The 449,093-nt window shown below is 67.6% G+C and carries 446 protein-coding genes, 2 tRNA genes and 4 pseudogenes (2 of these 452 running past the window's edge); 247 read left to right on the top strand and 205 right to left on the bottom strand.

Features of this window, described 5'->3' with window-relative positions; translation table 11 throughout:
- Positions 1-120 carry the 5' end (the start) of an MFS transporter gene (locus OG817_RS27045; protein WP_406047421.1) on the bottom strand. Its footprint begins 1,068 nt before the window's first position, so only the first 120 of its 1,188 coding nucleotides appear in the window; it begins with the start codon at positions 118-120; its stop codon lies off the left edge, out of view.
- A 67-nt stretch (positions 121-187) separates the two neighbouring features.
- Between OG817_RS27045 and OG817_RS27040 the strand changes: the two genes are divergently transcribed.
- The gene (locus OG817_RS27040) at positions 188-859 is read left to right on the top strand and encodes a FadR/GntR family transcriptional regulator (RefSeq protein WP_406047419.1); all 672 of its coding nucleotides are present in this window, start codon (positions 188-190) and stop codon (positions 857-859) included.
- On the opposite strand, the gene OG817_RS27035 is transcribed toward OG817_RS27040, so the two are convergent.
- From OG817_RS27035 to OG817_RS27020, 4 genes are read right to left on the bottom strand one after another with little or no spacing between them, the layout of a single operon-like run.
- Positions 840-1,745, bottom strand: coding sequence for a pyridoxamine 5'-phosphate oxidase family protein (locus tag OG817_RS27035; protein WP_406047418.1), 906 nt, complete (start codon positions 1,743-1,745; stop codon positions 840-842). The two genes, OG817_RS27040 and OG817_RS27035, sit on opposite strands and share 20 nt — an antisense overlap.
- The gene (locus OG817_RS27030) at positions 1,742-2,344 is read right to left on the bottom strand and encodes a CGNR zinc finger domain-containing protein (RefSeq protein WP_406047417.1); all 603 of its coding nucleotides are present in this window, start codon (positions 2,342-2,344) and stop codon (positions 1,742-1,744) included. The genes OG817_RS27035 and OG817_RS27030 overlap by 4 nt, the downstream gene beginning before the upstream one ends.
- 44 nt (positions 2,345-2,388) lie before the next feature.
- Positions 2,389-2,901 carry an RDD family protein gene (locus OG817_RS27025; protein ID WP_406047416.1) on the bottom strand — a complete coding sequence of 171 codons (513 nt, stop codon included), beginning with the start codon at positions 2,899-2,901 and terminating at the stop codon, positions 2,389-2,391.
- Positions 2,902-2,935: 34 nt separating this feature from the next.
- On the bottom strand, positions 2,936-3,340 hold the full coding sequence (locus tag OG817_RS27020; protein ID WP_406047415.1) for a hypothetical protein: 405 nt from the start codon (positions 3,338-3,340) through the stop codon (positions 2,936-2,938).
- Between the two features lie 183 nt (positions 3,341-3,523).
- Between OG817_RS27020 and OG817_RS27015 the strand changes: the two genes are divergently transcribed.
- The 3 genes from OG817_RS27015 (at position 3,524) to OG817_RS27005 (ending at position 5,523) form a co-directional block, all read left to right on the top strand.
- Complete coding sequence (locus OG817_RS27015; RefSeq protein WP_406047414.1) at positions 3,524-3,775, top strand: TfoX/Sxy family DNA transformation protein; 252 nt, start codon at positions 3,524-3,526, stop codon at positions 3,773-3,775.
- Positions 3,776-3,826: 51 nt separating this feature from the next.
- The gene (locus tag OG817_RS27010) at positions 3,827-4,834 is read left to right on the top strand and encodes a proline racemase family protein (RefSeq protein WP_406047413.1); all 1,008 of its coding nucleotides are present in this window, start codon (positions 3,827-3,829) and stop codon (positions 4,832-4,834) included.
- A gap of 107 nt (positions 4,835-4,941) precedes the next feature.
- A complete protein-coding gene (locus OG817_RS27005) occupies positions 4,942-5,523 on the top strand; it encodes an NAD-dependent epimerase/dehydratase family protein (RefSeq protein ID WP_406047412.1) in 582 nt (193 codons plus the stop codon).
- Between the two features lie 3 nt (positions 5,524-5,526).
- Here OG817_RS27005 and OG817_RS27000 read toward each other — a convergent pair whose 3' ends face one another.
- Positions 5,527-6,024 (bottom strand): winged helix-turn-helix transcriptional regulator, encoded by a 498-nt coding sequence (locus tag OG817_RS27000; protein WP_406047411.1) that lies wholly within the window; start codon positions 6,022-6,024, stop codon positions 5,527-5,529.
- A gap of 26 nt (positions 6,025-6,050) precedes the next feature.
- Between OG817_RS27000 and OG817_RS26995 the strand changes: the two genes are divergently transcribed.
- From OG817_RS26995 to dhaK, 5 genes are all read left to right on the top strand, one after another.
- Entirely contained in the window at positions 6,051-7,283 is a 1,233-nt protein-coding gene (locus tag OG817_RS26995) for an MFS transporter (protein WP_406047410.1), read from the top strand.
- A 75-nt stretch (positions 7,284-7,358) separates the two neighbouring features.
- Positions 7,359-8,216 (top strand): ketose-bisphosphate aldolase, encoded by an 858-nt coding sequence (locus tag OG817_RS26990; RefSeq protein WP_406047409.1) that lies wholly within the window; start codon positions 7,359-7,361, stop codon positions 8,214-8,216.
- A complete protein-coding gene (locus OG817_RS26985; protein WP_406047408.1) occupies positions 8,213-9,019 on the top strand; it encodes an HAD-IA family hydrolase in 807 nt (268 codons plus the stop codon). The genes OG817_RS26990 and OG817_RS26985 overlap by 4 nt, the downstream gene beginning before the upstream one ends.
- A complete protein-coding gene (dhaL, locus tag OG817_RS26980; RefSeq protein ID WP_396395150.1) occupies positions 9,016-9,660 on the top strand; it encodes a dihydroxyacetone kinase subunit DhaL in 645 nt (214 codons plus the stop codon). Before OG817_RS26985 ends, dhaL begins: the two co-directional genes overlap by 4 nt.
- A complete protein-coding gene (gene dhaK / locus OG817_RS26975) occupies positions 9,657-10,652 on the top strand; it encodes a dihydroxyacetone kinase subunit DhaK (protein WP_406047407.1) in 996 nt (331 codons plus the stop codon). Before dhaL ends, dhaK begins: the two co-directional genes overlap by 4 nt.
- A 23-nt stretch (positions 10,653-10,675) precedes the next feature.
- Here the strand turns inward: dhaK and OG817_RS26970 are convergent, their stop codons facing one another.
- Entirely contained in the window at positions 10,676-11,923 is a 1,248-nt protein-coding gene (locus tag OG817_RS26970) for a GAF domain-containing protein (RefSeq protein WP_406047406.1), read from the bottom strand.
- A gap of 44 nt (positions 11,924-11,967) precedes the next feature.
- The gene (locus OG817_RS26965; RefSeq protein ID WP_406047405.1) at positions 11,968-12,558 is read right to left on the bottom strand and encodes a hypothetical protein; all 591 of its coding nucleotides are present in this window, start codon (positions 12,556-12,558) and stop codon (positions 11,968-11,970) included.
- A gap of 239 nt (positions 12,559-12,797) precedes the next feature.
- Here OG817_RS26965 and OG817_RS26960 point away from each other — a divergent pair, with 239 nt between their 5' ends.
- Together OG817_RS26960 and OG817_RS26955 are read left to right on the top strand one after the other, a co-directional pair.
- Positions 12,798-13,391, top strand: a complete 594-nt coding sequence (locus OG817_RS26960; protein WP_396395154.1) for an RNA polymerase sigma factor — start codon at positions 12,798-12,800, stop codon at positions 13,389-13,391.
- The gene (locus OG817_RS26955; RefSeq protein WP_406047404.1) at positions 13,381-13,860 is read left to right on the top strand and encodes a hypothetical protein; all 480 of its coding nucleotides are present in this window, start codon (positions 13,381-13,383) and stop codon (positions 13,858-13,860) included. Before OG817_RS26960 ends, OG817_RS26955 begins: the two co-directional genes overlap by 11 nt.
- A gap of 5 nt (positions 13,861-13,865) precedes the next feature.
- Here OG817_RS26955 and OG817_RS26950 read toward each other — a convergent pair whose 3' ends face one another.
- Positions 13,866-16,493 carry a CHAT domain-containing protein gene (locus OG817_RS26950; RefSeq protein WP_406047403.1) on the bottom strand — a complete coding sequence of 876 codons (2,628 nt, stop codon included), beginning with the start codon at positions 16,491-16,493 and terminating at the stop codon, positions 13,866-13,868.
- A 95-nt stretch (positions 16,494-16,588) separates the two neighbouring features.
- On the opposite strand from OG817_RS26950, the gene OG817_RS26945 reads away from it, so the two are divergent.
- A complete protein-coding gene (locus tag OG817_RS26945) occupies positions 16,589-18,046 on the top strand; it encodes a S8/S53 family peptidase (protein WP_406047402.1) in 1,458 nt (485 codons plus the stop codon).
- A gap of 33 nt (positions 18,047-18,079) precedes the next feature.
- On the opposite strand, the gene OG817_RS26940 is transcribed toward OG817_RS26945, so the two are convergent.
- On the bottom strand, positions 18,080-18,637 hold the full coding sequence (locus tag OG817_RS26940) for a hypothetical protein (RefSeq protein ID WP_396395159.1): 558 nt from the start codon (positions 18,635-18,637) through the stop codon (positions 18,080-18,082).
- Positions 18,638-18,864: 227 nt separating this feature from the next.
- Here OG817_RS26940 and OG817_RS26935 point away from each other — a divergent pair, with 227 nt between their 5' ends.
- On the top strand, positions 18,865-19,653 hold the full coding sequence (locus OG817_RS26935) for a hypothetical protein (protein ID WP_406047401.1): 789 nt from the start codon (positions 18,865-18,867) through the stop codon (positions 19,651-19,653).
- A gap of 5 nt (positions 19,654-19,658) precedes the next feature.
- Here OG817_RS26935 and OG817_RS26930 read toward each other — a convergent pair whose 3' ends face one another.
- Positions 19,659-20,675 carry an SDR family oxidoreductase gene (locus OG817_RS26930; protein WP_406047400.1) on the bottom strand — a complete coding sequence of 339 codons (1,017 nt, stop codon included), beginning with the start codon at positions 20,673-20,675 and terminating at the stop codon, positions 19,659-19,661.
- A 94-nt stretch (positions 20,676-20,769) separates the two neighbouring features.
- On the opposite strand from OG817_RS26930, the gene OG817_RS26925 reads away from it, so the two are divergent.
- From OG817_RS26925 to OG817_RS26905, 5 genes are all read left to right on the top strand, one after another.
- Positions 20,770-22,443, top strand: a complete 1,674-nt coding sequence (locus OG817_RS26925) for an alpha-amylase family protein (RefSeq protein WP_406047399.1) — start codon at positions 20,770-20,772, stop codon at positions 22,441-22,443.
- Between the two features lie 82 nt (positions 22,444-22,525).
- The gene (locus tag OG817_RS26920) at positions 22,526-22,699 is read left to right on the top strand and encodes a CsbD family protein (protein WP_360452272.1); all 174 of its coding nucleotides are present in this window, start codon (positions 22,526-22,528) and stop codon (positions 22,697-22,699) included.
- A gap of 76 nt (positions 22,700-22,775) precedes the next feature.
- A complete protein-coding gene (locus tag OG817_RS26915; RefSeq protein ID WP_406047398.1) occupies positions 22,776-23,528 on the top strand; it encodes a GAF and ANTAR domain-containing protein in 753 nt (250 codons plus the stop codon).
- A gap of 148 nt (positions 23,529-23,676) precedes the next feature.
- Entirely contained in the window at positions 23,677-23,874 is a 198-nt protein-coding gene (locus OG817_RS26910; RefSeq protein ID WP_406047397.1) for a hypothetical protein, read from the top strand.
- Positions 23,875-23,922: 48 nt separating this feature from the next.
- Complete coding sequence (locus OG817_RS26905; RefSeq protein ID WP_406047396.1) at positions 23,923-24,411, top strand: DUF3291 domain-containing protein; 489 nt, start codon at positions 23,923-23,925, stop codon at positions 24,409-24,411.
- Here the strand turns inward: OG817_RS26905 and OG817_RS26900 are convergent.
- The 5 genes from OG817_RS26900 to OG817_RS26880 form a co-directional block, all read right to left on the bottom strand.
- Positions 24,365-25,171: a DinB family protein gene (locus OG817_RS26900; protein WP_406047395.1), complete on the bottom strand. Its 807-nt coding sequence runs from the start codon at positions 25,169-25,171 to the stop codon at positions 24,365-24,367. The genes OG817_RS26905 and OG817_RS26900 overlap by 47 nt on opposite strands.
- Before the next feature lie 25 nt (positions 25,172-25,196).
- Entirely contained in the window at positions 25,197-25,544 is a 348-nt protein-coding gene (locus OG817_RS26895; protein WP_406047394.1) for a hypothetical protein, read from the bottom strand.
- Positions 25,545-25,642: 98 nt separating this feature from the next.
- Entirely contained in the window at positions 25,643-25,846 is a 204-nt protein-coding gene (locus tag OG817_RS26890) for a three-helix bundle dimerization domain-containing protein (RefSeq protein WP_396395169.1), read from the bottom strand.
- An 88-nt stretch (positions 25,847-25,934) separates the two neighbouring features.
- Complete coding sequence (locus tag OG817_RS26885; RefSeq protein WP_406047393.1) at positions 25,935-26,384, bottom strand: DinB family protein; 450 nt, start codon at positions 26,382-26,384, stop codon at positions 25,935-25,937.
- Positions 26,385-26,485: 101 nt separating this feature from the next.
- The gene (locus tag OG817_RS26880) at positions 26,486-27,166 is read right to left on the bottom strand and encodes a VOC family protein (protein WP_406047392.1); all 681 of its coding nucleotides are present in this window, start codon (positions 27,164-27,166) and stop codon (positions 26,486-26,488) included.
- A gap of 147 nt (positions 27,167-27,313) precedes the next feature.
- Here OG817_RS26880 and OG817_RS26875 point away from each other — a divergent pair, with 147 nt between their 5' ends.
- Positions 27,314-28,801, top strand: coding sequence for a DHA2 family efflux MFS transporter permease subunit (locus OG817_RS26875; RefSeq protein ID WP_406047391.1), 1,488 nt, complete (start codon positions 27,314-27,316; stop codon positions 28,799-28,801).
- Positions 28,802-28,820: 19 nt separating this feature from the next.
- Here the strand turns inward: OG817_RS26875 and OG817_RS26870 are convergent, their stop codons facing one another.
- Entirely contained in the window at positions 28,821-30,140 is a 1,320-nt protein-coding gene (locus tag OG817_RS26870; protein WP_406047390.1) for a dihydrolipoyl dehydrogenase family protein, read from the bottom strand.
- A gap of 148 nt (positions 30,141-30,288) precedes the next feature.
- Here OG817_RS26870 and ftsH point away from each other — a divergent pair, with 148 nt between their 5' ends.
- Positions 30,289-32,253: an ATP-dependent zinc metalloprotease FtsH gene (gene ftsH, locus OG817_RS26865; protein ID WP_406047389.1), complete on the top strand. Its 1,965-nt coding sequence runs from the start codon at positions 30,289-30,291 to the stop codon at positions 32,251-32,253.
- Positions 32,254-32,262: 9 nt separating this feature from the next.
- Here the strand turns inward: ftsH and OG817_RS26860 are convergent, their stop codons facing one another.
- The 3 genes from OG817_RS26860 to OG817_RS26850 all read right to left on the bottom strand — a co-directional run bounded on the left by OG817_RS26860 (position 32,263) and on the right by OG817_RS26850 (position 34,075).
- A complete protein-coding gene (locus tag OG817_RS26860) occupies positions 32,263-32,577 on the bottom strand; it encodes a VOC family protein (RefSeq protein WP_406047388.1) in 315 nt (104 codons plus the stop codon).
- 49 nt (positions 32,578-32,626) lie between these two features.
- Positions 32,627-33,499, bottom strand: a complete 873-nt coding sequence (locus tag OG817_RS26855; protein WP_406047387.1) for a universal stress protein — start codon at positions 33,497-33,499, stop codon at positions 32,627-32,629.
- A 105-nt stretch (positions 33,500-33,604) separates the two neighbouring features.
- Positions 33,605-34,075 (bottom strand): MarR family winged helix-turn-helix transcriptional regulator, encoded by a 471-nt coding sequence (locus OG817_RS26850; protein WP_406047386.1) that lies wholly within the window; start codon positions 34,073-34,075, stop codon positions 33,605-33,607.
- A gap of 213 nt (positions 34,076-34,288) precedes the next feature.
- Here OG817_RS26850 and OG817_RS26845 point away from each other — a divergent pair, with 213 nt between their 5' ends.
- On the top strand, positions 34,289-35,356 hold the full coding sequence (locus OG817_RS26845; protein WP_406047385.1) for an alkene reductase: 1,068 nt from the start codon (positions 34,289-34,291) through the stop codon (positions 35,354-35,356).
- Between the two features lie 77 nt (positions 35,357-35,433).
- Positions 35,434-36,813, top strand: coding sequence for an MFS transporter (locus tag OG817_RS26840; RefSeq protein ID WP_406047384.1), 1,380 nt, complete (start codon positions 35,434-35,436; stop codon positions 36,811-36,813).
- Here the strand turns inward: OG817_RS26840 and OG817_RS26835 are convergent.
- The 4 genes from OG817_RS26835 to OG817_RS26820 form a co-directional block, all read right to left on the bottom strand.
- The gene (locus tag OG817_RS26835; protein ID WP_406047383.1) at positions 36,737-37,225 is read right to left on the bottom strand and encodes a GNAT family N-acetyltransferase; all 489 of its coding nucleotides are present in this window, start codon (positions 37,223-37,225) and stop codon (positions 36,737-36,739) included. The two genes, OG817_RS26840 and OG817_RS26835, sit on opposite strands and share 77 nt — an antisense overlap.
- A 49-nt stretch (positions 37,226-37,274) precedes the next feature.
- Positions 37,275-39,041 carry a DUF222 domain-containing protein gene (locus tag OG817_RS26830; protein ID WP_406047382.1) on the bottom strand — a complete coding sequence of 589 codons (1,767 nt, stop codon included), beginning with the start codon at positions 39,039-39,041 and terminating at the stop codon, positions 37,275-37,277.
- A gap of 231 nt (positions 39,042-39,272) precedes the next feature.
- Entirely contained in the window at positions 39,273-39,710 is a 438-nt protein-coding gene (locus tag OG817_RS26825) for a universal stress protein (protein WP_406047381.1), read from the bottom strand.
- Between the two features lie 50 nt (positions 39,711-39,760).
- Positions 39,761-39,955, bottom strand: coding sequence for a hypothetical protein (locus OG817_RS26820; RefSeq protein ID WP_406047380.1), 195 nt, complete (start codon positions 39,953-39,955; stop codon positions 39,761-39,763).
- On the opposite strand from OG817_RS26820, the gene OG817_RS26815 reads away from it, so the two are divergent.
- The 4 genes from OG817_RS26815 (at position 39,954) to OG817_RS26800 (ending at position 43,393) form a co-directional block, all read left to right on the top strand.
- On the top strand, positions 39,954-40,097 hold the full coding sequence (locus OG817_RS26815) for a hypothetical protein (RefSeq protein WP_406047379.1): 144 nt from the start codon (positions 39,954-39,956) through the stop codon (positions 40,095-40,097). The genes OG817_RS26820 and OG817_RS26815 overlap by 2 nt on opposite strands.
- 166 nt (positions 40,098-40,263) lie before the next feature.
- The gene (locus OG817_RS26810) at positions 40,264-41,334 is read left to right on the top strand and encodes a sugar ABC transporter substrate-binding protein (protein WP_406047378.1); all 1,071 of its coding nucleotides are present in this window, start codon (positions 40,264-40,266) and stop codon (positions 41,332-41,334) included.
- A complete protein-coding gene (locus OG817_RS26805; protein WP_406047377.1) occupies positions 41,334-42,119 on the top strand; it encodes an ATP-binding cassette domain-containing protein in 786 nt (261 codons plus the stop codon). Before OG817_RS26810 ends, OG817_RS26805 begins: the two co-directional genes overlap by 1 nt.
- On the top strand, positions 42,116-43,393 hold the full coding sequence (locus OG817_RS26800; protein ID WP_406047376.1) for a sugar ABC transporter permease: 1,278 nt from the start codon (positions 42,116-42,118) through the stop codon (positions 43,391-43,393). Before OG817_RS26805 ends, OG817_RS26800 begins: the two co-directional genes overlap by 4 nt.
- Before the next feature lie 12 nt (positions 43,394-43,405).
- Here the strand turns inward: OG817_RS26800 and OG817_RS26795 are convergent, their stop codons facing one another.
- The 5 genes from OG817_RS26795 to OG817_RS26775 form a co-directional block, all read right to left on the bottom strand.
- Positions 43,406-44,902: a CHASE3 domain-containing protein gene (locus OG817_RS26795; protein WP_406047375.1), complete on the bottom strand. Its 1,497-nt coding sequence runs from the start codon at positions 44,900-44,902 to the stop codon at positions 43,406-43,408.
- Positions 44,899-45,279 (bottom strand): response regulator transcription factor, encoded by a 381-nt coding sequence (locus tag OG817_RS26790; RefSeq protein WP_396395187.1) that lies wholly within the window; start codon positions 45,277-45,279, stop codon positions 44,899-44,901. The genes OG817_RS26795 and OG817_RS26790 overlap by 4 nt, the downstream gene beginning before the upstream one ends.
- A gap of 12 nt (positions 45,280-45,291) precedes the next feature.
- Positions 45,292-45,903, bottom strand: coding sequence for a signal peptidase II (locus OG817_RS26785; protein ID WP_406047374.1), 612 nt, complete (start codon positions 45,901-45,903; stop codon positions 45,292-45,294).
- Positions 45,904-46,053: 150 nt separating this feature from the next.
- Positions 46,054-46,707, bottom strand: a complete 654-nt coding sequence (locus OG817_RS26780; protein WP_406047373.1) for a response regulator — start codon at positions 46,705-46,707, stop codon at positions 46,054-46,056.
- Positions 46,708-46,731: 24 nt separating this feature from the next.
- A complete protein-coding gene (locus tag OG817_RS26775; RefSeq protein WP_396395189.1) occupies positions 46,732-47,595 on the bottom strand; it encodes a serine/threonine-protein kinase in 864 nt (287 codons plus the stop codon).
- A gap of 214 nt (positions 47,596-47,809) precedes the next feature.
- Here OG817_RS26775 and OG817_RS26770 point away from each other — a divergent pair, with 214 nt between their 5' ends.
- The 4 genes from OG817_RS26770 (at position 47,810) to OG817_RS26755 (ending at position 53,181) form a co-directional block, all read left to right on the top strand.
- Positions 47,810-48,337 carry a hypothetical protein gene (locus OG817_RS26770; RefSeq protein WP_406047372.1) on the top strand — a complete coding sequence of 176 codons (528 nt, stop codon included), beginning with the start codon at positions 47,810-47,812 and terminating at the stop codon, positions 48,335-48,337.
- 24 nt (positions 48,338-48,361) lie between these two features.
- Positions 48,362-49,462, top strand: a complete 1,101-nt coding sequence (locus tag OG817_RS26765) for a winged helix DNA-binding domain-containing protein (RefSeq protein ID WP_406047371.1) — start codon at positions 48,362-48,364, stop codon at positions 49,460-49,462.
- A gap of 106 nt (positions 49,463-49,568) precedes the next feature.
- Positions 49,569-50,594 carry an NADPH:quinone reductase gene (locus tag OG817_RS26760; RefSeq protein WP_406047370.1) on the top strand — a complete coding sequence of 342 codons (1,026 nt, stop codon included), beginning with the start codon at positions 49,569-49,571 and terminating at the stop codon, positions 50,592-50,594.
- Between the two features lie 118 nt (positions 50,595-50,712).
- Positions 50,713-53,181 carry a X2-like carbohydrate binding domain-containing protein gene (locus OG817_RS26755; RefSeq protein ID WP_406047369.1) on the top strand — a complete coding sequence of 823 codons (2,469 nt, stop codon included), beginning with the start codon at positions 50,713-50,715 and terminating at the stop codon, positions 53,179-53,181.
- 57 nt (positions 53,182-53,238) lie between these two features.
- Here the strand turns inward: OG817_RS26755 and OG817_RS26750 are convergent, their stop codons facing one another.
- Complete coding sequence (locus tag OG817_RS26750) at positions 53,239-54,156, bottom strand: LysR family transcriptional regulator (RefSeq protein ID WP_406047368.1); 918 nt, start codon at positions 54,154-54,156, stop codon at positions 53,239-53,241.
- Between the two features lie 95 nt (positions 54,157-54,251).
- Between OG817_RS26750 and OG817_RS26745 the strand changes: the two genes are divergently transcribed.
- Positions 54,252-55,010, top strand: a complete 759-nt coding sequence (locus OG817_RS26745) for a class I SAM-dependent methyltransferase (protein WP_406047367.1) — start codon at positions 54,252-54,254, stop codon at positions 55,008-55,010.
- Positions 55,011-55,049: 39 nt separating this feature from the next.
- Here the strand turns inward: OG817_RS26745 and OG817_RS26740 are convergent, their stop codons facing one another.
- The 4 genes from OG817_RS26740 to OG817_RS26725 all read right to left on the bottom strand — a co-directional run bounded on the left by OG817_RS26740 (position 55,050) and on the right by OG817_RS26725 (position 57,027).
- Complete coding sequence (locus tag OG817_RS26740) at positions 55,050-55,487, bottom strand: SRPBCC family protein (protein ID WP_406047366.1); 438 nt, start codon at positions 55,485-55,487, stop codon at positions 55,050-55,052.
- 134 nt (positions 55,488-55,621) lie between these two features.
- Positions 55,622-56,092 (bottom strand): nuclear transport factor 2 family protein, encoded by a 471-nt coding sequence (locus OG817_RS26735; RefSeq protein ID WP_360440919.1) that lies wholly within the window; start codon positions 56,090-56,092, stop codon positions 55,622-55,624.
- Between the two features lie 218 nt (positions 56,093-56,310).
- Positions 56,311-56,547: a hypothetical protein gene (locus OG817_RS26730; protein ID WP_406047365.1), complete on the bottom strand. Its 237-nt coding sequence runs from the start codon at positions 56,545-56,547 to the stop codon at positions 56,311-56,313.
- Positions 56,548-56,652: 105 nt separating this feature from the next.
- Entirely contained in the window at positions 56,653-57,027 is a 375-nt protein-coding gene (locus tag OG817_RS26725) for a nuclear transport factor 2 family protein (protein WP_360440922.1), read from the bottom strand.
- Between the two features lie 90 nt (positions 57,028-57,117).
- On the opposite strand from OG817_RS26725, the gene OG817_RS26720 reads away from it, so the two are divergent.
- Positions 57,118-57,675 (top strand): TetR/AcrR family transcriptional regulator, encoded by a 558-nt coding sequence (locus OG817_RS26720; RefSeq protein WP_406047364.1) that lies wholly within the window; start codon positions 57,118-57,120, stop codon positions 57,673-57,675.
- Between the two features lie 285 nt (positions 57,676-57,960).
- Here OG817_RS26720 and OG817_RS26715 read toward each other — a convergent pair whose 3' ends face one another.
- From OG817_RS26715 to OG817_RS26690, 6 genes are read right to left on the bottom strand one after another with little or no spacing between them, the layout of a single operon-like run.
- A complete protein-coding gene (locus OG817_RS26715) occupies positions 57,961-58,932 on the bottom strand; it encodes an N-acetylglucosamine kinase (RefSeq protein ID WP_406047363.1) in 972 nt (323 codons plus the stop codon).
- Positions 58,929-60,062 carry an SIS domain-containing protein gene (locus tag OG817_RS26710; RefSeq protein ID WP_406047362.1) on the bottom strand — a complete coding sequence of 378 codons (1,134 nt, stop codon included), beginning with the start codon at positions 60,060-60,062 and terminating at the stop codon, positions 58,929-58,931. Before OG817_RS26710 ends, OG817_RS26715 begins: the two co-directional genes overlap by 4 nt.
- The gene (locus tag OG817_RS26705) at positions 60,059-61,423 is read right to left on the bottom strand and encodes a hypothetical protein (protein WP_406047361.1); all 1,365 of its coding nucleotides are present in this window, start codon (positions 61,421-61,423) and stop codon (positions 60,059-60,061) included. The genes OG817_RS26710 and OG817_RS26705 overlap by 4 nt, the downstream gene beginning before the upstream one ends.
- Before the next feature lie 40 nt (positions 61,424-61,463).
- Positions 61,464-62,297: a carbohydrate ABC transporter permease gene (locus tag OG817_RS26700; RefSeq protein ID WP_406047360.1), complete on the bottom strand. Its 834-nt coding sequence runs from the start codon at positions 62,295-62,297 to the stop codon at positions 61,464-61,466.
- Positions 62,294-63,250, bottom strand: a complete 957-nt coding sequence (locus tag OG817_RS26695; protein ID WP_406047359.1) for a carbohydrate ABC transporter permease — start codon at positions 63,248-63,250, stop codon at positions 62,294-62,296. Before OG817_RS26695 ends, OG817_RS26700 begins: the two co-directional genes overlap by 4 nt.
- Positions 63,251-63,252: 2 nt before the next feature.
- A complete protein-coding gene (locus OG817_RS26690) occupies positions 63,253-64,587 on the bottom strand; it encodes an ABC transporter substrate-binding protein (RefSeq protein WP_406047358.1) in 1,335 nt (444 codons plus the stop codon).
- Positions 64,588-64,800: 213 nt separating this feature from the next.
- On the opposite strand from OG817_RS26690, the gene OG817_RS26685 reads away from it, so the two are divergent.
- The gene (locus OG817_RS26685) at positions 64,801-65,556 is read left to right on the top strand and encodes a DeoR/GlpR family DNA-binding transcription regulator (protein ID WP_360440946.1); all 756 of its coding nucleotides are present in this window, start codon (positions 64,801-64,803) and stop codon (positions 65,554-65,556) included.
- Positions 65,557-65,562: 6 nt separating this feature from the next.
- On the opposite strand, the gene OG817_RS26680 is transcribed toward OG817_RS26685, so the two are convergent.
- Complete coding sequence (locus OG817_RS26680; protein ID WP_406047356.1) at positions 65,563-67,632, bottom strand: glycoside hydrolase family 36 protein; 2,070 nt, start codon at positions 67,630-67,632, stop codon at positions 65,563-65,565.
- A 316-nt stretch (positions 67,633-67,948) separates the two neighbouring features.
- On the opposite strand from OG817_RS26680, the gene OG817_RS26675 reads away from it, so the two are divergent.
- Positions 67,949-68,563, top strand: coding sequence for a DUF4386 domain-containing protein (locus tag OG817_RS26675; protein WP_406047355.1), 615 nt, complete (start codon positions 67,949-67,951; stop codon positions 68,561-68,563).
- A 74-nt stretch (positions 68,564-68,637) separates the two neighbouring features.
- Complete coding sequence (locus tag OG817_RS26670; RefSeq protein WP_406047354.1) at positions 68,638-69,801, top strand: lipid II:glycine glycyltransferase FemX; 1,164 nt, start codon at positions 68,638-68,640, stop codon at positions 69,799-69,801.
- Here OG817_RS26670 and OG817_RS26665 read toward each other — a convergent pair.
- Genes OG817_RS26665 through OG817_RS26655 form a run of 3 tightly spaced genes read right to left on the bottom strand, consistent with a single transcriptional unit; the run spans position 69,798 to position 72,961 of the window.
- Positions 69,798-70,613: an ABC transporter permease gene (locus tag OG817_RS26665; protein ID WP_406047353.1), complete on the bottom strand. Its 816-nt coding sequence runs from the start codon at positions 70,611-70,613 to the stop codon at positions 69,798-69,800. The genes OG817_RS26670 and OG817_RS26665 overlap by 4 nt on opposite strands.
- Positions 70,613-72,025: a hypothetical protein gene (locus tag OG817_RS26660; RefSeq protein ID WP_406047352.1), complete on the bottom strand. Its 1,413-nt coding sequence runs from the start codon at positions 72,023-72,025 to the stop codon at positions 70,613-70,615. Before OG817_RS26660 ends, OG817_RS26665 begins: the two co-directional genes overlap by 1 nt.
- A 3-nt stretch (positions 72,026-72,028) precedes the next feature.
- Positions 72,029-72,961, bottom strand: coding sequence for an ABC transporter ATP-binding protein (locus OG817_RS26655; protein WP_406047351.1), 933 nt, complete (start codon positions 72,959-72,961; stop codon positions 72,029-72,031).
- Positions 72,962-73,071: 110 nt separating this feature from the next.
- Here OG817_RS26655 and OG817_RS26650 point away from each other — a divergent pair, with 110 nt between their 5' ends.
- Both OG817_RS26650 and OG817_RS26645 read left to right on the top strand, forming a co-directional pair.
- Positions 73,072-74,241, top strand: coding sequence for a sensor histidine kinase (locus OG817_RS26650; protein WP_406047350.1), 1,170 nt, complete (start codon positions 73,072-73,074; stop codon positions 74,239-74,241).
- Positions 74,238-74,921 carry a response regulator gene (locus OG817_RS26645; protein ID WP_406047349.1) on the top strand — a complete coding sequence of 228 codons (684 nt, stop codon included), beginning with the start codon at positions 74,238-74,240 and terminating at the stop codon, positions 74,919-74,921. The genes OG817_RS26650 and OG817_RS26645 overlap by 4 nt, the downstream gene beginning before the upstream one ends.
- Positions 74,922-74,927: 6 nt before the next feature.
- Here the strand turns inward: OG817_RS26645 and OG817_RS26640 are convergent, their stop codons facing one another.
- Together OG817_RS26640 and OG817_RS26635 are read right to left on the bottom strand one after the other, a co-directional pair.
- Positions 74,928-76,193 (bottom strand): sensor histidine kinase, encoded by a 1,266-nt coding sequence (locus OG817_RS26640; RefSeq protein ID WP_406047348.1) that lies wholly within the window; start codon positions 76,191-76,193, stop codon positions 74,928-74,930.
- Positions 76,194-76,211: 18 nt separating this feature from the next.
- Positions 76,212-76,868, bottom strand: a complete 657-nt coding sequence (locus OG817_RS26635; RefSeq protein WP_406047347.1) for a response regulator transcription factor — start codon at positions 76,866-76,868, stop codon at positions 76,212-76,214.
- Between the two features lie 95 nt (positions 76,869-76,963).
- Between OG817_RS26635 and OG817_RS26630 the strand changes: the two genes are divergently transcribed.
- From OG817_RS26630 to OG817_RS26580, 11 genes are all read left to right on the top strand, one after another.
- The gene (locus tag OG817_RS26630) at positions 76,964-77,692 is read left to right on the top strand and encodes an ABC transporter ATP-binding protein (RefSeq protein ID WP_396395215.1); all 729 of its coding nucleotides are present in this window, start codon (positions 76,964-76,966) and stop codon (positions 77,690-77,692) included.
- Positions 77,685-78,452 (top strand): ABC transporter permease, encoded by a 768-nt coding sequence (locus OG817_RS26625; RefSeq protein WP_406047346.1) that lies wholly within the window; start codon positions 77,685-77,687, stop codon positions 78,450-78,452. The genes OG817_RS26630 and OG817_RS26625 overlap by 8 nt, the downstream gene beginning before the upstream one ends.
- Positions 78,449-78,904 (top strand): hypothetical protein, encoded by a 456-nt coding sequence (locus tag OG817_RS26620; protein ID WP_406047345.1) that lies wholly within the window; start codon positions 78,449-78,451, stop codon positions 78,902-78,904. The genes OG817_RS26625 and OG817_RS26620 overlap by 4 nt, the downstream gene beginning before the upstream one ends.
- A 130-nt stretch (positions 78,905-79,034) precedes the next feature.
- Positions 79,035-79,433: a PPOX class F420-dependent oxidoreductase gene (locus OG817_RS26615; RefSeq protein ID WP_360440988.1), complete on the top strand. Its 399-nt coding sequence runs from the start codon at positions 79,035-79,037 to the stop codon at positions 79,431-79,433.
- A gap of 92 nt (positions 79,434-79,525) precedes the next feature.
- The gene (locus OG817_RS26610) at positions 79,526-81,463 is read left to right on the top strand and encodes a glycoside hydrolase family 43 protein (protein WP_406047344.1); all 1,938 of its coding nucleotides are present in this window, start codon (positions 79,526-79,528) and stop codon (positions 81,461-81,463) included.
- A gap of 114 nt (positions 81,464-81,577) precedes the next feature.
- On the top strand, positions 81,578-81,895 hold the full coding sequence (locus OG817_RS26605; RefSeq protein WP_202873292.1) for a PadR family transcriptional regulator: 318 nt from the start codon (positions 81,578-81,580) through the stop codon (positions 81,893-81,895).
- A 3-nt stretch (positions 81,896-81,898) separates the two neighbouring features.
- Positions 81,899-82,267, top strand: a complete 369-nt coding sequence (locus OG817_RS26600; RefSeq protein WP_406047343.1) for a DUF1048 domain-containing protein — start codon at positions 81,899-81,901, stop codon at positions 82,265-82,267.
- Entirely contained in the window at positions 82,267-83,025 is a 759-nt protein-coding gene (locus OG817_RS26595; protein ID WP_406047342.1) for an ABC transporter ATP-binding protein, read from the top strand. Before OG817_RS26600 ends, OG817_RS26595 begins: the two co-directional genes overlap by 1 nt.
- 8 nt (positions 83,026-83,033) lie before the next feature.
- Positions 83,034-83,795 carry an ABC transporter permease gene (locus tag OG817_RS26590; protein WP_406047341.1) on the top strand — a complete coding sequence of 254 codons (762 nt, stop codon included), beginning with the start codon at positions 83,034-83,036 and terminating at the stop codon, positions 83,793-83,795.
- 117 nt (positions 83,796-83,912) lie between these two features.
- Positions 83,913-86,048 carry an MMPL family transporter gene (locus OG817_RS26585; protein ID WP_406047340.1) on the top strand — a complete coding sequence of 712 codons (2,136 nt, stop codon included), beginning with the start codon at positions 83,913-83,915 and terminating at the stop codon, positions 86,046-86,048.
- 68 nt (positions 86,049-86,116) lie between these two features.
- Positions 86,117-86,251: a hypothetical protein gene (locus tag OG817_RS26580; RefSeq protein ID WP_406047339.1), complete on the top strand. Its 135-nt coding sequence runs from the start codon at positions 86,117-86,119 to the stop codon at positions 86,249-86,251.
- Positions 86,252-86,260: 9 nt separating this feature from the next.
- Here the strand turns inward: OG817_RS26580 and sigJ are convergent, their stop codons facing one another.
- Positions 86,261-87,157, bottom strand: coding sequence for an RNA polymerase sigma factor SigJ (gene sigJ, locus OG817_RS26575; RefSeq protein WP_406047338.1), 897 nt, complete (start codon positions 87,155-87,157; stop codon positions 86,261-86,263).
- Between the two features lie 144 nt (positions 87,158-87,301).
- On the opposite strand from sigJ, the gene OG817_RS26570 reads away from it, so the two are divergent.
- Positions 87,302-87,820 (top strand): carboxymuconolactone decarboxylase family protein, encoded by a 519-nt coding sequence (locus tag OG817_RS26570; RefSeq protein WP_406047337.1) that lies wholly within the window; start codon positions 87,302-87,304, stop codon positions 87,818-87,820.
- Between the two features lie 11 nt (positions 87,821-87,831).
- On the opposite strand, the gene OG817_RS26565 is transcribed toward OG817_RS26570, so the two are convergent.
- Positions 87,832-88,887: a LacI family DNA-binding transcriptional regulator gene (locus OG817_RS26565; protein WP_396395228.1), complete on the bottom strand. Its 1,056-nt coding sequence runs from the start codon at positions 88,885-88,887 to the stop codon at positions 87,832-87,834.
- A 132-nt stretch (positions 88,888-89,019) separates the two neighbouring features.
- On the opposite strand from OG817_RS26565, the gene OG817_RS26560 reads away from it, so the two are divergent.
- From OG817_RS26560 to OG817_RS26495, 14 genes are all read left to right on the top strand, one after another.
- On the top strand, positions 89,020-90,324 hold the full coding sequence (locus OG817_RS26560; RefSeq protein WP_406047336.1) for an ABC transporter substrate-binding protein: 1,305 nt from the start codon (positions 89,020-89,022) through the stop codon (positions 90,322-90,324).
- 1 nt (position 90,325) lies between these two features.
- Positions 90,326-91,243, top strand: a complete 918-nt coding sequence (locus tag OG817_RS26555) for a carbohydrate ABC transporter permease (RefSeq protein WP_406047335.1) — start codon at positions 90,326-90,328, stop codon at positions 91,241-91,243.
- Entirely contained in the window at positions 91,243-92,139 is an 897-nt protein-coding gene (locus tag OG817_RS26550) for a carbohydrate ABC transporter permease (protein ID WP_406047334.1), read from the top strand. The genes OG817_RS26555 and OG817_RS26550 overlap by 1 nt, the downstream gene beginning before the upstream one ends.
- A gap of 32 nt (positions 92,140-92,171) precedes the next feature.
- The gene (locus OG817_RS26545; RefSeq protein ID WP_406047333.1) at positions 92,172-93,224 is read left to right on the top strand and encodes a zinc-binding dehydrogenase; all 1,053 of its coding nucleotides are present in this window, start codon (positions 92,172-92,174) and stop codon (positions 93,222-93,224) included.
- Positions 93,221-94,015, top strand: coding sequence for a sugar phosphate isomerase/epimerase family protein (locus OG817_RS26540; RefSeq protein WP_406047332.1), 795 nt, complete (start codon positions 93,221-93,223; stop codon positions 94,013-94,015). The genes OG817_RS26545 and OG817_RS26540 overlap by 4 nt, the downstream gene beginning before the upstream one ends.
- A gap of 168 nt (positions 94,016-94,183) precedes the next feature.
- Positions 94,184-95,677: a sulfatase-like hydrolase/transferase gene (locus OG817_RS26535; protein WP_406047331.1), complete on the top strand. Its 1,494-nt coding sequence runs from the start codon at positions 94,184-94,186 to the stop codon at positions 95,675-95,677.
- Positions 95,674-96,987, top strand: coding sequence for an ABC transporter substrate-binding protein (locus OG817_RS26530; protein WP_406047330.1), 1,314 nt, complete (start codon positions 95,674-95,676; stop codon positions 96,985-96,987). Before OG817_RS26535 ends, OG817_RS26530 begins: the two co-directional genes overlap by 4 nt.
- Positions 96,988-96,994: 7 nt before the next feature.
- Positions 96,995-98,224 (top strand): ROK family protein, encoded by a 1,230-nt coding sequence (locus OG817_RS26525; RefSeq protein WP_406047329.1) that lies wholly within the window; start codon positions 96,995-96,997, stop codon positions 98,222-98,224.
- Complete coding sequence (locus OG817_RS26520; RefSeq protein ID WP_406047328.1) at positions 98,217-99,296, top strand: enolase C-terminal domain-like protein; 1,080 nt, start codon at positions 98,217-98,219, stop codon at positions 99,294-99,296. The genes OG817_RS26525 and OG817_RS26520 overlap by 8 nt, the downstream gene beginning before the upstream one ends.
- A 3-nt stretch (positions 99,297-99,299) precedes the next feature.
- Positions 99,300-100,220, top strand: a complete 921-nt coding sequence (locus OG817_RS26515) for a sugar ABC transporter permease (RefSeq protein WP_360441076.1) — start codon at positions 99,300-99,302, stop codon at positions 100,218-100,220.
- Positions 100,210-101,103 carry a carbohydrate ABC transporter permease gene (locus tag OG817_RS26510; RefSeq protein ID WP_360441079.1) on the top strand — a complete coding sequence of 298 codons (894 nt, stop codon included), beginning with the start codon at positions 100,210-100,212 and terminating at the stop codon, positions 101,101-101,103. The genes OG817_RS26515 and OG817_RS26510 overlap by 11 nt, the downstream gene beginning before the upstream one ends.
- A complete protein-coding gene (locus OG817_RS26505; protein ID WP_406047327.1) occupies positions 101,100-101,828 on the top strand; it encodes an SDR family NAD(P)-dependent oxidoreductase in 729 nt (242 codons plus the stop codon). The genes OG817_RS26510 and OG817_RS26505 overlap by 4 nt, the downstream gene beginning before the upstream one ends.
- A 31-nt stretch (positions 101,829-101,859) precedes the next feature.
- A complete protein-coding gene (locus OG817_RS26500; RefSeq protein ID WP_406047326.1) occupies positions 101,860-103,449 on the top strand; it encodes an arylsulfatase in 1,590 nt (529 codons plus the stop codon).
- Between the two features lie 13 nt (positions 103,450-103,462).
- Complete coding sequence (locus OG817_RS26495) at positions 103,463-105,445, top strand: hypothetical protein (RefSeq protein WP_406047325.1); 1,983 nt, start codon at positions 103,463-103,465, stop codon at positions 105,443-105,445.
- Position 105,446: 1 nt separating this feature from the next.
- Here the strand turns inward: OG817_RS26495 and OG817_RS26490 are convergent, their stop codons facing one another.
- The gene (locus tag OG817_RS26490) at positions 105,447-106,664 is read right to left on the bottom strand and encodes an ROK family protein (protein WP_406047324.1); all 1,218 of its coding nucleotides are present in this window, start codon (positions 106,662-106,664) and stop codon (positions 105,447-105,449) included.
- Positions 106,665-106,772: 108 nt separating this feature from the next.
- On the opposite strand from OG817_RS26490, the gene OG817_RS26485 reads away from it, so the two are divergent.
- The gene (locus tag OG817_RS26485; protein ID WP_406047323.1) at positions 106,773-108,278 is read left to right on the top strand and encodes an alpha-L-arabinofuranosidase C-terminal domain-containing protein; all 1,506 of its coding nucleotides are present in this window, start codon (positions 106,773-106,775) and stop codon (positions 108,276-108,278) included.
- Between the two features lie 153 nt (positions 108,279-108,431).
- On the top strand, positions 108,432-108,923 hold the full coding sequence (locus OG817_RS26480; RefSeq protein ID WP_406047322.1) for a hypothetical protein: 492 nt from the start codon (positions 108,432-108,434) through the stop codon (positions 108,921-108,923).
- Here the strand turns inward: OG817_RS26480 and OG817_RS26475 are convergent.
- Both OG817_RS26475 and OG817_RS26470 read right to left on the bottom strand, forming a co-directional pair.
- Positions 108,903-110,336, bottom strand: a complete 1,434-nt coding sequence (locus OG817_RS26475; protein WP_406047321.1) for a sulfatase — start codon at positions 110,334-110,336, stop codon at positions 108,903-108,905. The genes OG817_RS26480 and OG817_RS26475 overlap by 21 nt on opposite strands.
- On the bottom strand, positions 110,333-111,334 hold the full coding sequence (locus tag OG817_RS26470) for a LacI family DNA-binding transcriptional regulator (protein WP_360441103.1): 1,002 nt from the start codon (positions 111,332-111,334) through the stop codon (positions 110,333-110,335). Before OG817_RS26470 ends, OG817_RS26475 begins: the two co-directional genes overlap by 4 nt.
- Before the next feature lie 153 nt (positions 111,335-111,487).
- Between OG817_RS26470 and OG817_RS26465 the strand changes: the two genes are divergently transcribed.
- From OG817_RS26465 to OG817_RS26445, 5 genes are all read left to right on the top strand, one after another.
- The gene (locus tag OG817_RS26465; RefSeq protein WP_406047320.1) at positions 111,488-112,936 is read left to right on the top strand and encodes an ABC transporter substrate-binding protein; all 1,449 of its coding nucleotides are present in this window, start codon (positions 111,488-111,490) and stop codon (positions 112,934-112,936) included.
- A 15-nt stretch (positions 112,937-112,951) separates the two neighbouring features.
- Entirely contained in the window at positions 112,952-113,932 is a 981-nt protein-coding gene (locus tag OG817_RS26460) for a carbohydrate ABC transporter permease (RefSeq protein ID WP_396395247.1), read from the top strand.
- Entirely contained in the window at positions 113,929-114,810 is an 882-nt protein-coding gene (locus OG817_RS26455) for a carbohydrate ABC transporter permease (protein WP_360441112.1), read from the top strand. The genes OG817_RS26460 and OG817_RS26455 overlap by 4 nt, the downstream gene beginning before the upstream one ends.
- Entirely contained in the window at positions 114,807-116,264 is a 1,458-nt protein-coding gene (locus tag OG817_RS26450) for a sulfatase-like hydrolase/transferase (RefSeq protein ID WP_406047319.1), read from the top strand. The genes OG817_RS26455 and OG817_RS26450 overlap by 4 nt, the downstream gene beginning before the upstream one ends.
- 90 nt (positions 116,265-116,354) lie before the next feature.
- The gene (locus OG817_RS26445) at positions 116,355-117,155 is read left to right on the top strand and encodes an IclR family transcriptional regulator (RefSeq protein ID WP_360441118.1); all 801 of its coding nucleotides are present in this window, start codon (positions 116,355-116,357) and stop codon (positions 117,153-117,155) included.
- Here OG817_RS26445 and OG817_RS26440 read toward each other — a convergent pair.
- Genes OG817_RS26440 through OG817_RS26425 form a run of 4 tightly spaced genes read right to left on the bottom strand, consistent with a single transcriptional unit; the run spans position 117,091 to position 120,528 of the window.
- Positions 117,091-117,735 carry a DUF624 domain-containing protein gene (locus tag OG817_RS26440; RefSeq protein WP_406047318.1) on the bottom strand — a complete coding sequence of 215 codons (645 nt, stop codon included), beginning with the start codon at positions 117,733-117,735 and terminating at the stop codon, positions 117,091-117,093. The genes OG817_RS26445 and OG817_RS26440 overlap by 65 nt on opposite strands.
- Before the next feature lie 5 nt (positions 117,736-117,740).
- On the bottom strand, positions 117,741-118,484 hold the full coding sequence (locus OG817_RS26435; RefSeq protein WP_406047316.1) for an SDR family NAD(P)-dependent oxidoreductase: 744 nt from the start codon (positions 118,482-118,484) through the stop codon (positions 117,741-117,743).
- Positions 118,481-119,611 carry a mandelate racemase/muconate lactonizing enzyme family protein gene (locus OG817_RS26430; protein ID WP_406047315.1) on the bottom strand — a complete coding sequence of 377 codons (1,131 nt, stop codon included), beginning with the start codon at positions 119,609-119,611 and terminating at the stop codon, positions 118,481-118,483. The genes OG817_RS26435 and OG817_RS26430 overlap by 4 nt, the downstream gene beginning before the upstream one ends.
- Positions 119,611-120,528, bottom strand: coding sequence for a dihydrodipicolinate synthase family protein (locus tag OG817_RS26425; protein WP_406047314.1), 918 nt, complete (start codon positions 120,526-120,528; stop codon positions 119,611-119,613). Before OG817_RS26425 ends, OG817_RS26430 begins: the two co-directional genes overlap by 1 nt.
- Positions 120,529-120,658: 130 nt before the next feature.
- Here OG817_RS26425 and OG817_RS26420 point away from each other — a divergent pair, with 130 nt between their 5' ends.
- The 8 genes from OG817_RS26420 to OG817_RS26385 all read left to right on the top strand — a co-directional run bounded on the left by OG817_RS26420 (position 120,659) and on the right by OG817_RS26385 (position 127,834).
- Positions 120,659-121,474, top strand: coding sequence for an IclR family transcriptional regulator (locus OG817_RS26420; RefSeq protein WP_406047313.1), 816 nt, complete (start codon positions 120,659-120,661; stop codon positions 121,472-121,474).
- Complete coding sequence (locus OG817_RS26415; RefSeq protein ID WP_406047312.1) at positions 121,471-122,919, top strand: ABC transporter substrate-binding protein; 1,449 nt, start codon at positions 121,471-121,473, stop codon at positions 122,917-122,919. Before OG817_RS26420 ends, OG817_RS26415 begins: the two co-directional genes overlap by 4 nt.
- A gap of 4 nt (positions 122,920-122,923) precedes the next feature.
- Positions 122,924-123,907 (top strand): carbohydrate ABC transporter permease, encoded by a 984-nt coding sequence (locus OG817_RS26410; protein ID WP_406047311.1) that lies wholly within the window; start codon positions 122,924-122,926, stop codon positions 123,905-123,907.
- On the top strand, positions 123,904-124,743 hold the full coding sequence (locus tag OG817_RS26405; protein WP_406047310.1) for a carbohydrate ABC transporter permease: 840 nt from the start codon (positions 123,904-123,906) through the stop codon (positions 124,741-124,743). Before OG817_RS26410 ends, OG817_RS26405 begins: the two co-directional genes overlap by 4 nt.
- Entirely contained in the window at positions 124,727-125,590 is an 864-nt protein-coding gene (locus OG817_RS26400) for an SMP-30/gluconolactonase/LRE family protein (protein WP_406047309.1), read from the top strand. Before OG817_RS26405 ends, OG817_RS26400 begins: the two co-directional genes overlap by 17 nt.
- 4 nt (positions 125,591-125,594) lie before the next feature.
- Positions 125,595-126,722, top strand: a complete 1,128-nt coding sequence (locus OG817_RS26395; RefSeq protein WP_396395261.1) for a mandelate racemase/muconate lactonizing enzyme family protein — start codon at positions 125,595-125,597, stop codon at positions 126,720-126,722.
- Entirely contained in the window at positions 126,719-127,453 is a 735-nt protein-coding gene (locus OG817_RS26390; protein ID WP_406047308.1) for an NAD-dependent epimerase/dehydratase family protein, read from the top strand. Before OG817_RS26395 ends, OG817_RS26390 begins: the two co-directional genes overlap by 4 nt.
- A 111-nt stretch (positions 127,454-127,564) precedes the next feature.
- Positions 127,565-127,834, top strand: coding sequence for a hypothetical protein (locus OG817_RS26385; protein ID WP_406047307.1), 270 nt, complete (start codon positions 127,565-127,567; stop codon positions 127,832-127,834).
- Between the two features lie 3 nt (positions 127,835-127,837).
- Here OG817_RS26385 and OG817_RS26380 read toward each other — a convergent pair whose 3' ends face one another.
- The 3 genes from OG817_RS26380 to OG817_RS26370 form a co-directional block, all read right to left on the bottom strand.
- The gene (locus tag OG817_RS26380; RefSeq protein WP_406047306.1) at positions 127,838-128,824 is read right to left on the bottom strand and encodes an NAD-dependent epimerase/dehydratase family protein; all 987 of its coding nucleotides are present in this window, start codon (positions 128,822-128,824) and stop codon (positions 127,838-127,840) included.
- Between the two features lie 12 nt (positions 128,825-128,836).
- Positions 128,837-130,948, bottom strand: a complete 2,112-nt coding sequence (locus OG817_RS26375) for a hypothetical protein (protein WP_406047305.1) — start codon at positions 130,946-130,948, stop codon at positions 128,837-128,839.
- A 67-nt stretch (positions 130,949-131,015) separates the two neighbouring features.
- Positions 131,016-132,722: a histidine kinase gene (locus tag OG817_RS26370; RefSeq protein ID WP_406047304.1), complete on the bottom strand. Its 1,707-nt coding sequence runs from the start codon at positions 132,720-132,722 to the stop codon at positions 131,016-131,018.
- A gap of 160 nt (positions 132,723-132,882) precedes the next feature.
- Here OG817_RS26370 and OG817_RS26365 point away from each other — a divergent pair, with 160 nt between their 5' ends.
- Genes OG817_RS26365 through OG817_RS26350 form a run of 4 tightly spaced genes read left to right on the top strand, consistent with a single transcriptional unit; the run spans position 132,883 to position 136,892 of the window.
- Positions 132,883-134,340 carry a TRAP transporter substrate-binding protein gene (locus tag OG817_RS26365; RefSeq protein ID WP_406047303.1) on the top strand — a complete coding sequence of 486 codons (1,458 nt, stop codon included), beginning with the start codon at positions 132,883-132,885 and terminating at the stop codon, positions 134,338-134,340.
- Between the two features lie 25 nt (positions 134,341-134,365).
- Positions 134,366-134,722, top strand: a complete 357-nt coding sequence (locus tag OG817_RS26360; protein WP_406047302.1) for a response regulator — start codon at positions 134,366-134,368, stop codon at positions 134,720-134,722.
- Positions 134,719-136,245: a sensor histidine kinase gene (locus OG817_RS26355; RefSeq protein WP_406047301.1), complete on the top strand. Its 1,527-nt coding sequence runs from the start codon at positions 134,719-134,721 to the stop codon at positions 136,243-136,245. Before OG817_RS26360 ends, OG817_RS26355 begins: the two co-directional genes overlap by 4 nt.
- On the top strand, positions 136,242-136,892 hold the full coding sequence (locus OG817_RS26350; RefSeq protein ID WP_396395270.1) for a response regulator: 651 nt from the start codon (positions 136,242-136,244) through the stop codon (positions 136,890-136,892). The genes OG817_RS26355 and OG817_RS26350 overlap by 4 nt, the downstream gene beginning before the upstream one ends.
- Here OG817_RS26350 and OG817_RS26345 read toward each other — a convergent pair.
- From OG817_RS26345 to OG817_RS26335, 3 genes are all read right to left on the bottom strand, one after another.
- Complete coding sequence (locus OG817_RS26345) at positions 136,889-138,715, bottom strand: hypothetical protein (protein WP_406047300.1); 1,827 nt, start codon at positions 138,713-138,715, stop codon at positions 136,889-136,891. The genes OG817_RS26350 and OG817_RS26345 overlap by 4 nt on opposite strands.
- A 139-nt stretch (positions 138,716-138,854) precedes the next feature.
- Positions 138,855-139,856: a Gfo/Idh/MocA family protein gene (locus tag OG817_RS26340; RefSeq protein ID WP_406047299.1), complete on the bottom strand. Its 1,002-nt coding sequence runs from the start codon at positions 139,854-139,856 to the stop codon at positions 138,855-138,857.
- Between the two features lie 26 nt (positions 139,857-139,882).
- Positions 139,883-140,650, bottom strand: a complete 768-nt coding sequence (locus OG817_RS26335) for an SDR family NAD(P)-dependent oxidoreductase (RefSeq protein WP_396395273.1) — start codon at positions 140,648-140,650, stop codon at positions 139,883-139,885.
- A 185-nt stretch (positions 140,651-140,835) separates the two neighbouring features.
- Between OG817_RS26335 and OG817_RS26330 the strand changes: the two genes are divergently transcribed.
- Positions 140,836-141,693, top strand: coding sequence for a hypothetical protein (locus OG817_RS26330; protein ID WP_406047298.1), 858 nt, complete (start codon positions 140,836-140,838; stop codon positions 141,691-141,693).
- Positions 141,694-141,786: 93 nt separating this feature from the next.
- The gene (locus OG817_RS26325) at positions 141,787-143,331 is read left to right on the top strand and encodes an FAD-dependent monooxygenase (protein WP_406047297.1); all 1,545 of its coding nucleotides are present in this window, start codon (positions 141,787-141,789) and stop codon (positions 143,329-143,331) included.
- Between the two features lie 5 nt (positions 143,332-143,336).
- On the opposite strand, the gene OG817_RS26320 is transcribed toward OG817_RS26325, so the two are convergent.
- Together OG817_RS26320 and OG817_RS26315 are read right to left on the bottom strand one after the other, a co-directional pair.
- Positions 143,337-144,296 carry an ArsR/SmtB family transcription factor gene (locus OG817_RS26320; protein WP_406047296.1) on the bottom strand — a complete coding sequence of 320 codons (960 nt, stop codon included), beginning with the start codon at positions 144,294-144,296 and terminating at the stop codon, positions 143,337-143,339.
- Between the two features lie 89 nt (positions 144,297-144,385).
- Complete coding sequence (locus tag OG817_RS26315; protein ID WP_406047295.1) at positions 144,386-144,556, bottom strand: hypothetical protein; 171 nt, start codon at positions 144,554-144,556, stop codon at positions 144,386-144,388.
- Here OG817_RS26315 and OG817_RS26310 point away from each other — a divergent pair.
- Together OG817_RS26310 and OG817_RS26305 are read left to right on the top strand one after the other, a co-directional pair.
- Positions 144,486-144,677: a class I SAM-dependent methyltransferase gene (locus OG817_RS26310; protein ID WP_406057523.1), complete on the top strand. Its 192-nt coding sequence runs from the start codon at positions 144,486-144,488 to the stop codon at positions 144,675-144,677. The genes OG817_RS26315 and OG817_RS26310 overlap by 71 nt on opposite strands.
- Positions 144,678-144,730: 53 nt before the next feature.
- Complete coding sequence (locus OG817_RS26305) at positions 144,731-145,054, top strand: YciI family protein (protein ID WP_406047294.1); 324 nt, start codon at positions 144,731-144,733, stop codon at positions 145,052-145,054.
- A 70-nt stretch (positions 145,055-145,124) separates the two neighbouring features.
- Here OG817_RS26305 and OG817_RS26300 read toward each other — a convergent pair whose 3' ends face one another.
- Together OG817_RS26300 and OG817_RS26295 are read right to left on the bottom strand one after the other, a co-directional pair.
- Positions 145,125-146,609, bottom strand: coding sequence for an alkaline phosphatase family protein (locus OG817_RS26300; RefSeq protein ID WP_396395277.1), 1,485 nt, complete (start codon positions 146,607-146,609; stop codon positions 145,125-145,127).
- 185 nt (positions 146,610-146,794) lie between these two features.
- Positions 146,795-147,538: a response regulator transcription factor gene (locus OG817_RS26295; RefSeq protein WP_406047292.1), complete on the bottom strand. Its 744-nt coding sequence runs from the start codon at positions 147,536-147,538 to the stop codon at positions 146,795-146,797.
- Between the two features lie 142 nt (positions 147,539-147,680).
- Between OG817_RS26295 and OG817_RS26290 the strand changes: the two genes are divergently transcribed.
- Positions 147,681-147,944, top strand: a complete 264-nt coding sequence (locus tag OG817_RS26290) for a hypothetical protein (protein WP_406047291.1) — start codon at positions 147,681-147,683, stop codon at positions 147,942-147,944.
- 80 nt (positions 147,945-148,024) lie between these two features.
- Here the strand turns inward: OG817_RS26290 and OG817_RS26285 are convergent, their stop codons facing one another.
- From OG817_RS26285 to OG817_RS26270, 4 genes are read right to left on the bottom strand one after another with little or no spacing between them, the layout of a single operon-like run.
- On the bottom strand, positions 148,025-149,275 hold the full coding sequence (locus OG817_RS26285; protein ID WP_406047290.1) for an MGH1-like glycoside hydrolase domain-containing protein: 1,251 nt from the start codon (positions 149,273-149,275) through the stop codon (positions 148,025-148,027).
- A 10-nt stretch (positions 149,276-149,285) separates the two neighbouring features.
- Complete coding sequence (locus tag OG817_RS26280; RefSeq protein WP_406047289.1) at positions 149,286-149,594, bottom strand: amidohydrolase family protein; 309 nt, start codon at positions 149,592-149,594, stop codon at positions 149,286-149,288.
- 53 nt (positions 149,595-149,647) lie between these two features.
- Entirely contained in the window at positions 149,648-150,475 is an 828-nt protein-coding gene (locus tag OG817_RS26275; protein WP_406047288.1) for an MBL fold metallo-hydrolase, read from the bottom strand.
- Complete coding sequence (locus OG817_RS26270) at positions 150,469-151,065, bottom strand: dihydrofolate reductase family protein (RefSeq protein ID WP_406047287.1); 597 nt, start codon at positions 151,063-151,065, stop codon at positions 150,469-150,471. Before OG817_RS26270 ends, OG817_RS26275 begins: the two co-directional genes overlap by 7 nt.
- A gap of 74 nt (positions 151,066-151,139) precedes the next feature.
- On the opposite strand from OG817_RS26270, the gene OG817_RS26265 reads away from it, so the two are divergent.
- On the top strand, positions 151,140-151,637 hold the full coding sequence (locus OG817_RS26265; protein ID WP_406047286.1) for a winged helix-turn-helix transcriptional regulator: 498 nt from the start codon (positions 151,140-151,142) through the stop codon (positions 151,635-151,637).
- 28 nt (positions 151,638-151,665) lie between these two features.
- Here the strand turns inward: OG817_RS26265 and OG817_RS26260 are convergent, their stop codons facing one another.
- Positions 151,666-152,550, bottom strand: a complete 885-nt coding sequence (locus OG817_RS26260; protein WP_406047285.1) for a LysR family transcriptional regulator — start codon at positions 152,548-152,550, stop codon at positions 151,666-151,668.
- A gap of 119 nt (positions 152,551-152,669) precedes the next feature.
- Here OG817_RS26260 and OG817_RS26255 point away from each other — a divergent pair, with 119 nt between their 5' ends.
- From OG817_RS26255 to OG817_RS26240, 4 genes are all read left to right on the top strand, one after another.
- Positions 152,670-153,761: a methyltransferase gene (locus OG817_RS26255; RefSeq protein WP_406047284.1), complete on the top strand. Its 1,092-nt coding sequence runs from the start codon at positions 152,670-152,672 to the stop codon at positions 153,759-153,761.
- 137 nt (positions 153,762-153,898) lie between these two features.
- The gene (locus OG817_RS26250) at positions 153,899-154,414 is read left to right on the top strand and encodes a CBS domain-containing protein (protein ID WP_360441309.1); all 516 of its coding nucleotides are present in this window, start codon (positions 153,899-153,901) and stop codon (positions 154,412-154,414) included.
- A gap of 3 nt (positions 154,415-154,417) precedes the next feature.
- Positions 154,418-155,146, top strand: a complete 729-nt coding sequence (locus OG817_RS26245) for a sodium:proton antiporter (protein ID WP_406047283.1) — start codon at positions 154,418-154,420, stop codon at positions 155,144-155,146.
- Positions 155,101-155,535, top strand: a complete 435-nt coding sequence (locus OG817_RS26240) for an SLC13 family permease (RefSeq protein ID WP_406047282.1) — start codon at positions 155,101-155,103, stop codon at positions 155,533-155,535. The genes OG817_RS26245 and OG817_RS26240 overlap by 46 nt, the downstream gene beginning before the upstream one ends.
- Here the strand turns inward: OG817_RS26240 and OG817_RS26235 are convergent.
- Positions 155,523-156,086 (bottom strand): hypothetical protein, encoded by a 564-nt coding sequence (locus OG817_RS26235; protein WP_406047281.1) that lies wholly within the window; start codon positions 156,084-156,086, stop codon positions 155,523-155,525. The two genes, OG817_RS26240 and OG817_RS26235, sit on opposite strands and share 13 nt — an antisense overlap.
- A 177-nt stretch (positions 156,087-156,263) precedes the next feature.
- Here OG817_RS26235 and OG817_RS26230 point away from each other — a divergent pair, with 177 nt between their 5' ends.
- From OG817_RS26230 to OG817_RS26215, 4 genes are all read left to right on the top strand, one after another.
- Complete coding sequence (locus tag OG817_RS26230; RefSeq protein WP_406047280.1) at positions 156,264-157,091, top strand: histidine kinase; 828 nt, start codon at positions 156,264-156,266, stop codon at positions 157,089-157,091.
- Complete coding sequence (locus OG817_RS26225) at positions 157,088-157,423, top strand: response regulator transcription factor (RefSeq protein WP_406047279.1); 336 nt, start codon at positions 157,088-157,090, stop codon at positions 157,421-157,423. Before OG817_RS26230 ends, OG817_RS26225 begins: the two co-directional genes overlap by 4 nt.
- Positions 157,417-157,758, top strand: a complete 342-nt coding sequence (locus OG817_RS26220) for a response regulator transcription factor (RefSeq protein ID WP_406047278.1) — start codon at positions 157,417-157,419, stop codon at positions 157,756-157,758. The genes OG817_RS26225 and OG817_RS26220 overlap by 7 nt, the downstream gene beginning before the upstream one ends.
- An 80-nt stretch (positions 157,759-157,838) precedes the next feature.
- Positions 157,839-158,135 carry a putative quinol monooxygenase gene (locus OG817_RS26215; protein WP_406047277.1) on the top strand — a complete coding sequence of 99 codons (297 nt, stop codon included), beginning with the start codon at positions 157,839-157,841 and terminating at the stop codon, positions 158,133-158,135.
- A 22-nt stretch (positions 158,136-158,157) separates the two neighbouring features.
- On the opposite strand, the gene OG817_RS26210 is transcribed toward OG817_RS26215, so the two are convergent.
- Both OG817_RS26210 and OG817_RS26205 read right to left on the bottom strand, forming a co-directional pair.
- The gene (locus OG817_RS26210; protein ID WP_406047276.1) at positions 158,158-158,997 is read right to left on the bottom strand and encodes an alpha/beta fold hydrolase; all 840 of its coding nucleotides are present in this window, start codon (positions 158,995-158,997) and stop codon (positions 158,158-158,160) included.
- A gap of 34 nt (positions 158,998-159,031) precedes the next feature.
- On the bottom strand, positions 159,032-160,453 hold the full coding sequence (locus tag OG817_RS26205; protein WP_406047275.1) for an NAD(P)/FAD-dependent oxidoreductase: 1,422 nt from the start codon (positions 160,451-160,453) through the stop codon (positions 159,032-159,034).
- A gap of 194 nt (positions 160,454-160,647) precedes the next feature.
- On the opposite strand from OG817_RS26205, the gene OG817_RS26200 reads away from it, so the two are divergent.
- The 18 genes from OG817_RS26200 (at position 160,648) to OG817_RS26115 (ending at position 187,733) form a co-directional block, all read left to right on the top strand.
- Positions 160,648-162,783, top strand: coding sequence for an AAA family ATPase (locus OG817_RS26200; protein WP_406047274.1), 2,136 nt, complete (start codon positions 160,648-160,650; stop codon positions 162,781-162,783).
- A gap of 1,207 nt (positions 162,784-163,990) precedes the next feature.
- Positions 163,991-164,314 carry a hypothetical protein gene (locus tag OG817_RS26195; RefSeq protein ID WP_406047273.1) on the top strand — a complete coding sequence of 108 codons (324 nt, stop codon included), beginning with the start codon at positions 163,991-163,993 and terminating at the stop codon, positions 164,312-164,314.
- Between the two features lie 717 nt (positions 164,315-165,031).
- Entirely contained in the window at positions 165,032-165,808 is a 777-nt protein-coding gene (locus OG817_RS26190) for a phytanoyl-CoA dioxygenase family protein (protein WP_406047272.1), read from the top strand.
- 262 nt (positions 165,809-166,070) lie between these two features.
- Positions 166,071-166,787: a hypothetical protein gene (locus OG817_RS26185; protein WP_406047271.1), complete on the top strand. Its 717-nt coding sequence runs from the start codon at positions 166,071-166,073 to the stop codon at positions 166,785-166,787.
- A gap of 15 nt (positions 166,788-166,802) precedes the next feature.
- Positions 166,803-167,240, top strand: a complete 438-nt coding sequence (locus tag OG817_RS26180) for a hypothetical protein (protein WP_406047270.1) — start codon at positions 166,803-166,805, stop codon at positions 167,238-167,240.
- Between the two features lie 621 nt (positions 167,241-167,861).
- Positions 167,862-170,057 carry a DPP IV N-terminal domain-containing protein gene (locus OG817_RS26175; RefSeq protein WP_406047269.1) on the top strand — a complete coding sequence of 732 codons (2,196 nt, stop codon included), beginning with the start codon at positions 167,862-167,864 and terminating at the stop codon, positions 170,055-170,057.
- A 123-nt stretch (positions 170,058-170,180) separates the two neighbouring features.
- Positions 170,181-171,161, top strand: a complete 981-nt coding sequence (locus OG817_RS26170) for an ABC transporter permease (protein WP_406047268.1) — start codon at positions 170,181-170,183, stop codon at positions 171,159-171,161.
- A 1-nt stretch (position 171,162) separates the two neighbouring features.
- The gene (locus OG817_RS26165; protein ID WP_406047267.1) at positions 171,163-172,107 is read left to right on the top strand and encodes an ABC transporter permease; all 945 of its coding nucleotides are present in this window, start codon (positions 171,163-171,165) and stop codon (positions 172,105-172,107) included.
- Positions 172,104-174,230, top strand: coding sequence for a dipeptide ABC transporter ATP-binding protein (locus tag OG817_RS26160; protein WP_406047266.1), 2,127 nt, complete (start codon positions 172,104-172,106; stop codon positions 174,228-174,230). Before OG817_RS26165 ends, OG817_RS26160 begins: the two co-directional genes overlap by 4 nt.
- On the top strand, positions 174,211-176,058 hold the full coding sequence (locus OG817_RS26155; protein ID WP_406047265.1) for an ABC transporter family substrate-binding protein: 1,848 nt from the start codon (positions 174,211-174,213) through the stop codon (positions 176,056-176,058). Before OG817_RS26160 ends, OG817_RS26155 begins: the two co-directional genes overlap by 20 nt.
- 53 nt (positions 176,059-176,111) lie before the next feature.
- On the top strand, positions 176,112-177,884 hold the full coding sequence (locus tag OG817_RS26150; RefSeq protein WP_406047264.1) for a gamma-glutamyltransferase family protein: 1,773 nt from the start codon (positions 176,112-176,114) through the stop codon (positions 177,882-177,884).
- 66 nt (positions 177,885-177,950) lie between these two features.
- On the top strand, positions 177,951-179,852 hold the full coding sequence (locus OG817_RS26145; protein ID WP_406047263.1) for a glycoside hydrolase family 127 protein: 1,902 nt from the start codon (positions 177,951-177,953) through the stop codon (positions 179,850-179,852).
- A gap of 22 nt (positions 179,853-179,874) precedes the next feature.
- Positions 179,875-181,170: an alpha/beta fold hydrolase gene (locus tag OG817_RS26140; protein ID WP_406047262.1), complete on the top strand. Its 1,296-nt coding sequence runs from the start codon at positions 179,875-179,877 to the stop codon at positions 181,168-181,170.
- Positions 181,167-182,612, top strand: a complete 1,446-nt coding sequence (locus OG817_RS26135; protein WP_406047261.1) for an aminopeptidase P family protein — start codon at positions 181,167-181,169, stop codon at positions 182,610-182,612. The genes OG817_RS26140 and OG817_RS26135 overlap by 4 nt, the downstream gene beginning before the upstream one ends.
- 11 nt (positions 182,613-182,623) lie before the next feature.
- Entirely contained in the window at positions 182,624-183,328 is a 705-nt protein-coding gene (locus tag OG817_RS26130; RefSeq protein WP_396395345.1) for a GntR family transcriptional regulator, read from the top strand.
- Between the two features lie 37 nt (positions 183,329-183,365).
- Positions 183,366-184,841, top strand: coding sequence for a S10 family peptidase (locus OG817_RS26125; RefSeq protein WP_406047260.1), 1,476 nt, complete (start codon positions 183,366-183,368; stop codon positions 184,839-184,841).
- The gene (locus tag OG817_RS26120; RefSeq protein WP_406047259.1) at positions 184,834-186,510 is read left to right on the top strand and encodes a DUF885 domain-containing protein; all 1,677 of its coding nucleotides are present in this window, start codon (positions 184,834-184,836) and stop codon (positions 186,508-186,510) included. Before OG817_RS26125 ends, OG817_RS26120 begins: the two co-directional genes overlap by 8 nt.
- Positions 186,507-187,733 carry an amidohydrolase family protein gene (locus OG817_RS26115; protein ID WP_406047258.1) on the top strand — a complete coding sequence of 409 codons (1,227 nt, stop codon included), beginning with the start codon at positions 186,507-186,509 and terminating at the stop codon, positions 187,731-187,733. Before OG817_RS26120 ends, OG817_RS26115 begins: the two co-directional genes overlap by 4 nt.
- Positions 187,734-187,855: 122 nt before the next feature.
- Here the strand turns inward: OG817_RS26115 and OG817_RS26110 are convergent, their stop codons facing one another.
- The 7 genes from OG817_RS26110 to OG817_RS26080 all read right to left on the bottom strand — a co-directional run bounded on the left by OG817_RS26110 (position 187,856) and on the right by OG817_RS26080 (position 194,835).
- Positions 187,856-189,256 carry an ABC transporter substrate-binding protein gene (locus tag OG817_RS26110; protein WP_406047257.1) on the bottom strand — a complete coding sequence of 467 codons (1,401 nt, stop codon included), beginning with the start codon at positions 189,254-189,256 and terminating at the stop codon, positions 187,856-187,858.
- Positions 189,257-189,302: 46 nt separating this feature from the next.
- Positions 189,303-190,073 (bottom strand): sugar phosphate isomerase/epimerase family protein, encoded by a 771-nt coding sequence (locus tag OG817_RS26105; RefSeq protein ID WP_406057521.1) that lies wholly within the window; start codon positions 190,071-190,073, stop codon positions 189,303-189,305.
- Between the two features lie 2 nt (positions 190,074-190,075).
- Entirely contained in the window at positions 190,076-191,068 is a 993-nt protein-coding gene (locus tag OG817_RS26100; protein WP_406047256.1) for a Gfo/Idh/MocA family protein, read from the bottom strand.
- A 33-nt stretch (positions 191,069-191,101) separates the two neighbouring features.
- A complete protein-coding gene (locus tag OG817_RS26095; protein WP_406047255.1) occupies positions 191,102-192,019 on the bottom strand; it encodes a carbohydrate ABC transporter permease in 918 nt (305 codons plus the stop codon).
- Complete coding sequence (locus OG817_RS26090; protein WP_406047254.1) at positions 192,016-192,975, bottom strand: carbohydrate ABC transporter permease; 960 nt, start codon at positions 192,973-192,975, stop codon at positions 192,016-192,018. The genes OG817_RS26095 and OG817_RS26090 overlap by 4 nt, the downstream gene beginning before the upstream one ends.
- 2 nt (positions 192,976-192,977) lie before the next feature.
- On the bottom strand, positions 192,978-193,337 hold the full coding sequence (locus tag OG817_RS26085) for a cupin domain-containing protein (protein WP_406047253.1): 360 nt from the start codon (positions 193,335-193,337) through the stop codon (positions 192,978-192,980).
- A gap of 109 nt (positions 193,338-193,446) precedes the next feature.
- Entirely contained in the window at positions 193,447-194,835 is a 1,389-nt protein-coding gene (locus OG817_RS26080) for a PLP-dependent aminotransferase family protein (RefSeq protein WP_396395354.1), read from the bottom strand.
- A gap of 97 nt (positions 194,836-194,932) precedes the next feature.
- On the opposite strand from OG817_RS26080, the gene OG817_RS26075 reads away from it, so the two are divergent.
- Both OG817_RS26075 and OG817_RS26070 read left to right on the top strand, forming a co-directional pair.
- Complete coding sequence (locus OG817_RS26075) at positions 194,933-196,189, top strand: Tm-1-like ATP-binding domain-containing protein (RefSeq protein ID WP_406047252.1); 1,257 nt, start codon at positions 194,933-194,935, stop codon at positions 196,187-196,189.
- A gap of 2 nt (positions 196,190-196,191) precedes the next feature.
- Positions 196,192-197,022 (top strand): phosphoenolpyruvate hydrolase family protein, encoded by an 831-nt coding sequence (locus OG817_RS26070; protein ID WP_406047251.1) that lies wholly within the window; start codon positions 196,192-196,194, stop codon positions 197,020-197,022.
- A gap of 119 nt (positions 197,023-197,141) precedes the next feature.
- On the opposite strand, the gene infA is transcribed toward OG817_RS26070, so the two are convergent.
- The 7 genes from infA to OG817_RS26035 form a co-directional block, all read right to left on the bottom strand.
- Positions 197,142-197,366, bottom strand: coding sequence for a translation initiation factor IF-1 (gene infA / locus OG817_RS26065; protein ID WP_328519767.1), 225 nt, complete (start codon positions 197,364-197,366; stop codon positions 197,142-197,144).
- 2 nt (positions 197,367-197,368) lie between these two features.
- Positions 197,369-198,163, bottom strand: a complete 795-nt coding sequence (locus OG817_RS26060) for a GNAT family N-acetyltransferase (RefSeq protein ID WP_406047250.1) — start codon at positions 198,161-198,163, stop codon at positions 197,369-197,371.
- A 282-nt stretch (positions 198,164-198,445) separates the two neighbouring features.
- A complete protein-coding gene (locus OG817_RS26055) occupies positions 198,446-201,283 on the bottom strand; it encodes a tyrosinase family protein (protein WP_406047249.1) in 2,838 nt (945 codons plus the stop codon).
- Positions 201,284-201,400: 117 nt separating this feature from the next.
- Positions 201,401-202,111: a phosphatase PAP2 family protein gene (locus OG817_RS26050; protein ID WP_406047248.1), complete on the bottom strand. Its 711-nt coding sequence runs from the start codon at positions 202,109-202,111 to the stop codon at positions 201,401-201,403.
- A gap of 178 nt (positions 202,112-202,289) precedes the next feature.
- Complete coding sequence (locus tag OG817_RS26045; RefSeq protein ID WP_406047247.1) at positions 202,290-202,967, bottom strand: response regulator transcription factor; 678 nt, start codon at positions 202,965-202,967, stop codon at positions 202,290-202,292.
- A gap of 55 nt (positions 202,968-203,022) precedes the next feature.
- On the bottom strand, positions 203,023-204,417 hold the full coding sequence (locus tag OG817_RS26040) for an ATP-binding protein (RefSeq protein ID WP_406047246.1): 1,395 nt from the start codon (positions 204,415-204,417) through the stop codon (positions 203,023-203,025).
- Between the two features lie 145 nt (positions 204,418-204,562).
- The gene (locus OG817_RS26035; protein WP_406047245.1) at positions 204,563-205,384 is read right to left on the bottom strand and encodes a PIG-L deacetylase family protein; all 822 of its coding nucleotides are present in this window, start codon (positions 205,382-205,384) and stop codon (positions 204,563-204,565) included.
- Positions 205,385-205,525: 141 nt separating this feature from the next.
- Between OG817_RS26035 and OG817_RS26030 the strand changes: the two genes are divergently transcribed.
- The 3 genes and pseudogenes from OG817_RS26030 to OG817_RS26020 all read left to right on the top strand — a co-directional run.
- Positions 205,526-206,518, top strand: coding sequence for a lysylphosphatidylglycerol synthase domain-containing protein (locus OG817_RS26030; RefSeq protein WP_406047244.1), 993 nt, complete (start codon positions 205,526-205,528; stop codon positions 206,516-206,518).
- Positions 206,515-207,594 (top strand): glycosyltransferase family 4 protein, encoded by a 1,080-nt coding sequence (locus OG817_RS26025; RefSeq protein WP_406047243.1) that lies wholly within the window; start codon positions 206,515-206,517, stop codon positions 207,592-207,594. The genes OG817_RS26030 and OG817_RS26025 overlap by 4 nt, the downstream gene beginning before the upstream one ends.
- Positions 207,591-207,860 (top strand): annotated as a pseudogene (locus tag OG817_RS26020) (FAD-binding protein); the annotation flags it as partial. The gene OG817_RS26025 and the pseudogene OG817_RS26020, both read left to right, overlap by 4 nt.
- Here the strand turns inward: OG817_RS26020 and OG817_RS26015 are convergent.
- Positions 207,853-210,030 (bottom strand): MMPL family transporter, encoded by a 2,178-nt coding sequence (locus OG817_RS26015; protein WP_406057519.1) that lies wholly within the window; start codon positions 210,028-210,030, stop codon positions 207,853-207,855. The pseudogene OG817_RS26020 and the gene OG817_RS26015 sit on opposite strands and share 8 nt — an antisense overlap.
- A 100-nt stretch (positions 210,031-210,130) precedes the next feature.
- Here OG817_RS26015 and OG817_RS26010 point away from each other — a divergent pair, with 100 nt between their 5' ends.
- Together OG817_RS26010 and OG817_RS26005 are read left to right on the top strand one after the other, a co-directional pair.
- Entirely contained in the window at positions 210,131-211,525 is a 1,395-nt protein-coding gene (locus tag OG817_RS26010; protein WP_406047242.1) for a sensor histidine kinase, read from the top strand.
- On the top strand, positions 211,516-212,208 hold the full coding sequence (locus OG817_RS26005) for a response regulator (protein WP_396395367.1): 693 nt from the start codon (positions 211,516-211,518) through the stop codon (positions 212,206-212,208). Before OG817_RS26010 ends, OG817_RS26005 begins: the two co-directional genes overlap by 10 nt.
- A gap of 30 nt (positions 212,209-212,238) precedes the next feature.
- Here the strand turns inward: OG817_RS26005 and OG817_RS26000 are convergent, their stop codons facing one another.
- Both OG817_RS26000 and OG817_RS25995 read right to left on the bottom strand, forming a co-directional pair.
- The gene (locus tag OG817_RS26000; protein ID WP_406047241.1) at positions 212,239-213,117 is read right to left on the bottom strand and encodes an RNA polymerase sigma-70 factor; all 879 of its coding nucleotides are present in this window, start codon (positions 213,115-213,117) and stop codon (positions 212,239-212,241) included.
- A complete protein-coding gene (locus OG817_RS25995) occupies positions 213,114-213,716 on the bottom strand; it encodes a carboxymuconolactone decarboxylase family protein (protein ID WP_406047240.1) in 603 nt (200 codons plus the stop codon). The genes OG817_RS26000 and OG817_RS25995 overlap by 4 nt, the downstream gene beginning before the upstream one ends.
- A 114-nt stretch (positions 213,717-213,830) precedes the next feature.
- Here OG817_RS25995 and OG817_RS25990 point away from each other — a divergent pair, with 114 nt between their 5' ends.
- Together OG817_RS25990 and OG817_RS25985 are read left to right on the top strand one after the other, a co-directional pair.
- A complete protein-coding gene (locus OG817_RS25990; protein WP_406047238.1) occupies positions 213,831-213,977 on the top strand; it encodes a hypothetical protein in 147 nt (48 codons plus the stop codon).
- A gap of 182 nt (positions 213,978-214,159) precedes the next feature.
- Positions 214,160-215,353 (top strand): lanthionine synthetase LanC family protein, encoded by a 1,194-nt coding sequence (locus OG817_RS25985; RefSeq protein ID WP_406047237.1) that lies wholly within the window; start codon positions 214,160-214,162, stop codon positions 215,351-215,353.
- A gap of 49 nt (positions 215,354-215,402) precedes the next feature.
- Here OG817_RS25985 and OG817_RS25980 read toward each other — a convergent pair whose 3' ends face one another.
- From OG817_RS25980 to OG817_RS25955, 6 genes are all read right to left on the bottom strand, one after another.
- Positions 215,403-216,218: an ABC transporter ATP-binding protein gene (locus OG817_RS25980; protein ID WP_406047236.1), complete on the bottom strand. Its 816-nt coding sequence runs from the start codon at positions 216,216-216,218 to the stop codon at positions 215,403-215,405.
- An 8-nt stretch (positions 216,219-216,226) separates the two neighbouring features.
- Positions 216,227-217,255, bottom strand: a complete 1,029-nt coding sequence (locus tag OG817_RS25975) for a FecCD family ABC transporter permease (protein ID WP_406047235.1) — start codon at positions 217,253-217,255, stop codon at positions 216,227-216,229.
- A gap of 76 nt (positions 217,256-217,331) precedes the next feature.
- Positions 217,332-218,393, bottom strand: coding sequence for a FecCD family ABC transporter permease (locus OG817_RS25970; RefSeq protein WP_406047234.1), 1,062 nt, complete (start codon positions 218,391-218,393; stop codon positions 217,332-217,334).
- A gap of 1 nt (position 218,394) precedes the next feature.
- Complete coding sequence (locus OG817_RS25965; protein WP_396397746.1) at positions 218,395-219,417, bottom strand: Fe(3+) dicitrate ABC transporter substrate-binding protein; 1,023 nt, start codon at positions 219,415-219,417, stop codon at positions 218,395-218,397.
- Between the two features lie 5 nt (positions 219,418-219,422).
- A complete protein-coding gene (locus OG817_RS25960; protein ID WP_406047233.1) occupies positions 219,423-220,295 on the bottom strand; it encodes an alpha/beta hydrolase in 873 nt (290 codons plus the stop codon).
- The gene (locus OG817_RS25955) at positions 220,292-221,422 is read right to left on the bottom strand and encodes a C45 family autoproteolytic acyltransferase/hydolase (RefSeq protein ID WP_406047232.1); all 1,131 of its coding nucleotides are present in this window, start codon (positions 221,420-221,422) and stop codon (positions 220,292-220,294) included. The genes OG817_RS25960 and OG817_RS25955 overlap by 4 nt, the downstream gene beginning before the upstream one ends.
- 126 nt (positions 221,423-221,548) lie before the next feature.
- Between OG817_RS25955 and OG817_RS25950 the strand changes: the two genes are divergently transcribed.
- Positions 221,549-223,291, top strand: coding sequence for an amidohydrolase (locus OG817_RS25950; protein ID WP_406047231.1), 1,743 nt, complete (start codon positions 221,549-221,551; stop codon positions 223,289-223,291).
- Here OG817_RS25950 and OG817_RS25945 read toward each other — a convergent pair.
- On the bottom strand, positions 223,272-223,973 hold the full coding sequence (locus tag OG817_RS25945; RefSeq protein ID WP_406047230.1) for a GntR family transcriptional regulator: 702 nt from the start codon (positions 223,971-223,973) through the stop codon (positions 223,272-223,274). The genes OG817_RS25950 and OG817_RS25945 overlap by 20 nt on opposite strands.
- A gap of 99 nt (positions 223,974-224,072) precedes the next feature.
- Between OG817_RS25945 and OG817_RS25940 the strand changes: the two genes are divergently transcribed.
- Positions 224,073-226,958 (top strand): aminotransferase class III-fold pyridoxal phosphate-dependent enzyme, encoded by a 2,886-nt coding sequence (locus OG817_RS25940; RefSeq protein WP_406047229.1) that lies wholly within the window; start codon positions 224,073-224,075, stop codon positions 226,956-226,958.
- 27 nt (positions 226,959-226,985) lie between these two features.
- Here OG817_RS25940 and OG817_RS25935 read toward each other — a convergent pair whose 3' ends face one another.
- The 6 genes from OG817_RS25935 to OG817_RS25910 all read right to left on the bottom strand — a co-directional run bounded on the left by OG817_RS25935 (position 226,986) and on the right by OG817_RS25910 (position 235,897).
- Positions 226,986-229,904: an aminotransferase gene (locus OG817_RS25935; protein ID WP_406047228.1), complete on the bottom strand. Its 2,919-nt coding sequence runs from the start codon at positions 229,902-229,904 to the stop codon at positions 226,986-226,988.
- Positions 229,901-230,671 carry an SDR family NAD(P)-dependent oxidoreductase gene (locus OG817_RS25930; protein WP_406047227.1) on the bottom strand — a complete coding sequence of 257 codons (771 nt, stop codon included), beginning with the start codon at positions 230,669-230,671 and terminating at the stop codon, positions 229,901-229,903. Before OG817_RS25930 ends, OG817_RS25935 begins: the two co-directional genes overlap by 4 nt.
- Positions 230,672-230,755: 84 nt before the next feature.
- Positions 230,756-231,664, bottom strand: coding sequence for a MurR/RpiR family transcriptional regulator (locus OG817_RS25925; RefSeq protein ID WP_406047226.1), 909 nt, complete (start codon positions 231,662-231,664; stop codon positions 230,756-230,758).
- 120 nt (positions 231,665-231,784) lie between these two features.
- On the bottom strand, positions 231,785-233,821 hold the full coding sequence (locus OG817_RS25920; RefSeq protein WP_406047225.1) for a glycoside hydrolase family 36 protein: 2,037 nt from the start codon (positions 233,819-233,821) through the stop codon (positions 231,785-231,787).
- Positions 233,793-234,581 carry a FadR/GntR family transcriptional regulator gene (locus OG817_RS25915; protein ID WP_406047224.1) on the bottom strand — a complete coding sequence of 263 codons (789 nt, stop codon included), beginning with the start codon at positions 234,579-234,581 and terminating at the stop codon, positions 233,793-233,795. The genes OG817_RS25920 and OG817_RS25915 overlap by 29 nt, the downstream gene beginning before the upstream one ends.
- On the bottom strand, positions 234,578-235,897 hold the full coding sequence (locus tag OG817_RS25910; protein ID WP_406047223.1) for an L-fuconate dehydratase: 1,320 nt from the start codon (positions 235,895-235,897) through the stop codon (positions 234,578-234,580). Before OG817_RS25910 ends, OG817_RS25915 begins: the two co-directional genes overlap by 4 nt.
- Positions 235,898-236,039: 142 nt before the next feature.
- On the opposite strand from OG817_RS25910, the gene OG817_RS25905 reads away from it, so the two are divergent.
- The 6 genes from OG817_RS25905 (at position 236,040) to OG817_RS25880 (ending at position 244,362) form a co-directional block, all read left to right on the top strand.
- A complete protein-coding gene (locus OG817_RS25905; RefSeq protein ID WP_406047222.1) occupies positions 236,040-238,415 on the top strand; it encodes a glycosyl hydrolase family 95 catalytic domain-containing protein in 2,376 nt (791 codons plus the stop codon).
- A gap of 25 nt (positions 238,416-238,440) precedes the next feature.
- Positions 238,441-239,430, top strand: a complete 990-nt coding sequence (locus tag OG817_RS25900) for an ABC transporter permease (RefSeq protein ID WP_406047221.1) — start codon at positions 238,441-238,443, stop codon at positions 239,428-239,430.
- Positions 239,427-240,377: a carbohydrate ABC transporter permease gene (locus OG817_RS25895; RefSeq protein ID WP_406047220.1), complete on the top strand. Its 951-nt coding sequence runs from the start codon at positions 239,427-239,429 to the stop codon at positions 240,375-240,377. The genes OG817_RS25900 and OG817_RS25895 overlap by 4 nt, the downstream gene beginning before the upstream one ends.
- Positions 240,378-240,409: 32 nt before the next feature.
- Positions 240,410-242,095 (top strand): ABC transporter substrate-binding protein, encoded by a 1,686-nt coding sequence (locus OG817_RS25890; RefSeq protein ID WP_406047219.1) that lies wholly within the window; start codon positions 240,410-240,412, stop codon positions 242,093-242,095.
- A 66-nt stretch (positions 242,096-242,161) separates the two neighbouring features.
- Positions 242,162-243,595 (top strand): alpha-L-fucosidase, encoded by a 1,434-nt coding sequence (locus tag OG817_RS25885; RefSeq protein ID WP_406047218.1) that lies wholly within the window; start codon positions 242,162-242,164, stop codon positions 243,593-243,595.
- Between the two features lie 5 nt (positions 243,596-243,600).
- Positions 243,601-244,362, top strand: a complete 762-nt coding sequence (locus OG817_RS25880) for a glycoside hydrolase family 43 protein (RefSeq protein WP_406047217.1) — start codon at positions 243,601-243,603, stop codon at positions 244,360-244,362.
- Between the two features lie 92 nt (positions 244,363-244,454).
- Here OG817_RS25880 and OG817_RS25875 read toward each other — a convergent pair whose 3' ends face one another.
- From OG817_RS25875 to OG817_RS25840, 8 genes and pseudogenes are all read right to left on the bottom strand, one after another.
- The gene (locus OG817_RS25875; protein WP_406047216.1) at positions 244,455-245,408 is read right to left on the bottom strand and encodes an aldo/keto reductase; all 954 of its coding nucleotides are present in this window, start codon (positions 245,406-245,408) and stop codon (positions 244,455-244,457) included.
- Between the two features lie 219 nt (positions 245,409-245,627).
- Positions 245,628-245,813 (bottom strand): annotated as a pseudogene (locus tag OG817_RS25870) (IS256 family transposase); the annotation flags it as partial.
- A gap of 228 nt (positions 245,814-246,041) precedes the next feature.
- The gene (locus OG817_RS25865) at positions 246,042-246,590 is read right to left on the bottom strand and encodes a flavodoxin domain-containing protein (protein ID WP_406047215.1); all 549 of its coding nucleotides are present in this window, start codon (positions 246,588-246,590) and stop codon (positions 246,042-246,044) included.
- 87 nt (positions 246,591-246,677) lie between these two features.
- Positions 246,678-247,208: a DinB family protein gene (locus OG817_RS25860; protein WP_406047214.1), complete on the bottom strand. Its 531-nt coding sequence runs from the start codon at positions 247,206-247,208 to the stop codon at positions 246,678-246,680.
- A gap of 41 nt (positions 247,209-247,249) precedes the next feature.
- Positions 247,250-248,341: a YbhN family protein gene (locus OG817_RS25855; RefSeq protein ID WP_406047213.1), complete on the bottom strand. Its 1,092-nt coding sequence runs from the start codon at positions 248,339-248,341 to the stop codon at positions 247,250-247,252.
- A complete protein-coding gene (locus tag OG817_RS25850) occupies positions 248,313-248,855 on the bottom strand; it encodes a flavodoxin domain-containing protein (RefSeq protein WP_406047212.1) in 543 nt (180 codons plus the stop codon). Before OG817_RS25850 ends, OG817_RS25855 begins: the two co-directional genes overlap by 29 nt.
- A 16-nt stretch (positions 248,856-248,871) precedes the next feature.
- Positions 248,872-249,012, bottom strand: coding sequence for a hypothetical protein (locus OG817_RS25845; RefSeq protein WP_406047211.1), 141 nt, complete (start codon positions 249,010-249,012; stop codon positions 248,872-248,874).
- 84 nt (positions 249,013-249,096) lie between these two features.
- Positions 249,097-250,209, bottom strand: coding sequence for an alpha/beta hydrolase (locus OG817_RS25840; RefSeq protein WP_406047210.1), 1,113 nt, complete (start codon positions 250,207-250,209; stop codon positions 249,097-249,099).
- Positions 250,210-250,577: 368 nt separating this feature from the next.
- Here OG817_RS25840 and OG817_RS25835 point away from each other — a divergent pair, with 368 nt between their 5' ends.
- The gene (locus OG817_RS25835; protein ID WP_406047209.1) at positions 250,578-251,108 is read left to right on the top strand and encodes a pyridoxamine 5'-phosphate oxidase family protein; all 531 of its coding nucleotides are present in this window, start codon (positions 250,578-250,580) and stop codon (positions 251,106-251,108) included.
- A 145-nt stretch (positions 251,109-251,253) separates the two neighbouring features.
- Here the strand turns inward: OG817_RS25835 and OG817_RS25830 are convergent, their stop codons facing one another.
- Complete coding sequence (locus tag OG817_RS25830) at positions 251,254-251,427, bottom strand: hypothetical protein (protein WP_406047208.1); 174 nt, start codon at positions 251,425-251,427, stop codon at positions 251,254-251,256.
- On the opposite strand from OG817_RS25830, the gene OG817_RS25825 reads away from it, so the two are divergent.
- From OG817_RS25825 to OG817_RS25735, 19 genes are all read left to right on the top strand, one after another.
- Complete coding sequence (locus OG817_RS25825; RefSeq protein WP_406047207.1) at positions 251,417-251,731, top strand: dsRBD fold-containing protein; 315 nt, start codon at positions 251,417-251,419, stop codon at positions 251,729-251,731. The genes OG817_RS25830 and OG817_RS25825 overlap by 11 nt on opposite strands.
- 62 nt (positions 251,732-251,793) lie before the next feature.
- Positions 251,794-252,603 (top strand): phosphatase PAP2 family protein, encoded by an 810-nt coding sequence (locus tag OG817_RS25820; protein WP_406047206.1) that lies wholly within the window; start codon positions 251,794-251,796, stop codon positions 252,601-252,603.
- A gap of 25 nt (positions 252,604-252,628) precedes the next feature.
- Positions 252,629-253,051, top strand: coding sequence for an Hsp20/alpha crystallin family protein (locus OG817_RS25815; RefSeq protein WP_406047205.1), 423 nt, complete (start codon positions 252,629-252,631; stop codon positions 253,049-253,051).
- 136 nt (positions 253,052-253,187) lie between these two features.
- Positions 253,188-254,201 carry a zinc-dependent alcohol dehydrogenase gene (locus OG817_RS25810; protein WP_406047204.1) on the top strand — a complete coding sequence of 338 codons (1,014 nt, stop codon included), beginning with the start codon at positions 253,188-253,190 and terminating at the stop codon, positions 254,199-254,201.
- Positions 254,202-254,216: 15 nt separating this feature from the next.
- Positions 254,217-255,359: an NAD(P) transhydrogenase subunit alpha gene (locus OG817_RS25805; protein WP_406047203.1), complete on the top strand. Its 1,143-nt coding sequence runs from the start codon at positions 254,217-254,219 to the stop codon at positions 255,357-255,359.
- A complete protein-coding gene (locus tag OG817_RS25800; RefSeq protein ID WP_406047202.1) occupies positions 255,356-255,658 on the top strand; it encodes an NAD(P) transhydrogenase subunit alpha in 303 nt (100 codons plus the stop codon). The genes OG817_RS25805 and OG817_RS25800 overlap by 4 nt, the downstream gene beginning before the upstream one ends.
- A complete protein-coding gene (locus OG817_RS25795; protein WP_406047201.1) occupies positions 255,655-257,061 on the top strand; it encodes an NAD(P)(+) transhydrogenase (Re/Si-specific) subunit beta in 1,407 nt (468 codons plus the stop codon). Before OG817_RS25800 ends, OG817_RS25795 begins: the two co-directional genes overlap by 4 nt.
- A gap of 291 nt (positions 257,062-257,352) precedes the next feature.
- Positions 257,353-258,255, top strand: a complete 903-nt coding sequence (locus tag OG817_RS25790) for a class I fructose-bisphosphate aldolase (protein ID WP_406047200.1) — start codon at positions 257,353-257,355, stop codon at positions 258,253-258,255.
- 14 nt (positions 258,256-258,269) lie between these two features.
- On the top strand, positions 258,270-259,118 hold the full coding sequence (locus tag OG817_RS25785) for a universal stress protein (protein WP_406047199.1): 849 nt from the start codon (positions 258,270-258,272) through the stop codon (positions 259,116-259,118).
- On the top strand, positions 259,118-259,783 hold the full coding sequence (locus OG817_RS25780) for a CBS domain-containing protein (protein WP_406047198.1): 666 nt from the start codon (positions 259,118-259,120) through the stop codon (positions 259,781-259,783). Before OG817_RS25785 ends, OG817_RS25780 begins: the two co-directional genes overlap by 1 nt.
- Positions 259,784-259,810: 27 nt before the next feature.
- The gene (locus OG817_RS25775; protein WP_406047197.1) at positions 259,811-262,414 is read left to right on the top strand and encodes a cation-translocating P-type ATPase; all 2,604 of its coding nucleotides are present in this window, start codon (positions 259,811-259,813) and stop codon (positions 262,412-262,414) included.
- Positions 262,415-262,460: 46 nt separating this feature from the next.
- Positions 262,461-263,231: an FAD:protein FMN transferase gene (locus tag OG817_RS25770; protein ID WP_406047196.1), complete on the top strand. Its 771-nt coding sequence runs from the start codon at positions 262,461-262,463 to the stop codon at positions 263,229-263,231.
- Between the two features lie 5 nt (positions 263,232-263,236).
- Entirely contained in the window at positions 263,237-263,893 is a 657-nt protein-coding gene (locus OG817_RS25765) for a response regulator transcription factor (RefSeq protein WP_406047195.1), read from the top strand.
- On the top strand, positions 263,890-265,122 hold the full coding sequence (locus OG817_RS25760; protein WP_406047194.1) for a sensor histidine kinase: 1,233 nt from the start codon (positions 263,890-263,892) through the stop codon (positions 265,120-265,122). Before OG817_RS25765 ends, OG817_RS25760 begins: the two co-directional genes overlap by 4 nt.
- A 23-nt stretch (positions 265,123-265,145) precedes the next feature.
- Complete coding sequence (locus tag OG817_RS25755) at positions 265,146-266,567, top strand: ferric reductase-like transmembrane domain-containing protein (protein ID WP_406047193.1); 1,422 nt, start codon at positions 265,146-265,148, stop codon at positions 266,565-266,567.
- Between the two features lie 13 nt (positions 266,568-266,580).
- Positions 266,581-267,117, top strand: coding sequence for an FMN-binding protein (locus OG817_RS25750; RefSeq protein WP_406047192.1), 537 nt, complete (start codon positions 266,581-266,583; stop codon positions 267,115-267,117).
- Positions 267,114-267,560, top strand: coding sequence for an FMN-binding protein (locus OG817_RS25745; protein ID WP_406047191.1), 447 nt, complete (start codon positions 267,114-267,116; stop codon positions 267,558-267,560). The genes OG817_RS25750 and OG817_RS25745 overlap by 4 nt, the downstream gene beginning before the upstream one ends.
- Before the next feature lie 73 nt (positions 267,561-267,633).
- Positions 267,634-268,125 carry a DUF2231 domain-containing protein gene (locus tag OG817_RS25740; protein ID WP_406047190.1) on the top strand — a complete coding sequence of 164 codons (492 nt, stop codon included), beginning with the start codon at positions 267,634-267,636 and terminating at the stop codon, positions 268,123-268,125.
- Positions 268,126-268,387: 262 nt separating this feature from the next.
- Positions 268,388-269,440: a zinc-dependent alcohol dehydrogenase family protein gene (locus tag OG817_RS25735; protein WP_406047189.1), complete on the top strand. Its 1,053-nt coding sequence runs from the start codon at positions 268,388-268,390 to the stop codon at positions 269,438-269,440.
- A 175-nt stretch (positions 269,441-269,615) separates the two neighbouring features.
- On the opposite strand, the gene OG817_RS25730 is transcribed toward OG817_RS25735, so the two are convergent.
- Both OG817_RS25730 and OG817_RS25725 read right to left on the bottom strand, forming a co-directional pair.
- On the bottom strand, positions 269,616-270,515 hold the full coding sequence (locus tag OG817_RS25730; protein ID WP_406047188.1) for a universal stress protein: 900 nt from the start codon (positions 270,513-270,515) through the stop codon (positions 269,616-269,618).
- 524 nt (positions 270,516-271,039) lie between these two features.
- Positions 271,040-272,329 carry an IS110 family transposase gene (locus tag OG817_RS25725; protein WP_406047187.1) on the bottom strand — a complete coding sequence of 430 codons (1,290 nt, stop codon included), beginning with the start codon at positions 272,327-272,329 and terminating at the stop codon, positions 271,040-271,042.
- A gap of 296 nt (positions 272,330-272,625) precedes the next feature.
- Here OG817_RS25725 and OG817_RS25720 point away from each other — a divergent pair, with 296 nt between their 5' ends.
- The 10 genes from OG817_RS25720 to OG817_RS25675 are packed head-to-tail and all read left to right on the top strand — an operon-like array spanning position 272,626 to position 280,556.
- Positions 272,626-273,066, top strand: coding sequence for a hypothetical protein (locus OG817_RS25720; protein ID WP_406047186.1), 441 nt, complete (start codon positions 272,626-272,628; stop codon positions 273,064-273,066).
- Positions 273,066-273,992 (top strand): hypothetical protein, encoded by a 927-nt coding sequence (locus OG817_RS25715; protein WP_406047185.1) that lies wholly within the window; start codon positions 273,066-273,068, stop codon positions 273,990-273,992. The genes OG817_RS25720 and OG817_RS25715 overlap by 1 nt, the downstream gene beginning before the upstream one ends.
- Positions 273,979-275,298 (top strand): V-type ATPase 116kDa subunit family protein, encoded by a 1,320-nt coding sequence (locus OG817_RS25710; RefSeq protein WP_406047184.1) that lies wholly within the window; start codon positions 273,979-273,981, stop codon positions 275,296-275,298. The genes OG817_RS25715 and OG817_RS25710 overlap by 14 nt, the downstream gene beginning before the upstream one ends.
- Positions 275,295-275,681 (top strand): ATP synthase subunit C, encoded by a 387-nt coding sequence (locus OG817_RS25705; RefSeq protein WP_406047183.1) that lies wholly within the window; start codon positions 275,295-275,297, stop codon positions 275,679-275,681. Before OG817_RS25710 ends, OG817_RS25705 begins: the two co-directional genes overlap by 4 nt.
- Positions 275,678-275,899, top strand: a complete 222-nt coding sequence (locus OG817_RS25700; RefSeq protein ID WP_406047181.1) for a V-type ATP synthase subunit F — start codon at positions 275,678-275,680, stop codon at positions 275,897-275,899. The genes OG817_RS25705 and OG817_RS25700 overlap by 4 nt, the downstream gene beginning before the upstream one ends.
- Positions 275,896-276,423 (top strand): hypothetical protein, encoded by a 528-nt coding sequence (locus tag OG817_RS25695; RefSeq protein WP_406047180.1) that lies wholly within the window; start codon positions 275,896-275,898, stop codon positions 276,421-276,423. Before OG817_RS25700 ends, OG817_RS25695 begins: the two co-directional genes overlap by 4 nt.
- A complete protein-coding gene (locus OG817_RS25690; protein WP_406047179.1) occupies positions 276,411-278,138 on the top strand; it encodes a V-type ATP synthase subunit A in 1,728 nt (575 codons plus the stop codon). Before OG817_RS25695 ends, OG817_RS25690 begins: the two co-directional genes overlap by 13 nt.
- Positions 278,135-279,511, top strand: a complete 1,377-nt coding sequence (locus tag OG817_RS25685) for a V-type ATP synthase subunit B (RefSeq protein ID WP_406047178.1) — start codon at positions 278,135-278,137, stop codon at positions 279,509-279,511. The genes OG817_RS25690 and OG817_RS25685 overlap by 4 nt, the downstream gene beginning before the upstream one ends.
- Positions 279,508-280,119 carry a V-type ATP synthase subunit D gene (locus tag OG817_RS25680; protein WP_406047177.1) on the top strand — a complete coding sequence of 204 codons (612 nt, stop codon included), beginning with the start codon at positions 279,508-279,510 and terminating at the stop codon, positions 280,117-280,119. Before OG817_RS25685 ends, OG817_RS25680 begins: the two co-directional genes overlap by 4 nt.
- Positions 280,116-280,556, top strand: coding sequence for a universal stress protein (locus OG817_RS25675; RefSeq protein WP_406047176.1), 441 nt, complete (start codon positions 280,116-280,118; stop codon positions 280,554-280,556). The genes OG817_RS25680 and OG817_RS25675 overlap by 4 nt, the downstream gene beginning before the upstream one ends.
- 207 nt (positions 280,557-280,763) lie before the next feature.
- On the opposite strand, the gene OG817_RS25670 is transcribed toward OG817_RS25675, so the two are convergent.
- Complete coding sequence (locus OG817_RS25670) at positions 280,764-281,354, bottom strand: CBS domain-containing protein (RefSeq protein WP_406047175.1); 591 nt, start codon at positions 281,352-281,354, stop codon at positions 280,764-280,766.
- A gap of 330 nt (positions 281,355-281,684) precedes the next feature.
- Here OG817_RS25670 and OG817_RS25665 point away from each other — a divergent pair, with 330 nt between their 5' ends.
- The gene (locus tag OG817_RS25665) at positions 281,685-281,837 is read left to right on the top strand and encodes a hypothetical protein (RefSeq protein ID WP_406047174.1); all 153 of its coding nucleotides are present in this window, start codon (positions 281,685-281,687) and stop codon (positions 281,835-281,837) included.
- Between the two features lie 148 nt (positions 281,838-281,985).
- On the top strand, positions 281,986-282,897 hold the full coding sequence (locus OG817_RS25660; protein ID WP_406047173.1) for a universal stress protein: 912 nt from the start codon (positions 281,986-281,988) through the stop codon (positions 282,895-282,897).
- A gap of 9 nt (positions 282,898-282,906) precedes the next feature.
- Here OG817_RS25660 and OG817_RS25655 read toward each other — a convergent pair whose 3' ends face one another.
- On the bottom strand, positions 282,907-285,303 hold the full coding sequence (locus OG817_RS25655) for a glycoside hydrolase family 65 protein (RefSeq protein WP_406047172.1): 2,397 nt from the start codon (positions 285,301-285,303) through the stop codon (positions 282,907-282,909).
- Positions 285,304-285,513: 210 nt separating this feature from the next.
- Between OG817_RS25655 and OG817_RS25650 the strand changes: the two genes are divergently transcribed.
- Genes OG817_RS25650 through OG817_RS25630 form a run of 5 tightly spaced genes read left to right on the top strand, consistent with a single transcriptional unit; the run spans position 285,514 to position 290,506 of the window.
- Positions 285,514-286,104, top strand: coding sequence for a 2-oxoacid:acceptor oxidoreductase family protein (locus tag OG817_RS25650; protein WP_406047171.1), 591 nt, complete (start codon positions 285,514-285,516; stop codon positions 286,102-286,104).
- On the top strand, positions 286,088-287,335 hold the full coding sequence (locus OG817_RS25645; RefSeq protein ID WP_406047170.1) for a transketolase C-terminal domain-containing protein: 1,248 nt from the start codon (positions 286,088-286,090) through the stop codon (positions 287,333-287,335). Before OG817_RS25650 ends, OG817_RS25645 begins: the two co-directional genes overlap by 17 nt.
- A 13-nt stretch (positions 287,336-287,348) precedes the next feature.
- Positions 287,349-288,368: a thiamine pyrophosphate-dependent enzyme gene (locus OG817_RS25640; protein WP_406047169.1), complete on the top strand. Its 1,020-nt coding sequence runs from the start codon at positions 287,349-287,351 to the stop codon at positions 288,366-288,368.
- Positions 288,369-290,006 carry an NAD(P)-binding protein gene (locus OG817_RS25635; protein ID WP_406047168.1) on the top strand — a complete coding sequence of 546 codons (1,638 nt, stop codon included), beginning with the start codon at positions 288,369-288,371 and terminating at the stop codon, positions 290,004-290,006.
- Between the two features lie 11 nt (positions 290,007-290,017).
- Positions 290,018-290,506, top strand: a complete 489-nt coding sequence (locus OG817_RS25630) for a hypothetical protein (protein WP_406047167.1) — start codon at positions 290,018-290,020, stop codon at positions 290,504-290,506.
- A 33-nt stretch (positions 290,507-290,539) separates the two neighbouring features.
- On the opposite strand, the gene OG817_RS25625 is transcribed toward OG817_RS25630, so the two are convergent.
- The 4 genes from OG817_RS25625 to OG817_RS25610 form a co-directional block, all read right to left on the bottom strand.
- The gene (locus OG817_RS25625; protein ID WP_406047166.1) at positions 290,540-291,514 is read right to left on the bottom strand and encodes an Acg family FMN-binding oxidoreductase; all 975 of its coding nucleotides are present in this window, start codon (positions 291,512-291,514) and stop codon (positions 290,540-290,542) included.
- On the bottom strand, positions 291,511-291,765 hold the full coding sequence (locus tag OG817_RS25620; RefSeq protein ID WP_406047165.1) for a hypothetical protein: 255 nt from the start codon (positions 291,763-291,765) through the stop codon (positions 291,511-291,513). Before OG817_RS25620 ends, OG817_RS25625 begins: the two co-directional genes overlap by 4 nt.
- Positions 291,765-292,145 (bottom strand): hypothetical protein, encoded by a 381-nt coding sequence (locus OG817_RS25615; RefSeq protein WP_406047164.1) that lies wholly within the window; start codon positions 292,143-292,145, stop codon positions 291,765-291,767. The genes OG817_RS25620 and OG817_RS25615 overlap by 1 nt, the downstream gene beginning before the upstream one ends.
- Before the next feature lie 290 nt (positions 292,146-292,435).
- Entirely contained in the window at positions 292,436-294,154 is a 1,719-nt protein-coding gene (locus OG817_RS25610; protein WP_406047163.1) for a GAF domain-containing protein, read from the bottom strand.
- 194 nt (positions 294,155-294,348) lie between these two features.
- Here OG817_RS25610 and ppdK point away from each other — a divergent pair, with 194 nt between their 5' ends.
- From ppdK to OG817_RS25585, 5 genes are all read left to right on the top strand, one after another.
- On the top strand, positions 294,349-297,063 hold the full coding sequence (gene ppdK, locus OG817_RS25605) for a pyruvate, phosphate dikinase (RefSeq protein ID WP_406047162.1): 2,715 nt from the start codon (positions 294,349-294,351) through the stop codon (positions 297,061-297,063).
- A gap of 66 nt (positions 297,064-297,129) precedes the next feature.
- On the top strand, positions 297,130-297,396 hold the full coding sequence (locus OG817_RS25600; protein ID WP_406047161.1) for a hypothetical protein: 267 nt from the start codon (positions 297,130-297,132) through the stop codon (positions 297,394-297,396).
- Between the two features lies 1 nt (position 297,397).
- Positions 297,398-297,682, top strand: coding sequence for an ATP-binding cassette domain-containing protein (locus OG817_RS25595; protein WP_406057517.1), 285 nt, complete (start codon positions 297,398-297,400; stop codon positions 297,680-297,682).
- A 376-nt stretch (positions 297,683-298,058) separates the two neighbouring features.
- Entirely contained in the window at positions 298,059-298,229 is a 171-nt protein-coding gene (locus tag OG817_RS25590; protein ID WP_406047160.1) for a dsRBD fold-containing protein, read from the top strand.
- Between the two features lie 107 nt (positions 298,230-298,336).
- On the top strand, positions 298,337-299,230 hold the full coding sequence (locus tag OG817_RS25585; protein ID WP_406047159.1) for a universal stress protein: 894 nt from the start codon (positions 298,337-298,339) through the stop codon (positions 299,228-299,230).
- A gap of 570 nt (positions 299,231-299,800) precedes the next feature.
- Here the strand turns inward: OG817_RS25585 and OG817_RS25580 are convergent.
- A complete protein-coding gene (locus tag OG817_RS25580) occupies positions 299,801-300,706 on the bottom strand; it encodes a hypothetical protein (RefSeq protein WP_406047158.1) in 906 nt (301 codons plus the stop codon).
- A 101-nt stretch (positions 300,707-300,807) separates the two neighbouring features.
- Between OG817_RS25580 and OG817_RS25575 the strand changes: the two genes are divergently transcribed.
- Entirely contained in the window at positions 300,808-301,008 is a 201-nt protein-coding gene (locus OG817_RS25575; RefSeq protein ID WP_406047157.1) for a phosphatase PAP2 family protein, read from the top strand.
- A gap of 90 nt (positions 301,009-301,098) precedes the next feature.
- Positions 301,099-301,332 (top strand): DsrE/DsrF/DrsH-like family protein, encoded by a 234-nt coding sequence (locus OG817_RS25570; protein WP_406047156.1) that lies wholly within the window; start codon positions 301,099-301,101, stop codon positions 301,330-301,332.
- A gap of 154 nt (positions 301,333-301,486) precedes the next feature.
- On the opposite strand, the gene OG817_RS25565 is transcribed toward OG817_RS25570, so the two are convergent.
- The gene (locus OG817_RS25565; protein ID WP_406047155.1) at positions 301,487-301,915 is read right to left on the bottom strand and encodes a hypothetical protein; all 429 of its coding nucleotides are present in this window, start codon (positions 301,913-301,915) and stop codon (positions 301,487-301,489) included.
- A gap of 187 nt (positions 301,916-302,102) precedes the next feature.
- Here OG817_RS25565 and OG817_RS25560 point away from each other — a divergent pair, with 187 nt between their 5' ends.
- A complete protein-coding gene (locus OG817_RS25560; RefSeq protein WP_406057514.1) occupies positions 302,103-303,062 on the top strand; it encodes an Acg family FMN-binding oxidoreductase in 960 nt (319 codons plus the stop codon).
- Positions 303,063-303,314: 252 nt separating this feature from the next.
- Here the strand turns inward: OG817_RS25560 and OG817_RS25555 are convergent, their stop codons facing one another.
- Both OG817_RS25555 and OG817_RS25550 read right to left on the bottom strand, forming a co-directional pair.
- Positions 303,315-303,425, bottom strand: a complete 111-nt coding sequence (locus tag OG817_RS25555; RefSeq protein ID WP_406047154.1) for a hypothetical protein — start codon at positions 303,423-303,425, stop codon at positions 303,315-303,317.
- Complete coding sequence (locus tag OG817_RS25550; protein WP_406047153.1) at positions 303,401-303,616, bottom strand: hypothetical protein; 216 nt, start codon at positions 303,614-303,616, stop codon at positions 303,401-303,403. The genes OG817_RS25555 and OG817_RS25550 overlap by 25 nt, the downstream gene beginning before the upstream one ends.
- 170 nt (positions 303,617-303,786) lie before the next feature.
- Between OG817_RS25550 and OG817_RS25545 the strand changes: the two genes are divergently transcribed.
- From OG817_RS25545 to OG817_RS25535, 3 genes are read left to right on the top strand one after another with little or no spacing between them, the layout of a single operon-like run.
- Entirely contained in the window at positions 303,787-305,235 is a 1,449-nt protein-coding gene (locus tag OG817_RS25545; protein ID WP_406047152.1) for a DUF4389 domain-containing protein, read from the top strand.
- Between the two features lie 36 nt (positions 305,236-305,271).
- Positions 305,272-306,279: a type I glyceraldehyde-3-phosphate dehydrogenase gene (gene gap / locus OG817_RS25540; RefSeq protein WP_406047151.1), complete on the top strand. Its 1,008-nt coding sequence runs from the start codon at positions 305,272-305,274 to the stop codon at positions 306,277-306,279.
- Between the two features lie 16 nt (positions 306,280-306,295).
- Positions 306,296-307,261 carry a PEP/pyruvate-binding domain-containing protein gene (locus OG817_RS25535; RefSeq protein WP_406047150.1) on the top strand — a complete coding sequence of 322 codons (966 nt, stop codon included), beginning with the start codon at positions 306,296-306,298 and terminating at the stop codon, positions 307,259-307,261.
- Positions 307,262-307,314: 53 nt separating this feature from the next.
- Here the strand turns inward: OG817_RS25535 and OG817_RS25530 are convergent, their stop codons facing one another.
- The 8 genes and pseudogenes from OG817_RS25530 to OG817_RS25495 all read right to left on the bottom strand — a co-directional run bounded on the left by OG817_RS25530 (position 307,315) and on the right by OG817_RS25495 (position 311,343).
- On the bottom strand, positions 307,315-308,103 hold the full coding sequence (locus OG817_RS25530; protein ID WP_406047149.1) for a sigma 54 modulation/S30EA ribosomal C-terminal domain-containing protein: 789 nt from the start codon (positions 308,101-308,103) through the stop codon (positions 307,315-307,317).
- A 22-nt stretch (positions 308,104-308,125) separates the two neighbouring features.
- Entirely contained in the window at positions 308,126-308,338 is a 213-nt protein-coding gene (locus OG817_RS25525; RefSeq protein ID WP_406047148.1) for a DUF1918 domain-containing protein, read from the bottom strand.
- 192 nt (positions 308,339-308,530) lie between these two features.
- Positions 308,531-309,052, bottom strand: a complete 522-nt coding sequence (locus tag OG817_RS25520) for a DUF1579 family protein (RefSeq protein WP_406047147.1) — start codon at positions 309,050-309,052, stop codon at positions 308,531-308,533.
- On the bottom strand, positions 309,003-309,278 hold the full coding sequence (locus tag OG817_RS25515; RefSeq protein WP_406057512.1) for an ABC transporter permease subunit: 276 nt from the start codon (positions 309,276-309,278) through the stop codon (positions 309,003-309,005). The genes OG817_RS25520 and OG817_RS25515 overlap by 50 nt, the downstream gene beginning before the upstream one ends.
- A gap of 79 nt (positions 309,279-309,357) precedes the next feature.
- Positions 309,358-309,630, bottom strand: a pseudogene (locus OG817_RS25510) (ATP-binding cassette domain-containing protein); the annotation flags it as partial.
- Positions 309,631-309,693: 63 nt separating this feature from the next.
- Entirely contained in the window at positions 309,694-310,020 is a 327-nt protein-coding gene (locus OG817_RS25505; RefSeq protein WP_406047146.1) for a universal stress protein, read from the bottom strand.
- Positions 309,987-310,346, bottom strand: a complete 360-nt coding sequence (locus OG817_RS25500) for a universal stress protein (protein WP_406047145.1) — start codon at positions 310,344-310,346, stop codon at positions 309,987-309,989. The genes OG817_RS25505 and OG817_RS25500 overlap by 34 nt, the downstream gene beginning before the upstream one ends.
- Positions 310,347-310,368: 22 nt before the next feature.
- Complete coding sequence (locus OG817_RS25495; protein ID WP_406047144.1) at positions 310,369-311,343, bottom strand: Acg family FMN-binding oxidoreductase; 975 nt, start codon at positions 311,341-311,343, stop codon at positions 310,369-310,371.
- 203 nt (positions 311,344-311,546) lie between these two features.
- Here OG817_RS25495 and OG817_RS25490 point away from each other — a divergent pair, with 203 nt between their 5' ends.
- The 6 genes from OG817_RS25490 to OG817_RS25465 are packed head-to-tail and all read left to right on the top strand — an operon-like array spanning position 311,547 to position 314,437.
- A complete protein-coding gene (locus OG817_RS25490; RefSeq protein WP_406047143.1) occupies positions 311,547-312,107 on the top strand; it encodes a hypothetical protein in 561 nt (186 codons plus the stop codon).
- A 5-nt stretch (positions 312,108-312,112) separates the two neighbouring features.
- A complete protein-coding gene (locus OG817_RS25485; RefSeq protein ID WP_406047142.1) occupies positions 312,113-312,391 on the top strand; it encodes a universal stress protein in 279 nt (92 codons plus the stop codon).
- Positions 312,364-312,648, top strand: a complete 285-nt coding sequence (locus tag OG817_RS25480; RefSeq protein ID WP_406047141.1) for a universal stress protein — start codon at positions 312,364-312,366, stop codon at positions 312,646-312,648. Before OG817_RS25485 ends, OG817_RS25480 begins: the two co-directional genes overlap by 28 nt.
- A gap of 15 nt (positions 312,649-312,663) precedes the next feature.
- Positions 312,664-313,596 (top strand): universal stress protein, encoded by a 933-nt coding sequence (locus OG817_RS25475; protein WP_406047140.1) that lies wholly within the window; start codon positions 312,664-312,666, stop codon positions 313,594-313,596.
- A 20-nt stretch (positions 313,597-313,616) separates the two neighbouring features.
- Complete coding sequence (locus OG817_RS25470; RefSeq protein WP_406047139.1) at positions 313,617-314,198, top strand: flavodoxin family protein; 582 nt, start codon at positions 313,617-313,619, stop codon at positions 314,196-314,198.
- A complete protein-coding gene (locus tag OG817_RS25465) occupies positions 314,195-314,437 on the top strand; it encodes an SHOCT domain-containing protein (protein WP_406047138.1) in 243 nt (80 codons plus the stop codon). The genes OG817_RS25470 and OG817_RS25465 overlap by 4 nt, the downstream gene beginning before the upstream one ends.
- 57 nt (positions 314,438-314,494) lie before the next feature.
- Here the strand turns inward: OG817_RS25465 and OG817_RS25460 are convergent, their stop codons facing one another.
- Positions 314,495-315,148, bottom strand: a complete 654-nt coding sequence (locus tag OG817_RS25460) for a helix-turn-helix domain-containing protein (protein WP_406047137.1) — start codon at positions 315,146-315,148, stop codon at positions 314,495-314,497.
- 217 nt (positions 315,149-315,365) lie between these two features.
- Here OG817_RS25460 and OG817_RS25455 point away from each other — a divergent pair, with 217 nt between their 5' ends.
- Positions 315,366-316,049 (top strand): response regulator, encoded by a 684-nt coding sequence (locus OG817_RS25455; RefSeq protein WP_406047136.1) that lies wholly within the window; start codon positions 315,366-315,368, stop codon positions 316,047-316,049.
- 376 nt (positions 316,050-316,425) lie between these two features.
- Here OG817_RS25455 and OG817_RS25450 read toward each other — a convergent pair whose 3' ends face one another.
- Positions 316,426-316,593: a hypothetical protein gene (locus OG817_RS25450; protein ID WP_406047135.1), complete on the bottom strand. Its 168-nt coding sequence runs from the start codon at positions 316,591-316,593 to the stop codon at positions 316,426-316,428.
- 1,133 nt (positions 316,594-317,726) lie between these two features.
- A complete protein-coding gene (locus OG817_RS25445; protein ID WP_406047134.1) occupies positions 317,727-318,041 on the bottom strand; it encodes a TraR/DksA family transcriptional regulator in 315 nt (104 codons plus the stop codon).
- A 292-nt stretch (positions 318,042-318,333) separates the two neighbouring features.
- Between OG817_RS25445 and OG817_RS25440 the strand changes: the two genes are divergently transcribed.
- The 4 genes from OG817_RS25440 to ctaD all read left to right on the top strand — a co-directional run bounded on the left by OG817_RS25440 (position 318,334) and on the right by ctaD (position 322,482).
- Positions 318,334-319,299, top strand: coding sequence for a HAMP domain-containing sensor histidine kinase (locus tag OG817_RS25440; protein ID WP_406047133.1), 966 nt, complete (start codon positions 318,334-318,336; stop codon positions 319,297-319,299).
- 2 nt (positions 319,300-319,301) lie between these two features.
- Positions 319,302-319,961, top strand: a complete 660-nt coding sequence (locus tag OG817_RS25435; RefSeq protein WP_406047132.1) for a response regulator — start codon at positions 319,302-319,304, stop codon at positions 319,959-319,961.
- A gap of 188 nt (positions 319,962-320,149) precedes the next feature.
- A complete protein-coding gene (locus OG817_RS25430; RefSeq protein WP_406047131.1) occupies positions 320,150-320,632 on the top strand; it encodes a TraR/DksA family transcriptional regulator in 483 nt (160 codons plus the stop codon).
- A gap of 200 nt (positions 320,633-320,832) precedes the next feature.
- Positions 320,833-322,482, top strand: coding sequence for a cytochrome c oxidase subunit I (gene ctaD, locus OG817_RS25425; RefSeq protein WP_406057510.1), 1,650 nt, complete (start codon positions 320,833-320,835; stop codon positions 322,480-322,482).
- Positions 322,483-322,552: 70 nt separating this feature from the next.
- On the opposite strand, the gene OG817_RS25420 is transcribed toward ctaD, so the two are convergent.
- From OG817_RS25420 to fdxA, 4 genes are all read right to left on the bottom strand, one after another.
- Positions 322,553-322,984 (bottom strand): hypothetical protein, encoded by a 432-nt coding sequence (locus OG817_RS25420; RefSeq protein ID WP_406047130.1) that lies wholly within the window; start codon positions 322,982-322,984, stop codon positions 322,553-322,555.
- Positions 322,985-323,067: 83 nt separating this feature from the next.
- Positions 323,068-323,436, bottom strand: coding sequence for a cupin domain-containing protein (locus tag OG817_RS25415; protein WP_406047129.1), 369 nt, complete (start codon positions 323,434-323,436; stop codon positions 323,068-323,070).
- Complete coding sequence (locus tag OG817_RS25410; RefSeq protein WP_406047128.1) at positions 323,436-324,137, bottom strand: helix-turn-helix transcriptional regulator; 702 nt, start codon at positions 324,135-324,137, stop codon at positions 323,436-323,438. The genes OG817_RS25415 and OG817_RS25410 overlap by 1 nt, the downstream gene beginning before the upstream one ends.
- A 5-nt stretch (positions 324,138-324,142) precedes the next feature.
- Positions 324,143-324,469, bottom strand: a complete 327-nt coding sequence (gene fdxA / locus OG817_RS25405; protein WP_406057507.1) for a ferredoxin — start codon at positions 324,467-324,469, stop codon at positions 324,143-324,145.
- Positions 324,470-324,556: 87 nt separating this feature from the next.
- Here fdxA and OG817_RS25400 point away from each other — a divergent pair, with 87 nt between their 5' ends.
- The gene (locus OG817_RS25400; protein ID WP_406047127.1) at positions 324,557-325,282 is read left to right on the top strand and encodes a DUF2249 domain-containing protein; all 726 of its coding nucleotides are present in this window, start codon (positions 324,557-324,559) and stop codon (positions 325,280-325,282) included.
- Entirely contained in the window at positions 325,275-325,682 is a 408-nt protein-coding gene (locus tag OG817_RS25395) for a hypothetical protein (RefSeq protein ID WP_406047126.1), read from the top strand. The genes OG817_RS25400 and OG817_RS25395 overlap by 8 nt, the downstream gene beginning before the upstream one ends.
- Positions 325,683-325,730: 48 nt before the next feature.
- On the opposite strand, the gene OG817_RS25390 is transcribed toward OG817_RS25395, so the two are convergent.
- The 6 genes from OG817_RS25390 to OG817_RS25365 form a co-directional block, all read right to left on the bottom strand.
- Positions 325,731-326,096: a DUF488 domain-containing protein gene (locus tag OG817_RS25390; RefSeq protein ID WP_406047125.1), complete on the bottom strand. Its 366-nt coding sequence runs from the start codon at positions 326,094-326,096 to the stop codon at positions 325,731-325,733.
- Positions 326,093-326,443 carry a MarR family winged helix-turn-helix transcriptional regulator gene (locus tag OG817_RS25385; protein WP_406057505.1) on the bottom strand — a complete coding sequence of 117 codons (351 nt, stop codon included), beginning with the start codon at positions 326,441-326,443 and terminating at the stop codon, positions 326,093-326,095. The genes OG817_RS25390 and OG817_RS25385 overlap by 4 nt, the downstream gene beginning before the upstream one ends.
- 46 nt (positions 326,444-326,489) lie before the next feature.
- Positions 326,490-326,921, bottom strand: coding sequence for a hypothetical protein (locus OG817_RS25380; RefSeq protein ID WP_406047124.1), 432 nt, complete (start codon positions 326,919-326,921; stop codon positions 326,490-326,492).
- A 163-nt stretch (positions 326,922-327,084) separates the two neighbouring features.
- Positions 327,085-327,465, bottom strand: coding sequence for an NAD-dependent epimerase/dehydratase family protein (locus OG817_RS25375; protein WP_406047123.1), 381 nt, complete (start codon positions 327,463-327,465; stop codon positions 327,085-327,087).
- A gap of 179 nt (positions 327,466-327,644) precedes the next feature.
- Complete coding sequence (aceE, locus tag OG817_RS25370; protein ID WP_406047122.1) at positions 327,645-330,389, bottom strand: pyruvate dehydrogenase (acetyl-transferring), homodimeric type; 2,745 nt, start codon at positions 330,387-330,389, stop codon at positions 327,645-327,647.
- Positions 330,386-330,841, bottom strand: coding sequence for a universal stress protein (locus tag OG817_RS25365; protein ID WP_406047121.1), 456 nt, complete (start codon positions 330,839-330,841; stop codon positions 330,386-330,388). The genes aceE and OG817_RS25365 overlap by 4 nt, the downstream gene beginning before the upstream one ends.
- A 180-nt stretch (positions 330,842-331,021) precedes the next feature.
- On the opposite strand from OG817_RS25365, the gene OG817_RS25360 reads away from it, so the two are divergent.
- The 3 genes from OG817_RS25360 to tal all read left to right on the top strand — a co-directional run bounded on the left by OG817_RS25360 (position 331,022) and on the right by tal (position 334,543).
- Positions 331,022-332,263 (top strand): PucR family transcriptional regulator, encoded by a 1,242-nt coding sequence (locus OG817_RS25360; protein ID WP_406047120.1) that lies wholly within the window; start codon positions 331,022-331,024, stop codon positions 332,261-332,263.
- An 857-nt stretch (positions 332,264-333,120) separates the two neighbouring features.
- The gene (locus tag OG817_RS25355; protein ID WP_406047119.1) at positions 333,121-333,318 is read left to right on the top strand and encodes a hypothetical protein; all 198 of its coding nucleotides are present in this window, start codon (positions 333,121-333,123) and stop codon (positions 333,316-333,318) included.
- Between the two features lie 55 nt (positions 333,319-333,373).
- Complete coding sequence (gene tal / locus OG817_RS25350) at positions 333,374-334,543, top strand: transaldolase (RefSeq protein WP_406047118.1); 1,170 nt, start codon at positions 333,374-333,376, stop codon at positions 334,541-334,543.
- Between the two features lie 151 nt (positions 334,544-334,694).
- On the opposite strand, the gene OG817_RS25345 is transcribed toward tal, so the two are convergent.
- From OG817_RS25345 to OG817_RS25325, 5 genes are all read right to left on the bottom strand, one after another.
- Entirely contained in the window at positions 334,695-335,534 is an 840-nt protein-coding gene (locus tag OG817_RS25345; RefSeq protein WP_406047116.1) for a rod shape-determining protein, read from the bottom strand.
- The gene (locus tag OG817_RS25340; protein ID WP_406047115.1) at positions 335,531-335,896 is read right to left on the bottom strand and encodes a TraR/DksA family transcriptional regulator; all 366 of its coding nucleotides are present in this window, start codon (positions 335,894-335,896) and stop codon (positions 335,531-335,533) included. The genes OG817_RS25345 and OG817_RS25340 overlap by 4 nt, the downstream gene beginning before the upstream one ends.
- 364 nt (positions 335,897-336,260) lie before the next feature.
- A complete protein-coding gene (locus OG817_RS25335) occupies positions 336,261-336,851 on the bottom strand; it encodes an ArsR/SmtB family transcription factor (protein ID WP_406047114.1) in 591 nt (196 codons plus the stop codon).
- Between the two features lie 20 nt (positions 336,852-336,871).
- On the bottom strand, positions 336,872-337,357 hold the full coding sequence (locus OG817_RS25330; RefSeq protein ID WP_406047112.1) for a hypothetical protein: 486 nt from the start codon (positions 337,355-337,357) through the stop codon (positions 336,872-336,874).
- 61 nt (positions 337,358-337,418) lie between these two features.
- Complete coding sequence (locus OG817_RS25325) at positions 337,419-337,550, bottom strand: hypothetical protein (RefSeq protein ID WP_406047111.1); 132 nt, start codon at positions 337,548-337,550, stop codon at positions 337,419-337,421.
- 188 nt (positions 337,551-337,738) lie between these two features.
- Here OG817_RS25325 and OG817_RS25320 point away from each other — a divergent pair, with 188 nt between their 5' ends.
- A complete protein-coding gene (locus OG817_RS25320) occupies positions 337,739-338,236 on the top strand; it encodes a DUF2505 domain-containing protein (protein WP_406047110.1) in 498 nt (165 codons plus the stop codon).
- On the opposite strand, the gene OG817_RS25315 is transcribed toward OG817_RS25320, so the two are convergent.
- Together OG817_RS25315 and OG817_RS25310 are read right to left on the bottom strand one after the other, a co-directional pair.
- Positions 338,231-338,449: a hypothetical protein gene (locus OG817_RS25315; RefSeq protein WP_406047109.1), complete on the bottom strand. Its 219-nt coding sequence runs from the start codon at positions 338,447-338,449 to the stop codon at positions 338,231-338,233. The two genes, OG817_RS25320 and OG817_RS25315, sit on opposite strands and share 6 nt — an antisense overlap.
- A complete protein-coding gene (locus tag OG817_RS25310; protein ID WP_406047108.1) occupies positions 338,436-338,621 on the bottom strand; it encodes a hypothetical protein in 186 nt (61 codons plus the stop codon). Before OG817_RS25310 ends, OG817_RS25315 begins: the two co-directional genes overlap by 14 nt.
- Before the next feature lie 114 nt (positions 338,622-338,735).
- On the opposite strand from OG817_RS25310, the gene OG817_RS25305 reads away from it, so the two are divergent.
- From OG817_RS25305 to OG817_RS25275, 7 genes are read left to right on the top strand one after another with little or no spacing between them, the layout of a single operon-like run.
- Positions 338,736-339,104: an ArsR/SmtB family transcription factor gene (locus OG817_RS25305; RefSeq protein WP_406047107.1), complete on the top strand. Its 369-nt coding sequence runs from the start codon at positions 338,736-338,738 to the stop codon at positions 339,102-339,104.
- Positions 339,101-339,574 (top strand): NADH-quinone oxidoreductase subunit B family protein, encoded by a 474-nt coding sequence (locus OG817_RS25300; protein WP_406047106.1) that lies wholly within the window; start codon positions 339,101-339,103, stop codon positions 339,572-339,574. The genes OG817_RS25305 and OG817_RS25300 overlap by 4 nt, the downstream gene beginning before the upstream one ends.
- Complete coding sequence (locus OG817_RS25295; RefSeq protein WP_406047105.1) at positions 339,571-341,586, top strand: proton-conducting transporter membrane subunit; 2,016 nt, start codon at positions 339,571-339,573, stop codon at positions 341,584-341,586. The genes OG817_RS25300 and OG817_RS25295 overlap by 4 nt, the downstream gene beginning before the upstream one ends.
- The gene (locus OG817_RS25290) at positions 341,583-342,521 is read left to right on the top strand and encodes a respiratory chain complex I subunit 1 family protein (protein WP_406047104.1); all 939 of its coding nucleotides are present in this window, start codon (positions 341,583-341,585) and stop codon (positions 342,519-342,521) included. Before OG817_RS25295 ends, OG817_RS25290 begins: the two co-directional genes overlap by 4 nt.
- 5 nt (positions 342,522-342,526) lie before the next feature.
- A complete protein-coding gene (locus tag OG817_RS25285) occupies positions 342,527-343,171 on the top strand; it encodes a hypothetical protein (RefSeq protein ID WP_406047103.1) in 645 nt (214 codons plus the stop codon).
- 31 nt (positions 343,172-343,202) lie between these two features.
- Positions 343,203-344,696 carry a proton-conducting transporter membrane subunit gene (locus OG817_RS25280; protein WP_406047102.1) on the top strand — a complete coding sequence of 498 codons (1,494 nt, stop codon included), beginning with the start codon at positions 343,203-343,205 and terminating at the stop codon, positions 344,694-344,696.
- A complete protein-coding gene (locus tag OG817_RS25275) occupies positions 344,693-346,201 on the top strand; it encodes an NADH-quinone oxidoreductase subunit C (protein WP_406047101.1) in 1,509 nt (502 codons plus the stop codon). The genes OG817_RS25280 and OG817_RS25275 overlap by 4 nt, the downstream gene beginning before the upstream one ends.
- 272 nt (positions 346,202-346,473) lie before the next feature.
- On the opposite strand, the gene OG817_RS25270 is transcribed toward OG817_RS25275, so the two are convergent.
- Complete coding sequence (locus tag OG817_RS25270) at positions 346,474-346,836, bottom strand: ArsR/SmtB family transcription factor (RefSeq protein ID WP_406047100.1); 363 nt, start codon at positions 346,834-346,836, stop codon at positions 346,474-346,476.
- 76 nt (positions 346,837-346,912) lie between these two features.
- Between OG817_RS25270 and OG817_RS25265 the strand changes: the two genes are divergently transcribed.
- The 3 genes from OG817_RS25265 (at position 346,913) to OG817_RS25255 (ending at position 352,460) form a co-directional block, all read left to right on the top strand.
- On the top strand, positions 346,913-347,587 hold the full coding sequence (locus OG817_RS25265) for a CBS domain-containing protein (protein ID WP_406047099.1): 675 nt from the start codon (positions 346,913-346,915) through the stop codon (positions 347,585-347,587).
- A gap of 32 nt (positions 347,588-347,619) precedes the next feature.
- On the top strand, positions 347,620-348,351 hold the full coding sequence (locus OG817_RS25260; RefSeq protein ID WP_406057503.1) for a GAF and ANTAR domain-containing protein: 732 nt from the start codon (positions 347,620-347,622) through the stop codon (positions 348,349-348,351).
- 734 nt (positions 348,352-349,085) lie between these two features.
- Positions 349,086-352,460, top strand: coding sequence for a S8 family serine peptidase (locus OG817_RS25255; RefSeq protein WP_406057501.1), 3,375 nt, complete (start codon positions 349,086-349,088; stop codon positions 352,458-352,460).
- Between the two features lie 489 nt (positions 352,461-352,949).
- Here the strand turns inward: OG817_RS25255 and OG817_RS25250 are convergent, their stop codons facing one another.
- Positions 352,950-353,756 carry an ABC transporter permease gene (locus OG817_RS25250; RefSeq protein ID WP_406047098.1) on the bottom strand — a complete coding sequence of 269 codons (807 nt, stop codon included), beginning with the start codon at positions 353,754-353,756 and terminating at the stop codon, positions 352,950-352,952.
- Positions 353,753-354,652, bottom strand: a complete 900-nt coding sequence (locus tag OG817_RS25245; RefSeq protein WP_406047097.1) for an ABC transporter ATP-binding protein — start codon at positions 354,650-354,652, stop codon at positions 353,753-353,755. Before OG817_RS25245 ends, OG817_RS25250 begins: the two co-directional genes overlap by 4 nt.
- 151 nt (positions 354,653-354,803) lie before the next feature.
- On the opposite strand from OG817_RS25245, the gene OG817_RS25240 reads away from it, so the two are divergent.
- The 4 genes from OG817_RS25240 (at position 354,804) to OG817_RS25225 (ending at position 360,970) form a co-directional block, all read left to right on the top strand.
- The gene (locus OG817_RS25240) at positions 354,804-355,967 is read left to right on the top strand and encodes a sensor histidine kinase (RefSeq protein ID WP_406047096.1); all 1,164 of its coding nucleotides are present in this window, start codon (positions 354,804-354,806) and stop codon (positions 355,965-355,967) included.
- A complete protein-coding gene (locus tag OG817_RS25235) occupies positions 355,964-356,638 on the top strand; it encodes a response regulator (protein WP_406047095.1) in 675 nt (224 codons plus the stop codon). Before OG817_RS25240 ends, OG817_RS25235 begins: the two co-directional genes overlap by 4 nt.
- Positions 356,639-357,074: 436 nt before the next feature.
- On the top strand, positions 357,075-359,642 hold the full coding sequence (locus OG817_RS25230; RefSeq protein ID WP_406047094.1) for a hypothetical protein: 2,568 nt from the start codon (positions 357,075-357,077) through the stop codon (positions 359,640-359,642).
- Complete coding sequence (locus OG817_RS25225) at positions 359,639-360,970, top strand: SWIM zinc finger family protein (RefSeq protein WP_406047093.1); 1,332 nt, start codon at positions 359,639-359,641, stop codon at positions 360,968-360,970. The genes OG817_RS25230 and OG817_RS25225 overlap by 4 nt, the downstream gene beginning before the upstream one ends.
- A gap of 150 nt (positions 360,971-361,120) precedes the next feature.
- Here OG817_RS25225 and OG817_RS25220 read toward each other — a convergent pair whose 3' ends face one another.
- A complete protein-coding gene (locus OG817_RS25220; protein ID WP_406047092.1) occupies positions 361,121-361,555 on the bottom strand; it encodes a hypothetical protein in 435 nt (144 codons plus the stop codon).
- Entirely contained in the window at positions 361,485-363,044 is a 1,560-nt protein-coding gene (locus OG817_RS25215; protein ID WP_406047091.1) for an MDR family MFS transporter, read from the bottom strand. The genes OG817_RS25220 and OG817_RS25215 overlap by 71 nt, the downstream gene beginning before the upstream one ends.
- Positions 363,045-363,274: 230 nt before the next feature.
- Between OG817_RS25215 and OG817_RS25210 the strand changes: the two genes are divergently transcribed.
- Positions 363,275-363,649, top strand: a complete 375-nt coding sequence (locus tag OG817_RS25210) for an alpha-isopropylmalate synthase regulatory domain-containing protein (protein WP_396397673.1) — start codon at positions 363,275-363,277, stop codon at positions 363,647-363,649.
- A 189-nt stretch (positions 363,650-363,838) separates the two neighbouring features.
- Here the strand turns inward: OG817_RS25210 and OG817_RS25205 are convergent, their stop codons facing one another.
- From OG817_RS25205 to OG817_RS25185, 5 genes are all read right to left on the bottom strand, one after another.
- The gene (locus tag OG817_RS25205; RefSeq protein WP_406057499.1) at positions 363,839-364,144 is read right to left on the bottom strand and encodes a hypothetical protein; all 306 of its coding nucleotides are present in this window, start codon (positions 364,142-364,144) and stop codon (positions 363,839-363,841) included.
- On the bottom strand, positions 364,072-364,281 hold the full coding sequence (locus OG817_RS25200) for a hypothetical protein (RefSeq protein WP_406057662.1): 210 nt from the start codon (positions 364,279-364,281) through the stop codon (positions 364,072-364,074). The genes OG817_RS25205 and OG817_RS25200 overlap by 73 nt, the downstream gene beginning before the upstream one ends.
- 51 nt (positions 364,282-364,332) lie before the next feature.
- The gene (locus tag OG817_RS25195) at positions 364,333-364,965 is read right to left on the bottom strand and encodes a winged helix-turn-helix transcriptional regulator (protein ID WP_406047090.1); all 633 of its coding nucleotides are present in this window, start codon (positions 364,963-364,965) and stop codon (positions 364,333-364,335) included.
- Positions 364,966-365,188: 223 nt separating this feature from the next.
- Complete coding sequence (locus tag OG817_RS25190; protein ID WP_406047089.1) at positions 365,189-365,926, bottom strand: haloacid dehalogenase type II; 738 nt, start codon at positions 365,924-365,926, stop codon at positions 365,189-365,191.
- On the bottom strand, positions 365,923-366,852 hold the full coding sequence (locus tag OG817_RS25185; protein WP_406047087.1) for a PLP-dependent cysteine synthase family protein: 930 nt from the start codon (positions 366,850-366,852) through the stop codon (positions 365,923-365,925). The genes OG817_RS25190 and OG817_RS25185 overlap by 4 nt, the downstream gene beginning before the upstream one ends.
- Before the next feature lie 278 nt (positions 366,853-367,130).
- Here OG817_RS25185 and OG817_RS25180 point away from each other — a divergent pair, with 278 nt between their 5' ends.
- On the top strand, positions 367,131-367,787 hold the full coding sequence (locus OG817_RS25180; RefSeq protein ID WP_406047086.1) for an aspartate/glutamate racemase family protein: 657 nt from the start codon (positions 367,131-367,133) through the stop codon (positions 367,785-367,787).
- A gap of 155 nt (positions 367,788-367,942) precedes the next feature.
- Complete coding sequence (locus tag OG817_RS25175) at positions 367,943-368,695, top strand: biotin/lipoate A/B protein ligase family protein (RefSeq protein ID WP_406047085.1); 753 nt, start codon at positions 367,943-367,945, stop codon at positions 368,693-368,695.
- 67 nt (positions 368,696-368,762) lie between these two features.
- Here OG817_RS25175 and OG817_RS25170 read toward each other — a convergent pair whose 3' ends face one another.
- The 6 genes from OG817_RS25170 to OG817_RS25145 all read right to left on the bottom strand — a co-directional run bounded on the left by OG817_RS25170 (position 368,763) and on the right by OG817_RS25145 (position 376,011).
- Positions 368,763-369,209, bottom strand: coding sequence for a helix-turn-helix domain-containing protein (locus OG817_RS25170; RefSeq protein ID WP_406057497.1), 447 nt, complete (start codon positions 369,207-369,209; stop codon positions 368,763-368,765).
- Between the two features lie 9 nt (positions 369,210-369,218).
- Complete coding sequence (locus OG817_RS25165) at positions 369,219-369,758, bottom strand: phage integrase central domain-containing protein (RefSeq protein ID WP_406057495.1); 540 nt, start codon at positions 369,756-369,758, stop codon at positions 369,219-369,221.
- A 15-nt stretch (positions 369,759-369,773) separates the two neighbouring features.
- On the bottom strand, positions 369,774-370,322 hold the full coding sequence (locus OG817_RS25160) for a hypothetical protein (protein WP_406047084.1): 549 nt from the start codon (positions 370,320-370,322) through the stop codon (positions 369,774-369,776).
- Positions 370,323-370,700: 378 nt separating this feature from the next.
- On the bottom strand, positions 370,701-371,171 hold the full coding sequence (locus OG817_RS25155) for a hypothetical protein (RefSeq protein WP_406047083.1): 471 nt from the start codon (positions 371,169-371,171) through the stop codon (positions 370,701-370,703).
- A 1,074-nt stretch (positions 371,172-372,245) separates the two neighbouring features.
- On the bottom strand, positions 372,246-374,864 hold the full coding sequence (locus OG817_RS25150) for a hypothetical protein (RefSeq protein ID WP_406047082.1): 2,619 nt from the start codon (positions 374,862-374,864) through the stop codon (positions 372,246-372,248).
- A 127-nt stretch (positions 374,865-374,991) separates the two neighbouring features.
- Entirely contained in the window at positions 374,992-376,011 is a 1,020-nt protein-coding gene (locus tag OG817_RS25145; RefSeq protein WP_406047081.1) for an aldo/keto reductase, read from the bottom strand.
- 118 nt (positions 376,012-376,129) lie between these two features.
- Here OG817_RS25145 and OG817_RS25140 point away from each other — a divergent pair, with 118 nt between their 5' ends.
- The 8 genes from OG817_RS25140 to OG817_RS25105 all read left to right on the top strand — a co-directional run bounded on the left by OG817_RS25140 (position 376,130) and on the right by OG817_RS25105 (position 383,623).
- The gene (locus OG817_RS25140) at positions 376,130-377,149 is read left to right on the top strand and encodes a zinc-binding dehydrogenase (RefSeq protein ID WP_406047080.1); all 1,020 of its coding nucleotides are present in this window, start codon (positions 376,130-376,132) and stop codon (positions 377,147-377,149) included.
- Positions 377,146-377,907 carry an SDR family oxidoreductase gene (locus OG817_RS25135; RefSeq protein WP_406047079.1) on the top strand — a complete coding sequence of 254 codons (762 nt, stop codon included), beginning with the start codon at positions 377,146-377,148 and terminating at the stop codon, positions 377,905-377,907. Before OG817_RS25140 ends, OG817_RS25135 begins: the two co-directional genes overlap by 4 nt.
- A 116-nt stretch (positions 377,908-378,023) precedes the next feature.
- The gene (locus tag OG817_RS25130; protein ID WP_406047078.1) at positions 378,024-379,397 is read left to right on the top strand and encodes an ABC transporter substrate-binding protein; all 1,374 of its coding nucleotides are present in this window, start codon (positions 378,024-378,026) and stop codon (positions 379,395-379,397) included.
- Between the two features lies 1 nt (position 379,398).
- Complete coding sequence (locus OG817_RS25125; RefSeq protein WP_406047077.1) at positions 379,399-380,340, top strand: carbohydrate ABC transporter permease; 942 nt, start codon at positions 379,399-379,401, stop codon at positions 380,338-380,340.
- A 2-nt stretch (positions 380,341-380,342) separates the two neighbouring features.
- Positions 380,343-381,245, top strand: coding sequence for a carbohydrate ABC transporter permease (locus tag OG817_RS25120; protein WP_406047076.1), 903 nt, complete (start codon positions 380,343-380,345; stop codon positions 381,243-381,245).
- 28 nt (positions 381,246-381,273) lie between these two features.
- The gene (locus OG817_RS25115) at positions 381,274-382,455 is read left to right on the top strand and encodes a mandelate racemase/muconate lactonizing enzyme family protein (RefSeq protein ID WP_406047075.1); all 1,182 of its coding nucleotides are present in this window, start codon (positions 381,274-381,276) and stop codon (positions 382,453-382,455) included.
- Positions 382,452-382,790, top strand: coding sequence for an L-rhamnose mutarotase (locus tag OG817_RS25110; protein WP_406047074.1), 339 nt, complete (start codon positions 382,452-382,454; stop codon positions 382,788-382,790). The genes OG817_RS25115 and OG817_RS25110 overlap by 4 nt, the downstream gene beginning before the upstream one ends.
- Entirely contained in the window at positions 382,787-383,623 is an 837-nt protein-coding gene (locus OG817_RS25105) for an amidohydrolase family protein (protein WP_406047073.1), read from the top strand. Before OG817_RS25110 ends, OG817_RS25105 begins: the two co-directional genes overlap by 4 nt.
- On the opposite strand, the gene OG817_RS25100 is transcribed toward OG817_RS25105, so the two are convergent.
- From OG817_RS25100 to OG817_RS25075, 6 genes are all read right to left on the bottom strand, one after another.
- The gene (locus tag OG817_RS25100; protein WP_396397692.1) at positions 383,608-384,390 is read right to left on the bottom strand and encodes a FadR/GntR family transcriptional regulator; all 783 of its coding nucleotides are present in this window, start codon (positions 384,388-384,390) and stop codon (positions 383,608-383,610) included. The two genes, OG817_RS25105 and OG817_RS25100, sit on opposite strands and share 16 nt — an antisense overlap.
- An 85-nt stretch (positions 384,391-384,475) precedes the next feature.
- Positions 384,476-386,581: a hypothetical protein gene (locus tag OG817_RS25095; RefSeq protein ID WP_406047072.1), complete on the bottom strand. Its 2,106-nt coding sequence runs from the start codon at positions 386,579-386,581 to the stop codon at positions 384,476-384,478.
- A gap of 69 nt (positions 386,582-386,650) precedes the next feature.
- On the bottom strand, positions 386,651-388,036 hold the full coding sequence (locus tag OG817_RS25090) for a glycoside hydrolase family 5 protein (protein WP_406047071.1): 1,386 nt from the start codon (positions 388,034-388,036) through the stop codon (positions 386,651-386,653).
- On the bottom strand, positions 388,033-388,923 hold the full coding sequence (locus tag OG817_RS25085) for a carbohydrate ABC transporter permease (protein ID WP_406047070.1): 891 nt from the start codon (positions 388,921-388,923) through the stop codon (positions 388,033-388,035). The genes OG817_RS25090 and OG817_RS25085 overlap by 4 nt, the downstream gene beginning before the upstream one ends.
- Positions 388,923-389,837: a carbohydrate ABC transporter permease gene (locus OG817_RS25080; RefSeq protein ID WP_406047069.1), complete on the bottom strand. Its 915-nt coding sequence runs from the start codon at positions 389,835-389,837 to the stop codon at positions 388,923-388,925. The genes OG817_RS25085 and OG817_RS25080 overlap by 1 nt, the downstream gene beginning before the upstream one ends.
- 7 nt (positions 389,838-389,844) lie before the next feature.
- Entirely contained in the window at positions 389,845-391,152 is a 1,308-nt protein-coding gene (locus OG817_RS25075) for an extracellular solute-binding protein (protein ID WP_406047068.1), read from the bottom strand.
- Positions 391,153-391,294: 142 nt separating this feature from the next.
- On the opposite strand from OG817_RS25075, the gene OG817_RS25070 reads away from it, so the two are divergent.
- From OG817_RS25070 to OG817_RS25055, 4 genes and pseudogenes are all read left to right on the top strand, one after another.
- Positions 391,295-392,467 carry a LacI family DNA-binding transcriptional regulator gene (locus tag OG817_RS25070; RefSeq protein ID WP_406047067.1) on the top strand — a complete coding sequence of 391 codons (1,173 nt, stop codon included), beginning with the start codon at positions 391,295-391,297 and terminating at the stop codon, positions 392,465-392,467.
- A gap of 499 nt (positions 392,468-392,966) precedes the next feature.
- Positions 392,967-393,341: pseudogene (locus OG817_RS25065) on the top strand (DUF3631 domain-containing protein); the annotation flags it as partial.
- Positions 393,342-393,359: 18 nt separating this feature from the next.
- Positions 393,360-393,581: a helix-turn-helix domain-containing protein gene (locus OG817_RS25060; protein ID WP_406047066.1), complete on the top strand. Its 222-nt coding sequence runs from the start codon at positions 393,360-393,362 to the stop codon at positions 393,579-393,581.
- Between the two features lie 12 nt (positions 393,582-393,593).
- Positions 393,594-393,965, top strand: a complete 372-nt coding sequence (locus OG817_RS25055; protein ID WP_406047065.1) for a hypothetical protein — start codon at positions 393,594-393,596, stop codon at positions 393,963-393,965.
- A gap of 103 nt (positions 393,966-394,068) precedes the next feature.
- Here OG817_RS25055 and OG817_RS25050 read toward each other — a convergent pair whose 3' ends face one another.
- The 6 genes from OG817_RS25050 to OG817_RS25025 form a co-directional block, all read right to left on the bottom strand.
- Positions 394,069-394,350, bottom strand: coding sequence for a hypothetical protein (locus tag OG817_RS25050; RefSeq protein ID WP_406047064.1), 282 nt, complete (start codon positions 394,348-394,350; stop codon positions 394,069-394,071).
- 666 nt (positions 394,351-395,016) lie between these two features.
- Positions 395,017-395,994: a nucleotidyl transferase AbiEii/AbiGii toxin family protein gene (locus OG817_RS25045; protein ID WP_406047063.1), complete on the bottom strand. Its 978-nt coding sequence runs from the start codon at positions 395,992-395,994 to the stop codon at positions 395,017-395,019.
- A gap of 4 nt (positions 395,995-395,998) precedes the next feature.
- Positions 395,999-396,643, bottom strand: a complete 645-nt coding sequence (locus OG817_RS25040) for a type IV toxin-antitoxin system AbiEi family antitoxin domain-containing protein (RefSeq protein WP_406047062.1) — start codon at positions 396,641-396,643, stop codon at positions 395,999-396,001.
- Between the two features lie 216 nt (positions 396,644-396,859).
- Positions 396,860-398,026, bottom strand: a complete 1,167-nt coding sequence (locus OG817_RS25035) for a hypothetical protein (protein ID WP_406047061.1) — start codon at positions 398,024-398,026, stop codon at positions 396,860-396,862.
- Positions 398,023-398,373, bottom strand: a complete 351-nt coding sequence (locus OG817_RS25030; RefSeq protein ID WP_406047060.1) for a hypothetical protein — start codon at positions 398,371-398,373, stop codon at positions 398,023-398,025. The genes OG817_RS25035 and OG817_RS25030 overlap by 4 nt, the downstream gene beginning before the upstream one ends.
- Before the next feature lie 81 nt (positions 398,374-398,454).
- The gene (locus OG817_RS25025; protein WP_406047059.1) at positions 398,455-399,192 is read right to left on the bottom strand and encodes a hypothetical protein; all 738 of its coding nucleotides are present in this window, start codon (positions 399,190-399,192) and stop codon (positions 398,455-398,457) included.
- 709 nt (positions 399,193-399,901) lie between these two features.
- On the opposite strand from OG817_RS25025, the gene OG817_RS25020 reads away from it, so the two are divergent.
- Positions 399,902-402,304, top strand: a complete 2,403-nt coding sequence (locus tag OG817_RS25020; RefSeq protein ID WP_406047058.1) for a TOTE conflict system archaeo-eukaryotic primase domain-containing protein — start codon at positions 399,902-399,904, stop codon at positions 402,302-402,304.
- A gap of 46 nt (positions 402,305-402,350) precedes the next feature.
- On the opposite strand, the gene OG817_RS25015 is transcribed toward OG817_RS25020, so the two are convergent.
- The 4 genes from OG817_RS25015 to tenA form a co-directional block, all read right to left on the bottom strand.
- On the bottom strand, positions 402,351-403,499 hold the full coding sequence (locus OG817_RS25015; protein ID WP_406047057.1) for a tyrosine-type recombinase/integrase: 1,149 nt from the start codon (positions 403,497-403,499) through the stop codon (positions 402,351-402,353).
- Positions 403,500-403,777: 278 nt separating this feature from the next.
- Positions 403,778-403,850, bottom strand: a tRNA-Lys gene (locus tag OG817_RS25010).
- 59 nt (positions 403,851-403,909) lie between these two features.
- Complete coding sequence (locus tag OG817_RS25005) at positions 403,910-405,457, bottom strand: phytoene desaturase family protein (RefSeq protein WP_406047056.1); 1,548 nt, start codon at positions 405,455-405,457, stop codon at positions 403,910-403,912.
- Positions 405,454-406,116: a thiaminase II gene (gene tenA, locus OG817_RS25000; RefSeq protein ID WP_406047055.1), complete on the bottom strand. Its 663-nt coding sequence runs from the start codon at positions 406,114-406,116 to the stop codon at positions 405,454-405,456. Before tenA ends, OG817_RS25005 begins: the two co-directional genes overlap by 4 nt.
- Before the next feature lie 93 nt (positions 406,117-406,209).
- Between tenA and OG817_RS24995 the strand changes: the two genes are divergently transcribed.
- Positions 406,210-407,928: an aminotransferase class V-fold PLP-dependent enzyme gene (locus tag OG817_RS24995; protein ID WP_406047054.1), complete on the top strand. Its 1,719-nt coding sequence runs from the start codon at positions 406,210-406,212 to the stop codon at positions 407,926-407,928.
- Positions 407,929-407,971: 43 nt separating this feature from the next.
- Here the strand turns inward: OG817_RS24995 and OG817_RS24990 are convergent, their stop codons facing one another.
- Genes OG817_RS24990 through OG817_RS24980 form a run of 3 tightly spaced genes read right to left on the bottom strand, consistent with a single transcriptional unit; the run spans position 407,972 to position 409,946 of the window.
- Positions 407,972-409,219 (bottom strand): ankyrin repeat domain-containing protein, encoded by a 1,248-nt coding sequence (locus tag OG817_RS24990; protein WP_406047053.1) that lies wholly within the window; start codon positions 409,217-409,219, stop codon positions 407,972-407,974.
- Positions 409,216-409,716: a hypothetical protein gene (locus tag OG817_RS24985; RefSeq protein WP_406047052.1), complete on the bottom strand. Its 501-nt coding sequence runs from the start codon at positions 409,714-409,716 to the stop codon at positions 409,216-409,218. Before OG817_RS24985 ends, OG817_RS24990 begins: the two co-directional genes overlap by 4 nt.
- Before the next feature lie 35 nt (positions 409,717-409,751).
- Positions 409,752-409,946: a hypothetical protein gene (locus tag OG817_RS24980; protein ID WP_406047051.1), complete on the bottom strand. Its 195-nt coding sequence runs from the start codon at positions 409,944-409,946 to the stop codon at positions 409,752-409,754.
- Positions 409,947-410,087: 141 nt separating this feature from the next.
- On the opposite strand from OG817_RS24980, the gene OG817_RS24975 reads away from it, so the two are divergent.
- From OG817_RS24975 to OG817_RS24965, 3 genes are read left to right on the top strand one after another with little or no spacing between them, the layout of a single operon-like run.
- A complete protein-coding gene (locus OG817_RS24975; protein ID WP_406047050.1) occupies positions 410,088-411,287 on the top strand; it encodes a sensor histidine kinase in 1,200 nt (399 codons plus the stop codon).
- A complete protein-coding gene (locus OG817_RS24970; RefSeq protein WP_360451807.1) occupies positions 411,284-411,904 on the top strand; it encodes a response regulator transcription factor in 621 nt (206 codons plus the stop codon). Before OG817_RS24975 ends, OG817_RS24970 begins: the two co-directional genes overlap by 4 nt.
- A gap of 9 nt (positions 411,905-411,913) precedes the next feature.
- Positions 411,914-412,396, top strand: coding sequence for a RidA family protein (locus OG817_RS24965; protein WP_406047049.1), 483 nt, complete (start codon positions 411,914-411,916; stop codon positions 412,394-412,396).
- A 33-nt stretch (positions 412,397-412,429) separates the two neighbouring features.
- Here the strand turns inward: OG817_RS24965 and OG817_RS24960 are convergent, their stop codons facing one another.
- The 5 genes from OG817_RS24960 to OG817_RS24940 form a co-directional block, all read right to left on the bottom strand.
- Positions 412,430-413,230 carry a hypothetical protein gene (locus OG817_RS24960; RefSeq protein WP_406047048.1) on the bottom strand — a complete coding sequence of 267 codons (801 nt, stop codon included), beginning with the start codon at positions 413,228-413,230 and terminating at the stop codon, positions 412,430-412,432.
- Positions 413,231-413,244: 14 nt separating this feature from the next.
- On the bottom strand, positions 413,245-413,733 hold the full coding sequence (locus OG817_RS24955; RefSeq protein WP_406047047.1) for a SigE family RNA polymerase sigma factor: 489 nt from the start codon (positions 413,731-413,733) through the stop codon (positions 413,245-413,247).
- Positions 413,734-414,226: 493 nt separating this feature from the next.
- Positions 414,227-414,299 (bottom strand) — tRNA-His (locus OG817_RS24950).
- A gap of 79 nt (positions 414,300-414,378) precedes the next feature.
- On the bottom strand, positions 414,379-414,999 hold the full coding sequence (orn, locus tag OG817_RS24945) for an oligoribonuclease (RefSeq protein WP_131364129.1): 621 nt from the start codon (positions 414,997-414,999) through the stop codon (positions 414,379-414,381).
- 82 nt (positions 415,000-415,081) lie between these two features.
- Complete coding sequence (locus OG817_RS24940; protein WP_406047046.1) at positions 415,082-415,990, bottom strand: class I SAM-dependent methyltransferase; 909 nt, start codon at positions 415,988-415,990, stop codon at positions 415,082-415,084.
- A 215-nt stretch (positions 415,991-416,205) separates the two neighbouring features.
- Here OG817_RS24940 and OG817_RS24935 point away from each other — a divergent pair, with 215 nt between their 5' ends.
- The 3 genes from OG817_RS24935 to OG817_RS24925 are packed head-to-tail and all read left to right on the top strand — an operon-like array spanning position 416,206 to position 420,267.
- On the top strand, positions 416,206-419,403 hold the full coding sequence (locus OG817_RS24935) for a tetratricopeptide repeat protein (RefSeq protein WP_406047045.1): 3,198 nt from the start codon (positions 416,206-416,208) through the stop codon (positions 419,401-419,403).
- 33 nt (positions 419,404-419,436) lie between these two features.
- Positions 419,437-419,787 (top strand): peptidoglycan DD-metalloendopeptidase family protein, encoded by a 351-nt coding sequence (locus OG817_RS24930; protein WP_406047044.1) that lies wholly within the window; start codon positions 419,437-419,439, stop codon positions 419,785-419,787.
- Between the two features lie 3 nt (positions 419,788-419,790).
- Entirely contained in the window at positions 419,791-420,267 is a 477-nt protein-coding gene (locus tag OG817_RS24925) for a GNAT family N-acetyltransferase (protein ID WP_406047043.1), read from the top strand.
- A gap of 45 nt (positions 420,268-420,312) precedes the next feature.
- Here the strand turns inward: OG817_RS24925 and OG817_RS24920 are convergent, their stop codons facing one another.
- Together OG817_RS24920 and OG817_RS24915 are read right to left on the bottom strand one after the other, a co-directional pair.
- A complete protein-coding gene (locus tag OG817_RS24920; protein ID WP_131364121.1) occupies positions 420,313-420,516 on the bottom strand; it encodes a cold-shock protein in 204 nt (67 codons plus the stop codon).
- A 189-nt stretch (positions 420,517-420,705) separates the two neighbouring features.
- The gene (locus OG817_RS24915; RefSeq protein ID WP_406047042.1) at positions 420,706-422,109 is read right to left on the bottom strand and encodes an MFS transporter; all 1,404 of its coding nucleotides are present in this window, start codon (positions 422,107-422,109) and stop codon (positions 420,706-420,708) included.
- A gap of 46 nt (positions 422,110-422,155) precedes the next feature.
- Here OG817_RS24915 and OG817_RS24910 point away from each other — a divergent pair, with 46 nt between their 5' ends.
- Positions 422,156-422,593 carry a MarR family winged helix-turn-helix transcriptional regulator gene (locus OG817_RS24910; RefSeq protein ID WP_131364116.1) on the top strand — a complete coding sequence of 146 codons (438 nt, stop codon included), beginning with the start codon at positions 422,156-422,158 and terminating at the stop codon, positions 422,591-422,593.
- Here the strand turns inward: OG817_RS24910 and OG817_RS24905 are convergent.
- Positions 422,590-423,372, bottom strand: coding sequence for a hypothetical protein (locus OG817_RS24905; protein ID WP_406047041.1), 783 nt, complete (start codon positions 423,370-423,372; stop codon positions 422,590-422,592). The two genes, OG817_RS24910 and OG817_RS24905, sit on opposite strands and share 4 nt — an antisense overlap.
- A 28-nt stretch (positions 423,373-423,400) precedes the next feature.
- On the opposite strand from OG817_RS24905, the gene OG817_RS24900 reads away from it, so the two are divergent.
- Entirely contained in the window at positions 423,401-424,339 is a 939-nt protein-coding gene (locus OG817_RS24900; protein ID WP_406047040.1) for a sigma-70 family RNA polymerase sigma factor, read from the top strand.
- Here the strand turns inward: OG817_RS24900 and OG817_RS24895 are convergent.
- Complete coding sequence (locus OG817_RS24895) at positions 424,322-424,888, bottom strand: dihydrofolate reductase family protein (protein ID WP_406047039.1); 567 nt, start codon at positions 424,886-424,888, stop codon at positions 424,322-424,324. The genes OG817_RS24900 and OG817_RS24895 overlap by 18 nt on opposite strands.
- Before the next feature lie 346 nt (positions 424,889-425,234).
- On the opposite strand from OG817_RS24895, the gene OG817_RS24890 reads away from it, so the two are divergent.
- Positions 425,235-426,290: a 2-dehydropantoate 2-reductase gene (locus OG817_RS24890; protein ID WP_406047038.1), complete on the top strand. Its 1,056-nt coding sequence runs from the start codon at positions 425,235-425,237 to the stop codon at positions 426,288-426,290.
- A gap of 45 nt (positions 426,291-426,335) precedes the next feature.
- Here the strand turns inward: OG817_RS24890 and OG817_RS24885 are convergent, their stop codons facing one another.
- From OG817_RS24885 to OG817_RS24870, 4 genes are read right to left on the bottom strand one after another with little or no spacing between them, the layout of a single operon-like run.
- Positions 426,336-428,075 (bottom strand): glycoside hydrolase family 35 protein, encoded by a 1,740-nt coding sequence (locus tag OG817_RS24885; RefSeq protein WP_406047037.1) that lies wholly within the window; start codon positions 428,073-428,075, stop codon positions 426,336-426,338.
- A 3-nt stretch (positions 428,076-428,078) separates the two neighbouring features.
- Positions 428,079-429,437 carry an ABC transporter substrate-binding protein gene (locus OG817_RS24880; protein ID WP_406047036.1) on the bottom strand — a complete coding sequence of 453 codons (1,359 nt, stop codon included), beginning with the start codon at positions 429,435-429,437 and terminating at the stop codon, positions 428,079-428,081.
- A gap of 26 nt (positions 429,438-429,463) precedes the next feature.
- Complete coding sequence (locus tag OG817_RS24875) at positions 429,464-430,318, bottom strand: carbohydrate ABC transporter permease (protein ID WP_406057492.1); 855 nt, start codon at positions 430,316-430,318, stop codon at positions 429,464-429,466.
- Positions 430,319-430,323: 5 nt separating this feature from the next.
- Positions 430,324-431,256: a carbohydrate ABC transporter permease gene (locus OG817_RS24870; protein ID WP_406047035.1), complete on the bottom strand. Its 933-nt coding sequence runs from the start codon at positions 431,254-431,256 to the stop codon at positions 430,324-430,326.
- Between the two features lie 128 nt (positions 431,257-431,384).
- Between OG817_RS24870 and OG817_RS24865 the strand changes: the two genes are divergently transcribed.
- Positions 431,385-432,416, top strand: a complete 1,032-nt coding sequence (locus tag OG817_RS24865; RefSeq protein ID WP_406047034.1) for a LacI family DNA-binding transcriptional regulator — start codon at positions 431,385-431,387, stop codon at positions 432,414-432,416.
- Between the two features lie 12 nt (positions 432,417-432,428).
- Here the strand turns inward: OG817_RS24865 and sucD are convergent, their stop codons facing one another.
- Together sucD and sucC are read right to left on the bottom strand one after the other, a co-directional pair.
- The gene (sucD, locus tag OG817_RS24860; protein WP_406047033.1) at positions 432,429-433,322 is read right to left on the bottom strand and encodes a succinate--CoA ligase subunit alpha; all 894 of its coding nucleotides are present in this window, start codon (positions 433,320-433,322) and stop codon (positions 432,429-432,431) included.
- Between the two features lie 14 nt (positions 433,323-433,336).
- Complete coding sequence (gene sucC / locus OG817_RS24855; RefSeq protein ID WP_406047032.1) at positions 433,337-434,500, bottom strand: ADP-forming succinate--CoA ligase subunit beta; 1,164 nt, start codon at positions 434,498-434,500, stop codon at positions 433,337-433,339.
- A 143-nt stretch (positions 434,501-434,643) separates the two neighbouring features.
- Between sucC and OG817_RS24850 the strand changes: the two genes are divergently transcribed.
- From OG817_RS24850 to OG817_RS24805, 10 genes are all read left to right on the top strand, one after another.
- The gene (locus OG817_RS24850; protein WP_406047031.1) at positions 434,644-436,029 is read left to right on the top strand and encodes an MFS transporter; all 1,386 of its coding nucleotides are present in this window, start codon (positions 434,644-434,646) and stop codon (positions 436,027-436,029) included.
- Positions 436,026-436,601, top strand: coding sequence for a hypothetical protein (locus tag OG817_RS24845; RefSeq protein WP_406047030.1), 576 nt, complete (start codon positions 436,026-436,028; stop codon positions 436,599-436,601). Before OG817_RS24850 ends, OG817_RS24845 begins: the two co-directional genes overlap by 4 nt.
- Positions 436,602-436,640: 39 nt before the next feature.
- A complete protein-coding gene (locus tag OG817_RS24840) occupies positions 436,641-437,651 on the top strand; it encodes a Gfo/Idh/MocA family protein (RefSeq protein WP_406047029.1) in 1,011 nt (336 codons plus the stop codon).
- Positions 437,648-438,685, top strand: coding sequence for a Gfo/Idh/MocA family protein (locus OG817_RS24835; RefSeq protein ID WP_406047028.1), 1,038 nt, complete (start codon positions 437,648-437,650; stop codon positions 438,683-438,685). Before OG817_RS24840 ends, OG817_RS24835 begins: the two co-directional genes overlap by 4 nt.
- Before the next feature lies 1 nt (position 438,686).
- Entirely contained in the window at positions 438,687-439,532 is an 846-nt protein-coding gene (locus OG817_RS24830; RefSeq protein ID WP_406047027.1) for a Gfo/Idh/MocA family protein, read from the top strand.
- A 336-nt stretch (positions 439,533-439,868) separates the two neighbouring features.
- Positions 439,869-441,584 (top strand): thiamine pyrophosphate-binding protein, encoded by a 1,716-nt coding sequence (locus tag OG817_RS24825; RefSeq protein ID WP_406047026.1) that lies wholly within the window; start codon positions 439,869-439,871, stop codon positions 441,582-441,584.
- Between the two features lie 12 nt (positions 441,585-441,596).
- Positions 441,597-442,823, top strand: coding sequence for a formyl-CoA transferase (gene frc, locus OG817_RS24820; RefSeq protein ID WP_406047025.1), 1,227 nt, complete (start codon positions 441,597-441,599; stop codon positions 442,821-442,823).
- Between the two features lie 38 nt (positions 442,824-442,861).
- Positions 442,862-445,006 (top strand): acetate--CoA ligase family protein, encoded by a 2,145-nt coding sequence (locus OG817_RS24815; protein WP_406047024.1) that lies wholly within the window; start codon positions 442,862-442,864, stop codon positions 445,004-445,006.
- Positions 445,007-445,107: 101 nt separating this feature from the next.
- On the top strand, positions 445,108-446,610 hold the full coding sequence (locus OG817_RS24810) for an Nramp family divalent metal transporter (protein ID WP_406047023.1): 1,503 nt from the start codon (positions 445,108-445,110) through the stop codon (positions 446,608-446,610).
- Positions 446,611-446,612: 2 nt separating this feature from the next.
- A complete protein-coding gene (locus OG817_RS24805; protein ID WP_406047022.1) occupies positions 446,613-447,155 on the top strand; it encodes a hypothetical protein in 543 nt (180 codons plus the stop codon).
- A 75-nt stretch (positions 447,156-447,230) separates the two neighbouring features.
- Here the strand turns inward: OG817_RS24805 and OG817_RS24800 are convergent, their stop codons facing one another.
- The 3 genes from OG817_RS24800 to OG817_RS24790 form a co-directional block, all read right to left on the bottom strand.
- Positions 447,231-447,998 (bottom strand): GntR family transcriptional regulator, encoded by a 768-nt coding sequence (locus tag OG817_RS24800; RefSeq protein WP_360456705.1) that lies wholly within the window; start codon positions 447,996-447,998, stop codon positions 447,231-447,233.
- A 130-nt stretch (positions 447,999-448,128) separates the two neighbouring features.
- Complete coding sequence (locus tag OG817_RS24795) at positions 448,129-448,308, bottom strand: hypothetical protein (RefSeq protein ID WP_406047021.1); 180 nt, start codon at positions 448,306-448,308, stop codon at positions 448,129-448,131.
- A gap of 106 nt (positions 448,309-448,414) precedes the next feature.
- Positions 448,415-449,093, bottom strand: the 3' portion of a protein-coding gene (locus OG817_RS24790) for an NAD-dependent formate dehydrogenase (protein ID WP_406047020.1). 482 nt of this gene lie beyond the right edge of the window; only the last 679 of its 1,161 coding nucleotides appear in the window; its start codon lies off the right edge, out of view — the gene reads right to left on this strand; the stop codon is at positions 448,415-448,417.

Raw genomic sequence — 449,093 nt, 5'->3', positions numbered from 1 at the left:
CGGCAGCACCGGGCCGACCGCGGTGAGCGCCGGACGCAGGCACAGGGCCACCAGGAAGACGGTCGCGGTCAGCAGGGCGGCCCGTCGTCCGATCGGCGGCTCGGCCGGCGGTTTCAGCACATCCTCACTCCTGACTAGATGTCCTACATTTACACTGTAGCCTGGGCGGAGAACGGAGGTTGTCGAGGTGTCACTGAGTGGACCGGTGCGTCAGGTGCCGCTGGTGCTGCAGGTCTCCGAGCAGTTCCGGGGGCTGATCGAGTCCGGCACGTGGCCGGTGGGCGGCAGGATTCCCGGCGAGAACCAGCTCGCCGTCGAGCTGGGGGTCAGCCGGGGAACCGTGCGCGAGGCGTTGCGGTCGCTGAGCCTGACCGGTCTGTTGGAGCCGCGGGTCGGCGACGGCACGTACGTGCGCGCGACCAATGAGATCAGCGGTGTTCTCGTCCGCGACGAGCTGTCGGCGTCGCTGACGCATGTCCTCGATGCGCGGGCCGGCATCGAGGCCGCGGCCGCGCGGCTGGCCGCCCAGCTGCCCGATGGAGTCGCCGGGCTTGACGCGGCACTCGAGGCACGCAGCGCAGCGCATGAAGCCGGCGATCTGGCCGGTTACGTCGCCGCCGACGCGGGCTTTCATCGAGGTGTGGTGGAAGCCAGCGGCAACCCGCTGTTGCTCCGTCTGTACGACGCTCTTGCGGAAGTGCTGACCGACTCGATCCACCAGACCGCCACGATCCCCGAGGACACCAAGGTCCGCGATGCCCACTTCACGTTGCTGGCGGCGATCCGCGACGGCGATCCGGAGGCCGCGGCCAAGACGTCGTACGCGCTGATCGAATCGGTCAAGCAATCTGCTGGGTGATGGCGGACGGCCACAGCACACCGGCGGCTGCGTGGAAACGGACCGAGCGACCAGTGGCGAAGTCGTTGCCCGTAGCATCGTTAGAGTCCCACTCTAGAGTTGCTCTTCCGGTGAGCTGGAGTACGTCGCCGCTCTCGAAGTCGATGAACAGCAGCGCAGCCGTGGGATCGACGGCGAGGTTCCCCATGCTGTTGAACATGTTGTTGCCCGCGTAGTCGGGCCAGATCACGTCGGCGCCGTCGACCTGCACGAATCCGGGGGAGCCGCCCTTGTGCGAGGCGTCCGCTCCGCGGGTGGGGTGTTCCGTCCCCAGGAAGAACGTGTCCGCAGTCGTAATGATCCGGTGCGCTTCGTCCGTCAATTGGCCGCGCGCAGTCAACGCTGAATGCGCCGGGCTGACCGGCCGCGACGGGCCCTGCGTGATCTGTCGCGGCTGGATGTACGACGGGCAGTTGCCGAACGCCTCGTGGACATCGAGGGTGAGACCGTTCTCGGCCACGTCCGTGATCCAGCCGTTGACTCTGACTCGCCGGCGACGCTCGAGGTCGATCGCCAGTACTCCGCCTGACTGGTCCGGCGCGAGATTGTGCAATGCGTCCGCCGGTGCGGGCTTGGTCTTCACCAGCAACAGTTGGCCCTGACCCGCGAGAAACCCTGGCTGGGCGACCAACGGGGAAGCCCACAGCCGGTGCTGCTCGTCGCGCGCGACGAGAACCGCGAAGGACTGCAACGCCAGGATCGCGGCCCGGCCGCCTGTCAGCGACACCGGTCCGAGCATGCCTTCCAGGCGCGATGCTGCGTCCCGCAGTCCGGCTCGCGCCTGCACAGCCAGCTCGCCCTCGTGGAATCCAGTAGTCGGCGTCGGTGTGTTCGGTGCGGCGGTCATCGTGCGTCTCCGGATCCCCGGTGGGTCTTGTGGTAGTGCCGTGCAGCGCGGGCGCGGTTCCCGCAGCCGGCGCTCGAGCACCAGATCCGGCGCTTGTTCTCCGCCAGGAACAGCATCGAGCACGACGACGACGCGCATCGCCGCAGCGTTGCCAGCCGATCGGCGTCCGACAGCAGATCGATCGCCTCGCGGGCGAGCGCAGCAAGTATCGCGTTCCCGCCGAGCTCGGTGTGCCACCGCGTCTCCGCCACCGATCCGTCAGGCCCCAGCTTGAGTTGTCGGCTCGTCGGGACCGCGGCGGCGTACGCGTTGACGTCGGCTACTGAGGTCGCCTGCGGCGCGCGGCCTTCGAGGTGTGCGTCGAAGAGGTCGCGGATCGCGGACCGAAGGCGCAGTACCGCAGCCTCGGGTGGCCGGGGTCCGCTCGGGAGCCGGTCCGACTGCAGCTCCCACCAGGCGTCGGGCCGCTCCGACAGCAGGTCGCGTGGCGGGTCGACGACCAGGATCGCCGTATCCACGAGGTCGAGCGCCGCGAGCGGCTCCCCACCCATCGGAAACCCGGCATCCTGCATCGCATCGATCGTTGGCATAACGGACATGCTGGCAGTCTAAGCATTAGGTCAGCGAATCACAAGCGATAAATCTAACTACTAGATGGATTGATAGGCGTTAGGATCACGCGAGTGCCGGCCATCGCGTCGTACGGCGATACGCGGGCGAACAGCCCTGCGATCCAGACCAGGACAACGGCGTACAGCACGATGCTCACGACGATCAGCCAACCGCCGGGCTCGGCCTCGGTGGCGAACCCATAGGCGACCGTGTGGCCGAGCTCCCACGGCACGGTCACCTTCAGAACGTTCCGCGCCAGCGCCCGCCCGAACGACACTCGCCGGCCAGTCCGAGCCGACACCACCATCAGCCCGCGCAGCCGCTTGCCGGGCGTAGCCCCACGCGCCGACTCCCGCCAGGCCAGCCACAGTGTGGCGGGCAGAACCAGCAGCAGAAACGAGCCGAGGTTGAGCGCCCAGACCGGCAGCTCGAGCCCGCGCACCGCCAACCCGATCGGAACCAGGGCCAACGCCAGTACCAGAATGCACAGCCAATCGACCAGCCACGCCGTGAGCCGCAGCCAGGCCAGCCGTGGCCTCGTCACCATGGCGCACTAGCCGCTGTCGGCCGCCGCGGCGTCACTCGTCGACTGGTTTGCGGCGGGAGCGCAGGACCTGCGCGAAGGTGAGGAGGCCGGTCGCGAAGGTGACCAGGATGAGGAGGGCGACGCGGTCGGTGCGGGCCTGCTGACAGTCGGCGAGGATGGTCTGCCGCGCATCGACCTCCCGCTTCTGCCGATATTCCGGGGGCTCGTCGGACGCGCGAACCTTGTCCACGTACGCCGAGAACGCGTCGGACTCGTCCTCAGTGAGCGGCTCGTCCAGGTCCTGCGTCTCGGAGCTGAGCCGGCCCAGCGCAGGGCACTTGACGCCCACAGGGTCGCCGTCGAACCCGGAGTACTTCACATCGGCGGAGTTGAAGAACAAGAACAACATCCACGCAGCACCAAGCAAGGCCAGCAGCCCAGCCCACTTGCCCTTCATCCCACGCATCCCTTCCGTCGCGAACCCACCACATCCTGCCCGCCGAAGGGTCGACCACCCGACCTGTCGCCGTAGGTGATGCATCCGGCGACGCTGGGGCAGGCACGCTGACCCGGATCGCCTTGCCCGGTTGGCGGATGCGTTCGACGATGCCATCGAGTTGTTCGGATTGGAGAAATGGGCATGAGCGACCTGACCTCGGCGCCGAACATCGGCCCCGTCCTGGCCGGAGAACTGCAAGCACTCGGACTCGAGACCGTCGATCAACTGAGCGAACTCGGCTCGCTCGAGGTCGGCCGTCGGCTGGAGGCCCGCGGCTTCCACGACTGCGCCCACGCGGTCCTTGCCGTCGAGGGCGCAATCCGCGGAGTCCGCTGGACCACCATCCCCGCCGACGAACGTCACGCGCTCGCCGACAACTGGAAGTCCCGCTGATCTCGATCAGTAAAATCTGTGGCACATGCCACCGGGTGGTTGGGAGCTGGGATGCGAGTCAGCGTGACCGATTACCACACGGCCGGCGAGCCGTTCCGGATCGTGACCGGCGGCCTTCCCGACCTGCCGGGACAGACGATTCTGGAACGGCGCGCGTACGCGCAGGCGTCGCCTGAGGTCGACGCGGTGCGGCAACTTCTGGTCAACGAGCCGCGGGGACATGCCGATATGTACGGCGGATTCCTGGTGCCGCCCGATGACGACGGTGCCGACCTCGGCGTCGTGTTCTGGCACAAGGACGGCTACTCGACGGCGTGCGGTCACGGCACCATCGCGCTCGGCGCGTGGGCTGTCCGGACCGGGCAGATCCCTGCCGCGCCGGACGGCGACACCGAGGTGGTGATCGACGTACCCTCGGGCCGCGTCCTGGCCCGCGTCAGTTGTGTGGGCGGTGAAGTCGAGCAGGTCTCGTTCCGCAACGTCCCGGCGTACGTCGTTGCCCGGGGCATCGAAGTCGCGATCGGCCGCGGCAAGGTCCGGGCGGACATCAGCTATGGCGGCGCCCTCTACGCATCCGTCGACGCATCCTCGGTCGGCCTCGAGGTGAGGCCGAAGAACAGCACCGACCTGATCTCTGTCGGGCGCGAGATCAAGTGGGCGCTGAACGACACGCAGTGGGCGCGGCACCCGACCGACAGTCGCCTGGACGGCATCTACGGCACGATCCTGTACGACGACCTCGGCGGGACCGAGAGCGGTCCGCACCAGCGCAACGTCACGATCTTCGCGGACGGTGAACTGGATCGCTCGCCGTGTGGTTCCGGCACTTCCGCACGCATCGCGCTCCTGGCCGAGGACGGCCGGCTGCCGATCGGCCACACCCTCAAGCACGACTCGATCGTGGGTACGACGTTCCTCGGCCGGGTTGTGGAGCACGTCGAGGCCGACGGTCATCAGGCCGTCGTCACCGAAGTGACCGGCGCCGCCTACGAGACCGGCCAGGCCACGTTCACACTGGATCCGCGCGATCCGCTCGGCACCGGGTTCGTGCTGCGTTAGCCCTGTCACACATCACCTGGCTTGACGATTCGATAGTCAGCTTCTAAAGTCAGAAACGGATTCTGGATATAGAACATCCAGAACAATAATCGATGGGAGCTGGAGCGATGAGGATCTTTCTTGCCGGGGCGTCGGGTGTGATCGGGCGGGCGCTGATTCCGCGGCTGGTGGCCGACGGACATGTGGTCGGGGGAATGACACGATCGGTCGCGAAGACCGAACTGGTGAAGGGACTCGGGGCCGAGCCGATCCTGTGCGACGTGTTCGATCGCGACGCGCTGATCCAGGCGTTGGGTGACTTCAAGCCGGACGTGATCCTGAACGAGCTGACCGACCTGCCGGACGATGCGACGCGGATCGGCGCGCATGCGGAGCTGAACGCCAGGATCCGGACCGAGGGCAACCAGAACCTGATCGAGGCCGCGCGGCGGGCCGGGTCGCCGAAGATCCTGGCCCAGACCGTTGCCTGGCAGCTGCCTGACGGACCCGATGCCCTGGCGGTCGCGGAGCTGGAGCGATCGGTTCTCGCCGAGGGTGGCGTCGTCCTGAGCTATGGACAGTTCTACGGGCCGGGCACGTACAACGAGAAGCAGGTGCCCGCGGAGCCGCGGATCCACATCGACCGGGCCGCGGAGCGCACGGTGCAGGCACTGCGCGAGCCGAGCGGCGTGGTCGTCATCACCGACTGATCGTCAGCCGTCCCGTGGGCCGGCCCAGTCGCCGTTCGCGACGATTGCGAGATCCTCGAGCTCGAGGTTCTTGCCGGACGCGGTCCGCGGGCCGATGATCACCGGCTCGCCGGTGCCTCGCTCGACCAGGCTCAGCGGCCCGCCTTCCTCGTCCTGCACGTACTTGTTGCCCCACTGCATGAGCGCGAAGACCGCAGGCAACAGGTCCCGGCCTTTGTTCGTCAGCAGGTACTCGGAGCGGGTCCGCTGGCCCGGCTCGCGATACGGCCGCCGGCTGAACAGGCCGATCTCGGTCAGGTCCTTGAGCCTGGCCGCCACGATCGCGTCGGTCAGCCGCGTACGCCGGGTGAAGTCGTCGAACCTCGTGGTGCCGTAGAAGGCCTCGCGCAGGATCACCATCGACGACCGGGTGCCGATCAGATCCATCGTCATCGCGATCGAGCAGTTCTCGAGTGTCCAGGTGCTCCGATCGGCCAGCACCCCTTCGAACGTGATCGCCATACCTCGTCCTTTACAAGGAGTTTCCGATGTCATCCTCTCACGTGGTGGCCGAGCGGCCTGTTGTCCGCCGGCGGCCGACCATCCCTGCCGGCCTCGCCATGGCAGGCGCGGCGATCACCTTCACCGCGCTGTATCTCGCGGCCGGGGCGCTGACCCCGTTGCTGGTGTTCTACAAGGAGCGGTGGGATTTCGCGCCGTCCCTGCTGGCGTTGGCGTTCGCGGTCTATGCGGTCGGCTTCCTCGCTGCCGTACTCACCGTTGGTTCGCTCTCCGATCACATCGGCCGGCGTCCGGTGCTGATCGGTGCCCTGGTCATCCAGATCGCCTCGAATCTCACCTTTCTCGCCGCTTCGAGCGTGGGCTGGGTGATCGCCGGCCGGATCATCCAAGGCGTCGCCAGTGGTGTGGCGACGGCCGCCTTCACCGCAGCGCTGGTGGAACTCGCGGCGCCGAACCGGAAACGGCTGGGCACGATCCTGGGCAGTGTCGGACTGACCGGAGGTCTTGGTTTCGGCTCCTTGCTGGCCGGTCTCGCGATCCAGCTCACGCCGGCGGCGAACTCGATCATCTTCGTCGTACTGACCATCGTGACGATCCTCGGAACGATCGTGGTGGTCCTGTCGCCGGAGACCGTCACCCGGGTCCCCGGGGCGTTGCATTCGCTGGTCCCACGCATCGCCTTTCCGTCGGCGACCCGCCGGGAGTTCGCCGCGGCCGCGCCCGTGGTCGCCGCGGTCTGGATGCTCGCGGGTCTGTCGGGCGGGCTCGCACCGAGCATGGTGCGCAGCGTCTTCCACCTGAACAGTGGGCTTCTCAACGGCTTCGCGGGGTTCGTCGCGCCGGCCGCGTCCGCTGTGGTCGGGCTGGCATTCGCCCGCGTCGACTCGCGGCGGGCGATGACGTGGGGGATCTACGCATCGATCGTCGGGGCCATCGGCATCATCACCGGTGTCCTGGCCGGAAGCCTGGCCGTCATGATCATCGGGCAAGCCATCGCCGGTGTCGGCTTCGGTGCGGCGTTCACGGCCGCCCTCCAGCTGATCTTCCCGCTCGCGCCCCCGCACCAACGCGCCGGCGTCGTCGCCGGGATCTACCTGGTGTCCTACCTCGCGCTCGGCATTCCCGTGGTCGTCGCCGGCCAGCTGGCAGGCCCCATCGGTGAGGTTCCCGCGGTCACGTCGTACACGGCCCTGACTGTTGTCCTCGCTCTCGCCAGCCTGATCGCCCAGCTCCGCCTCAAGCGCAGTACCTACGCCTAGGCGTGCAGCACTTCTGCAGCGTTCGGCGAGGCAGGCTGGCAGGGAGCGGTGGCGTTGCCGCGGAGAGGAGGGATCATGCCTGTCGCGCCCCTGAAGGAACTCGTCGACGAGGCTCTGGCCAAGGGGTACGCCGTTCCCGCGATCAACGTGGTGGACGAGCTGAGCCTGCGTGCCGTCGTCGACGCCGCCGTGGAGCTGCGCTCGCCGCTCATCGTCCAGACGTCGGTGAAGACCGTGAAATCAGTCGGCCGCGACGTCGTCAAGGCGATGTTCGACGCGACTGTCGCCCCGGTGCCCGTGCCGGTGTCGCTGCATCTCGACCACTGCCCGGACCGCGCGGTGATCAGCTCGTGCCTCGCGGCCGGCTGGAACTCCGTGCTGTTCGACGCGTCGGCACTCCCGGTCGAGGAGAACCAGCGCCAGACCGTCGAGGTCGTTGCCGAGGCCAGGACGTACGGCGCTCATGTCGAGGGCGAGATCGAGGGGATCACCGGTGTCGAGGACGGGGTGGGATCGGACACCGAGTCGGCGCGTCAGTCCCTCGAGATCGCCACGCGGTTCGTGGAGACCACCGGGGTCGACGTCTTCGCCCCGGCGATCGGCAACGCCCACGGCATCTACCACTCTCTGCCGAACCTGGACTACCAGCGGATCACCGACCTCGTGGCGGCGACCGGGATCCCGATGGCGCTGCACGGTGGCTCGGGGCTGAGCCGTGAGCAGTTCCAGGACCTGATCGGCCGGGGCTGCTCGAAGGTGAACATCTCGACGGCTCTCAAGGTCGCCTACATGACGTCGTCGCTGGAGCACCTCGAGCAGGCGCGGGCCACGAACAAATGGGACCCGCCGTCGTTGTTCACCCACATCCACGCGGCTGTGAAGTCCATGGCCGCCGAGCACATCGAGATCTTCGGCAGCGGCGGCCGGGCATGACCGCGATCATCTTCGACTGCGACGGCGTACTGGGTGATACCGAACGCGACGGGCACTTGCCGGCGTTCAACGCGACGTTCGAACAGTTCGGGCTGCCGGTGCGATGGTCGGTCGAGCAGTACGGCCGGCTGCTGCGGATCGGCGGCGGCAAGGAGCGTCTGGCCACCGTGCTGGACGACCCCGAGGTGTGGCGCGCGGCCGGGTCGCCTGCGACGCCCGAGGAGCGCGCCGAGGTTGTGGCGACATGGCACCGGGCCAAGACGAAGGCGTTCACCGACTTGGTCGCCGCTGGGATCATCCCACCGCGTCCCGGCGTACGACGGATCATCATGGACGCACTGGCGGCCGGGTGGACAGTTGCGGTGGCGTCGACGTCGGCTGAGCCGTCAGTTCGCGCCGTTCTCGCCGGAGCTGTTGGTGCCGAGGTGGCGGCCACCATCCCGGTGTTCGCGGGCGACGTCGTACCGCGGAAGAAGCCCGATCCGGCCGTCTACGAGCTGACCGTCAAGGAGCTCGGGCTGGATCCGGCCGAAACCCTGGTCGTCGAGGACTCGCGCAACGGACTGCTCGCCGCCGGCGGCGCCGGGCTGGCCACCGTCGTGACCGTCAGCGGCTACACCCGCGACGAGGACTTCACCGGGGCGGCGCTCGTTGTCACCAGTCTGGGCGACCCGGGCGGTGAGCGGCTCGAGGTTCTCGCGGATCCCTGGGACATCGAACCGGTCGATGCGCTCAGCCTCACCGAGCTCTCCCGCCTGGCCGGCCGGCCACCCCACGAAGAAACCCAAGGAGGGCAGACATGACGGACAGCTGGAACGAGGTCGACGTCGTCATGACGACGATCATCGACACCTGCCTCGCCAACGAGAAGTACTTCGGCGACCTGGACTCGGTGGTCGGCGACGGGGACTTCGGGTACTCGCTGGCCCGCGGCTTCGAGAAGCTGCAGGCGCAGTACGCCGAAATGGACCGGACCGACATCGGCACCTTCCTGAAGAAGGTCGGGATGCTGGTGACGTCGCGGATCGGCGGGACGTCCGGCCCGATCTGGGGGACCGGGTTCCTGCGCGCGGGGATGACCGCCGGTACGGCGACCTCCCTGGACGGCGCGACCGTCGTGGCGATGTTGCGGTCCGCGGTCGCGGGCATCATGGCGCGCGGCGGGGCCGAGTTGGGGGAGAAGACGCTGCTCGACGCGCTGGTCCCGATGACCGACGCCATCGAGGAGGCGCTCGCCGCGGGGGCGAGCAGTGACGAGATCGTCGACCGGGCCGCGGTGGCCGCCCGGTCAGCCGCCGACGCCACGGTGGACATGGTCGCGAAGCGCGGCCGCGCCGCCTATACCGGCGAGCGCAGCCGTGGATCGGTCGACGCCGGGGCCACCGCCGTCGCCGTGCTCATGGAGCAGATCGCGAAGAACTGGAAGGGGAGGGAGTCCCGATGAAGAAGTTCGTCAACGATCCGAAGAACTACGTGCCGGAGATGCTGCAGGGGATCGCGCTGGCCAACCCGGAGACCCTGAAGTACGTCCCGGAGTACAACCTGATCATGCGGACCGACGCGCCGCGCGACGACAAGGTGTCGATCGTCCAGGGATCGGGGTCCGGGCACGAGCCGGCCCACGTGATGACGGTCGGCAAGGGCATGCTCGACGCCGCCTGTCCGGGTGACGTGTTCGCGGCGCCGCCGATGGAGTACGTGTACGAGACCACCAAGCTGCTCGCGTCGCAGAAGGGCGTGCTGCTACTGGTGAACAACTACACCGGTGACCGGATGGCGTTCGACATGTCGCAGGAGATGAGTGCGGCCGATGGTCTGAATGTCCGCACGCTGATCATCGACGACGACGTCTCGGTCAAGGACTCGACGTACACGGTCGGCCGGCGCGGGGTGGCCGGCAACTTCTTCGTGATGAAGGCGGTCGGCGCGGCGTCCGAACAAGGCGCGGACCTGGACGAGCTGGTCCGGATCGGCGAGAAGGTCAACTCGGTCACCCGGACGATGGGGATGGCGCTCACGGCCTGTACGCCGCCGGCCAAGGGCTCCCCGCTCTTCGACCTCGGCGCCGACGAGATGGAGATGGGCGTCGGTATTCACGGCGAGCCGGGGCGTAGTCGCGAGAAGCTCGCGTCGGCCAACGAGATCATCGATCAAATGCTCGAGGCGGTCCGGTCCGACCTGCCGTACGAGTCCGGCGACAACGTCGCGCTGATGATCAACGGCCTCGGTGGAACGCCGATCAGCGAGCTGTACCTGCTCTACGGCCGCGCCCACCAGGTGCTCACCGACCGGGGCATCAACGTACGGCGCAACTACGTCGGGGAGTACTGCACGTCACTCGACATGGCCGGTGCCTCGGTCACCCTGGTCAAGCTGGACGACGAGATCGACGGTCTGCTGTCCGCACCGGCCGAGATCGCGATCCGCGTCTTCTGACGTTCGCCGGGGATCGGGGGTGGTCAGCCCTCGGTCCCCGCCGCGTTCAGGCCGTAGTCGGTACGGAGGCGCCGTACCTCGGACTGGGCCGCCGGCCACAGCGGAGAGGTCGGCGACAGCAAGGTCAGTTGGCGTTCCCACGCGGCCAGGTCGTTGACCCCGGCGTACGAACGGGTCCATGCCACGACCAGGTCGACGTCCTGGGTCTGCAGTACGGCGGCCCGGATCCGGTTCTCGAGACGGTTGCGGGAGGCAACGACACCGGGGGCGTCGGACTGCGGCAGCAACGGGCCGACGTACCGCCGCAGCGCTGACGACAGCAGGTGGGAATCGAGGTCGTTGGCGGTCTCGAGCCAGTCGGCGGCGATGTCCCGGCGCAGCCGGTAGGGACGGGACTCGACGATGTCGGCGCCGAGGAGGGCCCGGAGCCGGGTGACCTCGCCTCGCAGCGAGGACCGGTGATCCGCCGCGCCGTAGAGCGCGTCCGACAACTCCTCCGCGCTGAGGCCCTCAGGGTGCTCGGCCAGCAGAACGAGGATGTCGCTGTGCCGCCGGCTGAGCCGGAGGTCGCGGTCATCCACGCGTACCTCGGCGTCCGGTCGGCCCAGGGCGGAGATGTGCACTCGATGGCCCGAGTCACCGGTGATTCTGCGAAGGATCGTCAGCCGGCCGAGCTCGGCCTCGGCCATGCGGGCGGCGGCGCGTACCAGGGCCAGCGACTGGGGTGAGCTGGCATCGGCGCCGCCCGTGACGTCCACGACGCCGAGCACTCGATGCGTCTCCGGGTCGTAGATGGGCGCGGCGGCGCACGACCACGGTTGGACCAGGAGCGTGAAGTGTTCCGCCGACCGGATCTGGACCGGCCCGGCGACCTCCAGCGACGTACCGAGGGCGTTTGTGCCGACCTGTCGTTCGGCCCACCACGCGCCTTCGCTGAAGTGGATGCCGTCCGCGGCGCGCAGTACATCGGGACGCCCGCACACCCACAACAGCCGTCCGTCACTGTCACCGATCGCCATCACGCTGTCACTGTCCTCAGCGGCCCGGCCCAGTACGTCGTACAGCATCGGGAAGACCGCGGCGAGTGGATGCTCGGCCCGGTACGCCGCCAACTCGTCGGCCCGGAACGCGAACGGCGCCGCCGTCCCGGAATCCAGCCCTGCCGCGATGGACCGCCCCCAGGAGGCCGCGACAAGCCCCCGCACGTGCTGCTCCCCACCCTCGAGGAACTCCTCGTGCCGCCGATGCAACCCCCGATCGACCCGATCCACCCTCCAAGGGAACTGCGCCCACCCCGGAAAGTCCAGCATGCCCGTCAGGGGGCGGCTGACTGCAGGGAGAGGCTGAGGCCGTTGGTTTCCTGGTGGACGTAGACGTCGAGGCGGGTTCCTTCGTCGATCATCACGCTGCCGCGGCCGGTGGCCTCGATGACCTGTACGTCGCCGATCTCGTCGTACACCGTCATGGCGGCGTCGACCACGTAGCTGTAGTTTCCCGGCTTCGTTGCGGTGACCCGCCGGCTCACCACGGGCTGTGCACTGGTGGCGTGCAGCGTGGCGACCCGCGTTCCTTCGAGGCTGATGACGATGACCTCTTCCAGCGCGCCTTCGGTGAGTTGGTCGGAGACGGTGAGATTGATCGGATCGGGCTGTTCGGGCGGTGTCGTCGTCCGGGTCGGCGGTGTGTTCGGCGACGTGGGCGGTGACGTGGGCGGCGGTACGTACGGCGCGGTCGTCACGATCGCGTCGGCCTTGGTGACGTCACCGTCCTGACCGGGAAGCCCGGTCTTCGCGAGGATCGGGATCAGGGCGGCGAGCAGCCCGATCAGGGCCGTCAGAGTCTGGCCCAAGGTGCCGAGGCGGGTCCACCAGCTCTCGCGGCCGGGATTCCCGTTCGGTGTAGTCATTTCTCCTCCCTACGCAGTGCGTTCTGAGGTCAGAGAATCGGCCGGCTCGGTAAATACCTTTCGGTATCAGAATCCGGGTCCCGGGCTCTTGTCGGCATCACGTCGATCGGAAGGAGGCGGAGATGGCGACAGGTACTTTCACCACCCATTTACTCCCGGCGCGCGGCAGGAACCGCGAAAGGCGTGCGGGCTGTGGACTGCGTCGCCCACCTCGGCGAGAATGCCGTGGGGGGCGGGCGATGGACCAGCAACGGCATGCCGACAATCAGGCGCTCGTCGCTTTGGTGCGTTCCGCCGACCCGGTCGCCTGGCGGACACTGACGGATCGCTACACCAATCTTCTGTGGCATATCGCCCGCGGAATGCGGCTGAGCCAGGACGATGCGGCGGACGCCATCCAGACCACCTGGCTCCGGCTGGTGGAGCGTGTCGACACCGTTCGGCAGCCCGAGAGCATCGGAAGCTGGCTGGCCACCACGATGCGGCACGAATGCCTGGCGGCGTTGCGGCGCCGGTCCAAGGTGGTGGTGCTGGAGATCTTCGACGATCTGCCGGACCACGCCGATCCGTTCGACGACGCGCTGCTGCGAAGAGAGCAGGATGCCGCGTTGTGGCGGGCGTTCCGCTCGATGAAGCCACGGTGCCAGACCTTGCTGCGGGTGTTGATGACCGATCCGCCGCCCAGCTACACCGAGGTGGCGTCGGCGCTGGACATGCCCGTGGGGAGCATCGGCCCGACCCGTAAGCGTTGTCTCGCGGCGCTGCGCGAGATCATGGCGGCCGACCCGTATCCGTTCGAGTCCACGGCCGCGGAGCCTGGCGGTGATCAGTGAGATGAACGCCGACCATGATGACGACGCACTGCTGGCGTGGTTGAAGCGAGTCGCAGCAGAGGCCGACCCGATGCCCGGCGACATCACCGCCGCCGCGCACGAAGCGATCGGCCTGCACGACCTCGACGGGCAGTTGGCCGAGCTGATCGCAGACTCCGCCGGGTCGACCCCGGAGTACGACGCGGTACGGCGTACAGAGGCCTCGGACCGCCTGCTGTCGTTCGAAGGCGGAGGTGTCCGGGTCGAGCTGGAGATCGTGCCGGAAGACGGTGAGCTGACTGTCATCGGGCAAGTCATCGGTGCATCGCCGGAGGGCTGCGAGCTCGAGTACGGCGATGGCCGCCGCGAGACCTTGCCGCTGGATGACCTCGGACGTTTCCTGGTCGACCAGAGGCGGAGCGGACCGGTGCGGATCCGGTGCCGGTCGGCCGACGGCAGCCCGGTGATCACCTCGTGGATCAACCTGTGACCGCGTCAGCGGCCGAGAGCCACGAACGACAGGGCAGTCGCGACCGCGACCGGGTCGTCGCCGACGCCGGCCCGGGCCTTCTGGAGGGCGACGCCGAAGGAGGCCCCGGCGCGCAAGTGCTGGTGGAAATCGACCATCAACCCAGCGGTGGCGGTGTCGTTGACCGGTACGACGCTGGCCAGCAGGCTCGCCGTACCGAGCGGGACGAGCGCGGACACAGCGCCGAGGAGCTCGTCCGCACCGATCGGAGCCGCAACGCCGGACTCGCAGCTGGACAGGACCAGTCGCAGCGGCGCGCGGCGGAGTCTGCCGAGGTCGTAGAGAGTCAGTGGCCCGTCGTCGAGAGCGAACGCGGAGAACAGCGGGTTGTCGCGGCGCAAGCGTCCGTGGGCCGCGATGTGTGCGGTCCAGGCGCCGTCCAACGCGGCCAAGGTCTTGTCGGCAGTGGCCTCCCCGTTGGCGAGGACGTCCGCAGTCGGATAGTTGCCTCTGATCTGCCGCAGTTCGTCGTCACCGCTGCGGAGACCAGGTCCTGCGACGAGAGTGACGCGGCGTTCTCGCGGCGGGTGCAGGCGCCCGGCCCGCAACCACATCGACGCCGACGGCGCGACGACGACCGGGGCCGGTCTCAACGTCGGCAACATCGCCCAGGGCACCGCATGCAGAGCCGCCGGCGGCACGATCAGGACGGGTCCGTCGCCGAGATCCGCGGCAGCCGGTCCCAGCAGGACCTGTTGCAGCCGGAGACCGACCGCGTCTATTCGTTCGACAGCTCCGGAGTGCGCGCGACCGTGCGCGAGCCGGCGCAGCATGAACAGTGCGAGATCGAGCTCCCGGACGGCGACCTCGACCGGGCCGATCGGATACATGCGTACTCGTCGGCCGGCGACCGTGATCGCATGGAGTACGCCGTCGAGCGCAGTGATCTCGACGAGGCAATGTTCTCCCAGACCGTCGATCAGCGTGCCGAGGTCAGCCGCATCATCACGGCGACGCGGATCGGTCGAGGTGCCGGAACTGTTGCCGAGCCGCCTGGTTCGGGCCCGGATGGAGGACTCGAGGCGGCTCCTTTCGAGCTGGAGTCGATCGGTGTCCTCGTCCGCTCGCTGAGCGGCCTCGACGCGTCGAGCCGCGTTGCGCAGCGCGGTGAGCTCAGCCGCCAGTTCGGGATCGTCGGGAGGGCGGACCGGCGGCAACGCGAGCGCACCGGCGCGCCATTGCTCGCTCCAGCGCAACAGCATGCGCGCGTCGTTCCGTCGTACGGCGTGACGCTGCGCCAGGGCAGCGAGCTCGACGCCGTACGTCGCAGCGTGGGCACGCAACTCTGGTGCGGCCAAGGAGCGTTGGTGATCGGCCGCGGCATCGAGACCGTGCCGGCAGGCGATCAGGGTCGCAGCAGTGTCGCCACGTCCCTCGGCCCGCAGCGCGTGGGCCAGCCAACCGGCCGCATGCCCGAACGTCGGACCGCGGTGACGGAAGCGCGCTGCGAGGGCGAGATGCCGTTCGGCGTCGGCCCCGCGTCCCTGGTCTGCAGCGAGGCGGCCGGCCAGAAGGTGCGCCGAGAGTGCGTCCGGGGAGCTGAACTCATCGAGCTGATCGGCCAGCCGCTGGGCCTCGGCGCAGAGCCGATCACCACGCTGACCGGCGTCGTACTGTGCCTGGAGCGTGAGGTACGTCGTCCGCGCAAGCCAGCCCTTCCGGCTCTGCTGGCGGAACAGCCGACCGGCTTGTACAGCGCGTTCCTCGGCGAGAGCTGGTCGTCCGGCGGCCTGTGCGGCTTGTGCCACGGCGAACAGCAGTTCGGCGGTGCCGGTCCCGCCCGGATCGCGACGCAGATGGTCGCGCAGGACCTGTTCGGTCGTGGCGACAGCTTCGGTTGCGAGGCCGGCGGCGAGCAGTACGGCGCAGCGGTCGATCGCCAGACTCGGCCACTCCGTCTGCAATGCCGTGTAACGCGCCGCGGCCTCGTCGAGGAAGCCCAGCGCCGCGGGCAGGTCGCCTGCCTGGAACGCCACGTCGGCGCGATTGTGCACGAGCATGGCCGATTCGAGTTCCTGACCGTTGGCAGCCGACAGTTGCTCCGCCACCACCAGGTCCCGGTCGGCATGGGCAGCCTGTCCCAGGGCGGCGTACACCAGGAATCGGTGGGTGCGTGCGCGAGCCTCCCAGACCTGGTCGCCACCGCGATGCAGGAGCATGACGGCTTGGCGGAGGTCGGAGAGCGCTTCGTCGTACCGTCCGAGGACTCGGAGCAGGTATCCACGTCGGGTCAAGGCCCTTCCCGCGGCAGCGCCCTTGGTGTTCGCGATCGCCTGTTCCAGCAGGGTGAGCGCTTCGACGTGCTTGCCTCCGAGGCCGAGCGTGAGGCCGAGGGTCGCTTGGACGTCCGCGATGCGTTCGGGCTCGGCGGAGCTCTTGGCCAGGCGCAACGCGCGGCGGAGTTCGGTGACCGCTTCGGTCTGGTGGCCGGAGTCGCGCAGGACGATCGCCCGCGCCTGACGAGCGATCGATGCGGTCCGCGGGTCGGGAGTTTCCGCCAGCACCATGGCGGCTGCCGCCAGGGCCTCGGATGGGCGCGACACCGCCAGCGGCAGGAGTTGGTCGGGATCGTCGTGACGGTCACCGGCTGACATTCAAGGAGTCTAAGAAACTCACTGCGTAATCGGGAGGGGTCATGTCACAAGACGACGCAACGAGTCCGGAAGGTCGCACTGAGGAAGCACCGCCAGTGCGAGCCGAGGACGTTCCTGAATCACCACAGCACGCCCAGCGCGCTCTGGTTCTCAGCCGGTATCGCGGGGAACTGCGGCAGGGGAAGGGTGCGGGCACGAAATCCGGTGTCGACTTCTTCTTCGAGGCCGGCACGATTCTGGTGCGGGAGGAGCATTTCCAGCATGTTCGCCGCATTCTCAAGAAGCTGTACCTGCTGCCCGACGAGGAACGCGAACCCGAAACGGAACCAGTGATCGCAGGTCTCCGCCTGGTCCGCCTGAGCCGTGAGCTCAATCCGGAGCTGGACACGCTCGCCGTCCTGAAGCTCATCCACACCGGTGGCGAGGTGGCGATCAATCGTCCGGCGGACGACGCCGACGATTCGGGGGATGTGGAAAGGCCGGCGGACGCCGACGATTCGGGGGACGTGGAAAGGCCGGCGGAAGGCGCTGAACCAGAACACAGCGACCGGCCTGCGGAAGGCTACAGGCCACCGGGGACTGTCAGGCGCATCGTCTTCGTCACCGGACTCGGGCCAGGTGCGGCAGCACCGAATCATCTCGTCTCCATCTCCCCCAACCGGGGCAACGGTGCCGGCTGCCCGGCCGTCGAACCTGAGCCGGTGCCGGGCGGCAGCGCACCCTATCCCGGGTACACGGCGGATCGCTGCGCCGGCGAAGGGGTGAAGGTGGTCGTCGTCGACACGGGCTTCGACCGGAAGGCGAGGAAGCGCAGCGACTGGCTGAAGGGGGTCAAGGGAGATCGTGACAAGGGCATCCAGGGCTCGCAGCTGAACGACTACGCCGGGCACGGAACGTTCATCGCGGGAGTCATCAGGTCGGTCGCCCCGCGCGCGGAGGTCCTGGTCCGGAGGGGCTTCGGTCCCGGCGGGGTGGTGCTGGAGTCCAAGCTGGTCAAGACACTGGACGAGATCATCGAGAAGGACGACCCCGACATCATCAGCATGTCGGCAGGAACCTACACGTACGACGCGGGCGGCCTGCACACCTTCGCGGTCTTCGCGGAGCGTCTCCGCCATCACAAGGGTGTCGTCATGGTAGTTGCTGCGGGCAACGACGACGACCGGAAGGCGTTCTGGCCGGCCGCGGCGCCGTACACGGTGTCGGTCGGGGCGCTGGGCACACACTGGCGAGGACGGGCCGGCTTCAGCAACTTCGGCGGCTGGGTGGATGTCTACGCGCCCGGTCAGGATTTGATCAACGCGTTTCCGGTCGGTACGTACACGTATCGCGAGCCGCCGCACGTGGTTGCAGGGAAACCGTTGCGGACCGAGGTCTTCCACGGCATGGCGAGGTGGAGTGGTACGTCGTTCAGTACGCCGCTCGTTGCCGGGCTGATCGCGGCGCGGATGTCGCGAACCGGCGAGAACGGGCGGGACGCGGCGGCCGCACTCATCGCCGAGGCCCGGCAGGCAGCACAACCCGGTGTCGGAGCCGTGCTGCTGCCGGAGTAGTCGGTTGCCTCGGGGTCGTTGGTTGCCTGGTGGTCAGCGCTGGTCGTCGTTCGGGGTCGTCTCTTCGTCCGGGACCTGGGAGTCCTCGGGCGGAGTGACGCCCAGCAGCGGACGCAGCCGCACCATCGCCTGATCGGTGAACAGACCGGCCAGGCAGCCCGTCATCATGAGCACTGTCACGCCGGCCGATGAGGTCGTGTCGTCGCCGATGCTGATCAGGCCGGTGTTGACGGCGACGACGACCACCGAGCCCAGCAGAGCCGACCAGACCGGACGCAGCAGGTACCACCAGACGAACCCTCGCTCCAGCGTCTCCAGACCGGCACGCTGTGCGAAGACCATGCTCTGATGGATGACGCTGCCGACGGCGCCCGCCGCCGCGCCGACGATCAGCAGCGACATGTTCAACGTGGTCGTGAAGTCCGGGCCCCACCAGTGCACGGTCCGGGTCGCGATGCCGGACGGCCCGGTGATCTCCTGGTCGGCCACGAGCCGCTCGGCGATGCCGTACGCCGCGATCAGACCGATCAGCGTGATGATCGCCTCGGCGAAGTTGATCGCGCCGATCATCCGCCGGGTCATCGGCTTCATCGCGGCCTTGTTCCGCGGCCGCGCAATGCCAGGACGTGCAGTGCCAGGACGTGCAGTGGCAGGACGTGCTGTGGTGGTCACTGGATCCCTCCGGTTCGTTCTCTTCCCCTCCCGAACCAGAGTCGCGAGTTCGCGCCCGGATACATGCGGATTCCTGTCCGCGCGGTGGTATCAGATCCGGCGGTTCTGCCTCCGGTTGGCATGGCCACTTCCGGGGGGAGACGGACATGGGAACGCAGCAGAACCATCGCATCAGACGGCAGCTCAGAGAGACGAACGCGTTCAGCGGTACGTCGCTCTTCTTCGGCGTCCTGTCGTCCGTCGTGTGCGCGGCGATCATTCCGGCGCTGGGCGCGGGGCGGATCGCGACCGTCATCGGCGCCGCGCTGAGCCCGTTGCTGGTGGCGATGTTCACCACGCGGGGACCAGGCTTGATCCGTACTGTCGGCATCGCGTCAGTGACCGCGATCGCTTTCGTGATCAGCCTCGGTGGGTTCACCCTGCCCGAGGCGATCGCGGGCGACGGATCACTGACCTCGGACCGCGCCGGCACCTTCGTGTCCACCAAACGGGGCCCGGCGCCGACGCCTCCGCAAGCCGGCCAGGCGACGAGACCCACGCCAGTACCTGAACCGTCGGAACCGCCTTCCTCGCCTGAGCCGCCGGAGCCTTCGCAGGCCGGCGCCGGGATCGAGATGCCGGACCGGCGGGAGTGCCCGGAGATCCCCGTGGGCGAGGTGAAGGTCTGCAAGCAGATCGGCGTCGCGAACGCCGGGACCAAGACGGTCGAGATTGCCACCGGGGAGATGAGCGGAGCTCACGCCGACGACTTCGTGATCACCAAGCGGTGCGACGGGAGGTTGAAGCCGGGGACCGGGTGCTCGGTGCGGGTGGAGTTCCGGCCGTCCGCCGGTGGCCTTCGCGAAGCCAGTCTGACTCTGTACGTGCAGCCGGGCAACATCACGCGTGAGATCACGGTGGCCGGCAACGCGATCGACCTCGACGGTACCGAGTGAGCTCGTCAGCGGTTTCGGGAGTGGCGAGCGGTGAGGACGGCGGTCGCGGCTGCTGTGCAGGTGGCGAGCGCGGTGGTGACCAGACCGCGGTGCTGGGACGCCCAGAGTTGGTAGCTGCGTGAGGTCGAGCGGTCGTCGAAGACGCCGTGCGTGCCGTAGTCGTGGCCGTCCTTCTGGTCGGCCGGGTGCCAGAGGTTCGCGGATTGATCAGGGTCGGAGACCGAGTCGGTCTGCTGGGACTTGTAGCCGGTGCGGGCCAGGTAACGGTCCAGCAGGCCGGCGGCGAACTTGTTCGCGATCAGCGTTGCGACGGTCGGCGTACCGACCCAGTACTCGCGGCGCTGCGGGTGGTCCGCGGCGAACACCACCGCGTCGGCGGCGACCTCGGGCTGGAAGATCGGCGGCACCGGCTGCGGATGTTTGGGCAGCTTCGACAGGACCCAGGAGAACTGCGGGGTGTTCACCGCGGGCATCTGCACCATCGTGACGTGCACGTTGGACTTGTCGTGCAGCAGTTCGCACCGCAACGAGTCGTGGAATCCCTGGATCGCGTGCTTCGCACCGCAGTACGCCGATTGCAGCGGGATACCGCGGTACGCCAAGGCGGACCCGACCTGCACGATCGCCCCACGGTCACGCGGCTTCATCCGGTCCAGCGCGGCGCGGGTGCCGTAGACATAGCCGAGGTACGTCACCTCGGTCGCCCGCTTGAACTCCTTCGGTTCGATCTGCGTGAACGGCGCGAACACCGAGGTGAACGCGACGTTGGCCCAGACATCGATCGGCCCGAGTTCGTCCTCGACGCGCTGGGCGGCCGCCTCGACCTGCTCGTACTCCGCGACGTCGACCGGGATCGGGAGTGCTGTCCCGCCGGCCGCCTCCACGTCGCGAGCCGCGCCGTCGAGACCTTCCTCGCCCCGTGCCAGCAACGCGACCTTGGCGCCCCGCCGGGCGAACGCGATCGCACTCGCGCGACCGATTCCACCACTCGCGCCCGTCACCACCACGACCTGCTCCGTCACGCCTTCGCCTCCTCGACTCGATCCGGACTCGGCCCGACCGGTACCCCGATCGCCGGACCGGATGCACGGGGTTTGGGCCGGGGCACGGGAAGGCATGCGGCTGACGGAGACTGCTGACGTCTGGTGGAAGAACGCGGTGGTGTACTGCCTCGATGTCGAGACGTTCTTCGACACCGACGGCGACGGGCGCGGTGATCTGCAGGGCGTGAGTCAGCGGATCGATCATCTGGCCGAGCTCGGTGTCACCTGCCTGTGGCTGATGCCGTTCTATCCGACGCCGGACCGCGACGACGGGTACGACATCACCGACTTCTACGGGGTCGATCCCCGGCTGGGGTCGCACGGCGATCTGGTCGAGCTGATCACGCTCGCGCAGGACCGCGGGATCCGGGTGATCGCCGATCTGGTCGTCAACCACACCTCCGACCAGCATCCGTGGTTCCAGAGCGCGCGAGCCTCGCGGCAATCGCCGTACCGGGGCTGGTACGTCTGGCGGGACGAACCGCCGCCGGATGCGGACCAGGGCATCGTCTTCCCGGACCAGGAGGACAGTCTCTGGCAGTACGACGAACAGGCCGGTCAGTACTACCTGCACAGGTTCTACAAGCACCAGCCGGACCTCGACATCGCCAACGCGGAGGTGCGTGAGGAGATCGAGCGAGTGATCGGGTTCTGGTCGCAGCTGGGGATGTCCGGGTTCCGGGTCGACGCCGTACCGTTCCTGCTCGACACCGCGGGCGCGCTCGATGCGTCCGGTCTGCCGGATCCGCATGACTATCTGCGAGATCTGCGGGCGTTCCTGGACCGGCGGCGCGGTCAGTCGATGCTGCTCGGCGAGGTCAACCTGCCCTATGACGACGTACGGCGCTTCTTCGGCGACGAGGACGGCGACGAGCTGACGATGTGTTTCGACTTCATCGGGATGCAGCGGCTCTACCTGTCCCTGGCGCGCAACGATCCGGCCGAGCTGGTGCAGGCGTTGCGATCGCGACCGGATCCGCCGGAGGAGGCGCAGTGGGGCACGTTCGTCCGCAATCACGACGAACTCACGCTGGACAAGCTGTCCGACGGCGAACGCCAGGAGGTCTTCGACGCCTTCGGCCCGGCCGAGGACATGCAGCTGTACGGCCGCGGTCTGCGCCGGCGACTGCCGCCGATGCTGGGCAACGACCTTGCTCGGCTGAAGATGGTGTACAGCCTGCTGTTCTCCTTGCCTGGTACGCCGGTGTTGTTCTACGGCGAGGAGATCGGTATGGGGGAGAACCTCGCTGCGGAAGGGCGGAACGCCGTACGCACACCGATGCAGTGGACGGCCGGCGTGAACGGCGGCTTCTCGACCGCGGACCCTTCTGCCCTGGCCGCTCCGGTGACCGAGGGGGAGTTTGGTCCTGAGCACGTCAACGTGGCGGCGCAGCGGCGTGATCCGGACTCGTTGCTGAATTGGCTGCGGCTGCTGATCCGGCGGTATCGGGAGTGTCCTGAGCTGTCCTGGGGGCAATGCACCGTCCTCGAGCATCAGTCGCCGTCGGTCTTCGCGCATCGATCCGACCATGAGGGCGGGACGATCGTTGCCCTCCACAACTTTGGGGTGGAACCGGCTCGGGTGACCTTGGCGGTGGCCGGCGCGGGGGTCGGCGTACGAGCGGTCGACCTCCTGCGCGACGGCACCACGGACGTCGAGGAAGACGGTGTCGTCTGCCTCGACGTGGATCCGCACGGCTCCCGATGGCTGCGCATCATCCGGCCGGGTGACCGCTACATCCTGTGATCGCCGGCCGGATGCGCATGGATCGCCGGATCCGGGGCACCCGGAGCGCGACAAAGACCAGATCCTGGAGGAGGAGAGTTCGATGGGTGTTGGAGACAAGATGAAGAACGCGGCCGAGGCGGCCAAGGGCAAGGTCAAGGAGAAGACCGGGGACGCGACCGACAACCGCGATCTGCAGGCGGAGGGGCAGGCGGAGAAGACGAAGGCCGACCTGAAGCAGGCCGGCGAGAAGGCGAAGGACGCGTTCAAAGACTGACAGCGCGTGATCGAACGTCGAACGGTGTTGTTGTGGTCGTGGCCTGAGGGTGGGACCTCGGGGCAAAATAAGGGCCATGGAACGCGGTGAGGTGGAAGACGCGGCGGAAGCCGGCGTCCTCGACCGGGGACCTGCCCGATCGGGGATCGCCCCGGACACGGACGCGGTGGCTGATGTGTTCGCCCGCCTGGCGCTGGAACTGCATGACTCGGCGGGGGTCGAGGAGACGGTGCAGGCGGTCGTGGAGTTTGCGCTGCAGGCGCTGGGCTGTTCGCACGCCGGCGTTGCGCTGGCCGCCCGCGGTCAGCCTGAGGTTCCGGCGGTGACGGACCCGGTGGTCGGGGAGATCTACCAGTGGCAGATGGCGAGTCGCGAAGGTCCGCTGGTGGTGTCGATGCGTGAGCACAGCACTCTGCTGGTGCGAGACACCGCGACGGACGGGCGATGGCCGGCCTGGGCGGCGAAGGTGCTGTCGCTGGGTGTCCGGAGCGTTCTGGACGTTCCCCTGACCACAGCGGCCGGCACAGTCGGCGTACTGGGGTTGTACAGCACGACCCCGGATGCGTTCGACGCTGACGACGAGGCGGTCGCGCACATCCTGGCCAGGCACGCGTCGGTAGCGGTGGCGACCGCGCGCAAGGAGGCGAGCCTGGCTCAGGCGGTCGACGCGCGCAAGCTGGTCGGGCAGGCGATGGGCATCCTGATGGAGCGGTACGGCGTGGACGGTGATCGCGCGTTCGCGATCCTCAAGCGCTACTCCCAGGACACCAACACCAAGCTCCGCGACGTGGCCCAGCGCCTGGTCGACACCCGCAAGTTGCCGAAGTAAGACTCCGACGACCGAGCGGAGTCCGTAATCCGGTTGGGTGCCACAGGGGACTAGTGCGGTATGCCGGAGTGGTGGCAAGCTTGCCGCCGGGTGGGCCTGTTGAGCAGTCAGCAGCCGAAGTGGGATTCGGGTTGTTGCTGGAGGAATGATGACTGTCGGTGGTGTCGACACGTACTACGACTACGACGAGAAGCAGTGGAAGAGCCGCAGACTCGGCGGGGGACCGATTCGTCGTGGACCGGTGTGCCCGGCCCCGAAGTCTCCGGAACACCACGAGCCGACCGGCGCCCAGAAGCCGCCCGAACCCCGCAACCGACCGCACAAGTCAACGGTCCTCGGTGGTTGATCATCTTCCCGTCTGACCACCGAGCGGTGATCTGCGACTTCCGCTGGCATGATCGGTGAACCGGTCGGCGGAAGGGATCTGGTGGAGTTCGACCTTGCTCAGGTGAATGTCGCGAGGATGCGTGCGGAGGCCGGCTCGCCTCTCGTCGGTGAATTCGTCGCGGCGCTGGATCCGGTCAACCGGTTGGCGGACCAGAGCCCGGGCTTCGTCTGGCGACTCCCGGCGGCCGAGGGGCATGTGCTGACCCACGGCCCCGGTGGCGCGCGGGATGTGGTGAACCTGTCGGTGTGGTCGTCGTACGAGGACCTGCATGCGTTCGTCTATCGCAGCGCGCACGGCCGCTTCGTGCTGAAGCGGAGCCGCTGGTTCGAGAAGGTCCAGCAGCCGTCGACGGCACTCTGGTGGCTGCCGGCCGGCGAGCACCCGACCGTCGAGGACGCCCTGGCCCGCCTCGACTACCTGCGCCGCTGGGGCCCATCCCGCAAAGCTTTCACCGTCCGCCGCCGCTACGACCCGACCGGGCTTCGAGTGTCGTGAGGTCGCGGGTTGCGAAGCGGTGGTGTTCGCAGGCTTCTTCCATCAGTACGGCGAGGCATTCGGCGACCGCGAAGGGTTCGTCGGGGTAGCCGGGAGCCGGGTTGCGGTTGCTGGTCCGGCCGAGGTCGGCGTTGGTGAGGGCGTCGACGGTACGGCGTACCAGGGCCATCCGGTCGGCGAGGATCCGGAGGACCTCGTCGTACGCCGGAGCCGCCCCGAGATCGATGCCTAGGGCAGCCGCATCCTGATCGGCGTACCACGACTGGACGACGCCAAGCGGATGGTACGGGCGTTCCTGGTCGAGGACCGGGCGACTGAGCCAGGCGTCGACGATGAAGATGAGGTGGCGCAGGGTCTCGGCGAAGGACCACTCGCCGTCGACGCGTTCGATCCGGGCGGCTTCGGGCAGGCGCCCGGCGCGCGCGATGGCGTCGGACCAGAGCTTCTCGATCGTGTCCCACATCGCCCGGAAGCCGTCGGCGTCCTGGATCTCGCGGAGCTGGGCGCGCTCGGGATGCCGGCGGTCGAGTTCGGCCTCGACGTACCCGGTCACGTCGACTCCGTTGACGAGCAGCCGCTCCACGTATCCGGAGATGTCGACGTCGACCAGGCAGCCGTCGACGATCTTCACCCCGGACAGATCGCAGTCGGTGAAGCGGGCCTCGCGAAGATCCGCGACCCGGAACGTCGCACCGCGGAAGGCATCCGTCTCCTCGCCACCACCCGAGAACCGATGCGGGCCGTACTGAGCGTCATCCATCGCCACAGTTAACCATCGACCGACCTCAGCGGAGGCCGGCGATTTTCTGGCGGGCCGTGGTCAGGGCAGTGGCGGCGCGGTTCAGGTCGTCCTGCGCTGCCTGGAGCTGCGAGTCGGCCTCGAGCAGAACCATGCCGGGCTTCAGGTCGTCGTCCGTCGAACTCACGTGGCCGATCAGGTCGGTCAGGTCGACGGTGCGGATCATCAGCGCCGCACTGGCGAGAAGCGTCCGGAGTTCGTGGAGTTCGTCGTTCCACACCTGTGGTGCTCGCCGGTCGGCGCCTCGGGTGTGTCCCGCGTCCACGGCGTGACGCAAGGCCGTGTTCGCCTGGTCCAGGGCCACGATCACTCCGTCTGGCCTGTCGTCACTCACCGCTGCCTCCTCATCGGCGGGGTGGTCGAGTGATCAGGGCACCAGAGGTGGACCGGCCGTGCAAGCGGTCGGTCCGAATGGTGATGGAGTGGGCGGCGTCAGCTGGGCACCCGGCCCCGGAGTCTGTCCTTCGCGCCACGCTCCACGAAGAGCGGCACGAAATCCCGGATCGGGTTGGGTTCGAACTCGGGCCGGACGGCCTCGACCGCGGCCGCGACATCGTCCGCCGGGACGTCAGGGAACTGCTTGCGCAGGCGCGCGACCGCCTCGGCGATCGCGCGATCCTCTTCGGACCTGTCCATCGTTCAACTGTGTGGTCGCCGGCCACGGAAAGCAACGGCGCCCCGATTACCGAACGCCGGACCTCGGATTCAGACCATGGACCGGGAATCAGCGGCCGGTGGTGCCGTCGATCTGTTCGCGGATGATGTCGGCGTGGCCGGCGTGCCGGGAGGTCTCGCCGATGACGGCCAGGATCGCCCAGCGCAAGTCGTGGGTCTTGCCGTTGCGGGTCACCGGTGCGTCCGCGTCGCCGATCGCGGCGATGATCTCGTTGCTGGTCTCGCAGGCAGCGCGATAGCCGGCGCGAAGGTCCTTCAGCGAGACCGTGGGGTCGACCTGCATCGACCGCTTCCCGCGGGTCGGCCTACGCCCGGCCACGACCTCCTCGAACCACAGCGATTCGACGAAGGTCAGGTGCTGGATCAGGCCCGCGATGTTGGTGCCGGAATCGACCGTACTGCGCCGCGCGTCCGCCTCACTGAGCCCGGCCAGCTTCTTCAGTACGCCGGCCCGCAACCCGTCGAGCACCGCGCACAACTGCTGGACCTCGCCAGTCATGCCGGGAGCATAACCGCGGGGCGAACACACAGGAGACGACCTGGTGTCCTGAGTCGAACCTCCGACTCAGGACACCAGCGTGCTCTGTCGTCTCCGGTGCTTCATTCCGGGAGCTCGGCGCCGGACTGTTCGGCGACCATGTACTCGGCGTACCAGGCCGGCCAGTTCACGTCGAACTCGCCGCCGTTGCGCTTCTCGTGCTCGCCGTGGGCCGTCGCAGCCCGGACCAGCGCGTCGCGCAGGTCGTCGACGGATGCGAACGAGGTCTCGTCGGACTCGATCCGGCCGGGGAGCCGGCTGGTGATCTCCTGCAGCAGCCAGCCGTTGCCGTCCGGGTCGCTGAACGTCGCGAACGAGCTGTAGCTGGCGCCCTCCTCCGCCCGCCCGCCGACGCGATCGGTGCCGTCGGTGTGGAACTGGGCGCCCGGCGCGCCGGGGTGGAACACCTCGCTGACCTCGACACCGTGGCCGGCGAGCTCGTCACGCGCCGCCTGGATGTCGGACACGATCAGGTACAGACCCTGGGCCGAGCCCGGCGTGGCCGAGGTGATGCCGGCGCCGAACTGGACCGAGGCCGGCGACCCCGGCGGGGTGAACTGGACGACCCGGAAGCCGTTGTCGAACGCGAAGTCCGCGTCTTCGCGCCAGCCGAGGTTCGCATAGAACGCCTTCGCGGTGTCGACGTCGGTCACCGGGATAACGGTGGCCTCGAACTTGAAAGGAACCTTCCCGGGGCGCCCGTCGGCGCTCGCAACTCCGGTCGAGTCCTGGGTGGTGCTCATCTGTGCCTCCTGGATGTGTGTCTGCGTGTACAGACGATCCTCGCGCCGCGACGATCCCGTCGCACCAGGGTGACTCACTGGTGCGACCTACGTGCGACGTGGAGGAAGGTCGGACGTGAACACCGCCGCCACCCCCGGGAGCCGTCCATGCCTACATCCGATCTCCTCGTCCCACTGCGCAGCCGGGCCGGGGTCGCGATTGTCGCGGCGACCGTGCTCGCGTCCGGGATCGCGTGGTACGACGCGTATGTCGTGAACGTCGCAGTGCCGGCGATCGGCAAGCACTTCAGCGCCGGTGTCGCGTCGGTGCAGTGGACACTGACGGCCTATCTCCTGGCTGTCGCGTCGCTGCTGCTCCTCGCCGGTGCATTGGCCGATCGGTTCGGCCGGCGGCGCGTGCTCGTGGTCGGCCTGCTGGTCATGCTCGGGGCGTCGTTCCTCTGCGCCGCTGCTCAATCGATCGGGTGGCTGATCGGTGCCCGGGCTGTCCAGGGCATCGGCGCCGCTCTCGTCGTACCGATCAGCCTGGCCTTGCTGAACGGCACGCTGCGCGTCGCGGATCGTGCGAAGGGCATCGGGATCTGGGCGGGCCTGTCCACAGCCCTGAGCACCATCGGTCCGTACGGCGGCGGTTGGCTGATCGACAACGCCTCATGGCGCTGGGTGTTCCTGCTCCCACTGCCGTTGTTCGTGGCCGTGTTCGTCGTACTGCGGCATGTGCCCGAGACGACCCGTGAGCGGCCGGCGCTGTCGGTCGACGTGATCGGTGCGGTGCTCGGAGTCGTCGGGCTGGGCGGCCTGATCTACGCGTTGACGGAGGGGCCCAGTGCAGGTTGGTCGAGCGCGCGCGTGCTGGTCCCGGGTGTGATCGGCGCCCTGGCGCTGATCGCGTTGCTGCCGGTCGAGAACCGCCGGCGCGCGCCACTGCTGCGGCTCTCGCTGTTCGAGTCGCGTCAGTTCGACGCGATCAACGTCGTCACCGTCCTCGTGTACGGCGCTCTGGCCGCGGGCGGCTACCTGTTCGTGGTGAACTGCCAACTCAGCCTCGGCTACACGGCCGCGCAGGCGGGGGCGGCGCTGATCCCGGCGTCGATCGTGTTCCTGCTCCTGTCGCCGTTCAGCGGTGCGCTCGTGTCTCGTCTCGGGCCGCGGTGGCTGATGTTCGCGGGGATCCTCATCATTGCGGGCGCGAACGTCTTGCTGGCCCAAGCGGCTCCCGGTTCCAGCTACGTCGGCACGATCCTCCCTGCCGCGCTGGTGCTGGGCGTCGGCCAGGGCGTGATGGTCGCGCCTCTGACGGCGGCGGTTCTCGCGGCCGTCAGCGATGCCGATCTCGGCGAAGCCTCCGCGATCAACGACGCGGCCGCCCGGGTCGGCGCACTGGCCATGATCGCCCTCGTGCCACTCCTGATCGGTGCGACGGCGGGCAGCAGCCTCGCCGACTCGCTCACCGATGGCTACCGCCCGGCGATGCTCGTCCTTGCCGGTGTCTGCGCGTTCGCCGCCGTACTGGTCGCTGTCTTCGTGTCGAACGACCGGGCCGCGGCTCCCCGCCTCGCTCCGCCGGCCCCGCACCACGGCTGCGCCCTCGCCGTCACCACCGAGGCGACAGTAGGCGCAGCCAACGAAGGGTGAGTTAGTGTCCCGTAGGCCACTAGACGCGCAAGGCCTTGAGGGCTTCGACGTAGATCTCGGAGAAGGTCGGGAAGGGCTGGATCACGTCGCGCAGTACGTCGAGAGGTACGGCGGCCCGGATCGCGAGAGCAGCTTGTTGCAGCCATTCGCCGGCCTCGGGCCCGAGGGCGTACGCGCCGGTCAGCTTCTCCCCATCGCTGAGCAAGGTGAGGAAGCCGTTCGAGTCGGCGTACGCGTGGGTGTAGGTGGCTGTCTTGGCGACGCCGGAGAGCGCGGCCGTCGCGCTGTACGGCGCCTCGATCACTCCGACCGATGCGGCCTGTGGGTCGGTGTAGACGACCCGGGGGACCGCGTCGTAGTTCGCCTCGCGTGGCTCGCCGAGGATGTTGGCGGCAACGACCTCGCCCTGGTACTTGCCGACGTGGGTCAGCGGCCACAGGCCGGTGATGTCGCCGACAGCCCACAGCCGCTCACCGGCGCGAAGCCGGGAGTCGACCGGAACACCGCGACGGTCGGGTGTGATGCCGAAGGTCTCCAGTCCGATCCCTTCCACGCGCGGGCGACGGCCTGTGGCCACAAGGAGCTTGTCGCCGCGCAACTCCCGGCCGTCACTGAGACTCAGCACGTAGTCGTCGCCGTCCCGCCGGGCACCGGTGATCTCGACCCCGAGGGCGAGGTCGATCCCCTCGCGGCGGAGTGACTCGCCGAGCGCTTCGCCCAGCGCCGCGGACTCCCGGTACAGCAGGTGCCGGCTCTGGTCGAGCAGCGTCACCCCACCGCCGAGGCGTCGTACGACCTGACCCATCTCAGTGCCGACCGGGCCGCCACCGATGATGAGCAGGTGGCGGGGGACCGCCTTCATGCTGGTTGCCTCGCGGCTCGTCCAGACACCGTCGAGTTCACGAAGTCCTGGGATCGGTGGGATCACCGCATCCGCGCCGTTGGCGAGGACGACGTTGCCGGCCGTGTGGCGTACGCCGTCAACCTCGACGACACCCGGTCCCGCAAGGCGGCCGGAGCCGCGGAGCAGGTCGATACCGTTCTTGGCCAGCCACTGCTCCTGACCGGCGTCGGAATAGTCCGACACCATGAAGTCGCGCCAGGCGAACACCGCCTCGACATCCACCTCCGCGGTGGCGCCGGCGTCCCGCGCGCCCTGCACGGCCTCGCCGGGACGGAGCAGCGACTTGGACGGGATGCAGGCGTAGTAGGAGCACTCACCGCCGACCAGCTCACGTTCGACGACGGCGACCCGCAGGCCGCCGTCGGCCAGGGCACCGGCGGTGTGTTCGCCGGGTGATCCGCCGCCCACGACGATCACGTCGTACTCGGTTGTCATAGTTCGGTCCCTCCCTCGACAGGTGCTGTCCTCCACGCTCGCTCGCCGGACGACCGGGTCGCACCAGGGAGAGTCCCTGGACCTGCACTAGCGCGATGGGGGTTGCCCGGCCCGATGATGGAGGCAAGCCGAGACAACGGAGCCGACCATGAGCGACCAGGACAAGCGACCGCGTGAGCAGCCCCCGTCGGATCAGGACGAGCGATCCAACGGTTCGCAGCGGCCCGCGGACCAGCCCTGGCGCACCGAGGGGCTCCCGCCGGGCAAGCGGGCGGACAAGCCGCGGCGGCCGCGCTGGCTGCGCTGGGTGGCCTGGATCGTCGGCGGCTACCTGGTGCTGTTCCTGCTGACCACGATGCAGGACCAGATGTCGGGCAGCGCGGAGACGGTTTCCTACACGGAGTTCTCGGCGCAGGTGCAGAAGGGCAACGTCTCCGAGATCTTCGCCCGGGGTGACACCATCCAAGGCCAACTCAAGAACGAGGCCCCGGTGCCGGGCAAGAGCGACTCGAAGTACACGAAGTTCACCACCGAGCGGCCGACGTTCGCCAACGACGATCTGTACGGTGCCCTGCAGAAGGCCGGCACCACGGTGAAGGCCACCCCGGTGGTCCAGCAGCGCGGGGCGCTGTGGAACCTCCTGATCTCGTTCGCTCCGATCCTGCTGCTGGTCGGGTTCTACATCTGGCTGTTCCGGCGTCAGCAACGCGCGGCCGGCGGAGGGTTGAGCGGTCTGCTCGGTGGTGGGCAGAAGAAGCCGGTCGACCCGCAGACCGTGCGGACCACCTTCGCCGACGTCGCCGGGATCGACGAGGTCGAGGACGAGATCTCCGAGATCGTCGACTACCTGAAGGACCCGGACAAGTACCGCCGGCTCGGTGCCCGGGCGCCCAAGGGCGTGCTGCTCTCGGGCGCACCGGGGACGGGGAAGACACTGCTCGCTCGGGCCACCGCGGGCGAGGCCGGGGTGCCGTTCTTCTCGGCCGCCGCCTCGGAGTTCATCGAGGCGATCGTCGGGGTCGGGGCGAGCCGGGTCCGCCAGTTGTTCAGCGAGGCCCGGAAGGTCGCGCCGGCAATCATCTTCATCGACGAGATCGACACGATCGGCCGGGCCCGGGGCGGCGCGCGCTCGTTCGGTGGTCACGACGAGGGCGAGCAGACGCTGAACCAGATCCTCACCGAGATGGACGGCTTCTCCGGGACCGAGGGTGTGGTCGTGCTGGCGGCCACGAACCGGGCCGACGTACTGGATGCGGCGCTGCTGCGAGCGGGGCGGTTCGACCGGACGATCACCGTCCATGCCCCGGATCGGAGGGGCCGCGAGGCGATTCTGCGGGTGCACGCACGGGGCAAGCCGTTCGCCGCGGACGTCGACTTCACGGCGGTGTCCAAGTCGACGCCGGGAATGACCGGGGCCGACCTGGCCAACCTGTTGAACGAGGCCGCCCTGGCTACTGCCCGCGATGGCCGGTCGGAGATCAGCCGCCGCGACCTGACCGACGCGCTGGAGAAGATCCAGCTGGGTACCGCTCGCAACGTCGTGATGCCGGAGGAGGAGCGACGCCGTACGGCGTACCACGAGGGCGGGCACGCGCTGCTCGGCATGATCCAGGTGGGCGCGGACCCGGTCCGCAAGGTGTCGATCATTCCCCGCGGCCGCGCACTCGGGGTGACGCTGTCGACCCCGGACATGGATCGGTACGGCTACGACGCGGAGTACCTGCGCGGTCGCATCATCGGAGCCCTCGGCGGGATGGCGGCCGAGCAGGAGATCCTCGGCGTTGTCACGACTGGTGCCGAGAGCGATCTCGAGAGCGCCACCCAGATCGCCCGTTCGATGGTCGGCCGGTGGGGTATGTCGGCGGCCGTCGGACCGGTGTCGGTGCTCCCGGTCGATGGCGACCCGCGGGCCGTCGCGTCCGAGTCGCTGCTGAACACCGTCGACGAAGAGGTACGACGCCTGATCGACGAGTGCTACCAGGAGGCCAGGCGGCTGCTGCGCGACAACCGTGATCGGCTCGAGGGCATCGCCGAGCAACTGCTCCGGCACGAGACCCTCGACGAGGCCGACGCGTACGCCGCGGCAGGCATCCCGCACGACGCCCGGGCATGAAGCCTGGGCTCAGGACGGCTGCGAGACGAACAGCTCGATGGCGATCTTGTCGGGATCCTCGAGGTTCAGATGCAGGCCGAACCGACTGGCCTCGATGGTCGAGCAGGTCACACCCTGGGCCTCGAGGCTGCGGTGCCGGGACTCCAGCTCCGCCTGCGACGGAACCTGGAACGCGAGGTGATCCAGCCCGACGTGGACCGGGTCGAAGCTCTCACCCGCGCCTTCGGGGTGGTCCCGCAGCGCGATCATCACGCCGGGGCGGGCGACGATGACGAGCCGGCCGGTGTCGGCGCCGGCCGAGAACACGGTCTCGGTGCCGAGCACGCGAGAGGTCAGGCTCGCACCCGGGACCGATCCGTCGCAACGGTGGCGCTCAGACGGTTCCGACCATCACGACCGGACCGCGGGCAAGCCGCAGGACGTTGTACGACGCGGAGCCGCGCACCAACCGGCGGAGCCAACCGTGACGGTCCGCACCGAGCACCGTCAGCGCGGCCGCCGGCGACTCGGCCAGGACGGCACTGTCGATCGGTCCACGGGTGAAGTCCCACTGGACGTCGACCTCCGGATAGGCCATTCGCCAGATCTGCACCGCGTCTTCGACTGCCCTGCGCCGGCTCGATGCGGCGGCGTGTACGACCGTCAGGCCGGTGCCCCGGCGCCGCGCGGCGCGGAACGCGAACCCGAGTGCGGCCGGTGGACCACCGTTGTCGTCGACACCGACGACCACCCGGCCCGCGGACGGCCCGACCGCGCCGTGCTTCGAGAGTCCGATCACCGCGAGGGAGGCCGTCGTACCGCGGGTCAACCGGCGCGTCAGCGTCCTTTCGAGCCTGGACCGGCGACCATGCCCGAGAACAACGAGTGCTCTGTCGCCCTCGCGTGCCTCGGTGACCAGGGCGGTGACTTGCCTGCCCGGGAAGACGTGGGTCCTGATGCGCAGGTCCGGTGCGATCCGGCGGGCGCGGCGGACGGCCATTGTGACGACGTCCTCGGCCGATTCACGAGCCTGCAGGTCCACGGTCGGATTGCCGACCGGGTCGTGCAGACGGGGAAAGTGGAACGCGTACACGATCCGCAACTCTGACCCCCGTGCCGCCGCCTCGGCCGCGGCCCATTCCAGCGCCTCCACGTCGGTGGTGTGCTCGTCGACCAGTACGACGACCGGGCCGTTGTCCGGTCCGGCCGGCGCAGAGACGCGGTCAGCCGCCGCCTCGGCTCCTTGCCATCCGCGGAAGAGCTTCATGAGGTTGCCTCCTAGACCGAGCCTCTGTACTCCTCCAAGGTCGCGCCGCCGCCGTCCGGTCACACCAGTGGAAGACACGGGCCGAGTCCCTGGTCTGGCGGGGCACTAGGCGGGTGGGGCGGCGGCGCGGGTGAGGCTGTCTTCGATGCGTTGGAGGATTGCCAGCGCATCGGCTTGCTCGGCGGAGGTGAGGTCGCCGGTGGCGCTCTCTTCCAGGTAGGCCCAGATGCGCTCGACCTCGCGCCGTACGGACTGGCTGGCGGGGGTGGCCTCGACGATCGTGGCGCGTTTGTCGGTGGTGCTGGGCCGGATACGCACGAAGCCGGCGTTCTCCAGCCGCCGCACCGTGCGGGTCATGGTCGCGGAGTCGGAGCCGAGGACGCGGACCAGTTCCGTCTGGCTCTGCGGGCCGCGCTCCCACAGTTGCATCATGACCAGTTCCTGACCGAGGCGCAGGCCGAGCGGGCGCAGCAGGTGCCCGGCGATCATCCGATGCAACCGTGCCACTCGGACGATCGCGTTGGTCAGCGGCTGGGCCGGCATCGACGGCAGCGGTGTCTGCTCTGAAGGATTCATCGGCCTCTCACCGGGGTCATTTAGCTGTTCAATCAGTTGTCACTCTACCGGACGTCGTTCGAGCGACCGTCGGGGTGGCCTGGCCTGCGAAGTCAGGCGATCAGGTGATGCAGGTCACATGGTTGACGGAAATGCCCTGAGAGTATTACCTGTTCGAACAGGTATTGGTTGCCGCGGAGGGCGGCGACCTGCCTCGAGAACGGGAGTCCGACCATGTCGATGGCCTTCGACCCGTACGACCTGGGTGGCAAGCGCCTGGCCAACCGCATCGTGATGTCCCCGATGACCCGCAGTCGCGCGTACGGACCCGGAGCGAGTCCAACAGCGCTGACCGCGGAGTACTACGCGCAACGCGCGGGAGCGGGCCTGATCGTCACCGAGGGCACCCAGCCTTCGCCGGTCGGCCAGGGGTACCCGAATACGCCGGGACTGCACAGCGCTGAGCAGGTCGCAGCGTGGCGAACGGTGACAGACGCCGTGCACCGCGCGGGCGGCGTGATCTACGTGCAACTCCTGCACACCGGCCGCATCGGCCACCCCAGTCTGCTTCCGGACGGCCTGCGCCCGGTCGCCCCGTCCGCAACGGCCCCGCGCGGACAGGTCTTCACCCACGAAGGGCCCCAGGACTTCGTCACGCCGAAGGAGCTCACCGAGACCGACATCTCCCGGACCATCGGCGATTTCGCCGCGGCGGCCCGCAATGCGATGGCCGCCGGGTTCGACGGTGTGGAACTGCACGGCGGCAACGGATACCTGATCCACCAGTTCCTCGCGCCCAACGCGAACCGCCGTACCGATGGCTGGGGTGGCGTGGCCGAGCGACGGATCCGCTTCCCTGTGGAACTGGCATCCGCAGTGGCGGACGCGGTCGGCGCCGAGAACGTCGGGCTTCGCATCTCACCTGGCGTGCCGAACAACGACATCGTCGAGGTCGATCCCTACGAGACGTACGGCGCTCTGCTCGGACGGCTGGACCCGCTCGGGCTGAGCTACCTGCATCTGATGGAAGGCCCGGACCGCGACCTGACCTACCGGCTGCGCAAGGAGTGGGCCGGCGCGTTCATCCTCAACCCGCAGACCTTTCCCGAGCCCACCGGTCCGGATGCCCTTGACCTGATCGAGGACGGCACCGCCGACCTGATCGCCTTCGGGGCGCTGTTCCTGGCCAACCCCGATCTGCCCGACCGCCTCGCGGCCGGCGGCCCCTACAACACGCCGGACCACACCACGTTCTACGGCGGCGACCACCGCGGCTACACCGACTACCCAACGCTCGCCTGACTGATACCAACACCCGGGAAGGTCTCGATATGCAACCCGCAGTAGAAATGCAGCCCGCAGTCAGGAGATCCGCATGGATGATCCTGGCGCTGGCGTGTGCCAGCCAGTTCATGGTGATCCTCGACGCGTCCATCGTGAACGTCGCCCTGCCCTCGATCCAGCGAGACCTCGGCTTCAGCTCCACCGGCCTGGCCTGGGTCGTGAACGGCTACCTGCTGACGTTCGCCGGCTTCATGCTGCTCGGCGGCCGCGCCGCCGACCTGTTCGGCCACCGGCGGATGCTGGCAGCCGGGTTGTTGCTGTTCTCCGCAGCAAGCCTGGTCGGTGGTCTGGCCGCAGACCCCGCGGTCCTCGTCGCGGCCCGCATTGTGCAGGGCATGGGAGCCGCCATGCTCGCACCGGCGACGCTGGCCGTGATCAACACTCACTTCACCGAGGAACACGCACGTGCGCGAGCGTTCGGCGCATGGTCCGCGTCTGGTGGTGTGGGTGGGATGGCGGGGGCGGTCGCGGGCGGCGCGCTGACGACCGGCCTGTCGTGGCGATGGGTCTTCCTGATCAACGTGCCGATCGGTGCGGTGCTGATCGTCGTGGCGATGACATCGCTCGCCGGCGTACGCACCGGCCGACGGGAATCGCTCGACCTCACCGGCGCCGTCACTGGCACGGCGGGGCTGGCCGCTCTCATCTACGGCGTCATGCAGAGCGCCGATCATGGCTGGACGTCGGTGCCGGTCGTCGTACCGATCGTGGCAGGTCTGTTGCTGCTCGCTGTCTTCACGCTGGTGGAGGCACGCGTCGCCACCCGGCCGATGATGCCGCTCCGGTTGTTCCGTCTCCGGAAGGTTGCTGTCGGCAACGGCATGCTGTTGCTGTTCGGTGGGATCGCGATCGCGATGTGGTACTTCACATCGCTGTTCCTGCAGAACGTCCTCGGCTACAGCGCACTGCGGTCCGGGCTCGGCCAAACGCCGGCGGCCGTCACGTTCGTCGTGGTCGCGCGACTGGCTTCGGCGCTGTTGCCGCGGACCGGCGTACGCCGCTTGATCCTGGCCGGCAGCGCGTTCTTCCTGGCCGGGTTCGGGTGGCTTGCGCAGGCGGGTGCCGGCACCGGCTATCTCACAGGCATCCTCTGGCCGACGCTGCTCGTCGCGGCCGGCATCGGGTTGACCTTCCCGACGCTGATGGCCGCGGTGACCGCTGACGTGCCTGAGAGCGACGCCGGGATCGTCGGCGGCCTTGCCAACACCGCCAGTCAGGTGGGTGGATCGATTGGTCTTGCGGCGCTCACGACGGCCGCCGGCCGGCCGGCGTCCCTCGCTGACGGTTATGACCTGGTCTTCCTCGTCGCCGCCGCGCTCGGCGCGGCCATCGCGGTGGTCAGCGCCCTGCTGCCGCGTCACCAGCGTCTGACAACTCCAGTCGCATCCGGACCTTCGGATCCTCATCCGCGATGACGACGAATCCAAGCCGCTCGTAGAGAGCTCTGGCCCGATTCGCCTTCAGAACATGGAGTTCTGCCGCGGCGGCTCCGCGCCCCCGAGCCGCCGCGAGCAGATCCCGCAGAATCCGCGACCCGAGCCCGGCCCCCTGGAACCGCGGCAGAATCTCGATCCGCCCGATGTAGAAGACCGCCGCCTCCTCGAGGTGAGCATCAACAACCCCGGCCTCCACCTCGCCGACCATCACGACCCGCAGGCGCTCCGGCGAGAACGACCGCCGATGGAACCCCCGCTGCACCGACTCATCCCAAGGCCCCCACGTCGCCTCGACAACCTCACCCATCGCAGCCTGGTGCAACGCATAAACAAAGGCATCATCCGCGACAGTCGCCGCCCGAAACCGATACCCATCAGCCTCATCCGCCATGCTTCACCCTACTGACCGACTCCGAGGCGGTGCGGCGTCAAACGGCACGTCAGGCGCGGTGGGTACCGGTGGCGTCGACCTGGAAGGTGAAGCCGTGGGGTGTGGTCCATTGCAGGGTTTTCTGATCGATGCGCTGGACGGCCCATCCGCGGGCGTGGGTCTTCACCCGGTGGGTAAAGCGTCCCAGCGGCGCGAGGTTGTCGGTCGTGGTCTGGCCTGGTGGGCCGAGCGGGTCGTAGGGCTGGATGTGGTCCAGGTCCATCGCCGGCCGGGTTTCGCGAGTGCCGTAGGGAAACACCTCGACCGGGTGGGTGAGTCTGACACGTTCGCGGATCCGGTCGGGGATTTCGTAGGCATCGGCGCTGACGGCGCCGTTGAGGTCGATGACCGGCTTGACGGTATAGGGGCCGTGGCCGATCAGTTCGGCGAGTTGGTCGGCCAGCAGCGGCCCGACGTTTTCGACGCGCAGGACCCCGGTGCCGGTGGCCAGGGTGTGGTCGGTGAGGTGGACATAGATCTCAGTGCGGCCAGGCCGCAGCCGTCCTCGCGCAGGGCCGTTGCCTGTGCCGCCGCCGCGAGTTGTGGGCACGCTGTGGGCGTCGTGTTTGATCTGGGCGAGGCGGGCGTGCAAGGCATACAGGCCGGCGGCACCGAGCGGCTGGTCGTCGCCGGTATCGACGCGCAGGGTGGGGTCGAACGATTCGACTCGGTCTGTCGAGGGGATGTCGAGTGGGTCGGGCAGATCGCTGTTGCTCGGGTGGGGTGCATCCCGGTCGGCCTCGTCATCCGGGCCGTGCTCACCCCAGCCACTCGCCCGGGCCGCCGCTAGGCCTCCACAGCTCGTCCGGTCCGGCTCGAGGTTGTCTGATCCAGCCCCCTTGGTCGAAACGGCACCTTGACCCGGGGCCGACGTCGTGAGCGGCGCTGCGCCCCGGCTGGCGCAGGTCGGCTCGGCAAGCGCGGGTGCAGGTGCCGACATATCAGGGGTGGGGTCGATCGGAGTGGTGGTCTCGGAGGCGGGTGTGGTGGTGTGGCTGTGGTACTGGCGAGCCTGGGTGAGGAGTTCTTCGGTGTAGCGGGCGTCGGCGATGATTCCGACCGCGTCCGCACGGCGGTGTTGCAGGCACCTGGTGTCGCCGAATGTCTTCAACGCCTCGGCGATGTCGGCGATGGTCGCGTCGTGCCGGATCGCGTTCCCTGATGCGGTCCGGATGTAGATCGTCTTCGTGCCCTGCGCGTCCGAGCGGCCCATGAACACGCCCCGCTCACGCGCCGTCTCGGCGGCCTCGGCCCGAGCCAGGCCGGGATCGGCGTGCATCTTCGCGGCCCGTACGATCTTGTCCAACCGGTACGGTGTGATCGCGTCGACCAGCGCTGCGACCCGCCGATCGACGTACCCGGCCGCCTGCTCGGACAGCTTCGAACACTCCGCGACGATCCGGCACGCCTTCCACGGCGTCGCCTCACCGGCCCGGACACGAGCCCACGTGAACGGGAACCGCTGCCGCAACGCCAACGCCTGAGCGAGGTAGCCCGCGGCGACGCCCGGCGAGATCCCCAGCAGTACGCCGAATTCGGCGACCGCGAACTCCGCGATCTCCGGACACCCCTCCCCGCCCAGCACGACCCCGCGTTCCCGGCCGTCACTGGTACGCCGACCTGGCCGGACCCCGCACGCCGAGGGATGGAACCGGTCGGCGTACAGCTGGGCATGCTCGAGGAGACGAGCCTCTGCGCGGTTGGCCTCGGCGCGGTGCTGCGCGGCCGACTCCAGCAGGTCGGCTGTCGACAAGGTTGCCAGATCTCCTTCGAACATGTGTTTGATTCTACGCAACTCCTGCATGTCGATGCAACCCTCGCCAGTGCCCGTGATCCCTTATCCACAAGGGCAAACATCACACCCGAAAGCACTGCGAATGTTGCTAGGGCAGGGCCGCCGGCTCAGAAAGATGCCGCGAGCCACCTCCTGGGGCGGGTGCACGGGTCGAGGGCGTGCGGGACGATCGTTCACGGGCCCACGGCACTCGCATCGCCTGGAATCGCTCACCTAGGGGACGACGGTGACTGGCCAGCGGGCGTCTCGGACGAGACGAGTGGCCAGGGAGCCGATGAGGCGGTGGCCGGCTTGCATGGAGGCGCCTACGACTACCGCGTCGACGCGGAGTTCGTCGGCGAGGCGGACGAGTTCGAGGTAGGGGTTGCCGTGGCGTTCGTGGAAGGTGACGTGCAGGCCGAGGGCTGCCGCGTTGCGGTGCGCCTCTTTCCGCAGTTCGTCGACGACGCTGACCTGGGATTGGCAATGCAGATCCATCAGCTGCGGGTTCAGCAGGCCGCCTCCGGCCGGGACGTGGACGAACAAGACGATCACCTGCGCGCCTTGGCGCCTGGCCAGCCCGGCGGCGTACGACCCGGCCCGCAGAGACGTCTCCGTCCCGTCGACTCCGACCAGGATCGACCGAGGACCATCGGTGCCGAGCTCGAACATCCCCATACCGTACCGACTCTGACAGTTGCTGCCGGCGAGGGCGGCCGGGGTCAGGCGGCGAGCAGGGACCAGCGGGGGTCTTGGTCGGGCCAGTGGTTGATGAGGGCGTCGACGGCGAGGTCGTGAACGGCTGGCTCGAGGATGCCGAGGTCGGTGGCGCTGTCGAGGACCTGGAGGTACGTCGCGACGGAAGCGATCGGGAGAGTCAGCGCGGTCGCTGTCACGGAGTCGGCGACGTCGCGCATGTCGACCAGGGTGAAGGCGCCCGACGACGACGTCCACGTTCAGCTGGTGGGCGTAGGTCGCACCGGGTACGGCGAGATCGCGCAGCAACCGCGGGTCGCCGTACGCGTTCTCGATGGACAGCCCTGTGGTAGTCCCTGGTGACCACCCGGGGACTGGTCTTGTTGCAGTTAGCGGGAGCGCGGGGAGTGCGGCTAGCTGGAAGGTAGGTAGGGCGCTTGCCGGGATGATGTGTCGGGCGCCCGGGCGGAGTGTTGCCAGTATGAAGGCTCCCTGGGACATGCGTAGAACACTCCGCACCGTCGTAGCCGTGACCGGAGTCGCAACCGCGATGACGGCCGGGCTGGTCGCCTGTGGAAACAACAAGACCTCCTCGACCGGCGGTGCCCCGCCCGCGAACACGAAGGTCGGCATCCTGCTGCCCGACACGGCGTCATCGCCGCGCTGGGTCTCGGCGGACCCGAACGAGCTGAAGGCGCAGTGTGCGGCCAACAAGCTCACCTGTTTCATCGACAACGCCAACGGCAGCGCGACCACGCAGCAGTCGCAGGCGCAGGCTCTGATCAACGCCGGCGTCGGCGTGCTCCTGGTCGTGAACCTGGACTCGGGCTCCGGCAAGGCGATCGAGGCCCTGGCCCAGCAGCACAACGTCGTCACGATCGACTACGACCGGCTCACCGCCGGTGGCACAGCGTCGTACTACGTTTCCTACGACAACGTGAAGGTCGGCGAGGACCAGGGCACGGCGCTGACCCAGGCCCCGCAGGTCAAGGACAAGAGCGCAGTCAACTACGTCGAGATCGACGGTGCGCCGACCGACAACAACGCCACGCAGTTCGCGCAGGGCTACAACTCGGTCCTGTCGAAGCAGCCGGGCTGGAAGAAGCTCGCCGACCAGACTGGTAACTGGGATGCCGCCACTGCGCAGACCGTGTTCACCACGATGCTCGGCCAGCACCCCGACATCAACGCGGTCATGGTTGCCAACGACACCATGGCGCAGTCGGTCATCAACGTGCTGAAGTCCCAAGGTCTCGCCGGCAAGGTCGCGGTGTCCGGGCAGGACTCCACCGCCGGCGGTCTCGACAACGTGATGGCGGGAACGCAGGCCTTCACCATCTACAAGCCCGTCGCCGGTGAGGCGGACGTGGCGATCAAGCTGGCGGGTCAGATCCTGGCCGGCCAGAAGCCGACCGCGCCGACCACGGTCAAGGACCCGACGAGCGGTCGCGCCGTCCCGGCGTACCTGGCCGACCCGACCGTCATCACCAAGGCGAACGTGGCCAAGCCGGTGACCGACGGCTACGTGACGGCCGCGGCCGTCTGCCCCACTCCCGCGCTGGTCCAGCTGTGCGCGGCCAACGGCATCAAGACCCCGTAATGGCCGGCGTACCCACCTTGGAACTGCGTGGCGTCGACAAGTCCTTCGGACCGGTCCACGTGTTGTCATCGGTCAACCTCACCGCGCTCAGCGGTGAGGTGACCGCCCTTGTCGGCGACAACGGCGCGGGCAAGTCGACCCTGATCAAGTGCATCGGTGGCATCCATCGCATCGACGCGGGAGAACTGGTCTTCGACGGTACGCCGCAGGTCGTCACCGGCCCGCGGGACGCTGCGCAGTTCGGCGTCGAGATCGTGTACCAGGACCTGGCGCTGGCCGACAACCTCGACATCGTCCAGAACATGTTCCTCGGCCGCGAGAAGATCACCGGCCTGCACACGCTCGACGAGAACTCGATGGAGAAGCTGGCGCGACAGGCGTTGAACTCGTTGTCGGTACGGACCGTCCGGTCGGTACGGCAGCGGGTGGCGAGCCTGTCCGGCGGCCAACGGCAGACGGTGGCGATCGCCAAGTCGGTGCTCTGGCAGTCGAAGATCGTCATCCTGGACGAGCCGACGGCGGCGCTCGGCGTCGCGCAGACCGAGCAGGTGCTCGGCCTGGTCCGCCGGCTCGCCGAGCAGGGCGTGGCAGTGATTCTGGTGTCGCACAACATGAACGACGTGATGGAGGTCGCCGACTCGATCGGCGTCCTCTTCCTGGGCCGGATGGCGGCGCAGGTCAGGCGCGAGGACGTGACCCAGACGCAGGTGGTCGAGCTGATCACCGCCGGCCGTTCGGGCGACCTGGGACTGTCCCGCGAAGAGTCGACCGGAGCGGCGATATGAGCGCCCAGACAGATCACCTCGTCAAGCCGGACAGGGCGGAGCCGGTCGAGGGATTCGGCGCATTGAGTGCGTACATCCGCGACTATCTCGCCCGCGTCCGCGGCGGCGAGCTGGGCTCCATCCCCGCGATGGTCGGCCTGATCGTGATCACCGTGGTGTTCGCCGTGGTGCACCAGGGCTTCCTGAGTGCCTACAACATCGAAGCACTCGTGATCCAGGCGGCGCCGATCATCGTGATGGCGATGGGCCTGGTCTTCGTCCTGTTGCTCGGCGAGATCGACCTGTCCGCCGGCACGACCGGCGGTCTGTGTTCGGCGATCATGGCCGTGCTGATGATCCGGCACGGTGCGCCCTGGTGGCTGGGACTCCTGATCGGCCTGGGCGTGGGCGTCCTCATCGGTCTCGGGATCGGCTGGCTGCGCGCCCGGGTCGGCGTACCGTCGTTCGTCATCACGCTGGCGACGTTCCTCGCGTTCCAGGGCGTCACGCTGATTCTGATCGGCGGCCAGGGGGCGGTGACGCTGCCCGCCGACTCGCCGATCATCAAGCTGGAGAACAGCTTCGTGCCGTTGTGGCTGGGCTGGGTGTTGTGGGCGTTGTTCGTGATCGGGTACGCCGCTGTCAAGGTCAACGACGCACTCGGACGCCAGCGCTCGGGGCTGTCCCGGCCGCCGTTCACCGTGATCGCGGCGAAGGTGGTCGTCCTGGCGGCGCTCGGTGCGGCGTTCACGTACGAGATGGGGATCAACCGCAACCTGTCCGCCAACGCGTTCTTCAGCAACAAGGCGCAGGGCATGCCGTGGGTCGTCGTACTGCTGGTGATCCTGTTCGCCGGCTGGCACTTCATCCTCAGTCGTACGCCGTATGGCAGGCATGTGTACGCCGTCGGCGGCAATGAGGAGGCGTCGCGGCGCGCTGGCATCGTGGTGTCCCGGATCCGGATCTCGGTGTTCGCCATCTGTTCCGGCATGGCGGCCGTCTCCGGGGTCGTCGCGGCCTCGCTGCTGCAGTCGGTCCAGTCGAACGCCGGAGCCGGCAACACCCTGTTGCTGGCCGTCGGTGCCGCGGTCATCGGCGGTACGTCGCTGTTCGGTGGGCACGGCCGGGTCATCGACGCGGTCCTCGGCGGCCTGGTCGTCGCGGTCATCATCAACGGGATGAGCGACCTGATCCAGGGCGCGAACTCCGCGGGCTACGAGTGGATCGTCACGGGCGCCGTACTGCTGCTGGCCGCCGGATTCGACGCGGTCGTACGCCGGACGCGGGCTAGCTGAGCAGGGACGGAATCATGGACGGATCCGGTTGTCGGGACGCGACCAGCTCGGCTGAGTCTCGGTGCCGGATTCGAGCGGAAGGTCCACCAGCAGCGTGGTACCCACACCGGCCGGGCTGTCCACCGAGATCGTGCCACCTAGCGCCTCGACCCGGTCGGCCAGCCCGATCAGCCCCGTTCCCTGATCAGGCATCGCACCACCGGTGCCGTCGTCGCGGACCGACAGGTGCAGGCGACCCTCGCTGACCCGGGCGTCGATCCACAGCGCCGATGCGTCGGCGTGCTTGACCGTGTTGGCGAGCGCTTCCGACGCCACGTAGTACGCGCAGACCTCCACCGCCTCGGGGAGCCTGGCCGGGATGTCCACTGTGAGCTCGGACGGCACGGGGCTGCGGCGAGCGAGCGCCTTGAGAGCAGGACCGAGGCCGCCCTCGGTCAGGATCGCCGGGTGGATTCCCCGGGACAGCTCCCGTAGTTCGTCAGTCGCGTTGGTGAGCTCGCGTGCGGCGTTGGCGAGCTGGGCGCGGACTTCCGGGTGGTCGGGCGGCACCGCCGCCTCGCCCGCCCGGAGCTGGAGCGCCAGCGCCACCAGGCGCTGCTGCGTGCCGTCGTGCAGGTCGCGTTCGATCCGCTGACGGGCGCGATCGGCAGCCGCGACGATGCGTGCGCGCGAACCGGCCAGATCCCGCTGTGCCTGCTCCACGGCCGCGGCCATGGCGTTGAAGGTCCGCTGCAGCACGCCCATCTCGCCGACACCGTGGTCGGACACTCTGGCTCCGAGATCGCCGGCCGCGAGTCGCTCGGCCATGGCGGCGGTACGGCGTACCGGGTGAAGGATGCTCCGGTTCAGATACCAGGTGAACAGCGCCACCAGCAGGACCGATCCGGTCAGGCCCGCGGCTGCGGCGAACATCGCGCGGCCGGCCGCGTCGCGCGCACTGTCCTGGCGCGTCATCGCCAGTTGCTTCTCGGCGTCCAGCAGTTGATCGAACTGCGCCCGCATCGCGTCGACCCGTTGCCTGCCCTCTGTGGTCGCCGGCAGGACGTCGATCGACGCCCGATCCCGCCTGGCGGCGGCGACGAGCGGTACGGAGTAGTCGTTCAGGTACGACGTCCCGGCCCGGGTGAGGGCCTCGGCCCGCTCGTGCTGTTCGGCGTTGTCGGCGACGAGGTTCTCCAGGTCGGCGGCCTGCTGCGCGAACTGCGCGCGGCCTTCCACCCACGGCTGCAGGAACTGCTCGGATCCGGTCAGCAGGAACCCGCGCTGGCCGTCCTCCATCTCGACGATGAGCCGCTCCAGCCGGTTCGCGGCGACCAGCACGTCCTCGGACTGTTGCGCCCGTCGCTCCAGGCTGCGCAGTTCGGTGACCGAGGAGAGCAGTACGGCGAAGGCTGCGGCGATGATCACGGCGAGCAGAACGCTGGCGGTGATGATCCGGACGCTCAGGCCGAGACCCGTCATCAGTCCCTCCGGCTGGTCGCCGTGCTCCCGGGGCCTCGCGGTGCTCACCGTGTCGAGGGCCCTCCGGCATCGCCGAGCGTCGCGCGGACGGCGGCACCGGACAATGCGGTCTTCGACAGGAACCCGATCGCCGGGCTCGCCGCGATCAGGTCAGCGTAGTCCTCCTCGGAATGCGCGGAGATCATGATCAACGGTCCCGGCGACCCGTTGGCCTGCTCCGCCAACCGGGCGGCAAGTCGCAGTCCGCTCTCGGCACCGAGGTCGATGTCGACCAGCGTCACGTCGGGCCGCAGCCGCGCCACCAGCTCGAGTGCGTCCGCGCTGGTCGAGGCGGTCCCCACCACCTGGATGCCGTCGTACTCCAGCACCGCCCGCGCGGCCTCGAGGAAGCGCGCGCTGTCGTCGACGATGATGCAGCGAACCATGGTTCCACCATTTCAGCGAAGGAGACCGGTGGCATTCCGGCTAGCTGCACCTCTGGACATCGATCCGGTCACGGTCCGTGGCTGGACCGACGTCTTGCGGCGCCTCCGGAGGCGACGGTAGATCGCGGTACCGGATCGGTAGCTTAGCGAGGCTCCCAGGACGAGTGTCGCGGCGGTGATGAGGACATCCGCGAGGTTGATGCGGTAGTGGCTGAGAGCAATGAAGTCGACCGCGCCGCGGACGCTGCCCGGAGCGGTCCAGGAATGCAGGCCGACCCGGTCGAGCTGGTTGCTGCCCCATCCGCCGATCGCCAGGGCCGCGGAGACGAGGATGATCGTCGGGCGCCGGCGCCGTACCAGTACGACGTACGCCGTGATCAGCAAGCCGAGACCGGCGAGGTCCAGGAGCGCGCCCGTGGACGGGTCGGCGTACCAGTGGCCGATCCGCGGGCCGGCGAGCATGTCGCTGCCCCGATTGATGATCGAGCCGTCGACGTGCTGCCAGGCCCAGCGCTTGGTCGTCTGGTCGAGTAGGACGACCAGGGCCAGCAGGGCGAGCACGCGGAACCGCTGTCCGGCCTCGGCGGCCGCGGTCGTCGTAGTGGCCAGGCGGACGTTCGACATGACGCTCCTCGAGGGTGAACGGCGTCCACGCTGGTCACGCGCGTTCTGGCCGTGCTTCAACCCTTCCGGGCGAGCGAGGATCGGACCTCAGCGCCAGCGGCCGACCCACCTACCGGCTGCCTGCAATCTTGCGCCGGGCGCTGTCAGGGGTCAGCGGCCCTCGAGGTACGTGAGCACCGCCAGGACACGGCGGTGGTCGTCATCGGCCTCGGGCAGCTGGAGCTTGGTGAGGATGCTGCGGACGTGCTTCTCCACGGTGCCTTCAGTGACCCACAGCTGCCGGGCGACACCGGCGTTCGACCGGCCCTCGGCCACCAGCGCCAGTACTTCGCGTTCGCGCTCGGTGAGCACCGCGAGCGGGTCCTGCCGGCGGCGAGAGTCGACGAGCTCCTTCACCAGCGCCGGGTCCACCACGGAGCCACCCCGGGCGACCCTTTCCAGGGTCTCGACGAACTCGTCCACGTCCGTGACGCGGCTCTTGAGGAGGTAGCCGACTCCTTGTCCACTGCCGAGAATCTGCATCGCGTGCTCGACCTCGACGTGGGCCGAGAGCAGCAGGATGGCGGTCTGAGGGCGCTCCTGCCGGATGGCCTGCGCCACCTCCAGACCCTCGGTCGAGTGGCCAGGTGGCATCCGGATGTCGATGATGACCAGCTCCGGGAGGTGTTGCCGGACGAGCGCCAGCAGTCCCGGGCCGTTGCCGGCCTGGCCGACGACCTCGAATCCCGAGCGCTCCAGCAGGCTCGCGAGCCCTTCCCGGAGCAGGACGTCGTCATCCGCGATCGCCACTCGGGTCCGGCTCATCTCCACTCCCTACGCCGCCTGGACTCAGATTAGCGCGAGGTCGAGGAGGGCAGCCCGGGCAGCGCCGGTAGTGAGACGTTCGGCCGGGTCCTTGGCCAGCATGCCGGCGATGACGGGGTGCAGCCGGCCGGCCCGCAGCCAGGGGCCGGGCGGATTCTCCGCGACCGCGGTCAGCGTCGCCAACAGGCCGCCCTGGTCGAACGGCGTTCTGCCCTCGACGGCGGCGTACAGCGTCGCGCCGAGTGAGAACAGGTCGGACGGGGGTGCGGGCTCGTCGCCTCGGAGCTGCTCCGGGGACATGAACGCCGGGCTGCCGGCGACCAAACCCTGCGGGCAGTCGAAGTCCTCGTCGCGCATGCAGGCGACGCCGAAGTCGGTCAGCACCACCCGGCCGTCGGCACACAGCTGCACGTTGCCCGGTTTGACGTCGCGGTGAACGATGCCGGCCGCATGGACACTCCGCAGTACGTCGAGCAGGCGCAGGGCGAGGCGGATCACCCGGTCGATCGGCAGGGGTCCTTCGGTCGCGATCACCTGGGCCAGAGTCTGCCCGGACAGCGGCTCCATCACGATCCAGGGGAGGCTGCCTTCGCGGACGAGATCGAGGATCCTGACCACCCCGTCATGACTGACCCGGGCCGCGGTCCGCGCCTCGTTGAGCGACCTGGCCCGCGCTGCCCTGGCCGCTTCCACCGAACCGGTGTCGTTCGCCAGGTGCTGCTTGAGTGCGACCGGCCGGCACAACAGCTCGTCCTCGGCCAGCCAGACCCGTCCCATGGCCCCGCGTCCCAGCAGCGACCGAAGCCGGTACCGCCCTGCGACGAGCCGTCCCGACGGTGCGGTCACGGACTCCGTGACGACTTCGGCGAGGTCCGCGACGGCGTTCATGGGCTGACCCTTCGGATCTGGCGGTCTTCCGACCGTTCCAGCCTGCTGGGAAACCGGCGTCCGAGTCGTCAGGGCCTGCGGGCATCCCATCTACCGGCTAGCAGGAAGGCGTGCTGGGTGCCAGCCGCAGACCTGCTCCGCGCTCTGAACCCGTCCGTTCGATCCGACCGTGTGAGGAGTGTCGAATGATCAACAGCGCAAGGAGAAACCTGAAATGAAGCGCATTGCCCTCTTCGCCGGTACGGCGGTGCTCGGGCTGTCCACCCTGACAGCCTGCAGCAATGGCTCGAGTGCCGGCTCGCCCGCGCCGCAGAGCACGCCCGCCGCGTCGGCGCCGGCCTCCAACGCTCCGGCCAAGGTGTCCACGGCCACCGCCGGGAACTTCGGGAAGATCGTTGTCGACGGCACCGGCCGCACGCTGTACGTGTACGACCTGGACACCGCCAAGCCGTCCAAGTCCAACTGCTACACCGGCTGCGCCGCGCTGTGGCCGCCGTTCCTCGCAGGCACCGGTGAGCCGCAGGTCAGCGGGGTCGACCCCTCGCTGGTGGGCACGGTGGCCCGTACCGACGGCACCAAGCAGGTGACGCTGGCCGGATGGCCGCTCTACCACTTCGCCAACGACTCCAAGGCCGGCGATGTGAACGGCCAGGGCGTGGACGGCACCTGGTGGGTGGACGCCACGAACGGCCAGAAGATCACCACCCAGGCGTCCTCGTCGGGCGGCAACGCCGGCTACTGAGTCGTTCTTCCGTACGCTGGGGCGATGAGTGCAACAGTGCCGCGTTCGGTGCTCAGCCGTCGTGCCCTGAATCGGGCGTTGCTCCAGCGTCAGCAGTTGCTGGACCGGGGGAGCGGGCCGGCGACCGAGCTGATCGAGCGGTTGGTGGGCCTCCAGGCCCAGGCGCCGTTGGCGCCGTACGTCGCGCTGTGGTCGAGGCTCGAGAGCTTCGACCCGGAGGAGCTGTCCGCGCTGCTGAGGTCGCGCCGGCTCGTGCGTTCCTCGTTGATGCGAGCAACGATTCATCTCGTCACCGCCGAGGATTGCCTGTCGCTGTGGCGGCTCGTGCATCCGGTCGCGGATCGAGGGCTGCGGGGTGCCTTCGGCAAACAACTGGCCGGGGCCGATGTCGACGCGGTTGTTGCCTACGGCACTGAGCTGCTGAGCCAGGAGCCGTACACCCGCAGCCGGCTGCGCGACGTGCTCGGTGAGCACTGGCCGGACTGGGACGCCACGGCGATGGCGTACGCCGTCAGCTACCTGACCGGCACGGTCCACGTCACTCCCCGCGGGATCTGGGGCGAGAGCGGCCCTGCTGCCCTGCAGACGATCGAGAGCTGGCTCGGCCGGTCGCCGGTGACCGGTGGTCCGATCGACTCGCTCGTACTGCGGTATCTGGCGGCGTTCGGTCCCGCGAGTGTGGCCGACGTACAGACCTGGTCCGGGCTGACCAAGCTGCGGGAGGTCGTGGATCGGCTCGAGCTGCGTGTGTACGCCGACGACGACGGGCGGGAGCTGTACGACGTACCGGACGGGACGCTGCCTGATCCGGAAACGCCGGCGCCGGTGCGGTTCCTGGCGGAGTACGACAATCTGCTGCTCTCGCACGCGGATCGCCGGCGGGTCAATCCGTCCGGACGGTCGATCCCACTGCCGCCGGGCAACGGCGCTGCGATGGGCACGCTCCTCATCGACGGCGACTACCAGGCCGACTGGCGTCACCACCGTGGCAAGGAACCGAGCGTGCGGATCACGCCGCACCGCCCGTTGACCACTGATGAGCAGGAGGCGATCGAGCTCGAAGGCGCTCGGCTCCTCACGCTGATCGGCACTGAAGACACACCGATCACCTTCTCGACGGACTAGGGTCCTCCAGCCGAGCTCGGCCGAAGACGAGCAGGGACCGGCCATCACCTCATGGTTCTGGGCGGGCGGTTCGCTGCTGCCGTCGTACGGGAGGAGGATGCAAGGCATGAGAGCTATCACGTACGCGCGTTCCGGAGATCCGTCGGTTCTCGAGCTCGGGGAGAGGCCGGTCGCCGAGCCGGGTGACGGTGAGGTGCGGATCCGGGTGGTGGTGTCGGGCGTGAACCCGACGGACTGGAAGTCGCGGAGCGGCTCGTACGGCGGTGGACCGGACGAGGCCACGGTGCCCAACCACGACGGCGCGGGCGTGATCGACGCGGTGGGCGGTGGTGTGGACGGTCTCAGCGTGGGCGACCGTGTCTGGGTCACTCTGGCCGGCGACGGCCGTCCAGGCAGCGGCACGGCCCAGGAGTTCACTGTCGTGCCCGCCGGCCGCGTCTTCCCTCTGCCGGCGAACGCGGACTTCGAGCTCGGCGCGAGTACCGGCATCCCGGCCATCACCGCACACCGCGCGTTGACGGTCGGCGATGGCGGCGCGGGCCGGCTCCGGCCAGGCGCGCTGTCCGGCCGGACCATCCTGGTCGCCGGGGGAGCCGGTGCGGTGGGCAACGCCGCGATCCAGCTCGCCCGCTGGGCCGGCGCGACCGTGATCTCGACAGTCAGCCGGGAGTCGAAGGCCACGCTCGCGACGGCCGCCGGGGCACACCACGTCGTCGACTACACGAAGGCGGACGCGGCCGAGGTGGTCAGGCGGATCGCTCCCGACGGTGTCGACCTCGTCGTCGAGGTCGCGGCGGGCGCCAACGCCGAGCTCGACCTCGCAGTACTGCGTCCGCGCGGGACGATCTCGATCTACGCCAACGACGGCGGTACGCCGTTCGAGCTCGACGTACGGCGGAACATGGGCCTCAACGCCCGCTACCAGTTCGTCCTGCTCTACACGCTCGGCTGGGACCGGATCACGGCCGCCGCGGAAGACATCAACCACGCCATCGAGGACGGGGCCTACCGCGTCGGAGAGCAGGCCGGCCTCCCGCTGCACCGCTACCGCCTCGAAGACACCGCCGCCGCCCACGCAGCCGTCGAGAGTGGAGCAGTCGGCAAGGTCCTGATCACCGTCGCAGCGACCTGACCGACGGCGGGAGCATTTCCCCGCGCTCACATACTTGACAAGAGTAAGTAAAAGGCATCAGGGTTCAGATATCCTATCCGATCGCTTCTTCGGGGACCCGCAGAGAGGTCAGCCGCTCATGACCAGATTCCTTCGAAACAAGGCGATCCGAGGACCACTCGTGGCGCTCGCCGTCTCCGCTCTCCTCCCGGTCGGCCTGACCGCGGCGTCTTCCGCCGGTGCGGCTCCGCTGCAGACGGTCACCGCGGCCAGTACGACGTACCCGCCGGCGGGTGAGCAGGCGCGGAAGCCCTACATGGGCTGGAGCAGTTACAGCATGCAGGTGTACTCGCCGAACGGCGGCAGCTGGATCACCGCCGACCAGATCGAGGCGCAGTCGGACGCGATGCACCAGAAGCTGCAGCCGTACGGGTACGAGTACATCAACATCGACGCGGGCTGGAACGGCGGCATCGACGACTACGGCCGGCCGGTGCCGAGCAAGACGCTGTACCCCGACGGCCTGCAGGCAGTGATCGACCACGTCCACGCGAACGGCCAGAAGATCGGGCTCTACGGCATCCCCGGCATCTCGAAGGCGATGCTGGACGCCAACCTTCCGGTGTACGGCGCCCCCGGATGTACGACGGGAGACCTGGCGGTCCAACCGCTGCAGAAGGGCGACTACTGGGGCTTCGGCTACCGGATCGACGTCGCGAAGCCGTGCGCGCAGGCCTACATCAACTCCATCGCCGATCTCTACGCCAGTTGGGGCGTCAACTTCCTGAAGTTCGACAGCGTGACGCCGGGCTCAGGGGTCAGCGACCTGTCCATGGACGCACGCGACGAGGTCAAGGCCTGGTCGCAGGCCCTCGCCCGCCACGGCATCTGGCTCGAGCTGTCCTGGGCTCTCGACATCAACTACGCGGACTACTGGAAGCAGTACGCGAACGGATGGCGGATCGACTGGGACGTCGAGTGCTACTGCCCTGGTGAGGCACTCACGACGTGGCAGAACATCGCGCGACTGTTCCCCAAGCTCGCCGACTGGTGGCGCCATGGCGGACCGGGTGGGTGGAACGACCTTGACTCCCTGGACGTCGGCAACGGCACGATGGACGGGCTGACGAAAGACGAGCGGCGTACGGCGGCGACGCTGTGGGCAGTGTCCGCGGCCCCGTTCTACATCGGCAACGACATGACCAAGCTCGATTCGTACGGCCTCGAACTGCTGACCAACCGCGAGGTGATCGCGGTCAACCAGGCCGGGCGGCCGGCCCAACCGGTGTCCACCAAGACGAACCGGCAGACGTGGTACTCGCTCAACGCTGACGGCTCGTACACCGTTGCCCTGTTCAACCTTGGCACCACCGAGGCCAACATGACGGTGAACTGGGCGGACCTCGGACTGGACGGGTCCGCGCAGGTGCGTGACCTGTGGGCGAAGAAGAACCTGGGCCAGTTCGCGTCCGGCTACACCGCTGCGACCGTGCCGCCGCACGGGACCCGGTTGTTCACCGTCACGCCGCAGAAGAACTCGAAGGTCAGCGTCAACGACGACGATCTGCGGGTGTCGTACGACGGAACCTGGCAGCGCAACGGCAACTTCGAGGTACCGGCGGTCTCCGAACCGCTCACGGTCGCGGTCACCGACTCGTCGGCGGCGAAGGCCGGCGCGGCCGCGACGTCGACCGATGCCGGCGTGCGGACGATCTCGGTGAACAACGACAACCCGGAGATCGTCTACACGGGTTCGTGGAGCCGGAGCACGGGTCGCGGGCTCGGTGACTATCAGGACGACGTGCAGTACACCGAGGCCAACGGCGACGCGTTCACGTACAGCTTCGTCGGCACCGGGGTGGACTACGTGACGGAGACGCACGAGTCGCAGGGAGATGTCGAGATCTACATCGACGGTGCGCTCAAGGCGACGGTCGACACCCATCGCGATCCGGCCGACGGGCGCGGTGCGCAGCAGGTCGTGTACAGCATCTCGGACCTGCCGAACGGAACGCACACGATCCGTGGTGTGAAGAAGTCCGGACAGTTCATGCTGCTCGACAAGCTGAACGTGCGGCAGGAGAGCCTGCTGAACCCGGACACGGCGGCGTTCGACAAGAACCCGTCCGCGCAGGCCGATGTCAGTGTCCAGATCGGGCGCGACTCCGCCGAACTGGACGGGATCGCGAAGGGCGGCAAGGACCTCGTCAAGGGGACCGATTACACCGCCGACGGAACGGCCGTGACGATCAGCAAGCAGTACCTCGCGGCCCAGCCCGTCGGCAGTACGGTGCTCGACTTCCGGTTCCGCGGCGACCACCACGACGACGTGCACTACGCCACCGCGAACGGCGCGGCGATCGACTTCGCGTTCCGCGGCACCGGCGTCGAATGGCTCACCGCACTCGGCCCGGACCAGGGCGATGCCGACGTCTACCTCGACGGCAAGCTCGTACGCCGAGTGAACCTCGCCAACGATGCACGCGTCACCGCCCGCCCGGCCTTCACCCAAACCGGCCTGAAGAACGGTGACCACACCCTGCGCATCGTCAAGGTCTCAGGCGACGTACTGCGCAACGACGTCATCCGCTACACCACCGGAAAGTAGCCTAGGCAACGGCGGCGCCGCGATCCCGGCGCCGCCACTCTGGTCGCAGCCTTCCAGCTACCGACCGGCGGTGGCTGATCCGCGGTCGTGGGCTTTCCATTGGGTTGCGACTTCGACTGTGATGTCGATGGCTCGTTCGGTGAGGGGGGATTGGGTGCGGCCGGTTTGCCAGAGGAGGTAGATCTCGCGGGGTGAGGGCGCGGGGTGCAGGTCGTGGATGGAGAGTTCCGGATCGGCGACTTCGGCGCCGGTCAGGACCAGCCAGGGGAGTACGGCGGAGCCCAGTCCGGACCGGACCATCGCCAGTACGGCTTCGTTGCCGACGGCACGGAACACGATCTGCGGCCGGACGTCGTTGCGGGCGAACATCGCCTCGACCTCGCGCTGGTCGCAGGTGGGTGGCCACGCCACCATTGGTGCACGGTCCAGACTGGTGACTCGGACCGGTCCGTCGGGGAACGCGCCGCGTGGGGCCACCAGGACATAGGGATCGTCGAGCAGTTTGAGATGTTCGATCTCGCCGGGGACTCGGCGGTCGTGGAACATCAGGTCCACCGTGCCGACGGGTGGTGGATCCGACTCGTCCTCGATCAGCCGGATGTCGCAGCGGGGGAGCTCCTCGCGCAACCGGCGGATGACGTGCGGCAGGAGCACGTTCGAGACGCTCTGGAAGGTGCCGATGTCGATGCGGCCTTCGCCGGCCTTGAACCGGTCGACCGCGGCGGCCAGGTCGTCGGTCCGCTCCAACAGGTCCCGACCGTGGGACAACACGACTGTGCCGAGCGGCGTGATCCGCACCGGCTTCGGCCCGCCGGGCCGGTCGAACACCGAACCGCCGACGGCCTTCTCCAGCGTCGCGATGTGCTGGCTCACCGTCGATTGCGTGTACCCGAGTCGCACCGCCGCACGCCCGAACGATCCCTCATCCGCGACGGCGGCCATGGTGGCCAGATGCCGCAACTCAACCTCGGCCATGACCTGAAGATACCCGCGTGGATCGGGCTTCGCGATGAAATCGATCGAGAACTATCGCTTTTCACCATGCAGGTAGGCGGCTTAGCGTCGTACGCATGGATCAACCGTTCGACTACGACGCAGAGCTCCGTCGCTATCACGAGCGATTGCAGGCGGCCGCGAAGGTCGGCCCCGACGATCACGTGCTCGACATCGGCTGCGGTACTGGGCTGACGACCCGGGACGCCGCCAGGCGGGCGGCCTCCGCGGTCGGCGTGGACATCTCCGCCCAGATGGTGGCGACCGCTCGCGGGCTGGCCGAACAGGAAGGCCTTCGCAACGTCGCCTTCGAGCAGGCCGATGTCCAGGACCACGCCTTTCCATCGGATCGTTTCTCGTTAGGGATCAGCCGGTTCGGCACGATGTTCTTCACCGACCCCGAGGTCGCGTTCACCAACATCGCCCGCGCACTGCGTCCGGGCTCGCGGCTCGTGCAGCTGGTCTGGCAGGACAGCAAACACCAGGAGTGGTACGCCGTGTTCCGCGGCGCGCAACGCACCGAGCCCGTCACCGGTGGCGCGTTCTCCCTCGCCGACCCGGCGACCGCGCAACGCATCCTGACCGCCGCGGGATTCACCGGCATTCAAGTCACCGACGTACGCGAACCTGTGTACTACGGCAGAGACGCCGAGACCGCCTGCGAAGCCGCGAGCAGTCTCCGGATGACCCAGGACCTCGTTGCGGGCCTGGACCCAACCCAGGCCGAACACGCCCGCCAACGCCTCCTCGCCGACCTCGCCGCCCACCAGACCCCAGACGGCGTCTGGTTCGACTCCCGCGCCTGGATCATCACCGCCCATCGCCGCCGCGATTGAGGCGACAATCTGGTCGCCCTCGCACCGCACCTGTGACGATCACACCTCGAGGAGCTGTTTGAGGCGCCTGAGGTCTTTCTGGTTGGCGCGTCGCATGGCCGCGGACATGAGCGGAGCCGCGACACCCGCGAACCCGGAAGGTTCGCCGCGGTTGCGCAGGCTCATCCGGGTCGCAGCCTCGCCAGCCGCCGTCCACTGGTAGCTGGTCTCCATCGGGAACGGTCCCTGCGCGGTGCGCATCACCAGGCGCTCGTGCGGCACCAGTTCCACCACCTCGTAGGTGTAGGCGAGGCGCCGACCAAGGAAGTGCGCCACAAAGTCCATCCGGGACCCGACCGCCACCGGCGGTGTGGTCCGCCACTCGACGGACTCGATGCTCGTGTACCACTCCGGTGCGTTCGTCGGATCACCGACGTACGCCGCGACCTGCTCGATCGGGCGGTTGATCAGGATCTCCGTGAGTACGTCGACAGCCATGTCGGAATTGTCTCGCGGCGGCTGCGGCGTAATGGGTTGTGATTGCGGTCCAGGCGGCCGGCCACCAGATCGCACACCTGCGGGTCCACACGTCGAACGCGTGATGCGAGCTCTGTAGGTCGCGACGATCGGCGCTAGAGTCCCAGCTCGGTCAGGCCGGGGTGGTCGTCGGGACGAGGTCCGGGAGCGTCCCAGTGGAAGAGCCGGTCGGACTCGTTGATGGACTGGTCGTTGATGCTGGCCCGGCGTACTCGCATCAGCCCGAACTCGTCGAACTCCCAGTTCTCGTTGCCGTGGCTGCGGAACCACTGCCCGTCGGCGTTGTGGCACTCGTACACGAAGCGAACCGCGATCCGGTTGCCGGTATACGCCCAGAGTTCCTTGATCAGGCGGTAGTCGAGCTCGCGCTCCCACTTCTGCGTCAGGAACCCGACCACCTCGTCACGTCCGTTGACGAAGACGTCCCGGTTTCGCCACCTCGTATCGGTCGTGTAGGCGAGCGACACGGCCTCGGGATTGCGCAGATTCCAGGCGTTCTCCGCGGCCCGGACCTTCTGGATCGCGGTCTCCTCGGTGAACGGCGGCAGTGGTGGTCGGGTGTTCATCTGCTCTCCTCGGTCGGGGCCCGTCGAGGACAGTATCCAAGGCCCACCGACGGCACCGTCCCTTGACGGGCGCGGCTGAGGGTGAAATGGGCCTGCGGGATCGGTCATCGCGGCCGCACACGACGCCTCGGCGTACCAGTCCCGAGGTCGAGGGGCGGGTGGTGGAGTTGCGTCGTACGGCGCGGCGTGGCCACGGCTGGTCGCGGATCGCCAGGACATCACAATGGCTCGGCCCAGGACATCTGGCGACTGAAGCGACGTCGTTGCCGCTCATTGTGATGGCCCGCAGATCTCGGCAGCCCGCCTGCGCCGACCGCTACCAACCCGACCATCGCGATCTTCGGAAACAAAAGTCCACCCAGCGACGAACAGTTTCCGATGATCGGCGCGCTGTGCGATGTCGGCCCGGCGGGCGACGCCTCGCCTTTCGACCTTGAGCCTTCGACCTTGAGCACCGAGCAACCATCACAGTGGCGGTTCGATGGTTGATGGGGGCACGAAGTGGGGTGAGCCCGCCGAGTCGAGCTGCGTGGACTCGGCAGGCTGTCGAGGTCGAGGGGTCAGTCCGGAAGTGGGAGCCCACCGGGCGTCTTGGTGTACCCGAGTTGCTCGATGACACGGCCGTCGCTCACCCGCGTCACGTTCACGCCGAGAACGGATTCCGTGTCGGTGGGCCCGAAGCGGTAGCGCCACCGCACTGCCGCCCAGTCTCCGGCCGAGAACACGTGCTGGACTTCGAAAGTGGTCGACTCGTCGTCCATCAGCTCGGCCCAGAACGCCACGCACGCGTCCTTCCCGACAAACGCGGCGCCGTCGGGAGCGGGCTGGGCCGCGACCATCACGCAGTCGTCATGGACGAGGGTGGCGAGTGCGTCCTTGTCGCGCTGCCGAAACGCGGCGTTGAAGCGGTCAACGGTCTCAGCGGTGTCGGTCATCTCGTCCTCCTGGAAAGTAGAACAGTTGGTCTACTTCTGACCGTAGTAGACTGAATGGTCTATCGTCAAGGAGAGGGTCAGGATCGGCAGATGACGCCCAGGACCTCGCCGGGACCCCGGGAACGACTTCTCGCGGCAGGGCAGCAACTCTTCTACTCACAAGGCGCCTCGGTCGGAGTGGATGCGCTGCTCAAGGAGGCGAACGTCGCCCGCAGGTCGCTCTACGAACACTTCGGCGACAAGGACGGCTTGATCGCGGCGGTTCTCCGTCGCGCCGCCGAGGAGGACCTTGCCTGGTACGAGGACGCGTTGGCCGGCGCCACCGAACCGCGAGCCCGGCTGCTCGGGCTCTTCGATCGGCTCGACGAACTCGTCGCGACCCCGGATTTCCGAGGCTGTCGGTACTTCGCGACCGACCTTTCCTTCGCGGACCCCGGTCATCCGGCCCATGCGGAGACCGACGCCTTTCGGCGGAGCCTTCGCGCACTCCTCGTGCGGGAACTCGAGGCCCTGGGTCATGCCCGCCCAGAACGCGCTGCAGAGCAACTACATCTGCTGATCGAGGGGACCCTGGTGGTGGGGGCCACCGAGGACGGTCACCATCCGGGCCGCGCCGCGCGCGACCTCGCCGCCGTCGTTCTCGGCTGACGAGAGATTCACGAGACGGCCGGCCCCGGGAAAACGGGAGCTGTGTGGGGGGCTCAACCGTGCAAACGAGGTCGACCGTCCCTTAGCTCCGATTGTGGACTACATCGTATCGAAAACATACATATTCGAACGTTTGAAGGCTGTTCGCGGCGTGAATTGGAACGGTCCGGGCCCGCTGCGTGGCTGAACGGTCCCAGACCTCGAAGCAACCAGACCCCCGAGAAGCCCGGGCACCTCTGGCCTCCTGGTACCCGATCCGCCCGGGAGGATTCGTCGTACCGGCAGTCAACTGAGCAGGTTCAGCGCGTGCTCGTTCAACGACTCTCCGGCTTGGGCTGCCGCGTAGAGTGCCGCGCCGACCACGGGGGAGCACAGCGGCGTACGCAGGTCGTAGGTCTCGCTCCGCGCGGCCAGTGCGGTCGTGAACGGCTGCAGCACCTCAGGCGCCGTGAGTACGCCGCCTGAATAGGAGACCGGGACCGTCTCCGCCGGGGCGAAGCCCAGGCGCGAGCGCGTGGTGTCCACCAGCCGCACGAGTTCGGCCGCTGCGTCACCAACGATTCGTCCGGCCGCCGCATCACCCAGCTGGGCAGCCTGGACGATCGGTCGGGACAGTGCCGCCACGGCCCGCCGGCTTCCGCGCCAGCGATTGAGCACGATGTCGAGCAGATCGAGATCGGACGTCAGCTCGAGCTCCTCCCGCAGTACGCCGAGCAGTGGTCCGGGCGGCAGCCTGCCGTCACTCATCCGCGAGAACGCGCGTAGACCTTGGACACCGATCCAGTAGCCCGAGCCCTCGTCGCCGAACAGTTCGCCCCAACCACCGACCCGGACCCCGCTGTCGCCGTACCGGCCGTAGGTCATCGACCCGGTCCCACTGATCACGTTGATGCCGTCGGCAAGCCCGAGCGAACCGGCCCAGGCGCAGACCATGTCGTTGCCACAGCTGTAGCGATCGTGTCCGAGAGCGGTCCGCGGGGCTGCGTCGAGCAGCGGTACGTCGCCGCTCACCTCGCCGTACGCCGGCAGTCCGAAGAACGCCGACGTGATTGCGGCCGGCTGGATCCCGGCACTCGCACAGATTCCGGCAACCGCCTCGGTCAGTACGCGCTCCACCAGCGCGACGCCTTCGCCTTCGGCCGAGTCGAGGTAGTAGCAACTCGGCGCGTCGGCGGTGGCCAGGACTTCGCCATCACCGGTCACCAGGCACAGCGCCGTACCCGAACCACCGCCGTCGACGCCCAGGAAGATCGTCACGGCTGCAGTGGGTGGATGGTCACGCCCTGAACGACGCGATTGACCTCGCCGTCGGGGAACGGATTGTCCGGCGTTCGACCGAGCGCCACGGAGAATCGCAACGCGAGCAATTGAGCGATGACCACGAACGGCAGCGCCAGTACCGCGTCGTCCACGTCGGCCACCCCGTCGATCTGCCAACACTCTTCATCATCGGCCTGCGCGCTGACGGCCAGCACGTTCTCGGCTCCGATGGCCGCACGGAGTTCCTCGACGATGTCGTGGTCGTACCGGCGGGTGTAGGCATCGTTGGACAGGTAGACGACAGCAAGGGTCCCGTCCTTGAGGACTGCCTTCGGCCCGTGCCGGAACCCGAGTGGTGTGTCGTAGTAGCTGATCACCTTGCCCGCGGTGAGTTCGAGCAGCTTCAACGCCGATTCCCTGGCCAATCCGCCCAGCGAACCGCTGCCGAGGTAGACGACCCGGTCGTAGGGGCGACCGGTCAACCGAGCCAGCTCGTCCGGGCGGCCGAGAACCTGCTCGGCCGCTGCGGCCAGCCGCTCGGCGAGCCGCGGATCCTGGTCCGGCGCCAACGCGAGCCAGGCGGTCAACAGCATCGAAGTGAAACTCGACGTCATCGCGAAGCCGCGATCGTTGGTAGCCGATGGCATCAACAGGACCAGCGAGGATTTGGAGCCGCTGTGCTCGCGGGCCAGCTGGCCCTGAGGGTTGCAGGTGATGACCAGCTGATGCACAGATGTCAGGCACGTCGTGGCCAACTGGGTGGCCGCGACACTCTCCGGGCTGTCGCCGGAGCGAGCGAACGAGACCAGGAGCGTGGGCACGTCCTCGGCGAACATCTCCCGCGGATTCGAGACGATATCGGTCGTCGCCACCGCATCGACCCGGCGTCGAAGGGTTCGCGCCAGCGCGGGGGCCAGCACCTCCCCGGCGAACGCCGACGTCCCAGCGCCAGTCAGCACGATGCGCAGGTCGGGCAGCGCAAACAGTGGCTCGAGAAACGCGGCGACCTCGTCCGACCTGGCGGCCAGAGTCTCGGCGGCCTCGCGCCAAACCGCCGGCTGCTGAACGACTTCGCGGTAGGTGGTCAGGGAGGCCAGCCCGTCCGCGGTGATCGGTGCCCCGGTCATCTGGCCGGCTCCGTCTCCGCGAATCGATCCAGCAGCGGCCCATGTGCCTTGATCGCGTCGTCCAGGATTCCGGTCGCGACGTCGAGCCGGCCGACGAGCGGATCGAGTGCCAGCGCCTGCAGCGCGAGCGCTCGGTCGCCGGTCAGGGCGGCACGAACGGTGATCTCCTGCTGCTGAGCCCGTGCGGTCAGTACGGCGGCGATCCCGTCCGGCAACGCGCCCACACCAAGCCCGGTGATCCCCGCGGCACCGACCACGGCCGGCACCTCGACGACGGCGGTCGGCGGCAGGTTGGGGATCTTGCCCTCGTTCGGAAGATTCACCGCCAGCTCGACGTGCTCGTTGCCGCTGACAATGGCTTCGGCGATCGCCACCAGCCGCTCGGCCTCCTGGTTGTCGGTCCGCCGCAAGGGCGCCTTCCCGTCGGCTTGGGCATGCAAGAGCTCCCAGAGGTCGTCCTTCTCGCCGATGTACTCCATCGTCGCGTCCCGGCCACCCTGCAATCCCCAAGGCAGCCGAGCCTCGTCGGCCGGGCGACCGTCCTCGGCCCGCAGGTACCAACCGAAGAACTCGGAGACGTGCCGATCACCTGGTGCCGGATAGAGCCCGAACGTCCGCAGCAGATCCGCCGAGACCGGCAGATGGACACCTTCCTCCCGAGTGGAGGGCGCGTCCACGCCGCCGGCGCGCTCCGCCACGCGCCGGCGCAGCAGCGGATACAGATCCTCGGTGCCCCTGCGTACGTCGAGCAGCCAGCACAGATGGTTGAGCCCCGCGAAGACGGCGTTCACCTCGTCACGCGGGATGTCGAGATCGGCGGCCAGCTTGGACAGCGTGTGCATGGTCCCGTGGCACAGGCCGACGGCCTTGACGCCGGTCTGGAGGGTGACTGCCCGGACGTTGGCGGTCAGCGGATTCGAGTAGTTGATCAGCTGGGCCTCGGGCGCCAGGTCTGCAACGTCGGTTGCTATGGCCACCAATTCGGGCACGTGCCGGAGCGCCCGCAGTACGCCGCCCGGCCCGACGCTGTCACCCACGGTCTGAGCGATGCCGTAGCGGGCCGGCACCTCGATGTCGGCGCGCCAGCCGGCGGCGGCTCCGACCGCGATCGTCGTGGTGACGAATCGCGCGCCCGGCAAGGCTTCCCGGCGATCGACGTGTGGGACGAACTCGAGCTCGGCGCCCCGTTCGGCGGCGATCCGGCGACCCACTCTGGCCATGGTCTCGGCGGCTTCGCCGTTCAGGTCGACCAGGTGGACCGTCCAGCCGTCGAACGTCCGGGACGAGGCGAGATCGGTCATCAGGCCAGGGGTGAACACGGTGCTGCCCGCGCCGATCAGGACGAAGGACTTCTCGGTCAAGGACTTCTCCTTCAGAAACGTGGATCGATCACGCCGGATGTCACTTGGTGCTCCCGGCCAGCAGGCCGTTGACGATGTAGCGGTTGAAGGCCAGCGCCAGTAGTGCGGGGACGATGATCGCCAGTACGCCGGCCGCGTTCAGCAGCGTCGACGGCACCACGTGCCGGCCCTGGAGAGAAGCGATGACGACGGTGAGCGGCTGTGTGGACAGATCACTCGACAGCACCAGTGGGAAGAGGAACTGCCCCCAGGCGAACAGGAAGGTGATCAGAGCGGTGGAGATGATGCCCGGTCGCGCCAGCGGCAGCAACAGGTGCCACAGCACTTGGAGCCGACGGGCACCGTCGACCAGCCCGGCCTCCTCGATCCCGACCGGCAGACTGGCGAAGTAGTTGTGCAGGATCCAGGTCGCCAGCGGCAGGAAGCCGGAGACGTAGACCAGCACGATGCCGGTGTAGGTGTTCACGAGCCCGAACGTGCTCATGATCCGGTACAGCGGGATCAACGTCGTGTACGCCGGGAACGCCATCGTCGCCAGAACCGCGTAGAACAAGACGTTCCGGCCGCGGAACCGCATCCGCGCGAACGCGTACCCGGCGAGCGTCGCGAGCAGCACGGTCACGATGGTTGCCGCACCGCACTCGACGACGATGTTCACCGCGGACCGCCGGATCTGCGCCGGGACGTCGCTGTCACCGGTCAGCAGCGTCGCATAGTTGTCCAGAGTGGCGGTCGTCGGCAGGTAGTGCGCGGGCTTGGCCCGTGCGTCTGCCTCGGTCTGCAGGCTGGTCTTGATCGCCCAGTAGATCGGCACCAGGGACCAGATCAGAATCGCCGCGACCCCGAGACCGCGGGCGCCGGTCCGTCGTTTCACAGCTCGACCCTCCGGTAGACAAGGCGGACCACGACCAGCGAGATCAGCAGCGTGACGATGGTGATGAGCAGGGACAACGCGTACCCCTGACCGAAGTCGAGATCCTGGAAGCTGATGAAGTACGTCTGCATGGTGACCGAGGCCCCGGTGTTCGCCGCACCGTTCAGGACGTACGGCTGATCGAAGACGTTGAGCGTGGCAATCACCGCCTGCACCATGGTGACCGCGATGCCCGGCCGGGCCAGTGGCAGCGTGATCCGCCGGAACGCCGACCACGACGTACAGCCGTCGATCTGGGCCGCCTCGTACAGCTCGCCCGGGATGAGTTGCAGGACGGCCAGGATCAGCAGGACCGAGAGTGGCGCGATCTGCCAGACCTGGACCAGCTCGATCAGGGCGATCGTGAGCAACCGGTTCTGACCGAGCAGTACGGCGTTGCCGTCGCTGAGATGCAGTGACGACAGCACGCTGTTGATCAAACCCGCGTTGGGATCGAAGATCCCGGTCCACAGGATGCCCTCGACCACGCCGGGCATGGCCCACGGCAGGATCAGGATGGCGATCACCAGACTGCGGCCACGGAATGGCTTCTGCAGGACGACAGCGGCGCCGATGCCGATCAGGGTGGACAGGGTCACCCCGATCACGACGTACAGCGCGGTGTTGCCGATGCTGCCGATGACGGCAGGGGCGTGCCAGAGCCGGGTGAAGTTGCCGAATCCGTCGAACCGCGTGGGTGGATCGAGTGCGTCGACCTTGAAGAACGACTGCACCACAGTGAACACGGCCGGCACGAGGGCCAGGCAGGCGATGAAGATCATCACCGGCGCGACCAGCAGGTACGGCAGCAGGTCGATCCGGGAACGGCGTACCGGTGCGACGCTGGTCGGGCCGGCCGGGGGACGCGGTGCTGTCCCCTCGGCCGCCAGCGGTTCGGTGGTCGAAGAGCTCACCGTCACGACCCGGATGCCAACTGGTTCGCCGTGTCACCGATCGTCTTCATCGCCTGCTCGACCGACATCGAGCCGGTCGCGGCGGCGTGCAGGTTGGTGTAGACCGCGTTCGAGAACTTCGGGTACCACGAGGGTGCGCCACCCTCGAAGACCGGCTTGGAGCCCTTCAGCATCGGCTCGAGATCCTTACCGCCGACCAGATTGCCCTTGGCAACCATCTGCTGGACCGCGGACAGGTGCGACGGGATCGGGTACGTCGCGAAGGTCTTCTCCGGACCGTTCACCCCGGCGAAGTCGGCCTGCTGCTCGGTGGCCGTGAACCACTCGATGAACTTGGCCGCGGCGTTCGGGTACTTGGCCTCCTTGGGGATGCCGACACCGTCCGGGTTGCTGAGGTTCGCCGCGGGACCCGAGGCGCCCGGGGTCGGCAGGTACTTCACCTTGCCGACGACCGACGAGGACGCCTTGATGTTGTACAGCGTGCCGACGTTGCCGGAGTAGTCGGAGAAGGTGCTGGCCACCTGCCCCTTGGCCATCAGGTTCTGCTGTCCCTGCGAGTCGGTGACGTTGATGTTGCCGGGCGGGACGAGACCGGTCTTCAGCGCGTCCACCATCCACTGGGCCGCCTTGTAGCCGGGCGAGTCGGGGCTGGTCAACTGCGGCTTGCCGTCCTTGTCGAGCACCGTCCCACCGAAGGCACCGGTGGTCTCGTACCAGTACGTCGACAACCCCTCGGCGGCCGCGAACGGGATGTTCAGCGGATGCTCGGCGACACCCTTGGCCTTGATCGTCTTGAGCGCGTCGGTGTACTCGTCCATCGTCTTCGGTGCAGGATTCGCGCCGGCTTTCTGGAACAGCTCCGTGTTCACCGTCGTCACCATGAACGAGGCGTCGTACGGGACGCCGACCACGTGACCGTCGACGGTGAACGACGCGAGCTGCGGTACGTCGGCCTCCATCGCCTTGGTGTCGACGTAGGTGTCCATCGGGTAGAACCACTTCAGCTTGCCGAGCTGACCGACCCGGGACCAGTCCACATTGGTGGCGTCGGCGAAGTAGGTCTTCGCGGTGGCGGCGGCGGAGATCTTGCTCTGCAGGCTGTCCCAGTCGATGTTCACCCAGTTGACCGTGATGCCGGTGTCCTTGGTGAACGCGGCCAGCGCGGCCTTCGGTGGTGGGTCCGAGGCGAGCGCGACGGTGATCGTCACTCCGGTGGTCTGGGTCGAACCGCCGCTGCTCTGCTTGTCCCCTGACCCCGATCCGCCGCAGCCCGCAAGCACGAGGGCGAGGCTCGTGATGCCTGCCGTCAGTGCTGCGTTCCACCGCGCTGTACCCATCCGACGTCTGGTCCTCAGCATGCTTTCTCCGTTGTTCTCGGCCTGGCCGAAGCGGCCGGCGTACGAGTGAGAGACGCTGCGCAATCGCGCATTCGGTCGCGCGAATTTGATGCGAACGTAGCTGAATAGAAAACAACCGGTCAAGGCATTCGATTACATGCGCAGAATAATGCGCAAATGCTCAAAAGATGTGCATCTTGTACAGTGCCCGTTGTGCGGAAGTCAGAGCGGTTGAGTGCGATCCTCGATCAGGTCGGCGAGCACGGCAGCGTCGACGTCGCCGCGCTGGCCAGGGCGCTCGGCGTCTCGGGCGCGACCATCCGCCGGGACCTGCAGACGCTGAGCCGCGACCAGTTGCTGGTGCGGACGCACGGCGGGGCGATGTCCAACGAGTCCGGCGACGAAGTACCGACCCGGGTCAAGGCGGCGCTGCGGCAGGCGGAGAAGCGAGCCATCGGCAGAGCCGCTGCCTCATTCGTGGAGGAGGGTGCTGTTGTCGGCATGACCGGCGGCACCACCGCCCTCGAGCTGTCCCGCGCCCTGGCGCAACGGCGCGGAATCACCGTGGTGACGAACGCGATCAACATCGCCTCCGAGCTCGTCGGTCACGCGGGCGTCCGGCTCGTGCTGATCGGTGGGATCGCGCGCTCGTCCTACGAGCTGGTCGGCCCGGCCGCCGAGGCGATGCTCGCGAACTACCACCTCGACATCGCGTTCATCGGCGTGGACGGCCTCACGCCGGAGGAGGGCTGTACGACGTACGACGAGATGGAAGCGCAGACCGACCTCGCGTTCCTGCGGCGGGCCTACCGCAGTGTTGTGATCGCGGACAGCTCCAAGCTCGGTCGCGTCACCTTCGCCCGGATCAGCATGCTGTCCGGCGTCAACGATGTCGTCACCGATCGCGGCGCTCAGCCCGGCCAGCTCGAAGCTCTGCAACGAGCCGGCGTACAGGTGACCGCGGTCTGACCTGGATCAGTGGCGCTCGGCAACGACGAGCTGGAACTTCTCGAACGTCAGCCTGACGGTGTTGTGCCGTGAGTCGACGGTGCCCAGAGACGTTCCGTTGAAGGGATCGGTCACTGTGTACTCGCCCTTGCCCAGCCCTCGCAGCTCCACGTCTCCATCCCATTGGTCGGCGTAGAAGGCGTAGTGCAGCGTGGAGTTCTTGGCGATGACGTGCGTCTCCGGCAGGTCGAACCCGACGTCGTACAGCTCACCACGGTACTCGCCGGTGGGCAGCATGTTCTTCTCGTACAGGTCGACCCACTTGCGCCAGAGCGCCTCCTTCTCCGGGGTCAGCACCTTCTCCCGCCCAGGCTTCGTCCCCGGCGGGTCGCTCGGGTACGTGAACTTCGTCGACAGGACTGCGCCGACGCCGTAGCTGGAGGCGAAGTCGTTGCCTCCGTCACTGAGTTCGACGTGGTCACCGGCGTAGCTGCTGCCCTGCCCCATCAGCGCCTTCATCGACTTGCCCTTGGTCCGGACCTGGTACGACGACGTCGGGTCCGAGCCCGGGTACTGGTCGACGTACGGCAGGTTGTGGAAGGCGAACGCCGTACCGCACGGGCAGAGTTCGACGACCGCGTTGCGATTCTCGGCGTGGGCGGCGTCGTGGATCGCCTTCCAGAACTCCGCCAGTCCCTCGGTCGACTCCTCCGGCCGGGCGTGGCCGTGAGCGGGGTTGTAGCAGGGCGTGACGCCGTTCAGATGCTGCCCGTCGATCTTGAGTCCTTCGTAACCCCAGTCACCAATGAACTTCCGCGCCTGCCCGGCGAAGTAGTCGACCACCGGCTGGTACGCCGGACACAGGGTCCAGGCGTCCCACCAGGTCACCTGTTGTTTGTTGCCGTCGCGGTCGAGCAGCAGCATCTCGGGGTGTTCCTTGAACAGGTTGCTCTCGGGATCCGCAGCCAGCGGCGCCCACCACAGCCGGGGCAGCAGGCCGGCGTCACGGATGTCCCGGGTGAACGCCCGCATGTCCGCGTCGCCGCCGGGGAACTTCGCCAGGTTGATATCCCAGTCGCCCTCGTTGGTCTGCCAACCGTCGTCCAGCCCGGCCCATTTGAACCCGACGTCGCGGACCTTCGGCAACGTCCCGAGCACCTGCTCGACCGTGAAGTTGCGCTCATATCCCCAGGCACACCAGACCGGAGCGTACGCCGACTTTGCGACCTTCGGCGCCCGCAGACCGAGGTCGCCCATGTAGTCGCGGTACCGCTGCAGCGGAACGAAGTGATCGCTGGGATGGACCGTCACGAAGGTGGTGTCGGTGGTCAGCCGTTGTCCGGGCTTCAGGGTGCGCGGGGTGTCGCCCTCGATGGCGACGCTCGCTCCGTGCTCGGACTTGCGGACGGGCATCCGCAGAATCCGGGCCTCCGGCTCGACGTGCCCTACCGAGAGGCCGCCGGTGCGACGCCAGATTGTCGCCATCGGGGTTCCGCCGCCGTAGTCGGAGGCATCCATGCCAAGGGAGTTCTGCTGGGAGAAGTCGTCGGTCACCGGTTGCACCCAGTCGCGCCGGTCCTCGTGAGTCGAGCCGGAGAAGGTGTAGAAGCCGCCTGGCGATTGCAGAAGTTCGTGGGCTCCGTTCCGCCAGCCGGTGATGTCGAACGACGTGCCGGACAGGTTCGTGTAGGTCACCTGCATCACGGCCATACCGCTCAATCGCTGATAGCAGGTCAGCTCGACGGTCTTCCGTACGCCTTCCTTGGAGTCACCCTCGATGGTCACCTGCACACCTGCGCCATGGCGGGAATGCCACGTCTTTCGCGTCCGGTGTTCGCGGTAGGCGAAGGTGTCGATGGCTGTTTCGCCGAGGAGCAACGCCTCGCCGGCGTCGAACTGCGTCAGCTGCGAGCCGTTCAGTGCGACTCTGCTGTGCAACTGGTCATCGAACTCAACAGTGATAGAAGTGTCGCCGACGCCCACGATCCTGGGGTCGCGCTTCGCCTCTGCCGCAGCAGCAGTCGCCGCCGGGAGCGCGGCCAGACCTGCGCCTCCCAATGCGATTTTCAGCACGGTTCGCCGCTTCATATCGGTCATGCCAAAACCCCTCAGGAGTGAAAGCCGACGCAGCGCAAATATGCGCGATGAGGTCTGAAACGTAATCTGGCGAACACATTCCGTCAAGGCAACAATCTATTTGCGCACAATAATGATCAAAACGCGCAAATCGGCGTCGCATGATTGGTCAGCCGTGGATCCGGTAGTCGAGGTGGACAACCGATCTGTGGAGGCGCACTGTGAGAGGCGACGTCTGCCCGGGGGAGGGTCTGGGGAGCGGACGTCATATCCGGGGGAGACCCGTAATCGGGGGCGATATCGCATCTCCTTGCTCATGCTCGATCGAGGGAGAGTCATGTCAAGAAGGGGAATCGCGGTCGCCGTCGGCATTTTGTTCCTGGTCCAGATGGTCACCGCCATGGTCGGTACGTCGTTGATCGACGCGTTCGAGAACGGCGACACCGACCGCGCGCCACTGACGGTCGGCGTCGTACTGATGATGTGTTCCGGGATCGCCGTCGTGGGGATCGGCCTGCTGATGTACCAGGTTCTGAAGGACGTCAATCAGAGGCTTGCGATCTGGTACCCGGTGATGAGAGTCATCGAGTTCACCGTCTCTGCTGTGTGCGGGATCTATCTGTTGACACAGCTGGAGGTTGTTCCCAATCACCTGCTCTGGGTGTACATCCCAACGGGTATCGGCGGTCTGATCCTTACCTACCTGCTGTTCGTCTCCAGGATCGTCCCTCGGGCGATCGCGGTGCTCGGGATCGTCGGCTACTCCTGTCTCCTGCTCGGAGTACCCCTCGACCTTCTCGGTGTTCTCGACATGAACGACGGAGCAGGGCTTGTGCTCCTGATTCCGGGCGGGTTGTTCGAGTTCGTGGCCATGCCGATCTGGCTGATCGCCAAGGGATTCAGGTCACCGACGCCTGCAGGTGAGGTCGGGTCACCGGCGTTGGCGGTGTGACCTTTCGCGGCTGTCGAGGCGTCTTACAGGGTGACGCGACGACATGACAGCCGATTGCGGGCGGGGTGAGACGTGTGCGCACCGATGTTGCGATTCGTCAGGACCAACTGACGGTCGGTGAGATCGAGCCGCTGCACTATCAAGCGGTGGCCGGTCTCCACGACGACAGAAGCTTTCTGCAGATCCCGTCCTGGGCTCAGGTGAAGACCGGTTGGGCATCCGAGCTACTGGCTTGGCGGGACGGCGACGGACGGGTCGTCGGTACGACGCTGGTGCTGTTTCGCCAGGTGCCGGGCCTGTCCCGCTGGTATGCGTACCTGCCTGAGGGCCCGGATATCGATTGGGCGGATCCCTGGCTGGAACGGTGGCTCGATCCCCTGCTCGACTATCTCGAGCGACGGGAGGCTTTCGCGGTCAGGTTGGGGCCGCCGAAGGCCTTGCGGCGTTGGCAGGCGGCCACCTTGAGGTCGGCGGTCGCACCTGGCCGCCGGGTCGACCATGTCCTGCCTGATGTGGTGGAGCCGGTCGGGTCGGCGATCGCCGATCGCCTGAGAACCCTGGGATGGCGCCGATGCGGCGAGCAGGAGTCGGCCGGCGATGCACAGCCCCGGTATCTGTTCCAGGTCCCGATCGCGGATCGCGATCTCGTGGCCGGCTTCAGCAAGGAGTGGCAGCGCAACATCCGCAAGGCGATGAGGTCGGGCGTCGACGTACGACTCGGGGCCGAGCGCGACCTGCCCACGTTCTATGAGCTCTTGAGCACCACGGAACGACGCAACGGGTTCCGTTCGGGCCGGTCGTTGGCGTACTACCAACGCCAGTACCGGGTGATGAACGGCGAGGTGCCAGGTCAGATGCGGTTGTATCTGTCGACCTGGCGGGACGAAGTACTTGCCGCCCACACCATGAACGTCGTCGGCAGGCGCGTCTGGTACCAGGCCGGCGGATCGGCCGATCACCGCCGCGACGTCAGGCCGAGCCACATCCTGCAGTGGAAAATGATGACCGACGCCCAGAAGCTCGGCGCCGAGCGGTACGACATGCGCGGTGTGTCGGCTTCACTGGATCCGGATGACGCCGCGTACGGGCTGCTGCGGTGGAAGTTGGGCACCGGCGGAGAGGTGGTCGAGACAGTTGGCGAATGGGAGCGGCCGCTTCCTGGACCGATCAACCGCACACTGCACCGGGCGATGATCCACTTCCGTCATCGCCGCCGCTCGGGGATGGTCCGGGGCTAGGCGTCGCGGAGGCGGAAGAGCACCAGGGCGGTGGCGAGCGCGCCGACGGCGTACAACGCGAGGACACCGAGACCTGCCCAGGGAGCGATCGATTGGGCGTCCAGCCGCAGCGTGGCCTGGATCGACAGGCCCGCGGTCATCGGTGACGCCTTCTCGATCCATTCCTTCCAGCGGGGGTCGGTGACGGCGATCGACATGATCGGCGCGACGTAGAGCAGGACGAAGAGGATCGACACCGTGCCGCCGGTATGGCGGACGACGAAGGCGACGCCGAGGCTGAGCAGCGCGACAAGGCCGAGATACAGCACGGTTCCGCCGTACGCGCGCAGGGTCGGCCCATCTCCGAGCGAGAGGGGCCGGTAGCCCGCGGTCGTGGTGAACCCGTTGCCGGCCAGGAATTCGCGGCCGGCCAGCAGCGATATCAGCACACTGATCGTGGCGGCCCCGACGACCGCGGAGGTGACGACCACCGCCTTCGCGGCGAGGACGACGAACCGGCGCGGGCAGGACGCAAGCGTGGTCCGGATCATCGCAGTCTCGTACTCGGTGGTGACCGCGAGCGCTGCCATCGCGATCACGGCCGCCTGTCCGAGGTAGACCCCGGACAGGCTCAGCTTGGTGAGATCGAAGTCGCAACCGGGGTCGGAGCGCGCGCAGTCCGGCGGTGTGAGGTCCCAGGTCACCAAGGCCCCGATGGCTGCCGTCGACAACACCATCGCGGCAAGCGTCCAGCCGGTGGCCGGCATCGTGCGCAGCTTCGTCCACTCTGCCCGCAGCGCCCGTCCGGCAAGCAACCCCCGTCCGGCGGCCATCAGGCGTCCCGGCGGCCGAGTTGCCAGCGGGCCAGGCCGAGTGCAATGACGGCGTACCCGCAGAGCACGCCCAGCCCCGCCCATGGACCGATCACCTGGCCCGAGTCGAGCGTCTGCTGCACGGCCAGCCCGGCGATCGGGGTCAGCCGGGTGGCCCAGATGTCGGCATCGGGAGAGATCACCGGTACGACGAGTTGCGGCACCACCACGAGTGCGACGACGAACACGATCGCGCCCACAGTACGTCGCCGGAGTACGGCGATGCCGAGGCTGAAGAGCGCGATCAGGGCGAGGAAGACGGCGGTTCCGACGACCGCACGCAGACTCTCGCCGTCCAGCAGCGACACATGCGGGTACGCCGGTGGGTTGTAGCCACCCGAGTGCAGCCCAGGTTGCGCGATCAGGAACGACGCGACACTGGCGATCAGCCCGGCCACGAACACCGTGCCGCCGAGCACGACGGCCTTCGCAGCGAGAACCTGGCCGCGCCGGGGTCCGGCGATGAACGTGGTGCGGATCAGCCCGGTCCGGTACTCCGCTGTCATGAACAGCACGCCGAGGGCGATCACCGCTATCACTCCGACGCGTACGCCGAAGAGGCTGAGCAGCACCACATCGTCGTCGCCCGGCGAATGCCAGCTCGCGATGCCGTACCCGGAGATGTCGCCGGACCCGGTGACGTTGAACGTGTCGCCGGACCGGCTCAGGTCACCGATCGGAACTCCACCGGTCTCCTTCGACGGCAACGTCGAGATGTTCTGACCGATCCAGTCCCGGCCCCCTGCCAGTGCACCTGTCACCCTGACATCGTCGAAGATCGCCGCGCCCACGGTGTTCCTGATCCCGATCGACATTCCGCCGCCCGTTCGGGTGGACACGTACAACGGCGGTGACGCGACGAACAGGCCGATCTCGACGTCGCGCGGCAGCGCCACGGTCAGCGTCCCGACCTCCTGCCAGTCTTGGCCGTTGGCAGATGCGTACCCGGTGATCGAACTGCCGACCCGGGTCAGCTTGAGCCACTGCGGCGCCTGGTCGGGCGGTCCGGCCAGATCTGTGTCGAACATCGCCTGCATCCGCACGCCGTGGTCAGGTGTGACAAGCACAGCGGCGTACGGCGATCCCGGTGTGATCCCAGCCTTCACCAGGAGGCCGGCCTTGGCCCATTCGTGGCTGCTCTGCTGGCTGACGACCCTGGCGACCACCGATCCGTCGCCGGCCAAGGGCTTGTGCACGAAGTAGGCCTGGTCGGAGTACCGCGGCTGCTCGTTGGCGTCGGTCGAGCCGGCCGACGTGCCCAGGAGTTCCAGCAGCACGGTGACTGCGACCGCCGCGAGCAGGCACAGCGCGGTGCTGCGCACAGAGCGGAACTTCGTCCACTCTCCGCGCAGCACGCGCAGGAAGCTTGTCATCGTTCACGCCTCCTGTGGCCGGCCGTGCGCGGCGAACTCGACCACGTCGCGGGTCAGGTCCATGTAGGCCTCTTCCAGCGACGCCCGATGTGCGGCGACCTCGGTGAACGTCAGCCCGTGCTGGTTCAGTAGCTTGATGACGTGCTCTGACGTCAGCCCGGTCACGGTCACTCGATCGTGGTCGGTCGCGGCGACCGTGGCGCCGGCCGTCGCCAGCACCGTCATCGCCTGGGTCCGGTGCGAAGTGCGGAGTACGACTCTGTCCGCCGATGCGGCGGAGACCAGCTCCGCCACGGTGGTATCTGCGATCAGTCGGCCGCGGCCGATCACGATCAGATGGTCCGCGCTGTCTTCGAGCTCACCCATCAGGTGGCTGGACACCAGCACCGCCCGGCCCTCGGCCGCCAGCGACCGCAGCAGACCGCGGATCCAGACGATGCCCTCGGGGTCCAGCCCGTTCACGGGCTCGTCGAACAACAGCACCGGCGGATCCCCGAGCAGTGCCCCGCCGATCCCGAGCCGCTGCCGCATGCCCAGCGAGAACCCGCCGGCTCGGCGCCGTGCCGCTTGCGTGAGGCCCACCTGCTCGAGGACCTCGTCGACGCGCCGCGCCGGCAGGCCGTTGTACTGCGCCATCCAGAGCAGGTGATCGCGTGCCCTCCGGCCCGGATGGATCGCAGCCGCGTCGAGCAGCGCGCCGACCTCGCGCAGCGGCGATGCGAGATCCCGGTAGCGGCGACCGCCGACCAGTGCGTCGCCGTCGTCCGGCGCGTCGAGCCCGAGAATCACCCGCATCGTGGTCGACTTTCCGGCTCCGTTCGGTCCGACGAACCCGGTCACCTGCCCGGGCCGGACAGTGAGCGACAGACCGTCCACGGCGACGGTGGCGCCGTACGTCTTGGACAGCTCGCGAACCTCGATCGTGGTGGACTCCATGCCTGCGACGCTACGGCTCGGCCCGGCAGATTTCGTCACGCTCCTGAGCGCTCTGGTCGTCCCTCGCGTGGGGGACGACCGGGGTGACGGACCGGGCGGACAATGAGTCTGTGAGCCAGGTCCGTGAGCTGGGCGACCGGGCGTTCGTTGCCGTCCGCAGGATCGCCGACACCCGCGATGCGTACGTCGTCGTGGCGGTCCTGCTCGCACTGCTCGCGGTCATGGAGTCTGCGGGCCGCGGCGACCGGAGCGGCATGGACCAAGGGACGGCACTGCTCCTCGGGCTGTGTGCGACGGTGCCGCTCGCATTCCTGCCGGCCCATCCGATTCCCGCAGCGCTGGCAGTCACGCTGGCGAACAGCGTGTTGCTCGCCAGCCCCGAGACGCCGTACGTCGCGGCGGTGCTGGCCGGGATGATCGCTGCGTACCGGTTGGCGCGGAGCAGATCGCGTCTGGTGGCGTTCCCGATGCTGCTGCCGTTCGTGGTGCTCGCGCTCGGTGAGCCGCGGGTGGATTCGACTGTGGTGCTGGTCCTGATGACGGCCGCAGTCCTGCTCGGCACCGCCGTACGGGAACGCGGTACGGCGGTGGCTGCAGCGGCAGCCGAGCGCGAGACCGCGGAGACCCTGCATGATTACGCCGCAAGGGGTGAGCGAGCCCGGATCGCCCGCGAACTGCACGACGTCGTCGCGCACCACATCTCGATCATCGCCGTCCAGGCCGAGACCGCCCGGCTGTCCACACCAGGCTTGCCGCCGGAGGGTGCGCAACGGCTGATCGCGATCGGCGACACCGCGCGGTCCGCTCTCACCGAGATGCGCCGGCTGCTCGGCGTACTGCGCGAAGATGCTGACACCGGCACTCGGGCCGTGCGGGCACCGCAGCCCGGTCTGGAAGAGCTGAACGCACTCGTCGACGAAGCGCGCGCGTCGTCCGGCGCAAGCACGCGCTTGATCGTGCGCGGCGGTGTCGTCCCGCTCGATCCGGGGGTCCAGCTGACGGCGTTCCGCATCGTGCAGGAGGCGCTGACCAACGCACGCCGGCACGCACCGGGCGCGGCCGCTGACGTGGAGTTGGACTACACCGACGAGACACTGCGGGTGCGGATCCGCGACAGCGGTCCGGGCCCGGCCCTCGACCCCGACGGCACCGGTGGGCACGGGCTGGTGGGCATGCGCGAGCGCGCCGCGATGATGGGCGGTTCCCTGACCTTCGGCCGATCCGTGGGCGGCGGTTTCGTGGTCGAGGCTGTCCTTCCGATCCCGCTGGACGCGCCATGACGACACCGACACGGATCGCCGTCGTCGACGATCAGGAGGTCATCCGCGCCGGATTCGGCACGCTCCTCGGTACCCAGCCGGACTTCGTCGTCGCGGGCACCGCTGCCGACGGCTCCGAGGCGGTCCGGTTGTGTCGCGACCAGGCGTTGGACGTCGTCCTGATGGATGTCCGGATGCCGGTCCTGGACGGTATCGAGGCGACCCGTCGCATCGTGACCGACTCCGGTCCCACGGCAGGTCCGCGGATCCTGATGCTGACCACGTTCGACCTGGACGAGCACGTGTACGACGCTCTGGCCGCCGGAGCCAGCGGCTTCCTGCTCAAGGACGTGACCGCGGAACGCCTCTTCGACGCGGTCCGGGTGATCGCGTCCGGCGGTGGTCTGCTCGCGCCCACCGTGACACGCCGGTTGATCGCGGAGTTCGCCCGGCGTCGTCCGGCCGGCGACCCGGCGGTGTCTCTCGGCCACCTCACACCGCGCGAGATCGAGGTGCTCCGACTGATCGCCGGGGGTCTGTCCAAACCTGAGATCGCGACCCGGCTGGTGGTCAGCGACGAGACCGTCAAGACCCACGTCAGCCGGTTGCTCGGCAAGCTCGGCGCACGCGATCGCACCCAGGCCGTGATCGCCGCCTACGAGTCAGGCCTCGTCGTCCCCGGTGCCTCCCACGACCGCTGAGCGGCCTCAGGTGTGGTCGGCCTGTGGAAGCTTGGCTTCGAGGGTGGCGCCTCCGGTGTCGGCGGTGCGGATCGTGATCGTGCCGTGGTGGCGTTCGATGATGGTGGCAACGATCGCCAGGCCGAGGCCGGTGCCGCCGGCGTCGCGGGAGCGGGCTGGGTTCAGCCGGACGAACCGGTCGAAGACGCGGGTTCGGTCGGCTGTGGGGACGCCGGGACCGTCGTCGCTGATGGCGAGGACGACGGTGGTGGCGGACTCCGTGAGGGTGAACGCGATCCTGCTCCGGGCGTGCCGCGCGGCGTTGTCGGCGAGGTTGTGGATCATCCGGGCCAGCGCCACCTCGTCGCCGCGGACCTGACCGCCGGACACGCCGGCTGTGTCGATCGCCAGGCTTGTTGCCGATCGCAACCGTTGCGCCTCGGCGAGGACGAGGTCGTCGAGATCGACCGGGGTGTTCGGAGGTTCCGTGTGGTCCTCGTCGGAGCGGGCCAGCAACAGCAGATCGTCGACCAGGCCTTGCATCCGCACATCTTCCTCGAGGACTGTCGTCGCCAGCTCGGGGACGGTCGTGCGCCCGGGATGGGCCCGCGCGACCTCGGCGTGCTGGCGGATCGCCGCGATCGGGGACCGCAACTCGTGCGAGGCATCGGAGACGAACCGCAGCCGGCTCTCCTGCGACCGCTGCAGGCGATCGAGCATCCGGTTCATCGTCCTGGCCAGTCGGCCGATCTCGTCGGTGCGTGCGGCGGGGACCCGGCGGTGGAGCTCGGTCGCGGTGATCTCGTCGACCTCACGCCGGATCGCCGTGACCGGCGCCAGGACCCGCCCTGTCACCACCCAGGTCACACCGCCGACGATCAGCATCATCAACGGCACCCCGACCAGGAGGACGCGACGTACGAACCGGGTCGAGTCCAGCACATCCACCAAGGGCTTACCCACGATCACGTCACCACCGGTGGCGACCGGTGCCGCGGCGAAGACGAAGTCCTCGGGATAACCGGGAGGTTCGACCGAGACGCAGCCGTTGGCAGGCGGAGAAGCGATCGTCTCGCCACCGCCCTGTACTGCGGTCCACTGGATCAGTTCGCTGTTCGTCGACTGCGGCCGGTCTGCGCCGGTCGCCGAGCTCAGTTGCGCAACTCGGTCCCGCGCGTCCTGGCATACCTGGTCGGTGAGCACCGAGCCGAGCAAGGCGACGAGCACCAGGGCGCCTGCGACGAGCGCGAGGCCGAGCACCAACACCGCTGTGATTGTCACCCGCAGCCGCATGGCGTGACCTCCCCATCGTCAATCGGCAAGTCGGTAGCCGGCTCCGCGCAGGGTCGTGATGGAGTCCTGCCCGAGCTTGGTGCGGAGCCGCCGGATGTAGACCTCGATGATGTTCGGGTCGCCGTCGAAGTCGTAGTCCCAGACGTGGTCGAGGATCGTTCGTTTCGACACCACCTGACCATGCCGCCGAACAAGGAACTCCAGCAACGACAGCTCCCGCGCGGTCAGCACCAGCTCGACCTCACCGGCCCAGGCTCTCCGGGCCGCGGGATCCAGCCGCAGGTGACCGGCTTCCAGCACGCACGGTCGTTCCGCCGCACCCCGCCGTACCAGGGCACGGAGCCTGGCGATCAGGACGGCGTACGAGAAGGGCTTGGTGAGATAGTCGTCCGCGCCGGTGTCCAGGGCACGGATCTGGTCGGTGTCCGCATCCCGTGCCGTCAGCATCAGGATCGGCGTCCACACCTGCTCGGCCCGCAGCGTCGCACAGATCTCGAACCCGTCGAGCTCCGGCAGCATCAGATCCAGCAGGACGACGTCGTACCCGTACTCGCGGGCGAGCCACAGTCCGTCGGTCCCGGTCAGCGCGACGTCGACGGCGTACCCCTCTGCCTCCAGGCCGGCCCGCAGACCCTTGGCCAGCCGGAGTTCGTCCTCCACCACCAGCGCGCGCATCACCCACCTCCAGGCGATCCTCCTCCATTCTGGCTGAATCCCGGCTGAATGCACCGTTCAGCGGGGATTCAGCCGTGCGGACCTACCGTCGGCCCATGGCGACCATCGAGGCGATCGGCCTCAGCAAGCGGTACGGCGCGCGCAACGCCCTCGACGGACTCACCTTCGCCGCGGACGCGGGCGAGGTGATCGGACTGCTCGGCCCCAACGGCGCCGGGAAGACGACCACGATCCGCCTGCTCACAACGATCCTCGAGCCGACCGGCGGGACCTTCAGCGTCGCCGGCGTACCCAGCGATCAGCCGCACCGGATCAGGCAGCGCATCGGCGTTCTGCCGGAGAGCGCCGGCTATCCGGCGCGGCAGACCGGCGCGGAGTACCTCCGCTACGCAGCGCGGCTGTTCGGATCGAGTCGCCACGATGCACGCGAGGTGGCCGGCCGATTGCTGACCGACGTCGGTCTCGGCGATCGAGCGGGTGCACCGATCTCGACGTACAGCCGGGGTATGAAGCAACGGCTCGGGATCGCCCGTGCGTTGGTCAACGACCCTGCGGTCGTGTTCCTGGACGAGCCGACGCTCGGGCTGGACCCGGCCGGTCAGCGCGAGATTCTGAGCACCATCGCGGACATCGCCGATCGACGCGGTGTGACGGTGGTGCTGTCGACACACACGCTCACCGAGGTCGAGCAGGTCTGCGGCAGCGTGCTCATTCTCGACCACGGCAGGCTTCGGGCGGCCGGACCGATCGCCGGAATCGTCGCAGGAGCGGGCAGCCTGAGTGCCGCGTTCCTCGACCTGACCGGGGAGAGCGGTCATGACTAAGTGGACAGTGGTTGCCGAGCAGGAGAGCCGAGACCTCTGGATCGGCGGCCGCGGACCGGTGCTGGTGTTCGGGTTCAGCATCCTGCTCAGCGCGATGACCTACCTGGCCGCGACCAATCGGGCCATGAACTTCCTCGAGCAACGCGAGGCGGTCAACCTCACGGTCCAGGTCGGGCTGGCGGTCGGGGTCCTGCTCACGGTCGTGGTCAGTGCGGATGCGATCAGCGGCGAGCGCGAACGCGGCACGTTCGAGGCACTCCTGCTCACGCCCGTGTCCCGGCACGCGATCGTCGTCGGCAAGCTCGCGGCCGCCTCGACGATGTGGCTGGCCTGCCTGGCCGTCACGCTCCCTTATCTGTGGGTGCTCGGCCGCGGGGTGGCAGGCGCGGGCCAGGCGGCGCTCCTCGCCCTCGTCGTCGGGACGCTGGTCGCCATCGGGCTCGGCGGCATCGGAATGCTCTTCAGCGGCTTGACGAACTCCAACAAGACGAGCCTGGCGTGCGGCCTGCTCCTGTTGCTCGTGCTGTTCGCGCCGACCCAACTGCCTGCGCTGCCGAGGACCGGATTCGGCGAGGTGCTGACCCGGATCAACCCGATCGGGTCCGCCCTGCACTACATCTCCCAGATCCTTGTCGGCCGCCGTGGCTGGACCAACGACCTCAGCTACCTGGTTGCGCCGGTCGTGGGCGCACTGGTCGTTGTCGCGGTCCTGATCGCGGCCGGCCCTCGACTCGTCCGGCTGACTGCGGGGCTGCGATGAACCTGCTCAGCCTGATCGCCACCGTGGTGATGGCCAACCCGACGATCACGATGAATCAGGACCAACTGACCACGCAGATCGGCCAGACCCTCACCGTGGAGTCGGTCGTCAGCGAGTCCGGTCCGGCCATCGCGCATCTCAACGTGGTCAGCCTCGACGGCGTGTACGTCGATCTGGAGGACTGGACGCAGGACGTCACCCAGCCGGTCCCGGCCGGCCGGGAAACCCAGCTGGACTGGGAGTTCCAGGCCGTCAATCCCGGTCACTTCGCGGTGTACGTCGTACTGATCCCGCAAAGCGGAGCTCTCGTCGCCGGACCACCGGTCCACGTCACCGTCTCACCACGCCAGACCCTCGACACCGGTGGTGTTGTGCCGGTGGCGATCGCCGTACCGGCATTGCTCGGCGCCGCCGCTTTGATCGGGCGCCTCAGGCGTGCAGCAAGGGCTTGAGGTCGTTGCCGAGGAAGTGCACGAAGGTGTCATGCGACCATGCTCGTCCAGACCACGGACAGGCTCGACGCACGCGACAACGCGATGCCAGTCTTGTCGGACCACGACCGACGTACATCAGGAGGCGAGAGTGGAGATTCCGGCCGAGTTCGAGGAACTGTTGTCATCGGCAACAGTCGCGTTCGTTGGGACGATCGGTAAGCGAGGTGAGCCGCAGGTGACTCCGCTGTGGTTCCTCTGGGACGGCGAGCGCGTGCGGATCAGCCTGGTGGAGGGCCGCCAGAAGTTGCGCAACCTGCAACGTGACCCGCGGATCTCGGTCGTGATCGTGGACCCGGCCCGGCCGACGTACTACCTGGAACTGCGGGGGCGGGTCGAGGAGTTGATCGCCGACCCGGATCTCGCGCTGGAGCAGGCGATCGCCCGGAAGTACACCGGCGACTGGGCAGACGTCGAACCGCCGGGTACGACGCGGTACGCGGCAGCGATCATCGTGGAACGCACCACAAGCCAGCTAGGCAGCCCTTGACGGCACCCTCCTGGCGGGGCTGTAATCGATGTCGCCAGCCGTGTTGACGTAAACATCCTTACTGCCCGTCCGCCCCGACGTAAGGACCCCGGATGAGACTGATCAGACTCGCCGTCCTGAGCGCAACGCTCACCCTGCTGGCCCCGGCCGCGATCGCCGCCCCGGCCCCACCCGCACCCACGACCTACAACTCGTTCCGCCCCGGCGCCGAATGGCTCGACACCACGGGCCAGGTGATCCAGGCACATGGCGGCCAGGTGGTGCCGTCGACCGACGACCAGGGCCGGCGGATCTGGTACTGGTACGGCGAGGATCGCAGCAACGGGTACTTCGACTCACCCGGAGTCCACGTCTACGCGTCGTACGACTTGTACAACTGGAGGGACGAGGGCCTCGCTCTGCGGGCGATGAGTTCACCGGACCAGTTCACGGACGACAAGTACTTCGCGAAGCTGTACAAGCACTACACCGCCGCGCAGAAGGAGATCGTCTGGCGCGACCTGTCCACCAACAGTGTCCGCACCGACGGGTGGGCCAGACCGTCGATCCTCGAGCGGCCGAAGGTGATCCACAACAAGGCGACCGGCCAGTGGATCATGTGGGTGCACTCCGACGGACCGTCGTCCCCGGCCGGTACGTCGACCTACGCGCGGGCCGAGGCCGGGGTCGCGATCGCGGATTCGCCGACCGGGCCGTTCCGGTGGACCGACTCGTACCGGCTGAACCGCGTGCCGAGCGACTCGGTGCCGTGGTGTGGGACCGGGTCCGCGTTCGACCCGGCCGGCGGCATGGCCCGGGACATGAACCTGTTCGTCGACGACGACGGGACGGCGTACATCGTCTACTCCTCCGAGGAGAACCGGACGATGTACATCTCGAAGCTGAACAAGTCGTACACGTACCTGTCCGCGCCACCCGAGAAGGCCGTGCAGGGGAAGGACTTCGTGCGGACGCTCGCGTGCAACCAGCGGGAGGCGCCGGCGCTGTTCAAGTCCGAGGGCACCTATTACCTGATCACCTCAGGTGCCACGGGATGGGATCCGAACCCGGCGCGCTACGCCACTGCGACGAGCGTTCTCGGCCAGTGGACCGACAAGGGCAGCCCGATCAGTGGGGCAGGCGCGGCGGACACCTATCGGTCGCAGAGTACGTCGGTGATCCCGGTCGATCCGGCGCGGAACAAGTACGCGTTCATGGGGGACCGGTGGACTCCGGATGACCTGGCCAACGCGCCGTACATCTGGATGCCGATGAGCTTCGGCGAGGGCGGCAGCCTGTCGATCGGCCCCGACCAGGAGTGGACACTGCGCGACCTGGCGCCGTACCAGCGCTGGACTGTCGAGACGGCGCTGCCGGATCACGTCTGGCTGAACGACGCCAGCACGTTGCCGGCCGCAGTCAGTGTGAAGACGGCGGCGGGCTCACAGCAGGTCGCGGTCACGTGGGATGCGTCGACCATCGCGCAGCCGGGGCCGGCGAGCCTCCGCGGCACTCTGTCGGACGGCCGTACGTTCACGCGGGCCGTCATGGTCGTCCCGCACAACGTTCGGTACGCCGTCAACGCGGGCGGTGCCGCGACGCCGGACTGGCAGACGCTGATGCAGACCGCCGCCAGTGAAGGGGCCCTGCTGAATTCGGGCCCCGAGCAACCATTGGGAGTCGATCCCGTCACCGGGACGACCTGGGGTTACACCGGGTCGAGCGCACCCGCGGGGAGTGGGGACCTGTACAGCACGTTGCGCTACGCCAAGGATCACGAGGCGCTCGTCTACACCTTCGCTGGCCTGGAGCCGGGGACGTACACGGTCCACGCCGGGTACTTCGATCCGTGGCCGTGGGCGAACCGCGCCGCCGAGGTCACGGTCAACGGTTCGATCGTCGACCAGCAGCGTCTGTTCACGGGCACCGGTACGGCGGCGTCGTACGGCGGGATCGCGGTCGGTGCCGACGGCAACATCACCGTCTCCATCGCGCCGACTCGCGCCCCAGACATCCAAGTCAGCTGGCTGATGGTCTCCCGCGACAGCTGACTCGTGCCCCCGGTGACCGCCGGGGGCACAGTTGTGTCCGCGCTATTCAGTGCTACTATCTACTGGTAGTCAGCAGCACTGAGTAGTACGAGGAGGTGAGCCGTGGTCAAACAGATGACGGAGATGCTGAAGGGCACGTTGGAGGGGATCGTGCTCGCGATGCTGCTCGGGCGGCCCGCGTACGGCTACGAGATCACCGCGTGGTTGCGGGAGCAGGGCTTCACCGACATCGCCGAGGGCACCATCTACGCCCTGCTGGTCAGGTTCGAGCGACGGGGTCTCGTCGACGTGGAGAAGGTCCCGTCGGAAAAGGGCCCGCCGCGCAAGGTGTATTCCCTCAACGCTCAGGGTCAGGAATATCTCGACGAGTTCTGGAGGACATGGAGCTTCCTCTCCGAACGGCTCGAACAGCTCCGCGAAGGAGGTCGGTAGGAAATGGCTGCACGATGGATCGAGAAGGTCACCGGACCTCTCGACGAGAAGAAGCGATGGCGGCAGTACAAGGCGCGCACGCGCGAGCTCCCGCCGAACTATCGCACGGCGGTCGAGGCCATCGAGCGGTACTTGATGTACTTCGGGCGCGGCGAGGCCGGTCTGACCACGATGTACGAGGACCTCATCGACCTGTTCGAGCAGAGCGCGGCGGCCGGGACACCGATCCGCGACATTGTCGGGGAGGACCCGGTGGAGTTCGTCGAGACCTTCGTCCAGAACTACCCGGACGGGCAGTGGCGAATTCGCGAGCAGAACCGGCTGAACAAAGCCATCGCAGACGCTGCCGGAGAAGACGAGAGGCCCGTTTGATGACGACCCGGTCCGTCATCCAGGTGCAGGGCCTGGAGAAGTCGTACAAGGAACTGAAGGTACTGCGCGGCGTGGACTTCGACGTGCAGCGGGGCAGCATCTTCGCCCTGCTCGGCTCGAACGGGGCGGGCAAGACGACGGTCGTGCGGATCCTGTCCACGCTGCTCAAGGCCGACGCGGGGACGGCCACGGTGAACGGCTTCGACGTCGCGACCCAACCGGACAAGGTGCGGGAGTCGTTCAGCCTGACGGGTCAGTTCGCCGCCGTCGACGAGATCCTCAGCGGGCGGGAGAATCTCGTGCTGATCGCCAAGTTGCGGCACCTCGACGACCCGGGCGCGATCGCGGACGATCTGCTCGCCCGGTTCTCGCTGACCGAGGCGGGCGGGCGGCGGGTTGCGACGTACTCGGGCGGCATGCGTCGCCGCCTCGACATCGCGATGAGCCTGATCGGGAATCCGCCGGTCATCTTCCTCGACGAGCCGACCACCGGGCTCGACCCGCAGGCGCGGATCGAGGTGTGGAACAGCGTCAAGGAACTCGCCGAGCACGGCACGACAGTGCTGCTCACCACCCAGTACCTGGACGAGGCCGAGAAACTCGCCGACCGGATCGCGATCCTCCATCAGGGCCACATCATCGTCAACGGCACCCTCGCCGAACTGAGGCAACTCCTCCCGCCGGCCAAGGTCGAGTACGTCGAGAAGCAGCCGACCCTCGAGGACGTCTTCCTCACCCTGGTCGGCACGGACAAGTAAGGACAACCATGGCCACGCATCTCCTCGGCGACACCGCCGTACTCACCGGGCGATCCCTGCGTCACATCACCCGCAGCCCGGACACCATCATCACCACCGCACTCATGCCGATCGCGATGATGCTGCTGTTCGTCTACGTGTTCGGCGGCGCGATCGACACCGGGTCGATGTCGTACGTGAACTACCTCCTGCCCGGCATCCTGCTCATCACGATCGCGTCCGGCGTTGCCTACACCGCATTCCGGCTCTTCACGGATCTGCAGGGCGGGATCTTCGAGCGTTTCCAGTCCCTGCCGATCGCGCGGTCGGGCGTGTTGTGGGGCCATGTGCTGACCTCGGTGGTCGCCAACCTGATCTCACTCGTGATCGTTGTGGGCGTCGCCCTCATCATGGGCTTCCGCACCGGAGCGGGAGTCGCGGCCTGGCTTGCGGTGGCCGGGATCCTGATCCTCTTCACCCTCGCGGTGACCTGGCTGGCCGTGGTCGCGGGCCTGTCCGCCAAGTCGGTGGACGGCGCGAGCGCGTTCTCGTACCCGCTCATCTTCCTGCCGTTCCTCAGTTCGGCGTTCGTGCCCACCGAGACCATGCCCGGCCCGGTGCGCGCCTTCGCCGAGAACCAGCCGGTGACGTCCATCGTCAACACGATCCGCGCGCTGTTCGCCGAGCAACCGGTCGGCTCCGACATCTGGATCGCCCTTGCTTGGTGCGTCGGCCTCCTGGTCGCCGCCTACGCCTTCGCGGTCGCGCTGTACCGGCGCAAGATCAGCTGACTCGCACCGCCCCGGACGGTGTCTGCGGCGTGTCAGCCGCGTGTCAGGACGGTCGGCGATCGTCGTGGCAACAAACCATGCGCCCTTGCACGCAACAAATTCCTGAAAGGATCTGTCATGTTCGCACGACTGGGCTCGCTGGTCGTTCGCCATCCCTGGCGAACGATCGGCGCCTGGGTGGTGATCATCATCGGGGTCGTCGCGACGGCCCCGGCACTGAACTCGACCACGGACCAATCCGCCTTCCTGCCGTCGCACTACGAGTCGATCCAGGCAGCCAAGCTGCAGGAGAAGGCCTTCCCCAACGCCGCCGCCCCCGCCGCGATCGTGGTGTTCGAACGATCCGACGGCGCACCGCTCACCGCGGCCGACACGGCGACGGTCGAATCCGTCACCGGGCAGCTGAACCAGGCAGAGCTGAAGGACGTCACCGGGATCCAATCGGTCCCACCGCCGGACAACCGACTCATCCAGATCGCCGCGGTGCAGATGACGAAGGTCACGAACCCCAGCGACACCAGGCAGAGCGACGCGGTCAAGGCGCTGCGTACGGCGTTGCAGGACAAGGTCGACGGCACCGACCTGAAGGCCGGCGTCACCGGTTCGGCCGCGCAGGCCCTCGACGCGCAGGAGTCCTCGACCAAGGGCCTGGCCATCGTCGGGATCGCCACCGTGGCGCTGATTCTGTTGCTGCTGCTGGTGATCTTCCGCAGTCCGGTGATCGCGCTGCTGCCGGTCGTGGTCATCGGGGCGATCTCCTCGGTCGTCAACGGCCTGATCGCCATGGTGAGCACGGCGTTCGATCTGAAGATCGACCCCTCGGTCAGTCCGATCCTGCTGGTGGTGCTGTTCGGGGTTGGTACCGACTACATCCTGTTCCTGATGTTCCGCTACCGCGAACGGCTGCGGGCCGGGGAGGATCCGAAGACCGCGATGGTCAGCGCCGTCACCCGGGTCGGTGAGGCGATCACCTCCGCCGCCGGCGCGGTGATCATCGCCTTCATGGCACTCACGCTGTCGACCCTCGGCCTGTTTCGCTCGCTCGGACCGGCGCTGGCGATCGCGGTGGCGGTGGCACTGCTGGCCGGGCTCACCTTGGTGCCGGCGATCGTCTCGCTGCTGGGCACGAAGGTGTTCTGGCCGTCGAAGGCCTGGCGCGTCGAGCCGAAGGGAGCCTCGTTCGCCAGGCTCGGTCGCGGGCTCGGTCGTCGTCCGGCGGTGTTCGCCGCGGCCTCCGGTGGTCTCTTGATCGTGCTGGGTGTCTTCGCCATCGGTTTCAACCCGACGTTCGATCTCACCTCGGGCTCGACCTCCGACACCTCCGAGTCCACGACGTACAGCAAGGAACTGCTCAAGGGTCTGCCCGCCGGCGTCACCCAGCCGTCGGACGTGCTGCTGCAGTCACCGAACCCGCTCAGCAAGACCCAGCTCGACACCTATCGCAGCGAGCTGACCCGAGTCGACGGAGTCGGCGAGGTCTCGGAACCCACGCTGTCGCGGGACAAATCGGTCGCCCACTTCCAGGTCACGCTGAAGACCGCGCCCGAATCGGACCAGGCGATCGAGACTGTCCGGGGACCGCTCCGTACGGCGGTCCACGAGGCCGCACCACCCGGGACCACCGCGGTGGTCGGCGGTCTGACCTCGGTGTTCGTCGACTTCCAGGATGCGATGAATCACGACTACAAGGTCGTGTTCCCGTTGGCGGCAGTCCTGATCATGATCGTGCTGGCGCTCCTGCTGCGCAGTCTGGTGGCGCCGTGGTACCTGATGGCGTCGGTGTTCCTGGGCTTCGGGGCCACGTTGGGTGCGACCGTCATGGTGTTCCAGCATCTGCGGGGCGAGAGCGGGCTCATTTTCACCCTGCCGGTGATCATGTACCTCTTCGTGGTTGCCCTAGGCACCGACTACAACATCCTGATGGTGGCCCGATTGCGGGAAGAGGCGCGTGAGGGCCGCAATCCGAGGGAAGCCGCCGCCCTGGCCCTGCACCACACCGGGCCGACCATCGCCGCGGCGGGCGTCATCCTGGCGGGCACCTTCGCCTCGATGATGCTGGCAGGCAACTCGACGCTGGCGCAGATGGGCTTCGCCATCTCGGTCGGCATCGCGATCGCGGCGTTCGTCATGGCGATGTTCTTCACCCCGGCGCTGACCGCCCTGATCGGCCACCGCGCCTGGTGGCCGGGTCACGGCGACACCCAGCAGAAGCCACAGCAAACCGAGGACCGAGAGCCGGTCCGGATCGGCTGATCCCAACCACCGGAGCCGGGCTGCCCGCGAGGGCAGCCCGGCTCCGGCATGTCTGGGTCAAAGCGGCAGTGGACCAGCACCGAGCCAAGCAGGCCGCCGAGTCACTGCTACGGATGGCGCACGCGCTGACCGCCCGCCTCGGCGGCCCGGTGCATGCCCCGGTCACTGTCGACTCAGTCCCACTGAAGAACCGCCGCTCCTGACCGACTCCGCTACCGCAGCGTCCACGGCCGGAGCTTCTCGGGGTTGCGCACGGCCCAGATGTGCGTGATCCGGCCGGCTGCGATGTCGAACGCGTACACGGTCACGATCACGCCGTCCTGCTCGGCGACCAGGCCGGGCTGGCCGTTGACCGTACGCTCCAGGATCGTGAGGCCGCCGTGCCTGTCGGCGAGCTCGACAAGGCCGCGCGCGAGCTGCCCGGCGCCTTCGAACGGGCGGCGCACGGTGGTGGCGAGTCCGCCGCCGTCGCCGGTTGCGGTGACATCGGGGTCGAGGAGGCCGACGAGGGCGTTGATGTCCTTGGCTTCCCAGGCCTGCTTGAAGTTCCCGACGATCGCGGCCTGCTGGGCGGTCGGGGGCGGCGGTGCCTGCGAGGTCCGGATGCGCCGGCGGGCCGACGAGGCCAGTTGCCGGCAGGCCACCGGCGTACGGCCGACGATGTCGGCGACTTCGGCGAACGGGTAGCGGAAGACGTCGTGCAGGATGAAGGCGACGCGCTCGGCCGGCGTCATCGCTTCGAGTACGACGAGGAAGGCCATGCCGATCGACTCGTCGAGGGTGATGCGGTCGGCCGGGTCGGTGGTGGTGCCTTCCGCAGGTGCGGGCAGGGGCTCGGGGATCCACTCGCCGACGTAGTTCTCCCGACGGGCTCGTGCCGAGTTGAGCACGTTGAGGCAGATGCGGCTCGCGACCTTGGTCAGCCAGGCGCCGGGCGAGTCGATGGCCTGTTGCTGCTGGGGGGACAAGGCGTACCAGCGGGCGTAGGTCTCCTGCACGGCGTCCTCGGCTTCGGCGAGCGAGCCGAGGAGCCTGTACGCGACGTTGATCAGCTGACGCCGTTCGCTCATGATCGCGCTCAGACTCTGATCGGGTCGATCGATGGTCATGGTGTCGCCGGCTCCTTCGGTTGCGTCTGTCCTCACCACTCCGACAAATCAGCGCCCCCGAATGTGACGTCGCCTCACATTCCCGGCGCGTGCCTTGTCGGACCGGGTGAGACACCATCCCGAACACCGGAAGGAAGACCTCACATGTCCACGCCGATCACCACCGCCGTCACGACGGAGCAGGACAGCATCCAGTCGCGCCTGCCCGACCTCACCAAGCTGTTCCCCGAGCTGGCGAAACTCTCCGGAGCCGCGCGCAGCGCCGTACGGAACGGGCCGGTTCCACAGGCCACCATCAACCTGATGCTGCTCCGCGGCGCGCAGATCGTTGGCAGCACCTACCACTCCGTCGCGATGACCGACAACCTGCGCAAGGCCGGGGAAACCGCCCAGCGCATCACCGCCGTCGCGACCTGGCAGGACGCGCCCTTCTTCACCGACGCCGAACGTGTCGCACTGGAGCTCATCGAGGCCGTTCTCACCCCGAACCCGTTCGGCGAACGCGTCCCCGACGAACTGTTCGCCAAAGCATCCGCCCTGTACGACGACGAGGAGCTCTGGATCCTCACCATGGCCATCGGCCACTTCGGCATGTTCGTCCCGGTCGCCCTCATCGCCAAGCCCATCCCCGGCAGACCCATCGGCAAGAACTACAGCAGATGACACCAACATCCTCAGGCCGGTTCGGTTGTTGCACTCGTTGGCCGGCTCGACTCGCGGACGATGATGTCGTGCGGGACGGTGTAGACGCGGGCCGGGTCCCGGTTGCCCTCGATCCTGCTGATCAAGGCCTCGAATGTCTTGTCCGCAAGGAGATCCAGGTCGGTGGCAACACTGCTCAGACTGGGGGACAGGTAGCGTCCGTCGATGATGTTGTCCCAGCCGATCACGGCCACGTCCTCGGGCACCCGGACCTGGTGCTCGATGAAGGTCCGGATGGCGCCGATCGCCAGCAGGTCGCTGGCGCAGACCAACGCGTCGATCTCGCCGATCCGGGGCAGTAGCTGCTCGGCCACCGCCGAACCCGACTCCCGGCTGTAGCGGTCGCAGCGGAGCAACCAGTCGTCGCGGCTCTCCAGGTCCAACTCCCGCACCGCGGCGCGGTAGCCCTCGAGTCGTAACTGGCCGACGCTCGACGGCCGGGACGGATTGCCACCGACGTAGGCGATCCGCCGCCGGCCGCCGTCGGCCAGATGCCGGACGACATCCCGGGCGGACTGCTCGTTGTCGATCGCGACGTAGTCCGCGGTGCCCTCACTCAAGTGCTCACCGAGCAGCACCATCGGGGTGAACCGGCTCATGTCCGCCATCCGCCGCGGATCCACCGCCAGCGGGCTGTAGATCACCCCGTCGATGCTGTGGCCGGGATATCCGCCGGCGGCGCGCAGTTCGTGCTCGTCGCTGCGCCCGGTCTCGTCGGTGAAGACGGCGTACCCGTGCCGTTCCCCAGCCATGATCAAGGCGTGCGCCAACGCGCCCAGGTACGGCTCGTCGATCCGCGGAACGGCGAGCGCGACGATGTTGCTGCGGCCGCTCTGCAGTTGCCGGCCGACCAGTGACGGGGTGTAGCCCAGTTCGGCGATGGCGGCCTTGACCCGGGCCCGGGTCTCGGCCTTCACGTGCCGCCGCTCGTGGACCACGTTGGTCACGGTCTTCAACGACACCCCGGCCAGCTCCGCGACGTCCTTCAGCCGGGCCGGACGACCCGGTAGGCCGTTCTCAGGCGTCATCGTTGTCCCTTCGACTACCTCAGCCACATCTTGACAGAGCCCACGAGCCCGGTCAGCATACTTCTAACGTTAGAACTTCTAACGTTAGAAACGCTTCCGATGCAGTGCAACCGCCGACAGGGAAGTGGGCTCGTGAAGAAGATCGCGTACGTCGCCTCGATCATGCTGACCACCGGAGCACTCTTCGCCAGCGCGGCCTGCACCGGCGGCGCTGGGGGCGCCGGGTCCGGAACCGTCGAGCAGGACACCGGCAGCCAGCAGGAGATCCGGTACATGATCGGGCAGCCGGAGGATCCGGCGGATCTGGAGTTGATCAAGTCCGACCTGAAGACGTTCGAGTCGAAGAACCAGGGCATCACGGTGAAGCTCGACGTCATTCCGAGCGAGAACGTCCGGACCGTCCTGCAGACCCAGCTGCGCTCCGGCGAGGGTCCCGACGTCTTCGGATACGACACCGGACCGGGCTTCGCCGGCGCACTGGCCAAGGCAGGACTGGTGTACGACCTGACCAGTGCCTACGCCGAGCACAAGTGGCCGATCTACGACTTCGCCAAGAAGCGCGTCACCTTCGACGGCAAGATCGTCGGGGTGCCGAGCCAGATCGAGGAAGTCGGCATCTTCTACAACAAGACGCTGTTCGCGAAGCACGGGATCGCCCAACCGCAGAACCTCGCCGACCTGACCGCCGCGGCCGAGAAGCTCAAGCAGAACAACGTCGTCCCGTTCGCCGTCAGCGACAAGGAAGGCTGGCAGGGCGGCCATCTGCTCAGCATGTCGCTGTCCAGCGCGGTTGGATCGAAGGGCATGGACGACCTGCTCAACGGCCGCACGTCGTGGAACACCCAGCCGGTGGTGGATTCGCTGGCGGTCTGGAAGCAGTGGAACGACAAGGGTCTGCTGACTCCGTCACCGGCAGCGGTCAGCTACGACAACGCGAACGCGCTGTTCTACTCCGGCAAGGCTGCCATGGACCCGACCGGCAGCTGGCTGGCCCTGGACATCGAGCGGAACGCCAAGTTCGACGTCGGCTTCATTCCGTTCCCGGCCCAGGACGGACCGGGCATCTTCAGCGGCGGTCTCGGGGCGGGCACGTTCGTCTCCGCGTCGACCAAGAAGGCGGACGCGTCGATCAAGTTCCTGGACTATCTTCTCACCGCCGAACACGGCCGCTGGGCCGCCGAGAAGCTGCAGGACATCCCTGCCTATCCCATCGACACCGCCGGCATGAAGGCGTCGCCGTTGTTCAAGCAGGTCCTGGACGACTCGGCCAAGATCGCCGACGGCACCGGTGACTTCGGGTACAACATCGACGTTCTGACCACTGACGTCTTCAACAACGCCATGTGGAAAGGCATCCAGGGCATCCTCGGCGACCAGTCCGATCCGGCGAAGGTCGCCGCCCAGCTGCAGACGGCGTACGAGAAGTCGGCGAAATAGGATGGGTGCCGTCAGCAACGTTCCTGCGGTCACCCGCAGGGCCCAGGCGCGACTCGGCATCCTGCTCGCGCTGCCGGTGGCGGTGATCACGGCGGTGTTCTTCGTGTTCCCGATGGTCAACGCGCTCTACTACTCGGTGGTCGACTTCGACGGCCTCGATCCGACACCGCCGTTCGTCGGGCTGAGCAACTTCACCGAGATGTTCACCGACTCCGCGACCTGGCACGCGCTGGGGAACAACGCGATCTGGATCGGGATCGGCACCGCTGCGCCGATGATCATCGGGCTGCTGGTGGCCGTCCTGATCTGGTCCAGTCGCGGCGGTGGAGCGGCGTACCGGCTGCTGTTCTTCCTGCCGTTCATGCTGCCCGGGGTGGCGATCGGTATCGTTTGGGGCTGGATTTACGACCCGGTCAACGGCTGGATCAACCGGGTGCTCGGGGCCGTCGGTCTCGGAGGCTGGAGCCGCGGCTGGCTCGGGGATCCGGACACCGCGATCTTCGCCGTGCTCGCCACCGCGATCTGGGCGACCTGCGGCTTCGTCATCATGATCATCCTGTCCGCGCTGCGCAACGTCGACGTGGAACTCGTCGACGCCGCCCGGATCGACGGCGCGAACGCCGGCCAGCGGCTGTGGCACATCCTGTTGCCGCAGATCATGCCGGTCTTCCTGATGGTTCTGACCTTGACGCTGGTCGGTGGGTTCAGCGTGTTCGACATCATCTTCATCATGACCGGCGGTGGACCGGCCGATGCCACCGAGGTGCTCGGGACGTACGCGTACTCGAGCGCGTTCCAGCTCAACCGGATCAGCTACGGCACTGTGCTGGCGCTGCTGATCACGGTCCTGGCGGTGCCGTTCACCATCATGCTGAACCGTCTTCAGCGACGGCTCTCGCTGCAAGGGCTGGGGGCCTGATGGCCGATCTGCCTGTCGCCGTCTCCCGCCGCACTCGATCCAGCGAGCAGTTGGAGTTCCGCCGGCATGCGGTCCGCCGGTCCACGGATCTCGCGGTCCGCCACCTGGCCCTGATCGCGATGGCGGCGCTGACCCTGTTCCCGGTGCTGTTGATCGTCTCCACGGCACTCAAGACACCGCAGGACGTGCGTAGCGATCCGTTCGGATTGTTCTCCACGTTCTCGCTGGAGAATCTGCGCTCGGCCTGGACCGTCGGGCGGTTCAGCAGCTATCTGCTGGACAGCGTGCTGCTGACTGTGCCCAGTACGGCGGTGGTGATCGTGATCTCGACGATGGCCGGCTACGCCTTCGCCCGATTGCCTTTCCCGGGACGGACGGTCGTCTTCTATCTCGTCGTACTCGGGCTGCTGGTGCCCTTCTTCACCTACATGATCCCGCTGTACTTCCAGCTCCGGTCGATGGGCCTGCTGGACAGCCTGGTCGGCGCCAACCTCGTGCTGATCTCGACCAACCTGTCGTTCGGGACGTTCTTCATGCGGGCCTTCTTCTCCGATCTGCCCGAAGAACTGGAGCAGGCGGCGCGCATCGACGGCGCCTCCGAGAGCCGCATCTTCGCGCAGGTGATGGTGCCGATGGTGAGCTCGGGTGCCGCCGCGCTGGCGGTCTTCACGTTCCTGAGCAACTGGAACAACTTCCTGGTGCCGTTGCTCTACCTGCCCAGCGGGAAGTATCGGCCCCTCACGGCCGGTCTGTACAACTTCACCGGCGGCCGCTCGATGGACATCGGGCCACTGGCGGCCGGCACCTTGATCACCATCGTCCCGGTGATCGTGATCTTCGTCGTCCTCCAACGCCAAGTCACGCAGGGATTCATGTCCGGCGCCGTCAAGGGCTGACTCACCGCACAACGCAGTTCCGAAGGAGACCTATGCCATCCCTGGTCAGATTCAGCTCACCTCGCGTCGCGGAGGTCGTGCCCGACATCGAGCGCACCCCGCAACCGGACGAGGTCCTGATTCGAACGTTGTATTCCGGCATCTCCGCGGGCACTGAACTGACGGCGTACCGCGGCAGCAACCCGTATCTGAACAAGCGGTGGAACGACGACTCCCGACTCTTCGTCGAGGGCGACACATCGATCAGCTACCCCGTCGACGGTTGGGGGTACGAGGAGGTCGGCGAGGTCGTCTCGCTCGGCGCCGCGGCTGACGGCGTCAACGTCGGAGACGTGGTCTGGGGGACCTGGGGACATCGCAGTCAGACGGTCAAGAAGGCGGACTGGGCAGCGCAGCGGATCCTGGCCGCCGGCGTTGATCCGCGGGTCGGAATCTTCAGCCAGATCGGTGGGATCGCGCTGAACCTGGTGCTGGACGCCGACGTCCACATCGGCGAGACGGTCGCGGTCTTCGGCCTCGGCGTACCCGGGCAACTGGCCGCTCAGCTGGCCCGGCTGAACGGCGGCCGGGTGATCGCGGTCGACGGGCTCCCTGCCCGCCGTCAACTGGCGCTGGACCTCGGCGCCGATGGTGTGCTCGATCCCGCTGACGGTGGGATCGCCGAACGGATCCGTGACCTGACCGAAGGCCGTGGCGCCGATGTGTGCCTGGAGGTGTCGGGCAGCTACCACGCCCTGCACGAGGCGGTTCGGTCGGTCGCGTACAGCTCCCGGGTCTGCGTTGCCGGCTTCATGCAAGGCGAGGGTGCGGGCTTGCGGCTGGGGGAGGAGTTCCATCACAACCGAGTGTCGCTGATCGGCTCGCAGATCTCGGGTGTCGCGCCGGCCTTGCAGCATCGCTGGAACTACGACCGACTGGCGAGGACCGCGATCCAGCTCGCCTCGGACAAGCGGCTGAACGTGACCGACCTGATCACCCACACCGTGCCGATTGCTCAAGCCGCGGAGGCCTTCCAGATGCTCGATGAACGTCCGCAGGATGCGCTGCAGGTCGTGCTCAGCTTCGACCAGGAGGTGACCGCATGAGCTTCCGGCTTGCGGCCGCGGAGCTGACGCTGCCCGGCGAAACGTTGGAGGAGAAGTTCGCCTTCGTGCGGACGGTCGGCTTCGACGGGATCGAACTGTCCGCCCGTGGCGACGGGATCTTCGGAGCGCGGATCGACGAACTGCGACAGGCCCGCGACGCCGGCGTGCTGATGCCGACCGCGGTCGTCCACATGGACCACTTCATCGGAGACTTCGATGCCGACCGTCGCCGCGATGCGATCGAGCAGCTCAAGATCCAGTTGAGCACGATCGTGGCGGCGGGCGGCACCGGCATCGTCTCGCCGCACGCCTTCGGTCTGTTCTCCCGACGGTTGCCGCCGTTCGTCCCGCCGCGCTCGGTGGAGGACTCCCGGGCGGCGCTGGTCGAGGCTTTGCGTGAAGTGGGCGAGCATGCCGAGTCCGTCGGTGCGAAGGTCTACCTGGAACCGTTGAACCGGTTCGAGGACTTCGTGATCAACCAGCTGGCCGATGCGGTCTCGGTGGTAGAGGAGGTCGGATCGCCCGGTGTCATGATCACCGCGGACACCTTCCACATGTCCATCGAGGAAGCCCGCGTCGGCGAGTCGATCAGGCAGGCCGGTTCGCTGATCGGCCACGTCCAGCTCGGCGACACCAACCGCCTGGAGCCCGGTGCCGGCCACTACGACTGGCCAGAAACTCTGCAAGCCCTGGAAGCCGTCGGCTACACCGGCTGGCTGGCCATGGAATGCGGCCTCAGCCGCCCAGTAGACCAGGTCTTGCCAAGGGTCGCCAAGCTGCTCTCACGCTGACCATCTTGTTGTTCTGGGCAACGAAAAGGAGGTGGCGGCGCTTTCCTTCCGGTTGAAGTTAATAGGCTCTCGCGGTGCTGTCAACCCCTCGGCCGAGTGGTTGACAGGGGCGGTGCGGCGAATTAACTTCAGCTGGAAGTAAAGCCACCCCCTGACAAGGTGAGACGAGTGACCGACCGTCTGAATGTGCTGGTCGTCATGGCTGACGAGCAGAGCTGGAACACGATGGGCTGGACCGGCAACCCCGCGGCGCGGACGCCGTACCTGGACGAGCTGGGGGGCGAGTCGACCGTCTTCGACGCGTGCTACACGCCGTTCCCGTTGTGCTGCCCGGCGCGGACGAGTCTGTGGACCGGCCTGATGCCGCGGCACCACGGCGTACTGGGGAACTGGAGGCCGATCGAACCGCAGTTGCGTACGGCAGGGGTCGCGCAGGCGTTCGCCACCGCGGGCTATCACACGCACTACAACGGCAAGTGGCACGTTCCCGGTACGACGCCGGACCGGATGGGGTGGGCGGACAGCAGTGCGATTCCCGCCGTACTGCGTGGTCAGGATCGTGGCCGGTACATCGAGGAGTACCGCTCCTGGGCGGGCGAACGAGGCTACGCGTTCGACCCGGACCACATCGAGAACCTCACCGCACCCGACCTCGAAGCGCTGGCCGAGCGGCCGTACGCGACATCGAGCGTCCCACTGGAGTCGTTCCTCGAGAACTGGCAGTGCGACAGGTTCCTGGCCGGCCTCGATCAGCGTCCCGCGGACAAGCCGTGGCTGGCTGTGTGCTCGTTCAACGCACCGCACTTCCCGATGCTCGTCCCGAGCCCGTACGACAAACTCATCGATCGCAACCAAGTCCGGCTCCCTGAGAGCTGGTCGACGGGTACGGCGACCAAGCCGCGCGAGGTGCGGGAGTCGCACTTCGCCCGCGACTTCGAGGGCCTCACGGAGCAGGACTGGATCGAGGTCACCAGCCACTACCTCGGGCTGTGCGCACTCGTCGACAGCCAGTTCGGCCGGATCCGCCAGTACCTGGAGGACGCAGGCGAATGGGACCGGACGGTCGTCGTCTTCACGTCCGACCACGGCGACCTCATGGGCGCCCACCGGCTGATGGAGAAGGGCCACTGGCTGCACTACGAGGAAGACCTCCGGGTGCCGTTGATCGTCCGTCACCCGGACGGCCGGCAGAGCCGCAACGCCAACTTCGTGTCGCTGTGCGACATCGGACCGACCTTGACCGAGGTCGCCGGGGTGCCCTGGCACGAATCACATGACGGGCGTTCGTTCGCGGCGATGCTCGGCACCGACTCCGCCGCGCCGACGCGCGATTACGTCACCGCCGAGACGATGCTGCACGACGGTCGTCCCGGTGGGAACGGTGATCCGTTCCATGCAAGAGATTGGCAGTACCCGAGAGACAGTCTGAACCTGTCCGTCCGCACCGCGGATCATCGCTACATCTTCCGGTCTCACGACGAGGCCGAGCTGTACGACCTGGCTGCCGACCCCTGGGAGCAGCACAACATCGCGGCCACGGCCGAGGGAGCACCGACGGCGGCGTCGCTGGCCAAGCTCCTCGCGGACGAGGTGGCCGACGTACTTCCCGACGCCGCGGCCCTGGTCCGCGCCGGCTCATCGAAAGCGAAGGCCACATCATGACCCGCACACACTTGTCCCGGCGCACGTTCCTGCAGCTGGGTGCCGCGGCGGCCGGAGTCGCCGCCGTCTCCTCCTGCTCCCGCGGCCTCGGTGGCTCCTCGTCGAGCGGCGGCGGTTCCAGCGCGGCGCTGGAGGTGATGTTCTGGGGCGAGGGCGACCAGAACAAGAAGCTCATCGGGGCCCTCGACGTCTACCAGAAGAGCGAGGGTGCGGCGAAGGTCAACCCGCAGTACTCCGGGTTCTCGGGGTACTACGACAAGCTCGCCACCCGAGTTGCCGGCGGCAACCCACCGGACGTGTTCCAGATCCACCTGCCGTACCTGATGGAGTACGTCAAGCGCGGTGCGGTGCAGCCGTTGGACCAGTACAAGGACGATCTCGGCCTGGACTCGATGCCGGACTACGTGTCGACAACGATCAAGGCGGACGGCAAGTACTACTTCGCCCTGCTCGGCGCCGCGACCCAGCCGGCCATCATCGTCAACACGACGAAGCTCAAGGACCTCGGTCTGGCAGCGCCCAGCCCCGACTGGACGCTCGACGAATACAAGGCCACGATGGCGGAGGTCTGGGCCAAGAGCGGTCACAAGCTGGCCGGTACGGCGGATCAGGGCGGCAGCCCGATCGCCCTCGAATCCTTCCTGCGCGGTCGCGGCAAGACGCTGTTCGGTGACGCCGGCGCGCTCGGGTTCAGTCAGGACGACATGGCGGCCTGGCTGCAGCTCTGGCAGGACCTCCGGGGCAACGGCGCCGCCGTACCGATGGCCTTGACAGCTGCTGCGACCGGGTTCCAGAACGACCCGGTGACAGTCGGCAAGGCGGCGTACACAGGTACGGCGACGTCGCGGGGCCTGCCGTCGATGCAGAGTCTGACGAAGGACACGTTGAGTCTCGGCACGTTCCCGTCCGGTCGTGCGGGTTCTCAGCCCGGCACGAACATCATTCCGGCCGGCTGGTTCGCGATCTCGCCCAAGTCGAAGAACATCGAGGGCGCCGTGTCGATGCTCAAGTTCCTCACCAGCAAGCCGGAGGCGGCCACCGCGATGGGACTGGCTCGTGGCGTCCCGATCCCCGAGGACATTCGCGCCACGATCGCGAAGTCCGCGACGGGCCTGAACAAGCTGGTGCTCGAGAACTATGCGCTGGTCGCGTCGAAGGGCCCGGCTGCCCTGCAGATGTACCCGCCTGGTGCGAGCAAGCTCCTGCAAACCTCGCTGCCGAACGCGAACCAGGTCGTCGGCTTCGGCAAGAGCACGGTGGCTCAGGCGGTGACCAAGTTCTTCGCGGACGCTCAGGCCGCGCTCAAGTGAGCCTCAAGTGAGCACTGCCTGCCAGGGCCGGCGGCTGCGGTCGGCGCAGCCGTTCGACGTCCGGCAGCAGAACTACTCGGCGATCCTGCGTGCGGTGATGCAGCACGGTCCGATCGCGCGGTCGGAGCTGTCCGGGCTCACCGGAATGGCGACGGGCACGATGACGAAGCTCACCGGGCTCCTGTCCGAGGCAGGTCTGCTACGTGAGTTGCCGGCCGAATCCGGTCAGGGCGCGCTCGGCCGGCCGCGAACCCCGATGGTCGTCGACGACCGGGCCCATCGCGTGGTCGGCGTACATTTCGGACTGCGCCGCACCACCGTGTGCCTGCTGGATCTGCGCGGTGCATTGCTGGCCGAGGTGCGTCTCCCGCATCGCCGGCGCGGCTTCGAACCGCTTGTCGCCCAGGCGGTCGAAGGGATCCAGGAGCTGACGTCGCGGACCCCGGGCAGGATTCTGGGTGTCGGGGCGAGCACCGGCGGCTGGGTCGATCGCGAAGCCGGTGTGGTGCGTGACCATCGAGTACTGCGGTGGCGGGACGCCCCGCTGCGGGATGCGCTGGCGGGCGGTCTGGGGATGCCTACGGAGGTCGACTCCAGCTTCCGGGCGTTGGCCATGGCCGAGCGCTGGTTCGGTGGCGCGCAGGATGTGGACGATCTGATCGGTTTGTTCGTGGGGAACGTCGTCGGTGCCGGTTTCATGCTCGGGGGCCGGGTGTTCCCGGGCTACTGCGCAGCCGCGGGAACCGTCGATCACCTCTCGGTGGGCGTGACGGCCGACGAGGTCTGTTCCTGCGGACGGCGAGACTGTCTGCACGTGGCGGCCAGCGATCTCGCCGTACTCGCACGTGCCCGCAAGGAAGGTCTGATCGGGACGCGAGGGACGTTGGAGCGTCTCGTCCAGGCCGCCAGGGACGGCGATGCCCGTGCGGACGGTCTGTTGGTCGCGAGGGCGGAGCTGGTGGGTGTCGCGGCCGGCACGTTGATCGACATGCTCGACCCCGAGGTGGTCGTCGTCAGCGGCGGTGTGGTTGATGCGCCGGAGTACCTTCGGTCCGTCCAGCGGGGAGCCCGCGCGTACCTGCGAGACAAGCGGCCGGTCGATGTCGATTCGGTGGTGCGACTGAGCGCGTTCGGCACAGATGGCGTCGCGGTCTCCGCGGCCAGCGTGATCCTCGATCGGATCTACGCGGCACCGGCGGAGTTCGTCCCCGGACTGCTCGAGCTGCGCTATGGGTGACGTCGACTCGGCGGAAGTCTGGTCGTACCGGGCTTCGCGGCGCAGTACCTGGGTGATGGTCGAAGTGGTTGCCGATGGCACCCGAGGTGTCGGCGAGCTCTCCGACGGAGCGCCGCTGGACGCCTTGGTGAACGCCGCGCGCTCGGTCAGCTCGGTGGTGATCGGCCTTCCGTTGGACGTGGCCAGGACGACGCTGCGTCGGCAGCTGGAGAAGCTGAGGACCGCGGGTGAGGACGCGTTCCTGTGGTCCACCGTCCTCGGTGGGTACGAGGCTGCCTTCGCGGATCTGCAGGCACGCCTCGAGGGCAGGCCGCTCTCGACGTCCCTCGGCCTCGGCGAACCGCAGCCCGTGCGCTTGTACGCAAACCTCAACCGCCGGTACGGCGGTGACGGTCCGGAGGCGATCCTCGCGGCGGCAGTAGATGCCGTACGCAACGGATTCCCCGCACTGAAAGTGGCGCCGTTCCTGGACAACCACGCCCGCGGAATGTGCGGCGCCCAGTTGATCGACGCAGGTATCGAAGTCGTCGCACTCGTCCGGGATGCGCTTCCGAGCGACGTACAGCTCATGGTCGACTGTCACCATCTCGTCCCCGCCGAACTGCTGGATGTCGTCGTCCGGGAGCTCGCGCCGATGGGGCTGCACTGGGTCGAGGACCTCGTGCCCATCGGTGACCGTTCCGGGATGGAAAGGGCTGCGGCCGGCGGGCTCGCGCTGGCAGCGGGGGAGCACATCTGGAATCCGGAGGTCGCTGCGGCCGCGTGTGCCACTGGCGCACTCCGGTACTGGTTGGCCGATCCCAAGCACGCCGGCGGACCGGTCGGCGTCGCACGTATCGCTGAGGCAGTCGAAGGTACGCAACTGACATTCCACAATCCGAGCGGTCCGATCGGCACCGCCCACGCGGCTCATCTCGCCGGACTGGCCGGTGCGGCGACCTGGCTCGAGTTCGCGTGGGGCGAGGCAGATCGCACCGCATTCCTCGAGCCTGCCGAGCCCGTGACCGATGGGATCATCCGGCCGACCGGTCCCGGCATCGGCTGCCGGCCTCGTTCCCGCCGAAAGGAGTGATCCATGGCAATCACCTATCCGACGATCCGTGGCGAGCGGAAGCGTCGTACCCGCTACCAGAACGGCTGGGCGCTGGCCTTCCTGGCACCGTGGCTGGTGGGCTTCCTGGCGTTCACCGCAGGTCCGATGCTGATGTCGCTGTATCTCGCCTTCACCGACTACGACTTGCTGTCGGCACCGAAGTGGATCGGCGCAGGCAACTTCAGCCGGATGTTCGGTGCCGATCCGCTGTTCCTGCAGTCCCTGAAGGTGACCGCGATCTATGTCTTCGTCGGTACGCCGCTCAGTCTGGCCTTCGCCCTCGCGGTCGCGGTGGTCCTGAACCGGGGACTGCGCGGCCTCGACTTCTATCGCTCGGCCATCTACCTCCCGTCGCTGTTCGGTGGCAGCGTGGCGATCGCGGTGCTGTGGCGGAAGGTCTTCAACGGCGACGGCCTGGTCAACCAGGTGCTGGCCCTCGTCGGCATCCACGGTCCGTCCTGGATCTCCGAACCGCACACCGCGCTGGGCACGTTGATCGCCCTCGAGGTGTGGCAGTTCGGCGCCCCGATGGTGATCTTCCTGGCCGGGCTCCGGCAGATACCGCGGGAGTTCTACGAAGCCGCCCAGGTCGACGGCGCGAGCCGGTGGCGCCAGTTCTGGAGCATCACGATGCCGTTGCTGAGCCCGATCCTGTTCTTCAATCTCACCCTGCAACTGATCCGGTCGTTCCAGGCGTTCGCGCCGGCGTTCATCATCAGCGACGGTTCGGGCGGGCCGGCCGACTCCACGCTCTTCTACTCCCTTTACCTCTATCAGGAGGGGTTCGTGAACTTCGACATGGGCTACGCCGCGGCGATGGCCTGGATGCTGGTGCTGCTGGCCGGCGCGGTCGTCGCGGTCAACTTCATCTTCAGCCGGTACTGGGTGCACTATGGCGACTGAACGACTCGCCGCGATCCGGGACGACGCCGACAGCCGTGTGGCCGTCCGCCGCTGGGCGCCGGGACGGCGCCTGCTCGCCCACTTCGCGCTCATCGTGGTCACGCTCGTCATGCTCTATCCGCTGGTGTGGATGGTGGCGAGCTCCTTCAAACCGACCGACGAGATCTTCTCCCAGCCCGGGCTGATTCCGCGGCACCTGCAGCCGTCGAACTACGCCGAGGGCTGGCGGGGAGTGTCCACGGCGTTCAGCATCTTCCTCGAGAACTCACTGCTGATCTCGCTGTTCGCCATCGTCGGGAACGTGATCTCGTGCAGCCTCGCCGCGTTCGCGTTCGCGCGCCTCAACTTCATCGGGCGGCGGATCGCCTACGCGACGATGCTGGTGACGCTGATGCTGCCGACCCACGTCACGCTGGTGCCGCAGTACATCTTGTTCAACAAGCTGGGCTGGGTGAACACGTTCTACCCCCTGTTCGTGCCGCACTTCTTCGCCGTCGACGCGTTCTTCGTGCTGTTGATGGTGCAGTTCATCCGGTCGCTGCCACGGGAGCTGGACGAGGCCGCCCGGCTGGACGGCTGCAATCCGTGGAAGACGTACCGCTACATCGTGTTCCCGTTGCTGCGGCCGGCGTTGGTCACCACGATCATCTTCACGTTCATCTGGACCTACAACGACTTCTTCAAGCAGCTCATCTACCTCAACGACGTCGAGCTGTTCACCGTACCGCTCGGGCTACGCCAGTTCCTCGACTCGACCGGCGACTCGTCCTGGGGACCGATGCTTGCCATGAGCACCGTTGCACTCCTCCCGCCGCTCGTCCTGTTCATCACGTTCCAGCGGCGGATCGTCGACGGAGTCGCCACCTCGGGCCTGAAGGGATGAGATCCGTTGCACTGGTGACCGGCGCGGGTGGCGGCATCGGCTCCGCGGTCGCCTCGACTCTCGCGGCGAGCGGCTGGGCGGTGGTGGGCGTCGACCTGGTGGAGCGGCCCGCCAGCCTAACGGCTGCGGGAGCGGTGGAGTGGGTCTTGGGCGATGTCCGCGACGAGACGAGTATCGGCCGCGCGGTCGAGTCGGCGGCTGGCCTGGGCCGGTTGAGTGGTTTGGTGACAGCGACCCTGACCGAGCATCGTGGAGCGCTGGCGAGTCTCGACCGGCGTGCCCTCGCGGAGGTGTACGACGTGCAGGTCGCCGCGGCATGGGCTTGGAGTACGGCGGTCGCCGATGCGGCGTCGGGCGACGGATCGATCGTCCACATCTCCAGCGTGCATGCGCAACGGGCCGCGCCCGGCATGGCGGCGTACGCGCTGGGCAAGGCCGCTCTGGACGCCCTGGTCCGGGCCGGCGCGGTGGAGTGGGGCCGGCAGGGTGTGCGCTGCAACGCCGTTCTTCCGGGATTCGTTCCGGTGCAGCGGAACAAGGAGCGCTGGTCCGATCCGAGTGCTGCCGAAAGCCTGCTGGCCGAGCACCCACTCGGCCGTTTCGTCACCGCCGAGGATGTGGCGCAGGTCGTCGCCTTCCTCCTCGGACCGTACGCCCGAGGTGTGACAGGAGTGTCGCTCCCGGTCGACGGAGGAATGCTCGCCACGTTGCCACGGTGGGCCTGATGCGAACACGTGAAGCTCTTGGAGGCCTTGCATGGAAACGAATGTCCTCATCATCCTCGTCGATGACATGGGGTACTCCGACATCGGCTGCTACGGCGGCGAGATCGGTACGCCGAACATCGACCGGCTCGCCGAGAACGGCGCCCGTCTGACGAACTTCTACAACACCGCCCGCTGCAGCCCTTCGCGCGCGTCGCTGCTGACCGGTCTGCACCCACACCAGACCGGCGTCGCCGAGCTGGTGAACAACGACGGTCCTGGTGGCTATCCAGGCAGCCTCGGCGATCGGTGCGCCACGCTGGCCGAGACCTTCCGGGCCGCCGGGTACCACACGCACATGACCGGCAAGTGGCACCTGTCGAACGAACGCGAGCAGCCGGATCAGAGCTGGCCGACGCGTCGTGGGTTCGAGCGCTTCTGGGGAACGATCAGCGGCGCCGGCAGCTACTTCCAGACCACCACGTTGCACGACGGCGAGACGCCCGTACCGCTGTCCGAGCTCGGGTCGGACTTCTACTACACCGACGAGATCGGTTCGCATGCGGCGGCGGCGATCCGCGACGCGGCCAAGGGTGAGCGCCCGTTCTTCGGGTACGTCGCCTTCACCGCGCCGCACTGGCCGCTGCACGCGAAGGAGTCCGATCTGGCCGAGACCCGCGGCCTCTTCGACGAGGGCTGGGACGTCCTGCGGACCCGCCGTCGTCAGCGCCAGCTCGATGCCGGGATCTGCGCGGACGACGCGACGCTCGACCGCCGCGATCCGGCCGTTCCGGCGTGGACGGACGAACCGGAACAGAAGTGGCAGCTCGAACGGATGGAGGCGTACGCCGCGCAGGTGCGCGCCATGGACCGGGCCGTTGGCACGATTCTCACCGCGCTGGAACGGACCGGACAGGCCGGCAACTCGATCGTGCTCTTCCTGTCCGACAACGGTGGCTGCGCCGAGGAGCTCCGCAGCGATCCCGAGGGCGCGGCCCGGTTCCGGCAGCACCATCTGATCATCCCGCCCAGCGCACCTGACGGTACGCCGATGCGCGTGGGCAACTCGCCCGACATCCGCCCGGGAACCGCGGACACCTACACCAGCTACGGTCAGGCTTGGGCGAATCTCTCGAACACGCCGTTCCGTCTGTACAAGCGGTGGGTGCACGAAGGCGGTATCGCGACCCCGCTGATCGTGTCGTGGCCGGACGGTGGCCTGTCCGACGGCGTGATCGACGCGCCGCACCAGCTGACCGACATCGCGCCGACGTTGCTGGAGGCAACCGGTGTGCCGCCGCTCGCCGAGCGCGACGGGCACCCGATGCCCGCGTTGCCGGGTGTCAGCATGCTCGAGCTGCTCCGCGGTGGCGAGGCCGAACACCACGATCTCTGCTGGGAACACATCGGCAACGCGGCGATCCGCTCCGACCGCTGGAAGCTCGTCCGCGAGTACGAAGGACCGTGGGAGCTGTACGACCTGCTGGCCGACCGGAGCGAGAGCAACAACCTCGCCGGCGCGCAGCCGGAACGCGTCAAGGAGCTGGCGAGCCGCTGGCAGACCTGGGCGAACACGGTCGGGGTCATTCCGTACACCGACGTGCTCGCCGCCCGCGCCGCGATGCCGACCCAGCCCGCCTGACGGAGGTGCAGACATGAGGAGAACGACAGGGGCGATCGCCGTCGTACTGGTCGCCGCCGGACTCACCCAGGCCGCCGCCCGACCGCCGAGCCGGGTGGAGATCCGGGTCGATCGGGCGCCCTTGGTGATGGCGGACGGAGCGCCCGCGCCGACGATCGAGCCGGCAATCTTCGGTGCGAATGCTCGGTGGATCGACGACGAGCTCGGTGCCTGGGATCCGGTGACGCACGGTCCGGCGGCCGGGTTCGCCGCCGCGGCCGCGGCGGCGCAGCTCGACCTGATCCGCTACCCGGGTGGAACGGTCGCGAACTTCTTCGACTTCAAGTCGGCGATCGGCCCGGTGGGGCAGCGCGGGTGCCAGACGTCCGGCGGCTTCGCGGCGGTTCGCTTCGGCGCGATTTCCGGTGCGCGGAACGGGTTCGGGCCGGACGAGGAGGAGGCCCTGGTCTCGGCGATCGGCGCGAAGACCATGGTCATGGTGCCGTCGATCAACCAGACGTCGGCGGATGCGGCCGACTATGTCGAGTACATGAACTCGCCCAGCGACGGTACGGCGACCAACCCCGACGGCGGCACTGACTGGGCGGAAGTACGTGCCGCCAACGGCCATCCGGCGCCGTACGGGATCACGATCTGGGAGTACGGCAACGAGCCGTTTCTCGACGGTCAGCGCTACTGGCGCGACGAGGATCAGCAGGTCAGGGTGAAGCAGTTCATCGAGGGCGGGTGGAGTCGGCAGACGGCCGCATCGGTGACCTACCAGAACGACGACGGGCTGTTCACAGGCTGCGATCTGGTCAACCGGCGGACCGCTACGGGCGCGGCCGATCAGACCTACCGAACGCGGTACCGGCCGATCGCCTTGCCCACGGACGCGACGGCCGAGTCCGGCCCGATCGCGGAACCGGTGCTGACCGTGGACGGAGCGCGATGGACGCGGGTGGATTCACTGGCGACCGCCGGACCGAGCGATCAGGTGTACCGCATCGGAACGGCTGACGGCACGGTCACCTTCGGCGACGGGGTCCACGGTGCCATGCCGCCGAAGGACGCCGGGCTGAGCATCGAGTACACCACCGGCCGTCAGGACGGCTTCCTCGACTTCGTCCGCGCGATGAAGGCGGTCGATCCGAAGATCACGGTCTGCTCTGGCTGGGGCAAGGCGGAGTTCGTCGATGCCATGGGCAACCGCCCGTACGACTGCCTGGGCATCCACTCCTACACCGATCAGCAGGGCGGTGACGCCGACGGCGCGTACACGCCGACCGAGCTCTATCAGCGCTTGATGAGCGTGAGCGACGCTCCGACCCAGGAGCTGACCGATCTGCGCCGGCAACTCGGCCAGTACTTCCCGGACCCGCGCCAGCGGCCCGCGCTCGCTGTCACGGAGTACGGCACCATCAGCCAGAACGGTCCGACCGGAGTCAGTACGCCGGGCAACTTCACGGCGATGCAGATGCACAACGTGTACGAGACCGCATTGCTGATCGGTCAGATCACCAACGGCGTACGACTGTCGATCAACTCGAACCTCAACGGCGGACCGAACGCCGATCCGGCGAAGCGGGACTGGGGCAACATCCTCGGGTCTCCGCCAGGCTTCGGCGTCACCGGACGCGCGCTGTCCCTCACGCTCGCCGCGCCGATGATCGGCGCCGCGCCGCGGAAGGTGACGATGACGGGCAACCCGGTGCCGGCCGGCCAGGACTACTCTGCCCTGGCGGTCGCCGCGACCCGGACGAACGACGGCGTTCAGTTGCTGGTCGTCAACCGGAGCCTCGACCAGGCGATCCCGATCACGGTCGATCCGGGCGGCGGTCCGGCGGTGGTGTCGGCACGTCGTACCACCGTGACCGACGACGACATCACGGCGTACAACAACGACGTGATGCAGCCGGTGCAGCGGACGACGACACCTCTGCGGGCGAAGGGGCAGAAGGTCGATGCCGAGCTGCCGCCGCACTCGGCGAACCTGATCGAGCTGAGGTATCGCTGAGTCAGCTTGCGGTGGCGGTCAGCGCCGGGACGAAGGCCTCGGGGGAGCGGTAGACGGCGTCCAGCATGATCGCGCCGGCGGCGATGCCCAGGGCGTGTGGTCCGAACGCGCTCGCCAGGATCCGCGCCGTGGCCGTGGTAGCGCCTCCGCCCCGACTGGCTGCGAGCCTGTCCTGCGCGGCGTCGCGGACGACCGCGACGTGGTCGACCGGGGCGCTGACTCCGCCGCCGATGACGACGAGCTCGGGATCGAGGAGCTCGATCAGGGTGGCGGTCGCCGTCCCGACCACGCCGGCGCGATCTTGGAGCAGCCGTCGAGCCTGCGGATTGCCGGAGACCGCCAGGGCGAAGACGTCGTAGACCTCCTGATCGTCCGTGATCAGGCCGGCGGCGCGGGCCCGGCGGGCGGTTTCGAGGTCTCCGGCGACCATCGCGAAGCAGCGCCGGCTGCCACAGGCACAGGTCTGGCCGGATCGGCCGGCGACCGGCAGGTGATCCAGCCCGCCCGCGGCCGAGTGCGCTCCCCGGTACGGCGACCCGTTGAACACGAAGCCGGCACCGACGACGTTGCCGACGAACAGGTGGATGAAGTTGTCCACGCCGGCCGCCGCCCCGAACCAGTGCTCAGCGAGCGCCAGTGCACGCACCTGCGAATCGACCAGCACCGGCAGGTCTACCAGGTCATGGAGCGCCTCCGCCAGCGGGGCCTCCTGCCACCCCAGCACCGGCTGGCTGTGCACCTGTCCGCTCGAGCTGTCGACCCAGCCACCAGTGCTCGCGCCGACGCCGAGAACAGTCAGACCGTGACTGTCGATCATCTTCCGCACCGATCGGGCCGCGCCCCGGAGCAAGGGTCTGAGGTTCGTCGTGCGCTCGGTCGCCGGGAGCTCGGCGACGAGTTGTCCACGCAGATCGATCAGGCAGGTGTTGATCCGGTGCAGGCCGAAGTGCACGCCGATGACGCCGTACGTCGACTCGTCGATGGCGACCGGGACCTTCGGACGGCCCATCCCACGCGTCGTCGGCTCCGCGGCTTCCTTGACCAGCCCCGCTCGCGCGAGCGCACCGGTGAGCCTGGTCACCGACCCGGTGGACATCCCGATGGCGGACGCGAGATCCGTGCGGGCTGTCGGTCCGGACCGCATGAGCTCACGCATGATCGTCGAGTAGTTCTGCTGCCGGACATCACTGAGCTGGGCAGAACGCATGAGCTCTTTCATGCCGTCGGTTCTAGCACTGCCTGACGGCCTGGGCCAACTGTTGACACGCTGGCGTGGGATATTTATCTTCAAGACAGAGATAAGTCGACGAAAGGACTGCCGCCGGTGATGCCAGCGACGTTCAAGCTGCGGGGAACTGTCAACGGGACGATCCGGCCGGAGATCTACGGGCAGTTCCTGTCCCGCCGTCGCTGGGTGGCCGACGAGGCCCTGCACAATCCCGGTCATCCTGACGCGGACGAGTCGGGTTTGCGACGGTCCGTCGTCGACGCGATCAGCGAGCTCGGGGCGCCTGTCGTCCGCTGGCCGGGTGGGTGCACCGGGACGTCGTACGAGTGGGAGCGCGGGGTCGGTCCGAGCGAGCAGCGCGCGCGGACGGTCGACTGGCACTTCGGGTACGACGTCGGCAACGGCTTCGGTACGGCGGAGTTCGTCGCGTACTGCCGCCGGATCGGTGCCGAGCCGCAGATCAACCTGACGACCGGGACCGGGTCTCTGCGCGAGGCGCTCGCCTGGGTCGAGTACTGCAACGGCACCGGCGACTCGGTGTGGGCCAACCTGCGACGCTCGCATGGGTACGACGAGCCTTTCGGTGTGCGCTACTGGCAGATCGGCAATGAGGAGTGGGGGGCGTGGGAGCTCGGACAGGTGGGTCCGCAGGAGAACGCCGTACGCTGCCGCGAATGGGCCAAGGCGATCAAGCGTCTGGACCCGGAGCTGAAGGTGCTCGCGATCGGCTGCTTCGAGCCCTCGCAGGCACTCGACTGGAACCTCGCTCTGCTGCGTGAGGCGTGGGATCACATCGACTACCTGACGCTGCACACGTACTGGCCGTTCGATCCGGACGCTGACGGCGGGGACTACGAGCGTGTCCTCAGCGGTCCGTACCGCACGGAGAGCGCGATCGTCGCGATCCAGGGACTCGTGGACCTGGTGTCGCGGGAGAAGCCCGGTACGCCGAAGCCGGAGTTGGCCTTCACCGAGTGGAACTGCGCGGACGCGACCCGGTTCGAGATGAGTCCGAAATGGCGCCCGACCGACACGCGCTACCGAACGGTCGACGCGCTGGCGGTCGGATCGTTCCTCAACGTCATGCAGCGGCAGGCCGGCAGCGTCACGTTGGCGAACTTCGCCCAGACCATCAACGTCGTGGGAGCTCTGGTTGTCACCGACGACCAGTTGGTTCGCGAGACCGTCTACTGGCCCCTGTGGATGCAGCGCCGGTACAGCGGTGGGATCTCGCTTGCCGGCGACACCAGCTGTTCGAACGTCGCCGGTGAATCGCTCGAACGTACGGCGATCGAACTGCCGGCCGTCGACGTGAGCGCCTCGACGGATCGAGGCGAAACGACTGTGTGGTTGTCAGTGGTCAACCGGGATCGCCACCAGTCCGTGCGCCTGTCCGTCGAGCTAGGACAGCCGCTCGCGACCACCGTGGTGCGAGTCCGTCAACTGCACACGGAGGATCCGCTGGACCGCAACAGCCTGGCCGAGCCGGACCGCGTCGCTCCGCGGTCGGACGAGGTCAAGCTGGACGACGACCTTGCCCTGGTCCTGCCACCAAGCTCCTACTCGATCATCGAGCTGACCACGACCGCGCCTGTCGTGGCGTGAAGTAGCCCTCCCGGAGGGGCAGTTGCCTTCGGTGTACGTCCTCGGGCGTACATCGGGTGCCGCCGCCGAGCCGATGCGGGAGCACGGTGGTTCAACCGACTCTTGGATGGATGCGACGCGGTCCCGCGTCGCCCACCGGAAAGGAGGAGGATCATGAATCAGCATCACGTCAGCCGGCGCTTCCCGGCCACGGATCTGCCGACGTGGCTGATGCTTCTGCTGGTCGCGCTCGCGGTGCCGCGGACGGTCCTGGAGGACCTGGGCATCGTCGAACCGGAAGGCTCGTTGTTCTACTACTTCCTCGCCTTGGTGCCGTTCGCGGTCTGGCTGGTCGTGGCGGTCGTACGCAGGAGTCGTCGCCCGTTCCTGGACTTCCTGATGGTCGGCGTCCTCTACGCGCTGTCGCTGGTGCTTGTCCACCAAGTGCTGTGGAACGTCGGGCCCTCGCTCGGCCACAACCCGCCCGCCGGCGCGGTCGCTTTCGCCGGCCACTTCAGCGCAGGCTGGCAGGACCTCGCATTGCGTGGGTACACCACCGGCATCGCCTTGATGATCGGCATCGGCTCGGGGCTGGTCGTCGGCATCGTTGCTCTGGGCGCGAACGCCTGGAAGTCGAAGCGTCGGTCACGCGCGAACGTCGCGTGATGCGAGCCAAGACTCCAGTTCGCTGTGAAGCTTCTGGCAGGTCGCTGCGTGCTCCGGGCGACCTGCCAGATCGTTGAGTTCGAACGGATCGGTCGACAGGTCGAAGAGCTGGATCGTGCCATCCGCCAGGGACAGCAGCTTCCACCGGTCGGACCGGATCATCCGGCGTACGCCGGCTTGGGTCACCTCGTTGACGGTGTCGATCGCCACCCGCCCGTCTGGTCCCCGTCGTACTCCAGGGGTCCGATCGCCGAGGTCTTCCTCGCGGTACGGCGGTCCGTACCCCTGCTCGACGTACACGCTCGAGAAGTCGCTCGTCTGATCCGGATCGCGCAGGAGCGGAACGAGGCTGCGTCCTTGGACGCCGGAGGGGACGGGCGTGCCGATGAGCTCGCAGATCGTCGGCAAGACGTCGGAGATCGACACGTGAGCGGAGCTGGGACGCGGATCCGGGTGGACACCCGGACCGTGGAACACCATCGGGATCCGGGCGAGTACTTCGGGAAGTCCGGGGCCCTTGCGCATCAGGCCGTACTCGCCGGCGAAGTCGCCGTGATCGGCCAGGTGCACGAACAGCGTGGTCGCGAGCCGGCCGGTCCGCTCGAGGTGGGCCACGAGCCTCGCCAGTTGGTCGTCGACGAGCCGGAGCATGCCGACGTAGTTCGCGCGGGCCCGGGCCAGGACGTCCGGCTCGGCCTCACCGCTCTGCTCGGCGAGCTGGCCCGCGTAGCGCCAACTGAAGTCGCGTTCTGCCAGGACGTCGGAGGTCGTCGCCGCGGGCGGCACTGTGTCGGGTCCGTACGTGGAGAAGTACGGCTCGGGCACCTGATAGGGAACGTGCGGTTCGGGAATCGACAACCAGAGGAACGAACGGTCGTCCGGACCGGCGGTGTCCAGCCAGCTGATCGCCTCGTCGACGATACGAGCCGGCAGCTGGTGCTCGAGCGGGAACGGGCTGGGGGTTGTCGTCGTACCAGGATGAGCGCGCAACCAGTCGTCGAACTCGCGGTCGCTGCCCGTCGCGGCGGTCGGTGGCACGCGACCGAAATGGCTGAACTCGATCCAGTGATCGAGCCGCTCGGGCGTCAAGTGAGAGTGGTTCTTGCCTACGAGCGCAGTCCGGAATCCGGCGGCGCTCAGTACGTCGATGAGGTCGTCGCCGCGGGCCGGATCGTCGTACCCGGTGTTGCCGAGAACTCCGTGTGCACTGGGAAACCGGCCGGTGAGGAGACTGATGCGGGCGGGGACGCAGAGCGGTGTCGTGGTGTAGGCGCGGTCGAACCAGCGGCCACTGGTGGCCAGGCTGTCGAGGGTGGGAGTGCAGTCGCTGGGGAATCCTTCCCGCGCCGTGAGGTCCGCTCGCTGCTGGTCTGTCATCACCAGGACGATGTCTCTGGGCGTCGGGGCAGTCATCCTTCGGTGCTCTCCCGGACCTCGAGGTGGAACCCGGCGATGAACTCACGGGGTGCGGACGAGAAGCTCCCCTTCAGGCGGTCGGCGAGCAGGCCGACCGCGGTTTCGGCGATGTGCCGCTTGTCGGGCGCGACGGAGGTGAGGCTGGGCCGGCTGAACCGGCTCTCGGCGATGTCGTCGATGCCGACCACCGCGATGTCGTCCGGCACCCGCACGCCGTGGTCGTGCAGCGCTCGGAGCGCACCGTGGGCCAGCAGGTCGTTCGAGCAGAACAGCGCGTCGGGTGGCCGGCTCAGGGCGAGCAGGCGACCGACTGCCTCCACGCCGCTCTCATGGCGCCAGCGTCGCTGCGGCACCACGAGCCTCGCCGACGGCCGGTGACCGGCGGCGACGAGGGCGTCGTGGTACCCCTCGTACCGGCCGCGGGAGACGGCATCACCGCTGGCGGTGGCGCCGATGGCGGCGATCCGGGTCCGGCCGAGGTCGATCAGGTGTTCGGTGGCGGCGCGGGCCGCCGCGTAGCTGTCGATGGCCACCCGGTCCGCGACTCTCGTCAGCCGCTCACCGAGCAGGACCATCGGCGTGGTGTCCGTCCGGGCGGCGAAGTCGTCAGCGCTCAGCCGGCCAGGCACGAACAGCAGTCCGTCGATCAGATGCGACCGGATCCCTTGCAGGACAAGGCGTTCGCGATCCGGGTCGGCATCGGTCTGATCGATCAGCACGGTCCAGCCGTAGCCCTCGGCGGCCTTCACGACCAGCTCGGCCAGCTCCGCGAAGTACGGGTTCCCGATCTCCGGTACGGCGAGCGCGATCACGCCTGACCTGCCGTGGCGCAGATTCCGGGCCGAGACGTTGGGACGGTAGCCGAGCTCCTCGATGACCCGCTCGACCCGGTCCCTGGTCTCGGCTCCCACCCGGCCGGTGCCGTTGACGACGTTCGACACCGTCTTGATCGAGACGCCGGCGCGCGCCGCGACATCGCTCAGTGTCGCTGCCATCGGCACCTCCATCACGCTGGATCGTCGCACCGAACGATACAACGTTAGATCGCCCCGACCCGCATACGGCAGCGGATTCCCCACCAAACTCTGTACATCTGGCGCAGTTTCTTGGTACAACGTTGTACCGCGACCGCTCCTCGAGGAGGACTCATGATCAGCAGACGAAGGTTCCTCGGCGCATCCGCCGGCGGCGTGCTCGGCGCGCTCGCCGCGAGTGCCTGCAGCACCGCCCCGAGCGGTGGTCAGGCCGCCGGCGCGAAGTCGCTGCGCGTGTGGGACCACTTCCAGCCCCGGGAGGACCTGCACAAGAAGCTGTTCGCGGATTTCCAGAAATCGTCCGGGACCGCGGTGGAATACACCGTCTACAACCCCAACCAGCAGGGCCAGGCGCTGCAGTTGGCGTTCGGGAGCAAGCAACTTCCGGACATCTTCACCACGGCCGGTGTGAAGTTGCCGCAGGCCCGGTTACGCAAGGACGGCTGGATCGCTCCCATCCAGCTCACCAAGGAAGACCTCGCCGCGATGCCGCAGGACGCGTTCCTGAACGGCTTCACGCACTTCGACGACAAGCTCTACTCGCTGCCGATGGTGAGTTTCCGGCAGTACGGAACGCTGACCTGGTACAACGTGGAACTCGCCGAGAAGGCCGGGCTGGACCCGGACCGCGACCTGGCCACCTGGGACGAGTTCCGGGCGGCGGCCGCCAAGATGGAGTCGGCCGGCGGCGACGGCGTCTCCGGCTGGATCGCGCCGTTGCAGTTCGCGGAGCGGATGGGGGAGCACGTCTCCGATCTGGCCATGGCGGCCGGTGGCTCCGGCGCCACCGACCCCCGCACCGGCGAATACTCCTACGCCACGGACCCGTATGTGCATGCCATCGAGTTCCTCGTCTCGCTGAAGAAGGACGGCCTGCTCTTCCCGGCGTCGTCGTCGCTGGACGCCCGGACGGCGCGGGCCCGCTGGTCGACCGGAGTGGCCGGCCTGTTCTTTGACGGCCCGTGGAACATCGGAGTGGTCAAGGATCAGTTCAAACCGTTCGTGGACAAGGTCGGCGTCACCTCGATGCCGTCGGCCGAAGCCGGCCGGCCGATCTTCGTCTACAACCCGCCGAAGGCCGGCGACTACTGCTTCGCGGCCACGTCCAAGCAGCCCGAGGTGGCCGCGGAGTTGCTGAAGTTGTTCACCACCAAGGAGGTCATGCTCGCCGAGACCGAGCAGATGGACGGGATGCCGGTCGATCTGTCCCTGGTGGACAAGGCGAACGTCCACCCGACGTACAAGACGGCGGCAGCGATCTTCGCCCGTCAGATCAAGTTGCGGCCCGCACCCGAGGTCCGCAATCCGGGGATCAGCGAGGTGGTCGCGGAGATGAAGCAGGTCCAGCCGGACCTGGGTTCGATCGTCCAGGGCGTGCTGAGCGGTCAGTTGCCGGATGCCCGCAAGGCGCTCACGGACCTCGACCGCAAGCTGACCGCGGAGCGCGAGCGAGCCGTGAAGGCGGTCGCGGCCAAGGGAGTCAAGGTCGCGGCCGGCGACTGGGCGTTCGACAACTGGACCCCTGGTCAGGACTACGGCCGGGACAAGTACAAGACGTCGTGAGGATGGGAAGAACCTGTGGCTGTCACCGTTGTCCCCGACGCGCCGCCGGAACGCCGCAGCGGCTCGGCGCGCCGCACCTCGATGAACGGCAGAGGTCCGCGACTGGGCCGTAACCGGCTCTGGGTGTGGCTGTTCCTCACCCCGACCATCGTCCTGTACGGCGTCTACACCGTCTATCCGGTCGTCGCGAGCTACTGGTACTCGTTCGTCGAGTGGAACGGCTTCGACGCCGCGAAGACCTGGGTGGGACTGGCGAATTACCGCGCGGTGGTCGCCGACCCACTGTTCTGGAACTCGTTCAAGATCACCGTGCTGTTCATGGTGGCGGTGGTGCCGGTGAAGGTCCTGCTGACGTTGTTGCTGGCGCTGGTGCTCAACTCGCCGAAGCTGCCGCTGCGGACGTTGTTCCGGACGGCGTTCTTCCTGCCGGTGGTGACCACGACCGCGATCGTCGGCGTGGTGATGCAGTTCGTCTTCGACCCCGCCTCCGGTCCGGTGAACGTCGTACTGCGCAAGCTCGGTGTCGTTGCTGACGGCATCAACTTCCTGGGCGACCCGAAGGCGGCGTTGTGGACGGTGGTCGGGGTCTACATCTGGAAGTGGTTCGGCGTCACGCTGATCTACTGGCTCGCGGCGCTGCAGACGGTGCCCGACGAGGTCTATGAGGCCGCCGCCATCGACGGCGCCGGACCGTGGGGGCTGCTCCGGCACGTAACGCTGCCCCTGCTGAAGCCGTTCGCGGTGATCATCACGTTGCTGACACTGGAGAGCACCCTGAAGATCTTCGACCTGATGCTCACGATGACCAACGGCGGCCCGTTCTACGCCACCGAGGTGGTGGAGATCTACATCTACCGCTGGGCGTTCGCGGCCACCGTTCCCCAGTTGGGCTTCGCCTCGGCCGCTGCCGTGGTGTTCGGGTTGTTCGTCGGGCTGATCGGCGTACTGCAACTGGTCGGGATCCGGGCTGCCAGGAAAGCGAGGAGTGAGCGATGACGGACGTCCTTGCCGGCCGCGGGCGCGGCAACCGGTGGAGTTCCGGCCGGATCCTGCGCAGGCTGCCCTGGTGGGGAGCGGCCGTCGTGATCGGAATCGGCGGGCTGCTCTGGATCTACCCGTTCCTGTGGATGCTCGGTGCGTCGCTGAAGGACCCGCTCGAGGTGTTCACCTCCGGCCTGTCACTGCTGCCGAAGCACGCCGAATGGGGCAACTACGGCCGGGCCTGGGGTGACGCCGGGTTCGGCAGGTACCTGGTCAACACCGTCGTGGTCACGGTGACGACCGTGGTGCTGGTCGTCCTGCGGTGTGCGATGGCGGGCTACGTCCTGGCCAGGCACCAGTTCTTCGGCCGGAAGATCGTGATGGGCATCCTGATCGCCACGCTGTTCGTGCCGACCGGATACACGATCATCCCGGTGGTCGAGGTCTCCCAGCGACTCGGGCTGCTCAACTCCCTGACCGGGATGGTACTGGCACTGTCCGGCGGCGCCCACGTGGCGTCGGTGCTGCTGTACCTCGGCTACTTCCGGCAGCTGCCCCGCGAGCTCGAGGAGTCCGCCGTCATCGATGGCGCCGGGTTCCTCAGCATCTTCGGGCGGATCATGCTACCGCTGGCCAATCCGGTCACCGCCACCGTCACGCTGCTCACGTTCCTGGGCACCTGGAACGCGTTCTTCCTGCCGCTGGTGTTCACGTTCTCGCGGCCGGACCTGCGGACGTTGAGTGTCGGCATGCTCGCGTTCGTCGGCGAGAATTCGACCGACTGGTCCGGCATGGCCGCGGCCGCATCCATCTCGCTGCTGCCGGTGGTCGTGCTGTTCGTCGTACTCCAACGCTACTTCGTCGAGGGAATCGCAGGAGCCATCAAGTCATGACCCTTCCCAGCACCCGAACCGACCTGCCGAACATCCTGCTGATCTGCACGGACCAGCAGCGCTACGACACGATCGGGGCCTACGGCAACGAGCATGTGCGGACCCCGAACCTGGACCGGCTGGCCGGCGACGGCGTCCTGTTCGAGAACTGCTACGTCCAGAACCCGGTCTGCTCGCCGTCGCGCGCATCGCTGATGACCTCGAGATATCCGCACGCCCACGGTCTGTGGGCCAACGGCGTCCAGCTGCCCGACCACGAGCAGTTCTTCACCAAGGCGCTCGCGGACGACGGCTATGACTGCGGACTCGTCGGCAAGCTGCACCTGTCGGCCTGCAAGGGCGGCCGGCTGGAGCCGCGGCACGACGACGGGTTCCGCGTCTTCCGATGGGCGCACGATCCGTACCCGGGCTCGTCGGAGAACCAATACCACCGCTGGCTGAAAACAGCCTTCCCGGACCTGTACGCCGAAGCGCAGACACCCGGCAGATCCGGGTTCGACAACCTGCCGACCGAGGCGCACTACAGCCGGTGGATCGGCAACGAGACGATCGACTTCCTTCAGTCGTCGCGGGACCGGTCGAAGCCGTTCTGCTTCGTCGCCAACTTCTTCGACCCACACCACGGTTTCGGTGCGCCGAAGGAGTACCTCGAGCGCTACCAGCCGGACGAGCTGCCGCGACCGGTGACGCGAGACGATGAGCTGGACGGGAAGCCGCCGATCCTGACCGAGGCGTCGAAGGAGTCGTACGGCGGTCACGCGCGCGGCTACCTCTCGTACAGCGCGGACGAGCTGCAGCAGGTCAAGGCGGCGTACTGGGCGATGGTCAGCCTGGTGGACGACGAGGTCGGCCGGATCCTGGCGGCGCTCGAGGCGGAAGGCCTGGCGGACGACACCATCGTGGTGTTCACCAGTGACCACGGCGAGATGCTCGGCGATCACCAGCTGATGCTCAAGGGCCCGATGATGTACGACTGCGCCGTACGCGTCCCCCTGATCGTGCGGTGGCCGGGGGTACTGCCGGCGGGAGAGCGGCGATCCGAGCTGGTGCAGTGGATCGACCTGGCGCCGACGTTCCTGGAAGCAGCCGGTGCTTCGCCGCTACCCCGCGGTCAAGGCACGAGCCTGCTGCCGCTGGCTCGTGGCGAGCAGGACGCGCTCTCTCGTGGCTGGGCACTCTGCGAGTACCGCAACAGCGGCCACCCGTACGACCCCGCCGTACACACGACCATGCTGCGCACCGGCCGATGGAAGCTCGTCGTTTACCACGGCCTGCCCGCCACGGACCGCGACCGAACCGGCGAGCTCTACGACCTGGCGGCCGACCCCCAAGAACTGAACAACCTCTGGGACAACCCTGACCACGCATCCGAGCGCCTGCGACTACAGGAAATGCTCATCGACGTACTGGTAGCCACCGAAGACCGCAGCCAGCCCCGCTTGGACCACTTCTGACCTGGATTGGCCGCGGGTTGACTGGAGCGGGAGACTGGGGGCATCTACGATGCGGATGAGGCAACCACATTTTAGGGAGAGGGTGAACTCGTGGCACGAGCGATCGGCCGGGAAGCCGGACCAGGGACGCAGAGTGTCGAGCGCGCGCTCTCACTGCTGTCGGAGTTCACCGAGGCGCACCCGCAACGGCGCGTCTCCGAGCTGGTCGAAGCGACCGGGCTGGGGCAGTCCACGGTCTCCCGGTTGGTCGGAGCGCTGGTGGCGCTGGGCTTCCTGGCCTACGACCAGCGCAGCGGGCTGTACGGCATCGGGCCGCGGGTGATCACGCTCGCAGGCATCGGGCTGAACGAGATGCCGGTGCACCAGCAGTCCCGCCAGGTCGCGCAGAACCTGGCGGCCGATCTCGGCCTGGGTGCGAATGTGGCCGAGCGTCGTGGTTCCGAGCTCTTCTACCTCTGCCACTTCGAAGGCCGTGCGGCCGGACGTTCGTCGACCCTGGTCGGCCGAGGCGGTCCGCTCCACTCGACCGCGATGGGCAAGGCGCTGATCAGTGAGATGCCGCGGCCGGAGTGGGAGGAGCTCGTCGGCGAGAATCTGGCCCGCTACACCCCGCACACGGTGACCGACCACGACGAGCTGGAGCGGATCCTCCGCGAGGTTCGGGAGCGCGGCTACGCGACCGAGCTGGAGGAGCTCGCTTTCGGTCGGGCCTGCCTGGCCGCGCCGATCCGGGACCGGACCGGTGCGATCGTCGCGGCCCTGTCGGTCTCCGGCCCGCTGTCGGCGATGGACCTGCCGGCGCGCGAGGAGTCACTGGCCACGCAGGTCATCGAGCAGGCGGACCAGATCTCGTCGGGGCTTGGCTATCACGCGTCGGCCGCGGTGAGCTGACCCGGCGGACGACCCAGACGGCAACAGCCGCAGCCGTTGCCGGTGCGAGCACCAGTGCGCCAGGTACGACGTACCAGGCACAAGCAATCAGTACGACGAGTGTGGCGCCTACCGCCAGCGGTAGGCCGGGCCTACGCCAGGTGAGGTGCATCGTGAGTAGCCACACCTCCTTCACCGGGCGCTGACCGGCCGAGGCCGCAACGGCCGGCAGCAGCCAGACCGTCACCAGGTAGCCGAGTACGACGACTGAAACCGGGACAGCCCAGACTGTCTGCCGGGCCGCCACCAGATAGAACGCCAGGACAAAGACAGTGGCCAAGGGCAACCCGAGCATCAGTTGACCGCGGCCCAGCCACTGTCGCCAAGCCGACCAGAAGCGCGACCAGGGGTGTACCTCGGTGTCGTCCAGATAGGCCACCGCAACCTGATGGGCCGCGAGCGTGGCCGGAGCCACTCCGGCGATCACCAACCCGGCGGCAACCCCCAGCAGCCACAGCAGGGTCAGCAACGCCAACCGCAGCGGCCAATCGAGCAGGCGGTACAGCGGCCCGGCACGGCCAGTCAGCTCCACCTCGGGCATGTCGGCTACTCCTCCGAGGCCAAGCGGGCGCGTAGATCGGCGCGCCCGACTGCGGCGGGCGAGACGACTGACAGACCACCATCGACCGGCAGCACCACACCAGTGATGGCACTGGCCCGCGGACCGGCCAGAAACACGACCGCGTCCGCAACCTCTGACGGGAGGATCGTGCGACCGATCAGGTAGCCGGCCGCAGCATCGGGAAGATTGGCTCCACCAACCATTCCAGGCGCGACGGCATTGACTCGGACACCCCGGATGCCGTAGTCGACGGCCAGTTGCCGGACCAGGGCGTCCACTCCGCCCTTGGCCGCTGTGTACGCCGCTGCCCACGGAGCCGCGACCAGGGTGTTGACCGAGGAGACCGCCACGATGCCGGCCGAGTCGCTCTCGAACAGGTATGGCAGGGCCGCTCGCACCGGGAAGAAGAACGTGTCCAGCGTGTTCGACAGTGCGTCGACCCATTGCGCGTCCGAGGTCCGGTGCGCAGGCTGGAGTGGCATCCGCCCCGCGGCAGCCACCAGTACGTCGAGGCCGCCGAACTCCGCCGCGACCTGGTCGACCACCCCGGCCGCGGTGTCCGGATCCGAGCAGTCCGCGGCCAGGTGAAGCTCCAGACCCTCGACCTTCTCGTCCTCCAGGGAGGCCCCCGCGACCCGGTAGCCGTCCGCGACCAGCGCGGCGACGATCGCCGTACCGATCGGGGTGGTGGCCCCGATGACCAGGGCACGCCGGGTCGCGGGGCTCATGCGATACACGCCGCGCGGACGGCGTCCTCGTCGACCTCGATCCCGAGGCCCGGCCCAGTCGGTACGGCGAACCCGAGCGGGCCGGGCTCGATCGGGGTGACCAGGACCCGGTTCACCGGGCCGAACAGGGTGGGGTGGAACTCGTAGGCCAGCAGGTTCCCGACCGCGGCAGCCGCGTGGATGCTCGCGGTCAGGATGACGCCGAGTCCGGAGGAATGATGCGGCGCCAACGGCGTGAACCAGGTGTCCGCGACCGCCGCGAGGTCCACCAGCTCGGTGATGCCGGTGCGTCCCGCGTCGGGCTGCAGGATCGAGGCAGCACCGGCCTGCAACCAAGGGCGGAACTCCTGCCGGTGTCGCAGGCTCTCGCCGATCGCCACCGGCGTATCGATGCGTCGGGCAACTTCTGCGTGCCCCGCGATGTCTTCGAAGCCGACCGGCGCCTCCAGGAACCAGCCACCCAGCTGATCCAGGCCACGCCCCAACCGGATCGCGTCCGCCACGCTGTAGACACCGTGGATGTCGACAGCGACCAAGAGGTCGTCGTGCACCGACCGCAGTGCTTCCACCGTCGCGAGGTCGTTGCGTACGCCGTACCCGAGCCCGACCTTCACCTGGCGGACGCCCTCGGCCACCCAGTCCCGTGCCTGAGCGACCCGCTCGCTGTCCTTCTTGCCCGGGAGCCCGGACACGTACGTCGGTACGACGTCGCGCTGGGCGCCACCGAGCAGTTGGTGCACGGGAAGCCCGCCGATCCTGCCGGCCAGGTCCCACAGGGCGACGTCGATTGCGGCGACCGCGTCTCCTTGGTGACCGCCGAGGTGGCCGCGCTCCCTCATCAGGGACCGCAGCGAGTTGACCAGTGGGCGGACTCGGGTCGGGTCGGCACCGAGAAGAGCCGGCTTGAGTAGCAGCTCGATGAGCTTGGCCGGCACCTCCGGGGAGACCGGCGCCAGCGCTTCGCCCCAGCCGACCGAGCCGTCGTCGGCGGTCAGCTTGACCAGCAGTGCCTCCCGCGAGGAGGCGTAGATGCTCGGCCAAGGTGGCTTGGTGGAGTAGCCGCGCGGCGGCGAGTCCGGCTCGGAGAGGACGAGCGGGAAGACCTCGACCTCGGTGATCGTCGGCATCAGGGGATCCTCGTCAGCGCGGGGGTGGCCGGAAGGCCCAGCCGGTCGAGTATCGCAGTCAGACCGGCCCGGGTGCGGCTGTCCAGGTCGCGCGCCGGAGTACGGACGAACGCGCTCTCGATCAGGCCACGCCGTACCAGCACCTCCTTGTGCACGGCCCAGGCGATCCCCGGCTGCAATCCGAACACGAGCAGCGGAAGCAGCTGCTCGAACCTGGCTCGGGCGTCGTCGTGGCGGCCGGCGTACCAGTCGGTGAAGATCGGCGCGAGCAGATCCGGCACCTCACACGCGGGCATCGTGCCGACAGCGCCGGCGGCCAGTTCGTCGAGCAGGAACTGCGCGTTCTGGCCGCCCATCACGACGAAGCCGGGCTCGTCGATCCGGTCCACCACCGCGGCCACCTTCGGCGCGGTCGGCGGAGCCTCCACCTTCACCGAGGTCACTCCGGGGAGCCTGCTCAGCTCCGCGATCTGCTGCGGCGACATCGCGACGCCGGTGGCTCCCGGCGCGTCCTGCACCATCACTTCCGGGCCGACCGCACCGACCGCGGCGTAGAACTCGGGCAGCTGGGCCGGACTCGGCGCCACCATGTACGGCGGAAGCACCATCACCACGTCGGCTCCGGCCGCCGCTGCCTCTGTCGCCTGCTCGACCGCCGTGACCGTCGAGGTCGCTGCTACTCCCGCGACCAGTGGCACCACACCGTGGACGATCTTCGCCACCGTCGTCGTCACGATCCGGCGCTCGGCCGTGGTGAGGGCGAAGGCCTCACTCGCCATGCCCAGTACGGCGACCGCCCGCACGCCGCCGGCCAGTTGGAACTCCGTCAGCCGGCGCAGCCCCGGCAGATCGAGGCTGCCGTCGGGCTGGAACGGCGTCGCCAGGATCGGCACCAGTCCTTCAACGGTGGGCCGCATAGGCGGCATGGTCTTCTCCTCGACGTTCAGCATTCGACATCCGATCCATGCTTGACGAGATCCATCATGTGCGTAAGGCTGCCACATAGTGGATGAGGTCGTCCATCTTTCCCAGGTCAGGAGTCGCAGGGTGGGTCACGAGGCAGGGACGAACCAGAGCGTCGAGCGCGCCGTGGCCGTCCTTCGGGCGTTCGCGCGAACCAGCGCGCTGCGCGTCACCGAGGTCGCCAAGCTGGCCGGCCTGCGTCAGTCGACCGCGTCCCGGCTGCTCAGCACCCTCGAGCAGGCGGACTTCGTCGAGCGCGACACCGACGGCCTCTACCGCCTGGGTGCCGACCTGATCACCCTGGCCGGCGTCGCGGTGAACGGTCACCCCGTCCACCACGCCGCCCGGCAACCGGCCCAGTCCCTCGCGGCGAGCACCGGGCTCGGCGCCAACGTCGCGGTCCGCCGTGGCGACGAGGCGTTCTACCTGTGCAACTTCGAGGGCCGGCTCGCACCGCGTTCGTTCGCCCTGACCGGGCGGCGCAACCCGTTGCACGCCACGGCGCTCGGCAAGTGCCTGTTGATCAGCCTGCCACCCGCCGTACGACGTGAGCTGCTCGGCGAGCTCGAGCGCTACACGCCCCGCACCATCACCGAGCACGACGTACTGGACGCCGCGATCGACGAGGCCGTCTGGCAGGGGTACGCCACCGAGACCGAGGAACTGTCGCTCAGCAGGGCGTGCCTGGCGGCGCCGCTGCGCGACCGCACCGGTCAGGTGGTCGCCGCCCTGTCGTTGTCCGGTCCGTCGAGCGTGGTCGACCTGCCCACTCGCGAGCAGGAGCTGTCCCGCCTGCTGGTGGAGGCAGCCGATGCCATCAACTCCCAGCTGGGTCATCACGGACCCACCGATCACCAGATTCCGGCGCCTGTGCGCCACGACCAACGGAGCCGATCATGAAGATCCGCCCTGCCCTCACCGTGCTCGTCGGCGCGGTGGCGCTCGCCTTGTCGGGGTGCAACCTCGTCGGCGGCAGCCCGGACGCCGGCAACGCCACCGGCAAGGTCACCGTGACCGTTGCCCTGGTCCCCGATCCACCGGGAGCCAGTGAGTTCTACCGCCAGCAGTTCGACGAGTTCGAGAAGGCCAATCCCGGGATCGCGGTGAAGGTGCTGGAGAACCCGTCCGACCAGCAGCTGAACGCGGTCGAGCTGATGTTCCAGCAGGGCAACGCGCCCGACGTCTTCCGGGCCCAGGACGACGGCATGGACCGGATGGCAGCCCGGGGCTGGGTCGCCCCGCTGGACGAGTTCGTCACCCCGGACTTCCTCAAGCGCTTCCCGGCCGGAAGCATGGACCCGGCCACCTCGGGCCTGCACCGCGACGGCAAGCTGATGAGCCTGCCGCTGGTCTGGGGGCAGTGGTCGACCCTGCGGGTCTTCATCTACAACGAGGACCTGCTGAAGAAGTCCGGTTTCGACGGACCGCCGAAGACCTGGTCCGACTTGGAGAAGATGGCCACCAAGGTCACCACCGACGGCAAGGGCAAGTACTTCGGTTATGCCCCCACCGCCGCGAAGGCGGTCGGCGTCGAGATGCTGGCCGGCACCGCGGTGCCGTACTCGGTGCCCGCGACCGGGATCGACTTCCGCACCGGCAAGCCCGCCACCTCCAGCCCCGGTCTGGTCGAAGCGGTCGAGCTGAATCGCCGGATGCAGGCGAACAAGGTGATGATGCCCGGCTGGGAGAGCTGGGACGGCAGCCGCGCGTTCAAGGAGTTCGCGGCCGGCCGACTCGCGATGTACCCGTCGGCCCCGTGGCACGTGGCCGAGATCCGCAAGCTGTCGCCGGAGATCAAGATGGGCGTCACCGGGATCCCGGTGCCGGACGCCGGACGGGGCGCCTACCAGCCGATCTCGCAGTCCTTCAGCCCGCTGTGGTCGATGTCGTCGAAGTCCGAGCACAAGGACGAGGCCTGGAAGGTGATGGACTTCCTCTCGTCGGAGTCCTTCCACAAGGCGTACTACGAGAAGTTCGGCACACTGACCGCGCTGGAGAGTGCGTGGAAGGCCGAGGCGGAGAAGAACCCCGACCAGGCCGCGATCCTGAAGGTCGCCGCCGACGGGATGCGCCGGGTGCCGAGCCCGAAGCTGGCCACCCCGGGCGGCACCGCGGTGCTCGCCGCGCTGGCGGCCAAGCCGGACCTGAAGCACACTGACGCGGCGTTCAGCTCGATCATCAAGAACCAGCCGTTCGCGCCGGCCGCCGCGAAGCTGGACCAGAACCTGCAGGCCTTCCTGGACCAGACGACCGCGAGCCTGAAGGCCAAGGGCCAGCAGGGATCGGCCAAGGATCTGACCTTCGCGACCTGGGATCCCTTGAAGGACTACACGCCGGGAGGCTGACGCGATGACGACGACCGAGACCGTCGAGCGAAAGCTCGACCAGGCCCCGGTCCGGCGCGGGCGCACCGGGCGCCCGCGCCGCGGGCCGGGCCGGTTCCGCAAGCACCTGTGGAGCTACCTGTTCCTGGTGCCGACGGTGCTGCTGTTCGGCGGCTTCACGATCTGGCCGCTGATCGCCAGTTGGGTGTACGCGTTCTTCGACTGGGACGGTGTCGGTACGCCGACCGCGTGGGTCGGGCTCTCGAACTTCTCCGAGGTGCTGGGCTCGGCCGCGTTCTGGCGGGCGTTCTGGCACTCGCTGCTGTTCTCGATGGCCGCGATCTTCGTCGAGATGCCGCTGGCGCTGGTGATGGCGATCCTGCTGAACAACACCTGGCTGCGGTTCCGCAACCTCTACCGGTTGGTGCTGTTCCTCCCCGTGGTCGCGACCACCGCGGTGATCGGGATCGTGATCGCGATCCTGCTCGACCCGGCCGGCGGCCTGGTGAACCAGGTGCTGCTGGACACCGGCCTGATCGATCAGCCGGTGAACTTCCTCGGATCCACGTCGACCGCGCTGCCGACGCTGATGTCGATCGACGTGTGGAAAGGCTTCGGCATCACCTTGATCTATTGGCTCGCGGCGCTGCAGACGGTGCCGAAAGACCTGCAGGAGGCGGCGGCGATCGACGGCGCCGGCTTCTGGCGGTCGCTGCGGTTCGTCACCCTGCCGGTGGTGACGCCGATCGCGATCGTGATCCTGTTGCTGGTGTTCCAGCGCAGCCTGAGCACGTTCGACCTGGTCCGGGCGGTGACCGAGGGCGGGCCGGACTACGCCACTGACGTCGTACCGACCTATATCTACCGGTATGCGTTCGATCCACAGTTGCAAGCACCCCGGTACGGGTTCGCGTCGGCGGCGGGAGTGACCTTCGGCGTGCTCACCCTGGTCGTGACGTTGCTGCAGACACCTTTCCTGAAGCGCCGGATGAGTGGGAGTGCGACATGACCGGCCGCTGGCGGCTGATTGCCCGGCGCAACATCTGGCACGTGGTGCTGGTGCCGCTGTGCCTGGTCTGGATCTATCCGTTCGTGTGGATGGTCTCGGCCGCGTTCAAGACGCCCCGCGAGATGCTCCTCGGCGGGCTGTCGCTGCTGCCCGACGAGGCCACGCTGGACAACTTCAAGCGGGCCTGGACGACCGCGAAGTTCGGTACCTACACCGCGAACACGATCACGTACTCGATCGCCGTGGTGATCCTGGTGCTGCTGGTCGCGTCCACCGCGGGCTACGCGTTGGCCAGGCCCGGCCTGCCCGGCAAGAAGGTGATGGTCGGCGTACTGATCGCGACCATGTTCATCCCGCACGGCTACACGATCATCCCGACGTTCCTGCTGGTGAACGGGATCGGACTGGGCAACGGCCTGCTCGGGGCGGCGCTGGCGCAGGCCGGGCCTGCCCTCGTCGTACCCGTGCTGCTGTTCATGGGCTTCTTCAGTGGCATCCCCAAGGAGCTGGAGGAGGCGGCGCGGATGGATGGCGCGGGTTACCTGCGCACGTACTGGAAGGTGATGCTGCCGCTGGCGAAGCCGGTGGTCGGGACGGTCGCGCTGATGAACTTCATCGGTGCCTGGAACGCCTTCTTCATCCCGCTCGTCTTCACCCTCGGCAACCCGGAACTGCGCACGCTCGGCGTCGGCATGTACGGCTTCTACGGACAGGACACGACCGACTGGACCGGTCTGGCCGCGGCCGCTTGTATCGGTGTACTGCCGATCGTGGTGGTGTTCCTGTTCCTGCAGCGCACCTTCGTGGAAGGCATCGCCGGTGCGGTCAAGAGCTGACCGGATCTCGTCGGCGGCGTACGTGCAAGGCGAGTCGCCTCGGCTGGATCCGCGCACGGGCGAACTGATCTGGGTGGACATCCTGGCCGGCCGGGTTCATCGGGGACGCCTGGAGGGCGGTTCGCTCACGGTGGTGCGGGAGTACGACATCGGCTCGCGCGTCGGCGTCGCCGTACCGGTGGACGAGGATGGTGGCGGGTGGGCGCTCGCGGTGCAGGACGGGTTCGCGCATCTCGGTGAGGATGGCACTGTCACGCCGCTGGTCAGCGGGCTGACGTCCGGCCAGGATCAGATGAATGACGGGTGCTGCCACCCGGACGGCAGCTTCTGGGCCGGCTCGCAGGCGATTCCCCGCGATCCGCATGCCGCCCTCTTCCGCCTCGACCCCGACGGCTCGGTCAGTACGGCGCTGTCCGGACTGACGGTTGCCAACGGCATCGACTTCACCCCGGACGGCGAGACCGTGTACTTCGTGGACACGCTGCCGCATCGGCGGTTGGAGGCGATCGCCGTCCACGGTGCCGGGCTCGGCGAACGGCGTACGGTCGTCGAGGTCACCGGCGGCAACCCGGACGGGCTGGCGCTGGATGACAACGGATGCGTCTGGGTGGCGGTGTGGGACGCGAGCGAGGTACGTCGATACGCCCCGACCGGTGAGCTCCTGGCGACGATCGAGTTGCCGGTGCCGAGACCGACCGCAGTCTGCTTCCAGGGCAGCACTCTGGTGATCACCACCGCCTCGCTGGGCCTGGACGATCCGGCGCCTGGCAGCGGGTGCCTGTTCGCGGTCGATGCCGGTGTCAAGGGACCGCCGTCGCGTCCCTGGAGAGGTGCTGTGATGGGGTGAGGGTATGAAGATCGAGGAGATCGACCTGGTGGCGTTGCCGGCCGCCGACGACTGGCCGGCATTGGTGGCAGTGGTCAGGACCGACAACGGTCTGACCGGCCTCGGTGAGGTGGGTATGCGCGGCCGCGAGCGGGCCGCGGCAGGCTTGGTGGAGGACCTGCGCCCGCTGCTCGTCGGGGTCGACGCGACCAGGATCGAGCACATCTGGCAGCTGGGGTTCCGGTCGGTGTTCTTCCCCTCCGACCGCCACCACGCATCGGTGCTGGCCGGGATCGACATCGCGCTGTGGGACATCCGTGGGCAGTCGCTCGGCGTACCGGTGCACGAGCTGCTCGGCGGGCGGTCGCGGGACTACGTTCCGGCGTACGCACACGTGCGTGGTGGGTCGATGGACGACGTACTCAACCATGCCTCCGACCTGGCGGGTCAAGGGTGGAAGCATCTGCGGCTGACGGCGTGGGACCCGCAGGAGCCGGAGTACGACGCGCGTCGCGCGGTGCGCTGGTCGGTCGAGCTGATGCGGGAGTTGCGGGCCGGACTCGGGGAGGACGTCGAGCTGCTGATCGACGTACACACCCGGCTCGACCTGGCCGAGGCGGTGCAGCTGTGCCGCGAGCTCGAACCGTTGCGGCCGTTCTTCGTCGAGGACCCGCTGCGCAGTGAGCACCTGTCGGCGTACAAGTCGCTCCGGAGCCGGGTCGGCGTACCGATCGCGGCGGGGGAGCAGCTCTGCACGAAGTGGGAGTTCCGGCAGCTGGTCGAGGACGAGCTGATCGACCACGCCCGGATCGACCTCGGCCACACCGGGCTCACCGAGGGGCGCAAGATCGCGGCGCTGTGCGAGACGCACCACGTGCAGTTGGCGCTGCACAACTCGATCGGCGCGCTCTGTACGGCGGCGTCGACGCAGTTCAACACCGCGCTGCCGAACGTGAGCGTGCAGGAGCAGGCCCACCGCGCCACCGCGCCGCTGGGTGCCTTCACCTCCACGATCGTGGCCGAGCCAGGCCGCTTGACCGCGTCCGACGCACCGGGCCTCGGCATCACCGCGGACCTGTCCCAGGCAAAGCCGCCCGAGACAGCCACCATCCCCCGCCTCCACCGCCCAGACGGCTCCGTTACAAACTGGTGAAACTCGTCGTCACCGGCGCTTCTGGCGGCGTCGGAACTCTGTTGCGCCCCGCCCTGGTCGAGCATGCCATCCGGGTGGTCGACCGGCGTCCAGCTGCCGGCTGGGGCGAGACCCTCCTTGCCGATCTCGGCGACCCGGACGTTGCCGCCGCAGCAGTGGCAGGTGCTGATGCCGTCCTTCATCTGGCCGGCAATCCGCGGCCCGACGCGGCCTGGGATCAGTTGCTGCCGGCAAACATCGCGACGACTGCCGCGGTGCTGGATGCCGCCGCGGCGGCCCACGTGTCGCGGGTCGTCGTGGCCAGCTCGGTGCACGCGCTCGGCGGCTACCTCCAGCGGGCGGTCCGAGAACCGATCGATCCGCAGAGTGCTCCACTGCCGTGCTGCCGGTACGGCGCGAGCAAGGCCTTCGCCGAGGCGGCCGCGGCGGCGACCGCATACGGAAGTTCGACGTCGGTGGTGTGCCTGAGGCTCGGTGGTTGCCGGCCCGTGCCGCCGAACGCCGGCTATGCCCGGACCTGGATCGGCACAGACGACTTGCGCTCGCTGGTGCTGGCAGCGCTGACGGCCGATCTGCGGTACGGCGTCTTCGCCGGCATCTCGGCCAACGCGACCAGCCCGTTCGGTCCTGGTACGGTGGCGCGGGACCTCGGCTGGGTCCCGCGCCAGAACTCTGCGACGTACGGCGAGCTGCCGGAGGGCACGTCGGGCGTGCTCTGTCCGCCCGGTTGACCTACACCTGGCGGAACAGGGCGGACCCGCCTCGATCCGATCCCCGGCGGATGCGACGACAGCACCGACCCCGACGATCACGGCAACGCGTGCTGGTACTCGGCCGTCGCGGTGTGGAAGGCGCAGGTCAGCGGCTCATACCTGACCTTCGCCAAGGACGGTACGCCGCCGAACCACATCGCGATCTATCCGCGCATCCAGTACCGCGGCTGGAAAGGCGACACGGCGAACCCGCAGTTCAGTCAGGTGATGGGTAATCCGTACGAGGTCGGCAAGTCGTACCTGTTCCTCCGGCATCAGCTGTCCGGCGGCCACTCCAGCCTGGTCCGCCAGAAGCTCTCCGTGGACAACTACCCGGCCGACACCCCGAGCGTCGGCTGACTCCTAGGGCGTGTAGCGGGCGATGAGGGTGTCCATTGCTTCGTCGATGGCGTGGTCGATGCGGTGCCGGGTCGGGTCCTCGTCATGCCAGGCGACGATCTCGCGGGCTCCTGCTTCGAACGGGATGGTGGCGACGAAGTCCGGGACCACGCGGCGGAGTTTGGTCATGTCGAAGACCGCCGCGTGGGCCTTGTCGCCGAGGAGACCGTCGCCCCACCCGGGGTGTACGGCGGCGATGGCGTCCGAAGGGACGTGGAGGATCTGCGCTGTCGTCCCTGCTGCGGCGGCGAGTGCGTGCGCGATCTGGTCCCAGGTCAGGACGTCGTCGGAGGTGATCTGGAAAGCCTCGCCGAGGGTGCGCGGGTGGCCGAGCAGCGGGACGAATCCGCGGGCGAAGTCGCTGTGGTGCGTCAGCGTCCACAGCGAGGTGCCGTCACCGTGGACCACGACGGGTTGGCCGCGGCGCATGCGCTCGACGATCGTCCAGCCGCCGTCGAACGGGACCAGGGTGCGGTCGTACGTGTGTGAAGGCCGCACGATCGTGACCGGGAAGCCCTCGTCGCGGTACAGCGCGGTCAGGAGGTCCTCGCAGGCGATCTTGTTGCGCGAGTACTGCCAGAACGGGTTCCGCAACGGCGTCGACTCGGTGATCGGCAGCCGGGCCGGAGGCGTCTGGTACGCCGAGGCGGAGCTGATGAACACGTACTGGCCAACATGTCCGCGCAGCGCATCAGTGCGAGCCTTCACCTGATCCGGCGTGAACGCGACCCAGTCCACCACCACATCGAAGTCCTGACCGGCAATCTCCGCGAACGCCGCTGGATCACTCACATCAGCCGTGAGCTGCCGCACCTCCGGCGGCAGTGGCCGGACCGAGGTCTTCCCACGATTGACAACCGAGAGCTCAAGCCCCGCCCCAACCGCCCGCCACGAACACGCTGAGCTGATAATCCCAGTCCCACCGATAAACAAGACACGCAACGCAGTCATACGAACAACTCCTCAGAACGTGATTTCGATGTGGGTGCCGGTGGGGATGCCGGGATGGCGGAGCCACAGCACGCCATCCTCGGCGTCGTACGGCAGGTCGGTGCCGTCGGCTTGGACGGTGGTGGGCTCGGCGGGGACGCGTAGGGCGGTGGTTACCTGGACGCCGCTCGGGGCCTCGCAGGTGAAGTGGATGGTGGTTTTGTCTTGTTGCCAGTTGATGACGCGGCCGGCGGCTGCGAGGAGGGGTTCATCGTCGTAGGTGAGGTCCCGGAGCCAGGTGAGCTGGCCAGGGCCGAGCTCTCGCTGGCGGACGATGCCTAGTTGTGGGTCGAGCAGATCGAGGTACTTGCCCTCGACAACGTGCGAGCCGCCGGCCTCCTCGAGTACGGCGCCGACGAGGTACGGACCGCGCTGCACGGACAGCCAGTTGGTGGACTTCCAGGGGTGGCCGCCGCCTTCGGCCAGCTCTCGGATCGCCGCGACCAGCTCGGCGGCGCGTTCCGGTGATTCGGTGAAGTCGGCCGGCCGGGTCGGAAGGAACCGGACCCGGCCCTGACCGATCGGCTGCACGCCGTCGCCCTTGCGGTCCGCGCCGAGCGCCTCGGCCAGGTGGTCGGCGCAGGTGTCGTAGCGGCCGGTCCACCACGAGCGGATCTCGTGGTACGGGTCGGCACCGTCGCCGACGTACAGCAGGCTGCCGCCGCGGCTGACCCATCCGGCCAGCGCGTAATGGATGCTGGGGGCAAGCGGCTTCTGGAATTCGTAGCTGAGGACGAGTACGTCGACGTCGTCCAGTGCATCAGGAGTGTCGATCACGTTCTCCAGCTGGACCGGGCTGACCCGCTGGCCGTCGTACAGCGGTGGCAACGCCAGGCCGTAGAAGTCGGAGAAGTGCAGCTGCTCGCGGCCTTCGAGTGCCAGGGCGTCCTGCAGGCCGTCATAGTGTCCGCTCTCACCGCCGGGCGCCCAGCGCTGGAACATGGCGGTGTCCGAGAGCGCGATCCCGATCCGCGGTCCTTCGCCGGCCCAGCGCACCTCAGGCTGTTCCAGGTCGCGCAGGCTGTTCATGGCGATCAGATAGCTGGTGGCAGTGTCCGGCGGAATCGGCTGCCGCTCGCTGGATCCCTCGCGCAGGTACGGGCGGTTGAAGATCCGGTTGGGCCACGGCGCCACCTCGTACCGCGAGACGCCCGGGTGCAGCAGCGACGCGACGAGGGTGCGCTGGTAGTTGGCCAGATAGTCCTCCCAGGTGCGGTCCGGGTGGTCCTCGATCGGGTCGTGCAGGAACCACATCCGCCGGTCGGTGCCGCGGGTGAGGTCCTGCGCGATGCCGTACTCCAGGTACGCCGTCTCGAAGGTGCGCTCGGCGACCTTCCCGGCGTACACGTTGGGGGTGCGGGAGGTCCCGGTCCACACCTGGGCGATGGCGCCGTCGATCGAGGGCAGCGTCCGCAGCCGTGATTCGGGGCTGATGATCTGCCACTGGGTGTAGTTCAGGAGGCTGTGCGTCGGGACGTAGAAGCGCACCTCGCGACCCTGCTGGAGGGCTTCGTCGCGCAGCACAGAGGTGACCCGGTCGAGGCTGCGGGACAGCAGGTGCTGCTTGAGCTGCCCGGCGCGGAAGTGCGCTTCGGCGGTGCTGTGCGGAGCCTGCCACGGCTCACCGAAGTACGCCTGCCACTCCCGCTTGAAGGATTCCGAATAGCCGGCGCGGGCCCAGAACTCCGGCTCTTCGAGATGGATGCCTTCGACACCGAGCTCGATGATCGGGCGGAGCTTCTGCACCAGGTACTCGGTGAAGCCGAACGTCGGGACCATGTACGGGATGTCGGTGCTGTGACCGTGCAGGATCGGCGACCCGTCGCCCGCGGCCTGCGCGTCGGCCCAGTGGTCGGAGCCGTCCCACCGCCCATCCAGGTAGTCCTGATAGTTGCCCCAGGAGATACCGGTCATCAGATGCACGCGATACCCGGCCTCGCGCCACCGCGCAATGCGCTCCGGCGTGCTGTCGTTGAGCCCGTAGACCATGATGAAATCGGTCCGCAGGTCAATCGATTCGTCGTACGCCGCCTGCTCCTGAAACCCGGTCGTTTCGCGGTCCTTGCCGGCGTTGCTGTTCGTCATACGCCCTTCCCGTTTCCTCGACTACCTTCAACCCTGGCCGGTCAGGCACGCAGGCGCCACTGTGCTGTCAGGAACTGGACACCGGAAGGCGCAGGACGACGCGGGTCGTGCCGTCGGGACCTGGGGAAAGCTCCAGGCCGCCGTCGAGGGTGTTGATTCGGTCCGGGACTTCGCCCAGGTCCAAGTGGTCGGCCTGGACCTGGAGGTCGAAGGTGAACCAGCCGTTGGTGACCGTGCCTGTTACCGACGTGGTGGCCTGCCCGGCGAGTTGGGCGGCGAGCAGGTAGGCGGTTGTCTCGAGTACGTCGGGCAGTCGCTGCGCCGGAAGCTCATCGACGCGGAGGTCGAGGGTCTCGCTCAGCGCGCGAAGGGCGGCGGGCAGGCCGTCATCCTTGAGCATGACTGGAGACAGACCGTGCGCGAGAGTCCGGAGGTCCGCGATCGTCTCCCGGAGCTCGGTGTCCGCCGCATCGAGTTCGGTAGCGCCGGGCGGGAGACGGGTCCGGGCGAGCCGCAGCGCCAGCGACAGTCCGATCAGACGTTGCTGGGCGCCGTCGTGAAGGTCTCGCTCGAGGCGCCGGCGTTCTTCGTCGCCTGCGGCAACGACCCGTGCGCCGGACGAGCGCACCTCGGCCAGCTGTGCGAGGGCCTCGGCGTGCAGCCGCTCGTTCTCAAGTCCCAGATGGACGGCGGACGCCAGATCGCTGACCGCACCGGGATGATCGAAGAGGCCAGGCTGGTGCACGAGCACGGCGAGATCCGCTCCGGCGTACCTCAGTGTCGTTGATCGTCGACCGCCCGCCGGCGGCAGTTCGACCTCGCGTGCCATCGCGTCGACATGGCGCCTGCCGTCGTCGATCGGGTAGGCGATGAGGAGGCCCGGGTCGCCGAGGCGCTCGGCCAGAGCATCCCGCAATCGACCGGCCGGCGCTGCGTGCCCCAGGTCGACCACCAGTCGAGTCAACGCGCGTTGGATCAGCCGTGCCCTGGCCAGGTCGACCAGGACCGCGACGGCCAGCAGGAAGAGCGCCACCCCCTGCGCGAGCCAGAGATCGTGTTCGGTGTCACTCGCTCCTACGAAGCCGCGCCCGAGGCTGGTGGCGTACATGCCGGCGACCAGGGCGAGGTAGCCGAGCGCGCATGTTGACACCAGCACGATGGCTCGTCGCCCGGCCGTACTGGCTTTGACCACGTGCCACATGATCGTCAGGAAGGCGATGACGGCCCATGCAGTTCCTGCTCGTACGCCGAGCAGGTCGACCGCTGTCTGAGTATCCGGCCGATCGGCGACGACCCAGAGGTTCGAAGCACAGTCCGAGCACCCCTGCGATCCGGGATCGAAGACCATCGCGCTCGCCAGTCCCTGGATGCCGATCGTGACTACGTAGCCCAGTGCGACGACGGTCCGGTTCGTCCAGGTACGGAGGTGACCGTACGGGTACGCCAGGGCGACATGAGTCACCACGGCGGGCAATGCGGCGTACAGGGCGAGGCCGGTCGAGAAGACCCAACTTGAGGAGCCTCCCGGGTTGTCCCACTCGGACAGGAACCACGCACACCCGGCGAGGTAGAGGCCGAGGGCTGCCCGGTTCCGCGGCCGCTTGAGCGACAGGGCGAGTCCGGCAACCATCAGGCTCCAGCCGGTGACGAGCAGGGTTGTCGTACCAAGGGTGGAGGTCAGCGCGAAGGACAAGCCGGGATCGTCGTGCGCGATCGACACGGTGAACAGACCGATCGTCACTCCCAAACCGACCAGCACAAGCCGAACGGGCATACGCTGAGTGTTCCAACACATCGAGTAATTGTCTGCCGTTGAATGCGGCAACGGGACAGGGCTTCCCCTCGTACTGGCGGCGCGGGACTCAGGGCCAGCCCTGATGTGGGGGGCATACGCGGTGCCTAGCGTGAGCGGCATCGATCGGGGGAGGTGCTCGATGCACACGACGAAGCTTCGGGGATGGGCGACGGTCGCCGTCGTGGCAGGACTGATCCTGGCCGGAACCGCATGCGAGTCGCCGGCTCGGGATCGCGCCGGCGGCAACGCGGACGGCAAGACTCGCGTACTCACCTTCGCGCAGCCCAACGACGAGGCTCCGGTTCAGCTGAAGGCATGGGCCGGGAATGTGGATCGGCGGTCGGGCGGATCACTGCGGATCGAGTTCAAGAACTCCTGGCGCGACAGCGAGGCGGATTACGAGTCCGGCACCGTGCGGGACGTTCAGGAGCGCAAGGTCGACATGGCATGGGTCGGCGCCCGGGTGCTGGACAAGGCCGGTGTCACGAGCTTCCAGGCCCTGCTGGCACCGATGCTGGTGGACAGCTACGACCTCGAGGAGAAGGTGTTCGAGGCCGGCATTCCGGCGCAGATGCTGCAAGGTCTCGATGCGATCGATGTCGTCGGTATCGGCGTGCTCCCAGGGCCGCTTCGTCGAGTGCTCGGCGTACGCAAGCCGCTGGTGACTCCCGAGGCGTTCGCCGGAACCACCGTTGCCATCCAGGACTCCGCCCTTGCTGCGGCCACTCTCCATGCCTGGGGAGCAGAGTCGAGGGCGGTTCCGAGCGGAGCCGAGCTCGACGGAGTCGACGGCTACGAACAGCAGTTGGACTCGATCCTGGGCAACCATTACGCCGCGACGGCTCGCTACGTGACGGCCAACGTGAATCTGTGGCCGAGACCCCTGGTGCTGTTGATGGGCGAGGATGCCGACAAGGCGCTCGACGACAGTCAGCGCAAGACGCTGCGTGATGCGGTGGACGATGTGCTGGCGCCGACGTTCGGCGCGTTGCGGGCCGAGGACGGGACGGCCACTTCCGGCCTGTGTCAGGCCGGAATGACCTTCACGGTTGCTTCGGCCGAGAATCTCAGGGATCTCCGCAAGACGTTGCAGCCGGTCTACGACCAGCTCGGCAGGAACGACAAGACCAGCGCCTGGCTTGCCGCGATCGAGGAGCTGAAGGCGGCGGTTGCCGCCGGCCCGGACCTGGCGACGTGTTCTGGGACCGGCAGTGCGACGGGACCTCAGACCGTCCTGGACGGTACCTACCAGCAGAAGCTGGTGGACGGTGTGGTGGTGGCGGCGTGTACCGGCACGGCACCGCCCAGATCGCCGAATGACGAAGCCACTCTCGAGTTGGTGCTGAAGAACGGAGTCGTGACTCAATCCGAGCGTCGCGGTGGTCCAGGCGCTCCCTGGGAGATCGGGTGGGCGGGCACGTTCCGCCTCTTCCGCGACCAGATCCAACTGATCCAGGAGTCGACGAACGGCGACCGTCTGACGGCGACCTGGTCCTTCAACGGCACACGCCTGACGCTGACCCACCTGACCGGCGGCCGGTGTGGTGACAACGCCGTCTGGACAACTCATGCCTGGGTCCGTGTCACCGACAGGTAGCGGCTCCGCCCAGGAGCATGACCCCATGAGCCGCACGTTGCTGATCGTGGATGATCACGCCGGCTTCCGTTCATTCGCCAGGGCTCTGCTGGAGGCGGAGGGATACCACGTGATCGGCGAGGCCGAGGACGGCACATCCGCGGTCGCGGCTGCCCGTGCCCTCGCCCCGGATCTGGTCCTGCTCGATGTGGCGCTCCCGGACATCGACGGATTCCTGGTGTGCGAGCAGATCATGCAGGACGGGCAGCCACCGCCGGCTGTCGTTCTGACCTCGAGCCGCGACATCTCGTCGTACCGGGAGCGGCTCGGCAAGAGCAAGGCCCGCGGGTTCATCGCCAAGAACGACCTCTCGGGCACAGCCCTCGATGCGCTGGCGGGATGAGCAGAGTGGGAGGCAGTACGGTCACGGTTCTCGCCGACTCAACCGTCGGGCTGATTCTTCTGGGCTGCGGACTGTTCGCGCGCAGATCGAGGACCGGCCGGCGGGTCGGCCTGATCATGATCGCGGCCGCCGGATGCTGGTTCCTCGGGACGTTCGTCGCCCCGTTCCTCTTCCTGCATCGCGGGCCGCTGGTCCACCTGCACATCTCCTATCCGACCGGCCGTCTTCGCCGCCCGATCGCCACGATCACCGTCATGATCGCGTACGCCGTGTCTCTGCTCGAGGCGGTCGTCCGTACCCCCTGGCTGACGCTCGGTCTGGCCGTTCTCGTCGCCGCCGCGGCCGTGGACGTGTTCGCGCGAACCTCTGGTCGCGCACGCAAAGCAGGCTGGCCGGCGTTGATCGCAGCGCTGACCTTCGCCGCCGTCCTGGCTTTCAGCTGTGCCAACCTGCTGCTCGGCTGGGAGGCCGACCGGTTGGTCCTGTTCGTCTACGACACCACGATCGCCGCACTGGCGCTCATCCTCACGGCCGACCTGCGATCGGGCCGGTGGACCGATGCGACCCTGTCGGATCTGGTGACCCAACTCGGCGGAGGCACCGGCACCGGCGGCTTGCGGGGGGAGTTGCAGCAAGCGCTGGGCGATCCGACCCTTGTGGTCGGCTACTGGGTGCCGGACCAGGCGCAGTACGTCGACGAACGCGGCGTACCCCTGGCCTTGCCCGATGCCGAGGACGGTCGGTCGACGACGACGGTCACCGACGGCGGCGAGCCGGTTGCCGTACTTGTCCACGACAACGCGGTTCTGGACGACCACAAGCTCGTGGATGGGGTCAGTGCAGCTCTCAACCTCGCCGTCGCGAATGCGAGGATGCGTGCCGAGGTGCAAGCCCGAGTGAGTGCACTCGCCGCGTCCCGTCGGCGGATCGTGGAGGCTGCCGATGCCCAACGGCGTGCCCTCGAGGCAGAGTTGGCATTGGGTGCCGAACGCCGCCTGGGGCAGGTGGCGCGGCTGGTCGCCGACGTCCAGCGTGGGTCTTCCGCAGATGGTCTGGCGGATGTGGTGGCCGAGGTGCGTGGCGCACAGACGGAGCTCCGCGAGTTCGCGCAGGGAGTGCGGCCGTCGCCCCTCGGATCCGGCGGCCTCGCGGCAGCACTACCTGTGTTGGCTGCTCGAGCCCCGCTGCAGGTCGAGCTGGACGTTTCGGTCGGTCGCCTTCCGCCGGCCGTCGAGGCGGCCCTGTTCTTCGTGTGTTCGGAAGCCCTGACCAATATCGCCAAGCACGCGAACGCCACTCGCGTCCAGGTGAGCGTCGAGCCCGATCCGGTCGGCGTCGTCACCACCGTGGTCGACGACGGGGTGGGCGGTGCCGACCCGCGTGGTTCAGGCCTGCGCGGACTGGCGGACCGTGTCGAGGCTCTCAACGGACACTTCTCGGTAGGCGACGGTCCCGGCGGAGGCACGCTGGTGGTGGCGCGGATTCCGGTCGAAGATGATCTGGACGGGAGGAGGATCGCGTGAAGGTCGTTGTCGCTGACGACTCGATGCTCATGCGGGAAGGACTGGCCCGCCTGCTGTCCGATGCCGGGTGTGACGTCGTCGGGACGGCCGAGAACGCCGACGTGTTGATGCGAGAGGTCCAGTTGACCGCTCCGGATGTGGTGATCGTCGACATCAAGATGCCGCCGACCCACACCGACGAGGGCATCGCCGCCGCACGCCGGCTCAGAGAACAGCATCCTGGCCTCGGCGTCCTCGTGCTCTCCCATTACCTCGAGTCGGAGTACGCCATGCGGTTGCTCACCGACGCTCCGGATCACGTCGGCTACCTCCTCAAGGAACGCGTGTCCGACGTCGCGGTCCTCGTGGACGCGCTGAACCGTCTGATCGAGGGCGAGTGCGTGATCGACCCGACCATCGTCACCCGGTTGATGCGCCGGCCGCAGCGCCGACAGCCGCTGGATGCGTTGACCGCTCGCGAACGAGAGGTGCTCGGCCTGATGGCCGAGGGTCGTTCGAACGACGCCGTCGCATCGCAGCTGGCCATCGGCCCCAAGACGGTCGAAGCACACATCCGGCAGATCATGCAGAAGCTCGAGCTGCCCGAGTCACATGACGACAACCGGCGCGTACTAGCGGTCCTGTCCTATCTGCGATCCGCGCCCTAAGTGAGTCGGCGGGCGTGGGGTATGGCGACCTTGTCGTGGGGGGAGAGGAGCCACAGGGGGTTGCTGAAGCCGATGAGAGTGTTGTCGGTGTCGTACACCTCCAAGCGCAGGTAGCTGCCGATGCCGCGTTCGAGGGTGAACGTGGTGGAGTCGTGGGTGAAGGCGTCGGCGGGTACGGCGTACTTCTCGATGGACGGCGTACTTGCGCCGGAACGGTCGCAGAGGCCGACGACGACCTGCACTGTCGAGCCTGCGGGCAGATTCTGCGCGATGACTTCGACGGGGATCGCGGCCGCCGTGGTCTGGACGACCCGGCCCATCGCACGGCGGCCGCGGATGGCGAGGTCGAGCCGCCCTGTCGGCCAGAGGCTCTGATGGAACCACCAGGCCTGCCCGGACCGGAGTGCCGCGATGAGGTCCCTCGCCTCCTTCGACGGTGACCAGACCGAGGTGGTGTACAGGTGGGACTTGCCGCCCCAGTTCCGTCCGGCGTGGTCGTCGACCTGACTGGTCGCGGTCAGGAAGATCGCGTTGCGCGCGGCCGCGTCGTACTGGTTGATCCGGTCGTGGATCACGTCGAAGTTGCCGTCGGCGTTGGCCACCTCGGTCAGATCGGTTCCGAGCGCCCGGGTCTGCACGAACTCGGCCGGCTTGATGTCCGGGTGGTTGTACTGCACGATCGCGCCGCGCTCCTGGTACCAGCGAACGACCTTCTCGGTACCTTCCACGGAGCCGTCGAGCTTGGGTGCCTTGCCCTGGTCCGGGTACGGGTACAGCTCGAAGTTCTCCATGAAGACGTTCAGATGCCGGACCATCGACACCTCGGCCGCCAGCAACTGCTTCACGTTCGGGTACTGCTTGGCGTAGGCCTTCATCAGCTTCTGCTGGGTCTTGACCGGCCACCGCAACGGGTCACGGGTGCGGATGATCCGGAGGTGGTCGAAGACGGCCTGCGCGGTCGCGTTGTTGCGCGCGCGAACGCCGTACCGCAGCCGGGCCAGTCCGGAGTCCTCTGCGATGAGGTCCGGCCAGAACGCCTTGATGTCGTCGAGCAGACGCATCGTGAGGGTCTGCCAGCCGTCCTGCACCGGCACCGACACCACTCCGGTCAGCGGCTTCTCGAGCACCCGGGCGCTCGTCGTACCGACGCGGTACTCCAGGACGTACACACCCGCCGGCCGGCCGTGGATCTCTGGCCGATACGACGTCTCCACCTGTACGACGAGCTCGGCGTCAGGCCCGATCTGCTCACCGAGTACGTCGATGGTGAGCGTCGTGTCGGAGATGTTCGTCGAGAAGAAGCTGTTGCCGGGGTCGCCCCACAGGTACGACACGCCCCAGTCCGCTGACGTCCCGGTCGCGGTGACGCGCAGCGCCTTGCCGTCCTCGTCCGGGCTGTGCGGCTCGTCGACGAACGCATGCGCCGTACCGCCGACCGTGCCCTCGTTCTGGACCGACCACGCCAGATCGCCGTCCTCGTCCGTACCGTCGAAGGCAATGCCGTCGTAGTAGCCGTACGCCTCCATCCGCCAGTCGTGGTCGGTCCACCAGACCACGTCGATGTTGTTCTTCGTCGCCTGCTCCAACTGCGAGAGCATGCTGGCGCCGCCGCCACCTGCGGCGTAACTGCCGCCCTCGCTGAAGCACGAGTGCGTGTGCAGCACCATGCTCACCGGCTTGAACCTCGGCGCCGGTGGTCGCGTGGTCTCGGCCGCCACGGCGGGTAGCTCCACACCACCGACAGCTGCGGCGATGCCGGCACCCAGGCCAGTTGCCAAGCCGGTTGCCAGCACGCGTCGGCGCGATAGGTCTCCTGCAGACATGCAGATTCCTTCCTCATCAGGCGATTGCCGTTCGAGGCTATGGACCTGCTGCCGAGCACGGGAACACTCAGGCAATCGAATTCCCCGAGGCGCGGGACAACGTTCACCAACGCCACGGACACCCTTCACGTTTGAAAGGTCAGTGGCCGAGATTCACGCTCTGTCCGGTGGTGATCGACTGCTCGATCGCGCAGATGATCTCCGTGACCAGTACGCCGTGGTCGATGCCCGGCCCGAGGTCGCCGCCGTCGACGAGTCCCGCCGCGAAGTCCTGAACCATCCACACGGCGGGGCCGACCTGTGATCGGCCGATCCGGCCGGAGACCGGCCACGCCGACCGGTACTTGTCACTCACCACGGTGAGACCCTGATGCGACAGGTCCGCGGTCACCGACCCCTCGGTGCCGATCACCTGGAACCGGAAGTCGACGATGCCGTCACCGGCATCCGGGAGCGTCCACGCCGACGAGAGCGTCGCGGTCGATCCGTCGTCGAAGGTGAGCAGCGCATGGACGACGTCCCAGGTGTCGATGCCGCGCTTGGCGAGGACACCACGCGATCCCACCGCGCTCACCGACACGGGCTTGCGGCCGGTGAGCCACAGGACCAGGTCGACGGTGTGCGGCATGAGAAACCAGGCCGGCGAGGACTGAGCCGCCCACGACAGCATGGTGGTCGGAACGAAGAAGGAGTTGCTCAGGGTGGCTGATGCCGTGATCGGTTCGCCCACGGACGCCATCGCTGCTTTGGCCTGCACAACGTGCGGGTTCCAGCGGTTCTCGAAGCCGACGAGGCATCGAACGCCCGCGCGGTGAACCGCCGCGGCAATGGCATGGGCATCGTCCGAGGTGGTGGCGACCGGCTTCTCGATCAGCAGGTGCTTACCGGCGTCAGCCACGTCAACGGCGATCTGGCGGTGGGCGAAGTCAGGGGTCGCCACGATCACGGCGTCCGGATCGAACTTCTCGAGCAACTCGGAATGCGACGCGGTGACGGGCAGGCCGGTGGTGTCCCGCGCGTCCTCGGCCACCTTGGCCGAGGGTTCCGCGAGGCCGACGACGGTGACGTCCGGCTGAGCCTGCAGAGCCTCTGCGAACAGCCTCCCGCGCAGCCCGGCGCCGATGATGCCAATGGTTACCATGAGCGACCCTTCAGGGAACGAGTGGATCAGAACAGGGTGAAGCCGCCGTCGACCTTCACGATCGAGCCGGTCATGAAGCTGGACGCGTCGCTGGCCAGGAAGATTGCCACCGGCCCCAACTCCGGCGGCAGCCCGTAGCGCTTCATGGCAGCGGGATCCACGCACCACTGTTTGAACTCCGGCTGGTCGACGGGCGACATCTCGGTGAGGAAGTACCCCGGCGCCATCGCGTTCACGCGGATCCCGTGCGGCGCCCACTCGGCCGCCAACGCCTTGGTCAACTGATGGACGGCGGCCTTGGACGACAGGTACGACGCCTGCCAGCGGGGCTGGTTGACGATCTCGGCCGACATGGAACCGACGTTGACGATCGTGCCTCCGCCTCGCTCCGCCATCCGGCGCCCGACCGCACGACTGCAGTACCAGATCCCGTCGACGTTGACGGAGAACACCTCATGCCAGGCGGAATCGGGCGTCTCGAAGGCCCGCCCGGCGACGCCGATGCCGGCGTTGTTGAGCAGTACGTCGATCTCGCCGAACTCGGTGCTCACCTGCTCGACCGCGCGTTCGACGTCGTCGACATCGGACACCTCGAGCTGTACGCCGTACGCGCGAATGTCGAGCTCGCTCAACTCGTCGGCGGCGGCTTGGGCCGAGGCGAGAGTTCGTGCTGTCACCGCTACCGAGGCACCGGCATCGCCGAGTGCTTCGGCCATCGCGCGTCCAAGGCCCCGGCTGCCGCCGGTGACGAGAGCGACCTTGCCCTCGAGTGAGAACTTCTGCAGGGCGTTCATGGTGTCCCTTCGGTGGCATGCGGGTGATCCGGCGGCTGCTGGCCTACATCTTCCACCGAAACACGCCTGGGCTTCTCGAGAAGGGCCAGGTCTCGCCCCTGGGGGGTGATGCCGCGGACGCCGTACGACGCGACGATGGTGACCCTGCGAGACAGAGGGGGAGCACGATGTCGTCGGTGCGCGTGATGCGACTGGTCGTTCTGGCCATGGCGGCCCTCGTTCTCGGCTCGTGCGGCGGCGGCGACTCCGTCGGCACCCCGACTGTCGCGCCTTCGCGCTCAGCAGGCGAGCAGCCGGAAGGGACGGCGTCGGTTCCCAGCCCGACGCGGTCAGCAGGCCGTGCGGAAACCACCGCTCCAAGTCCCGAGGACACCGAGACAACCCGGACGCCGGTACGCCCCGAAACCACGGCCCCCAGTTCCGAGGACACCCAGCCGAACCCCACCCGGACGGTGACACGCACCGAAACCACCGCGCCGCCCCCAGCGCCGACCCAGACAGAGACACGCACCGAAACCCTCGCGCCGACCCAGTCTCAGCCCGCCTCTCCGACCTCGCCGCCGACCTCGCCGGCCATAGCACCCACGTCGTCCGAGACATCCGGTACGCAGTCCTGGCTGTGGTGGGTCCTGATCGCGTTCCTGGTTGCGCTCGCCGTGGCGATACCACTCCTGGTGCGAAGCCGGCATCACGCAGCCTGGCGGGACGACCTTGCCTCCGCTGAGGAGGAGGTGGCGTGGTTCGCCCGGTCGCTGATCCCCGAGCTCCGCCGGACGGGGTCGGTCGAAGCAGCCGCCGGCGGCTGGGCCATCGCCGCGAGCCGCGTGACTGCGGTCGAGGACCGCCTGACCGTACTGGAGGCGTCCGCACCCGACGAGTCCGCCCAAGCCCGAGCAGCCGCCCTTCGAGACGCCGTACGCTCCGGGCGGGTTCGCATGGAAGCCCTCCGCGAATCCAGTAGCACAGAAACGATGTCCCAGGACCTGGACACCGTCGCCGCCGACCTGGAGGCAGCCCTGACACCACCAGTTCCGGTGGACTGACCGCATCCTCCGTTCGGGCTCGGCCGAAATGTTTTGCGGGTGTCCCGCGGCGCAGCAGGATCGGGACCGATTTCGCCGTTCGAGGAGACGTGCATGGTTGCCGATGTCGTGATCGCGGGCGCGGGTCCGAACGGGTTGATGCTTGCCTGCGAGCTGAGGCTGGCCGGGGTGCGTCCCGTTGTGCTGGAGCGTCTGCCCGAGCCGCGTCGGGAGAACCGGGCCAACGGGCTGGTCGGCCAGGTGGTGCGGATGCTGGATCGCCGCGGTCTGTACCAACCACTGGCCGGAAAGTCCGAGCCTCCGGAACCGCTGCCGGCGTTCTTCTTCGGCGCCATGCCATTGGACCTGCAGGTGCTCGACGACAACCCGTTCTATCTGCTGCCCGTACCGCAGACCCGGATCGAGCAGGTGCTGGCCGAACGCGCCGCCGAACTGGGCGTCGAGGTCCGCAGGGGCCACGAACTGACCGGCCTGGCCCAGCACGCCGACACCGTCACCGTCGAAGTCACCGGCGCGGACGGGAGCTATGAGATCAGCAGCCGGTACGTGGTCGGCGCGGACGGTGCACACAGCGCGACCCGCAAACTCGCCGGCATCGGATTCCCCGGCGCGGCAAGCGATCACATCGTCACCCGCATCGCAGAGGTCGCCGTACCCGATGAGTACATCGACCCGGCCACTGGTGGGCTGACCGTGCCTGGCTATGGCTACATCTCACCGATGTATCACCGCACCGAACGGGGAGTCTTCGCCTACGCGCGGCTCGCGTCCGGACCGGATCTGGTGTTCACCGTCGAGTGGGCGGCAGGCGGGATCGATCCCGACACGTCGCTGACGCTCGACGAGGTTCACGACAGCATCTACCGCGTCATGGGCGCTGACCTACCGCTGCGTTCACCGAACGGCGGGGGACCGCATCGGCTGGATCGGTCGATCGGCGTCAATACCCGCCTGGCCGACCGGTATCGCGAGGGCCGGGTCCTGCTGGTCGGAGACGCCGCCCACGTGCACTTCGTGATCGGTGGACCGGGACTCAACCTCGGCTTGCAGGACGCGGTCAATCTCGGCTGGAAGGTCGCGGCCGTGATCCATGGCTGGGCACCACCCGGCCTGCTGGACACGTACGACGCCGAGCGACGGCCGGTCGGTGAGCGAGTGTCCATGCTCAGCCAGGCCCAGCTGGCGCTGCTGGCCCCGGGCAGCGAGGTCACGGCGCTGCGTGAACTGTTCACCGAGTTGCTGCGCGACCGGCGGAACATCGCCCAGATCGCGAGCATGATGGCGGGTGCGGACATCCGCTACGAGATGGGCGTCCGCGATCCCCACCACCTGGTCGGCCGGTGGGCTCCCGACCTGGTGCTCGACGCAGGCAGCGAACCTTTCCGGCTTGCGGAGCTGACCAAGACCGCCCGGCCCCTGCTGCTCGACCTCACCGAAGACGCGTCGCTCTCGACAGCGGCGGACGGGTGGCGCGACCGCATCGACATCGTCACCACCCACACCATGGACGCCTCGACCACCGGCTTACTCCTGCGTCCGGACTGCTACGTCGCCTGGGCTACCGACAAACCTCGCCCTGATCACCGCGACCGGGAAGCTCTGCGTACGGCCCTCATTGCCTGGTTCGGCCGATCCTGAATCGACTACGGGCTGTTGAGTCTGATCAGGTCCAGGCCCAGGACGGTCGCGCGGTGGATCACCGCCTTGCCCTCGCGGCGGCTGGAGATCAGGCGGGCCGCTCGCAGCGACGTACTGTGCTCGGACGCCGACGGCGCGCTGATGCCAAGCTCCCGCGCGATGTCGCCGGTCGTGTGCTCGGTGGACAGCAGGCGCAGTACCGCCGCCCGGGTCGCCCCGAGGATCGCCGCGAGGGAGTCGGACTCGGCACCGACCCGGATGCTCAGCTCGGCCGGGGCGGGGTAGGCCAGCAGGACCGGTTGATCAGGCAGCTCGCCCACCAGCGGCGGTCCCGTCCAGAACGCGGTCGGCGTGATCACCAGTCCGCGCCCGCCCAACCGGACCGTGCTGTCCTGCGGGCTGTCGATCCGCAGGCAGTCCCCGCACCAGCTCGCCCCTGGTATGACCGTGGTCAGAGCGTCCCTGACCCCACGGCATGCCAGCAGCCGCCCATGCTGCGCCAGCTCGCTGTGGTGGTTGGCCCGGACGTCGGCCCAGTACGGTTGCACCGCCGCCGTGAACGCGGTTCTCGTCACGTGCGCCAGCACCCGTCCGGCGTCGCGGTTCCCCTCGAATTCGGACCACAACGGAACACCCGAGTTGGGGGCGCTGAAATACAGCGCCATCTCCTCGCGCAATCGCTCGGTCCCGAAACCGAGAAAGGTTTCCATCGCTTCGTCGAGGTTCTTGCTGACGGCGAATGTGGGTGACAACGCCCAGGAGAAGTGTCCGGTGAGTTGACGCACCACCGGACGGGCCGACCGCGGAACCGCCGCGAGCGCACTGTGGCGCCACCGCTCGCCCCACGGCGCACGGATTCCCCGGCGCAGTCCATGCGCCGCGAACTTCAGCTCCAGTACCGGAGCGGGCTCGGGCAGGAACCGCGACGACGCGAGATCGTCCGACGTGAACAGGATTCGCAGCATGCCGTCCTCCAGACAGTCACACCAACGCCGTACCCATGAACCCTTTTCGTATGAGCTGCGAGGTTTCAAACGATTGTCGGAGGTGGCTTCTAGGGTGCGCGCATAACTTCGACGAGGTACGACGGAGACACCTGGGATCTGGCATCCAGCGTCGGCACGACCGCCACCGCGGCCGCGGCAGCCCGGGCGATCGCGACCCGAACGGATCGACGGCTGATCGACGACCCGTTCGCCGAACCGCTCGTCCGGGCTGTCGGCATCGATCTCCTCACCCGGCTGGCGACCGGCGAAACGCCTCCGACGTCCTCTACATCATCGGCACCCTCGACGAGTAGCAACTCCCCGGAGCTGTCGGATCTGCGCCATCGTGCTCGTAGTTAGGGTGAGCGGCTGTCCAGGAGGGGCGCCGTCCGAGCAACAGGAGATGATCCGAGATGCGGTACCTAGTTTCCGCGATCGACGACGAGACCAGTTCCGCCGGCCCGGGCGATCCGGACGCCCCGGGCGCGTACAACAGCCGGCTCGAGGCCGAGGGGCACCTGGTCTTCGTCGGCGGCCTCGCGGCGCCCGGCACAGCCACGGTCATTGACAACCGGAACGGGAAACCGCTGTTCACCGACGGACCGTACCTGGAGTCGAAGGAGTACCTCGGCGGCTTCTGGGTCATCGAGGTACCCGACGTCGACACAGCGCACAGGCTGGCCGCCGAGGCCTCCAAAGCCTGCAACCGCAAGGTCGAGGTACGTCCGTTCCAATGACCCGCAACAGTACGAACGGCCACGCGACGCGGCGGCCGCTCCCGGCGTGCGGGAGCGGCCGTTTGCGTCGTCAGCTGACGTGCGGGCGGTGGCCCGGCTCCTGGCGGGGGACGGACTGCTGGCTGCCGGGGATGGTCGGCAGCGGCAGCTGGGAGGCCTGGTACTGGGCGAGGTTGTACTGACCGGTGGTGTCCGGCAGGGTCGGCGCGTGTTTCGAGTCGCCGAACCGGAACGCGCCGGTCAGGTCGCCGACGGTCTCCCGTCGCCAGTCGCTGATGTTGGTCTCCTTCACGCCGGTGATGCGTTCCAGGAAGCGCAACTGCGAGGTGTGGTCGGAGGTCTCGGAGAAGACGTAGCCGCCGGTCGTCCACGGCGAGACGATGATGCACGGGACCCGGAAGCCCAGTCCGACCGGCAGGCCGGCGCCGTCCACCCCGGTGTTGGAGGTCTTGAACACGAACTCGTCGGGCGTGCCGGGCTTGGGGGTCGGCGGTACGACGTGGTCGAACATGCCGTCGTTCTCGTCGTACGACAGGATGAACACCGTCTTGGCCCACACCTCGGGGTTGGCGGCGATGGCGTCGATCTTGCCGGCCACGAAGGTCGCCCCGGCGGCAGGCAGCGCGGCCGGATGCTCGTCGAAGCCCGACGGCGGGAGGATCCAGCTCACCGTGGGCAGTTGGTCGTTCATCGCGTCGTACTCGAACTGGCCCATCGGCTGGGTGACCATGCCGTTGTCGTACAGCGGGTCGCCGGGCTGCGCGCTGCCGAACTGCTTCCACTTGCTGATCGACGCCGCTCCGGTCTGGCCGCCGGGCTGGCGATAGACCTTCCAACTGACGCCCGCCTTCTGCAGCCGCTCGGGGTATGTCGTCCAGCTGAACTGGTTCGCCGGGCCGCCGGTGGTCAGCGACGGTCCGCCGGCCAGGCCGTTGGGGTCGAGCGTGCCCGACATCCACATGTGCCGGTTCGGGGCCGTCGGGCCGAGGACCGAGCAGTGGTAGCCGTCGAGGATGGTGAAGGCCTCGGCGAGGGCGAACTGGAACGGGATGTCCTCGCGGGTGAAGTACCCCATCGTGTACTGGCCGTCGGTGGCGCCGTCGGAGGCCATGTGGGCGGGCACCCAGTTGTCGTTCTTCCCGCCGTTCAGCGCCTCGTGCTGCACGGTCCATTCGTGGCTCATCGACGGGATCGCCTGGGCGGCGGTGATCTTGGTGTTCAGCCGGTAGGGCAGCAGGTAGCCGTCCGGGTTCGACGGGTCCGGCTGGTAGAACACGTTCCGGCCGTTGGGTAGTCGCGCCGCGCGGGGGTCGCTGAAGCCCCGTACGCCGGACAGCGTGCCGTAGTAGTGGTCGAAACTGCGGTTCTCCTGCATGAGCATGACGACGTGCTTGATGTCCTTCAGCCCACCGTGCTTCGGGGGCGGTGACGCGAGCGCCGTACGGACGTTCGGCGGCAGCGCGAGCGAGGCCGCGGCCAGGCTGGCCGCCGCGGCGCCAGTGCCGAGCAGCCGGCGCCGGCTCATGCCCGCGGGTGCGTCAGGGGAGTCGTTCATGGTTACCTCACATCGACAGTCGAGTACGCCGCAACCGGCGCCCTGCGATCGTCGACCTCCGACCTGACCCACCGCTGATACCTTGATGGCGCGTTACCAAACGAACGGCAACCAACACCACCCACCACGAAGATGCCCCAGGCAACCAAATGCGCCGTACCCGCCGACGGCGGCGTACCGAGCGGCTACTCCAGCCCGGCGGTGCTCATGGTTGTCACGGCTGCGGTCCGGCTGGTAACGCCGAGTCGCTCGTAGATGTGGTTCAGATGCGTGCGTACGGTTCCCTCTGACAGCTGCATCCGCCGGGCGATCTGCGTGTTCGTGTAGCCCTCGGCAACGTATTGGAGGAGCTCGAGCTGGCGCGGGGTCAGTGCCGCGGGTGCTCGGCGGCGGCGCTCAGCGCTTCGGTACGCCGCGATCAGGTGCGGCCGCAGCAGCGTGAGCACCAGCCGGTCCCGCTCGTCGTAGTCGCGGCCCGGGCCGCGCCACAGATACAGCCGGGTGGAGTGTCCGGGTACGTCGGGTAGGTAGACCATCAGCGCCCGCATGCGCCCGAAGCCGTAGTCGATGCCCATCGGGCTCGCCCGCCACTGGCGGTCGGAGACGAAGTCGCTCAACTTGGTCACGTTGATGATGTCGCCAGTGCGCTGCGCGTAGTTGCAAGCGTCCGACGTCTTGTCGAGCTCCCAGTAGTGCGGGTCCGGAGGGTCGTTGCCGATCTCTACGAACCGGGACTCGCCGAGGACCTGCTCGAGTACGAACTCTTCCTGAGCGGGCCGGTCACGGCACAGCTTCATGGAGTCGCTGTGGAACAGGTCGCGCATGCACTCCATCAACTCCCACGGCAACCCGGGGCCGGGATCGTCCACCTTCAAGGCGAGCAGGTCGCGCATCGCATCCAGGTCCCGCCCGCTGATGCCGTCCGCCATGACGCCCTCCCACCTGCGACGCTACGCCGCCGCCGTGCTGCGTGCCATACGCGACAGCGCGTATTCCAGGCCGACGGCCGCCATACCTAGCGTCGAAACGAGTCCGGGATCCGAACCGGGCACCTTCATCAGGAGGATGGTCATGAACTACGCACGCACAGCAATCTCAGTCGCAGCGCTCGCTGTGAGCGCCATCGCACTCGGTGCGTCCACGGCGGCCGCAAATCACCCCGCCGAAAATGGCACGGTCACTTTCCACGACCCTCCGCCACCGAAGACCGTCGAGGTTTCGGTCGACGACACCACCTCCGAAGCTGTCCAGGTCGGTGCCTCCGCCCTCGGCGGTGCCGGCATCGCGCTCGGTGCAGTCCTGATCTACCGACGCCGTCAGGTCCTGAACCACTAGACACAGTGTCAGTGGTGCTTCTCGGCGAGAAGTGCGAGGCGGCGCAGGGTTTCATGGTTGCGGAGGCGCGCCCTAGGCGGTCAGGTGAGTGGGTCCGTGGCGAGGTCGAGGGCCAGGGCGGCGGTCCAGCTGAAGGAGCGGGCGCCGTGCGGTTCACCTGTGAAGGGGTCGACGTACTCGGCGAAGGTCGTCGCGTCGGCGAGGGCAACCAGGTCGGTTCGGAGCGCCTCGGCGGACTCGGTCTGTCCCAGTTGGACCAGACCGCGGTGGATCAGCCAGGCCGTGTTGAACCAGCTGGGTCCTCGCCAGTAGCGGCCGGCGTCGAAGTCGTCGGCGGTCAGGTCGTAGCTTGGTACGAGCCGCACCTCGCCGAGCCGGAAGCGGGGGCCGCGCGCGGTCGCGAGGAGGATGTCGGCGACCGGCAGTCCGGGGACCATGAGTGGGATCAGGCCGGCCACAGTGTCAGACGCGACGAGATCGCCCGAGACCAGGTCGTGGGGCCGGAACATTCCCGCCGTGAACAGCCGCTCGACCAGAGCGTCGGTGAGCTCGGCGGCGTACTGGCGATGGGGTGCCGGGTCGTGGCCGAGCGTCGCGGCGATGTCGGCCAATGCATGTTCGGAGCAGATCAGCAGCGCGTTGAAGCAGGGGTCTTCGACAGCGAAGGCGTGGGGTGTCTCCCGGTCGTCGTACCCGTGGTCGCGGTACGTCGCGGCGAGCTGGACGTAGCGCCCGTAGTCCAGGTCGGTGGGGCGGTCGGCATCGGCGGCGTGGTCGGTGTCGCGCCGGGTGAACGACCCCGCGGGCGCGGGCGTGACCCGCGCGAGCGGCGAGTCCCAGGCAGGGCTGTTGTCCATCCCGGACTCCCACGGGTGGACGATCGCGACGAGTCCGCCGGGGCCGAGGGTACGGCGGTCGCGCAGGTAGTCGTGCCACGCCACCAGACCCGGGTAGACCCGCTGCAGAAATCCCGAATCCGCAGGGTCGGACTGGTGCGTGAGCCAGGCGGCCAGGGCGTGGATCGGCGGCTGGACGATGCCCGAGGTCTCGGTGCCGTTGGCCAGTCGCGCCTGCCAGAAATCCGGGCCCGGGAAGTAGGCGTCGCGGGGGACACTCGGCGCGAACGCGATGTGCGGGATCCGGCCGTCGGGCCATTGGGCCCGCAGCAGCGACTCCAGCTCGGTCCGGGCGCGGCCGACGGACACGTGCCGCAGCCCAATCGCGATGAACGCCGAATCCCAGCTCCACTGGTGCGGATAGAGCGAGCGCGACGGAACCGTCGACTGCCCGGTCCAGTTCTGCTCCAGGACATGCACCGCGTCCTCTCTCATCGGACTCCCATCAGTACTGGCCGTGCGCGACACCCTTGCAGGCAATCAGCTTGCCGTTGACGACGATCGCGGCGAGGTCGCCGATGCCGCCGGTGGGGGTGCGGGTCAATTGGAGGAGGTCGGCGCCGCTGCCGACCTCCAGGCGGCCACGGTCGCGCAGACCGAGGAGGTCGGCGTGGGTGGTGGTGGCCATGGTGACGGCGGTTTCGAGCGAGAGGCCGCCGGGGCCGGTGGACCAGCGGAGACAGTCGAGGAGAGAGGCGCAGCCGCCGCCCACGACCGCCACCGTCAACGGGCATTGGTCGCGCTGCTGGCTCAACGATTGATCCGCTCCGCGATCCAGCCGATTCACCTCCCGTGAGCTGACCGGCGCTAGCCGTCGCGCCCGCTTCTTTCGGCGAGTTGTTGGAGCTGCCCTGCGTGTACGTCGCCCACCCATTCCCAGCCCGGCTTGGCCGATGAGCCGACTCGCGGGTCGCTGGGGTCCTGGCCGTCACGCAAGGCCTGCACGTAGGCCTGATCCTGGTCGATCCGTGCGCGCAGCTCATCCGCTCCGCCGACGGCCCCATGGCCCGGGACGACGACAGTGACGTCGTCGGCGACGCCCGCGAACAGCCGCAGCCCGGCGAGGTAGTCCTCGACCGGGTCGGCGGCGGCGCCGTACAGGTCGAGCATCGGAACCAGGACATCGGAAAGCATGTCGCCGGCGACGAGCACTCCGCGTTCCTCGATCAGCAGTGCCGCATGGCCCGGGGCATGTCCCTGATGCTCGATCACCGTGACCTTCGGGCCATCCCAAGGAAGGTGGGTCGTTCCGGTGGGCAGACCGGTGATGAGGCCGAACAGGTCCAGCGGTATGTCGTCGGCGATTTCCGGCGGCAGCCCCTCGGCGACGCGGGCCTTCCAATCCGCGTTCGACAGCAGATCTTGCAGAGCCGCCGCGCAGCGGGCCGTACCGTACCTGGGCGCGTCGCCGAACTCGGCGTACCAGAGCACGTGATCCCAATCAGGATGCGTCGCGAAGCCTGCCACAACGGGCCGGCCGTCTGCGCGGAGGTCGTCCGCGAGACAGGCCATTTCGTCGCCTGTTATTCCGGGGTCGATGAGCAGCACACCGGCCGTGCCGTGCACGACGACGGCGTTGTTCTGGATCAACTCGCTCTGGTGGACCTGCACACCGTCCGCAACCTGCGTCAGCATGGGCCGGCCTCCTTCACGTCGCGGATCGCGTAGCGGTGCATCGTGACGCCCTGCTTGAACGATCGCTGCTCGAGCAGCTCGAGGTCGATCGGCAGGTCGTAGTCGTCGAACAGCGGCCGGCCGAAGCCGAGGATCGTGGGATGGGTGGCGAGCAGCAGCTCATCAAGCAGCCCTGCCCGGAGCAGCTGCGTCGCGAGCGCCGCGCCGCCGACCCCGATGATGCCGTCGGTCTCGGCCCGGAGCACGGCAAGCTGCTCGATCGCGTCGTCTCCGCCGATGATCCGGGTGTTGTGATCGGCGCTGTCGCGGGTGCGGGAGACGAGCACCTTGGGCTTGGCGGTCCAGATCTCGGCGAACTCACGCATGAAGTCCGGCAGCGACGCGTCCTCGCGTCCCCGTGGCCAGTACTCCTCCATCGTCTCGTAGATGACCCGGCCGTGGACCATCAGCGCGAGGGCCTGAGCGTGCGCGTTGAACGCGCGGTGCAGTTCCTCGTCGATGCGCAGCCAGTCGCCCGCGCCGTCGTCCCCAGGGACTTGCTCGATCCGCAGGTCGAGGGACACGTTCATCGAATACACGAAGCGGCCCATGATCCCCCCTTCCGAATAGTGCTTGCGTTCTGCAATCACTATATTGGGATGCAAACAGCTGTCAAGGAGGAGTCGTGGAACCACGGTCCGGGTGTCCGATCAACGCCGCCGTCGAGGTGCTCGGAGATCGCTGGTCGTTGCTCGTACTGCGCGACGTCATCTTCGGCGACCGCCGCTACTTCCGGGCGCTGCTCACCGGATCGATCGAGGGCATCGCCTCGAACATCCTCGCCGACCGCCTCGTGCGCCTCGTCGAAGCAGGGGTCCTCAGGCGCGGCACGGCCGCGCGGGGACAGCGAGCCCAGTACAGCCTCACGGAAGCCGGCATCCAGACGCTCCCGATCATCTACGCCCTCGGCAACTGGGGCCTCGACTGGCGCCCCGGCACCGCCGAGCTCCGCAGCCGGCAGCAACTCATGCGCGACGAGGGTCCGGCGTTCATCGAGGAGCTCATGGACGAACTCCGCACCCGCCACCTCGGCGCCCCGCCGAAACCGCACGACGGTCCAGGCCCCCTCGAGCGCCTCGACGCCGCCTACGCCGCAGCCGCCGACCAACAACACGCCGACTGACGACCCCGAACAAACTCATCGACCGTGCTCATGCAGCGGGGCTCACCAGGTCGTGTGCGGCCGCGGCGAAGGCGTGGACTCGGGCGGTGGCACCGTCCGTACGCCACATCAGGCGCCAGTGCACCGGCGGTGCGTCTGGGAAGGGGACGTAGGCGACATCGGGGCGCATGTAGTAGCGCCTGGCGTGGGCGCCGATCGGGAAGACTCCCCGGCCGGCGCCAACGAGGGTCAGGATCTCCTGGAACGACCCGGCCGCCGGACCGGTCTCCATCGGCGGTTCGGCCGGGGTCCGGCCCGGCGGATGGGAGCTGGGCAGATCATCGGGCGTCCGCAGTACGGTGACTCCGGCGAGGTCCTCGACCGAGACGGACCGCCGATCGGCAAAGGGGTGTCCGGACGGCACTGCGAGCATCCGTGCCTCGGTCACGAGCGCGGGTCCCGTGACGAGATCGTCCCGCTCGCTGAGGAAGCAGGTCAGCAGCACCTCCACCTCGCCGTCAAGCAGCCTCGGTACGGCGTCGTCGAGCTGCACCTCGCGAACCAGGACCTCGCAGCCGGGCTCGAGAGCATGCAGCAGCTCGGCGGCCTCAAGGAGCAGTTGACCTCCGGCCGCACCGACGAAGCCGACGCGCAGGGTGCCTGTGATGCCGCGGGCCGACTGAACTGCCCGTTCGAACCCGGCCACGATCATCTCCCGCGCGGGCCGCAGGTCCTCGGACAGCCTCTGCCCGATGGGGGTCAGCTCCACGCGGCGACTGGTGCGGTTGAACAGCGGCGCGCCGACGCGCCGTTCCAGTCCCTTGATCGTCTGGCTGACCCGGGCTGTGGAAACGTGCATCCGCTCGGCAGTTCGACCGAAATGAAGTTCCTCGGCGAGCGTCAGGAATGTCTCCAGCTCGTAGCGCTCCAGCATTCCCGGTCTCCTTCGTTAAGGCACACTTCACGAGCGTTGCACAGGTTCGCGTTGATCGACAGAGCGGCTCCGACGAGGGTGAAGGGGTCCGAGCTTCGTACGACGTGGCAGGAGAATCCATGCGCAACACCCGTGATCAGGCTCCGACCGGGACGAACGCAGCCGTCGGGCCGCGCGTTGCCGACCACGACCTCCCCACGGTCTCGCCTCTGCCGCTGATGCAGCTCTCCATCGGCTTCTGGTCTTTCAAGGCGCTGGCGACCGCACACGAGTTGGACCTCTTCGCCCGTTTGTCCGACACCGACGGTCACACCGTCGACGAACTTGCCGAGCTGCTGGGCGTCGCCCAACGGCCGGTTGAGTTGCTGGTAACCGCGTGCGCATCCATCGGGTTGCTCGAGCGCCGGGACGGGCGCTACGTCAACAGCGCGCTGGCTGACGAGTTCCTCGTTCCCGGCAAGGCTTTCGACTTCGGCGGCTGGGTGGAGATGCTCGACCGCAGGCTCTACCCGGCGTGGGGCAGACTGACCGAGGCGGTGCGAACCAATCGGCCGACGAGCTGGAACCCCGACGAGCAGGAGCACTTGTTCGTCGGTGAGGACCCCCAGTTGCTGGCCGTGTTCTGGGAGGCGATGCACTCGCTGTCGACGTTCACCGCGCGCGAACTCGGCGCACACGTCGACCTGTCTGCCTCCACCGCTCTGCTCGACATCGGCGGCGGCTCCGGGGCCTACGACATCGAGCTGTGCCGGCGCTTCCCCAACCTGCGGGCAACGGTGTTCGATCTGCCGCCGGTCTGCGAGATCGCCTCGACGAAGCTCGTGGCAGCAGGCTACGAGGACCGCATCGCGGTCACCCCGGGCGACTTCCTCGACGATCCCGAACTCCCCGCAGGCCATGACATCGTACTGCTGTCCATGATCATGCACGACTGGACGCCGGAGCAGGACCTGGCGATCTTGCGCAAGTGCTTTGCGGCCTTGCCTTCCGGCGGTCGGATCGTGATCAGCGAGTTGCTGGTCAACGACGAGAAGACCGGGCCACCGGCCGCCGCCTTGATGAGCCTGAACATGTTGGTGGAAACGGTTGGTCGCAACTACACCGCGGCGGAGTACGAGCAATGGCTGCACGCCACCGGGTTCGTGGACGTCCACACGGTGTCCTTCGACGCCCCCGGCGCCAACGGCGCAGTCCTCGCCCACAAACCGTAACCGCATCGGCCGAACACCCCCGAGCCCGCGCGCAACAACCAAGGTTGGGGTCGGGACCGCATGGTTGGGGGGTCCTGTCGCGACAAGACTGACTTGCCAGAGCGGTCGCCGAGAAAGAGGCGGCCAGGGAGGTCAGGGTGAACAGTGTCGAGGCGTTCGGCCAGATCGGGCGAGGCGCAGCGATGCGCGCCGCGGACATAGCCGTTGGTCTGCCCACTGTCACGGTGTTCGATCCTGTGGTGAAGGCCGTGCGGTTGATGGCGGTCGGGCGGATGCCGGGCCTGGTCGTCGTGGACGTCGGTGGGCGGCCGCTGGCGGTTCTGCCTGGATCCCAGGTGCTGAGGTTGAGCATTCCCGCGGCGTTTCAGGACGATCCGATGCTGGTGCGGACTGTCGACGAGTCGTCGGCAGATGCGTTCTGGCGTGAGCTGGGTGGTCTGACGGTTGGTGACTGCTTGCCGGGAACGCCGGCCAGGCCGGCCATGGTGACCGCGGAGGCGACGCTGCTGGAGATTGCGGCGTTGATGGCGCGTGCCCGCAGCCCGCTGGTCGCAGTGGTCGGCAGCGACGGAGTCCTGACCGGTGTGATCACGTTGGAACGGTTGCTGACGAGTCTGGCGGTGACCGGGCTCGGTGACCAGTCGTCGGGATGAGTTGTGAGGCCTCTCGTCGCGCTCGGGATCTTCGGCTTGGCGTTCTTCTACATCGCGACGGAGAAGGCGAACAAAGTACGGGTCGTCCTGATCGGTGCCGCCGGCATGCTGTTGCTCGGGCTGGCGCCGGGTACGGAGGTGTTCTTCTCCGAGCATGAGGGGATCGACTGGAACGTCATCTTCCTGCTGCTCGGAACGATGATCGTGATCGGCATCATCAAGCAGACCGGCGTCTTCGACTATCTGGGGATCTGGGCGGCGAAGCGATCGCGGGGTGAGCCGTACCGGCTGATGGTGCTGTTGATGATCATCACCGCGGTCGCGTCGCCGTTCCTGGACAACGCGACCACGATCATGTTGGTTGCGCCGGTCACCATTGTGGTGTGCGAACGCCTGCGGATCCCGCCGCAGCCCTACCTGATCGCCGAGGTCCTTGCCTCGAACATCGGCGGCGCGGCGACGCTGATCGGTGATCCGCCGAACATCATCATCGGAAGCCGGGCGGGGTTGTCGTTCAACGACTTCGTGGTGCACATGACGCCGATCGTGGTGATCGTGTTCGCATTGTTCGTCGTACTGACGAGATTCCTGTTCCGCAAGAGCTTCCGGTACAACCCGGAGCAGGTCGCCGCGGTGATGGCGCTGCAGGAGCGGCGTGCGATCCGCGACGCGGGGTTGTCTTCTTCATGGGCTTGTTCATCATGGTTTCGGGCCTGGTCAACACCGGCGTGATCGGAGCGATCGGTGACTGGGCGGTGGCGGCAATCGGCGACAACTACTTGGTGGCCGCGACAGCCTTGCTGTTCGGTTCCGGCGTACTCGGGGCGTTCTTCGACAACATTCCGTACGTCGCCACGATGACGCCTGTGGTCGAAGGCGTGGTGGAGCAGGCGCCGGATCACCGCACCGGACAGTCGCTGTGGTGGGCGTTCGCTCTGGGTGCGGACTTCGGCGGCAACGGTACGGCGGTCGCCGCGAGCGCGAATGTGGTTGCCCTCGGCATCGCATCGCGCAGGGGCCACCACATCACGTTCTGGCAGTTCACCCGCTACGGCATCGTGGTGACGGCGCTGAGTGTCGGGTTGGCCTGGGTGTACGTATGGCTGCGCTACTTCACCTGATGTCCGGCGGCGCGCAGTACACAGGCCGTCAGTTCGAAATCGATGCGGTCGATCCGCAGGGCGGTCAGCCGTACGCCGCGACCTGTGATCAGGGTCTGCTCCAGGTCGTGATCGTACGTCGGCAGGACCGCCAGCGACGCCAGGCCGGACCGACGGATCAGCCCACCGAGCGTGCGCTCCGCCTCGTCCGCCGCGAGTTGCAGAGGCTCCAGCGAGCTTCGCGCGGCGAGCGCTGGATCGACGATGCGGAAGGTGGCCTCGGCGAGGAGCCGGACCTCCGCGCCCTCTGTGGAGCGCCCGCACACCACCAGGGGCATCCGGATGGGACCGCGCGCGAGGAGGACCTGGCGCTCCAGTCCAACGATGTGGAAGGTCAGGCCGGACGCGGCAACCCGGACGACGCGTCCGGAACGGACGACGACCAGCCAGTGTCCGGTCGGTACAAGTCGTGCCGAGCCCGCGATGACCGCCGCGCTCAGGAGGATCGCGAACACGACCCAAGGCGCGGCCCCGGTCGGCGCCGGAGTCCACAGTGCGAGTGCTGCCGGCATGTCAACTCCCGAAGTACTGGTGCGGCAGGACGCCTGCCGACGACCCCCTCGGCTCACCGGGCGCGTCCCGCCGCATCTCCAGTCTCCGAGGTGACAGGCCGCCGCGGAATGAGTGCTACCACCCACTTCTGCCCCGGTTCATGGACAGTGTTCGAGGCGGTGGGGGACGCTGGCGTGGTGAGATCGGGAGCGGGATTGCCGTTGTACTGGCGGGTTTGCCTGATCAACGGGCTGGTGTTCGTTGTCGGCACGTTGGCCTTGGCCCTGGCGCCGATCACTGTGTCCGCGACGGTTCTGGTCTCGGAGGCGGTGGTGCTTCTGCTTGGCTTGGTCGGCATCGTCGTGCTGAACGCGGCGCTGCTGCGGACGAGTCTTGCGCCGCTGGACCGCTTGAGCCGGCTGATGGAGACCGTGGACCTGCAGCGGCCGGGCCGTCGGCTACCGGAGTCGGGCAGTGGCGCGGTCGGTCAGCTGGTACGAGGGTTCAATGCCATGATCGAGCGCCTCGAGACCGAGCGCGGGACAAGCAACGCGAAGGCTCTGGCCGCGCAGGAGGCGGAGCGGCATCGCATCGCCCGGGAGTTGCACGACGAGATCGGCCAGGGGCTCACAGCCGTGCTTCTGGGCCTGAGGCAACTGTCGACGAGAGTGCCGGCCCAGGTTCGGCATGACCTGCTGGAGGTCGAGCGCACATCCACACCCGGCCTGCCTGATCTCGGCACGGAACGCGAACTGGTCGTCTACCGGGTAGCACAGGAGGCGCTGACGAACGTTGCCCGCCATGCCCAGGTCCGGACCGTGCGGCTCGCTCTGCAGCGCCAGGGATCTGCGGTGGTCTTCGCGGTGGACGACGACGGACCGGGCCTGCGAGGAGCTGCCGAAGGCACCGGGATCAACGGAATGCGGGAGCGTGCGTTGCTGATCGGCGCGCAACTGGTCGTGGGGGTGGGAGAGCTCGGTGGTACGTCGGTCCGCCTCACCGTCCCGTTGGAGCCGGTGCGATGATCCAGATCCTGCTGGCTGACGACCACACCCTGGTACGTCGCGGCGTACGACTGATCCTCGACAGCGAACCGGACCTGCAAGTGGTGGCCGAGGCAAGCGACGGTGCCGAGGCCGTGGAGGCGTTCCGCCGGACTCCCATCCATCTCGCGGTACTCGATGTGGCGATGCCGCGGATGACGGGACTGCAGGCGGCGCGCGAGCTGTCACGCCGGCGGGAGCCGCCGCGGATGCTGATGTTGTCGATGTACGACAACGAGCAGTACTTCTTCGCGGCGCTCAAGGCCGGCGCCAGCGGCCAGGGGAGGGCGTTGCGGTCGACGGCTACGTGCTGAAGTCGGTCGCCGACCGTGACCTCGTCGACGCCTGCCGCGCGGCCGCTCGCGGTGAGTCCTTTCTGTATCCCGGCGTGGTGAGCACGTTGGTCCGCGACTACCTCGAGCGAGTTCGCCGCGGCGAACGAGTGCCGGGGCAGGTGCTGACCGAGCGCGAGGACGAGGTGGTCAAGCTGATCGCCGAAGGCCACTCCTCCAAGGAGATCGCCGCCGTCTTGACGATCAGCCCCAAGACCGTCGAACGCCATCGCGCCAACATCCTCCAGAAACTGGGCATGCGCGACCGCACCGAACTCACCCGCTACGCCATCCGCGCCGGCCTGATCGAGCCATGACCTCCTGGCGCTGTGCTGTGCGTGCCACTGGCGACGCGCAGTACGGTCGAAGGAGGGCAACTCACGAGAGGACCACGGACATGAGCATCGACCGGGGACTGCTGGCGACGTTGGAGGCCAAGCCGGGCAAGGAGGAGGAACTGCGCGCGTTCCTCGAGAAGGGGCGGGAGCTCGCGGCCGCCGAAGAGGGGACCGTCACCTGGTACGCGTTCCGGCTCGGGCCGACGACGTTCGGGATCTTCGACACGTTCACCGACGAGGACGGCCGGCAGGCCCACCTCAACGGCGAGATCCCGGCCGCCCTCGGTCAGTTCGGTCCCGATCTGCTGGCCGCCGACCCGGACATCCGCACGATCGACGTCATCGCGGTCAAGTAGCGCAACGGCCGGGTGGCGTAGATCAGGAGTACGCCGAGGTGGCAGTGGGGAGCCTGGTCAGGAAGTCGAGCAGCAACGAGTTCACGTGGTTGGGTGCGTCGAGTTGTGGCCAGTGGCCGATGCCGTTGATCCGCTCGTACCGCCACGGGGCGTCGACGAAAGCTGCGGTGCCGGTCAGTGCCTGTTCGGTGACAGCGAGATCTTCGGTGCTCCAGATTCCCATGGTCGGTGCCTGAATGGGCGGGAGCTCCGTCGGCGGCCGGATCAGCGATTCCGGCGGCAGGATCGCCCGGTACACAGCGAGACTCGCGGTGAGAGCCGCGGGGTCGCGGAGGTGTGTGATCACGGAGTCGATGTCTGGGTGCAGGCTCCAGTTGCGCAGATTGGCGAAGTCGTCGGCAGCGAGCCAGCGTTCGGCGATGCCGGGGAACTGGAACAGCAGCATGTACCACGATTTCTCGCGTTGTTCCCAGCCTGCGGCGGCGAACGCCGCCGGGTGGCCGACCGACACGCAGGTCAGGCTGGCGACCCGTTCGGGGGCCAGGGCCGCGAGCACTGCGCCAATCGCACCGCCCCAGTCGTGTCCCACGACATTCGCCTGCGGCACCCCGAGCAGGTCGAGGAGTCCGATGAGGTCGCTGACCTGCTGGATGATTCCGTAGCTGGCGACGCTGTCGGGTTTGTCGGAGTGACCGAATCCGCGGAGGTCGGGTGCGATGGTTCGGTAGCCGGCCTCGCCGAGCGCGGTGATCTGGTGGCGCCAGACCTGATGGCTGTCGGGCCAGCCGTGGAGCAGGAGGACGGGTTGACCGTTGCCGTTGTCCTCTACCTCGAGGACTGTTCCGTTGACGTCCAGGCGCATGGCGAGCTCCTTGCTCGTGGGGTGGTCGTCGGCGTCAGCCCGCAGCGACGATCGCGGACAGGAGTTCCGCGCGGTTGGGGCCAGGTAGCGGGTACTGGGGCGCGTTGGCGCCGAGTGTCAGGACCTTGCCGACCAGGCCGGGCGCTGCCAGCGCCTCCTGCGGAGTACTGAGCATCGACACGACGGACACGTAGGCACGCAGTACGTCGGGATCGTGTTGTGCGGCTGCGTACAGCGCTTTGGTCATCGCCCAGCCGGCGTCTGATGTGCGGTAGGTCTGGCCGGTGACATCGGCAGCGATCTCGTTCAGCCGGTGCCGGTCGAAGGCCAGCGTCATCCTGTACAGCGGGGTGACCGTGCTCTCGGTGATCTCGTCGAAGCGCCGTACCAGTTTCTCCGGCTGGTCCGGGCTGACGTCGCGGAGCAGGTCGCGGAGTGCGCAGGCGTGCAGCATCCCGATCGACGCGCCGCGTCCGAGCGAGGGATTGGTGCACGCCCACGCGTCGCCGACCGCGACGAGCCCGGTCACGACCGGTTCGCCGTCGACGACGAACCGGCGGTACCGGTCTTCGATGCCGGCGATCACCTGTACGTCGGTGATCGGTTCGCCCTCGCCCCAGTGGGCGGCGGTCGAGTAGAGCTTCAGCGCTGCCTGCCAGGCGGAGGTGTCGCGCAGTCCGCGCAGCTGCTTGTCTCGCGCGGAGGTGATGAACCCGACGCCCCAGGTGTCGTTGTCGCAGGGAAGGGTCAGGATCGACAGGCTGTCGAAGTGCTGGAGCAGTGTGCCCAGGGCCGCGGGGCGGGATCCGTCTGGCGAACGGAAGTGGCGGGCGTAGTACACGAATCCTGAGTCCTCGCGCTCCTCGTGCGGGCGGCGGCCTCCGGCGGACTCGACCATCGCGGCGATCGGTGAGCGTCGCCCGGTCGCGTCGACGACGAGATCGGCACGCAGTACGGCGCCGCCGTCGATCACCACACCGGTCACGTGTGGTGCTGCCCCGACCAAAGAGCGTCCGGTGAGCAATCCGGTGACCGTGACGCCGCGGCGGATCGAGACACCGTGGGTCCTTTGCGCGACAGCAGCGGCTGCGGCCTCGAGGATCGGACGCCGGGCCGTCACTGTGTCGAATCTGTCGTCGCCGTCGCGCCGGCCGCCGGTCAGGTCGCGTGGCAGTTCGTCGAACACGTTCACGCGGGCGCCGCCGAGGGCGATCACCTGGTCGAGTACGGCCCGAAGTTCGTGCTGCATCAGCGCCCGCCAGCGGGGGAGCATGAAGTGCAACTGACGGAACTGGTTGACTCCCGGCCGTTGCCACCTCTGCCAAACGTTCTCGGCATCGTTGCCGGGGGCAGCCTGGTCGCGTTCCAGGATCGTCACGCTGTGGCCGTCGTGGGCCAGGAGCATCGCGGTGACCAGGCCGTTCAGGCCGGCGCCCAGCACGAGGAATTCCGCCATCTCACACCTCCGGAGCTGTATCAGTGCCGGAAGCGTGCGGCCGCCCGCTGCTCATTTGCCAGACCATTCGCTGTCCAATCACTGTCCGGACGCCGTACGAGCTGTCCATCCGTCTTGACCGCTGACCGGGCGGGAGGCAGGTTGGACTGAGGCGCGGCGCGCGAGGATGCTCGGAGTGCCGAAGGGGGTGGCGCATGACGAGCCGTGGCAAAGCGACGCAGACGGCACAGCTCGGTGCGTTCACTGTTGCGGATCGGCTTCGGCAGGCGCGGCGCCGGCGGTTCGTCGGGCGGACCGGTGAGCTCGAGTTGTTCCGGACTGCGTTGACGTCGGGCGGGTCCGGCTTCACCGTGCTGTTCGTTCACGGGCCGGGAGGGATCGGGAAGACCGCTTTGCTCGGCGCTCTCGCCGAGGCCGCCGAGGAGGCGGGTGCTACGGCGGTGCGGCTGGACGCCCGGACGGTCGAGCCGTCGCCGCCCGCGTTCTACGCTGCACTCGGCGCGGCTCTCGGCCTGCCAGAACGAGCAGCACCGCTGGAGAGCCTCGCTGCGCACAGTCGCCCGATTCTCTTCATCGACACCTACGAGCAGTTGGTGCCGCTGGACAACTGGCTGCGTGAGGAGTTCCTGCCGGAGCTTCCCGCGGCCGCGCTGGTCGTGGTGGCCGGGCGTACGCCGCCTTCGCCGCACTGGGCGAGCGATCCTGGCTGGGGCGAGCTGCTGCAAGTAGTTGCCCTGCGCAACCTGCAACCCGACGACGCACGCGCCTACCTGCACGCCGCGGATGTGCCCGAGGACCTGCATGGACGAGTGCTGGAGATGACGCACGGGCATCCGCTCGCTCTGTCCCTGCTGGCCGATGTCGTCGAGCAGCACCGAGGTGCCCTCGCGCCGGGCCTGTCTCTGCACGAGACGCCGGACGTGGTGCGGGTACTGCTCGAACACTTCGTCGAGTGGGTCCCCAGCCCACGGCACCGCGAAGCGTTGGAGGCCTGCGCGCACGCCCGGTTCACCACGGAGGACCTGCTGCGTACGGTGCTCGGCGGCGACGACACGCATGAGCTGTTCGGCTGGCTGCGCGGGCTGTCGTTCGTCGAGGAGGACCCGTACGGGGTCTTCCCGCACGACGTGGCGCGGGATGTCCTCGACGCGGATCTGCGCTGGCGGGACCGCGCGTCGTACGCCGACCTGCACCGGCGGGTACGTCGGCACCTCGTGGAGCAGGCACGCCGTACCAGGGGACTGGAACAGCACCGGTGGGCTGCCGACATCATCTTCCTGCACCGCAACAACCCGGTGATGCGGAGCTTCTGGGACTGGGAGACCTTTGGTCACGCGTTCCCCGACGAGCTCCGCGACGAGGACCGCGCTCCCATCCTCGCGATGACCGAGCGGTACCAGACGGCCGAGCAGGCCGAGCTGGTGAGGCACTGGATGGAGCATCCTGCGGCGAGGTTCATTCCCATCCGGGCCGGAACCGGCGAGCCGATCGGCTACGGCGGGGCGATCACCCTCGATCAAGCCGGCGAGTCCGATCTCGCCGCCGACCCGGGCGCCGCGGCGATCTGGCAGTACGCGCAGAGACACGGCCCGCCGCGACCAGGCGAGAGCGTTCATGCGGCCAGGTTCCTGATCGACCGCGATGGCTACCAGAGGCCGTCTGCGTCGAACAACGTGATCACCGCGTGGCACATCCAGCACATCCTCACTACGCCGCGCCTGTCGTGGGACTTCATCGCGTGTTACGAGGACGGAGCCTTCTGGGAGCCCTTCTTCGCCTACATCGACTACCACCGAGCCCACGAGGCGGAGTACGACATCGGCACCCATCACTACGCCGTGTTCGCGCACGACTTCCGGCGGCTGGACCCCGCGGCCTGGCTGGAGCTGATGTCCGACCGGGAGATCGGCGCCCCCGCCGGACCGCCAACCGGCGCCGACCCGGAACTGCTGCTCTCCCAGCCCGACTTCGCCCACTCGGTTCGCGCCGCCCTGCGCTGTCTGCACCGGCCGGACCGGCTCGCCGGCAATCCGCTCCTGCGCTCCAGGCTGATCCGCGACCGCGGTGACTCCTCCGCCGACACGCTGCGTGCCCTCGTCCTGGAGGCCGCTGAGTCACTCCGGGTCGACCCCCGTGACGACAGATCCTTCCGGGCGATAGACCGTACTTTCCTACGGCCCGCCGGCACTCAGGAACGGGCCGCGGAGGTGCTCGGCCTGCCTTTCACCACCTACCGCCGCCACCTCGCCCGAGGCGTCGACCGCATCATCGACTGGCTATGGACCCAAGAAGTACACGGCCCCCAGGGCCCACCGCCCCCACCTCGCTGAGAGCCGAGGAGTGGGTCGGCATACACAGAGATTGGCCTCGTTTCAACTGGGACAAAAGGAGAGGTGGCACGTGAAGCCTGCTACCTACAGTCGCGCGCCGCTCGTTCGCGACTCCTGCTCGCCCTGGGCCCTTAATCTGCTGCATCTGGATTGGCAAACGGAGCTGCCGGGTATTTATCGATGACACAGGCGATGAATCGGCAGAAACCCCAAGGTGGTCTACGCGGCCAGTCCGGAGGCGGCCGGCCGGCGTCGAGTTCCAACGCGATGAGACCCATAACGTCAGCCTGTAAGTGCCTCCTAGAAGTGCTTGTACTCGACTGGCTCGTCGCCCTCGACAGCGGTGTGTGTGGATGGGGAGCACAGATATCACCCCGAGCGCTTTGAGCATGAAGCGGAAGAACCGATCGGCGTCTGCATCGGAAACACCAAGCATGTTCGTGGGGCCGATCAGCCGGTCGTGGAGAAGAGTGGTGTGTGGACGTCGTAAGAACTGACGAACCACCGCAATGCCGTAGGCACCGAGGCGAGGTCCGTGAGTGCCGGTCGCCTAAATCAGCGGGTCGCAGCACGCAGGCGGCGTCGGGGAGGTACGCCACTCCGCGAGCGCCGGTGTACCTCAGCGACGACCCGAGGATGAATGACTTTCGAGTCACCTGCTCCAGTTGGATGCTGGCTGGCTGACCCGGTTGATCAGGGTCTTCGAAGCAGTTCGCCCAGGGCGGAGGAGGAAGTGGTGGCATGTAGTCAGAGTCATCTGTCGGCGCCTGGCAGGCAAGGGGTGCCGAGGCGATTCGCATCCGGTCGAATCCGATGACCCCGTACATATGCGGGGTGGCTCAGGATTCCGGCAATCGAGACCATCCAATCGATGCCTGATCGCCGGCAGTTAACGGTCTTCGGGTCTCGATGGCATGTGGCCCCCGGACCCGATCGCGGGAAGGTGAACCCAGGAGTGCGCCATTTTGCGTTCGTTAGCGCGCGAGGGCGCAGCGTTGACCTTGCAACAGCACGGTGACGCGTTGGGCAGAGCCGCGCATGGAGTTCCACGTCCGCGCCGCCAGAGCGCGAATAGCACACGCTCGCCGAGCGTGATATCTACGAGGGTCTCGGACGCGCGTCATTGACACCCCGCCCGGCGCGGGCCACTGTGAAACCAGTGAATCCGCCGCCGACGCGTTCGGCCAGATTTCAAGGGGGAAATTCGATGGAGTCGAAGACTGGACCGATCTTGATTGGCCTGGCCTACTTGGGGCTGGTTGTTTTCATCATGCTGTTTTGCGCTGACCAGACCAGCTCCTTTGATGACTATTCCAAATATTGGGGCCTGTTCGGGACACTAATCGGTGTGACCACAGGCGCCATTCCCACCTTCTTCTTCAAAGCCCAGGCCGATCAAGCGGGCAAGAAGGCAGACGAGGCGACGGAGCGGGCCAATAAGGAATCCTCGAAGGCTCAACTATTCGCCGGGGCAGTTGAACCTCATGTCACCGCGCAAATCAAGGCTGACAATCCTACCCTGTTCATGTAGTCGGCCGGTCTGCCTGCGGTGCGGGCTGAGCCGAGTTGTGAGTGATCGACGGAGTCACGGTGGAGGTCGCATGGTGGTCGCGCGTTCAACGGAACTGTTCGTTGAGCACGATGTCGGGTTGCAACGTCCTACATAGGCACGCTGGCCGGACGACGTACGACCTTGCCGACGGGGAAGGGAAGTCCGCTGCGGTTGCCGGTCGCCCGCAGGCGCGCTGATCCGCGACGTTGGGGCGGGCGCGAGTAGACCGGTGGTGGAAAGCCCGTTGGACGTGGCTGCGCCGAGAGGTCGGTGGCGGCATAGCTGGAGCGGCCTCGTCTTCGGTTCTTGCGCCGTGGCTGCGTCCGGGATGAGGTGCCTGAGTTCCCGCTCGTGCCGGTCAGCAGCAACATCGAGGCCGCCACGGTCGTGGACTTGTGGCTGGGCGCCGTTCGGAGAGCCGCCGACGAGTTCTGGGTGAGGTGGATGTTTATCGGTATACGACTGGCGTCAGAATTGGATGGTGACCGCAATCATCCATCTCGTGCGCGGCCCGGCGAGCCGCATGCCGGCGGACTGAGCACCTCAGCGAACACTGACAGCCACCATCCGTGGGTTGCCTGGAGATGGTGGCTGTTGCGCTGACCACCAGCCGATCTGGTGATCCGTCCGACTCCCTGGTCGCTGTGATGCCAGATCCAGGAAGCCGTCTCAACACCATGAAGAAAGGACAGACTGATGCTCGATCCCGTCGTCGGCAAAGGTCAGCTGACCGAGACTGACCGCTTCATCTTCGAGTCATGGGGTTACTTCATGATTCCCAACGTCTTGTCACAGGACGAGGCCGCCGAGGCCTACGATGTTTCGCGGCGTCTGCACCAGAACCGCGACCGCGCGTTCGGGCAGATCGGCCGGAGCTACGAGAGCGAGCCGGTTCTCGAGCGGCTGATCGATCATCCTGACGTCCTTCCGAAAGTGCAGGGTCTGCTCGGCGACCGATTCGTGCTGCAAGCAGGCTGGAACACCATGCAGCCGGCGCACGCGGGGAACGGCCGTTGGCACCAGGACGGATCGGCCGCCTTCGACTTCAAGGACCTGGGATACCCGGTTCCGTTGCTTCAGCTCCGCGTTTCGTATCTGCTCACCGATCAGACTGTGCCCGGCATGGGCAACATGGAATTGATTCCCGGCAGCCACCGCTCGCGGGTCGGTCTACCCGATGCAGTCCGTGAGCCCAACGACGACATCGCGATCGGGCATGTGGTGTGCGCCGAGGCCGGGGCGGCTCTGGTGTTCCACAACGGCGTCTGGCATCGAACCTTCCGCCACGATGGCGATTACGACCGTTTCACAACGCATTACGTCTACAGCCCACCGTGGGTCCGCATGGCCGACCGTTTCAGCAACGACCCGGAGTTCCTTGAGCGCACCACGCCGCTGAGGCGCGCGTTGCTGGGGGAGTTCGCAAGGCCGGACGCCCCGTTCGGCGCCAACTACGATCCGCTGCCGATCTGACGTACGGACCCGCTTCCCCGCGACACCGGCCTTTGCGTTGAGTTGGAGGCCGGTGACTCGTAGGTGGTGGTGAGAACTTTGTTCGCCCTTGGCGCGTCAAATAAGTGTCCAAGGGGGGCATCGTGAAATCTCTTCACACCATTCGTTCTGTCAACGTCCGTCTACCTATCCATGCCAGGCGCTCGAACTCGCCGCCGACTCTGCGCCGGCCGGTTTCTTCAGGTCGCGTCCGGCATCTCTGCACGCGGCCTGCGGTCGCGCGATGAAACGTCATTCGTTCGTCCGCGGTCTGTTGACCGCAACAACCCTGGTGACAGGCCTGCTCCTCTTGGGGAGTACGTCGGCGTCAGCGACGAACACCGAGCACGCCACGGCTACCGGAAGCACAGCACTCGAGAGCCAGACCACCACGGCTCTGCCGCCGGTGTTCGGCAAGGCGCGGTTGACGTGCCACGACGAAGGCGCCGTCGTCGCCGCCAAGCTGTACAACCCGAATGCGACGCTCCAGCACTACATGGTCGGGATCACGGCGGGCGATGTGCAGGACACCTACGTCGTCTCGCCGGCCGCGCGTGGGACTGAGCTCGTCGAGTTCGGTGGTCTGCCCAACGGTACTTACTTGCTCCAGGCTCAGAACGCCGACGGGGACTTCGTCGCCGAAATCCGGGGACGTGTGCAGTGCGACGTCACGCCGCCCACTGGAACGCCAACCGGCACGCCCACGGGTACGCCGACCGACACGCCCACGGGTACGCCGACCGCACCACCGTCGCAGACGCCGACGACCGGTACGTCGTCCCCGACGACGCCGGTGGCCGTGCCAACCGCGGTGGAGGCTGGTCTTGCTGGACCGGTCGCGCAGGATGACTCCGACCAAACCTGGACGATCGTCGGCGCCGGCCTGTTGGTTGCCGTCGGCATCATGATCGGCCTGGCCGTGCTCCTGGTACGGCGTCGCCGCGGACTGCACCAGCTCTGACCGGGAACGTCCCGCATGGGTAGAAACCGACGTACCCGCCGCGACCGGCTGGCCTCATCGCTTCGAGGTCAGGTGGTCGTGGTGGTCGGCGTTCTGCTAGCGTTGCTGGCCGGATCGGTGGTGTTCGACCGGTCGGCCCGCGACGAGGCGTCGCCGACGTCCACGCTGGCCAAACCGGCCACGAGCTCTGCAGTTGCCCGGTCCGACGATGCAGTCCAGAGCGATCCGATCCGAATCCAACTTCGGCTGCGCGCGATCGCGACCGTCATCACCGGCACTGGCCGGATCAGCTACGTCGTGACATCAGTGACGAGCTACCCCAAACGATCGCTCGCGAAGCACGCCGCGGAGCTCTTCGAGCACAACACCCAGGGCCGGCTCGTACTCGTCACCTGCGATAACCGGGTACATGTCAGCTCCGTAGAACGTTTGGCAAGCGCTCGTCAGTACTGACGACCCGAGGAGCTGCCGCGAGCGCGGTGGAGATCTACTCCACCTTCGAAGGCACCTCCGAAGTCCAGCGCCTCGTCATAGCCAGGGCCATCTCCGGCATGCGCATCCGCTGACGTTCCCGCAGGTCAGAGACTGATCCCAGGGTCATCGGGCGCAGTCCGACTCCCAAGAGGTAGTGGGGGAGCGTACGGCCACCTGCTCCGTCACTGCTCCGTGAGGCTTCAGAGAGAAAGGCCGGGCCAATCTGGAGTCCATAGCCTTCCTCGCCCACTCATGCGACGACGGCAGCATGACCTGGCTCCCGCGGGAGCTCCGACCTACTGGCATGTCGCACACCAGCTGGGAGTCGTCCTCGAAGGCGGCCTCCACCAGCCGAGCGGCTAGGTCTGTGGTCGCGGCGGTGGGCCGATGCCAGAATCCGTTGTCACCGGTGACATATCACATTACACTTCACCGGTAGTTCCAAGCCGTGCGGTGCCGGAATGGCGATCGACAGGTCGACTTCACGCCGCACCACAGGTCCAACGGAAGCCATGGCCAAGACCGCCTGAGTTGCACCAGGAGGAAGTCATCTACAGCGTTGAGGACTACGCCCGGGCGGAATCGTTCCTTCCCTGGCAGATGGAGACTCGGGTACCCGGAGAGGTCACCGAGATCGCATGGCTGCCGGGCTCACCCCGGTATCGGTTCAAGCTGAGTACGCAGGAGGGCTGGCGTTACCGCATCGCCGATGCGTCGGCCCGCACCGAACACCAGGATGCGTTCGACCATGAAGGCCTGGCTGCTGCACTGGTCGAAGCAACCGACGAGAAGGTTGACCCCAGTCGCCTCAAGCCGACGCGGATCGACTACCGGGGCGCCGATGATCTCGAGTTCGATTTCAACGATGCCCGGTGGCGCTGGGACGGCAGCGAGCTACGGCAGTTCAGTGAGGAAGATCAATTCGGGGTACGTTCCCCGGACGGCACCAAGATCGCTTTCAATCGTGATCACGACTTGTGGGTCCGCGAGGTGGCGACAGGCATCGAGCGCCGTCTGACCTGCGGGGGCAAGGAAGGGTCGTTCTACGGCGCAGTTCTGCCGTCCCCGCTGCGCGCCGCCGGACTGCCCGGGGCCGGACAGCCGTGGAAGGACACCAAAGTCCTTTGGTCGCCCGACAGCAGCCGGCTACTGACCCATCGGGTCGACACCGCGGGTGCCGGGACCATCACCATGAGCCTGTCGACGCCGCGGTCTGGCAGCATTCGACCGGAGGCGGTGGAGTACTTCTATCCCTTGCCGGGCGATGATCCGCTGCCGACGGCGACTTTGGTCATCATCGACCTCGCATCCGACGACAGTACGCCGGTTGATATAGCACCGCTGGAGCTCTACTACTACGGCAGCCCGATCCCCGGTCCCGACAGCAGTTCGCGCACTATGTGGTGGCGACAGGACGGGTCGTCGCTTTACCTGTTGCGGCTGTTCCGCGGCGATCGGCATGCGACCCTGTATGAGATCGGTGCCGACGGTTCAAGTCGTGTCATCGTGGACGAGGAGGCGGAGACGCCGGTCGACTCCAACCTGTCGACGTCGGGTCCGGTGAATCACCGGACCATTGAAGATCAGGATCTGACGCTCTGGTATTCGCAGCGTGACGGCTGGGGCCATCTGTACACGTACCGCACCTCAACCGGGACACTGCTCAATCAACTGACCTCGGGCGAGTGGGCGGTCGCGGATGTACTGCACGTCGGCGACGGGTACGTCTACTTCACTGCAGTGGGCAAAGACGTGAGTGAGGATCCGTACCTCCGTCGGCTGTATCGGGTGCGGCTGGACGGTTCGTCGTCTGAACCGGAGTTGCTGACCCCGCAGGACGGCAGCCACGAGGTCAGCTTCGCGCCGGACGGCGGCTATTTCATCAGCACGTGGTCGAAGGTCGACAGGGCCCCGGTGGCGGAGCTGGTCCGTTCCTCGGGGGAGAGCGTCGGCGTCATCGCTGAAGTGGACCTTTCTGCGCTGACCGAGTCCGGTTGGCAGTTCCCGGAACGCTTCTCGGCTCCCTCCCGGGACGGCAGGACCCGGGTGTACGGCGTGATCGTCCGACCGACCAACTTCGACCCAGACAAGAGTTATCCGGTGATCGATTCGATCTACGGCGGGCCGCAGATGAACCAGGCTCCGGTTGGTCTGACCGAAGCGGCGCGGATCTGGGCGGCACAGGCGATCGCTGAACTCGGTTTCGTCGTCGTGCTGATCGACGGGTTGGGCATGCCGTACCGGTCGAAGGAATTCCGTGACGTCTCCTATCGCAATCTCGGCGATGCCGGCCTGCCGGATCACATCAGCGCGATGCGGGACCTGAAGGTCCGGTACCCGAATCTTGATCTCGATCGGGTCGGCATCTTCGGGCACTCGGCTGGTGGATACGCATCGACGCGCGCGATCCTGGCACATCCGGAGTTCTACAAGGTCTGTGTGTCGGGTGCCGGCAACCATGATCATCGGACCGACAAGGCGTGGTGGATCGAGCGCTACCAGGGTTGGCCCGTCGGTGATCATTACATCGAGCAGGCCAATCGGACGCTCGCCGGCAGGTTGCAGGGCAAGTTGCTGCTGATTCACGGTGAGGCCGATGAGAACGTGCCGGTCGCCTCGACGCTGTCGCTGGCCGACGCGTTGATCGCCGCGGACAAGGACTTCGACCTGCTGATCCTGCCGAACCGGTCGCACGCCTGTGGTTCAGAGCCGTACGTGATCAGGCGACGGTGGGACTACTTCGTCCGGCACCTGGCCGGGCAGGAGCCACCGAACTACAGCATCCGTAAGTCCTGAGAGCGGAGCCGGCGGCGCTGGGTCACTGGTCCAGTTCGCAAGCCGAATAATTCAGCTGCCGCTGGCGATCGATCGGTGTTCGGAAGTGAAGGCAGACAGCGATGCCCCATGGGAGTTGCCTAAGTGGTTAAATACTTGGCTCGCCGCATCGGCGGTTGGTTACTGATGGTTATCGTGGCAACCAACATCACATACTTCTTGGCCAATGCGTTTCTTGATCCGCGCACACTGTTCGTCGGTCGGCGGCCACCGCTGACGGAGAAGCAAGTCGACACTTTGCTGCAGGCGAACAACCTAAATAGTCACGAGAGCATCTTCCTGCGGTGGTGGACGTGGGCGAAGGACATCGTTCTGCACTGGGACTGGGGAAACAGCCCTACTGGCGATCCGGTGAACGGCGAAATCGCCTTCCGCATCGGGGTGAGCGCCGAGTTGCTGCTGGGTGCCTTCGTGCTGTACACGATCATCGGCATCAGCCTGGGCATCTACAGCGCATCCCGGCAGTACAAGGTGCCGGACCGCATCGTCCAGGCGACCTCGATCATCACCTTGAACATACCCGTCGTGGTGATGTCGCTGGCGATCGTGCTGGCCGCAATCTGGGTCAACCAGAAGGTCGGCATCCGAATGTTCTACGTGACTGGGTCGTCGTCGGCTGATGCCCACGGGTTCGGCAAGATCATCGACCTGCTACAACATCTGACGCTGCCGACGATCTCACTGGTGATCATCAGTTACGCAGGTACTCAGATGCTGCAACGATCGTTGCTGTTGGACACCATATCCGCCGACTATGTGCGAATGGCGCGCGCCAAGGGATTGACCAAGGCGCAAGCGATCCGCAAGCACGCGTTACGGACATCGTTGATTCCGGTCGCCACCCAGGTGGCCTTCTCGATTCCTGGACTGTTCACCGGTGCGGTGCTGACCGAGACGATCTTCAACTGGCAGGGCATGGGCCAGTACTTCATCGACACGCTGAACAAGATGAACATCAACGGAGTGGTCGCGGTCGCAGCCTTCGGCGCCATGATGACGGCGATCGGAGCAGTCCTCGCCGATATCGCCGTTGTCGTCCTGGATCCGAGAGTGCGGGTGCATTGAGATGAGCGTCAATGACGTCCAAGACCAGCTGACGGCGGGCACGCTGGAGCGAGAGGACTCGACCGGCGCGGCGGCGACGAGTCAACGGAAGCGGTTGTCGCGGAGGGAGCTCTATACCCGCCGGTTTCTGCGGAACCGTCCGGCGGTGGCGGGCCTGATCATCTTCGCCGTGATCGTCCTGTTCTCGATCTTTGGAGGATTGGCTGCCAAGCACAGCTATTTGGAGACCGACTTCCTGAATCTCTCTGCGCCGCCATCCGCCGATCATTGGTTCGGCACGAATGATGCTGGAAACGACCTGTATGCAGAAACGGTTCACGGTCTGCAGCGCTCGTTGATCATCGCGCTGATTGTCTCGACCGGTACGACTGTGATTTCTGCGGTCGTCGGGGCCGCAGCAGCGTACTTCGGGGGCTCTTTTGAGCGTGTGGTGCTGGGCGTCATCCACTTCCTCATGGTTGTTCCGACCTTCTTGATCCTGGCTCTCTTCTCGAACCGTTCCGGTGGCAGCTGGATCGTGATCGCCGTCATCATGTTATTGGTCAACTGGTTCTGGCCCGCCCGCGTCGTCTGGACATTGTCATTGTCTGTTCGCGAACGCGATTATGTCAGCGCGTCGCGCTATATGGGGGTATCTGGATTGCGCATCGTCGTTCGGCACATCATCCCAAATATCGGCTCGCTGCTCATTATTCAATTCACTCTGGGAGTTGTTGGCGCGGTGCTGTCGGAGACCGGACTGTCGTTCATCGGATTCGGTGTCAAGCCGCCCGATGTCTCGCTGGGGGCCCTGATCGGAGGCGGCGCGGACACGGTGTCGAGTGCGCCCTGGCTGTTCTACTTCCCAGCAGCCGCTCTGACCTTGTTGACGGTGTCGATGGCATTGGTCTCTGACGGCCTGCGGGATGCCTTCGATCCCACCTCCGCGGCGGGGGGCCGCGCATGACCGTGACGAAGATTGTCGACCTGCCGCAGACCAGTCAGTCCGATGCGCTGCTCGCAGTTCGCGACCTGCGGGTGAGTTTCCCGTCCGAAGCCGGCCGGGTGGACGCCGTTGCCGGAGTCTCGTTCGACCTGCAACCCGGTCGTACGCTGGGCATCGTCGGCGAGTCCGGTTCGGGTAAGTCGGTGACCTCGCTGGCGATCATGGGGCTGCTGGACGATGCCGCTTCGGTGCAGGGATCGATCAAGCTCGGCGGCCGGGAGCTGCTCGGGCTGGACGACCGCGCCATGTCGAGGATCCGTGGCAAGGACATCTCGATGGTCTTCCAGGATCCGCTGTCCACATTGACCCCCGTCTTCACGATTGGGGACCAGCTGGTCGAGGCACTGACGACCCACGGCACCATGGGGAGACGTCAGGCAGCCGAACGGGCCGTCGAGCTGCTTCGGCTGGTCGGGATCCCGCAACCGGAGAGCCGGTTGAAGTCCTTCCCCCACGAGTTCTCCGGCGGCATGCGGCAGCGGGTCGTGATCGCGATCGCGATCGCGAACAACCCGCAGGTGATCATCGCCGACGAGCCGACGACGGCTCTTGACGTAACCATTCAGGCCCAGATCCTGCAGGTGCTGAAGCGCGCCCAGGAGGAGACGGGTGCTGCAGTCATCATGATCACGCACGACATGGGCGTGGTGGCCAGCGTCGCGGATGACGTCGTCGTGATGTACGCCGGCCGACCGGTCGAGCATGCCTCGGTCTATGAGGTCTTCGCCAAGCCGAGGATGCCCTACACGATCGGGCTGCTGGCCGCGATTCCGCGAGCCGATCGTCGTGACGCGCAGTCTCTCGTGCCGATCCAAGGTAACCCTCCGATCCTGATCAACCTGCCCGACCAGTGCCAGTTCGCAGACCGCTGCCCGATCGCGATTGATGCTTGCCGAGACGAGGTTCCCCAACTCGAGGTGGTCCTGAACGGCTCGAACGATGCCAACGGCGTCGGGCGTGATCGAGACTCCAAGCACCAGGTCGCATGTATCCGTGCCGCTGAGATCGGCGACGGCGGCACGATCAAGGGTCGACCGATCTTCCCGGTCCCTGAGATCGCCGCAAGTGATCTCGCACAGGTTCCCCGCGGTGAGCGGAAGCCGGTGCTGGCCGTTGACAACCTGGTGAAAGAGTTCCCGCTGTTGAAGGGCGCAGTTCTCAAGCGACGCATCGGGACGGTCTATGCGGTCAACGGCATCTCCTTCGACATTCGCGAAGGGGAGACGATGGCGATCGTCGGGGAGTCTGGCTGTGGCAAGACGACCACCCTGTTGGAGATCATGGAGTTGGCACCCCAGCACGGGAGCGACATCCAGATCGACGGTCGCAGCGTCACGGGCCTGAACAAGCGTGAGATCAGGACTGTCCGCCGCGACCTGCAGATCGTCTTCCAGGATCCCATGGGTTCACTCAATCCGCGATCGACCGTATTCGACCTGATCGCGGAGCCGATGCGGGCATTCCGCTACTCCTCCGGCGAGGTCGAGAAGCGTGTCGAGGAACTGATGGATCTGGTCGGCCTCAATCCGGAGCACAGCGACCGGTTTCCGGCTGCGTTCTCCGGCGGGCAGCGGCAGCGGATCGGCATCGCGCGAGCTCTGGCGACCAATCCGAAGCTGATCGTGCTGGACGAACCGGTATCGGCCCTGGACGTCTCCATTCAAGCCGGTGTCATCAACCTTCTGGAAGAGCTGAAGGCAAAGCTCGGCATCTCGTTCCTGTTCGTGGCGCACGACCTGTCGGTGGTGCGGCACATCGCCGACCGGATCGGTGTGATGTATCTGGGCAAGTTCGTCGAGTACGGCGAGGTTGACGCAGTCTTTGAGGATCCACAGCACCCGTACACGGCGGCCCTGCTGTCGGCGATCCCGCTGCCCGACCCGGTGAAGGAACGCACCCGGGAACGAATCCTGCTGACCGGTGACCTGCCGAGCCCGATCGACAATTCCCCGGGGTGCCGGTTCGTCAGCCGCTGCCAGCTCCACCAAAGTCTCGAACCGGATCGCCAGGCGCGCTGTCGGGACGAGACGCCTGCACTCACTGGTGTTGACGGCGTGCATGTCAATGCGTGCCACTGGCGGTGACGAGTGTCTTTGCGCTGTCACGCCGATGCTGGGATCAATGACCGAATTAGGAGCCGGGTGGTCACCCGTAGACCCCGGCTCGCCGGAAAGAAGGAGACAAGAGATGGGACTTCGTAATGGGGTCTTCGGTGCGGCGGCCGGTGCGCTGGCTGTTGTGCTGACGATGTCGGCGTGCGCGGCCAGCAAAGGCAACGGCGCCGGCAATGGCGATGAGGAGACGAAGAAGCTTGCCAACACGTTCAGCGTGGACTGGAATCCGAAGCCGCGGGACAAGATCAAAGATGGTGGCGCCGTGACGATCCCAGTCACGGAGATTCCCTCCCAGGAGAACACGATGGCTGTCGGTACGACGACAGCGAGCGCGGCGATCTGGAACTGGTACAACCCGCAATTGACGTTCTTGACGCCGGAGGGCAAGTGGTCGTACAACAAGGACTATCTGTCCGACGTCAGCCGCTCGGAAAAGGGCGGCAGCACGGTCGTCACGTACACCCTCAATCCCAAGGCCGTCTGGAATGACGGCACCCCGATGACGTGGAAGAGTTTCGAGCTGACCTGGAAGTCCTGCAACGGGTCGGATTCGAAATACCAGACGACCAGCGACTGCTCGAACGTCACATCGGTGAAGCAGGGCATGAATGACCGGCAGGCGGTGGTCACCTATGACGGCCCGTACGCCTGGTGGCAGAGCGGGTTCGGGGCGATTCTGAATCCGCACGTCACCAACTCTGACATCTTCAACAATGCCTACCAGAACAAGTTGCAGGAGAACTGGGGTGCCGGGCCGTACACGGTGGCCAGTGCGAACTTCAAGGCCGGCCGGATCGTGTTCAAGCGCAATCCGAGGTGGTGGGGCAACAAGGGCAAGCTGGATCAGGTCGTCTATCAGCAGATGGAGGAGACCGCCGAGATCAACGCGTTCAAGAACGGCGAGGTTGATCTGGCGACGACGGCTACCAAGGACCGGCTGACCCAGGTCCAGGGCATGTCGGATGTCACCGTCCACCGGTCGACGTCGAACGGCATCAGCCTGCTGATTCTCAACGCTTCTCGTCCGCAGTTGAAGGATGTCAATGTGCGGAAGGCGATCTTGGAAGGGATTGACCGCACGACCTTGGCCAAGATCCAGTACAACGGCCTCGGGTACACCGGCGCGGTCGGCGGATCGTTGATCTTGCTGCCCTTCCAGAACGGCTATTCCGATTCGGCCGGCAACGCCGGCTACAAGTACAGCACCGATGAGGCGAACAAACTGCTCGACGCGGCCGGCTGGAAGATGGGCGCCGACGGCGTCCGCGAGAAAGGCGGACAGAAGCTCACGATCCAGTTCCCGTTGTCCGGAGACGATCCGAGCACCGTCGCCCAGGGCAAGGCGATCATCTCCATGGAGAAGAAGATCGGCGTCCAGGTCAACATCAAGCAGATTGCCAGCGCGGACTTCATCAAGACGCTCACCGGCCACGACTGGGACGCATTCATGTCCGGCTTCTCCATGAGTGACCCGTACGGAGCAAACTACATCTGCTACTTCTACTGCTCCCCGGCCGCCGGCCAGGCAGCGGCCGGCAACAACAGTGCCGCCGGTACCAAGGCACTGGACACGCAGATGCGGGCACTGGCCAAGATCCCGGACCCGGACAAGCAGACCCAGGCGGCGATGAAACTCGAGTCCGATTGGTACCAGCAGACCTGGGGTGAGCTCCCGACCGTCAACGGCCCCGCGGTGGTCACGACCAAGAAGGGGTTGGCCAACCTCGCACCGGTTCCGTTCTTCGGGCTGGCCGCCTACGGCTCGGTTCCGGTGGAGGACTTCGGCTGGGAGAAGTGATCCTGTTCAGGTGTCCATGTGCATCACGTGCAAGATCAATCGAAGGAATCCCCTTGTTCACAACGCGTCCTGAGCTGGTCGGCGATGTTGGGATGGTGGCCAGTACGCACTGGCTGGCCTCTCAGACCGGGATGTCCGTGCTGGAGCGCGGTGGCAATGCCGCCGATGCGGCAGTGGCTGCCGGGTTCGTGTTGCAGGTGGTCGAGCCGCACCTGAACGGGCCGGGTGGCGACGTGCCGATCCTGTTGTGGTCCGAAGTCGATCAGAAGGTGTCTGTCGTCTGCGGACAGGGCGTCGCTCCCGGGGCCGCTACGGGCGAACGGCTACGCGATCTCGGGCTGGACATCATGCCCGGGACCGGTCATCTGCCCACTGTCGTACCGGGCGCGTTCGGTGCCTGGATGACGTTGTTGCAGCAGTGGGGCACCTGGTCGGTACGCGATGTGCTGGAACCAGCCATCCACTACGCGCGCGACGGCCACCCGCTGCTGCGACGGGTGAGCGACGCGATCGGCACCGTCCAGCAGCTGTTCACCGAGCACTGGCCGACGTCGGCGGAGACCTGGTTGCCCGGAGGCTCGGTCCCGATGGCCAATTCACGCTTCAAGCGGCCGGCGCTCGCGGCCACGTACGAACGGATCATCGCCGAATCGGCTGCCGCGGGCGGCACCCGGAACCAGCAGATCGATGCCGCGAAGAACGCCTGGTACAGAGGTTTCGTTGCCGAGGCGATCGAACGCTACTGCACCAGGACGCCGGTGATGGATACCACCGGCGAGGCACATGTCGGTCTGATGACCGCAGATGATCTTGCCCGGTGGGATGCGGCGGTCGAGGAACCGGTGACGTTCGACTACCACAACTACACGGTGTGCAAGACCGGGCCGTGGGGTCAGGGCCCGGTGTTCCTTCAGCAGTTGGCGCTGTTGCAGGGATTTGATCTCGAGTCGATGAAGCCGGGCAGTGCGGACTGGGTGCACACCATCATCGAGGCGGGAAAGCTTGCGTACGCCGACCGCGAGGCCTGGTACGGAGACCCTGCCTTCGTCGACGTACCACTGGCCGACCTGCTGAGCCCCGGTTACAACGACGACCGCCGGACGTTGATCAGCGACGAGGCGTCTTTCAGCCTTCGTCCGGGCGAGCCTGGCGGGCGTAGGCCGATGATGCCTGCCTACCCGGACTCGCCGCAGATCGACGCCGCGGGTGCCGGTGAGCCGACGATCAGCGCTGCCGGAGAGGTACGTGGTGACACCTGCCATCTGGACGTCGTAGACAGCTCCGGGATGATGATCGCCGCGACCCCGAGTGGTGGCTGGTTCCAGGCGTCGCCGACGGTCCCGGACCTGGGTTTCTGCTTGAGCACCCGCGGCCAGATGTTCTGGGTCGAGCAGGGCCTGCCGAATTCGATCGCACCGGGGAAGCGTCCGCGGACGACCTTGACGCCGTCGCTCGCCCTTCGGGATGGCAAGCCCTGGCTCGCCTTCGGTACGCCCGGTGGTGATTTCCAGGATCAGTGGACGCTGCACTTCTTCCTCAACGTCGTGCACGGAGGACTGAATCTGCAGGAGGCGATCGATCAGCCGGAGTTCCACTCGATCCATATGCCGAATTCGTTCTATCCCCGGGACACGCACCTCGGTCAGTTGCTGATCGAAGGCAGGTTCGATCCGGCCGTGATCAAGGAGCTGGAGCGTCGTGGGCACGGCGTGACGGTCCGCGGCGACTGGGCCATGGGGTATGTCAGCGCGGTGGCGCGGGAGGGTGACTGGCTCAAGGCCGCCGCGAACCCGCGCGGCATGCAGGGATACGCGGTCGGACGCTAGCGATCAAGGAGCAGATCAGTGACGATCACGTCAACAAATGATGCCGGGACACGGCGAGGGCCGGCGGTGGCCGCAACGGGCCGATACGGCCGTGGACTCGGTCGGCAGCACGTCACGCTCGGGGACGGACTGCTCAGTGACTGGCAGCTGCGCAATGCCGAGGTAACAGTCCCGCACACGCTGGAGCAACTCAGTAGGGCGGGAAACCTGCACAACTTCCGGCGGTTGATCGGCGAGGCCGATGGGCCGTACCGCGGTCGCTATGCGTTCCTGGATACCGATATCTACAAGACACTGGAAGGGCTGGCCTACCTGGCCGATGACCAGCGACAGCCGGGTGTCCAGGAGTTCATCACTGAATCCATCCGGCTGATCGGCGCAGTGCAGGCGCAGGACGGATACATCGGAACCTTCTACCAGGCGACCGACCGGACCAAGGAGCCCTGGTCCGACCTGACCTGGGGACACGAGTTGTACAACCTCGGTCATCTCATCCAGGCTGCCGTCGCTCTGCGGCGCCAGTCCGGGGATGACACGCTGCTGGAGGTCGCAGTACGGTTCGCCGACCTGGTCTGGCAGCGCTATGGCGAGGACGGGGAGCCCAGGTACTGCGGGCATCCCGAGATCGAGATGGCGCTTGTCGAGCTCTTCCGCGAGACCGGCGACGAACGCTGGCTGTGTCAGGCGGAGCTCTTCGTCGAGCGTCGTGGCAGCGGCGGGCTGGTGCATTCGATCTTTCCCGCGGAGTACTTCGCTGACCACGTATCGCTGCGCGAGATGGAGTCGGTGACCGGTCACGCGGTTCGGATGATGTATCTGGCGGCGGGCGCGACCGATGTCGCCCTCGAGCGGGGCGACGCCGGCATTCTGGCCGAACTCGAACGGCTCTTCGACGACATGGTTGCCGGCAAGCTCTATCTCACCGGTGGGCTGGGGTCCCGGCACACCGACGAGGCGATCGGTGATCGTTTCGAGCTGCCCAGCGATCGGGCGTACGCCGAGACCTGCGCGGCGATCGGTGCCATGCAGTGGGCCTGGCGGCTGTTCCTGGCCACCGGGCGGTCGGACGTTCTGGACGTCTTCGAACGTGTGCTCTACAACGCTTACGCAGTTGGGATCTCCGCGGACGGTGCCGCCTTCTTCTACGACAATCCACTGCAACGACGCCCTGATCACTCCCAGCGCAGTGGCGCCGAGTCCGGCGCCGAAGTACTCCGGCGCAGTTGGTTCGGCTGCCCCTGCTGCCCGCCCAACGTGATCCGCTGGATGGCCGAACTCCAAGATCATCTCGCCCTGGCCGATGATCATTCGCTGACCCTGGCGGTGCTGGCTTCGGCGACCATATCTTCGCCCGCACTGGATGTCACGGTGCAGACGGCCTATCCCTGGGACGGAACCGTGACGGTCACCGTCGATCGTGCCGGCGACGGCCCTGCACTGGTCAGGGTCCGGGTTCCGGCCTGGAGCGGCGCCGTCAAGATCACGCTGAATGGTGTCGAGCAGTCCACCCCCATCGTCGACGGCTGGCTTGTCGTGAACCGCACTTGGCTGGCCGGCGACGTGCTGCAACTGACCATGCAGCTGCCGGTCCGGATCATGGAACCGCATCCGCACCTGGACGCGGTCCGGGGCACGGTCGCCGTGACCTGCGGACCGCTGGTCTACTGCCTCGAGCAGTGCGACGTCGGGTTCGGAGTCGATGACGTCGTCCTCGACCCGGCCGCAGTCCCCAGTGATCATCATCCTCAGGTCAATGGGCAGCCGGAGGACCCGGTCAATGCCGGGATCGCCGTTCCGGTGACTTCCGCGCCGACGGCCGGACGGGAGCTGTACACCGAGTTCCGGATAGCTGTCGAGAGCCCCGCCACCGATCCGCCGACGGCCCGGACTCGGGCGATCTTCACGCCCTACTTCCTGTGGGGCAACCGGGGCGCACACCCGATGAGGGTCTGGCTCCGCCTCTCCTGACCTGCCAACCCGGAAGGATCACATGCCTGACGTCATCGCTGAGTACACGCACCCGGGTGTCCACGTCACCGAGCGCACGATCAGCGTCCCGCTGGACTGGGACCAACCGGACGGCGAACAGATCACCGTTTTCGTCCGAGAGTTGGTCGATCCGCCTCGCCGCCGGGATGATCTCCCGCTGCTGGTGTATCTGCAGGGCGGACCGGGCGGAAAGTCACCCCGGCCGGTCGGAAAGTCCGGCTGGCTCGGCGTGGCGCTGGAGCGGTACCGGGTCGTACTGCTCGACCAGCGAGGCACTGGGCGTAGTACACCGATCGATGCCGTGTCGATCCAGGGGCGAGGAACCCCGGCCGAGCAGGCGGAGTTCCTGACCCGGTTCCGGGCTGATTCGATCGTCCGGGACGCCGAGGCCGTACGCACCAAGATCTACGGCGGGCGGCGGTGGGCGACGCTTGGGCAGAGTTTCGGCGGCTTCATCACGTTGACCTATCTGTCCTTCGCCCCTGACGGCTTGGCCGCCTGCTATGTGACTGGTGGCATCCCGGGAGTGCCGCCGGTCGCAGCCGAGGTATACCGGCGCACTTTCCCGAGGGTGATCGCCAAGACCAGTGCCTACTACAAGCGTTACCCCCACGATGTCGCCACCGTCTCGGCCATCGCTGATCGCCTCGCCGCCGGTGACGTCGTGCTGCCGGACGGCGATCGGCTCAGCGTGCAACGATTCCAGTCGATCGGCGGTGATCTTGGGTTCGGTCCCGGAGCAGAGCGCCTGCACTGGCTGATCACCGAGGCGTTCGCCGAGCCGGATCGGCTGTCTGATGACTTCCTGCAACAGGTCCAGGTGCGGACCGCGCAACGTGGCGGGCCACTGTTCTGGACGCTGCAGGAGTCGATCTACGGCGAAGGCGACAACGGTCCGATCGGCTGGGCCGCGGAGACCGAGGCCGCCAATCATCCGGAGTGCTCCCCAGATGCCAGGCCGCTGCACTTCACCGGGGAGATGACCTATCGGTGGATGTTCGACGAGATTGCGGCTCTTCGTCCCTTTGCTGCCGCAGTCGATCAACTGGCCCGGCGTACCAGCTGGTCGCGGCTCTACGACACCGATCGGCTGGCCGCCAACGAGGTACCGGTGGCGTGCGCGGTCTACCACGACGACATGTTCGTCGACTCCGGACTGCAGCTCCAGACCCTGACCGGAGTCGGTAACAGCCGGGCCTGGGTCAGCAACGAATGGGAACACGACGGGGTCGGCGACGTACGCGTCCTGCGTGGCCTGCTCGAGCGGATCGACGATGACGGAGGCGAGCGACGATGAGTACACCCACAACCAATGATCACAAGATTCCGTATCTGGGAACCCGGCCGCCGCGGCTGACCACGGTGCCGGCGTTCGTCGACAGCATTGGCCGCGGCTGGGAGGGCCGGACGATCCCGGCACCGGCCATCGACGGTGCTGCCGCGTCGGCGGCCGCACATCGCGACCGTCTGCGCGCAGCCCTGCCGGGCAAGCTGGTGCTGGTGGCAGCGGGCCGCGCGCCGGTCCGCGTCAATGACACTTCCTACGACTTCCGGGCCGACAGCGATTTCCTCTGGCTGACCGGCGTCGGCATCGAGAACGCGTACCTGCTCGTCGGCTCGGATGCGTCAGCGGACACGCTGTTCATGCCACCGCCGTTCCGGCCTGGCGAGACCGGCTTCTTCTCCGATGCCTCGCACGGGGAACTCTGGGTCGGGCCGTCAGCCGGAATCACCGAGTGGTCCCAGGCACTGGGCATCACCGTCCGTCCGGGCACGGAGCTGGAATCGGCAATCTCCGGAGCCGGCACGGTTCTGGCCGGCCGCCGGGTGCCGGCCACGGAGTTGGCGGTGGAGCGCTCCGAAGACCTGGATCGAGTCTGTTCCGATCTTCGCCGGATCAAGGACGACTGGGAGATCGGCCAACTCCGGTACGCCATCGATCAGACCGTTGAAGGCTTCGCTGCGGTGGCCCGGGAGATCCCGGCGGCGATCGGAGCACGTGGGCCGGTGCGTGGCGAGCGCTGGCTGCAGGGCACCTTCGATCGGTACGCTCGGGCGGTCGGCAGGGGGCCGGGTTACTCGACCATCGTCGGCTCCGGTTCGCACGCCCCGATCCTGCACTGGGTGCGGTGCGACGGCCCGATCCACGAAGACCAGGCGTTGTTGCTGGACATGGGCGTGGAGGCGGACAGTGGCTACACCGCTGATGTCACCCGGACGTTGCCGGCCTCGGGAACCTTCAGCGCCGACCAACGGAGAGTTCACGATCTGGTCGAGCAGGCGCATCGCGCGGGATTGGCCCAGGTCCGTCCTGGCAACACCTACAGCGACTTCCACTTCGCGGCCATGGAAACGATTGCTCGTGGCCTGGAGGACTGGGGACTGCTGCCGGTCTCGGTCGACGAGGCCCTGTCGCCCGCAGGGCAACAGCATCGCCGTTGGTTGGTCTGCGGCATTGGTCACCATCTGGGGCTGGACGTCCACGATTGCTCGCAGTCGAGCTGGGAGACCTATCAGGGCGCTCCGCTCGAGCCGGATATGGTGCTGACCGTTGAGCCCGGCCTGTACTTCCATGCTCACGATCTGACGGTGCCGCCGGAGCTTCGGGGGATCGGTGTCCGGCTGGAGGATGATGTCCTCGTGACTTCCGAGGGGTCGGAAGTCCTGAGCGACGCGCTCCCGATCGACGCCGATGGGCTGGAGGTGTGGACGCGCGAGAGGCTCGACACAGAATGGTAAGGAGTGGATGAATGGCTGCCCAGACGATTACCGGTTTCGCGCGGCTTCAGAAGCGGGAGTCGCTTCGCGATTCGGTGGGCAATGCCGTCCGAGCCGCGATTGTCTCCGGCGCGATGCGGCCGGGGGAGGTGCATTCAGCGCCGGCGATCGGCAACATGCTCGGCGTGTCGCCGACACCGGTGCGAGAGGCCATGCTGGACCTTGTACGCGAGGGCATGGTCGAGGCACTGCCCAACAAGGGCTATCGGGTAACGGAGATCAGCGACGCCGATCTCGACGCGATCGCGGCGGTGCGGCAACTGCTCGAACCGCCGGTCGTGGGTGAGCTCGCGACCACGATTCCGGTCGAAGAGCTACCACCGCTGCGGGACCTGGCTGAGGCGATCGTGGAGGCGGTCGACCGGGAGGATCTGGTCGGCTACATCGAGGCCGATCGGGTGTTCCATCTGTCGTTGCTCGGGCACGCGCAGAATCCGGTCCTGAGCAGCATCGTCTCCGAGCTTCGGACCCGGACCCGGCTTCTCGGCCTGAGGCCACTCCTGGAGTCCGGGCGGTTGCGAGCCTCGGCTGCCGAGCACCACGACCTCCTGGATCTGATCGAGGCGCGCGATGGTGCCGCCGCCGAGGCCCTGATGCACCGCCACATCGCCCACGTCCGCTCCGATTGGGCGGGTCCACGTGCCCGCGATGCCAACGACAAGATGTCAGGTTCCTGACTACAAGAACGACCTACAGCTGGGAGGACCGAACCAGGTGACGACCGAGAAGGTCAACGACGACAAGACCGAGGACGTCGGTGAGACCGAGGAACCGACCGACAACCTGGTCACCACGACGCACACCATCAGCGGTCCCGGCTGGGAGCTCGAGTACGAGACGATCACCGGCACGATGGTGATCAACGAGGAACTTGTCGAGGACGAGAAGTTCGCCGGTCACAAGCCGAAGGCCGAGGTCTTCGTCACGTCCTATGTCGCCAAGGGCGGTGACGGCGAACGGCCGGTGGTGTTCGCGTTCAACGGCGGGCCGGGCTCCAGCTCGGTCTGGCTGCACCTCGGGCTCTTCGGGCCGCGCCGGGTGCTGGCGGGCGATGTCGACGATCCACGGACCGCGCCGTACGGGCTCGCCGACAACGCCGAAACGCTGCTCCGGTACGCGGATCTGGTGTTCATCGATCCGATGACGACCGGCTACACGCGCGCGGTGGTGGGCGGCAAGCCGGCCGAATACCACGGCTATACCCGGGATCGTGATCTTGTCGGCGAGGTGATCAGGATCTGGCTCGGCCGGCACCAGCGCTGGCTGTCCCCGAAGTTCCTGGCCGGCGAGTCGTACGGCACCACCCGGGCCGCCTCGCTGGCCGGCCACCTGGTCACCCGGCACGGCATCGCCCTGAACGGGATCATCCTGATCAGTGCGGTGCTGGACTTCGGCACCATCCGCTTCACCCACGGAAATGATCTTCCGTACGTGCACTTCCTGCCGACCTACGCGGCGACCGCCGCCTACCACCGGGGCCTCAGCACGGGTGAGGTGGAGGAGCGGATCGAACGGGCGCGGACGTTTGCCACCGAGGTCTTCGCCCCAGCGCTGGCAAGGGGATCGCGGCTGTCGGCCGACGAGCGGGCCGCGCTGGCGAATGGCCTGTCGGACTTGATCGGCTTGGATCCCGGCTACATCGAACGGGCCCGGTTCCGGATCGAGCACATGCACTTCTTCGCCGAACTGTTGCGTGACCGTGGTCTGGACACCGGCCGGCTGGACACCAGGTTCACTTCTGTGCCGGCCAACCTCAACAACGAGGTGCAGGAGACCGACCCGTCGCACATGTTCATCTTCTTCCCGTACACCGCGGCGTTCAATCAGTACGTCCGCGCCGAGCTGGGGTTCCACAGTGATCTCGAGTACGAGATCCTGACCGGACGCGTACAGCCCTGGTCCTACAAGGAATTCGAGGGGCGAGCGGTGACGACCACGGACGAGTTGTCCGCCGCCCTGCGGGCTCAGCCCGACCTGCGGGTGTACGTCGGATTCGGTTACTACGACGGCGCAACGCCGTTCTCGGCCAGCGAGTACGTCCTTGATCATCTCGACGTGCCGTCCGAGATCACCGACAAGATCGTCCGGAAGTACTATCCGGCCGGCCATATGACCTACGTACACGAGGAAGTCCGGGTCGCGCAGTCCGCCGACATCGCTGCCTTCGTGCTCGGGGAGAGCAATGAGTGATCAGTACGACAGCTTCAGCAAGATCGCCGAGGACGAATGGGCCTGGCGCCGGCAGGAGATCCCGGACCGGTCGCTCGACGAGCCGCTCGAGCCACGGCTGCCCGACGTCGGACCGGAGCGGCAGGAGTACCGGGCCGTCCGCTGGCGGGAGGTCGATGATCAACTCGAGAAGATCGACCGATCCCGGCTGACGCCCGAGCAGGCCGAGGATTTCGACGTCTACCGCTTCCAGATCAAGACCCTGATCGGCCGGCAGGCGTACCGGATGTTCGAACGGCCGGCCAATGCGGACTCCGCCTTCTGGATGGACCTGACCAGCCAATCCCGTCGCAGGCTCGGCTCGGCCGACGACGCCGGCACGTACGTCGAGTGGCTGCGGCAGGTCCCTGGTTACATCGATCAGAACATCGAGAACATGCGCGCGGGCGTCAAGCGTGGCTTCGCTCCGGCCCAGGTTTCCATGATCGGGAGGGAGGCGACGATCCGGTCGGTGGCGGAATCCCGGCCCGAGGACGTGAGCTTCGTCCAGCCGTTCGGGACGCTGCCCGAGACACTCGCCGGTCGCGAGCAGTTGATCACCGCCGGTCACGAAGTCATCGCCAGCGAGGTCCTGCCGGCGTTCCGCAGGCTCCTGGATTTTTTCACAAGTGAGTACTTTCCGGGACTACCGGTCGACATCGCGGCGGTCGATGGACCGGGTGGCGAGGAGTTCTACGCCTATCAGCTGCACGAGTACGCGACGACCGAGCTGACCGCCCGGCAGATCCACGAGATCGGCCTGGAACAGGTGGCCTCCCTCCGCGCCGAGATGGCCGAGGTCGCCGCCACGGTGGGGTTCGCCGATGCCGACGCGATGCTGGCGTTCATGCGTACCGACCCGAAGTTCTACGCGACCACGACGACGGAATTGCTGCGGTTCGCGGCCTGGCAGGCCAAGAAGTTCGACGCCGTGGCGCACCACTACTTCGGCCGGCTGCCGCGCATGCGATTCGGCATCGAGGAGCCGCCGCCAGACCTGGCGCCGTTCTACACCTTCGGCCGCGGCGGACCGCACCGCTACATCCTCAACACCTACAACCTGGCCGCCCGGCCGCTCTATTCGATCCCGGCACTCACCCTGCACGAGGCTGCCCCCGGGCACGCGTTCCAGATCCCGTTCGCCCTCGAACAGACCCAGCACCCGGAGTTCCGGCAGAAGGTCTACATCTCGGCGTACGGCGAGGGCTGGGGACTGTACAGCGAACGGCTCGGCGTCGAGATGGGCATGTACGAGACGCCGTTCGAGCTGATGGGCATGCTCAGCTACCAGATGTGGCGCGCTGTCCGGCTGGTGATCGATCCCGGGATGCATGCGCTCGGCTGGAGCCGTGAGCGGGCGCAGGACTATCTCCGAGACAACACCGCGATCAGTGATCATGAAATCGTCACAGAGGTCGACCGCTACATCGCCTGGCCAGGGCAGGCGACGGCGTACTACCTCGGAATGCTCAAGATCACCGAGGCCCGTCGCCGGGCCGAACAGTCACTCGGCGCCGACTTCGACGTCCGGAACTTCCACGATCAGATCCTGTCGCTGGGCAGCGTGCCGCTGCCGGTGATCGACCACGCGATCGACAGCTTCATCGCCCGGGGCGGATCGTCGCCGTTCACCGACCCGGAGACGCGATGATCACCAGCATCAACAACGCCACGGTCCTCGACCTCACCGGAACCGAGGCGACCTTGGTCCCCGACCAGCAGCTTGTCATCGAGGATGATCGAATCCGGTCGGTCGGTGGCGCGCAGCAGCTGCATGATCGTGAGCTGATCACCATCGATGCGGGCGGCCGGGTGGTGCTGCCCGGGCTGATCGACGGTCATGTGCACGTCACCGCATACCAGGTGGACCTGGGCGCGCTGGAGGACGTTCCGGCGAGCTACCGGGCCTTCCGGGCAGCGGAGCTGATGCGCGGGATGCTGGATCGCGGGTTCACCACGGTCCGCGATGTCGGCGGCGCGGACTTCGGGCTGGCGCGGGCAGTCGGCGAGGGCCGGATCCCCGGTCCACGGCTGATCTTCGGTGGTCGCGCGCTCTCCCAGTCCGGCGGTCACGGCGACGGCCGACTGCCGGGCCGTGATCACCATGAGGATTGTTGTGAGTCCTTGAGCACCATCGCCGACGGCGTGGACGAGGTGCTCCGTGCCGCCCGGAACGAGCTCCGTCGCGGAGCCCAGCACATCAAGATCATGTTGGGTGGCGGCGTCGCGTCACCGACCGACAAGATCTCCGACGTGCAGTACTCGCCAGAGGAGATCCGGGCAGCCGTTCTGGCCGCGACCAACGCCGGCATGTACGTCGCCGGTCACGCCTATACGAACGCTGCCGTCCGCCAGGGTCTCGAGAACGGGGTCCGCTCGATCGAGCACGGTAACCTGATGGACGAATCTGTCTTCGGGCTCTTCGCCGAACGCGATGCCTTCTATGTCCCGACGCTGGTCGCCTACGACGCCATGGGCCGGGCGGGAACGTCGATCGGGCTGACGCGGGACAACGTACGGAAGAACGCCCAGGTCGTCGAGCGTGGTGTGGCCACGCTGGAGGCCGCCGACCGCGCCGGGCTCAAGATCGTCTTCGGTACCGACCTGCTGGGCGAACTGCAGTGTCAACAGAATCGCGAATTCGAGATCCGCAAGGACGTCCAGAGCGCCGAGTCGATCATCCGGTCCGCGACGACGGTCGCGGCGGAGTTGATCGGCATGGCCGGCGAGATCGGTGTGCTGGTACCCGGCGCCGTCGCCGACCTGTTGATCATCGACGGCAACCCACTCGATGACGTCGGCGTGCTCGCCGATCCGGCCAGGAACCTCCGGGCGGTGATCGCCAACGGAACGATCCACCGATGCGACCTGTGATGATCAGTGGCCGGGGCGCCGGGACCGCGACAGGCCAAAGCCGGCGAACTGTTCCCGGACTCGCGCTACCACCCGTTCTTTGGCGAGGGCTCGGCGCGCTGGGGACGCCGAGCCGCCCGGAATCAGATCGAGGTTGGGATCGGGTACCTCCCCTGCAGGAGCGGCTGGATCTTCGCTTCCAGGCCGTCGAGCACTGCTTTGGCTGATGCCTTGCCGGTGGCGATCTGCTCGATCGCAGGCGTCAGTACTTCCTGGATGGCGGGAACGTTCTTGAGTACCTGGGTGAAGTCGCGGACCGAGTGGTTGAGCCGGTAGTCGACGGCCGCGGTGCGGTACTCGGGCGGGTGTACATCGTTATTGGTCCAGGATTCGATCGAGGCGTCGTCGGAGTAGTACTTGGTCTCGACCGGCATCCAGAGCCCCTTCTTGAAGAGGTCGCTGTTGCTGCCGTCCACGCTGTAGGCGTAGAGCTCCATCGCTTGCTCCGGGTGCTTGGTGGTGGCCGACATGACCCGGCAGCTCCCGGCCTCCTGGGTGATCGGTTCCTGGTACGACGGCAGTACGCCGATGCCGTACTTGAGATTGCTCTCTCCCATGTCGAGCAGAGTCCACTGACCGTCGATCGCCATCGCAACCCGCTTGGTCTGCAACTGCACAGTGGTGGTCGGAGCGTTCCCGCCGTCGCCGCCACCGAGCTGCGCCGGGCTGGGGGCGACCCGGTGCTTGTAGACCAGGTCCTGCAGGTCCTGGAACACTTTGACGCACTCGGGACTGTTGAGCATGTACTTGGTGCCGGTCTCGTCGGCGACATCACCGCCGTTGCTGCGGATCAGCGGATACCACGTCCACTGGGTCGTCAACGGAGCCGAGATGCCGAACTGGCGGATGCTGTCGGGCTTGAAACCGGAGTCGCTCGGCTTCTTGCCGTTCTGGTCGAGGGTCAGGGCGGTCGCCGCCTCGAGCAGCTTGTCCCAGGACCACGCTTGGTCGGCCGTCGCCGGCGGGGTCATCGACGCGTCGGGTATCAGGTCCTTGTTGTACCAGAGCAGGCTGATCTCGCTGGCCGCCGGAGTCCCGGCGACCTTCTTGTCCCCGTACCAGAAGAAGTTCTGGGCCTTGCGGCCGGACAGCTGCGCGTACTTCTCGATGTAGGGGTAGATGTTGGCGATCTTGCCCTGCTCGGCCAGCCGGTACGCCGTCGGCGCCGCCATGTACGCCACGTCGGGAAGATTGCCGCTGGCAACGAGAGTGTTGACCTTCGTCTCGTAGTCGCCGGGCACGTGCACCGGCTGCACCTTGACGCCAGAGTGCGACTTCTGGAAGGCCTGCATCATCTGCTCGATCGCAGCCTTCTCGTTGGCGGAACCCCAGTACATGAACTGCAGGTTCGCCGTCCCGCCGCTGCTGCTCTTGGTAGTTGATTGCCCGCCGCAACCATAGAGGCCGAGCCCGGCGGCGCCGAGGGCGCCGAGGAAGGCTCGCCGGGACAGGCCGGACGGGATGGAACGTGGATCGGGTGGCATCGCTGTCTCCTTCGAACGCGATGGAAAGCTGATGGGAGGCGACGTGTCAGGCTCGAGAGACAGTCGTCGGCAGGTGCTGGGTCAGATAGTCCTGTGACACTTGCAGGCCCTCGACGATCTCGGCGCGGCTCTCCTCGTCGACGCACAAGGTGACCCCGGCGTCGAGGCCGGCAATGGTGTCCAGGACACTCTGCAGATCCACGGATCCCTGCCCCAGCAGGCGGAACTCGTCGTCCTTGTAGTCTTTCAGGTGGATGTTGTCGAGCACGGACGCGAAATCGGTCAGTATGGCGGGGATGTCGGTGACCCCGGACCTCAACAGGTGCCCCGTGTCAACCGTGAGCCGCAGTGTGTTCTCGCGCACCGCGCCGAAGAACACCTCGAAATCGCGACGATGCATCACGGGCTCGCCGGTGTGGTGGTGCAGTGAGAGTGCCACGCCATGTACGGCGGCTTCCTCGGCGTGATCGGAGAGCTCACTCGCGAAGCGGATCAGGTCAGCGTCCTCCAACCCGTCCCGGGGAACGTCGTGGCACAATACGACTCGCGGCGAACCGACCGCGCCGGCGAACTGGATCATTCTGCGGAGCCGTTCTGTTCCCGCTTCGTCGAGCGGGTTCATGGTGATCAGGGACGAGACATGTCCGGGCTCGGTGCCCCAGTCCTCGCGGAAGCGCTCGGCGCCGACGACTGGGTCGTCGAGGTAGTCGCCGTACTGGTTGCCCTTCAGTTGAAGGCCGGCGAACCCGAAGGCGGGGTAGCGGTCGAACAGCAGCCGCTGCTGCTCGGCTCCGCGGGTGGGCTTGGAGAACGCCATCGTCACCACGGCAGACCATCCTTCAACTCGATCGGGGCGCCGGTGTCGGCGGAGCGGTACGCCGCATCCAGCAGGGCTACTGTTCGCAGGTTGTCGCGGCCGCTGTTGGCGGGCTCGACTCCGGTCTCCACGGCGGTCAGGAGGCGATCGAGTCCGAGGAACATTGCCTCCGACCGTTCGGGACCGACGAGCGGGTTGGGAAGCGTCTTGGTCTCGCCATCGCGGTGCAGGTGGGCTTCGGCGTACCCGAGTTGGAGCGTGCCCGTCGTACCGAAGACCAGTGTTTCGGTGCGTTCGACGCGGCTCGAGAAGCTCTGCAGGTAGGTGACGGGGGTGTCGCCGAAGAAGATCTGGACGCTGGCGTCGGTTTCACCGGCGCTGTCGACGGCAGGGGAGGAGAAGGTGCGCGCCGACAACCAGGTCGCTTCGCGTCCGAGCAGCACGCGGAAGCCGTCGAACCAGTGGATGCCCATGACCGACAGCGCGTGGTGTTCCTGGGACAGGCGCCAGCCTTTGTCCTGCCTGAATGTCAACTCCTGCTGGGAGATGGCGAGGACATCGCCGATCTCGCCCTGGTCGATCAGTTCACGACCGAGGCCGATGGCGTAGCTGTCGCGGAAGTTCTGGTTGACGGCGAGCTGGACGCCGGCGGCGGCGCAGGCGTCGACGATGGCGCGGGCATCGGCCAGGTCGAACGACAGCGGCTTCTCGACGAAGATGTGCTTTCCGGCGGCCGCGAGTTCCAGTACGGCGGACGTCCGGACGTGGCTCGGCGTACAGACGACTGCGACGTCCCAGCCGCCGGCTTCGATCATTTGGCCGACAGACTCGTAGGTGCGAGTGACGCCGAAGGTGTCGCGTACCCAGTCGCGTCGTTCGGGGAGCGGGTCGCAGGCGGTGACGACTTCGACCCTGTCGGGATGCTTGGCGTAGCTGGTGAGGTGGGTGCGGGAGATGTTTCCCGCACCGACGAGAGCGATCTTGTGTACGGTCATGTGCCTTCCCGTGCAGTCGGCGGAAGAGTGTGGTCAGCCTTTGACCCCGGTCAGCGTGACGCCCTCGATGAGGTAACGCTGGGCGAAGAAGAACAGGATGATGATCGGCAGGATGGTCGTGGTTGCGGCCGCCATGAGGTAGCCCCACTGGGCGTTGTAGACGCCCTGGAAGGAGGCGAGGCCGAGGGCGAGGGTGAACTTGCTGCTGTCGTTGAGGTAGATCAGCGGATCGAGGAACTCGTTCCAGGTCCGGATGAAGGTGAAGATCCCGACGACCATCAATGCCGGCTTCGACAGCGGGACGATCACCTGCCAGAAGACCCGCCAGGGAGAGGCGCCGTCGATGTACGCCGCTTCGTCGAGTTCGTACGGAATGGTCAGGAAGAACTGCCTGAGCAGGAAGACGTTGAAGATCCCGCCGCCGGCGCCCCCGAGCCAGGCCGGCACGATCAACGGGTAGTACGTGTTGATCGCCTGGACCGTGTCCCACATCAGGAAGGTCGGCACCAGCAGGACCGCCTGGGGCAGCATCAGCCCGCTGAGCAGAATGCCGAACACGAGGTTGCGCCCGCGCCACCGCAGCCGGGAGAAGGAGAAGGCGGCGATCGAACAGGTGAGCAGGGTCCCGACCACGGTGAAGATCTCGATGATCATCGTGTTCACGAAGTACCGGGCGAACGGCTGTGCGGTCAGCGCTCCGCTGAAGTTGGACCACTCGAAGGGCTTCGGAATCCACTCGGGCGGAGCGATGAACATCTGGTTGTTGTCCATCAGCGCGCTGCGGACGAGCCAGACGAAGGGCAGGACGGTCGGGATCACGCCGGCGATGAGCACGATGTAGAGGACGACCCTGCGCATTCGGCGGCGACGCTGATAGTCCGGCGCAGTGGTATTTCCAGGCGCAGAGGGCTTCTCTCCGGTCTTCGCGGAGACTGCTGTCAGGACGGTCATCGCGCAGCTCCCATCTCGTAATAGACCCAGCGGCTGGAGGAGCGGAACAGCGCGACGGTGATCACCATGACGATCACGAACAGAGCCCACGCCAGCGCGCTGGCGTAGCCCATCTCGCTCTTCGTGAACGCCGTCGTGTAGAGGTAGTACACGTAGAAGGTCGAGGCGTTGTTCGGACCGCCCTGGGTCATGATGTACGCCTGGTTGAAGACCTGGAACGTCCCGATGATGCTGGTGACGAGGTTGTAGAACAGCACCGGCGTCATCATCGGCAGCGTCACGTGCCGGAACTGCCGCCACGATCCGCCACCGTCGATCGCGACGGCCTCGTAGAGATGCCGGGGCACCCCCTGCAACCCGGCCAGGAAGATCACCATGATGTTCCCGAAGCCCCACGTGCTCATCAGGATCAGCGACGGTACGACGGCCTCCTCGCTGAAGACCCAGTTGGACGTGGGCAACCCCAGCTGGCGCAGCGTGGAGTTGAGCAGGCCGAAATCGGGATTGAAGATCCACAGCCACAACACGGCGTTCGCAACGCTCGGCACCAAGGTCGGCAGGTAGTAGACGGTTCGATAGACCCCGAGCCCGCGGACCTTCGCGTTGAGCAACATCGCGATCGCGAAGGCGACGATCAGCGTGAGCGGCACCGCTCCCAGCGTGTAGTACGTCGTGACGCCGAGCGACTTGAGAAAGAGCGGATCGTTCGTGAACATCTTGGTGTAGTTCTCGATGCCGACGAAGGAGGGCGCTGAGCCGATCGTCCAGTCGGTGAGGCTCAGGATTGCCGAGGCCGCCATCGGCACCAGGGTGAAGACGACGAAGCCGATGATCGCCGGCGCCGCGAGCAACAGACCCCACCGGCGCTCCAGCCTGGCCTGTCCGCTGACTCCGAACCGGCGTCTCTGTGTCGTCGGTGGCTCGGCAGAGCGACGTACCAAAGTGTCTTGGGTCATGGCTACTCGCCGATGACTTCTCGGTCAGGCGTGGAGAACGCGATCATCAGGACCGCGGGTTCGGAGCCGACGTTGCGCGCGTTGTGAACCGTCCCCGCCGGGATAGAGATGGTGTCGCCCGCAGACATCGGCAGCTGGTCGTCGCCGAGCCGGTGGTCGATCGTTCCACTGATGACGTGCAGCACCTCGTCGCAGTTCGGGTGATAGTGCGGGGGATTCTGCTGTCCGGGCTCGATCGTGCAGCGACCGACGGTCATCGTGTCGGAGTTTCCGACGGCCCCGGACACCATCCATTCGAGCCGGCCCCAGTCCTGTGGCTCGACGACGACCTTGCCGGCGGGGGTCAGTCCACCACGGCCCACGATGTTCTCCTGTCGTTGACTGTCCGTTTCGGTCTGGTGCCATCCTGGATACAGGAGACCAAAGGGGACAGTGCCAATTCGGCACTCGTGGGTGGGCCACCCGAGCTGGTCAGGTACGGTCGCCGACGATCCGCCAGGCCTCGGCCAGGGCGTGCACACCGGCCAGCAGTTGATCGTGATCGGCCGCGAAGCCGATGCGCAGATAGTCGTCGTACGCGTCGATGCAGCTGAAGGTCGGGCCGGGCAGCAGTTGGACGCCGAGGCGCTCGGCGCGTTGCACCAGGCTGGTCGCGCATGGTGCCGGGAGCCGGACCCACAGGGAAGCCCCACCGGCTGGAACGACCGGTTCGCAGTCCGGTAGAAGCTCTTGGAGGACGGTGAGAACGAGGTCACGAGCCGCACCGAGGACTCTGCGGCGCTCGGCCCTTGCCTCACCGATGCGGGGGAGAAGCCGAGCTGTGGTCACTTGCGCGAGCAACGAGGTGCCGAGATCTTCGCCTGCCTTGATCGGCGCGAGTGACGCGACAGTGGCCGGATCGGCCCGGAGCCATCCGACGCGCAGGCCGCCCCAGAAGGACTTGCTGACCGAACCGACGGTGATGACGGTCGAGCCCCACGCGGCCATCGGTGTGGCCGGCGGTCCGTCGATCATGGCGTCGGCCAAGGTCGTGTCGTCGAGGACAATCAGTCCGAGTGATGCCGCGGTGATGGCGAGTTGGCGGCGCCGGCCGGGGTTCATCACCGACCCGGTCGGGTTGTGGACAGTGGACTGCATCACGAGGAGTCTCGGCTTGGTACGTCGTACCGCTGCCACCAACTCGGCTGTCTCGATGCCGTGCGGACCTCGCCGGATCGGCTCGAGTCGCGCGCCGGCTGCGCGCAGTACCTCGATCGCGCCGCGGAAGGACGGCTCCTCCACCAGTGCGACCGAGCCCGGCTCGAGCATCGAGACCGCGGCCATCCGCATGGCCTGCTGGGCGCCTGAGGTGATGAGGATCTGATCCGGTGTGGTCGGCAGGCCGACCGCGGTGTAGTAGCGGGCGACCTCGTCACGGAGTGCGGGCAGGCCCTCGGGCAGGTAGCCGTGTGAGTCGACGAGTGGCGCGAGCTCGGGTCCGACGACCGACGCCGCGTCCACCACCAGGCGAAGCCCGGGCAGCGCGGCGCTGCGGAGATCGATGCGCGACGCGATGCCCGCCGTCGTTGCCAGGAAGGACTCGAACCGGTCGTCGCCACGGACACCGAGGAACTGGCGGGCCGAGCTGACGTACGTGCCGTCCCCGCGCCGGCTGGTCAGGATGCCGTCACCGCGCAACTCGTCGAACGCCGCGCCGACGGTGTTGCGGCTGACGTCGAGTGCTTCGGCGAGGGAGCGTTCGGACGGCAGCCGGACCCCGGCGGCGAGCTTGCCGGAAACCACGAGCATCCGGAGATGACTGGCGAGCTGCGTGTGGAGCGCTCCCTCGCCTAGTCCCCAGTCGCCCATCAGGCGGACCATCTGGTGAACGTTCAGCGGAGTAACCATTCGCGAGGAATTGGCTCTCGTTGGCTTCATTCCGGTCCTCCATCATGGGACAGAACTTCGGGAGGAGACCATGGCCACCGTCGCACTCGTCGGCACGCTCGACACCAAGAGCTCCGAATATCTCTTCGTCGCCGAACGACTCCGGGATCTCGGAGTCGAGGTGATCATGATCGACTGCGGAGTGCTGGGGGAGCCTGGCTTTGTCCCGCAGATCGATCGTTACCACGTCGCCAGGGTTGCCGGCGAGGATCTCGATCGACTGGCCTCCGCGGGGGATCGCGGAGCCGCCGTGCAGGCGATGTCGCGCGGCGCGGCCAGGGTTGTCGAGCAGCTGTACGGTGAGGGCAGGCTACAGGGGGCGCTCGCGCTGGGCGGGACCGGTGGAACGTCGCTGGCCGCCGCGGCCTTCCGGCCACTGCCGCTCGGGGTGCCGAAGTTGATCGTTTCGACGGCGGCTGCCGGCGACAACGCGCCCTACGTCGGCGAGACGGATCTGATCCTGGCACCGAGCGTGGTCGACGTCGCCGGGCTGAACCGTATCTCGACCCGCGTCCTCGGTAACGCGGCCGCGGCGATGGCCGGCATGGTTACCGCGCCGCCAGTCAGGCCTTCGAGTGACGAGAAGCCGTTGGTTGCGGCGAGCATGTTCGGTGTCACGACCCCGTGCGTCACCCGGGCCCGGGAGCAGCTGGAAGCGCTGGGGTACGAGGTGCTCGTGTTCCACATGACTGGAGCGGGCGGGCGGACACTGGAGTCGCTGGTGTCGAACGGCGTACTCGCCGGAGTCCTCGATGTCACGACGACCGAGCTCGCCGATCACCTCGTCGGCGGGATCTTCGACGCCGGCCCGGACCGGCTCTGCGCCGCGGCCCGCACCGGGACTCCCGCGGTGATCTCCCTCGGCGCATTGGACATGGTCAACTTCGGGCCGCAGGAGAGTGTGCCCGAACGCTTCGCCGGACGCGTGACCTATCACCACAACGCCACGACGACCCTGATGCGTACGACGCCCGAGGAGTGCCGGGAACTCGGGACCCAACTGGCCGCGAAGGTTGGGCAGTCGGTCGGACCGGCCACGGTCTTCATTCCGTTGAACGGCATCTCGGCGATCGCCGTGAAGGACGGCGCGTTCGACGACCCGGAGGCCGATCAGGAGTTGTTCGAGAGCGTCCGGTCGGGGTTGCGCGACAGCCAGGTCGAGCTGATCGAGCTGAGCTGCGACATCAACGCCGTGGAGTTCGCCGACGCGATGGTGCAGCGACTGCACTCAGCCATATCCGCCGCCGCCACTAGCGGGCCGCGACCACGAGTTCACGAGGGAGATTGAGCATGGGTCGAATCGAGCGCCACGACATCCTGCAGCGGCTGCGCAGCAAGGTGGAGCGGCACGAGCCGATCGTCGGCGGCGGAGCAGGCACCGGCCTGTCCGCCAAGTGCGAAGAGGCCGGGGGCATCGACCTGATCATCGTCTACAACTCCGGACGGTTCCGGATGGCCGGCCGCGGATCGCTGGCCGGCCTCCTGGCCTATGGCAACGCGAACGACATCGTGCTCGAGATGGCGGCCGAGATCGTCACGGTCGTCGACCGCACGCCGGTGCTGGCCGGCGTCAACGCCACCGATCCGTTCCTCCAGCCGGCGGCGTTCCTGGCGGAACTCGTGACCGCCGGATACTCCGGGGTACAGAACTTCCCGACCGTTGGACTGATCGACGGCAGCTTCCGGGCCAACCTCGAGGAGACCGGAATGGGCTACCGCCATGAGGTCGAGCTGATCAGGCTCGCGGCCGAACGAGACCTGCTGACGACGCCGTACGTCTTCTCCGCCGAGGACGCGATCGCGATGACCGCGGCCGGCGCCGATGTCATCGTGTGCCACATGGGCCTGACGACCGGCGGGCAGATCGGAGCCGAGACCGCCCGCAGCCTCGACGACTGTGTGCAACTGAGCAACGAGTGGTCCGAGGCTGCTCGCGGAGTCCGGGACGACGTCATCGTGCTCGTACATGGCGGCCCGGTCGCCGAGCCTGGTGACGCAGAATACCTACTGCGCAAGTCCACCGGCGTCCACGGCTTCTATGGCGCGTCCTCAATGGAGCGGCTCCCGGTCGAACGAGCCTTGACCGAGCAGGTACGGGCGTTCACGGAGATCACGTTCTAGGCAGACATCGACTCGCCACAAACGTTGTCATCGCCTTGGTAGAGCCCACGGGGCCACCGGCGTCAGGTCCCGGGAGGTTCGCAGAACCTCGACCAGATCCTGGGCCGGTGGCGGTGAGGTCAGGTTCGGTAGCGGAAGATGATTCGGCCTCGGGTCAGGTCGTACGGGCTGAGCTCCACCAGGACGCGGTCTTCGGGGAGGATCTTGATGTAGTTCTTCCGGATCTTTCCGCTGATGTGGGCGAGGACCTGGTGGCCGTTGGTGAGTTCGACCCGGAAGTTGGCGTTGCGCAGGCACTCGACGACGGTGCCCTCGACTTCGATGCCGCCTGCTGTTCTGGGCATCGTCAGGCCTTTCCCGGCCGGTGGATCAGTTCCAGACTGCCGCCCGTACGGCGCGCGCCGAGCCCCTCGAACAGTGCCAGCGCGGCTGTGTTGGTCTCGTCGACCTCGGCCGTGGCTGCTTCGAAACCGGAGCGGTGCAGCCCACCCAGCACTTGACTCAGCAACGCCCGGGCGATGCCGTGCCGTTGCTCGGTCGCCAGCACCGCGACCAGTCCGATGCGCGGGCGCCGGGTCATCGTCGCTACCCGGACCAGCCCGACGTACCGATCGTCGCGCACCGCGACTGTGTACTTCGATGGGTCGATCGGTCTCGTCCCGCCTTGCCAGGGCAGCACCTCCGCGGGCATTGTCTGCCAGCCGACGGCGGACTCGACCTCGGTGCGAATCGCCCGGTCCAACTCGCGCAACGGAGCCTCCGCCACTGCATCGGCGGTCGCGATCACTACCCCAGCAGGCGCAGCCGCAGTGGGAAGACTCGCGGGTACGACGAACTCCGACTCGCGGCGCCACTGCGTGAATCCGGCGCGTTCCCAGCTGGCTCTGAGGTCGCGGTCGGTCTCGTCGACCACCGTGTATTGCGGTGTCGACTGGCCGGCCAGCATCGCGGCGGCGAGCCGGTCGAAGATGGCGCCGCGCCAGGTGTCGATGCTGAGGAAGGTCCGGCCGTCGAGCCGCCGCGAAGCGTGACCACGGCCGACCACCAGGTCGTTCTCGATCGCGTGCCACTGATTCTCCGCGACACGCGAGATCGTCACCGCGTGGGCACCGATACCCGCACTGTTAGGCAAAGAGTTCATAGGTGTTTCCTTTCGGGAGTGCCGAAGTTCTCGAGGCGCTCCCGGCGACACCTATGTCAGCCGTCCGCCCGTGACCACGAGACGGGGAGCACCCACTGCGTTACAGCCTTCATGGGTCTCACCTCCAGGCGTGATGTCACGGACCACGGCACGGTACCAACCGGTCCACCGCACCAGCCAACCATTTACTGGGCAGACCAGGAGGGGTGCCGGTCGCTCACCCTTCATCTCGTCCCACGGTAGCGGTCGGTAACCATGGGCCGGATTCCTGTAGTGGCATTGCTACTTCGGTGGATCGACTGTCGCGATCGACGTGTTCAGGAACCGAGTGAACGTCTCCAGCATGCAGTCGGCATGCGGGTCGGCGTCGTCGCCCGGATCAGCATGGTCGTGATCGTGGCCGGCCTCTCTGTGCTCATGCCGGCCGCTGATCGCGTCGTGCTCCGGGCAGTACGAACCCTCGAGGTAGACGCCGAGGTGCCAGCTGCCGGGGGTAGGTCTCTCGTCGACATGGAAGTGTGCCGGACCGTCGCCATGTTCGGAGACGGCGACCTCCTCGTCGATCACCGCTGCCAGCTCTGGCCGCTCTCGCTCGAGAAGCCCCAGCAGGATTGCGGTGTCGATTCGACGGCGAGACCGTTTGTCGCCCGGAACGCGGTACGTCGCACGGCGCGGAATCTCCGTCGGCTCGATCCGTCGGACGGTGTCGGCGATGTCGATCGCCGGACCGACGAGCCGTCCGAAGACCGAGGTGTCGACGATGCCGCCCGCGAGCGCATTCGCGGCTACCGAGACCTTGAACCCGTCCGTGCGCTCGACGAGCTCGCGCTCGGGTGCCAGTTCCACCTGCAGCCGGGTCCGGGCGTAGATGTTGACGACGATCGCGCAGGCATCGGCGCTGTCGTTGTTCGTGCCGGTCGCGCCGACGTCGAGGCGATGCCGTGCCGGCGAGGGATCTCCTCGTACTGCGCTCATTCGGAGTTTCTGGTCGAGGAGCCGGGCATGACGCGGTCCGCGGACTGGTCCTGCGCTGACGGGGATCATGAGGTCGCCCGGCAGGAACATCGTCATTGCGGTGTCGTCGCGAGCGCGATATGACACCATCAGCCGCCATTGCCCGACCCAGCAGGAAGCGTCCGCGCTGTCGCGTTGGAGGACGAGAGTCAGGCGGCCGTTCGATCGGTTGACCGTCACGTCGGGTGTTCGGCCGCAGCCGCAACTGCCGCCGCCATGGCCCGCGTGGCCGCTGTGTTGGCCGGCCGTCCCGTCCGGTCGCTGCGCCCCCCCACTGTGGCCGGATCCATCGGCGTAGACGGTGGTGCCGTCCGGTGCCTGGAGATGGAACGACCAGTTCGGGTCGCTGAAGTCCATGCCCTGGGTGGTGATCAGGAACGCGTCTTCGCCGCTCGTCGCCCAGAATTCCAGGTGGGTGTGCTCGCCTGCGTAGAGCTCGATGACCGGGTCGAAGACGGTGCTGAAGCCGATTGCGCGGGCGAGAGCGTTCGAGTAGAACTTGTCGATCGTGCCCGCGTTCTCGCCGTGGAAGACCTGGCTGAAGCCCAGCGTCCGGCCTTTCGCCACCATGGCGGCCAGCGTCGGGTAGTCGACGTCCGCCGCAGTCCCGAAACCCATCGCGAAGATTGCCGTATTGGCGAACGAGCCGTCGGGGATGGACGTCATCGGCGATCCGGAGGTCAGCATCCCGTCGGTCAGCATGGCCAGGTAGCGAGGCTCGTCCGCCGGGATCCAGCTGTCCGGCGGCTCGACGAGCGTGTCCTCCACGTCCTGAAGCGCGTCGGCCAGCGGCGTCCCTCCGCTCGGCGTCATGCCGGCGACCACGCCGTCGAACGTCGCCTTGCTGTAGGACGTGCCCGGCTTGATCAGGCCGTACGGCGTGCCGGGAAAGACCGAGCTGAAGTCGTTCGAGACCAGCGAGCGGAACGTCTTGATCCCCGCGGTGACGTAGATCGCGCCACTTTGCTGGACCGTCTCGGCGTCCTGCAGGAAGGCCGATACGCCGCGTTTCGCCGCTTCCCACTTGGTGACCGTGCCGCTGCCCGTCATCGGGTCCGGAGTCAGCGCGGTCATGCTGCCGGTGCGGTCGAGGCCGATGCCGATCACTGCCAGCGAGTCATAGGTATAGCCGTACGCGGTGCGATAATTCAGCGTGTCCTGATTCCGGACTGTGCCGATCGCGGAGGTGTCCGGCATGACGATCGTCGGAAACGACACGGTCGAGGAGTAACCGGCGATGGTGCCGACCCATGGGTACATCGGGTCGGCCGGGCCGTGTTCGGGCTTGGCGCCGACCAACGGATAGTCGATCGCATGGCCGTCGGACTGCCACATCGCCCACAGCCGGTCGATGTTGCAGTGGTGGAGGTAGAACATCGGATCGAACGGCGAGATCGCCGGTTTGCCCATGTGGCCGCCGATGTAGCCGTGCATGCCGTTGTGGAGTTGGCTACCGGAGGGAACCGAGGTCCCGAACTCGTTGCGGCCGGTTTCAAGGATGACCTGGAAGTTGCGGTAGTCGGTCTGGCCGAGCACAGTCCGAAGGTCTGCGGCCGACGGCAGGCCGCCGAAACCGCCCACGGTGCGCTTGAGTCCACCGGCCGAGGTCCCGAAATCGGGATGCAGGTTCCAGCCGTTGAGCCCGGCCGGGTACCAGGGCGGCAGGGGCGTCGGATTGCCTGCGGTTCCCGGCCTGTCCGGGGCGAAATAGCCACTGCTGACGATCTGGGACCCGGCCGAGCCGTTCGGCCCGAGGAACGTATCGACGAGTAACGGCGCGGGGTCTGTCCAGTCCCAGTACGGCAACATCACTCCGGCCACATAGCTTTGAAGCTGGAGTTCGAACCGGTGCAGGAAGTAGCGATGCCAGCTGAGGAAGCTGTAGGAGCCGGTGCCACCGTGCCCAAAGTTGACCGTCAGCGCCGAACCTGGCGCCCGGCCCCGTTGGATCATCTGATGCATGGCGACGTACTCGTCCCACCGGCTGTACTGGGCGGCCGGAACTGCGGCCGGATTGACGATGTCGGCCTTCATCAGGACGCACGCCTTGACGAAGTTCTCTCGCTCGGTCGCGGTGAGGAACTTGGCGTTCTTGCGGATACCCATGACCTGGCTCCCCGGCTGGATCGGCACGTGTCGCAAGCGCCCGAGCGACATCGCGAACATCCCCTATCTACGGAGTACTCGCATCCGCCGCCTGATACACGATCCTTCAGCATGGTCCTACTGGCCATTGCCTGCAGCAACGTCATGGGAGCGGGTACGGCGGTCCCGGACGAAGCGGGCGACGTTCAAGACGATCACCAGCCACACGATCGCGACCGTCCAGCCGGCGAGTACGTCGGTAGCCCAGTGGTAGCCGAGGTAGACGCGGCTCAGCCCGATGCCGATGCTCATCACGACCGCGACCGCGAGAATCGCGGTCCGGTTCCGGGGTGATCTGATTCTGGCCATCACCAAGGCGGCCACCGTGAGGAAGAAGACTGTCGAGTTCAGTGCGTGACCGGACGGGAACGCGAACGTGTTCGAGACGGGACCCAGGACGAGAGTGACATCCGGACGTGCGCGTCCGATGAGGAGTTTCAGGCCACTCGACAAGGCTGACGAACCAATCATTGCCAGCAGCAGCACCACAGGAGTGCGCCATGTCCGGGTCCAGCGCCACAAGATCACCGCGGCGACGAGCGTCAGAGTCACGAGCACCGGTGCGTTGCCGACGAAGGTCAGCCCGCGTGCCACCGCGGTGAGGACCGGAGTCCGATGCGACACCGCTTCTGCCGTCAGCTCGGGATCGAAGGCCGCCAACCCGTCTGCCTCGGTCGCCGCGTCGGCCAAGCCGATCAGTCCGAGCGTCCCGGCCACGACCACGGCCGCGCTCGCGACGGGCACGCCGTACCGGCGCCGGGCCCCGGTGGTCCCGTCCGTTGACGTCATTCAACCGCCTTGCGCGTCGATAGCAGGTCTTCAGTGTGACCAAGGTTCGCTGAGAATCCGCTGAGCACGCCAGCGAGGTCAGGCGTCGCGCTCGTGCACTCGCCACGAACCCGGTGTACCTCCTGTGCGACGAACCGACGTCGGCCCTTGTGCTCGATCACTATCTTCTGCCGATGTCTCAACCGCCCTCGGGGTCGAGTCGGTAGCCCATCCCGCGGACGGTTTCGATCGCGTGCCGGCTGAAGGGCGTGTCGAGCTTGAGGCGCAGGTACCGGATGTAGACCTCGACGACGTTCGGATCGCCTTCGAACGCGGGATCCCAGACGTTCTCGAGGATCTCGGTCTTGCTGACCGTGTCTCCGCGGTGCCGCATCAGGAACTCCAGCAGGCCGTACTCCCGTGGCGTCATGTTGATCTCACGACCGCCGCGCTCGACCCTCCGCCTGGCTGGGTCGAGGATCAGATCGCCTGCCGTCAGGACGACCGGACGTTCCGGCCCACCGCGGCGGATCAGCGCACGGAGCCGGGCCACCAGGATCAGGAAGCTGAAGGGTTTGGTCAGGTAGTCGTCCGCGCCCAGGTCGAACGCGTCGGTCTGGTCGTACTCGCCGTCCTTGGCGGTCAGCATCAGCACTGGGGTCCAGACGCTGCGCGAGCGGAGCTCTTCGAGCACTTTGTACCCGCTGAGCTTGGGCAGCATGATGTCGAGCACGATGACGTCGTAGCTCTGCTCGGTCGCGGCCCACACCGCGTCCTCGCCGTTGTGGACGACTTCGACCACGAACCCGGCATCGCTCAGACCGCGGCGAACCGTCTCGGCCAGCCGGACCTCGTCCTCGACAATCAGCACCCGCATGGTCCCAGTGTCATCCGCCGCCGCTGAGAATCCGCTGAGCGGTTCATTGGGCGGCTCACCGCGTCGGGAGCGTGACAGTGGCGGTGGTGCCGCCGGTGGTGGCGGAGGTGAGGGTGATGGCGCCTTGATGCGCCTTGGTGATCTCCTGGACGATCGAGAGGCCGAGGCCGGAGCCGCCGCTGGCGCGCGCACGGCTGGTGTCGAGGCGGACGAAGCGCTCGAAGACCCGGAGGCGTTCGTTCTCGGGGATGCCGTCGCCGTCGTCCTCGATGGTGATGATCGCGTGGCCGTTCGCCTCGGCTGTGGCGAGGCGCACTGTGCTGTGGGCCGCCCTGGCCGCGTTGTCGACCAGGTTGCGGATGAGCTGGCTGAGACGCAGCGGATCGCCGAGGATTCGGACCGGATGAATGTCGCTGGTCACCGTGAGGTCGACGGTGGCCTTGCGCAGCCGCTGGACTTCGACCTGGACCAGGTCGTCGAGATCCACGTCGGTCCGCTGCATCCGCAGGCCCGCGTCGTCCGCCTTGGCGAGCAGGAGGAGATCCTCGACCAGTCGCCGCATCCGTTCCGTCTCGGCTTCCATCACCTGGTGCAGCTCCTGCCACGCCTTTCCGGTCGTGTCCGCCTCGACGACTTCCAGGGCCGCGGTCAAGGTGGCCAGTGGTGACCTGAGCTCGTGACTGGCATCGGACACGAAGCGTCGCTGCGTCGCCTGCCCGGTCTGCAAGCGGTCGAGCATCTCGTTCATGGTCACTGCGAGTCTGGCGATCTCGTCCTGCGTCTCAGGCACCGGAACTCGCTCCGTCAGGTCGTTCGACTCGATGCCCTGCACCCGTACCCGGATCCGCTCGACCGGTCCGAGTGCCTGACCGACCAGGAGCCATCCGGCGACGCCGACCACGACCAGCAGCACCGGGAATCCCACCAGGAGGTACTTGGTCACCGTGGTCACTGTCTCCCGCTGAGTCTCCACCGACGACGCGACGACCACGGTGTATGTCTGTCCGCCGTACTCAGCGCCCCGGGCCACGATCAGATAGTCGTGGTCGTCGTCGATCAGCGGCATCTCGCCGACCTCGGCCCGCTCGATCACACCTGGTCCAGGGCGTAGACCAGTCAACGCGGTGTTGTCCGCCCGGGCCGATGACGCAGCGACAACCTGGCCGGAGGCATCCAGCACCTGGATCAACTGGCTGGCTCGGGTCGACTCCGCGAGGTCAGCGCTCAGCGTGGAAACACCTTCTTCGCCGACTTGCGAGGCCACCTCCGCGACGCGCCCGTCCGCCGCGTCGGACACGCTCGTGATCAGCGCGCGCTGGAGAAGCAGGAGGAGTACGGCGGCACCCAGAGCCATCGCGACGGCGACGACGATGACAGCTGCCGCGGTGGACCTGCTGCGGACACTGGCACGGCTGAGTCGCAGGCTCGCCTTGCGCAGTGCGGATAGCACGCGGGCTCCTTCCCTCCGGATGGCGCCCACTCGCGATGGGGTCTCCACACTGCCCATCGTCCCAGGTCACGGACTGGATCGGTGGCAGCCGGTCAGCGGGATCCCAGTGTGGGCACAGCGCCGCTGAGAGCCGCCTGAGAGGTGGTCACCGGAGCGTCGCGAACAGGTCGTCCAGCGGAGCGCCTGGCGTCCGGCCGTGTTCGACGTACCACTCCCGCCCGAGCATGCGCCGGAACAGCCACCGCGGCAGCTTGAGCAGCAGGCCGAGCGTCCGGGCTCCGCCGTCCGAGCTCGCCTGGCTGGCGTGCGCCTGGAACGACCGACGTTTCTGCACCGCATACGCGCGCACGTCGACGCAGTGCGTGATCGCCGACGTTGGCGAGTACGCGTGGTCGTAGTCGGCAGCGCGGACTGCGGGCAGTACGCCGGGAATCGCCTCGACCAGTCGTACGAGTCGGCGGATCAGCCGGCGATCGATCGTTGCCTCCAGCACGAGCGGCGTACCGGCCTGTCTGGCTGCGTACACGCCGACGGCATGCACCTGCTGGTGATCGGGATGCCCATAGCCGCCGGCCGGATCGTAGATCGTGAGTGCGTCGGCCCGCTCCACACGCAGCAGTTCGATCAGCGGCGCCGCGGCCTGCTCGATCTCGAGCCGGCTGAACGCCCCGTCGGCCACCGGACCCGTCGACCCCGAGTCCGTGAATCCGAACCGCACAACTCGGGCACACCCGAGCGCCGCCGCCGATCGCCCCAGCTCGTCCCGCCGGTACGACGCCAGCCGTCCAGCCGACCGGTACGACGAAGCGGCCGCACCCGCCTCACCGTCGGTGGCGACCGCCAGGACGACGCGATGTCCTTCCGCGGCGAGCCGGGCCAGCGTGCCGCCCATCAGCAGCGCCTCGTCGTCGGGATGGGCGTGAAAGGCCACGAGCGTGTACCGGGCGGCGCCTGTTGACTGCACCATGCTTCGAGCATCGCACGGTCGCCGCAGCCGGCGCAGTTGCTCTCAGCACCTTCTCAGCGGACGCGTTCCAACCTTGATCGGGATGAGTGACGGCAGCGGACCGATGGCGGGGTGACGGTGGACGGCGCGAGGTGGCGGCGGGTGGTGACGTCGGTGCTCAGTGGGCTGCTGACCGCGACCTTGGAGGTGTTCCTGCCCCGGGCAGTGGGCTCGACCTGGACCGACGTCGGGTCGGTCCTCGGCCGAATCTCAGTCCCATCCCTGCTAGCACTCACGATCGTGTGGATCGCTGGGCTGTGGGCGCATTCGTTCGTCCTGTCCGCATCCCTGCCAGGACTGACGAAACGCCGCGGCCTGACGTTGAGTCTGACGGGCAGCGCGGTGGCCAACGTCCTTCCGCTGGGCGGCGCGGCCGGTACGGCCCTGAACTTCGCGATGGTCCGCCGCTGGGGCTTCAGCTCGGTGGCGTTCGGTGGCTTCCTCGCGGTGACCACCCTGCTCAACCTTGTCTCCAAGCTCGGCGTGATCGCGCTCGCCCTTGCGCTGATGCCGATCCTGCACAGCGCGTCCGCGTTCGGCTCCGGGACCCTGCTGTTCCTCCCGGTCCCGGCCGCAGTCGTTGTTTGTGTCTGGATCCTGGCGGACGAGCGAGCCGCAGCCATCGTCGGCGCAGCCCTCGACAAGCCGATCGGAGTCTTTCGGGCCTCGGACCTGGCCGTACGGATCCCTGCCTTGCGACGCTCGATTCTCCGGATCGTGCGATCAGGCTGGCGTCCGATGACCGTCGGGATGCTCGCCTACCTCGCCCTGCAGTTGGCCCTGCTGTGGCTCTGTTTCCAGGTGCTCGGCGTAGCGCTGGGGTTGCCAGTGCTCTTCACGGCGCTGGCCGTCGAGCGACTGCTGACCCTCGTTCCGATCACCCCCGGTGCGGCCGGGATTGTCGAAGTGGGCACTACCGCGGCTCTGGTTGCTCTCGGTGGTGACCCGGCCGGCGTCGCCGCCGGCCTGCTCCTGTTCCGCGGCTTCACGTACCTCATGGAGATCCCTGTCGGTGGACTCACGTTGGCGATCTGGCTCGCTGCCCAGCGTCGACGCCGCCAGGACCGGAGCGAGCTGGAAGCACTGGCCGGATGAGGATCGCCATGGTCAGCGACTGCTACCTCCCGAGACTCGGCGGAATCGAACTCCAGGTCCACGACCTCGCCGCACAGCTCATCACGGCCGGCCATCACGTCACCGTGTTCACGACGGCCGAGGGTCCGCCCGCGGCCGGCGGCGTACCCGTCGTGCGCCTTCCCGCGCTGGCTGGAGCGCTGTTGCCATCGGCAATCGAACGGCTTCGGGACGAGCTGAGCAGCTTCGATGTCGTCCACTCGCATACGTCCTTGCTCTCACCGTTGGCGTGGCAGGCAGCGCGCCTCGCCCGAGCGGCGATCGTCACGCTGCACTCGTTGCCGAGTGCATCGATGCCGTGGCCGGTGGCGTGGGTGGACCGGTACGTCGGCGACGTCCGGTGGACCGCGGTCAGCGAGGCCGTGGCCGGCGTACTCAGGCGATCGCTGCCCGGCCGATCGGTCGGCGTGTTGCACAACGGCATCGAGCCGGGCCCGTGGCGGCAGCCGCGACGAGCAGAGCATCCCCTCACCATCGTGAGCACGATGAGACTCACCCGTCGCAAGCGCCCGATGGCTCTCCTTCGAACCCTGGAGAACATCCGAAGACTCCTGCCTTCCGAGATCCCTGTCCGTGCGGCGATCATCGGCTCAGGACCGCTGGCAGGCGCCGTGGCGGCAGCGGTCCGGAGGCGTGGGCTGGCCGGATGGGTCGATCTGCCCGGGCGCCTTACCAGGTACGAGATCCAGCAGCTCTATGCCGCCGCGGACGTGTACCTCGCTCCGGCCGAGTTGGAGTCCTTCGGGGTTGCGGCCCTGGAGGCACGGTGCGCTGGTCTACCCGTTGTGGCGATGGCATCCGGCGGTGTCGGCGAATTCGTCCGGTCCGGAGTCGAGGGTTATCTCGTCGACAGCGACGTTCGGATGGCGGAGGCTGCGGCCGCGCTGCTGACCGACACCGCAGTCTTGTCGCGCATGCAGGAACACAACCAGCACACGGATCCCGTGATGACCTGGAACAAGGTCGTCGCCGAGCATCTGACGGCGTACCAGACTCAGCACGCTCTCGGCGCTCGGTCCCTAACGTCGGCAGCATGACCCTCGAGGATCCCAACACGGCTGACTTGTCCGGTTGGGGGCGGACGGTCCATCGGACGGCTCCGGCACGGCGGCCGGCCTTCGACGGCGGACTGGTCGACGTGGTTCTGGCCGAGCCGAGGATCACCCTGCGTGGGGCCGGGAAGAGTTACGGCGATGCGGCGCTCCCCGGTGACGGAGTCGTGCTCGACATGACCGCTCGTGATCGGATCGTCTCGTTCGACCAGGGAGAGGGCGTGATCGTCGTAGTTGGTGGCGTCACGATCCGACCGGCGTCGGCGCGGGGGTCGCGGTCGGGGTCTCGGAGTCGTGCGCAGACAGGTACGCGTCGGACCGCCCTTCGACGTGCAGGTGGGGCATCCAGCGCTCCAGCGGACGGGGCAGCCACCAGTTGCGGTGACCGAGCAGCCGCATCACCGCCGGGACCAGCAACATGCGGACGATCGTCGCGTCCACCAGAATCGCGGCCGCCATGCCCACCCCGAAGGACTTCAGGGTCACGTCGTCGAGCGCGATCATCGCCGCGAAGACCACGATCATGATGGACGCGGCGGCGGTGATCACGCGGCCGGTCCCGGCCAGCCCGGAGAGGATGGCCTGACTGTTGTCGCGGGTGCGTACCCACGTCTCGCTCATCCGGCTGACCAGGAAGACCTCGTAGTCCATCGAGAGCCCGAACAACAGGGCGAACATGATCACTGGTACGTACCCCGCCAGCGGTGCCGCCGAGTCGATGCCGATCAGCCGGCCGGCCCAGCCTCCCTCGAGGAAGAACGCCAGTACGCCGTACGCCGCCGCCACGGACAGCAGGTTCATCACTGCCGCGGTGGCGGCGATGACGATACTGCGGAATGCCACGAGCAGAAGGAGCATGGACACGAGGACGACTCCGCCGATGAGGTACGGGAGCCGGTCGACGACTGATGAGTTGAGGTCGATCGTCGTGGCGGTCCTCCCGCCGACATGTGCGTGCGTATCGGTGCCCTTGACGGCGGCCGGGATCACGTTGTCCCGGACCGAGCGCACCAGGTCCACGGTGGCGCTGTCCTGTGGTCCTGTGGCGGGCACGACTGTGATGAGCGCGGTGTCGCCGGTCGAGTTGAGCTGTGGCGGTGACACTGCGGCGACACCGGCTGCCGCCTCGAGTCCCGCGTGCAGCTGCTTGATGACCGTGTCGCCCTGAGCCTGGCCGAGATCCGCGACCACCATCAGAGGACCGCTGGTGCCCGGACCGAAGCCCTCGGCCAGCATGTCGTAGCCCTGCCGGTTGGAGGTGTCTTCAGGGTCGTTGCCCGCGTCGGGCATGGCGAACCGGACGCCGAGGAAGGGGACGGCAAGCAAGACCAGTACGGCGATGGCTCCGGCAGCGGCGAGCACGCTGTGTCGCTGCACCAGTCGGCTCCACCGCACCCAGCCGGCTGCTGGGACCACGTGGCCGTCAGCCGAGACCCGCGCGACACGGCGGCGTCCGAGTGGCAGTCGCAACCGGTCGATCCACCTGCCCAGATAGCCCAACAGCGCGGGGAACAGCGTCAGAGCGGCGAGCATCACGATCAGTAGCGCCACCATCGTCACGACGGCGGTGCCGTCCATGATGGACAGTCCCATCGCGAAGAGCCCGCCCATGCTCACGATCACCGTTCCACCGGCGACGAGGACGGCCCGGCCGGCGGTGTCGAGTGTCGCCACCGTTGCCAGTTCAGGATCGAGCCCCACGGCCCGCCACTCCCGGAACCGGGTGACCATCAGCAGCGCATAGTCGATGCCCACGGCGATGCCGAGCATCGCCCCGATGAGCGGCGCGAAGTCGGGCACGTCCACCACCGCCGCCATCAGGCCGACCAGGCTGGAGCTCACCAGCAGCCCGCCGACCGCCAAGGCCAGGGGCAGGCCGGCCGCCACCAGTGATCCGAACGTGATCAGCAGGATCACGGCGGCCGCCATCAGCCCCAGCATCTCGGTGGTGCCGCCCTGCGGCGCTTCTGCCCGCTGAACCGCCTGGCCAGTGAGGGCGATCTCCAGGCCTTCGCCCTCGGCATGGTCGCTGGCAGCCAGCAACCTCTCGGTGTCCTCGACCGGCATGTCGTTGGGGTTGGCGACGTCGAGATAGACGCGTGCGATCAGGGTCCGGCCATCCGGTGAGGGAGCAGTACCGGTGGCGGACGGATCCTCCACGTCCGCGACATGTGGCATGCCGCGCAACTTCCCGAGGAGTGCCTCGACCCGGCCTTGGACCTCGCTGCCGGCCACGTTGTCGGCGCGGGCCACCAAATCGATGCGATCGCCCGCCTGAGCCGGGAATCGCTCTGTCAGCAGCGTCTGTGCTTGCTCCGAGTCCGACCCCGGCAGGGTCGTGCCGTTGACCTTCTCTCCTCCGAACGCGGCCGACAGGCCGATGGCCAGCCCTAGTGCCAGCAGCCAAGCCAGCAACACCATCCCGCGCCGGCGGAAGGACAGGCGTGCCAGCCGTCCCAACGGGCCTGGGCGTGCGCGACCGGCACCGTAGTGGCGGTCGTCGGGCAGGTACGTGTCGGTCATGAAGGCCTCCGTCAGTGATGTGACGGAGTTGATCGTCTCGCCGGTGACGACGCCGGTACGTCCGTTCGAGGACGGCACTGTCTACGCCTTTCGACGTAGACGTCACGGCCTGGATCGCGCTCTTCGTCGTACTGGCCCGCGCACCGGACGGGAGTCCCTGCTGCGGCCGAAGACCTATGATCGCGACATGCAAGCCCGCGCCGTCTCGTTCCGCCTGCCTGCGCTTGCGCTGGACCTGTGTCTCGCCCTCTTCATCACGGTGATGCAGGTCCAAGGCAGCCTGGCCAAAGTGGCAGCCGACCCCGATTCGGTGTTACGTCCCCTCTCGGACCTCGGCTACCTCGGATACGTCTTGCTCATCGTCAGTGGCGCCGTCGTCGCTCTGCGGCGCCAGTTCCCGGTGGCGGTCTTCGCGATCACCGCGGTCGCCAGCCTGATCTACTACACCCTGGACTTCCCGGACGGACCTGGCTGGCTCGGGCTCTTCGTCGCCCTCTACAGCCTCGCTGCGTGTGGCGACGGGCGCCGGTCGCTGGCGATCGCCGCCGTCGGGATCACGGTGCTGACCGGCGGCTGGCTGGTCGCTGCCGCAGACATCGAGCCGCCCGCCGCCATCGGGTGGGTGTTCTTCCGGATCGGGGCCTCGGTGATGAGCGTCGCCCTCGGCGAGTCGGTCCGGACTCGACGCGTCATCGCTGCCGACGCGCTGGAGCGGGCCGAGCTGGCCGAACGAACCCGCGAGGAGGAAGCACGGGCCCGGGTCGACGAAGAACGACTCAGGATCGCTCGCGAGGTGCACGACACCGTCGCTCATGCCATCGCCATCATCAACGTCCAGTCCGGTGTCACCGCCCACCTCCTCGACAAACGGCCCGAACGGACACGCGAGGCGCTGGAGGCCATCGAGCAGACCAGCTCCAAGGCGCTGCACGAGATGCGGTCCATCCTCGGCGTACTCCGAGATGCCGACGACGGGCGAGCGCTGCACCCTGGCCTCGGACAGATCGACGAGTTGTTCGCCAACGCGCGCCACGCCGGACTCGAGATGATGCTCGAGAGTGCGCCGTCCACCCCGGCATTGCCGACCGCGGTGGACAGCGCTGCTTTCCGAATCCTCCAAGAGTCCATCACGAACGTGATCCGCCACGTAGGTCCGACCCGGGTGACGGTCGGGCTCGGCTACGGAGTCGACTCCCTCGAGTTGAGCGTGACCAACGAACGTGGCCACGCCCAGAGCAATGGCGCAAGATCCGCTGTACCAGGGCGTGGGATCATTGGCATGCGCGAGCGGTGTCAACTCTTGGGCGGCGATCTCGACGCCGGGCCGATAGCTGATGGCGGGTTCGCGGTTGTTGCACGACTGCCCTTTGCGCCGGGAGCGACATGCCGTTGAAGACGTCCCTCGACGACACGCCGATCAAGGTGCTGGTCGTCGACGACGAGGGTCTCGTGCGTTCCGGCTTCAGGGCGCTCCTCGAAGCCGAGGACGGCATCGAAGTGGTAGGTGAAGCCACCAACGGAGTTCAGGCCGTCGAACAAGCCCGCGCCACCCGGCCCCACGTCGTACTCATGGACATCCGGATGCCGAAGATGGACGGCATCCAGGCCACTCAACAGATCGCCGCGACACCCGGACTCCAGCACGTTCGCGTCCTCATCCTGACCACCTACGACACCGACGCGTACGTCTTCGAGGGACTCCAGGCCGGTGCCAGCGGGTTCCTGCTCAAAGACGCCGGTCCCGCCGAGCTCCTCCACGGCATCCGCGTCGTCGCCGCCGGAGACTCGCTGCTCGCACCGCGAATCACCCGACGCCTCATCTCACAGTTCACCGCTCAACGAACAGTCAGCCAGGCAGCCGACGAACGGCTCGCGGTGCTCACCGAACGAGAACGCGAAGTTCTGTCCCTGGTTGGTCAGGGCATGAGCAATCAGGAGATCGGCGCCGAGCTGTTCCTCAGCCCAGCCACCGCACGCACCCACGTCAGCCACGCCATGGTGAAACTCCGTGCCCGCGACCGCGCGCAACTCGTTGTCATCGCCTATCAAACAGGCCTGGTCAGCGCCCAACCTTGACCAGCAGGCATCCAACCCACCGCGACCTCGTCATGTGGCCAGCAGCGTTTCCCGATCGAGACGGGTCAGTTTCTCCGGGTTGGCGATGCCGTAGATCCCTGTGATGCGGCCGCCCGCGACTTGCACGCTGGCCACACCGACGGGTTGGCCGTCGAGGTCGATCCTGACCGCCGGCGCGCCGTTGACCCACGTGGCGTGTACGACGAGGCCGTCGTACCTGCCCACCGCGGCCAAGGCATCCGCCACGCGCTCGGCTCCCTCGAGCGGCCGTCGGGCCGCAGGAGCTAGCCCACCGCCGTCGCCCACTGCCACCACGTCCGGGGCCAGCACAGTCAGGAGTGCATCGACGTCCCCGGTCCGGATCGCGACGAGGAACCGCTCGACGACCTCCTCCTGCTCCGCGCGGGTGACCCGGGTCCGCGGGCGTCGGGCCGCCACGTGCCGGCGCGCCCGGTGGGCGATCTGTCGGACGGTCGCCGGAGTCTTGTCGAGCGCCTCTGCGATCTCGTCGTACGGCACCGCGAAGACCTCGCGCAGCACGAACACGGCCCGCTCGGTCGGGCCCAGCGTCTCCAGCACGGTGAGCATGGCAATCGAGACGCTGTCCGCGAGCGCGACATCATTGGCAACGTCAGGGGTGGTCAGCAGCGGCTCGGGCAGCCACTGGCCGACATACTTCTCGCGAAGGCGCGAGAGCGTCCGCATCCGGTTGAGCGCCTGCCGGGTGACGATGCGGATCAGGAACGCGCGGGGGCTGTGTACCTGCCGTTGGTCGACGTCGGCCCACTGCAGCCAGCTCTCCTGGACGACGTCCTCGGCGTCGGCCGCCGAGGAGAGCAACTCGTAGGCGACGGTGAAGAGGAGGCTGCGATGAGCCTCGAACTCCTCGGTGCCATTCGGTGTGCTCATGACTGCGACGCTACGCCGGTCGCAGACCTCGAGGGCTCGGTCAGTGGGCGGAGGCCGCACGCCGCCGCGAAGCCCTGAGACTCGAAGGGCCCGATCGCGATGTTCATTCGGGCAGCCATGTTCGCCAGCGTGATGTAGGCGGTCAGCTCCAGCAGAGCCGGTGCCCCGAGACTGTTCAACAACCTCGCCGAGAGTTCATCTGTCACCGTCGGCGGCGTCTGGCTCATCGCTTCGGCGTACTCCATCACGTCACGCTCGAGCGGGGTGAAGACGTCGGACTCGCGCCAGCCCGGCACCTCGCGGGCCTTCTTCACATCGAGGCCGTCGTGGTTCGCCATGAAATAGCCGAGGTCGAGGCAGAACCTGCAGCCGATCAGATCCATGGTCGCCATATGGGCGAAGGCCTTGAGGTTCTCGTCGCACTCGTTCCATTTCTTCGCCTTCTTCGACAGGCCCATCATGGTCATCAGAACCGACTTGTTGTGCCACATGACTTCCAGCTGCTCCGGTACCTCGCCCAGCATCTTCCGGCTGACTCTCTTGGCTACCGCGCCGAGAACTCCGGTGATCTCGGTCTTGGGGATCCTGGTCTCGGACATCTCGTCTCCTGGTTGCGTTGGTTGGACCATCGGTCGGTCACCCCATGAGTCACCGGAGGCGGACGAGATGTGACATCCGGTCAGGAGCCGGCACTCAGAACGGCGGCTTTGCAGTTGATCGAGAGACTGGCCTCGGAACGCAGCGGGCTGGACAAAGCCATCGCCCGGCTCCAGGCCGCTCGCGCCACCCTCGACACCATCATCGACCGGCGCGATCCCGGCTCTGCCGCGCCGACGTGGCATGCGCCGGCTCCGACCTGAGCCGCGAAGACGTCGTTGCCGACGAGGGTTTTGTTCGCAGACGTTGTGCACGATGAGGAACAGGCAGCCGCTTTCGAACGGATCGCCGACTGACCCTCACGAAGCCAGCTACCGACCCGTGATCGGGATCAACCCGAACGGGTGCCGAAGCCGGCGAGTGTCTGCAACGTAAACTGGCCGCCGTGGGGACGCCAGATCGTGCGGCAAGGGCCGAAGAGGTGACGTGGCTTGCGCGAGGGGCGGCTGACTGGTTGGTCGGCAAAGTTGCCGACTGCAAGGACCCGTCGCTCTACCACGGCATGGCCGGGATCGTGCTCGCGCTGCAGGAAGCGGCGCAGCACTTCGGCGACGACCGCTATCACCATGCAGTGGCAGCGGGCGTGGATGCTCTGGCCGCGAGCGTCGACAGTCTTGAGGACTCGTCGCTGTACTTCGGCTTGGCCGGCGTCGCTGCTGGGCTGCGGGCACCTGGCAGTCTCGATGCGGCAGATCGGGCGCTGGGCAGGATTCGGGATCGCTTCGATGGTCAGCGCTGGGGCCCGATGTTCGAGCTCTTCGCCGGCAACGCCGGCATAGGGCTTGGTGCACTGTCTGCGGGTGATGTGGACCTGGCCGTTGCGGCGGTCACGCCCTACCTCACTACGGCGGATCGGACGGCATGTGGCGTGAACTGGCCGGTCCGGCCTTCTCCGCCGCGGTCCCATCACATTGCGCACGGCACCCTGGGCATCGTCTATGCGCTGGCCGCCGTCGGTCGAGCCGCTGACCGGGAGGATCTGATCGACCTTGCCCTCACCGGAGCAGCAGACGTCGTGGGCCGCAATGAGGCTGGTCCCGACGGCTTCCTTGTACCGCACTCTGACCCACCGCACCGGCCTGATGTGGTGGAGCGGTTCAGCCTTGGTTGGTGCAATGGTCCGGCGGGCGACGCACAAGTCTTTCGCCTGCTCGCGCAGGTCACTGGAGACTCGGCCTGGATTCGACTCGGTGACTCCTGCTGGCAAACGGTCACACAGTCCGGGTTGCCGCGTCGGATCCGTCCGGGTTTCTGGGACAACCACGGGCGGTGCTGCGGGACCGCAGGCGTGCTGGCCCTGGCCTGCGACCGGATCGTGGAATGTGGTGGCGACTTCGAGTTCGCCGACGTCCTGGTCGATGACCTGGTGACTCACGCAATCGTCGATGAAGCCGGCGTTCGCTGGTCGAATCATGAGCACCGCGCAGACCCACCAGACCTTGAACCGCGCCCCGGATGGGCCATGGGCAACGCAGGCATCGTTCGTGAGTTGCTGCGCTACGCACGACTGAACGAGGGCGGCTTCGGCGGCTATGCAGTCGCGTGGCCGGACCATCCCGTCACAGACGCGAACCCGTAACGTACCCGTCCTCCGAACCCCGGGCGACCTTGAAGGCTGCTCTCGAGCCTCAGCAGTTCGCAACCGCTACCTGGGCTTGGTTTCGCAGGCCGGCGCGCAGTGGGATACACATCGGTTTACCACTGACCGGGTGAGGCACGACCTTGGACTCGACTCCGAAGACGTCGCGGATGGTGTCGCAGGTGAAGACGTCTTCGGGGGTGCCTTGGGTGACGAGGGTGCCGGATTTCATGACGAAGACGTGGTCGGCGTATTCGGCGGCCATGTTGAAGTCGTGGAGCACCATCGCGACGGTTTTGCCTTGTTCCTGGTTGAGTTGGTGTAGCAGGTCGAGTACTTCGAGTTGGTAGGCGACGTCGAGGTAGGTGGTGGGTTCGTCGAGCAGGATGAGGTCGGTGCCTTGGGCGAGGCAGAGCGCGATCCAGACGCGTTGGCGCTGTCCGCCGGACAGTTGGTCGACGTGTTGGTGGCGCAGTTCGGTGGTGCTGGTGACGTCCATGGCCCATTCGACGGTGTCTTTGTCGGCCTGGCTGGGGACTTTGAGGGAGGTGCGGTGGGGGTGGCGGCCGAACCAGACCAGGTCCTCGACCGAGATCGACTCGGGTGTGACCAGGACCTGGGGCAGGATCGCCAGCAGCCGGGCTACTTCCTTGGTCGGTGTGTCCTGGATCGATTTGCCGTCCAGGATCACACTGCCTTTGGCTGGTGGCAGTAGCCGGGCCAGGGCCCGCAGTGCGGTGCTTTTGCCGGAGCCGTTGGGGCCGATCAGGACGCTGACCTTCCCGTCGGGGATGGTCAGGGTCAGGTCGTGGGCGATGACGGTTTGGTCATAGGCGAGCTGGACGCCTTGTGCCTGCAGACGCATGGCGGTTCCTACTTTCCGGTCTTCACGAGCAGGTAGAGGAAGTACGGGCCCCCGACGACCGCTGTGACCAGGCCGGCCGGGATCTCCAGCGGGGGTGCGAGGCCGCGGCCGATCATGTCGGCGAACAGCATCAGCAGGACGCCGAACAGCGCGGCGGCCGGGATCGAGGCGAGGTGGCGGCCGCCGAAGACGCGGCGGGCCATGTGCGGGGCGATCAGTCCGACGAAGCCGATCGTGCCGGACACCGCGACCGCGGCCGAGGCCAGCGCGACCGCGAACAGCAGCAGCACCCGGCGGGTTTTCTCGACCGGTTCGCCGAGCCCGGCGGCCAGGTCGTCGCCGAGGCCGAGGACGTCGAGCTTGCGGGCCCAGATCACGATCAGCGGCACCAGCACCAGCACCCACGGCAGGATCTGCAGCACCGAGCCCATCGACCGGCCGAACAGGCTGCCGGTCAGCCAGATCAACGCCGCGGACACATCCAGCGGGTTGCGCACCAGCAGGAACCGGATCCCGGCCTCGAACGCGGCCGAGACCGCGATCCCGACCAGCGCGATCCGTACCGGCGTCGCGCCGCGGCGATAGGCCAGCAGATACACCAACGCGGCCGCGGCCAGGCCACCCACGAACGCGGCCGGGACGACCGCGAACACCGGCACACCCGGAATCGCCAGCAGCAACACCATGCCCGCGAACCCGGCCCCCTTGGTCACACCGACCACATCCGGCGCGGCCAGCGGGTTACGGATCACGCCCTGCATCACCGCACCAGACACCGCCAGCGCGATCCCGACCAGCCACGCCAGCAACACCCGCGGCAACTGGAACTGCACCACGATCTGCGCGGCCTGATCACCGGTGTCACCGATCACCGCACGCAAAACATCACCCATCGAGACATCGGTCGCGCCGACACTGAGACTGTAGAAACTCAGCACCACCGCCAACACACCCAGCCAGGCCATCAAGGCACCCGGATGCCGCCTGGCCAGAGAAGTCCGGCGCACATGCTGCGCCACAATCGCCGAACTGGTCATCGACGTCCTCGCTTCGCTCCGGGCGCCGATGAGACACCAGATGGACTGTGTTTGATGATGAACTCGCTTCGCTCGTTCATGAGGTCACCTTCTGCCGACGGGCCAGATACACGAAGATCGGTGCGCCGATCAGGGCGGTCACCACACCGGCCGGGACCTCGAACGGCGGCTTGACATAGCGCGACAAGATGTCGGCATACAACACCAGCACCCCACCGCCGACCGCACACAACGGCAACAAAACCGTGTAACTCGAACCCACAATCCGGCGCATGATGTGCGGCACGATCAACCCGATGAACGCCACCGGGCCGGCCACAGAGACGGCGGCACCGCACAGCACGACGACGAAGGCTGAGCCGAGCAGCCGGGTCCGTTCGACGTTCTGACCGAGACCGCGGGCCATGTCGTCGCCGAGGGCAAGCAGGTTGAGCGAGCGCGCCATCGAGAACGCACCCACCAGCCCGATGGCGAGCCAGGGGAGCAGATCGCGGATGTCGCCCCAGCCGGCGAAGTTCACCCCGCCGACGAGCCAGAACAACACGCTGTCCGCGGAGTTCTCGTCGAAGATGATCAGCACCTGCGTCAACGAGATCAACAAGCTGCTGGCCGTGACACCTGCCAGCGCCAGCCGGACCGGACTCACCCGCCCGCTGCCCGAACCGGCCAGCAGCATCACCGACACACCGGCCACGGCCGCACCACCGAACGCCAGCACGATTGTTGGCGCGCCGGACAGCGACGGCAGGATCGTCACCGCCAGCACAACCACGAACACAGCACCCGCGTTGACGCCCATGATCTCCGGCGCTGCCAGCGGGTTGGCGGCGACGGCCTGCATCAGAGCACCAGCGACCGCCAGGGCGGCGCCGACCAGCAAGGCCAGCACCACCCTTGGCATCCGGATGGACTGCAGGATCAACTCGTCCGGCTGGTCGGCCTTGATGAGCGCTCCGGGCAACCGTGACAGCGAGATGTGCTGACTGCCCATCGACAGACCCCAGACGACGCCGATCACCAGGAGGGCCAGCAGGACCAGGGCTGCCCAGGTGACCCGCTGCTTGCTGGTGACAATCCTCGGACGACGGTGAGCTGCGTCCTCGGTGGCGGTGGGCAGAATGCCCGTCGACTGGGACATGTCAGTTCCCGTAGAGGTTCTTGACGGCTTCCTGGGCGATCAGTTCCGAGGCGACCAGACCACGTGATCGCGACCAGACGTTCTGGTCGACCTTGTACGTCGCGTTGTCCTTGACCGCGGGGATCTCCTTCCAGAGCGGGCTTTTCTCCCACGTGTCGGCCAGGGTGTCGCCGGTCTGGCCGGCGATGAACATGATGTCGGGCTTGGTGGTGACAACTGTCTCCAGCGTGAGCGAGACCGTCGCGTCGCCACTGTCGTCGGCCAGCGGGGACTTGATCCCGAGCAGGGCCAGCACGCCGGGGGTGTAGGCCTTCGGTGGGAAACCGGTGAACTCCTTGTCGGACGACACCGCGAACAACGCCGCGCGGGTCTCACCGGACTTCGCCTTGGCCTTCAGGTCGGTCAGGATCTTGTCGTGCTCGGTCAGCCGGGTCTTCATCTGGTCGCACTTGTTCAGCGCGATCGCCGCGGACATCTCGCTGTCCATCACCTGCTGGTAGTTGCCGTTGAGGCTGGCGTAGGCGACGGTCGGCGCGATCTTCGACAGTTGGGCGTAGATCGCCTTGTGCCGTCCGCTGTCGGCGAGGATCAGGTCGGGTTTGAGTGCGGTGATCACCTGGATGTTCGGGGTTGCGCGCAGGCCGACCGACTTGTACTCGCCGACCTTGTCGCGCAGGCCGGGGATGATCCGCTCCGGCTTGTCGTCGTCGGCTACCCCGGCCGGCGCCAGGCCGACCGCGACCAGCGCGTCGACGAAGGAGAACTCCAGCGCAACCACCCGCTTCGGGTCGCCGGTGACGGTGGTGGTGCCGAGGTCGTGCTTGATCGTCCTGGTGGCCTTGCCGCACTGCTCGAGATTGACGTCCGAGCTGATCCCCTGCGCGGCCGCGGACCGGTTGGCGTTCGGTGCGTCGCCGGTGGCCGGCGACGCGGACGTGCCGCCGCACCCGGCCAGGCCGACCGCCGCGACGGTCAAGGTGAGGACGGCGATCGACCGCCGCGGCCTCGAAGCGGTGTTGGACATGGCAATCACTCCTGGTGTCGAAGATGCGTTACAGGGGTGGGGCGGCGAATCTGGGGCCGGGACCGCAGCAGCCCGGCGAAGAAGGCCCGGACGGCCGGAAGGATCAGTGAGCCGCGGTGGGCGACTCCGGGGACGAGTTCGAACCGGACGTCGATGCCCTGGGCAAGGAAGTCGCGCTCGAGTGTGCGCAGGCGCTCGATCCGGGTACTACCAGTCTTTTCGGCGCCGTCCATCCAGTTGGACTCGCCGGGGTTGTCGATCTCCCAGGTCTCGACGTCGTTGTCGCCGACAACCATCAGGATCGGCACGCGGCGCAGCGAGTCGAGGTCGACCGCACGACCGAAGCGTTGCTGGAGATCCTTGGTGCCGAGCCACCAGGGAAGACTGTCGTCGAGCTGGGTGATCCGGCCGGGAGCACCGATCGACACTCCGGCCAGGCGATCGGGATGAAGATAGAGGAAGCGGTGGGCGAACTGACCGCCGCCGGAGAATCCGTGCAGATAGAACACGTCCGGGTCGACCGGGTACCGCCGGCTGACCTCGTCGACCATGGCGAGCAACGCCTGGTCGTACCGGATGCCCTGGTACTCGATGAACTTGAAGTTGTGCAGATCCTCCGGATCGATGATCCCGGCGGGGAACAGCGGAGCGAGTACGGCGATCTGGTGCTCTTCGGCGAACGCGGCCATGTGGTCGCGGTACAACGAGGCGTTGCGCTCGGTGCCGTGCTGCATGACGAGCAGCGGGGCCCGGTCGGTGCCCAGCGTCTGCGGCACGTAGAGGCAGTAGCCGAGCCGCTGGTCGTACTGCGAGGCGAAGATCGGGGTCTTGCCCCGCGCGAAGTGGGCCGAGGTCGGCTCGGCGGGCTGCCCGATCATGGCCGGATCTCGTCGTACAGGTTGAACGGGACCAGTTCGTACTTGTTCTCGCACGGAGATCCCGCGGCTACGTAGTACTCGCCGGTGGTGAGATCGACGCAACTGGACAAGGTGGTGGACCACTGCTCGACGGCGGGAAGCCGCTCGTCCGGGTGGGCGCAGAGCGAGTCCGGGTATCCGAGGTGGTCCGACATCGCTGTGTGGATTGCGTTCCGGACGTCGTCCGGCGTGGCCCCGTCTGCTGCCTTCACCAGGCCCCGACGAGCGCGTGGTACCCGGATCAGTGAGTCGGGGGAGATCAGTCGGCCGGTGCTGCCGACCTCCGTCGGATTGAGGACCTGGTAATGGTTGCCGTGCACAATCAGCCCGTTCTCGCCGTACTCCCAGCCGTGTCCGCCTGGAGTGGTCTCGACGTCGATCGAAAAACCGTCGCGATGGGTGAGGAGGGCGTTGCTGGGGATGTGGGCCTTGGTCGAGGTGAGGATCTTGACCGCGTCGGCGATGTTCGCGGCGTCGAGCACCGCGCGGCGGATGACCGTCTGAGGCATCCCGACCGAGTCGTCGAAGCGCCCGCCCAGGCCGTTCGCGTTCAGTGCGAGGCCGTCGGAGTTCGCGCCGTGGCGTCCGATCTGCCCGGCCTCGACCTGCAGGATCAGCGTCGGCTTCGGTGGCTGCACGATCCGAAGGAGGACGACGGATCCGCGGACCGCTTCGCGCCAGTCCCAGTTCTGGCCGGCGTAGACGTGCCCGTCGCCGGCCGCGCCGTCGATCAGGGAGAACGACGTACAGCCGTCGACGTCCTCGCGGACCGGGGACTCGGGGAACCAGTTGTCGTAGATGATCTCGCCGCGACAGTTGAGGGCGACGATCTCGGGCAGCGTGACGCCGGCGCCGTCGGCGATCCCGGCCATCTCTGCCAGCAACTCGGGGTGGTCCCGCTCGACGAGACGCTGCCACGGCCGGGTGTGATCGAGCACCTGATCCCAGGACAGACCGGTCTGGTGCGCGAAGCCCTCGCGGTAGTACGCAATCGCGTCGGCGATCAGATCCGCGGCGGCACTCCCGTACTGACGGCCACGTTCCTGGGCGGACGGGCTCGTGATCTCGATGACTCGGAGACTCGGCACACGCGCTCCTCGGATGAACACTCTTGGCTAGAAAGAGAACATTGACGCAATACTGTAACGGCTATTACGGTCCTGTCCAGACCTTGCGGACAACGGACCTGTAATCCAGGTGAGGAGCCACAGCGGATGACCACTCCACCGCCCACGATCGAGCCAGTCGACCTGATCCTGTACGGCGGGATCGTGTGGACCGCCGATCCGTACCATCCGCTCGCCTCCGCGATCGCGGTCACGGGGGACCGCATCGCCCGCGTCGGCGAGGACGCCGAGATCCTGCCCCTGGCGAGCGCGGCCACGGAGTTGGTCGACCTGGCCGGACGGATGGTGTGCCCAGGCTTCAACGATGCGCACACGCACTTCGAGAACGCCGTCGACTGGCACTTCCAGGTCGCACTGACCGACGTCAACGACCAGGCTCGGCTCGAGGAACGCGTCGCGGCCACGGCTGCGCGACTGACGCCCGGCGTCTGGATCACCGGGGGAGATCTCGGTGACTTCGCCTCCACCCGGGAGGAGGCCGTCACGCTGCTCGAGCCGGACCTGGCCGCGGTCGATGCACTGACGCCCGGCAACCCGCTGCTGATCCGCCGTGCCGACCACCAGTACTTCGCCAATTCCAAGGCACTCGACGTCGCGAACATCGATCGCGAGACGCCGGACCCGCGCGGTGGCAGGTTCGGCCGGGACGCCGACGGCGAACTCACCGGAATGCTCTACGGACAGGCCGGTGAGTTCCTGCACCGGCTGGTCACCCCGATGTCGCTGGAGCAGAAGCTGCTCGGTGCGCGCGGCGTGATGGCGGGGCTGAATGCGGTCGGGATCACCTCTGTCCACGACATCGCGCGGCTGCCGTTGGTGACCGACGAGACGATCCCGCCCGTCTACCTCGAGCGCAGCTTCTCGAATGCGCAGATCTTCCAGACCCTCGCGGACCGCGGTGAGTTGTCCGTCCGCGTCTACGCCTTCCTCCCGCTCGACACCCATGACCGGCTGCCCGGTCACGGCGTCACGCCGAAGACTGGTGACGACTGGCTGCGCTTCGGGGCCCTGAAGATCTTCGTCGACAGCGGTGCGATGCTTCCGCCGTTCGACCTCGCGGACGCATCAGGTACCGGCCTGACCGACGGCTGGTCGTACCGCTTCGTCGGCGAGGAACGGCTGGCCGAGCTCGTACTGGCGGGTGACGCGGCGGGTTTCGACATCGGCGTCCACGTCCAGGGCGATCGCGGCTGCCGGATCGCGATCGACGCGTTCGAACGGGCGGCGCTCCTGAACGGCCCGCGCGACCGGCGGCACCGGCTGATCCACGCCTGGCACCTGGCAGCCGACGACTTCGCTCGCGCCGGCGAGCTGGGACTGGTCGCCGACGTGACGTCGGACCAACTCCTGCATTACTCCGCGAACCTCGACCAGGCGCTCGGCCTCGCCCGCTCCGCGAACGCGTTCGCCTGGCGCCGGATGATCGACAGCGACATCACCGTCAACCTGGTCTCGGACCTCCCCGGAGCGTTCAACAAGTCGCACGTCGCCGAGATCAATCCCCTCCGCAACATGTACGCCGCGATCACCCGCAAGGCCGGCGATTCAGCGCAGAGCGAGCCGTTCCACCCCGACCAGGCGATCACCGTCGACGAGGCGCTGCTCGCCTACACCGCCAACCCCGCCTACTCGTCGCACGAGGAGGACGTGAAGGGAAGCATCACCCCGGGCAAACTCGCCGACCTCGTCGTGCTCAGCGAGGACATCCGTGCCGGCGCTCCCGAGGTTCTGCTCAGGGCGAGCGTCGAGCGCACGTACCTCGGCGGCCGCCTGGTCCACGCCGTCACTGGCAACAGCGCCGGTACGACGGTCAGCGTGCGAGAGCCGTGATGTCTGTCGAGGCCACCACGTCGACCAGGAGTCTCTCGTTGGACTCGGCGTGCTCCTGGACCAGGCGGCCGGCTTCGGCGGCATCGCGGCGCACGAACGCCTGACAGATGGCCCGGTGCTCGTCGAGTGCCTCGGCGGGCCGATGGGTCGACTCCCGGTAGGTCGTCTCCAGGATCGACAGCGCGAAGCGCATCTCGACCGCGATGTCGGCGAAGAAGTCGTCGACCCGGGTGCTGCCGATCAGGCCGACCACCGCCTGGTGGAACTCCAGGTCGCGCTGCACGATCGCCTGGGCACGGCCGGAGGTCGTCGCCTCCGCGAGTTGGTCGAAGGCCTCGGTCAGCCGCTGCAGTTGTGCATCGGTCAGCGTGGCAGCCAGTGCCGCGGCGCTGCTCTCCAGCGTCTTCCGGACGCGGTAGAGGTCGTGGATGTCCTCCTCGGTGAACAACACGACACGGGAGCCCTTGTGCCGGTAGTGCCGCACGATCCGCTCCCGCGCCAGAATGCCGAGCGCGTCCCGGACGGTCCGGCGGGAGACGTCGAACTGCGCTGACAAGCCTTCCTCGCGCAGTTGCTCGCCCGGCTTCAGCCGGCCGTCCATGATCGTCTCGCGAAGCAGGGCCGCGACTTCCTCGGCGGTCGTACCGCGATTCAGCATCGAGACTCGTCCGTCGACCGGCATGCGGCTTCCCCTCTCAGCTGCGCAAAGCTCCAGCGCACTCTACCGCGCACCACAGCCATGGTAGCATTGGTGCATTGTTCACCAATCGTGTGGGGCGTGATGAGCACTGTCGAGTCCAGTTCTCCCGTGCAGCAATGGAGCCAGGCGAGCATCGCCGAAGTTCTCGCCCAGGAGTTCGGTCTCCGGGCGGTCGCACAGTCGCCGTTGGGCGGCGAAGTCGATCAGAACGTGGCTGTCGACCTCTCCGACGGATCCCGCGTCGTCGTCAAGATCTCCTCGCCCGGAGCCGATGCTGACGAGATCCGCTGGCGGCAGGGGCTGCAAGCACTTGCCGGTCGGCCGGGTGTCCTCGGATCGGTTCACGTCGCCACGGCAGTTGCCGCGTGCAACGGAGATACCGCCGTTGCGATCGACCGCGACGGCACGCGCCGGATCGTCACGGTTCAGTCGTGGCTGGCCGGTCGGACCTTGTCCGACCTGAACAGTCATTCCCCACAGCTCAGGGGCGAACTCGGCCTGACCGCCGCTCGGATGGTCCAGGCGCTCGCGCCGGCCACCAGATTGCCCGGGGCAACGACTCATCACTGGGATGTGCTGCGGTCGCCGGAGGCGATTGCCGACGGCATCGATGCGGTCGAGGACCCGTCCCGGCAGGCCCAGGTCCGGCGGATCGTCGGGTGGTTCGACCGGGCGATGGACAGTCACCGTGCCGGGCTTCCGAAGTCGGTCGTCCACCAGGATCTCAACGACTTCAACGTGCTGGCCCGGCCGGGGACAGACGGTCGCCACCATGTGCACGCCGTACTGGACTTCGCCGACGCGCTGTACACCGTGCGGATCGGCGAATTGGCCGTGGCGGTCGCCTATTCGATGCTGCGCACAGCGAATCCGCTGAGCGCGGCCGCGGCCGTGATCCGCGGGTACGCCGCGGAGCTCGAGCTCACCGAGGACGAGCTCTCCGTGCTCTACCCGCTGGCCGCGACCAGGCTGTGCGTCAACGCCGTCACGTGGATGAAGCGTTGTGCGGACAGCGGTCCGTCGTACGGCCACGAGCGGATGAAGCACACCTGGCCGGCGATCGCTCTCCTCGCGACAACCCCACCGGAGGTCGGCGAATTCGTCGTTCGCTCGGCGGCCGGCGCTCCGGTCGAACCGGGGAGGCCGGTGCCGGGCGCCGGCGGTCGATGGTTGGCGCCCGGCCTGGACCTCGTGCCCTTCGCGCCCGCGCACGAACCGGTCGGCCGTGATCACCACGCCCGGCTGGGTCGTCATCTGCAGGCCGATGCCGGCACAGTCGTGCGGCGAACGACCGCGTCGGGTGAGGCGGCAACGCTCAGGCTCGGCGTGGAGATTGCGGCTTCACGGCCGTTTCAGGTCGTCGCGCCTCATGCCGCGGTCGTGGAGGAGCGTGATACGCCGTACCTGATCCTGCGACACGAGGGCGCGGAGACGATCTGGTCCCGATGGACCGGACTCGACTCGTCGCTGTCGGCCGGCGCCTCCGTGGCCGCGGGTGACCCGATCGGTGACGCGCAGGCAACCCTCCGCGTAGCGATCTTCCGTTCCCACGAGACAGCACGCGTCAGTGGGAGGCAGTTGGTCGCGCCCTCCGAGGCGCCTGCGTGGGCGATCGTCTCGCCCGATCCGTCGGAGTTCCTCGGACTCGGTGCCCGGCCTGGCGGCGCCACGGACTGGACGGCCGACAAGGTGCTGGCGACGAGGAACGTGCGGTTCGCCCGGTCGCAACGCTCGTACTACGACCGGCCGATGAATCTCGTCGGCGGCCGGGGCGCCTGGCTGTACGACGAGTTCGGCCGTGGCTACCTCGACGCGATGAACAACGTCAGCCACGTCGGCCACAGTAATCCCCGCGTCGTCGAGGCCGCGACCGCGCAACTCCGGCGGCTCAACACGAACAGCCGGTTCCTCTACCCGGGCATCGCCGAGTATGCCGAACGGCTGACCGCGTTGCTGCCCGATCCACTGGGGGTCGTGTTCCTGGTCTGCAGCGGGAGCGAGGCCAACGACCTGGCCGTCCGGATCGCGCGCACGGTCACCGGGCGCTCGGACGTCCTGGTGGTCGACGGGGCCTATCACGGCAACACCTCGGTGATCACCGGGCTCAGCCCGAACCGCTACAAGGGCCCTGGGGGCACCGGTCCCGATCCAACCACCCACGAGGTACAGCAACCCAACCGCTATCGCGGCCCCTTCGGGTACGACGATCCGGACGCGGGCAGCAAGTACGCCGCCGACGTCCAGCGGCAGGTCGATCGGCTCACCGCGCTGGGTACGCCGCCGGCTGCCTTCCTCGCGGAATCGGCGATGGGCACGGCCGGCAGCATCTTCTATCCGGATGGCTACCTCGAACGGGCCCACGCCTCCGTCCGGTCCGCCGGTGCACTCTGCATCGCCGACGAGGTCCAGGTCGGTTTCGGCCGCTTCGGTGACGTGTTCTGGGGATTCCAGAGCCAAGGTGTTGTTCCGGACATCGTCACGATGGGCAAGCCGATCGGCAACGGGCATCCGATGGCGGCCGTCGTCACAACCCGGGAGATCGCCGACGCCTTCGACACCGGGATGAGGTACTTCAACACCTTTGGCGGCAATCCGGTCTCGTGTGCGATCGGGACCGCCGTACTCGACGAGATCTCCGAGGGAGGCTTGCAGGCCCACGCGGCTGAGACCGGGCGGGTCTTCAAGGACAGGCTCGACGAGCTCGCCGGCCGGCACGAGTTGATCGGGGACGTACGCGCCCACGGCATGTATCTGGGCATCGAGCTCGTCCGTGATCGGGTGACCAAGGAGCCGGCGGCACGGGAAGCGCTGGTGCTCAGCGAGCTGATGAAGGACGAGGGGATGCTGGTCTATCCGACGGGGTCGGCCGGCAACGTGCTGAAGATCAAGCCACCGCTCGCCTTCACGCCGGCCGACGCCGAACTGTTCACCGAGGTCCTCGACGAGGTACTGACCCGGGACTGGTGATCTGGGTTCCGCACGGGCGTGGCAGCTTTACCACCCTTCGGTGAGAACGCGGTCAAGTGTGTCGGCGAAGAAATCGGCGTCGGGGATCTTGATGCCCAGTGGCGGCTTGATCTTGAGTACACACAGGCGATCCGACGTCGGCTGCATGATCACGCCGAGCCGGCGCATCCGCTCGCAGATCGCTGCGGTCTCGGCCGGTGCAGGCTCCAGCGTTGTGCGATCGCGGACGAGTTCGACACCGACGTACAGCCCCATCCCGTGCACGGCGCCGATGATCGGATGGCGGTCGGCGAGCTCCAGCAGGCGCGCCCGCAGATGGTCGCCCACCACGCGCGCGTTCTCCTGCAGTTGTTCGTCGCGAAGTACGTCGAGGACCGTCACGCCGGCGACACAACTGACCGGACTGCCGCCGGCCGACGAGAAGAAGTATCCCTGGCTGCGGTAGCCCGCCGCGATCCCAGCCGTCGTGATGACCGCACCGAGCGGATGCCCGTTGCCCATCGCCTTCGCCACCGTGACGATGTCCGGTACGACGCCTTGTTGCTCGAAGCCCCAGAAATGGTCACCCAGGCGGCCGTATCCGACCTGGACCTCGTCGGCGATGCATAGGCCACCGGCCCGCCGTACCGCGGCGTAGATCTCTTGGAGATAGCCGTCCGGGAGAGCCATGCCGCCGGCGTTGCCGTAGAACGACTCGGACAGGAACGCAGCGGGCGGGCGGCCGGCCTCGCTCAGCTCGTTGATGTAGGCAGCGGCATCCTCGCCGTACCGGTCTGCGTCGGCTCCTCGGTACTGCCCGCGGTAGGCGTTCGGTGCGGCGACCGTGTGGACCCACGAGGGCCGGGAATCGAGGGCGTTGGGATTGTCGGCGACCGACGTCGAGATGGCGTCGGTGGCGTCGGACCAGCCGTGGTAGGCCTCTCGGACCGCAACGACGTCACGCCGTCCGGTGTTGGCCCAGGCGAGCCGGAGGGCGAGGTCGTCGGCCTCGGTGCCGCTGTTGACCAGGAACACTGTGTCCAAGGGGTCGGGCAGTAGCGCTGCGAGGCGCTCGGAGAACTCGACGACCGCGCGATAGTGGAAACGCGAGTTGGTGTTGAGCAGACGCCACTGCCGTTCGATCGCCGCGGCGAGGCGCGGATGCCCGTGGCCGAGGATCGACACGTTGTTGACCATGTCGAGGTAGGACCGGCCATCGGTGTCGAACAGGTGGTTCCGCCAGCCGCGCTCGATCTGCGGCGGCTCCCGGAAGTAGTGCTCCTGGACAGGAGCGAACGCGGTATCGCGGCGATCCAGCAATGCCTCGCGATCGGTGGCTGGCAGAGTGCGGACCCCGGCCGGATCGATCAGGGCAGTCGGGTCCGGGCACGACTCTGCCCACGCGTCGGCCAGACTTGCCGGAACGAAGAACGGCGGCTGAGCGTCGAGGTCACTCACCTGCACCCACAGCGCGGCCTCCGATGCCAGCCGACCGAGTACGTCGCCGGTCTCGACAGCGCCCTCAGCAGTAACGTCCGCACCGCTGAGCCACAAGGTCACACCGTCCGGGCCCCTGAGCGCCACGGTGTCGTCCTGCCGCTGCGCCACCCCGGGCCACGGCGCCCGGATCTCCAGCTCTCGTCCTGCGAATACCTCGACGCCAAGACCGATGGAAGCCGGAGCCTCGAACGAGTTCAGCCGAGTACGCGTCAACCGCGGCTGGAGGAACGGAACAGCCACGGCCGCCGATCCGGCCCGCTTGATCGCCGCCGCAGCCGCGGCCGCCTCCGCGCCGTCGAGCAGGAACCGCCCGTCGTGCAGGTCGGCGCTCGTCGCCGACAGATCCAGCTGAGCCGGAACGACGGGCTGGTCGTCGATCCACAGCAGGGCGGAGCCGTCGGCAGTCCGGTGCTCCTTCCGGGGTCGCACCGAGGCGCGGATCAGCTCGGTCAGGACCTCGAGCGGAACCGAGGTCGCCCGCTCGAAGATGCTCCACTCGCGCGCGAGGTTCTCCGTCGCGTACCGGTTGTCGCGGTCGACTTGCGTCTGCTGCTGACCACTCACCATCAGCGCGGCGGCCCGCAGTACGACGAGCGGCCCGAGCGCCGCGAGTTCGTCGTCGGAGATCGGCCGGATCCGGTCGTACGCGACGATCGCCGGGAGCATCGTCGACGGATCGAAGGAGTAGTGCAGCAGCGACGTACAGGTCACCGCGAGTTCGGCGATCGACCAGCTCTCCGCGAGGTCGCCGAAGTCGATGACGCCGACCGGCCGGCGACGCCCGTCGGCGTGGACGGTGGCGATCACGTTGTCGTCGGTCAGGTCGCCGTGGATGGCCTGTAGTGGCAGGTTTCCGGCATACGGCGCGAGCGCCTTGGCGGCTGTCCTCGCCGCGGCGCGGGCGGCGTCCGGTCCGCCGTGCACGGTCACGAAGTCGGCCAGCCGTGCCACCACCTCGGCCGCGTTCCGGAGATCCCATTGGAGCGAGCGGGGCGGGACCTCGCCGGCGAAGCCGGCCAACGCGCGCGAGGTGCGAGCGGCGAGATCGCCCAGGGCGGCGACCACCTCGGGCGCGAGGTAGCTGCTGTTGCTCAGGACGTCGCCGGCCACGAAGGTCACCAGCCGTGCGTACGTCGGCCGGCCGCCGAGCGTGACGGGCTGCACGGTCGAGCCGTCGGCCCCGGGGATCGCCACGGGGACCTGAATGTCAGGCTCGTGCTGGGCGACCCGGGCGGCCGCGAGATCCTGCGCTGCCAGATCCTCGCGCGTGAAGGCGGCGTTGGACACCTTCAGGACGTACTTGGTGGCCGCCGCGCCGACGAGGAAGTTCGCATCCTGCTGGCTGCCGAGTTCGGTGACCTCGCCCTCGATGCCGTACGTGTCCCGCACGTACTCCAGCGCCTGGGCCACGGTGATCTCCGGTGCGGGGAGAGCCGCTTCCTCGAAGAAGTTGAAGGACTGGGTCATGCACGTTCCTCCGCGATCGAGTTGCCGCCGTCGATGATGACGCACTGGCCGGTGAGATAGGACGAGGACGGTGAGCATAGATAGGCGATGAGGCCGGCGACTTCCTCCGGGGTACCGCTCCGGCCGACCGGGGTCCGGAGCCCCTGCCTGTGCTCGTCCGGCGTTTGTGAGTCGGTGGCGATCCACCCTGGGGCCACTGCGTTGACCGTGACCCCAGCGACCGCGGAGTCGAGCGCGAGTCCTCGGACCAGCCCGACCACGCCGGCCTTGGCGGCGCAGTACGCGACCTCGCCGCGCATGCCCATGACCGGTCCGGTGAGGCTGGCGACCATCACCAGGCGCCCGGCGCCGGACTCCTCGAGCGCCGGCATGACGGCGCGGGCGAAGAGGAAGGCCGAGTCCAGGTTGCGTGACAGGCTCGCCCGCCACGTCTCGAACGACAGCTGCCCGACTGCTCCCGACTCCGGCTCCGGACGAGCGGTCGAGGTCATGCCCGCACAGTTGACGGCGATGTCGAGCCGGCCGAACCGGGACGTAGCGGCTCGGACAAGTTCCATGGCGGTGTGGTCCCGGGTCAGATCGCCGGAGATGGCAAGGGTGCCGGTGGGGAGTTCGGCTGCACGCTGGTGGACCCGGTCGCCGGTCGCCGAGATGACGAGCGACGCACCACGGGCGCTCAGTGCCCTCGCCACCGCGAAGCCGATGCCACGTGGTCCGCCGACCCCAGTCACCACCGCGGCTCGGCCCGCCAGGTCGAGGTCGCCCACGCACAGCCACCTTCCTACGATTGGTGACCAATGTAGCAGCTACGGAATTGGTGAGCAATCGTGGGTTACAGCGGTGGGACGAGGTCAGAAACCGAGTCGCCGGCGGAGGGCCGTGAGTTGCTCGGACGCCTCGACAGACCGGGAGGCCTCCAGGGTCGCGACGCCTTGCGCCAGCACGTCCCCGACGACGATCGAGGTCAGCGGTTCGCCGGTCAGGCCGGTGGGCGTCGTCGGGGAGTGGAGTGTGACTGTCACCTCGTGGGCGAGCTTGCTGCTCGGGTCTTCGGTCACCAGTACGGTCGCGGCCCCGACCTCTCGGGCGCGGTCGAACAGGACTTCGACCTCGACGACCGAGCGGCCGGGCGCGAAAAGGACGACCACGTCACCCGGCCCGATCGCGAGGAGGTCGTCGGCGAGCCGGAAGCCCCCGGCATGGAGGGCCGTCACCCGGAGCCCCACCCGCCGCAGGACCAGGGCCAGATGATCCGCGGCCACGAACGAGGCACCGAAGCCGTAGGTCAGTGTGTGCTTCGCATCGAGCAGTAGTTGCACGGCGTGCTGGTATGTGTCGAGGGAGAATGTCGGCTGCATCAGCTCGAGCCGGTCCAACGACTCCGCCAGCACCTGGTGCCAGACGCTCTCGAGATCCCCACCGGTCGACTCGACCCGCTGGCGGGCGCGGACCGCCGGCCGGTTCGCCTGCGTGAACGGCGCCGCGATCTTCGCCTTCAGCTCAGCCAGGCCGGAGTATCCGAGCGCCTGTATGGTGCGGATGACCGTCGCGTTGCTGGTCTTGGTCTCGGCGCCGAGGTCGGCCGCCGACAGGAAGAGCAGTTCCTCGGCCGGCCGCTCGGCCAGCGACCGGCTGACTGCCCGCGCGGCCGGCGAGAAGCCTTCCCAGCGCTCGCGGATCCGCGACCGCAGGTCGGCGATCACGTCTGCCTGGGTCGCGGCGGTGACGGCGTTCGTGGAAGCATCGCGAGACTCATCCATGTCATGGATGGTACGAGTCGGAGCCACCCTGCGCGGCGGCCGTCGTTCGTAGGCGTTGAGGAGTTCGGAGTGAGTGCGGGACGAGCTCCTCGACACTTCGGTGCGAAGAGTCGGTGATGTTCACTCCCTGGCGGGGGTCAGGCGCAGGACGCGGGCGGAGGGCTCGAGGGTGTTGGTGGTGATGCTGAGTCCGTCGTCGGTCCAGGTGTAGGTCCAGTCGCCGAGGTCGGTGGGGAAGTGGGGGGCAATGCTCGAGCGTGGGATCGGGAGGGTGATGGCGGACGGGCCGGGACCGCGGTGCCACAGAGTCAGGTAGGAGGTGTCGGGGCCGTTGAGTGCGAGGGCGATCCACTCGTCGGTCCAGGCCGGGAGTCCTAGTGGCCATGCGGGGACGAGTGTGTGCAGATCGTCGAGTATGGCGCGATGGGCGGTCAGCGCGGACCGGACGAGGTCGAGCTCGGCCGGTGTCATGCGGTTGAGGTGACCTGACAGGTAGAGGCGGCCGGGGATGCCGTTGACGAGCGCGAAGGTGAACTCCTCGCGGGTGGTGCCCGTGATCGGGTAGGCCCAGTGGCCGGCCTGTTCGGGGAGTACGGCGGCGGGGGCGGCCGCGGTGATCGGTGCGTAGAGCAACGGATGTTCCTGGTCCGAGGTCGACTGCAGATGAAGGCGGGACAGCATGGCGTAGTCCATCCGCATCGCGCCCGAGGCGCAGTTCTCGATCAGCAGGTCCGGGTGGCGTGTGTGGAGGCCGTCGAGCCAGTTGAGCAGCGCCCGTTGGTGTTCGAGCAGTCCATGGCCGAGCGACGTACCGCCCTTGTCGGTGCCTGGGCCGGTCATCGTGTTGTTGTCGAACTTGAAGAAGCCGATGCCGAAGTCGGACACCAAGCGGTCGACCGTGTCGTCGAGATGCTTACGGGCGGCTGTGCTGCGCAGGTCGAGCAGGTAGCGACCGGACTCGGCGACCCGAACGCCGCGGCGGGTGAGGAAGGCTTCGTCGGGGAGTTCGCGTGCGATCGGTGAGCGGACGCCGATCACTTCGGGTTCGAGCCAGAGGCCTGGGACCATGCCGTGTGAACGGATCCGGTCGATCACCTCGGCGAGCCCGTTCGGGAAGCGGGTGGTCGACGGTTGCCATGCTCCGACGGTGTTCCACCAGTCGCCGTCGGCGTACCAGCCGGCGTCGATGCAGAAGTAGTCCGCGCCGACATCCGCGGCCGCGTCGATCAGCGGCAGGAGTTTCTCGGTCGTCGGGTCGCCGACGAGGGTGTTCATGTAGTCGTTGAAGATCACCGGCATCCGATCGTCGATCGGACGCCGGTTCCGTACGGCGCGGCGTTGCCGGGTGAGTCCAGCGAACACACTGTCTCGATCCGTTCCGGCGACGAGTGAGACGGGCACTGTCGTGAACGGCTTGTCGGCTGTGAGCTCGACACTCCATTGATGTTCCTGGTCGGTGGGGCCGCTGAGCAGCAAGTAGCCGCCACGCCGGGTCTCGCCGATCTCGTAGTGCCACGGCCCGTTGTGCTCGATCTGCCAGCCGAGGGCGTACGGCGTACCCGACTCGACCAGGACACCGACGGGCAGCCGCTCCCCGCTCGACCATGAGCCGGTGTTGGTCACCGCATCACGGCTTCGGGCGACGTGATGATGCGGATCGCGGACGATGTTCGCCAGTGCCTCAGTGCGCAGTGGTCGGCTTGACCACCGGTTCTCCGCCATCCAGCTGTTGGCGGCGGAATACAGCTCGGCGTCGATCGACGCGAGGCCGACGACCAGCGACGACAGGAAGGTGAGCTCGAGCGTGCCTGGGCCGGCCATCGAGGCTTCAGACCAGGCGCGTACGCCGGCGCCGGCTTCGAACACAGTGGTGACGCGCAGACCCGTGGTGGGCTCCTCCTGGATGATGCGCAACGTCCCGTCGCCTTCTTCGTGACGGACGTAGCGCAACTGTTGCCCGAGACTGGTGTCGACGTGCCGGTTGGTGCTCGGCGAGAGTCCGTGCCCGACGGCGGACACCTCGACCAACGGCTGGCTTGGGACCAGATCATCGCGGTCTGGCCGGGAGGCTTCGCCGACGCCGATCAGTCGCACCGGACCGTTGTCGAGAGCGAAGGTCAGTGTGAGCTCAGGGCTGCTCCAGCGCAGGAGATTCATCCACAGGTCTCGTTTCGTCGTCGGCTCGGCGGCGGGTCTCGAGGAGGTAGTCCTCGACCGTGAACAGGTGGGTGGCCATCCGGATCCGGGCCCGATCGGGGTCGTGCGCCGTCAGCGCGGCGAGGATCGAGAGGTGTTCCCCGTGGGCGGTATCGTCGGCGCCCGGTTGGGTAATCGATCGGCGCAGCCGGTCCCGCATCGTTCGTCCACCCAGCGCGTTGATCAGTGCCGCCAGCACCGGATTGTCGGCCGCGTCCGCGATGATGCGGTGAAAGGCGATGTCGTTCTCGATCACCGTCTCGTGATTGGGTTCGTCGTGCCTCAGTTCGGCCTCGTTGTGGCGCAACAGTTCGGCCGCGGCCTCGAGGTCGACCGGCGCGATCTGTTGCGCCGCGAGGGCAGCCGCCTCGGTCTCGAGGACCCGTCGTACCGCGTGCAGATGGTGCGTTCCACTGCCGTCCTGCAGGTCGACGACGAATCCGATCGGTGCGAGCAGCATCGACGGTTCCAGCTTGGTGACGTAAGTGCCGTCGCCTTGCCGGGTCTCGAGAACTCCCATCATCGACAGCGCGCGAACCCCCTCGCGCAGCGGGTTTCTGGACACGCCGAGGGCCGTGGCGAGGTCCTTCTCGACCGGGAGCCGGTCGCCGGACCGGAGCCGGCCGTCGATGATCATCTGCCGGATACCCTCGATGACGACATCGGTCTGGGAGGTGCCGGGTGTACGAGCTTTCTCGACCACCACCTTGCCGGAGGTCATCGTCGTGGGTCTCGTTCCGTGCCGGACGACCAGTAGACGCCGTCCGGGAACCGATAGGTCTGAAGTGACTCCCTGTGCATCTCGGCACTGTAACCGGGCGCGGCCGGAAGCACGTACGCACCGTTGCGGATCACACAGGGGTCGACGAAGTGTTCGTGCAGGTGGTCGACGTACTCGGTGACGCGGCGGTCGAGGCTGCCTGATACGGCGACGTAGTCGAAGATCGCGAGGTGCTGGACGAGTTCGCACAGACCGACGCCACCCGCGTGTGGGCAGACCGGCACGTCGAACAACGCGGCGAGAAGGTAGACCGCGAGTACTTCGTTGACGCTGCCGAGGCGGGCCGCGTCGAGCTGGCAGTAGTCGATGGCGCCGGCCTGGAACATCTGCTTGAAGAGCACCCGGTTCATCCCGTGCTCGCCGGTGGCGACGCCGATGGGCGCCACGGCCTTGCGGATCGCGGCGTGACCGAGGATGTCGTCGGGACTGGTCGGTTCCTCGATCCACAGCGGGTCGAACTCGGCCAGCGCCTTGACCCATTCGATCGCCTGCGGCACGTCCCACACCTGGTTCGCGTCGATCATCAGGTGACCGTCCGGTCCGAGGACCTCGCGGGCGATGCCGCAGCGCCGGATGTCGTCGTCCAGATCGGCGCCCACCTTGAGTTTGACGTGTTTGTAGCCTGCGGCAACGGCTTCCTCGCAGAGCCTGCGCAGCTTGGCGTCGGAGTATCCGAGCCATCCGGCGGAGGTGGTGTAGCACGGGTAGCCCGATTCCTCGAGTTCCTCGATTCGTCGCTTGCGGCTCGATTCTTGCGGCATCAGCAGGGAGACAGCTTGTTCCGGTGTCAGTACGTCGGTGAGATACCGCAGGTCGGCGGCCTCGACGAGTTGTTCGGGTGACATGTCGGACAGCAGACGCCACAGTGGTACGCCGGCCCGTCGCGCGGCCAGATCCCACACCGCGTTCATGACCGCGGCCAGGGCCAGATGGATGATTCCCTTGTCCGGACCGAGCCATCGCAACTGACTGTCCGACTGTAGCTCCCGGTAGATCGCGCCGGGGTGTTCGCACAGGTCGTCGACATCCCGGCCGACCAGCGGCTCGGCGCGCTGAGCGGCGGCGGCGACGCACAGGTCGTTACCGCGCCCGATGGTGAAGGTGAAGCCGTGCCCGGCGAGACTCGGGTCGTCGGTGTGCAGGACGACGTAGGCCGCGGAGTAGTCGCCGTCCTTGTTCATCGCGTCGGATCCGTCCTGGGTCAGCGAGGTCGGGAAGCGGACGTCGATGACCTCCACCGAGGTGATGCGCGGCATGGCTGGGCCCCTCACGATCAGTAATAGATGGGATCTTTCTCCGCCTTTGATGTCGTTCAGTATGGACCAACGTCCGAGCGAGCGCTACGATCCCGGAAATTCATAGGACTAATACCTCGTCGTCTCGACGGAGGACAGTGGTATGGGCAACCTGGTGGGCTCGAACCGCTCCGGCACGCAGCGGCTGTTCTACGACCGGCCGGCCGAAACGTGGCTGGAGGCATTGCCGCTCGGCAACGGGCGGATCGGTGCGATGTGTTTCGGCGGTATCGGCAGGGATCGGATCGGACTGAACGACGAGACGTTGTGGTCGGGCAGCCCCGAGACCGCTCGGTCGTTGTCGACTCCGCTCGGTGCGACCGGCGCCGACGCCGTACAGGCTGTGCGCGACGCGCTGAGGGCAGGCGACATTCGCCGGGCCCACGAGTTGGCCCGCGGTTTTCACTCCGGCTACTCACAGGCGTACCTGCCGCTGGGCGACCTCTTGCTCGAGGTTCGCGTCGCCGGCGCCACACCCGCTGCCGCTGATAGCGAGCAGTATCGCCGGGAACTTGATCTCGACGCCGCGATGGCCACGGCGGAGTTCGAGATCGGGGGAGTGTGGGTTCGGCAAGAGGTCTTCGTCAGCGCGCCGGACGGTGTACTGGTCCACCGAATGACCGCGTCCGAGCCGGTACTCGCGCTGACGTGCCGGCTCGCCTCCCAGTTGCCGTCGCGTCCATACGCAGTCGAGAACGGCCTCGGACTGCTCCTGCAGGCTCCAGCCGATGTCGCTCCTCCCCATCGCGACGTGCCGCAGCCGATCCGGTACTCCGACGACGAGGATCGCGGCATGGCAGCCGCCATCGCGTTGCGCACCACGACCGATGGCGAGATCTCTGCAAGTGGTTCCGAGCTCGCTGTCGAAGGTGCAACAGAAATCAGCCTGATCCTCTCGACCGCTACCGGATACGACGGTCCATTCACGGCGCCGGCGCGGACAGCGGAGGAGTGCTGGTTCGCCGCGGATCAGACCGTGCTGGCGGCACTTGAGCGGGAGTACGACGAGCTCGTGACCGATCATCACAGGGATCACCGGCGGCTGTTTCGTCGTGCATCGCTCGAGCTGGCTGGGTTGGCGGAGCATTCGGAGCTCCCGACCGATGTCCGGGTGGCCCGGGCAGTCGACGTCGAGGACCCTGCCTTGGCTGCGTTGATCTTCAATTACGGCCGCTACCTGATGGTCGCGAGTTCGCGACCAGGTGGTCTGCCGACCAATCTGCAGGGCATCTGGAACAACATCCTGCGGCCGCCGTGGAGTTCGAACTTCACGGTCAACATCAACACCGAGATGAACTACTGGCCGGCGGAGACGACCAACCTGTCGGAGTGCCACGAACCGCTGCTGAGGTATATCGATCAGCTTGCCCAGGCGGGGCGTCGTACGGCTCGCGAGCGGTACGGCTGCGGCGGTTGGACCGCGCACCACAACGCCGACGCATGGTGCTGGACCCTGCCTGTCGAGGGTGATCCGCGGTGGTCGAACTGGCCGATGGCAGGTGCGTGGCTGGTCCGTCATGTGTGGGACCACTACGAGTTCACCGGCGATCTCGAGTTCCTCGGCGAGTCGTGGCGCGTACTGCGGGGCGCGGCGGAGTTCTGCCTCGATTGGTTGGTGGAGCTGCCGGACGGCAGTCTCGGTACGGCGCCGTCGACGTCTCCGGAGAACGACTACATCGCCGACGATGGACTGCCCGCGTCGGTGACCCGGTCGGCGACCATGGACCTGGCCCTCACCTCGGACCTCTTCCAGCGGGTCGAACAAGCCGCCGTACTGCTCGATGTCGTCGACCCCCTTGTCGCTGAGCTCTCCACCGCCCGCAAGCGACTGCCCGAGCCACCAATCGGCGCCCAGGGACAGTTGCAGGAGTGGGCGGCGGACCTCCCCGAAGAAGATCCCCATCACCGGCACATGTCGCACCTGGTCGGACTCCATCCGGGCGATGCGATCACGACGGACGGCACGCCGGTCCTCGCGGCCGCGGCAGCGCGGACGCTGGACTTGCGGGGTGACGAGGCCACCGGCTGGTCGCTCGCGTGGAAGATCAATCTGCGGGCACGTCTTCGCGATGCAGCAGCCGCGCACCGCCTGGTCCGGGCGTTCCTGAGGCCCGCGGACGACACGGCGACGGGGCGACCTGGCAGCGGCGCGGGCGTCTACCCGAACTTGTTCTGTGCTCATCCGCCGTTCCAGATCGACGGGAACTTCGGTGCGACGGCGGGAATCGCGGAGATGCTGCTGCAGAGTCACACCGGCGAGATCGAATTGCTGCCGGCCCTGCCTGCCGAATGGCCGAGCGGGCGGGTGACGGGCCTGAGGGCTCGCGGCGGAGTCACCGTCGACATCGCGTGGACGCCGAGCGGCGTCGAAGCAGTCCTGACCGCTGATCGGGACCAGGAGCGGGTCGTACGCCGCGGCGGCGATCGGATGCCCGTCAGATTGACGGCCGGCGTCGGTCACCGCGTGAGCTCGAGTTGATCGCCGGTTCGGACGAGGAGGTTTCATGGCAACCCTGACAACCATTCGGCCACCGGCCGGTGAGACACCAGCTCGGTCCAGCCGACAGCGGCGGGAGCGTCCCGGTATCAAGGGGCTGCGGCGCAGCCTTCAACGCCACTGGACGCTGTACCTGCTGATGGTCGTGCCGCTGATCTGGTTCGCGGTCTTCAAGTACATCCCGATGTCGAACGCGGTCTTGGCGTTCAAGAGTTTCAACGTGACCAAGGGCATCTGGGGAAGCCCGTGGGTCGGGTGGCAGAACTTCGACCTGTTCTTCCACAACCCGGTGTTCTGGACCCTGGTGAAGAACACCTTCATCCTGTCGGTCTACACCGTCGCGGCCAGCTTCCCGATCGCGATCATCCTCGCGCTGGCACTCAACGAGATCCGCCTCGGCCTGTTCAAGCGCACCGTCCAGCTGGTCACGTACGCGCCGTACTTCATCTCGACCGTGGTGGTCGTGTCGATGACGATCCTGGTGCTGTCGCCGCGACTCGGAATCGTCAACGAGGGTCTGGGGTTCTTCGGCGTTCCCGCGATCGACTTCCTCGGGAACCCGGACTACTTCCGGCACATCTATGTCTGGTCCGACGTGTGGCAGACCACCGGGTACTCCGCGGTGATCTACCTGGCCGCGTTGTCCGGCATTGATCCGGCGCTGCACGAGTCGGCCAGGATCGACGGTGCCAGCCGGTTGCAGCGGATTCGGCACGTGGATCTGCCGGGCATCATGCCGACGGCGGTGATCATCCTGGTGCTTGCTGTCGGCAACATCATGGCGATCGGCTTCGAGAAGGCGTTCCTGTTCCAGAACCCGCTGAACCTCAGCCAGTCGGAGATCATCGCGACCTACGTGTACAAGACGGGTCTGCTGAACGCGGACTTCAGCGGCGCCACCGCGGTCGGGCTGTTCAACTCGGTGATCAATCTGGTGCTGCTGCTGATGGTCAACATGATCGCCAAGCGGATCACCGGGAACGGATTGTGGTCATGAGCGCTCAGACCGAAGCCAGAACGGTGCCGAGTAAAAGGGGCGAGCGCCGTGCGGCGCGGGCACGCCGGATCCGCGAGCCGCGGACCGACCGGATCTTCCTGATCTGTGTGTATCTGCTGCTGGCGGTGTTCTTCACAGTCGTCCTGCTGCCGCTGCTGTACATCGTGGCCAGCTCGTTCAGCAGCCCCGAAGCTGTGTCGTCCGGGCGGGTGTTGCTCTGGCCGGTGGACTTCTCACTGCGCGGGTACCACGCGGTCTTCGCCAACCCGCAGGTCGTGCAGGGGTATCTGAACTCGTTGTTCTACACGGTGGTCGGGACGATCGTCAGCGTGACGATGACGATCGCGATCGCGTATCCGATGTCGCGGCGTACGCTCGTCGGCCGCAATGTCGTGATGACGCTGATCCTGTTCACGATGCTGTTCACCGGCGGCCTGATCCCGACGTACCTGGTGGTTCAATCCGCCGGGCTGCTGGACACCCGGTGGGCGCTGATCATCCCGCAGGCGATCGGGGTCTGGCAGGTCATCATCGCCCGCACCTACTTCCGGACGGCGATTCCCGACGAACTGGTCGAGGCCGCCGAGCTGGACGGATGCGGTGATCTGCGCTTCCTGTGGTCGGTCGTCATCCCGCTGGCCAAACCGATGATCGCCGTGGTGGCGCTGATGTACGCGATCATGCAGTGGAATTCGTACTTCGACGCCTTGATCTATCTCAAGAACCCGGACTTGTTCCCGCTGCAGCTGGTCCTGCGCAACATCCTCATCCTCAACACGACCGGCGGTGGAGCAGTCGACGCCTCTGTCGTCATCCAGCGCCAGCAAATGGCCGATCTGCTCAAGTACTCGCTGATCGTGGTCGCGAGCGTGCCGGTCCTGCTGATCTATCCGTTCGTCGCGCGCTACTTCACCAAGGGAATCATGATCGGCGCCGTCAAGGGCTGACCTCCGCATCACCTCTACCCTGTGAGGGAACTATGTTTGTTCAGTTCAGAAGGAGGAGGCGTGCCGCGATCGCCGGCATCAGTCTCCTGGCACTCGCGCTTGCGGCCTGTTCCGGTGGCGGCTCGGACGACGAGCAGGCCAAGCCGTTGCCCACGGTCACCGGGAATCCGGCGGTCACCCTCGATGTGTTCGCACCGCAGGCGGCCGATTGGAACCTTGCCACGAACGACTTCACGAAGGTGGTGAAGGAGAAGTTCAACCTGACCATCAAGTGGCAGACCTCGACGTTCGACGGTGGTCCGGCCAAGGAGAAGCGGCAGATTTCCCTGGCCAGCGGTGACTATCCGGACCTGTATCTGCTGATCCCGTGGGTCGACCAGTTCACCCAGGCGGACCTGCTCAAGCTGTCCAACCAGGGCGTCGTCGTGCCGCTGAATCAGTTGATCGACCAGTACGCGCCGAACATCAAGAAGGCGCTGGACTCCACCCCGGAGTGGAAGGCGATGGCGACCGCGCCGGACGGCAAGATCTACGGTATGCCGCAGTGGGTGGACTGCTTCCACTGCACGTACCAGGACAAGTTGTGGATGAACTCGGCGTGGTTGAAGAAGCTCGGACTCGAGCAGCCGAAGACCACCGAGGACATGCGTAAGGTGCTGCAGGCGTTCAAGACCCAGGATCCCAACGGCAACGGCAAGGCCGATGAGATCCCGCTCAGTGCCGATGTGCGGGACGTGCTGATCCCGTACTTCATGAACGCCTTTATCTACGACCCCCAAGGCACGAGCGGCAACAACCAGTCGACGCTGGTCCTCAACGACGGCAAGGTCGACATGCAGGCGAACAAGGATGGCTGGCGTGATGGCCTGAAATACCTGAATTCGCTGTACAAGGAAGGCCTGATCGACAAGGGCGCCTTCACCCAGAACCCGGACGCCCTGCAGCAGCAGGGCAACCACGCCGGGTCGGTGGTCCTCGGTGCCGCGACCGCGCTGCACCCGGGGATCTTCGTCAGCACCCCTTCGCCGGACGGACGGGACATGCAGTACGACGTCGTACCGCCGCTGACCGGACCCGGCGGGGCGAACTTCACCGGTTACAACTTCCCGAGTGCGCCCGGCGCGACCTTCGTGTTGACCAGCAAGGCGACGCAGGAGGAGCAGATCCAGGCGATCAAACTGCTCGACTACATGTTCACCGACCAGGGCCAGATCAACGCGTTCTGGGGCAAGGAGGGCAAGACGTGGATGAAGCCGGAGCCCGGTGACGTCGCGCTCGACAAGTCGCTCAAGCCGGTCTACAAGCAGATTCCGCAGAAGCCAGGGGCAAAGCCGCCGAACTCGGGCTGGCAGGCGCTGGCTCAGTACAACAACAACGCGACCTATCGGAACTCCGAGGCGATCAGCACCGACCTCTACTCGCAGGCAGGCTATGAGCGCCGTCTGTTCGAGGCAACCAAGCTGTACGCCGGCCACGAGGACAAGTCCATGATCTATCCGTACTGGAAGGTGTGGATCGATCCGACCCTGGCCAACGAGATGGCGACGCTGCAGACCAACATCGAGAGCTACGTGCAGCAGAACGCACTCCAGTTCGTCACCGGCTCGAAGAACATCGACAGCGATTGGGACGCCTACGTCAAGGGTCTCGACGGGCTCGGTCTGAAGCGCTACCTGGAGATCCAGCAGGCCGCGTACGACAAGATGCCCAACAAGTAGATCAACCCTGGACCGGCCGGAGTACGCCGGCCGGTCCACCGTCCTATCGCTGACAAGGAGCGACCAGTGCCGTTCGATGCAACCTTCGAGTCCCTGGCCACGTTCGAATGCCCGGACTGGTTCCGGGACGCGAAGCTCGGTATCTGGGCGCACTGGGGCCCGCAGTCGGTGCCTCGCTACGGTGACTGGTACGCACGGCACATGTATCGACAAGGCTCTGAGCAGTACCGGTACCACCTGCGGACGTACGGGCACCCGTCGGAGGTCGGCTACAAGGACGTCGTCCGGCAATGGAAGGCGGAGCGCTTCGATCCGGGTGACCTGATGGACCGGTTCGTGGCGGCCGGTGCCCGGTACTTCGTCGCGCAGGCCGTCCATCACGACAATTTCTTCAACTACGAGTCGTCGGTGAACCCCTGGAACTCGGCGAAGGTCGGCCCGGGCAAGGACATCGTGGGCTTGTGGAAAGCCGCCGCTGAGGAGCGTGGACTGCCGTTCGGGATCACCGAGCATCTCGGTGCCGCGCTGACCTGGTTCGCGGCCAACAAGGGCAGCGACAAGCACGGGCCGCTCGCCGGTGTGCCGTACGACGGGACCGATCCGGCGTACGGGGATCTCTACCTCGACAACGCCAGGTTTCTTCCGGCGGCGGACACCCCGGTGCAGGACCCGTGGTACGCCCAGGATCCTGCCTGGCACACGTACTGGCTCGAGGCGGTCACCGAGATGATCGACCGGTACCAGCCCGATCTGCTCTACTCCGACGGCCCGCTGCCGTTCGGCGAGGCCGAGTACACGTCCGGTTTGACCGCGGTCGCCCACCTGTACAACACCAGTGCGCGGATCCATGGGACGAACCGTGCCGTGTACCAGCAGAAGGACCGCCGGCCTCAGGTGAGCGTGGTCGGTGTGATGGACATCGAGCGCAGTCAGACGCCCGGCATCCACGCGCTGCCATGGCAGACCGACACTTCGGTCGGCGACTGGTTCTACAACGTTCGTGACGTCTACAAGACCGCCGGCCACGTGGTGGAGCTGCTCGTCGACATCGCGTCGAAGAACGGGAACCTCCTGCTCAACGTGCCACAACTGCCGGACGGATCGCTCGACCTCGAATGCACGCAACTGCTCGACGACCTGGGTGCCTGGATGAAGGTCTGCGGTGAGGGCATCTACGGCACGCGACCCTTCACGGTGTTCGGTGAGGGGCCTTCGAGTGTGATCATCGACGGTTTCACCGAAGACCGGGTGAGTTGGACGAATTCCGACTACCGGTTCACCCGCCGGGAGAACACCGTGTACGCCTTCCAGTTGGCCTGGCCGGACGACGGGCGCGCCGTGATTCGCAGCCTGGCCGGCGAATCGGTGACTGGTGTCCGTCTCCTCGGCCACGGCGCCGTACCCTTCGAGCACGCCCACGGCATCCTGGTCGTCCGATTGCCCGAGCAGGCGCCGCTCGAGGTCGCCAACTGCCTCGCTCTCGACCTCCACGCCGCTTGAGTCCAATGACATCCAGCGACAGGCCCGAGTACGTGGGCTATCTGTACGCGCATTTCAAACGCGAATCAGCCGACGGCGAGCAGATCTACTTCGCCGTGAGCGACGGCAACGACCCGCTGCACTTCCGCGAACTCAACGACGGAACGCCGGTGCTGTGCTCCACCTTGGGCGAACGCGGCGTCCGCGACCCGCACCTCGTCCGTTCGCCGGAAGGGCAAGACGGCTACCTCGTCCACTGGTCCTCGACGCTGTACGACAACCCCGAACATGAGGGCGCGAGCTACAACCGGATCATGTGTGCGACCACTCGAGACTTCCGCGAGTTCTCCGAGCCGCGCGTGTGGATCGACCGAGGATGGCAGACGATCGATGCCACTGTGATCGACCACGAGGGCGTCTACTACCGCATCCTGAAGGACGAACGCAGCCGCAGTGGTGACGCGCCGCTCGGTAAGTCGATCTTCTCCGAAACCTCGACTTCGCTGACGGCCGCCGACTGGAAGTCGCTGGCCGAGGGCATCGGCCTGGGCACGATCGTCCAGGGCGAAGGTCCGCTGGTGTACAAGTCGAACACCGAGGAGAAGTGGTACCTCTGGATCGACGAGTTCACGCCACAACGCCGCTACGTCCCCTTCGAGACAACCGACCTCGCCGGCGGCCGGTGGATCCCGTCCCAGGACTATCGATTGCCGACAGACCCCTGTCACGGCGTCGTACTGCCGGTGACCGCAGAAGAGTGCGACCGCCTCCGTACCGCATGGACGTGAGGTTGCCGGCTCACCAGGCCAGGTAGGGGGACGCTGGCCCAGCAGGTCGAGGCGTTCAGGCAACCCCACCCTGCCCCTGCTCGGGGTGAGGTTCAGTAGGCGGCGTCCAGCCGGGCCCGCTCCTCGGCCGTGAGTTCGGTGCCCGCCCCGGCCCATGCTTGTTCGACCTGCTCCGACCGGCTGGCGCCGACGATCGGCATCAGTTGCGGATCACCATCGGCCAACCAGGCCAGCACGATCTGACCTCGGGACATTCCCCGCTCCTTCGCAACCTCGTCCAGCGCCGCGATCCGCCGGGTGTTGCCCGGGTGCTCGTACTCGCTGGACAGCGTCCGGTTGTCGCGGTCGTAGGCGCCGAGCAGCAAGGACGTATAGACCCAACCCGTCAGGTCGTCGTTGCGGCGCAGTAGTTCCAGACCGTCTGCAGACAGCATGCCGAGCGGGATCGGCTGCCCTTCGACCGGGGCGCCCGGCGCCGGCTGCAGATAGGAGTAGCGCTGCTGGTAGGCCGTCGGCATCGCCAGTCCGGCCTGGCCGGCCAGTAGCCGCGCTTCGGCCACGCGCCAGGACGGGTGGTTCGACAGGCCGTAGGCCCCGAGTCGGCCGTCGGCGACCAGTTGGCCGAACGTTCCGATCAGATCAGCGAGCGGCACGTTGAGGTCCTCCACATGCGCCCAGTACAGGTCGACCTGGTCTCTGCCCAGCCGTTGCAGGCTTTCGTCCAACGAGCGACGCACAGTCGGTTCTGCCAGCCCCTCCAGGTGGTCAGGGAAGCCGCCGGGGTGAGTCGGCTGGGCTCCCACCTTGGTGCTGATCTTGACCGGCACGCCCGGGTTGGCGCGTAGCCAGCGGCCGATCACGGCCTCACTCTGGCCGCCGAAGCCGGACTCGTCCTCCCAGAACGAGTAGTTGTTCGAAGTGTCGATCCAGCGGCCGCCCAGTTCGACATAGCGGTCCAGCACGGCGAAGCTGTCCCGATCGTCCAGCCGCGTGCCCAGGTACATCGTGCCGAGGACGACCCGATCTGCGGTGTTTTTGGTGTTCATGACCCCCACCCTGGCTGCTGGAGCGCGCTCCAGGTCAAGTCCGACGGCGACCATCCTGGACGACACCGGACAGAGCGCGCGGCAGATCGCGAACCAGCTCGTGCACGCCCGACCGTCGCTCACCCAAGACGTCTACCTGAGCCGTCGAGCGAAGAACCCGGCAGCGCTCGAAGCCGCGCTGAACACCGTCCGGCATGGCGCCGCGCGATCCTGTTGTGGTCACGGGGTGAGTGCGGGCAGGTCGTCGGCTCCGCGCTCGGGGTTGGCGACGGCTGTCAGGCGGCAGCAGGCAGGAGTCGAGTCCGAGGGAGCGGGTCCCTCGGCCCATTCGTCGGTCTGCTCGGCCAGGACGGCGCCGACGAGGCGGACGGTGGCGTCGTGGTTGGGCAAGATTTCGACGCGATCGCACCCACTTTCAGCAAGCGAGGTACGCGATCACGAATCGCGGCAGGGTGGGCAGGTGCAGGCCGACCGCGTCGCCAGGGCGACGCCCTCGGCGTGGAGTCCGGTCGCGAACCGGTCAGAGGCGGCGTCCAGGTCCGCCGTACGTCGTCCGGTACTCGCCCGGGATCACGGCGGTCTTGCCGGGATGGCTGCGCGCCGATTCGGACAAGATGGTGGCGAGGTCGAAACTCATCGGGGTATCTCCTCGAGGTGCGGTTCCAAGCGGGGCCAGGAGCTGATTTCGACCGAGGAGATGGCCTCGGCAACGTCGTTCGCCCAGGCGCCGACGAGGTCCCAGTCGCGGACATCCCCGCCGAGTTCTGTCACGGCCATGCGGCGAGCGAGGAATCCTTTGGCGGTCTCGAGTTCGAGTCGGCCGGGAAACGTCACCGCCGGGGTCGCGCCGACGCGTTCAGCGAGCCGCAGTACGTTCTTCGGCATCGCTTGAGGCTGATCGGCGTGTGGCCCGACCGGACCGCTGTGGAACAGCCAGACCTGCCGGGTGCGAAGGGCATCGGCGTACTTGCGCAGGAAGTGAACGGCTTCCGAACGCCAGCGCCGGGTGTAGATCGCGCTGCCGAGCACGACGGCGTCGTACTTGGTGATCGATCGGACCTGCCTGACATCGAGGACGTCGACCAGATGCCCGTGCTGCCGGATCTCGGCGCCCATCCCTTCGGCGATCTCCGCCGTCGCTCCCATCTTGCTGGCATACGCCACCAGTACACGTCTGGACATGAATGCCTCCAAGGTCTCTACCTCGAGCATTCGCCGCTCATACCGTGCCGAGTAGGGCAGATGGTCACGCCCGACCAGGGCCACCAGTCACGGCTCCCGAAGGGCGCCGGGCAGCGTGAGCTGGCGACGGTGGAAGTCGTAGTGCTGCGTGGGGAAGTGGTAGACGTCTGCCGAGGTCATGTAGTCCTTGAAGAACGGATCCCACCGCGTGGGGTAGTGCATTCCGCGCGCGAGATCCGCGTCGGACTCGGCGTCGATCCGCTGATGCAGTTTGGCGACGACGTGGTCGAACATGATCACCATCCGGTCAGGACTCACCGTATGCCCAGCCGCGTACGAACCGAGAAAGTTCACCTGGTCGAACGGCCGGGTTGCGGCGTTGAGCAGTCGGGCGAATGCAGAGCCGGCCCTCTGTGGTAGGCGGCCGAATACTCGCACGAGTCGCAGGAGTGCGCGGATGATCGGGTAGCCGAGCAGCATGTGGAACAGCAGTTGACGGTTGTTCCAGCGAGTGCCGTTCGTAGCCTTCAGCAGGTCTGCTCGATCGGCCGCCCCGATCAATCGGTGAAAGTCCGCACGAGCCCGTTCGAGCTCCTCGTGCACCAGTTGCCGCTCCATGCTTCATATCAGCACTGGTCCGGCTTCAAGACCAGATCCTGCTACCGGGTGGCGTTCTCGCGGGTCGTGGCGGCGACTCTGTCGCGCCAGCCTGGAGTGCGCAAGGACAAGTAGCAGAGGCCCGCCACAGGGACGGGGATCCAGAACTGGAAGAGCCGCCAGGAGACGACGGCGAGTACGGCGACCCCGCCGGGGACGCCGAGACCGATGAGGCCCGGGATGAGGACGCCTTCGATGATGCCGAGTCCGCCGGGTGTGATCGGCAGGACTGCGAGCAGGCTGGCGATGCTGTAGGCGAGCAGCAGCGACGCGGGGTTCATCGGGTGTCCGAAGGCGATCAGGAAGAACCAGAGAGCCGCGGCGTCGAGCAGCCAGTTGAGCGTGGCCCAGGTCAGGAAGAATCTGCGGACCTCCCGATCGGACAGCAGGTCACGAAGCTGGGCTGCGATCTCGTGAGCGCGGGGGCGCCAGCGTCGCGGGAGCCGGCGGAGCGCGAAGCCGAGGACGGCGGCGGCGCTCGCGGCCATCCGCGAACGCTTCCGGGTGGCAACGACGCCGCAGCCGGCGAGTACGGCGCCGATGAGCCAGATGATCAGGTACGGCGTGGTGGGCCCGGAGAATACGAGGTTGGGAATCAGTGCAACCCAGAGGATCGCGGCAAGGCTCACCGCACACCCGACGCCCTGTACTGCGATTGCCGCGGCGACGTCGGTCGGCGCCGCGCCACCGGAGACCAGGAGCCGATACCGGAGCGCGGTTGTCGTGGCACCACCGCCCGGCACGATGTGTCCGCAGCCGTAGCCGGTCAAATCGCTGCGCAGCAGCCAACCGAAGCCTGGTGGTCTCCTCCTGAGCACGCTGCGAGTGCTCAGCGAGTAGCTCACCAGGCTGATCGTTTCACATGCGATTCCGGCGCCTACCCACCACGGATCGACGTTTCGCAACAGGCGAAGTGACTGCTCGCTGCCGGCCATTCTCGGCAATACGACATAGTCGACGACAGCGATCAGAACCAGCAGGCCGACCGCGCTGCGGAGCCAGGCGAGCGCGGTCGTCGACGCTCGCCGGCGCGCCGTACGCCGCCGGGCTCCGGACGCAGCCGATCTACTTGCCTGCAGCAACAGGCGGGCCATTGCCGGCAGCTTCGGCTCGCGGCGGCTGCAGGGCGGTGGCGATTTCTCGAGACCAGGTGCGGATCTTGGGCCAGTCCCTGGAGTCGCTGATCAGGTGCTCGAGTTCGGCTCGGTGGGACAGGCGTGCGGTGACCGCGTCGGCCTGGAGTTCACCGGCGAAGGTCTTGACCGGTGCTGCCTGGATGAGACGTGCCAGCCGGACGACGTCGGGTGGGAGGGGCTGGTCCTGGTTCTTGCTCGGACCGATCGGGCCGCTGTGGAAGAGCCAGACCGGGCGGTTGCGGAGCTGCCGCTCGTGGTGGCGGAGGAAGTGAACGACCTCGGGGCGCCAGCGGGACTGGTAGACCGCGCTACCGACGACGACGGCGTCGTACTCGCTGACCGCCAGGACGGCACCGACCTCGCGAACGTCGACCTGGTGGCCGGCGGCGCGGAGCTCGGAGCCGATGACTGCCGCGATGGTCGCGGTCGCGCCCATCTTGGTGCCGTAGGCAATGAGTACCTTCTTGGACATCACACATCTCCTTCCTTCAGCACGCGAAGAGCCTCACGTGCCACTCGTCGCACGAGTCGGGAACTGCGGCGAATCCGACGCCGCCGATGACTGCGAGCAGCGCCAGGTCGCGACGATGCTGACTGAGCCCTTGTGGCTCTGGATTCGAAGTACCCACGTACTCATCGTGGTTCCGTCGGCGGGCCTGCCGCAGAGTCCTCCTGCCTGGATTGCCTAGGCCGCAAGGTCCCATCACCGGGTCTTATGGCGAGACCTTGTTGCCTTCGAGATCGAGTGCGGTTGAGAGGAACGCGGTGACGCGCTGTTCCCATTCGCGCGGATGGGTTCGCAGAGCATCGGTATGTCCCGTGCCGGGGACGATCCACAGGTCGACGTTGCCGGTCGCCGCGGACTGGATGTAGCGGCCTGCGTTTCCTTCGTCGGCACGGTCGTCGGCTGCGATGAGCAGGACCTTTCGTGGCGCGGTTGCATCGACCGTATCGCGCAACGTCCGCGGGGGATCTGCGCCGGTGAGGAGGCCGGTGATGCTGTAGGTCAGCCGGTCCAGACCCTCCTGGAGGGTGCCGCGCCAGCCGTATTCGTCGGACAGCCACGCTCGGTCGGCAGCCACTCGATGGGTCGCACCCTCGGCCACGACAGCACGGATCCTCCGGTCACCGGCCGCCGCGCCGATGGCTTCCTCGCCGCCCATCGACAACCCGGCCGCGGCAATCAGGTCGTCGTCGACGTCCGGTCGGGTCTGTAGGAACGACACGGCCGCGGCGACGTCCTGGTCGCCGTACCAACCGAAGTCCATGGCGCGTCCGTGGCTGCGGCCGTGACCACGCGCGTCGACGAGCAGTACGCCGTACCCGTGTCGGGCCAGCACGACAGCGTGGTCGAGCGGACTCGAGCGAGTCGAGCCCGCCCCATGGAGCAAGACAACGGCCGCGTGGTTTCGCGACGGGATGTACCAGCCGGCGAGCACAACCCCGTCAGCGGTCGGGAACGTGACCTCGGCGAACGTCAGGCCGCGATCTGCCGGAGTGATCGAGCCGACGGTCGTCGGCGGAACGTTCGTGGCCGCAACCGCCTGACCGACCGACAGCGTTGCGGTAGCCAGCATGGCGAGGAGGACGGGGACGACCAGGATGCGGCGCCAGCTCCGGGCGAGGCGCACCAGTGCTACCCCGCCGAGAGCGAGCAGCACCAGTCCGGCTGCCAGGACAGCGATGCCTATGAAGGTGACGGGATGGATCCCGGCTTTGGCCAGGTACGGCGGGCCGAGGCCGATGCCGACTCCGAGCACGAGACATCCGGCACAGAACAACAGGCTCGCTCCGACGATCCGTGGACGGGCACCGGCTCGCTCCATCTTGCGTCACCTCCGCCGTCGACTCTCCGACCAGCCTCTGTCGCGGAGCGCTCGCGGCCCAGGGCCGGAGGTCCTGATACAGCGGGACAACGTTGTGGCTTTGGGGGACGACGACCCGGGTTCACAGGCGGCCTGCGCCAGGCGGGTGCAGGCCTATCGGCCCTGCCGCCGAGGCGGGACCGGAAGGAGTGTGGAGTTGAGTGAAAGAGGTGCCCTCGTGACACGAACACGTCCAAGGAGCCTGCTATGAAGCGACTACGGGCAGCGCTTCTCGGTCTTGGCGTCGTCGTCGGAGCCGCCGTTGGGTTCGGCCTGGGTCCGGAACGGTGGTCCGAGCGGGCTCAGCACCGAAGGTAGGAGGAACCACGATGGCCACGACAGGTAGTCAGGCAGAGCTGAAGGTTGCGATCGGCAACGGAGTACGCCGGAAACCGAGCAGGGAAGAGATCTGGCGACAGGTTGCCAAGGCATCGTTCGCGGTGCTGAGCTACGTGACACCGAACGGCGAGCCTCGGTCGAGTGGTGTCGTCTACACGAGCGGCCGGGGCCGGCTGTACGTCGCGGTCGCGCCGGACAGCTGGAAGGCCTTGCACATCCCGGCGACCGGCCAGGTCGCGGTGACGGTGCCGGTACGGCGTGGCGGTCTGATGGCTCTGCTGGCTCCGATCCCGCCGGCCACGATCAGCTTCCACGCTCGTGCCGTCGTTCACCCGGCCGGCCATCGCCACATCACGTCGCTGTTGCCGGAGCTGGCCAAGCTGGTCCCGGCTGAACGGTTGGCCGACTGCCGGATCGTGGAGATCTTCCCCGAGGGGCACTTCCTCACCTATGGCATCGGTACGTCGTTGTCGAGCATGCGCAGCCCGGCCGCCGCCCGAGCCCGCGTCCCGGTCAGCTGACCTGTCAGTTGCCCTCGCCCTGGGCGGTGGTCACCACGAGGCACTCGACGCCGTGCAAGCGACCGCCGGCGCCGAGCCAGGCGGGTGCCTGGACCGGAGCCCATGTCGCGCAGACATGCAACGGTCAGCACGACGAAGAGGGTGATCACGGCGCTCCGGATTCGTCCGCTGCGTTGTCCCTGCGGCGGCGCTCCTTGTAGAGCTCGACGCTGAGGCGGCGCAGCATGGCCCGCTCGAGTCGGGACGATCCGGTGGTCGGGCGGTTGGCCACGCTGCGCTTCGCGTCGCGTTGCGCGCGGGCTCTGTCGATGTCGCGCATGGCCGGCTCCTTTCTCTCACTTCCAGCACACTTCGGCTCTCGATCACGCGACAGTGCAGAAGTTCCCGCTTCGGCTGGACCGGATGGCCCTGGTCCGGAGTGGAACAGGTTCGGACGATGGCCGGGAAGCGGGCGCGCCGCGCGCCGGAGTCCGGACGATGCCGATGTCGCCGAGATCGGTGACGAGCTCGCCGTCGCGCGGACGCTGTCGAACCTGGCTCACGAGCTGGACGACGACCGGCTCGTCCAAGGTCGGCATCCTGACGCTTGTCCTGGACCTTTGCCGCCGAGAGCGGGGAGCTAAGGCACTGTGCCCACCCGGACGGCTCGGCGAGGGTGGAACGACGAGGAGGGGAGGGAGTACTGATGGCCGCCGGGCGCGAGATATCGATGCTGCGAAGTGCCGGCCGGGCGCAACAGGTCGCGCGCGAGGTGATCGTGATCGCGGCTGCCATCGTGCTGTACTTCGGTGTCCGGGGTGTGATCGCGACCAGGACCGACGTCGCCTACCGGAACGCCGAGCACATCGTTGGCATCGAGCGATCGGCCGGTGTCTTCGTCGAGCCGAAGCTCCAGGCCGCCGTCACCGCGCACGGGTGGATAGCGAACGCGGTCAGCTACATCTACATCTACGGGCACTGGCCAGTGCTGCTGACGACATTGCTGTGGTTGCTGATCCGGCATCGCGACGCGTACCGGACGTTCCGGAACGCGATGCTGATCTCCGGAGGGATCGGCTTGATGATCTTCGCCGTGTTCCCGGTCGCACCGCCGCGCTTCCTGCCGGCGTACGGCTTCGTCGACACGGTCACGGAGCAGACCGAGGCCTACCGGGTGCTGCAGCCGCCGGCCTTCGTGAACCAGTACGCCGCAGTGCCGAGTCTGCACCTGGGCTGGAACCTGCTCATGGGGATCGCGGTCGCCGGTCTCGCCCGTCACTCGATCATGCGTGCGTTCGGCTGGCTGATGCCCGTCCTGATGCTCGCCGCGATCGTCCTGACCGCCAACCACTACCTGTTCGACGGTCTGGTCGGCGGCATGATCGCCCTGCTCAGCCTGCTCGCCGTCAACCGGCTCGGCTCGGCTGGTCGGCGACGGCGTCAGGGTCGAAGGTCTACCGGGTCCGGTGCGTTGGGCCCTGCTGAGTCGTTGCGGCGCGAGGTGTTGTGGAAGTGAAGGAAGACAACGGAAAGGAGCCACTATGACGACGCTTCAACACAGGGACAACCGGCGTCAGCTCGCGGACCTGTTCGACTGGGCCGAGGGCTTGCCGAGTTTGTTCCCCATGCCGGCGATGATGCGCGGCGTCCGGATCGAGGAGTTCACCGACGACGAGAAGTACGTCGTCCGGGCAGAGCTGCCTGGCCTGCATCCGGCGAAGGACATCAAGGTCGAGATCGCGAACGGCGTACTGACCGTCACCGCGACTCGTCAACAGGAGGAGCACGACGGTGCCCGCTCGGAGTTCCACTACGGCACGCTGCTGCGCAAGGTGCTACTGCCGGAGGGAGCCGATGAGAAGGCCGTCGTCGCCAAGTACACGGCCGGAATTCTCGAGGTGACAGTCCCGATCTCGGCGAAGCCGGCCGAGGCGCGCACGATCACGATCGAGCACACCGACTGACTCCGACCCGACCCGACCCGGCCCGGCCTGGTGCACCAGACCGGGCCACCACCTGAAGGGATGTGAGGGTGATGAGGCGGTTGGTGATTCTCGGTGCACACTCCCGCTCGACAGGGGCGCAACCGAAAGGACACTCATGAAAGCCGCAGTCGTCACCGACTTCCGCGAACCACTCGAGATCCAGGAGGTGCCGATTCCCCGGCCTGGCCCGGCTGATGTCCTGGTCCGGATGGAGACCAGTGGACTGTGCCACACCGATATCCACGCGGCCCATGGCGACTGGCCGGTCACGCCGGTCACGCCGTTCATTCCCGGCCACGAAGGCATCGGCATCGTGGTGGAGCTGGGCGCCGGGGTCACCGATCGAACAGTCGGCGACCGGGTCGCGATTGCCTGGCTCGGCTACGCGTGCGGTGGCTGCCGGTACTGCATCGGCGGCTGGGAGACCCTGTGCCTGGAGCAACGAAACTCTGGATACTCGGTCAACGGCAGCTTCGCCGAGTACGCCGTACTTCCGGCGGCGTTCGCGACGCCGGTACCCGACGAGGTGTCCTCGCGGGACGCCGCGCCGCTGACGTGCGCCGGAGTCACGACGTACAAGGCGATCAAGGTGGCCGGTGTCGCTCCGGCCGAGACGGTCGCGATCTTCGGCGTCGGCGGGCTCGGACACCTGGCATTGCAGTACGCGCGGATCGCCGGCGGCATCACCATCGGCGTCGACATCGAGGACTCGAAGTTGGAGATGGCCACTGATCTCGGTGCGGACCACGTGGTGAACGCGGCGAAGACCGACCCGGTCGAGGCGATCCAGGCGCTCGGTGGCGCCGACGTCGCGGTCGCGCTCGCGGCGAGTCCGCAGTCGTTCGACCAGGCCTTCCGGTCACTACGCCGCGGCGGTCGACTGGTCTGCGTGGCTCTGCCCGGTAACAACGGCGCGCTCAGCCTGCCGATCTTCGACACCGTGCTGAACGCCAAGACCGTGATCGGCTCGATCGTCGGCACGCGCAACGATCTCGCCGACGTGTTCGCCCTGCACGCGGCCGGCCGGACCCGGGTCATCGCCGTCGACCGCAAGCTCGACGACGTGAACCAGTCCATCGCCGACGTGCTGGCCGGAGACGTCCCGGCGCGGGTCGTTTTCCAGTTCTGACAGAGGAGCTCACAGATGAGTCTGCTGATCGGCTGTCTGGCCGAAACCTCAGAACGCGAGAACCGGGTGGCGCTCACTCCGGACGCGGTCGCAAGATTGCGCCATGCCGGCCTCGACGTGATCGTCGAGGCGGGCGCGGGCAGCGCTGCCTGGCTCCCGGACGAGGTGTACACGACCGCCGGCGCCCGGGTTGTGCCCAAAGAGGAGGTCTACGCACAAGCGGATGTCTTGGTCGTGATCCGTGCCCCGCGGCCGTCGAACCGCGGACTGCTCAGACCGGGACAAGTTCTGATCGGTCTGCTCCAACCAGTGCTGGCGCCCGATCTGGTCGTCGAGCTTGCGGCTGCGAAGGTCACGGCACTGAGTCTGGACCGCTTGCCGCGGACGCTCGGCAGGGCCCAGCCGATGGACGTGCTGACCTCCCAGGCCAACGTTGCGGGCTACAAGGCCGCGCTGCTGGCCGCAGACACCTTCGGTGGGTTCTTCCCGATGCTGATGACCGCCGCCGGAACGGTTCGGCCGGCGAAGGTGCTTGTCCTCGGCGGCGGTGTGGCAGGACTCCAGGCCATCGGTACGGCGCGCCGCCTGGGCGCGCTGGTCAGCGGGTACGACGTGCGGGAGGCGGCACGGGCCGACATCGCGTCAACCGGTGCCGCGGTGCTGGATGTCGGCGACACCGTCTCGGCGAGTGGTGAGGGTGGCTACGCTCGCGTGCTGTCGGCCGAGGAACAGGCTGGTCAGCGGCGCGCGATGACCGGCGCGATCGGCGACTTCGACGTCGTCATCACGACGGCGCAGGTACCCGGCCACCGGCCGCCGGAGCTGGTGCCGGCCGAAGCGCTTGCAGCGATGGCGCCTGGCTCGGTGGCGGTCGATCTGGCCGCCGGTCCGCTGGGTGGCAATGTCGCGGGTTCGAGTCCCGATCGACAGCACATCACGGACAACGGCGTCACTGTGCTCGGAGCCGCCGACCTGCCCTCGCAGGTGCCGCGGGCGGCCTCTACCGCCTGGGCTCGCAACGTCGTCGCGCTGCTCGACCACCTGGTGCACGACGGCCGCGTCGTACTGGATCCGGACGACGAGATCACCGCGGGCTTGCTCATCTGCCACGACGGGAACGTCATCGAACCGCCCGAACCGAAGGAGGCACAGTCATGACACCCCTGCTGCTGGCCGACATCACGGTCTTCGTGCTCAGCGTGCTGGTCGGCGTCGAGGTCATCACGAGGGTGCCGGCGACGCTGCACACACCGCTGATGTCGGGATCGAACGCGATCCACGGCGTCGTGGTCGTCGGCGTGATGATCGTTGCCGCGAGCCTCGACACCACCGTGGGCTACGTGCTGCTGTTCGTGGCGGCCGGGTTCGCCGCGGCGAACGTGGTCGGCGGGTACGTCGTCACCGATCGCATGCTCGAGATGTTCCGGGCCAAGCCGAAGACAGGAGCCGGACGATGACTCTCTTCGACACCACGACCCATATGCTCTACTTGGGTACGGCGATCTGTTTCGTGCTCGGCCTGCACCTGATGAACTCGCCCGCCACCGCGCGACGCGGCAACCAGCTGTCTGCGCTGGGAATGGCGGTCGCGGTCGGCCTGACAGTCGTCGTACTGGTCCATGGCGGGACGATCACGGCCATCGCGGCCGCCGCCCTCGCCGCAGGTGTCGCGGTCGGAGCCGGTGTGGGACTGGTGGCCGCTCGGCGCGTGAAGATGACCGCGATGCCGCAGCTCGTCAGCCTGTTCAACGCGGTCGGCGGCGGTGCCGCGGCCTTGATCGCCTTCGCGGATGCGCTACCCGGGACGGCGGCGGATCGACCGATCAGTACGACCCTCACGACTTTCCTGGACGTGCTCATCGGCGGCGTGACGTTCTCCGGGTCCCTGATCGCGGCGGGCAAGCTGGCCGGGTTCGTGCCCGGACGGCCGCTCACGTTCCGCGGCGCCCGGGCCGTCAACCTGGTGCTCGGCCTGATCGCGATCACGGCCGGCTGCCTGTACACCGCGCTCGGTGGGTTGGCCACACTCGGGGTGCTGACGGTCGCCGCGTTGGCGCTGGGCGTACTGATGACGCTACCGATCGGCGGAGCCGACATGCCGGTGGTCATCTCGCTGCTCAACGCGTGTACCGGCACGGCGGTGGCGATGGCCGGGTTCGTGATCGGCAGTACGCCGCTGATCATCGGCGGTGCACTGGTCGGCGCGGCGGGTGGCATCCTCACCAAGCTGATGGCCGTCGCGATGAACCGGTCGCTGCTGAGCATCGTCGCCGGCGGATTCGGCACCGGTGACGAGCAGTCACGGCCCGCGATCGCGGCAACCGGCGCGGCTCGGACGGTCACCGCCGACGATGCGGCGCTGCAGCTGGCGTATGCCGGCAGGGTGGTCATCGTGCCGGGATACGGTCTGGCCGCGGCGCAGGCACAGCACGAAGTGGTCGAGCTGGCCCAGGCGCTGACCGAGCACGGCGTCGATGTGAGCTACGGCATCCACCCTGTCGCCGGGCGGATGCCTGGCCACATGAACGTCCTGCTGGCCGAGGCGAACGCGCCGTACCCGGAGCTGAAGGATTTGGAGGAAATCAATCCGCAGTTCCCGGCGACCGACGTCGTCCTCGTCGTCGGCGCGAACGACGTGACCAACCCGGCCGCGCGCCGGGCCGGCAACTCTGTGTCCGGGATGCCGATCCTGGACGTCGACAAGGCCCACAGTGTGATCGTCGTCAAGCGCTCGCTCGGCCACGGCTATGCGGGCATCGACAACGAGCTGTACACGAACCCGAGGACCGCGATGCTCTTCGGCGACGCGAAGGTCGTGCTCACCGCGTTGATCAACGAGCTGCAGGCCTACGTCCACTGACATGATCGCGACGGACGGGTCAGGTGGTCGCCGAGATCGGGACCTTGGGCCCTGATCACCGCGGCAGGGTTTGGGCGAGCCTAGAAGTGCGGGGAACGACCGGCTCGCCGGGAGCGGACCGACGGAAGGTGGCCGGAGGCCACGAGATTCACCGTCATCACGACGGGATCCGGCCCGGCGGGCCGGTAGGTCCCGCCGGGATCGGGTCCGACGGCTCTGCCGTGGCGGTGCGGGCCGCGCGAGATTGGAAGTGGGCCGGGGCGAGAGGCTCCGGGGAGGTACGACCGGGAGATGACCATCATGCAGACGCGACCGCCGTTGGGTGAGCTCGGTCTGAATGCCGGCAAGAAGACACGGCTCCGCCGGATCCTGTTCGATCACGGGTTGCGGAACGGAACGGCGATGTTCCTGCCGTACGACCAGGGGCTGGAGCACGGGCCGCGGGATTTCTTCGCGAACCCGCAGGCATCGGATCCGGCGTATGTCGTCAAGCTGGCGATCGCCGGGGAGTTCAACGGGATCGCGATCCAGATCGGGCTGGCGGAGAAGTTCTACTGGGACTACGCGGGTGAGATCCCGCTCATCCTCAAGCTGAACGGCAAGACCGACATCCCGTCCGACGCCGCGGCACTGTCACCGGTGCACGCGAGTGTCGAGGACGCGGTGCGGCTCGGTGCGGACGCGGTCGGCTACACCTTGTACGTCGGATCTCCCGCGCAGGAAGCGGACCTCGCGCAGTACCGGCAGATCCGCGCCGACGCGGAACGGTTCGGCATGCCGTTGATCGTGTGGGCCTACCCGCGCGGCGCGGCGATCGAGGCCAAGGGCGGCACGGACTCGTTCTACGCAGTCGACTACGCGGCCCGGGTGGCGAGTGAGCTCGGTGCCGACGTGGTGAAGGTGAACTTCCCGCACCCCGACAAACGGGACAACGTGAAACCGCCGTACGAGGAGATCTTCACCCCACAGCAGGCGATCGACGCGGTGGTGCGGTCCGCGAATCGCACGCTCGTGCTCGTGTCCGGCGGCTCGAAGGCGGGCGACGACGCGATGTACCGCAAGGCCGAGGAAGCGATGGACGCCGGCGGCCTAGGGCTGATCTTCGGCCGGAACGTCTGGCAGCGCAGCTATGACGAATCGCTGGCGTTCGTCGACGGGCTGAAGGAAATCCTTGCCCAGCACCCGAGTCACTGAAGGGAACCGGATCGATGGGCAAGTACATCCTCGTGGGCATCGACGACACGCCCGAGAGCCAGATCGCCTTGCGATGGGCCGTCGAGGCGGCCAAGGGACGCGGGTCGGCGGTCCGGGTGGTCCGGGCCTATCTGGATGAGCTCAGCAAGTGGCCGGCGGTCGGTGTCGAGGGCTATGTGCCACCGCCGATGCCGCTGGACAAGTACCGGGCCGAGCTCGATGCCGCTGTGCAGTACGCGCGGGACCGGCTCGGGTACGACGGTGGATCCGGGTGGCTGGCGGACTTCGATCCGGCCCACGCGATCCTGGCCGAGGCGGCGCGGGCCGAGATGGTGGTGGTCGGGACCAGGTCGCGGAACAAGATGTCGGCGGCCGTGCTGGGTTCCGTGGCGACGTCGGTCGCGGCGAAAGCACCGTGCCCGGTGGTCGTTGTGCGTGGCGCAGGCCGCGCCGGTCCCGTGGTCGTCGGGACCGATGGCTCGCCGGACTCGGAACAGGCGGCGATCTTCGGGTTCGAGGAGGCGGCCCGCTCCGGCAACGACCTGATCATCGTCCACTGCTGGCAGCCGCAGATTCAGCGCGCCTCTTCGATCGCCGGCACCCGTCGGTTTCTGATCGACTGGCTGGCGGAGAGCCTGGAGCCGTATCGGGACAAGTATCCGAAGGTGCCGGTGAAGATGTCGGTTCTCGAGGGGCGGGCGAGTGCTCAGCTCGTCGGCCTGTCGGCGACCGCGTCCCTGGTGGTCGTCGGTTCCCGCGGCCGTGGCGGTGTCGCCGGCCTGCTGCTGGGATCCGTCAGCCAAAGTCTGTTGCACCATGCGGACTCGCCCGTTGCGATCGTCCGCCGGCACCAGGAGTCATGATGCGCCATCTGTTGACAGTCGCCGACGTGATGACGACCGAGGTCGTCACCGTCGCCGAGGACACACCGTTCAAAGCAGTGACCGCCATCTTGGCGGAGCACCACATCAGCGCGGTCCCGGTGCGTAGCGTGTACGGCGGTGTGGCCGGTGTCGTCTCCGAGACGGATCTGCTGCGCAAGGAAGAGTTCCAGCGGCGGTCCGGTAGGAACTGGTTCCACCGCAAGGCTCGATCGAAGGCGGACGCGTTGACCGCGGGGATGCTGATGACCAGCCCCGCGGTCACCGTGGAAGCCGGATGCACTCTGGACGAGGCTGCGCGGTTGATGGCGGCCCGTGACATCACCCGCTTGGTCGTGATGGACGGTGACGAGCTCACCGGCATCGTGACGCGGTCGGATCTGCTCAGTGCGTTCCTCGCGCCCGACCGGGAGATTCTTGCCCGGGTACGGCGTGATGTCGTCGACCGCGGTCTGTGGGACGACCCGTTCGCCGTCGAGGTCAGCGTCCGCGAAGGCGTGGTCGAGCTTGCCGGTCAGGTCGCGAAGCGCAGCACCGTCGCGTTCGCCGAGCAACTCATCGCCGGCGTCGACGGTGTCGTCGGAGTGCGCAACGAGCTGACCTGGGCGTTCGACGACACGGCACCCGTCGCGGGCCCGTTCTACTAGGAGCCCGAGCCGGTCACCGGAGGCGTCATGCAGAGTTCCCCCCGGACGTCGAGTGCTCGTGGCTTGTCCGCGGCGGATGCGGCCCGCCGGCTGGCCGGGGACGGGCCGAACGAGCTGCCTGTGCCCCGGCCAGCGGCGGCCTGGAAACTGCTTGCAGCGCAATTGACGCATCTGTTCGCGATCATGCTGTGGATCGCGGCCGCCCTCGCGCTGGCCGCGGGCCTGGCGCCGTTGGCGGCTGCGATCGCGGTGATCATCATCTTGAACGGAGTCTTCGCCTTTGCCCAGGAGTACCGCGCCGACCGGGCCGCGGAGCGGTTGCGGGACCTGCTGCCGGCCCGGGTCCAGGTGATTCGCGACGGCCTGGTGACGACTGTCGACGCGACCGGACTGGTTCTGGACGATCTCGTCGTACTGACTGCGGGCGACCGGGTGTCCGCCGATCTGCGGCTCGTCACTGTGCATGCCCTGGCGGTGGACGAGTCGATGCTGACCGGCGAGTCGGTGCCGGTCCACCCGTCGGTCGGGCAGCAGGTGTCCGCGGGCACGTTCGTCGTGCAGGGCGAGGCGGAAGCTGTGGTGACGGCAGTGGCCGGGAACACCCGGCTGGCGGCGATCCAGACGCTGACGGAGAGCGCGGACCGGCCGGACAGCCCGCTGACGACCGAGTTGCACCGACTGGTCCGGGTTGTCGCAGTGATCGCAGTCGCTGTCGGCGTCTCACTCGCTGCGGTGTCGATGATCCTCGGCCTCGGCGTCACGCACGCACTGTTGTTCGGCGTCGGTGTGATGGTCGCGCTCGTCCCGGAGGGCCTGTTGCCGACTGTGACGCTGTCGCTGGCTCGCGCGGCGCAGCGGATGGCCCACGGCAACGCTCTGGTCCGGCGGCTGGACGCGGTCGAAACGCTCGGTGCGACCACGTTCGTGTGCACCGACAAGACCGGCACTCTGACCATGAATCAGATGGAGGTGCAGGAGGTCTGGACGCCGCGTGGCACCGTGGTGATGACCGGCGGCGGCTACGACCCCATGGGGTCGGCGGCCGGTGATCCGCCGGCCCTCGATGCCGCGGTCCGGGCTGCTGCCGCGGCAATCGCCTGTATTCGTGGTCGTGCGGTGTTCGCGAAGGACCGGTGGGTCGCCGAAGGGGATCCGATGGAGGTCGCGCTGGACGTCCTCGCCCGGCGACTCGGTGTACCGGCCGTCGATCGCGCCACCACCTCCCACCGGATCCCCTTCACCAGCGAGACGCGCTACAGCGCAGTAGTTGTCAACGGCAACACGATGGTCATCGGCGCCCCGGACACCTTGATGCCGTACTGCCAGGTCGACGGCGGCCCGGACGCCACGGCGGCGGTCGAGGAACTCGCCGGTCGGGGCCGTCGGGTACTCGCCGTGGCCCAGTCGGCCGGGGTCCGGGTTCACGACGGCCGCGTGGAGCTCGGACCGGACGCACTCGAGCTGCTGGCCGTCGTGGGGATCGAGGATCCGCCCAGGACCGATGTGCACGAGGCACTGGCGACATGCCGGAAGGCGGACGTCCGGATCGCGATGGTCACCGGCGACCACGCGGCGACGGCTGCGGTCATCGCGCGGGAGGTGGGTCTGCTCGAGCCCGGCGGACTGGTCATCACCGGCGCGGAGTTGCCTGCCGACGACGAGAGCCTCGGCGAGTTACTCGACCGGGCGGACGGCGTCGTGGTCGCGCGGGTCACCCCGACGGACAAGCTGCGGATCGCTCGTGCGCTGCGTGCGCGCGGTCATGTCGTCGCGATGACGGGCGACGGCGTCAACGACGCTCCCGCACTGCGCGAAGCCGATGTCGGCATCGCGATGGGAGCCTCGGGCAGCGACGTGGCTCGGGCGGCGGCCGACCTGGTACTGCTGGACGACCACTTCGCGAGCATCGTGACCGCGATCCGGCTAGGGCGCGCCACGTTCTCGAACGTGCGGCGGTTCCTCACCTATCACCTCACCGACAACGTGGCCGAGCTGGCGCCGTTCGCGGTCTGGGCGTTGTCCGGTGGATCGATCCCGCTCGCGATCGGGGTTCTGCAGGTACTGGCGCTCGACATCGGGACCGACATGCTCCCCGCGCTGGCGCTCGGAGTCGAACCACCAGGTGAGCACACACTGGAAGGTGCGGCCAGACGACACCGGATCGTCGACCGTGGGCTCCTGATCCGGGCGTTCGGCGTGCTCGGACCGACGGAGGCCGTGTTGTCCATGAGCGCCTTCCTGCTCGTACTGATCTCTCACGGTTGGCACCTCGGGTCCACGCCGCCTGCCGGAGTCCTGGCGGCTGCCTCCGGTACGGCGTTCGCGGTGATCGGTGTGACCCAGTTGGCCAACGCCTTCGCCTGTCGCAGCGAGCGCCGGACGGTCTTCGAGACCCGGTTCATGTCGAACCGCGGCCTTCTGCTGGCGGTTCTCGCCGAGTTGGTGTTGCTGATCGCCTTCCTCGGCGTACCCCAGGTGGCTGATCTGCTCGGTGGCGGCTGGCCGTCGTACCAGGGCTGGCTCTTCGCGGGCGCGGCCGGTGTCGTCCTGCTCGGCGCCGACACCGCCGCCAAGCTGCTCCGTCGCGGAGTAGGCCGCGGGAAGCTTCCAGGCTCGACGAGGCGGTCGTGATCCACCGCCGGCGTACTCGGTGAGATCCGCGTCGTACCGTTGCCGCATGGCGTCGAGGCGAAGCTGGGTCGAGCAGATCATGGGTCTGCCGGTCAGCGTGCTGGCCCGCGGGGAGCAGGCGGACTCCCCGCGGGCGGACTCGGCGGTGCGGGAGGTGTTCGCCGAGCTGGTCGAGGCCGATCGGGTGTTCTCGCCGTACCGGAGCGACAGCGCGGTCAGTCTGCTGGCGCGCGGAGAGCTGGGTTGGGACGACGTGAATCCGGTCGTCCGCGAGGTGGCGGAGCGGTGCCGCCGGGCGCGTGACCTGACGGGCGGTCTGTTCGACGCCCAGTTGCCGGACGGCGGGTGGGATCCCTCGGGGCTGGTGAAAGGCTGGGCGGTGGAGCGTGCCGGAGAGCGACTGCGAGACGTCCCCGACCTTGACTGGTGCCTGAACGCCGGGGGAGACGTCCTCGTACTGTGCTCGAGCGACCGTCCGTTTACCGTCGGAATCCAGGATCCGCGCGATCCCCGGCGGGTGGTCACCACCGTGGCCCGAAGCGATGGAGCCGTCGCGACGAGCGGTACGGCGGCCAGGGGCGCACACCTGTACGACCCACGGACCGGCGGACCGGTGCAGTCGCGATGGTTGTCGGTGTCCGTGAGCGGTCCGTCACTGGAGCACGCCGACGTGCTCGCGACCGCGGCGTTCGTGGCGGGCGAGGAGTGGCCGGCGATGCTCGAGGCGCTGCCCGGTTACGAAGGCCTGGGAGTCCTTGCTGACGGCAACCTGCATGCGACCCCCGGGTGGCCCGCGGTTGGATCGGCGGCAGGATGACCGCGATGAAACGGATCCTGCTGATCGAGGACGACGCCGACCTGGCTGGACTGCTGGATCGGGTGCTCGCCGACGAGGGGTACGCCGTGACCCTGGCGGGCGACGGTCATACCGGGCTGCACCTTGCGCTGACCCGGCCGTTCGAGGCGATGATCGTTGACCGTGGCCTGCCCGCTGTCGAGGGCCTGGACCTGATCGCGCGGTTGCGCAGCCGGGGTGTGAGTACACCGATCCTGGTGCTGTCCGCGCGCAGCAGCACCGAAGACCGGGTCGATGGACTGGACGCAGGTGCCGAGGACTACCTGGCGAAGCCGTTCGAGCTCACGGAGTTGCTGGCGCGCCTGAGAGCCCTGCTACGCCGGCACCTGGACCACGCCGGTCAGTTGGCCGTCCTGGGTGGTTCCCTCGACACCGCGACGCGCACAGTACGACGTACTGACGGCACGACCGTGGAGCTGTCCGAGCGTGAGGCGGCGTTGCTCGGTCTGCTGGCGGCGCGCCCCGGCGTCGTCTTCAGTCGTGGCGAACTGCTGGACCTGGTCTTCGACGACGCGGAGTCGGAGACCGTGGTGGACACGTACGTCCACTACTGCCGGCGCAAGCTCGGGCGCGGAGTGATCAGTACCGTGCGTGGCCTCGGTTACCGGTTGGGCAGTCCGTGAGCGGGCGGCCGATCGGTGACGAGGTCCTCGTCCGCAGAGCCGCTCGTGACGTTGCCGTACAGATCGCGGTCCTGGTCGCGGTGGCGATGCTGGTGCTGGTCGCTCTGGTCACGGTGGTCGTGGTCCGCGGCCAAGCGGGTGCGGCCGACGATCTGCTCCGGTCCGCCGTCGCGACGGCCGACGACGTCGGCGATCCGCCGGCCGGCACGTGGCTGGCGATGACCGGTCCGGCCGGTACGACGGTCACGCCGGGCCTGCCGGACGAGCTCCTGCCCGCGCTGGCTGCGATGCGTACCAGTGCCACCGAACAGGTCCGGCTGACCACGGTGGAGAACGACGACGGTGAGTACCGCATCGCCACCGGCATCACCAAGGGCAAGCCTGTGCAGGCTGTGCTCGATCTGGCGACGGCCCACCAGGAGCGCACTCGCCTGCTCCAGGCGATGGGGTTCGCGTCCGCGCTCGGTCTGCTGTTCGCCGGATTGCTGGGCGTCCTGATCGGCCGTCGCGCGGTCCGGCCGTTGGCCCAGGCACTCACCCTGCAACGGACGTTCGTAGCCGATGCGGGCCACGAGCTGCGCACGCCCCTGACGCTGCTGAGCACCCGGGCGCAGGTCCTCGACCGCGCCTTGCGCCGCAGCAGCTCGAGCGACGCGATCCTGCGCGACGCCGAGGGTGTCGTGCAGGACACGAAGCGGCTCGGCGAGGTCGTCGACGACCTGCTCGCCGCCGCCGACCCGCGCGGAGCCGAGGGCCACGGACCAGTCGATCTCGCCCGGGTTGCCGAGGCCGTTGCGGACAGCGCGAAGGCCCATGCCGAGCAGACCGGCGTGCGACTCCGGTGGCATGCAGACGGCGGCAGCCTGCTGGTGCTCGGATCGGCGAGCGCGATCCGGCGGGCGACGATCGCGCTGGTCGACAACGCCATCGACCACACACCGGACGACGGTGAGGTCCGCATCGCCGTACGGAGGCATCGGCGGGACGTGATCCTGGCAGTCAGCGACACGGGTCCGGGGCTCGGACCGGAGGAGGCACAGCGGGTTCTGCGCCGCTTCGACACGGGCGGTCATCGCGCGGGCCGGGCGCACTACGGCCTGGGTCTCGCGCTCACCCACGATGTCGCGAACCGTCATGGCGGTCAGCTCCGACTGGCTCCGAGTGAGGTCGGCGCGACGTTCGAGCTGGTCCTGCCGGCGATTCAGGAGCCCGCTCCAAGGAAGAGCTAAGAATCCGCGGGCATCGTCGTAGCATGACGGACCGGGATGTGGCCCAGGCGATCGGCCGGCATCGCATCACACACGTCCGGCGGCGGTCGCGTCGTACGCCGGTCTGGTGGCGCGACGCCATCGGTGTCCTGTGCTGGGGCAGCGTCCTGGTGGTGGTCGCCCTGTGGTTGTCCGGACGCGGTCTCCAGTTGCTCGCGGCCGGGCCGGCCGACCTGCTGACATCGCTCGGTCGGTTGTCCGGTCTGGTGGCGGCGGACCTGTTGCTGGTTCAGGTGTTCCTGATGGCGCGGGTGCCGATGATCGAGCGCAGCTACGGTCAGGACGAGCTGGCCCGCAGGCACCGGCTGGTCGGCTTCTGGTCCTTCAACCTGCTGATGGTCCATGTCGCCTTGATCCTTGGCGGATACACGTTGCGGGATCACAACGATGTCCTGCACGAGACGTGGAGCGTCGTCACGACGTACGGGGGAATGCTGCTGGCCGTCGCGGGAAGCATCGCGCTGACGGTCGTCGTCCTTACCTCGGTCCGGGTCGCTCGCCGGGCCTTGCGTTACGAGTCGTGGCACCTGCTGCACCTGTACGCGTATGTCGGGGTGGGGCTGTCCGTGCCGCACGAGATCTGGACCGGCGCAGACTTCACGACCTCGGCGGTGGCACGGGCGTATTGGTGGTCGGCGTACGCTGTCGCACTGATCGCGATCCTCGTCTACCGCGTGGCGTTGCCGGTCTGGCGCACACTTCGGCACGGACTGACCGTGCGAGAGGTCGTGCGAGAGGGTCCCGGCGTGGTGACGGTCCTGCTCGCCGGCCGTGGTCTGCAGCGGATGCCGGTCCAGGCAGGTCAGTACTTCGTCTTCCGGTTCCTCGACGGCCCGGGATGGTCGCGCGGCAATCCGTACTCGCTGTCGGCCTCACCCGCGCCCGACCGGCTACGGGTGACCGCCAAGGCGGCCGGTGACGGCAGCAGCCGGCTGGCCGGGTTGCGGCCGGGCACCAAGGTCGCGATCGAAGGACCGTACGGTCGGCTGACCGGCGAGCGACGCGTCACCGACAAGGTAGCGATGTTTGCCTGCGGCATCGGCATCACACCGCTGCGGGCCCTGCTGGAAGAACTTGCCTATGAACCGGGCGACGCGATCCTCGTCTATCGGGCTCACGATGCCGACGACGTGGTCTTCCACGGCGAACTCGAGCAACTGGCTCGCCGTCGTGGAGTCACCGTGCACTACCTCCTCGGCCGGCGGACCCGAGGGCGTCGCTCGTGGTTGCCGCAGAGCGCCGCTGCATGGACCGACGAGGACGCGATGCGGCAACTCGTGCCTGGCATCAGCGGGTACGACGTTTACGTCTGCGGACCCGATCCGTGGATGGACGCGGTGTGCGCCACGGCTGCCCGAATCGGTCTTCCGCCGAACCAGCTTCATCAGGAGCGGTTCTCGTGGTGAGAGGAGCACGTGCGTGAGGCGCGGGATCAAGCTGGTCATGTCGGCCGCGACCCTGGTAGTGGCCGGTGTGGCCGTGCGGACCGGCGTACAGCCGCATCCCGCAGCCGGGGTCGTGTCATCGGTACAGGCCGGGCAACCCACGCAGGTGCCCACTCGCCCGACGCCACCACCTGCCGATCCGTCCGGCTCCCGGACGGCACCGACGAGCCGGCCGAGTCCCATTCCGCCTGCATCGACACGCCTCAGCCCACCGAAGTCCGTCCCGGTGACCGTCGCCGGTGAGGTGGTCCAGACGGAGTACGGTCCGGTGCAGGTCGAGATCATCCTGCAGAATGGGCGGATCACTCGAGCGCGTGCGCTGGCTCGGCCGAGTGGGGACGGGCAGACCGACGCGATCAACAGCTATGCGATCCCCCAACTGGACCAGGAGACTCTTGCTGAGCAAGGCGCGCGGGTAGACACCGTGTCCGGAGCCACCTTCACATCTGAGGGCTACCGCCGGTCGCTGCAGGCGGCGCTCGACGCGGCTCATCGGGCCGGCGCGCGATGACGAGCCACGCGAAACGGCTACGGCGCAATGCAGCCGTCGTCGGCGCCACCGCGGTGCTGCTCGGCCTGCTCTTCCTGTACCCGACGAGCACGAACCAGACCGGCAGTCCAACCGCCACCGCGGCCAAGCCCGGGGTCGTCAGCACCGGGCCGGCGAACGGCGTCCTGACGGTGAACGGCACCTCGGCAGGTACTCGCTACGGCCCCGTGCAGGTGCGCGTCTTGGTCCGTTCGCGCCGCCTGGTCGCCGTGACCGCGCTCGTCTATCCGTCCTCGGGGCAACGAGACCAGGAGATCAGTTCCTTCGCGCTCCCGCAGTTGGAGCGGGAAGCGATCGCGGCGCAGAGCGCGCAGATCGACACCGTCTCAGGCGCGACCTTCACCTCGGACGGCTACCGGCGCTCACTGCAGTCCGCCCTGGACGCAGCCCACCTGCAGGGCTGAAGCACTCCAAGAAAAGACCAAGAACCATCTGCCAGCGTGGCGACTCCAGATCAGCGCGACTCGAAGGAACCTGATGCAGACAGTCAACGGCCTCCCTGCCCATGTGCTCCTGGTCCATGCCATCGTCGTGCTCATGCCGTTGTCAGCAGTGCTGCTCGCGCTGACCGCGATCTGGCCCGTGGCCAGACACCGGCTGGCCGGCCCGAACGCGATCCTGGCGCTGCTGGTCGTCATACTGGTACCGATCACCACCAGCGCGGGGGAGTGGCTCGAACACCGCCTGGCTCCCAACTCGCTGATCCACCGTCACGCCGAACTCGGCGACACCGCCATCTACGCCGCGGTCGCTGTCGCCGTACTGGCACTGATCGTCTGGTGGCGGCAACGGGAAGGCAGCGCGACAGCGTCGGCGAAACGGGCCTATCTCGCACCGGCCTCGAGCACTGTGACCGCTCTCGTGACCGTGGTCGCCGTCATTGTCTCGGGCGCGACGATCTACGACGTGGTCAGAATCGGCGACTCCGGTGCCAAGGCAAGCTGGAGCGGCTGGGCGCAGGGTTCCTGAGGTCGTCGCTTCACTCGACGGTGGTGCCGACGTACCGTTCGACCAGCGTGAAGCGACCGCCCTGTACGGAGATCTCGTTGCGCCAGAGCCGCGAGACAACATCCCGGTCCTGCATTTCCACTCAAGGCGTGCGCGGGCAGGGCGTAAGGTCCCGAACGGCGGGCCCCGAAGGTCCTGCCTGGAGGTGTAGTTCGGCTGCTGTCAGGACCGGTGTGGTGGGCCATTGTCGAAGGTGGGAAGTTTCGCCTAGGGGAGGTTCGTGATGAAGGCATTGGTCTACAACGGTCCGGGGCAGCGGAGTTGGCGCGAGGTGCCGGATCCGGTGATTCAGGATCCTGAGGATGCGATCGTGCGCGTCGACGCGGTCACCATTTGCGGTACGGATCTGCACATCCTGAAGGGCGATGTGCCGACGGTCGAGTCGGGCCGGATCCTTGGTCACGAGGCGGTCGGGACGATCTTGTCGGTCGGCGACGGTGTTCGTGGTGTGGCGGTTGGCGATCGGGTGCTGATTTCCTGCATCACGTCGTGCGGCCGGTGTGAGTACTGCCGGCAGGGGCACTACGGCCAGTGCCTGGGAGGTGGCGGATGGATCCTCGGGCATCTGATCGACGGCACTCAGGCCGAGCAGGTCCGGGTTCCGTTCGCCGATCGGTCGGTGTACAAGCTGCCGGACAACGTCAGTGACGAGGCGGCGGTGCTGCTGGCCGACATCCTGCCGACGTCGTACGAGGTCGGCGTACTCAACGGCAAGGTCTCGCCGGGCGACACGGTCGTGATCGTGGGGGCGGGTCCGATCGGTCTCGCGGCGATCGCCACCAGCAAGCTGTTCAGTCCGTCGCGGATCGTCGTGGTCGATGCGGCGGACTCGCGGCGTAAGGCGGCGCTGGAGCGGGGCGCGGATGTCGCGCTCGGTCCGGATGAGGACGTGGAGAAGACGGTTCGCGAGCTCACTGGTGGACTGGGTGCCGACGTTGCGATCGAGGCGGTCGGAATCCCGGACACCTTCGAGCTGTGCACCCGTGTCGTCCGGCCCGGCGGGACGGTCGCGAACATCGGTGTGCACGGTGCGCCGGCGACCCTTCACCTGGAGGATCTCTGGATCAAGAACGTCACCATCACCACCGGCCTGGTGGACACGTCGTCGACGCCGCGGTTGCTGTCGATGCTCGCGGCGGGCCGGCTGGAGGTGCCCGAGCTGATCACGCACCGGTTCGGCCTCGGCGAGATGCAGGACGCGTACGACGTCTTCTCGCGTCCGGCGGTGACCGGTGCCCTGAAGGTCGCGCTGTTCAGCGAAGCCGGAGTCGCCTAGCGGCACAACAGCCGCGCAAATCGGCGGATTCCGAACGGCGGAGGAAGGCCTGGGCAGCGGATCCGCCGGCCAGTTCGGTCGTCCACTCGACGTCCGGGTGGTCCGCGGCCGCGCCGGAGACGGACTCGGCGACGAGCAGGCGCGACTACGCCGAGAACCCGCAGCCGCACAGTATTCAAGGCATTGGCCGAAACGTCCTCCTGAGTCCGCGCACAACCGCGACCGGGCAGGGCGGGTGGTGCACGAGGGCCCGGCTGGTCGAGCCGAGCAGCAGGCCGCGGAACGTGCCGCGGCCCCTGGACCCGACCACGAGCAGTTCGGCGGAGCGGCCCGCGGCGAGCAGGACGTCGTGGGCGGTTCCGCGGAGGAGTCTCTTGTGAACGGGCACCTCCGGGTACCTGTCCCGGTGGCCGGCCATCGACTCGGCCAGCAGCGCGGAACTCTCCTCTTCGAGCACCTCAAGGTCGTAGACGGCGGGCAACGGATCGTTCGGGCCGGTACTCACCGGGTCGTGCCAGGCCATCACCGCGGTCAGTGTCGCCTGACTCGCCTCGGCTTGCTCGAAGGCGAACCCGATCGCTTCGACTGAGCACGTGGAGCCGTCGACCCCGACCACGACTCCACCGGTCGCTCGACTGGGCTCCCAGCGCGGCGGGACGACGACGACCGGACAGGTCGCGTGCGTCGCGACATGGGCCGACACCGATCCCATGGCCAGGTCCCGGAATTCGCCCAGACCGCGGGAGCCGAGCACGACCAGAACGGCATTGTTTGCCTCCTGCAACAAAGCTGGTGCGGCGCCGCCGAAGTTGACGACCGCGTCGATCGACAGCCGGGGAAAGGACTGGCGGATTCGCTGGGCGAATTCGGCCAGCAGGTGTTCGGTTGTCTCGCGCAGCATGTCAGTCGGCGACGATACCGATGGGATCCCCAACGGGGTGCTCATGAGCGACAACGGGAGGGCGTAGGTCAGCCGCAGCCTGGCCGACCTACGGACGGCCTCGGCAGCGGCCCACCAGACCGCGGTTTCGCTGGCGGGCGACCCGTCGTACCCGGTGACGATCGTGGTGATCATGAGCGGCTACCTCTCCTCGTCATCGCGTCGGGTCGGGCCCAGGCACGGAACCGGCGACCGGTGACCCACGTCGGTGTGTCAAGACGTACACCGCGCGGTCTCCACCGGCCCAGGGGACGACGTCGATCGCGAGGGCGCCGGTCTGCTCGGAGTCGAGATGCCCGCTGCGCCGAAGATCAGAACGCTCCACCCATCGTGCATGCCCTCGCCGATGCCATTCGGCTCGATCAGCCGGACAGGGCGGGGTGCAGGGCTGCACCACCATGGTCAGCCCCAGTGCGCTCGGACGCGACGGGAAGATCTCCGCCGGCGCTCCCACTCAGCTGACACCTCCCCCGCCGCCGCGGCAGGGGCCAAGTTCCCGCCGCGAGGGACCGAAAGGCCGGGAGGCCCTTGCCCAGGGTGGACGGGACCTTGGGCCCTGGGGAGCCAGGCCCCGAGCGCTCACGATGGTGATAGCCCCGGCGTCAGGGGCCCTGGGACCCGTGACAACAGGACGGGGAAGTGCGATGAGAAGCCCTATGTCAAGCCGCCTCGTTCTGGGGGGCGAGGAGGCGTTGGAGTGCGCGGTGGTTGGCGGGGTTGTAGGGGACTTGGTCTTGCCAGCAGTGCCAGATGATGTGGAGCCAGGCGCGGGCGAGGATGCGGACGGCGTGGGCGTGGTCGTGGCCGCGGGCTCGGGCGCGGTTGTAGAGGTCGGCGGCCCAGGGGTTGGCGTGGCGGGAGTCGGCGGCGAAGTCGACGACGGCGTCGCGGAGTTGTTTGTCGCAGGACCAGCGGAATCCGACCGCGCGGAGTTTCCCGGATTGGCGGGTGGAGGGGGCGGCGCCGGCCAGGCAGGTCAGGGTCTCGGGGGTGGGGAACCTGGCGCGGCAGTCGCCGATCTCGGCGAGCAGCCGGGCGGCGCGGACTCGTCCGGAGCGGGGCAGGCTGGTGAAGATGTGGGCGTCGGCGTGCGTGTCGAGCTGGTGGTCGATCTGGGTCGAGAGTGCCTTGATCTGGGCGTGCAGGGTCTGCAGCAGCGTGACGTAGGCGGCGGTGATCGGGGCCTGGCTGGTGGCGTGTTCGCCGGTGGCTCCGCGGGGTGCGTCGGTGAGACGCTGGTGCAAGACGGCGGGGTCGACCTTGCCGGAGTAGCCCTGCTTGCCCAGCCACTCGCCCAGCCGCTTGGGTGTGAGCCAGTCGGCGCGGTCTTGGGTGTCGAACCGGGCCAGGAAGGCCAGGGAGATCTCGGAGTCGATCGCGGCGAACAGGCCGACGGCGCCGGGGAAGACGTTGCGCAGGTGTGCGCGGAGCTGGTTCGCGGCCGCGACACGGTGTTTGACCAGGTCTTTTCGGGCACGGCAGGTGCGACGCAGCGCGATCGTGGGCTCGGTGTCGGGGACCAGGGGCCGCAGCCGGGCCCGGTCGGTGCGCAGGGTGTCGGCCAGGACGTAGGCGTCGAAGCGGTCGTCCTTGTTGCCGGCCGAGCCGTAGCGGCCGCGCAGGTTCTTGACCTGGTTCGGGGAGATCACCACCACGGTCAGCCCGGCCGCGAGCAGGGCGTCGACGACGGGCCCGTCGGGGCGTTCGATCGCGACTTCGCTGGCGCCGTGGCGGCCCAGGAAGTTGGTCAGGTCCCGCAGACCGGCGGTGGTGTGCTCGACCGTGGTCGTGGCGATCTTGCGGCCACGGCCGTCAACGATGCAGAGCGCATGGTCGTCGCGTGCCCAGTCCACTCCCGCGGTCAGATCGTTGGGCGGGAACTCGGGCAGGCCGGTGGTGCTGGTGCTGGTGGCCGGTTCACTATTTCGGGTGTTGGTGGCAGACTTCACGTCAGCCTCCTCGCTGCTAGACCCAGTGGGGAGGCACCCTCTTTTTCGGGTGTCGTTGGTGCCGGGACGTGTCTGCCGGTTCGCTCACTGATCGGCGCTCGTAACCAGACGACCTCACGGTCGGCCCGGTCTTGGCGCGCAGCCCTATCGACGGTCCACACGTCCCGGGCAACCACCAGCTCCTGCAGATCTCATCGTGGACGTCCTCGGCGTCAAGCGAGCAGGGCAGTGACCTGGCAGCACCCGGGGTGCATCAACGCCTCGTCCAGAAGCGCTGACCCGAGGAAGGTAGACCAGTGAGCGTGATGCTGGACCGGCTGCGCCGGTTCCGCCCCGTCGGGTCTCCGGGAGGTGCCGGCCCCGTCGGCGTACCTGTCGACCGCCACTCAGATGTGCCAGCCGAACTCGTCGCGGTCTTCGACGCCCTGGACGGCGTGATCGCCGAGTGCCGGGAGATCCGTGCGCGGGCCGAGCGGGAGGCCGCCGAGCTGATCGATGCGGCGCAGCGTGAGGTGGCCGGGCTGGCCGCGTCCGCTGCCGCCCGTGGGGCGGCCGAGCGCGCTGAGGCGGCGGCCGCGATCACGGCCGGCGGGGATGCCGTGGCCGAGCGTACCCGGACCACCGCGTCAGCCGAGGCCGAACTGCTGACCCGGCGCGGCCGGCAGCGGATGGACGCGCTGGTCGCTCTGGTCCTGGAACGAGTTCGCGGCGACGCCGGACGAGCCGGAGCGGTGTGATGGGCGCAGGCTGGGTGGCCGGCACCGTTCGCGCGAAGGCGATGGCGCGGCGACGCATCGGGGCCGGTGCGGCCGGTCGGATCGCGGGCGCGCCGAACCTGTCCGATGCGCTCGGTCTGCTCCGCGGCACGGCATACGCGGAGGCATCGGCGCCGGGTATGTCCTTGCCGGCGGCGGAGCGGCGGGTCGCGGCGGCGGAGCTGTGGCAGCTGCGGGTGCTGTCGGGCTGGTTGCCCAGATCGGCGGTGGGGGTGGCGCGGGCGCTGGGCGCCCGCTACGAACGCGCCAATATCGAGACCCACGCGCGGAACCTTGCCGAGCCCGGCCGGCCCAGCGAGTACTACGACCTCGGCAGTCTGGCGTTGTCCTGGCCACGGCTCGCGATGACGACCTCGCCACCCGCGCTCCGTGGAGCGCTCGCGGCCTCGCCGTGGGGTGATCCGGGCGACGGCATGGTGGAGGCCTTGCACGACGTACTCGCGTTGCGCTGGCTGCGGATGGTTGCCGCCGAGGCGGCACCGGCGATCGAGTGGGTGACCGGTGCGGCGGCCCTCGTGGTGGCCAAACAGTTGCTAATAGCAACTGCTGGGCCTGCTGAGTGGCTGGTGCGGGCCGCCGCCCCCTTGATCGGAACGAACTGGGTGCGGGCGGCATCGGTGTCCGCGCTGCGCGAGGCGGTCCCCGTGGCGGGCCGCTGGGTCCTGGACGGTGTCGACTCCCCGTCCGGCCTCTGGCGTGCCGAGACAGGTCTGGCCGTCCGGATCGAGTCGGACGGTTTCCGGCTGCTACGGCACGGAAAGCCGGGTGTCGAGCCGTTCCTGGGCGCGGTCGCCGTCCTGGCGGTCGACGGCTGGCGGGTGCGGGTCGCCCTCGGGGACGCGGCGCTCGGAGCTGGTCCGGGGGAGGTGCTCGATGTCCTGGCGTGACGCCGTGCGGCCGGTGCGGATGCAGCGGGTCGGTCTGGTTGTTCCGTCCGAGCGCACCCGGGATCTGCTCGCGCGGCTGGATGCGGCCGGTGTGGTCGAACTCGATCCGGTGCGGCCCGAGGTCGAGCTGGCCGTCGCCGCGGAGCGGCAGCCGGATTGGTCGGCTCGCGAGACGGAGTTCCGGCGGCGTACGGCTCAGGCGGTCGCCCACGGACCTGTCGCGGCCTGGCTGGGTTGGACACCAAGTGCGGCCCTGCCCGGCCTGGCGACCGAGTTGGCCTCGATCGGCGGCACCGCCGTACCTCTCCCGCAGCCTCCGGGCATCCAGCCGCCGACGTTGTTGCGGCAGAAGGGTCGCGGCCAGTCCTTCGAACTGCTCGTGCAGACCTACACGACGGTGCCGTACGCCGATGTGGATCCGTCCCTGGCCGCCGGGATCGTCTATGTCGCGATGTTCGGGATGATGTTCGGCGACGTCGGTCACGGCTTGCTCTTGCTGATCGGTGCGGCGATCGTCCGCAGCGGACGGTTCGCCCGGCTGGCGAAGATCCGGCGGGCCTGGCCGTTCCTGGCCGGCGCGGGCGCGATGAGCGTCGTCTTCGGATTCCTGTACGGCGAGATGTTCGGTCCGACCGGCTTGGTGCCGGTGCTCTGGCTGTCCCCGGTCGACGACGTCACCACCTTGCTGCTGACGGCTGTCGGTGCCGGCGCGCTGCTGCTGGGCGGTGCGTACGCCCTCGGCATCGTCAACCGCTTCCGCGAGGGTGGCTGGGGATTCGCCCTCTATGCGCGGACCGGCATCGCCGGCAGCCTGCTGTTCCTCGCGCTCGGTGGTGTTGTCGCCGGCATCTACTTCGACATCGGCGGCGTTCTGATCGCTGCCGTCCTGCTCGCGATCGCCGGGTTGGTGCTCACCTTCGTCGGCCTGCTCGCCGTGGCCGGTGGCGGCTCCGCCGGAGTGCTGCAGGCGGTGGTCGAATTGTTCGACGTGGTCGTCCGGCTCGGCTCGAACGTCGTCTCGTTCGCACGCCTCGCCGCCTTCGGCCTGACCCACGCGGCCCTAGGTGCGATCGTCTGGCTGGGCGCGACCGCCCTGTGGGGCGGCGGATCGGCGGCGGGCCGGCTGGGTGCCGTACTGGTGCTGCTCATCGGCACCGCCGTCGCGTTCGCCCTGGAGGCGCTGGTCGCAGGCATCCAGGCCCTTCGTCTCGAGTACTACGAACTGTTCTCCCGGGTCTTCGAGTCCGACGGGCGGCCGTTCCGTCCGTGGCGGCTGCCCGCGGAGGACGTGGAGGTGACACTGTGAGGACTTTCCTTCGCCGGCATCCCTGGGCCGCGGTTCTGCTGACCGTGCTGAATGTCGTACTGCTGACCGCCGGCGTTGCACTGCTGATCACCATCGTGACCGCGGACTGGGGGTTCGCGGCCGGCCGGCCGGAGCTGGTCACGGCCGGCCAGGCCGCCGCGGATGCGGCCAACGGGTCCGCCCTGCTCGGTGCGGCCATCGCGGTGGCCGGCTCGGCGATCGGGGCCGGGATCGCGGTCGCGTACACCGGCGCCGCCGCGTTGGCCGCGATGAGCGAGCGGCCCGAGCTGTTCGGCCGGGCGATGGTGGTGGTCGGACTCGCCGAGGGCATCGCGATCTACGGGCTGATCGTCGCCCTCATCTTGGTGGGTCAGGCCACATGACCACTGTCGCCGTGCTGGGAGAGCCGGTCCGCACGTCCGGCTACGGGCTCGTCGGCGCACAGTTGCTCACAGCAACTACACCCGACGAGGTACGGCGCTGCTGGCACGAGCTGTCCGCTGATGTCGGGGTTGTGCTCCTCACACCGGCGGCCGCTGACGCGCTCGGCCCTCACGTACTGGAGTCCACAGCGGTGCTGACGGTGGTGTTGCCACCATGAGCCGTCCGCTCACGTCGATCGCCGATGCTGCCCTGGATCCGGTCCGGACGGCGTTGCGCGCGGCTGCCCACGCCGATGCCGCGGAGGCGCTTCGGAAGGCACGCCAACGTAAGGACGAACTGCTCGCCGATGCACGACGTACCGCGGAAGAGATGCTGGCCACCGCTCGCGCGGACGGAGAGGCCGAAGCTACTGCGGTCGTGAATACTCGGCTGGCCCAGAGCCGACGGGACGCGCGCCGGAGCGTGCTCGAGGCACAGCGAGACCTCTACGACGAGCTGCAGCAGCGGTGCCGTGTCGCAGCGACGGCCCTGGCCGAAGGCCCTGGATCTGAAGAGCTCCGGCGCCACCTGGCCGAACGAGCTGTGGCTCAGCTGGGATCCGACGTTACGGTCACGGACTGTGCGGATGGCGGCGTACTGGCGTCGGCTGGTGACCGGCAACTGGATCTGACGCTTCCGACTTTGGCGGAACGTGCTCTGGAGCGGTCGGGTGCGGAGGTGGCACAGCTGTGGAGAGCGTGATGCGGCCGGGGCGGATTCGGCGCATCAACGGTCCGCTGGTCGAGGTCCGGGATGTGCCGGACACCGCGATGTACGAGGTGCTGGAACTCGGTGAGCTCCGCATCCCGGCCGAGGTCGTCGCGATCCGTGGTGGCACATGCACCTTGCAGGCCTTCGAGTACACCGGAGGCCTGAGGGTCGGCGACACGGTCCACCGCACCGGGCGCCCCCTGTCCGCACGCCTCGGACCAGGCCTGCTGGGGCAGGTCTTCGACGGGTTGCTACGTCCGCTGTCGACGGCACCGACCTGGCTGTCCCCGCAGCAATTGGTGTCGGAGGAGCCCACAGCAGACCGCTGGCATTTCGTGCCCGGTGTGGAACAGGGGAACCAGGTGCGGCCGGGAACCGTGCTCGGAGTGGTGACAGGTTCGGGAGCGATCGACCACCGGGTGCTGGTGCCGCCGGGAGTGAGCGGGGAACTGCGATTCCTCGCCGATGCCGGCAAGGTACCGGCCGCAGCGACGGTGGCGCGCGTCGGCGAGGTCGAGGTGGGCTTGTTCGAGCAGTGGCCTGTCCGCCGGCCGCGGCCGTTCGAACGTCGGGAGGAGACCTTCGTCCCGCTGCACACCGGGCAGCGGGTGCTGGATCTGCTCTTTCCCATCGGCGCGGGTTCGACGACCGCGGTGCCGGGCGGATTCGGCACCGGCAAGACCGTGCTGCTGCAACAGTTGGCGAAATGGTGCGATGCCGACGTCATTGTGTACGTCGGGTGCGGCGAGCGCGGCAACGAGATGGCGGACGTGTTGGGCGAGCTGGCTGAGCTCGCCGATCCACGCACCGGTGGGCGGATGATCGACCGTACGGTGATCCTTGCCAACACCTCGAATATGCCGATGATGGCGCGAGAGGCGAGTGTGTTCACCGCTGTCACCGTGGCCGAGTACTTCCGGGACATGGGGTATCACGCCGTCGTCGTGGCCGACTCGACCTCGCGCTGGGCCGAGGCCTTGCGGGAGTTCGCGTCCCGGACCGGAGCACTGCCCGCGGAGGAGGGGTACCCGGCTGACCTGTCCTCGGCACTCGCCGCGTTCTACGAACGAGCCGGCCGAGTCCGAACGCAGGGCGGCTACGTCGCCGCCGTCACGGTGGTCGGTGCCGTGTCCCCACCTGGTGGTGACCTGACCGAGCCGGTCACCACTGCGACCGAACGATTCGTCCGCGGCGTCTGGTCGCTGGACCGGGACCTCGCGTACGCGCGCCACTATCCAGCCGTCAGCTGGGCGGCGTCGTACTCCCACGACGTGGCCGCCGTGGGTGCGTGGCACGCCGGTCATGGGAACACGGGCTGGGCCGCGCGGCGAGCCCGGGCGATGACCTTGCTGGCGGAGGCGGCGCGACTGACCGAGCTCGCTGAGATCGTCGGCACCCGGACGTTGCCCGGACGGGAACGAATGACGATCCTCGGCGGCCGGCTGCTGCGCGACACCGTCCTGGCGCAGAGCGCACTGAGCGCGGTGGACGCGAGTTGCACGATCGAGCGCGGTGCTGAGCTCCTCCAGTTGGTGCTCGACGTCGTCGACCGCTGCATGACGCTGGTCGATCGAGGGGTGGCAGCGACGGAGTTGGAGGAGTTCGATTTCGGCGCTCTGATCAGGGCGCGGGAGGAAGCTCCCGAGCAGGCGGATCTCGAGCGTTGCCGCGCCGAGATCCTGACCGCGTTGGAGGCGTTGCCATGACAGACCTCGAGTACGGTGCCGTGGAGTCGCTGCGTGGCTCACTGCTGGTGGTGCGTGGGGTCCGTGACGTGGGTTGGGACGAGGCGGCCGCCGTACGCCTGGACGACGGCACCGAACGCCACGGCGTCGTGCTGGAGGTGGCCGACGACCTCGCCGTACTGCACGTGCTGGAAGGCACCGACGGAATGCGCCTCGGCGGGGTCCGGGTCGGGTTCAGCGGCAGCCCGTTCCGGATCCCGCTCGCTCCCGGCTGGCTCGGCCGGATCTGTGACGGACGCGGCGAACCCCTCGACGGTGGCCCACCGATCCTCGGCTCGGTCACCGCTCCGGTGAACGGATGGCCGCTCAACCCGGTCGAGCGGGAGCCACCGCGGCAACCGGTTCTGACCGGTCTGTCCGGGATCGACGCACTGACCACGCTGGTTCGCGGGCAGAAGCTGCCGATCTTCTCCGTACCCGGCTTACCTCACCTGCAGCTCGCGACGCAGATCGCGGCCCAGGCCTCCGCGGTCGGCGACCCCTTCCTCGTCGTCTTCGCGGCGATGGGCCTGCCACATGCCGACATCGACTTCGTTCGTACGGCGCTCGATGGGCGAGCCGCGGCGGGGGAGTTGGTGATGTTGCTGAACAGCGCGGACGACCCGGTGATCGAACGGTTGCTGACGCCTCGGATCGCACTCACTGTCGCGGAGCACCTGGCCTTCGATCTGGGCAGCCACGTGCTGGTGGTGATGGCTGACATGACCAGCTACTGCGAAGCAGTCCGGGAAGTCGCGGCGGCACGCCAGGAGATCCCGGCCCGGCGTGCCTATCCGGGCTATCTCTACAGCGATCTGGCCTCGCTGTACGAGCGGTGCGGCCGGATCCGGGGCCGGCCCGGATCGGTCACGATCATGCCTGTCCTGACGATGCCGGCCGGCGACATCACCCATCCGGTGCCGGATCTGACCGGGTACATCACCGAAGGACAGATCGTGCTGGCGGAGGACCTGCACGCGCGCGGCCTCTACCCGCCGCTCGACGTACTCAGCTCGCTGTCCCGGCTCATGCGCCACGGTGCCGGCCCGGGCCGGACCAGAGCCGACCACCTGGACCTGGCCGCCCAGGCGATCGCCGCGCTCGCTCGGGCCCGGCAGGCAGCCGAACTGGCAGACCTGATCGGCGGCGGTGCACTCAGCGACATCGATCGCGGCTATCTGGCTTACGCCACCGCGCTGGAGGATTCGCTGCTACGGCAGCGGGTTGATGAGGCACGCGGCTTCGACGAGACGCTGGACCGACTGTGGCAGGCGGTGTCGGTGTTGCCGCGGCGCGAACTGACCATGCTGTCGCGTGCCTTGCTGGCTGAGCATCTGCCCGGCGGCGAACGATGAGCGGCGCGGCGGCCACCGGCCGCGCCGGACGGCTCGCACTGACCGCCAGGTTGTCGACCGCACGGCGTGCGGTCGAGTTGCTGGATCGCAAACAACGGGCGCTCGCGGTGGAGGGCGAACGGCTGGAGTTGGCCGCCGATCGAGCTGCCGAGACCTTCGAGCAAGCGTCGCGCGCCGCGGCGAACTGGTTGCGGCGAAGTACCGCGCTGGACGGCCAACGCGGTCTGCAAGCGTCCACGCCGTTGGCTGCCGTCGACGTCACCATCGGGTATGACGTGACCATGGGTGTGCGACATCCAACCAGTGCCGGGATCCGTTTCGTGCCGCGGCCGGAACCCGCCGGAAGCTCTGCCTTGGCCTATACCGTTGAAGCCCACCGCACGGCGCTCCTTGCCGCGGTACGGCTGGCCGCGGCCCAGCGCGCGGTCGCTCTGGTCGCCGCCGAACTGGCGCTGACCCGGCAGCAACAACGCGCGCTCGAACAGCGCTGGATCCCCAAGCTCGAGCGCCGTCTCGCCGAGATTGTGCAACGCCTTGACGAGACAGAGCGCGAGGAGAACCTGCGGCTGCGCTGGGCGGCGGCGAATGCGTCCCGGGAGGACCGATGATGTACCGGTTCCTGGTAGTGGTGGACGACTCCGCGGCGGCTCTGCACGCAGCGCGAATGGCGATCGACCTGGCCGCGGCGGCCGGCGCGAGGCTGACGCTGGTCACGGTCGTCGAGGATCATGTGCTCGACGCTCAGCTCAGTGCGGCGGCGATCCCGGACGTGGCGGGACGACGGGCTCGGGGTGCGGTGGCAATGGTGAGTCGAGTCGCCACCATGGCCGACCGACACGGCGTGCCGGCCGAGACAGAGGTGCTGTCCGGGCACGGCGCGGAGCAGGTGCTGGCGGCCGTCAGCCGATGCGGCGCCGACCTGATCGTGGTCGCGCGGGAACCACGGCTGCCCGCCGGCAGCCCAACGCCCTCGGTCAACGTCGAACACTTGCTGGAATTCGCCGACGTCCCGGTCCTGGTGGTGCCGCCCGTGTCGAGTCGATAGCGGCCGGCGTCGTCAGTCGGGTGCCCGTGCCGAGGTCCGGCCAGTACCGCGCGCCGACCAGCATCGCGCCGACCAGCACGAATGTGCCGCCGAGATAGGCGATTGCTTCGATCATCACCGGGGCACGACGACCCGGTCTACCGGTGACGGACATGGGTGCCGCGGTGGAGGTGCGCAGCGGTCTCATGGTCGTGTCACCCGGTTGGGTCAGTGGATGCGGACGGCAATGACGCCGCGGACGGTGCCGGCCAGGATGTCGGCGAGTCTGCGCTCGTGCGGATCTGCCGGGCCGGTCACCGTGACGACGCCGTCGCGCACGTTCACGTGCCAGTCCGGGCCCTCGTCCTGGAGCAGCTCGCGGACCTCCGCGCGGATCCGGTCGTCGCGGCCCGCCAGCAGGTGGACGAGGTCGCTGCGGCTGATCATCCCGGCAACGCTGCCGTGCTCCATGACGGGCAGGCTCTTCACCATCGTCGACCACATCAGGTCGATCGCGACGTCCAGGTCGTCGTCGACGTCGACGGTGACGACCAAATGGCTCATCACGTCGGCGACCTTGCGAGGTGGCGTCTCAGTGGTTGTCCGGATCGCGGCGATCGGGACACGATCGTTCAGCAGGGTGGCGTCCTGGACGATGTCGGCTTCACTGACGATCCCGGTCAGCACGCCGTCCTTGTCCATGACGGGCATCGCCGTGATCTTGTGATCGTCGAGGAGCCGGAGCGCCGTTCCGATCGCAGTTTCCGCGGTCACGCCGACCACAGGGGTGGTCATCAGGTCCCGGATCAACATCGTCATGACCTCGTTCTGCCGGCGGTTCCTGCGGACGTCGCGCGGAATCCGCAATTACACGCTCCGCTGACCGGGGAAGGGGTCCCAGAGGCGAAGGTCCCCGCTGGGTTGGTCTTCCGTCAGACCGGCGTCGCCTCGGTGTGGACGATCGCCACTGGCAGTGGGTGTGGTGCAGCAGTCCGCGAGACACCGATCCGAGTCGCAGAGCTCGCTCGCAGCGACAAGGACCTCGACCGGATTCGCCGTCACCGCGGCCGCCTGCCGTGAGTTCGTCCGGTCGGCCCGGCTGCGGCCGTACATCGCGGGGAGCTTCGCCGGTGGCGCGATGGCAGGGACTTGATCGCGGTCGGTGCTGCGCCGGCCACCCCGAACATCGACGCTTCGACCACCGCGAACCCCTTCGGCTACGTCCTCGACAACGCCGAGATCCTCAGGCTCGCTGCCTGGGCAGTTGCGGCCGAGCGGAACCACCTCCGCCGCCAGAGCTGAACGACCCAGTTGAGCCGGCCGACCGGAATCGGGGAGGGCCAAGGTCCTGCGCGCGGCTGCCATCCGGCTGGAGAGCGAGGTACGGCGCCTCTGCTGTCGACAGTGCGGGCGGGGGAGGCTCGGAACGACCAATCAGTGGAGGCATGTGATGAACAGCTGGGTACGGAGCGGACCGGTCGTCGTCGAGGTGGACGGGACGGCCGAAGGGATGCGCGTGGTCGACTATGCGTGCGTCGAGGCGCTCCGATCCGGTGTGGAGTTGCTGCTGGTCGCGTCGTACCGGGCCTACAGTACGTTCGCGCCGACGCGGCCGGACGACCAGCAGAAGCCACCTGGTGAGGTGGTCGATGCCTGGCTTCGGGTGGCGGTCGGGCACGCCAGGCACCGGTACGGCTCTGGCTTGCAGATCGAGGCAGTGTCGCAGGAAGGCTCGCGGCCCAAGGTGCTCGCGGAGGCGGCTCGGTCTGCGCGGATGCTGATCGTCGGGCGGACACCCAAGCGGGGTCCGGAACGGCTGATGGCCGCGCAGGCGAACCTGAGCCTTGCCGCGCGCGTCGGCTGCCCGGTCCTGGTCGTACCGCTGTCCTGGCGACCGTCGGCGACGGATCGCAGGGTCGCGGTCGGAATCGACGCGTCCGGGCTGTCAGCCGAGGCGGTGGAGTTCGCGTTCCGGGCTGCGGCGGATCGCGAGGGCGAGCTGATCGTGGTGCGGGCCGGTCTGCCGCCGGATCACCCCTGGAGCGACGACGATGCCGGCCATTCGTGGATCAGCCGGGCAGATCACACCATCAGCGAGGCCGTGGCCGCGTGGACCGGAGATTTCCCGCAGGTGAAGATCACCCGGTTCGTCAGCAGCCGACCGGCCGCCGACGCGCTGGTGCGCGAAAGCCAGGATGTCGGGCTGGTCGTGGTGGGCGCTCATGACAACTCCTCGGCAGCCCCTGACCCGGTCGCGCGGCGTTGCGTCGCGGCAATGGCGTGCCCGGTCGCCATCGTTGCCCATCATCCGACCGCAGCCGAACGCGAACAAGTTCTGAGCACCGCTGCCCCGACGTCGTGAGCGCGGCCTTCAGGCGCCGCGGACAGACCAGGTGCGGGACTCACCGGGCTTCAGCAGTCGCGTCCGGCCGAAGCAGCGGACGGCGATCCGGGGGCCCGGGCCTGGGTCGACGGTGAGCGTCACGCCGGCGGTGGACACCTCGGCGAGGAGCCGGTGGCCGCGGTAGCGCAGCACCATCCGGAGCCTGCCGAGCTTGCCCGGCCAGTGCGGCTCGAACCGGAGTATGTCGCGCGTCGTGCTCAGGCCGGTGAAGCAGCGCTGGACAAGATCGACACCACCCGCCATCGCCGCGAGGTGGATGCCCTCCGCGGTCGTGCCGGTCCGGCTCGGATCGCCGGCATCACTGTGCAGAGCCTCCTCGAGGAAACCAAGGGCCCGATCGGGATCGAGCATCGCCAACCCCCAGGCGTGCACGACCGCGCTGAGCGACGAGCCGTGACAGGTGCGGGCCAGGTAGTACTCGACCGTGGCACGGATGGTCTCGGTGGTCAGCGGGTAGCCGAGCCGCTCCATCAGATCGCGCAGTTCCCGGCGCGGCAGCAGATACAGCAGCATCAGCACGTCGGCCTGCTTGGAGACCTGGTACGCCGTGACGTCGCGTCCCTCGGCTTCGAGAATCCGGTCCAGTCGGCGGATGTCGCCGTACGTGGCCCGGTAGTGCTCCCAGTCGAGCTCGGTCAGTCGCTCGTATCCCTCGAACTGGCTGATCACCCCGTGGTGGAACGGGACGTACATGCGGCGGGTGAGCTGGTCCCAGTGGCTCAGTTCCTCGGAGCGGATGCCGAGTAACTCCGTCAATTCTGTGCGTCGCCAGGCCGGCAGCCGGTCCAGCACCTTTGCAGCCACGCCGAACAGCCAGACGGCCATGACGTTCGTATAGGCGTTGTTGTCGATCCCGGCGGCCGGCTGGTCGGGATAGCCGGTGTGGAACTCATCGGGCCCGACCACTCCCCGGATCACGTAGCGGTCGCGTCCCTGGTCGTAGTCGGCGAGGCCGGCGAAGAACCGGGCCACTTCGACGATGACCTCGGCTCCGTAGTCGCCGAGGAACTCCAGGTCGCCGGTCGTTTCGACGTACTGCCACATGGTGTAGGCGATCGCCAGACCGACATGTCGTTGCCGGAAGGTCGCGTCCTCGCTCCAGCGGCCGGACAACGGGTTGAGGTGCAGCCGCTGGCTCTCCTCGCGGCCGTCGCTGCCGGACTGCCACGGATACATGGCTCCCGGATAGCCCGCTTGCCGAGCGGCTTGCCGGGCGGCGGGCAGCCGCCGGTATCGGTACAGCAGCAGTGACCGGGTCAACGCCGGCATGCGGAAGGTGAGAACTGGGAAGATGAACAGCTCGTCCCAGAAGATGTGACCGCGGTACGCCTCCCCGTGCAGGCCGCGAGCGGGTACGCCGGCGTCGGTGTCCGCGCTGTGCGGCGAGACCGATTGGAGCAGATGGAAGACGTTCAGCCGGACAGCGGCGAGGGTTCCGTCGAACGGCTCCTCGAGGTCGAGCGAGAACCGCCGCCACAGGTGTGACCATGCCGCCACCTGGGCTTCGCGCATCTGGTCGAAACCGGGCGCGTTCGCCAAAGCGGTGCGAGTGGCCACGAGTGGCTCGGAGATCCCCGGGTCCCGCGAACCGTGGATCGCGGCCACTTTCTCCGCCGTGACGACGTCCCCGCTGCGGACCGGTACGACGACCTCGGCGTACGCGGAGGTTGTGTCGGTCCGCGACGTCCACCCGGCGACCGGCGTTCCGTTGTGGACGGCGATGGTGCGCGTCCCGATGGCGATGCGGTGGCGTGACTGGGACGTCGTTGCCGCCACCATGAGGTTGCCGTCAGCAACGGTTGCGGCCAGGTCGGTCAGATGCCGCCCGGACAGTTTCCGGTAGCGCTCGACGCCGGCATTCCGGATGGCGCCGTTCACCGCGGTCCCGAGTCGTAGCCTGCCCTCCCAGTTGACGACGGTGATGGCCAGGGTCTGGCCGGCCAGGTGTGGGTCGGCCGCGCTGACGAAGCGCCGCTCCACACCGCGCACCTCCCTGCCGTGCGGATCGCGGAGCCGGAACCGCCGGGTCAGGACACCGCGCAGCAGGTCCAGCTCCTGATCGTGCTCAAGCACCTCGCAGTTGTCGGGAGTGATCCAGTCGCCATCGTCGATGCCCGCCGTCAGCGGCAGCCAGTCCGGCAGGTTCACCAGGCTCTCGTTCTCGATCACATGGTCGTTGACCTGGTCGGGCAGGCGATTGTAGTAGCCGGCTAGGTATGTTCCCGGGTAGTGGTGTTCCCCGGCGATGGCTCCCGGCCAGGCCCCTCGGGTGGCGAAGTACCCGTTGCCGACGGTGGACAGTGCTTCGCGCCGCCGTTCGTCCTGCGGATCGTAGCCATGGAAGCGGTGGATCCAGTCGTTCATGGCTCGCCGCCACAGTTGGCGCGTCCGATCTCGGCAGCACCCGTGTACATGGTGTGCTCCTCGCTGTCGCTTCAGTTTGTTCCGTACGGCGCCGGTCCGCTGCGGGCAACGGTCCCGACATGGTGGGTCCTTCGGCCGGGGGGGGGGGTGTGTTCGGAAGACCCTCGCGGCGCCGGTACTGGGAGGCGAGGATCGGATCGAGGTGATGTCATGATCCAGGTTCGAGTGCACGGGCGTGGCGGTCAGGGAGTGGTGACCACCGCGGAGCTGCTGTCTGTCGCCGCGTTTGCCGAAGGCCGGTACGCGCAGGCCTTCCCGACGTTCGGGTCGGAGCGGACGGGCGCACCGGTGGTGGGTTTCTGCCGGATCGACGATCGGCTGATCCGCACGCACGAGCCGGTGGTTCGTCCGGACGCGGTGATCATCCAGGACGCGACGCTGCTGCACCAGGTGGATGTGTTCGACGGACTTGGCCCCGATGGCTACCTGCTGGTCAACACCTCACGAAGCTTCGACGAGCTCGGCCTGCACGCATTCGTCGCGCGACTGGGCCCGGCGCGGGCGATCACGGTGCCCGCGACCGAACTGGCGATGACACACCTCCGCAGGCCACTTCCCGGTGCCGTGCTGCTGGGCGCGTTCGCCGCGCTCACCGATCAGGTGCACCTCGCGTCGGTCGTCGCAGCGATCCAGGAACGATTCCCGGACCAGGTTGCCGCCGGCAACATCGCCGCGGCCGACGCGGCGTACCAGTTGGTCCGCGCACAGATCAAGGAGCCGGCTCGTGCTCAAACAGATTGAAGGATCCCGCGGTGTCGCGGAAGCGGTTGCGCTGTGCCGTCCGGAGGTGATCTGCGCCTATCCGATCTCACCGCAGACGCATATCGTCGAGGCGCTCAGCACTCTGGTGAAGTCAGGCGAGCTGACCCCGTGCGAGTTCGTCAACGTGGAGTCGGAGTTCGCCGCGATGTCGGTGGCCATCGGTGCGTCCGCGGCCGGCGCCCGGGCCTACACGGCGACCGCGAGCCAGGGACTGTTGTACATGGCCGAGCCGCTCTACAACGCGTCCGGACTCGGACTGCCGATCGTGATGACGGTGGCGAACCGGGCGATCGGTGCGCCGATCAACATCTGGAACGACCAGGGCGACTCGATGTCGCAGCGTGACTCCGGCTGGATCCAGTTGTACGCCGAGACGAACCAGGAGGCGCTCGACCTGCACATCCAGGCGTTCCGGATCGCGGAGGAGCTCTCCCTTCCGGTGATGGTCTGCATGGACGGCTTCGTTCTCACCCATGCGGTGGAGCGGGTCGATGTACCGTCGGAAGAGCTGGTGGACCGGTTCCTCCCGCCGTACGAACCGCGGCAGGTGCTGGACCCGGACGAGCCGGTCTCGATCGGCGCGATGGTCGGGCCGGATGCGTTCACCGAGGTCCGGTATCTGGCGCATGACAAGCAGATGCAGGCCCTGGACCGCATCCCGGCGGTGTCCGCGGAATTCGAGGCGACGTTCGGGCGGGACTCGGGCGGGCTGGTCCGGCCGTACCGCTGTGACGATGCCGAGACGATCGTGGTCGCCCTCGGTTCGGTGCTGGGCACGATCAAGGACACCGTCGACGAACTGCGCGATGAGGGCGTTCGGATCGGCGTACTGGGACTGACCTCGTTCCGGCCGTTCCCGCTTGATGCGGTCCGTGCCACACTCGCCGGCGCGCAACGGGTCGTCGTACTGGAGCGCGCGCTGGCTGTCGGCATCGGCGGCATCGTGTCGGCGAACGTCCGGATGGCTCTGTCCGGCATCCAGTTGCACGGCTATACCGTGATCGCCGGGCTCGGTGGGCGTGCGATCACCAAGGCATCGCTGCGTGGCCTCTTCACCGAAGCGATCGCCGATCGGCTCGAGCCGCTGACTTTCCTGGACCTCAACCGCGAGCTGGTCGATCGCGAGCTGCAGCGAACCAGGACGACTCGCCGTTCCGGCCCGGCGGCCGAGAACATGCTGCGTGACCTTCGCACCGCACGGATCGGTTGAGAGGACAACGGCCATGGGACAGCAACCGATCAGGTTCTACCAAACCGGAAGCTTCGCGGTCGGCAACCGCCTGCTCGACCCGGAGCAGCGATCGGTCCAGGCGGACAGTCGCCGGACGAACTCGCTCAACTCCGGTCACCGCGCCTGCCAGGGCTGCGGTGAGGCACTCGGCGCGAGATACGCGCTGGACGCCGTGATGCGTGCCACCGGCAACCAGATGGTCGCGGTCAACGCGACCGGTTGTCTCGAGGTGTTCTCTACGCCGTATCCGGAGACCTCCTGGCAGATTCCCTGGCTGCACTCGCTGTTCGGCAACGCGCCGGCCGTCGCCACCGGAGTGGCGGCCGCCCTCAAGGTGAAGGGCCGCACCGACGTCCGCGTCGTCGGTCAGGGTGGCGATGGCGGTACCGTCGACATCGGCCTGGCGTGCCTGTCGGGAATGTTCGAGCGCAACGACGATGTGCTGTACATCTGCTACGACAATGGCGGCTACATGAACACCGGCGTCCAGCGTTCCGGCGCCACCCCGCATGCGGCCGCGACGACGACCACCCCGGCAGTGGGTCCGTCACCGGGCAACGACTTCGGCAAGGGGAAGAGTCTGCCACTGATCGCGATGGCTCACCGGATCCCGTACGTCGCGACCGCGACCGTGGCCGATCTTCGCGACCTGGAGTACAAGGCGAAGCGGGCGATGGAGTTCCGCGGCGCGCGCTACCTGCACGTACTGGTTCCGTGCCCGCTGGGCTGGCGGACCGCGGCGAACGAGACCATCAAGGTCGCCAGGCTGGCCACCGAGACCGGCATCTTCCCGGTGTTCGAGGCCGAGGACGGCGAGGTCGTTGGAGTGTCGCCGATCCGCAAGCGCCGGCCGGTCTCCGACTACCTGCAGGCACAAGGCCGTTTCGCGCACCTGTTCGGTGAGCATCCGCGCGAGGACGTCATCGCCAAGATCCAGGCGGAGGCGGACCGCACGGTCCGTACGTTCGGTCTGGTCGAGCCTGCGGGCCCCGTTCATGGAGAGGTGAGTTAGATGCCAGAGGCAAACAAACACGGACCACTCCCGTTCGCCATCACGCTCGACGTCGGATCCAGCCTGGCGAACAAGACCGGCTCGTGGCGCACCGAACGACCGGTTTACGTCGATCGGCTGCCGCCATGCAACAACGCCTGCCCGGCCGGCGAGAACATCCAGCAGTGGCTGCACGATGCGGAGGAGGGCGGGTACGAGGCGGCCTGGCGACAGATCATGGCCGACAACCCGTTCCCCGCGGTGATGGGCCGGATCTGCTACCGGCCGTGCGAGACGGCGTGCAACCGGGCCACGCTCGACGAGGCTGTCGGCATCAACTCGATCGAACGGTTCCTCGGAGACGAGGCGCTCGAGCACGGGTGGACGATGCCGGTCGACTTCGCGCGGAGCGGGAAGAGCGTCCTGATCGTCGGCGCCGGTCCGTCCGGCCTGTCGGCGGCGTACCACTTGACCCGGCTCGGGCATCAGGTCACGGTCCGCGACAGTGCGAGCGAGGCCGGCGGGATGATGCGGTACGGCATCCCCGCGTACCGGCTCCCCCGCGACGTGGTGGACGCCGAGATCCAGCGGATCGTCGATCTGGGAGTGCGGCTCGAGCTCGACACCCCGGTGACCGATCTCCAGGCGGCCCTGCGCTCCTTCGACGCGGTGTTCCTGGCCGTCGGCGCGCACATCGGGCGCCGCGCGGACATCCCGGCCGGAGACTCCGCGCGGATCCTCGACGCGGTGTCGCTGCTGGCCGGGCTGGCCGAAGGCGAACAGCCGCTGCTCGGCCGCCGGGTGGCGGTGTACGGCGGTGGAAACACCGCGATGGACGTGGCCCGGACCGCACGCCGGCTCGGAGCGACCGACGCGGTCGTCGTCTACCGCCGTACCCGGGATCGGATGCCGGCGCAGGACATCGAGGTGAAGGAAGCTCTGGAGGAAGGCGTCCGGATGCGATGGTTGTCCACCATCACGTACGCCGACGCGGGCCGGATCACGATCGAGAAGATGCGCCTGGACGAGACCGGCTTCCCACAGCCGACCGGCGAGTTCGAGGAACTCGCGGCCGACTCGGTGGTGCTCGCCCTCGGCCAGCTGTCGGACCTGGCACTGGTGCGGGATCTCCCCGGCGTGACGATCGCGGACGGCGTCGTACAGGTCGGACCGGACCTGATGACCGGTCATCCAGGTGTCTTCGCCGGCGGCGACATGGTCCCGTCCGCGCGGACCGCGACGGTCGCCATCGGGCACGGCAAGAAGGCGGCCAGAAGCATCGACGCCTGGTTGCGCGGTACGACGTACGAGCGACCTGCCCGGCACGACCTGGCCACGTACGACCGGCTGAACACGTGGTACTACGCTGACGCCCCCGCCACCGTCAGGCCACGCCTGGATATGGCGCGGCGGATCACCACGTTCGACGAGGTGACCGGCGGGCTGGATGCGTCCACCGCGTTGTTCGAGGCCCGGCGCTGCCTGTCCTGCGGCAACTGCCTCGAGTGCGACAACTGCTTCGGCGTGTGTCCCGACAACGCGGTCATCAAGGTCGGCGAGGGCAAGTACGAGATAGACCTCGACTTCTGCAAGGGCTGCGGGCTGTGCGCGGCCGAATGCCCGAGCGGCGCGATCGAGATGGTCCCCGAACGCATCTGAAGGAGGAAGCCGTGAAGTGGATACGACCAGTGTTGCTGGGCCTCGGTGTCGTCGTGGGGATCGCGGTGGGCTTCGGCCTGTTCCGCAAGTACGCCGCTTCGACGGGGGACAGCAGTTCGTTCGCGATGTTCGGCGAGACCAAGACGAAGGTTCTGTCTGAGAATCTGACGGATGCGGCGGCGACGGCCGTCTTCGGTGCGGTCACTCTCGACCTGCGGGACGCTCACATCGACGACGAGGCGACGGTCGACACCGTCGCGCTCTTCGGCGGTGTGGAGGTCCTGATACCCAGGCGCTGGCGGCTGGCCCTGTCCGGCACCCCGGTCTTCGGCGGCGTCGAGGACAAGACCACACCGGACGACAATCTGCCGGTCGACGCACCCGTCCTGAACGTCAGCGCGCTGGCCGTCTTCGGCGGTGTTGCCGTAGCCAACGAGCCAGGTGAGGTCACCCGCCGAAAGGCGGCGGCAACCGCCAAGGCGTGCCGGCGCAGCCCCTGAACATCTCCGCAGTAGCTGCGACGACGTCCGAGGTCAGCGCCGGCGGTCGACTGTCGCGCTCCACGGCCGGCGAGGTGTCAGACCGGCTCCCTCCGCCGGGTAACCGATGCGGAGAATCATCTGGGGCCAGATGTCGCGGCCGATCAGCGTCCGGACGTTGTCGCGCAGCGGCGGGTACTCGACGGCCTGGTTGGCGAATGACGCCGCCAGCTCGTAGGAAGTTGCCGTGAGGAGCACTCGCTGCAGCGCCAGGCCGGCCCGCACCCAGGCGCGCTCGTCGTCGTCCACGGTGCCGAGGATCGCGATGATCGGGGTCGCTTCGAAGACTGCCTGGCTGCGGTGTGGGTGGTCGAAGCCCGCGGACAGATCTCGTACGGCCGCCGGGCGGTCCGGAAGAGGGCCGAGTACGGAGTCCGGGACGCCGTCGGCCCCGCGGTCGCCGCCGATCCATCGTGCCCGCTCATGCACCCTGTCCTCCTCGACGACCTCGCGTTGGTCGGCCGCCTGGATGGTCGCACCCAGTTGTGCTCGCTGTTCTTCGTCGAGCCAGTGCAGCTTCGCTCGCTCCGCGTTCGCTGCGTCGGCCAGAAGCTGGGTCATCCGGGGCGAGATCGGCTTGTCGAGCATTGGACCGCGGTAGGTGAAGCGCAGGCCGATAGCGTCGTACAGGGAGCTGAGGCCGGCGACGGGTTCTGTCCCGTCGGCGAGGAAGATCCGCACCACCACGGCGGGTGTGGCCGGATCCGGGTCGATCGCCAGCGTCGTCTCGTGGCCGAGCATGGCCGCGGCGACGCGGATATTGAACGCCGCCGCTCCGAGACCGACGCGAGTCAGCCGGCCACCCGGATCGGCCGCGGGCAGTGTGCGATCGGCGTCGACGAGGACATCAATGACTGGTCCGTTGATCTCGAACCGCCACGGTTGGGTGTTGTGCATTGAGGGTGCCTGTCCGGCGGCGGTGAGCAAGATGCCCATCTCGCTGTCGGTGAGGTATCTGGTCGTACTCATGCCGTTTCCTTCCTCACCACAGCCGCACCCGTTCGTGGTGATGTGGTGTCACTGCTGTCCAGCAGCTGCCGGCCACGGGTGCCGGCGACCTGATAGCCCGGCATCAGCACGGTGTTCTTCGCCCCAGGCAAGAGATGGCTGAGGTGATGCAGCACGCGTCCGACGGCCGCCAGCGTCGCCGGGTCGACCAGGAACTTGCTGCCCGTCACCGTGCCGGCCGCGCCGAGGAAGGTGATGATCGCCGAGCTCATCACGACCGCCTGGCATGGTCGAATTGGTGGAAGCGGCGTACGACGGTGCCGAGAGCCCGGATCACCGCGAGTGTCTCGTAGATGCGGAGCTCCAGTTGTGGGTCGTGAGTGGGCCTGACCAACTCCCGCTGGAGGTCCTCGAGCAGATCGACTGCGTGGGTGAGCTGGTCTGCCACGATGTGCGCGTACGCCGTCGATGGGGTGTGCTCGGGGTTCAGCCGCGGGAGGATCCGGCCGCGATAGGCGGCGACGGTCCTCTGCGCTGTCGTCATCAACCGTTCCCGCTGAGCCCAGTCGTCGGCGGCGCACTCGTCCTCGAGCCGGGCCAGATCCTCGTCCCAGCGATCGAACTCACGCAGCAGAGATTCGGTCCCGTTCATGGTCAGGACTCCTTCGGTGGGATGGTCTGGACGAACTCGCCGACCGGACGGCGCGGCCTCCTCGACCGCTCAGCGGCCTTGCGGGTATCGCGCTATCAGCCTGGCGTGATCCGCGTGTGGGAGGCAGCGGCGTCGGTCCCTACCTGACAGGTCCTTCGGCACTCCAAGCCGGTGACCACGTGCTCTGCCATGGTTGCCGACCGTTGCCGGAGCCTCGGGCCGTCGGAACAACTCGAAAGGACAATCACCCTGAGCACCACGTCGCATGCTGCGGTGAGCGGCACGGGCGATCAGCTGAGCGGTGCGCGCAGCTCCACCACAGTGCCGGTCGGCTCATTGGGACCGATGTGAACGGTGCCGCCGAGTGCGGTGGCCCGCTCGCGGAGGTTGCGCAGGCCGCCGTGACGGCCTTCTGGAGACAGGCCGACGCCGTTGTCGGTGACCCGCGCGACGACCTCGTCGCCGGTGATGCTCACCTCGACGGCCGTCTGCGTTGCCTGTGCATGGCGTACCACGTTCGACAGTGACTCCCTGATCGCGGCCAGGATCTGTGGACGCACAGCAGTCGGCACGGCGGTGTCCAGAGGTCCGGTGCAGATCAGGGTCGGCCTGAATCCCAGCGCCTCGGCGTACTCGGCGACCAAAGTACCGACGTCCGCGCGCAACGAGACGTCGCCCGGGCGATGATGCAGCTCGAAGATGGCGGCGCGCAGATCGGTGATCGTGGCGTCGATGTCGTCGACGGCTCGGCCGACCCGTTCCTGCACGTCCGGCCGCACCAGCTTGTGCATTCCCTGCAATTGCAGGCCGGTCGCGAACAGCCGCTGGATGACGAGGTCGTGCAGATCCCGGGCGATCCGGTCCCGATCCTCCAGTACGGCGATCATCGACCGGTCACGTTGCGCCTGTGCGCGTTCGAGGGCGAGCGTCGCCTGGTTGGCGAACATCCGCAGCAGGTCCGTTCCCACCGTTACGGAGAGGGTCGCGCTCTGGCTTGCGGCGACGATGAGGAGCCCACCGGTGCTGAGGCTGCCGGGTGGCAGTGGCGCGATGATGGTGCGGCCGAGCGCCTCGAACTCCGGGAGTTCGGTGAGCACTCCGTGTTCCTTCGCCAGTTGGGCGGCGTTCTCGATCACCACCTGCTGATCACCGCGCATGATGTCACCCAGAACCGGTAGATCAGCGGGGATGTGCCGTCCGGTGTAGGGCTGGAACTCCGGCGGGCCGTCGACAGCCTCGATGACGAGTTCGCCGTCGAGGGTGAGCAGGACTGCCCCGACCAGGGATCCGGATACCTCTCTGGCGCGGCGGGCGATCAGTCGCAGGGCATCGTTCGGGTCGTAGTCGCCGAGCATGAGTTGGGTGATCTCTGCGGTCACCTCATGCCAACGTCGCCTGCGTTCGGTGTCGGCGTAGAGGCGGGCGTTGTCGATCACAACTCCCGCTGCCGCCGCCAGCGCGGTCAGGACGCGCTCGTCGTCCTCGGTGAAGTCGGCGCCGTCGGCCTTCTCGGTGAGATAGAGGTTGCCGAAGGCGCGGTCCCGGCTGCGCACCGGTAGGCCGAGAAAGCTCTTCATCGGCGGGTGGTTCGCGGGGAAGCCAAATGACTGGGGGTGATCAGACAGGTCGCGCAACCGGAGTGGCTCGGGGTGGTCGATCAGCAGGCCCAGCAGGCCGTGGCCCTCGGGTAACGGCCCGATCGCTGCGATCTCGTCGGCGGTGACACCGTGGGTGATGAACCGGCTGAGCCGCTTGCCGCCCGGTCCGACCACGCCGAGGGCGCCGTACCGGGCGCCGACGAGCTCACAGGCCGAGGTAATGATCCGGTCAAGTGTGCTGTTGAGGTCGAGGTCGGCGCCGATCACCACGACGGCGTCGAGCAGTGCCCGCAACCGCTCCTGCGAGTCCATGATCTCGTCGACGCGGCCGAGGAGTTCGTGCAGGAGGGCGTCGAGCCGGACCCGGGACAGCCCGGCGAATTCCAGTGCCCCCTCGTCCCAGCGGTTCATCAGATCTCGCTCATCTTCCCAACATAACGAATTGTGGCCGGTGTTGGAACGGCCCCGGCCGCATGCCGACCGTGACCACTCACCAGGACCGCGGCCGTCCGGCGCGGACCCGAGCGGCCGGTTCCGGTCGGGACCTTCGGCCCTGTGGGCGCCGAGCCGGGGGCTGGAGCGTGAGAGAGGGAGGTGGCGTATACATGACCACAATGCCGACGACCGGCCGCTACGTGTTCGACTTCGCCGAGGGGAGCATGGACCAGAAGGACCTGCTCGGGGGGAAGGGCGCCAATCTCGCGGAGATGACCCGTCTGGGGCTCCCGGTTCCACCGGGATTCACGATCGGGACCACGGCGTGCCGTGCCTATCTGGAGTCCGGGGATCTGCCGGCCGGCCTGGCCGACGAGATCGCGGCGCACCTCGCCCGGCTCGAGCAGGCGATGGGCCGCCGGCTGGGTGACCCGGCCGACCCGCTGCTGATCTCGGTGCGCTCGGGTGGGAAGTTCTCGATGCCTGGGATGATGGAGACCATCCTCGACATCGGGCTGACCGACGAGTCGGTCCATGGGCTGGCCAAGCACTCGGGCGACGAGCACTTCGCGTGGGACTCCTATCGACGGCTGCTGCAGATGTACGCGCGCACCGTCCTCGACGTGCCGGACGATGTCTTGCAGTCGGCCGTGTCCACGGAGTACGCCGAGTGGGGAGTCGGGACTCCGGAGGAGTTGCCGGCCGCGGCGATCGAACGTGCCTGTACGGCGCTGAAGCAGGTGATCGCCGACCACGCCGGCCGGCCGTTCCCGCAGGAGCCGACGGAGCAACTCGACCTGGCGGTCCGGGCCGTCTTCGGCTCGTGGTCGACACCTCGGGCCCGGCTGTACCGGCGCCAGGAGCAGATTCCGGACGACCTCGGCACGGCGGTCAACGTGATGGCGATGGTCTTCGGCAACCGCGGCCCGGACAGCGGAACCGGTGTCGCCTTCACGCGCGACCCGGCTTCGGGTGCGGCAGGGGTCTACGGAGACTACCTCCAGGATGCGCAGGGCGAGGACGTCGTCGCCGGTGTCCGCAATACCGTTCCGTTGGCTCGGCTGGCCGAGATCGATGCGGTCAGCCACACCGAACTGCTGACCGCGATGTCCACCCTGGAACGGCACTACCGCGACTTGTGCGACATCGAGTTCACGATCGAGCGTGGCCGGTTGTGGATCCTGCAGACGCGGGTCGGCAAGCGCACCGCTGGAGCGGCGTTCCGGATCGCTGTGCAGTTGGTCGACGAGGGCCTCATCACCCTCGACGAGGCGCTGCTGCGCGTTACCGGCGCCCAGCTTGGACAGCTGATGTTTCCACGGTTCGGCGAGCGGCACGGCGTACCGGAGTTGGCCCATGGTGTTCCCGCCTCGCCGGGGGCCGCGGTAGGTGTCGCGGCCTTCGACTCCGAGGCGGCACGGCGGTTCGCCGCGGAGGGGCGGCAGGTCGTCCTCGTCCGCCGGGAGACGAATCCCGACGACCTGCCAGGTATGCTGGCAGCGGTCGGGATCCTGACTACCCGAGGCGGAAAGACCTCCCACGCCGCGGTCGTCGCGCGCGGAATGGGCAAGACCTGTGTGTGCGGTGTGGACAGCCTGTCCGTGGACGCGGTAGCGCGCCGTGCCGTCACGGCCGAGGGCGTCGTGATCGAGGAGGGCGACGTACTGTCCCTGGACGGAACCTCGGGTGTCGTCTTCTACGGAGAGGTTCCGGTCGTCGCCTCGCCCGTAGTGGAGTACTTCGAGGGTCGTCTGGAGCTGTCCGAGGCGGATGACCTGGTCAGCGCGGTCGACCGGCTGCTTCGGCACGCGGATGCCCGTCGCCGGCTCGGCGTTCACGCGAATGCCGACACGTCCGCGGATGCCGAGCGCGCCCGGAGGTTCGGCGCCGAGGGCATCGGGCTGTGCCGCACGGAGCACATGTTCCTCGGTGAGCGACGCAAGCTCGTCGAGCGGCTGGTGCTTGCCGAAGGTGTCTCGGAGCAGCAGACCGTGCTCGAGGAACTGTTGCAGCTCCAGCGCGAAGACTTCGCCGGGATCTTCCGCGCAATGGCCGGGTTGCCGGTCACCGTGCGGCTGATCGATCCGCCGTTGCACGAGTTCCTGCCCGACCTGACCGCACTATCGGTGCGGGCAGCGGTCGGCCGAGCCACCGGTACGCCCGATATCGACGCGGAGCGCCTGCTGCCGGCGGTCCAGCGGATGCACGAGAGCAACCCGATGCTGGGGCTGCGCGGTGTCCGGCTGGGGATCGTCATCCCGGGACTGTTCGCCATGCAGGCCAGGGCGATCGCCGAGGCGGCTGCCGTCGTGTCGGCGGAGGGCAATGTGGTGCGTCCGGAGATCATGGTGCCGTTGGTCGCCGGCGAGGTAGAGCTGCGTCTGGTACGGCGGGAGATCGAAGGCGTCCTCGCCGAGGTGGCGACTCGAACCGGCTGCACCGTCCCGACCCGGATCGGCGCGATGATCGAGGTCCCCAGGGCTGCGCTGGGCGCCGAGCAGATCGCGCGTTCCGCCGACTTCTTCTCGTTCGGCACCAACGATCTGACCCAGCTGACGTGGGCGTTCAGCCGCGACGACGTGGAGGCGTCGATCTTCCCGCGCTACTTCGACGCCGGGATCTTCGCGGTCTCGCCCTTCGAGTCGCTGGACGTCGCGGGGGTTGGCCGGCTTGTCAGGCTGGCCGTCGCCGAGGGACGCCGCGGCAACCCCGACCTGGTCATCGGTGTCTGCGGTGAGCACGGCGGCGACCCTGCGTCGATCGCCTTTTTCGCCGAGGCCGGTCTGGACTACGTCTCCTGCTCTCCGTACCGCGTCCCGATCGCCCGCCTCGAGGCCGGCCGCGTCACCGTCGCCCTCACCTCATCGGAGAGCGACACCCGCTGACAGGGGACCGCCGCCGCCCAGACCGACCTTCTTGCCGGGGAGGCCGGCTGGGCGCATGGTGGAGGCGTGGCCAGAACGAGGTGGCACGACCTCAGTCCTCGCAGGCGACGCGCCATCATCGTCGGCGGCGCTCTCGACGGTGCGCTGAAAGTCGCCGCGCTGTCGGATCTGGCGCGTCGCCCGGCCGCCGAAGTCAGAGGATCCAAGGTGTGGTGGGCGATCGCGATCACTCTGATCAACTCGGTCGGCGCGGTGCCGATCGCGTACTTCGTCTACGGTCGCCAACCGCAGGGCATAGGTCAGGCGCAGCCTCGCCGACCGGCGCGCCCGTGACATCGCGACCAGAACCATCGAGGACGGCGCAGCATCGTGGACTGTCTCGCCTTCGACAACCCAATGGCGAAGGCCCACCTGCGCGCGAAGCTGCACGTCATCTGCGACAACTACGGCACCGGCACCCACAGCCAACGCCTTGGAGCTCGCCGAGCGAATGGGGCTGGACCTGGACCACCCGATGGCTCAGCTGTGCTGCGGTCAACTGCGACGCCTGGGAATCGTGCAGGCGCTGATGCACCAGCCCGATCTGATCGTGCTGGACGATCCGTGCCTCAGCTGGTAGTGAACGTGCGGTGGCGACAGGAGCGTCCGGCCGCCGGGGCCGCGGGTGACGAGGCACGGTATGCGGTTGGGGGGACCGCCACTTCGGGTCTCGTCCGGCTTCTCTCGCCCACATCCATCGCATCGCGCGCGTCGGCCCGGGCGCAGGTTCGAAGGTCACGTCTCGGACGACCCGTCGGTTGCCGTCTTGTGGTCCGGTTGATCGGAACGGCTGACGCGCTGGCGCGGTCGACGCCCTTCTCGCACACCTCCAGCACACGAGCGTCGCTGCCATCTGGCAGGGCTGAAATGCCTGCCTCGCAGGATCGGAGGCCCCTCGTACGGCGCGGGCGGCGACCGGACGACTGCCGCAAGAAGAGCAACGAGGAGAGAGAGCCATGATCGCGAGCACGGGCTGGAGCGTCGACATCTTCATCGACGAGGACGAGGACGAGGACGAGGACGAGCGTACGACGCGTGCCGAGGCCCGGCTGCACACCAACGACAAGACCCATCTGATCGGCCGGGGCACCGCCCGCCGGAATGAGCAGGTGCATCTGCACCGCTGACGACGCAGGACGGGTCTTTCGGCGCCGCGGGTACTGGCGACTGGCCGTGCCGGAGCCGCCGGCGTGGGCGGACGCTCGAGATGCACCGAGCGAGAAGGAGCGTGGCCATGACGACTCTGCCGTTCGACCAGGGTGTGCCGGTGATCCACGTCGGGATCGAAGAATCCTGGCGTGCGTCCGGCGTACTCGACTGGGCCTTGCACGAGTCCTCGGTGCGGCACCTGCCGATCCGCGCGGTCCACGTGATCGACGAGCGGGTACGGCGGATGCCGCGCTGGGATCCGGCGATGGTCGACGAGGCGGCGATGGAACTCGTCGATGACGTGCAGACCTACCTCGACGGCAGCGGCGATGCTTCGGAACACGAGGTGGAGCTGGTGGTGGGCCGGCCGGTAGAGGCCTTGTGCCGGATCTCCGGCCGCGGGCAGCTGCTGGTGGTCGGACGCCGCGGGACAGGCGCTTTCAGGCGTTTGCTGATCGGGTCGACCGCCGAGGCCGTCGCCGCTGACGCGCCGGTCCCGGTAGTCGTCGTACCGGACGGTTGGCGCGCCGGCGAGCAGACCGGACCCGTGCTGGCGGGTCTGCACGAGACCGACGAGCAAGAGGCGGTCATGAGTTTCGCGGTCGCCGCGGCGTTCGAGCGGGACGTTCCGCTGCGGGTGATGCACGCGTGGGACCTGCCGGGACTGCGTGGCTGGGACGGCATGGATCTTGCCAGCCTGGCCGCGGAGCTGGAGTCCGAGGCGCGCCTGCGGTTCAACGCCGTCGCGGAGGGGTGGCGGGGGACGTACCCGGAGCAGTCGATCGAAGTGGAGATCGGACAAGGTCATCCGGTCGGCTGCCTTGTCCAGGCGGCCGAGACATCTGGCGCACAGTTGCTCGTCGTCGGCAAACGCAGCCGCTTGTCGCCCGGTTCGAAGGTCCCCGGCTCGGTCACCAGGGGTGTGATCCAGCACGCCGCGTGCGCGGTCGCCGTCATCGACGCAGCAGCGCGAGGCTGAACCGCGATCCGGCCGATCCACCGCCACCTGCCGGCCCCGCACGAGTCTCACACCAGTCTCCACCATCGACGGGAAGCGGTATTCCACAAGCGCAGCACGAAGGAGGTCGCCACATCCCGGTCGTCCAGGGGAGCCGGGATCGCAACCGGTGCAGGCCGCGGCGGCTTCCGGCCGACAACACCAAACGGACGTTCACCAGATCGCGGAACGCGGCGAGCATCCACCAGTGCTGGGTGCACACGGTGATCCGGGCCGTCGGCCAGGTCCCGTGGAGGAGAGCGGCCGGGCGCGGGGCGAGCCGAGGATGAACCCCTTTCAGATCGAGCATCAGCCGGGCCTCAGCACCTGGCGTGGACAGCTCACCGACCTCGAGAGTCCGGGAGCCACGGCGACGGACGAGTTCTCCGCGATCCCACAGGCACCAGAGACCGAGCGACTTGCGGTGGCGTATCTCCAGGCGGCCGCGGAAGGCGTGGACATCGGCCTCGACGAGGTCGGCCCCCGCTGCCAGCGCGGATCGGAGCGTTTCGAGATCGTTCCCCGCCCGATGGGCGATGCGGAGGCGCACTGTCACGGCGAGTTCGGTTGTGGCTCGGTGAACCAGCCGCGCCAGCGCAGGAAGAGGCAGCTCCCGCCGACGAGCAGGGCGGGAACCCAGTAGAGCAGGGCCGTCAGCGCGACGGCACCGAAGGCAGCCGTCCAGGAGACACCGATCGACGCCAGTCCCGCCACAAGGGCGCCTTCTCGTGGACTGGCCCCATGGACGCCGGGAAGGACGCCGGCCACCTGACTGGCCCCGAAGACCGCGACCAGTTGGAGCGCCTGCACCGAACTGCCGACGGCGTCGATCGCACCGACGAGCAGCCCGAGAATCGTTGCCTGATAGCCGATCGACAGGACGATGCCGAGCACGAACACTCGGGGCGACGGCCACGGCCAGCGGCTCACCAGGCCGGGACGGCGCCGGCGGACGACGAGAGCGGCGACGAGCACAGCACCGGCGGCACCCAGTGCCGCCGCGAGCACGGTCCACGGCAGGCTCACCCCGCACACCACCACCGCGGCGACCAGTCCTACTGCTCCGATGAATCGGTCGAGCGCGACCTCCGCGACGGCGCTGGTACGCCGGACGCCGATGGTCTCGAGTCGGTGCACGCGCCACAGGTCGGCGCCGGCGTGCCACGGCGAGATGAGCCCCAGGACCTCACTCTCCGCGTAGGCCCGCAGATGCCACCGCCGGGAGCGGCCGCTGGTCGACACCGCGTGCCAGCGCAACGGACACAGAACGTACTTGCCGATCGCGAACGGCAGCAGCCCGGCGACGGCCGGCAGCACGGTCGTGTGCGGGACCCGCCCGACGTTCCACAGCGACAGCGCGACAGCTGCCACGAGCGCCGCGACCCGCAGGCCGCGGTAGGTGACGATCCTCTGGGCGAGGCGCGCAATCTGCGTGCTGTGCCGTCGGCCCTCGTTCATGGCGGTTCCTTCCGGAGCTCGGGAGCGGCACTGACAGCTCAACCGTCCCGGCAGTCGGTTGCTTGGACCATAACCGGCGGGTTCAAACCTCGCATCCCGACGTGCGCCGGGACTTTCTCACCGCCTACGGCCTCGTCGACACGGTGACCGAGCAGACCTCGGCGTACCGGGTGCTGCAACCACCGGCGTTCGTGAACCAGTACGCCGTGGCGCCGAGCCTCCACTTCGGCTGGAACCTGTTGATGGGGATCGCGATCGCAGGTCTGGCCGGCCATTGGCGCTGCGTCTGGTCGGCTGGCTGATGCCGCTGGCGATGCTCGCGTCGATCGTGCTGACGGTCAACCACTACCTCTTCGACGCCCTGGCCGGCGGCCCACGGCGGCCTACCCGGGATGACGGCGATGGCCACGCATCAGATGAAGAAGCAGATCCACGACATCGGCGTCCCCGACGTACCGGAGTTCCTCGACCAGATCGTCGCCTCCGGTGGTCACTTGTGGGCCTGCCGGATGTCCGCCGACATGATGCACCTCGACGAGTCCGATCTCTACGACGAGGTCGAAGGCATCATCAGCGCCACCGACTTCATCGAAAAGACCGAAGGCGCCCAACTCCTCTTCATCTGAGTCTGACGAGCCGGTAGTGCGGAAGGCGTGGCGGGCCGCGGGTACGGCGACACCCAAAGCAGGGATGCGCCAGAGCCAGAAGCGGGGTGAGCTCCGCGGCGTGGGTTGGCGACCTGGCTCTGGTCCGCGCCCGCGGCCGTGCTGACCACCTGGCTCACCGAACTGCAGGCGTGCGTGCGTTGATCCGGGCGACCGTGTCCGGTGCCGAGTCGAGGACGATGCTCAGCAAGACGCTGTTGTAGGTGAGGGAGACACCGTGGTGTGCCTCGGCGTAGAGGTTTGCGACGGCGGTCGAGGCACCGACCTTGATCGCGGCGCGGCCGGTGGTCCATTGGCCGTCGACGAAGATCTCCAAGGCAGCTTGGCCGACGAAGTGGCGCCACCAGCGCTTGGTGTCGGGTTCCCCGACGAGGACGGCCAAGTGGCGGTCGTGCCGGACGGCCTGTACCGGGAGGACAATGCGGGCGCCGTTGTGGGCCGTGTAGCGGATGGCGATGAGGCCGGTCGGCAGATGGGTCGCGAGTGCGCTGTCCAGCGCGCGCAGGACCAGTCGGTTCCGCAGTCGGGCGAGTGTTCCTGTCATCGCGACCTCCAGAGATCTCTTGATTACCGAGTCTTTCGCGAACTGCTGGAGGTGGAACGAGGCGTGCGGCATCGGATGCCGGGCTGAAGGTCCCTGCGCTTCCGGGCAAGACGGCTCTGACCCCGCGCGGGTGACGGAGCGAGATTGTGAGTAGCCCGGACCGGGCTAGGAGAGCGTGGTGAATTCGATGGCCGTGCTGCTGGACGAGGATCGGATGGCCATGCTGCGCGCGGCGGTGGCCGCTCCGTCGATGCACAACACGCAGCCCTGGCGGTTCCGATTCAGCGGCTGGGTGGTCGAGGTGTACCGGGACCGTCACCGGGAGCTGCCCGCGGAGGATCCGACGCGACGGATGTTGTTCGTGTCGTTGGGTGCCGCGATCTTCAACCTGCGCGTAGCCGCCGCGGCTCGCGGCCACGGGTCGCGGGTCCTTCACTTGATCGACCCGCGCCGGCCGGACTTGGTCGCGGAGGTCGAACTGGGTGTACCGCTGACCGACCAGTTGCAGCGGCTGGCTCCGTACCTGAGGGAACGGCGGACCAACCGGCAGCCCTTCACCGCCGAGCGGGTTCCCGCCCAGGTCCGGGCGGAGCTCGGTCTCAGTGCGCGCGCTGAGGCTGCCGAGCTGCAGTGGCTCGACCGGCCGTCACGTCGCTGGTGGTTGCGGCTAGCAACGAATGATGCGGTCGAGGCGGACGACGAGGACGAGGCCAGGACGGTCGAGCGTCGACTCTGGGTCGGTGGTGACCGCGACCTCGACGGTGTTCCGTCGACCGCGCTCGGACCCCGGATCGCAGGCGGCGAGACGGTGGTGCGCGAGTTGGCCGCGACGGATGCCGATGCCGCGAGACCGGTGGCGGCGTTCGAGCAGGAACCTCAGCTGGCCGTGCTGGCGACGAGGTTCGACGGCCCGATCGAGTGGCTGCGCGCCGGGCAGGCGATGGAGCGGGTTCTCCTCGAGGCTACAGCGCACGGTGTGGCGACGTCGCTGCTGAACCAGGTGATCGAGCACGAGGGACTGCGCTGGCAGATGAACGACCCCCTCGGGCCTTGGCAGCGTCCCCAGGCCGTCATCCGCTTCGGCTACGGGCCTCCGGTTCCGCCCACCCCACGTCGCCCGCTCGACGATGTGCTGATCCGGGACTGAAAACCTGGACGGAAGAGGACGACCGGTCCGCGGAGACCGGGACCTTGGACTCTGACCGCACGCGTGCTGGACAACGGAATCTTGAGGCAGTGCCCGTCCGTACCGCCGTCGGATTGTTGATGTTGTTCGGATCCTGGCTCCTTGTGTGGGGTACGTTCCGGCTCGCCCGAGCACCGCCGCCCAGCGCGGGACTGGGAGAACGAATGGAACCTGGTCGCCCCGCGCTGGCTCCACGGCCAGAAGTGAGTGGCATCACCTCCGACGCGCGATGAGGTTCATCGCCGTCTGGACGACGGACTCGCCCGGCTCAGGCCGCAGCACGTCCCAGGCGTGGAAGATCACGCCGATGCCCCAGCCGAACATCGGGAAGGCCGGCCAGAAGAACCGGCCCCGGTCAGGTACCAGATGACCACCAGGAAGGTGTTCACCGTCAGGTAGGCGAGAACGTGGCCGGCCAGGTCGCGCCGCTTGCGCAGCTCGATCACCGCCTGCTCGCGCAGCGTCTCGTCGACACCGGTCGAACGGTTGCGTTCGGCAAGCTTCTTGTCGTCCATCACTGCCTCCTTCGCTGTGCACTCACGTCCACCGACATCCCACGCAGCGCTGTCCAGCAGGGCCTGAGGTCCCGTTGTTCGCACGTTCCGAACGGGACTTTGGCCCCTGCAGGACGACGGACTGCGGGCAGACGGTGGTGGGGAGAGAACCGCGGGTCTGGAGGTATGTGATGAGTACGACGACCTATCCGGTGCGGGTGGACGGGGCCCTCGACGACCGGCTGAATCGCTGGCTGTGGCTGGTGAAATGGATCCTGGTGATCCCGCACCTGCTCGTCCTGGCCGTGCTGTGGATCGCGTTCGGTGTACTGAGCCTGGTGGCCTTCTTCGCCATCTTGTTCACCGGCCGCTACCCACGGTGGATCTTCGATTTCAACGTCGGGGTGATGCGGTGGACGTGGCGGGTGCAGTTCTACGCATACGGCGCGCTCGGCACGGATCGGTATCCGCCGTTCACCTTGCACGACCTACCGTCGTACCCGGCGCATCTCGAGGTGGCGTATCCGGAGCACCTGTCGCGTGGCCTGGTGCTGGTGAAGTGGTGGCTACTCGCGATCCCGCACTACATCGTGGTCGGATTCTTCGTCGGCGGTGGCACCTGGTTCGCAACCCGGGCCGACGATCGGGTGGCGGTCTGGGGTTCCGGCCTGATCGGTCTGCTCGTTGTGGTGGCGGCGATCGTGCTGCTGTTCACCGGGAGCTACCCGCGTTCGATCTTCGACCTCGTCCTTGGCATGAACCGCTGGGCGTTACGCGTCGCGGCGTACGCCGGACTGATGGTCGACCAGTACCCGCCGTTCCGGCTCGACATGGGTGGCGACGACCCAGGGACGACGACGCTGCATCAGCCTCCTGCTGGTCTGCGGGATGCGGTGCCGATGTCACCGTCGCCTCCGCCGGATCCTGCAGCACGGATCTCGGTCGGGCGGACCATTGCGCTGATTGTCGGTGTCATGGTCACGCTGGCATCTGTGGCCGGTCTCGCGGTCGGCGGAGCACTGGCGGGTCTCGACCAGGGCCGGCGTGACTCGGCGGGCTTCATCACTACCGACAAGGTGACGATGCGGACAACCGGGTACGCCCTGGCCAGCGAGGACTTCGCGATCGAGACCGGCACCGCTTCCGTGCCCCGGCGCTGGTTCGGCGACGCGAGGGTGCGCGTCGAGTCGATCGACGGCACCCCGGTGTTCATCGGTCTTGCCCGGGCCACCGACGTTCGCAGGTATCTGGCCGGGGTCGAGTACACGACTGTGCGGGTCATCGGCCCGAACAGCACGAGGTACGACGACCACACCGGGATCGCGCCGGCGGAGTCTCCGTCCAGTCTGATGATCTGGCGCACGCAGGCGTCCGGGCCGGGGGAGCAGTCGATCACCTGGCCGATCGAGAACGGCGACTGGACGCTGGTCGTGATGGCGGAGGACGGCAGCAGCGACGTCGCCGTGCGGGCCGACGTCGGCGCCACTGCGCCGGTCCTGCAATGGCTGGGGATCGCGATCCTGGCCAGCGCGGGCGTGTTCTTCGTCCTCGGTCTGGCCCTGGCGGTCCTGGCAGTCGTCCGGCGGCCGAACCTGGGACCTTCGACTCTGACGACGACCTCGTCCAGCCGATCGAATTGAGACAACGAGGCAGACCATCCGACTGTGGGGCAGATCATGAGCGTTCGAGTAGGGATCAACGGTTTCGGGCGGATCGGGCGCGACTACCTGCGCTGCGTGCTCGAGCGGGGTTCGAGCGGGATCGAGGTGGTCGCGATCAACGACGTGGCCGCGCCGGCGACCCTTGCGCACCTGTTGCGCTACGACTCGACGTACGGCCCCTTGAAGGAGGAGGTCAGCTACTCCGAGAACACGATCACCGTCGGCGGCCGGACCTTGCGTGCGACCGCCGAACGGGATCCGGCCCGGCTCGACTGGGCCGCGGTGGGCGCCGACGTCGTGATCGAGTCGACCGGGAAGTTTCGTACCCGCGAGGCCGCCGGCGCCCATCTGGCGGCCGGTGCGCGCAAGGTGATCTTGTCGGTGCCTGGCAAGGACGTGGACACGACGCTGGTGCTCGGGGTCAACGAGGACGACTACGACCCGGCGATTCACCACGTGATCTCGAACGCCTCGTGCACGACCAACTGCGTCGCGCCGATGGTGTCGGTGTTGCACCGGGCCTTCGGCATCGAGCATGGCCTGATGACCACGATCCACAGCTATACCAACGACCAGGTGCTGCTGGACTCGCCGCACAAGGATCTGCGCCGTGGGCGCTCGGGCGCGGCCAACCTGATTCCGACCAGTACGGGCGCGGCCCGCGCGGTGGGACTCGTGATCCCCGAACTGGCGGGAAAGATCGACGGCGTGGCGGTCCGGGTCCCGGTCGAGGACGGCTCGCTGACCGATCTGTCAGTCCAGCTGACGCAAGCCGCGAGCGTCGAACAGGTCAACCAGGCCTTCGCCGACGCCGCGGCCGGACCGCTCAAGGGGATTTTGCGCTACACGACGGATCCGATCGTGTCCCACGACATCATCGGCGACCCGTCGTCCTGCATCTTCGATGCTCAGCTGACGCAGGTCCAGGGCCGCCTGGTCAAGGTCTTCGGTTGGTACGACAACGAGTGGGGGTACACCAGCCGTCTGCTGGACCTGACCGAACTCGTTGCCGGGGCACTGTGACAGGAGGCGGTAACCCATGAGCACCGACAGGATCGTTCGTCTTCAGGACGACGCCGCGACCGACCCCGCTCAGGTCGGTGTGAAGAATTCCCGGCTGGCGGAGCTGTCACGGGATGGCATCCCGGTTCCGGCAGGCTTCGCCGTGACCGCGGCGGCGTACGAGGAGTTCGTGCGCGAGGGGCGGCTCGGGCCGGTGATCGCGCGTGAGATCCGCAGGTACCGGGCGGGGCGGGATCTGAGGGTGGTTGCGGCCGCGATCCGCACCGCCTTCGGTGTCACGTCGTTGCCGCCGGCCTTGGCCGACGAGATTCTCGCCGCCTACGAGGAGCTGGGTGGCGACGGCACCGAGGTCGCCGTCCGGTGCAGCCCGATCACCCCGCAGGACGGGGCACGAGACGAGCTCTTCCTTCATCTGAACACCGGGGCCGATGTGCTCGCCGCGTGCCGGCGATGCTTCGCGGATCTGTTCAGTGCCGCGGCCGTCGGCGACCGCGAGCTCTGCGGACCTGACCACCTGACTGCGGCCATGCCGGTCACGGTCCAGCTGATGGTGCGCTCGGACCGCGGCGGCTCGGGCACGGTCCACGGCGAGAGCTCGTTGGTCCGGGTCAGCGCGGCCTGGGGCCTGGGGGAGCCGGCCGCCGACGATCCCGACCAGTTCTCGATCTATCCGGGCAGCCATCCGATGATCATCAGGCACCGCGGCGCGAAACGGACCAAGACGGTGTACGCCGGAATCCGCGCAACCCGACCGGTGCCGACCACTCCTCAGGAGCGCCGGGGACTGGTGCTCACCGACGACGACCTCCAGGTCCTCGCGCACTGGTCGGTCCTTGCCGACGCGCGCTGCAAGCGGCGGATGGAGCTCGACTGGGCAAAGGACGGACAGTCCGGTGACCTGTACGTGGTGGAGGCCAGGCCGTTGAGCTACCCGGCCTTCATGGTCGGTGCCTCGCCCGTCGCCGGAGTACTTCAGCACTGAGACCGCGTTGTTCGAGGCTCGATGCGATCATCAAGCTCGGCCCGGGCATCCGGTCAGGCAGATCGCCGGGCCGCGCCCGTGGGCCGGAGGATTCCGTAGTGGCCGTCGTACCTTGCGTAGAGGACACAGGCACGTCCGATCGCTTTGTCGGTGAAGACCTCGAACGGGGCACCGGTGAGGTCCAGGCGCGCTCTCGCTGCGGCGACACTCGATCGAGGCGCCGCGGCCAGGACGAGCGGCGGAGAGCCGAGGTCGATGCCGATCGGGTTCGGCACGGGCTGGAGGATGCGGCGACTGCCGGAGCCGGCGCGGACGACGACGCTGTCCTGGCCGCTGTACCTCTCCCGGAAGAGGTGGAAACGATAGTCCATTGTCTCCAGCATGGCGATTGCCTCGCCGACCGTCATGGTCGTGAGCCGGCAGTTCTTGTGGCGCGCCAGTCGGCGATCGTGCGGTGGACGGAGCTCCGGCGGCCAGGGCGGTGGCGACGTCGCGGGGCGCTCGCGCAGGCATCGGGCGAGTGCCGTCGGGAACAGTTGGAGCTGTTCGATAGTGCGCGTCGCCAGCAGGCCGACGACCTCCGACATCGTGGCGGCGGCGACCTGGGCCCGGACCCCGTGATGTCCCAGCCGTACGTCGACCTGCGCGACGATCGGCCGGATCAGTCCCGGTTCGCTCAGGCGCGTGATGCGCGCCCGGCTGTGCCCAGCCACCGGGCCGAGGATAGGAACGAAGTGCTGCCGGATCACAGTCGCGGCATCCGTCGGCAGAATGCCCGTCGTGACGACGGGCATCAGTGCGGCCGGCCTGCGAAGCGGCGCGGCCGGAGCTGTGTTGAGCATGGTTTCGTCCCCCCGAATGTGCTCAGTGGCTGTGAAGTTGTTGCATCTGCTCCGTGGTGAGGATGTGGGTGCCGGGTCCTGGCACGAACACAGTCTCGGCCTCGGTGTCGTCCCACCGGACCACGTACGGCGGCTCCCCGTCGGTGCCGTGCACCTCGAGAATCAGCCCGTGGCGCTTCGGCTGGTCCAGGTGCGTGCTCTCGACAACGATCCAGTTGCCGGATATTGCCTTCATGGTGATGCCCCTTCCGGTCCGTCGGCGTGGTCGGCACGAGGCCGCCCGCAGTTGCAGGCTGACATGGCTCAGGCGGTCCGCGGCAGGACCGTTCGGCTCCCGTTTCGGGACGTTGGTCCCCGCTCCGCGGCTCCGGCGACCGCCGGGCATGCCCGGACGCCACTCGTAGCGGGGACGGCGCGGACACCCCTGTCAGGCGGCTGTTTCGAGTGGACGGCAGGTGTAGGTCTCGATGAGCTCGTACGGTCCGCCATGCACGGATGCTTCGTTGCGCCACATCATCGTGGTGTCGTCGATGAGGCGCCAGGACAGGCGGATCCGGATGGGTGGGCGGCCGATGCTCTGGAAGGTGAGGAAGTCACCGTCGATCCTGCCGGCGAGGATCTCGGCGTGGCCGTAGTTGTCGGCGACCGAGGCGCGGTACTCGCCGGCCCGGGCGTCCCACCCCGCGACCCAGTGCAGCTGCCAGCGCAGGACGAAGGTTCCGTCGATGAGGAACTGGTCCTGCTGGTAGTCGCCGACGATCCAGAGTCCGTCCTGGATCGTGTGGTGCCGCCCGGTTCCGGTCGCGGTCATGGCAGGGCTGCGGGGCCCCATGGCCCCGGCCTGGATGGTGCCGGTCCAGCTGACATCGCGGTGGAACCGTGCCAGCCGGCCCATCTCATCACCGGCCTGCAGGGGCAGGGGAACTCCTGTGCTCGAGGTCGATGTCATGGCGTGCCTCCCGATCCGATGGTGCGGTGAAACTGACGTGTTGCCGATGAAGTTGCTGGAGGCAAGAAACACCAGATGCAAAGCGACCAGGGAGCGAGGGCCGTGACAGCGCCAGCGCGAGCGCCTTGTCGGCCACGATCCGGGAGCCCGACACCGGGGTGACGAGGAGGAGTTCGAGCGTTCCGCGTTCCTCTTCGCCGGCCAGTGCGCGGGCGCCGTGGCCGATGCCGCAGACCAGGAAGATCCCGGATCAGGGAACGGAATTCGCGTTGCATGATCGGATCCAGGCCCCTGGTCGGTTCGTCGAGGACGAGCAGGTCCGGGTCGTGCATGAACGCTTGCACGATGCCGACCTTCTGCCGGTTTCCGCGCGACAACGCGCCGATCCGTACGGTCAGGTCGAGATCGAACCGCTTGGCCAGCAGGTCGATCCGTTCCCGCTCCACTCCGCCGTACAGGGTCGCGAAGTAGCTCAGGTACTGGCGGCCGGTGAGATCGGGGTAGGCCACGAAGTCGCCCGGCAGGTAGCCGATCCGGCGCTGGATCGTGTCGTACTGGTCGGCAGCGTCAGCACGCAGCGCTGGACGGCCGTGGCCTGCTCGGCGAGGGTCCGTGTCTGCGGAGCGATGCTCAACATGGCTTCAGCGAACGATCGCGAGCGGGCACTGGGTGTGGTGCAGCACGCTCTGGCCGACCGAACCGAGCAGCAGGCCGGTGAAGCCGCCACGGCCACGGGAGCCGACCACGACGAGGTCGGGAGACCCGGACCGTCGCACGAGCGCCTGTGCTGCTGATCCCTCGGCCAGCTCCGTGGTCCACTGCACGTCGGCGTGGTCCGCGGCCGCGCCCGCCACGGACTCGGCGACGAGCAAGCGTCCCTCGTCCTCGATCTTGTGCTCGCCGAACTGCAGCATCGACGCTCCGCCGGCATAGGTCAAGAACGGACTGGTCCAGGCGTGTACGACCACCACCGTGGCCTGGCCTGCTGAGCCGCTTCGAGCAGCGCCTCCGCGGCCGGGCCACCGGCGAGCACGGTATCGACCTCCAGTCCGGGATTTTGCAGGCGAAGGGTCTCGGCCAGCGCGCTGAGCCCCTTCTCCCGGGTCGTACGCAGAGCGTCGAGCGGTACGACGTGTCCCGGTGACGGTCGCGAGTAGACGACGAGCTCGAAGGATTCGCCGATCCTCAGCGGCGCCATGTCCCGGGTTGCCTCGGCGGTCGCCCAGCGCACGGCGTCCGCGCTCGACGGCGATCCGTCGTAACCGACGACGATCGGGGCGGGGCGTGTCGACATGTTGAGTCTCCTTGTCGGTGTGTCAGAACCAGCGGTCGAAGGAATCGCGCCAGTCCCGGCGAGCGGTTCCGTGGGCGGGCTGTGCGGGGTAGCCGAGACGGATCACCATCTGCGGCCAGCAGCGCCCGCCGACGAGTTCGCGGACCGCGGCCCGGGACGGGCTGTGCTCGAGGACCTGGTTGAGGAAGGACGCGGCCAGGTCGTACGACGTCGCGACGAGGAGCGCCCGCTCCAGCGCCATGCCGGCTCGCAGCCACGCGGCCGCATCCTCTTGCGGCGTGCACAGCACAGCGATGGCCGGACTGTCCTCGAAGACGGCTTGGCTGCGGTGTGAACTGTCGGAGCCGGCGGACAGATCCCGGACGAACGCCGGGCCGGTGGGTAACGGACCGAGCGCACTCTCCTGGATGCCGTCGCCGGATCGGTCTCCACCGATCCACCGCAGCCGCTCGTGCAGGCGGTCTTCGTCGTGGAGGTCGTGCTCGTCGACCCGCCGGAGCAATTCGCCGAGCCGCGACGTCGCGTCCGCATCGAGCCAGCGCAGGGTCGCCCTCTCGGCCTGTGCCGCCTCGTCGAGTCGTCCCGTGACTCGCGGCGGGATCGGCTGATCAAGCAACGGACCGCGGTACGTGCGCCTGGCGCGGAGCTCGCCGTACAGGCTTCCGAGACCCGGCACCGGGGTCCTGCGGTCGGCCACGAAGACCCGTGCCATCACTTCCGGGCAATTCGGGTCGGGGTCCGGAACGATTCGGGACTCGCGGCCGAGCATCGCCGCCGCGACCCGGAGGTTGAGGACGGCCGCGCCGATCCCGATCCGGTTCGCGCGACCGGCCGGATCCTCGCTCGGCAACAGGCGCTTGCGATCGAGCAGTACGTCGACCACCGGACCGTGGACCTCGAAGCGCCACGGCTGCGTGTTGTGCATCGACGGCGCGTGCACGGCAGCCGTGAGCAGAATGCCGATCTCGTCGTCGGTCAGTACGGAGGTCTTGCTCATTCGCCGTCCGCCCTCCGGCTCTCAGCGGCACGCCCTTCGTGCCTCATCTCAGCCTCCGGTCTTCGGCGGGCACTTCCTAGCGGCGGGGGTCCCGACCCGGAGGGGCCCTTCGGCTGGTGCGGATGGGGTGACAACGGCCCTGACTGCGAGGTGGTGCTGCGGCCGACGATCAAGGTGTCGAATCGAGTGAAAGGAACGACACCATGACCACCACGCCGCACCGACGCAACATTCCGGCTCCTGTGATGGAGCTCGACGGCGATCGGCACCAGATCATCACCACGGCGGCCGGGCGTGCGCTCGCCGTCCTGCGGATCGCGTTCGGCCTCGAATTCCTCTGGGCGTTCGTCGACAAGGTGTTCGGCCTCGGCTACGCGACTCCGGCCGGCAAGGGCTGGATCGACGGTGGCGACCCGACCGCCGGATTCCTCGGCAAGGGCACCAATGGCCCGTTCGCCGACTTCTACCAGTCGCTGGTCGGTGACTGGTGGGTGACTCCGCTGTTCATGATCGGTCTGGCCGGTATCGGTCTGGCGCTGACCCTGGGCATCGGGATGCGGATCGCGGCTGTCAGCGGTGCGCTGCTGTACATGCTGATGTGGTCGGCGAACCTTCCGCCGGAGAACAACCCGGTCCTGGACGAGCACATCCTCGGCGCCATCACGCTCGTCGTCCTCGCGCTCGTTGCTGCTGGCAACGTGTGGGGCCTCGGTCGCTGGTGGAGCAAGCTCGACATCGTCGGCCGCTACCCGTGGCTGCGGTGAGCACAATGACCGTGCAGCCGGTGATCCACGTGGGTGTCGACGGCTCCTGGCGTGACACCGGTGCCCTCGAGTGGGCTCTGCAGGAGTCGTTGCTCCGGCACGAGCCCCTCCGGGCGGTGCACGTGATCGACGAACAGCTCCGGCACGTGCCGGGCTGGGAACCGGCTGCTGTCGACGAAGCGTCGATTGGGCTTGTCAACGATGTCCAGAAGTACTGGACGCAAGTCCGGGCCGACTCGACCAGAGGGCGGACCTCGTGGTCGGGCCGCCGGCCCGGACCCTGAGCAAGGGGCACTTCGAGAACGTCGCCGCCGAATGGCGGCAGAAGTACCCGGAGTTGACGATTCAGCTCGAGGTCCGGCGGGGGCACGTGGTCGACGGGATCGTCACCGCGGCCACCGAGACCGACGCCCAGCTCGTGGTCGTCGGCATCAGGCACCACACCCGGATCGCCGCCATGCTCGGAGGCTCCGTCACCCGAGGCGTCCTCCACCACGCACCCTGCCCGTTGGCCGTTGTACCGGCTACAGGCCTGCAGTAAGAGAGAGGTAGAAGGATGAGTACCTGGAACCGCAACGGACCGGTCGTGGTCGAAGTTGACGGTACTGCGGAGAATCTGCGGGTCGTGGACTACGCGTCCGCAGAGGCTCTGCGGACCGGTGCGGAGCTGGTGCTCGTGGCGCCGTACTCGGCGCACGGCTCGTACTCGCCGACGATGCCGGGGTACGCCCCGAAGGCGCCGGCCGAACTTGCGGACGACGCACTGCGGGTGGCGGTCGCGCACGTCCGGCACCGCGACGGCTATGCGATGGAACTGGCCGCGGTCGCGGGGGAGGGCTCGCGGGTGCGCGTCCTCGCGCACGCGGCGCGGAGCGCCCGGATGCTGGTGATCGGCAGATCACGCAGCCGTGGTCCGCAGCGACTGGTGCATACGCACACGAGTCTGACCCTGGCCGGCCGGGCCGGCTGCCCGGTGGTCGTCGTACCGCTGTCGTGGAAGCCCTGCCTGCTGGACCGCAAAGTTGCCGTCGGCATCGACGGTACTCCGCTGTCCGCGGAGGCGCTGGAGTTCGCGTTCGGGGTTGCGGCCGGCCGCGAGGGTGACCTGATCGTCGTGCACGCCGGCCTGCCCGCCGAGCACGCCTGGAGCGACCAGGACCCGGAGTACTCGTGGATCAGCCGGGCCGACCACATGCTGTCCGAGACTCTGGCCCCGTGGACGAGCAGGTTCCCGGACGTGAAGGTGACCCGGTTCCTGAGCAGCCGCCGGCCGGCGGCGGCGCTGGTGCACGAGAGCGTCGACGTCGGCCTGGTCGTGGTCGGATCGCACGCCGGTCCGTTGCTGGTCGACGCGGTGGCGCGCCGGTCGGTTGTGGCGATGACCTGCCCGGTCGCGATCGTGCCGCATCACGTGACAGCCACCGAGCGCGAGCGTGTGGAGAAGCTCCGCGACGCCCGGCGCGGCGAGCTTGTCGTTCCGACCTACTGACCCCGAAACGGAGGCAGATCATGTCCGACACCGGACGCGCGCTCGTAGTCTACGAGTCCATGTACGGCAACACCGAGAAGATCGCGGAGGCGATCTGCACAGGCCTGAGGGAGAGTGTGCCGACCGAGATGGTCCCGGCCTACCGGGCCCCGACGGTGGTCCCCGGGGATGTGCGGCTACTTGTTGTCGGCGGACCGACGCACGCGTTCTCGATGAGCCGCGCGTCGACCCGCCAGGAGGCCAGGAATCAGCACGTGGTGGTGATGCCTGTCGAGACCGGCATCCGCGAATGGCTCGGCATGCTGAGCACGGATACCGGCTTCGCTTCGGGACGACGTGGCCGGCAGGTCGAGGTCGCGACGTTCGACACCCGCATCGCCAAGGTCCGCCGGCTGCCGGGCTCGGCCGCGAGGTCGGCTGCCAAGCTGCTGCGCCGGATGGGCTTTCGGTTGCTGACTGGATCGGCGAGCTTCTTCGTCGAGGAGACGACCGGCCCGATCCGCGAGGTCGAGGTCGACAGCGCCCGCCGTTGGGGTGAGGAGCTGGGACGGTTGCTGACCGGATCGCCGCACGCAGCGCGCAGCGGAGGAGACGAGCGATGATGCACGCGATGGGTGGTATCGCCGCTGGCTGGATCGTCCTGGCAGCGACTCTGTGGGCCCTGGCCGTCGGTGGTGTTGCCTGGGGCGCCGTACGACTCATCAATCGGTCTCCGCCGACGCCGGTGGGCCTTCCTTCGCCCTTGGACATTCTCGAGCGCCGGCTCGCGGCCGGCCTGATCACGCATGCGGAGTTCGACGACGCCCGCGCGCGGCTGCGGGAGCACGAGCTGGATCTCTGACCGCAGCAATCGAAAGAGGCTCACCGGCAACCCGGTGAGCCTCTTTCGGTGCTCGGATCACCAGGAGCGGATCCGCCGGCCCGAGATGCGATGCGGCTCGATCGCGACGTACGTTTCGCGCGTGCCGCCGGCCCACGGCTCTACGCGGTTGAGTGCGGACTCGATCTCTTCGTTGGTGGCCGGGCGGACCATGCCGTTCACCAGGACGCTCCACCCGTCGTGCATACCTTCGTCGACGCGGTCCAGCTCGAAGGCGATCGGTGCCAGGTCGAACTGCGCGACGGCACTGTCCGCGGCCGTGCGGAAGATGATCAGATCGTTCACGTAGCAGTAGTTGACCGGGATCACGGTCAGGTCGCCGGCCCGGTTGTACGCGATCCGTGCGACGCCACCCGACTCGATGAGCTTGACGCATTCGTCGCGGCGCATCGGCTCGAGCACCGGTTCGGGCGTGAGTGCCGTGCGGCGTGTCCATTGGTGCTGCAGCGGAGCGAACAGTTCGGTGATGGTCGTGTCGAGAGCCCGCGAGAGTCTGACCAGTTCACCACCGGTCAGGATGACCGGCCTGGTCTCGATGCGCTCGATGCGGCGGGTGCTCATGCCGGTGCGTTGGGCGACTTCCGACGTACTCAGCCCGAGCGCCGTCCGGCGATGCCTGACCCGCGCGCCGAGGTCGCCCGGCACGTCCACGTTCTGCGACCTGGTGTCCATCGGAGTCCGCCTTCCTGTCGATTTTCGCGCTTCCAGCCAATCAAGCTGACGGATGGCCGGGCAGGGCCCGAGGTCCCCGGCCACCAGGGCCGTTGGGCGTATCTGTCCGGCGGTGCACGCCAAAAGTCCCGGGGTAGACGGGACGGTCGTCCTCCCTGCGGAGAGGAAAAGTGAGGGATGCTTGGGGGGCATCGCGCCGGTCAGGTGCGTCCGGCGGATGAATCTGAAGGAGACGGAGACCGAGATGGCGATCAGGGTCTTTCTGCTGGACGACCACGAAGTGGTTCGGCTGGGGCTGCACCAGCTGCTCGAGGACGAGCCGGACATCGAGGTGGTGGGTGACGCTTCGACCGCCGCCGAGGCGATCGCGCGGATCCCCGCCGTTCGGCCGGATGTCGCCCTCCTGGACGTCCGGCTGCCCGACGGCGACGGCGTCTCCGTCTGCCGCGAGATCCGCTCCACGATGGAGAACCCGCCGGCTTGCCTGATGCTCACGTCGTACTCCGACGACGAGGCACTCTTCACGGCGATCATGGCCGGGGCCGCCGGATACCTGCTGAAGCAGGTGCACGCCGCCGACCTGGTCGGCGCGGTACGCCGGCTGGCCGCGGGGGAGTCCCTGCTGGACCCGGCGATGACGATGAAGGTCCTCGAGCGCCTGCGCCACCCCGTCGCCGAGGAGGACCCCCGCTACGCCGCCCTCACCGAGCAGGAGCGCCGCATCCTCGCGGAGATTGCCGAGGGCAAGACGAACCGCCAGATCGCGCAGTCGCTGTATCTCGCGGAGAAGACCGTGAAGAACTACGTCTCGTCGCTGCTGCGCAAGCTCAATGTGGAGCGCCGCACCGAGGCCGCCGTCTTCGCCATCGAGCACTCCAAGGCGTTCCCACCGCAGAAGTAGGTGCTCATCGGACCGTCAGCCGAGCTGGGTCGCGGTGAGGGCGGAGCCGATGCCGGCTGCCCAGGTGCGGATCTTGTCCCACTCGCGGGACTCGGCGGCCAGGTTGCCCGTGGCTAGATCTGCACGACCACCTTGTCGTGCAGACCGAGCTCCGGTGATGACCGCCCGCGGTACGAGTGATCGACCGGTGAGGCGACGCGATACCCGCGTGATGGCCGGCGATGGCGCGCGCTGCAACGATACGCGCGCATCTGATCGTCCGCGGGAGGGTTTTCTTTGTCTGCCCAGAGAGCGTTCGCCTCTTCAAAGTGCTTTCACGAAGACTCGCCGGCTACGGGTGTGGTCAGGGCAGCGACTACACCCGCGGTCTTGAAGATCATCGAGAGATGTTCCGCATGATCGACATGGACCATCGGGCCCCTCGCGCGAATGCGGTGTCGAGGTCCTCGTCGGCGTCCGGAGGATAGGTGACCGCTGCCGGCCTGCCGTGCTTGACGTACTTCACCGAGCCGACGAGTCGGCCGGTGACGTCAGTGACAGGCATGCCAACCCAGATCACGAGCAGCGCGGATGGTCTGGGTCTGGACGGACGCTCAGCCACGGATTCCTCCTCCTCGGATGCGACTCTCCGTCCTGTCTCGCGCGTTGATGGGGTGGATCCCCGGGCGGAAGGAGGAACGACACGCGATCTCAAACTTTCCTCAGCATCCTCGTCACGTCGGCGGTCGGTGCAGCGACTAAGAGTTGCAGGCATCAAATATCGCGAAGTACAACTTTTGTTCCGGGCAATCCTCAGAACCACGTGCAGTCGCGCCGGCTGGACCACTCTCGGCATGAATCAGCCACTGCAACTTTGGGAGGTGGAGCTGTGGCCGGCTCAAGTGCCCGAACCTCGAACGCCCCGACGGATGACACCGTCGACGACATGGTCGCCGCGATACTGACGGCGTCGCGGGTCCTGGTGGGGATCTCGGCCCGGCCGCCGGCGAAGGTAGAGGAGACGGTCACGCTGACGCAGTTCCGCACGCTGGTCGTCCTCGAAGGCCATGGGCCCAGTCGGCTGAACAGGTTGGCCGAACGCCTGGAAGTGACCGCAGGGCTGGTCCGCCGCGTCAGTCGGGCCCCGCAGGACCGAGATCGAACGGGTCGTCCGCGCGATGGCGGTCACCCGACGGCGCGAACTGATCCGCGCGCTGGAGGCGTTCGCGACTGTGGCCGACGAGCCGGCCGTGGCGGCGGACACGGCTGGCCACCGTGGCTGGTGATCGGCCCCGGTCATTGCTGGGCCGCGAGGAAGTGCTGACACGGAGTGCAGTAGCGCGCCTGAGGGTGGACCGACAGACACTGGAGGCTGATTGTGCGACCACATCGGCCGCATCCGCCGTACCGTCCCGCGTCCATTCGGGTCAGAGCGGCCTCAGTTTCGGCCAATGCGGTCTGCGCGGCCACGGCGAGTTTGTCACGGACCTCGCCGTGCGCGGCGGTGTCACGAGCGCCTGCCGTACCGGCTGCGTCGTTGGTATCCTCAGCGATTTCCCGGAGTTGCTGACGCCGGAACTGCAATTGTTCGAGCAGTGCCGACCGCAGAACAGTGAGTTCTGCGGTCTCGAGGCGTCGGTTGTCGACTGCAGAAATCTGATGGGTCACGGCCGCAACTCCTCCACTGGATCGGCTCTGTCAGCTGGCGCGTTGCTGGCAGCCCACGCAGAAGCGTGCGTACGGCAGGATCTCGAGGCGCTCGACGGGGATCGTGGTTCGGCAGCTGTTGCAGGCTCCGTAGGAGCCGTCGGACAGGCGCCGTCCGGCAGCGTCGATCTCCTCGAGAACGCGCTCGATCGCGGCGGTCTGTGCCGCCTGCAGGTCCTCGTCCGCATGCGGCGCGGACTCCTCGATCGCCCTCAGTTGGGCGAGGCGGGAGTTGCGCTCGTGTGCCAGGCGCTGGCGTGCTTCGTGGTGTGTGAGTCGTGGGGCACGGCCCATGTCCGTCGTCATGTGAATCGGGGTCCTTTCAAGGGACGTCAACCGGAGACCGGCGTGCGCCTGGGGGCAGTGCGCACGCCGGCTGTCTGCGGGAGGCCGTCTTGAGGCTCGTGATCTGTTCTGTCACCACCATCGGCGATGCAGCAGGGGCAGACCATAGGGCCTGACACCCATTTCGGGAGCTCGGACCGCCGCAGGCAGAGGCGGATGAGTGTCAGCCCGATCGACTTGCAGTGGGGGAACAGGCACGCTGGGCAGCATGGAACATATGCCGAGCCATCAAACAGCGGCGGCGAGGAGAGGCGTGCTTGCAGCGCCATTGTTCTGGCGCATCTTCGCGCTGAACGCGGTGGTGCTTGCGGCCGCGACCGCAGTGTTGCTGTGGGCACCGGTGACGGTGTCCGCTCCGGTGGTTTTCACCGAGGCACTGGTGCTGCTGGGCGGTTTCGCGGTCATGCTGGTCGCCAACGCTGTACTGCTGCACCTAGGGCTGGCTCCGCTGGACCGGCTGAGCCGCCGAATGGCGACGGTTGATCTGCTCAAGCCCGGACAGCGGCTGCCAGTCGCCGGTCAGGGTGGTGTCTCGCAGTTGATCCGTGCCTTCAACGAGATGCTGGCGCGGTTGGAGGCAGAACGTGCCACCAGCAGTACCCGGGCGCTGTCTGCCCAGGAGGCGGAGCGGCGACGGATCGCTCAGGAGCTGCACGACGAGGTCGGCCAGAGCCTGACCGCCGTACTGCTGGAACTCAAACGAGCGGCCGGGCGGGTGGACGACTCCGACCTGCGCGCGAACCTGCTCCATGCTCAGGAGACGACCCGGGAGAGCCTGGACGAGGTACGCCGGCTGGCGCGGAGGCTGCGGCCAGGTGTGTTGGAGGATCTTGGTCTCGTCAGTGCTCTGACTGCGCTGGTGACCGAGCTGTCCACGCACACCGGTCTCGCGATTCGTCACGATTTCCAGCCTGGTCTGCCCGTGCTGGACGAGCAGGCCGAGCTTGTGATCTATCGGGTTGCCCAGGAAGGACTGACGAACGTTGCCCGCCATGCCGACGCCGACTACGTGGAGATCAGCCTGCGCCACGACGAGGGAGCTGTCAGTCTTCGGATCCGTGACGACGGCCGCGGCCTCGGGCTGGCCCACGAGGGAGCCGGAATCCGTGGCATGCGTGAGCGCGCACTGCTGGTTGGCGCCACCCTCGATCTTGGCGCCGCGCCGGCGGGTGGTACCGAGGTAAATCTGCTGGTGCCACTCGACCGGAAGGGAGTATGAGCATGGCTGCACAGGACGCCATCCGCATCTTGCTCGCCGACGATCATGCCCTGGTACGCCGCGGTGTACGGCTGATCCTGGACAGCGAACCTGGCCTGACGGTGGTCGCCGAAGCAGGAGATGGCAAGGAGGCCGTCGACCTTGCCCGGTCCGTCGAGATCGATCTGGCGATTCTCGACATCGCCATGCCGAGGATGACCGGGCTGCAGGCAGCACGTGAGATGTCGTCGCGCCAGCCCGACCTGCGGATTCTCATGCTGACGATGTACGACAACGAGCAGTACTTCTTCCGAGCCCTCAAGGCCGGAGCAGCGGGCTATGTGCTCAAATCCGTCGCTGACCGCGACCTGGTGGAGGCGTGCCGGGCCGCGATGCGCGGAGAGCCGTTCCTCTACCCGGGAGCGGTGAACGCGCTGATCCGTAACTACCTGAATCGGGCACGCCTCGGCCAGACCATCCCGGAGCAGATCCTGACCGCCCGCGAGGAAGAGGTACTCAAGCTCGTTGCCGAGGGGCACTCGTCCAAGGAGATCGCTGGAATCCTGTTCATCAGCATCAAGACGGTCGAGCGGCACCGGGCGAACATGCTCCAGAAACTCGGCCTCCGCGACCGCTTGGAACTGACCCGGTACGCGATCAGGGCCGGCCTGATCGAGGCCTGACCGGCTGCACGGTGAGCCGCGCTCCTCAGCCAGGTCTGCGAGGTTGCCGACACCCGGCAACGATGGCGTCTGGCGTTCGCCGATCGGGCACGTTCTCAGCCCAGGTGCGGGACGGCATCGTTGGGATCGTGCGAACACGGAGGCGCGGGTATCGCGGCTCTGCGATTCGTGCCGACGAGGAGGTTTCGATGACCGACCTGGATCAGGTGGCGCCACCCGACACACCACGTGACCCGCGCCCTGCCAACTTGCAGTGGTATCGAGACGAGCTCGAGCAGCAGCGGCGGTTGCGTCTCGATCAGTTCACCGACCTCGCGTACGACGCGTTGGCCGCCTCCGGATCTGCTCAGAGTGACGTGACCGCAACGCTGATGAGAGATGCCAAAGCTGCCCTGGCGGACATCGACGCTGCTCTCTTCCGGCTCGCGATCGGCGCCTTCGGGATCTGCCAACGCTGCGGACGCGCCGTCTCCGCGTACCGGCTGCAGGCCATCCCGATGGCCAGTCTCTGCCTGCGATGCCAACTCTCCAAGGAGTCGGGGAACGACCGCCTGCATCCATGGCGCACAGGCACCATCCCTCCGACATCTCCTTCGCGAGCGCCGCGGGACATCGTTGACGTGTGGGGCGAGGATTCGTTCCCCGCCAGCGACCCGCCGGCGAACTGGTGAGTCGGTCCGTGGGGACCACTCAGGCCGGCGACAGCGATCCGATCCAGAAGCAGTTGACCCATGTTGGCGCCCACCAGGACCGTCCTTGGTCGGTCACAGCCAGGGTCGGACCCGGCGAACCCGCGGCAGGACGTCGCCGTCCGCTGGGCCGTGCGGTGGTGCGAGTCCTCACCACCACCGATCACAAGCTGATCGGCCACATGTACCTGATCACGTCGTTCGCGTTCTTCCTGATCGGCGGCCTGATGGCGCTGGTCATGCGCGCCGAGCTGGCCAAGCCGGGCCTGCAGATCGTGAACGAAGAGGTCTACAACCAGCTCTTCACGATGCACGGCACGATCATGCTGCTGCTGTTCGCGACCCCGCTGTTCGTCGGCTTCGCCAATGTCATCATGCCGGTGCAGATCGGCGCCCCGGACGTCGCGTTCCCGCGGCTGAACATGTTCAGCTATTGGCTGTTCCTGTTCGGCGGGCTCATCGCGTTCAGTGGATTCTTCACCCCGGGCGGCGCGGCGAGCTTCGGCTGGACCGGGTACGCGCCGCTGTCCAACGCGGTCCGCTCGCCGGGCATCGGCGGTGACCTGTGGATCATGGGTCTGTGGATGGCCGGTCTGGGCACCATCCTCGGTGCGGTCAACTTCGTCACCACGATCATCTCCTTGCGGGCACCAGGTATGACGATGTTCCGGATGCCGATCTTCACCTGGAACACTCTCATCACGTCGATCATGGTGCTGGTGGCGTTCCCGATCCTGGCCGGCGCGCTGCTGATGCTGGAGGCGGATCGAGCCCTGGGGGCTCACGTCTTCGATGCCGCGAACGGCGGCCCGATGCTGTGGCAGCACCTGTTCTGGTTTTTCGGGCATCCAGAGGTGTACATCATCGCGTTGCCGTTCTTCGGCATCATCACCGAGATCCTGCCGGTGTTCAGCCGCAAGTCCGTGTTCGGCTACCTCGGTCTGGTCGGTGCCACGCTGGCGATCGCTGCGTTGTCGATGACGGTGTGGGCGCACCACATGTTCGTCACGGGCGCGGTCAGCCTGCCGTTCTTCTCGTTCATGTCGTTCATGATCGCGGTGCCTACCGGGGTGAAGTTCTTCAACTGGATAGGCACGATGTGGGGCGGCTCGGTGTCGTTCGAGACGCCGATGCTGTGGTCGCTCGGATTTCTGACCACCTTCTTGTTCGGTGGATTGACGGGGGTGATCTTGGCCTCGCCGGCCTTGGACTTCCAGGTCACCGATTCGTACTTCGTGGTCGCGCACTTCCATTACGTGGTCTTCGGCACGGTGGTGTTCGCGATGTTCGCCGGGTTCTACTTCTGGTGGCCGAAGTTCACCGGCCGGATGCTGGACGAGAAGCTCGGGAAGTTGCACTTCTGGTTGCTGTTCATCGGTTTCCACACCACGTTCTTGGTGCAGCACTGGCTGGGTGTCGAGGGCATGCCGCGGCGGTACGCGTCGTACGGCGCGAACGAGGGCTTCACCACGCTGAACGAGGTCTCCAGCGTCGGCGCCTTCATCCTCGGCGCCTCGACCCTGCCGTTCCTCTACAACGTCTACAAGTCGCGCAAGGCGCCGCAGGTGGGCGTGGACGACCCGTGGGGCTGGGGCCGCTCGCTGGAGTGGGCGACCAGCTCCCCGCCGCCGCGGCACAACTTCGAGAAGCTGCCACGGATCCGCTCCGAAAGCCCCGCCTTCGACCTGCACCACCCGGACGTTTCGCTCACCGAGTCCCCGGACAATCGCGCGCCGAAGGACAACCTGCTGGATGCCGGCGAGGACCAGGACCGGGGCGACCATCTCGGGGAGATCGCCAGTACCGAGGCCGAAGGAGAAGACACGAGGTGAGAAACCCACGCCTCGGTCAGAAGCCAGGTAACGGCTGTGGTCACGGGTGCTGTGTCGCATCAGGTGGGAGTCACTGCGCCACGAGGAGGCAGATTCCCAGCGCCGTCAATGTGAGCACCTTGGCCGCCTCGAGACCGACGTAGTAGAGGTGCATGGTTGACCGGGGTGGGTACTGACCGGCGAGGACGTGGTCGGTGCGCCGGTTGAGTTGAGGCCGGATGATGATGAGCTGTCCGGCGAGGATGACCAGGATCGCCGCGGTGAGAGTCGCTACGGCCGCGGTCGGCCGCCCTATGACGATCGCTGCCAGCGTCACCAGTGCCAAGGCGATCTCGACACGGTTCAGCGCGCGGAAGACGATGCGGCCGATACCGAGGCCGATCGGAATGTCGACCCCGGGGGCGCGGAATTTGAGTGGTGCCTCCAGGAACGAGATCGCGAACACCATGCCGAGCCAAATGAGGACGGCGGCGGTTGCTACGGCGGCTGGTGCGGCGTTCAACATTGCTCCTCTCGGATCCAGTGATGCTGCGTCTGCGATCGCTTGACCGTGGCGGCTCGCGGCCTGAGCGGGGGCCAATGGCCCTAGGCAGCTGGCCAGCCGGCGATGCGCGCGACGAATTCAGGAGGCGAGGCGACGATCATCATGACTGCGGGTTCGGTTCCTGGGTTGGTCAGGCTGACTCGTTCCCCGGTGGCGATGTGCGCGATGGCGCCGGGGGCGAGACTGTGTCGCTGGTCGCCTTGCCGCAGGTCGATCGAGCCCGACAGGTGGACCAGAACGATCTCGGACGGCCCGTGGTCGTGTTCGGGCAGGCCGCCACCGGGCGGGATCCATACCTGGACCATGGCGATGTTGTCGGAGGTCTCTGCGGCGACGAGAACCTCCATCGTCGGACCTCCGGGGATGGGTGCCCGGCGCCGAGGCGTGGTGCCGATCCTGGTGAGGTGCATCAGGTGCTCCTGTTGGGGCGCGGGCGGGTGCTCACGCCGGGGTCGCGGCTGGGGGAGAGGTGAACGATGCAGGCGTCGGGTTCGGCGAACGGCTCGAGGCTGGTTGCCGTGATCGGTGCGCGGATCTCGGTGAGGGCACCTTGCATCAGGCCGAGATGCAGCGGACACAAGGTGGACGAGAACTCTTCCGCGAGCTCCAGGAAGGGGCAGTGACGCAGTCTGATGCGTTCGGCTGCGTCGCCGTCGGCTTCCGGGGCGAATCCCAGGTCGGTCATCATCGCAGTCAACCGCTGGGTGGCCTCGGCGACGCCGGGCTGACGGGATGGGGGAATGTGCTCGACGAGATAGCTGCCCCAGTTGCGGCCCGCGGCCTCGGCCGCGGCGCCTCCATCGGGACTCGTGGACAGTTGGCCGAGAAGGATCTTGGCCAGCAGGTGGTACTGACGACGGCCTCCACGGTCCATCCCGGGATGTGGCGTGTGCACGGTCCGAGGCCGGCCACGGCCGGTCGGTTCCTCGAGGCTGCGATCGACCAGTCCTTGCGTCACAAGTGCGTCGAGGTGGAAGCGGACCGTGTTGGGGTGGATGCCGAGCCGTTCGGCGAGCTCGGTGACACCCAGCGGTGCGTCGGAGGCTCGCAGGGCTTCTAGCAGTGCCTGCCGGCGTGGCTGGTCGTCGGCCGTCTGATCAGTCCTGGTCATGGAGGTCAGCTTGCCTGCTCCTGCGGCGGCAGCGCCGCGATGAGTGGATGGTCATGGTCGATGGCGCCTATCTTGAAGGCTCCGCCGGGGGAGCCGAGGTCGTCGAAGAACCCGGCGTTCGCGGCCTGGTAATCCTTCCACTGCTCGGGCAGGTCGTCCTCGTAGAAGATGGCCTCGACCGGGCACACCGGTTCACAGGCACCGCAGTCGATGCACTCCTCTGGATGGATGTAGAGGGAGCGCCCTCCTTCGTAGATGCAGTCGACCGGGCACTCCTCGACGCAGGCGCGGTCCTTCAGATCGACGCACGGCAACGCGATCACGTACGTCACATCAGCCTCCCTCATCAGACGCTTGTAATTACTACAAATATCACATGTAATAATCATTGAAAACAGCGATGTGAGGAGAGTGGCACGATGCCGGCTTCGGAGATCTTCATCCAGGCGACCGAGACCGACCCGGACGTCATCGCTCGAGGTGCCGTCCAGGAGGCCCACGAGCGACTGCTGACCGGACTGGCGGAGCTGACCACAGCACAGCCAGTTGCCCAGGGCGCCGAGCCACGGTCTGCGGAGTTGGTGGACTTCTGCCTCCATGATGTGCGTCGATACCTGGCTACTGCGGATCGGGATCTCTATGCGGCCGCCTCCCAGGACGATGAGACTCGGCTTCTGGTCGAGGCTCTCCGAGTCGGAGCCGCAGCACTCAACGCTCAGATCGACGAACTGGCAGCCGCTGGCCTGGTCGATGCGGCGAGGCTCGGCGTGATGATCACGGCGACCCTGGATACCCACCTCCAGATCGAGGAGTCGGTGTTGCTGCCCGCACTTGCCGGCCTGCCGGGGGTGGATCCGTCGTTGCTGGCCGCAGACCTGCAGGCCTACCTGGCTGGGGAGCAGGTCGAACAGCCGACGGTCATCGACGTACGGCGAATCGCGCGCGGCGGCCGCCATCCACGCGTCTTCGCCCGGTATGCCCGGCTGGCTCCGGGAGAGGCGTTCATCCTGGTGAACAGCCACGACCCCAAGCCGTTGCGCCGGGAGTTCGAAGCCATTCACCCTGGCGCCTTCAGTTGGGACTATCTGCAGGCCGGGCCTGAGGAATGGCGAGTCCGGATCGGCCGGGTCGCCGCTGATGCCTGAGGAGTCCACGAATGATTCAGCTGACGTCCTGCCTGAGCGGCCGACGGTGCGGGTGCTGCTCGACGTGCACGAACTCGTCGATGACTCGCCTGTGCCGTCTGGTGCCCGGTGGACGCTCGCCGAGCCGGGGCGCCAGCTCGACGCGAATCTCATCCATCTCCCGGCCGGGCAGCGCGTGGACACCCACACCGAGCCGGATCTCGACGTAGTACTCGTCGTCGTCGCGGGTGGCGGCACCGTCGGAACACCCGACGGAGAGCAGACTCTTGCCGACGGCAACGTTGTCTGGCTGCCCCGTGGCTCGACCCGCAACATCACGGCCGGCGACAGCGGTCTGTCCTACCTGACCATCCATCGTCGTCGTCCAGGCCTGCAGATCAGGAAGCGCCCCGGTCAGTAGCTTGCCGGCGCCACCCGGCCCCGTCGATTGGCCCGGCCAGTGAAGGGGTCAGTGTGGCTCGCTCAGCAACCGGGTCAGGACCGCCGCTTGGCTGTGGTCCACGTCCCTGGTCGCCGTCACCAAAGTCAGGGCGTCGCGTTTTGCGAGCGTGCGCAGGTGGTCCAGCGCGGTCCGCCCGGCCTGTGTTGCCAGCTCGTCGCGATAGCGAGCCTCGAACTGCTCGAACCTCTCGGGGACATGGCCGTACCACTTGCGAAGTTCTGTGGAAGGTGCGACGTCTTTGGCCCACTCGTCGATGGCGGCCGCCTCCTTGCGGATACCGCGCGGCCACACGCGATCGACCAGGACCCGGATGCCGTCGTCGGCCGCGGGCTGATCGTAGATCCTGCGGACCCGCACAGTGTGGCGTGTCATGCGGCACCGCCCGTGGTGTCGCTCCAGTCCGGCACTGCGAGGGCTGCGCCCACGCGTCGAAGCTCGTCGCGGTGGAGTGCACTCAGCCATGCCAAGGCTCGCTCGCCGTGCCGCGTCATTTCCACCCGGACAAACCTGGCGTCCGTCGGATGGGGTGCCTTGGTCACCAGGTCTTGCGCCTGGCCACGGTTCACGAGTTCACCAACGCTGTGATGACGCAGTTGACGACGATCGGCCAGTTCGCTCACGCTCGCCCACTCGCGGCCAGGCACCCCTTCAACGCCAGCATCAACTGGTACTCCTGAGGTGTCAGGCCGTGATTGCAGGGCGGCTGGGTGTTCTGTCATCACCTCGGCCGCCGGCCGCCTGGTCTGGCTTTCCTGCTGCCGATCGTCAGGAGCTGTGTCGTGGTGGCGTGTATTTGGTGGCGAGGCGGGCTAGTGCGATTGCTGCGATGAGGAGGCCGAAGTCGCGTAGGGCGACGTCGTAGAAGCCTGAGAGTGTGAGGAGGTTGATGATGATGCCGATGAGCCAGGCGGCGACGAGCAGTGCGCCGTAGCGGGGGATCAGGGCGACGGCGATGCCGGCGACGATTTCGATGACGCCGATGACGTACATGGCGTCTTGTCCGGAGCCGGGGACGATGTCGTTGATCCAGGGGGCCAGGTAAGCGGGCCAGTCGGTGAGGAGGTTGGCGAACTTGTCCAGGCCGAACACGATCGGTGCCACCGTGAAGACGGTTCGCAGGACCAGGAAGGCCTGGTACGCCGGGTCCGAGAGTGCCTCCCGGCTTGGTGTGCGGGCGGTGCGCCCCTCAGTGCTCATAATCTGCTCCTTCTAGAGGCTCGATGTACTTCCATGGTTGTCTGACGGCCACGGACTAGCACCGCCCCCCGTCGGCTGACTTAAAGCCTCGCTGGTTGCCGATGATCGGCAACGCGCGCAAACGTCAGAACGTTGGTCAAGGCAACGTCTCCGCGCCGATGGTTCATGAGAGCCATCCCCGGGCCACCGCCGACCAATTTGGCAAGAGCCACGGGCATGTGCTTCGGTGGCGGAGCGCCTGGCAATTCGGCGAGGATGGCAGCCACTCGCGCACCGGTGCCGGCTCGTCATCGACGATGTTGAGCACGCCGCGCGCGTCGCTGTGCAGCGCAGCGACGATCGCCGTCGCCGCGTCGTGGACGTGGTTGAAGGAGAAGATGCCGTCGCCGGTCCCGATGATCGGCATCTTCCCAGCCCGTACCTCGCAGACGAATGATCCACGGGCGCCATAGATCGTGCCAGGGCCGTAGAGTTCCCCAACCCGCAGTACCAGCACATCTGCCTGCCTGGTGCGCTCTTCAAGCGACCGCAGGGCGGCGAACATCGGGGCGACCGGCGGCGCTGTACGAGCCTGCCAACCCGATGACCTCGTGGCCCGTTGAGGTGAGTAAGGGCAGCAGTTGGCGGCCGATGGCGCCGGTTGCACCGGCTACGAAGACGCGCATGGTTCCTCCTGGAAGAGTCGGATCCCGTGTTCGAACACAGGGCGTCATTGTTGGGGTGTCATCGCCGCGTGTCGCGGCGTTGGTCCTGGAGTTCGTCGGCCAGGCCGTAGATCGTCATTGCCTGCCGCGGTGCCGAGTCATCAACGTCGCCCACTCTGACCAGCTGCTGCAGAACCCGGACGACGATGGATTGCGCGTCGATTCCGAAGTGGCGGCGCAGGGCGGCGCGGGTGTCGGAGTGGCCGAATCCGTCGGTGCCCAGCGATGTCCATGGCCTGCGGACGAACGGGGCGATCTGGTCGGGTACCGCGCGGACCCAGTCCGAGACCGCCAGGACGGGGCCTGCGGTTTCCTCCAGCCGCCTCGTGACATAGGGAATTCGGGGAGGCTGGTCGGGGTGAGACTGGCTCCATTCGTCGGCGGCGAGTGCGTCGCGGCGTAGCTGGGTCCAGGACGTCACGGACCACACATCGGCCTGGACGCCCCAGTCGGTTTTCAGGAGGCGTTGTGCTTCCATTGCCCAGGGCATCGCGATGCCGGAGGCAAGGATCTGCGCTCTCGGGCCGTCGCCTTGCGGGGCAGAAGAGTAGCGGTGCATGCCGGCGAGGATGCCGTGGATGTCGACGTCGGCGGGCTCGGCCGGCTGCGTGATCGGCTCGTTGTAGAGGGTGAGGTAGTAGAAGACGTTCTGGTCTTCGCCGGGTCGCGCTTCGCCGTACATGCGGCGAAGGGCATCGTCGGTGATGTGGCCGAGCTCGAACGCGTAGGCTGCGTCGTAGGCAACACAGGCAGGGTTGGTAGATGCCAGCAGCAACGAATGGCCGTCCTGATGCTGCAGGCCCTCACCGTTGAGGGTGGTGCGGCCGGCGGTGGCGCCCAGCAGGAAACCTCGGGTCATCTGGTCGGCCGCGGCCCAGAGTTGGTCACCGGTGCGCTGGAACCCGAACATCGAGTAGAAGATGTACAGCGGGATCATCGGCTCGCCGTGGGTGGCGTACGACGTACCCGCAGCGGTCCATGACGCCGCGGAGCCGGCCTCGGTGATGCCCTCGTGGAGGAGCACACCTCGGATGTCCTCCTGATAGCTCAGTATCTGCTCGCGGTCCACCGACAGGTAGGTCTGTCCGTGGGGGGAGTAGATCTTCTTGGACGGGAACAGGGAATCCAGGCCGAAGGTGCGGGCCTCGTCGGGGATGATCGGCACGAACCGGTGACCGATCACAGGGTCTTTCATCAGTTCCTTGAGCAGCCGGACGAACGCCATCGTGGTGGCGACCTCCTGCCGACCTGACCCGCGACGGGCGATCGCGTACGCCGCCTCTCGCGGGAGCGGGAGCGGTTTGCCGGCAACTCTGCGGGCGGGCAGGTGGCCGCCGAGGGTGCGCCGCCGTTCGTGCAGGTATTCCAGCTGTGCCGAGTCTTTCGGTGGCCGGTAGTAGGGCGGCTTGACGGCGTCTAGGGCGGTGTCGGGGATGTCCAGAAACAGCCGGTCGCGGAAGCCTTTGAGGTCGTCGATGGTGAGCTTCTTCATCTGGTGGGTCGAGTTGCGGCCCTCGAAGTGGGAGCCCAGGGTCCACCCCTTGATGGTCTTGGCCAGGATCACGGTCGGCTGGCCGGCGTGTTCGGTCGCGGCCCGGTAGGCGGCGTACAGCTTGCGATAGTCGTGTCCGCCGCGTTTGAGGTTCCATATCTCGGTGTCGGACAGATGCTCGACCATGGCAGCGGTGCGGGGGTCGCGGCCGAAGAAGTGCTCGCGGACGAATGCACCGGATTCGGCCCTGTAGGTCTGGAAGTCGCCGTCGGGTGTGGTGTTCATCAGGTTGAGCAGCGCGCCGTCGGTGTCGGCGGCCAGTAGTGGATCCCATTCCCGGCCCCAGATCACCTTGATGACGTTCCAGCCGGCGCCGCGGAAGTACGACTCCAGGTCCTGGATGATCTTGCCGTTGCCGCGAACGGGACCGTCGAGACGCTGAAGGTTGCAGTTGACGACGAAGGTCAAGTTGTCGAGTTCTTCACGGGCCGCCACGCCGATCGCGCCGAGCGACTCGGGTTCGTCCATCTCACCGTCGCCAAGGAAGGCCCAGACCCTCTGGTCGCTGGTGTCCTTGAGGCCACGGTTGTGCAGGTAGCGGTTGAAGCGGGCCTGGTAGATCGCGTTGAGCGGGCCCAAACCCATCGAGACCGTGGGGAACTCCCAGAAGTCCGGCATCAGTCGCGGGTGCGGGTACGACGGCAACCCACCGCCCTGTCCGGCGTGGGAGAGTTCCTGCCGGAAGCCGTCGAGCTGATCGCTGGTCAGTCGGCCTTCCAGAAACGCGCGCGCGTAGATGCCTGGTGAGGCGTGGCCTTGGAAGTAGATCTGGTCGCCGCCTCCGGGTGCGTCGTGGCCGCGGAAGAAGTGGTTGAAGCCGACCTCGAACAGCGCCGCGGCCGAGGCGTACGTCGAGATGTGGCCGCCGACACCGATGCCCGGGCGCTGCGCACGGTGGACCATGACCGCGGCGTTCCATCGGTTGTAGGCCCGGATCCGTCGCTCGACGTGCTCATCGCCAGGGAATGTCGGCTCGGCGTCGGGTGCGATCGTGTTGAGGTAGTCGGTACTGCGCAGGTTGGCGACACCGACCCGGCGGTCGCGGGCTCGCTGCAGGATGCTGAGTAGCAGGTACCTCGCCCTGTTCTGCCCGGCATGGTCGACCACCTGGTCGATCGATTCCAGCCACTCCTGGGTCTCTGACGGGTCCAGGTCGAGCAGTTGGCTGTGCAACCCAAGGCTTTCTGGCAGGCCTTGCGGCGTGGGGGTCATGACTGCTCCTTCGGGTCCGAGAGTTCGGCCGGTGACGTGCCGGCGAAGCGGAGCCGGCCGGCCAATGAGGACGTGGCGGACCCCGCTCGGAACGGACGGATCACGGCCACGGGACAGACAGCGTGCTGCAGTAGCGTCGGCACCGGGGGGCCGACGAACAGGTCAGTGGTGACTTTGATGTCGGGGGCAACTTCACGCGCATGGGCCGCCGCCTCGGCGAGGATCCACTCGGCGGCCGATTGGAGGTCGAGGTCGGCATCACCGACGAAGGCCATGTCCAGTGCGTTGCTGATCATCGGCCGGCTGAAGGCGTGAACGATGCGCAGGAGGCAGTGCCTCGACGACGCCTCTGCGGCGGCCCAGGCCAGCGCGCCCTGCGCGGACACCGATCCGTCGACCCCAACCAGAACCGATCCACGACCCCGATTGTTCACTGCAGTTGCGTTCGTCATGTCGCCGCTCCGCTTCAGCTCTGGATGTGCTGCGGCTTCGACTGTGCCGGTGCAACGGCGCCACAGGTACTGCGACGATCGGCGAACCTCAGGACGCACAGATGGCCGACGCCCGGCAACGATGCTGTAATTGGACAGCGCCGCACAGCCGCGGCGGTATCTCACGCGGAGGGGAGTGAGATGAGCGACTACGGCGGGCTACCAGGACTGAGCGACAGTGCCCCGAACAGCGCCGACGAGGCCTGGTTGACGGCGATCGCGCAGGCGGCCGCCGGCGACGCACAGGCGCCGCTGGAGCTGCTCGTCGAGTACCTCACCCTGCTCGCGGATGCTGCCATCTCCGGGCGCGGTCCGCGGGAACACGAGCTGGCGATCGTGCGTGAACTCGGGCGTCGCGCAGCAGAGCAGGGCATCCCGGCGGGACGAGTGGTCGATCTGTATCTGTCCGCAGCGTGGCGGATGTGGCGGGACCTGCCCGACGTCGTGCCGTATCGCGACCGCGACACGGTCCGCGCTTCGGCCCAGGCGGTACTGCGGGCCGTCGGTGAAGCGATCGCGGTACTCGTGGACAGCTATCAGGTCGCGACCAAGCAGCTGATCAGACAAGAGGAGGCGCTGCGCCGCGAGTTGATCGACGATCTGCTCCGTGGCGACGCCGACGTCTCCCGGATGGTCGAGCGTGCCGAACCGTTCGGGCTCGATCTCGGCCGGCCCCACCAGGTGGTCCTGGCTGCCCCCGCGGACGGGCTGCCCGACGGCGACACGACAGCCAGCATGCTGGAACGGTTCATCCTCGACCAGTTCGGGGACCGCGAGGTGCTCGTAGCCACCAAAGAAGGCATGTTGGTGATGCTGCTCCCCGCAACCGCCCCCACCCGGGCCCCCCGCACGACCATCAAAGACGTCGGGGACCTCGTCCACGATGCGTTGGTCGGGCACCGGCGCGGCCGTACCTGGCGTGTCGCTGCCGGCCGCTCCTATCCCGGCTCCTACGGCATCGCCCGTTCCTATGAGGAGGCGCGCGAGGCATTGATGCTCGCTGAGCGGCTGCAACTCGATACGCCCGTGGTCGATGCCCGCAACATGCTCGTCTACCGGGTTCTGATTCGCGACCAGGCCGCCATCGTCGATCTCATCCAGGCTGTGCTAGGCCCGCTGACGCACGCACGCGGCGGTGCCGAGCCTCTTCTTCAGACCCTTGAGGCGTACTTCGCGACCGGTGAGGTCGCCACGGAGGCGGCCCGGCGCCTGAACATGTCGGTCCGCACCGTCACCTATCGGCTGGACAAGGTCAAGACCCTGACTGGACACGACCCCGGCGACCCAGCGCAGCGGTTCACGCTGCACATCGCCGTGCTGGGCGCACGCCTGCTCGAATGGCCTGCCCGGGACCTTCCCTCCGGCGCAGAGGCCCAGGCCTGACCTGACCCGGGCTGCGTCTCAAGGGCCATCGTTGCCGGGCGTCGGCCATCCGGGCGGTCACAGGTTCGCCGATCGTTGCCGTACCCGTCATCGCCACACGGCGGCACAGTCGTTACTGCACGAGCAAGACCCGGACTTCGGCTCAACCAGAGCCGGACACCGACGGACTGCGGCTCGTGTGTATGACCGAGTCACGGGCCGTTCTTTCGGGATCCGCCCGCCGCCGCAAGGAGGTTTGTCGTGGACCAATCAGTCGTAACCCGCCTCGGCGCGCCCGACGCCAGGGTGCGGGGGAGCAGGCCATGAGGGCCCATCGGGTCGTCTGGGTGCTCTTCTGTGCAGTGCTGGGCGCACTGGGTGCAGTCATGGCTCTTAGTTGGTCACTCACAAACGTCATTTTGCTTCTCGTCCTCGCGTCCCTCGCGGGCGCAGTCGTGGCCACGGTCGCTTTGGCAGACCCCGACGGTCCCACTCGGCTTCCACGGGACCGACGACGGATCGTGTCCGCCAGCACAGCCCTCGCTGCGGGTGGCACGGTCTCGTTCATCGGCCTGGGCACCCTGGTAGGCGCGGCGACAGCTGTTTTGCTGCTGGTCATCGTAGTTGCGGGATCGCCTTACGCGATTCGCTACTGCGTTCGCTGGCTCCGCGAACATGGCCACCTCGCCGAGTCGCCGCTACGGTCTGTCCGGCCGGATCGTGCCGACCGCCCGAGAGCGTCCGTCACGGCACCCATCCTGAAGACCGAACCAGACCAGGCACCCATGCCCCAGGTCGCGCCGGGTCTACTGAGCGACGAAGCCCTTTGTGTGGCCTGGCGGGCGAGCTTTTCGGCTCTACAACGGGCGAGGTCGCCGATGCATCGACTGCGGATCGTCGATGAGCGCCGAGCGTATCTCGACGAGATCGAGCGCCGCAGCGCCCACGGCATGGCAGCGTGGCTGGCGTCGGGACCGAGAGCTGCGGGAGATCCCACCAGGTTCGTGCTCGGAGACGGCGCGGCAGGTCGCGCCCGCATCGACTGGGACGACTTGCTCCACGACACGGACAAGTGAACAAACCACAACGCGACAGCTGCGTCTGGCGGATGCCAGGGAAATCGGGAAGACGATGACAAAGCTTCAACATCTCTACCGCCACTTCGGGCAGAGCCCCTGGCTGGACAACCTCACCCGTGCTTCCCTGCGTGACGGCACCCTGGAGCGCATGGTCGCCAACGGGGTTCGCGGCGTCACTGCGAACCCGACGATCTTTGCCAGAAGCATCATCGGCTCCCATGACTACGACGAACAGTTCTCGGAGCTGATCGATGCCGGCAGGTCGGTGGAGGAGGCTTACTGGGAGTTGGTCATCTCTGACGCCAGCCAGGCCCTGACAGTCCTTCGTCCAGTCTTCGATCGCGGTGATTGCGTCGACGGATTCGTGTCTGTGGAGGTGTCTCCAGCGCTGGCTCACGACGCTCCGGGCACGACAACGGCCGCGCGCTGGCTGCGCGGGCGTATCGCTCAACCGAATCTGCTCGCGAAGATTCCGGCAACCGCAGAAGGCGTTACCGCCATCGAAACGCTGACCGCTGAAGGCAGCAGCATCAACGTAACTCTGCTGTTCTCCCTGTCTCGCTACGCGCAGGTCATCGAGGCCTATCTGTCGGGGCTGGAGAAGTTCACCGCGAACGGCGGTGATCCCTCGACTGTCAGCAGTGTCGCCTCGTTCTTCGTCAGCCGGGTCGACACCGAAGTTGACCGGCGACTCGAGGCGCTCGGGACCGACGAGGCGCTGGCCCTGCGCGGCCACGCCGCAGTCGCGCAGGCCAAACTGGCCTACCGGTTCTTCACCAATGAGTTCTCCACAGCCCGTTGGCACCGGCTCGCCAGGATGGGTGCGGATGTCCAGCGGCCACTGTGGGCTTCGACATCCACCAAGAATCCCAAGGACAATGACACCCGCTCCGTCGAGGAACTCATCGGCCCCGACACGGTCACTACCTTGCCCGAAGCAACCATCGCTGCCTTCGAGGACCACGGCACGATGGCTTGCACCGTGGACACCGGACTGCCGGAAGCAGTCGAAGTGATGGTGCGACTGGCGGCGGCCGGAATCGACATGACTGCTGTAGGCCGAACCCTGGAGGACAACGGCATCGCCGGCTTCGACAAGGCATACGAAGATGTGCTGGCGAAGCTGACCCACCTCGCGGCAGCCCCGCAGACACGTGGCCAGACCAGCGCGAAGGGTTCTCCGGATGCCTCTCGACGACGCAGCCACACCCGCCGCGGCTGAACCTATCTCCCTCGCCGGGCACGACACCCCGACCACGGCGCAACAGCCAGCGAGCTTGAGCCTGACCTCCGCCGTGATGTTCGTGTCCGACGTGGACCGGTCGGTTGCCTTCTACGCGGATCTGCTCGCATGGACATTCGCCGTCCACGAACTACGGGTGGTGACTTCGGACAGACTGTTCGGTACGGATCGAGGGGTGGTGGTCGGCGGCGACCATAGCCAGACCCGCGCCGCGGACGGCGGCGGACTGTGGTGCGGGAGCTGGACGCACTGGGGCCCCCAACAGTTTGGCAAGCCGGTAGGTGATCTCCGGGCGGAGCGCGCCGCCTCCGGTGAGGAGTGGCCCACGGTCCAATGCGTCGACCACCATCGCAGCGCAGTCAAGGCGCAGGAGATCAGTGACGACCGTGACGATCGACTCCACGAGCTCGGCAACGGTCGTGGTCGCGCCAAGATCGGATGTTCCCACGTCCAATCGCTGCGCGCACATCACGACTCCGTCGACCAGCAAAGCCACCTCCGTCAGGCCTGCTCCGATGTCCAGCACCAGTAGTGGTCGGGCCATGCCGGCGCCTGCTCCGAGCGCGGCGGCCTTCACACTGTCGATGGTCAGCACGACCCTCGCGTCGAGAACCTCCAGGGCGGTGCGGGCCACGCTGATGTGCTGATCAGCGGACAGGACCGGTGTGGTCAAGACAACCAACGAGTAGTGGCCGAGGCCAGCTCGGCGGCCGAGAAGGCGTTCGAGTACGCAGGCAGCCCCCGTGGGGTCGACGATGACGCCGCGGTTCACGGGACGACGGCCACCGTCAGCGCCCGACGAGGCGATCGTGGGATCGTCGAAGATCAAACCGTGGTCGGGCATCCACGCCCTGGTGCGGGCGCTGCCGAGGTCGATCGCTACGCCGAACGACCGCTGGCTGGCCGACCACGTACCGCGCCGCCGCAGCGCTCTCGTACGCGGGGACGGCGTACGCGGGGACGGCGTCATGAGCCAATCCCCTTGAGTTGGTGGCACGGGCCGCAGTACCGCGCGTGGGGCAGGATGCGCAGGCACGCCAGCGGAATGGGCCGGTCACAGAGGCGACAGCTGCCGTACTCGCCGGCGTCCATCCGGCTCAGTGCGGCGTCGACATCGGTGAGCACCATCTGGGCCGCCGCGGCAAGAGCGGCCAGCACCTCTTCACGTGCCTGTTGGTCGGCAGGCAGATCGTCGAGGCTTGGCCAGGTACCTGCGAGGTGGGCGAGTTGCTCCAGCCGGAACGCGCGCTCAGCACGAAGCGCTCCTCGGAGCGCGACCAGGTCCTCGGGATCTAGCTTGACTTCGTCGAGAACGGCGAACGTGTAGCTCAAGACTTCACAACCTTTACAAGGCATCAAAAGAAGAACGAAAGTAGACGCCGCTGCCTCCAACGGAGTCATCTGTTATGCACCGTTCGCCCCAGTTGCGCCTAGCCTCCAACCATGCCCGACACCGACCGCGGCCACCATCGGGACCAGCACCCATTTATCGAGGTGCTCAGTCATCTTGAGCCCGGCTTCGACAAGGCACCGGCGAACGTTCGCTTCGTGCTCGCCCGCGGTGGCGTCGGCGCGAACATCGGAAGCGCCCGACCTTTCCTACCGGGAGGTAGTAGTCGGCGTAAGGACTTCCGGCCTGTGTTCGTTCAGAGCACGGGTCGCGCCAAGCCGCGCTCACGTCGAGTTGTTGTGCAGGTCAACGATCAGGCTGGGGCGCGGCCAGTGGTTCCTGGAGGTCCTCGAGCAGTTCGACCTGACCGGACAGCATCCCGGTGAGGATCGTGCGGGCGACTCTGAGCAGTTCTGTGATGTCGGGGCTCGTCAGTGAGTAGATCACCGTCGAGCCTTGCTTGCGGGTCGATACCAATCCGGATCGGCGTAGCACGGCCAACTGCTGGGACAGACTCGTCGCCTCGATGCCGACATCGGACAGTATTTCCGCAACCGAGTGATCGCGCTCGCTCAGCAGCTCCAGCACGCGGATGCGCGCGGGATGCCCGAGCGTCTTGAAGAACTCAGCCTTGACCTGATACAGAGGTCTGCTCACCCGACGCACCTCCGACTCGGCAGCGGTGGCGTCACCTCTCCGGCGCCGACGTTCCACAGCTGAAAATCTATCATTCCCTGCACATCTGATCACTTGCAGAAGCCGTGAACCAGCTGCCAGCGCCACCCGGCTCAACTCGATGAAGCCGAGGCCCTCGACAACCCATGCCTCCGGCAGCGCGTCGAATTCGCCGCCGATCGCTGGCAGGTCGACCGCGGCATGCGAGGCGGGAGCGCGCAATTGGTAAGACCTGTGGATCGTTACGATCGTCGATCGTTGTGGCTGTCTCGGACCTGTGCCATGAAGCGTGCCGTCGCTCGTGGATTCCGAAGCACGTGCAGTTTCGCGCCTGTGGCGTGCGTCGTGAGCGCGTTGATGAGGAGCGGTCGGTGCCGTCGGCGCCAGGACCATACCCAGAGCCAGAAATCGGCACGTTCCCGCGAGCGGCGCATCGCTTGCCAGGCGCAACGCGGAAAGGAGTAGTCGAGCAGGAGGACGGTGTCCGCCGTGTGGAGTCGGACGTCGAGGACATCGTAGGGCCCGAGGTCGCCGTCCATGATCCACTGGTCGGCGCGGGTGAGCTCGCCTTGAAGGACGGCCCAACGATCACGGGGAGTCGCTTCCAGGCCCGGTCCCCAGAAGTGCTTGTCGAGTTCGATGACGGGGAGCCCGGTCGCGGTGCCCAGGGTCGTTGCGAGGGTTGACTTCCCTGCGCCGCCACGGCCGAGGATCACGACGCGTTTCATGAGCGCAATCGTGCCAGAACGCTCGTCATCTCATCGGATCCCGCACCGGCTCCCACCCCTGTCAGGCGGCGTCGACGGCGCTGCGCTCGACGAGATGCCCGTTCTCGAAGCGCGCGCATTGCTCGGCGGGAACGACGCGATGAGCCTTCTCGCCTTCGCGGGTGCGGTAACGAGCCCCGGAGACAGCGATCACGCCGACGGGGAGGTTCGTGACTTGTGTACCGTGACTGGCCGGCAGCGTCTTCTCGCCGTGATGACGCCGACCACGTCGACGAGCTCGGGTTCGGCCGGCGCGACCAGATCCGAGTCTGGGGGTGATCGCGTCATTGCCCGACACAACGAATCGGTGCCTTGTGGTCGCACTCGGTGTAAACATGGATCATGGATCTGACTCTCGTCACGTCGTACGACGCCTCGCCGGAGGAGGTGTTCGCGATGATCACCGACGTCACTTTCCAGGAACAGGTGTTCGAGCGTCTGAGGGCGCGGTCGTACGACGTCGAGGTGGGGGACTCCGGTGGCGATCGGGCTGTCCGAGTCCACTGGCAGACGCAGCCCGTTGATGTGCCGGTCGTCGCACGAAGGCTCATCGGTCAGTCGCTTGTCTTGGCGCAGAACAAGATCTGGCACCGGCCGGACGTCGACGGCGCGCGGGAGGCGGAGGTCGATGGCGAGGTGGCCGGTGCGCCGGTGAGGCTGACGGGCAGGACGCGGATCACCCCAGAAGGACGAGGGACAACCCAGGCTTTCGAGCTGCACGTGACCGCGTCGCTTCCGGTGGTGGGCAAAGGGCTCGAGCAGGTCATGGCGGACGCGGTCCGGGTCAGGCTGGAGAGCAAGTTCGAGGTCGCGTGGTCCTGGCTGGCCGGCTCACTATGAGGTTGCTGGGTCCGAGTCCTCGTCGGGCAACGGGCGAACGTGAACCCGGGAGCCTGCGGCCGCGGCTTGGCGGACGAGTTCGGTGACTCCGGCGGCGTCGGTCACGGTGCGGGTGGGCGCGTCGGGCTCGCGGGAGGTGTAGGTCACTTCGTAGAGCAAGGCGGTCGCTCTCTTCGTGCGCTGGGCCGGACTCGACTGGTCAGACTTCTTCACCGGGCAGGTCGGCCGGAACGGTCACCCCGTTCTCCATGGCCAGCCGGAGGAGACTGTCGAGTTCGCCTGAGTAGATGCGCTCGGCGTCGAGGTCTCCGGTGTCCCGGGCGGTGCGGAGCTCCCGCCGGGCGGCGACGATCCGCTGCCGCACTTCCTCGGTGAACGCGTCCATGGTCTCCGTCCGGCCGTGAGCTGTGCCCCCACCGTACACAAGAGTTGCAGAATTCTTCAATTCATGATCGCATGCATTGCGCATGACATGTAGTGACGGAAGGGCGGACGCCTAGTGACCACACCGCTGCACCAGCTGAAGGCGGAGTTCTTCAAGACCCTCGGTCATCCCGCCCGGATCCGGGTGCTGGAGCTGTTGAGCGAGCGGGAGATGGCGGTCGGTGAGTTGCTGCCCGAGCTTCCGCTGGAGGCCTCGAATCTGTCGCAGCAGTTGGCAGTCCTTCGCCGAGCTGGCCTGGTCACGACCCGGAAGGACGGCTCGCAGGTCTACTACTCGTTGACCAGCCCGCACGTGGCCGAGCTACTCGCTGTCGCGCGAGTGATCCTGACTTCGGTTCTGTCGGAACAGGCGGAGCTCTTGGACGGTCTTCGCGCAGACGCGCTGGCGTCGGGTCGATCCCGGGTTCGGCGGGCGGCGCGGTGAGAGCGCTCGCGCGGAAGATCCGCGAGATCGGCCGAGTGGCCGAGCCGGCGCCGGAGCGGGCTGGCGCCGGAGATGCCGTACTGCGTGGATCGGTCCAGGTACGGCATGTCGATGCCGGGTCGTGCAACGGGTGCGAGGTGGAGATTGGTTCGGCGTTCGGACCGGTGTACGACGCTGAGCGGTACGGCGCCAGGTTGGTCGCTTCGCCGCGGCACGCGGATGTGTTGTTGGTGACGGGACCGGTGACACGGAACATGGCCGAGCCGCTGCGGAAGGCGTACGACGCGACACCCGCGCCCAAGCGAGTTGTCGCGGTCGGCGACTGCGCTCACGACTGTGGCGTGTTCGCCGGAGGATACGGGGTCGAGTGCGCGGTGGGTGAGGTGATTCCCGTCGACGTTGTGGTGCGGGGATGCCCGCCGGAGCCGTCGCAGATCGTTGAGGCGCTGCGGGACCTGACCGGACGATGACGATCGGTTGGGCGCTGCTCGGCGTACTGATAGTAGCCGGGCTAGGAGCGCTGGGCGCTGTTGCCGCCGGTCCGCGTCCGCGGGCCGTTGTGGCGGGCCTGTCGACGGCCGCGGCTGGGGCTCTCGGTGTGCTGGTCGGCGTACTCGCGATCACTGGCGCGCCGTACACGGCGACAGTGCCGCAATTGCTTCCGTTGAGCGAGGCAGTGGTCGCCGTGGACGCGCTCTCCGGAGTGTTCTGTGTGTTGATCGGTGGTGTCGCTGTCATCGCCGGGCTGTACAGCATCGGCTACACGGATCACGCGGGGGAGACCGGTGCGGGCTCGCGGACTGCTCAGGCTTTGTTGCCGCTGTTCGTGGCGGCGATGATCCTGGTTCCGGTGGCTGGGAACGTGACGACGTTCCTGGTGCTGTGGGAACTGATGGCGCTGACTTCGCTGGCGCTGGTGTTCGCCGAGCACCGGGTGCGACCGGCGGTGCGTGACGCAGGTGTCTGGTACGGCGCGATGACGCACGCCGGTCTGGTGGCGATCCTGCTCGGTCTCGTGCTCTTCGCATCGAGGGCAGGAAATGAGTCGTTCGATTCGCTTCGAGAAGCACAGATGCCGGCCACGATCCGGTCGGTGATCTTCGTGCTGGTGCTGGTGGGATTCGGCTCGAAGGCCGGCATGGTGCCGCTGCATGTGTGGTTGCCACGAGCCCATCCGGAGGCACCGAGTCAGGTGTCGGCGTTGATGTCGGCGGCGATGGTGACGCTCGGGATGTACGGCATCCTGCGAGTGGGCCTCGACCTCCTCGGCGGTGGCCCTCGCTGGTGGTGGCTGCTGGTGCTGATGCTGGGCGGCTTGTCGGCGGTGTACGGCGTACTGCAGGCCAGTGTCGCGGTGGATCTGAAGAGACTCCTGGGCTATTCGACGACGGAGAACATGGGCCTGATCCTGATCGGCGTCGGCGCGGGCGGGATGTTCGCCGCCGACGGGAATCGCACGCTCGCCAGCTTGCTGATCGCGGCCGCACTGCTGCATGCGCTGAACCATGCCGGCTTCAAGACGTTGCTCTTCCTCGGCGCGGGTTCAGTCGTGCGATCGACCGGCGTACGAGATCTGGACAGGCTTGGTGGACTGGTGTCGCGAATGCCGTCCACGACCGCCCTGTTCGGTCTCGGCGCGCTCGCGGCGGCCGCGCTCCCGCCGGGCAATGGGTTCGTCTCAGAGTGGATGCTGCTGCAGGGACTCATCCATGGTCTGCCTGGCGCGGACACCGTCGTAGCGGTTGCGATGCCGCTGGCGGTCGGCGTGGTCGCGCTGACTGCAGGACTGGGGGTGGCGACCTTCGTGAAGGCGTTCGGGGTGGGCTTCCTGGCTCGCCCACGCTCGGAGTCGGCGGCGGCCGCGCAGGAGTCGCCGTGGATCATGCAGGCGGCGATGGTTCTCGCTGCGGTCGCCTGCGCCGCCCTGGCGATCGCCCCGGCATCGGTCGGGCCGACGTTGACCAAGGTTCTGGGGACGCTGCCTACTGTTCACGACGGTGCGCCGATGCGAGGTGGCGTGACGCTGCGTCTGGTAGGTGTCGAGGCGAAGATGTCACCGCTGCTGATCTTGGTCGGTGTCTTGCTCGCGGCATTGCTGGTTGTCGTGCTGATCCGGCGCGGGCTGCCACGGCGTCGGTCGCTGGTGTGGGGCTGTGGCGGTACCCGCCTCGACCCACGGATGGAGTACACCGCGACGTCGTTCGCCGAGCCGTTGACTCGGGTCTTCGACGACGTACTGCGACCGGAGTACGACGTGGACGTCACACACCATGCCGAGTCGCAGTACCTGATCGAGACTGTGCAGTACCGGCAACGAGTCGATGATCGACTCGAAGCGTCGCTGTATCCACCGATCATCGCCGCCGGGACGAAGGCCGGCGGGGTCCTGAGCCGGGTGCAGAACGGCAGTGTGCACAGATATCTCGCGCTCGGACTGGTCGGCTTGATCACCGTTCTCGTCGTCGTGGGGCTGACCACGTGAGCGTTGTCGGGGTGCTCATCCAACTCGTTCTGTTGGTTGTCGTGGCGCCGTACTTGGTCGGCCTGATGCGGCAGGTCCGGGCCCGGCTCGAGGGCCGTGCGGGCGCTGGTGCCGGGCAGCCGTGGCGGGATCTGCGCAAGCAGTTCTGCAAGGAACCAATCTCGCCGGCAGGATCGAGTGCGGTGTTCACCGCTGCCCCGGCTGTACTGATGGCGACGACCCTCGTGATCGCGGTGGTGGCACCGTTCATCACCACGGTTTCTCCGCTGGGCGACGTCGCGGATCTCTTTGCCGTGGTCGCGTTGCTGCTGCTCGGTACAGTCGCGCTGGCCCTGGCCGGACTCGACACCGGTACGGCGTTCGGCGGGATGGGCGCCAGCCGAGAGATCACGGTCGCGGCACTGGCCGAGCCGACAATTCTGCTCGCCGGGTTCGCGTTGTCCGCGCGGGTCGGATCCACGAATCTGTCCGCGATCGTGGAACGAGGCCAGCAGTCGCCGGCGAGCGTGCTGACGCCGGCGACCTTGCTCGCCGCGGTCGCGCTCGCTGTCGTCGTGATGGCGGAGGCCGGCCGACTGCCGGTCGACAATCCGTCGACGCACCTGGAGTTGACGATGATTCACGAGGCGATGGTGCTGGAGTACTCCGGCCGTGACCTCGCCTTGGTCGAGTTCGCGTCGGCGCTGCGGCTGACGGTGTTGCTGGGGCTGTGGGCGAACCTGTTCCTGCCGTGGGGTGTTGCCACGACCGACTCGCCGGTGGCGTTGCTGATCGGTGTCGCGGCGTTTGTGGTGAAGGTCGCGGTGCTAGGAGTGGTTCTTGCGACCGGCGAGGTGTTCATGGCCAAGTTGCGGCTGTTCCGGGTCCCTGAGTTGCTCGCAGGCTCGTTCCTCTTCGGTGTATTGGCCGTCTCGTCCTCCTTCTTCCTGGCGTGATCGTGATGACTCAGTGGCTCTATCTGACCTGCGGCGGCCTGCTCTTGTCGTCGGTGATGGTGTTGTGGCGGCGTGAGCTGTCGGCGATCGTGCGCCTTCTGGTCGCGCAGGGGATTCTGCTCGGCGTACTCGCAGGGATCCTCGCCATCCGGCTGGGTAGCGTCGAACTGGTCGTGGTCGGGCTCGGAGTCCTGGCCCTGAAAGCGGTCGTGGTGCCGGGGATCCTCCGCCGGGTGCTGCGTGACAGTGGGGAGGCGCGCGAGACCGAGCCGTTGATCAACGTGACCGCCTCGATCGTGGCGGCCGCCCTACTGATCTTGCTGGCGTACGCCGCGAGCCGCCCGATCGTGCGGCTCGCGCCTTCGGCGGAGACCCAGGCGGTGCCGGTAGGGCTGGCGATGGTGCTCCTCGGGTTCTTCGTCCTGGTCACCCGACGGCGCGCGCTGTCGCAGATCGTTGGATTCCTGCTGCTCGACAACGGCATCGCGACCACGGCGTTCCTGATCACCGGCGGTGTGCCCGGCATCGTCGAACTCGCGGTCTCGCTCGACGTGCTGCTCGTCGTACTCGTGTTGCAGGTCCTGACTGCTCGGCTGCGGGTCACCTTCGGCGGGACCGACATCGATGAGCTCCGGGAGTTGCACGACTGATGGCTGCACGACTTGTTCAGGGGGAGAACCGATGACTGCCGATCTCACCGGTGGCGCCGCCGCACTGCTGGTTGCCGCGCCGGTCGTTGCGCCCGTGGCCGCGGCCGGCGTCACGGTTCTGATGGGCTGGCGGCGTTCGGCTGCCGTCGCGACGATCTCGGCGGCCGCGGTGGTTCTCGTCGTGGGCGCTGGTACGGCGGCCTGGACCGCTGACGGCGGCGTCGTTGCCGTTGGCAATTTGCTGAGGATCGACGCCCTGTCCGGCCTGATGCTGATCGTCATCGGCGCCGTCGGCGTTATCGCCACGTGGTCCGGTCTTGGCTACGTCGAAGGGGAGCTCCGTGCGGGACACACCGACGCGACCGGCGCTCGACGGTACGGCGTACTCGTGCCCTTGTTCCTGGCCGCGATGGTACTTGCGGTGCTGGCGAACAACCTCGGGCTGCTGTGGGCCGCGGTCGAGGCAACCACGATCGTCACCGCCTTCCTGGTCGGTCATCGTCGCTCCCGGAAGGCGGTCGAGGCGACGTGGAAGTACGTGATCATCTGCTCGGTCGGCATCGCGCTGGCCTACCTGGGGACGGTGCTGGTCAACTACGCTGCGAAACAGGCAGGGATCGCCGGCCATGGGACCCTCGACTGGACCGAGCTCACGGCGCATGCCGCTGAACTGGACCCGGGCGTCATGCGGCTCGCGTTCGCTCTGCTGGTGCTGGGCTTCGGCACGAAGGCGGGTCTGGTCCCATTGCACAGCTGGTTGCCCGACGCACACAGCCAGGCGCCCGCACCGGTGTCCGCGTTGATGTCCGGGGTGTTGCTCCCGGTCGCGATCTACGCCTTGGCCAGGTATCGGGTCATCGCCGTCGAGAGCGTCGATCCTGGCTTCGTCCGCGGCCTGTTGCTCGCCGTCGCCCTGCTCTCGCTGCTGCTGGCAACCGGGCTGATCCTGGCCCAGCGGGACTACAAGAGGCTGCTCGCGTACTCGAGTATCGAGCACATGGCGCTGGCTGCGATCGGCGTCGCGATCGGTACGCCGCTGGCGATCGCGGCCACACTGCTCCACATCGTCGGGCACGGCCTCGGCAAGGCGGTGTTGTTCTGCGGCGCGGGGGAGATCCTCGCCCGCGAGGGCACCACCCGGATCGACCGGGTCCGCGGCCTGTTCGTCCGCGCGCCGCTGTTGGCCGGCGTGTTCGCGGCCGGGCTGGCCGCGTTGGTCGGGCTTCCGCCGTTCAGCCTGTTCGTCAGCGAGCTGGGCCTGATCCGAGCTGGGTTCGGCGCTGAGTTGGGCTGGGTGGCGGCCGCCGTACTGGTGCTTCTGCTCGGCGTCTTCGTGGCCGTCGCCGCCAAGGCTGCGGGCATGCTGTTCGGCGCCGAGTCCACCGGAACGGCGGGCGCTGCCCTCCGACCAGCGGCCGCGGCACCGCTGGTGGTGGGTCTCGTGATTCTCGGAGTGCTCGGGATCGTCGATTGGCCGCTCGGCCCACTGCTGCACACCGCCGGTCTGATCGTGGGGACGCGATGAGCCGGGACTCGAGAACCTATCCGAACCGCCGCCAGGTGGCCGTCACCGCCGCGACGCTGGCAGATCGCGCGACGGCGCTGCTCGACGAAGGCTATCGACTCGCTCTCATCGCCGCCCACGACGATCCAGATGCCTTCCGCGTGGTGTACCTGTTCGTCGCCGCACAGCCTGACCGTCGCGTCGAGTTGGTCTTGACCACGAGCCGATCCGCACCTCGGATCCCCAGCCTGGCAGCACTGTCCTTCCCGGCCGGTAGGTTCGAACGCGAGATGCACGACCTCTTTGGCATCGACGTGACGAATCATCCGCTGCCGCGCCGGCTGGTCCTGCATCAGCACTGGCCGCACGACTGGTACCCGATGCGCCGCGACGCCGGGACACCGCCGCACTTCGCGGACACCGATGAGCCGTATCCGTTTCTCACTGTCGGCGGGACCGGCGTGTACGAGATTCCGGTCGGACCGATCCATGCGGGACTGATCGAGCCTGGACACTTCCGGTTCTCGGTCGTCGGCGAGACCATCCTGAAACTCAAGGCCAGACTGTGGTTCGTCCACAAAGGGATCGAGAAACTTGCCGAAGGCAAAGTCATCGCGGACGCTCTGCAGCTGGCCGAGCGGGTGTCGGGTGACACCACGGTCGGACACACGCTCGCCTTCTGCCTCGCAGTCGAAGAGGCCAGGGACTGGCCGGTTTCACCGCAGGCGCAGGTGGTGCGAGCGGTCCTGCTGGAGCTCGAGCGCCTCTACAACCACGTCACCGATATCGGAGCCTTGTGCAACGACGTCGGCTACGGCATCGCCAACTCCCATGCCCAGCGGATCCGCGAACAACTGCTCCGCCTGAACAAGCACCTCAGTGGCCACCGTCTCCTGCGCGGCGCGATCACACCGGGCGCAGCCCATGTCCGTGCGCTGCCCGAACCAGGAATGCTCAGCGCGATTGCCGCCGACATCCAGCAGGTCGTCGACATCGCCCTCGACAACAGCGTCGTAGTGGACCGGATGACCGGCACCGCCGTACTGACGCTCGACCAGGCCCGCGACATCGGCACACTCGGGTACGTCGCCCGCGCCAGCGGCAGTGACCACGACGCCCGCCGCGATCATCCGTTCACACCGCTGACGACCGGGGTCGCAGCGGCTGCCCACTCTGCCGGTGATGTCTTGGCCAGGCTCCTCACGCGGGTCGACGAGATTCACAGCTCGGTTGCCCTGATCACCCATCTGCTGGCCACCCGGCCACCTCTGAGCGCCGAGACGGCCAAGCCCACCTGGCTCGCCGCCGGCCGCACGTCCGGGGTCGGCCTGGTCGAAGGCTGGCGCGGCACAGTCGCTCACCGGATCGAAATCGGCCCGGATAACACCGTGTCCCGGCTCAAGATCGTCGATCCGTCGTTCTTCAACTGGCCGGCCCTCCCAGTCGCACTCACCGACACGATCGTCCCGGACTTCCCCCTCACCAACAAGAGCTTCAACCTCTCGTACGCCGGGAACGACCTGTGATCCGCCGCCGACGACCGGCCCGCCCGATGAAGATCGAGACGGTCCAGCGTTGGGTTGCCTCCGTCATCCGGACCGCGGCCCGTTCAGTCCTCGCGACGGGGTACCGCCCTGATTCGACGCGCACATGAAGGCCGTCCTCCGACTGCCGAACGCGGAACCTGAGCTGATCGAGTCGGCCCTTCACGCGGCCTGGCGCCTACAGCGCATCGCAGACTGAGCCCCGGAGCGCGGCCGCCCCGCCAGTTGGGGGGAGAGGCAGGGCGACCGCTGCTTCAGGGTGACCGGCGTCCGCTTCCTCCGACCGTCCCGACCGGCTCGCGCAAGTCCTCGAGCAGTTCGATCTGATCGGTGATGAGCTCGGTCAGGATCCGCCGCGCAACGCCAAGGAGATCTGCCACGTACGGCGTGGTCGTCGAGTAGATCACGGCCGCACCCTCCTTGCGTGCCGTGACCAAACCGGCTCGGCGTAGTACAGCGAGGTGCTGGGAGAGGTTGGCCGCCTCGATGCCGATATCGGGCAACATCTCGGCCACCGAATGGTCCCGTTGGCTGAGCAGCTCCAGGACCCGGATCCGCGCGGGGTGGCCGAGTGTCTTGAAGAACTCCGCCTTGACTTCGTAGAGAGGCCGGCGCATGGGAGGAGCCTCCTCTCCGATTCCCTCATAATTGCAGACTTGCTAATCTTAGCAAGTCTGAAACGAGGTGGGAGTGATGCCGGAGCCCATCGTTGCCACGGTCATGAGCCGGTCCCCGGTCGTCGTGACCCCAGAGCTGACCTTCAAGCAGGTCGCGTGTGCTTTGCTCGCGTCCGACGCGGGCGTCGTGCCTGTGGTCCACGGCCGGGTGCCGGTCGGCGTCATCACCGAGAACGACGTACTGCTGAACCTGGAGTTTCACGGTGGCCTCGATCCTGCCCCGCTGATTCTCGGAAGCGCGAGCCGCCGTCGGAGGCGAAAGGCCTGTGCCACGACGGCCTCTGAGCTGATGAGTTCACCGGCGCCGACTATCGCCTGCTCAGCGGGTCTGAGCGACGCAGTCCGTCGGCTCGCCACCCCAGGCTCTCCCGCACTGTGCGTGATCGACGAGATCGGACAGCTCGCCGGTCTGCTGGCGAGGCGCGACCTGCTCGCGATCTACCGGCGGTCCGACGACGAGCTCGCCGCCGAGATAAAGGCGGCGGTGGAGCGCGATCGGTCACGCCCTGCGCGGGAGCCGGCTGAGTTGGCCGTTCACGTCGAGGCCGGAGCCGTCAGGCTCGAGGGAGCGCTGACGTACCGAAGCCAAGTGGAACACGCCGTCTTCGCGGCCTCCCGAGTCGCCGGCGTCATAGCTGTCCACAGCAACCTGACCTACGACATCGACGACATGCTCGTCACCGGCTTCTGAATGTTGGTGACACCGTGGCAGACGCGGACGGGATGAGCGCCATGGATCACGGGGATCTGCAGCCTGGGGATACGGATCCCGGAGGCGCGCCGCGAGCCGGCGATGACATTGTCGTCCGATTCGCGCAGCTGGCGCTCGAGTTACACGGATCCGACAGCATCGAGGAGACGGTCGTGCAGTTCGCGCTGCAAACGCTGCACTGTTCTCATGCGGGCGTCGCGTTGGTCGGCGAGCAAGGGCAGCCGGAGGTGTCGGCCGTCACCAGCCCGATTGTCGCTGAGGCCTTCCGGGCTCAATGGACCGCAGCCGACGGTCCGCTCGTGGAATCGTTGCGCAACCATGCGACAGTGCTCGTGGCCGACACCGCGACCGAGCAACGGTGGCCGGATTGGGCCGCCAAGGTCCACGCCGCGGGCGTGCGCAGTGTGCTGGATGTGCCGCTGAGCACGATCGCGGAGACGGTCGGCGTTCTCGGCTTGTACAGCCTGACGCCAGAAACCTTCGGCCCTGACGACGAGGCAATCGCTCATCTGCTGGCCATGTATGCGTCGGTGGCCGTCGCGACCGCCCGCAACGAGCGCAATCTGATCTCGGCAGTCGACGCCCGGACATTGGTCGGCCAGGCGACCGGAATCCTGATGGAGCGGTACGGCATCGACGAAGACCGGGCGTTCGCCGTACTCAAGCACTACTCCCAACACACCAACACCAAGCTGCGCGACGTCGCCCAACAGCTGATCGACACCCGGCACCTACCTGACTGAGTTGGACGACTTGCGGCCCGTGGTTGCTCGAGAGCCAGGGCTGGCAGGCACGACCTGACAGTAGAGACGGACCGTGTCCTCGGCTCCTGCACGTTGGAGCTTGCCGAGGGGATGCCGCTCACCATGGTGACTGCACCAGGACTCCCGCTGGTGAGCACTTCTGTTCACGAGCAGAAGTGCTCGCCAGTGGTCCGCTGACACGCGACCCGATCCGTCCTAGCTTGAGCGGGCGCCCAACCCCTGACGCGCGGCGTCCCCAGGAGGAACAAATGAGCAGAACCTTGCCTGCGGCAATCCGGATCGGTGCTGCCGGAGTCGCCGCGGCCTTGGCGACCGCAGTTGTGCCCAGCACCCCTGGGGCAGCCGCGCCGCCTGGTGTCCGGGCGGACACAAGCGTCGTAGCTCGGTACACCGTCGCGACCAGCTCCCCTGCGGGGGCTGCACTCGCCGGTGGCGGCGGCGCAAGCGTCCTAGCTCGGCACACGGTCACGCTGCTCACCGGCGACGTTGTGAAACTGACGCGCTACGCCGGTGGTCGGCAGGCAGCGACCGTCCAGCCGCCGGCGGACCGCAGCGACGTGGGCTACTCCACTCAGCAGGTCGGCGACGACCTCTACGTCATCCCGAACGACGCCGCGCCGCTGCTCGCATCCGGCACACTGAGCCGGGACTTGTTCGACGTCACCAAGCTGGTGGCGGCCGGCTACGACGACGCGAAGGCCGCATCCCTGCCGATGATCGTGCAGTATCGCGAGAACCGGATGCGCGCCCAGGCGGCGCCCAGGCTGCCCGGCAGCAGCCGGGGCGCGATCTTGCAGAGCATCAACGCGGTCGGGGTACAAGGAAGCAAACGTCGCGCGCACGCGTTCTGGAGCTCGCTGAGCGGCAACACCGCCAAGCAGCTCGGCAACATCAAGCGGGTCTGGCTGGACGCCAGGGTCAAGGCCGACCTCCACGAGAGCGTCCCGCAGATCGGGGCGCCGCAGGCCTGGGCGGCCGGTTATGACGGGACAGGAGTCGACGTCGCGGTCATCGACACCGGTATCGACGCGTCGCATCCGGACTTCGCGGGCAAGATCGCCGCCAAGCAGAACTTCGTGCCTGCCGGTGCACCAGGCGGCGGCGACCCCGCCGACGTGACCGATCGGGTCGGGCACGGCACACATGTGGCCTCGATCATCGCCGGTTCCGGCGCCGCCGACGGCGGCCAGGACAAGGGCGTCGCGCCAGGCGCCGAGCTGATCGTCGGAAAGGTATTCGACGACCGCGGCAACGGGACGGCATCAACGGTCATCGACGCGATGGAGTGGGCCACCCAGACCCAGCATGCCCGGGTGGTCAACATGAGTCTCGGATCGAACCAGCCGAGCGATGGTACAGACCCGTTGAGCCAGGCCGTCAACGACCTCACCGCGCAGACAGGCGCGCTGTTCGTGACCGCCGCGGGCAACGCGGGACCGGGCGAAGGGACGGTGGCGAGTCCCGGCGCGGCCGACGCAGCGCTGACCGTGGGCGCGGTCGACAAGTCCGACCACCTCGCCGACTTCTCCAGCCGCGGCCCGCGGTCCGGCGACTACGCGATCAAGCCCGAGATCGCTGCGCCCGGCGTCGGCATCGTGGCGGCCCGAGCCTCCGGCACGCCGCTTGGCGACGCGGACCCGGTCGGAGAGAACTACACGCGGATGTCCGGCACGTCGATGGCCACGCCGCACGTGGCGGGCGCGGCCGCGATCCTCGCGCAGGAACACCCGGACTGGGCGGCGGCCCAGCTCAAGCCGGCCCTGATCAGCACCTCCAAGGACGATGGCTACAGCGTCTACCAGCAGGGCGCCGGCCGCGTTGACGTCGCACGAGCGTTCAGCCAGCAGGTCTACGCCGACCCGGGCACGCTCAACCTCGGCTACTTCCTCTTCCCGCACACCGCCCAGGCACCTGTGACGAAGCCCGTGACCTTCCGGAACAACAGTTCGTCCGACGTGACGCTGAATCTGTCCCTTGACGTCACCGGCCGGAGGTATGGCGTACCGCCGGCCGGCATGTTCACCGTCAGCCGGCCCGAGGTGACCGTGCCCGCGCACGGTTCCGCCGCGGTGACTGTGACGATCGATCCGAACGCCGGCCAGTTCGACCTGTACGGCGGCTACCTCACCGGCACGGCCGGCGACATCGAGGTCCGTACGTCGATCGGCGCCTACGTCGAGCCGGAGATGTACAACCTCACTGTGCCCGCGATCGCCCACGACGGCCGCCCGGCCTCTTCCTTGAGCCAGGTCGAGCTGTACAACCCGACGCTCCCCGGAATCTCCGGGACGCACTTCCAGATCCAGAACTACTTCGGCGGCGTGACGCCGACGTTCCGGGTCGAACCGGGCACGTACAGCCTGATGGGCTACATCTTCACGATGGACGAATCGAACGTCTTTTACCGCTCCATGGCTCTCGTCGGCCGGCCACAACTGCAGGTCACCCGCGACATGACTATCACGTTGGACGCGCGGCCGGCACAGAAGCTCGTCATCAACACTCCCAAGCCGAGCACCTCGGACGGGGTGCAGGTCGGCTACCACCGCAAGCTGTCACCGGACACGAACTTCGACAGCTCGTTCACGCTCCGAGCGCCCTTCGACCAGGTCTACGCGGTGCCGACCGATCCGGTGGCCGACGGAGAGTTCGAGGTCTACAGCAGGTGGACGCTCGTCGCGCCACCCATCCAGATGAGCGTCACCAAACCGCAGAAGATGCCGCTTGATCCGCTCTTCATGATCAACTCCGCACCGGTCGACGGGACGTTCCGGCAGCCACTCATCGACGTCGGCCAAGGCGCACCGGAGGACTACGCAGGCAGGAACATGGACGGCAAGATCGCATTGATCCAGCGCGGCACGAACACTCCCTCCAGCCAGATCCAGAACGCGCAGAACGCCGGCGCGGCGGCCGCTGTCATCTTCAACAACGCGCCCGGCCTGCTGTACACGCAGGCCGGCGACCCGGGCACAGTCCGCATCCCCGCCCTGACCATCAACCTGGACGCCGGCCGGTCGCTGGTGAACCTGCTGCAGAAGCAGCCGGTCACCATCCAGTACTCCGGCACCTCACAAAGCCCCTACCTGTACTCCCTGATGCTGCCCAACACCGGCCGCATCGCACCGAACCAGACCTACGACATCAACAGCAAGAACACCGCGCAGATCGATGCCGCCTACCACGCGGACGGCCCCAACCAGCGCGGATCGGACGACTACATCGCCTGGCGCCCGTGGACGAGATTCGGCTACGCCGTCGCCCGGCCGTTGCCGCATCCGATGCAGCGCACCGAATGGGTCAGTGCCTCACCCGACACCCAGTGGACGCACACGGCCTGGTCCCAGCCCGTTGGCAACGGCCAGTCCGAAGGATTGGCAACCGCGTACCGGCCGGGCAGCCGGACTGCCGAGAACTGGTTCACCCAACCAGCCCGTCCGGCCATACCGATCGGGCTGACCGGCTGGGAGGACTACGGCGCACCGGCATACCGCGAGGGCGACGCGTTCACCGTGCTTCTGTTCCCCTACGTCGATTCCGAACAGCATCACGGGTTCACAGCGTTTGGAACCGACACCACCGACACCAAGCTGTACCAAGGCGATCAACTGCTCGGCCAGAGCAACAGTCCGCTCAACCAGTTCCCCGCAGTGCCCCTCGATGTCGACCAGGACGACGTCAGCCGGTGCTTCATCATCCGGCCGTGTTCGTTGCTGGACACGCTGCTGTTTGTCTTCGAGACCCTCTGGGAGCTCGCTACGCCGCTCACATTTGAGACAGGCGTGCCCCTCCTCCACGACAAGTCTGCGAATCAGTTCAGCAGCCTCGACAGGCAGATCCTGAGCCTGCTGGCGGCCGGAATGAAGAACCAGGCAATCGCCCACCACCTCGGCCTGAGCTACAGCACCACGCGACGTCACATTGCGGATGTTTCGGCCCGTCTGGGTGCCGAGACGCGCTTCCAAGCGGGTATGCAGGCTGCTCGGCTCGGCTTGGGCGGCGCAGATTCCGACCGCCAAGCGGGCGTCGAGGTCCCAACCCGTCGAACTGACCGGGCCAAGGCTCGTGGTGTCGGCCCGGAGGTTTAGTCCAGGGCGTTGAGAATGATCGTCATCTCGACGGTCTTCGCCGCGGCGGTAGTGGAACAGCATCGCGAAGCAATTTGGCGCTAGGCGCGGTGGCTTCGGCCATCGGAGCCATCCTGTCAATGCTGCCTTCGCCGGACCCAGTAGACAGCGTCAGCATCATCTGTGTCGGGGGTGCACGTTGGTGCGGGCTGGGTTGGTCAACTGGTCTGAGGCGGGGGAGGCGATCGATCAGCATCAGGATCGGTTGATGTTGATGGCTCGTGATCATCGGCTGTCACCGGTGGGGTTCATCGGCGTCGGTCGGGATGGTCAGGCTCGGTCGGTGAGTCCGGTGTCCGGCTTCGACGGCCAATCAGGCGGTCACGGCGCCTGGGCCACAGCTGGGGCGGCGGGCACGGCGGTGGCGGCCACCAACGACGTACGAGATGTCACCGTGTGGTGGCGTCGTAGCTGAAGCACACGGTGACATCTGGGGTACGGGCGGCGCGGTCAGGCGGATTTCACCTCGCGTCGGAGCAGCCGTACGAGGCCGAGAGCGAGTGGCACGACTACCCAGATCGTCCCGGCGACCGCGATGTGCGCCCAGTCGCCGCCCTGGAACGTCTGCTGATCGAAGGCGGGTGCCATGGCGGTGTTGACGTCGAGCCAGGGTGCGGCGTTCTCGAGTGCACCGACCATCGAGAAGAGCACAGTCCACGCGATCGGGATCACGTAGTACAGCACGATCGCGGCGGCGGTGTTCATCAGCAGCATGCCGAAGGCGAAGCCCTGCACGATGCCGATCAGTTGCACGGCGAAGAAGTCGCGGACGTTGGCGGCTCCAACGTTCCAGCTGCCGGCGCCGTCCATGAACGCCATTCCGGCCAGGTTGCTCAGGGCTGCGACGCCGAGTGCCACGACGACGGCGAGCAGGCCGACCAGGGTGACGGCGACCAGCTTGGCGACGGCGATACGGAGCCGGCTCGGTTCGAGGGTGAAGGTGACCAGGCCGGTGCGCTGGCTCCATTCGGCAGTGACGGCGAGGATGCCGAGCACCGGGAGCAGGATGCTCTGTGGGGTCGCGGTCGCGCCGACGAAGTTCACGAACGTCAACTGGTCCGGATCGGCGACGAACAGGAACACGACGATGACGGCAACCGTGATGAGGCCGATGGCGGTGAGCAACCAGAAACCGGCCCGGGTGTCGACAAGCTTGCGTAGCTCGACTCGCAGTAGGCGGGTGAACGGGACTCGTGTCACGCTTGGATCCGGGGACGCGTCAAGGTGGAACGGTGCTTGGTGGGTCGCGGTACTCATGCGGTGACCTTCTCTCGTGCGTCGTCAGCGGTGAGCTGCAAGAACATGTCCTCAAGTCCGGCACCGTCCGCGACACGCAACTCGGTGACGACTACGCCGTGCCGCGCGGCGGCCGTGGCGATCTGCTCTCGGGTGGCATCCACGACGTACGCGCCGTCGGGCTCGATCTGGTAGGCGTAGCCGGCGATGTCGAGGCAGCGCGCCAAGGCGTCTGGGTCGACGCCGCGGACCAGGGTGCCGGCGGCGTTGAGCAGGTCTGCCTTGCTGCCGTCGGCGACGATGACACCGCGGCCGATGACAACCAGGTGGTCGGCGACGACCTCGATCTCGTGCAGGAGGTGCGAGGACAGCAGGACCGTCCCACCGCGGTCCGCGAAACTCTTCAGGAGCCCACGCATCCAGTGGATGCCGGCCGGGTCGAGTCCGTTGGCCGGTTCGTCCAAGATCAGGACCTGCGGGTCGCCGAGCAGGGCGTGTGCGATGCCGAGCCGTTGCCGCATGCCGAGGGAGTAGTTGCCGACCCGGCGGTCGCCCTCGTCGCCGGACAGGCCGACGATCTCGAGCATCTCGTCCACCCGTGAGCGGCGTAGTCCCATGACGGTGGCGCCGAGGCGAAGGATCTCGCGTCCGGTGCGTCCGGTGTGCTGTGCCGAGGCGTCGAGAAGGACCCCGACGTGCCGTCCGGGATTGGGGAGCTGGGCGTAGGGGACGCCGAGGATGGTGCTGCGACCCGCGGATGGCGGGGTCAGGCCGGTCATCATGCGCATTGTGGTCGACTTGCCGGCCCCGTTCGGGCCGAGGAAGCCGGTGACGGATCCGGGCTGGGCCCGGAAGGACACGCGGTCGACGGATTGGTGTGCGCCGTAGCGTTTGCTGAGTTCTTCGACTGTGATCATGAGTCGAGGCTGGCGCCGTTGGCAGGCCCGGCACATCAGCCGCGGAGCTAGGTCCGGAAACCACGGGATAGACCTGTGTAGCCCGCGGTAGGGGGTGGGGCTGGTTCGCGGTCCCTGCCCTGAACCGCGCGCCTCCCGTACCTTGGGGAAGGTGGACGCCATTCAAGCCGCGCCACCACCTCCGCTGAGCCGCTGGCAGTCGACGTGGCGCTACCTCTTCGCCATCATCACCGGCGCCGGCTTCTGGACAGCAACGTTCTACAACGCCTACGGATGGAACTTCGCTCCCTACCTGGCCTTGGATCTCGTCCTCGGCATCGTCAGCGTGGTGTTGATGCGCTGGCGACGGCGGCGTCCGTTCGCGATCGCCGTGCTCGTCAGCGCCATCGGAGGTGTTTCCTCCGCCGCATCGGGGGCTGTGGTCGTTACCGCCATGTCCTTGGCAACCCGTCGGCGGTGGCGAGAGATCGTGCCGCTGGCGGTGGTGGGAGTCGTCGCGTCCGTCGTCTACTTCGAGACCCAGCCCGGTCAGGCGGCGTTGGCGATCTCAGTGCTGTTCACGGTGGTCTTCGTGAGCGCGGTCATCGCCGCCGGCATGTACGTCGGGGCACGTCGCGACCTCGTGGCCACACTGCGGGAACGAGCGGACCGCGCCGAACGTGAGCAGGGCTTGCGGGTCGGACAGGCGCAGGCCAACGAGCGGGCGCGGATCGCCCGTGAGATGCACGACGCACTGGCCCATCGACTCTCGCTGGTGGCATTGCACGCGGGTGCACTGGAGTACTGCCGAAATCTGAGCGACGCCGAGGTGTCCAAAGCGGCCGCCATCACCCGCAAGAGCGCCTACCTCGCGCTACAGGATCTGCACGCGATCCTCGGAGTACTGCGAACACTCGAAACCGATGCACCACCGGAGCGTCCGCAACCGACGCTGGCCGACGTTCCGGCGCTGGTCCAGGAGGCCATCGGGTCCGGCACGAGAGTCCGGTTGCACAACCAGGTCGACGACCTGGCGGGTCCGCCCGAAGCGATCGGACGCGGCGCATACCGGATGATCCAGGAGAGCCTGACCAATGCCCGCAAACACGCGCCGGACACCGCCGTCGACGTCACGCTCACCGGGCGAGCGGGCGGGCAGCTGATGCTCGAGGTACGGAACCCGCTGCGGCTGGGCTCCGCGGTGAGTGCGACACCCGGCTCGGGGCTTGGCCTGCTCGGACTGACCGAGCGTGCCGAGCTGATCGGTGGCCGCTTCGAGCACGTGAAGTTGGACGGAGACTTCGTGGTCCGCGCCTGGTTGCCGTGGCCGGCATGAACAACCCTCCGAGCGGTCGCATCCGGGTCGTGATCATCGACGACGACGCATTGGTCCGCACCGCACTCGCGATGATCCTGCGCGACGACGCCACCATCGAATTGGCCGGCGAAGCCGACGACGGCCAGACCGGGCTCGACCTCATCGCGCGGGCCGCGCCCGACGTCGTACTGATGGACATCCGAATGCCACGACTGGACGGTCTCGAGGCCCTCGCCCGGCTGATGGGCCAAGCCACACCGCCCAAAGTGATCGTGCTGACAACGTTCGACGCCGACGACCACGTACTGCGGGCACTGCGCGACGGAGCCAGCGGATTCCTCCTCAAACACACCCCACCCGCGCAGATCGTCGAGGCAGTACACAAAGTTGCCGCCGGCGACCACATGCTCTCTCCCAGCGTGACCGCCCAACTGATCGCCCGGCTCGGTCAGGACAATCCCGAGCCCCAGCGGGTCCTCGACGCGCAGTCGCTGACCCAGACCCTGACCGACCGCGAACGCGAAGTGGCCGTCGCGGTCGGCGAAGGCAAGGTCAACGCGCAGATCGCCGACGAGCTCTTCCTGAGCATGGCCACCGTCAAAGCGCACGTCTCGCGCATCATGGTCAAGCTCCAGGCCACCAACCGCGTGCAGATCGCGAACCGGATCCACGACGCAGGCCTGCACTGAGTCCATCAACTGCCCGCTGAGCGGATGCGTTGAGCCCGAGGGCAAGCGACGGCTGGAGTCGCGCTGGCGGCGCAACTCGCCCGGCTGACCTGCCATTCCATGACACTCATGCCACGAGCCATCGCACGCCAGCACCCGGCGGACCGGCGTCAGGAGGCTGGAATGCCTGCTGACCTGCGTGTTCTTGTACAGCGGGCGGGACTCGAACCCGCGACCCAGGAATTATGAGAGTCCCGCCACTTGCCACCCTGGGCAACTTCACACTGCAGGGCTTCGGATTCCGGCCCCTCTGACAGACTCGACCCACTCTGTTAGACACGGTTTCATGGCGCGAACCGCGACCAGCGGGCCGCCGGGCTCAGTGCTGGCATGCGATTGACCCATTTCCATGGGGAGCGCGGTAGCTGCCAGCACATGACTAGCTAGGGTGACCTTCGTGTCGGTGTATGACGAACTGGAACGGCTGCTGGTCGCCGGGTCCTGGGGTGAACTGCTGCCATATCTGCACGCGCCGGCCACCGGCCAGACCGGCAAGGAAACTCGGGCGTGGTACCGGTCGCGTCGGGCTCACTGGACCGCGGAAGTCCGCTATCCCGAGTTCGATCTCGCCGCCTGTCTCCGCGCCCTCGCGGTCGGGCTGGCGATGCCGGAGCAGGCGGCGAGGTGGCTGTCGAAGCTCGCTGCGGACTGGCGTGCCGGTCCCGCTGACGAGTTGCTGGTGGAGCTCGCTTCCCGTCGCGGCCGGGACTGGTGTGTGGCATTCCTCGAGACCGCGTCCACGGTGGCGAAGGGCGACGGGTTCCGTTCTGCGTGGATCGCGCGGCTCGCGCGGCCGCTGATCGCGGCCGGTCTGGCCGAGTTGCCCACCGGCCCGGCCTTTGCCAGGTCCTGGGCCGAACTGCACGCGATGGCAGCGTCGGAGATGAGGTGGGCGTTGTGGCGGCGAGAGCGCCACGACGGTACGCCGGAACCGCTGCCCACCGGGTCACTCGTCGAGGAGTTGCGCGCTGACCCAGTCTTGCCGGACGCTCTGTCGGCCGCGCTGGCCGGCCCCGGCGTGATCGGGATTCTGGAGGGGCAGGCCGTACCGTCGTGGGAGCTCGGTCCGGCCGTCGCCGAGCTGGTCGCCGAGGGCCACCTCGACCGGTCCCGCATTCTGGCCGACGCCTTTGTCGCATTGACTCGCCAGGACACTCCCAGCACCCAGAAGGGCATCGCGAAGCTGCTGGCAGCACTCGACCTGAAAGGTCCGGACCTCGCCGAGCGCATGCCGTTGGTCCAGGGGTTGCTGGCGACCAGCCACGGATCGGTGACCGCCGTGCTGTTGCCCGCAGCGGTCGAAACCGCCCACGCCGACGATCTCCCCGACCTCGCGGCCACGATCTTCGCGCGTCCGGAGAAGGCCCAGAAGACTGTGCTGCTCAAGGCGTTGACGGGGCCGCACACGGTCGACCGGTGGGGATCCGACGCGGTGACGATCGCGCTCAAGGTCGCGGCCGATGTACCCGACCAGGCGTTCGCGGACCGGGCCACCAAAGCGCTTACCGCACTCGGAGTCGCGCACGAAACCGACGCAGAGGCTCCGCTGTCTGAGCTGTGGGCCGCTCCCCTGCCGGTCGACGACACCGGGCCGGCCGCCGAGATCGAGCCGGATGAGCCTGGGCTGGCTGCTGCTCTCTCCCGGATCATCAGGTCGACCACGGCCGCGGACGGCGCGGTCTTCTGGGACGCGATCGTCCGCTGGTCAGCCAGATCGCCTCAAGAGGTGCGCTACTGGGCCTGGTCCGCAAACCAGAGCCTCGGCGACGGAGTGCGTCCGCCGTCGGCTCTGTGGGCAGTGGTCACAGCGGCCGACGTGACCGCGAATGCCCACAAGACCTTGTGCGGCAAGATCGCGAACGGCGTACCCGCGCCGACCGACTGGGAGATCGCCGGCCCGTCTCTGACCGGCGCGGTCCACGAGATCTTCGCGAGCGAGACAATCCTGAGACTCGGCACGATCCCGTACCTGCTGAGCACGCCGACACAATGGAACGGCCTACTCTCCTTCGACACGCTCGTGGACCGTCTCAAAGGCTACGGCCGTACGTCGGCAGGCCCGACGGATCTCTTCCTCGCACTACTCCGCCTCGAACCCACTCCACCCGAACGCACGACCCAACTCGACGGAGTGTCACTCGACCTGTGGTCCCCAGGATCCAGGTGGCATACGGCGAAACACACCGCAGATGCGGTTGACCTGCTGCGACAGTGGATCGAAGGCGGCGGACTCCCGAATCTCGTGACTCGACATGACGGAGCAACCGTGACCGTCGAACCGGTCCGGCTTCCGATCGACATCAGCCTCATCCCAGGCATCCCGGCCGGGCTCCTCGCCGGTCACATAACCGGTACGCATCGCGAGTACCACGAGTGGGCGATCAGAGCCGAAACCGGATTCGGGATCGTCCCGGCCTGGCCGGATCTGTTGGCCGCCAAGACGCAGACGCAGTACGACCAAGCCGCGCGGCACCCACCTCGCTGGTTGCCGATGATGGCGCACGCACCCGGCCCCGGCCTCGCCGTCCAGCATGACATCGCGGCCACGCTGTGCCACGCCGACGAGGATCGACGGCTGCTCGCCGTGGAAGCAGCGCTGGCGCTGATGGGCCGTGGCCGGTGGGACAGCACGGCGTACACCGAGTGCTGTCTGCATCTCCTCAATGACGGCGTACTGCGTCTTGGTCGCCTTGGCCACTCGTGGGAGCAGCTGATTCTCGCGGGTGGGCTGCAACCACTCTGGCCGGCCGCGATGACCGTGCTCGGCAAGGCTTCGGTGCTCGAGCGGAAGCCCGCTGGGCTGGCTGAGCTGTTCGGCGTACTGCGTCGCTACGTCAGCGCGGTCCCCGAGCCACAGATCCCCGGATCCGTTCTGGAGCTGGCGGCATCGAAGGGTAGTAGCAAGGCACGGGTGGAGGCAGCCGCCTTTGTGGCAGCAGCCACACAGGGAGAAGGCAGAGCGTGACGATCGAGGCCGGTTATCGCACTGATTCGACGCTCGTACGGCGTACCGATCGCAGCGCACTGCTGGAACTCGAGACAGCGCTCGGTGCGACTTCCGCCGGACTCGTCGAGCAGCCGCGGTTCTTCAGCGGAATGCTGGCGCGGCCGGACGTGACCGCGGCCGGCATCCTGGCGATCGCCGACGTGGCCAACAGCCGGTATTTCGACGCGGGTCTCGTCCACCGCCTCAGCAACCTCGATCCCGTGGTCACCGCCTCGGGCGACCGGTTGCGGTTCGAGGCGTTCTCACTCTGCAACGGAGTCCATGCCCGGCTCGATCTGCTTGCCGACGGCATCGACTCGGGCGAGATCGCGCACGGGACCACCAACGTGGACATCAACCAGCCGCTGCGCACCGCACTCGCCGGAGTCGGCGGCGCCGAGCTCGTCCACCTCGACGTCGGAACCGAAGGCCTCTCGGTGGCGACGCTCGACGAGACCCACCACGAACGGAAGGTAGACCTCCCGGACCGATGGATCAGGGGCTTCGCCGAGACGCCCGTGCTCGCCGCACGGATGACGCAGCGGGCCGAGCTGGCCGGACCGGCGGCGGCTCGATGGCTCGCCTCACTGCCCAAGTCTGCGCCGGGTCCGTCGTACCACCTGCTCCCGGCGCCAGGCGGATTGCGACAGTCGACCCGACCATCGGGTGGGTCCGTGCATCTCGCCGGAGCCGCGCGGCTCGCAGCGTCGGCGCGGGTCGCGCGCTTCACGCACCGCCTGCGCGTGTTCGGTTCCGACGATCACGCCAGCGCGTGGGTGTTCGAACTGCCGGGCATGCGGTTGACGCTGCTTCTTTCCCCAGAACCCTACCGAGGCTTCTCGGGTGAAGGCGGCCTGCTGACCACCTTGACGGCGTCTTCGGCCGGGTCCGCTGCCGTCCGCCTACTCGAACATCTCGCCTGGCAGCCGGTCATCGATCGTGATCGGCTGGCGGCGACGACGGACCTTTCCCTCGCGGACGTCGACGCGGGCATCGGCTACCTGGCCGTGTCCGGCAAGGTGGGCTACGACCTCCACGAGAGCACCTGGTTCCATCGCGAGTTGCCGTGGAACAGCGAACGGATCGAGCGTGACAACCCTCGACTGAAGGACGCGCGCCAACTACTGCAGGACCGAGCGGTCGCACCATCCGCCAACGGCTGGTCGATCACCTCCGGCAACCACCGCCACTGGGTCAAAGGCGATCCCTACACCTGCACCTGTCTGTGGTGGGCCAGGCACCACGGCCAACGCGGCCCCTGCAAACACGTTTTGGCAGTCACCCTGTACGTCCAGGCACAGCACTAGCAGGTCCCTCGGTACGGACGGTCGCCGAACGACTAGGCCCATTCCGTGGGGTCAGGTCGCGACCGGCCATGGTGCAGGCTTGGGCGAGGATGCGCTGGGTGCTGGTATCCCAGTGGTAGACCCTCCGTCGGGCCGCGAGTCCCGAGTCGGTCAAGTTCGGCTTGCGGATGCAAAGAGACCCATTGGTCCGGGGACGTGCTGAGGGTCCTGGTTGACGAATTGGGTCGCGAGCTCGTCGAGTGCGCGGCTGAGTTCTGGGTCCTCGGCGCCCCAGTCGGCGAGCTCGTCGGCCAACCACGCTTTGAGCGCGGTGACCAGCTTCTGCACCTCGAGCGCGCCGGCTTCGGTGACGGCGAGCTGGCCATCGTGCCTGGTGAGGTATCCGTTGGCGGCAGCGGCTTCGAACGCCGGCGCGAGGACCTCAGGTGGCAGGTGGTACAGCGTGGCGATCTCCGCAAGCGTAGTGGTTCTGCCGAGCCTGGATCGCAGGTAGACCTGGCCGACGCTCCAGCCGTCAGACGCGCCGAACGATGCCGCTGAACGTTCTCTGACCTTGGGCAGCTCGGTGCCCCTTATTTCGGACAAGGCGCGCGATCGCGGCCTGCAGCTGTTGGTTGGCGTCTGCTGCCTCGGGCACGCCAAAGCCTTCGCCGACGTCGGGTGCTGTGTCGCGGGCCGTGCCGCGCAGCGGTGTCTGCTTGAGGAAGAGCGCGACCACGAAGGCGATGAGGGCCACCGGTATCGCAGCCCGGAACACGACGTGGATGGAATGGGCGTACGCATCGACGATCGGCGCGATCTGCGCGTCCGGGTAGGCGTGGAGGGCTTGCGGGCTGGTCACCGCGGCTGGATCGACTCCTGGTGAAGCGGCGACCGCTGCGGGCAGCCTGTCGTTGAGGACATTCGAGTAGACCGCCCCGAAGACTGCGGCGCCGAAGGAGCTGCCCAGCGTGCGGAAGAACGTGACTCCGGAAGTGCCGACGCCGAGGTCTTGGTAGGCGACAGTGCTCTGCACCACGATCGTCAGGATCTGCATGCTCATGCCGATGCCGATGCCGATGCCGAGCACCAGCATGGCGACGGCCAGCTGCCAGTACGGAGTATCCGCACCGACGCGGGACAGCAGGAACATGCCGAGCGTAATGACGGCCGTGCCGACGACCGGGAAGATCTTGTACTGACCGGTCCTGCCCACCACAGTGCCGGAGACCATCGACATCACCAGCAAGCCGGCGACCAATGGCAGGGTCTGCAGGCCGGAATCGGTGGCAGACACGCCATTGACGTACTGCAGGTAGGTCGGCAAGAACGTGATCGCGCCGAGCATGGCGAACCCGACGATGAAGGACAGGATGACGCAGACGACGAAGACCGAGGATCGGAACAGCCGCAACGGGAGGATCGGGTCGGCTGCTCGGCCCTCCACGAGCACGAAGATCGCCAACGAGACCAGGGAGCCGATGATCATGGCGATGATGGTCAGCGAGCTCCAGGGGTACTCGGTGCCACCCCAGGACAGAGCGAGGGTCAGACCGGCCGCGCCGATGGACACGAACACGATGCCGAGGTAGTCGATCACCGGATGCAGGCCCGGACGGATACTCGGCATGGTGAACGCGGCCAGGACAATAACGACGATGCCGACCGGCACATTGACGTAGAACGCCCACCGCCAGGACAGGTGATCGGTGAACAGGCCGCCGAGCAGCGGGCCGACCACCGTCGTGACTCCGAACACGGTGCCCAATGCGCCCTGGTACTTGCCGCGTTCACGCAGTGGGATGACGTCGGCGATGACCGCCATCGAGGTGACCATCAACAACCCAGCAGCGAAGCCTTGCACGGCACGCCAGGCGATCAGCCACTGCATGCCCTGCGCGAGCCCGCAGAGTGCTGAAGCGATGACGAATGTCGCGGCAGCGACCTGGAACACCCGCTTGCGGCCGAACTGGTCACCGAACTTGCCGGCCAGCACGGTCGCGATGGTGTCGGCGAGCAGGTAGGACGAGACCACCCAGGACAGGTGCCCGGCCCCACCGAGGTCGCTCACGATCGACGGCAGTGCGGTCGACACGATCGTTTGATCGAGCGCCGCCAGCAGCATCCCGAGCGCCGAGGGCAGCCATGTGTGCCGCCGTCATCGGCGCGGTCGGCACGATGATGGGCCGGAGTTCGGCGGCGGAGATCTGTTGTGTAGGCCCGTTCGCAGGCCGGACCGGTTAGGCTCCGGCTTAGGGAGCCGGGCGCAATATGCTTTCGAGGAAGGCACCGCCCTGGCTTTGCTGGACACCAAAGGGGGATCGCATGACGGAGCCGTCCGCGGGCTGGCAGCTCGACGCCATCACGTACTCCGGGGGCACGCAGGACGGGCCGCGCGCCAACGTGAGGCTCTCCCGGGCCGGGGAACAGGTGCACGCTGAGGGTTCTGGCACCGGGCTCATCGACGCGGTGTGCCATTCGATCTCGCAGGCGACGGGAGTGGAGGCGCGGGTAGTCGCGTTCCGGGCGTACTCAGTCGGCCCGGGCAGCGAGGCTGTCGGAGAGGTCGAGCTCGAGGTGGAGCTGCCGGGCCGCAGGGTTGCGGTACGGGCGTCGTCCACGGATGTCGTCGAGGCCGCCGGGATTGCCCTCGTCGCGGCCCTCAACCAGTACAACGCGAAGCGGCTGGCACGAGGCTGAGTCCGATGAGATGACCGTGGTCCGATGAGCGCGAGCCGTCGCCGGGCCGCGGGTTCCGTCGCCCGCTGCGGTCGGTGATCCCAGGACTGTGACTCGTCGGGACCGGCGGAATGCGCAGAACCGGTTGTCCGTCTCAGCGCCGACCAATAGCTCCGTTCTGCAGCAAGGCGAGCGCCTCGGGAAGCGCATCTACGTTGTTGACGAAGTGAAGCTGGCGATGAAGGTTGACGCGACTGCGGCGAACGAATGGGAATCCCGATCGGCGTCGTCGCCCCAACTGGTCTGCCAGATGCTCTGCCAGTGTCCGCTGTCCGCTGTCCGCTGTCCGCTGTCCGAGTTGCCGATTCCGGGCACCATCACGAACCGCATGAAAGCTCGCCCAACTCCCGAGGTCGAATCTTGCGCGCTGTTCCGCACCTGTATCAGCCACTCCGCGAGTACGTGCGCATGGCAGGTAGCCGGCGTACCCCAGCAACCCAGCCGGCGCCCGCGCAACCCGGCAAGCCGAGCCAGCAGATGTCCAGGTGCCAACCACCTCGGTGCATCGCCCGGCCCATGTAGACGACGTCGGCGTACGCCGGATCGTCACGATGATCCTTCAGATTGACGATGGTGGTGGGCCACATAGTCATCGTCAAGCCAGAGCAGTGCAGCAGCCAGTTCAAATCTTGAACTAGCCTCCGCTAAGCAGGAGAGATCTGCGCAAGAGCGCTGCGATTGAACGCATACCGAAGAAACCAGTGCTGTACCTGGCGTTGTACGGCGCGGTCGCCGTGCACCGTGACTCCGCCGCGCTGCCGCAACTGTGACCAGGTCAGCTCGCCAAGCCACCAGCGGGTGATCTCGGCGGTCGGCGCCGTGAGCCAGAGGCTCACCGGCGCTCCGGTGTCCTCCCGACACAGGTTGACGTTCGTCTTGGACAGATGCAGCCAGAAGTACCGGTCGCGCGGTGATCGGTCGGTGAACTCGAGCGCGAGGACCACGGTGCGGTCGGGCAGAGCATCGACGTCGACTCTGCGTTGCATGTCCCACGTGAGCGCCACGGTATCGAGATCATCATCGGACAAGGCAGCGCTCTCGGTTGTCATCGCCCAGCGGGCCAGTTCGCGGACCACCGGGGCGAGGGCTAGCCCGGATTCAGTGAGCTGGTAGAGCCGGTCGGACAGGTTGACGATGCCAGCGGTGCGAAGCGAGCGCAATCTGCTGGTCAGCGTGGCAGGCGGGATGCGGGGGATGCCGCGACGGATGTCGCCGAACGTGACCGGCCCGGAGAGCATTTCGCGCACGATCAGCAGGGTCCACCGCTCGCCGACCACATCCAGTGCTCGTGCGACCGCGCAGAACTGCCCATACCCGTTCATCGCTTCAGGCTACCGACACCGGGCGTCCGCATCGATGTCCGACCAGAAGGGCAGCTCGCCTGCAGTCCGCCATCCGTGACCGGCAGTCGCACCTTCTTCAATGCGTCGTCGACTCGGAACCCCACGAGGGTCCGAGGTCCTGCAGGTTTCGGCTGATCGCGGTACGTCGAGATGCCGGTCAGCAGCTGAGGATGTCCGCAAGCTCTGTCAGGCTGCTCACTGCGAGGTCACACGTTGTGTCGGCTGCGCGGTCCGCGGTTCGGTCCGGTCCCTTTTCTTTTGGTCGTTCAAGGAAGGCAGTGCGTAGTCCTGCTCGCCGTGCCCCGTCGATGTCCCATGTGTGTGCGGCAACCATCAGCATCTGCTCAGGGCGGACCGCGAGGAGGTCGGCTGCTGCCCGATAGACATGCTCCTGCGGCTTGTAGGACTGGAACATCTCGGCCGACAGGACGCAGTCGAACGGTAGGTCGGCGCCCTTGAGCAGGCGTACCAGGAGAGCCAAGCCACCGTTGGACAGAGTGACGACCGTGAATCGGCGGCGAAGCCGGGCCAAGCCGTCTACGACATCCGGCCACGGTGCCAGGTGGTGCCATGCCAAAACCAGGTCTCGGCGGGCTGTGTCGTCGAAGTCGTCGCCGACGCCGTGGACCTCGAGAAGGTCGTCGAGAGCTTCCCGATGCAGCGCGTCGAGGTTCCGCCACGGCTGATCACCGCTGCTGATCGCATCCAAAGCTGGGAGGTAGCGGTCTCGCCACTCGTCGGTGAAGCGGCCCGGCGACACCTTGGCGTTCGTTCGGCCGGCGATCTGCGCGACTTGCTCTGCAACACTGGTGTGCCAGTCCACGGTGGTGCCGAATATGTCCAGCGCTATGACCGAGACACCAGACAGGTCTGCGTTCGCGGCGTAGGCGCTCATTTGCTCAAGTATTTCATGCCCGTGTCACACATCACCGTGACGATCGTCGAGTTCGGGGGAAGCCGTTCGGCCATGCGCAGTGCGACGAGGACGTTGGCTCCGGTCGACGTACCTGCGAACAGCCCTTCCTCCCGCGCGAGCCGCACCGCCATGGCCGATGCCTCCTCTGTCGACAGCAGCTCGATCGTGTCGGCCACTTCATCGTGCCACAACGGTACGACGAAGCCGGCACCGACGCCGTCGATCTTGTGCGCGCCGGTCGGGCGACCGGACAGGACAGCGGACTCGGTCGGTTCGATCGCGACGACGGCGATCGAACTGTCGTACTTCCGCAGCCGCTCGGCGTTGCCCCGCAGCGATGCCCCGGTGCCGACGATCTGCACGAATGCGTCCAGCTCACCGTCAGTCTGTGCCCAGATTTCGTCCGCCATAGTGTGGTATGCCCGCAACTGGTCGGTGTTGTTCAGCTGATCGGTCCAGAAGCCGCCGCTGTCCGCCGTGATGATCCGGGCCGCTTCGATCATGTCACGCGTGAGTTTTTCCGTCATGCGGCCGTGATCGCTGGCGATCACGTGTACGTCGGCACCGAGCGCCAGCATGTGGGCGAGCTTCTCGGCGGCGAAAGCGTCAGAGCTCACGATGTCGAGGTGGTATCCCTTGACAGCGCAGACCAGAGCCAGCGAGACACCTGTGCTGCCACCGGTGTACTCGACCACCCTGCCGTCCGGCTGCAGCCTGCCGTCGGCTTCCGCGGCCTCGATCATCGCGAGCGCCATCCGGTCCTTGATGCTTCCGGTGGGATTGCTGTCCTCCAGCTTGAGCAGGATCCGAGATCCGTTGCGCGGTCCGAGCCGACGCAGGGGTAGCAGCGCGGTATTGCCGATTCGATCCAGAACGGTACGGGGCGCGGGATCTGACCTGTCCATGTCCGCAAGCTTCGACCTGTGAGCAGCGAACGTGCAGTTCAAAGTTTGAAGCACGCAAGTGGCGGGCGCGGACGTAACGTGCGGTTCGTCGTGCCGGTGAACCACTGTTGGGAGGATCAGTGATCATGGGAGCTGGAGAGCTGATATCGCCGGAGCCGACGGCCCAGACCACAAGAGTCTCGTCTGGCTCTTGGGAACCTCTTCACGCGGGCATCCTTGCACATACCACGGAGGGCGCCGCGCTGTGTTTTCTGACCTTCTGTCAGGAGGGATTCCGCGTGATCGGCCCGCATCAGCATCCCGATGTGACCCTTGACTGTATCGCGATGGGACGCAGCCTCCCCGCCTGGGACCGTGGCGACTACGCCTCGATTCGGCCGGTGCTGGCGCAGAGCGTCGACCGGCTCGCTCGCGCCGGGGCGGACTTCTTCGTCTGCCCGTGCAACACGGCCCACCTGGCGCTGGAAGAGCCCGGCACAGAACTGGTATTGCCCGGTCTGCACATTGCCGACGTCGTTGCCGATCGAGCGGTGCGAGACGGGCGACAGGTTGTCGGAGTATTGGGCACAAAGCTGACTATGGATGGCCCGATCTACCGGCGGGCGCTTGCAGACCGAGGATTAGACTGCGTCGTCCCGCCGCCGGATCAGCGCGAACAAATTGACCGGATCATCTATGAGGAGTTGGTGAACGGCGTCATCTCCGAGGCGTCCCGCGATGAGTGCCGGCAGGTGATCGACGGGCTGGCGAAGCAGGGCTGTGATGTCGTGGCGATGGCCTGCACGGAGATCCCGTTGCTGATCACCGAGGACATCTCGTCGCTGCCCCTGCTCGACTCCACCAGGTTGCTTGGAGTCGCGGCCTTCGACATCGCCATCGGTCGGCAATCAATGCCTTCATGGCGCGGGGGGCCAGTACCGAAACATAGTCGATGAGCCCCCATGTCCCAACGCCCGACCGACTGACCCCGTAGCTCCAGAAGGAGCTGACCTGGACTGTTCGGCAACAAGCTGTCCGCACGCTAGAAGTCAATGGAGGCTGTGGACGGTTTCCACAGTCCACCGGCACGCTGGAGTGGCACGATGGCGGCGTGCTTGTGTCCGATGCTCTGGGCGGTAGCGACGAGGCTACAGGCTTGGCGGTTGCCCACGCGCTGGTGCGGCGTGCGTCCGTCGGCGAGGTGACGGAAGCGTTGCGGGTCTACCGGCCGGCGAAGCCGGTTCTGGTCTTCGGCCGACGCGATACGCGCCATTCCGGCTTCCGGGCCGCGGTGCGTTCTGCCCGCTCGGCCGGGTTCGAACCCCTGGTGCGCGCCGTGGGCGGCCGTCCAGTTGCCTACACCTCGGCGTCCCTGGTTGTTGACCACGTCAAATCTGAGGGTATGGCGTCGGAGGGCCTGGAGACCCGCTTCAAGGAATTCGGAGCCATGTATGCCGAGGTGCTTCGAGAGTTGGGTATCGATGCACGAGTGGGGGCGGTGCCGGGTGAATATTGCCCTGGTGCCCACAGCGTCAATGCTCGCGGTCTGGTGAAGCTGGTGGGTACGGGACAGCGCATCGTTCGTGATGCCTGGCTGTTCAGCGCGCTGATCGTGGTAGCTGACGACGCGAGGATCCAACCGCTATTGGCGGATGTCTACCGCCACCTCGGGTTGCCGTTCGAAGTCGCATCGGTCGGGTCACTGTCGAGGGAGGTGCCGGGTCTGGATGTCGAAACCGTAGAGCGTCGGATCCTTGATGCGTACGCCGTGAAGGCACAGCTCGAGCCGTCAGCCCTGGACCAGGCCACCTGGGAGCTGGCGCTATCGCTAGTCATCGATCACAGGATCGGCCACATCCGCTGACCTGCGGCGCAGCTCGCGACCGTTCTCCTGCTCCGTCGCTGCTCCGTGAGACGTTGGCAAGTGGCGATCAGCGCTGCGAGTTGATGAGGACAAAACCGCAGGTCAGAGGCCAGATCGAGGGCGGTGGCTGTGGTTTGCGGAGGGCGTGGGATCTGATCCAGGTCAGTTTGTCGGCCTCGGATGGTTGGGCGGCTTGGTCGATTTCGGCACGTAGAGGCGGGAAGTCGTCGAGGGTTCGGCCGTAGGCGCTGAGGAGTTCGGTGGCGAGATGGTGGTCGACTTTGATGCGGCCGGTTTCGATGAGTTCGAGCCTGGTTTGGGGCCAGTTGAGGGTCGCGGCGGTTTGTTGGCGGGTGAGCCCGGTTACGCGGCGGATTGCTCTGATGGTGAGGCCGAGGTCGCGGCGGGCGGTGCTGCCGACGGGGGAGAGGGTGCTGCGGAGGGAGCGGCGGACGTTGGTGGGATCGCGGTAGCCGCCACGGGTGTCGGGGAAGGCGGGTTCGTCGGGGCGGATGCCGGCCGCTTAGTGGGCTCGTAGTACGGCGATGGCCCAGTCGGGGAGGCTGAGGACGAGTTGGCCGACTTTGGACTTGGTGGCCTTGCGGAGGAGGCCTTGGCCCTTGACGCGGACGATGGTGCGGGTGATCTGGACGGTGCCGGCTTCGAGGTCGACCTGGTGCGAGAGGACGGCCATGGCTTCGCCGATGCGGACGCCGGTGGCGAGCATGAAGGCGACCAGGTCGAGGAGGTCGGCTTGGACGGCGTAGTCGTCTGCGGCCAGATGTTTTCTGAGGAGCGTGACCTCCTCGCTGGTGAGGGCTTGGGGTGGGTTCTTCGCTGGAGCTTCGATGGTGTCGACTTCGCGGGCGGGGTTGACCGAGATGGCGCCGTAGCGGACCGCGAATCTCATAGCGCCGGAGATGATCGCGCGGCAGGTCTTGGCGGTGGAGGTGCCGGCGTTCGTCTTGATCTTGGTGAGGATCGTGTCGATGCGTGGAGTGGTGGCTTCGCCGATGCGCAGTTCGCCGAGGGCGGGCCTAGCGTTCGCGCTTCGTGCAACGATCGCCGCCGTGTCTGGTCAGTGATCACGTGCCGTTGGTTCGGACAGCAACTCGATTCGGCGGAGGCTGCGTCTGGGCAAATACAAGTGACTAATCAGTATGAAGACAGGGGCAACGGCGAACAGCAGGTACCACGGCGAGTCGGCCACGCTCTGGATCACGCTGGCGGTCAGCACGAGCAGCGCCGTGCCGATGCGGACAGGCCTGGGCATCTGTCCGTCCTGCCGCAGTTGGTGAGTGGCGATTCGCAGAGCGGCCGCCCGGACCTCTGGATCCTCGGGGATTGGACCGCTCGCGGCAGCGCGATACGCGGACTTCCACGTTTCGGTCGGGATGTCGCCCGCGACCGCGCGCATCTGGCGCTGCTCTTTGTCGAACAAGAACGCCATGGGGACGCCGAAGGCGACGCTCAGGATGAGCCCACTGACGAGGGTCTCTGTCCAGCTCGAACCGTCGTTCTTGATGAAGATCCCCATACCAGCTCCGAAGCCGGTCCCCATGATCAGGGCTACAACCCACGTCGGGGTGGCCGAGAGGTTGTTACGCACCTGCTCATCATCACCCACCACGCCGCGCTCTTGCTGCGTGGCGCGCGCCGGCCGGTGCCTCGCCCACGAGGTATGAGCTTGAACTCCCTTGGTTCATGGGGGTTCACCTGTCTCCGATTGAGCGTCGAGTCACTGACTTGCGACCTGCTCGAACGGTTTCGGCCGTGGGTGAACTGCAACCAGCCGTGCAACCACGTCCTACCAGTTGCGGACTCGGTGTGGAGACGTTGGCAGGCGTCATCCAAGTGCAGTCGCTGGCTCATGTCGACCGCCCTGGTTGCCCTGGGTGCTGCACACTGCGGCTAGTCGGTTCGTGATGCTGCCCGTTGAATCCCGAACCGTAGATCGTGCCGAACCGTCGTACTGGTGGGTGGTCGGCCGAGCGATGGTTGACACTTACGTGTCATCGTGGCGGGAGCTCTCGCGGGCTCTGATGAAGGTGAAGACGAAGCAGCCGATTGCGAAAAGAGCAAACGGCCCGCTGTCTACAGCCAAGTTGCTCGCAAAGGATTGTCCGTTGTTCAGCTGGTCCGTGGGCATGCTCAGGAGTAAGTCGCCTGGGTCGATTGTGACCTGGACGGGCTGCCCGACCTTGGTGCCGAGCTGGTTGCTCGCGGCGAAGTCGACATCGACTAGCCGGCCATCTGGCAGAGCGGCGCGAACCTCTAGCGACTCGTCTGACCTGTTGTACTCGAGGACTTCGGTCACGGTGGCCGTGACCTGTTGGCCTCTGGCTCTGAGCACTGATCGATCGCTGTACTCGTCTACGACGTTGATCATGAATGCACCGGCCAATGCGAGGGCTGCAACCCCGAGGAACACCGGGACCATCCATCTGCGCCGGGGAACTCGGAGCGACCATTTCATGAGACCAAGTGTGGCCGATCCTACGGCGACCCGCGTCACGGACTTACGCCTACGTCTGAACTACGCGGGCAGTCCTCCGCGTCACGCTGGTAGCCTGACCTCTTCCGTGCCGTGGGCGGTGGTCGCATTGATGGCCTGCGCGGGACGACGCTCATTCCCTTACCTACAAGGCGTTTTCGCCTTCCTGGTTGTTGCGAGTTGGACCCGCTTCAAGACCGTTGTTACGTCTGGTTCGCTCCCAAAATCCTCCCACGGCGGTAGGCGGTCCGGTGGCCTGCCAACGCCTCGGCCAACATGCCGACTCATCGGGCGAACGTCTCATGCGGGCTACGCCCAGAAGCGACGCCACACCTCGCGCTTCATCTCGGCGAGGGCATCGATAACGTCCTGCTCAGTCTCGGCATTCTCGGCGACCCCGAGTACCCGACCAACATCTGGCCACGAGGCGCCCGCGCGAGCCTCACGGATCGCCTCACCAAGCGCCTTGTCGACAGCTATTGACGCTCGACAACACTCGCGTACAGCCTCTAGCGGCTCTTGGTGCCAGGGACCACGCTGCCGGAGCCGAAGCCGTTCACCGTGCCCCGACAGCCGCAGACGGGGGGCTTGTGCCAACACGGAGACCACCTCCTCGTTGAACTCCTTCGAGGATAGCGCGCAACGCCTCTCCTCGACTGCGGTTGACGGTTACGTGTCAACCAAGCGGGCAGACCTCCCGCATCGCCTCGATAGCTGCCGACCTTCGGTTCGGGGCGGTGCGGGTCAAGGGTCGAAGATCCCGGAGGGACGCCGTCGGCGCCCTTGACGCGTGCCGTGCCGGACCGTACTCCCCCATGATTGCTAGCGGGGCGATGCGGGAAAGGCTACCGGCTCGGACCGCAAGATCGGCCGGGCAATTGCCAGCGAGTTCGCGGCCCGCGGCGTGAACGTCATCGTCAAGCCCACGACGCCGACACCGCAGGCCTTCCACGCGAGGAAGGCCTGCGGTCACCGGGTGCGTCGGCGGTGCATTACGGATTGCGTGACAATCGGTCAGTACACCTTCGGCGGCGGATCGGCGACGCGAGTCGCGGCCTATCCAGCGAACGCAACGGAGTCGAACTGGTTGATTGCCGACTGGGTCACGTCGTGCGAGGTGGAGAAGATTCCTGCGTCCTGCTGCGCCGCGGCCGAGGTAAGGGTTACCGGTGCGCCGATCGGCACGTAGTTCTGGCCGTCGTAGGAGTAGGAGGCGCTGAACGACGTTCCGGAGCGGCTGAGCCGCACCCAAACCGGACGGTAGTTGTCGGTACTCGCGCGAGCGTCGGTGTCCAGGTAGCCGTCGCCGTTGGAGTCCCACTCGAACACGACACCGTTGCGAGCGGTGACCGCGACGACGGCATAGCCGGCCGAGGCTCCCGCCTTCGTCATGTCGTTGCGGACCATGACTCCGGACTTGGCCCAGACGTTGGCGTCGTTGACCGAAACGACCCGGGCGGAAACGCTCGACTGCGGTGCGAGCGAGCCGGCCCGGTAGATCGAACCGAACTGGTCGTCGTGCTGACCGCCGGCGCCCCAGACGTCGGCGCCGGCCGCTGCGATCCCGAAGGCTCCGCCGCTCTGGCCGAAGTACGAGCTGACAGCGGACGTCCCTGCGGTGGCCAGTCCGGGTGCGACGGTCGCGTCGACCGGGCAGCCGCTGAAGCCGAACTGGTTCGCGTTGAGCGACGTCCGGTACTGCGGTGCGACGCCGGCAGCGCAGATCACGTCACGCGCGCCCGCGGGCCAGTTGGCGCCGCTGATCTTCACGTTGTTGATCAGCTGGTTGTTGTGTGCGGCGGCGTTGGGCGTGGAGGCGCCACCGGAGTTGTACCAGTTGTTCTGGATGACGTTGTCGCTGGTGTTGTTCCGCAGGCTGGAGGCGTTGGTGAACACGAACGAACCGCCCTGGACCACGTTGTTCTCGTACGTCATCGAGCGTGACCCCTCGTCGAGGTACAGGCCGACACCCGAGATGTTGAACAGGTAGTTCTTGCTGACCACCGTGCCGGGGCTCGCCGACAGGTTGTAGACCGATCCGCCGTCGGCGAAGCGTGCCTTCGTGTTGTGCACGAGGTTGCCCTCGACCTGGTTGTCCTTCAGCGTGGTCGGTGTCGTGTACAGGGTGTTCCAGTTGTAGTAGCCGCGGTCGACGTAGTCGTTCGACCCGCCGGCGTCGTTGATGCCCCAGCCGTAGCCGGTGTCGATGCCGTCGTACGGGACGTTGGAGACCTCGTTGTGGAGGATCCTGGCACCGGTGACGTAGGTGCTGAGGATGCCGCTGTTGTCCTTGTAGTCCACCCCGACCCGGTTGATCGTGTTGTTCTCGATCAGGATGTCCCGGTTGGTCATCCGCGGGTCGCTCGGGTGGTGGGCGTCGGGCAGTACGCCGCCGACCGCGACGCCGTGGCCGCTGTTCTCGGTGAACTGGTTGCCGACCACATCGATGTCGCTCGCTCCGAGCCCGAGTCCGGTCACGGTTGCGTTGGCATCGTTCCCGATCCCCAAGGCCGACTGGCCGAGGTTGGTGAACGTGTTCCCGGTGAAGGAGACACGGCTGGCGGCCGACACCTGCACCGCAGCCGGCTCCTGGAACCACGAGGTGCGTGCCCGCTCGAACATCTCACAGCCGCGCGAGCAACTCGTGAACGCGTCGGCGGGGCGGTAGTCGTAGGCGCCCTTGATGAACAGTCCGTTCTGCTGGTCGGCGTACCCGTCGACCGACGGGCCGAGCCACGACGTCCCGGAGAACTGGATGCCCTCGAACGCGAGTCCGGTGACCGGCTTGTCGTAGGTGCCGCCAATGCTGATCAGGGACTGCAGCCGGGGGAGTTCCACGTCCAGCTGGTTCGGGTCCACACCGTCGGCCGGCTTGTAGTAGAGCTTTCCGCCGGTCGGGTCGATGTACCACTGACCGACCTGGGTGAGGAAGCTCAGCGAGTTGTCGAGGTACCAGGACGGCCCGGCGAGGAACGACCTCTGGACCGTGTCCCAGCCCCAGGTGTTGTTGCTCCAGGCAGGCTGCGCCATCGTGATCTCGGTCGGGCTGATGCTCTGGACCGGCGAGTACCGGTTGGTGAAGTCCCCCAGTGATTCGAACTCGATCCGGCTCTGGTCGGGAAGCGTGGCGAGATAGCTGAGGGCGGGATTCTTGATGGTGATCCCCGTCGCCGTCGGGGTGACGTCCGCGTTGGCGAGGCGGATGGAGGCGCGCGGAGCGATCACGCCGTTCACGTACAGCTGACGGGTGTCCAGGCCGCTCGGGGTGTCGGCCACCCAGATCCCGGGGCCGGCGTCGGACTTGGACCAGCCGGTGACCTTGGACGCTCCCGTGATGACCGGGTGAGCGCCGGGCGCGGCGGTCCAGTGGATGGTATGGTCGCCGCCACCGTCGTCGGCTCCGAACCGGAGCGGGGCGTCGAGGCGATAGTTGCCGTCAGCAAGTTGAATGGTGACGTCGCCGTGCTTCACGGCCGGGCGGATCACCTTCTGCGCCCGCTCCAGCGAGCACGGCTTCGCCTGGCTGCAGTGGGCGGAGTCCTTGCCGTCCGGCGCTGCGTAGTAGACCGTCGCGGGCGCGGCCTGCGCACTCACCGGGCTGAGCGCCGCGGCGATGACGGCGCCGGCGCCGAGCAGTGCGAGGACGGCCGCCCTGAGGCGTCTGGACGTGGTCATCGAGCGTCGCGATTCAGACCTCAATGTCATGTTCGATCGCTTCCTGTTCTAGGGGGCGTCGATACCCCGGAACAGAGTTAGCATACGTATGATGTTTGCGACAAGAGGTCGTACACCGTGGATGTGCTCAGCTCGTCCGGGCCGGATCTGGGGCGAGACCGCTCGAGTGCAGCTCCTCCCACAGCGATTCCGGGATCTCCTCCCGGTACCTCTTCGCCGTACTGCGCGCGTGCTCCTCGGTGCGCATGCCGGTTACCACCGAGACGACCGCGGGATGACGTAGGGGGTATTGGACGGCGGCCGCGGGAAGGCTCACCCCGTGCCGTCCGCAGACCTCGGCGACGCGGGTGGCCCGCTCGACGACGGCTCTCGGCGCCTGTCCGTAATCGAAGTGCGCGGAGCTGTCCACGGTCGCCGTGCTGAGCAGACCGGAGTTGTAGACCGCTGCGGCGACCACGCCGACGCCACGCTCGAGGGCAACAGGCAGCAGATCGTCAAGAGCTGACTGGTCGAGGACTGTGAGCCGCCCGGCGACCATGACGACATCGATGTCCGTCTGCCGGACGAACTCGGCCGGCATCGCCGACTGGTTCATACCGGCGCCGATGGCGCCGACGACGCCCTGATCCCGTAGTTCCATCAGGGCTGCGATTCCGCCGGACGAGGCCTCCGCCCAGTGGTCGTCCGGATCATGCAGGTAGGCGATGTCGAGCCGGTCCGTGCCGAGGCGCGCGAGTGATTGCTCCACGGAACGGAGGATCCCGTCGCGACTGAAGTCCCAGACCCGCCGCTTCGTCGCAGGTACGACGAACCCGTCGTCGTCGAGCCGATCGGCCGTCTCCGGGCTCTCCATCAGCAGGCGCCCCACCTTCGACGAGACGAGGACATCGGCGCCGGTGTCGTCCAGGGCCTGTCCGAGCCGGCGTTCGGAAAGACCCAGGCCGTAGTGCGGTGCGGTGTCGAAGTAGCGGATCCCCTCTTCGAGTGCGGCCTTGACGGCGCGCGTCGATCGCTCGTCGGTCGTTTCCGTGAACAGGTTGCCGAACTGGGCGGCGCCGAGGCCCAGCTCTGTGAGGTGGTGGCCGGTGCGCAGGCTACGGGTCGGCATCGGCGGCGTCGATGCGCCGGGCAGTTGGTCGTTGTGCATGGACGCGGAGTGTATCGCCCTTCAGCATACGTATTATGTTTGCGCGGATTCTGGGTTAGGCTGCGCAAGCCCGTCGGCCGGTCCGGCCGCGGTGCCGAGCGGGAAGGAAGTGAGAGCGATGTTGGCCGTGAACTATGTGGGCGCCCGGACGATGGCGGTCGAGGAGCGCGAACCCGCCGATCTTCGTCCGGGGGAGGTCCGGATCGCCGTGGCGTACGTCGGCATCTGTGGCACCGACCTGCACGTGTTCCACGGTGACATGGACGGCCGCGTCAGCAAGCCGGCGACCATCGGGCACGAGATGTCGGGCACGATCGTCGACCTGGGCCCCGGTATCGATGGCTGGTCGATCGGTGACGCGGTGACCGTCATGCCGCTCGTCTGGGACGGCACGTGTCCCGCCTGCCGGGCCGGGAACGAGCACATCTGCCAGCACCTGGACTTCATCGGCATCGACAGCCCTGGCGCCCTCCAGCAGTACTGGAACGTCCCGGCGTCGACGCTGGTGCGACTGCCGTCCGGGGTCTCGCTGCGAGACGCCGCGCTCGTGGAGCCGGTCGCAGTCGCGGTTCACGACGTACGCCGGTCGGAGCTCGGGGCCGGCGACAAGGCCGTCGTCATCGGAGCCGGCCCCATCGGGGTGTTGATCGCGACCGTTGCCGTCGCGTTCGGTGCCGAGGTCGTAATCGCTGAGATCGATCCGGCTCGCAGGGCTACCGCCGCTCGGCTGGGACTCGCGACGCTGGATCCCTCGTCCGTCGATCAGGCCGCCTGGGTGGAGGAGTGGACGGATGGCGCAGGCGCGGACGTCGTGTTCGAGGTCTCGGGCTCTGCCGCCGCAGTTCAGGGCGCCACTGATCTGGTCAAGGTCCGCGGGACCCTCGTCGTGGTCGCCATCCATCCGCAACCCCGCCCGCTGGACCTCCATCGGGTGTTCTGGCGGGAGCTGCGGATCCTCGGTGCGCGGGTCTACCAGCGACAGGACTTCGAACTCGCCGCCGAACTCATTGCCGAGGGCACCATACCGACGGAGCAGCTGGTGACCGGCATCGTGCCGCTGACCGAGGTCCAGTCGGCGTTCGGTGTCCTCGAAGCAGGGCAGGCGATGAAGCTGCTCGTCGAGCTGAGCGCGTCATGAGTCCGTTCGATCTGGCCGGACGCCTCGCTGTGGTGACCGGCGCGAAGCGCGGGATCGGGTTCGCTGTCGCCGAGGCTCTGGCTGCCGCCGGTGCCGACATCGTCGGGGTGTCGGCCACTCTCGACCCCGCGTCGTCGGTGATCGGAGACCGCGTACGCCGGCTCGGCCGCGACTTCTCCGGGTACCGCGTGGACTTCGCACACCGCACAGCGGTGATCGAGTTCGCCGAATCCCTTGCAGCGGCCGATCGGCAGGTGGACATCCTGGTCAACAATGCCGGAACCATCCGCCGTGCCCCCGCTGCCGAGCACCCCCTCGACTGGTTCGACGAGGTGCTGGAGGTCGATCTCACCAGCACATTCGTGCTCAGCCAGATCCTGGGGCGGCGGATGCTGCAGGCGGAGTACGGCCGCATCGTCTTCACGGCCTCGCTGCTGTCGTTCCAGGGCGGCATCAACGTACCGGGCTACACGGCCGCCAAGTCCGGCGTGGCCGGGCTGGTCCGCGCGTTGTCCAACGAATGGGCGGGACGCGGCGTGACGGTGAACGGCATCGCTCCCGGTTACATCGCAACCGACAACACCCAGGCATTGCAGGATGATCCCGACCGCTCCCGGGGCATTCTCGAGCGGATACCGGCGGGGCGATGGGGTACGGCGGACGACATCGCGGGCGCTGCCGTCTTCCTGGCCTCGGATGCCGCCCGCTACGTCTCCGGGACGATCCTTCCGGTCGACGGCGGGTGGCTCGGCCGCTGACCCACTTCACCTCTGTTCAGGTGACGACCGCAATGGTAAAACGTCATACGTATGCCCTATAGTCGGGCCACGATCCACTCCGGTCGTCACCGGAGTCGACAAGACAAGGACATCTCATGGTCGGAATCCACACGGTGGCTCCTTCACGCCGTAGGTCGGCGTTGATCGTCGCCGGGGTCTGCGCCGCAACCGCACTCCTGGCCCTCGCCGGATGCGGCAGCGGTACCAGCTCGGCGAGCGGGTCGCGCGGCTTCCCCGAAGCCAAGCAGGACACCTCCTCGACGATCACGGTCTGGGTGGACGCCGACCGTCAGGCCGCTGCGAAGGCGTTCCAGAAGGCCAATCCGGACACCAAGATCCAGGTCGTCTCGTACGACGGTTCGGCGAACGGATCCAACTCGTTCCGTACGAAGATGCAGCTCTTCGACCGGGCCGGCAGCGGCTGGCCGGACGTCGTCTTCTCCAGTCAGAACAACGACGCGGCGTGGGCAAGTCAGAAGAGCGGCGGCAAGCAGGCATTCGCGGCCGTGCTGAACAAAGGTCTGGTCCCTGGTGACACGCTCGCGAAGTTCACCGAAGGATCGCTCAACCCCTGCACCGTGGACGGCCAGGTGTACTGCGTCCGCAACGATCTCGCGCAGGCTGTTCTCTGGTACAACAAGAAGCTGATGGACCAGTTCGGCTACGCCGTTCCAACCACCTGGGAGGAGTACCAGGCGCTCGGAGAGAAGGTGGCGAAGCAGCATCCCGGGTACATCATCGGAACCGCTGGTGACGCGTGGACGCCCGAGGTCTTCCTGTGGGCCAGCAAATGCCAGGCGAACGACGTCACCGGTCCCAAGGCGGTCACGGTCAACACCGACACGACCGAGTGCAAGCGGGCGGCGTCGATGCTCGACACGCTCCGTGGGAACGGGACCGTTCCCGTCGTGAGCGTCTTCACCCCGGAGTTCGTGAAGAAGTACTCGGGCAAGGTGCTGATGATGCCCGGGCCGGCCTGGTACGCCGGGGCGATCTTCAACAACCCGCAGTCCCTGAATGTGCCCGCCGGGCAACTCGGCATCGCCGCGCCGCTGCCGTGGAAGGGCGAGGACAAGCCCGTCACCGGCAACGTCGGCGGCGGGACGTGGTTCATCTCCAGTCATTCCAAAAACCTTGCGGCTGCCGAGAAGTTCGTCCAGTTCGTCACCACTGCCGACGACTACCAGGTGAATGTCGCACCGGGTTATCCCGCCTATGCGCCGGCCGCCGAGAAGTGGGTGGCGAAGCAGGAGTCCAGCAAGTACTTCGCGACCTCGATGCAGCCGGTGGTCACCGCCGCCTCGCAGGTGTGGGACGGCTGGGGTTACGGCATCTTCAGCCAGGAAGCGATCTGGGCGAAGACGATCACCACGGCAGTCACCGGTGGCAAGTCGATCGTCGAACTGCTGCCGACGTGGCAGCAGGCAATCGCGAACCAGGCCAAGGTCAACGGATATTCGGTGAACTGACATGACCATCGCTCCACCGAGCGACCAGCTGACCGCCGGCGCCTCCGAGCGCCGGCGACCAGCCCGGCCGGACGGCCGTGCACCCGGTCGCACGCCGATCGGCTACGCCTTCGTGTCGCTCTACGCACTGCTTGCGCTGGCCTTCGGGGTCGTTCCTTCGCTGTACGCGGTCGTGCTGGCGTTCACGAATGCTGACGGCGGATTCGCCGGCCTCGGCAACTTCACGAAGGTCGTCGGCGACTTCCGGTTCTGGCCGGCCGTACTCCATGTGACGACCTATCTCGTCATCTGGCTCGTGGGGCTCGTCGTGTTCGTTGTGGGTCTGGCGTTGCTCGTCCACGCCGTGCGTCTCCGCTGGGCGAGCACGGGGCTGCGCTTCATCTTCTACCTCCCCGGCGCTCTCGCCGGCGCATCCAGTGTCCTGCTCTGGCTGTTCGTGCTCGACCCGACAGCCAGCCCGGTCAGCGGCCTGCTCCGAGCGCTTGGGTTCGACAGTTTCGTCGCGGTCATCCAGCCCGGGAACCTGCCGGCGATCTTCGCGATCATCGCGTTCTGGACCGGAGCCGGCGGGTGGATCGTGATCATGTACGGCGCGCTGAACAACATCAGCGCCGAGGTGATCGAGGCGGCCCAGGTCGACGGCGCGAACGCAGTACAGATCGCGCTCCGGATCCAGCTGCCGATGCTCCGCAAGTGGATCGCCTACATGGGCGTCATGTCGCTGGCGGCCGGCACGCAACTGTTCGTCGAACCGCAACTGCTCAGCCAGGCCAGCAACGCGGTGGTCCCCAACGACTATTCGCTGAATCAGCTCGCCTATCAGTACGCGTTCCAGCAGAACGATTTCAACGGCGCAGCCGCCATCTCCCTCATCCTGCTGGTCGTCGCGCTCCTGCTGTCCTGGGTGTTCGTGACCCGCGGCGGCCTCTTCGATAAGGAATGAGTATGCCGGCACTCTCCACCGAACGCCGCCGCGCGAATCTCCGAGGATGGAGCGGACGAACCATCGCCGGTGTCGTGATGACCCTCTTCGTCCTGTTCTTCGCCATTCCGATCGTCTGGCTGCTCCTCTCGGTCACCAAGTCCGCCAAGGCGCTGACTGTCTCGAACCCGTTCTCCGTGGGGTCATGGCACGACCTCGTCGCCAACTGGCATCAGTTGTTCGGCTTCCAGGACGGCGCGGTCACGACCTGGATCGCCAACTCCGCTGTCTATGCGGTCGGCGCCCTGGTGATCACCCTCCTCGTGAGCATCCCCGCCGGATACGCGCTCGCGCTCACCGAGTTCAAACTGCGCAGGGCACTCCTGGTGCTGACCCTGGTCGTCATGCTCATCCCCAGCACCGCACTGGTGCTGCCGATCTTCCTGGAGCTGAACGGCATCGGCTTGATCGGGAGCCCGCTGTCGGTGGTCCTGCCGATGTCCTTCTTTCCCTTCGGCGTATATCTCACCTACATCTACTTCTCGACGAGCATCCCGCGTGACCTGCTCGCGGCGGCCCGCATCGACGGCTGCACCGAGGTCCAGGTCTTCACCCGGATCGCCCTTCCGCTGGGCGCGCCGATCGTCGCCCTGGTCGCGTTCTTCAGCTTCGTGCAGAACTGGAACAACTTCTTCCTCCCGTTCGTGATGCTGCCCTCCAGTGACGGCTACCCCGTCCAGGTCGGCCTCACCTCGCTGTTGGCCGCGACCCCCGCGTTCAATCCCAGCTCGGCAGGATCAGACTCCATCCAGCTGCCCACCCTGGCGTTGGCGACGATCGTGTCGATCCTGCCGGTGTTGGTCGTCTTCCTCTTCTCCCAACGGTTCCTCGTCGCCGGGATGACAGCGGGAGGAACCAAGGAATGACCGCCCCGGCTCTCAAGGAGAACTACGTATGAAGATCACTGGATATCGCAGTCTGAGCACTGTTCACGACTGGGGGAGAGTCACCGGCGACGTCAACGGCGTACAGAGCGGCGACACCACGCCGGTCCCCGTCCTCATCATCGAGACCGACGCCGGCATCGAAGGAGTCGGCGTCGGCCCGCACGCCGACATCGAGCGTGTCTTCCCCGCCGTCGACGGCGAGGACCCGCGATCGGTCGTGGCCCTGTACGACCGGATGCTCGACTGGGTGTTCAAGACCGGTCATGCCGGGCCCGTGTTCGGCACCATCGGGGCCATCGACATGGCGCTGTGGGATCTCAAGGCCAAGGCGGCCGACGAGCCGCTCTGGCGGACTCTCGGTGCGCGTGAACGCTTCGTCCCCGGCTACGCGTCCGGCCTCGAGTACGGCCTGACCAACGAGGAGATCGCCGAACTCTACGGCCGGTTCGCGGATCGTGGGTTCAAGGCGGGCAAGGTCAAGGGCGGCCGCGACCTGGATCGTGACCTGCCTCGGCTGGAGATCGTCCGTGACGTGCTGAGCCGTAATTCCCGCCGGCCCGCGCTCATGTTCGATGCCAACGAGTCCTGGAACCAGGCACAGGCCGCCCGGTATGTGGCCGCTATCGAGGAGCGGCTCGACCTCACCTGGGTGGAGGAGCCGCTCCGCCGCTGGGATGCGGCCGGACTGGCCGCGTTGCGCGGAAAGGTGCGTGCCGCGATCGCCAGCGGCGAGAACCTGACCGGGCTCGAGCAGTATCGCCCGCTGCTCGACGCCAAGGCCGTCGACGTCGTCCAGGTGGGCAACGTGTGGGGGATCACCCACTTCCTCCGGGTGGCGATGCTGGCGCATGGACACGACCTGCCGGTGAGCCCCGTCGCGTACAACGCGAACCCGATCGCGCACGCGGCCGCCGCCGTACCGAACCTGCTGACCTACGAGGTCCAGGATCTCCATTTCCCTGTCGGTCTGGACGTCGACCAGGAGTTCGACGACGGCGGGATCATCCTGGGCGACCGCCCGGGCATCGGCATCCTGGTGGACGAGTCCCAGTTGTCACGGGGCAACTCCGCGGCGACCGCTCCCGCATCGACAGGACCGCACATCCGCCCTGGGCGCGCCGCTCTGCGGCTGGTGGCCGAGCCGGACGTGATCGACGTACCTGCTGTGCCGCTGAGGCCGGTCTCGTGACGCGCGAGCCGGAGCGCCGGGCCTTCGTAGTCGGTGTGCATCCCGACAAGCGCGAGGAGTACCTGGCGCTGCACCGCGCCGTCTGGCCGGGCGTTGAGCAGAAGCTCGTCGAGTGCAATGTTCGCAATTACAGCATCTTCGTTTTCGGCGACATCCTGTTCGCGTACTACGAGTACGTCGGCGACGATCACGACACTGACATGCAACGGATCGCGGACGACCCGATCTCGCAGGAGTGGTGGACGCACACCGATCCGTGCCAGGTAAGGATTGCCGAGGAACGGAACCCCGGCGCGTTGTGGCAACCCGTGGACGAAGTGTGGCACCTCGGATGACCGTAGGCATCGACGCCCATGTGCACCTGTGGGATCGAGCTCTGGACCCGCAGGACTGGATCGATCCACAGACCATGGGCCCGATTGCCCGCGACTTCGGCTCGTCGGACCTGGAAGCGATGCTCGCCTCGACCGGACTCGAGCGTGCGGTCGTCGTCCAGTCGAGCAACAGCTTGACGGAGAGCATCCGGCTCGCTCAGTTGGATCCAGCGGTGGTCGCGGGCGTGGTCGGGTGGGTCGACCTCACCGCGGAAGTCGGTCCCCAGCTCGAGCGGATCCGCGACAACGCGACCGTTCCCGTAGTCGGTGTGAGGCATCTGGTACACATCGATCCCGATCCCGAGTGGATGTTGCGGGCGGACGTCGACCTCGGCCTCGCCGCGCTCGATCGAGAGGGCCTGTGCTTCGACCTCGTCGTACGCGAGTGGCAGCTCCCTCAGGCGGCGCTCGTGAGTGGTCGTCACGAGCGGCTGCGCTTCGTGCTCGACCACCTGGGCGGTCCGCCGGGCCTCGCGGAGGACACGACCGGCTGGGCAGCTGGGCTGCGCGAACTGGCTCGCCGTCCGAACGTCGCCGCGAAGGTGTCGGGCCTCGTTTCCGGCTTGGCACCGGGATCCTGGCGTGCGGAGGATCTGGCCGACCGCGTGTCGATCGCCCTCGAGGCGTTCGGACCCGATCGTCTCCTGTACGGCTCGGACTGGCCGCTGGCCGAACTCGGCGGAGGGGCGGCGGTCTGGAAGTCTGCTGTGGACAGCCTGTTGACGGACCTGTCCGAGGCTGAGCGTCGGAGGGTGCTCGGTGGCAGCGCCGCCGAGGTCTACGACCTCTTCTGACTCCGCTTGCGGCCGCGCGGCCGGGGAGCGTGGTCGGACAGCCGTCGGCGCTCCCACGACCCGTGGATGTGAGTATGCATCGCCTTCTGGGCGGCGGCTACGTCGTTTCGCGCGATGGCCTTGACGATCGCCTCGTGCTCCTTCAGGGTGACGGCCACCGCGTCGGGCGGGTTGATGCCCTGGTATCGGCTGGACTCCACGGCTCGTTTGTAGATGTGCTTGGCGATGTTCTCCGCCAGGCGGTTGCCAGAGATCTCCATGACCGCGTAATGGAAGATCACATCCGCCTGCCGGAACGAGTCCGTCTCCGACTCGCTCTCCCGCATGGCCGTCAACGCGTTCTCCAGGCGTCTCAGCTCGTCGGCGTTGTGGGACCCGGCCACCGCTCCTGCCATCGCCGACTCGAGGCTTGCGCGCACGACCGTCAGCTCGTCGAGGACGCCGAGACTCTCGTCGTTGTCGATCAGGGCCGAAAGCACGACCGGATCGAGCATGTTCCAGTACCCCGGCGCGCGCACCTGCGTACCCCGACCTTGCGAGACGGTCACCAGGCCCTTCTCCTCGAGCCGCTTCACCGACTCACGCAACACCGTCCGGCTCACCCCGAAATGTTCGCTCAGTGGGGCTTCCGGAGGCAGCAGATCGCCCTCCTTCAGCCGTCCCGTCACAATCAGATCCACGAGCTCGGCAACGACCGAAACCCCGAGCCGGCCCACAGGCAGACGTCGCGGGAGGAACTTCATCGCGGGAACCGGCTCCTTCACCATACGTATGATCTTACCGAGGCCCCGCTCGCGCGGCCGGTTGCCGGCCGGCCGCGCGTACGGAGGGGCGGGAGTCGTTCCGCTCGGGTCAGGCTCGGGTAAAGGAACGGATCTCGACGCTGTACGGCGCTGCGGACAGGACGTTGGCGCGGGTGTCGAAGGCGAGCTCCGCGACCGTTACCTGCGGTGGCTGGCCGACCCTGTTGGTTGCGTCGAGGGTGGTGCCGGTGAGCCGCCACAGCTTGCCGTTCGGGCGGGCGTTGAAGCCGTTGAACGAGAGGTCGATGTCCTGGGCATCGGCGGTCGCGTTGACGGTTGCCACGGTCAACGTGCGGCCGTCGGCCGAGAGCGTCGCCATCATGTCGACCGGATAGGTCGGACTTCCGGCATTGACGCTCGGCTGGTCGCCGCCCGGCGGGAAGTTGGGCGCGGGCTGCGGCGAGCTACCGGTGATGTCGACCGGCGTGACGCCGAACCTCTCCCGGTAGAGCTTGAACAGCACACCCGCAGCGCTGTAGGTCGAGTCGGTCTTGTTGTACGACAGCCATGACACCCCCATCGTGTACGCCGCCATCGTGATGAAGTCGCTCGCCCGGAACATCTCGTGCAGCATCATCGCCAGGCCGAACAACTGCTTCATCCCGGAGGCCTTCTGGAACCCCCACTCGTCGATGCTGACCTTGATCTGGTTCTGCTCGAGCTCCGGGAAGTCGGGCTTGTAGAGCTCCCAGTTCTCGCGCACGGACTTGATGTAGTTGGCACCCCGGCGGCACGAGTCCACCATGGACTCCGCCGGGCTCACATCGACGTACTTGCCCTGGTCGAGGTCGAAACGCTGGGTGGTCCCGTAGCAGTGCTCGGAGATGACGTCGAACTTGCCCGAGCTGCTCGTCAGCAGCCGGTGGTTCCAGTCGGTCAGGGAGCCGTACTCGACCTTCACCGACGTGGGTTGCACGATCTGCCGGCTGCTCGGGTCGATGTAGAAGGGCAGCCGGTGGACCGTCATGCTGGCCGGGAAGCCGCCGACCGCGACGATGGCGATCGAGGGGTCGGCCTTCCGCATCGCGTCGGCGAACAGGTTGTGCTTGATCATGTAGTGGGCCGGTGTCATGTAGCCGAGCTGCCAGAAGCCGAACATCTCGTTGCCGACGGCCCAGTACTTGACCCCGTACGGCTTGGGGTGACCGTTCGCGGACCGCAGTGCACCCATCGGGGTGTCCGGGGCACCGTTGACGTACTCGACCATCAGCGCGGCCTCGCGCGCGGACCCGAAGCCGGTGTTCACGCAGGGGTACGGGTCGGTGTCGAGCAGGTCGCACATCGCCAGGAACTCGTCGGTGCCCACGTCGTTGGACTGCGCCTGGTTGCGGTCGGGGTCGAACGTCGTCGGTCGCAGGTCGGGGTCACCGATCGCGTTCTGCCAGTCGTGGCCCGAGACGAAGTTTCCACCAGGGAACCGCCAGAAGCCGCCGAGACCGCGGAGCAGGTCGATGGTGTCCTTCCGGAAGCCTTTGACGTTGTCGCCGGGCATCAGCGACACGGCGCCGACGCGGAACGTGCCAGTACCGGTGCCGGAGATCTCCAGGCTGCCGGTCGTCGTCGCGGCGCGGCAGACGAACCGCAGCGGAACCGTTGCCCAGCCCTTCTTGACCGTGACAGCCACGCTCTGGCTCTGTCCTGGTCCGTCGCCCCACGACAGCGTGGCGACGACGTGCGTGCCCGGGTCGCCTGCAATCACCACCCGGCCGACGTAGGCCTTGGCAGCGAGGCCCAGCCCGGTCTGCTTGATGCCCCGGGTCTCGGACCGGCTCAGCGCGACCTTCGGCGACTGCTCGCCGACGTACGGATCCTTCGTGTCCATGGTGACATCGGCGGCCGGGCCAACCGGCCGCCATTTCCTGGTGTTGGGACTCTGCGTGTCGACCGCGAGGTAGAACTTCCGGTCGGCCAGCACCTCCGACCAGAGACTGTCGTAGACGAGCGTGCCGATGTGCTCGATGAACGCGCCGTAGACGTACGGGAGGATCGGCGCGGACTTCTTCGTGGCGTCGATGCCTGCGCTGATCGCGGGATCCGCCGCGTACGCGGTGGTGCCGGCGGTGGCCGACAGCCCGGTCAGCAGACCGGCTGCCATGGAGGCCTGGATCACGGTACGGCGAGAGATCCCGCTGCTTTCGGTAGACGTGCTGTCCATCTGGTCCTCAACCTTCCCTCAAAGCTGGTATGGACGGGTCAATCTGTGCTGCTCGGACCACGTGACTGCTCATTGGAGCCGTACCGCGGTGGCGAGCCGATCGCGGGTCAGGCAGCGATCGAGCCGAAACGAGTCGGCGAGCTCTTGGACCTGCTCGATCCCCAGGCCGGCGAACGAGCGGGCGAACTCGTCGACCAGCGGTTCGGCGAGCAGGATGTGCCGGACCAGCGTGGCGATCCACTGGCGCCGGCCGAACGGAACCGGATCGAAGTCCGGGAACTCCTCGTCGAAGGTCTGCTCGATCGGGTCGAGCAGGTGCCGGACATCGGTGTCCACGGATCCCCAGGCGTCGACGCCGAGTCGTGCCTTCTTGGCCAGCAGCGCCGCGATCTGCCGCAGATACGGCGATTCAGGCGCGGCGTACACGAGTCCCTGGAGCCCGATGTCCTTGTACGTCCACAGACTCCAGCCGGCGCCGTACCGATCGTAGACAGCCAGTTGGTCATGAAGCAGGCGGTACCGGGACTCGTCCCGCCCCTGGTTGCCCGAGTAGACCGGGCCGAACTCTCCGACCCAGATCGGTGTTCCGGTCTCACGCATGTACTGCGTGCGTTCCAGGAACTTCGCCTCGACCGTGTCCTGGTCGACGTAGCGGCCGCGCGAGATCCCCGGGTAGTCGCCGGCGTCGGCGAAGCCGGCCAGGGCATAGTCGTGGACGCTGTACACGGTGTTCGGCCATGGCTCACCGAACAGACCGAACTCGGTCGCATGGCGGTTTCCGTCCAGGAACAGCACCGTCTCCGGGTCGATCGCGCGAATCGCCGTACGGAGTCGCGTGTAGAACGCGCCGACGACCTCGCCGCTCGGGTCGGCCGGTTCGTTGAGCAGGTTGTAACCGGCGACCCAGGGGCTGTCGCGGTACCTGTCCGCCAACGCTTCCCACAAGTGCACCACTCGGTCCTGGAAGTCGCGGTGACGCCAGAACAACGAGGTATGGGTCGGGTTGTCGCTGTGCCAGCGCTGGTTCTGGAAGCCAGGTGCGGCGTGCAGGTCGATGACGACGTACAGCCCGTGCCGTGTGCAGATGTCGACGGCACGGTCGAGCAGCCGGAATCCTTCGTCCTTGAGGTGCCCGGGCCGATCGTCGTCCTCGAAGTGCCGGTAGTTGATTGCCACGCGCACACAGTTGAGGCCCAGTGACGCCAGGTACGCCGCATCGGCGTCGGCGAAGAAGGTCTCGTAGAAGCGGTCGAAGAACGCGTCGTAAACCTTCTCGCCAAGCACCTCGCGCAGGGCCCGTCGCTGTAGTTCTTCGGTCGCGGGGTACCCGGTGATGAAGTTCTCCATACTGAGCCATCCGCCCAGACCCACGCCGCGAAGCCGAACTGCTTCCCCCGCCCGTGTCACCAACTCGTTGCCGGCCACCGTCAGTGCGACCTCGTCGCCGGGGCTCATCGGCTGAACCCTGCGGTCAGGCCGGTGACGAGGTAGCGCCGACCGAGCACGTACAGGACGACCATCGGCAAGGTCGAGAGCACCACGGCGGCGAGCACGCCCGGAATCTGCACTGTGAACTCGCCCTGGAAGGCCCACAGCGACAAGGGGAGTACGCGTCGGGACTCGCTCTGCGTCAGGATCAGCGGGAAGAGGAAGCCGTTCCAGGCAGTCAATCCGTCGTAGATGGCCACCGTGACCAGGGCCGGCCGGACCAGCGGCAGCGCGAGGCGAATGAGCGTCTGCCATTCGGAGGCGCCGTCCATCCGCATCGACTCGAACAGTTCTTGCGGTACGTCGCGGAGGAAGTTGACCAGGATCAGAACGGTGACCGGGATCGCGAACGCGACCGACGGCAGGATCAGCCCGAGCAGGCTGTCGTAGAGCCGCAGGCGGGTGATCAGGTAGTACAGCGGAATGATCGTGGCGTGCAGCGGGATGGACAGCCCGAGCAGGAAGACCGAGAACGCGAACCGGACCGTCCGGCCGGCGCCCCGGACCACGGTGTCCGCCGCCAGCAGCGATACCGCCAGCGCTACCGCGACCGCGGCCGTGGTGACGATCACGCTGTTCGCGACATACCGGACGAAGTCGTGCTGGATCACCGCCGCGTAGTTGTCGAGAGTCGGATCGGACGGCAGGGCCAGTGGATTGCCGGCGAAGAATCCGGCTTGCCTGCGGAAGCTCGTCGCGACGATGAAGTAGATCGGGACGATGACGATCGCCAGCCAGACAAGGCCTCCGACCGCTCCGGGTACGTTGCCGCGATAGCGGCGTACTGCGGCCGGGCGGCGGGAATCGACGGGCAGGTGGACGGGCGTCGATGGTTGCGTCTCCAGGTCGAGCATCACAATCCCTCCTGCTGGCTCTGCATCCGGTTGAACCCGGACAAGCGCGTGAAACCGACGGCCAGCAGCAGCCCGGCGACCACGAGGATCGCGGCGAGCACGCTCGCTCCGCCCATGTCGTTGGCCGAGAAGCCGGTCAGATACATGTCCAGCGGCAACAGCCGGGTGCTGTAGCCCGGACCGCCTCCGGTGAGGACGAACACCACGTCGAAGTAGGTCAGCGAACCGACCACCATGAGCGTCGACGACGTCACCAGCGTGTACTTCAGTTGCGGCAACGTGATCCACCGGAACTGCTGCACAGGACCGGCGCCGTCGATCATGGACGCCTCGTAGAGTGACGCCGGGATCTGCCGGACACCGGCTTGGTACAGCAGGGTGTGGAACGGGATGAACTGCCAGGCGATCACGAAGACGACCGCAGCCAGGACCAGCTGCGGATCGCCGAGCCAGTCCCGGGACAGGAAGCTCCAGCTGACCGCGCGGCTGATGCCGAAGTTCGGGTCGAGGATCGCCTTGAAGGCGATCGCCACTGCTGCCGAGGAGAACAGCAACGGTACGAAGTACAGCACTGCCAGGACGTTGCGATAGCGCTGCCGGCCCGCTGTGAAGATGCCGAGAAGCAGGCTCAGCGGAGTCTGGACGAGCCAGGACAGCACGATGATCTTCACGCTGAGCAGGGCCGCGTGGCCGGTGACCGGATCAGCGAGCACCCGGGTCCAGTTCCGCAGACCGGTCCAGTGCGGAGCGCTGAGACCGTCCCATGCCATCAGGCTCAGCACCGCGACACCGGCCAGGGGGACCAGGGCGAAGACCACGAAGAACGCGAGCGCGGGAAGGGTCCACCATGCACTCGGGCCGGCGCGGTAGCCCCGCGCCGCCCCGGTGCCGGTCCGGGGAGAGGTGTTGTTCACCCTGTCCTCACGACCCCAGCGTCTTGTTCATGTTGGCGGAGAACTGCGCGGGCGTGATCTGCTTGAGGAACACCTGCTGCAGGTTCGTCAGCAGTGCGTCGCCTTGCGCCGGTGACAACGCCTGATCCCAGGACAGCTGGAAGCTGGGGGCTTGCTGGGCGGAGTCGTAGATCGTGGTCAGGTACGGCGCGTCAGAAGCGGAGGCGAGCTTGGTCTGAACCCCTGTCGTCGGCGGGACGAGGCCGATCTCGAGGAGCGCGTCCGTGTAGGCGTCGGTCGTCAGGCCGCTGCGCAGATAGTCGAGTGCGATCTTTTTCTGCTGCTGTGAGGCCTTGGCCGACACCGACCAGTAGTTGCTCGGGTTGCCGACGACGTTCTTGGCGTTGCCCTTGCCACCGGCAACTGCTGGGAAGGGGAGGTATCCCAGCTTGCCGCCGGACAGGAACGCGGGATCGCCGGACTGGATCGTCTGGTAGGCGCTGGGCAGATTCAGGTTCATGGCTGCCTTGCCGGTGTACAGCAGGGCGACGTCCGCTCCGGTCTTGGTGGAGATCGACGAGAAGCCGTTCACGAAGCCGCCGGCGTCGACCAGTTGCTGGATCATCGTGTTCGCCTGGACGAAGGCCGGATCGGACCACGCGTTCGGAGTGTTGGCGAGGACTCGCCGCATGACATCCGGTCCACCGATGCGGTCGACCAGATACTCCTCCCACATCAGCAACGGCCATTTGTCCTGCCCGCTGACTGTGATCGGGGCGATGCCCGCCGCTTTGAACCGTGGGACAAGTTGCAGGAGCTGATCCCAGGTGGCCGGCGGCTGGGCCCCGATCCGCTGGAAGAGCTCTTTGTTGTAGTAGATGACGGCCGGCTTCACGCCGTTGTTCGGTACTGCGTAGAGCTTGTCGCCGATCTGGCCGACCTTCGTCACCGACGGGAGGAAATGTCCCGTGGTGTCCGGGCCGATGGCACCGGTCAGGTCGTCGACGGCGCCCGCGTCGACGTACGACTTCAGGACACCTCCGGCCCAGCCGAAGATCAGGGTCGGTGCCTGCCCGGCGCCGACGGCGCTGCGGACCTTCTGCTTGTAGGCGTCGTTCTCGAAGGACTGCACCTTGATCTGCTCATCCGGGTGGGCCTTGTTCCAGGCGTCGAACGACGACCTGAAGGTGGCCTCGGTCGGACCGGTCAGGATCCACGCGGTGGCGGTGTCAGTGCCACCGCTCGATCCTGGTCCGGCCGAGCCACAGCCGGCGACGACGGCAAGGGCGGTGACGATGGATGCGACCGCGGACCGGCGGCGAAACGAACGATTCATGACAACCCTCTCCAACTGCGCACCGCGCTGCGGCACGGCCAACGGGAGAACTGCTGACGGCGGGCAGGCGGACATCGGTGGTGCGCCTGTGTGGCGGGGGCGCGGACGGAGGATGGGCCCGCGGAGCCGCGTGAAGTGATGAATGAAAGTTTCAGAATCTTTCGACTCGAACGCTAAGGTCCGGTTCGATCCGCGTCAAGATCTCGGCCGCACGAAGGCAGGCCCCGCGACGGAAATCCGGTGGCGGGTGGCGCGTGTAAAATGTCGGGAAGGGGTCCGAAAATTTCTGTTGGGAGTCACAGTGGCCAAGGCGGACCGCGTGAAGATCGCCGACATCGCCCGAGCCGCTGGCGTCTCGGCCCCGACCGTGTCGAAAGTTCTGAACGGCCGCTCGGAGGTGGCCCCGGAGACCCGCGAGCGGGTTCGCGAGGTGCTCCGGTCGCACAACTACCAGCGGCGGCCCAGCGGGAAGCAGCCTCGGGCCGGACTGGTCGACCTGGTGATCAAGGAGCTGGCGACGCCGTGGTCGGTCGAGATCATCCGGGGTGCGGAGGATGCCTGCCGGGAAGCCGGCATCGGCCTGGTGGTCTCTGCGGTGCACAGCGCTCAAGCCGATGCTCAGCGTTGGCTGGACAACCTTGCCGGGCGGCACTCGGACGGCGTCCTGCTGGCGGTCTCCGACCTGGGGAGCGCCGAGCGCGAGCGGCTGGACGCCTTGGGTGTTCCGCTGGTGCTGATCGATCCCATCGGCGATCCGGACCCGGACATCGCCTCGATCGGGTCGACCAACTGGGCCGGCGGCCTGGCCGCGACCGAGCACCTGGTCGAGCTGGGACATCGGCGGATCGCGATGATCGCCGGCTTGCCGAACCTGCTGTGCACCCAGGCCCGGCTTGGTGGCTATCGCGCTGCGCTGGAACGCGCGGGGATCACCCCTGATCCCGAGCTCTTGCGCTTCGGCGACCACTTCCCGCCGAGTGGCCGGGCAGCGGCGCTCGAGTTGCTGGACCTGCCCGAGCCGCCCACCGCAATCTTCGCCGGAACGGACCTGCAAGCCTTCGGTGCCTACAAGGCGCTCCAGTCGCGCGGCGTGCGCATCCCCGACGACATCAGCGTCGTAGGGTTCGACGATCTGGCCGCCTGCGACTGGGTGACGCCGCCTCTGACAACCGTGCAGCAACGGCTGGTGGACATGGCGCGGATGGCGGTGCAGGTGATCATCGATGGTGGCAGCGACGCCGGCGAAGCCCGCCGCATCGAGCTGGCCACGTCGCTCACCGTCCGGGAGAGCACAGCGCCCCCTCGACTGATATGACCGTGTCAGGCACGTACTCGGGCTGTCGGGGCGATGGGTGCGCAGGGCAACGGATCCTTCTGGTCCGAGGTCGCCGCAGACCTCGCCGCAGTCCAGCTCGAGCAGACGCACGACATCTCGGCAACCGCCGCAGTTCTCGCGGCCGCGAGGCCGGGCGCGACGATGTGCGTTCTTCCGGAAGGGCCGCAAACCATTCCGTACCTTGCAAAAAGCACTAGGCCCCTTGCGGCCGCCCGAATGTGCCGGCGCTTGGTGTCGATACGGCTGTCACTTCTACCAAGGGGAGATTGCCGTGTCGAACACTATGCGTGTCGCCGGTGGGTTTCATCGGCGTTGGGCGGGATGGCCACGCGCGGTCGGTGAGCCCGGTGACGGTGCTTCATCGGCCGTCGAACTCCCGGGTGGGATCCCCGCACGCTGCGAAGGGACGCCGGACCTTGTGATCTGAGCCGACGATGAGTCCGTTCGGCCCGCCGCCCCGGCTGAGCTCGCGCCCTGGGCAACGATGGGCGCGGCCGGACTTACCGCGATGCGCATGGGCTACCTGCTACGCGATTTCGAGATCCGCAGCGACACCATCCGGTTCCCCACCGGCCAGGCCAAGGGCTACCACCGCAGCGATTTCGCCGACGCGTGGAACCGCTACTGCCCCGAGCCAAAACCAGCTGGTGGGGAAGCCGTACCAGCCGTACCAGCCTCAACATCGCAGGTCAGCCCCGATGAGGCTTCCCCCACTGGTACGGCTCAAGCCGTACCAACCGACCAAGCCTCCTCGACCCTGACCTGCGAAAACGAGGCTGGTACGGCTGGTACGCCTTGGGTCCCCAGAGCCGTACCCGACCTGATCGACGACGACCGCACCAACTGCGCCTGACCTGGGAGGCATCACAAGTTGTCCGAAGGAATCGCGGAACTCGACCTGGCCCTGATCGGCGAGCACGCCGCCCGTTGGACGGTGCACGACGTTGCCGACGTCCTACGGGTCTCGGTCAAGACGATCTACAAGTGGCGGCTGACCGGCGAGGGGCCGGTTGGCGCGCGGATCGGCAAGCACCTGCGGTACGACCCCGCCGACGTCGTGGCCTGGTTCGAATCCCAGAAGCGAGCAGCCTGAGAGGACATCTGAATGGCACGCAAACCCCTTCCGCTGGGGAGTTGGGGAAAGATCCGTACATACGTTGCCCTGCGCAACGAGAAGGGTAAGGCCACATCGCATCGGTCGGTCGCGAACTACCGCGACTTCGACGGCAAGGTGCGTCAGGTGGAGGCTATCGGCCGCACGATTTCGCAGGCCGAGAGCAACTTGATCGAGAAGCTCAAGAACCGCCGTCGAGCGAACCAGGACGCCGGACTTGATGCGATGGATCGATTCTCGGTCGCGGCGGAACTGTGGTTCGGCAAGCTCGAAGAGAAGGTGCGGGACGGCAAGAGATCTCCGGGCACGGTAGACACGTATCGGCGGCAGCTCGACAACCACGTGTTGTCTGCGCTGGGGTGAGGTGCGACTGGGTGAGCTGACCACGCCACTCCTGGACAAGGTGATCGGGAAGATCAAGGCGGAGGTTGGCCCACCGACCGCGAAGACGTGTCGGAGCGTTATCTCAGGAACCCTCGGGCTCGCCGCTCGGTACGGCGCGATCGACCACAACCCGATCCGAGATGTGGACACGATCGAGGCCGCGTCCAAGCGCAAGGCACGGGCACTCACCGACGACGAACGGGAGGCATGGTTCGACCAGCTCCGAGCCGATCCGGGTGCGGTGGCAGCCGACCTGCCTGACCTGTCCACCTTCATGCTCGCGACCGGCGGACGGATTGGGGAGTCTCTGGCCGTACTCGGTCATCAGGTCAACTTCGCTGCGGGTGAGGTCGAAATCACGCACCAGATCATCCGCGTAAGGGGACAGGGACTGCTCCGAATCAGGACCAACTCGCGGGCTGGGGAGCGTGTGCTGAAAGTGCCGGCATGGGGCTTAGCGATGCTTCGTCGGCGGCTCATGGACGGCTGTCGGATGGACCAGCCGGTGTTTGCCAACGCGGACGGCGACTACCGCGATCCGACCGCATCCGCGGACCCGCCACGTCCGCGCTGCCCCGTCCTTCGTCACGATGTCGAGCATAGTGACTACTGGTGGTCGTGGACCCACATCTGGCCCCGGCCTCCTCATAGCTGCCAGAGCAAGGCCAGCGCAGCACGCGTCAAGAGTCGGCCTGCCCGATCCGCTTGCAGCCGACGTGTCGTAGGACACAAAGGCATGGGATAAAGCATGGGTCGCGGATAAGCGAAAGCCCAGGTCAGCTCTCTGACCTGGGCTTTTGTGCGCCGCCAGGGACTCGAACCCCGAACCCGCTGAATTCCATCCTAAGTTGATCAGCGTTGCCCAATGATGCTCGGAATCCCTTACAGGTAACGGATTCCGCGGCTGCTTGATGCGCGTAAGTTCTCATCGGCAACCATCCTCTCGCGCTGATTAAGGTGTGCAAAGAGGTGGGTAGGAGCCGTCAGCAGGACCAGGAAGTCGGCTTCTGGCCTGGTTGCGAATCGCGTGTTAATTGATCTCTGGGGCCGACTCGGAGACGCTGCGGGCGGTCACCCAGGTCAGGTTCTGTGGATCCCATTTCGCGGTGTTCGCGTGCTCGTCGAGTGCTGGGTCGATGAAGATAGCAACGAGTTGTGCTGCGGTCATGGCGGTAAAGGATTCGGCTGCTGGCACGCCTGCCGCGGTCTTGGGGTAGGTCCTGGTCCAGTCGGCGGGGATGTCGAAGTGCCCGAACGGATCGATGTTGCTGAGGTGCTGTTTGGCGGTGATTGCGGTTCGTAGCTCGTGCAGGTCCACTGTCTGGGTGTGTGCCAGCACGACGAGGTCGACCAGGTCCTTGACGCGGCTGCTGGGCTTGCCGCCGGGATAGTTGGTGTCCATGGTCGCGCAGACTTTGTCGGCGATCTGGTCGCTGACCGGATAGAGCCGGTATGGGTGAGTGATCAGAGGTCGGCGCAGGTGGAGCCGGTTGGCGGGCTCGATCACTTCGGGTCGTCCGACCGGCGGTGGCCCGATCACGAGATCGACCACGACCGTGTCGATCTGGGTGTCGTGGTCGATATCGATGCAGGCGAAGACGTAGCGCCGTGTTGCGACTCCGGGTTGGTTGTCGCCGAGGCCTGTGGGCGTGGAGCGGATGAGCCGGAATGTGAGATGGTCGCCGAGGTCGACGTCGACAAGGCCAGTCAGTGCTCTCGCAGCCTCGGCGAGATTGGTCGCGTGCTGTGCTGCGAGGTCCATGTCCTTGGTGGTGCGCGAGCGGGGCACGCGGGCGAGCATGCTCATCCCGCCCTTGAGTAGCCACTCGGACTGCTCGCCCTGGGCGAAGACGCGGGTGAGGAACCGGTCGAAGCGCGCCTGCCGGATCTGGGCATCGACGCTGGCGGCACTGACGCCGGGACCTGCTTGCTGGGCTGCCTTCTTCGCGGCGTCCTTGATTGCCAGCTCCAGGGATCGCCAGTCGGCGTAGCCGTCATGCTCAGTCATGGTCTCATCCTTCCGGGCTCACGCCGGCCAGCTCGTACAGGTCGTTCGCCAGGGAGTTGCCGTCGCTCCTGCGTCGCGCTGCGATGGGGTCGAGGTAGGTCGCGAGCCGGTCGGGTGCGACGAGCTTGTCGGCGCGCACGGCGTCACGGATGGCGCCGGCGACGAGGGATATGTCGGTCCCGAGCTCGACCAGATCTGCGATCGTTCGCTCGACGGTCAGGGTGGGGAGTCCATCGACGGGCATCACCTCGTCACGGGTCAGTTGCCGGATGCGCAGACGCACGCCGGGAAGCCGGGTTCCTTTGCGTGCAGCCACCATGAAGTCGAAGCCGTCGAGGAAGAAGTCACCGATGTCGTGAACGATCGCTGCCGTGATGCCGGCCGCCACGATCGATGCGACACCGGCGCTGGTGCGGGGCGCGGTCGCTCCACCAAGGGCTAGCCAGGTTGCGTAGATCGCCTCGTGATCCTGTGGTGGCGCTCCGGCCATGCGGTAGACGCCCTGTGCCACACGCTCGATCGCACCGGCCGACGCCATCCGCGACAGCTGCTTGCGGGAGACACCGGCATCCTCGGCCTGCGCAGTGGTGACCAGGCCCCACCGACGTTCCGCGATGGAGCCGAGCCGCACCAGCGTCGAATCAGCCACAGCAGCAATTGTACCCAATTCCGGGGACAAATGTTGTCGCCGCTCCGTTCCGTGGCCTGGCGGCGGGCTTGCGTCCGAGTAGGTCTGTGTCGTGATGAACGGGCTGTCGTCGGGTACGACGAGACACGGCCCGAGAAAAGGCTGATCTGATCAAGCGAGCGCGGCTCGGCCATCCTGGGCAGGCGGTTGGCTGGTCGGCGGAGATGCGGATCGAGTTTAGATGCCGGCTCGGTTGAGGCGTTCGATGAGGCTGGGTTTGCGTGCGTGGGTTTGCCGCAGGGTGGTGGTGCGCTGGGTGAAGGTGCCGGGGCGGTCTTCGCGTTCGGCGAGTGCTTGGAGGTCGGTGAGTAGCGTGACGGCGGTGTCGTAGTCGGCCGGTTTCCGGGTGGCGATTAGGGCGTCGACTCGTGACCAGGCAGCGTCTTCCTGGCGGGCGAGGTCGTCGAGTCGTTGTTCGCGGGCTAGGGCGCGCGCCTGCTCGCGGCGCGCCTCTTCTTCGGCGTGTTGAGCGGCGAGCCGACGCTCATGGTCGGCACGCCGGCGTGCGGCGTTGTCGAGCAGGTCGGCAACGGTGCGGGGGGTTGGGGTGGGGATGGTCGGGGTGATCTCGTCCCGGAAGCGGCGCAGCATCTCCATCCGTACCCGCGCGGCGTCACCTTGGACGACCCGTCGCAGCAGCCGGTCCTTGTCGGCGATCGGCAGGCCGGCGACCCAGTCGGCGATATCTTCGGGATCGTCGGCGATCTCTTCGACCGGAGGGGAGGTTTGGGCCGCGGTCTCGAGCAGGTCGTCATCGAGGCGGAGGAAGTCGGCCAATGCTCGCTGTGCCGCGGTGAGCGTGCCGAGCCCGGGCGGGACTGGTGGTTCGAGGTCGTCGTCGGCGTCGCTGTCGAAGACGTCCTCGTCGCGTTCCCAGGCGCCGTAGGCGGCCAGCCACGCGAGGTAGAGCGGCCGGAGATCACTCGCGGCGAGTTCGGCGCGAACGCCGACGATGGCCGACAGCTTCGCCTCGGCGTCATAGTCGAGGTCGAACTCGCCTGCGTCGTCGTGGCTGGTGAAGTCGAGCACGACGAACTCGCCCGCGATCCAGGCGCTCAACTGGTCGCCGGCGCAGTATTGATCGACGACCTCGGGGTCGAGCAGATCACTGGGCAGGCGGAACATCACGCGGTGCATGCCCCAGCTCGTCACCTGCAGATGCGCGTCGTAGTAGCGCTCCATCAACAGGTTCGGGTCGCCGCGGAAGTCGCCCCAGTGATACTCGTTCACGAAACTGGTGGCCGTGATTCTTGCCCGGGTGGACAGCGATCGGACCGCGGCCTGCTCGTCCTCGTTCAGTGGCCGGTCGATCCCCAGGAATTCGTAGTACTGGTACTCGCTCACGGGCCGTCCAGTCCGTCGGCGTGGTTGAAGGGTTCTGCCCAGAAGCTCGAGTCGTCGCCCAGGTGGAAGTACAGATGACCTTCGATCGTCGCGTGGTCGACAAGCGCCGCCCAGCCTCGTCCGCTGACTTGGTCGCCCTCATCGACTCCTTCCCAGGTGAAGTCGACACCGGCCTGGCCGTCTCGCTCGGCTGGACGGCAGTCCAGCCAGCCGCGGACGGCGATGAACCCGAGCTGGCCGGTCCCGTCCCCGGTGAACTCGATGAAACCCGGATCGGTCAGGTCGATGGCGTCGCGGTCCCATCCACTCATCTCCACGATCCGCCACCGGCCGATCAACGGTGCCATGAATCTCCGAGCTGCTTTGCCACGGGCGCCAGCATAGCCATCGCGTGCAGGCTCGTCGCCGCGCCGGGCGTGCCGGAACGATCAGGTGAGGAGCCACCGTTTGTATGGTCCGTCCGGTTGGTTCTCGCCTCGGATCTTGCCGGCTCTGGCGAGTTCGGCAAGCGTTCCGGCGACGAGATATTTGGTCAGGTCCGGGCTCAGCTCGGCGGTGGACCATTTCTGTCGTGGGCCGTTGTGAGCGCGCAGAACGGCCAGGATGCGTTGTTGCTTGTCCACCGCGCTGATCGGGTTGGTCGCGAGTTTCGACGCGCCGTACGCCTTCGTGATCAGCCTCCGGACCCGCGCGGGATCGCTGATGATCCGGCGGGCTTGGTCCTGACTGTGCTTGATGGTTTGTCTGTCGCCGGCCGCGATCGCGTCGACACCGGAGACCAGATCCTCGAGGAACTGTCGCTGCCGGGCGGTGAGGGTGAAGGCCGTGTGGCGACGTTGACCGACGAAGTTTCCTTGGAGCGGAACGATGTGACCGTGGTCGGTCAGCCGGACTATGATCCGCTGGAACACATCGCGAAGCGTCTGGGAGTCCCGCCACCGTGGCAGGGTCCTCAGATGTGCTTCGACCTCGTCCCGGGTGATGACCACGGCGTCGGCCGTCCGTCGGCTGTTGATGTAGGCGACGGCTGCGTTGTGGAGGGCGTAGTTGCCGCTCCCGGTTGCCGTCGGCAATGGTCGGGTCACCTGATGGCTGGACGTCATCGTGTAGGTGGGCTGGGTCTTGTAGCCGAGCAGTCCCGCCTCCGCCAGGGGCGCAGCGGACATACCGACGGTCATCTCCCGCAGCCCGATTCGTCGTGCTATGTCGGCTTGGTGTGCGGGGAGAGGCGCGTCGAGTAGCCCATGCAGCAGGGCGAGCCTTCGGATCGGGGATCGCTCGGCGTCCGCGCCGCCGGCTTCGTTGACGGCAGTCTTTCCGAAGACTTGGGTGTGTGTGACTCGGCGCCGCTTGGAGACGGCCAGCAGGTGACCTGCCAGCGCGGCCGCGATTCCACCGGCATGTCTTTGACATGCCGGATGAAGCCCTTGTCTTTGGCCTCTCTGCGGACCAGACCGGCGGGCTCGAAGGAGTAGATGCAGTACTTCTGCTGCAGGTTCACCGTTCCACGACAACCGGTCGGGAGCCTGAATGTCCAGGAACCTGTGGTGAAGCGCGGAGACGCCGTAGCCGATGGCGGGCTCCATGCTCAGAAATGTCAGAGCCTTGGCCTCATGGTTGCCCACCGCAGCCGGCAGAGCACCAATTCGGCGGGAAGGCAGCAACGACCAGAGGATAGACGGCGTTCGACCGGCTTCCCGGCCTCCAAGCTCTGTCCAGACAGGCAATGCCGCTCCGCATATCTGTGCTGTAGGCATGTGCCGGTTTGGATCAATGGACTAATTGGCCGGAAGTCAAGTCCCGGGACATGTCGTCGCGCGGCTTATCGCCGGCGTTGGGGGACAGGGCGGTCTTGGGCGCTGGCAGGATGGTCGCGTGAGTCTTCGTGACGGTCGCGATGGCGGCGGAAGCCCGGACCTGCGCCGTGAGTTGTCCGAGCTGCGGACCGAGCGGGACCGGCTGCGGGCCGAGAATGCGCGCCTGTCCCGTCTGCTGGAGCTACGAGGCCAGGACACCACGCCCGCGGCCGAGCAACTCGCGGCCCCTATCGGGCCAGGCGGGCTGGTGTCGATGGCAGGCTCGACGCCGCAGCAGAAGCTCGCCCTCTACCTGGACCTGTTTCGCGCCAGGACCGACACCTACGCCAGGCACTGGGAGGACCCGCGCACGGGAAAGAAGGGGTGGATGCCCGTGGCGGCGGGTGGGTGGCGCAAGGGTATGACTCGCGCGACCGCCCGTCTGCTCCCGCTGACTCCGGACGTCGTCGCGGAGCACCTGGCCGCGCGGTCGCGGCAGGACCTGTTCATTGGCCTGTACCCGATGCTCCCGGACAACACCTGCTGGTGGCTGGCTGCCGACTTCGACGGCAAGACCGCGATGCTCGACGCCCTGGCGTACGTCAAGGCCGCCCGAACTGTAGGCGTCCCCGCTGCGCTGGAGATCTCCCAGTCCGGTGCCGGGGCGCACGTGTGGATCTTCTTCACCCAGGCGATCCCCGCACAGACAGCACGCGCGGTCGGGACCGCACTGATCCACGAGGCCATCCTCCAGCGTGGCGCCATGAGCCTGGGCTCCTACGACCGTCTGTTCCCGAGCCAGGACGTACTGCCCGGCTCTGGCCCTGGCAACCAGATCGCCGCACCGCTGCACGGCAGCCGCCGCAAGGACGGGCTCACGCTGTTCCTCGACCCGGCCACGCTGGAACCGTACGAGGACCAGTGGGCGTTCCTCTCGACGCTGGACCGGCTCACCCCGGGTGACGCCGCCCGGCTCGCCCGTAAGGCGTCGCGCGCCACCGTCGGCCACGACGTCACGGCCCTGGCACGAGCCGAGTCCACCAAGGTGCACCCGCCCATGCCGCCGGTCGTGCATGCCGAACTCGCCGCCGGCCTGGTCCTGGACGCGACCGCACTCCCGCCTGCCGCTCTTGCGACTTTCAAGCATGCCGCATCGATGGCGAACCCGAAGTTCTACGAGCTGCAACGGTTGCGCAAGTCCACCTGGGACACCCCGCGGTTCGTCACCGGTTACGACCTGACCCTGGACGAGAAGCTCGTCCTGCCTCGCGGACTGCGGCATCTGGTCACCGGCATCATCGAGCGCAGCGGCGCCCGCCTCGACGTCACCGACAGCCGGACCGCTGGTACGGAGATCGACGTCGCGCTGATCGGCGAGCTCACCGACCGGCAGGCCGCGGCAGTCGGCGAGCTGCTAGCGCACGACGACGGCGTCCTGGTCGCCCCGCCAGGATCCGGCAAGACGGTCATGGCGTGCGCAATCATCGCCGAACGAGCGGTGTCCACAGTGATCCTGGTCGACCGCAAGGCCCTCGCCGACCAGTGGCGCACCCGGCTGGCCGAGTTCCTCGGCCTCAAACCGGGACAGGTCGGCGGCGGGCGGAGCAAACTGACCGGGATCGTCGACGTCGCCATGCTGCCCACCCTGGCCAGGCACGACGACGTCGCGAACCTGACCGCCGGATACGGGCAGGTCATCGTCGACGAGGCACACCACATCGCCGCAGCCGCCTACGACCACTCGGTCAAGAAGATCGCCGCCCGGTACTGGCTCGGCCTCACCGCCACTCCCGACCGCCGCGACGGCCTCGGCGAGCTCCTGCGCTGGCAGCTCGGACCGGTCCGGCACATGATGACCGACGAGATCCCCGGGACGCTGGCCGAAGCAGCCGACACCAGCGCCGGACCGGCACGAGTGCTGCATCTGCACGAGACCATGTTCACCGCAGCAGATATCGATCAGGACGCCCTGTCACCTATCGCCGAGGCACATCGGGCGCTCACCGCCGACAGAGATCGCAATGAGCAGATCCTCGAAGATGTCCACGCCGCTCTCGCCCAGGGGCGCAACTGCCTGGTCCTGACCCGCCGGGTCGCCCACCTTGAAACGATGACCTCGCTCCTGGCAGGTCGCGGCCACGAACCACTTGTGCTCCAGGGAGGCATGCCGGCCAAGGATCGACGCGCGGTCGTCGAGCGACTCACCGACGCCAGGGCTGGGGACGGCGTCCTGGTCCTGGGCACCACACCGTTCGTCGGCGAAGGGTTCGACGCACCGGCCCTGGATACCCTCTTCCTCGTGGCGCCGATCTCCTTCGACGGACTCCTGGTCCAGTGCGCCGGACGAGTCGTCCGCCCCGCACCCGGCAAGGCCGTCGCCGAGGTCCACGACTACCACGACCCGCTCGTCCCGCTGCTGGCAGCCTCGCTCCAGCGGCGCATGCCCGGGTACAAGCGGCTGCGATTCGACCGGGCCCGATGACGCCCCTCGCCACTGGGTGCCAGTCGTCGTGCACAAGACCATCGGGTCAGCCCTGGACGATGTGCGAGGATCCGCCGGTGCCGCTCATGAAACCACTGCTGGCGAGGATCGACCGTTCCCGCGAACAGCTGCTCGACCCTCGTTCGAGACATTGTGGATCACGTCCCTGGCGCCGAGTCGCGCTCGACCACCGGCGGGTTGACCAAACTTTCTCGGATTCGCCGACACCCCGGGATATCCGGCACCAGTCCGCAAACCTTCCGGGACCGCGTGGCACCGCAGTGAGTGCTGTGCGGAGGGCGCGGCGTGTGTTGGAGGGGTCGCGGTAGCCGCCGGTCGTGTCGGGGAAGACGGGGTCGTCGGGGCGGCGGTCGGTGGTGTGGCGTTCACGGAGCATGGCGGCGGCCCAGCTGGGGAGGCTGAGGGTGCGTTCGCCGGTTCTGGATTTGGTGGGCTTGCGGATCAGGCCTTCGCCGGGTGGCCGTGCGATGGTGTGGGTGATTTCGACGGTGCCGGCTTCGAGGTCGGCTTGGTTCCAGAGGACGGCGAGTGCTTCGCCGATGCGGACGCCGGTGGCACGCATCAGCGTGACCAGGTCTGGAAGGTCGGCTTGTACGGCGCGTTCATCCGCGGTCAGGCTGTTCTGCAATAGGGTGACTTCTTTCGCAGTGAGTGCTCTGGTTGGGTTCTTCGGTCTGGCTTGGATGGCGTCGACTTCGCGGGCGGGGTTGACGGTGGTGTCGCCGTACCGGACGGCAGGTTTCATCGCGCCGGAGATGACGGCGCGGCAGGTTCTGGCGGTGGGGGCGCCGGCGTGGTGCTTGATGTTGGACAGGACGGTGTCGAGGCGCTGGGTGGTGGCTTCAGCGATGTGGAGTTCGCCGATGGCGGGACGGACATGGTTCTTGAGGGCGCGCCGGTAGGTGGCGAGCGAGGTGGGTGAGCGTGTCCTGTCGGCGATGAGTCCTTCGAACCTTCGCTCCCACAGGTCGAGGAGGTGGTTGATCTTGTGGGCCGCGGTGAGGTCGCCGGAGTGGTTGGTCTTCGCGCGGCTCTGGAGTTTGGTGAGCAGGGCGGTTCGTGCGGCGGTTTTGGTTGTTCCGGTGGCGGTGACGGCGCGGACGTTGCCGTCTTGGTCGCGAAACTTGGCGTGGGCCAGGTGCTTGGTGGGTTTGCTGTTCTTGTTGGTCTTCATGGTCCTGGTGGAGATCTCTCCCCAGGTTCCGATGGGCAGCGGTGTCCTCGGCATGTGTCTCCTCCAGCCAGCTGTGAGCGTTGCCTGTTCAACGCGTGGCCGGTGCGGAGGACGGTGAGTCGGACATGTTCCGCACGCATGTGATGTGACGCACAGTCACGACGAGATGAAGTCAGGACAGCCGGTCGGCGAGAGAGCGTGCGGCTGAAAGCGTCGAATAAAAGGTGTCCTGTGGGCATGAAGAAACCCAGGCCACACCGTCGTGACCTGGGCTTTTGTGCGCCGCCAGGGACTCGAACCCCGAACCCGCTGATTAAGAGTCAGCTGCTCTGCCAATTGAGCTAGCGGCGCTTGTCGTGCTTTGGAACGATGAGGATCGTAGCAGGGCGGCGGGGGAGATGCGAAATCGGTTAGCGGGTGAGGATGGTCATGGCGGCGTTGTGGCCGCCGAGGCCGGAGACGGCGCCGCCTCGGCGGGCGCCGGAGCCGCAGAGGAGGAGGTTGGCGACGTCGGTTTCGGTGCCCCAGCGGCCGGTGTCGGCGTCGTCGGTGGCCCAGGGCCACTGCAGGTCGCCGTGGAAGATGTGGCCGCCCGGCATGCCGACGGATTCCTCGATGTCGTACGGCGTCTTGGCCTCGATGCACAGGTTGCCGTCGGCGTCGCGGGCGATGCAGTCCTCGAGCGGCTCGGCCAGGTAGGAGTCCAGGCCGGCCAGCACCCGGCGAGCCGCCTCGGCCCGCGCCACATCGTTGTCGGAGGCAAACAATCGGGCCGGGAAGTGGACCCCGAACACGGTCAGCGTGTGGTGGCCGGAGGCAACCAGCTCCGGCGAGAGGATCGACGGGTCCGTCAGCGAGTGGCAGTACACCTCGGACGGCGGCGTCGACGGCAGCGCTCCCGAAGCAGCTGTCTGATAGGCGGACTCCAACTGGCTGTAGTCCTCGTCGATGTGGAAAGTCCCGGCGAACGCCCGCGCCGGATCGTCACCCGACTTCAACGCCGGCAGCCGCGACAGCAGCAGATTGATCTTCAGCTGCGACCCCTCAGGCTTCACAGCGGAGTCACGACCACGCAGCGCATCCAGAGTGGCCGGAGCGACGTTCGACAGCACGTAGGAGCAGTCGACCGACCGCTCCCCGTCGCCACCCAGCCAGGTGACCGACCCGCGTACGCCGTCCGCCTCGACGGACGTCACCGACGCGTTGGTGACCAGCGACGCACCGGCCCGCCGGGCAGCGGCGGCCAGAGCGTCCGTCACCGCACCCATGCCGCCGACCGGCACCCGCCACTCGCCGGTGCCGTTGCCGATCAGGTGGTAGAGGAAGCACCGGTTCTGGATCAGCGACTCGTCGTGCAACCCGGCGAACGTCCCGATCACCGAGTCCGTCGCCACCACGCCACGCACGGTGTCGTCAGCAAATCGTCGTTCCACGGACTCACCGAACGGCCGCTCGATCAGCTCGTCCCACAGCGCGGCGTCGACCCGGGAGCGCATTTCGGCGGCCGACTGGAGCGGCTCAAGGAGAGTCGGCGCGACGGCGGCGGCCAATGAGCCCACTGAGCCGTAGAACGACGTCCACGCGTCGTACTCGGCGTCGCCCCCGGTCAGGGCGGCGAACGAGGCGCGGGTCGCCGGGCCCTCCGGTCGTTCGACGAGGAGGCCGAGGTCGCGGCCGGAGCGGCGTACCGGGGTGTACGACGCGACCGAGCGGGACCGGAGGTCGAGACCGAGGCCCAGGTCGGCGACGACCTTGTCGGGCAGCAGGCTGACCAGGTACGAGTACCGCGACAGCTTGGCGTCGACGCCGGGGAACACCTGCTGGCTGACCGCGGCGCCGCCGGTGTGCGGCTGCTGCTCGAGGACCAGTGTGGTCAGGCCGGCCTGAGCCAGGTAGGTAGCGGCGACGAGGCCGTTGTGCCCACCGCCGACGATCACGACGTCGTAGAAGTCCATCATCCGACCGGCCAATCGAGCTTGTGGTACGCGGCGTCCCAGAACATCCATTCGTAGCGGCAGGTTGTGGCGAAGTGCTGATGACATCGTTCCCGCTCGGAGGCACTGACGTCCAGACCATCCGTCACAGCCAGCACCGACTCGACGACGGCATCGAACTCGTCCGAGCCGTACGTCTCGATCCACTGCCGGTAGAGCGGGTCCGGCGACGACCGCTTCAGCAGTTCGCGGCCGACGTCGCGGTAGATCCAGTAGCAGGGCAGTACGGCGGCCACGGCCTCGGCGTACGTGCCCGTTGCGCAGACCGCGGTCAGATAGGACATGTACGCCGTTGTCGTCGGTCCGGACCCCGCAGCGTCGACATCGGCCGCGGAGATGCCCAGCGAGCCGAGCAGCGAGCTGTGTAGCGAGCGTTCGACCGCGATCGCGTTGGCGGCGTGCAACGCGAACATGCTCACCGCGTCCTCGTCGACCGCTCGGCCGGCGACCAGGCTGAGCGCGCGCGAGTAGGCGCGCAGGTAGTGACTGTCCTGGACGATGAAGTAACGGAACGCGTCGTGGTCCAGAGTCCCGTCGATCAGCCCGGTGATGAACGGATGCCGGACGATCTCGTCGTACACGGAGGCGCCACCGCGGTCCCACAGCTCGCCGGAAAACGTCATCCCAACTCCCTCGCCGTCAACTGCCACCGACCTTATCCACAGGACGCGATCCGGACACGAGACGTAGGTCACTCGGCCGTTCTACCCTGAGCCATGACGATCCAGGGGGAGCGAGTCGAGGCGCCGCCGGACACGCCGTTGCTGCGGCGGATCCGGGCGTCGGTGATCGGGGACGACCAGGTGATGCCTGGCCCGTACGGTCTGCGCCGGGTCACGTACGCGGACTACACCGCCTCGGGGCGCGCGCTCACGTTCCTGGAGGACTTCATCCGCGAGGAGGTCCTGCCGCGGTACGCGAACACCCACACCGAGTCCAGCGGCACCGGCCTGCAGACCACTCGTCTGCGTGAGGACGCCCGCCGGATCATCCTGCACAGCGTCGGCGGCGACGACGAGACCGCCCTGATCTTCTGCGGCTCGGGCGCGACGGGCGCGATCGACAAGTTGATCGGCATCCTCGGCCTGCGTATCCCGGCCGAGCTGGACGACACCTACCACCTGACCGACCAGATCCCGCGGGACCAGCGACCGGTCGTGTTCATCGGGCCGTACGAGCACCACTCCAACGAGCTCCCGTGGCGTGAGTCGATCGCCGACGTCGTCGTGATCAGCCAGGACCACGACGGCCACATCGACATCCCGCAGCTCGAGCAGAGACTGATCGAGTACGCCGCCCGCCCGCTCAAGATCGGGTCGTTCTCCGCGGCCAGCAACGTCACCGGCATCGTCAGCAACACGCAGCGGGTCTCGGCCCTGCTCCATCAGTACGGCGCTCTGTCGTTCTGGGACTGTGCCGCCGCGGCGCCGTACGTCGAGATCGGCATGTACGCCGGCCGCGACGTCGACCCACTGTCCTACAAGGACGCGATCTTCCTCAGCCCGCACAAGCTGATCGGCGGTCCCGGTACTCCCGGCGTACTGGTCGCCCGGCGCGAACTGCTCCACAACCGCGTCCCCGACGTACCCGGTGGCGGGACGGTGCGGTACGTGAACCAGTTGGAGCATCGCTACATCGAGGATCCGGTGCATCGGGAGGAGGGCGGCACGCCGGCGATCATCGGGTCGATCCGGGCCGGCCTCGCGTTCCAGCTGAAGCAGGCGGTCGGCATCGACGTGATCCGCGCGCACGAGGACTCGTACCTGCGTCGCGCGGTCGAGGCCTGGAAGAGCGAGCCGAAGATCCAGATCCTCGGCAACCTGGACGCGGAGCGGTTGTCGATCGTCTCGTTCGTGGTGAAGGCACCCTCCGGGCGGTTCCTGCACCACAACTTCGTGGTCGCGCTGCTGAACGACCTGTTCGGCATCCAGTCGCGCGGAGGGTGCTCGTGCGCGGGCCCGTACGGCCACACCCTGCTCGGGATCGACCTGGTGCAGTCGCACGAGTTCGAAGAAGAGGTCATGCACGGCTGCGAGGGGATCAAGCCGGGCTGGGTCCGGGTGAACTTCAACTACTTCATCTCGGAGGCGGTCTTCACCTACGTCGTCGAGGCGGTGAAGCTGGTCGCGCGGGACGGCTGGCGGCTGCTCGGTGACTACCGCTTCGATCCCACGAACGGGTTGTGGCGGCACCATCGTGGCGCGGTCGAGCCGCCGCTGCGGTTGTCGGAGGTCGGGTACGACGCCGACGGGACACTGCGCTACCCGCGCCACGACCACACCGCGCCGGAGTCGGCTCTGCAGGACTACCTCGCCGAGGCGCGGGACCTGCTGTCCACCTGCCAGGAGGAGAGCATCCATCATGAGGGCACGGTGAACTCCGAGTTCGACCACCTGAGGTGGTTCGACCTCCCGTCGAGGTGTTTGAGCCCCTGACCGACTAAGTGGTGAAGACCTGGGACGCGCTCGCCGGGGCCGGCTAGTTCGCGGCCTCCAGGATTGCGGCGATCTCGTCGTACCCGCGGCTGCGCGCATGCTGGATTGGAGTGACGCCGTCACCGTCGGGCAGCGACGGGTCGGCGCCCGCGGCCAGGAGGATGCGGACGATCTCCTGCCACGGTCCGGTGCCCTTGCCGAGGATCACGGCCTCCAGCAGTGCGGTCCAGCCGAGGTCGTTGACGTGGTTCACGTCGATCCGGGTCTGTACGACGCGGCGGACGTAGTCGACGTGACCGCGTTCGCTCGCCGGGATCACCGAGATGCCGCCGAAGCGGTTGCGGAGCTTGAGGTCCGGGTTCGCCGGGAGGAGGGTCTCGAGCATCGCCACGCTGCCGGTGACGCCGGTGACGAGCCACGCCGAGTCGCGGCGGTCGTCCTGCGCGTCGGGGTCCGCGCCGAGGCCGACCAAGAGGCGAGCGACGTCGACGCGATCGTTCAGGGACGCCAGCAGGAGAGCGGTACGCCGGTGGTCGTCGCGCGACTCCAGCGGCGCTCCCGCTGCCAGCGCGGCGGCGGCCTTGTTCGCGTCGCCTGCCGTGGCTGCGGCGAGCAGGGCGGAGGCTGCGGAGGTCGGGCGCTCGGTAGTGAGTACGGCGGTCACGGCGGTCTGACCGAGCTTCTGTGCACCTTGTACTGGCGTGGTTCCGTCGCGCTCGGCTGGGCGGTCGCGGTCAGCTCCGGCGGCGATGAGCAGGCGGACGGTGTCGACGTACTGCGGGGTGCCCTTGCCAAGGAGGACTGCCTCGTGGAGGGCGGTCCAGCCGAGGCGGTTGACGTGGTCGACGGCCACACCGGCGCGTAGCAGGCGGGCGACCACGGGTGCGTGACCGCGTTCGGCGGCGCGGATCAGCGCCGTACCGTGGTAGCTGTCGAGGCTGCGGACGTCGGCGCCGTGCTGGAGGGTCAGGTCGAGCAGGTCGAGGTAGCCCTCGCTGGCGGCGATCAGGAAGGCGCTCTGCACGGTGTCGTCGACCGCGTTGACGTCGGCGCCGGCGGTGATCAGTCGACGGGCTCCGGCGACGTCGTTCTTCCAGGCGGCGGCGATGAGTTGGGTGTCGAGAGTGTCGTCGGTCGGCACGGGAGAGGTCCTCGGGGTGAGCTGAGCGGTCGGGGTGAGCTGACCAGGGGTCTGCTGAGCGGCCGGAGTAGGGGCTGAGGCGGCCGTGCAGCCGGTGGCCGCCGTCACCAGGATGACGGCAGCCACGGCGATCGGGCGACGGCGGGTCATCGGCGCGGCGGGGTCAGGGCGACCACCTGGTACGGCGGGAGCCCGACCGGCTCGTCGAACTTGCTGTCGACCAGCAGCAGCCAGCCCTGCGCGAGCTTCGCGGTCGTGTACACCCGGTCCGGGTCGGTTGCGGTCGCGCTCACCAGTTGCGCCGTACGACCATCCTGAGACAGCCGGAGCGTGGTCAGCACCTTGGAGAAGTTCCGCACGACCCAGAGCGTGCGACTGTCCTGGACGAGACCGTCGGCGTTGACCAGGTCCGCCGTACCGCTGTCGATTGTCGACACGCGGCCGGTCCGCAGGTCGAACCGCCACAGCTTCCCAACGTTGCCTTGGGCCACGACCAGCGCACGACGGTCTGGCGACAGCACGATGCCGCCGAGGTTGAACCCGCTCTGGGTCGGAATGGTCGCGGTCGCGTCCACCCAGGTCCGGATCGTCCAGCGACCGTGCTTCTCGGCGACGCGGAACACCTGCGGCGCGTTGGAGTTGGTCACGTACGCCGCTCCGTCCGGCCCGATCACCAGGTCGTTCAGGAACGCGCTCGGTACGCCAAGAACCGCTGCGTGCGTACGTCGTACCCGATGCCCTCGTACTTGGATCCGCCGCTCGCCACCGGGTCGCCGGGCAGCTCGTACGTGCTGGTCCGGGCGGACGCCAGTGGCGCGCAGACGCCGAGCAGTACGGCGGAGAGCGCGAGAGTCGCGGAGAGGGAACGGACGGACATGAGTACCTCGCATCAAGTGTCGTGGACTGTGCATCCAGCCTGGTCGACGGAGGACGCGGGTACGACGGGCGTTCGGGGACGATCGAGTAGCCGTTCGGATGATTCTGAAGCGGGCTGACCGGGCCTACCATCGGCTGGACCATGACCAATCCAGGGACCACTTCACGCGCACCGGCCTGGACTGCCGGGATTCTGGGCCACGCCAGCGGGCTGGTGACGGCGCTGCACACGGCGTTCGTCGTGTTGGTGGTGGCGTCCGCGGTGCGGTACCTGTCCGGGCACGGGTTCGGGGATCAGGCGCCGTGGGTGCTTGGTGGGGCGGTGGTGCTGCTGGCTACCTATGCCGCGCATCGACTGCTGCCGAGCCGGCTGTGGCTGGCGTTGCTGGTGGCAGTCTGGTTCGGGCTGGTCCTGGTGGCGCCGTCGTTCGCGTGGTGCGCTGTGCCGCTGTCGTTCGTGGCGCTGCGGGTGCTGCCGTTCTGGCCGGCCTGTGCGGTGGTTGCTGGGATGGTGGCGACCACTGTGGTCACGTGGACGCGGATGACCGACCGGCTGGACCCGACGATCGTGCTGGGACCGGTGTGCGTCGCCGTACTCGCGGTTGGTGCGTATCGAGCGCTGGAGCGGGACGCGCTCGCGCGGCAGGCGCTGCTGGACGATCTGCATGCGGCGCAGGGCGATCTGGCTGATGCGCAGCACCGGGCCGGTGTACTGGCTGAGCGGGCGCGGCTGTCGCGGGAGATCCACGACAGCGTCGCTCAAGGGCTGTCCAGCATCAATCTGCTGCTGCAGGCCGCCGAACACGAATGGGACGACCGGCCTGCCGCGGCCCGCGAGCACGCTGCCCAGGCGGCGGCGACTGCTCGCGACGGGCTGGACGAGGTACGCCGAGTGGTCCGGGACCTGGCACCCGCGGAGTTGGCGAGCGGTCCGGGGGAGCCTGCGCTGCCAGGTGCGTTGCGGCAGACCTGTGAGCGGCTCGCCGCGCACGCGAGTGTGGAGGTCCGCGTCCAGGTGCACGGGACTCCGGTGCCGCTCGGCGCGGAGATCGAGACCGCGTTGCTACGGACTGCGCGCGGTGCACTGGCTAATGTGCTGGAGCATGCAGCTGCGAGCACAGCCGTGGTGACGCTGACCTATCAGCCGGACGCCGTCGTACTGGACGTCCGCGACGACGGCCGCGGTCTGCCGGACCGCACTGGCAGCACCGATCCGGACCGGGGGCGAGGCCTGGCTGGTATCCGCGATCGCCTGCGTGAGCTGGGCGGCACTCTGGTGCTGGAGAGCGAACCGGGTGAGGGTACGGCGCTCGCCGCGTCGGTCCCGTTGGTGCGCTCATGATCCGGGTCGCGCTTGTAGACGACCATCCGGTGGTTCGTGCGGGGATGCGAGCGCTGGTGGAGGGGCAGGAGGACCTGTCTGTGGTCGGCGAGGCGTCCGATGCGCACAGCGCCGAGCAGTTGGTCGCTGCTGTTCGGCCGGACGTCGTACTGATGGATCTCAATCTGGGCTCCGGCCCTGGTGGTGCCGAGGTCACCGCGCGGCTGCGGGCCTTGCCGGAACCACCGCAGGTCCTGGTGCTCACGACGTACGACACCGAGGCCGACATCATGAGCGCGATCGACGCCGGCGCCTCCGGCTACCTCCTGAAGGACGCACCGCCCGACGACTTGTTTCGCGCCATCCGCGGCACTGCTCGCGGTGAGGTGATCCTGGCGCCCGCGATCGCTGCCCGGCTGGTGAAGCGATCCGGGCCGACGCTGACCGAGCGCGAGGTCGAGATCCTCGGCCTTCTCGCGACCGGTCGGTCGAACCGCGAGATGGCCCGCCAGTTGTTCGTCAGCGAGGCCACGGTCAAGTCCCACCTGTCGCACATCTACACCAAGCTCGAAGTCGACACCCGGGCCGCCGCCGTCGCCCGCGCCATCGAGCAACGCATCATCCGTCCCCCGTCCTGAGGAAACCCCATGGAGATCGAGAAGAGACTGGCCGAGCTGGGACTCACGCTGCCGGAGCCGATGCAGCTGCCCGGCGTCACGCTGCCCTTTCCCTGGGTCCGCCTGTACGGCGATCGCGCGTACGTCTCCGGTCACGGGCCACTCACGGCCGACGGGAAGCTGCCCGAACCGCTGGGCAAGGTCGGTGCGGAGGTGACAGAGGAGCAGGCGTACGACGCGGCCGCGCTGACCGCGTTGTCGATGCTGGCCTCGTTGCGCCGGGAGCTGGGTGACCTGGACCGGATCGTTGCCTGGGTGCGCGTCTTCGGGATGGTGAATGTCGCGCCGGGCTTCCATCGGATGCCGGCGGTGATCAACGGCTTCTCGGACGTGATCCTGCAGTTGTGGGGTGTGGAAACGGGGCAGCACGCCCGCTCGGCGGTCGGCCAGGCCGCCCTTCCCTTCGACATCCCGGTCGAGATCGAGGCCGAGGTCGTCATCACCCCACGCTGAGCGGCCCGGCCGCTGTGCGGCCGGGCCTTTCGGCTATCTGGTGCCCTTGCGGGTGGTCCAGGGCTTGGCGCCCTTCGAGGGCTTGACGGCGGTGGGCGCCGGGAACTGCCAGCTCTTGCTCTGGGCCATGGTGGCGAGTTGGGCAGCGGTGAACAGGGGCTTCGCGCGCGTGTGCTCGATCCCCTTCTCGGCCGGCCCGTTGTAGCTCGCGAGGCCGATGTAGCGGTCGTCGGGGTAGGACAGCTCGACGCGATTGAAGAGGACGCCGTACTCCTCGTTCCGGGCGTCGGAGTACTCCGGCTCGTCGGAGGAGGAGTACATGCTCGAGCCATCGGGGTTGATGCTGCAGCCTGGGCCGCCGCCCAAGCAGGGGTTCGCCGTACCGTCGGCGGCCAGCAGGACCTCGACGAGGGACGCGCCGTTGCCGTCGTCGACGAGGTACGACGCCGCGAGGAAGCCCTCCTTCGCGCTCCCGCGGACCGTCGGTTCGGACAGCGTGCGGCCCGGCGCCGCGATGAGGCGCTTGAGGGTCGCCAGAGCCTGTTGCGGTGTCCCCGCGGCCGGCTTGGCGAGAGGAGTCGGGGTCACGACCGGGACCGGCGTACCCGAGACGGAGGCCTCGGACGGCGTACCCAGCAGCTGGATCCCGCCCGCGACGAGTCCGGCGGTCGCCAGCACGGCGCCCGCCCCGGTCACGGAGAGCAGCGTCGTACGCCGGCGGCGTAGCCGGAGTCCCTGCTGGACGCTCCGGTCGAGGAGGTCGGTGCTGACCGGCTCGAGGTTCTCGGTGGCCCGGTCCATCAGGCTGGGCAGCGTGTCGTTCAGGTTGTTCATCATGTTCCTCTGGGTCAGTGGGCGATCAGCTGTACGGCGTTGTCACCCAGCACCACGCGCAGGCGGTCCAATGCCCGGGCCGTCCGCGTAGTGATCGCGCTGGCGTTCTTTCCGAGATCGAGCGCGACCTGCTCAACGCTGCGATCTTCGAAGTACCGCAGCACCAGCACGGCCCGATCCAACGGCGCCAACTCGCCCAGCGCCTCCCGCAATGCCATCCGGAGCTCGACATCGCCCACCCGCTCAACCTGCTCAGGTAGCTCGGCAGTAGGCCGCTCCGACCAACTCCGTCGTCGCCGCTGCGAGATGAACGTCCGAGCCATAGCGGTCCGCGCATAAGCTCCCGGATTGTCGATCCGGGCCCACGTCTTGAGCATGTTCGCGAGCGTGTCCTGGACAAGATCCTCAGCATGATGCCGGTCGCCAGTCAGCAGCCAAGCCGTCCGGTACAACCGAGGTATCCCCGCCCGCGCAAACTCCTCGAAGTCTTCGGTAACCGCCATCCCCAGCCTCTCGTCGACGCCTTCACCCCAGAAGACGCACCAACCCCCCGACGAGATCACACCCCAAGGTCAGAAAACCAAGGAGAGCACCCAAACACAGAACGCCAGCACCCCCACCGCAAACGTCACAACCAGCACGACCCCATACCCAAACCACACGTTCCCCGAGCTCTTCACAACCCCATCCCATCAGCCCGGACACGACCAGACAAAACCACCCCAGCCACGGCCCAAACCCAACAAGCAACCCCAGCCCCCGCGGAAACCCAACCGACAACCCCAGCCCCCGCGGAAACCCAACCGACAACCCCAGCCCCCGCAGATAGCCAACCGACAAACCCAAGCCACCGCGGAAAGCCAACCAACAACCCCCGCCGAGGTATGGGGGTGTGGGTGGCGAAGCCCCCACCCGCGGCAAGCGAAGCGCAGCCGCACAAATGCCGACGGCGACCCGGCCTGCGCTCTCCGCAGGCATGGGTCGCCGTCGACGTCGGGTGAGTGACGGGACTCGAACCCGCGACCACCTGGACCACAACCAGGTGCTCTACCAGCTGAGCTACACCCACCATTGCCGTCCGCGTGCGACGGCTGAGCAATCATAGCGACGATGTCCGGGGACATGAAATCGGGCCCGGACGGCCCTGTTCAGGAGGCGGGTTGGGAGTCTCCGACGGGGTCGCTGATGAGGCTGGCGGCGGCTCGGGCGGTGTCGGAGTCGGGTCCGGGCTGGGGCACGAACACGGTCCGGCGGTAGTACCGGAGCTCTTCGATGCTCTCGGTGATGTCGGCCAGCGCGCGGTGGTTGCCGGTCTTGGCGGGGGTGGCGTAGTACACCCGCGGATACCAGCGGCGGACGAGTTCCTTGATGGAGCTGACGTCGACGTTGCGGTAGTGCAGGTGGGCTTCGACCTTGGGCATGTCGCGGACGAGGAAGGTCCGGTCGGTGCCGACGGAGTTGCCGGCCAGGGCGGCTTTGCGGGGTTCTTTGACGTAGCCGGAGATGAAGTCGAGGACCTGCTGTTCGGCGTCGGCGAGCGGGATGCCGGTGGCGAGTTCGTCGAGCAGGCCGGAGGCGGTGTGCATGTCGCGGACGAAGTCGCCCATCTGCTCGAGTGCGCCTGGTGGTGGTGCGATCACCAGGTCGATGCCGTCACCGAGCACGTTGAGCTCGTAGTCGGTGACGAGTACGGCGACCTCGATCAGGGCGTCTGCCGCCAGGTCGAGGCCGGTCATCTCGCAGTCGATCCACACCAGCCGGTCGTTCATGGGCACCCACCTTACGGCGAGCCGCCGACACGTTTGCGCGCGGATGCTCGAACTCCCGGCGTGGCGTGGACCTGGAGGGTGGTCAGCGGGGTGCGTGACCGAGGTGGATGCTGCGGACGGAGAGGACGAAGAGATCGGTACGACGGCCGAGGTACTGGTCGCCGTCGGGGTCCAGAAGCCGTTCCCAGGTGGCGAGATCCTCCGGGCTCAACCACTCACCGTCCTCTGGGCTAACGTGACCGTGGCCATGGCCGTGGCCGTGCCCATGCGTGGGTTCGGCGTCGAGGGTGAGGCGCTCGACCCGGTGCCGGAACTGAGTGACGAGGCGGTCGCGCTCGTCGTCGGACAGCGGCGCCGGCGTCTCCGTCAGGATGCTGCGCGTCGTGACGTCGCTGAGGCCGGCGCGGGTGAGCGCGTCGGTCCAGCCGTACGGCATCGGCACTGTGCCCGGCAGCGACTCACGCATCGCCTTGAACCAGCGGTCCTGCGCGTGATCGAGCCGCAACTCGAGTCCCGGCTCGCCTACACCGAGGTCCCACGGCAAGCTGCGGGCCGGCAGACCGCTCTCCGCGAGCGCCAGCCGCCCGCCTGGTGCCAGAAGCGACGCAAGCGCGTCGACCGCCGCCTGCTGGTCGGCTGCGTGATGCACTGCGCCGGCCGCCCAGATCAGGTCCGCCGGTGCGTCGATTGCCTTGCGCAACGGCTCGGCACCGTCATCCATAGAAGCCAGCTCGCACCGGACTGCACCTGCCGTGTGCTCCCGCGCCTGCTCCAGTACGTCGGGGTCCGAGTCGATCGCCACGACAGTCGCATCGGCTGTCAGAGCTTCTGCCAGCGCCTTGGCCATCCCGCCGCCACCACAGCCGACGTCCACCGCCACCTTGTCGGTCTCGCGGACCAGACTGGTCGCCACCGTCCTGTTCCAGCCCGCTTCCCCCTCCGCCGAAGTCCGCAACCGCCCAGCCTGCTCTGCCCAATCAATCTGCACCATGCCCTCAAGTCTCCGCCGACGACTGCTGCTTTCCCACATTCATTTGCCATTCCGGCAACTACCCGCGGGCCAGAGGTGGCCTTCCCGGGCTGGACGGGAGCGTGCCCGGCGGTGGCGGGAGGCTTGGTCTGTGGTGGGGGAGATCGGGGTCAGCACGGTTGCGGCTTGCGTCTCCAGGGTGCTGTCCTGTTGGGGATTCTGGGGAGGTGAGACGGGTGGAGTCTGGGACGGTGGGGCGGCCGAGGTTGCTGGCGTTGCTGGATGAAGGAGTTCAGCGACGGCTGCTGACGGTGGTGGCGGACGCTGGGTTCGGGAAGTCGACGCTGTTGGGCTCATGGGCGGCGGGACGAGCCTGTGCCTGGCACACCGTGCGCGCCGAGGACGGCTCGCTGTCCGCCATGGTGTCCGGCCTCGTCGCTGCGCTCCGGCGGCAAGTGCCCGAACTGGACACCATTCCGGCCGAGCTGCAGAGCCCCCGCGGACCGGACGCCGACGCCGAGCAACAGACCAGAGCCCTCGCGTACGCCGCTCTGCTCGCCGATGCATTGGACGCGAACCTCACCAACGACCTCGTGCTCGTCCTCGACGACCTGCACGAGCTGGACCCGGCCGCGCCCGCCACGAAGCTGATCGAGGGCCTGATCCGTACCGCCCCGCCGAACCTGCACGTGGTCGTTGCCTCCCGCACCCCGATGCCCTTCGGTATCGACCGGCTCCGCGGCCGCGGCCAGGTGCTGGAGATCGACGCCACCGCTCTCGCGTTCACAGTCGCCGAGACGCTCGCCGTACTGGAGAACGTCCTCGGCGACGGCACTGAGGATCTCGCCGAGCCACTCCAGTCCGCGGTCCAGGGCTGGCCGGCCGCCGTACGTCTGGCAGTGGAAGCACTGCGGACCGTACCCGCCGACCAGCGCGCCACTAGCCTGCGCCGGGCTCTGCGCTCAGACGGTCCGCTCTACGATTACCTGGCCGAAGAGGTCTTCGCGGCCGAGCCTCCAGCGGTACGACGCTTGGTCGCCGGCGTGGCTGTATTACCCCGGTTCGGTGCGGAGCTGTGCAAGGCGATCGGACTCACCGACAGCACAGAAACGCTGCAGCAGCTCCGCACGCGCGGACTGCTCGTGTCCACCGGCGAGGACGACGGCTACGAGCTCAATCCGCTGGTGAAGAACTTCGCCACCGACAGACTGGTCGTCGACGAACGCGAGCTGACTGAGCTGTCGCTGCAAGCCGGGCAGTGGTTCGAGTCCGTAGGGGAGCATCGCGACGCACTGGCGTGCTACCAGGCCGTCGACGCGGCGAGGGCGGCCTGCATGCTGACCGAACGCGGGCATGCGATGGTCAGCGGCGGCATGGCCGAGACCGTGGTCGCGGCCGTCGGCGCGCTGCCCGCTGGGCTGCGCGACTCCGCGATGGACCAACTGGAGGGCGAAGCTCGGCAGGTCCTCGGTGACTGGCAGGGCGCGATGGAGTGCTTCGACCGGATCATCGAGCCGGAGGGCGAGATCCCGGTCGCCATCGCCTGGCGGCTGGGCCTGATCCATCATCTGCGTGGCCAGACCGACGTGGCGATCGCGACGTACCAGCGTGGACGGATCGACGGACGGCACCCGACGGACGAGGCGCTCCTGCAAGCCTGGTGGGCTGGTGCGCACTGGCTGCGTGGCGAGTTCGATGAGTGCCGCGCGCTCATCACCGCGGCGTACGAGACCGCCAAGGTTTCCGGCGACGACAGGGCGCTGGCAATCGTGCACACGGTCCTCGCGATGCTGGCAGCGGTGGACAGCGACCCCCGCGGCAACTCCTCCCACTATGTGCGGGCGCTCGAGTATGCGGAGCGTGCGGGCGACCTGCTGCAGGCGATCCGGATCCGAGTGAACCGCTCCTCGCACCACATCTCCGAAGGCGACTACGCACTCGGCCTGAAAGAGCTGGACATCGCGCTGGAGCTCGCAGATCGCGCGGGCTTCGCAGTGTTCCGGGCGCTGGCGTTGAACAACCGAGGCGAGGCACTGCTCAGGCTCGGCCGGCTGGACGAGGCCATCGGCGAGCTGGAGGCGTCCCGCGCGCTGTACCAGAAGCTGGAGTCCAAACGGGTCGCTCAGCCGCTGTCGGTCCTGGGCGAGGTCTACCGCCAGCGTGGCGACCGCGCCATGGCCAGGGCGTGTTTCGAGGAAGCCATCCCGATGGCCGAGGAGACCAGGGACATGCAGTCCCTCGTACCGTCGCTGGCCGGGCTGGCCAGGGTCCTCGCTGTGGAGGAACCGGAGCGAGCCGCTGAGCTGGCCACACTGGCACGCCAGGCGGTCGACTACGGCCCAGTCCTCGGTCTGTCCGGCGCACTGGTCGCTCTCGGCTGGGTCACCCTGCACGCCGGCAATCAGACCGAGGCGGCGGCGACCGCAGAGGAGGCTGCCGCGATCAGCCGCAAGCGCCGCGACCGGGCCGGTCTCGCCGATGCTCTGGAGCTGTACGCCGCAGCAGGCGGTGGCGAGGTCCTGCACGAGGTGCTCAACATCCGCAGTGAGTTGGGCGACCAACTGGGTGAGGCGCGGGCCGAACTGATGCTTGCCGGGCGCACCAATGGTCCAGAACGTCGTGAGCTCGCCCTGCGCGCACACCAGCAATTCCTGGCGGCAGGCGCAACGCGCTACGCGGCAGCCGCGCTCGCGACCAGTGACGCGACCGGTCCGGCGCCGGTCCGCATCGAGTGCCTCGGCGGCTTCCGCGTACTGAGGGCCGGCAAGGCGATCCAGCTCGGGGAGTGGCCGTCGAAGAAGGCACGCGACCTGCTGAAGATCCTGGTCGCCCGCCGCTGCCATCCGGTCGCCCGCGTCCAGTTGCTGGATCTGCTCTGGCCGGACCAGGACGAGGCGGTCGCCTCACCCCGCCTGTCGGTGGCGCTGTCGACCGTCCGCTCGGTGCTGGACCCGAACAAGAGGTACCCGCCGGACGGCTTCGTCGGAGCGGACCGCGCGACGATCTGGCTGGATGGGGAGCAAGCGGCCGTGGACGTGGAGCTGTTCCTGCATGACGCGCGGGAGGGCCTCGACACCGGCGATCTGCGGTTGCTCCGCGCGGCCGAGGCGGCGTACAGCGGGGACTTCCTGGAAGAGGACGTGTTCGCGGACTGGGCCGCGGGGATGCGGGAGGAGGCGCGGGCGCTCTACGTCCGGGTGGCACGGGTGCTGGCCGAGCGCGGGCGGCGTGACCCCGACGCGGCGGCCGGGTATCTGCTGCGGATCCTGCATCGGGACCAGTACGACGAGCGCGCGCATCTGGGCCTGGTGTCGGCGTTCCAGGCGAGTGGCGCGCACGGTGAGGCCCGTCGGGCGTACCGCACCTATGTGCAGCGGATGGCCGAGCTCGAAGTCGAGCCTGCGCCCTATCCGGCCGTCCCGGCCCGGCTTTAAGGCTGCCTGAAGGTCCCGCGTCACGATCTGAGGATGGCTGCGCCGGTGCACAACCCTGTGGTGGTCCGCGAGTTCGGGGACGCGGGTCATTCCGGTCGCGACTACCGCACCGAACCTGGTACGCCGGTCAGGGCGACCCTGGCCGGTGTGGTGATCCAGGCCGGTGCCGGTGAGGTCGTGGTCGAGTCGAACGCCATCTGGCACGTCTACGACCATCTGGGCGATGTCACGGTCAACCAGGGGGAGACCGTGGAGACAGGGGACCGGCTGGGGGCTGCAGCCGGTACCTACCTGCACTACGAGGAGCGGGTGGCGCCGTACGAGGCGGACGGCCACCGGAGTCCGCAGTTCGACCTGCACACGAATGCGCGGCGCTACGGTTGAGCCGTGATCACGCCCTTCCGGACCGCCCGCCTGGCAATGCTCCCCTTGAAGGTCGAGTACGCCGGGCAGATGGCCAAGGTGCTGGCCGATCCCGCGCTCTACACCTTCATCGGTGGTGAACCGCCGACGGTCGAACGCATCGAGGCCCGCTACCGGCGCCAGCTCGAGGGACCGGGGCGTCCCGATGAGCACTGGCTGAACTGGGTGATCCAGCACGACGACGAGCTCGTCGGCTACGTGCAAGCCACCGTCACCGGCAGTACGGCGGAGATCGCGTGGGTCATCGGCACCCAGTGGCAGGGGCGCGGCTACGCGAAGGAGGCCGCTCAGGGCCTGGTCGCCTGGCTGAACGAGCAGGGCATGAAGCGCATCATCGCCCACGTTCACCCGGACCACGCCGCGTCGGCAGCAGTCACCACGGCCGCCGGTCTCACCCGCACGGACGAACTGGACGACGGCGAGTACCTCTGGACCACATGACAGCAGCCCCGGCCGAGGATCGGCCGGGGCTGCTGTGTGCTCAGGTCAGAGCGGGCGGACGTTCTCCGCCTGCGGGCCCTTCGGGCCCTGGGTCAGGTCGAACTCGACCTTCTGGTTCTCGTCCAGCGAGCGGTAGCCGCTCGACGCGATCGCCGAGTAGTGCACGAACACGTCGGCGCCGCCGTCATCCTGGGAGATGAAGCCGAAGCCCTTCTCGCTGTTGAACCACTTCACTGTGCCGCTAGCCATGATCTGTTCCTTCTGTGGGTCCTGATGGGTGTCGGTTGCCGCAACCAGCCCTCCCACACAAGGCCTCGATCAGGCCCGGAATGAGAAAACGCCCGGCGGATCACAAATCCGCGGGCGTCTTGAACGTACGTGGAACTGCAAAACTGCAACCGCTGGAAACCGTAGCACACCTGAGCGTCCGAGGCGTGATCACCAGGAGCCACGGTGGTCGGGCACGAACAGGGTCAGCGGCAGGATCAGCAGCAGTACAACGGCGAAGACGACGAAGCTGTTGGCCTGGGCCAGCCCGCCGTTCTGGGCGTGCGCCAGCAGCGCGGTGGTGATTGAAACCGCGACGATGCCACCCGACTGCCTGAACATCCCGCGCAGCCCGGCGATGGCCGAGATCTGCGCCGGCGCCAGCTGCAGACTGGCGTTGTTCGACGCTGGGATCGACAACCCCATCCCGATGCCGGTGATCCCCGCCGCCAGCGCCAGCCACGCGTACGGCGTCAGTCCGTGCGGGGCCACCGACATCACCGTCATCCCGGCCGCGACCAGCACGAACCCACCGATCATCGGCGTCCGGTACCCGGTCCGGCGCAGCGCGAAGACGGCCAGTCCGGCCACACAGATCATCCCGACGGCCCTTGCCGTGAGCAACGTTCCGGCCTGGAGCGGCTGGATCCCGTAGCGCGATTCGGCATAGAGCGGAACCAGCGCGCCGAAGCCCAGGACGGCGGCGCCGAACAGGAAGTTGATCGCGTTCATCGCCCCGAAGCCGCGACCGCGCAGCAAGGAGATCGGAATGAACGGCGCGGCCCGGCGGTTCGCGTGCCGGACGAACAGGACGCCGAGCACGATCGCGATCACCTCGGCGCCGATGAAGAACGGATCGGCGGGCGTCGCGCCGCTCCCGCCGAGCAGCGTGATCCCGTACATTCCGAACAGGATGGTCAGCCCCAGCAGTACGGCGCCGACCCCGTCGACGCGCGCGGCGCGTTGCGGAACACCGCGCGGGATGAACCGCAGACCGAGCACGATCAGCAGAACGCCGATCGGCACGTTGACGATGAAGATCTCCCGCCAGGACCAGTAGGTGACGATGATGCCGCCGATGATCGGGCCGAGGATGCCGCCGATCGGGAAGATCGAGGTGAACATGCCGATCGCCCGGTCCCGTTCGCGCCCGAACTGGTCGGACACGATGCCGGTCGCGGTGGGCATGAAGGCGCCGCCGCCGATCGCCTGCAGGGCGCGGAACACCACCAGCAGGTAGATGCTGTCGGCCAGGCTGCACAGCAGTGAGGCGATGGTGAAGAGCACCGCCGCGCCGAGGAAGATCCGCCGCCGGCCGAACTGGTCACCGAGCCGGCCGGCCAGCGGCATGACGATGATCTGGCCTAGCGCGTAAATGGTGATCGTCCAGCCGCTCCAGGTCAGCTCCGCGTTCAGGTCGCCGCGGATGGCGTTGAGCGCGGTCGCCACTATGGTCTGATCAATCGAGGCCATCAGGAGAGCGATCGAGACGATGCCGAAGACCACCCGCCGGTGGGCCAGTGGTTCGTCCGCGGCCGGTTTGGCGATTTCCTGGGGTGCACTCGACGATTCCATCGATGAACAGATTACATTGCTTGCCGGCAGGCAATAAAGGGGTGACATGACGGACACCGAGACGTTGAGCCGGCTCCGCGGCGTGATCTCCAGGCTCGCGCGGGAGCTCAACGCCACGGCCACCGGCGAAGGGCTGACGCCGACGCAGGCGTCCGTGCTGGGCCTGATCGCGTTCCGCGGTCCGCTCGGCCTGACCGAGCTGGCGCAGCTCGAGGGCGTCAACCCGACGATGCTGTCCCGGGTCGTGGGCCGGCTGACGGAGCTCGACCTGATCCAGCGCGACCCGAACCCGGAGGATCTGCGGGTGATCCAGGTCGAGGCGACCGAGGCCGGGCGCGAGGTGCACGAGCGGGTCAAACTGCTGCGCACCGAGGCGATCGGTGCCTGCCTCGACGAGCTGCCGGACAAGTCGGCCCGGCAGATCATCGACGCGCTGCCGGCACTGGAGGAGCTCGCCCTGGCCCTCCGCGCGACCCACTCCTAATGCGTGACGAGTAGCCCGTCGACCGCGTCGTACGCGTCGGGTGTCCCGGACCAGGTCTCGGCGCACCCGGAGGTGCCGCACTCGCATGCGAACGGGTACGGCGGCAGCTCCGCCAGCCCGATGTCCGCCTGCCACAGTCGTCCCTGACGACAGGCAGCCGCGTTCTCGAACTGCCGCTGCGCGCTCAACGCCGTACCGGCAGGCAACCGCGGCAGGTCGCCCAGTGCAGACTCCACACCGCGACCGATGCCGGCCCAGTCCGGTGTGGCCGGCACCTCGATGAGTGTCCGCCCATGCTCCACCGCCTCACGTCGAACCAGCTCAGCCAGTACGGCATCCCGCGCCAGCAGACCCTCCAACCGGGCACGCCCGGCGGGATCGTGCGCCTGGGCCAGCCGCTCCTCCCGCGCCCGCCGCGTCTGCTCCGCATCCGGCACCAGCCACACCGCTGCCATCACCGACTCATCGGCCATCGACGGGTACAACTGCGGCCCCTCCACCAGAGCCGGTACGTCGCCCAGCCCGCGCGCCCGCACGTCCTCGGCAACGAGCTCCAGCCGCGTGCGCGCGATCCGCACGAACGCGTCAGCGGCGTACTCCGGCCCCTCGGCCAGATCCTCAGCCAGCGACCCCATCGATGGCATCCGCCCGACATGGTCGTACGTCCACAGGTCCACCGGATGTAGCGGCAGGTCCGAGCGTCGCGCAAGGTCCCGCGCGATCGTCGACTTTCCCGCTCCCGGCGCCCCGCCGATCCACACCATCCGCGGCCAGGTCATCGCCACATCCTGCCAACACAATGGTCCAGTGACCTTCGAGCAGACCTTCGAGACGCGGACGGCGCCGTACCGGCGGGAACTGCTGCAGCATTGCTACCGCATGTCCGGCTCGATCCACGACGCGGAGGATCTGCTGCAGGAAACCATGGTGCGGGCCTGTCGCGCCTTCGACCGGCACGACGAGACCAGAGCATCGCTGCGCACCTGGCTCTACCGGATCGCTACGAACACCTGCCTGACCGAGCTGAAGAACCGCGCACGCCGCCCGCTGCCGTCCGGGCTGGTCGCCCGCGGTGAGGACCCGGAGGGCGCACTGGTCCGCGGTGGGGAGGTGCCGTGGCTGCAGCCGTTCCCGGACGACCCCGCGACGGTGGCAGGGGAGCGCGGCAGCCTGCGGCTCGCCCTGATCGCCGCACTGCAGTTCCTGCCCGCGAAACAACGCGCCGTACTGATCCTGCGCGACGTACTGGACTGGTCGGCGGCTGAGGTCGCGACCGCCCTCCAGGTGACGCCGGCTGCGGTCAACAGTGCGCTGCAGCGTGCCCGCGCGAAGCTGGCCGACACCGGGCTGGCCGAGGACGACGTACTTGAGCCCGATGACCCGCGCTCCCGGCAGATCGTCGAGAAGTACATCGCTGCTTTCGAGCAGGCGGACGTCGGTGCGTTCGCCGAGTTGCTCACTGCGGACGTCGTACTGGAGATGCCGCCGTTCTACAACTGGTACGCCGGACGCGAGGACCACCTGCGATTCGTGGCGCGGGTCTTCGCACTGCGCGGCACCGACTGGCGGGTGTTCCCGATCGCGGCGAACGGCCAGGCCGGGATCGCGGTCTACCGCGGTGAGGGTGACGTACACAGGCTGCACACCCTGCACGTGTTCACCATCACCGCGGCGGGCATCAGCCACAACCGGGTCTTCCAGGACGAGGCCGTCTTCGCGGCGTTCGGGCTAGCTCTCACTCTCTGACCGCTGGTACGTCGCCAGGGTCGCCGCGCCGGCCTGGTCGACCGAGGCCAGCCGCAGGTGCACCGGTGATTCCAGGGCCGGGAACAACTTGGTGCCGGTGCCGATGATCGACGGGAAGGTGAGCAGCCGGTACTCGTCGATCAGGTCGGCAGCCTGGAGCGCGCGGACGACACTCAGGCTGCCGGTGACGACGATGTCGCGTGTCTCGGCCTTCACGTAGTCGGTCAGCGAACCGTCGAGCACGCTCGAGTTGGACCAGGCGGACACGTCGGTCAAGGTGCGCGAGGCGACCACCTTGGCCATCTTGTTCATCCGGGTGGAGAACTCGTCGGTGCGGTTCGGCCAGAGCCGGCTGAACAGCTGCCAGCTGGTCCGGCCGAGCAGCATCACGCCCTCGTCCATCACCCCGCCCAGCCGGAACTTGTCCCCGGCCACGGTCTCCGGCCCGTGCCGGAACGCCCAGCCGCCGCCCGGGGTACCGGCCGAGCTGTCCGGATCCGACACCACGCCGTCCAGGCTGACGAACTCGATCACGATGACGCGTCCCATGACGAACTCCCTTTTGTCGTGAAGAACTGACACGGGTACGTACCGCCGGGACGGCCCGGATTCATCGGGCGGGCGCTGACCGAAAATGTGATCTGCGTCATGCCCTTGACCGGATATAGGCGCCAGCCTACTGTATCCGGTATACAAGCCCTCCGGAAGGTGGACACGCATGCTGATCGCACTCCGCAGTACGAGCTGAGCCGCCCGATTGGAGCACGTATGCCCCGAATGACCGCAGCCCGCGTCGCAGTGGAGATCCAAGGCGCCGAGATCGACAACGTGAGCGAGTACGACGTACGGCACCCGGTGCCCACACCAGCCGGCTCGAGGGACTGAGGAGGTAGCCATGAAAGTTGCGGTTCTCGGCGCCGGTGCGATCGGCGCGTACGTCGGCGCGGCCCTGCACCGCGGTGGGACGGAGGTCCATTTGGTTGCCCGCGGCGCCCATCTGGACGCGATCCGTTCCGGCGGTGTGAAGGTGCTCAGTCCGCGCGGCGACTTCGAGGCACGGACGCCGGCCACCGACGACCCGGCCGAGGTCGGGCCGGTCGATTACATCTTTCTCGGGCTGAAGGCGAACTCCTATGCCGGCGCCGGCCCGTTGGTCGAGCCGTTGCTGCACGACAAGACCGTCGTCATCGCCGCCCAGAACGGCATCCCCTGGTGGTACTTCCACGGCTTGAAGGGACCGTACGATGGCCGCCGGATCGAGTCCGTCGACCCCGAGGGCTCGGTCACCCGGGTGCTGGCGCTCGACCGTGCGGTCGGCTGTGTCGTCTACTGCTCGACCGAGCTCGAGGGACCTGGCGTCGTGCGCCATCTGGAAGGCACGCGCTTCTCGATCGGTGAACCCGGCGGCGGCGTCTCGGACCGGTGTACGGCGTTCAGCGAGGCCATGATCGCGGGTGGGCTGAAGTGTCCGGTCGAAGCGGATATCCGCAAGGACATCTGGATCAAGCTGCTCGGCAACGCGGCGTTCAACCCGATCAGCGCGCTGGCGCGGGCGACGATGGTGGAGATCGCCCAGCACCAGGGGACGCGGGCGATGATCCGGTTGATGATGGAGGAGACGCTGGAGATCGCGGCCGCGGTCGGCTGTCACCCGGACATCTCGGTGGACAAGCGGATCAACGGCGCCGAGCGGGTCGGTGAGCACAAGACCTCGATGCTCCAGGACCTGGAGAAGGACAAGCCGCTCGAGCTCGACGTGATCCTCGCCGCCGTCGTCGAACTGGCCGACCTCACCGCTACCAAGGCGCCCACCCTGCGCGCGGTCCACGCCGTCGCCGACCTGCTCGCCAGCAAGATCGGCACCGGCCCGTCGCTGGCCCACGCCCCGACATCAGCCCCCGCCCCGACATCAGCCCCCGTGCCGGCTGCCGCTGCGCCGGTGCGTCCCTGAGCCAGGTGGGTCCGGCCACAGCGACGCCGGACCCACCTGTTCCACCTACAGTTCGAGAGGCCCCAGCGAAGGCCTGGCTACGAAGTGCGCCACCGGCTCGGCCATCACGTCCAGTTCGAGCACGACGAGTTCGTTGAGGCCAGGACGAAGTACCGGCCCGGGGATGTACAACGTCTCCTGTGGACCCCGGCGCCAGTACCGCCCGAGGTTGAACCCGTTCACCCAGGCAATCCCCTTGCCCCAAGCAACGGTTGACAGGAAGTGGTCCACCGGCTGCTCGACGTCGAACGACGCCCGCCAGGCCGTGGGGCCGACACCGAGGGCATCCGGCTCCGCGGAGTCCCACAACCGCGGCACAGCCTCCAGATCAATCGCACAGACCGACCACCCGGTGAGCTCGGTCGAGCCCAGCCGGACCGAACCGATCAACCCTTTGGGCTCGCCGATACGCCGGCCATAGTTCACCCGCCCCTGGTCCTCGACGACGATCTCGAGCTGCCCACCATGCGGCAGAATCAACGCACGGTCGTGCCGCTCCCGGTCGAGGACACCGACCGGAGCACCGTCCAGGAACACGTACGCCCGATCTCGCACCTCGCCGACACTCAGAAGCACCGGCTCCTCCGCGGCGACCTCGGTGCGGAACAACGCCAACCGTGCGTCGAGCTCGTCCAGCGTCGGAAGAACGTCGTACGAGGTCCAGTTGCCCCAGGCATCCGGATCGGCGAGCAGCCGCACCGGCGAGCCGAGCACCGCCGACGTCTCGGGCGCACGCACCCCCGACGCCGGGACAACGTCGGGGATGGGGGCGTACCGCGAGATCACCTCGCGGAAGGCGTGGAACTTCGCAGTCGGGTTCCCCGCCTCGTCCAGCGGCGCGTCATAGTCGTACGACGTGATGATCGGGCGATAGACGCCCTTGTCGTTGGCCCCACTGGTCAGCCCGAAGTTCGTGCCCCCGTGGAACATGTAGATGTTCACCGATGCTCCGGCTGCCAGCAGCGCGTCGAGTTCAGCCGCCGCATCGGGCGCGTCGGTCGTGTGGTGCGGCCCGCCCCAATAGTCGAACCACCCCTCCCAAAACTCCATGCACATCAACGGCCCGCTCGGCTGGTGCGTCCGCAACGTCGCGAGCCGCTCACCCGCCCGCGACCCGAACGATGCGGTCCGCAGTACGCCGTCCAAGCCGCCGGCCGCGAGCATCGCGTCGACCGGCTGGTCGACGGTCACCAGCGGCACCGTGATCCCGGCGTTCCGGATCATCTCGGCGACCGCCTTGAGATAAGTCTGGTCGTCACCGAACGCGCCGTACTCGTTCTCCACCTGGACCAGCAGGACCGGTCCACCCTGGTCGACCTGCAGCGGCCGGACGATCCGCAGTACGGCGTCCAGATACTCCTCGATCGCGGCCAGGAACCGCGGTTCGTTGCGGCGTACCCCCACGCCCGGCTCCCGGAAGAGCCAGGCGGGGAGGCCGCCGTTGTCCCGCTCCGCGCAGATGTACGGCCCGGGCCGGACGATCGCGTACAGGCCGGCCGCGGCAACCTCTCGCAGGAACCGCTCGAGGTCGAGCATCCCCGCGGTGCCGAAGACACCTGGCCGGGGACTGTGCGCGTTCCACGGGACGTACGTCTCGATGGTGTTGAGCCCCATCAGGCGGGCCTTCTCGATCCGGTCGGCCCAGCTGTCCGGGTGCACCCGGAAGTAGTGCAGTGCCCCGGACAGGATCCGGAAGGGCGCGCCGTCGAGGAGGAAGTCGGACTCACCGATCGCGAAGTGGGACACAGGTCAGCCGTTCACCTGGAAGCCCTGCTGATTGCCATAGGCAACCAGGGCGTCCTGCCAGGACTTCAAGCCGGAGTCCAGGTCGGACTTGGCCTGGTACGACTTGCCCACGGTGTCGCCGTAGATGCTGTTCGCGTACAGCTCGTACGGCAGGTAGGTCCAGCCCTTGACGACCGTTCCGGCCGCGCCGGTGAGCACCTCGTTGATCTTCTGACCACCGAAGTAGGCACTGGCCTTGCCGACGAACGCTGGGTCCTTGAGGTCGGCTGTGGTCGCCGGGAAGCCGCCGCTCGCGAGGAACGGCTTCACGCCCTCGTCGTGGTTCAACCAGCGCACGAACGCGGCCGCCAGCGCCGGGTTCGCGCTCTGCTTCAGGACGGACTCGGTGCTGCCGCCGTTCTCCGCGGTGGCCGGCTGGCCGTCGTACGTCGGCATCGGGGCGACCCGCCACTTGCCTGCGCCGGCCTTGACCGACGCCTCCATCACACCAGGCATCCAGGCGCCGGTCGGCAGGGTCGCGATGGTGCCGTCGCCGAGCGCCTTGAACCATTCGTCGGTCCAGCCCGGGATCGCGGAGACCAGCCCGCCCTCGACGAGCTGGTTCCAGGTGCCGGTCCACTTCTTCGAGCCGTCGTCCTGTAGGTTGATGCTGATGTTCTTGCCGTCGGTCTTGAACGGCGTACCACCGGCCTGCCAGATCATCGACGTGGTGAAGCCGGCGTCACCGGAGTCGTTGGTGATGTAGGCCTTCGGGTTGGCCGCGTGCAGCTTCTTGGCCGCGGCGACGTACTCGTCCCAGGTCTTCGGCACGGTCAGGCCGTACTTGTCGAAGACGTCCTTGTTGTAGAACAGCGCCATCGGCCCGGAGTCCTGCGGCAGACCGAAGAGCCCGTCGCCGGCGTGCACGGCGGCCCAGGTCGAGGCGGTGTACGCCGATTCGTACTGGCTGAAGCCGTACTGGTTCAGGTCGACGAGCGAGCCGGGCAGCGCGAACTGCGGGAGTGCCTGGTACTCGATCTGCGCCACGTCGGGAGCACCCGAACCGGCCTTGATCGCGTTCTGCAGCTTCGTGTAGTGGTCGTTGCCGGTGCCCGCGTTGACGTAGTTCACCTTGACGTTCGGGTACTGCGCCTCGAACGCCTTCACCTGTGCCTCGGCCGACGGCGTCCAGCTCCAGTAGGTGATGGTGCCGCCCTTCTGCAGCGCGGCGTTGACGGCGTCGGGAGAGCCGGTGGTCTGGCTCCCGCTGCCGCTGTCGGTCTTCGATCCGCCGCAGGCGGCCACGGCCGCGAGCGCCGTGAGGGCGGCTCCGGCAACCACCAGCTGCCGGATGCGGTGCCAAGGTGGCCGATGTGACTTCATGGTGTTCCCTTTCACTTGACCCAGAACTATTTGACGGAGCCCGCGGACAGGCCGGACTGCCAGAACCGCTGGAGGAGGAGGAAGGCGACCACGAGGGGAACGATGGTCAGCAACGACCCCGTGATCACCAGGTTGTAGATGGGGCGGGCACCCACGCCGGTCGCCTGGTTGCTCCACTGGGTGAGCCCGACCGTGAGTGGGTAGAGGTTGGGTTTGCTGAGCATGATCAGCGGCAGGAAGTAGTTGTTCCAGGTCGACACGACCGCGAAGAGCAGGGTCGTGACGATGCCCGGGGCAAGCAGTCGTAACGCGACGGTGAAGAACGTCCGGACCTCCCCGGCACCGTCGATCCGGGCCGCCTCGAGGAGCTCGTGGGGTACGGCGTCGGTCGCGTAGACCCACATCAGGTACAGCCCGAACGGGCTCACCAGGGACGGGACGATGATCGCCCAGACGGTGTTGGTCAGCCCGAGATTCGAGAACATCAGGAACGTCGGCACGGCCAGCGCGGTCCCGGGTACGGCGACCGCACCCAGCAGCACCGCGAAGACGGCGCGTCGACCGGCGAACTTGTACTTCGCGAGGCCGTAGCCGGCCGCGGTCGCGAGCAAGGTCGCCCCACCGGCACCGACGACCACGTAGAGCACCGTGTTGCCGAGCCAGCGCAGGAAGATGCCGTCGTTGTAGGTGAGGGTGTCCTTGATGTTGGTGAAGAACGCGAAGCTCTTGCCGAACCACAGGCCTGGGCTGGAGAGCAGGTCCGCCTGGGTCTTGGTTGCGCTGAGCAACAACCAGAGCAAGGGCACCAGGGTGTAGACCAGGTAGACCACCATCACGCCGGTCAGCAGTCGTGATCGCTTCGGGCGCAGCGGTGAGATCATCGTACTCACAAGGCCTCCCGGGATCCGCGCAGCTGGACGACGTACGCGATGATCGCGGTGATGACGCCCATCACGATCGCGATCGTGGCGGAGTAGTTGAACTGCTGCCCGGCGAAGGACAGGTTGTAGGCGTACATGTTCGGCGTGTAGTACGTGGTGATCACGTTCGGCGCCAGCGTGCGCAGGATGTTCGGCTCGTTGAACAGCTGGAAGCTGCCGATGATCGAGAAGATGGTCGCGATCACGATGGCGCCGCGCAGCGCCGGCAGCTTGACCGCCCGGATGGTCCGGAACGTCCCGGCGCCGTCGATCGCGGCCGCCTCGTACAGCTCGCCGGGGATCGTGCGCAGCGCCGAGTAGAAGATCAGCATGTTGTAGCCGACGAACTCCCAGGTGACGATGTTGGCGATCGACGGCAGCATCCAGGTCCCGCTCAGTGGCTGGATCGCGGTGGTCCCGAAGAGATCGTTCAGGTCGGCGGCGAGCCCGAAGTTGTTGCCGTAGATGTAGCCCCACATCAGCACGGCGACCACGCCCGGGACGGCGTACGGCAGGAAGATCACGATCCGGAAGAAGCTCGCGGCGTGCAGCCGGGCGCTGTCGATGGCCAGCGCGGCCAGCAGCGCGAGGATCAGCATCACCGGCACCTGCACGACCAGGAAGACCGCGACCCGGCCGAACGCCTCCCAGAACTTCGAGTCCTGGATCGCGTCCACGTAGTTGTCCAGCCCGACGAACACGCGGCCGCCGAAGAACGCCTGCTCGCGGAAGAGGCTGAGATAGATCGCGTACCCGATCGGGGCCAGGAAGGTGAGCGCGAACACGGCCAGGAACGGGCCGACGAAGAGCCACCCCTTGCCGTCCTGGCCGGCCCGGCGCCGTCGGCTGCCGGTCGCGCGCAGTGGTCTGATGTGGTCCTGGGCCACGGACTGCGCCATACGTCCGTCGACCTCCTCTCGCTCCCGCGTCACCGCGACGCGCGCAATGTTGACGTCAACATCGACGGCGTGACGGTAACGTGTTTACGTCAACATGTCTAGACTCCAGGCAACGCGAGGGAGGGGTCATGGCAGCGGAGGTTCCATTGGTACGGCGGCGGCGCGGTCCGTCGATGGCCGACGTGGCCCGGCTGGCCGGCGTGTCCGGGCAGACCGTGTCACGGGTCGCGAACGACCGGCACAACGTCGACGCGGTGACCCGGGACCGGGTCCGGGCCGCGATGCGCGAGCTCGGCTACCGCCCGAACGGCGCCGCCCGCGCTCTGCGCAACGGCGAGTTCCGCAGCATCGGCGCGATCGTCTTCGAGCTGTCCAGCTTCGGTACGACGCGCACCCTCGACGCGATCGCAAAAGCGGCGACGATGAGCGGCTACTCGATCAACCTGCTGCCCGTGCTGGACGTCAGCCAGCGCGCGGTGACGAACGCGTTCAGCCGCCTGGGTGAGCAGGCGGTGGACGGCGTGATCATCCTGATCGAGGCGCACACCCTGGACGAGGCCGGCGTACAACTGCCGGACGGACTGCCGGTCGTGGTCGTCGACTCGAGTGCCCACTACGACTACCCGATCGTCGACACCGACCAGGCGCAAGGCGCGCGGCTGGCCACGGAACACCTGCTGGAGCTGGGACACCGAACGGTCTGGCATCTCGGCGGCCCGCCGACGTCGTTCGCGGCCGACCGGCGCCGGCAGTCCTGGGAGCAGACGCTGCTCGACCACGGCTGCGAGGTGCCGCCCGTGCACGACGGCGACTGGACCGCCAGCTCCGGGTACGAGGCCGGGCGGGGTCTGGCTGCCAATGACGACGTGACGGCAGTGTTCGTGGCGAACGACCAGATGGCCCTCGGACTGCTCCGTGCCTTGTACGAGCGTGGCCGCGCCGTGCCTGGCGATGTCAGCGTGGTCGGCTTCGACGACATGGAAGAAGCCGCCCACTTCTGGCCGCCGCTGACCACCGTCCGTCAGTCCTTCGCGGAGGTGGGACGGCACAGCGTCGACGCTCTGATCAGCGAGATCCAGGCGGGGGAGCATCACCACAGCCCGGTCTCCGTGGCGACCGAGCTGGTCGTCCGGGGCAGCACAGCACCGCCCCGGACGTGATCAGCGGGGCCGTCAGACGCCGACCTCCTCCACTGCGAGCACTGCGCGCATCAGATCCGCGGTCTCCGTGGGGGTCTTGCCAACGCGTACGCCGGCGGCCTCGAGGGCCTCCTGCTTCGCGGCCGCCGTACCCGAGGATCCGGACACGATCGCGCCGGCGTGGCCCATCGTCTTGCCCTCCGGCGCGGTGAAGCCCGCGACGTAGCCGACCACCGGCTTGGTCACGTTCGCCTTGATGAACGCGGCCGCCCGCTCCTCGGCGTCGCCACCGATCTCACCGATCATCACGATCGCGTCGGTGTCCGGGTCCTCCTGGAAGGCTTGTAGTGCGTCGATGTGCGTCGTCCCGATGATCGGGTCACCACCGATACCGATCGCGGTGGAGAACCCGAAGTCCCGCAGTTCGTACATCATCTGGTACGTCAGCGTGCCCGACTTCGACACCAGACCGATCCGGCCCGCACCCGCGATGTCGGCGGGAATGATGCCGGCGTTGGCACGTCCTGGGCTGATGATCCCCGGGCAGTTCGGGCCGATGACCCGAGTTCCCGCGGCCTGCGCATGCGCGAAGAACGTGGCGGTGTCCTGGACCGGCATGCCCTCGGTGATCACCACGACCAGCGGTACGCCGGCGTCGACGGCCTCGGTCACGGCGCCCAGCGTGAAGCGAGGCGGCACGAACACGACCGACACGTCCGCATCGGTCGACTTCACCGCGTCCGCGCACGAGCCGTACACAGGGATCGAGCGCTTCGCGAAGTCGACCGACTGACCGCCCTTGCCGGGCGTCACGCCACCGACGATGTTGGTGCCGGCGGCAAGCATCCGGCTGGTGTGCTTCTGTCCCTCGGAGCCGGTCATGCCCTGCACGATGACCCGGCTCTTCTCGGTCAGGAAGATCGCCATCTCTGTCCCACCTCTCAGTTCTGCGCCGCGACGGCGGCCAGCTCGGCCGCGCGGGCGGCGGCGCCGTCCATGGTGTCGACCACGGTCACCAGCGGATGATTGGCCTGGGCAAGGATCTTGCGGCCCTCGTCGACGTTGTTGCCGTCCAGCCGGACGACCAGCGGCTTGTCGGCCTGATCGCCGAGCAACTCGAGCGCCTGGACGATGCCGTTGGAGACCGCGTCGCAGGCGGTGATCCCGCCGAACACGTTCACGAACACGCTCTTCACCTGCGCGTCGGACAGAATGATGCCGAGTCCGTTCGCCATCACCTCGGCGCTCGCACCACCGCCGATGTCGAGGAAGTTCGCCGGTTTCACACCGCCGTGCGCCTCACCGGCGTACGCGACGACGTCGAGCGTGGACATGACCAGGCCGGCACCGTTGCCGATGATGCCGACCGAGCCGTCGAGCTTGACGTAGTTCAGGCCCTTGGCCTGGGCCGCAGCCTCGAGTGGGTCCGCGGAAGTCTTGTCCTCGAAGCCCGCGTGGTCCGGATGCCGGTACGCCGCGTTCTCGTCGAGCGTCACCTTGCCGTCGAGGGCTTCCAGCGTGCCGTCGGCCAGCTTGACGAGCGGGTTCACCTCGACCAGCGAGGCGTCCTCGGCGATGAACACGTCCCACAGTTTGCGCACGACGTACTCCGCACCGACCGGGAAGCCTGCCGCCGCCACGATCTCGGCGGCCTTGGCGTCGTCGACGCCGACGGCCGGGTCGATGGCGACCTTCGCGATCGCGTCCGGGTTGGTGTGCGCGACGTCTTCGATCTCGACACCGCCTTCGGTGCTCGCGATGCACAGGTAGTTGCGGTTGGCCCGGTCGACCAGGAAGGAGAAGTAGTACTCCTCGGCGATAGCCGCGGCCGGCGCGAGCAGCACCCGGTGCACCGTGTGCCCCTTGATGTCCATGCCGAGGATCTCGCCGGCCTTCGCGACCGCTTCGTCAGGCGTGGCCGCCAGCTTGACGCCGCCGGCCTTGCCGCGGCCGCCGGTCTTCACCTGCGCCTTCACCACCACCCGGCCGCCGAGTTCCGCGGCCGCCGCGGCGGCGTCGGCCGGGTCGTCGATCACCCGTCCGAGCGTCACCGGAACGCCGTGCCGGGCGAAGAGTTCTTTGGCTTGGTACTCCATCAGGTCCACGAGGAAGTCCTCCGATCGCTGGCCGGTCGTATGGCGACTGTATGCTGTATGCATTCTCGTTCACAAGAGCTCCGAGCTCTGGACAACGCCGACGCGGAGGAGTACCACAGATCTCATACGGTATGCAGTAGTCAGGAGGCGATATGAATCACGTGATGCCCTCGCCCCGGGACGTGCGTGACGTCTACGGCCGGCAGTACCGGATCGGCGAGGAGGCCCGGGATCTGACCGGACATTCGCGGCGCTGGCAACTGTGGGCCGCCTGGGCCTGCATGGTTGCCATCAGCCCACTGCAGTACTCCTTCGGCACCGCAGCGCTCGGTCTCGACGCCGACCGCGGTTGGGGTTTCACCCAGACCATGTGGCTGCTGGCGGTCTTCGTCGCCTGCCAGGCCCTGGTCGCCATCCCGGCCGCCTGGGCCCATCGGGTACGCCGTGCCACACCGACGCAACTGGTGATCGTCGGAGGTGTACTCGCGGCCATCGGGCTCGCGACCCTCGCCCATGCGGGCAGCTACTTCGTTGTCGTCCTCGGCTACTCACTGCTCGGCGGCAGCGGCGCAGGTCTGGTGTACGCCGCGTGCATCACCACGTCGGCCCGGTGGTTCCCGGATCGGCGTACTGCCACGATCGGCTTCGTCACCGGTGGTTTCGCGGTCGGCGCCGTACCGAGTATCGCGTTGCTGGCGCTGGTCGACTCGCCCGGTGGACGCCGGCTGGTGTTCGATCTGACCGCGATCGTCGCGGTGGCGGTCGTGGTCACCGCGGGTGGGTTGCTGAAGGATCCGCCGCGGCATTGGTGGCCGGCCGACATCGACGCGCAGGCGTGGGCCATCGACCGGAAGCTGAACCGGAGCATCCCGCACAACGCCCCCGCGGTCCGGCACTACCGCCCGGCCGAGGCGATGCGGACCGGTGCGCTGCCGCTGATGTGGCTGACGCTCGCTCTGTGTACGGCGCTGTCGTTGTTCGGCATCGCCTTCGTCGTGAGCTACGCGGTGACGGCCGGGCTGGGCATGGCGGCAGCGGGCTTCGCCGCCGGAATGCTTGCCGCAGTCAACGGTCTCGGCAGGTCGTTCGCCGGTAACCTCTCCGACCGGTTCGGCCGGCGCCGCGTGCTGGCCGCCGTACTGATGGTCGAAGGATTCACCCATGTGGGCCTGGTCGTGGCAGGCGAGGCGGGTGCGGGCTGGCTGTTCGTGCTGTGCGCGATGTTCGCCGGTCTCGGTGGCGGCGCGTTCTACGCGATCATGGCCAACCTGGTGCTCGAGTTCTTCGGCGAGAACAGTCTGCTGCAGAACCAGGCGATCCTGTACTCCGCGAAGGCCGTCGGCGGACTGGTCGGAGTTGGCGTCACCGCGTCCCTGATCGCCGAGATCGGCTACCGGCCCTTGTTCCTCGGCGCCGGGCTACTCGGCGTGATCACCGCACTGAGTGTGCGATTGCTGAAACAACCCGGGCGACCGGCACTACCGGTCCGGCCACAGCTGGGTACGCCGGTCAGCGGAACAGTGCGGTCCGGCGAGTGAACGGCTACGGGAAGGTCGCCCGGCCCGATCCGTGTGTGATGGAACTGGTGTCGAAGCTGGCCCGTGAGCCCTGGACGGATCGCCCGAGCTGCGTGCATCCGACACTGAGTGCGGTCGCCAGGGCGGTCCACGACCACAGCAGTTCGGCCGGGCGCCGTGCGCTGTTGCCGCTGGCGCCGAGCTTCCTCGGCACCGCGCAGCCCGGCTTGGAATCGACGGCCCGGCTGGTCTCGCTGTGCGTGTCCACGGCGCTGGTGGGAGGGGAGCTGACGGCGGACGAGGGGAGGAGACTCTCGAGGGCGCATCAGACCGCGCTCCATTTCCTCACCGGGCAGGATGAGCCGGCGGGATCGGCGCGCTGGTGGTTTCCGGTTCTGGATCGGGTTGGCCAGAGCGAGTCGTTCTACCGGACCTTCGTCGCGCCCGACCATGCCGCCGAAGCCGTGTCCGTGACGGCCCGCGCCGCGGACGACGTACGGCTGCGCGGGTTGCTGAGACAGTGTCTGGCGGTGGCCGGCTCCGCTGTCACCGCCAGTCCATCGATCGTGGGAGGCGGGCGCGCGCCGGTCTGACCTTTGACGTAGCAACCGGTTGCAGGGTTGACTCGGCCCATGCCCGCACCCCTCCGGCTGGCCGTGATCGGCGCCGCGCACGCCCATGTCAGGTACGCGCTGGACGAGGTGACACTGCGCGAGGACCTCGTGCTGGTCGCCGTCGCTGATCCGGATCCGGCGACGGCGGGCCAGTACGCCGGCGAGTTCGGCGTACCGGCGTACGAGGACCACCGGCGGTTGCTCGACGAACTGCGGCCCGAGGTCGTCATGATCGCCGGCATCTACGCGGACCGGGCCGGGGCGATCGTGGACTCGCTCCGCGCCGGTGCGCACGTGCTGGCCGACAAGCCTCTCTGTACGACGCTCGCCGAGCTCGACGCGATCGAGGCCGCGCAGCGCGAGACCGGTCGCTTCGTCTCCCTGCTGCTGGAGAAGCGGAACTATCCCGAGACCTTGGCTGCTCGCGCGTTGCTGGCCGACGGCTCGCTGGGAGAGTTGGTGCAAGTCGCGTCGACCGGTCCGCACAAGCTCAACCGCTCCACTCGGCCGGACTGGTTCCTCACCAGGAAGGGGTACGGCGGGATCCTCGGCGATCTCGCCGTCCACGACATCGACCTCGTCCTGCTGCTGTCCGGAGCGACCGAGGGAACGGTCGCCGGGCTGGCCGACAGCACGGATCCCGAGTTCGCGCTGCACGGATCCCTGCTGCTCGGAGCAGGGACGGTGGTCGCGACGATCGAGGTCAACTGGCTGACGCCCGCGGCATCGCCGTACCACGGTGACTACCGGATGCGACTCACCGGCACCGAGGGCACGGCGGAGTTGTTCTGGGCGCAGAACAAGTTGATCGCGGCAACCACTGACCGCCCGCCCTGGGAAGTGGAGCTGCCGCCCGGTCGGCGCCCGGCGGCTGAGGCGCTCGACTCCCTGGCGGCCGGCCGCGAGCCCGAGACCAGTACGGCGGCAGGGTTCGTGGCGACGCGGGTCGCGCTGCTCGCCCAGCAGAGCGCCGACGCCGGTGGAGTCGTGCTGCCGTGGACCGACGAACAGAGAGGACAGGCCGGATGAAGTTCGCAGTGGTGGGGGCCGGAGTCATCGGTGAGACCCATGCCCGCCTGATCACGTCCCTCCCAGAGGGCTCGGAGCTGGTCGCTGTCGTCGATGTGGAGGCGGATCGAGCCATCGCGCTGAGCGACAAGTACGGCGGTGAGCCGATGACGGACCTGAAGCAGGCCTGCGCCCGGCCGGACATCGACGCGGTCAGCATCTGCCTGCCCAGCGGATATCACGCCGACGCTGCCATCACCGCGCTCGAGGCGGGGAAGCACGTCATCGTGGAGAAGCCGATCGACGTGACGCTGGCAGCGGCCGACCGGCTGATCGACGCGGAGCAGCAGACCGGGCTGACCGTGGCCGTGATCAGTCAGCGCCGGTTCCAGCACGCCCCGGCTTTCATGCACCAAGCTGTCGCCGACGGCCGGCTCGGCCGGATCACCACTGGTATTGCCGAGTCGGCCTTCTGGCGCTCGCAGGAGTACTACGACTCCGGCGGCTGGCGTGGCACGGTCGCGCTCGACGGTGGCGGAGCGCTGATGAACCAAGGCATCCACGTGGTCGACCTACTGCTGTGGATGCTGGGCGACCCCGTCGAGGTACAGGCGTACAGCGACCGGCTCGCGCATGATCGGATCGAGGTCGAGGACACGGTGGCGGCGACCGTGCGGTTCCGCAGTGGGGCGATCGGGTCGATCGTGGCCACCACGTCGGCCTACCCGGGCCGGCCGGTGCGGCTGTCCGTGTACGGCGACCGCGGCAGCGCTGTGATCGAGAACGACGACCTGATCGTCTTCGACGCCGCCGACGCAGAGTCGACCGCCGAGACCCAGTCTGTCGCGGACGGGCAGCCGGCGGGTGGGGCGAGCGTGACCCAGTCGGTCGCCGACGCGCATCGGGATCAGTACCTCGACTTCATCGAGGCGGTGCGCGATGGCCGCCCGCCGTCGATCGGCACCCGGGACGCCAGGCGTGCGCTCGAAGTGGTGCTCGGGATCTACGAGTCCGCGCGGACCGGTGCTCCGGTTCACCTCACCGGGAGAGACTGACGTGCGCATCGGCATCATCGGGACGGAGAACTCCCACGTCGACCACATCATCGACTACCTGAACGTCGAGCGGCGGGCCGACGAGACCCGCGTCGTCGCCCTCAGTGGCGGCGCGAGTGAACGCAACGAGAAGCTCCGCGTCACCGGGCAGCTCGAGCGGCTCGTGGACGCACCGACAGACCTGCTGGGCCTGGTGGACGCCGTGATCATCACCGATCGGCACGGCGGTCTGCACCGGGAGCACGCCGTACCGTTCCTGGCCCAAGGTCTGCCGGTGTTCGTGGACAAGCCGCTCGCCTGTACCGAGGCCGACGCCCGGGCGATCGTTGCCGCCGCGCGCGAACACGACGCACCGTTGACGTCGTCCTCGGCCGTCCGCTGGGTGCCGGACACGGACGCGCTGGCCGAGCAGGCGGCTTCGGTCGGTGCACCGCAGACGGTGATCACGACCGGGCCGGCCGATCCGGACAGTGAGTACGGCGGCATCTACTTCTACGGCATCCACCCGGTCGACGTCGCCCTCAGGCTCGCACCCGGCGTCATCGGCGACGTACGAGTGGAACGGGTCGCCGACACCATCGTCGCAACCGCTGACGTCGGTGGAGTCCGCGTAGTTGTCCAGTTCGTGCTGCCGGAGCCCGACGGTCGGGTGCCGTTCCACGGCTTGGTCGTCGGCCGGCACGGCCTGGCGGCCCGCGAGCTCGTCCTCGGCCCGTCGTACGTCGAACCAGGGCTGCGTGCGTTCCTGGAGATGGCCGAGACCCGGCGGCCGCCGATCGACTACGACGATCTGGTCCGGCCCATGCAGTTCCTCGATGCAGTCGTCGAGGCGATTCGCCCACACTGATTCCGGTCGTCACAGATCCGGGCCCCGCAGACACTGTCTGCGGGGCCCGGAGTCGTTACGGAGCGCGTCTGCCGGGGGCTCCCACTCCTTCGTGATCGACGTCCCCGCCTCCCCAGAGCCGATTCCTCAACGCCACAAGGGTTTTCTCCAGCGCCAGCACAGCCTGACGGGTCCTGGCGAGTTCGTCGTGAATCGTCATCCCAGCCTCCTGGTGCCGAGCTCTGGACAACCACTATGGGCTGGGGTAAGACTACGACTACACCATACGGTATGCAATCTACAGACGAAGCTGTACCAACAAGCCGCACCCCGGCCCTTCCGAGGAGATGACTGCAGATGGCGCAGACAGTGTCGGAGACCCAACCAGCCGCCGACTCACCGAAGCCGGAGCCGGCGACGATCTCAGGTGGTCACCTGGTCGCCAAGGCGCTGAAGGCAGAGGGCGTCGACGTGATCTTCACCCTGTGTGGCGGTCACATCATCGACATCTACGACGGCTGTGTCGACGAGGGCATCGCCGTCGTCGATGTCCGGCACGAGCAGGTCGCCGCGCACGCCGCTGACGGCTACGCGCGAGTGACAGGGAAGCCCGGCTGCGCGGTCGTCACCGCCGGCCCGGGGACGACCGATGCCGTCACCGGTGTCGCGAACGCCTTCCGCGCGGAGAGCCCGATGCTGTTGATCGGTGGCCAGGGCGCGCTGAACCAGCACAAGATGGGATCCCTGCAGGACCTGCCGCACGTCGACATGATGACGCCGATCACCAAGTTCGCCGCGACCGTGCCGCACACCGCGCGGGCCGCCGACATGGTGTCGATGGCGTTCCGCGAGTGCTACAACGGCGCGCCCGGTCCGTCGTTCCTGGAGATCCCGCGCGACATCCTGGACAACTCGGTTCCGGTCGACTCGGCGACCGTCCCGGAGGCCGGTCACTACCGGGCCTCCACCAAGAGCATCGGCGACCCGGCGAACGTCGAGGCGCTGGCCGACCTGCTGGTCCGGGCCGAGAAGCCCGTCGTCCTGCTGGGCAGCCAGGTCTGGACCTCCCGCGGCAGCGAGGCCGCGACCGAGTTCGCCCGTACGCTCGACATCCCGGTGTTCATGAACGGCTCGGCCCGCGGCACCCTGCCGCCCGGCGACCCGCACCACTTCCACCTGTCCCGGCGGTACGGGTTCAACAACGCCGACCTGATCCTGATCGTCGGTACGCCGTTCGACTTCCGGATGGGCTACGGCCGGCGGCTGCCGAAGAGCGCGACCGTGGTCCAGATCGACATGGACTACCGCACCGTCGGCAAGAACCGCGACATCGACCTCGGCCTGGTCGGCGACCCGGGCGCGATCCTGGCCGCCGTCACCCAGGCGGCGTCGGGCCGGGTCAGGAAGACCGACCGCAAGGCCTGGTTCGCCGAACTGCGCGCCGAGGAGGACGCGGCGTACCAGAAGCGGCTGCCGCGGCAGCTGTCCGACGCGAACCCGATCCACCCGCTGCGGCTCGCGCACGAGATCAACGAGTTCCTGACCGAGGACTCGATCTACATCGGCGACGGCGGCGACATCGTCACCTTCTCCGGTGGCGTCGTCCAGCCGAAGTCGCCCGGCCACTGGATGGACCCGGGCCCGCTCGGGACCCTCGGTGTCGGCATCCCGTTCGTCCTCGCGGCGAAGTACGCGCGGCCGGACAAGGAAGTGGTCGCACTCTTCGGTGACGGCGCGTTCTCCTTGACGGGCTGGGACTTCGAGACGCTCGTCCGCTTCAAGCTGCCGTTCGTCGGTGTCGTCGGCAACAACTCGTCGATGAACCAGATCCGCTACGGCCAGGAGGCGAAGTACGGCCACGAGCGCGGCCGGATCGGGAACACGCTCGGCGACGTGAAGTACGACGAATTCGCCAAGATGCTCGGCGGGTACGGCGAGGAGGTCCGCGACCCGAAGGAGATCGGGCCGGCCATGCAGCGAGCCCGCGAGTCCGGGCTGCCCTCGCTCATCAACGTGTGGGTCGACCCGGACGCGTATGCGCCCGGAACCATGAATCAGACCATGTACAAGTAGGGGAGGACCAGTATGAGCAAGGCCCTCGACGGGGTTCGCGTACTCGACATGACGCACGTGCAGTCCGGACCGTCCTGTACTCAGCTCCTCGCCTGGCTCGGCGCCGATGTGATCAAGCTCGAGGCGCCCACCGGCGACATCACCCGCCAGCAGTTGCGCGACATCCCCGACGTCGACAGCCTCTACTTCACGATGCTCAACTGCAACAAGCGCAGCATCACGCTCAACATGAAGTCCGAGCGGGGCAAAGAGATCTTCACCGACCTGGTCAAGAACGCCGACGTCCTGGTGGAGAACTTCGCCCCCGGCGCGATCGACCGGATGGGCTTCACCTGGGACCGGCTGCAACTGATCAACCCGAAGCTGGTCTACGCCTCGATCAAAGGCTTCGGCCCCGGCCGGTACGAGGACTTCAAGGCCTACGAGGTGGTCGCCCAGGCGATGGGCGGTGCGATGAGCACCACCGGGTTCGAGGACGGCCCGCCGACCGCCACCGGCGCGCAGATCGGCGACTCCGGCACCGGCATTCACCTGGTCGCGGGCATCCTGGCCGCGCTGCTCCAGCGGACCAACACCGGCAAGGGCCAGCGGGTGAGCGTGGCGATGCAGGAGGCCGTGCTCAACCTGACCCGGGTCAAGCTGCGCGACCAGCAGCGCCTCACGCACGGTCCGCTGCCCGAGTACCCGAACGAGAACTTCGAGGACGAGGTGCCGCGGTCCGGCAACGCCTCGGGTGGCGGCCAGCCCGGCTGGGCGCTGCGGTGCGCCCCGGGCGGGCCGAACGACTACATCTACGTGATCGTCCAGCCGCCCGGCTGGGCGCCGATCGCGAACCTGATCGGCAAGCCGGAACTGGCCGACGACCCGGACTGGGCGACGCCGGCCGCGCGGCTGGACAAGCTCGACAAGATGTTCGCGCTGATCGAGCAGTGGACCGAGCAGCACACGAAGTTCGAGGTGATGGACAAGCTCAACGCCCTGAACGTGCCGTGCGGGCCGATCATGTCGACCCGTGAGCTGATCGAGGACGAGACGCTGGCCGAGCTGGGCGCCGTGGTCGAGGTGAAGCACCCGCAGCGCGGCAGCTTCAAGACCGTCGGCTGCCCGCTCAAGCTGTCCGACTCCCCGGTCCAGGTCGAGACCTCGCCGGGTCTCGGTGAGCACAACTCCGTCGTCTACGGATCGCTCGGCATCGACACCGCCGAGCTCGAGGAACTCAAGGCAGCCGGCGTCATCTGACGCCCGACCTCTCCCCGCATCCCTGAAGGAGCGCAGGCATGACCTATGACAAGGCAGCAGTCCGGACCATCCTCGACCAGGCTCTGGCGGACGGCCGCACCTCCCTGAGCGCGCCCGAGGCCAAGCTGGTCGCGGACGCGTACGGCATCCCGACGCCGGGTGAGGGGCTGGCCACGACTGCCGAGGGAGCCGCCGGACTCGCGGCCGAGATCGGTTTCCCCGTCGTGCTGAAGATCGTCTCGCCGGACATCCTGCACAAGACCGATGCCGGTGGCGTGGTCGTCGGCGTCGACAGTGCCGAGGCGGCCAAGTCGGCGTACGAGAAGATCATCGCCAACGCCAAGGCCTACCAGGCGGACGCGGAGATCGTCGGTGTACAGGTGCAGAAGATGCTGGTCACCGGCGGTGACGTGCAGGAGGTCATCGTCGGCGCGGTCACCGACCAGACGTTCGGCAAGGTGGTCGCGTTCGGGCTGGGTGGCGTCCTGGTCGAGGTACTCAAGGACGTCACCTTCCGGCTCGCCCCGCTGACCGGTGACGAGGCCCGGGCGATGGTCGACGGGATCGGTGCGCACGAGATGCTGAACGGCGTCCGCGGCGCGAAGCCGGTCGACAAGGATGCCGTCGCGGACCTGATCCAGCGGCTGTCGGACCTGGTCGACGACTTCCCGCAGTTCGCAGAGGTGGACCTGAACCCGGTGCTGGCCGGGCCGGACGGCGCCACCGCGGTCGACTTCCGGATCATCGTGGACGTCGAGGCCGGCAAGCCGGTCGAGCGGTACAGCCAGGAGGAGATCCTGACCGCGATGACGCGGATCATGAAGCCGCGCGCGGTGGCCGTGATCGGGGCGTCGAACGAGACCGGCAAGATCGGCAACTCGGTGATGAAGAACCTGGTCAACGGTGGGTACGCCGGGGACATCTACCCGGTCAATCCCAAGGGTGGCGAGGTCCTCGGGCTGAAGGCGTTCCCGAGCATCACCGACATCCCGGGTGACGTCGACGTCGCGGTGTTCGCGGTCCCGGCCAAGTTCGTCGCCGGTGCGCTCGAGCAGTGCGGCGAGAAGGGCGTCGCGGGCGCGATCCTGATCCCGTCCGGGTTCGCCGAGACCGGTGAGCAGGAACTGCAGGACGAGGTCGTTGCCATCGCCAAGAAACACGGCGTGCGGATTCTCGGCCCGAACATCTACGGCTACTACTACCTGCCGGAGAGCCTCTGCGCGACGTTCTGCACGCCGTACGACGTCCGCGGCAGTGTGGCGCTGTCGTCACAGTCCGGTGGCATCGGGATGGCGATCCTGGGCTTCAGCCGGTCCAGCCGGATGGGCGTCTCCGCGATCGTTGGGGTAGGCAACAAGGCCGACATCGACGAGGATGACCTCCTGACGTTCTTCGAGAGCGACGAGAACACCAACCTGATCGCCATGCACCTGGAGGATCTGAAGGACGGCCGGGCGTTCGCCGAGACGGCGGCCCGGGTGTCGAAGAAGAAGCCGGTCGTCGTGCTGAAGGCCGGGCGTACGGACATGGGCGCGCGGGCCGCGAGCTCGCACACCGGCGCCCTGGCCGGCAACGACAAGGTGTACGACGACATCCTGCGACAGAGCGGTGTGGTCCGGGCGCCGGGGCTGAACGAGATGCTCCAGTACGCCCGCGGCATCCCGCTGCTGCCGACGCCGAAGGGTGAGAACGTCGTCATCATCACCGGCGCGGGCGGTTCCGGCGTACTGCTCTCGGACGCCTGTGTCGACGCCGGCCTCACCCTGATGGACATCCCGGGCGACCTGGACGCGGCGTTCCGCAAGTTCATCCCGCCGTTCGGTGCCGCCGGCAACCCGGTCGACATCACCGGTGGCGAGCCGCCGTCGACGTACCGCAACACGATCGCGCTCGGGCTCTCCGACGAGCGGATCCACTCGCTCATCCTGGGCTACTGGCACACGATCGTGACGCCGCCGATGGTGTTCGCGAAGCTGGTCGCCGAGGTGGTGGAGGAGTATCGCGCCAAGGGCATCGACAAGCCGGTGGTGGCCTCACTGTCCGGTGACGTCGAGGTCGAGGAAGCAAGTCAGTACCTGTTCGACCACGGAGTGGTCGCCTACCCGTACACCACCGAGACACCGGTCCAGGTGCTCGGTGCGAAGTACCGCTGGGCCCGCAACGCCGGGCCGCTCGGTTCCTGAAAGTCCCCAACCTGTTCGGAGGAAGCCGGTGATGCTGTTGGTCAGGGGGGAGTGCACGGGGGAGCGTCAAGCCAAGCTGGCGTCGATCTAAGGAGTCCGCCTTGGACGTCACAAGCAAGACCTCAGAAGTACCAGAAGAGCCGGCGGCCTCGACGGCCGTCACCGAGAAGGTCTGGAAGGCCGGCCGGCTCGAACCGATGCCGATCCGGAAGCTTCCGGACGCACCGCCGTCCATGCACATCCTCGGTCCGACCGTGTTCCTGGTCGCGCTGGGCGTGGGCATGGGTGAGTCCTACATGTGGCCCCGCCTGGTGCTGGTGTTCGGCCCGGACATCCGCTGGTTGTTCCTGGTCGGCGTCACCCTGCAGGCATTCGTGCTGCTGGAGATGGCCCGGTACGCGATGGCGACCGGGGAGAGCATCTTCTTCGGCGCGGCGCGGGTCTTCAAACCGATGATGTGGTTCTTCTACGTCGCGGCGATCCTGATCTATATGTGGCCCGGGCATCTGTCCGCCGGGGCCGCTGCCTTCGAGGAGATCACCGGCATACCTTGGCAGGTCACCGCGTGCGTGGCTCTGGTGTTCGTCGGTGTGCTGTTCAGCCTGCTGTCGGTGATCTACAACTTCCTCGAGAAACTCCTCGGCCTGCTGATCGGCCTGCTGGTCGTCGGTACGTCGGTGATCGCGGCGATCGTGGGCAACTGGGACGATCTGGGTCAGACTCTGCAGGGCATGTTCGCGTTCGGGTTCTTCCCGGAGAAGGCACTGTCCGAGGCCTGGTTCCCGATCGTGGTCGGTTCGATCGCGTTCGCCGGCCCGTCCGGTATGCAGCAGATGTGGTACACGCTGCAGTTGCGCGACAGCGGTGCGGCGATGGGGTCGCACATCCCGAAGATCCGCGGTCTGCGGTCGGCAGACCAGGCCGAGTCGATGCCGTCGCGGGGCTTCATGTTCGACACCGAGGACCCGGCCGAGATGCAGAAGTGGAAGGGGTGGCGCAAGTGGGTCACCTTCGACGCCCTGCTGCTGTTCTGGGGCATCACCATGCTGGTCACGATCTCGTTCACCGTGCTGGCCATGTCGGCGGCTCGGACGAACCCGGACGTCGCCAGTCTGATCGAGGGCGGTGACCGGGACGCCGCGCTGTCGGCGATGTCGGACGCGTTCGCGTCGGCCGGCAGTCCGATCCTGGGCACGCTGTTCTTCGCCTTCATCGCGCTGATCGGGCTGAACGCGACCCTGGGTTTGTTCGACTCGTTCTCCCGCGGTCAGGCCGACATGACGTACTACTTCGTACCGGGGGCCAAACGGTTCTCGATGTCGAAGCTGTACGCCGGGTTCCTGTGGGGCGTGATCACGTTCGGCATCCTGATCCTGCTGTTCGGTCCGGCGGACGGTCCGGCCGGCATCCTGGACATCCTCGCCTTCTTGTCCACGTTCGCGATGGGTGCCTACTGCATCGTGTTGCTCCTGGTGAACAACAAGCTGCTGCCCAAACCGATCCGGCCCGGGCCGGTGCGCAACGTGATCATCGGGTTCGGCGCGGTGTTCTATCTCGGCATGCTGTTCTACAGCCTGGTTCGCTTCGGTGTGGTTGTGAGCTGACCATGACTCAGGCAGCTGATCTGAAGCAGCTTGCGGAGTTCTCGGTGCCGGCCGTCTCGGTGGGTGCCGCGGCCGGGGTCATCGCCGGAGGGTTGGCCGCGTTCGTCGGCCAGCCCCTCGGCTGGGCGGTGGCGACCGGTCTCGGCCTGGGCGTCCCGCTGATGCTCTTCGGTGCCGGGTACGCCGTTCTGATGGGCATGGGCAAGATCCCCGCCGGGGTGTTCGCACCTGCGGCGGTCTACTGGGTGATCGCCTTCCCGCTCTCCCTGCTGGTGCATTCCGTCGTGACCGAATGGGTAGTGACCGGTACGCCGGGCCTGCCGCCGGAACCGTTGAAGTTCCTCGCGTTCCGGGCCCTGGTCAGTATGGGCTTCGCGATCGGCTTCCTGTGGATGCACGAGCAGATCGGGCGGCACTGGTGGCCGCACATCCTGGAACGCAACATCTATGCGCGGCGGACGGTGGAGCAGTACGCCCACCTAGCCGCCGCTCTCGAGGCGCGCAAGGCCGCGACGGGGCGTGGCCGCAAGAAGCGTGTTGCCTGATCCCCTCCGCGGGTCGCCCGCAACCACCCTCCCGTGGTTGCGGGCGACCGCCTGCCTGCGGCCGGCCGCTTGTCGCTAGCCGGCGGTCCGGCGGCGCCGAGTCCGCGGCGCCGCCGTGATCGTGTCCGCGGGAACGTCGTCCGTCGCGGCACCGGTCTGCAGGTCGTGGTAGGCCTTGCGAGTGTGTTCGGTGTGCTCGCGCATGATCTGCGCGGACTTGTCCTCGTCGCCCTCGCTGATCGCCTTCACCAGGCGCGCGTGCTCGCGCCACGAGGCGCCACCGCGGACGGGCGCGACCGGGGTGTAGTACCAGCGGACCCGGCGATCGACCTGGCCGGCGAAGTCCACCAGGAACCTGTTGCCGGACATCTGGGTGATCAGGCTGTGCAGCTCGCCGTTGGTCCGGACCGCGCCGTCGATGTCGCCGGCGTCCTGGAGCGCCGTACCGACCTTGCACAGGTCCCTGAGCCGGGCCACGTCGTCCTTCGAAGCGTGCCGGGCCGCGAGCCGCGCGGACTCCGACTCCAGGGCGGCACGGGCCGCGAGCAGCTGGTCCACCTCGTCCTCGGCGGGCACGTGCACCATCGCGCCGAAGCCAGGCCGGAGGTCCACCCAGCCCTCGTTGTTGAGCCGCTGGAGGGCCTCACGGACCGGCTGCCGGGACACGCCCAGCATGCCGGCCAGTTCGACCTCGACCAGGTGCCGGCCGCGCTCGAGGGTGCCGTCGATGATCATCTCGGTCAGGGCCTCGTAGACGGACTCACGCAGTGGCGTCGGCCGCTTGACGTGTCGCACACCGGCCGGTTCCGCCCCCGCCCCTGGGCCTGCGCTGATGGTGGTCATGAGGTCCTTCCCGGAACTTGCGCTGACAAAGGCATGGCACTTGGTAGACAGTCTACCAAGTGCCATGCCTTGGCCGGGCCTTCGGCACCGGCGTGGTCATGGGGTCTTCCATGACCTGACATGGCGACCCTTACACAGCCGACTCGTCGGCGTGCGGGCGGTCGTCGTGAGCGGTGCGAGCCTGGTCGCCGGTGAGCTTCGCGAGCTCGGCATCCAGGTCGACCGGGGTGTTCAGCTCCTGCTGCAGCTCCGGGGCATCCGGGAACTGCGGGCGAGCCGCCAGAGCGCCGAACCTACGGGTGAAGATCATTGGTACCCTTTCCTTGAATTCTGGCTTCTGTATACGTTCAACCAGCCGTACTCACCGGATATGCCGGCGTCTCACGTGATCCCGGTTACGTACGACGTGATGCCGCTTACACGCGGGTCGAGTACGAATGCGCTCCGGCACCGGCCAGTCGCCCACCGTCGACAATCAGGTACTCGTCGCGGATCGGCGTACCGGCGAACCACGACTCCAGGATCTCCCGGGTGCCGGCGGCGTACCGGGTCTGGGCGGACAGGGTCGAGCCGGAGATGTGCGGGGTCATGCCGTGGTGCGGCATGGTCCGCCACGGGTGGTCGGCCGGCGCGGGCTGCGGGAACCAGACGTCGCCGGCGTACCCGGCCAGTCGGCCGCTCTCGAGTGCCTTCACGATGGCGTCCCGGTCGGCGATCTTCGCCCGGGCGGTGTTGATCAGGTACGTGCCGCGCTTCATCGTGCTGAGCAGCTTCTCGCCGAACAGGCCCTCGGTCTCCGGGTGCAGCGGCGCGTTGATGGTGACCACGTCGCAGTGCGGGACCATGTCGGCCGCGCTCGGGTGGAAGGTGAGGTTGAGCTCGCGCTCGACCGACTCCGGCAGCCGGTGCCGGTCGGTGTAGTGCAGGTTCACGTCGAACGGCTTGAGCCGGCGCAGTACGGCGGTGCCGATCCGGCCGGCCGCGACCGTACCGACGTGCATGCCCTCGAGGTCGTACGAGCGGGCCACGCAGTCGGCGATGTTCCAGCCGCCGTCCAGCACCACCTGGTGCGACGGCAGGTAGTTGCGGACCAGC

This window comes from Kribbella sp. NBC_00889 (assembly GCF_045207705.1).
Classification (GTDB): Bacteria; Actinomycetota; Actinomycetes; order Propionibacteriales; family Kribbellaceae; genus Kribbella.
Note: the sequence above shows the minus strand (reverse complement) of the source record. Positions and strands in the feature narration are given on the sequence as shown.

What these genes read in the sequence shown, in the direction of transcription:
- OG817_RS26500 (WP_406047326.1), top strand. Translation starts at nt 101,860, where the DNA reads ATGGAAACGAATGTCCTCATCATCCTCGTCGATGACATGGGGTACTCC.
- OG817_RS25345 (WP_406047116.1), bottom strand. Translation starts at nt 335,534, where the DNA reads ATGACGCCGTCCCCGCGTACGCCGTCCCCGCGTACGAGAGCGCTGCGG.
- OG817_RS25445 (WP_406047134.1), bottom strand. Translation starts at nt 318,041, where the DNA reads ATGACGACGGACATGGGCCGTGCCCCACGACTCACACACCACGAAGCA.
- OG817_RS26215 (WP_406047277.1), top strand. Translation starts at nt 157,839, where the DNA reads ATGAGCATCGACCGGGGACTGCTGGCGACGTTGGAGGCCAAGCCGGGC.
- OG817_RS25755 (WP_406047193.1), top strand. Translation starts at nt 265,146, where the DNA reads ATGACGGACCGGGATGTGGCCCAGGCGATCGGCCGGCATCGCATCACA.
- OG817_RS25190 (WP_406047089.1), bottom strand. Translation starts at nt 365,926, where the DNA reads ATGAGCGCCTACGCCGCGAACGCAGACCTGTCTGGTGTCTCGGTCATA.
- OG817_RS25880 (WP_406047217.1), top strand. Translation starts at nt 243,601, where the DNA reads ATGACATCCAGCGACAGGCCCGAGTACGTGGGCTATCTGTACGCGCAT.
- OG817_RS25485 (WP_406047142.1), top strand. Translation starts at nt 312,113, where the DNA reads ATGACCGTGCAGCCGGTGATCCACGTGGGTGTCGACGGCTCCTGGCGT.
- OG817_RS26015 (WP_406057519.1), bottom strand. Translation starts at nt 210,030, where the DNA reads ATGGTGTTGCTGGCTTGGCTGCTGGCACTAGGGCTGGCCATCGGCCTG.
- OG817_RS26845 (WP_406047385.1), top strand. Translation starts at nt 34,289, where the DNA reads ATGTCGATGGCCTTCGACCCGTACGACCTGGGTGGCAAGCGCCTGGCC.
- OG817_RS25365 (WP_406047121.1), bottom strand. Translation starts at nt 330,841, where the DNA reads ATGACGAACGCAACTGCAGTGAACAATCGGGGTCGTGGATCGGTTCTG.
- OG817_RS26345 (WP_406047300.1), bottom strand. Translation starts at nt 138,715, where the DNA reads ATGTCTGCAGGAGACCTATCGCGCCGACGCGTGCTGGCAACCGGCTTG.
- OG817_RS25385 (WP_406057505.1), bottom strand. Translation starts at nt 326,443, where the DNA reads ATGACAGAACACCCAGCCGCCCTGCAATCACGGCCTGACACCTCAGGA.
- OG817_RS25450 (WP_406047135.1), bottom strand. Translation starts at nt 316,593, where the DNA reads ATGCCTGTCACTGACGTCACCGGCCGACTCGTCGGCTCGGTGAAGTAC.
- OG817_RS26950 (WP_406047403.1), bottom strand. Translation starts at nt 16,493, where the DNA reads ATGTCAGCCGGTGACCGTCACGACGATCCCGACCAACTCCTGCCGCTG.
- OG817_RS25280 (WP_406047102.1), top strand. Translation starts at nt 343,203, where the DNA reads ATGACTGCCGATCTCACCGGTGGCGCCGCCGCACTGCTGGTTGCCGCG.
- OG817_RS24870 (WP_406047035.1), bottom strand. Translation starts at nt 431,256, where the DNA reads ATGGCGCAGTCCGTGGCCCAGGACCACATCAGACCACTGCGCGCGACC.
- OG817_RS26185 (WP_406047271.1), top strand. Translation starts at nt 166,071, where the DNA reads ATGAAACGTCATTCGTTCGTCCGCGGTCTGTTGACCGCAACAACCCTG.
- OG817_RS26675 (WP_406047355.1), top strand. Translation starts at nt 67,949, where the DNA reads ATGTCAAGAAGGGGAATCGCGGTCGCCGTCGGCATTTTGTTCCTGGTC.
- OG817_RS26080 (WP_396395354.1), bottom strand. Translation starts at nt 194,835, where the DNA reads ATGGTCCGCCTGATGGGCGACTGGGGACTAGGCGAGGGAGCGCTCCAC.
- OG817_RS26510 (WP_360441079.1), top strand. Translation starts at nt 100,210, where the DNA reads ATGGCGACTGAACGACTCGCCGCGATCCGGGACGACGCCGACAGCCGT.
- OG817_RS25625 (WP_406047166.1), bottom strand. Translation starts at nt 291,514, where the DNA reads ATGAGTACGACCAGATACCTCACCGACAGCGAGATGGGCATCTTGCTC.
- OG817_RS25925 (WP_406047226.1), bottom strand. Translation starts at nt 231,664, where the DNA reads ATGGATGAGTCTCGCGATGCTTCCACGAACGCCGTCACCGCCGCGACC.
- OG817_RS25970 (WP_406047234.1), bottom strand. Translation starts at nt 218,393, where the DNA reads ATGTCCCAGTCGACGGGCATTCTGCCCACCGCCACCGAGGACGCAGCT.
- OG817_RS27035 (WP_406047418.1), bottom strand. Translation starts at nt 1,745, where the DNA reads ATGACCGCCGCACCGAACACACCGACGCCGACTACTGGATTCCACGAG.
- OG817_RS26430 (WP_406047315.1), bottom strand. Translation starts at nt 119,611, where the DNA reads ATGCCGACGATCACCGAGGTCGAGGTCTTCCCGCTCGTCCTCTCCGAG.
- OG817_RS26565 (WP_396395228.1), bottom strand. Translation starts at nt 88,887, where the DNA reads ATGACGCCTGAGAACGGCCTACCGGGTCGTCCGGCCCGGCTGAAGGAC.
- OG817_RS25960 (WP_406047233.1), bottom strand. Translation starts at nt 220,295, where the DNA reads ATGATCGGGCAGCCCGCCGAGCCGACCTCGGCCCACTTCGCGCGGGGC.
- OG817_RS26725 (WP_360440922.1), bottom strand. Translation starts at nt 57,027, where the DNA reads ATGACCGACACCGCTGAGACCGTTGACCGCTTCAACGCCGCGTTTCGG.
- OG817_RS26840 (WP_406047384.1), top strand. Translation starts at nt 35,434, where the DNA reads ATGATCCTGGCGCTGGCGTGTGCCAGCCAGTTCATGGTGATCCTCGAC.
- dhaL (WP_396395150.1), top strand. Translation starts at nt 9,016, where the DNA reads ATGACGGACAGCTGGAACGAGGTCGACGTCGTCATGACGACGATCATC.
- OG817_RS26785 (WP_406047374.1), bottom strand. Translation starts at nt 45,903, where the DNA reads ATGTCGAACGTCCGCCTGGCCACTACGACGACCGCGGCCGCCGAGGCC.
- OG817_RS25805 (WP_406047203.1), top strand. Translation starts at nt 254,217, where the DNA reads ATGAGTCTGCTGATCGGCTGTCTGGCCGAAACCTCAGAACGCGAGAAC.
- OG817_RS25430 (WP_406047131.1), top strand. Translation starts at nt 320,150, where the DNA reads ATGACCGACCTGGATCAGGTGGCGCCACCCGACACACCACGTGACCCG.
- OG817_RS26070 (WP_406047251.1), top strand. Translation starts at nt 196,192, where the DNA reads ATGGGTCGAATCGAGCGCCACGACATCCTGCAGCGGCTGCGCAGCAAG.
- OG817_RS27010 (WP_406047413.1), top strand. Translation starts at nt 3,827, where the DNA reads ATGCGAGTCAGCGTGACCGATTACCACACGGCCGGCGAGCCGTTCCGG.
- OG817_RS26555 (WP_406047335.1), top strand. Translation starts at nt 90,326, where the DNA reads ATGGGTGCCGTCAGCAACGTTCCTGCGGTCACCCGCAGGGCCCAGGCG.
- OG817_RS26375 (WP_406047305.1), bottom strand. Translation starts at nt 130,948, where the DNA reads ATGACGAACAGCAACGCCGGCAAGGACCGCGAAACGACCGGGTTTCAG.
- OG817_RS26635 (WP_406047347.1), bottom strand. Translation starts at nt 76,868, where the DNA reads ATGCGCGCGCTGGTGGTGGAGGACGAACTCCGGCTGGCCAAGGGTCTG.
- OG817_RS26870 (WP_406047390.1), bottom strand. Translation starts at nt 30,140, where the DNA reads ATGACAACCGAGTACGACGTGATCGTCGTGGGCGGCGGATCACCCGGC.
- OG817_RS25785 (WP_406047199.1), top strand. Translation starts at nt 258,270, where the DNA reads ATGGGCAAGTACATCCTCGTGGGCATCGACGACACGCCCGAGAGCCAG.
- OG817_RS26835 (WP_406047383.1), bottom strand. Translation starts at nt 37,225, where the DNA reads ATGGCGGATGAGGCTGATGGGTATCGGTTTCGGGCGGCGACTGTCGCG.
- OG817_RS26490 (WP_406047324.1), bottom strand. Translation starts at nt 106,664, where the DNA reads ATGAAAGAGCTCATGCGTTCTGCCCAGCTCAGTGATGTCCGGCAGCAG.
- OG817_RS25375 (WP_406047123.1), bottom strand. Translation starts at nt 327,465, where the DNA reads ATGTTCGCCGCCCTGCGGTCGCTTGAAGAGCGCACCAGGCAGGCAGAT.
- OG817_RS26710 (WP_406047362.1), bottom strand. Translation starts at nt 60,062, where the DNA reads ATGACCGGGGCACCGATCACCGCGGACGGGCTGGCCTCCCTGACCACC.
- OG817_RS26115 (WP_406047258.1), top strand. Translation starts at nt 186,507, where the DNA reads ATGATCACCAGCATCAACAACGCCACGGTCCTCGACCTCACCGGAACC.
- OG817_RS25015 (WP_406047057.1), bottom strand. Translation starts at nt 403,499, where the DNA reads ATGAAGACCAACAAGAACAGCAAACCCACCAAGCACCTGGCCCACGCC.
- OG817_RS26005 (WP_396395367.1), top strand. Translation starts at nt 211,516, where the DNA reads ATGCCGTTGAAGACGTCCCTCGACGACACGCCGATCAAGGTGCTGGTC.
- OG817_RS25210 (WP_396397673.1), top strand. Translation starts at nt 363,275, where the DNA reads ATGACGGAGCCGTCCGCGGGCTGGCAGCTCGACGCCATCACGTACTCC.
- OG817_RS26770 (WP_406047372.1), top strand. Translation starts at nt 47,810, where the DNA reads ATGAAGCGCATTGCCCTCTTCGCCGGTACGGCGGTGCTCGGGCTGTCC.
- OG817_RS26270 (WP_406047287.1), bottom strand. Translation starts at nt 151,065, where the DNA reads ATGGGCCGCTTCGTGTATTCGATGAACGTGTCCCTCGACCTGCGGATC.
- gap (WP_406047151.1), top strand. Translation starts at nt 305,272, where the DNA reads ATGAGCGTTCGAGTAGGGATCAACGGTTTCGGGCGGATCGGGCGCGAC.
- OG817_RS26210 (WP_406047276.1), bottom strand. Translation starts at nt 158,997, where the DNA reads ATGCGCCTGGACGTCAACGGAACAGTCCTCGAGGTAGAGGACAACGGC.
- OG817_RS25095 (WP_406047072.1), bottom strand. Translation starts at nt 386,581, where the DNA reads ATGGACAGCACGTCTACCGAAAGCAGCGGGATCTCTCGCCGTACCGTG.
- OG817_RS25700 (WP_406047181.1), top strand. Translation starts at nt 275,678, where the DNA reads ATGACCACTGTCGCCGTGCTGGGAGAGCCGGTCCGCACGTCCGGCTAC.
- OG817_RS25560 (WP_406057514.1), top strand. Translation starts at nt 302,103, where the DNA reads ATGGCCGTGCTGCTGGACGAGGATCGGATGGCCATGCTGCGCGCGGCG.
- OG817_RS25400 (WP_406047127.1), top strand. Translation starts at nt 324,557, where the DNA reads ATGCCGGCTTCGGAGATCTTCATCCAGGCGACCGAGACCGACCCGGAC.
- OG817_RS26380 (WP_406047306.1), bottom strand. Translation starts at nt 128,824, where the DNA reads ATGACTGCGTTGCGTGTCTTGTTTATCGGTGGGACTGGGATTATCAGC.
- OG817_RS26255 (WP_406047284.1), top strand. Translation starts at nt 152,670, where the DNA reads ATGCGCAACACCCGTGATCAGGCTCCGACCGGGACGAACGCAGCCGTC.
- OG817_RS26610 (WP_406047344.1), top strand. Translation starts at nt 79,526, where the DNA reads ATGAGACTGATCAGACTCGCCGTCCTGAGCGCAACGCTCACCCTGCTG.
- tenA (WP_406047055.1), bottom strand. Translation starts at nt 406,116, where the DNA reads ATGACGTTTTCCGGCGAGCTGTGGGACCGCGGTGGCGCCTCCGTGTAC.
- aceE (WP_406047122.1), bottom strand. Translation starts at nt 330,389, where the DNA reads ATGACCCCCACGCCGCAAGGCCTGCCAGAAAGCCTTGGGTTGCACAGC.
- OG817_RS24970 (WP_360451807.1), top strand. Translation starts at nt 411,284, where the DNA reads ATGATCCGGGTCGCGCTTGTAGACGACCATCCGGTGGTTCGTGCGGGG.
- OG817_RS26745 (WP_406047367.1), top strand. Translation starts at nt 54,252, where the DNA reads ATGGATCAACCGTTCGACTACGACGCAGAGCTCCGTCGCTATCACGAG.
- OG817_RS26815 (WP_406047379.1), top strand. Translation starts at nt 39,954, where the DNA reads ATGTCGACCAGGGTGAAGGCGCCCGACGACGACGTCCACGTTCAGCTG.
- OG817_RS24840 (WP_406047029.1), top strand. Translation starts at nt 436,641, where the DNA reads ATGCCCGCACCCCTCCGGCTGGCCGTGATCGGCGCCGCGCACGCCCAT.
- infA (WP_328519767.1), bottom strand. Translation starts at nt 197,366, where the DNA reads ATGCCCAGAACAGCAGGCGGCATCGAAGTCGAGGGCACCGTCGTCGAG.
- OG817_RS26800 (WP_406047376.1), top strand. Translation starts at nt 42,116, where the DNA reads ATGAGCGCCCAGACAGATCACCTCGTCAAGCCGGACAGGGCGGAGCCG.
- OG817_RS25975 (WP_406047235.1), bottom strand. Translation starts at nt 217,255, where the DNA reads ATGACCAGTTCGGCGATTGTGGCGCAGCATGTGCGCCGGACTTCTCTG.
- OG817_RS24800 (WP_360456705.1), bottom strand. Translation starts at nt 447,998, where the DNA reads ATGACCACCATCAGCGCAGGCCCAGGGGCGGGGGCGGAACCGGCCGGT.
- OG817_RS25285 (WP_406047103.1), top strand. Translation starts at nt 342,527, where the DNA reads ATGACTCAGTGGCTCTATCTGACCTGCGGCGGCCTGCTCTTGTCGTCG.
- OG817_RS25675 (WP_406047176.1), top strand. Translation starts at nt 280,116, where the DNA reads ATGATGTACCGGTTCCTGGTAGTGGTGGACGACTCCGCGGCGGCTCTG.
- OG817_RS26315 (WP_406047295.1), bottom strand. Translation starts at nt 144,556, where the DNA reads ATGCCGACAGCCCGGACGAGCGGTTCGGCGAACGGGTCGTCGATCAGC.
- OG817_RS25565 (WP_406047155.1), bottom strand. Translation starts at nt 301,915, where the DNA reads ATGACAGGAACACTCGCCCGACTGCGGAACCGACTGGTCCTGCGCGCG.
- OG817_RS24930 (WP_406047044.1), top strand. Translation starts at nt 419,437, where the DNA reads ATGGCTGCGCCGGTGCACAACCCTGTGGTGGTCCGCGAGTTCGGGGAC.
- OG817_RS25330 (WP_406047112.1), bottom strand. Translation starts at nt 337,357, where the DNA reads ATGAAACGCGTCGTGATCCTCGGCCGTGGCGGCGCAGGGAAGTCAACC.
- OG817_RS25730 (WP_406047188.1), bottom strand. Translation starts at nt 270,515, where the DNA reads ATGATCACCACGATCGTCACCGGGTACGACGGGTCGCCCGCCAGCGAA.
- OG817_RS26320 (WP_406047296.1), bottom strand. Translation starts at nt 144,296, where the DNA reads ATGCTGCGAATCCTGTTCACGTCGGACGATCTCGCGTCGTCGCGGTTC.
- OG817_RS25030 (WP_406047060.1), bottom strand. Translation starts at nt 398,373, where the DNA reads ATGGCACCGTTGATCGGCCGGTGGCGGATCGTGGAGATGAGTGGATGG.
- OG817_RS25410 (WP_406047128.1), bottom strand. Translation starts at nt 324,137, where the DNA reads ATGACCAGGACTGATCAGACGGCCGACGACCAGCCACGCCGGCAGGCA.
- OG817_RS24910 (WP_131364116.1), top strand. Translation starts at nt 422,156, where the DNA reads ATGACGGACACCGAGACGTTGAGCCGGCTCCGCGGCGTGATCTCCAGG.
- OG817_RS25910 (WP_406047223.1), bottom strand. Translation starts at nt 235,897, where the DNA reads ATGCCGCGCATCACCTCGGTGGAGGTCATCGACGTCCGCTTCCCGACC.
- OG817_RS26010 (WP_406047242.1), top strand. Translation starts at nt 210,131, where the DNA reads ATGAAGGCCTCCGTCAGTGATGTGACGGAGTTGATCGTCTCGCCGGTG.
- OG817_RS27020 (WP_406047415.1), bottom strand. Translation starts at nt 3,340, where the DNA reads ATGAAGGGCAAGTGGGCTGGGCTGCTGGCCTTGCTTGGTGCTGCGTGG.
- OG817_RS26105 (WP_406057521.1), bottom strand. Translation starts at nt 190,073, where the DNA reads ATGGCGTTCTCCAAGCCCACCCGCGGAGCCGAGCAGCAGCGGCTGCTG.
- OG817_RS25815 (WP_406047205.1), top strand. Translation starts at nt 252,629, where the DNA reads ATGACGACGCTTCAACACAGGGACAACCGGCGTCAGCTCGCGGACCTG.
- OG817_RS25455 (WP_406047136.1), top strand. Translation starts at nt 315,366, where the DNA reads ATGAATCTGAAGGAGACGGAGACCGAGATGGCGATCAGGGTCTTTCTG.
- OG817_RS25235 (WP_406047095.1), top strand. Translation starts at nt 355,964, where the DNA reads ATGAACAACCCTCCGAGCGGTCGCATCCGGGTCGTGATCATCGACGAC.
- OG817_RS25265 (WP_406047099.1), top strand. Translation starts at nt 346,913, where the DNA reads ATGCCGGAGCCCATCGTTGCCACGGTCATGAGCCGGTCCCCGGTCGTC.
- OG817_RS26365 (WP_406047303.1), top strand. Translation starts at nt 132,883, where the DNA reads ATGCACACGACGAAGCTTCGGGGATGGGCGACGGTCGCCGTCGTGGCA.
- OG817_RS26780 (WP_406047373.1), bottom strand. Translation starts at nt 46,707, where the DNA reads ATGAGCCGGACCCGAGTGGCGATCGCGGATGACGACGTCCTGCTCCGG.
- OG817_RS25005 (WP_406047056.1), bottom strand. Translation starts at nt 405,457, where the DNA reads ATGATGGACTTCTACGACGTCGTGATCGTCGGCGGTGGGCACAACGGC.
- OG817_RS26435 (WP_406047316.1), bottom strand. Translation starts at nt 118,484, where the DNA reads ATGAGCCCCGCGACCCGGCGTGCCCTGGTCATCGGGGCCACCACCCCG.
- OG817_RS25840 (WP_406047210.1), bottom strand. Translation starts at nt 250,209, where the DNA reads ATGGAGCGAGCCGGTGCCCGTCCACGGATCGTCGGAGCGAGCCTGTTG.
- OG817_RS25185 (WP_406047087.1), bottom strand. Translation starts at nt 366,852, where the DNA reads ATGGACAGGTCAGATCCCGCGCCCCGTACCGTTCTGGATCGAATCGGC.
- OG817_RS26880 (WP_406047392.1), bottom strand. Translation starts at nt 27,166, where the DNA reads ATGAGCACCACCCAGGACTCGACCGGAGTTGCGAGCGCCGACGGGCGC.
- OG817_RS25105 (WP_406047073.1), top strand. Translation starts at nt 382,787, where the DNA reads ATGACCGTAGGCATCGACGCCCATGTGCACCTGTGGGATCGAGCTCTG.
- OG817_RS25085 (WP_406047070.1), bottom strand. Translation starts at nt 388,923, where the DNA reads ATGCTCGACCTGGAGACGCAACCATCGACGCCCGTCCACCTGCCCGTC.
- OG817_RS25475 (WP_406047140.1), top strand. Translation starts at nt 312,664, where the DNA reads ATGAGTACCTGGAACCGCAACGGACCGGTCGTGGTCGAAGTTGACGGT.
- OG817_RS26960 (WP_396395154.1), top strand. Translation starts at nt 12,798, where the DNA reads ATGGACCAGCAACGGCATGCCGACAATCAGGCGCTCGTCGCTTTGGTG.
- OG817_RS26740 (WP_406047366.1), bottom strand. Translation starts at nt 55,487, where the DNA reads ATGGCTGTCGACGTACTCACGGAGATCCTGATCAACCGCCCGATCGAG.
- OG817_RS25710 (WP_406047184.1), top strand. Translation starts at nt 273,979, where the DNA reads ATGTCCTGGCGTGACGCCGTGCGGCCGGTGCGGATGCAGCGGGTCGGT.
- OG817_RS26790 (WP_396395187.1), bottom strand. Translation starts at nt 45,279, where the DNA reads ATGGTTCGCTGCATCATCGTCGACGACAGCGCGCGCTTCCTCGAGGCC.
- OG817_RS25470 (WP_406047139.1), top strand. Translation starts at nt 313,617, where the DNA reads ATGTCCGACACCGGACGCGCGCTCGTAGTCTACGAGTCCATGTACGGC.
- OG817_RS26480 (WP_406047322.1), top strand. Translation starts at nt 108,432, where the DNA reads ATGAATCAGCATCACGTCAGCCGGCGCTTCCCGGCCACGGATCTGCCG.
- OG817_RS26225 (WP_406047279.1), top strand. Translation starts at nt 157,088, where the DNA reads ATGATCCAGATCCTGCTGGCTGACGACCACACCCTGGTACGTCGCGGC.
- OG817_RS24890 (WP_406047038.1), top strand. Translation starts at nt 425,235, where the DNA reads ATGAAAGTTGCGGTTCTCGGCGCCGGTGCGATCGGCGCGTACGTCGGC.
- OG817_RS26055 (WP_406047249.1), bottom strand. Translation starts at nt 201,283, where the DNA reads ATGGGTATCCGCAAGAACGCCAAGTTCCTCACCGCGACCGAGCGAGAG.
- OG817_RS26920 (WP_360452272.1), top strand. Translation starts at nt 22,526, where the DNA reads ATGGGTGTTGGAGACAAGATGAAGAACGCGGCCGAGGCGGCCAAGGGC.
- OG817_RS26965 (WP_406047405.1), bottom strand. Translation starts at nt 12,558, where the DNA reads ATGACTACACCGAACGGGAATCCCGGCCGCGAGAGCTGGTGGACCCGC.
- OG817_RS25415 (WP_406047129.1), bottom strand. Translation starts at nt 323,436, where the DNA reads ATGCACCTCACCAGGATCGGCACCACGCCTCGGCGCCGGGCACCCATC.
- OG817_RS24795 (WP_406047021.1), bottom strand. Translation starts at nt 448,308, where the DNA reads ATGATCTTCACCCGTAGGTTCGGCGCTCTGGCGGCTCGCCCGCAGTTC.
- OG817_RS26605 (WP_202873292.1), top strand. Translation starts at nt 81,578, where the DNA reads ATGACGGAGATGCTGAAGGGCACGTTGGAGGGGATCGTGCTCGCGATG.
- OG817_RS26735 (WP_360440919.1), bottom strand. Translation starts at nt 56,092, where the DNA reads ATGAACACCCGACCACCACTGCCGCCGTTCACCGAGGAGACCGCGATC.
- OG817_RS25070 (WP_406047067.1), top strand. Translation starts at nt 391,295, where the DNA reads ATGAAAGTTTCAGAATCTTTCGACTCGAACGCTAAGGTCCGGTTCGAT.
- OG817_RS26940 (WP_396395159.1), bottom strand. Translation starts at nt 18,637, where the DNA reads ATGAAGCCGATGACCCGGCGGATGATCGGCGCGATCAACTTCGCCGAG.
- OG817_RS25860 (WP_406047214.1), bottom strand. Translation starts at nt 247,208, where the DNA reads ATGGAGCGGCAACTGGTGCACGAGGAGCTCGAACGGGCTCGTGCGGAC.
- OG817_RS25965 (WP_396397746.1), bottom strand. Translation starts at nt 219,417, where the DNA reads ATGTCCAACACCGCTTCGAGGCCGCGGCGGTCGATCGCCGTCCTCACC.
- OG817_RS26025 (WP_406047243.1), top strand. Translation starts at nt 206,515, where the DNA reads ATGAGGATCGCCATGGTCAGCGACTGCTACCTCCCGAGACTCGGCGGA.
- OG817_RS26290 (WP_406047291.1), top strand. Translation starts at nt 147,681, where the DNA reads ATGAACTACGCACGCACAGCAATCTCAGTCGCAGCGCTCGCTGTGAGC.
- OG817_RS25520 (WP_406047147.1), bottom strand. Translation starts at nt 309,052, where the DNA reads ATGACATCGACCTCGAGCACAGGAGTTCCCCTGCCCCTGCAGGCCGGT.
- OG817_RS26165 (WP_406047267.1), top strand. Translation starts at nt 171,163, where the DNA reads ATGAGCGTCAATGACGTCCAAGACCAGCTGACGGCGGGCACGCTGGAG.
- OG817_RS25545 (WP_406047152.1), top strand. Translation starts at nt 303,787, where the DNA reads ATGAGTACGACGACCTATCCGGTGCGGGTGGACGGGGCCCTCGACGAC.
- OG817_RS25585 (WP_406047159.1), top strand. Translation starts at nt 298,337, where the DNA reads ATGACGACTCTGCCGTTCGACCAGGGTGTGCCGGTGATCCACGTCGGG.
- OG817_RS25155 (WP_406047083.1), bottom strand. Translation starts at nt 371,171, where the DNA reads ATGAAATGGTCGCTCCGAGTTCCCCGGCGCAGATGGATGGTCCCGGTG.
- OG817_RS25615 (WP_406047164.1), bottom strand. Translation starts at nt 292,145, where the DNA reads ATGAACGGGACCGAATCTCTGCTGCGTGAGTTCGATCGCTGGGACGAG.
- OG817_RS26915 (WP_406047398.1), top strand. Translation starts at nt 22,776, where the DNA reads ATGGAACGCGGTGAGGTGGAAGACGCGGCGGAAGCCGGCGTCCTCGAC.
- OG817_RS26300 (WP_396395277.1), bottom strand. Translation starts at nt 146,609, where the DNA reads ATGAACGACTCCCCTGACGCACCCGCGGGCATGAGCCGGCGCCGGCTG.
- OG817_RS25200 (WP_406057662.1), bottom strand. Translation starts at nt 364,281, where the DNA reads ATGACTATGTGGCCCACCACCATCGTCAATCTGAAGGATCATCGTGAC.
- OG817_RS26775 (WP_396395189.1), bottom strand. Translation starts at nt 47,595, where the DNA reads ATGAACGCCGTCGCGGACCTCGCCGAAGTCGTCACGGAGTCCGTGACC.
- OG817_RS25995 (WP_406047240.1), bottom strand. Translation starts at nt 213,716, where the DNA reads ATGTCCGAGACCAGGATCCCCAAGACCGAGATCACCGGAGTTCTCGGC.
- OG817_RS25090 (WP_406047071.1), bottom strand. Translation starts at nt 388,036, where the DNA reads ATGAGCCCCGGCGACGAGGTCGCACTGACGGTGGCCGGCAACGAGTTG.
- OG817_RS26060 (WP_406047250.1), bottom strand. Translation starts at nt 198,163, where the DNA reads ATGAACTCTTTGCCTAACAGTGCGGGTATCGGTGCCCACGCGGTGACG.
- OG817_RS25770 (WP_406047196.1), top strand. Translation starts at nt 262,461, where the DNA reads ATGGCGTCGAGGCGAAGCTGGGTCGAGCAGATCATGGGTCTGCCGGTC.
- OG817_RS26235 (WP_406047281.1), bottom strand. Translation starts at nt 156,086, where the DNA reads ATGCCGGCAGCACTCGCACTGTGGACTCCGGCGCCGACCGGGGCCGCG.
- OG817_RS26905 (WP_406047396.1), top strand. Translation starts at nt 23,923, where the DNA reads ATGATCGGTGAACCGGTCGGCGGAAGGGATCTGGTGGAGTTCGACCTT.
- OG817_RS24920 (WP_131364121.1), bottom strand. Translation starts at nt 420,516, where the DNA reads ATGGCTAGCGGCACAGTGAAGTGGTTCAACAGCGAGAAGGGCTTCGGC.
- OG817_RS26550 (WP_406047334.1), top strand. Translation starts at nt 91,243, where the DNA reads ATGGCCGATCTGCCTGTCGCCGTCTCCCGCCGCACTCGATCCAGCGAG.
- OG817_RS24865 (WP_406047034.1), top strand. Translation starts at nt 431,385, where the DNA reads ATGGCAGCGGAGGTTCCATTGGTACGGCGGCGGCGCGGTCCGTCGATG.
- OG817_RS25395 (WP_406047126.1), top strand. Translation starts at nt 325,275, where the DNA reads ATGCCTGAGGAGTCCACGAATGATTCAGCTGACGTCCTGCCTGAGCGG.
- OG817_RS26425 (WP_406047314.1), bottom strand. Translation starts at nt 120,528, where the DNA reads ATGCGGCCCACCGTTGAAGGACTGGTGCCGATCCTGGCGACGCCGTTC.
- OG817_RS25380 (WP_406047124.1), bottom strand. Translation starts at nt 326,921, where the DNA reads ATGAGCACTGAGGGGCGCACCGCCCGCACACCAAGCCGGGAGGCACTC.
- tal (WP_406047118.1), top strand. Translation starts at nt 333,374, where the DNA reads ATGACAAAGCTTCAACATCTCTACCGCCACTTCGGGCAGAGCCCCTGG.
- OG817_RS25800 (WP_406047202.1), top strand. Translation starts at nt 255,356, where the DNA reads ATGACACCCCTGCTGCTGGCCGACATCACGGTCTTCGTGCTCAGCGTG.
- OG817_RS26035 (WP_406047245.1), bottom strand. Translation starts at nt 205,384, where the DNA reads ATGGTGCAGTCAACAGGCGCCGCCCGGTACACGCTCGTGGCCTTTCAC.
- OG817_RS25550 (WP_406047153.1), bottom strand. Translation starts at nt 303,616, where the DNA reads ATGGACGACAAGAAGCTTGCCGAACGCAACCGTTCGACCGGTGTCGAC.
- OG817_RS25655 (WP_406047172.1), bottom strand. Translation starts at nt 285,303, where the DNA reads ATGAACGACTGGATCCACCGCTTCCATGGCTACGATCCGCAGGACGAA.
- OG817_RS26450 (WP_406047319.1), top strand. Translation starts at nt 114,807, where the DNA reads ATGACCCTTCCCAGCACCCGAACCGACCTGCCGAACATCCTGCTGATC.
- OG817_RS25570 (WP_406047156.1), top strand. Translation starts at nt 301,099, where the DNA reads ATGACGGCGATGGCCACGCATCAGATGAAGAAGCAGATCCACGACATC.
- OG817_RS26370 (WP_406047304.1), bottom strand. Translation starts at nt 132,722, where the DNA reads ATGCCCGTTCGGCTTGTGCTGGTCGGTTTGGGAGTGACGATCGGTCTG.
- OG817_RS26440 (WP_406047318.1), bottom strand. Translation starts at nt 117,735, where the DNA reads ATGCCCGAGGTGGAGCTGACTGGCCGTGCCGGGCCGCTGTACCGCCTG.
- OG817_RS26530 (WP_406047330.1), top strand. Translation starts at nt 95,674, where the DNA reads ATGACCCGCACACACTTGTCCCGGCGCACGTTCCTGCAGCTGGGTGCC.
- OG817_RS25490 (WP_406047143.1), top strand. Translation starts at nt 311,547, where the DNA reads ATGACCACCACGCCGCACCGACGCAACATTCCGGCTCCTGTGATGGAG.
- OG817_RS26660 (WP_406047352.1), bottom strand. Translation starts at nt 72,025, where the DNA reads ATGACAAGCTTCCTGCGCGTGCTGCGCGGAGAGTGGACGAAGTTCCGC.
- OG817_RS24835 (WP_406047028.1), top strand. Translation starts at nt 437,648, where the DNA reads ATGAAGTTCGCAGTGGTGGGGGCCGGAGTCATCGGTGAGACCCATGCC.
- OG817_RS24990 (WP_406047053.1), bottom strand. Translation starts at nt 409,219, where the DNA reads ATGACCCGCCGTCGCCCGATCGCCGTGGCTGCCGTCATCCTGGTGACG.
- OG817_RS25610 (WP_406047163.1), bottom strand. Translation starts at nt 294,154, where the DNA reads ATGAACCGCTGGGACGAGGGGGCACTGGAATTCGCCGGGCTGTCCCGG.
- OG817_RS26625 (WP_406047346.1), top strand. Translation starts at nt 77,685, where the DNA reads ATGACTAAGTGGACAGTGGTTGCCGAGCAGGAGAGCCGAGACCTCTGG.
- OG817_RS25075 (WP_406047068.1), bottom strand. Translation starts at nt 391,152, where the DNA reads ATGAATCGTTCGTTTCGCCGCCGGTCCGCGGTCGCATCCATCGTCACC.
- OG817_RS26850 (WP_406047386.1), bottom strand. Translation starts at nt 34,075, where the DNA reads ATGAATCCTTCAGAGCAGACACCGCTGCCGTCGATGCCGGCCCAGCCG.
- OG817_RS26190 (WP_406047272.1), top strand. Translation starts at nt 165,032, where the DNA reads ATGCTCGATCCCGTCGTCGGCAAAGGTCAGCTGACCGAGACTGACCGC.
- OG817_RS25735 (WP_406047189.1), top strand. Translation starts at nt 268,388, where the DNA reads ATGAAGGCATTGGTCTACAACGGTCCGGGGCAGCGGAGTTGGCGCGAG.
- OG817_RS26630 (WP_396395215.1), top strand. Translation starts at nt 76,964, where the DNA reads ATGGCGACCATCGAGGCGATCGGCCTCAGCAAGCGGTACGGCGCGCGC.
- OG817_RS26505 (WP_406047327.1), top strand. Translation starts at nt 101,100, where the DNA reads ATGAGATCCGTTGCACTGGTGACCGGCGCGGGTGGCGGCATCGGCTCC.
- OG817_RS25435 (WP_406047132.1), top strand. Translation starts at nt 319,302, where the DNA reads ATGGCTGCACAGGACGCCATCCGCATCTTGCTCGCCGACGATCATGCC.
- OG817_RS26855 (WP_406047387.1), bottom strand. Translation starts at nt 33,499, where the DNA reads ATGAAGCTCTTCCGCGGATGGCAAGGAGCCGAGGCGGCGGCTGACCGC.
- OG817_RS25905 (WP_406047222.1), top strand. Translation starts at nt 236,040, where the DNA reads ATGGGCAACCTGGTGGGCTCGAACCGCTCCGGCACGCAGCGGCTGTTC.
- frc (WP_406047025.1), top strand. Translation starts at nt 441,597, where the DNA reads ATGAGCAAGGCCCTCGACGGGGTTCGCGTACTCGACATGACGCACGTG.
- OG817_RS26140 (WP_406047262.1), top strand. Translation starts at nt 179,875, where the DNA reads ATGCCTGACGTCATCGCTGAGTACACGCACCCGGGTGTCCACGTCACC.
- OG817_RS26075 (WP_406047252.1), top strand. Translation starts at nt 194,933, where the DNA reads ATGGCCACCGTCGCACTCGTCGGCACGCTCGACACCAAGAGCTCCGAA.
- OG817_RS24815 (WP_406047024.1), top strand. Translation starts at nt 442,862, where the DNA reads ATGACCTATGACAAGGCAGCAGTCCGGACCATCCTCGACCAGGCTCTG.
- OG817_RS25525 (WP_406047148.1), bottom strand. Translation starts at nt 308,338, where the DNA reads ATGAAGGCAATATCCGGCAACTGGATCGTTGTCGAGAGCACGCACCTG.
- OG817_RS26415 (WP_406047312.1), top strand. Translation starts at nt 121,471, where the DNA reads ATGAAGATCCGCCCTGCCCTCACCGTGCTCGTCGGCGCGGTGGCGCTC.
- OG817_RS26570 (WP_406047337.1), top strand. Translation starts at nt 87,302, where the DNA reads ATGTCCACGCCGATCACCACCGCCGTCACGACGGAGCAGGACAGCATC.
- OG817_RS26090 (WP_406047254.1), bottom strand. Translation starts at nt 192,975, where the DNA reads ATGACCCAAGACACTTTGGTACGTCGCTCTGCCGAGCCACCGACGACA.
- OG817_RS24850 (WP_406047031.1), top strand. Translation starts at nt 434,644, where the DNA reads ATGAATCACGTGATGCCCTCGCCCCGGGACGTGCGTGACGTCTACGGC.
- OG817_RS25835 (WP_406047209.1), top strand. Translation starts at nt 250,578, where the DNA reads ATGGCCACGACAGGTAGTCAGGCAGAGCTGAAGGTTGCGATCGGCAAC.
- OG817_RS26410 (WP_406047311.1), top strand. Translation starts at nt 122,924, where the DNA reads ATGACGACGACCGAGACCGTCGAGCGAAAGCTCGACCAGGCCCCGGTC.
- OG817_RS26325 (WP_406047297.1), top strand. Translation starts at nt 141,787, where the DNA reads ATGGTTGCCGATGTCGTGATCGCGGGCGCGGGTCCGAACGGGTTGATG.
- OG817_RS24960 (WP_406047048.1), bottom strand. Translation starts at nt 413,230, where the DNA reads ATGAACAACCTGAACGACACGCTGCCCAGCCTGATGGACCGGGCCACC.
- OG817_RS25360 (WP_406047120.1), top strand. Translation starts at nt 331,022, where the DNA reads ATGAGCGACTACGGCGGGCTACCAGGACTGAGCGACAGTGCCCCGAAC.
- OG817_RS26600 (WP_406047343.1), top strand. Translation starts at nt 81,899, where the DNA reads ATGGCTGCACGATGGATCGAGAAGGTCACCGGACCTCTCGACGAGAAG.
- OG817_RS26475 (WP_406047321.1), bottom strand. Translation starts at nt 110,336, where the DNA reads ATGACTGCCCCGACGCCCAGAGACATCGTCCTGGTGATGACAGACCAG.
- OG817_RS25460 (WP_406047137.1), bottom strand. Translation starts at nt 315,148, where the DNA reads ATGGACACCAGGTCGCAGAACGTGGACGTGCCGGGCGACCTCGGCGCG.
- OG817_RS25580 (WP_406047158.1), bottom strand. Translation starts at nt 300,706, where the DNA reads ATGAACGAGGGCCGACGGCACAGCACGCAGATTGCGCGCCTCGCCCAG.
- OG817_RS26050 (WP_406047248.1), bottom strand. Translation starts at nt 202,111, where the DNA reads ATGACGTCAACGGACGGGACCACCGGGGCCCGGCGCCGGTACGGCGTG.
- OG817_RS25670 (WP_406047175.1), bottom strand. Translation starts at nt 281,354, where the DNA reads ATGACGATGTTGATCCGGGACCTGATGACCACCCCTGTGGTCGGCGTG.
- OG817_RS25830 (WP_406047208.1), bottom strand. Translation starts at nt 251,427, where the DNA reads ATGCGCGACATCGACAGAGCCCGCGCGCAACGCGACGCGAAGCGCAGC.
- OG817_RS26760 (WP_406047370.1), top strand. Translation starts at nt 49,569, where the DNA reads ATGAGAGCTATCACGTACGCGCGTTCCGGAGATCCGTCGGTTCTCGAG.
- OG817_RS25120 (WP_406047076.1), top strand. Translation starts at nt 380,343, where the DNA reads ATGCCGGCACTCTCCACCGAACGCCGCCGCGCGAATCTCCGAGGATGG.
- OG817_RS26585 (WP_406047340.1), top strand. Translation starts at nt 83,913, where the DNA reads ATGTTCGCACGACTGGGCTCGCTGGTCGTTCGCCATCCCTGGCGAACG.
- OG817_RS25100 (WP_396397692.1), bottom strand. Translation starts at nt 384,390, where the DNA reads ATGGTGAAGGAGCCGGTTCCCGCGATGAAGTTCCTCCCGCGACGTCTG.
- OG817_RS25115 (WP_406047075.1), top strand. Translation starts at nt 381,274, where the DNA reads ATGAAGATCACTGGATATCGCAGTCTGAGCACTGTTCACGACTGGGGG.
- OG817_RS27030 (WP_406047417.1), bottom strand. Translation starts at nt 2,344, where the DNA reads ATGTCCGTTATGCCAACGATCGATGCGATGCAGGATGCCGGGTTTCCG.
- OG817_RS26750 (WP_406047368.1), bottom strand. Translation starts at nt 54,156, where the DNA reads ATGGCCGAGGTTGAGTTGCGGCATCTGGCCACCATGGCCGCCGTCGCG.
- OG817_RS25875 (WP_406047216.1), bottom strand. Translation starts at nt 245,408, where the DNA reads ATGAACACCAAAAACACCGCAGATCGGGTCGTCCTCGGCACGATGTAC.
- ftsH (WP_406047389.1), top strand. Translation starts at nt 30,289, where the DNA reads ATGAGCGACCAGGACAAGCGACCGCGTGAGCAGCCCCCGTCGGATCAG.
- OG817_RS25660 (WP_406047173.1), top strand. Translation starts at nt 281,986, where the DNA reads ATGAACAGCTGGGTACGGAGCGGACCGGTCGTCGTCGAGGTGGACGGG.
- OG817_RS24895 (WP_406047039.1), bottom strand. Translation starts at nt 424,888, where the DNA reads ATGGGACGCGTCATCGTGATCGAGTTCGTCAGCCTGGACGGCGTGGTG.
- OG817_RS26180 (WP_406047270.1), top strand. Translation starts at nt 166,803, where the DNA reads ATGGGTAGAAACCGACGTACCCGCCGCGACCGGCTGGCCTCATCGCTT.
- OG817_RS26465 (WP_406047320.1), top strand. Translation starts at nt 111,488, where the DNA reads ATGATCAGCAGACGAAGGTTCCTCGGCGCATCCGCCGGCGGCGTGCTC.
- OG817_RS24965 (WP_406047049.1), top strand. Translation starts at nt 411,914, where the DNA reads ATGGAGATCGAGAAGAGACTGGCCGAGCTGGGACTCACGCTGCCGGAG.
- OG817_RS26470 (WP_360441103.1), bottom strand. Translation starts at nt 111,334, where the DNA reads ATGGCAGCGACACTGAGCGATGTCGCGGCGCGCGCCGGCGTCTCGATC.
- OG817_RS24955 (WP_406047047.1), bottom strand. Translation starts at nt 413,733, where the DNA reads ATGGCGGTTACCGAAGACTTCGAGGAGTTTGCGCGGGCGGGGATACCT.
- OG817_RS24980 (WP_406047051.1), bottom strand. Translation starts at nt 409,946, where the DNA reads ATGTCCGTCCGTTCCCTCTCCGCGACTCTCGCGCTCTCCGCCGTACTG.
- OG817_RS26665 (WP_406047353.1), bottom strand. Translation starts at nt 70,613, where the DNA reads ATGGCCGCCGGACGGGGGTTGCTTGCCGGACGGGCGCTGCGGGCAGAG.
- OG817_RS25865 (WP_406047215.1), bottom strand. Translation starts at nt 246,590, where the DNA reads ATGTCCAGACGTGTACTGGTGGCGTATGCCAGCAAGATGGGAGCGACG.
- OG817_RS25820 (WP_406047206.1), top strand. Translation starts at nt 251,794, where the DNA reads ATGGCCGCCGGGCGCGAGATATCGATGCTGCGAAGTGCCGGCCGGGCG.
- OG817_RS26890 (WP_396395169.1), bottom strand. Translation starts at nt 25,846, where the DNA reads ATGGACAGGTCCGAAGAGGATCGCGCGATCGCCGAGGCGGTCGCGCGC.
- OG817_RS24825 (WP_406047026.1), top strand. Translation starts at nt 439,869, where the DNA reads ATGGCGCAGACAGTGTCGGAGACCCAACCAGCCGCCGACTCACCGAAG.
- OG817_RS25650 (WP_406047171.1), top strand. Translation starts at nt 285,514, where the DNA reads ATGATCCAGGTTCGAGTGCACGGGCGTGGCGGTCAGGGAGTGGTGACC.
- OG817_RS25245 (WP_406047097.1), bottom strand. Translation starts at nt 354,652, where the DNA reads ATGATCACAGTCGAAGAACTCAGCAAACGCTACGGCGCACACCAATCC.
- OG817_RS26655 (WP_406047351.1), bottom strand. Translation starts at nt 72,961, where the DNA reads ATGGAGTCCACCACGATCGAGGTTCGCGAGCTGTCCAAGACGTACGGC.
- OG817_RS25915 (WP_406047224.1), bottom strand. Translation starts at nt 234,581, where the DNA reads ATGACCTCCGGCAAGGTGGTGGTCGAGAAAGCTCGTACACCCGGCACC.
- OG817_RS26495 (WP_406047325.1), top strand. Translation starts at nt 103,463, where the DNA reads ATGAGGAGAACGACAGGGGCGATCGCCGTCGTACTGGTCGCCGCCGGA.
- OG817_RS26900 (WP_406047395.1), bottom strand. Translation starts at nt 25,171, where the DNA reads ATGGATGACGCTCAGTACGGCCCGCATCGGTTCTCGGGTGGTGGCGAG.
- OG817_RS26205 (WP_406047275.1), bottom strand. Translation starts at nt 160,453, where the DNA reads ATGGCGGAATTCCTCGTGCTGGGCGCCGGCCTGAACGGCCTGGTCACC.
- OG817_RS25270 (WP_406047100.1), bottom strand. Translation starts at nt 346,836, where the DNA reads ATGCGCCGGCCTCTCTACGAAGTCAAGGCGGAGTTCTTCAAGACACTC.
- OG817_RS26260 (WP_406047285.1), bottom strand. Translation starts at nt 152,550, where the DNA reads ATGCTGGAGCGCTACGAGCTGGAGACATTCCTGACGCTCGCCGAGGAA.
- OG817_RS26340 (WP_406047299.1), bottom strand. Translation starts at nt 139,856, where the DNA reads ATGGTAACCATTGGCATCATCGGCGCCGGGCTGCGCGGGAGGCTGTTC.
- OG817_RS25260 (WP_406057503.1), top strand. Translation starts at nt 347,620, where the DNA reads ATGAGCGCCATGGATCACGGGGATCTGCAGCCTGGGGATACGGATCCC.
- OG817_RS26355 (WP_406047301.1), top strand. Translation starts at nt 134,719, where the DNA reads ATGAGCAGAGTGGGAGGCAGTACGGTCACGGTTCTCGCCGACTCAACC.
- OG817_RS26130 (WP_396395345.1), top strand. Translation starts at nt 182,624, where the DNA reads ATGGCTGCCCAGACGATTACCGGTTTCGCGCGGCTTCAGAAGCGGGAG.
- OG817_RS26155 (WP_406047265.1), top strand. Translation starts at nt 174,211, where the DNA reads ATGCGTGCCACTGGCGGTGACGAGTGTCTTTGCGCTGTCACGCCGATG.
- OG817_RS26765 (WP_406047371.1), top strand. Translation starts at nt 48,362, where the DNA reads ATGAGTGCAACAGTGCCGCGTTCGGTGCTCAGCCGTCGTGCCCTGAAT.
- OG817_RS26720 (WP_406047364.1), top strand. Translation starts at nt 57,118, where the DNA reads ATGACGCCCAGGACCTCGCCGGGACCCCGGGAACGACTTCTCGCGGCA.
- OG817_RS25795 (WP_406047201.1), top strand. Translation starts at nt 255,655, where the DNA reads ATGACTCTCTTCGACACCACGACCCATATGCTCTACTTGGGTACGGCG.
- OG817_RS25355 (WP_406047119.1), top strand. Translation starts at nt 333,121, where the DNA reads ATGCATCGACTGCGGATCGTCGATGAGCGCCGAGCGTATCTCGACGAG.
- OG817_RS25695 (WP_406047180.1), top strand. Translation starts at nt 275,896, where the DNA reads ATGAGCCGTCCGCTCACGTCGATCGCCGATGCTGCCCTGGATCCGGTC.
- OG817_RS25250 (WP_406047098.1), bottom strand. Translation starts at nt 353,756, where the DNA reads ATGAGTACCGCGACCCACCAAGCACCGTTCCACCTTGACGCGTCCCCG.
- OG817_RS25765 (WP_406047195.1), top strand. Translation starts at nt 263,237, where the DNA reads ATGAAACGGATCCTGCTGATCGAGGACGACGCCGACCTGGCTGGACTG.
- OG817_RS25945 (WP_406047230.1), bottom strand. Translation starts at nt 223,973, where the DNA reads ATGCCGGTCGACGGACGAGTCTCGATGCTGAATCGCGGTACGACCGCC.
- OG817_RS25790 (WP_406047200.1), top strand. Translation starts at nt 257,353, where the DNA reads ATGACCATCATGCAGACGCGACCGCCGTTGGGTGAGCTCGGTCTGAAT.
- OG817_RS26000 (WP_406047241.1), bottom strand. Translation starts at nt 213,117, where the DNA reads ATGAGCACACCGAATGGCACCGAGGAGTTCGAGGCTCATCGCAGCCTC.
- OG817_RS25620 (WP_406047165.1), bottom strand. Translation starts at nt 291,765, where the DNA reads ATGAGCTCGGCGATCATCACCTTCCTCGGCGCGGCCGGCACGGTGACG.
- OG817_RS26045 (WP_406047247.1), bottom strand. Translation starts at nt 202,967, where the DNA reads ATGCGGGTGCTGATTGTCGAGGACGAGGTCCGGCTGGCCGAGACGGTT.
- OG817_RS26275 (WP_406047288.1), bottom strand. Translation starts at nt 150,475, where the DNA reads ATGCTGACGCAGGTTGCGGACGGTGTGCAGGTCCACCAGAGCGAGTTG.
- OG817_RS26755 (WP_406047369.1), top strand. Translation starts at nt 50,713, where the DNA reads ATGACCAGATTCCTTCGAAACAAGGCGATCCGAGGACCACTCGTGGCG.
- OG817_RS25890 (WP_406047219.1), top strand. Translation starts at nt 240,410, where the DNA reads ATGTTTGTTCAGTTCAGAAGGAGGAGGCGTGCCGCGATCGCCGGCATC.
- OG817_RS26240 (WP_406047282.1), top strand. Translation starts at nt 155,101, where the DNA reads ATGGGCTTGTTCATCATGGTTTCGGGCCTGGTCAACACCGGCGTGATC.
- OG817_RS26990 (WP_406047409.1), top strand. Translation starts at nt 7,359, where the DNA reads ATGCCTGTCGCGCCCCTGAAGGAACTCGTCGACGAGGCTCTGGCCAAG.
- ppdK (WP_406047162.1), top strand. Translation starts at nt 294,349, where the DNA reads ATGACCACAATGCCGACGACCGGCCGCTACGTGTTCGACTTCGCCGAG.
- OG817_RS26335 (WP_396395273.1), bottom strand. Translation starts at nt 140,650, where the DNA reads ATGAACGCCCTGCAGAAGTTCTCACTCGAGGGCAAGGTCGCTCTCGTC.
- OG817_RS25135 (WP_406047079.1), top strand. Translation starts at nt 377,146, where the DNA reads ATGAGTCCGTTCGATCTGGCCGGACGCCTCGCTGTGGTGACCGGCGCG.
- OG817_RS26885 (WP_406047393.1), bottom strand. Translation starts at nt 26,384, where the DNA reads ATGACTGGCGAGGTCCAGCAGTTGTGCGCGGTGCTCGACGGGTTGCGG.
- OG817_RS26405 (WP_406047310.1), top strand. Translation starts at nt 123,904, where the DNA reads ATGACCGGCCGCTGGCGGCTGATTGCCCGGCGCAACATCTGGCACGTG.
- OG817_RS24880 (WP_406047036.1), bottom strand. Translation starts at nt 429,437, where the DNA reads ATGAAGTCACATCGGCCACCTTGGCACCGCATCCGGCAGCTGGTGGTT.
- OG817_RS25950 (WP_406047231.1), top strand. Translation starts at nt 221,549, where the DNA reads ATGACCACTCCACCGCCCACGATCGAGCCAGTCGACCTGATCCTGTAC.
- OG817_RS26545 (WP_406047333.1), top strand. Translation starts at nt 92,172, where the DNA reads ATGCCATCCCTGGTCAGATTCAGCTCACCTCGCGTCGCGGAGGTCGTG.
- OG817_RS26330 (WP_406047298.1), top strand. Translation starts at nt 140,836, where the DNA reads ATGCGACTGGTCGTTCTGGCCATGGCGGCCCTCGTTCTCGGCTCGTGC.
- OG817_RS26645 (WP_406047349.1), top strand. Translation starts at nt 74,238, where the DNA reads ATGACGACACCGACACGGATCGCCGTCGTCGACGATCAGGAGGTCATC.
- OG817_RS25935 (WP_406047228.1), bottom strand. Translation starts at nt 229,904, where the DNA reads ATGACCCAGTCCTTCAACTTCTTCGAGGAAGCGGCTCTCCCCGCACCG.
- OG817_RS25130 (WP_406047078.1), top strand. Translation starts at nt 378,024, where the DNA reads ATGGTCGGAATCCACACGGTGGCTCCTTCACGCCGTAGGTCGGCGTTG.
- OG817_RS26200 (WP_406047274.1), top strand. Translation starts at nt 160,648, where the DNA reads ATGACGAGCCGTGGCAAAGCGACGCAGACGGCACAGCTCGGTGCGTTC.
- OG817_RS24905 (WP_406047041.1), bottom strand. Translation starts at nt 423,372, where the DNA reads ATGACCTGGCCGCGGATGGTGTGGATCGGCGGGGCGCCGGGAGCGGGA.
- OG817_RS26195 (WP_406047273.1), top strand. Translation starts at nt 163,991, where the DNA reads ATGGAGTCGAAGACTGGACCGATCTTGATTGGCCTGGCCTACTTGGGG.
- OG817_RS26925 (WP_406047399.1), top strand. Translation starts at nt 20,770, where the DNA reads ATGCGGCTGACGGAGACTGCTGACGTCTGGTGGAAGAACGCGGTGGTG.
- OG817_RS26175 (WP_406047269.1), top strand. Translation starts at nt 167,862, where the DNA reads ATGGAGACTCGGGTACCCGGAGAGGTCACCGAGATCGCATGGCTGCCG.
- OG817_RS25855 (WP_406047213.1), bottom strand. Translation starts at nt 248,341, where the DNA reads ATGGCCCGCCTGTTGCTGCAGGCAAGTAGATCGGCTGCGTCCGGAGCC.
- OG817_RS25555 (WP_406047154.1), bottom strand. Translation starts at nt 303,425, where the DNA reads ATGTTCGGCTGGGGCATCGGCGTGATCTTCCACGCCTGGGACGTGCTG.
- OG817_RS25295 (WP_406047105.1), top strand. Translation starts at nt 339,571, where the DNA reads ATGACGATCGGTTGGGCGCTGCTCGGCGTACTGATAGTAGCCGGGCTA.
- OG817_RS25390 (WP_406047125.1), bottom strand. Translation starts at nt 326,096, where the DNA reads ATGACACGCCACACTGTGCGGGTCCGCAGGATCTACGATCAGCCCGCG.
- sucD (WP_406047033.1), bottom strand. Translation starts at nt 433,322, where the DNA reads ATGGCGATCTTCCTGACCGAGAAGAGCCGGGTCATCGTGCAGGGCATG.
- OG817_RS25980 (WP_406047236.1), bottom strand. Translation starts at nt 216,218, where the DNA reads ATGCGTCTGCAGGCACAAGGCGTCCAGCTCGCCTATGACCAAACCGTC.
- OG817_RS25495 (WP_406047144.1), bottom strand. Translation starts at nt 311,343, where the DNA reads ATGAGCAAGACCTCCGTACTGACCGACGACGAGATCGGCATTCTGCTC.
- OG817_RS25145 (WP_406047081.1), bottom strand. Translation starts at nt 376,011, where the DNA reads ATGCACAACGACCAACTGCCCGGCGCATCGACGCCGCCGATGCCGACC.
- OG817_RS25310 (WP_406047108.1), bottom strand. Translation starts at nt 338,621, where the DNA reads ATGGACGCGTTCACCGAGGAAGTGCGGCAGCGGATCGTCGCCGCCCGG.
- OG817_RS26100 (WP_406047256.1), bottom strand. Translation starts at nt 191,068, where the DNA reads ATGACCGTACACAAGATCGCTCTCGTCGGTGCGGGAAACATCTCCCGC.
- sigJ (WP_406047338.1), bottom strand. Translation starts at nt 87,157, where the DNA reads ATGACCATCGATCGACCCGATCAGAGTCTGAGCGCGATCATGAGCGAA.
- OG817_RS26935 (WP_406047401.1), top strand. Translation starts at nt 18,865, where the DNA reads ATGGGAACGCAGCAGAACCATCGCATCAGACGGCAGCTCAGAGAGACG.
- OG817_RS25635 (WP_406047168.1), top strand. Translation starts at nt 288,369, where the DNA reads ATGCCAGAGGCAAACAAACACGGACCACTCCCGTTCGCCATCACGCTC.
- OG817_RS26680 (WP_406047356.1), bottom strand. Translation starts at nt 67,632, where the DNA reads ATGACCGATATGAAGCGGCGAACCGTGCTGAAAATCGCATTGGGAGGC.
- OG817_RS24805 (WP_406047022.1), top strand. Translation starts at nt 446,613, where the DNA reads ATGACTCAGGCAGCTGATCTGAAGCAGCTTGCGGAGTTCTCGGTGCCG.
- OG817_RS25895 (WP_406047220.1), top strand. Translation starts at nt 239,427, where the DNA reads ATGAGCGCTCAGACCGAAGCCAGAACGGTGCCGAGTAAAAGGGGCGAG.
- OG817_RS26910 (WP_406047397.1), top strand. Translation starts at nt 23,677, where the DNA reads ATGACTGTCGGTGGTGTCGACACGTACTACGACTACGACGAGAAGCAG.
- OG817_RS25255 (WP_406057501.1), top strand. Translation starts at nt 349,086, where the DNA reads ATGATCGTGCAGTATCGCGAGAACCGGATGCGCGCCCAGGCGGCGCCC.
- OG817_RS25590 (WP_406047160.1), top strand. Translation starts at nt 298,059, where the DNA reads ATGATCGCGAGCACGGGCTGGAGCGTCGACATCTTCATCGACGAGGAC.
- OG817_RS26995 (WP_406047410.1), top strand. Translation starts at nt 6,051, where the DNA reads ATGTCATCCTCTCACGTGGTGGCCGAGCGGCCTGTTGTCCGCCGGCGG.
- OG817_RS26620 (WP_406047345.1), top strand. Translation starts at nt 78,449, where the DNA reads ATGAACCTGCTCAGCCTGATCGCCACCGTGGTGATGGCCAACCCGACG.
- OG817_RS25535 (WP_406047150.1), top strand. Translation starts at nt 306,296, where the DNA reads ATGAGCACCGACAGGATCGTTCGTCTTCAGGACGACGCCGCGACCGAC.
- OG817_RS25850 (WP_406047212.1), bottom strand. Translation starts at nt 248,855, where the DNA reads ATGTCCAAGAAGGTACTCATTGCCTACGGCACCAAGATGGGCGCGACC.
- OG817_RS27015 (WP_406047414.1), top strand. Translation starts at nt 3,524, where the DNA reads ATGAGCGACCTGACCTCGGCGCCGAACATCGGCCCCGTCCTGGCCGGA.
- OG817_RS25825 (WP_406047207.1), top strand. Translation starts at nt 251,417, where the DNA reads ATGTCGCGCATGGCCGGCTCCTTTCTCTCACTTCCAGCACACTTCGGC.
- OG817_RS26135 (WP_406047261.1), top strand. Translation starts at nt 181,167, where the DNA reads ATGAGTACACCCACAACCAATGATCACAAGATTCCGTATCTGGGAACC.
- OG817_RS26875 (WP_406047391.1), top strand. Translation starts at nt 27,314, where the DNA reads ATGCCTACATCCGATCTCCTCGTCCCACTGCGCAGCCGGGCCGGGGTC.
- OG817_RS25780 (WP_406047198.1), top strand. Translation starts at nt 259,118, where the DNA reads ATGCGCCATCTGTTGACAGTCGCCGACGTGATGACGACCGAGGTCGTC.
- OG817_RS26830 (WP_406047382.1), bottom strand. Translation starts at nt 39,041, where the DNA reads ATGTTCGAAGGAGATCTGGCAACCTTGTCGACAGCCGACCTGCTGGAG.
- OG817_RS25745 (WP_406047191.1), top strand. Translation starts at nt 267,114, where the DNA reads ATGACGAGCCACGCGAAACGGCTACGGCGCAATGCAGCCGTCGTCGGC.
- OG817_RS26820 (WP_406047380.1), bottom strand. Translation starts at nt 39,955, where the DNA reads ATGCGCGACGTCGCCGACTCCGTGACAGCGACCGCGCTGACTCTCCCG.
- OG817_RS26285 (WP_406047290.1), bottom strand. Translation starts at nt 149,275, where the DNA reads ATGAGAGAGGACGCGGTGCATGTCCTGGAGCAGAACTGGACCGGGCAG.
- OG817_RS26160 (WP_406047266.1), top strand. Translation starts at nt 172,104, where the DNA reads ATGACCGTGACGAAGATTGTCGACCTGCCGCAGACCAGTCAGTCCGAT.
- OG817_RS25940 (WP_406047229.1), top strand. Translation starts at nt 224,073, where the DNA reads ATGAGCACTGTCGAGTCCAGTTCTCCCGTGCAGCAATGGAGCCAGGCG.
- OG817_RS26825 (WP_406047381.1), bottom strand. Translation starts at nt 39,710, where the DNA reads ATGTTCGAGCTCGGCACCGATGGTCCTCGGTCGATCCTGGTCGGAGTC.
- OG817_RS25810 (WP_406047204.1), top strand. Translation starts at nt 253,188, where the DNA reads ATGAAAGCCGCAGTCGTCACCGACTTCCGCGAACCACTCGAGATCCAG.
- OG817_RS24875 (WP_406057492.1), bottom strand. Translation starts at nt 430,318, where the DNA reads ATGATCTCACCGCTGCGCCCGAAGCGATCACGACTGCTGACCGGCGTG.
- ctaD (WP_406057510.1), top strand. Translation starts at nt 320,833, where the DNA reads ATGTACCTGATCACGTCGTTCGCGTTCTTCCTGATCGGCGGCCTGATG.
- OG817_RS26520 (WP_406047328.1), top strand. Translation starts at nt 98,217, where the DNA reads ATGGGTGACGTCGACTCGGCGGAAGTCTGGTCGTACCGGGCTTCGCGG.
- OG817_RS26640 (WP_406047348.1), bottom strand. Translation starts at nt 76,193, where the DNA reads ATGCGGCTGCGGGTGACAATCACAGCGGTGTTGGTGCTCGGCCTCGCG.
- OG817_RS25465 (WP_406047138.1), top strand. Translation starts at nt 314,195, where the DNA reads ATGATGCACGCGATGGGTGGTATCGCCGCTGGCTGGATCGTCCTGGCA.
- dhaK (WP_406047407.1), top strand. Translation starts at nt 9,657, where the DNA reads ATGAAGAAGTTCGTCAACGATCCGAAGAACTACGTGCCGGAGATGCTG.
- OG817_RS26485 (WP_406047323.1), top strand. Translation starts at nt 106,773, where the DNA reads ATGCCAGCGACGTTCAAGCTGCGGGGAACTGTCAACGGGACGATCCGG.
- OG817_RS24940 (WP_406047046.1), bottom strand. Translation starts at nt 415,990, where the DNA reads ATGGTGCAGATTGATTGGGCAGAGCAGGCTGGGCGGTTGCGGACTTCG.
- OG817_RS26595 (WP_406047342.1), top strand. Translation starts at nt 82,267, where the DNA reads ATGACGACCCGGTCCGTCATCCAGGTGCAGGGCCTGGAGAAGTCGTAC.
- OG817_RS26540 (WP_406047332.1), top strand. Translation starts at nt 93,221, where the DNA reads ATGAGCTTCCGGCTTGCGGCCGCGGAGCTGACGCTGCCCGGCGAAACG.
- OG817_RS26120 (WP_406047259.1), top strand. Translation starts at nt 184,834, where the DNA reads ATGAGTGATCAGTACGACAGCTTCAGCAAGATCGCCGAGGACGAATGG.
- OG817_RS26395 (WP_396395261.1), top strand. Translation starts at nt 125,595, where the DNA reads ATGAAGATCGAGGAGATCGACCTGGTGGCGTTGCCGGCCGCCGACGAC.
- OG817_RS24995 (WP_406047054.1), top strand. Translation starts at nt 406,210, where the DNA reads ATGACGATCCAGGGGGAGCGAGTCGAGGCGCCGCCGGACACGCCGTTG.
- OG817_RS25025 (WP_406047059.1), bottom strand. Translation starts at nt 399,192, where the DNA reads ATGTCCGCTGCGCCCCTGGCGGAGGCGGGACTGCTCGGCTACAAGACC.
- OG817_RS25685 (WP_406047178.1), top strand. Translation starts at nt 278,135, where the DNA reads ATGACAGACCTCGAGTACGGTGCCGTGGAGTCGCTGCGTGGCTCACTG.
- OG817_RS25775 (WP_406047197.1), top strand. Translation starts at nt 259,811, where the DNA reads ATGCAGAGTTCCCCCCGGACGTCGAGTGCTCGTGGCTTGTCCGCGGCG.
- OG817_RS25150 (WP_406047082.1), bottom strand. Translation starts at nt 374,864, where the DNA reads ATGACCACGTCCAGACGCCTCAGGGCGGCCGTCCTCGCACTGCTCGGC.
- OG817_RS25680 (WP_406047177.1), top strand. Translation starts at nt 279,508, where the DNA reads ATGAGCGGCGCGGCGGCCACCGGCCGCGCCGGACGGCTCGCACTGACC.
- OG817_RS26360 (WP_406047302.1), top strand. Translation starts at nt 134,366, where the DNA reads ATGAGCCGCACGTTGCTGATCGTGGATGATCACGCCGGCTTCCGTTCA.
- OG817_RS26110 (WP_406047257.1), bottom strand. Translation starts at nt 189,256, where the DNA reads ATGCCACCCGATCCACGTTCCATCCCGTCCGGCCTGTCCCGGCGAGCC.
- OG817_RS26305 (WP_406047294.1), top strand. Translation starts at nt 144,731, where the DNA reads ATGCGGTACCTAGTTTCCGCGATCGACGACGAGACCAGTTCCGCCGGC.
- OG817_RS27000 (WP_406047411.1), bottom strand. Translation starts at nt 6,024, where the DNA reads ATGGCGATCACGTTCGAAGGGGTGCTGGCCGATCGGAGCACCTGGACA.
- OG817_RS26515 (WP_360441076.1), top strand. Translation starts at nt 99,300, where the DNA reads ATGGCAATCACCTATCCGACGATCCGTGGCGAGCGGAAGCGTCGTACC.
- OG817_RS26590 (WP_406047341.1), top strand. Translation starts at nt 83,034, where the DNA reads ATGGCCACGCATCTCCTCGGCGACACCGCCGTACTCACCGGGCGATCC.
- OG817_RS26805 (WP_406047377.1), top strand. Translation starts at nt 41,334, where the DNA reads ATGGCCGGCGTACCCACCTTGGAACTGCGTGGCGTCGACAAGTCCTTC.
- OG817_RS26095 (WP_406047255.1), bottom strand. Translation starts at nt 192,019, where the DNA reads ATGACCGTCCTGACAGCAGTCTCCGCGAAGACCGGAGAGAAGCCCTCT.
- OG817_RS25125 (WP_406047077.1), top strand. Translation starts at nt 379,399, where the DNA reads ATGACCATCGCTCCACCGAGCGACCAGCTGACCGCCGGCGCCTCCGAG.
- OG817_RS26295 (WP_406047292.1), bottom strand. Translation starts at nt 147,538, where the DNA reads ATGGCGGACGGCATCAGCGGGCGGGACCTGGATGCGATGCGCGACCTG.
- OG817_RS25055 (WP_406047065.1), top strand. Translation starts at nt 393,594, where the DNA reads ATGGCACGCAAACCCCTTCCGCTGGGGAGTTGGGGAAAGATCCGTACA.
- OG817_RS25900 (WP_406047221.1), top strand. Translation starts at nt 238,441, where the DNA reads ATGGCAACCCTGACAACCATTCGGCCACCGGCCGGTGAGACACCAGCT.
- orn (WP_131364129.1), bottom strand. Translation starts at nt 414,999, where the DNA reads ATGAACGACCGGCTGGTGTGGATCGACTGCGAGATGACCGGCCTCGAC.
- OG817_RS25320 (WP_406047110.1), top strand. Translation starts at nt 337,739, where the DNA reads ATGGATCTGACTCTCGTCACGTCGTACGACGCCTCGCCGGAGGAGGTG.
- OG817_RS26985 (WP_406047408.1), top strand. Translation starts at nt 8,213, where the DNA reads ATGACCGCGATCATCTTCGACTGCGACGGCGTACTGGGTGATACCGAA.
- OG817_RS25920 (WP_406047225.1), bottom strand. Translation starts at nt 233,821, where the DNA reads ATGAATCTCCTGCGCTGGAGCAGCCCTGAGCTCACACTGACCTTCGCT.
- OG817_RS26690 (WP_406047358.1), bottom strand. Translation starts at nt 64,587, where the DNA reads ATGGGTACAGCGCGGTGGAACGCAGCACTGACGGCAGGCATCACGAGC.
- OG817_RS25275 (WP_406047101.1), top strand. Translation starts at nt 344,693, where the DNA reads ATGAGCCGGGACTCGAGAACCTATCCGAACCGCCGCCAGGTGGCCGTC.
- OG817_RS25140 (WP_406047080.1), top strand. Translation starts at nt 376,130, where the DNA reads ATGTTGGCCGTGAACTATGTGGGCGCCCGGACGATGGCGGTCGAGGAG.
- OG817_RS27005 (WP_406047412.1), top strand. Translation starts at nt 4,942, where the DNA reads ATGAGGATCTTTCTTGCCGGGGCGTCGGGTGTGATCGGGCGGGCGCTG.
- OG817_RS26455 (WP_360441112.1), top strand. Translation starts at nt 113,929, where the DNA reads ATGACGGACGTCCTTGCCGGCCGCGGGCGCGGCAACCGGTGGAGTTCC.
- OG817_RS25530 (WP_406047149.1), bottom strand. Translation starts at nt 308,103, where the DNA reads ATGCTCAACACAGCTCCGGCCGCGCCGCTTCGCAGGCCGGCCGCACTG.
- OG817_RS25740 (WP_406047190.1), top strand. Translation starts at nt 267,634, where the DNA reads ATGCAGACAGTCAACGGCCTCCCTGCCCATGTGCTCCTGGTCCATGCC.
- OG817_RS25500 (WP_406047145.1), bottom strand. Translation starts at nt 310,346, where the DNA reads ATGTCGACACGCCCCGCCCCGATCGTCGTCGGTTACGACGGATCGCCG.
- OG817_RS24915 (WP_406047042.1), bottom strand. Translation starts at nt 422,109, where the DNA reads ATGGAATCGTCGAGTGCACCCCAGGAAATCGCCAAACCGGCCGCGGAC.
- OG817_RS25045 (WP_406047063.1), bottom strand. Translation starts at nt 395,994, where the DNA reads ATGACTGAGCATGACGGCTACGCCGACTGGCGATCCCTGGAGCTGGCA.
- OG817_RS24975 (WP_406047050.1), top strand. Translation starts at nt 410,088, where the DNA reads ATGACCAATCCAGGGACCACTTCACGCGCACCGGCCTGGACTGCCGGG.
- OG817_RS25715 (WP_406047185.1), top strand. Translation starts at nt 273,066, where the DNA reads ATGGGCGCAGGCTGGGTGGCCGGCACCGTTCGCGCGAAGGCGATGGCG.
- OG817_RS25640 (WP_406047169.1), top strand. Translation starts at nt 287,349, where the DNA reads ATGGGACAGCAACCGATCAGGTTCTACCAAACCGGAAGCTTCGCGGTC.